The 454321-nt window shown below is 73.5% G+C and carries 412 protein-coding genes, 2 tRNA genes, 13 pseudogenes and 3 riboswitches (2 of these 430 cut by a window edge); of the genes and pseudogenes, 196 read left to right on the top strand and 231 right to left on the bottom strand.

What is annotated here, in order from left to right; genetic code table 11:
* A protein-coding gene (locus E4U91_RS32775; protein ID WP_422070924.1) for a SpoIIE family protein phosphatase crosses the window boundary here: on the top strand, window positions 1–557 show its final stretch. Its footprint begins 1870 nt before the window's first position; 557 of the gene's 2427 nt are visible here — the last part of the coding sequence; its start codon lies off the left edge, out of view; its stop codon occupies window positions 555–557.
* A 47-nt stretch (window positions 558–604) separates the two neighbouring features.
* On the opposite strand, the gene E4U91_RS32770 is transcribed toward E4U91_RS32775, so the two are convergent.
* Together E4U91_RS32770 and E4U91_RS32765 are read right to left on the bottom strand one after the other, a co-directional pair.
* A complete protein-coding gene (locus E4U91_RS32770; protein WP_137310168.1) occupies window positions 605–1240 on the bottom strand; it encodes a peptidoglycan-binding domain-containing protein in 636 nt (211 codons plus the stop codon).
* A 60-nt stretch (window positions 1241–1300) separates the two neighbouring features.
* Window positions 1301–2140 (bottom strand): ATP-grasp domain-containing protein, encoded by an 840-nt coding sequence (locus tag E4U91_RS32765; protein WP_137310167.1) that lies wholly within the window; start codon window positions 2138–2140, stop codon window positions 1301–1303.
* A gap of 346 nt (window positions 2141–2486) precedes the next feature.
* Between E4U91_RS32765 and E4U91_RS32760 the strand changes: the two genes are divergently transcribed.
* Entirely contained in the window at window positions 2487–2900 is a 414-nt protein-coding gene (locus tag E4U91_RS32760) for a Zn-ribbon domain-containing OB-fold protein (protein ID WP_137310166.1), read from the top strand.
* Between the two features lie 192 nt (window positions 2901–3092).
* Window positions 3093–5876 carry a S9 family peptidase gene (locus E4U91_RS32755; RefSeq protein ID WP_137310165.1) on the top strand — a complete coding sequence of 928 codons (2784 nt, stop codon included), beginning with the start codon at window positions 3093–3095 and terminating at the stop codon, window positions 5874–5876.
* Between the two features lie 125 nt (window positions 5877–6001).
* On the opposite strand, the gene E4U91_RS32750 is transcribed toward E4U91_RS32755, so the two are convergent.
* Window positions 6002–6406, bottom strand: a complete 405-nt coding sequence (locus E4U91_RS32750) for a PPOX class F420-dependent oxidoreductase (protein ID WP_137310164.1) — start codon at window positions 6404–6406, stop codon at window positions 6002–6004.
* A gap of 173 nt (window positions 6407–6579) precedes the next feature.
* Between E4U91_RS32750 and E4U91_RS32745 the strand changes: the two genes are divergently transcribed.
* Complete coding sequence (locus E4U91_RS32745) at window positions 6580–7968, top strand: S1 family peptidase (protein WP_137310163.1); 1389 nt, start codon at window positions 6580–6582, stop codon at window positions 7966–7968.
* A gap of 101 nt (window positions 7969–8069) precedes the next feature.
* Here E4U91_RS32745 and E4U91_RS38265 read toward each other — a convergent pair whose 3' ends face one another.
* From E4U91_RS38265 to E4U91_RS32715, 7 genes are all read right to left on the bottom strand, one after another.
* On the bottom strand, window positions 8070–8243 hold the full coding sequence (locus E4U91_RS38265; RefSeq protein WP_168218209.1) for a hypothetical protein: 174 nt from the start codon (window positions 8241–8243) through the stop codon (window positions 8070–8072).
* 237 nt (window positions 8244–8480) lie between these two features.
* On the bottom strand, window positions 8481–9179 hold the full coding sequence (locus tag E4U91_RS32740; RefSeq protein WP_137310162.1) for a L,D-transpeptidase family protein: 699 nt from the start codon (window positions 9177–9179) through the stop codon (window positions 8481–8483).
* Between the two features lie 186 nt (window positions 9180–9365).
* Complete coding sequence (locus E4U91_RS32735) at window positions 9366–10163, bottom strand: SDR family NAD(P)-dependent oxidoreductase (protein ID WP_137310161.1); 798 nt, start codon at window positions 10161–10163, stop codon at window positions 9366–9368.
* Between the two features lie 40 nt (window positions 10164–10203).
* Complete coding sequence (locus E4U91_RS32730) at window positions 10204–11118, bottom strand: SDR family oxidoreductase (protein ID WP_137310160.1); 915 nt, start codon at window positions 11116–11118, stop codon at window positions 10204–10206.
* A gap of 133 nt (window positions 11119–11251) precedes the next feature.
* Window positions 11252–11881 (bottom strand): MBL fold metallo-hydrolase, encoded by a 630-nt coding sequence (locus E4U91_RS32725; protein WP_137310159.1) that lies wholly within the window; start codon window positions 11879–11881, stop codon window positions 11252–11254.
* Complete coding sequence (locus E4U91_RS32720; protein ID WP_137311118.1) at window positions 11881–12969, bottom strand: S-(hydroxymethyl)mycothiol dehydrogenase; 1089 nt, start codon at window positions 12967–12969, stop codon at window positions 11881–11883. The genes E4U91_RS32725 and E4U91_RS32720 overlap by 1 nt, the downstream gene beginning before the upstream one ends.
* 283 nt (window positions 12970–13252) lie before the next feature.
* Entirely contained in the window at window positions 13253–13555 is a 303-nt protein-coding gene (locus E4U91_RS32715) for a hypothetical protein (RefSeq protein ID WP_137310158.1), read from the bottom strand.
* 170 nt (window positions 13556–13725) lie between these two features.
* Here E4U91_RS32715 and E4U91_RS32710 point away from each other — a divergent pair, with 170 nt between their 5' ends.
* The 3 genes from E4U91_RS32710 (at window position 13726) to E4U91_RS32700 (ending at window position 16722) form a co-directional block, all read left to right on the top strand.
* On the top strand, window positions 13726–14091 hold the full coding sequence (locus E4U91_RS32710; protein WP_137310157.1) for a nuclear transport factor 2 family protein: 366 nt from the start codon (window positions 13726–13728) through the stop codon (window positions 14089–14091).
* Between the two features lie 106 nt (window positions 14092–14197).
* Window positions 14198–14283, top strand: a riboswitch (ZMP/ZTP riboswitch).
* A gap of 24 nt (window positions 14284–14307) precedes the next feature.
* A complete protein-coding gene (locus E4U91_RS32705; RefSeq protein WP_137310156.1) occupies window positions 14308–15156 on the top strand; it encodes a bifunctional 5,10-methylenetetrahydrofolate dehydrogenase/5,10-methenyltetrahydrofolate cyclohydrolase in 849 nt (282 codons plus the stop codon).
* Between the two features lie 336 nt (window positions 15157–15492).
* On the top strand, window positions 15493–16722 hold the full coding sequence (locus E4U91_RS32700; RefSeq protein ID WP_137310155.1) for a helix-turn-helix domain-containing protein: 1230 nt from the start codon (window positions 15493–15495) through the stop codon (window positions 16720–16722).
* A 67-nt stretch (window positions 16723–16789) separates the two neighbouring features.
* On the opposite strand, the gene E4U91_RS32695 is transcribed toward E4U91_RS32700, so the two are convergent.
* Together E4U91_RS32695 and E4U91_RS32690 are read right to left on the bottom strand one after the other, a co-directional pair.
* Window positions 16790–17710 (bottom strand): hypothetical protein, encoded by a 921-nt coding sequence (locus tag E4U91_RS32695; protein ID WP_174867891.1) that lies wholly within the window; start codon window positions 17708–17710, stop codon window positions 16790–16792.
* Between the two features lie 394 nt (window positions 17711–18104).
* Window positions 18105–19532, bottom strand: coding sequence for an MFS transporter (locus E4U91_RS32690; protein ID WP_137310153.1), 1428 nt, complete (start codon window positions 19530–19532; stop codon window positions 18105–18107).
* A gap of 94 nt (window positions 19533–19626) precedes the next feature.
* Here E4U91_RS32690 and E4U91_RS32685 point away from each other — a divergent pair, with 94 nt between their 5' ends.
* Complete coding sequence (locus tag E4U91_RS32685; protein ID WP_137310152.1) at window positions 19627–20262, top strand: XRE family transcriptional regulator; 636 nt, start codon at window positions 19627–19629, stop codon at window positions 20260–20262.
* 155 nt (window positions 20263–20417) lie between these two features.
* On the opposite strand, the gene E4U91_RS32680 is transcribed toward E4U91_RS32685, so the two are convergent.
* On the bottom strand, window positions 20418–20621 hold the full coding sequence (locus tag E4U91_RS32680; protein WP_137310151.1) for a hypothetical protein: 204 nt from the start codon (window positions 20619–20621) through the stop codon (window positions 20418–20420).
* 228 nt (window positions 20622–20849) lie between these two features.
* Here E4U91_RS32680 and E4U91_RS32675 point away from each other — a divergent pair, with 228 nt between their 5' ends.
* Both E4U91_RS32675 and E4U91_RS32670 read left to right on the top strand, forming a co-directional pair.
* The gene (locus E4U91_RS32675) at window positions 20850–21587 is read left to right on the top strand and encodes an esterase/lipase family protein (RefSeq protein ID WP_137310150.1); all 738 of its coding nucleotides are present in this window, start codon (window positions 20850–20852) and stop codon (window positions 21585–21587) included.
* 598 nt (window positions 21588–22185) lie between these two features.
* The gene (locus E4U91_RS32670) at window positions 22186–22518 is read left to right on the top strand and encodes a hypothetical protein (protein WP_206666915.1); all 333 of its coding nucleotides are present in this window, start codon (window positions 22186–22188) and stop codon (window positions 22516–22518) included.
* Window positions 22519–22536: 18 nt separating this feature from the next.
* Here E4U91_RS32670 and E4U91_RS32665 read toward each other — a convergent pair whose 3' ends face one another.
* From E4U91_RS32665 to E4U91_RS39675, 3 genes are all read right to left on the bottom strand, one after another.
* Window positions 22537–23088, bottom strand: a complete 552-nt coding sequence (locus E4U91_RS32665; protein WP_137310148.1) for a YciI family protein — start codon at window positions 23086–23088, stop codon at window positions 22537–22539.
* Window positions 23089–23357: 269 nt separating this feature from the next.
* Complete coding sequence (locus E4U91_RS32660) at window positions 23358–23696, bottom strand: ArsR/SmtB family transcription factor (protein ID WP_137310147.1); 339 nt, start codon at window positions 23694–23696, stop codon at window positions 23358–23360.
* Window positions 23693–24232 carry an SRPBCC domain-containing protein gene (locus E4U91_RS39675; protein WP_137310146.1) on the bottom strand — a complete coding sequence of 180 codons (540 nt, stop codon included), beginning with the start codon at window positions 24230–24232 and terminating at the stop codon, window positions 23693–23695. Before E4U91_RS39675 ends, E4U91_RS32660 begins: the two co-directional genes overlap by 4 nt.
* 42 nt (window positions 24233–24274) lie before the next feature.
* On the opposite strand from E4U91_RS39675, the gene E4U91_RS32650 reads away from it, so the two are divergent.
* Window positions 24275–25075: a GNAT family N-acetyltransferase gene (locus E4U91_RS32650; RefSeq protein WP_137310145.1), complete on the top strand. Its 801-nt coding sequence runs from the start codon at window positions 24275–24277 to the stop codon at window positions 25073–25075.
* Between the two features lie 206 nt (window positions 25076–25281).
* Here E4U91_RS32650 and E4U91_RS32645 read toward each other — a convergent pair whose 3' ends face one another.
* From E4U91_RS32645 to E4U91_RS32630, 4 genes are all read right to left on the bottom strand, one after another.
* On the bottom strand, window positions 25282–25470 hold the full coding sequence (locus tag E4U91_RS32645; protein ID WP_137310144.1) for a hypothetical protein: 189 nt from the start codon (window positions 25468–25470) through the stop codon (window positions 25282–25284).
* Between the two features lie 219 nt (window positions 25471–25689).
* The gene (locus E4U91_RS32640; protein ID WP_241678761.1) at window positions 25690–29031 is read right to left on the bottom strand and encodes an RHS repeat-associated core domain-containing protein; all 3342 of its coding nucleotides are present in this window, start codon (window positions 29029–29031) and stop codon (window positions 25690–25692) included.
* Between the two features lie 1151 nt (window positions 29032–30182).
* Window positions 30183–30434, bottom strand: coding sequence for a DNA-binding protein (locus E4U91_RS32635; RefSeq protein ID WP_241678760.1), 252 nt, complete (start codon window positions 30432–30434; stop codon window positions 30183–30185).
* Window positions 30435–30562: 128 nt separating this feature from the next.
* On the bottom strand, window positions 30563–31738 hold the full coding sequence (locus E4U91_RS32630) for a carboxylate-amine ligase (RefSeq protein WP_137310143.1): 1176 nt from the start codon (window positions 31736–31738) through the stop codon (window positions 30563–30565).
* Window positions 31739–32044: 306 nt separating this feature from the next.
* On the opposite strand from E4U91_RS32630, the gene E4U91_RS32625 reads away from it, so the two are divergent.
* The 12 genes from E4U91_RS32625 to E4U91_RS32570 all read left to right on the top strand — a co-directional run bounded on the left by E4U91_RS32625 (window position 32045) and on the right by E4U91_RS32570 (window position 47424).
* On the top strand, window positions 32045–33004 hold the full coding sequence (locus E4U91_RS32625) for an ATP-binding protein (RefSeq protein WP_137310142.1): 960 nt from the start codon (window positions 32045–32047) through the stop codon (window positions 33002–33004).
* Between the two features lie 41 nt (window positions 33005–33045).
* On the top strand, window positions 33046–33438 hold the full coding sequence (locus tag E4U91_RS32620; protein WP_137310141.1) for an SCO5389 family protein: 393 nt from the start codon (window positions 33046–33048) through the stop codon (window positions 33436–33438).
* Between the two features lie 312 nt (window positions 33439–33750).
* Window positions 33751–34971 carry an MFS transporter gene (locus E4U91_RS32615; RefSeq protein ID WP_137310140.1) on the top strand — a complete coding sequence of 407 codons (1221 nt, stop codon included), beginning with the start codon at window positions 33751–33753 and terminating at the stop codon, window positions 34969–34971.
* A 320-nt stretch (window positions 34972–35291) separates the two neighbouring features.
* Window positions 35292–39125 carry a non-ribosomal peptide synthetase gene (locus E4U91_RS32610; protein ID WP_137310139.1) on the top strand — a complete coding sequence of 1278 codons (3834 nt, stop codon included), beginning with the start codon at window positions 35292–35294 and terminating at the stop codon, window positions 39123–39125.
* Window positions 39122–40417 carry an ATP-grasp domain-containing protein gene (locus tag E4U91_RS32605; RefSeq protein WP_137310138.1) on the top strand — a complete coding sequence of 432 codons (1296 nt, stop codon included), beginning with the start codon at window positions 39122–39124 and terminating at the stop codon, window positions 40415–40417. Before E4U91_RS32610 ends, E4U91_RS32605 begins: the two co-directional genes overlap by 4 nt.
* Window positions 40414–41361 carry a peptidase gene (locus E4U91_RS32600; protein ID WP_137310137.1) on the top strand — a complete coding sequence of 316 codons (948 nt, stop codon included), beginning with the start codon at window positions 40414–40416 and terminating at the stop codon, window positions 41359–41361. The genes E4U91_RS32605 and E4U91_RS32600 overlap by 4 nt, the downstream gene beginning before the upstream one ends.
* 2 nt (window positions 41362–41363) lie before the next feature.
* Window positions 41364–43157 (top strand): asparagine synthase (glutamine-hydrolyzing), encoded by a 1794-nt coding sequence (gene asnB / locus E4U91_RS32595; protein WP_137310136.1) that lies wholly within the window; start codon window positions 41364–41366, stop codon window positions 43155–43157.
* Between the two features lie 27 nt (window positions 43158–43184).
* Window positions 43185–44018, top strand: a complete 834-nt coding sequence (locus E4U91_RS32590) for a hypothetical protein (protein WP_137310135.1) — start codon at window positions 43185–43187, stop codon at window positions 44016–44018.
* 10 nt (window positions 44019–44028) lie between these two features.
* Window positions 44029–44913: an aminotransferase class IV gene (locus E4U91_RS32585; protein ID WP_137310134.1), complete on the top strand. Its 885-nt coding sequence runs from the start codon at window positions 44029–44031 to the stop codon at window positions 44911–44913.
* Between the two features lie 46 nt (window positions 44914–44959).
* The gene (locus E4U91_RS32580; RefSeq protein WP_137310133.1) at window positions 44960–45907 is read left to right on the top strand and encodes an AEC family transporter; all 948 of its coding nucleotides are present in this window, start codon (window positions 44960–44962) and stop codon (window positions 45905–45907) included.
* A 53-nt stretch (window positions 45908–45960) separates the two neighbouring features.
* A complete protein-coding gene (locus E4U91_RS32575) occupies window positions 45961–46932 on the top strand; it encodes a TauD/TfdA dioxygenase family protein (RefSeq protein WP_137310132.1) in 972 nt (323 codons plus the stop codon).
* A 222-nt stretch (window positions 46933–47154) separates the two neighbouring features.
* A complete protein-coding gene (locus tag E4U91_RS32570; protein ID WP_137310131.1) occupies window positions 47155–47424 on the top strand; it encodes a M23 family metallopeptidase in 270 nt (89 codons plus the stop codon).
* A 108-nt stretch (window positions 47425–47532) separates the two neighbouring features.
* Here E4U91_RS32570 and E4U91_RS32565 read toward each other — a convergent pair whose 3' ends face one another.
* The 3 genes from E4U91_RS32565 to E4U91_RS32555 all read right to left on the bottom strand — a co-directional run bounded on the left by E4U91_RS32565 (window position 47533) and on the right by E4U91_RS32555 (window position 51771).
* A complete protein-coding gene (locus E4U91_RS32565) occupies window positions 47533–48624 on the bottom strand; it encodes a helix-turn-helix transcriptional regulator (RefSeq protein ID WP_137310130.1) in 1092 nt (363 codons plus the stop codon).
* 148 nt (window positions 48625–48772) lie between these two features.
* Entirely contained in the window at window positions 48773–50245 is a 1473-nt protein-coding gene (locus tag E4U91_RS32560; RefSeq protein ID WP_241678759.1) for a hypothetical protein, read from the bottom strand.
* A gap of 320 nt (window positions 50246–50565) precedes the next feature.
* The gene (locus tag E4U91_RS32555; protein WP_137310129.1) at window positions 50566–51771 is read right to left on the bottom strand and encodes an MFS transporter; all 1206 of its coding nucleotides are present in this window, start codon (window positions 51769–51771) and stop codon (window positions 50566–50568) included.
* Between the two features lie 54 nt (window positions 51772–51825).
* Between E4U91_RS32555 and E4U91_RS32550 the strand changes: the two genes are divergently transcribed.
* From E4U91_RS32550 to E4U91_RS32540, 3 genes are all read left to right on the top strand, one after another.
* Window positions 51826–52653 (top strand): AraC family transcriptional regulator, encoded by an 828-nt coding sequence (locus E4U91_RS32550; RefSeq protein ID WP_137310128.1) that lies wholly within the window; start codon window positions 51826–51828, stop codon window positions 52651–52653.
* Between the two features lie 23 nt (window positions 52654–52676).
* A complete protein-coding gene (locus E4U91_RS32545) occupies window positions 52677–53210 on the top strand; it encodes a hypothetical protein (protein WP_338326695.1) in 534 nt (177 codons plus the stop codon).
* Between the two features lie 116 nt (window positions 53211–53326).
* Window positions 53327–54607 carry a cation:proton antiporter gene (locus tag E4U91_RS32540; RefSeq protein WP_137310127.1) on the top strand — a complete coding sequence of 427 codons (1281 nt, stop codon included), beginning with the start codon at window positions 53327–53329 and terminating at the stop codon, window positions 54605–54607.
* Here the strand turns inward: E4U91_RS32540 and E4U91_RS32535 are convergent.
* Window positions 54506–55858 carry an MFS transporter gene (locus E4U91_RS32535; RefSeq protein ID WP_137310126.1) on the bottom strand — a complete coding sequence of 451 codons (1353 nt, stop codon included), beginning with the start codon at window positions 55856–55858 and terminating at the stop codon, window positions 54506–54508. The genes E4U91_RS32540 and E4U91_RS32535 overlap by 102 nt on opposite strands.
* Before the next feature lie 87 nt (window positions 55859–55945).
* On the opposite strand from E4U91_RS32535, the gene E4U91_RS32530 reads away from it, so the two are divergent.
* Window positions 55946–56419 carry a winged helix-turn-helix transcriptional regulator gene (locus tag E4U91_RS32530; protein ID WP_137310125.1) on the top strand — a complete coding sequence of 158 codons (474 nt, stop codon included), beginning with the start codon at window positions 55946–55948 and terminating at the stop codon, window positions 56417–56419.
* Window positions 56420–56642: 223 nt separating this feature from the next.
* Window positions 56643–57230 (top strand): ALF repeat-containing protein, encoded by a 588-nt coding sequence (locus E4U91_RS32525; protein ID WP_137310124.1) that lies wholly within the window; start codon window positions 56643–56645, stop codon window positions 57228–57230.
* 214 nt (window positions 57231–57444) lie between these two features.
* On the opposite strand, the gene E4U91_RS32520 is transcribed toward E4U91_RS32525, so the two are convergent.
* On the bottom strand, window positions 57445–58098 hold the full coding sequence (locus tag E4U91_RS32520) for a TetR/AcrR family transcriptional regulator (protein ID WP_137310123.1): 654 nt from the start codon (window positions 58096–58098) through the stop codon (window positions 57445–57447).
* A 174-nt stretch (window positions 58099–58272) separates the two neighbouring features.
* Here E4U91_RS32520 and E4U91_RS32515 point away from each other — a divergent pair, with 174 nt between their 5' ends.
* Both E4U91_RS32515 and E4U91_RS32510 read left to right on the top strand, forming a co-directional pair.
* Window positions 58273–59532 carry a YncE family protein gene (locus tag E4U91_RS32515; protein ID WP_137310122.1) on the top strand — a complete coding sequence of 420 codons (1260 nt, stop codon included), beginning with the start codon at window positions 58273–58275 and terminating at the stop codon, window positions 59530–59532.
* Window positions 59533–59694: 162 nt separating this feature from the next.
* Entirely contained in the window at window positions 59695–60300 is a 606-nt protein-coding gene (locus tag E4U91_RS32510) for a dihydrofolate reductase family protein (RefSeq protein WP_137310121.1), read from the top strand.
* 12 nt (window positions 60301–60312) lie between these two features.
* Here E4U91_RS32510 and E4U91_RS32505 read toward each other — a convergent pair whose 3' ends face one another.
* On the bottom strand, window positions 60313–61617 hold the full coding sequence (locus E4U91_RS32505) for a tannase/feruloyl esterase family alpha/beta hydrolase (RefSeq protein WP_137310120.1): 1305 nt from the start codon (window positions 61615–61617) through the stop codon (window positions 60313–60315).
* Between the two features lie 207 nt (window positions 61618–61824).
* Here E4U91_RS32505 and E4U91_RS32500 point away from each other — a divergent pair, with 207 nt between their 5' ends.
* Both E4U91_RS32500 and E4U91_RS32495 read left to right on the top strand, forming a co-directional pair.
* Window positions 61825–62928, top strand: coding sequence for a sensor histidine kinase (locus E4U91_RS32500; protein WP_137310119.1), 1104 nt, complete (start codon window positions 61825–61827; stop codon window positions 62926–62928).
* Entirely contained in the window at window positions 62925–63557 is a 633-nt protein-coding gene (locus E4U91_RS32495; protein ID WP_137310118.1) for a response regulator transcription factor, read from the top strand. The genes E4U91_RS32500 and E4U91_RS32495 overlap by 4 nt, the downstream gene beginning before the upstream one ends.
* Window positions 63558–63660: 103 nt before the next feature.
* On the opposite strand, the gene E4U91_RS32490 is transcribed toward E4U91_RS32495, so the two are convergent.
* The 3 genes from E4U91_RS32490 to E4U91_RS32480 form a co-directional block, all read right to left on the bottom strand.
* On the bottom strand, window positions 63661–63966 hold the full coding sequence (locus E4U91_RS32490; protein ID WP_137310117.1) for a hypothetical protein: 306 nt from the start codon (window positions 63964–63966) through the stop codon (window positions 63661–63663).
* Between the two features lie 37 nt (window positions 63967–64003).
* Window positions 64004–69175, bottom strand: a complete 5172-nt coding sequence (locus tag E4U91_RS32485) for a DUF6531 domain-containing protein (RefSeq protein WP_137311113.1) — start codon at window positions 69173–69175, stop codon at window positions 64004–64006.
* A gap of 601 nt (window positions 69176–69776) precedes the next feature.
* Window positions 69777–70283, bottom strand: a complete 507-nt coding sequence (locus tag E4U91_RS32480) for a metallophosphoesterase family protein (RefSeq protein WP_137310116.1) — start codon at window positions 70281–70283, stop codon at window positions 69777–69779.
* A 137-nt stretch (window positions 70284–70420) separates the two neighbouring features.
* Here E4U91_RS32480 and E4U91_RS32475 point away from each other — a divergent pair.
* Window positions 70421–71734: pseudogene (locus tag E4U91_RS32475) on the top strand (glycosyltransferase family 2 protein); the annotation flags it as partial.
* Between the two features lie 90 nt (window positions 71735–71824).
* Here the strand turns inward: E4U91_RS32475 and E4U91_RS32470 are convergent.
* The 7 genes and pseudogenes from E4U91_RS32470 to E4U91_RS32440 form a co-directional block, all read right to left on the bottom strand.
* Window positions 71825–72283: pseudogene (locus E4U91_RS32470) on the bottom strand (SDR family oxidoreductase); the annotation flags it as partial.
* A gap of 36 nt (window positions 72284–72319) precedes the next feature.
* Window positions 72320–73285 (bottom strand): dTDP-glucose 4,6-dehydratase, encoded by a 966-nt coding sequence (gene rfbB / locus E4U91_RS32465; protein WP_137310114.1) that lies wholly within the window; start codon window positions 73283–73285, stop codon window positions 72320–72322.
* Window positions 73282–73719 (bottom strand): sugar phosphate nucleotidyltransferase, encoded by a 438-nt coding sequence (locus E4U91_RS32460; protein ID WP_137310113.1) that lies wholly within the window; start codon window positions 73717–73719, stop codon window positions 73282–73284. The genes rfbB and E4U91_RS32460 overlap by 4 nt, the downstream gene beginning before the upstream one ends.
* Window positions 73720–73886: 167 nt before the next feature.
* The gene (locus tag E4U91_RS32455) at window positions 73887–74093 is read right to left on the bottom strand and encodes a hypothetical protein (RefSeq protein WP_137310112.1); all 207 of its coding nucleotides are present in this window, start codon (window positions 74091–74093) and stop codon (window positions 73887–73889) included.
* A gap of 30 nt (window positions 74094–74123) precedes the next feature.
* Complete coding sequence (locus tag E4U91_RS32450) at window positions 74124–74495, bottom strand: DUF6479 family protein (RefSeq protein WP_174867890.1); 372 nt, start codon at window positions 74493–74495, stop codon at window positions 74124–74126.
* Window positions 74496–74587: 92 nt separating this feature from the next.
* Entirely contained in the window at window positions 74588–77032 is a 2445-nt protein-coding gene (locus E4U91_RS32445) for a SpoIIE family protein phosphatase (protein ID WP_137310111.1), read from the bottom strand.
* Between the two features lie 301 nt (window positions 77033–77333).
* On the bottom strand, window positions 77334–78758 hold the full coding sequence (locus E4U91_RS32440; RefSeq protein WP_137310110.1) for a S1 family peptidase: 1425 nt from the start codon (window positions 78756–78758) through the stop codon (window positions 77334–77336).
* A 189-nt stretch (window positions 78759–78947) separates the two neighbouring features.
* Between E4U91_RS32440 and E4U91_RS32435 the strand changes: the two genes are divergently transcribed.
* From E4U91_RS32435 to E4U91_RS32385, 10 genes are all read left to right on the top strand, one after another.
* Window positions 78948–79361 carry a PaaI family thioesterase gene (locus tag E4U91_RS32435; RefSeq protein WP_137310109.1) on the top strand — a complete coding sequence of 138 codons (414 nt, stop codon included), beginning with the start codon at window positions 78948–78950 and terminating at the stop codon, window positions 79359–79361.
* A gap of 397 nt (window positions 79362–79758) precedes the next feature.
* Window positions 79759–79974: a type A2 lantipeptide gene (locus E4U91_RS32430; RefSeq protein ID WP_137300909.1), complete on the top strand. Its 216-nt coding sequence runs from the start codon at window positions 79759–79761 to the stop codon at window positions 79972–79974.
* A 94-nt stretch (window positions 79975–80068) separates the two neighbouring features.
* On the top strand, window positions 80069–80875 hold the full coding sequence (locus tag E4U91_RS32425; RefSeq protein ID WP_137310108.1) for an HlyD family efflux transporter periplasmic adaptor subunit: 807 nt from the start codon (window positions 80069–80071) through the stop codon (window positions 80873–80875).
* Complete coding sequence (locus E4U91_RS32420) at window positions 80872–83094, top strand: NHLP family bacteriocin export ABC transporter peptidase/permease/ATPase subunit (RefSeq protein ID WP_137310107.1); 2223 nt, start codon at window positions 80872–80874, stop codon at window positions 83092–83094. The genes E4U91_RS32425 and E4U91_RS32420 overlap by 4 nt, the downstream gene beginning before the upstream one ends.
* Window positions 83094–85910 carry an NHLP bacteriocin export ABC transporter permease/ATPase subunit gene (locus tag E4U91_RS32415; RefSeq protein ID WP_137310106.1) on the top strand — a complete coding sequence of 939 codons (2817 nt, stop codon included), beginning with the start codon at window positions 83094–83096 and terminating at the stop codon, window positions 85908–85910. Before E4U91_RS32420 ends, E4U91_RS32415 begins: the two co-directional genes overlap by 1 nt.
* Before the next feature lie 275 nt (window positions 85911–86185).
* The gene (locus tag E4U91_RS32405) at window positions 86186–87187 is read left to right on the top strand and encodes a Ppx/GppA family phosphatase (RefSeq protein WP_137310105.1); all 1002 of its coding nucleotides are present in this window, start codon (window positions 86186–86188) and stop codon (window positions 87185–87187) included.
* Window positions 87188–87248: 61 nt separating this feature from the next.
* The gene (locus E4U91_RS32400) at window positions 87249–87452 is read left to right on the top strand and encodes a hypothetical protein (protein ID WP_241678758.1); all 204 of its coding nucleotides are present in this window, start codon (window positions 87249–87251) and stop codon (window positions 87450–87452) included.
* A 139-nt stretch (window positions 87453–87591) separates the two neighbouring features.
* Complete coding sequence (locus tag E4U91_RS32395) at window positions 87592–88620, top strand: iron-containing redox enzyme family protein (protein WP_137310103.1); 1029 nt, start codon at window positions 87592–87594, stop codon at window positions 88618–88620.
* Window positions 88621–88665: 45 nt separating this feature from the next.
* A complete protein-coding gene (locus E4U91_RS32390) occupies window positions 88666–89295 on the top strand; it encodes a HemK2/MTQ2 family protein methyltransferase (RefSeq protein ID WP_137311111.1) in 630 nt (209 codons plus the stop codon).
* On the top strand, window positions 89276–89473 hold the full coding sequence (locus tag E4U91_RS32385) for a CDGSH iron-sulfur domain-containing protein (RefSeq protein ID WP_137310102.1): 198 nt from the start codon (window positions 89276–89278) through the stop codon (window positions 89471–89473). Before E4U91_RS32390 ends, E4U91_RS32385 begins: the two co-directional genes overlap by 20 nt.
* A 212-nt stretch (window positions 89474–89685) precedes the next feature.
* On the opposite strand, the gene E4U91_RS32380 is transcribed toward E4U91_RS32385, so the two are convergent.
* Window positions 89686–90117, bottom strand: coding sequence for a protease inhibitor (locus E4U91_RS32380; protein ID WP_137310101.1), 432 nt, complete (start codon window positions 90115–90117; stop codon window positions 89686–89688).
* Window positions 90118–90574: 457 nt separating this feature from the next.
* On the opposite strand from E4U91_RS32380, the gene E4U91_RS32375 reads away from it, so the two are divergent.
* Window positions 90575–91744, top strand: a complete 1170-nt coding sequence (locus tag E4U91_RS32375; RefSeq protein ID WP_137310100.1) for a lactate 2-monooxygenase — start codon at window positions 90575–90577, stop codon at window positions 91742–91744.
* A gap of 9 nt (window positions 91745–91753) precedes the next feature.
* Here the strand turns inward: E4U91_RS32375 and E4U91_RS32370 are convergent, their stop codons facing one another.
* The 4 genes from E4U91_RS32370 to E4U91_RS32355 form a co-directional block, all read right to left on the bottom strand.
* Complete coding sequence (locus tag E4U91_RS32370; RefSeq protein WP_137310099.1) at window positions 91754–93331, bottom strand: RICIN domain-containing protein; 1578 nt, start codon at window positions 93329–93331, stop codon at window positions 91754–91756.
* A gap of 478 nt (window positions 93332–93809) precedes the next feature.
* Window positions 93810–94187, bottom strand: coding sequence for a toxin Doc (locus E4U91_RS32365; RefSeq protein ID WP_137310098.1), 378 nt, complete (start codon window positions 94185–94187; stop codon window positions 93810–93812).
* Between the two features lie 3 nt (window positions 94188–94190).
* Complete coding sequence (locus tag E4U91_RS32360) at window positions 94191–94436, bottom strand: hypothetical protein (protein ID WP_137300896.1); 246 nt, start codon at window positions 94434–94436, stop codon at window positions 94191–94193.
* A gap of 86 nt (window positions 94437–94522) precedes the next feature.
* Complete coding sequence (locus E4U91_RS32355) at window positions 94523–96763, bottom strand: glycoside hydrolase family 9 protein (protein WP_137310097.1); 2241 nt, start codon at window positions 96761–96763, stop codon at window positions 94523–94525.
* A gap of 287 nt (window positions 96764–97050) precedes the next feature.
* On the opposite strand from E4U91_RS32355, the gene E4U91_RS32350 reads away from it, so the two are divergent.
* The 3 genes from E4U91_RS32350 to E4U91_RS32340 all read left to right on the top strand — a co-directional run bounded on the left by E4U91_RS32350 (window position 97051) and on the right by E4U91_RS32340 (window position 101604).
* The gene (locus E4U91_RS32350) at window positions 97051–99417 is read left to right on the top strand and encodes a SpoIIE family protein phosphatase (protein WP_137310096.1); all 2367 of its coding nucleotides are present in this window, start codon (window positions 97051–97053) and stop codon (window positions 99415–99417) included.
* 67 nt (window positions 99418–99484) lie between these two features.
* Window positions 99485–100150: a DUF4232 domain-containing protein gene (locus tag E4U91_RS32345; RefSeq protein ID WP_137310095.1), complete on the top strand. Its 666-nt coding sequence runs from the start codon at window positions 99485–99487 to the stop codon at window positions 100148–100150.
* A gap of 188 nt (window positions 100151–100338) precedes the next feature.
* A complete protein-coding gene (locus E4U91_RS32340; protein ID WP_174867962.1) occupies window positions 100339–101604 on the top strand; it encodes an SLC13 family permease in 1266 nt (421 codons plus the stop codon).
* Between the two features lie 32 nt (window positions 101605–101636).
* Here E4U91_RS32340 and E4U91_RS32335 read toward each other — a convergent pair whose 3' ends face one another.
* The 4 genes from E4U91_RS32335 to E4U91_RS32320 all read right to left on the bottom strand — a co-directional run bounded on the left by E4U91_RS32335 (window position 101637) and on the right by E4U91_RS32320 (window position 106756).
* A complete protein-coding gene (locus E4U91_RS32335) occupies window positions 101637–103526 on the bottom strand; it encodes an RICIN domain-containing protein (RefSeq protein WP_241678757.1) in 1890 nt (629 codons plus the stop codon).
* A gap of 375 nt (window positions 103527–103901) precedes the next feature.
* Window positions 103902–104870: an aldo/keto reductase gene (locus E4U91_RS32330; protein ID WP_137310092.1), complete on the bottom strand. Its 969-nt coding sequence runs from the start codon at window positions 104868–104870 to the stop codon at window positions 103902–103904.
* A 61-nt stretch (window positions 104871–104931) separates the two neighbouring features.
* Window positions 104932–105468, bottom strand: coding sequence for a flavoprotein (locus tag E4U91_RS32325; protein WP_137310091.1), 537 nt, complete (start codon window positions 105466–105468; stop codon window positions 104932–104934).
* Window positions 105469–105550: 82 nt separating this feature from the next.
* On the bottom strand, window positions 105551–106756 hold the full coding sequence (locus E4U91_RS32320; RefSeq protein WP_137310090.1) for an abortive phage infection protein: 1206 nt from the start codon (window positions 106754–106756) through the stop codon (window positions 105551–105553).
* 206 nt (window positions 106757–106962) lie between these two features.
* On the opposite strand from E4U91_RS32320, the gene E4U91_RS32315 reads away from it, so the two are divergent.
* The gene (locus E4U91_RS32315) at window positions 106963–107409 is read left to right on the top strand and encodes a nitroreductase family deazaflavin-dependent oxidoreductase (protein ID WP_137310089.1); all 447 of its coding nucleotides are present in this window, start codon (window positions 106963–106965) and stop codon (window positions 107407–107409) included.
* 85 nt (window positions 107410–107494) lie between these two features.
* On the opposite strand, the gene E4U91_RS32310 is transcribed toward E4U91_RS32315, so the two are convergent.
* Entirely contained in the window at window positions 107495–108412 is a 918-nt protein-coding gene (locus E4U91_RS32310; protein ID WP_168218294.1) for a cation diffusion facilitator family transporter, read from the bottom strand.
* A 208-nt stretch (window positions 108413–108620) separates the two neighbouring features.
* On the opposite strand from E4U91_RS32310, the gene E4U91_RS32305 reads away from it, so the two are divergent.
* Together E4U91_RS32305 and E4U91_RS32300 are read left to right on the top strand one after the other, a co-directional pair.
* The gene (locus tag E4U91_RS32305) at window positions 108621–109640 is read left to right on the top strand and encodes a glutathione S-transferase family protein (protein WP_137310087.1); all 1020 of its coding nucleotides are present in this window, start codon (window positions 108621–108623) and stop codon (window positions 109638–109640) included.
* Window positions 109641–109674: 34 nt separating this feature from the next.
* Window positions 109675–109974 carry a DUF4235 domain-containing protein gene (locus E4U91_RS32300; RefSeq protein ID WP_137310086.1) on the top strand — a complete coding sequence of 100 codons (300 nt, stop codon included), beginning with the start codon at window positions 109675–109677 and terminating at the stop codon, window positions 109972–109974.
* Between the two features lie 111 nt (window positions 109975–110085).
* Here the strand turns inward: E4U91_RS32300 and E4U91_RS32295 are convergent, their stop codons facing one another.
* Both E4U91_RS32295 and E4U91_RS32290 read right to left on the bottom strand, forming a co-directional pair.
* Window positions 110086–110478 carry a VOC family protein gene (locus E4U91_RS32295; RefSeq protein WP_137310085.1) on the bottom strand — a complete coding sequence of 131 codons (393 nt, stop codon included), beginning with the start codon at window positions 110476–110478 and terminating at the stop codon, window positions 110086–110088.
* Window positions 110479–110580: 102 nt separating this feature from the next.
* A complete protein-coding gene (locus E4U91_RS32290) occupies window positions 110581–111162 on the bottom strand; it encodes a TetR/AcrR family transcriptional regulator (protein ID WP_137310084.1) in 582 nt (193 codons plus the stop codon).
* Window positions 111163–111363: 201 nt separating this feature from the next.
* On the opposite strand from E4U91_RS32290, the gene E4U91_RS32285 reads away from it, so the two are divergent.
* The 3 genes from E4U91_RS32285 to E4U91_RS32275 all read left to right on the top strand — a co-directional run bounded on the left by E4U91_RS32285 (window position 111364) and on the right by E4U91_RS32275 (window position 113395).
* Window positions 111364–112383 carry an aldo/keto reductase gene (locus tag E4U91_RS32285; RefSeq protein ID WP_137310083.1) on the top strand — a complete coding sequence of 340 codons (1020 nt, stop codon included), beginning with the start codon at window positions 111364–111366 and terminating at the stop codon, window positions 112381–112383.
* 89 nt (window positions 112384–112472) lie between these two features.
* A complete protein-coding gene (locus tag E4U91_RS32280; RefSeq protein WP_137310082.1) occupies window positions 112473–112835 on the top strand; it encodes a DUF1304 domain-containing protein in 363 nt (120 codons plus the stop codon).
* On the top strand, window positions 112832–113395 hold the full coding sequence (locus E4U91_RS32275) for a TetR/AcrR family transcriptional regulator (RefSeq protein WP_137310081.1): 564 nt from the start codon (window positions 112832–112834) through the stop codon (window positions 113393–113395). Before E4U91_RS32280 ends, E4U91_RS32275 begins: the two co-directional genes overlap by 4 nt.
* Before the next feature lie 102 nt (window positions 113396–113497).
* Here the strand turns inward: E4U91_RS32275 and E4U91_RS32270 are convergent, their stop codons facing one another.
* Complete coding sequence (locus tag E4U91_RS32270; protein WP_241678756.1) at window positions 113498–114334, bottom strand: hypothetical protein; 837 nt, start codon at window positions 114332–114334, stop codon at window positions 113498–113500.
* Between the two features lie 112 nt (window positions 114335–114446).
* Window positions 114447–115436 carry a GlxA family transcriptional regulator gene (locus tag E4U91_RS32265; protein WP_137311110.1) on the bottom strand — a complete coding sequence of 330 codons (990 nt, stop codon included), beginning with the start codon at window positions 115434–115436 and terminating at the stop codon, window positions 114447–114449.
* Between the two features lie 77 nt (window positions 115437–115513).
* Here E4U91_RS32265 and E4U91_RS32260 point away from each other — a divergent pair, with 77 nt between their 5' ends.
* The 4 genes from E4U91_RS32260 (at window position 115514) to E4U91_RS32245 (ending at window position 118556) form a co-directional block, all read left to right on the top strand.
* On the top strand, window positions 115514–116464 hold the full coding sequence (locus tag E4U91_RS32260) for an NADP-dependent oxidoreductase (protein WP_137310079.1): 951 nt from the start codon (window positions 115514–115516) through the stop codon (window positions 116462–116464).
* A 231-nt stretch (window positions 116465–116695) separates the two neighbouring features.
* Entirely contained in the window at window positions 116696–117076 is a 381-nt protein-coding gene (locus E4U91_RS32255) for an anti-sigma factor antagonist (RefSeq protein WP_137311109.1), read from the top strand.
* 97 nt (window positions 117077–117173) lie between these two features.
* Window positions 117174–117860: a DUF4230 domain-containing protein gene (locus E4U91_RS32250; protein ID WP_137310078.1), complete on the top strand. Its 687-nt coding sequence runs from the start codon at window positions 117174–117176 to the stop codon at window positions 117858–117860.
* 129 nt (window positions 117861–117989) lie between these two features.
* Window positions 117990–118556, top strand: a complete 567-nt coding sequence (locus tag E4U91_RS32245; RefSeq protein WP_137310077.1) for a VanZ family protein — start codon at window positions 117990–117992, stop codon at window positions 118554–118556.
* Between the two features lie 84 nt (window positions 118557–118640).
* Here the strand turns inward: E4U91_RS32245 and E4U91_RS32240 are convergent, their stop codons facing one another.
* A complete protein-coding gene (locus tag E4U91_RS32240) occupies window positions 118641–118877 on the bottom strand; it encodes a hypothetical protein (RefSeq protein ID WP_137310076.1) in 237 nt (78 codons plus the stop codon).
* A gap of 58 nt (window positions 118878–118935) precedes the next feature.
* Window positions 118936–119961, bottom strand: a pseudogene (locus E4U91_RS32235) (DNA topoisomerase IB).
* 100 nt (window positions 119962–120061) lie between these two features.
* On the opposite strand from E4U91_RS32235, the gene E4U91_RS32230 reads away from it, so the two are divergent.
* The 3 genes from E4U91_RS32230 to E4U91_RS32220 all read left to right on the top strand — a co-directional run bounded on the left by E4U91_RS32230 (window position 120062) and on the right by E4U91_RS32220 (window position 123762).
* Window positions 120062–121099 carry a PHP domain-containing protein gene (locus E4U91_RS32230; protein ID WP_137310075.1) on the top strand — a complete coding sequence of 346 codons (1038 nt, stop codon included), beginning with the start codon at window positions 120062–120064 and terminating at the stop codon, window positions 121097–121099.
* 503 nt (window positions 121100–121602) lie between these two features.
* Window positions 121603–122607, top strand: coding sequence for an SDR family NAD(P)-dependent oxidoreductase (locus tag E4U91_RS32225; protein ID WP_241678755.1), 1005 nt, complete (start codon window positions 121603–121605; stop codon window positions 122605–122607).
* Between the two features lie 138 nt (window positions 122608–122745).
* Window positions 122746–123762: an SDR family oxidoreductase gene (locus tag E4U91_RS32220; RefSeq protein ID WP_137310074.1), complete on the top strand. Its 1017-nt coding sequence runs from the start codon at window positions 122746–122748 to the stop codon at window positions 123760–123762.
* A gap of 77 nt (window positions 123763–123839) precedes the next feature.
* Here the strand turns inward: E4U91_RS32220 and E4U91_RS32215 are convergent, their stop codons facing one another.
* Window positions 123840–124127: a hypothetical protein gene (locus E4U91_RS32215; RefSeq protein WP_137310073.1), complete on the bottom strand. Its 288-nt coding sequence runs from the start codon at window positions 124125–124127 to the stop codon at window positions 123840–123842.
* 155 nt (window positions 124128–124282) lie between these two features.
* A complete protein-coding gene (locus E4U91_RS32210) occupies window positions 124283–125572 on the bottom strand; it encodes an ROK family protein (protein WP_137310072.1) in 1290 nt (429 codons plus the stop codon).
* A 282-nt stretch (window positions 125573–125854) separates the two neighbouring features.
* On the opposite strand from E4U91_RS32210, the gene E4U91_RS32205 reads away from it, so the two are divergent.
* The 4 genes from E4U91_RS32205 to E4U91_RS32190 all read left to right on the top strand — a co-directional run bounded on the left by E4U91_RS32205 (window position 125855) and on the right by E4U91_RS32190 (window position 130252).
* Window positions 125855–126349: an FBP domain-containing protein gene (locus tag E4U91_RS32205; RefSeq protein WP_137310071.1), complete on the top strand. Its 495-nt coding sequence runs from the start codon at window positions 125855–125857 to the stop codon at window positions 126347–126349.
* A 139-nt stretch (window positions 126350–126488) separates the two neighbouring features.
* The gene (locus tag E4U91_RS32200) at window positions 126489–127736 is read left to right on the top strand and encodes an FUSC family protein (RefSeq protein WP_137310070.1); all 1248 of its coding nucleotides are present in this window, start codon (window positions 126489–126491) and stop codon (window positions 127734–127736) included.
* A gap of 73 nt (window positions 127737–127809) precedes the next feature.
* Window positions 127810–128871 (top strand): hypothetical protein, encoded by a 1062-nt coding sequence (locus E4U91_RS32195; RefSeq protein WP_137310069.1) that lies wholly within the window; start codon window positions 127810–127812, stop codon window positions 128869–128871.
* Between the two features lie 106 nt (window positions 128872–128977).
* A complete protein-coding gene (locus tag E4U91_RS32190; protein ID WP_137310068.1) occupies window positions 128978–130252 on the top strand; it encodes a lactonase family protein in 1275 nt (424 codons plus the stop codon).
* Here the strand turns inward: E4U91_RS32190 and E4U91_RS32185 are convergent.
* Both E4U91_RS32185 and E4U91_RS32180 read right to left on the bottom strand, forming a co-directional pair.
* The gene (locus E4U91_RS32185) at window positions 130220–130945 is read right to left on the bottom strand and encodes a DUF2470 domain-containing protein (protein ID WP_137310067.1); all 726 of its coding nucleotides are present in this window, start codon (window positions 130943–130945) and stop codon (window positions 130220–130222) included. The two genes, E4U91_RS32190 and E4U91_RS32185, sit on opposite strands and share 33 nt — an antisense overlap.
* Window positions 130946–131020: 75 nt before the next feature.
* Window positions 131021–131626 carry a TetR/AcrR family transcriptional regulator gene (locus tag E4U91_RS32180; RefSeq protein WP_137310066.1) on the bottom strand — a complete coding sequence of 202 codons (606 nt, stop codon included), beginning with the start codon at window positions 131624–131626 and terminating at the stop codon, window positions 131021–131023.
* A 130-nt stretch (window positions 131627–131756) separates the two neighbouring features.
* Here E4U91_RS32180 and E4U91_RS32175 point away from each other — a divergent pair, with 130 nt between their 5' ends.
* Window positions 131757–133331 (top strand): cytochrome P450, encoded by a 1575-nt coding sequence (locus tag E4U91_RS32175; RefSeq protein ID WP_137310065.1) that lies wholly within the window; start codon window positions 131757–131759, stop codon window positions 133329–133331.
* On the opposite strand, the gene E4U91_RS32170 is transcribed toward E4U91_RS32175, so the two are convergent.
* The 9 genes from E4U91_RS32170 to E4U91_RS32130 all read right to left on the bottom strand — a co-directional run bounded on the left by E4U91_RS32170 (window position 133293) and on the right by E4U91_RS32130 (window position 142682).
* Window positions 133293–134123: a pentapeptide repeat-containing protein gene (locus E4U91_RS32170; RefSeq protein ID WP_422070923.1), complete on the bottom strand. Its 831-nt coding sequence runs from the start codon at window positions 134121–134123 to the stop codon at window positions 133293–133295. The two genes, E4U91_RS32175 and E4U91_RS32170, sit on opposite strands and share 39 nt — an antisense overlap.
* Window positions 134124–134150: 27 nt before the next feature.
* Entirely contained in the window at window positions 134151–135146 is a 996-nt protein-coding gene (locus tag E4U91_RS32165; RefSeq protein WP_137310063.1) for a sigma-70 family RNA polymerase sigma factor, read from the bottom strand.
* Window positions 135147–135171: 25 nt separating this feature from the next.
* Entirely contained in the window at window positions 135172–136473 is a 1302-nt protein-coding gene (locus E4U91_RS32160; protein WP_137310062.1) for an alpha/beta fold hydrolase, read from the bottom strand.
* 112 nt (window positions 136474–136585) lie between these two features.
* A complete protein-coding gene (locus tag E4U91_RS32155; protein ID WP_137310061.1) occupies window positions 136586–137611 on the bottom strand; it encodes a LacI family DNA-binding transcriptional regulator in 1026 nt (341 codons plus the stop codon).
* Window positions 137612–137688: 77 nt separating this feature from the next.
* Window positions 137689–138009, bottom strand: coding sequence for an L-rhamnose mutarotase (locus E4U91_RS32150; protein WP_137310060.1), 321 nt, complete (start codon window positions 138007–138009; stop codon window positions 137689–137691).
* A 17-nt stretch (window positions 138010–138026) separates the two neighbouring features.
* Entirely contained in the window at window positions 138027–139109 is a 1083-nt protein-coding gene (gene rhaS, locus E4U91_RS32145) for a rhamnose ABC transporter substrate-binding protein (RefSeq protein ID WP_137310059.1), read from the bottom strand.
* A 33-nt stretch (window positions 139110–139142) separates the two neighbouring features.
* Window positions 139143–140135 carry an ABC transporter permease gene (locus tag E4U91_RS32140; protein ID WP_137310058.1) on the bottom strand — a complete coding sequence of 331 codons (993 nt, stop codon included), beginning with the start codon at window positions 140133–140135 and terminating at the stop codon, window positions 139143–139145.
* Complete coding sequence (locus E4U91_RS32135) at window positions 140128–141168, bottom strand: ABC transporter permease (RefSeq protein WP_137310057.1); 1041 nt, start codon at window positions 141166–141168, stop codon at window positions 140128–140130. Before E4U91_RS32135 ends, E4U91_RS32140 begins: the two co-directional genes overlap by 8 nt.
* Window positions 141165–142682, bottom strand: a complete 1518-nt coding sequence (locus E4U91_RS32130) for a sugar ABC transporter ATP-binding protein (RefSeq protein ID WP_137310056.1) — start codon at window positions 142680–142682, stop codon at window positions 141165–141167. Before E4U91_RS32130 ends, E4U91_RS32135 begins: the two co-directional genes overlap by 4 nt.
* A 258-nt stretch (window positions 142683–142940) precedes the next feature.
* Here E4U91_RS32130 and rhaI point away from each other — a divergent pair, with 258 nt between their 5' ends.
* The 3 genes from rhaI to E4U91_RS32115 all read left to right on the top strand — a co-directional run bounded on the left by rhaI (window position 142941) and on the right by E4U91_RS32115 (window position 147675).
* Window positions 142941–144101: an L-rhamnose isomerase gene (gene rhaI, locus E4U91_RS32125; protein WP_137310055.1), complete on the top strand. Its 1161-nt coding sequence runs from the start codon at window positions 142941–142943 to the stop codon at window positions 144099–144101.
* A gap of 71 nt (window positions 144102–144172) precedes the next feature.
* A complete protein-coding gene (locus E4U91_RS32120; protein ID WP_137310054.1) occupies window positions 144173–146212 on the top strand; it encodes a bifunctional aldolase/short-chain dehydrogenase in 2040 nt (679 codons plus the stop codon).
* Entirely contained in the window at window positions 146209–147675 is a 1467-nt protein-coding gene (locus E4U91_RS32115; RefSeq protein WP_137310053.1) for a rhamnulokinase, read from the top strand. The genes E4U91_RS32120 and E4U91_RS32115 overlap by 4 nt, the downstream gene beginning before the upstream one ends.
* A gap of 26 nt (window positions 147676–147701) precedes the next feature.
* Here the strand turns inward: E4U91_RS32115 and E4U91_RS32110 are convergent, their stop codons facing one another.
* Window positions 147702–148793: an IS630 family transposase gene (locus tag E4U91_RS32110; protein ID WP_137304601.1), complete on the bottom strand. Its 1092-nt coding sequence runs from the start codon at window positions 148791–148793 to the stop codon at window positions 147702–147704.
* A 244-nt stretch (window positions 148794–149037) separates the two neighbouring features.
* Here E4U91_RS32110 and E4U91_RS32105 point away from each other — a divergent pair, with 244 nt between their 5' ends.
* The 3 genes from E4U91_RS32105 to E4U91_RS32095 are packed head-to-tail and all read left to right on the top strand — an operon-like array spanning window position 149038 to window position 151897.
* Entirely contained in the window at window positions 149038–149793 is a 756-nt protein-coding gene (locus tag E4U91_RS32105; RefSeq protein WP_137310052.1) for a (Fe-S)-binding protein, read from the top strand.
* Window positions 149790–151268, top strand: coding sequence for a LutB/LldF family L-lactate oxidation iron-sulfur protein (locus tag E4U91_RS32100; protein WP_137310051.1), 1479 nt, complete (start codon window positions 149790–149792; stop codon window positions 151266–151268). The genes E4U91_RS32105 and E4U91_RS32100 overlap by 4 nt, the downstream gene beginning before the upstream one ends.
* Window positions 151265–151897, top strand: coding sequence for a LutC/YkgG family protein (locus E4U91_RS32095; protein WP_137310050.1), 633 nt, complete (start codon window positions 151265–151267; stop codon window positions 151895–151897). The genes E4U91_RS32100 and E4U91_RS32095 overlap by 4 nt, the downstream gene beginning before the upstream one ends.
* A gap of 66 nt (window positions 151898–151963) precedes the next feature.
* Here the strand turns inward: E4U91_RS32095 and E4U91_RS32090 are convergent, their stop codons facing one another.
* The 3 genes and pseudogenes from E4U91_RS32090 to E4U91_RS38255 all read right to left on the bottom strand — a co-directional run bounded on the left by E4U91_RS32090 (window position 151964) and on the right by E4U91_RS38255 (window position 154884).
* A complete protein-coding gene (locus tag E4U91_RS32090) occupies window positions 151964–153529 on the bottom strand; it encodes an FAD-dependent oxidoreductase (RefSeq protein WP_137310049.1) in 1566 nt (521 codons plus the stop codon).
* A gap of 102 nt (window positions 153530–153631) precedes the next feature.
* Window positions 153632–154026: pseudogene (locus E4U91_RS32085) on the bottom strand (CBS domain-containing protein).
* Between the two features lie 681 nt (window positions 154027–154707).
* Window positions 154708–154884 carry a hypothetical protein gene (locus tag E4U91_RS38255; protein WP_168218206.1) on the bottom strand — a complete coding sequence of 59 codons (177 nt, stop codon included), beginning with the start codon at window positions 154882–154884 and terminating at the stop codon, window positions 154708–154710.
* Between the two features lie 187 nt (window positions 154885–155071).
* Here E4U91_RS38255 and E4U91_RS32070 point away from each other — a divergent pair, with 187 nt between their 5' ends.
* Window positions 155072–155899 carry a class I SAM-dependent methyltransferase gene (locus E4U91_RS32070; RefSeq protein WP_137310047.1) on the top strand — a complete coding sequence of 276 codons (828 nt, stop codon included), beginning with the start codon at window positions 155072–155074 and terminating at the stop codon, window positions 155897–155899.
* Between the two features lie 305 nt (window positions 155900–156204).
* Here E4U91_RS32070 and E4U91_RS32065 read toward each other — a convergent pair.
* Window positions 156205–156692, bottom strand: a pseudogene (locus E4U91_RS32065) (phytase); the annotation flags it as partial.
* Window positions 156693–157067: 375 nt separating this feature from the next.
* Here E4U91_RS32065 and E4U91_RS32060 point away from each other — a divergent pair.
* Both E4U91_RS32060 and E4U91_RS32055 read left to right on the top strand, forming a co-directional pair.
* Window positions 157068–157925 carry an AAA family ATPase gene (locus E4U91_RS32060; RefSeq protein ID WP_137310046.1) on the top strand — a complete coding sequence of 286 codons (858 nt, stop codon included), beginning with the start codon at window positions 157068–157070 and terminating at the stop codon, window positions 157923–157925.
* A complete protein-coding gene (locus E4U91_RS32055; protein ID WP_137310045.1) occupies window positions 157922–159289 on the top strand; it encodes a vWA domain-containing protein in 1368 nt (455 codons plus the stop codon). Before E4U91_RS32060 ends, E4U91_RS32055 begins: the two co-directional genes overlap by 4 nt.
* Before the next feature lie 105 nt (window positions 159290–159394).
* Here E4U91_RS32055 and E4U91_RS32050 read toward each other — a convergent pair whose 3' ends face one another.
* Window positions 159395–159757 (bottom strand): cupin domain-containing protein, encoded by a 363-nt coding sequence (locus E4U91_RS32050; protein ID WP_137310044.1) that lies wholly within the window; start codon window positions 159755–159757, stop codon window positions 159395–159397.
* Between the two features lie 285 nt (window positions 159758–160042).
* Here E4U91_RS32050 and E4U91_RS32045 point away from each other — a divergent pair, with 285 nt between their 5' ends.
* Window positions 160043–160861 (top strand): SAM-dependent methyltransferase, encoded by an 819-nt coding sequence (locus E4U91_RS32045; RefSeq protein ID WP_137310043.1) that lies wholly within the window; start codon window positions 160043–160045, stop codon window positions 160859–160861.
* A gap of 63 nt (window positions 160862–160924) precedes the next feature.
* Here E4U91_RS32045 and E4U91_RS32040 read toward each other — a convergent pair whose 3' ends face one another.
* Together E4U91_RS32040 and E4U91_RS32035 are read right to left on the bottom strand one after the other, a co-directional pair.
* A complete protein-coding gene (locus E4U91_RS32040) occupies window positions 160925–161842 on the bottom strand; it encodes a helix-turn-helix domain-containing protein (protein ID WP_137310042.1) in 918 nt (305 codons plus the stop codon).
* A gap of 139 nt (window positions 161843–161981) precedes the next feature.
* Window positions 161982–162203: a DUF397 domain-containing protein gene (locus E4U91_RS32035; RefSeq protein ID WP_067233545.1), complete on the bottom strand. Its 222-nt coding sequence runs from the start codon at window positions 162201–162203 to the stop codon at window positions 161982–161984.
* 172 nt (window positions 162204–162375) lie between these two features.
* Here E4U91_RS32035 and E4U91_RS32030 point away from each other — a divergent pair, with 172 nt between their 5' ends.
* On the top strand, window positions 162376–162795 hold the full coding sequence (locus E4U91_RS32030) for an ATP-binding protein (protein ID WP_241678754.1): 420 nt from the start codon (window positions 162376–162378) through the stop codon (window positions 162793–162795).
* Between the two features lies 1 nt (window position 162796).
* Complete coding sequence (locus E4U91_RS32025; protein WP_241678753.1) at window positions 162797–163291, top strand: hypothetical protein; 495 nt, start codon at window positions 162797–162799, stop codon at window positions 163289–163291.
* 348 nt (window positions 163292–163639) lie between these two features.
* Here the strand turns inward: E4U91_RS32025 and argG are convergent, their stop codons facing one another.
* From argG to E4U91_RS31985, 8 genes are all read right to left on the bottom strand, one after another.
* Window positions 163640–165094, bottom strand: a complete 1455-nt coding sequence (gene argG / locus E4U91_RS32020) for an argininosuccinate synthase (RefSeq protein ID WP_137310040.1) — start codon at window positions 165092–165094, stop codon at window positions 163640–163642.
* Window positions 165095–165214: 120 nt separating this feature from the next.
* On the bottom strand, window positions 165215–165571 hold the full coding sequence (locus tag E4U91_RS32015; RefSeq protein WP_137310039.1) for a TcmI family type II polyketide cyclase: 357 nt from the start codon (window positions 165569–165571) through the stop codon (window positions 165215–165217).
* 11 nt (window positions 165572–165582) lie between these two features.
* Window positions 165583–166062 carry an SRPBCC family protein gene (locus tag E4U91_RS32010; protein WP_067233047.1) on the bottom strand — a complete coding sequence of 160 codons (480 nt, stop codon included), beginning with the start codon at window positions 166060–166062 and terminating at the stop codon, window positions 165583–165585.
* A gap of 1 nt (window position 166063) precedes the next feature.
* Window positions 166064–166333, bottom strand: coding sequence for an acyl carrier protein (locus E4U91_RS32005; RefSeq protein WP_067233049.1), 270 nt, complete (start codon window positions 166331–166333; stop codon window positions 166064–166066).
* 30 nt (window positions 166334–166363) lie between these two features.
* Window positions 166364–167617 (bottom strand): ketosynthase chain-length factor, encoded by a 1254-nt coding sequence (locus tag E4U91_RS32000; protein ID WP_137310038.1) that lies wholly within the window; start codon window positions 167615–167617, stop codon window positions 166364–166366.
* A 4-nt stretch (window positions 167618–167621) separates the two neighbouring features.
* Window positions 167622–168887: a beta-ketoacyl-[acyl-carrier-protein] synthase family protein gene (locus E4U91_RS31995; protein ID WP_137310037.1), complete on the bottom strand. Its 1266-nt coding sequence runs from the start codon at window positions 168885–168887 to the stop codon at window positions 167622–167624.
* A complete protein-coding gene (locus E4U91_RS31990) occupies window positions 168884–169324 on the bottom strand; it encodes a cupin domain-containing protein (protein WP_137311106.1) in 441 nt (146 codons plus the stop codon). Before E4U91_RS31990 ends, E4U91_RS31995 begins: the two co-directional genes overlap by 4 nt.
* Window positions 169325–169393: 69 nt before the next feature.
* Window positions 169394–170536: a SchA/CurD-like domain-containing protein gene (locus E4U91_RS31985; RefSeq protein ID WP_137311105.1), complete on the bottom strand. Its 1143-nt coding sequence runs from the start codon at window positions 170534–170536 to the stop codon at window positions 169394–169396.
* A 312-nt stretch (window positions 170537–170848) separates the two neighbouring features.
* Between E4U91_RS31985 and E4U91_RS31980 the strand changes: the two genes are divergently transcribed.
* Entirely contained in the window at window positions 170849–172513 is a 1665-nt protein-coding gene (locus E4U91_RS31980) for an FAD-dependent oxidoreductase (protein ID WP_137310036.1), read from the top strand.
* Between the two features lie 170 nt (window positions 172514–172683).
* On the opposite strand, the gene E4U91_RS31975 is transcribed toward E4U91_RS31980, so the two are convergent.
* Entirely contained in the window at window positions 172684–173694 is a 1011-nt protein-coding gene (locus E4U91_RS31975) for a LacI family DNA-binding transcriptional regulator (protein ID WP_137310035.1), read from the bottom strand.
* 163 nt (window positions 173695–173857) lie between these two features.
* Here E4U91_RS31975 and E4U91_RS31970 point away from each other — a divergent pair, with 163 nt between their 5' ends.
* Complete coding sequence (locus E4U91_RS31970) at window positions 173858–175012, top strand: Gfo/Idh/MocA family protein (protein ID WP_137310034.1); 1155 nt, start codon at window positions 173858–173860, stop codon at window positions 175010–175012.
* Window positions 175013–175019: 7 nt separating this feature from the next.
* Here the strand turns inward: E4U91_RS31970 and E4U91_RS31965 are convergent, their stop codons facing one another.
* Window positions 175020–177269 carry an ATP-binding SpoIIE family protein phosphatase gene (locus E4U91_RS31965; protein WP_137310033.1) on the bottom strand — a complete coding sequence of 750 codons (2250 nt, stop codon included), beginning with the start codon at window positions 177267–177269 and terminating at the stop codon, window positions 175020–175022.
* A gap of 177 nt (window positions 177270–177446) precedes the next feature.
* Window positions 177447–179057: a MocR-like pyridoxine biosynthesis transcription factor PdxR gene (gene pdxR, locus E4U91_RS31960; protein WP_241678914.1), complete on the bottom strand. Its 1611-nt coding sequence runs from the start codon at window positions 179055–179057 to the stop codon at window positions 177447–177449.
* Window positions 179058–179152: 95 nt separating this feature from the next.
* Here pdxR and E4U91_RS31955 point away from each other — a divergent pair, with 95 nt between their 5' ends.
* The gene (locus tag E4U91_RS31955) at window positions 179153–180229 is read left to right on the top strand and encodes a DMT family transporter (protein ID WP_137310031.1); all 1077 of its coding nucleotides are present in this window, start codon (window positions 179153–179155) and stop codon (window positions 180227–180229) included.
* A 60-nt stretch (window positions 180230–180289) separates the two neighbouring features.
* Window positions 180290–180814 carry a hypothetical protein gene (locus E4U91_RS31950; protein ID WP_137310030.1) on the top strand — a complete coding sequence of 175 codons (525 nt, stop codon included), beginning with the start codon at window positions 180290–180292 and terminating at the stop codon, window positions 180812–180814.
* Window positions 180815–180882: 68 nt separating this feature from the next.
* Here the strand turns inward: E4U91_RS31950 and E4U91_RS31945 are convergent, their stop codons facing one another.
* The 5 genes from E4U91_RS31945 to E4U91_RS31925 all read right to left on the bottom strand — a co-directional run bounded on the left by E4U91_RS31945 (window position 180883) and on the right by E4U91_RS31925 (window position 187552).
* Complete coding sequence (locus E4U91_RS31945; protein WP_137310029.1) at window positions 180883–182340, bottom strand: cellulose binding domain-containing protein; 1458 nt, start codon at window positions 182338–182340, stop codon at window positions 180883–180885.
* 196 nt (window positions 182341–182536) lie between these two features.
* The gene (locus E4U91_RS31940; RefSeq protein WP_137310028.1) at window positions 182537–184189 is read right to left on the bottom strand and encodes a beta-N-acetylhexosaminidase; all 1653 of its coding nucleotides are present in this window, start codon (window positions 184187–184189) and stop codon (window positions 182537–182539) included.
* Window positions 184190–184293: 104 nt separating this feature from the next.
* Window positions 184294–185112: a carbohydrate ABC transporter permease gene (locus E4U91_RS31935; protein WP_137311104.1), complete on the bottom strand. Its 819-nt coding sequence runs from the start codon at window positions 185110–185112 to the stop codon at window positions 184294–184296.
* A 113-nt stretch (window positions 185113–185225) separates the two neighbouring features.
* A complete protein-coding gene (locus E4U91_RS31930) occupies window positions 185226–186206 on the bottom strand; it encodes a carbohydrate ABC transporter permease (protein ID WP_174867888.1) in 981 nt (326 codons plus the stop codon).
* Between the two features lie 71 nt (window positions 186207–186277).
* Window positions 186278–187552, bottom strand: coding sequence for an extracellular solute-binding protein (locus E4U91_RS31925; RefSeq protein ID WP_137310027.1), 1275 nt, complete (start codon window positions 187550–187552; stop codon window positions 186278–186280).
* 318 nt (window positions 187553–187870) lie between these two features.
* Between E4U91_RS31925 and E4U91_RS31920 the strand changes: the two genes are divergently transcribed.
* Window positions 187871–188731: a GntR family transcriptional regulator gene (locus E4U91_RS31920; RefSeq protein WP_137310026.1), complete on the top strand. Its 861-nt coding sequence runs from the start codon at window positions 187871–187873 to the stop codon at window positions 188729–188731.
* Between the two features lie 332 nt (window positions 188732–189063).
* Window positions 189064–189426 (top strand): gas vesicle structural protein GvpA, encoded by a 363-nt coding sequence (locus E4U91_RS31915; protein ID WP_371554674.1) that lies wholly within the window; start codon window positions 189064–189066, stop codon window positions 189424–189426.
* 212 nt (window positions 189427–189638) lie between these two features.
* On the opposite strand, the gene E4U91_RS31910 is transcribed toward E4U91_RS31915, so the two are convergent.
* Complete coding sequence (locus tag E4U91_RS31910; RefSeq protein WP_137310024.1) at window positions 189639–190250, bottom strand: flavodoxin family protein; 612 nt, start codon at window positions 190248–190250, stop codon at window positions 189639–189641.
* Between the two features lie 114 nt (window positions 190251–190364).
* On the opposite strand from E4U91_RS31910, the gene E4U91_RS31905 reads away from it, so the two are divergent.
* Window positions 190365–190760, top strand: a complete 396-nt coding sequence (locus tag E4U91_RS31905; RefSeq protein ID WP_174867887.1) for a hypothetical protein — start codon at window positions 190365–190367, stop codon at window positions 190758–190760.
* A gap of 43 nt (window positions 190761–190803) precedes the next feature.
* On the opposite strand, the gene E4U91_RS31900 is transcribed toward E4U91_RS31905, so the two are convergent.
* Window positions 190804–191136 (bottom strand): helix-turn-helix transcriptional regulator, encoded by a 333-nt coding sequence (locus E4U91_RS31900; RefSeq protein ID WP_168218205.1) that lies wholly within the window; start codon window positions 191134–191136, stop codon window positions 190804–190806.
* Between the two features lie 108 nt (window positions 191137–191244).
* On the opposite strand from E4U91_RS31900, the gene E4U91_RS31895 reads away from it, so the two are divergent.
* Window positions 191245–191646 carry an STAS domain-containing protein gene (locus E4U91_RS31895; protein ID WP_137310021.1) on the top strand — a complete coding sequence of 134 codons (402 nt, stop codon included), beginning with the start codon at window positions 191245–191247 and terminating at the stop codon, window positions 191644–191646.
* A 25-nt stretch (window positions 191647–191671) separates the two neighbouring features.
* Here the strand turns inward: E4U91_RS31895 and E4U91_RS31890 are convergent, their stop codons facing one another.
* A complete protein-coding gene (locus tag E4U91_RS31890; protein ID WP_137310020.1) occupies window positions 191672–192637 on the bottom strand; it encodes a pirin family protein in 966 nt (321 codons plus the stop codon).
* Between the two features lie 121 nt (window positions 192638–192758).
* Here E4U91_RS31890 and E4U91_RS31885 point away from each other — a divergent pair, with 121 nt between their 5' ends.
* Together E4U91_RS31885 and E4U91_RS31880 are read left to right on the top strand one after the other, a co-directional pair.
* A complete protein-coding gene (locus E4U91_RS31885) occupies window positions 192759–193124 on the top strand; it encodes a tetratricopeptide repeat protein (protein WP_137310019.1) in 366 nt (121 codons plus the stop codon).
* 99 nt (window positions 193125–193223) lie between these two features.
* On the top strand, window positions 193224–193868 hold the full coding sequence (locus E4U91_RS31880) for a peptide deformylase (RefSeq protein WP_137310018.1): 645 nt from the start codon (window positions 193224–193226) through the stop codon (window positions 193866–193868).
* 12 nt (window positions 193869–193880) lie between these two features.
* On the opposite strand, the gene E4U91_RS31875 is transcribed toward E4U91_RS31880, so the two are convergent.
* Window positions 193881–195299: a dihydrolipoyl dehydrogenase family protein gene (locus tag E4U91_RS31875; protein ID WP_137310017.1), complete on the bottom strand. Its 1419-nt coding sequence runs from the start codon at window positions 195297–195299 to the stop codon at window positions 193881–193883.
* Window positions 195300–195441: 142 nt separating this feature from the next.
* Between E4U91_RS31875 and trxA the strand changes: the two genes are divergently transcribed.
* On the top strand, window positions 195442–195843 hold the full coding sequence (gene trxA, locus E4U91_RS31870; protein ID WP_137310016.1) for a thioredoxin: 402 nt from the start codon (window positions 195442–195444) through the stop codon (window positions 195841–195843).
* A 21-nt stretch (window positions 195844–195864) separates the two neighbouring features.
* Here the strand turns inward: trxA and E4U91_RS31865 are convergent, their stop codons facing one another.
* The 3 genes from E4U91_RS31865 to E4U91_RS31855 form a co-directional block, all read right to left on the bottom strand.
* The gene (locus tag E4U91_RS31865; RefSeq protein ID WP_137310015.1) at window positions 195865–197301 is read right to left on the bottom strand and encodes a benzaldehyde dehydrogenase; all 1437 of its coding nucleotides are present in this window, start codon (window positions 197299–197301) and stop codon (window positions 195865–195867) included.
* Window positions 197302–197396: 95 nt separating this feature from the next.
* Window positions 197397–198443, bottom strand: coding sequence for a LacI family DNA-binding transcriptional regulator (locus E4U91_RS31860; protein ID WP_137310014.1), 1047 nt, complete (start codon window positions 198441–198443; stop codon window positions 197397–197399).
* Between the two features lie 70 nt (window positions 198444–198513).
* Window positions 198514–199212, bottom strand: coding sequence for a TetR/AcrR family transcriptional regulator (locus tag E4U91_RS31855; RefSeq protein WP_137310013.1), 699 nt, complete (start codon window positions 199210–199212; stop codon window positions 198514–198516).
* Between the two features lie 120 nt (window positions 199213–199332).
* Between E4U91_RS31855 and E4U91_RS31850 the strand changes: the two genes are divergently transcribed.
* On the top strand, window positions 199333–199896 hold the full coding sequence (locus E4U91_RS31850; RefSeq protein WP_137310012.1) for an NADPH-dependent FMN reductase: 564 nt from the start codon (window positions 199333–199335) through the stop codon (window positions 199894–199896).
* A gap of 74 nt (window positions 199897–199970) precedes the next feature.
* Here E4U91_RS31850 and E4U91_RS31845 read toward each other — a convergent pair whose 3' ends face one another.
* Together E4U91_RS31845 and E4U91_RS31840 are read right to left on the bottom strand one after the other, a co-directional pair.
* On the bottom strand, window positions 199971–200282 hold the full coding sequence (locus E4U91_RS31845; RefSeq protein WP_137310011.1) for a hypothetical protein: 312 nt from the start codon (window positions 200280–200282) through the stop codon (window positions 199971–199973).
* A gap of 46 nt (window positions 200283–200328) precedes the next feature.
* Complete coding sequence (locus E4U91_RS31840) at window positions 200329–201786, bottom strand: MFS transporter (RefSeq protein ID WP_137310010.1); 1458 nt, start codon at window positions 201784–201786, stop codon at window positions 200329–200331.
* Between the two features lie 149 nt (window positions 201787–201935).
* Here E4U91_RS31840 and E4U91_RS31835 point away from each other — a divergent pair, with 149 nt between their 5' ends.
* From E4U91_RS31835 to E4U91_RS31820, 4 genes are all read left to right on the top strand, one after another.
* On the top strand, window positions 201936–202391 hold the full coding sequence (locus tag E4U91_RS31835) for a MarR family winged helix-turn-helix transcriptional regulator (RefSeq protein ID WP_137310009.1): 456 nt from the start codon (window positions 201936–201938) through the stop codon (window positions 202389–202391).
* Between the two features lie 105 nt (window positions 202392–202496).
* Window positions 202497–204314 carry a serine/threonine-protein kinase gene (locus E4U91_RS31830; RefSeq protein ID WP_241678752.1) on the top strand — a complete coding sequence of 606 codons (1818 nt, stop codon included), beginning with the start codon at window positions 202497–202499 and terminating at the stop codon, window positions 204312–204314.
* A 71-nt stretch (window positions 204315–204385) separates the two neighbouring features.
* Window positions 204386–204922 (top strand): DUF1360 domain-containing protein, encoded by a 537-nt coding sequence (locus E4U91_RS31825; protein WP_137310008.1) that lies wholly within the window; start codon window positions 204386–204388, stop codon window positions 204920–204922.
* A gap of 95 nt (window positions 204923–205017) precedes the next feature.
* A complete protein-coding gene (locus E4U91_RS31820; RefSeq protein WP_137310007.1) occupies window positions 205018–205581 on the top strand; it encodes a hemerythrin domain-containing protein in 564 nt (187 codons plus the stop codon).
* Between the two features lie 179 nt (window positions 205582–205760).
* Here E4U91_RS31820 and E4U91_RS39270 read toward each other — a convergent pair.
* Window positions 205761–205979: pseudogene (locus E4U91_RS39270) on the bottom strand (SDR family oxidoreductase); the annotation flags it as partial.
* A 102-nt stretch (window positions 205980–206081) separates the two neighbouring features.
* Window positions 206082–207032 carry an SDR family NAD(P)-dependent oxidoreductase gene (locus tag E4U91_RS31810; RefSeq protein ID WP_137310006.1) on the bottom strand — a complete coding sequence of 317 codons (951 nt, stop codon included), beginning with the start codon at window positions 207030–207032 and terminating at the stop codon, window positions 206082–206084.
* A 449-nt stretch (window positions 207033–207481) separates the two neighbouring features.
* Here E4U91_RS31810 and E4U91_RS31805 point away from each other — a divergent pair, with 449 nt between their 5' ends.
* The gene (locus E4U91_RS31805; protein WP_241678751.1) at window positions 207482–208513 is read left to right on the top strand and encodes an ArsR/SmtB family transcription factor; all 1032 of its coding nucleotides are present in this window, start codon (window positions 207482–207484) and stop codon (window positions 208511–208513) included.
* Between the two features lie 9 nt (window positions 208514–208522).
* Here the strand turns inward: E4U91_RS31805 and E4U91_RS31800 are convergent, their stop codons facing one another.
* The gene (locus E4U91_RS31800; RefSeq protein ID WP_137310004.1) at window positions 208523–208921 is read right to left on the bottom strand and encodes a hypothetical protein; all 399 of its coding nucleotides are present in this window, start codon (window positions 208919–208921) and stop codon (window positions 208523–208525) included.
* Between the two features lie 525 nt (window positions 208922–209446).
* Here E4U91_RS31800 and E4U91_RS38250 point away from each other — a divergent pair.
* Window positions 209447–210196 carry a hypothetical protein gene (locus tag E4U91_RS38250; RefSeq protein ID WP_168218032.1) on the top strand — a complete coding sequence of 250 codons (750 nt, stop codon included), beginning with the start codon at window positions 209447–209449 and terminating at the stop codon, window positions 210194–210196.
* Between the two features lie 345 nt (window positions 210197–210541).
* On the opposite strand, the pseudogene E4U91_RS31795 reads toward E4U91_RS38250, so the two are convergent.
* Both E4U91_RS31795 and E4U91_RS38245 read right to left on the bottom strand, forming a co-directional pair.
* Window positions 210542–210940 (bottom strand): annotated as a pseudogene (locus tag E4U91_RS31795) (nucleotidyltransferase domain-containing protein); the annotation flags it as partial.
* Between the two features lie 154 nt (window positions 210941–211094).
* Window positions 211095–211259, bottom strand: coding sequence for a hypothetical protein (locus E4U91_RS38245; RefSeq protein ID WP_168218204.1), 165 nt, complete (start codon window positions 211257–211259; stop codon window positions 211095–211097).
* Between the two features lie 173 nt (window positions 211260–211432).
* Here E4U91_RS38245 and E4U91_RS38240 point away from each other — a divergent pair, with 173 nt between their 5' ends.
* On the top strand, window positions 211433–211585 hold the full coding sequence (locus tag E4U91_RS38240) for a hypothetical protein (RefSeq protein ID WP_168218203.1): 153 nt from the start codon (window positions 211433–211435) through the stop codon (window positions 211583–211585).
* A 551-nt stretch (window positions 211586–212136) separates the two neighbouring features.
* Entirely contained in the window at window positions 212137–213438 is a 1302-nt protein-coding gene (locus tag E4U91_RS31790; RefSeq protein ID WP_277755372.1) for an MFS transporter, read from the top strand.
* A 234-nt stretch (window positions 213439–213672) separates the two neighbouring features.
* Here the strand turns inward: E4U91_RS31790 and E4U91_RS31785 are convergent, their stop codons facing one another.
* Both E4U91_RS31785 and E4U91_RS31780 read right to left on the bottom strand, forming a co-directional pair.
* A complete protein-coding gene (locus E4U91_RS31785) occupies window positions 213673–214200 on the bottom strand; it encodes a hypothetical protein (protein WP_137310002.1) in 528 nt (175 codons plus the stop codon).
* A 131-nt stretch (window positions 214201–214331) separates the two neighbouring features.
* Window positions 214332–215510, bottom strand: a complete 1179-nt coding sequence (locus E4U91_RS31780; RefSeq protein WP_137310001.1) for a serine hydrolase domain-containing protein — start codon at window positions 215508–215510, stop codon at window positions 214332–214334.
* 310 nt (window positions 215511–215820) lie between these two features.
* Between E4U91_RS31780 and E4U91_RS31775 the strand changes: the two genes are divergently transcribed.
* On the top strand, window positions 215821–216642 hold the full coding sequence (locus tag E4U91_RS31775) for a ribonuclease BN (protein WP_137310000.1): 822 nt from the start codon (window positions 215821–215823) through the stop codon (window positions 216640–216642).
* 12 nt (window positions 216643–216654) lie between these two features.
* On the opposite strand, the gene E4U91_RS31770 is transcribed toward E4U91_RS31775, so the two are convergent.
* A complete protein-coding gene (locus E4U91_RS31770) occupies window positions 216655–217800 on the bottom strand; it encodes an MGDG synthase family glycosyltransferase (protein WP_422070921.1) in 1146 nt (381 codons plus the stop codon).
* A gap of 140 nt (window positions 217801–217940) precedes the next feature.
* Here E4U91_RS31770 and E4U91_RS31765 point away from each other — a divergent pair, with 140 nt between their 5' ends.
* The 3 genes from E4U91_RS31765 (at window position 217941) to E4U91_RS31755 (ending at window position 220704) form a co-directional block, all read left to right on the top strand.
* Window positions 217941–218792, top strand: a complete 852-nt coding sequence (locus E4U91_RS31765) for an SDR family NAD(P)-dependent oxidoreductase (RefSeq protein ID WP_137309999.1) — start codon at window positions 217941–217943, stop codon at window positions 218790–218792.
* A gap of 116 nt (window positions 218793–218908) precedes the next feature.
* The gene (locus E4U91_RS31760; RefSeq protein WP_168218202.1) at window positions 218909–219892 is read left to right on the top strand and encodes a DMT family transporter; all 984 of its coding nucleotides are present in this window, start codon (window positions 218909–218911) and stop codon (window positions 219890–219892) included.
* On the top strand, window positions 219889–220704 hold the full coding sequence (locus tag E4U91_RS31755; protein ID WP_137309998.1) for a polysaccharide deacetylase family protein: 816 nt from the start codon (window positions 219889–219891) through the stop codon (window positions 220702–220704). The genes E4U91_RS31760 and E4U91_RS31755 overlap by 4 nt, the downstream gene beginning before the upstream one ends.
* 262 nt (window positions 220705–220966) lie before the next feature.
* Here E4U91_RS31755 and E4U91_RS31750 read toward each other — a convergent pair whose 3' ends face one another.
* Both E4U91_RS31750 and E4U91_RS31745 read right to left on the bottom strand, forming a co-directional pair.
* On the bottom strand, window positions 220967–222334 hold the full coding sequence (locus E4U91_RS31750; RefSeq protein WP_137309997.1) for a trypsin-like serine protease: 1368 nt from the start codon (window positions 222332–222334) through the stop codon (window positions 220967–220969).
* A 91-nt stretch (window positions 222335–222425) separates the two neighbouring features.
* On the bottom strand, window positions 222426–223427 hold the full coding sequence (locus E4U91_RS31745; RefSeq protein ID WP_137309996.1) for a LysR family transcriptional regulator: 1002 nt from the start codon (window positions 223425–223427) through the stop codon (window positions 222426–222428).
* 118 nt (window positions 223428–223545) lie between these two features.
* Here E4U91_RS31745 and E4U91_RS31740 point away from each other — a divergent pair, with 118 nt between their 5' ends.
* Entirely contained in the window at window positions 223546–224496 is a 951-nt protein-coding gene (locus E4U91_RS31740) for a helix-turn-helix domain-containing protein (RefSeq protein ID WP_137309995.1), read from the top strand.
* A 35-nt stretch (window positions 224497–224531) separates the two neighbouring features.
* Entirely contained in the window at window positions 224532–225395 is an 864-nt protein-coding gene (locus tag E4U91_RS31735) for a dioxygenase family protein (RefSeq protein ID WP_137309994.1), read from the top strand.
* Window positions 225396–225543: 148 nt separating this feature from the next.
* Here the strand turns inward: E4U91_RS31735 and E4U91_RS31730 are convergent, their stop codons facing one another.
* A complete protein-coding gene (locus E4U91_RS31730; RefSeq protein ID WP_137309993.1) occupies window positions 225544–226224 on the bottom strand; it encodes a class I SAM-dependent methyltransferase in 681 nt (226 codons plus the stop codon).
* 156 nt (window positions 226225–226380) lie between these two features.
* Between E4U91_RS31730 and E4U91_RS31725 the strand changes: the two genes are divergently transcribed.
* The 4 genes from E4U91_RS31725 to E4U91_RS31710 all read left to right on the top strand — a co-directional run bounded on the left by E4U91_RS31725 (window position 226381) and on the right by E4U91_RS31710 (window position 230227).
* A complete protein-coding gene (locus E4U91_RS31725) occupies window positions 226381–227802 on the top strand; it encodes an amidase (protein ID WP_137309992.1) in 1422 nt (473 codons plus the stop codon).
* A gap of 25 nt (window positions 227803–227827) precedes the next feature.
* Complete coding sequence (locus tag E4U91_RS31720) at window positions 227828–228046, top strand: hypothetical protein (RefSeq protein WP_174867886.1); 219 nt, start codon at window positions 227828–227830, stop codon at window positions 228044–228046.
* Window positions 228047–228234: 188 nt separating this feature from the next.
* A complete protein-coding gene (locus E4U91_RS31715; protein ID WP_137309991.1) occupies window positions 228235–229737 on the top strand; it encodes an SPFH domain-containing protein in 1503 nt (500 codons plus the stop codon).
* A 43-nt stretch (window positions 229738–229780) separates the two neighbouring features.
* On the top strand, window positions 229781–230227 hold the full coding sequence (locus tag E4U91_RS31710; protein ID WP_137309990.1) for a type II toxin-antitoxin system PemK/MazF family toxin: 447 nt from the start codon (window positions 229781–229783) through the stop codon (window positions 230225–230227).
* Here E4U91_RS31710 and E4U91_RS31705 read toward each other — a convergent pair.
* Window positions 230212–231039 carry a TIGR02452 family protein gene (locus tag E4U91_RS31705; protein WP_137309989.1) on the bottom strand — a complete coding sequence of 276 codons (828 nt, stop codon included), beginning with the start codon at window positions 231037–231039 and terminating at the stop codon, window positions 230212–230214. The genes E4U91_RS31710 and E4U91_RS31705 overlap by 16 nt on opposite strands.
* 269 nt (window positions 231040–231308) lie before the next feature.
* On the opposite strand from E4U91_RS31705, the gene egtA reads away from it, so the two are divergent.
* The 4 genes from egtA to egtD are packed head-to-tail and all read left to right on the top strand — an operon-like array spanning window position 231309 to window position 235727.
* Complete coding sequence (gene egtA / locus E4U91_RS31700; RefSeq protein ID WP_137309988.1) at window positions 231309–232631, top strand: ergothioneine biosynthesis glutamate--cysteine ligase EgtA; 1323 nt, start codon at window positions 231309–231311, stop codon at window positions 232629–232631.
* Complete coding sequence (gene egtB / locus E4U91_RS31695; RefSeq protein WP_137309987.1) at window positions 232628–233944, top strand: ergothioneine biosynthesis protein EgtB; 1317 nt, start codon at window positions 232628–232630, stop codon at window positions 233942–233944. Before egtA ends, egtB begins: the two co-directional genes overlap by 4 nt.
* A complete protein-coding gene (egtC, locus tag E4U91_RS31690; protein ID WP_137309986.1) occupies window positions 233944–234768 on the top strand; it encodes an ergothioneine biosynthesis protein EgtC in 825 nt (274 codons plus the stop codon). Before egtB ends, egtC begins: the two co-directional genes overlap by 1 nt.
* Window positions 234765–235727 (top strand): L-histidine N(alpha)-methyltransferase, encoded by a 963-nt coding sequence (egtD, locus tag E4U91_RS31685; RefSeq protein WP_137309985.1) that lies wholly within the window; start codon window positions 234765–234767, stop codon window positions 235725–235727. The genes egtC and egtD overlap by 4 nt, the downstream gene beginning before the upstream one ends.
* 66 nt (window positions 235728–235793) lie before the next feature.
* On the opposite strand, the gene E4U91_RS31680 is transcribed toward egtD, so the two are convergent.
* Window positions 235794–237077 (bottom strand): extracellular solute-binding protein, encoded by a 1284-nt coding sequence (locus E4U91_RS31680; RefSeq protein ID WP_137309984.1) that lies wholly within the window; start codon window positions 237075–237077, stop codon window positions 235794–235796.
* 222 nt (window positions 237078–237299) lie between these two features.
* Between E4U91_RS31680 and E4U91_RS31675 the strand changes: the two genes are divergently transcribed.
* Entirely contained in the window at window positions 237300–237527 is a 228-nt protein-coding gene (locus tag E4U91_RS31675) for a dodecin (RefSeq protein WP_137300798.1), read from the top strand.
* Between the two features lie 57 nt (window positions 237528–237584).
* On the opposite strand, the gene E4U91_RS31670 is transcribed toward E4U91_RS31675, so the two are convergent.
* Window positions 237585–238076, bottom strand: a complete 492-nt coding sequence (locus E4U91_RS31670) for a phosphatase domain-containing protein (protein ID WP_137309983.1) — start codon at window positions 238074–238076, stop codon at window positions 237585–237587.
* Between the two features lie 112 nt (window positions 238077–238188).
* Between E4U91_RS31670 and E4U91_RS31665 the strand changes: the two genes are divergently transcribed.
* The gene (locus E4U91_RS31665) at window positions 238189–239175 is read left to right on the top strand and encodes an LLM class flavin-dependent oxidoreductase (RefSeq protein ID WP_137309982.1); all 987 of its coding nucleotides are present in this window, start codon (window positions 238189–238191) and stop codon (window positions 239173–239175) included.
* Here the strand turns inward: E4U91_RS31665 and E4U91_RS31660 are convergent.
* From E4U91_RS31660 to E4U91_RS31640, 5 genes are all read right to left on the bottom strand, one after another.
* Window positions 239145–240011 carry a lysophospholipid acyltransferase family protein gene (locus tag E4U91_RS31660; RefSeq protein ID WP_137309981.1) on the bottom strand — a complete coding sequence of 289 codons (867 nt, stop codon included), beginning with the start codon at window positions 240009–240011 and terminating at the stop codon, window positions 239145–239147. The genes E4U91_RS31665 and E4U91_RS31660 overlap by 31 nt on opposite strands.
* Window positions 240011–240790 carry a GNAT family N-acetyltransferase gene (locus tag E4U91_RS31655; protein ID WP_137309980.1) on the bottom strand — a complete coding sequence of 260 codons (780 nt, stop codon included), beginning with the start codon at window positions 240788–240790 and terminating at the stop codon, window positions 240011–240013. The genes E4U91_RS31660 and E4U91_RS31655 overlap by 1 nt, the downstream gene beginning before the upstream one ends.
* 207 nt (window positions 240791–240997) lie before the next feature.
* A complete protein-coding gene (locus E4U91_RS31650) occupies window positions 240998–241747 on the bottom strand; it encodes a succinate dehydrogenase/fumarate reductase iron-sulfur subunit (RefSeq protein WP_137309979.1) in 750 nt (249 codons plus the stop codon).
* Entirely contained in the window at window positions 241744–243693 is a 1950-nt protein-coding gene (locus E4U91_RS31645; protein ID WP_137309978.1) for a fumarate reductase/succinate dehydrogenase flavoprotein subunit, read from the bottom strand. The genes E4U91_RS31650 and E4U91_RS31645 overlap by 4 nt, the downstream gene beginning before the upstream one ends.
* Before the next feature lies 1 nt (window position 243694).
* The gene (locus tag E4U91_RS31640) at window positions 243695–244366 is read right to left on the bottom strand and encodes a succinate dehydrogenase (RefSeq protein ID WP_137311100.1); all 672 of its coding nucleotides are present in this window, start codon (window positions 244364–244366) and stop codon (window positions 243695–243697) included.
* Window positions 244367–244497: 131 nt separating this feature from the next.
* Here E4U91_RS31640 and E4U91_RS31635 point away from each other — a divergent pair, with 131 nt between their 5' ends.
* Entirely contained in the window at window positions 244498–245382 is an 885-nt protein-coding gene (locus E4U91_RS31635; RefSeq protein ID WP_137309977.1) for a LysR family transcriptional regulator, read from the top strand.
* Window positions 245383–245423: 41 nt separating this feature from the next.
* On the opposite strand, the gene E4U91_RS31630 is transcribed toward E4U91_RS31635, so the two are convergent.
* The 3 genes from E4U91_RS31630 to E4U91_RS31620 all read right to left on the bottom strand — a co-directional run bounded on the left by E4U91_RS31630 (window position 245424) and on the right by E4U91_RS31620 (window position 249679).
* Complete coding sequence (locus tag E4U91_RS31630) at window positions 245424–247559, bottom strand: putative bifunctional diguanylate cyclase/phosphodiesterase (RefSeq protein ID WP_137309976.1); 2136 nt, start codon at window positions 247557–247559, stop codon at window positions 245424–245426.
* Window positions 247556–248368: an SAM-dependent methyltransferase gene (locus E4U91_RS31625; protein ID WP_137309975.1), complete on the bottom strand. Its 813-nt coding sequence runs from the start codon at window positions 248366–248368 to the stop codon at window positions 247556–247558. Before E4U91_RS31625 ends, E4U91_RS31630 begins: the two co-directional genes overlap by 4 nt.
* Window positions 248369–248719: 351 nt before the next feature.
* Window positions 248720–249679 (bottom strand): SCO0930 family lipoprotein, encoded by a 960-nt coding sequence (locus tag E4U91_RS31620; protein WP_137309974.1) that lies wholly within the window; start codon window positions 249677–249679, stop codon window positions 248720–248722.
* Between the two features lie 314 nt (window positions 249680–249993).
* On the opposite strand from E4U91_RS31620, the gene E4U91_RS31615 reads away from it, so the two are divergent.
* Window positions 249994–250638, top strand: a complete 645-nt coding sequence (locus E4U91_RS31615) for a hypothetical protein (protein ID WP_168218200.1) — start codon at window positions 249994–249996, stop codon at window positions 250636–250638.
* Window positions 250639–250658: 20 nt separating this feature from the next.
* Window positions 250659–251423, top strand: a complete 765-nt coding sequence (locus E4U91_RS31610) for a bestrophin-like domain (RefSeq protein WP_137300787.1) — start codon at window positions 250659–250661, stop codon at window positions 251421–251423.
* 134 nt (window positions 251424–251557) lie between these two features.
* Here the strand turns inward: E4U91_RS31610 and E4U91_RS38580 are convergent, their stop codons facing one another.
* Window positions 251558–252010 (bottom strand): hypothetical protein, encoded by a 453-nt coding sequence (locus E4U91_RS38580; RefSeq protein WP_241678912.1) that lies wholly within the window; start codon window positions 252008–252010, stop codon window positions 251558–251560.
* 537 nt (window positions 252011–252547) lie between these two features.
* On the opposite strand from E4U91_RS38580, the gene E4U91_RS31600 reads away from it, so the two are divergent.
* A complete protein-coding gene (locus E4U91_RS31600; protein ID WP_137309972.1) occupies window positions 252548–253222 on the top strand; it encodes a class F sortase in 675 nt (224 codons plus the stop codon).
* Between the two features lie 36 nt (window positions 253223–253258).
* On the opposite strand, the gene E4U91_RS31595 is transcribed toward E4U91_RS31600, so the two are convergent.
* Window positions 253259–254101, bottom strand: a complete 843-nt coding sequence (locus tag E4U91_RS31595) for a polysaccharide deacetylase family protein (RefSeq protein WP_174867885.1) — start codon at window positions 254099–254101, stop codon at window positions 253259–253261.
* A gap of 143 nt (window positions 254102–254244) precedes the next feature.
* Window positions 254245–257535 (bottom strand): bifunctional lysylphosphatidylglycerol synthetase/lysine--tRNA ligase LysX, encoded by a 3291-nt coding sequence (gene lysX, locus E4U91_RS31590; protein ID WP_137309971.1) that lies wholly within the window; start codon window positions 257533–257535, stop codon window positions 254245–254247.
* Between the two features lie 63 nt (window positions 257536–257598).
* On the opposite strand from lysX, the gene E4U91_RS31585 reads away from it, so the two are divergent.
* On the top strand, window positions 257599–258072 hold the full coding sequence (locus E4U91_RS31585; RefSeq protein WP_137309970.1) for a universal stress protein: 474 nt from the start codon (window positions 257599–257601) through the stop codon (window positions 258070–258072).
* Between the two features lie 519 nt (window positions 258073–258591).
* Here the strand turns inward: E4U91_RS31585 and E4U91_RS31580 are convergent.
* Window positions 258592–259734: a CapA family protein gene (locus E4U91_RS31580; RefSeq protein WP_137309969.1), complete on the bottom strand. Its 1143-nt coding sequence runs from the start codon at window positions 259732–259734 to the stop codon at window positions 258592–258594.
* A 296-nt stretch (window positions 259735–260030) separates the two neighbouring features.
* On the opposite strand from E4U91_RS31580, the gene E4U91_RS31575 reads away from it, so the two are divergent.
* The 5 genes from E4U91_RS31575 to E4U91_RS31555 all read left to right on the top strand — a co-directional run bounded on the left by E4U91_RS31575 (window position 260031) and on the right by E4U91_RS31555 (window position 264504).
* Window positions 260031–260582, top strand: coding sequence for a sigma-70 family RNA polymerase sigma factor (locus tag E4U91_RS31575; protein ID WP_137309968.1), 552 nt, complete (start codon window positions 260031–260033; stop codon window positions 260580–260582).
* Between the two features lie 136 nt (window positions 260583–260718).
* Window positions 260719–261234, top strand: a complete 516-nt coding sequence (locus E4U91_RS31570) for a hypothetical protein (protein ID WP_137309967.1) — start codon at window positions 260719–260721, stop codon at window positions 261232–261234.
* Window positions 261235–261373: 139 nt separating this feature from the next.
* Entirely contained in the window at window positions 261374–262024 is a 651-nt protein-coding gene (locus tag E4U91_RS31565; RefSeq protein ID WP_137309966.1) for a zf-HC2 domain-containing protein, read from the top strand.
* Between the two features lie 93 nt (window positions 262025–262117).
* Complete coding sequence (locus E4U91_RS31560; protein WP_137309965.1) at window positions 262118–262510, top strand: hypothetical protein; 393 nt, start codon at window positions 262118–262120, stop codon at window positions 262508–262510.
* On the top strand, window positions 262507–264504 hold the full coding sequence (locus tag E4U91_RS31555; RefSeq protein ID WP_137309964.1) for a caspase family protein: 1998 nt from the start codon (window positions 262507–262509) through the stop codon (window positions 264502–264504). The genes E4U91_RS31560 and E4U91_RS31555 overlap by 4 nt, the downstream gene beginning before the upstream one ends.
* 12 nt (window positions 264505–264516) lie before the next feature.
* Here the strand turns inward: E4U91_RS31555 and E4U91_RS31550 are convergent, their stop codons facing one another.
* Genes E4U91_RS31550 through E4U91_RS31540 form a run of 3 tightly spaced genes read right to left on the bottom strand, consistent with a single transcriptional unit; the run spans window position 264517 to window position 268692 of the window.
* A complete protein-coding gene (locus E4U91_RS31550; RefSeq protein ID WP_137309963.1) occupies window positions 264517–265380 on the bottom strand; it encodes an Fpg/Nei family DNA glycosylase in 864 nt (287 codons plus the stop codon).
* 54 nt (window positions 265381–265434) lie between these two features.
* Window positions 265435–267534 carry a SpoIIE family protein phosphatase gene (locus E4U91_RS31545; RefSeq protein ID WP_137309962.1) on the bottom strand — a complete coding sequence of 700 codons (2100 nt, stop codon included), beginning with the start codon at window positions 267532–267534 and terminating at the stop codon, window positions 265435–265437.
* Between the two features lie 60 nt (window positions 267535–267594).
* Window positions 267595–268692, bottom strand: a complete 1098-nt coding sequence (locus E4U91_RS31540; RefSeq protein WP_174867884.1) for a DUF6777 domain-containing protein — start codon at window positions 268690–268692, stop codon at window positions 267595–267597.
* A 157-nt stretch (window positions 268693–268849) separates the two neighbouring features.
* Between E4U91_RS31540 and E4U91_RS31535 the strand changes: the two genes are divergently transcribed.
* The gene (locus tag E4U91_RS31535; protein WP_137309961.1) at window positions 268850–270271 is read left to right on the top strand and encodes a lipase maturation factor family protein; all 1422 of its coding nucleotides are present in this window, start codon (window positions 268850–268852) and stop codon (window positions 270269–270271) included.
* A gap of 17 nt (window positions 270272–270288) precedes the next feature.
* Here the strand turns inward: E4U91_RS31535 and E4U91_RS31530 are convergent, their stop codons facing one another.
* Entirely contained in the window at window positions 270289–271278 is a 990-nt protein-coding gene (locus E4U91_RS31530) for an aldo/keto reductase (protein WP_137309960.1), read from the bottom strand.
* Window positions 271279–271415: 137 nt separating this feature from the next.
* Here E4U91_RS31530 and E4U91_RS31525 point away from each other — a divergent pair, with 137 nt between their 5' ends.
* Window positions 271416–272759 carry an amidase gene (locus E4U91_RS31525; RefSeq protein WP_137309959.1) on the top strand — a complete coding sequence of 448 codons (1344 nt, stop codon included), beginning with the start codon at window positions 271416–271418 and terminating at the stop codon, window positions 272757–272759.
* 133 nt (window positions 272760–272892) lie between these two features.
* Here the strand turns inward: E4U91_RS31525 and E4U91_RS31520 are convergent, their stop codons facing one another.
* Entirely contained in the window at window positions 272893–273066 is a 174-nt protein-coding gene (locus E4U91_RS31520; RefSeq protein ID WP_137309958.1) for a hypothetical protein, read from the bottom strand.
* A 460-nt stretch (window positions 273067–273526) separates the two neighbouring features.
* Between E4U91_RS31520 and E4U91_RS31515 the strand changes: the two genes are divergently transcribed.
* Window positions 273527–273970 (top strand): hypothetical protein, encoded by a 444-nt coding sequence (locus E4U91_RS31515; RefSeq protein WP_137309957.1) that lies wholly within the window; start codon window positions 273527–273529, stop codon window positions 273968–273970.
* Between the two features lie 79 nt (window positions 273971–274049).
* Here E4U91_RS31515 and E4U91_RS31510 read toward each other — a convergent pair whose 3' ends face one another.
* The 5 genes from E4U91_RS31510 to E4U91_RS31485 all read right to left on the bottom strand — a co-directional run bounded on the left by E4U91_RS31510 (window position 274050) and on the right by E4U91_RS31485 (window position 280423).
* Window positions 274050–275621, bottom strand: coding sequence for an SDR family NAD(P)-dependent oxidoreductase (locus E4U91_RS31510; RefSeq protein ID WP_241678750.1), 1572 nt, complete (start codon window positions 275619–275621; stop codon window positions 274050–274052).
* Window positions 275622–275724: 103 nt separating this feature from the next.
* A complete protein-coding gene (locus E4U91_RS31500) occupies window positions 275725–277083 on the bottom strand; it encodes a wax ester/triacylglycerol synthase family O-acyltransferase (protein ID WP_241678749.1) in 1359 nt (452 codons plus the stop codon).
* Window positions 277084–277162: 79 nt separating this feature from the next.
* A complete protein-coding gene (glgC, locus tag E4U91_RS31495; RefSeq protein ID WP_137309955.1) occupies window positions 277163–278383 on the bottom strand; it encodes a glucose-1-phosphate adenylyltransferase in 1221 nt (406 codons plus the stop codon).
* Between the two features lie 89 nt (window positions 278384–278472).
* Window positions 278473–279645 (bottom strand): glycogen synthase, encoded by a 1173-nt coding sequence (gene glgA / locus E4U91_RS31490; protein WP_137309954.1) that lies wholly within the window; start codon window positions 279643–279645, stop codon window positions 278473–278475.
* Window positions 279646–279691: 46 nt separating this feature from the next.
* Window positions 279692–280423: a (2Fe-2S)-binding protein gene (locus E4U91_RS31485; protein ID WP_241678911.1), complete on the bottom strand. Its 732-nt coding sequence runs from the start codon at window positions 280421–280423 to the stop codon at window positions 279692–279694.
* A gap of 320 nt (window positions 280424–280743) precedes the next feature.
* Here E4U91_RS31485 and E4U91_RS31480 point away from each other — a divergent pair, with 320 nt between their 5' ends.
* Window positions 280744–281892, top strand: a complete 1149-nt coding sequence (locus E4U91_RS31480; protein ID WP_137309952.1) for a DMT family transporter — start codon at window positions 280744–280746, stop codon at window positions 281890–281892.
* Here E4U91_RS31480 and E4U91_RS31475 read toward each other — a convergent pair.
* Window positions 281882–283099 (bottom strand): transglycosylase family protein, encoded by a 1218-nt coding sequence (locus E4U91_RS31475; RefSeq protein ID WP_137309951.1) that lies wholly within the window; start codon window positions 283097–283099, stop codon window positions 281882–281884. The two genes, E4U91_RS31480 and E4U91_RS31475, sit on opposite strands and share 11 nt — an antisense overlap.
* A 334-nt stretch (window positions 283100–283433) precedes the next feature.
* On the opposite strand from E4U91_RS31475, the gene gndA reads away from it, so the two are divergent.
* The gene (gene gndA / locus E4U91_RS31470; RefSeq protein ID WP_137309950.1) at window positions 283434–284873 is read left to right on the top strand and encodes an NADP-dependent phosphogluconate dehydrogenase; all 1440 of its coding nucleotides are present in this window, start codon (window positions 283434–283436) and stop codon (window positions 284871–284873) included.
* Window positions 284874–285316: 443 nt separating this feature from the next.
* On the opposite strand, the gene E4U91_RS31460 is transcribed toward gndA, so the two are convergent.
* The 6 genes from E4U91_RS31460 to E4U91_RS31435 all read right to left on the bottom strand — a co-directional run bounded on the left by E4U91_RS31460 (window position 285317) and on the right by E4U91_RS31435 (window position 290841).
* On the bottom strand, window positions 285317–285790 hold the full coding sequence (locus E4U91_RS31460) for an Hsp20/alpha crystallin family protein (protein WP_137309949.1): 474 nt from the start codon (window positions 285788–285790) through the stop codon (window positions 285317–285319).
* Between the two features lie 165 nt (window positions 285791–285955).
* Window positions 285956–286294, bottom strand: a complete 339-nt coding sequence (locus E4U91_RS31455) for a GNAT family N-acetyltransferase (protein WP_137309948.1) — start codon at window positions 286292–286294, stop codon at window positions 285956–285958.
* 21 nt (window positions 286295–286315) lie between these two features.
* On the bottom strand, window positions 286316–286735 hold the full coding sequence (panD, locus tag E4U91_RS31450) for an aspartate 1-decarboxylase (RefSeq protein ID WP_137309947.1): 420 nt from the start codon (window positions 286733–286735) through the stop codon (window positions 286316–286318).
* Between the two features lie 136 nt (window positions 286736–286871).
* Window positions 286872–289340, bottom strand: a complete 2469-nt coding sequence (gene uvrA / locus E4U91_RS31445; RefSeq protein ID WP_137309946.1) for an excinuclease ABC subunit UvrA — start codon at window positions 289338–289340, stop codon at window positions 286872–286874.
* Between the two features lie 192 nt (window positions 289341–289532).
* Entirely contained in the window at window positions 289533–290339 is an 807-nt protein-coding gene (locus E4U91_RS31440; protein WP_137309945.1) for a hypothetical protein, read from the bottom strand.
* Entirely contained in the window at window positions 290332–290841 is a 510-nt protein-coding gene (locus E4U91_RS31435; RefSeq protein WP_137309944.1) for a SigE family RNA polymerase sigma factor, read from the bottom strand. Before E4U91_RS31435 ends, E4U91_RS31440 begins: the two co-directional genes overlap by 8 nt.
* Before the next feature lie 260 nt (window positions 290842–291101).
* On the opposite strand from E4U91_RS31435, the gene E4U91_RS31430 reads away from it, so the two are divergent.
* Both E4U91_RS31430 and E4U91_RS31415 read left to right on the top strand, forming a co-directional pair.
* Window positions 291102–291794, top strand: coding sequence for a hypothetical protein (locus tag E4U91_RS31430; protein ID WP_137309943.1), 693 nt, complete (start codon window positions 291102–291104; stop codon window positions 291792–291794).
* Between the two features lie 658 nt (window positions 291795–292452).
* Window positions 292453–292908 (top strand): annotated as a pseudogene (locus E4U91_RS31415) (sensor histidine kinase); the annotation flags it as partial.
* 25 nt (window positions 292909–292933) lie between these two features.
* Here the strand turns inward: E4U91_RS31415 and E4U91_RS31410 are convergent.
* Window positions 292934–293311 carry a (2Fe-2S) ferredoxin domain-containing protein gene (locus tag E4U91_RS31410; RefSeq protein ID WP_137309940.1) on the bottom strand — a complete coding sequence of 126 codons (378 nt, stop codon included), beginning with the start codon at window positions 293309–293311 and terminating at the stop codon, window positions 292934–292936.
* Window positions 293312–293607: 296 nt separating this feature from the next.
* Between E4U91_RS31410 and E4U91_RS31405 the strand changes: the two genes are divergently transcribed.
* Both E4U91_RS31405 and E4U91_RS31400 read left to right on the top strand, forming a co-directional pair.
* Window positions 293608–294429, top strand: a complete 822-nt coding sequence (locus E4U91_RS31405) for a thioesterase II family protein (protein ID WP_137309939.1) — start codon at window positions 293608–293610, stop codon at window positions 294427–294429.
* Window positions 294430–294685: 256 nt separating this feature from the next.
* Complete coding sequence (locus tag E4U91_RS31400) at window positions 294686–295891, top strand: metallophosphoesterase (RefSeq protein ID WP_137309938.1); 1206 nt, start codon at window positions 294686–294688, stop codon at window positions 295889–295891.
* Window positions 295892–296105: 214 nt separating this feature from the next.
* On the opposite strand, the gene E4U91_RS31395 is transcribed toward E4U91_RS31400, so the two are convergent.
* The 3 genes from E4U91_RS31395 to E4U91_RS31385 all read right to left on the bottom strand — a co-directional run bounded on the left by E4U91_RS31395 (window position 296106) and on the right by E4U91_RS31385 (window position 298546).
* The gene (locus E4U91_RS31395; protein ID WP_137309937.1) at window positions 296106–296348 is read right to left on the bottom strand and encodes a DUF5302 domain-containing protein; all 243 of its coding nucleotides are present in this window, start codon (window positions 296346–296348) and stop codon (window positions 296106–296108) included.
* Window positions 296349–296425: 77 nt separating this feature from the next.
* The gene (locus E4U91_RS31390; protein ID WP_137309936.1) at window positions 296426–297847 is read right to left on the bottom strand and encodes a DEAD/DEAH box helicase; all 1422 of its coding nucleotides are present in this window, start codon (window positions 297845–297847) and stop codon (window positions 296426–296428) included.
* 168 nt (window positions 297848–298015) lie between these two features.
* Complete coding sequence (locus tag E4U91_RS31385) at window positions 298016–298546, bottom strand: hypothetical protein (RefSeq protein WP_137309935.1); 531 nt, start codon at window positions 298544–298546, stop codon at window positions 298016–298018.
* 226 nt (window positions 298547–298772) lie between these two features.
* Between E4U91_RS31385 and E4U91_RS31380 the strand changes: the two genes are divergently transcribed.
* The 6 genes from E4U91_RS31380 (at window position 298773) to E4U91_RS31355 (ending at window position 305778) form a co-directional block, all read left to right on the top strand.
* Window positions 298773–301361, top strand: a complete 2589-nt coding sequence (locus tag E4U91_RS31380; RefSeq protein ID WP_137309934.1) for a GmrSD restriction endonuclease domain-containing protein — start codon at window positions 298773–298775, stop codon at window positions 301359–301361.
* Between the two features lie 132 nt (window positions 301362–301493).
* A complete protein-coding gene (locus E4U91_RS39955) occupies window positions 301494–301691 on the top strand; it encodes a DUF397 domain-containing protein (protein ID WP_422070917.1) in 198 nt (65 codons plus the stop codon).
* Between the two features lie 360 nt (window positions 301692–302051).
* Entirely contained in the window at window positions 302052–302828 is a 777-nt protein-coding gene (locus E4U91_RS31370) for an ABC transporter permease (RefSeq protein ID WP_137311095.1), read from the top strand.
* A 110-nt stretch (window positions 302829–302938) separates the two neighbouring features.
* Window positions 302939–303991, top strand: coding sequence for a taurine ABC transporter substrate-binding protein (locus E4U91_RS31365; protein WP_137309933.1), 1053 nt, complete (start codon window positions 302939–302941; stop codon window positions 303989–303991).
* A complete protein-coding gene (locus E4U91_RS31360) occupies window positions 303978–304814 on the top strand; it encodes an ABC transporter ATP-binding protein (protein ID WP_137309932.1) in 837 nt (278 codons plus the stop codon). The genes E4U91_RS31365 and E4U91_RS31360 overlap by 14 nt, the downstream gene beginning before the upstream one ends.
* Window positions 304815–304893: 79 nt before the next feature.
* A complete protein-coding gene (locus E4U91_RS31355) occupies window positions 304894–305778 on the top strand; it encodes a TauD/TfdA dioxygenase family protein (RefSeq protein ID WP_137309931.1) in 885 nt (294 codons plus the stop codon).
* Between the two features lie 116 nt (window positions 305779–305894).
* On the opposite strand, the gene E4U91_RS31350 is transcribed toward E4U91_RS31355, so the two are convergent.
* Window positions 305895–307814 carry an ABC transporter ATP-binding protein gene (locus E4U91_RS31350; RefSeq protein ID WP_137311094.1) on the bottom strand — a complete coding sequence of 640 codons (1920 nt, stop codon included), beginning with the start codon at window positions 307812–307814 and terminating at the stop codon, window positions 305895–305897.
* Between the two features lie 222 nt (window positions 307815–308036).
* Between E4U91_RS31350 and E4U91_RS31345 the strand changes: the two genes are divergently transcribed.
* Window positions 308037–308963, top strand: a complete 927-nt coding sequence (locus E4U91_RS31345; protein ID WP_241678748.1) for a lysylphosphatidylglycerol synthase domain-containing protein — start codon at window positions 308037–308039, stop codon at window positions 308961–308963.
* A gap of 113 nt (window positions 308964–309076) precedes the next feature.
* Here the strand turns inward: E4U91_RS31345 and E4U91_RS31340 are convergent, their stop codons facing one another.
* Together E4U91_RS31340 and E4U91_RS31335 are read right to left on the bottom strand one after the other, a co-directional pair.
* Window positions 309077–309733 carry a DsbA family oxidoreductase gene (locus E4U91_RS31340; RefSeq protein WP_137309930.1) on the bottom strand — a complete coding sequence of 219 codons (657 nt, stop codon included), beginning with the start codon at window positions 309731–309733 and terminating at the stop codon, window positions 309077–309079.
* Window positions 309730–310209: a nucleoside deaminase gene (locus tag E4U91_RS31335; RefSeq protein ID WP_137309929.1), complete on the bottom strand. Its 480-nt coding sequence runs from the start codon at window positions 310207–310209 to the stop codon at window positions 309730–309732. Before E4U91_RS31335 ends, E4U91_RS31340 begins: the two co-directional genes overlap by 4 nt.
* A 258-nt stretch (window positions 310210–310467) precedes the next feature.
* Here E4U91_RS31335 and E4U91_RS31330 point away from each other — a divergent pair, with 258 nt between their 5' ends.
* The 10 genes from E4U91_RS31330 (at window position 310468) to E4U91_RS31285 (ending at window position 317537) form a co-directional block, all read left to right on the top strand.
* The gene (locus tag E4U91_RS31330) at window positions 310468–310914 is read left to right on the top strand and encodes a MarR family winged helix-turn-helix transcriptional regulator (RefSeq protein ID WP_137309928.1); all 447 of its coding nucleotides are present in this window, start codon (window positions 310468–310470) and stop codon (window positions 310912–310914) included.
* A 432-nt stretch (window positions 310915–311346) separates the two neighbouring features.
* The gene (locus E4U91_RS31325) at window positions 311347–312825 is read left to right on the top strand and encodes an AMP-binding protein (protein WP_137309927.1); all 1479 of its coding nucleotides are present in this window, start codon (window positions 311347–311349) and stop codon (window positions 312823–312825) included.
* The gene (locus E4U91_RS31320; protein ID WP_137309926.1) at window positions 312822–313079 is read left to right on the top strand and encodes an acyl carrier protein; all 258 of its coding nucleotides are present in this window, start codon (window positions 312822–312824) and stop codon (window positions 313077–313079) included. Before E4U91_RS31325 ends, E4U91_RS31320 begins: the two co-directional genes overlap by 4 nt.
* Before the next feature lie 66 nt (window positions 313080–313145).
* Window positions 313146–313520 carry an ectoine synthase gene (locus E4U91_RS31315; protein ID WP_137309925.1) on the top strand — a complete coding sequence of 125 codons (375 nt, stop codon included), beginning with the start codon at window positions 313146–313148 and terminating at the stop codon, window positions 313518–313520.
* Window positions 313521–313597: 77 nt separating this feature from the next.
* A complete protein-coding gene (locus E4U91_RS31310; RefSeq protein WP_137309924.1) occupies window positions 313598–314758 on the top strand; it encodes an acyl-CoA dehydrogenase family protein in 1161 nt (386 codons plus the stop codon).
* A gap of 27 nt (window positions 314759–314785) precedes the next feature.
* Window positions 314786–315466 carry a transglutaminase-like domain-containing protein gene (locus E4U91_RS31305; protein WP_137309923.1) on the top strand — a complete coding sequence of 227 codons (681 nt, stop codon included), beginning with the start codon at window positions 314786–314788 and terminating at the stop codon, window positions 315464–315466.
* Window positions 315467–315489: 23 nt separating this feature from the next.
* Window positions 315490–316299, top strand: coding sequence for a maleate cis-trans isomerase family protein (locus E4U91_RS31300; RefSeq protein ID WP_137309922.1), 810 nt, complete (start codon window positions 315490–315492; stop codon window positions 316297–316299).
* A complete protein-coding gene (locus tag E4U91_RS31295; RefSeq protein WP_137309921.1) occupies window positions 316296–316541 on the top strand; it encodes a DUF6253 family protein in 246 nt (81 codons plus the stop codon). Before E4U91_RS31300 ends, E4U91_RS31295 begins: the two co-directional genes overlap by 4 nt.
* 187 nt (window positions 316542–316728) lie before the next feature.
* A complete protein-coding gene (locus E4U91_RS31290) occupies window positions 316729–317049 on the top strand; it encodes a DMT family transporter (RefSeq protein WP_137309920.1) in 321 nt (106 codons plus the stop codon).
* A 56-nt stretch (window positions 317050–317105) separates the two neighbouring features.
* Complete coding sequence (locus tag E4U91_RS31285; RefSeq protein WP_137309919.1) at window positions 317106–317537, top strand: DMT family transporter; 432 nt, start codon at window positions 317106–317108, stop codon at window positions 317535–317537.
* A 147-nt stretch (window positions 317538–317684) separates the two neighbouring features.
* On the opposite strand, the gene E4U91_RS31280 is transcribed toward E4U91_RS31285, so the two are convergent.
* From E4U91_RS31280 to E4U91_RS31265, 4 genes are read right to left on the bottom strand one after another with little or no spacing between them, the layout of a single operon-like run.
* Window positions 317685–318143: a MarR family winged helix-turn-helix transcriptional regulator gene (locus tag E4U91_RS31280; RefSeq protein WP_137311092.1), complete on the bottom strand. Its 459-nt coding sequence runs from the start codon at window positions 318141–318143 to the stop codon at window positions 317685–317687.
* A 55-nt stretch (window positions 318144–318198) separates the two neighbouring features.
* Window positions 318199–319227, bottom strand: coding sequence for an NAD(P)/FAD-dependent oxidoreductase (locus tag E4U91_RS31275; protein ID WP_137309918.1), 1029 nt, complete (start codon window positions 319225–319227; stop codon window positions 318199–318201).
* Window positions 319224–320687: an FAD-dependent oxidoreductase gene (locus E4U91_RS31270; protein ID WP_137309917.1), complete on the bottom strand. Its 1464-nt coding sequence runs from the start codon at window positions 320685–320687 to the stop codon at window positions 319224–319226. Before E4U91_RS31270 ends, E4U91_RS31275 begins: the two co-directional genes overlap by 4 nt.
* Window positions 320684–322132 carry an FGGY family carbohydrate kinase gene (locus E4U91_RS31265; protein ID WP_137309916.1) on the bottom strand — a complete coding sequence of 483 codons (1449 nt, stop codon included), beginning with the start codon at window positions 322130–322132 and terminating at the stop codon, window positions 320684–320686. Before E4U91_RS31265 ends, E4U91_RS31270 begins: the two co-directional genes overlap by 4 nt.
* Window positions 322133–322412: 280 nt before the next feature.
* Between E4U91_RS31265 and E4U91_RS31260 the strand changes: the two genes are divergently transcribed.
* The 4 genes from E4U91_RS31260 (at window position 322413) to E4U91_RS31245 (ending at window position 326751) form a co-directional block, all read left to right on the top strand.
* The gene (locus tag E4U91_RS31260) at window positions 322413–323393 is read left to right on the top strand and encodes a hypothetical protein (protein WP_137309915.1); all 981 of its coding nucleotides are present in this window, start codon (window positions 322413–322415) and stop codon (window positions 323391–323393) included.
* 63 nt (window positions 323394–323456) lie between these two features.
* A complete protein-coding gene (locus E4U91_RS31255; protein ID WP_137309914.1) occupies window positions 323457–324989 on the top strand; it encodes an amino acid permease in 1533 nt (510 codons plus the stop codon).
* Between the two features lie 195 nt (window positions 324990–325184).
* Window positions 325185–326276 (top strand): mechanosensitive ion channel family protein, encoded by a 1092-nt coding sequence (locus E4U91_RS31250; RefSeq protein WP_137309913.1) that lies wholly within the window; start codon window positions 325185–325187, stop codon window positions 326274–326276.
* A 37-nt stretch (window positions 326277–326313) separates the two neighbouring features.
* Window positions 326314–326751 (top strand): DUF4186 domain-containing protein, encoded by a 438-nt coding sequence (locus E4U91_RS31245; RefSeq protein ID WP_137309912.1) that lies wholly within the window; start codon window positions 326314–326316, stop codon window positions 326749–326751.
* A gap of 10 nt (window positions 326752–326761) precedes the next feature.
* Here the strand turns inward: E4U91_RS31245 and E4U91_RS31240 are convergent, their stop codons facing one another.
* Entirely contained in the window at window positions 326762–328306 is a 1545-nt protein-coding gene (locus tag E4U91_RS31240) for a M1 family metallopeptidase (protein WP_137309911.1), read from the bottom strand.
* Between the two features lie 175 nt (window positions 328307–328481).
* On the opposite strand from E4U91_RS31240, the gene E4U91_RS31235 reads away from it, so the two are divergent.
* Entirely contained in the window at window positions 328482–330701 is a 2220-nt protein-coding gene (locus E4U91_RS31235) for an NADP-dependent isocitrate dehydrogenase (RefSeq protein ID WP_137309910.1), read from the top strand.
* Window positions 330702–330823: 122 nt separating this feature from the next.
* Window positions 330824–331624 carry an N-formylglutamate amidohydrolase gene (locus E4U91_RS31230; protein ID WP_137309909.1) on the top strand — a complete coding sequence of 267 codons (801 nt, stop codon included), beginning with the start codon at window positions 330824–330826 and terminating at the stop codon, window positions 331622–331624.
* A 13-nt stretch (window positions 331625–331637) separates the two neighbouring features.
* Here the strand turns inward: E4U91_RS31230 and E4U91_RS31225 are convergent, their stop codons facing one another.
* Genes E4U91_RS31225 through E4U91_RS31215 form a run of 3 tightly spaced genes read right to left on the bottom strand, consistent with a single transcriptional unit; the run spans window position 331638 to window position 334221 of the window.
* Window positions 331638–332150, bottom strand: a complete 513-nt coding sequence (locus E4U91_RS31225; RefSeq protein WP_137309908.1) for a hypothetical protein — start codon at window positions 332148–332150, stop codon at window positions 331638–331640.
* A gap of 5 nt (window positions 332151–332155) precedes the next feature.
* Complete coding sequence (locus E4U91_RS31220; RefSeq protein WP_137309907.1) at window positions 332156–332731, bottom strand: RNA polymerase sigma factor; 576 nt, start codon at window positions 332729–332731, stop codon at window positions 332156–332158.
* A 59-nt stretch (window positions 332732–332790) separates the two neighbouring features.
* Window positions 332791–334221 carry a S8/S53 family peptidase gene (locus E4U91_RS31215; protein ID WP_137309906.1) on the bottom strand — a complete coding sequence of 477 codons (1431 nt, stop codon included), beginning with the start codon at window positions 334219–334221 and terminating at the stop codon, window positions 332791–332793.
* Between the two features lie 331 nt (window positions 334222–334552).
* On the opposite strand from E4U91_RS31215, the gene E4U91_RS31210 reads away from it, so the two are divergent.
* Both E4U91_RS31210 and absR1 read left to right on the top strand, forming a co-directional pair.
* Window positions 334553–337117 (top strand): CHAT domain-containing protein, encoded by a 2565-nt coding sequence (locus E4U91_RS31210; protein WP_174867959.1) that lies wholly within the window; start codon window positions 334553–334555, stop codon window positions 337115–337117.
* A 145-nt stretch (window positions 337118–337262) separates the two neighbouring features.
* Window positions 337263–338348 carry a beta-glucuronidase AbsR1 gene (gene absR1, locus E4U91_RS31205; RefSeq protein ID WP_137309904.1) on the top strand — a complete coding sequence of 362 codons (1086 nt, stop codon included), beginning with the start codon at window positions 337263–337265 and terminating at the stop codon, window positions 338346–338348.
* A 106-nt stretch (window positions 338349–338454) separates the two neighbouring features.
* Here the strand turns inward: absR1 and E4U91_RS31200 are convergent.
* From E4U91_RS31200 to E4U91_RS39665, 16 genes and pseudogenes are all read right to left on the bottom strand, one after another.
* Window positions 338455–338562, bottom strand: a pseudogene (locus E4U91_RS31200) (transposase); the annotation flags it as partial.
* Between the two features lie 68 nt (window positions 338563–338630).
* Window positions 338631–338756, bottom strand: a complete 126-nt coding sequence (locus E4U91_RS39670) for a hypothetical protein (protein WP_277755351.1) — start codon at window positions 338754–338756, stop codon at window positions 338631–338633.
* 94 nt (window positions 338757–338850) lie between these two features.
* Window positions 338851–339618 (bottom strand): GAF and ANTAR domain-containing protein, encoded by a 768-nt coding sequence (locus tag E4U91_RS31190; protein WP_137309903.1) that lies wholly within the window; start codon window positions 339616–339618, stop codon window positions 338851–338853.
* A 4-nt stretch (window positions 339619–339622) separates the two neighbouring features.
* A complete protein-coding gene (locus E4U91_RS31185; protein ID WP_137309902.1) occupies window positions 339623–340348 on the bottom strand; it encodes a GAF domain-containing protein in 726 nt (241 codons plus the stop codon).
* Window positions 340345–340731, bottom strand: coding sequence for an STAS domain-containing protein (locus E4U91_RS31180; RefSeq protein WP_137309901.1), 387 nt, complete (start codon window positions 340729–340731; stop codon window positions 340345–340347). The genes E4U91_RS31185 and E4U91_RS31180 overlap by 4 nt, the downstream gene beginning before the upstream one ends.
* Before the next feature lie 173 nt (window positions 340732–340904).
* A complete protein-coding gene (locus E4U91_RS31175; protein ID WP_137309900.1) occupies window positions 340905–341261 on the bottom strand; it encodes a PRC-barrel domain-containing protein in 357 nt (118 codons plus the stop codon).
* On the bottom strand, window positions 341258–341647 hold the full coding sequence (locus E4U91_RS31170; protein WP_241678747.1) for an ANTAR domain-containing protein: 390 nt from the start codon (window positions 341645–341647) through the stop codon (window positions 341258–341260). Before E4U91_RS31170 ends, E4U91_RS31175 begins: the two co-directional genes overlap by 4 nt.
* A gap of 93 nt (window positions 341648–341740) precedes the next feature.
* Window positions 341741–342001: a hypothetical protein gene (locus tag E4U91_RS31165; protein WP_137309898.1), complete on the bottom strand. Its 261-nt coding sequence runs from the start codon at window positions 341999–342001 to the stop codon at window positions 341741–341743.
* A gap of 581 nt (window positions 342002–342582) precedes the next feature.
* A complete protein-coding gene (locus E4U91_RS31160) occupies window positions 342583–343956 on the bottom strand; it encodes an NtaA/DmoA family FMN-dependent monooxygenase (RefSeq protein WP_137309897.1) in 1374 nt (457 codons plus the stop codon).
* 22 nt (window positions 343957–343978) lie between these two features.
* Window positions 343979–345208 carry an LLM class flavin-dependent oxidoreductase gene (locus E4U91_RS31155; RefSeq protein WP_137309896.1) on the bottom strand — a complete coding sequence of 410 codons (1230 nt, stop codon included), beginning with the start codon at window positions 345206–345208 and terminating at the stop codon, window positions 343979–343981.
* A 170-nt stretch (window positions 345209–345378) separates the two neighbouring features.
* On the bottom strand, window positions 345379–346224 hold the full coding sequence (locus E4U91_RS31150; RefSeq protein ID WP_137309895.1) for a GNAT family N-acetyltransferase: 846 nt from the start codon (window positions 346222–346224) through the stop codon (window positions 345379–345381).
* Between the two features lie 43 nt (window positions 346225–346267).
* On the bottom strand, window positions 346268–347287 hold the full coding sequence (locus tag E4U91_RS31145) for a transporter substrate-binding domain-containing protein (RefSeq protein ID WP_137309894.1): 1020 nt from the start codon (window positions 347285–347287) through the stop codon (window positions 346268–346270).
* 100 nt (window positions 347288–347387) lie between these two features.
* Window positions 347388–348173 (bottom strand): amino acid ABC transporter ATP-binding protein, encoded by a 786-nt coding sequence (locus E4U91_RS31140; protein WP_137309893.1) that lies wholly within the window; start codon window positions 348171–348173, stop codon window positions 347388–347390.
* Entirely contained in the window at window positions 348170–349147 is a 978-nt protein-coding gene (locus tag E4U91_RS31135) for an amino acid ABC transporter permease (protein ID WP_137309892.1), read from the bottom strand. The genes E4U91_RS31140 and E4U91_RS31135 overlap by 4 nt, the downstream gene beginning before the upstream one ends.
* A 417-nt stretch (window positions 349148–349564) precedes the next feature.
* Window positions 349565–349675, bottom strand: a riboswitch (SAM riboswitch).
* 67 nt (window positions 349676–349742) lie between these two features.
* Window positions 349743–350642: a glutathione S-transferase C-terminal domain-containing protein gene (locus E4U91_RS31130; protein ID WP_137309891.1), complete on the bottom strand. Its 900-nt coding sequence runs from the start codon at window positions 350640–350642 to the stop codon at window positions 349743–349745.
* 402 nt (window positions 350643–351044) lie between these two features.
* Window positions 351045–351179 carry a putative leader peptide gene (locus tag E4U91_RS39665; protein WP_277755350.1) on the bottom strand — a complete coding sequence of 45 codons (135 nt, stop codon included), beginning with the start codon at window positions 351177–351179 and terminating at the stop codon, window positions 351045–351047.
* Window positions 351180–351387: 208 nt separating this feature from the next.
* Here E4U91_RS39665 and E4U91_RS31125 point away from each other — a divergent pair, with 208 nt between their 5' ends.
* Together E4U91_RS31125 and E4U91_RS39255 are read left to right on the top strand one after the other, a co-directional pair.
* Window positions 351388–352098, top strand: a complete 711-nt coding sequence (locus E4U91_RS31125) for an SDR family oxidoreductase (RefSeq protein WP_137309890.1) — start codon at window positions 351388–351390, stop codon at window positions 352096–352098.
* 147 nt (window positions 352099–352245) lie between these two features.
* Window positions 352246–352419: pseudogene (locus E4U91_RS39255) on the top strand (dihydrofolate reductase family protein); the annotation flags it as partial.
* 130 nt (window positions 352420–352549) lie between these two features.
* Here the strand turns inward: E4U91_RS39255 and E4U91_RS31115 are convergent.
* Window positions 352550–353023, bottom strand: coding sequence for an ATP-binding protein (locus E4U91_RS31115; RefSeq protein WP_241678746.1), 474 nt, complete (start codon window positions 353021–353023; stop codon window positions 352550–352552).
* Window positions 353024–353377: 354 nt separating this feature from the next.
* Between E4U91_RS31115 and E4U91_RS31105 the strand changes: the two genes are divergently transcribed.
* Complete coding sequence (locus E4U91_RS31105; RefSeq protein ID WP_137309888.1) at window positions 353378–353803, top strand: (2Fe-2S) ferredoxin domain-containing protein; 426 nt, start codon at window positions 353378–353380, stop codon at window positions 353801–353803.
* A 74-nt stretch (window positions 353804–353877) separates the two neighbouring features.
* On the opposite strand, the gene E4U91_RS31100 is transcribed toward E4U91_RS31105, so the two are convergent.
* The gene (locus E4U91_RS31100; protein ID WP_137309887.1) at window positions 353878–354450 is read right to left on the bottom strand and encodes a TetR/AcrR family transcriptional regulator; all 573 of its coding nucleotides are present in this window, start codon (window positions 354448–354450) and stop codon (window positions 353878–353880) included.
* A gap of 89 nt (window positions 354451–354539) precedes the next feature.
* A complete protein-coding gene (locus E4U91_RS31095; protein ID WP_137311090.1) occupies window positions 354540–355193 on the bottom strand; it encodes a TetR/AcrR family transcriptional regulator in 654 nt (217 codons plus the stop codon).
* A gap of 173 nt (window positions 355194–355366) precedes the next feature.
* Between E4U91_RS31095 and E4U91_RS31090 the strand changes: the two genes are divergently transcribed.
* Entirely contained in the window at window positions 355367–356827 is a 1461-nt protein-coding gene (locus E4U91_RS31090) for an MFS transporter (protein WP_137309886.1), read from the top strand.
* Window positions 356828–357101: 274 nt separating this feature from the next.
* On the opposite strand, the gene E4U91_RS31085 is transcribed toward E4U91_RS31090, so the two are convergent.
* The 3 genes from E4U91_RS31085 to E4U91_RS31075 all read right to left on the bottom strand — a co-directional run bounded on the left by E4U91_RS31085 (window position 357102) and on the right by E4U91_RS31075 (window position 362811).
* Window positions 357102–359888 carry a LuxR C-terminal-related transcriptional regulator gene (locus E4U91_RS31085; protein ID WP_137309885.1) on the bottom strand — a complete coding sequence of 929 codons (2787 nt, stop codon included), beginning with the start codon at window positions 359886–359888 and terminating at the stop codon, window positions 357102–357104.
* Between the two features lie 741 nt (window positions 359889–360629).
* The gene (locus E4U91_RS31080) at window positions 360630–361172 is read right to left on the bottom strand and encodes an ATP-binding protein (protein ID WP_137309884.1); all 543 of its coding nucleotides are present in this window, start codon (window positions 361170–361172) and stop codon (window positions 360630–360632) included.
* A gap of 67 nt (window positions 361173–361239) precedes the next feature.
* Window positions 361240–362811 carry a S8 family serine peptidase gene (locus E4U91_RS31075; protein ID WP_137311089.1) on the bottom strand — a complete coding sequence of 524 codons (1572 nt, stop codon included), beginning with the start codon at window positions 362809–362811 and terminating at the stop codon, window positions 361240–361242.
* A gap of 1142 nt (window positions 362812–363953) precedes the next feature.
* Here E4U91_RS31075 and E4U91_RS31070 point away from each other — a divergent pair.
* From E4U91_RS31070 to E4U91_RS31050, 5 genes are all read left to right on the top strand, one after another.
* Window positions 363954–365030: an LLM class flavin-dependent oxidoreductase gene (locus tag E4U91_RS31070; protein ID WP_137309883.1), complete on the top strand. Its 1077-nt coding sequence runs from the start codon at window positions 363954–363956 to the stop codon at window positions 365028–365030.
* A 376-nt stretch (window positions 365031–365406) separates the two neighbouring features.
* Complete coding sequence (locus E4U91_RS31065) at window positions 365407–366507, top strand: LLM class flavin-dependent oxidoreductase (protein WP_137309882.1); 1101 nt, start codon at window positions 365407–365409, stop codon at window positions 366505–366507.
* Window positions 366504–367904: an NtaA/DmoA family FMN-dependent monooxygenase gene (locus E4U91_RS31060; RefSeq protein ID WP_137309881.1), complete on the top strand. Its 1401-nt coding sequence runs from the start codon at window positions 366504–366506 to the stop codon at window positions 367902–367904. The genes E4U91_RS31065 and E4U91_RS31060 overlap by 4 nt, the downstream gene beginning before the upstream one ends.
* Before the next feature lie 5 nt (window positions 367905–367909).
* A complete protein-coding gene (locus E4U91_RS31055) occupies window positions 367910–368836 on the top strand; it encodes an LLM class F420-dependent oxidoreductase (RefSeq protein WP_137309880.1) in 927 nt (308 codons plus the stop codon).
* Window positions 368837–368943: 107 nt separating this feature from the next.
* Complete coding sequence (locus E4U91_RS31050; RefSeq protein WP_137309879.1) at window positions 368944–369768, top strand: DUF1684 domain-containing protein; 825 nt, start codon at window positions 368944–368946, stop codon at window positions 369766–369768.
* A 133-nt stretch (window positions 369769–369901) separates the two neighbouring features.
* Here E4U91_RS31050 and E4U91_RS31045 read toward each other — a convergent pair whose 3' ends face one another.
* Window positions 369902–371398: an MFS transporter gene (locus E4U91_RS31045; protein ID WP_241678745.1), complete on the bottom strand. Its 1497-nt coding sequence runs from the start codon at window positions 371396–371398 to the stop codon at window positions 369902–369904.
* A 242-nt stretch (window positions 371399–371640) separates the two neighbouring features.
* Here E4U91_RS31045 and E4U91_RS31040 point away from each other — a divergent pair, with 242 nt between their 5' ends.
* Together E4U91_RS31040 and E4U91_RS31035 are read left to right on the top strand one after the other, a co-directional pair.
* A complete protein-coding gene (locus tag E4U91_RS31040) occupies window positions 371641–372219 on the top strand; it encodes a TetR/AcrR family transcriptional regulator (protein ID WP_137309878.1) in 579 nt (192 codons plus the stop codon).
* 89 nt (window positions 372220–372308) lie between these two features.
* Window positions 372309–373472: a pentapeptide repeat-containing protein gene (locus tag E4U91_RS31035; RefSeq protein ID WP_338326694.1), complete on the top strand. Its 1164-nt coding sequence runs from the start codon at window positions 372309–372311 to the stop codon at window positions 373470–373472.
* A 19-nt stretch (window positions 373473–373491) separates the two neighbouring features.
* Here E4U91_RS31035 and E4U91_RS31030 read toward each other — a convergent pair whose 3' ends face one another.
* The gene (locus E4U91_RS31030; RefSeq protein WP_137309877.1) at window positions 373492–374523 is read right to left on the bottom strand and encodes a LacI family DNA-binding transcriptional regulator; all 1032 of its coding nucleotides are present in this window, start codon (window positions 374521–374523) and stop codon (window positions 373492–373494) included.
* A 189-nt stretch (window positions 374524–374712) separates the two neighbouring features.
* Here E4U91_RS31030 and E4U91_RS31025 point away from each other — a divergent pair, with 189 nt between their 5' ends.
* The 3 genes from E4U91_RS31025 to E4U91_RS31015 all read left to right on the top strand — a co-directional run bounded on the left by E4U91_RS31025 (window position 374713) and on the right by E4U91_RS31015 (window position 377861).
* Window positions 374713–375879, top strand: coding sequence for a phytanoyl-CoA dioxygenase family protein (locus E4U91_RS31025; protein ID WP_137309876.1), 1167 nt, complete (start codon window positions 374713–374715; stop codon window positions 375877–375879).
* Between the two features lie 91 nt (window positions 375880–375970).
* On the top strand, window positions 375971–376747 hold the full coding sequence (locus E4U91_RS31020) for an SDR family oxidoreductase (RefSeq protein ID WP_137309875.1): 777 nt from the start codon (window positions 375971–375973) through the stop codon (window positions 376745–376747).
* Window positions 376748–376856: 109 nt separating this feature from the next.
* Complete coding sequence (locus E4U91_RS31015; RefSeq protein ID WP_137309874.1) at window positions 376857–377861, top strand: Gfo/Idh/MocA family protein; 1005 nt, start codon at window positions 376857–376859, stop codon at window positions 377859–377861.
* A gap of 73 nt (window positions 377862–377934) precedes the next feature.
* Here E4U91_RS31015 and E4U91_RS31010 read toward each other — a convergent pair whose 3' ends face one another.
* The 4 genes from E4U91_RS31010 to E4U91_RS30995 all read right to left on the bottom strand — a co-directional run bounded on the left by E4U91_RS31010 (window position 377935) and on the right by E4U91_RS30995 (window position 382433).
* Window positions 377935–379191: a serine hydrolase domain-containing protein gene (locus tag E4U91_RS31010; RefSeq protein WP_137309873.1), complete on the bottom strand. Its 1257-nt coding sequence runs from the start codon at window positions 379189–379191 to the stop codon at window positions 377935–377937.
* A gap of 187 nt (window positions 379192–379378) precedes the next feature.
* Window positions 379379–380332 (bottom strand): ATP-binding cassette domain-containing protein, encoded by a 954-nt coding sequence (locus E4U91_RS31005; protein ID WP_137309872.1) that lies wholly within the window; start codon window positions 380330–380332, stop codon window positions 379379–379381.
* Window positions 380333–380337: 5 nt separating this feature from the next.
* Window positions 380338–381414, bottom strand: a complete 1077-nt coding sequence (locus E4U91_RS31000) for an ABC transporter permease (protein ID WP_137309871.1) — start codon at window positions 381412–381414, stop codon at window positions 380338–380340.
* The gene (locus E4U91_RS30995) at window positions 381414–382433 is read right to left on the bottom strand and encodes a sugar ABC transporter substrate-binding protein (RefSeq protein ID WP_137309870.1); all 1020 of its coding nucleotides are present in this window, start codon (window positions 382431–382433) and stop codon (window positions 381414–381416) included. The genes E4U91_RS31000 and E4U91_RS30995 overlap by 1 nt, the downstream gene beginning before the upstream one ends.
* Window positions 382434–382733: 300 nt before the next feature.
* Between E4U91_RS30995 and E4U91_RS30990 the strand changes: the two genes are divergently transcribed.
* Window positions 382734–383519 carry a GntR family transcriptional regulator gene (locus E4U91_RS30990; protein ID WP_137309869.1) on the top strand — a complete coding sequence of 262 codons (786 nt, stop codon included), beginning with the start codon at window positions 382734–382736 and terminating at the stop codon, window positions 383517–383519.
* A 33-nt stretch (window positions 383520–383552) separates the two neighbouring features.
* Here the strand turns inward: E4U91_RS30990 and E4U91_RS30985 are convergent, their stop codons facing one another.
* The 4 genes from E4U91_RS30985 to E4U91_RS30970 form a co-directional block, all read right to left on the bottom strand.
* Window positions 383553–384314, bottom strand: coding sequence for an SDR family NAD(P)-dependent oxidoreductase (locus E4U91_RS30985; protein WP_137301101.1), 762 nt, complete (start codon window positions 384312–384314; stop codon window positions 383553–383555).
* Window positions 384315–384316: 2 nt separating this feature from the next.
* The gene (locus tag E4U91_RS30980; RefSeq protein WP_137309868.1) at window positions 384317–385495 is read right to left on the bottom strand and encodes an acyl-CoA dehydrogenase family protein; all 1179 of its coding nucleotides are present in this window, start codon (window positions 385493–385495) and stop codon (window positions 384317–384319) included.
* Between the two features lie 110 nt (window positions 385496–385605).
* Window positions 385606–386178, bottom strand: coding sequence for a TetR/AcrR family transcriptional regulator (locus tag E4U91_RS30975; RefSeq protein ID WP_137309867.1), 573 nt, complete (start codon window positions 386176–386178; stop codon window positions 385606–385608).
* A 114-nt stretch (window positions 386179–386292) separates the two neighbouring features.
* The gene (locus tag E4U91_RS30970; RefSeq protein ID WP_174867882.1) at window positions 386293–387804 is read right to left on the bottom strand and encodes a glycoside hydrolase family 43 protein; all 1512 of its coding nucleotides are present in this window, start codon (window positions 387802–387804) and stop codon (window positions 386293–386295) included.
* Window positions 387805–388099: 295 nt separating this feature from the next.
* On the opposite strand from E4U91_RS30970, the gene E4U91_RS30965 reads away from it, so the two are divergent.
* Together E4U91_RS30965 and E4U91_RS30960 are read left to right on the top strand one after the other, a co-directional pair.
* Window positions 388100–390715 (top strand): SpoIIE family protein phosphatase, encoded by a 2616-nt coding sequence (locus tag E4U91_RS30965; RefSeq protein ID WP_137309866.1) that lies wholly within the window; start codon window positions 388100–388102, stop codon window positions 390713–390715.
* Window positions 390716–390807: 92 nt separating this feature from the next.
* Window positions 390808–391521 carry an SDR family NAD(P)-dependent oxidoreductase gene (locus E4U91_RS30960; RefSeq protein ID WP_137309865.1) on the top strand — a complete coding sequence of 238 codons (714 nt, stop codon included), beginning with the start codon at window positions 390808–390810 and terminating at the stop codon, window positions 391519–391521.
* Between the two features lie 96 nt (window positions 391522–391617).
* On the opposite strand, the gene E4U91_RS30955 is transcribed toward E4U91_RS30960, so the two are convergent.
* Window positions 391618–391691, bottom strand: a tRNA-Pro gene (locus E4U91_RS30955).
* 99 nt (window positions 391692–391790) lie between these two features.
* Between E4U91_RS30955 and E4U91_RS30950 the strand changes: the two genes are divergently transcribed.
* Window positions 391791–392300 (top strand): DUF309 domain-containing protein, encoded by a 510-nt coding sequence (locus tag E4U91_RS30950; RefSeq protein ID WP_137309864.1) that lies wholly within the window; start codon window positions 391791–391793, stop codon window positions 392298–392300.
* A 75-nt stretch (window positions 392301–392375) separates the two neighbouring features.
* Window positions 392376–393149, top strand: coding sequence for a precorrin-6A synthase (deacetylating) (cobF, locus tag E4U91_RS30945; protein ID WP_137309863.1), 774 nt, complete (start codon window positions 392376–392378; stop codon window positions 393147–393149).
* A 24-nt stretch (window positions 393150–393173) separates the two neighbouring features.
* Here the strand turns inward: cobF and E4U91_RS30940 are convergent, their stop codons facing one another.
* Complete coding sequence (locus E4U91_RS30940) at window positions 393174–393920, bottom strand: cobalt-precorrin-6A reductase (RefSeq protein ID WP_137309862.1); 747 nt, start codon at window positions 393918–393920, stop codon at window positions 393174–393176.
* Between the two features lie 178 nt (window positions 393921–394098).
* Here E4U91_RS30940 and E4U91_RS30935 point away from each other — a divergent pair, with 178 nt between their 5' ends.
* Window positions 394099–394995 (top strand): methylenetetrahydrofolate reductase, encoded by an 897-nt coding sequence (locus E4U91_RS30935; RefSeq protein WP_137309861.1) that lies wholly within the window; start codon window positions 394099–394101, stop codon window positions 394993–394995.
* A gap of 59 nt (window positions 394996–395054) precedes the next feature.
* A pseudogene (locus E4U91_RS30930) lies at window positions 395055–395873 on the top strand (phosphotransferase); the annotation flags it as partial.
* 27 nt (window positions 395874–395900) lie between these two features.
* Here E4U91_RS30930 and E4U91_RS30925 read toward each other — a convergent pair.
* A complete protein-coding gene (locus E4U91_RS30925) occupies window positions 395901–396674 on the bottom strand; it encodes a sulfite exporter TauE/SafE family protein (RefSeq protein ID WP_137309860.1) in 774 nt (257 codons plus the stop codon).
* Between the two features lie 291 nt (window positions 396675–396965).
* On the opposite strand from E4U91_RS30925, the gene E4U91_RS30920 reads away from it, so the two are divergent.
* Window positions 396966–397793, top strand: a complete 828-nt coding sequence (locus E4U91_RS30920; RefSeq protein ID WP_137309859.1) for a class I SAM-dependent methyltransferase — start codon at window positions 396966–396968, stop codon at window positions 397791–397793.
* Between the two features lie 18 nt (window positions 397794–397811).
* Here E4U91_RS30920 and E4U91_RS30915 read toward each other — a convergent pair whose 3' ends face one another.
* Entirely contained in the window at window positions 397812–398999 is a 1188-nt protein-coding gene (locus tag E4U91_RS30915; RefSeq protein WP_137309858.1) for a thiolase family protein, read from the bottom strand.
* Window positions 399000–399184: 185 nt separating this feature from the next.
* On the opposite strand from E4U91_RS30915, the gene E4U91_RS30910 reads away from it, so the two are divergent.
* On the top strand, window positions 399185–399454 hold the full coding sequence (locus tag E4U91_RS30910; RefSeq protein WP_137309857.1) for a WhiB family transcriptional regulator: 270 nt from the start codon (window positions 399185–399187) through the stop codon (window positions 399452–399454).
* Between the two features lie 39 nt (window positions 399455–399493).
* On the opposite strand, the gene E4U91_RS30905 is transcribed toward E4U91_RS30910, so the two are convergent.
* Window positions 399494–400738 carry an amidohydrolase gene (locus E4U91_RS30905; RefSeq protein ID WP_137309856.1) on the bottom strand — a complete coding sequence of 415 codons (1245 nt, stop codon included), beginning with the start codon at window positions 400736–400738 and terminating at the stop codon, window positions 399494–399496.
* Window positions 400735–401625 carry a Cof-type HAD-IIB family hydrolase gene (locus E4U91_RS30900; protein WP_137309855.1) on the bottom strand — a complete coding sequence of 297 codons (891 nt, stop codon included), beginning with the start codon at window positions 401623–401625 and terminating at the stop codon, window positions 400735–400737. Before E4U91_RS30900 ends, E4U91_RS30905 begins: the two co-directional genes overlap by 4 nt.
* Before the next feature lie 142 nt (window positions 401626–401767).
* Between E4U91_RS30900 and E4U91_RS30895 the strand changes: the two genes are divergently transcribed.
* The 7 genes from E4U91_RS30895 to E4U91_RS30865 all read left to right on the top strand — a co-directional run bounded on the left by E4U91_RS30895 (window position 401768) and on the right by E4U91_RS30865 (window position 406950).
* Window positions 401768–402064, top strand: a complete 297-nt coding sequence (locus tag E4U91_RS30895) for a transposase domain-containing protein (protein ID WP_137309854.1) — start codon at window positions 401768–401770, stop codon at window positions 402062–402064.
* Window positions 402055–402393 (top strand): hypothetical protein, encoded by a 339-nt coding sequence (locus tag E4U91_RS30890; protein WP_137309853.1) that lies wholly within the window; start codon window positions 402055–402057, stop codon window positions 402391–402393. Before E4U91_RS30895 ends, E4U91_RS30890 begins: the two co-directional genes overlap by 10 nt.
* A gap of 27 nt (window positions 402394–402420) precedes the next feature.
* On the top strand, window positions 402421–402756 hold the full coding sequence (locus E4U91_RS30885; protein WP_137309852.1) for a transposase: 336 nt from the start codon (window positions 402421–402423) through the stop codon (window positions 402754–402756).
* Between the two features lie 481 nt (window positions 402757–403237).
* Window positions 403238–403705 carry a HEAT repeat domain-containing protein gene (locus tag E4U91_RS30880; protein WP_137309851.1) on the top strand — a complete coding sequence of 156 codons (468 nt, stop codon included), beginning with the start codon at window positions 403238–403240 and terminating at the stop codon, window positions 403703–403705.
* Window positions 403706–403856: 151 nt separating this feature from the next.
* Window positions 403857–405260 carry a type I glutamate--ammonia ligase gene (locus tag E4U91_RS30875; RefSeq protein WP_137309850.1) on the top strand — a complete coding sequence of 468 codons (1404 nt, stop codon included), beginning with the start codon at window positions 403857–403859 and terminating at the stop codon, window positions 405258–405260.
* A gap of 1 nt (window position 405261) precedes the next feature.
* Complete coding sequence (locus E4U91_RS30870) at window positions 405262–406401, top strand: amidohydrolase family protein (protein ID WP_137309849.1); 1140 nt, start codon at window positions 405262–405264, stop codon at window positions 406399–406401.
* Between the two features lie 24 nt (window positions 406402–406425).
* Entirely contained in the window at window positions 406426–406950 is a 525-nt protein-coding gene (locus E4U91_RS30865) for an NUDIX hydrolase family protein (protein ID WP_067233402.1), read from the top strand.
* Window positions 406951–407373: 423 nt separating this feature from the next.
* Here E4U91_RS30865 and E4U91_RS30860 read toward each other — a convergent pair whose 3' ends face one another.
* Both E4U91_RS30860 and E4U91_RS30855 read right to left on the bottom strand, forming a co-directional pair.
* On the bottom strand, window positions 407374–407565 hold the full coding sequence (locus tag E4U91_RS30860; protein ID WP_137309848.1) for a hypothetical protein: 192 nt from the start codon (window positions 407563–407565) through the stop codon (window positions 407374–407376).
* Window positions 407566–407949: 384 nt separating this feature from the next.
* Entirely contained in the window at window positions 407950–408429 is a 480-nt protein-coding gene (locus tag E4U91_RS30855; protein WP_137309847.1) for a Pycsar system effector family protein, read from the bottom strand.
* 284 nt (window positions 408430–408713) lie between these two features.
* On the opposite strand from E4U91_RS30855, the pseudogene murJ reads away from it, so the two are divergent.
* Window positions 408714–410278, top strand: a pseudogene (gene murJ / locus E4U91_RS30850) (murein biosynthesis integral membrane protein MurJ).
* Window positions 410279–410365: 87 nt separating this feature from the next.
* On the opposite strand, the gene E4U91_RS30845 reads toward murJ, so the two are convergent.
* Window positions 410366–410439, bottom strand: a tRNA-Pro gene (locus E4U91_RS30845).
* Window positions 410440–410573: 134 nt separating this feature from the next.
* Here E4U91_RS30845 and E4U91_RS30840 point away from each other — a divergent pair.
* Together E4U91_RS30840 and E4U91_RS30835 are read left to right on the top strand one after the other, a co-directional pair.
* Window positions 410574–411281, top strand: a complete 708-nt coding sequence (locus E4U91_RS30840; protein WP_137309846.1) for a thiamine pyrophosphate-dependent enzyme — start codon at window positions 410574–410576, stop codon at window positions 411279–411281.
* Between the two features lie 40 nt (window positions 411282–411321).
* Window positions 411322–412254 (top strand): transketolase family protein, encoded by a 933-nt coding sequence (locus E4U91_RS30835; RefSeq protein ID WP_137309845.1) that lies wholly within the window; start codon window positions 411322–411324, stop codon window positions 412252–412254.
* Window positions 412255–412354: 100 nt separating this feature from the next.
* On the opposite strand, the gene E4U91_RS30830 is transcribed toward E4U91_RS30835, so the two are convergent.
* From E4U91_RS30830 to E4U91_RS30770, 12 genes are all read right to left on the bottom strand, one after another.
* The gene (locus E4U91_RS30830) at window positions 412355–412714 is read right to left on the bottom strand and encodes an MmcQ/YjbR family DNA-binding protein (RefSeq protein WP_168218197.1); all 360 of its coding nucleotides are present in this window, start codon (window positions 412712–412714) and stop codon (window positions 412355–412357) included.
* Between the two features lie 30 nt (window positions 412715–412744).
* On the bottom strand, window positions 412745–413272 hold the full coding sequence (locus E4U91_RS30825) for a GNAT family N-acetyltransferase (RefSeq protein WP_174867881.1): 528 nt from the start codon (window positions 413270–413272) through the stop codon (window positions 412745–412747).
* Window positions 413269–413889: a helix-turn-helix domain-containing protein gene (locus E4U91_RS30820; RefSeq protein ID WP_137309843.1), complete on the bottom strand. Its 621-nt coding sequence runs from the start codon at window positions 413887–413889 to the stop codon at window positions 413269–413271. Before E4U91_RS30820 ends, E4U91_RS30825 begins: the two co-directional genes overlap by 4 nt.
* Before the next feature lie 35 nt (window positions 413890–413924).
* On the bottom strand, window positions 413925–414848 hold the full coding sequence (locus E4U91_RS30815) for a LysR family transcriptional regulator (protein WP_137309842.1): 924 nt from the start codon (window positions 414846–414848) through the stop codon (window positions 413925–413927).
* Window positions 414849–414885: 37 nt separating this feature from the next.
* Window positions 414886–416079: a glycine C-acetyltransferase gene (locus E4U91_RS30810; protein WP_137309841.1), complete on the bottom strand. Its 1194-nt coding sequence runs from the start codon at window positions 416077–416079 to the stop codon at window positions 414886–414888.
* A gap of 70 nt (window positions 416080–416149) precedes the next feature.
* Window positions 416150–417178 (bottom strand): L-threonine 3-dehydrogenase, encoded by a 1029-nt coding sequence (gene tdh, locus E4U91_RS30805; RefSeq protein WP_137309840.1) that lies wholly within the window; start codon window positions 417176–417178, stop codon window positions 416150–416152.
* Between the two features lie 163 nt (window positions 417179–417341).
* Complete coding sequence (locus E4U91_RS30800) at window positions 417342–417908, bottom strand: GAF domain-containing protein (protein ID WP_137309839.1); 567 nt, start codon at window positions 417906–417908, stop codon at window positions 417342–417344.
* A 60-nt stretch (window positions 417909–417968) separates the two neighbouring features.
* Window positions 417969–418595: a GTP-binding protein gene (locus E4U91_RS30795; protein ID WP_137309838.1), complete on the bottom strand. Its 627-nt coding sequence runs from the start codon at window positions 418593–418595 to the stop codon at window positions 417969–417971.
* A complete protein-coding gene (locus E4U91_RS30790; RefSeq protein ID WP_137309837.1) occupies window positions 418573–418944 on the bottom strand; it encodes a DUF742 domain-containing protein in 372 nt (123 codons plus the stop codon). Before E4U91_RS30790 ends, E4U91_RS30795 begins: the two co-directional genes overlap by 23 nt.
* Before the next feature lie 2 nt (window positions 418945–418946).
* Window positions 418947–419381: a roadblock/LC7 domain-containing protein gene (locus tag E4U91_RS30785; protein ID WP_137309836.1), complete on the bottom strand. Its 435-nt coding sequence runs from the start codon at window positions 419379–419381 to the stop codon at window positions 418947–418949.
* Between the two features lie 56 nt (window positions 419382–419437).
* On the bottom strand, window positions 419438–421405 hold the full coding sequence (locus tag E4U91_RS30780) for a sensor histidine kinase (protein ID WP_174867880.1): 1968 nt from the start codon (window positions 421403–421405) through the stop codon (window positions 419438–419440).
* 433 nt (window positions 421406–421838) lie between these two features.
* The gene (locus E4U91_RS30770; RefSeq protein ID WP_137309833.1) at window positions 421839–423029 is read right to left on the bottom strand and encodes an MBL fold metallo-hydrolase; all 1191 of its coding nucleotides are present in this window, start codon (window positions 423027–423029) and stop codon (window positions 421839–421841) included.
* Between the two features lie 182 nt (window positions 423030–423211).
* On the opposite strand from E4U91_RS30770, the pseudogene E4U91_RS30765 reads away from it, so the two are divergent.
* A pseudogene (locus tag E4U91_RS30765) lies at window positions 423212–424363 on the top strand (glutamate dehydrogenase).
* Window positions 424364–424424: 61 nt separating this feature from the next.
* Entirely contained in the window at window positions 424425–425045 is a 621-nt protein-coding gene (locus E4U91_RS30760; RefSeq protein WP_137309832.1) for a TetR/AcrR family transcriptional regulator, read from the top strand.
* Between the two features lie 133 nt (window positions 425046–425178).
* Here E4U91_RS30760 and E4U91_RS30755 read toward each other — a convergent pair whose 3' ends face one another.
* From E4U91_RS30755 to E4U91_RS30745, 3 genes are all read right to left on the bottom strand, one after another.
* A complete protein-coding gene (locus E4U91_RS30755) occupies window positions 425179–425964 on the bottom strand; it encodes an SGNH/GDSL hydrolase family protein (protein WP_137311085.1) in 786 nt (261 codons plus the stop codon).
* A 257-nt stretch (window positions 425965–426221) separates the two neighbouring features.
* Entirely contained in the window at window positions 426222–427139 is a 918-nt protein-coding gene (locus tag E4U91_RS30750; protein WP_137309831.1) for a M23 family metallopeptidase, read from the bottom strand.
* Window positions 427140–427143: 4 nt separating this feature from the next.
* Window positions 427144–427302: riboswitch (cyclic di-AMP (ydaO/yuaA leader) on the bottom strand.
* A 305-nt stretch (window positions 427303–427607) separates the two neighbouring features.
* Complete coding sequence (locus tag E4U91_RS30745; protein ID WP_137309830.1) at window positions 427608–429710, bottom strand: alpha-galactosidase; 2103 nt, start codon at window positions 429708–429710, stop codon at window positions 427608–427610.
* A 202-nt stretch (window positions 429711–429912) separates the two neighbouring features.
* Here E4U91_RS30745 and E4U91_RS30740 point away from each other — a divergent pair, with 202 nt between their 5' ends.
* Window positions 429913–430710, top strand: a complete 798-nt coding sequence (locus E4U91_RS30740) for a tyrosine-protein phosphatase (protein ID WP_137309829.1) — start codon at window positions 429913–429915, stop codon at window positions 430708–430710.
* Between the two features lie 24 nt (window positions 430711–430734).
* Here the strand turns inward: E4U91_RS30740 and E4U91_RS30735 are convergent, their stop codons facing one another.
* The 18 genes from E4U91_RS30735 to E4U91_RS30650 form a co-directional block, all read right to left on the bottom strand.
* Entirely contained in the window at window positions 430735–430869 is a 135-nt protein-coding gene (locus tag E4U91_RS30735) for a DUF6126 family protein (RefSeq protein WP_137309828.1), read from the bottom strand.
* Window positions 430866–431480, bottom strand: a complete 615-nt coding sequence (locus tag E4U91_RS30730; protein WP_137309827.1) for a helix-turn-helix domain-containing protein — start codon at window positions 431478–431480, stop codon at window positions 430866–430868. The genes E4U91_RS30735 and E4U91_RS30730 overlap by 4 nt, the downstream gene beginning before the upstream one ends.
* A 70-nt stretch (window positions 431481–431550) precedes the next feature.
* Window positions 431551–432984, bottom strand: a complete 1434-nt coding sequence (locus E4U91_RS30725) for an aspartate aminotransferase family protein (protein WP_137309826.1) — start codon at window positions 432982–432984, stop codon at window positions 431551–431553.
* Window positions 432981–434960 carry a 1-deoxy-D-xylulose-5-phosphate synthase gene (dxs, locus tag E4U91_RS30720; RefSeq protein ID WP_137309825.1) on the bottom strand — a complete coding sequence of 660 codons (1980 nt, stop codon included), beginning with the start codon at window positions 434958–434960 and terminating at the stop codon, window positions 432981–432983. Before dxs ends, E4U91_RS30725 begins: the two co-directional genes overlap by 4 nt.
* A gap of 125 nt (window positions 434961–435085) precedes the next feature.
* Window positions 435086–436108, bottom strand: a complete 1023-nt coding sequence (gene hpnH / locus E4U91_RS30715; protein ID WP_137309824.1) for an adenosyl-hopene transferase HpnH — start codon at window positions 436106–436108, stop codon at window positions 435086–435088.
* Between the two features lie 5 nt (window positions 436109–436113).
* A complete protein-coding gene (locus tag E4U91_RS30710; protein WP_137309823.1) occupies window positions 436114–436758 on the bottom strand; it encodes a phosphorylase family protein in 645 nt (214 codons plus the stop codon).
* The gene (gene shc, locus E4U91_RS30705) at window positions 436758–438803 is read right to left on the bottom strand and encodes a squalene--hopene cyclase (protein WP_137309822.1); all 2046 of its coding nucleotides are present in this window, start codon (window positions 438801–438803) and stop codon (window positions 436758–436760) included. Before shc ends, E4U91_RS30710 begins: the two co-directional genes overlap by 1 nt.
* A gap of 125 nt (window positions 438804–438928) precedes the next feature.
* On the bottom strand, window positions 438929–440056 hold the full coding sequence (locus E4U91_RS30700) for a polyprenyl synthetase family protein (protein WP_137309821.1): 1128 nt from the start codon (window positions 440054–440056) through the stop codon (window positions 438929–438931).
* On the bottom strand, window positions 440053–441513 hold the full coding sequence (gene hpnE, locus E4U91_RS30695; protein ID WP_137309820.1) for a hydroxysqualene dehydroxylase HpnE: 1461 nt from the start codon (window positions 441511–441513) through the stop codon (window positions 440053–440055). The genes E4U91_RS30700 and hpnE overlap by 4 nt, the downstream gene beginning before the upstream one ends.
* 148 nt (window positions 441514–441661) lie before the next feature.
* On the bottom strand, window positions 441662–442627 hold the full coding sequence (gene hpnD, locus E4U91_RS30690) for a presqualene diphosphate synthase HpnD (protein ID WP_137309819.1): 966 nt from the start codon (window positions 442625–442627) through the stop codon (window positions 441662–441664).
* Window positions 442624–443523, bottom strand: coding sequence for a squalene synthase HpnC (hpnC, locus tag E4U91_RS30685; protein WP_137309818.1), 900 nt, complete (start codon window positions 443521–443523; stop codon window positions 442624–442626). The genes hpnD and hpnC overlap by 4 nt, the downstream gene beginning before the upstream one ends.
* A 370-nt stretch (window positions 443524–443893) precedes the next feature.
* Window positions 443894–444655, bottom strand: coding sequence for an ABC transporter ATP-binding protein (locus E4U91_RS30680; protein ID WP_137311084.1), 762 nt, complete (start codon window positions 444653–444655; stop codon window positions 443894–443896).
* Between the two features lie 133 nt (window positions 444656–444788).
* The gene (locus E4U91_RS30675) at window positions 444789–445715 is read right to left on the bottom strand and encodes an ABC transporter permease (protein WP_137309817.1); all 927 of its coding nucleotides are present in this window, start codon (window positions 445713–445715) and stop codon (window positions 444789–444791) included.
* Window positions 445716–445791: 76 nt separating this feature from the next.
* Window positions 445792–446637, bottom strand: a complete 846-nt coding sequence (locus E4U91_RS30670) for a glycosyltransferase family 2 protein (RefSeq protein ID WP_137311083.1) — start codon at window positions 446635–446637, stop codon at window positions 445792–445794.
* 47 nt (window positions 446638–446684) lie between these two features.
* A complete protein-coding gene (locus E4U91_RS30665; RefSeq protein WP_137309816.1) occupies window positions 446685–447464 on the bottom strand; it encodes a CDP-alcohol phosphatidyltransferase family protein in 780 nt (259 codons plus the stop codon).
* Entirely contained in the window at window positions 447442–448503 is a 1062-nt protein-coding gene (locus tag E4U91_RS30660) for an iron-containing alcohol dehydrogenase family protein (protein WP_137309815.1), read from the bottom strand. Before E4U91_RS30660 ends, E4U91_RS30665 begins: the two co-directional genes overlap by 23 nt.
* Window positions 448491–449243 (bottom strand): phosphocholine cytidylyltransferase family protein, encoded by a 753-nt coding sequence (locus E4U91_RS30655; RefSeq protein WP_067233480.1) that lies wholly within the window; start codon window positions 449241–449243, stop codon window positions 448491–448493. The genes E4U91_RS30660 and E4U91_RS30655 overlap by 13 nt, the downstream gene beginning before the upstream one ends.
* Window positions 449240–451087 (bottom strand): DUF5941 domain-containing protein, encoded by a 1848-nt coding sequence (locus E4U91_RS30650; protein ID WP_137309814.1) that lies wholly within the window; start codon window positions 451085–451087, stop codon window positions 449240–449242. Before E4U91_RS30650 ends, E4U91_RS30655 begins: the two co-directional genes overlap by 4 nt.
* Window positions 451088–451363: 276 nt before the next feature.
* On the opposite strand from E4U91_RS30650, the gene galE reads away from it, so the two are divergent.
* The 3 genes from galE (at window position 451364) to idi (ending at window position 454279) form a co-directional block, all read left to right on the top strand.
* Complete coding sequence (gene galE / locus E4U91_RS30645) at window positions 451364–452362, top strand: UDP-glucose 4-epimerase GalE (RefSeq protein WP_137311082.1); 999 nt, start codon at window positions 451364–451366, stop codon at window positions 452360–452362.
* Window positions 452363–452527: 165 nt separating this feature from the next.
* On the top strand, window positions 452528–453463 hold the full coding sequence (locus tag E4U91_RS30640; protein ID WP_137309813.1) for a cation diffusion facilitator family transporter: 936 nt from the start codon (window positions 452528–452530) through the stop codon (window positions 453461–453463).
* A 222-nt stretch (window positions 453464–453685) separates the two neighbouring features.
* Entirely contained in the window at window positions 453686–454279 is a 594-nt protein-coding gene (gene idi, locus E4U91_RS30635) for an isopentenyl-diphosphate Delta-isomerase (protein WP_137309812.1), read from the top strand.
* A 6-nt stretch (window positions 454280–454285) separates the two neighbouring features.
* Here idi and E4U91_RS30630 read toward each other — a convergent pair whose 3' ends face one another.
* On the bottom strand, window positions 454286–454321 hold the final stretch of the coding sequence (locus E4U91_RS30630) for an ATP-binding protein (RefSeq protein WP_137311081.1). It continues 483 nt past the right edge of the window; only the last 36 of its 519 coding nucleotides appear in the window; its start codon lies off the right edge, out of view — the gene reads right to left on this strand; the stop codon is at window positions 454286–454288.

Raw genomic sequence — 454321 nt, 5'->3', positions numbered from 1 at the left:
TGCTCGGCGACGTCGCGGGGCACGGCATGGACGCCGTGGCCACCATGGCCCAGCTCCGGTTCACCGCCAAGGGCATGGTGATCACCGGCTCCTCGCTGACCGGCGCCCTGAGCCGGCTGAGCGCCCTGCTGCTGCACTCCCGCGGCTCGCACGGCACGGCCACCATGGTGCTGGCCCGCTACGACCCCGCCGAGCGACGCCTGTTGTGGGCGCAGGCCGGGCACCCGCCGCCGCTGCTGGTGCGCGACGGTGCGGTGCGCTACCTCGACCGGCCCGCCGGGATGCTCCTCGGCGCGTCCGACACGCCCCGCTACGGCGAGGCCGAGTGCCTGCTGCGGCCCGGCGACCGCGTGGTGCTGTACACCGACGGGCTGGTCGAGCGGCCCACCGAGAACATCGACCGGGGCCTGGAGCGCCTGGCCGGGGCCGTCGCGGCCCAGGCCGCCGCCGGGACGGCCTCGCTCGACCGGCTCCTCGGCGCCGTCCTGGAGGCCGAACAGCGCGACGACGTGTGCGTGCTGGACATCCGCGTCCCCGAGGACGACACGGCACGCTGACGCGCCGGGCACCGCTCCGCGGGGCGTCGAGAGGGCCCGGGCGGCCCTCACGTCCGTGACTCCAGGTCGCGCCGGGTGTCGTCGCCGTACACGCCGCTCTCGTCGCCGCGGATGCCGTACCAGAGCTGGAAGCGGGCGACGGCCTCGGCGAGGACGGTGCCGTAGCGGCCGTCGGTGGGGCCGTCGTCGTAGACGTCCGGGACGCGGCGCAGGCGTTCCTGGAGGTCGGTCACCTCGGGCCCGCTGTCGCCCTCGCGGAGGGTGCCCGGCCCGTCGGGGTCGGCCGGGGCCGGGGCCGCAGCGGTGGCCGTCGGTGGCGTCCGCGCGGCGGCCCCGCCGTCCGTGCCGGGCAGCAGCAGGGCGCAGGCGAAGCCGGCCAGCGCGGCGGCCGCAACGCCTCCGGCGACGGCGGCGCGACGCGGGCCGGGGCGCGCCGGGCGGGAGGCGCCCGGGGCCGGTCCGCCGGGCACCGGCGGGAGTTCCTGCGTGTCGGCCTCCGTGTCGGCCCCGCCGCCGGGGCGGCCGGCGCCCAGGGCGACGGGCTCGTAGCCGGTGGGCGGGCGGTCCTCGGTCAGCTCGCGGAACAGCTCCGCCAGGGCGTCGGTGCGGCGGGGCCGCAGCACCCGGATCGGTTCGAGCACCGGGCGCTCGGGGGACTCCCCCGGTTCGGGCGGTGTCGGCACGCTGCCTCCTTCGGGGCGTCATGTCCCCGGGGAGTGGTACGGACGGGCCGCCGTCCGGGTTCAGTGCGAGGGCACGTCGTCCAGGAAGCGGTGCAGGGAGGCGGCGAAGGCGGTCACGAAGGCCTCCCGCCGGTCCTCGTCGAGGGCGTCCAGGGACAGGTAGGGGTTGAGGTCCTCCAGCTCCACCAGCAGCAGCCCGCCGTCGGGGGCGCGGCAGGCGTCGACGCGCTGGATGCCGTGCCGCAGCCCGTTCCAGTCGATGAAGCGGCGGGCGAACTCCAGGTCCCGGACGGTGGGTTCGTAGGGCACGAGCTCCCAGCGCCGGGCCGGGTCCGGGGCGTACAGGGCGTACTGGAAGGCGTCGTCGACGAAGCAGAAGGAGACCTCGTAGGCGAAGTCGACGTGGGGCTGGACCAGCACCGTGCCGTCGGCGAGGGCGGGCAGTTCGGCGCGGGTCACGACCCGCAGGCCGATCGAGTCCGCGCCCAGGCGGGGCTTGACGACGTAGCGGTCGGCCCCGGGCAGCCGGTGCAGGTCCTCGGCGCGGTCGACGGTGGGGATGACGGGCAGGCCCGCCGCGCTCAGGTCGAGCAGGTACTGCTTGCCCGCCATGTCCGCGCGTCCGGTGAGCGGGTTGTACACGCGGGTGCCCTGCCGCAGGGCGCGCTCGCGGAAGGCGTCGTACTCCGCCCGGTAGCCGAGGACCGGGCCGCTGTTGCGGACCACGACGGCGTCGAAGGCGTCCATCAGCGCGGCCGCGTCGCGCGGGTGGCACAGGGCGAGGTCGAACTCGGCGCGCAGCCGGGAGGTCAGCAGGATGTCCTCGTCGCAGTAGCGGCGCCCGCGGGCCGGGTACGCCAGATCGCTGACGTACAGGATGCGGGGGCGGGCGTCGGCCATGCGGTCTCTCCAGGTCACGGCGGGTCGGGCCCCGACAGGGTACGGCGTGGCGGCGACGGCCCCACGCGCGGGCCGGACGGACCTCCGCACACCCCGGATGGGGGCACTGAGTGCCAGGCCTGCGCATCGGTGACTACCTCGTCGGTCGAGGAGCACTTGAGGTCCTGTACGGGCTCCGTCTCTCCCTGCTAGGAACCCGGTTCCTTTTTCGTGGTACGCAGTATCTTTACGCCTGGCACTGAGTGCCATACATTGAGCGGGTGCGCGGCGGCACGGCGGCCGTGCGGACGGGTGCGCGGCCGGGCCGTGCGCGTGGATTCCGGCGTAGTGCAGGGAGTTGACCAGCGTGTACCACTTCGCAGGAGACGGCGTTCAGCAGAGCACGGGCGCCCCGGCGGGCGTCCTGGACCGCCGCGGTCCCGACGGCGAGGCGATCCTGTTCCAGCGCTGCACCTATTGCGGCACCGCCGTGTACCACCGGGTGCTGTGTCCGGTGTGCCGGGGCAGCGAGCTGCGCACCGAACGCAGCCAGGGCACCGGCACGGTCCGCCACTCCACGGTGGTCCACCGCAACACGCCCGCCGCGCGCAACGTGTCGCTGGTCGAGATGGCGGAGGGGTTCGTCGTCCGGGGGCGGGTCATGGGGCCGCCCATCGGCATCCACAGCGGTGACCGCGTCCGGCTGTCGACGGCCAAGGACCCGGTGCGCGGCGAGCCGGTCTTCCAGCTCGTCGACGAGCCGCTGCGCGCCTGGACCTGAGCCACCGTCACGGCCCCTCCCCTCCTCCCCGGTCACCCGTCTCCCTTTCCCCCGGTGGCCGGATTCAGGTGCCGCGCCGCGCCGGACCGGCGGGTCACAGGCAACCCACAGACACCGCCTCGCATCCTCCGGGGCGCGTGAGGCTCCCGTGACCGACGGGTCGCCCGCGCGCCACGTGCGAGGAGGGGACCATTGATCCGTGCCCGGCACATAGGTGTCACCGCCGTCGCGTTGCTCGCGACACTGGCGGGCACGCCCGGCCTGGCGGCGGCCCAACAGCCGCCCGGAACACGACCGTCGACAACGCTGTCCGACACCGAGCTGCCGCCCGGCTGGCAGCTCTCCGCGCAGGGCGGCCGGCGTGAGCTGATCTGGCACGCGCCCGCGCCGGTACCCATGGGCGACGCGCGCGTGGAGTTCCACGCGGGCGGCCGGCTGCTCGGCGTCCCGGTGGCGGGCCGGGACGGCCGCACCTTCCGGCTCGCCCTCGAACGGGGCCGCCCCTCGGACCTGGAGGACGTCCGGGCGCTGGCCGGCGGACGCCGACTGGACGCGCCCGCCGAGCACCGGGCCCCCGGCCGCCGCACCGCGCCGCCCGTCACCCCGCCGACCGCCGCCGTGCCCGCCGTACCGGCACCGGCCGGCGCGGTCGACCCCGGCCGGCCCGGCGCGTACCGCACGCTCACCTCGGCCTACGACCTGGACCCGGTGACGCTGCCCGGCCTGCCCCGGCCCGTGGAGATCAAGGCCGTCGTCGTCGCGCCGAAGAACGCCGCGGGCAGGCGTCCGCTGGCGCTCTTCCTGCACGGCCGGCACTCCACCTGCTACAAGCCGGGCGCCGAGGACGACGTCACCGGTGACTGGCCCTGCGCCGACGGCTACCGGCCGATCCCCAGTCACCGCGGCTACCTCCGCGACCAGCAACTCCTCGCCTCCCAGGGCTATGTGACCGTCTCGATCTCGGCCAACGGCATCAACGGCCAGGACTGGCAGGCCGAGGACGGCGGCGCCGAGGCCCGCTCGTCACTGGTGCGCCGCCACCTGGCCGACTGGGCCGACTGGGCCGCCCACCCGGGCCACGCCCCGGCCGCGCTGCGCCGCGTACCGCGGGCCGACCTGTCGCGCGTGCTGCTCGTGGGCCACTCGCGCGGCGGCGAGGGCGTCAACCGGGCCGCGATGGACAGCCTCTACCCGCCGCCCGCCGACCAGGACGGCTCCCGCGGCCCGGTGCGCTGGACGATCCGCGGCACCGTACTGATCGGACCGACGATCTTCGGCCAGAATCCCGTCGCCGACGTCCCGTCCGCCACGATCCTCCCGGGCTGCGACGGCGACGTGTCCGACCTCCAGGGCGAGGTGTACGTCGACGGCACCCGCGGCATCAGCAGCGGCACCGCCCTGCACAGCGCGGTCTACGTCGTCGGCGCCAACCACAACTTCTTCAACAGCGAGTGGACGCCCGGCCAGGCCGAGGCACCCGCCTCCGACGACTTCTGGGACGACGAGCAGGAGCGCGACCCGGTGTGCTCCCCCGGCAGCGCCACCCGGCTGACCGCCGACCAGCAGCACCGGGCCGGCGCCACCTACATCGCCGCGGCGGCCCGGCTGTTCGTCGCCGGTGACGACCGGGCGCGACCGCTGCTGGACGGCACGGGCCTGCGCGCGCCGTCCGCCGCTCCGGCGCGTGTCCTGACGCACGCGGTGGGCGCCCGGCGCGGCGGGGGGTTCCTGCCGGACGGGCCGGTCACGGTGACCGGCGGCCGGCTCTGCTCGGCCGTCGACCCCGACCCGGCCGTTTCCTGTCTGGACCCCGAAGTCCCCGGTTCCTCCCCGCACTTCGCGGGCTGGGAGACCGGCCGCCGTGCGGTGGCGCTGGCCTGGACCGCGCCGGGCGGCACGACCGCCGCGCTGCGGCCCGGGGCCGCGGTGTCCCTCGCCGGCGCGCGCAGCCTCGCGCTGCGGGTGATCGTGCCGCCGAACAGCGGGAGCACCCCGTTCGACGTGGCCGTCACCGACGCCTCCGGCCGCCGGGCCGCCCTGGGCCGGGTCACGGTCGACGCACTGCCCGGCAGCGGGCGGACCGCCTCCTACTGGGCGCGTGAGGTCCGCGTCCCGCTCACCGCGGCCACCCGCGCCGGGCTGGACCTGCGGCACGTCACCTCGCTCGCGCTGACCCCGCGTTCGGGCGCCGGACGGGCTTGGCTGGTCGACGCCTGGGGCTGGCGCCCCGGCACCCCGGCGGTGCGGGCGGCGGCGCTGCCGCGCGTCGACGTGGGCCGTACGACGGTCAAGGAGGGCGACAGCGGTGTGCGCACCTACACCGTCCCGGTGAAGGTCTCCGGGCACGGCTCCGGGCAGGTCCGCGTCTACGTCCTCGACCCCGCCACCGGCCGCGCCCAGGGCCGGGTGGTCACGGTACGGCCCGGCGGCCACGACATCGACGTGCCGGTGACGGTGCGCGGCGACACGTCGTTCTCCTACGACGTCCAGCACGACATCGCCGTCAAGGCGGTGCACGGCGCCGTGGTCGGGGCGCACCGGGGCGGCGTCACCGTCCAGAACGACGACCCGATGCCCGCGCTCACGGTGACGCCGACCGCCGGCCGGGTGACCGAGGGCCGGCCCCTCGACTGGCGGCTGTCGCTGTCGGAGCCGAGCGCGGTGGACATCTGGCTGCCGTTCCGGATCGTGCCGGTGACCGAGGGGGCGGAGCTGTCCACCAAGGACGTCGACCCGCGGTGGCTGAGCGAGTGGACCGGCGAGGAGCCCGACCCGGAGCGCGCGCTGTCCGCCACGGGCGCCTGGGTGTGGATGGAGTTCCCGGCGGGCTCGACCCGTTACGACCTGAGCCTGCCGACGCTCACCGACCAGGTGGCCGAGCCTGCGGAGTCGGTGCGGTTCGAGCAGACCGACGACGACGGCCGACCGGTGCCCGGCGGCGTCGCGTTCACGGGAACGGTGACGGACGCGCCGTAACCGCACGGCGTGCGCTGTGGCCGCACGGTGTGACGGACGCGCCGTGGCCGCACGGTGTGAGGGGGCCCGGACCGGCCGACCGGTCCGGGCCCCCGTGCGTCAGGCCGTCGCGCCAGTACGTCGCCTCAGTCGGTCGCGTCGTCGCCCGCGCCCGGTGTCACCCGGATGCCGACCGTGCCGTCCAGGCCGCGGCGCAGGCGGCTGCCCAGCAGGGTGAGCCGGCCGGTGAGGCCGTACTTGCGGGCGATCAGCTGCCGGTAGCGGCCCACGGTCGCCGCGTCGACGATCTCCGCGGTGGCCGGGAGCTGGTCGCCGGTCGGGTGCCCGCGCAGGTCGCAGGGGCCCACGAGGACACCGGGGCGGGCCCTGATCCGCTTGACCTTCCAGGAGTCGGCGGTCGTCCAGACCCCGAGCGCGTCCCCGTCGCGGACCACCCACACCGGGGTCGCCACGGCCGTCCCGTTCTTCCGGTAGCTGGTCAGGAGCAGGTACTTGCCCGCTCCGAGCCGGTCGAGCAGCGTCTCGTCCATCCCGGCAGTCTAGGGGCGACGGGCGCCGGAGGACCCCCTCCCGATCTCCCCCGCCTCCCCGGCGGGGCGGCCTTGAACGCCACGCCGCCCGGGCCCGTATGGACGGTGGGTGCTCGACGACCGGAGTGCCCCGCGGTGTCGACGCCGCGCGCGTTCGGGTTCGGGAGCGATGCATGAGGCACGTACGACGGCGGATCGTCCGGCGAGTGACACGACTGGCGGCCGTCGGCGGACTGCTCCTGGGCGGCGCCATGGTCGCGCAGTCCGCCATGGCCGGCGAGCCGGACGGCCACGGCGCGCAGCGGGGCGCGGCCCGGACGCTGTCGGCGACGGGCGCGGACCTCGTCGGCCGCCTCGGTGCGGCCCGTACGGCGGGCAGTTGGGTCGGCGACGACGGGCGGACGGTGGTCGCGGTCACCGACGCGGGCGCGGCCGAGGAGGTCAGGCGGGCCGGCGCCGAGGCGAAGGTCGTCGGCCACAGCTTGAACGAACTCAAGTCGGCCGCGTCGGCGCTGCGTTCGGCCCCGCGCGTGGCCGGCACGGCCTGGGCGCTCGACTACCGCACCAACCGTGTCGTGGTACGCGGCGACAGCACCGTGTCGGCCATGGACTGGGCCCGGCTGACGCGGGTCGCCGACGGCATCGGCAGCTTCGTGCGCATGGAGCGCACCCCGGGCACCTTCACGCCCCGGCTGAACGGAGCGCAGCCCATCCTGTCGACCGGTGGCCGGTGCTCCGCGGGCTTCAACGTGACCGACGGACAGCGGGACTTCATCCTCACCGCCGGGCACTGCGGTCCCGCGGGCGCGCAGTGGTTCGCCGACAACCAGGGCAGCCGGCCCGTCGGCCGGACCGTGAGCTCCACCTTCCCCGGCGCGGACTTCTCCCTGGTGCAGTACGCGAACGGCGCGGCGGGCGACGGCGCCGACGTCGTGGCGATCGGCAACGGCAACGGGGTCCGCATCACCGGGCTCGCCGACCCGTCCGTCGGGCAGCGGGTGTTCCGCAGCGGAAGCACCAGCGGACTGCGCGACGGGCAGGTCACCGCGCTCGACGCGACGGTGAACTACCCGGAGGGGACGGTCACCGGGCTGATCGAGACGAACGTGTGCGCCGAACCGGGCGACAGCGGCGGCCCGCTGTTCTCGGACGGGATCGCGCTCGGGGTCACCTCGGGCGGCAGCGGTGACTGCACCACGGGCGGCACGACGTTCTTCCAGCCGGTGACGGCGGCGCTGACCCGGCTGAACGTGAAGCTGATCGTGTCGGCGCAGGCGGCGGGCGGGGCGAGTGCGTCCCCCTCGTCCGGGGCGGCCCCGTCGGCCTCGCCGACCCAGGCGGCGATCGCGCCGGGCGCGGCCTCGCCGGGCTCGACGGCTCCGGTCGCGGGCGGCACGGGGACGGGGCGGACGCTGGTAGCGCGGCTCACGGACCCCGGTGCCGTCGGTCCCGGCCTGCTGGTGATCGCGGGGAGCCTGGTGGCGCTGGTCGCCACCCGCTACCTGCGCGCGGAGCGGGACCGCAAGGCGTACCAGCGGTACTACTCGACGACGTGGAGCTGAGGGGCCGCGCGAAGCGGCCCTCGGATGGCGCGAGGACGCGGTGCTACGGGGATCTCCGGGGGGTGCGGCGCGCGGTGGCCGCCCGGTGTGCGGACCGGCGGTCAGGCCGCGTCGGCCCGCTGCTGGGCCACGGCGGCCCACTCCAGGACGAGGCGCTGGTACTCCGCGCGCTGCTCGACGCTCAGTGTCCCGCCCGACCGGAGCCACAACGCCCGGATCTCCTCGTTGACCTCCGCGGCCGATCGCTCGGAAACGGGTTCAACACTGGTGGACATGCTGTGAATCTTACGGTGTCCAAGGTGAAGGCCGCGTGAGTTAATACGCGATATTCCGGGCAAATCGGACCGTGTCACTGATCACGTCCATCTCGCCGGAAACAGGCCCGCGGAACTGCCCGCATCCGGCCGGGAGTCCGCCGTGGCCTGCGCGAACGCCCGCACCACGACGACCGGGCGGCCCCCTGGGGAGCCGCCCGGTCCGCGTGTGTCACGCGCCACGTCCCGCCGCGCCGGTCAGGTGCCCGGCTTGCGGCCGTAGACGAAGACGTCGTCGCCGGTCTTCAGCAGCGACCAGTACTTCTTGGCCGTCGCGGTGGTCATGTTGACGCAGCCGTGCGACCCCGGCGGGTTCCACATGCTGACGCCGACCGAGTGGAAGGCCTGCCCGCCGTCGAAGAACTGGCTGTACGGCATCGGCACGTTGTAGATCGTGGAGACGTGGTTGATGTGCTTCCAGTAGATCTTCTTCAGGCCGGTGCGGGTCTCGTAGCCGTCACGCCCGGTGCGCACCGGGACCGGCCCGTAGACGAGCCGGCTGCCGTCCTGGATCCAGCTGATCTGCAGCGTGAGGTTCACGCAGGCGATCCGGCCCTTGTTCGTAGGGCACTTGTGGTCCTTGTTCGGGTTGCTCCCGACCGCCTTCTGCTTGTTCATCAGGTCCATCACGCCCCAGGTGACGGGCCCGGCGTAGCCGATGTTCGGGGTGATGCCGTGCTTGTTCTGGAAGGCCTGGATGGCCCGGCAGTCGGTGGTGGACTGCTTCCCGTCGACCGGCCGGCCGAGGAACTTCTCCACCTGCTTCTGGTACGGCCCGGCCTGCGTGGTGCAGCTGCCCGCCGCCTGCGCCGGTCCCGCGCCCAGTGCGAGGGTGAGCGGCGCCACCAGCGCCGTCATCCCCAGGGCGACCACCCCTCGTCTGCGTATGTCCCCCATGTCCGCCCTCTCCCTGGCCCCGTGTGTGGTGTGCGTCGTGTGCGCCGCTCTCGATGAACTAGACACGATCACGCGCCCTTGGGTTGTAGCAGGGTGGGAGCTGTGACGAAACAGTGAAGTTCGGCCGTGACGGTCGTCACGTACGCGGACCGGCGTCGTGACGCCGGGCCTCGGTCCGCCTCCGGATCAGTCCTCCTCGGTGCGGCCGGTCGCCCGCCGGAAGCCGGTGTTGACCGCGGTGATGCCGCCGTCGACGACGACCGAGGTGCCGGTGATCCAGGCGGCGTCGCGGGAGGCGAGGAACGCGACGGCGGCGGCGATGTCCTCCGGCTCTCCCACCCGACCGAGCGGGTACAGCGTCCGGATCTCCTCCAGCTCGTCGTCACGGCCCTCCCACGCGGTGGTGCGGACCGTGCCGGGGACGACCATGTTGACCCGCACGCCCCGGGCGGCCGCGTGCCCGGCGAGCGTGCGGGTGAGCGAGCCGAGGCCGGCCTTGGCGGCGCTGTAGGCGTGGTTGCCGAAGTCCTGCAGGCCGTTGACCGAGCCGATGTTCACGATGGCGCCGCGTCCGCCGGCCGCCAGGTGGGGCAGCGCGGCCCGGCTGCACCGGTAGGCCCCGGTCAGGGTGAGGTCCAGGTCGTGGGCCCACGCCTCGTCGGGTTCGTCCTCGAAGAGCGGGGCGTCGGGAGTGCAGCCGTAGGCGTTGTTCACCAGGACGTCGAGGGCGCCGAAGGTGGCCACGGTGTGGGCGACGGCCGCCTCGACGGAGGCGCGGTCCGTGACGTCGCAGGCGTACCCGGCCGCGGCGAGCCCCTCCTGGTGCAGCGCGGCGGCGGTCCGCCGGGCCGCGGGCAGGTCGACGTCGGTCACCAGCACCCGTGCCCCCTCCTCGGCGAGCCGGCGGGCGACGGCCCGGCCGATCCCGCGGGCGGCGCCGCTGACGAGGACTGCGTGGCCTTCGAAGCGCTGTGCGTGTGTCATGGCTGAGACGGTAGGTCCCGACCGGCCCGGCGGGACCGGTTCAGCGGTAACCCGTCGCGTCCGCCGGCTTGCCCGCGTCCTGCACCTCCACCAGGTACCGCCACGCGTCGGGGCGGCTGCCGTCGAGGTCCGTGAAGCCGTACTCCCGGGCTAGGCCGCCGCTGGACAGGGACCGGCCGTTGAAGCGGGCCACGTCCGGGTCGGCGGCCAGTGCGGCGACCGCCCGGCCGACGTAGCGTGGCGTCTCCGAGATGGCGAAGTGCGGGACCTCCCCCAGCGCGTCGCGCCAGTTGTCCTCCCGCACCCCGAACGCGTCGAGCATCATCTCCGAGCGCAGCCAGCCCGGGGTGAGGGCGAGGGCCGTGGCGCCGCGCGGGCCGAGTTCGTGGCCGAGGGCGAAGGCCATGCGCAGCACGGACGCCTTGGCGAGGTCGTAGAAGAAGGAGTTGCGGTAGCGGTCGCGGTTGTACTCCGCGGTCCCGTCGGTCATCTCGACGACCAGGCCGCCGGGGTGCCGCAGCAGCAGGGGCAGGGCGTGGTGGCTGGTGACGGCGTGGGTCTCGACCGCGAGCCGCAGCAGGCGCAGCCCGTCGTCGAGGTCGTGTTCCCACAGGGGGGTGTCGAAGGCGAAGAGGTGCTCGCCGCCCCAGACGTCGTTGACGAGGACGTCGAGGCGGCCCCGCTCGTCGGCGATCCGGTCCACCAGCGTGCGGACCTGGGCGGGGTCGAGGTGGTCGGTGGGGACGGCGATCCCCTCGCCGCCGGCCCCGGTGACCAGGTCGGCGGTGTCCTCGATGGTCTCGGGGCGGTCGTACTCGGAGCGGTGGGCGCGGGTGCTGCGTCCGGTGACGTAGACGGTGGCGCCCGCCGCGCCGAGTTCCACCGCGATCCCGCGGCCCGCCCCGCGTGTCGCGCCCGCCACCAGCGCGACCCTGCCCCGCAACGACTCCGGCATGTCCGGCCTCCCGTGTCCCTCGTGCGTACCGTCGCCCCACAGCGTGCCGGGGAAGCCGGACATCCTCTGTCGTCTTTTCGGCGGGATCCTCCGGAAGACCCCTGCGGGGCGGGGCGGGGACACCCGGCCGGGGTCAGTGCCCCTTGTCGATCCACTCCTGGAGGTGCGGGGCCTCGGCGCCGATCGTGGTGGTGTCCCCGTGCCCGGTGAGGACCTTCGTGTCGGGCGGCAGGGTGAGCAGCCGGTCGCGGATCGAGGTGATGATCGTCGGGAAGTGGGAGTACGACCGCCCGGTGGCGCCGGGGCCGCCCTGGAACAGGGTGTCGCCGGTGAACAGGGCAGCGAGTCCGGGGTCGTGGAGGCAGACCGCGCCGGGCGCGTGCCCGGGGGTGTGCAGCACGGTCAGGTCGGCGCCGGCCGCCTCGATGACCTGGCCGTCGGCCAGGTGCGCGTCGGGGTCGCGGTCGGGGTGGGTCAGCCTCCACAGCGGCAGGTCGTCGGGGTGCAGCCAGATCGTCGCGCCGGTCAGGTCGGCGAGGGCGGGGGCGGCGTTGACGTGGTCGTTGTGGGCGTGGGTGCACACGATCGCGGTGAGGCGCCGCTCGCCGACGGCCTCGGCGATGGCCTGCGCGTCGTGGGCGGCGTCGATGACGACCACCTCGTGGTCGTCGCCGACCAGCCAGACGTTGTTGTCGACGTCCCAGGTGCCGCCGTCGAGGCTGAACTGCCCGGAGGTGACGAGGCGTTCGATGCGGGCGGCCATCACAGCACCACCACCGAGCGCAGCACGTCGCCGTGGTGCATCCGCTCGAACGCCTTCTCCACCTCGTCCAGTTGGATCGTCTCGGTGACGAACGCGTCCAGCGGCAGGCGCCCCTGGAGGTGCAGGTCGATCAGCATGGGGAAGTCCCGCGAGGGCAGGCAGTCGCCGTACCAGGAGGACTTCAGCGCGCCGCCGCGTCCGAAGACGTCCAGCAGCGGCAGTTCCAGCTTCATCTCGGGGGTGGGCACGCCGACCAGCACGACGGTGCCGGCGAGGTCACGGGCGTAGAACGCCTGCCGGTAGGTCTCCGGCCGGCCCACCGCCTCGATGACGACGTCGGCGCCGAAGCCGCCCGTCAGCTCGCGGATCGCCTCGACGGGGTCGTTCTCCCGGGAGTTGACGGTGTGGGTGGCGCCCAGGGTGCGGGCCTTGTCCAGCTTGCGGTCGTCGATGTCCACGGCGATGATCTTCGCGGCGCCCGCCAGCCGGGACCCGGCGATCGCCGCGTCGCCGACCCCTCCGCAGCCGATGACGGCGACCGAGTCGCCGCGGCCGACGCCGCCGGTGTTGATCGCCGCGCCGATGCCGGCCATCACTCCGCAGCCCAGCAGGCCGGCGACCGCCGGGGAGACGGACGGGTCGACCTTGGTGCACTGCCCGGCCGCGACCAGCGTCTTCTCGGCGAAGGCGCCGATGCCCAGCGCGGGGGCCAGTTCCTGGCCGGTCGAGGCGAGGGTCATCCGCTGCCGGGCGTTGTGGGTGTCGAAGCAGTACCACGGGCGGCCGCGCAGACAGGCGCGGCACTGGCCGCACACCGCACGCCAGTTGAGGATCACGAAGTCACCGGGCGCGAGATCGCCGACGCCGTCGCCGACCGACTCCACGACGCCGGCCGCCTCGTGCCCGAGCAGGAACGGGAACTCGTCGTTGATGCCGCCCTGCTTGTAGTGCAGGTCGGTGTGGCAGACCCCGCACGCCTGCACACGGACGACGGCCTCGCCGGGCCCCGGGTCGGGTACGACGATCGTCTCCACCCGTACCGGCTCGTCCTTGCCCGGTGCGATCACGCCGCGCACTTCCTGCGCCATGGTGCTGCCCCTTTCGTCGCGGTCGTCGTGGTTCGACATCCGGCTCCGACCCTAGACGCAACGGATCACCGGACGCACCGGATCACGCCGCGGGGCGGTCGTGCCGTGGGGCGGTCGTGCCGTGGGCGGTCGTGCCGTGGGGCGGTCGTGCCGTGGGGCGGTCGTCCCCTGGGACGGTCGTGCCGCGGGGGCGGGCCGGTGGTGTTCCCTACCTCGCCGGGGCCGGACACGCCGAGGGGGCCGCCCGGTGTGCGGGCGGCCCCCTCGGGCGGCGGTGCGGTGCTCAGGCGTGCACGGACGGCAACAGGCCGGTGAGGGGGGCGACCAGGCCGGCGACTTGGTCCACCGGTTCCTGCAGCCGCCGCAGCTGCTTCACCTTGTTGAGCTCGTTCACCTGGCTGGAGACCGGGGGCAGCGCGCCCTGCTGCTCCGCGGGGAGCTCGCTCGCGGCGAGCGAGTCGAGGAGGGTCAGCGGGCTCAGCCGACCCGAGTCTTTGGCGTCGGCCGCGTTCGCCATGGGCGCGGCGAGACCCGTGACCCCGACGGCGAGACAGGCGGCGGCGACGATGCGTCGAGTGGAGATCATGCCCTCAGCAACGCCCCCGGGCGCCCCGGGGACACGGCCACGGGGCGCCGCTCACCCGTGAGGCGCAGGACCGACCGAGGGCTTGCCGGGTCGTGCGGGGCGGAGGACGCTCGAAGGTGAGGGCCGCACGGCCCGATCCCCTCGGTCCGCGGCCCTCCGAGGAGGTCACCATGGACACCGCGACCGGCTCCGGCTTCGACGCCGACACCCTGCGGCGGGGACTGGAGGGCAACACCGGCAACACCCTTCTCTCGCTCTACGCGGACGACGCCGAGCTGCGCATCGTCGACCACACCGCCCAGCCCAGCCACCCCAAGGTGGTGCGGGGCCGGGCCGCGATCGCCGAGATGCTCGACGACGTCTACAGCCGGGACATGACGCACAAGCTGGACCAGTGCGTCGTGCAGGGCGACCACGCCGCCTACTGCGAGTCCTGTGAGTACCCGGACGGCGTCCGCGTGCTCTCCGAGTCGATGATCACGCTGCGCGACGGCAAGATCGTCGACCAGGTCATGATCCAGGCCTGGGACGAGTGACGGCACCCGCGGGCCGGTCCCGGGCCACCGCCCGGCCGGTCCGCACTCCCGCGGGGGCACCGCTCCCGGTCCGGCCGGAGGGGGGCGGGGGCCCTCGGTTACGCTGGGGGCGGGCCGTGACTGGCGCTGAGGTGGAGCACCACCGGGGAGCGGCCCGTCCACACCGACATGCCGTGCGCCTGGGCGACACCGACCGATCGGCCCAGGAGGACACCCATGTCGCAGGCCCGGCTCATGGACGGCACCGCGCTCGCCCGGCGCATCGTCGAGGAGACCGCCCGGAGGAGCGCCGACCTCACCGCACGCACCGGTACGACGCCCTGTCTGGCGACCGTGCTGGTCGGGGAGGACCCGGCCTCCGTGACGTACGTCCGGATGAAGCAGAACCGCTGCCGCACCGCCGGCATCGCCTCCCGGCACGTGGCGCTGCCCGCCGACACGACCACCGGGGACCTGGTCGGCACGCTGCGCGCGCTGTCCGCCGACCCCGCCGTGCACGGCATCCTGCTCCAGCACCCGATGGGCCACCACATCGACGAGCGGGCGGCGTTCGAGGCGATCGCGCCCGAGAAGGACGTCGACGGCGTGACCTTCGCGTCGTTCGCCACGATGAGTTTCGGCCTGCCGGGCTTCGTCTCGTGCACGCCCGGCGGGATCATGCGGCTGCTCGACGCGTACGGCGTCGACCCGGCCGGCAAGCGGGCCGTGGTGGTCGGCCGCAGCGCGATCCTCGGCAAGCCCGCCGGGATGCTGCTGCTCGCCCGGGACGCCACGGTGACGTACTGCCACTCGCGCACGGCGGACCTGTCGGCGGCGGTGCGGGAGGCGGACATCGTGGTCGCCGCCGTGGGCCGTCCGCGGCTGATCCGGGGGCAGGACCTCAAGCCGGGAGCGGTCGTGGTCGACGCCGGCTACAACGCGGGCAACGTCGGCGACGTGGACTTCGACTCTGCCGTGGAGCGCGCTTCGCTGATCACGCCGGTGCCCGGCGGTGTCGGTCCGATGACCATCGCCACGCTGCTGGAGCAGACGGTGACCGCGGCGGCCCGGCAGCTCGGCGTCTGAGCGGAGCCCGTCCCGCCGGCGCACCGGAGCCGACGGGACGGGCCGTTCGGGAGCCGGGACGTCGACGCAGGGGTCGGCGGCCGGTTGTTCCTCATGTCGAACACGGCACGAGTCACCGAACCTCGGCGCGCGCCGACCGTAGAACCGCCCGGGGGCGAAGTCAACGCCCCCGGCAAGGGCCCTTGGTCGTGGTCGCCGTCCGGAACGCTCCGCCGGCGGCGGCCTGGGCCGTGGAACCGTCCCCGGCCCGCGGACGTGCACATGAGGGGGCGCCGGACCGCTGCGCTCCCTCGGGACGGGCCCGCGGGCCGATGGACGGATACGAGTACGGAGCACATGGCTGCAGTTCACGATGGGGTGGCGGAGTTCGCGTTGCTGCTCAGACGGCTCAAGGAGCGCACCGACCGCAGCTACGCGGCGCTGGCGCGGCGGCTCGACATGCACGCTTCCACCCTGCACCGCTACTGCACCGGAGAAGCGGTCCCGCAGGACTTCGCCGGTGTCGAGCGGTTCGCCGTGCTGTGCGGTGCGTCGGTCGAGGAACGCACCGAGCTGCACCGCCGGTGGGTCGTGGCCGACGCGGCCCGGCGACAACCCCGTCCGCCGGAGGGGCGGACGGTTCCTTCGGGCGACGACAGCGGTCCAGCGGTCGTCGCCGACCTCGCGCGTCCCGCCCCCGCGGTCGTCGCCGATCTCGGGCGCCCCTCCCCCGCGGCCGTCCCCGACCGACGGCCCCGGCCCCGCCCCCGGCACCGGCCGCGGCCCCGCCGCTCCCCCGTCCGGTCCGTCGCCCTCGCCCTCTCCCTCGTTGCCGCGCTCCTCGGGCTCACGGCGTCCACCGCCGGTCACCTGCCCGCACCGGGCGCACACCCCGCGCCGCACCGGGCCAGGGCCGCCGCCCCCGCCCCCCTCACCTGGACCGCCGACGACCACACCCCCGGGCTCACCAACTGCGGCGAGGACTACGTCGTCGCCCAGCCGCCGAGGAAGGTCCCGCCGCCGCCCCACCCCGAGGACATCGCCGCGTGGGCCACCTCCCAGCGGGCGGTGCACGCGGGAACGACCGGTGTGCGGATCACCGTGCAGGGACGCGGCTCCGCGGCCGTCGTCCTGGAGGCGCTGCACGTGCGCGTCAGCAGCCGGACCACCCCCGCCGCCGGCCGGGGCACCCTCTACTCGCTGAGTGACGGCTGCGGCGCCGGCATCATCCCCCGCTTCTTCTCCGTGAACCTCGACGCGTACCAGCCGGTGGCCCGTTCGATGCCCGGCGACGACGGGGCGGGCACGCCGGTCCCGGCGATCGGCTTCCCCTACCGGGTGTCCCTGCAGGACCCCGAGGTCCTGATGGTGTCCGCGCGCACCGAGTCCTGCACCTGCGACTGGTACCTGGATCTCACCTGGTCCTCCCAGGGCCGCACCGGCACGGTCCGCATCGACGACCACGGCCGCCCGTTCCACAGCACCAGTTCCACGGGGCTGCCGGGCTACCGGTACGACCGCGTCTCCCACCGCCCCGGCCGCTGGGTCCCGATCCCCGCCGCGAACACGAACGCCACCGCCGACTGACGGAGGGACACCGCCGGGCCCGCCCCCGGACGCAGCCGGAAGGGGGCCCGACGGGGCATCCGTACCGTCAGCGGGCGCCCACGGCGCGGCGGATGTCGGTGACATCCCCGGACGTCGGCTCCAGCACGACCACCAGACGGGTCGTCACCGTCGGCGACTCCCCGCCGCCGAAGGCGTGGGTGACGGCGACCTCGCCGGTGCGGGCGCCCTCGGTCACCGTCCAGTCCACGGGCACGTTCCGGGCGCGCAGGACGCCGTCCACCCCGTTGGTGCGCTCCCAGGCCGCCAGCCGCTCGGCGCAGGCCGGGGTGAGGTAGTGCGCGCGCAGGGCCTTCGCCAGCGCGGAGTCAGGGCCCGCGGGGGCGTCCTCGGCGTCGACGTACGCGCCGTAGAAGTCGGCGACCCGGGTCACCGAGTCGCCCGTCCTGCCGCTGACCGACCGCGCCGCGGCGGGCGCCTGCGCGCGGGCGGCGCCGGTGACGCGGATGCCGGTGATGCCGCCGGCCGCCGCCTGCTCCACGACGAGCCTGGTGGTCGTCGTCGGGGACTCGCCGCCGCCATAGGTGAGGGTGACGACGGCGTCGAGACCGGTGGTGCCCTCGGTCACCGTCCACTCCACGGGCGTGTTGTGGCCGCGCAGGACGCCGTCCACCCCGTTCGTCCGCTCCCAGGCCGCGAGCCGCTTGGCGAAGGCGGGGGTGAGGTAGTGCGCGCGCAGGGCCTTCGCCAGCGCGGAGCCCGGGCCGGCCCCGTCGTCCTTGGCGTCGACGTACGCGCCGTAGAAGTCGGCGATCCGGGTCACCACGTCGCCGTTGTAGCCGGTCACCGACCGCCCCGCGGCGGAGGCGCGGACGGGGGTGGTCGCGGGAGCGGAGGCGGCCTGTGCCGTCACCTGTCCCGATACGCCGAGCCCGATCGCCAGGAGGAGCCCTGCGGCGACGGCCGCGCGGCGGCCCGGACGACGGCGGGCGTGGGTGCTGCTGCTCATGGGGTGACTTCCTTCGTGTCGTGGTGCATCGAGGCCGTCGGTCATCCGGGCCCTGCGGGCATGGGGATGCCCGGTACATGGGCTCGGGACCCGGTACATGGGCTCGGGACGGACGTCGTCACCGGCCCGCTACGGGGTCCTCGGATCGACCCGGCCGGTGCGACACCCACAGCTTCGAAGACGCCGGGAGACCACCGCAACAACCCCGGTCCCATCCGCGACGACGCACCTGTCCCACCCGCCCTGACGTGCAGGGACGTGGTCAGCATGAGATGCCGTCCTGGGATGCGGAGACGCCGGCGTGCGGCGGTGGAGGCACCAGGGGAGGCCGACCCCGACGGCTCGCAGGGATGCTCACCCACCCTCCGAGCAGGGGGAGATGGGGTGCGGTGGGTCAGGCGGGCTGCCGCGCCTGCGGGGAGGCAGGGCTCGGGAGGGATTCCTTCGGCCGTGCTGTGCGGGCCAGGAGGAGGAGCAGTCCGCCGCAGGCGGCGACCAGGGCCCAGCCGGGGCGGGACGCGTGGGCGAGCCCCGCCGGGGTGACGGCCGTGACCAGCCCGCCGGCGAGGGCGATGCCGAGGGCGGCGCCGAGTTGCCTCGCGGTGGAGGTGATCGCTCCGGCCACGCCGGCGCGGGCGGGCGGCAGTCCGTTGACCGCGGTGTTGGTGATCGGAGCGTTGGCGAAGCCGAACCCGATGCCGATGAGCAGGTAGGCGGCCAGCAGCAGGAGCACGCTCGTGTGCGGGGTGAGCCCGACCAGGCAGAGGGCGCCGGCCGCGATGAAGGCGCCGCCCAGGAGCAGCGGCAGTCGCGGTCCCGTGCTGCCGACCATGCGGCCGGACAAGGGGGCGCAGACGGTCGCTCCGACGGCCAGGGGCAAGGCCGCCAGGCCGGCGGCGAGCGGCGTCCATTGCCGGGTGTGCTGCAGGTAGAGGGTGTTCAGCAGCAGCGTCATGTTCAGGGCGACGAACACGGCCACCGCGCCCACGACGGCACCGCTGAAGGCCGGGCGCTTGAAGAGCCGCAGGTCCATGAGCGGCTCAGCCCGGCGGGACTCCACCCGCACGAACACGGCTGTCGCCGCAGCGGCCCCCGCGCATCCCGCCAGCGCCACTGGCGATGTCCAGCCGATGCGGGGTCCTTCGATCAGCATGCCGACCACGGCGGTGAGGACCACGGTCAGCAGGACCTGTCCGGGCAGGTCGAGCCGCCGGTTCCGCGGTGCCCGGGACTCCGGCACGAACACCGCGCTGAGCAGCAGGGTGGCCGCGATGACCGGGGTGTTGACCCAGAACAGCGCCCGCCAGTCGAGCCAGTGGAGCAGAGCGCCGCCCGTGACGGGTCCGGCGGCCATGCTCAGTCCGAACACCGACGCCCAGATGCCGATCGCCTGCGCCCGTTCCTTCGGGTCGGTCATCGCGTTCACCACGATCGCGAGTGCCACCGGGCTGAGCATCGAGGCGCCGATGCCCTGCACGGCACGAGCCGTGATGAGCAGGCCGGCCGACGGGGCGAGGGCGCAGAGCAGTGAGGCGGTGCCGAAGAGGGCCAGTCCGCACTGGAACACCCGGCGGCGTCCGAAGCGGTCCGCCAGGGCGCCGGCGGAGATCAGACAACTGGCCAGGACGAGGGTGTAGGCGTCCACGATCCATTCCAGTCCGCGGGTACCGACCCGCACACCGTGTCCGATGGCCGGCAGGCCCACGTTGACGATGGTCGTGTCCAGCCCGACCAGGAACATGCTCAGGCAGCAGACGGCCAGGACCGTCCAGCGTCTGCGCGCACTGAGCGGGGAGGGAACAGGGTGTGTCGTCGCGGTCATGTCTGCCTCTGCTGTCCGGGAACCATGCCCGGCAAGGCTCCGGCCGCGCCCTGGCCACGGCCCAGCACTTTTGCGGACACTGCAAAATGGAGGCATGAGCACAGGAGCCGGGGACGCGGAGCTGGAGCAGATCCTCGACGGCATCGGGCCCAGGCTGCGCAGGCTGCGCCGGGACCGGGGACTCACGCTCGAGGCACTCGCCGCCGCGACCGGGATCTCCGTCAGCACGCTGTCACGGGTGGAGTCGGGCAGGCGCCGTCCGACGCTCGATCTGCTCATCCCGCTGGCACGGGCGCACCACGTCGCGCTCGACCAACTGGTGGCGGCACCGGCCAGCGGTGACCCTCGGGTGCACCTGCGGCCCGTGCACAAGGGGCGCGGCAGCGTCCTGGTGCCCCTGACGCAGTACCCGGGCCGGGTGCAGGTCTTCAAGCAGGTGTTGGCGCACCGCGAGCCGGAACTGGTCACCCACGAGGGCTACGAATGGCTCTACGTCCTCGCCGGCCGGCTGCGCCTCGTCCTCGGGGCGCGGGACTTCACGCTGCGGCCCGGCGAAGTGGCCGAGTTCGACACCACCGAACCCCACTGGTTCGGCCCCGCGGACGCGAGCGCCGTGGAGATCCTGCACCTGTTCGGTCCTAGGGGGGACCAGCCCACGGTCCGCACCGGGCCGCCCACCACGGACCCTGCCCCGCCTGACGCCGTGAACCCACCGGCGACAACGGGGTGACCCGCGCACCCGGAAGCCAGCTGGTTCGTTGGCTGCCGGGGCCAGTACGACAAGGCGCGGGCGGAGTGACGTCGGCTCGGGGAGCTCTGTCACAGTGCGGGAGTTGTCCGGCCGCGATCGTCCTGGTGACGCTGCGGCCGGCTCACGTCATCCGTTCACTTTCCGAGGAGCCCCGTGGGGAGCAAGGTCTTCGGCGAGCCGGCCGGGTGGCCGATCTCCAGCGCACCCAGCAGGTCGTTGAGGAAGGACACTCCCGGAGCCCCGGCGGACGGACGGGGAAGCGGGGCCGCCTGAGCAGCGGGAGCGGCGGCGAGGAGGGCGGCGGCCGCGACGGAGAGGCAGGCGATTTTCTTGATCATGCTCGACCTAACGACGACCGCTCCCGCCGGACACGCTCACCGGCCCCGCACCGGTGACTCGATGGCCGGTCGGCAACGGGTCACCCGAGCCGCGCCATCTGCCCATCCGCTCATCCGCTGATGCGGTGTCACTGCGGACACTGGTGATTCTGCTGATGGCGGCCGCGCTCCCCGCCACGACGCTGGCCGAGACAGACACCCCACGTCTCACTCCCCTCAGGAGCACCCATGCGTCGTCGTTCCCCACGTCGGCTTCTCGGCCTTCTCGCCGCCTCCACGGTCGCGCTCACCCTGTTCTCCTCCGCGCCGAACGCCGCCGCCGACCCCGCCCCCGCTCCGGTCGCCCGGACCGCCGGTGCGACCGCTCAGACCCTCGCCACGAGCACACCGGTCGTCTTCGTGCACGGCTACACCGGCAACGCCTCCAACTGGGTCACCGCCATGAGCGTCTTCCGGGCCAGCGGCTGGTCCAGCTCCAACCTGTTCGCCTACGAGTACAACTCGTACGGCAACAACGTCACGAACGCGCAGGGCCTGGCCGCCTTCGTCAACAACGTCAAGGCGCGGACCGGCGCCAACAAGGTGGCCATCGTCAACCACTCCATGGGCGGCCTGGTCAGCCAGTACTACCTGAAGGTGCTGGGTGGCAACACCAGCGTCAGCCACCTGGCCTCCATCGCCGGCGCCAACCACGGCACCACCTACGCCGGCGCCTGCCTGATCTACACCACCTGCCAGCAGATGTACCCCGGCTCGTCCTTCATCGCCCAGATCACGGCGGGCGACGAGACACCCGGCGACACCAGGTACGCCACCTGGTACTCGGCGTGCGACGGCATCATCCTGCCGTACACCAGCACCCGCCTCGACGGCGCCGTGAACAACAACGTGCCGTGCCAGACCCACATCGGCTACCTGACGGACACGGTCGTGCTGGGCGCGATCGCCCGCTTCGTCGCCTCCTGACACCCCCTGGGGCTGCGGGCGCAAGGGCCGGACGGGGCCGCTCCATGGCTCCCGTCCGGCCTCACCGCGCTCGGTTGCCGACTTGTCGGCTGCCGGTGGGAACTGGTCGAGCCGCTCATCGAGGAGCGGTTGAGCCCGGCGCGGGGCGCCCGCCACGGTCTACGACATGGCCTGCCGGCCCTGGCAGTTCCCGACCCTGGGGCTCAGTCGCTCTGGGGCGTGGTGTCCGAGCCTTCGCGAGTGCGGGGCCCTTCCGACTCGTCCTCTTCGGCGGCCAGGTCGGCTCGGTCCGGAGCGCCACTGTTCCATGCGACGGGCGGTGTCGGCGCCGTGATCGTCTGCGGCTCGTCGGAGCCCGGTCGGACGCTCGGCTGGGATCCCGGTGCGTGGGTCGTCTGCGCTTCATCATCGGAGTTCGTCATGACTTCTGTGTTCCCGTCGTTCTCGATCCAATCCTCGATCGAGTCCAGTCGGCGGTGGGGGCTGCTGGCCTGTACGGGTCGGTTCCCCTGCCATCAGCGGCGCGCTGCCGTGTCCCGACGTGGCCGCCCCTGTGAAGCGGCACCCCGACAAGGACCGCACCGGATAGCCTGAGCTGGTGATCGGGCTCAAGGATCCGTTGGCCGTGGCGGGGATCCGCTGGCTACCCGAATCGCTGGGGGGCCGCAGCTCGGGCCCTCCGACCGCACCGGTGTACGCGGCGACGGCCATGTTCCCTGGCTCTCAGACGGCTCTGCTCAGCATCCTGCTACAACACATAGGCGCCCAGCCGGACGGCTCGGCCCTCGTCAACATCGGTTTCCTCGTCCCCGACTTGGCCAGACCGCACCTCCACCTCGGAACCGAACTGCTGATCACCGAGGGCCCTACGATCGTCGCTCACGCCATCATCCGCGAGCTGCTGCCCGCCGGAGCCGTAGCCGGCCCATGAGTCCTCCCGCGACGCGCTCTATGACGGACGCCCGCCGAACTGCCAGTTGTGCACCTCGATGTCGGCGTAGCGCTCCGCGGTCAAAATGGCGCGTGCCGCTGCCGGGTCCGGCGCCCGGACCAGCGCCGCCGTGCCCAGCCAGGCGGCGCCGTCGTCGGACAGCAACGGCCCGTAGGCGATCAGCTCGTCCCGGTCAGGTGGCACCGTGAGGTCGGCGGCCTGCCCCGCGCCGAGGCCGAGCACCAGGTACCGTTTGCCGCCGCTGCGGCCGCCAGGGAAGTCCCACATGGTGCGCCCCAGCACGTTGCGCCACCGCCGAAGCAGCACGTCCCGGTAGACACCGGCCTGGTAGTTCGGCTCGTCGAAGGCGAACGCACGGGCAGCGGCGGGATCGGGCAGGCCGAGGATGTGCACGCTTCCGGTAGGTGTGTCGCCGTCGTCGGCGAAGGTCGGGCCCCGGGCGATCATCTCCTCCGCGTACTGGTCCATGTAGCGCCAATGCTCTTCCCCCAGCTCGCGGCGCAGTGGCAGGGAGGCGGGCCGGTCACGGTGGTAGCAGAGGAACTCCATGCCCAATGATCTCGTCAAAGAGGCGACCAGGGCGAGCGGGTTTCACTGCGAGGGCTGCTCGGCGGCGGTCTGTTCGTCGATCCCGAAGACCTCGAGCGAAGCTGACGCACTGTCGGGCTCCGGGACCAGGGCATGTCGCAGCAGGCGCGGGACGGTGCGAGCACGAAGGAGCTGCGGCATGTGGCCCGGGTCGCGCTGAGCGCCTGACCGCGACCGTCCGCCCGAGCGGGCGCTCGCGACCGTGACGCGGCTGGTCCGGCCCGCCCCGGTCAGCCCTGCTCGCGCTGGATCGTCTCCGCGATCCGCCTGATGCGCTGCAGTCGCGCATCCCATGCCGCTCCGACCGAGGACAACTGCTCGACTGCGCGGGCGAGTTGCGCTTCGTCCACCCCGTAGCGACGCTCGCGTCCCGAGGGCGTGGCGTGGACGAGTCCTACCCGGCCGAGCACGCCGAGGTGTTTGGCCACCGCCTGGCGGGTCACGGGGAGGTGCTCGCTGAGGGTGGTCGCCGTTCCGCCGTTCCCGGTGAGCAGCAGGTCCAGCATCCGCCGGCGCGTCGGGTCCCCGACCGCCGACCACAGCTCGTCGTCGACGGCGGCGCCGCTCATCGCGTCGCCGCCTTGGCCGCGTAGTCGACGAGCCGGGGCAGTAAGTGGTCCCAGCCGCGGACGTGGTCCTGGTATGCCTCCTCGAGCGTGGCGGCCTCCCAGCCTCGTTCGCGGAAGCCCGTTTCGGTGAACCGCAGCAGCGTGCCGGTGCCGGCGGGAACGAGTTCGAAGGTCACCAGCAGCGAGTTGCCGGGAGCTGCGCTCTCCCCGTCGTCGACGACCCAGCGGAAGGCGAACCGCCGGGGCGGGTCGGCCTCCACCACGGTCAGTACTTCGATCTTGGCCTGCGGGCCGTGCCCGAAGCGCACCGTGGTCATGCGAAATGAGCAACCTTTCGCTGCGCGTGGACCGTCGCCCTCGGCCGTAGGGAAGTAGGCCTGGTTGCTGACCGGGTCACCGCTGGTGAAATCGCCGCTGTCCCCGCGGTGCAGGGACACGGAGTCCGCGTCGAGCGTGATCCCAGGCCGCGCCGCCGCCCCGATTGGCGCCCTGGCCGGTACGCGCCCCCGTGCGGCCCACCGGGCGGTGAACGGCATGTACTGTCCGTGCGACGCGCTTTCGACGACCTCGGGGGTTCCATGCACCGACACGCGGACTCGGTCGAATCGATGGAACAACTCGCCCTGGTCTGGCGGACCATGGTGCTCGACCGTGACCCGGGGGCCGACGTCCGCGACCTCCCGGGGATCGCGGTGCGCTGGGCCGACTGCCGGTTCGCGTTCTGGAACTGCCTCACGCTGACCGACGTCGGCGCGGACGCCGGACTGGTGAAGCAGCGGCTCGGCGAGGCGGCGGAGGTGATGCGCACCAAGCGGCGGCCCGGCTTCCTGTGGGTCTTCGAGGACCTCCTCGACGAGAAGGCCCGTGCCCGGCTCGACGAGGCCGCCGACGCGGCAGGGCTCGCATACGCCTTCCCCGGCACCGGCATGGCGGCCGACCTGCCGTCCCTGGCCGAACCGGCCCACGACGAGCTGACGTTCAAGCGCGTCACCGACGACGAGCTGCTGCGGGCCTACGCCGACCTCAACTCACGTGCCTACGGCTTCCCTCTGGAGGACGGCCGCGACGGCCTGGCCGGCTCCACGCTGTGGAAGAGCGACGTCCACGCCTACCTGGGACTGCGCGACGGCGTCCCCGTCACCTGCGCCGCCACGGTGGAGGCCGACGGACGCCTCTTCGTCGCCCTGGTCGCCACCGACCCGGACTGCGAACGCCGCGGCTACGGGGAGGCGGTGACCCGCAAGGCCCTCTACGAGGGCGCCAGGGTCACTGGCCTGACCCGCGCGACCCTGCACGCGACGGCGGCGGGCGCACCCGTGTACCCGAGGATCGGCTTCGAGCCGAACTCGCCCATCCGCTTCTACGGGCTCAAGGGGTAGCCGGACCGGCCCGAGCCCACACGCATGGCGGAAGCCGACCGATCCGATCTCGCGCCTCTCGCCGGCCGCCCGCGGAGTCGGCACGACGGCAAGCCTCTTGCGCGGACGGCGGTGTCCACTGTCACGGTGGTCCTGGCTCAGGCGTTGTCTGCGCTGCAAGAGAGGTTCTGCGCCGTAGGCGGCTCGCAGATAGATTCGGGACACGCTCAGCGACGGGATTTCGAAAGCCGCAGCAAAAGCAGGCCGCATCCTGCAGCAACAAGAGGAGCTATGTCAATAAATATGAAGTTCGCTCCCGCGAAAAGCATGACGATGACCGAAAGAGCCATGATGCATGCGCATCCGAGAAGGACGTAAGCAAGTATCTTCACCATCACCTTGGTTTCGTCGGCCACTATCACGCCTCACTTTTTCCTTCGCCAACGCGCGACCACGATCATGATTACCACTATGACCAAGGAACCGAAAAATAGGGGACCCCTCCACCCCTCTGGTGCCCAGGATCCTTTGCCGACGCCTTCTGCTATCTGCCACATCTAACCTTTCACCTCCTGCTTACGAGTGATCCGAGGGGGTGGCCGAGATGTGCCACCCCCTCGGATCGCCCTATCTGATTACGACCATGCGTCCGTCGTTTTTTCTTCTGCGAAGTTGCCTGCCATGTCACCCGCCACAGAGCACGGAACCGACGCGGCAGCACCCACTACCGGACCGCCGAGAATGGTGGCGCCCGCCGTGCACGCCGTGCCGACGGCGTTCCCGAAAGCCCATCCGAAACTGATTCCGGCAGCCTTCCCCCATTGATGGTTCTTGAGTGCCCCACCGAACTCCATGGCCGTCTTTATGTCGCCCAGTGGGGTGAGTGCCTCACCAACATCCCCGAGAGACAGCGTGCCCATGGGGTCGATGCGGTTGACCGGGTCGCCTTCGGCGTAGAGGTAGGGATTCTGTTCCTGGCCGGAGGGGTCGGGCTGGGTAAAGCGGCCAATGTTGGCGTCGTAGTAGCGGGCGCCATAGTGGTAGAGGCCGGTGGGGTCCTGGTAGCCGCCGGCGAAGCGGTAGGGCTGGGCCACCGGTTCGGACGACTGGGCCAGGATGCGCACCCCGCGGGGGCTGTAGGTGTAGGTGTCGACCTTGTTGCCGTCGACGTCCACCAGGCCGATCACCGAGCCGATCGCGTCGGTGAGGTAGTAGTACGACTTGCCCCCACTCGTCATGGAGTTCAAGGTGCCCCCGGGCTCCCGGTTGAATCCCATGTCCACGCCCGCGGTGGTCTTGGCGGACAGACCGAGGGGACCGTTGTGGAAGAGCGTGTCGCCGAGCTTGATGCGTTCGCTCTGGTCGGTGGAACCGTACTGCCCGTCGTACGTTTTGCCGTTGACGGTGATCGACGACATCTGCGAGTAATCGGTCCACTTCTCGCCGGTGCGGACGTAGTCGTCGGTGGAGGCTGCGGCGGTCTCGTTGCCGATGGCGTCGTAGGACCAGGCGCCGGTGGTGGAGGACTTGCTGGTGAGCTGCTGGGCGTCGTTGTAGGTGTAGGTGGTGCCGCGGGGGCAGCCGGGGTCGGCGCCCTGCGAGGTGAGGTTACCGGCGAGGTCGTAGCAGTATTGCCAGGAGTCGGCGATGCTGCCGGACTTCTCCTCCTTGGCGTAGGAGAAGCGGCCCGCCCCGTCGTAGCTGTACGTCCGCTTCAGTCCGCTGACTTTGTCGGTAGAGGTGCGTATCTTGCTGCCGTCCGTCGCGCCACCGGTGCCGTAGCCGTAGGTGTAGGCGAGGTTAACCAGCATGCCCTGGGCTGAGGTGGTCTTGATGGTTTCGGGGCGGCTGGACTTGTCGACGGCGACCGTCTGCACAGTGCCGCCAGGGTAGGTGATGCTGGTGCGGACGTCGTTGTTGTTGTACGTGTACGTCGTGATCTTGCCCTGGGGGTCCTTGAGCTGCTTGAGCTTGTTGACCTCGTTCCAGGTGTAGTCGGTGGTTCCGGCGGGGTCGGCGTAGTAGTCGACGTTGCCGGCGGCCGTATAGGCGAGCAGGGTCTGCGAGCCGTCCTGGAGGGTGCGGATCGTTTCGCGCTGCAGCGGGTCGAAGGCGTACTTAATGGTGCCGGTGCCGTCCGAGCGCTGGGTGAGGTTGCCGTCGCCGTCGTACCAGTAGCGGACCGTGTCGTTGGTCGACGAGACGGTCTTGATGCGGTCACGGTTGTCGTAGACGTAGACGGTCTTCATGCCACGACCGTCCGTGACGGTCTCGGTGCGACCGAGCGCGTCGTAGGTGTAGGTGGTCTTGGCCAGGGGCGTCGGCGGGGTAACGGTGTCGAGGTTGCCCTTGGCGTCGTAATGGAAGTCGGTGGTGACCGTCCTCGTGGAGGTCATCTTCGTCTTCTGGGTGCAGCGCTGGCCCTCGAAGCCGCCACACGTCACCGAGGACGGGTTGTAGGTGTAGGAGACGTTGCCGCCGCCGGTGCCGGTCTGCGCCACCGACGTCGTGTTGCCGGCGGTGTCGTAGGTGAACTGCGTCTTCTCACCGTCGGGGTTGGTGGAGTCGGAGGGGACGTCGTTGCCGCCGGCGGTGGTCTGCCAGTGGTTGACGGTCGTTCCGCCCGTGGGCAGGGTGACGGTCTCGAGGTTGTTGCGGGTGTTGAAGCCGTAGTCGGTGGCGTTGCCGGGGGTGGTGCCCGAGCCCATCGCGTCGGTGGCGGTGTCGATGTTGTGGTTGGCGTCGAACTTGGTGGACCGCTTGTGGCCGAGCGCGTCAGTCACCTCGGAAACCTGCCCGTCGCCGTCGTGCGCGTACTTCGTGGCGTGGGACTCGGGGTCGGTGGCGGTGGTGGTGCCAGCCGCCGTCGCGGAGTCGCTGGTGTAGGCGTAGGTCCAGGTCGGACCGGTGTCACCGGTGCTGTTGAAGCCCGTGGCGCGCAGCATGGAGGTGAGGCGGTTCGCGTCGTCGTAGGTGAAGACCGTGACCCGGCCCTCGGCGGTGGTGATCTTGTTGATGCGACCCCAGTCGTCGTAGCCGAAAGCGACGGTCTTGCCCTCGGTGTCCGTAGTGGAGGCGAGGTTGCCGGCCGCGTCCACGCCGTAAGTGGCGGTGCGGCCGCTGTTGTCCTTGGCCTGCCACAGGGTGGCGCTGACCTTGTTCAGGTCGATGAAGCGGCCCGAGCGGGATTCGGTGAGCTTGAAGCCGCCGCCGGTGTTCTGGGTGACGGTGATGGTGCCGTGGTTGCGGTCGGTGACCTTCGTCAGCGTCCCGCTGGCGTTGTAGGTCTCCTTCGCGCCCGACTTCCACTTCGTCAGGGTGTAGGTGCCGTCGGAGTTCTTCTTCAGGTCCTGCGAGTAGCCCTTGGGGGTGGTGAAGGAGCCGTCGCTGTTCTTCTTGAAGCGGACCGTCGCGCCGGAGGCGTCGTAGAAGATGACCTCGGTGCTGGAGACGGACAGGTAACGCTCGTACTGCTGCCACCAGCGCTGCGAGACGCGGCCGAACGGGGCGTCCAGCGAGTTGTAGGTGCGGGCCAGTTGCAGGTTTTGGCCGACGCCGGCGACGTCGAAGTCGGTCGCCGTCAGCATCAGGTTGCCGGTCGAGTAGTCGATCTTCGCGGTGAGCGCGTCGGTGATGGCAAAGCTCGTGTAGCGGTGCCAGGGGACGTTGCCCTGCCCCTCCGGCACCACGTTCAGCACCGACGCGTTCGCGGCTACGCCGGCCGGCTTCGCCGCCTTGCCGGATACGGTGTTCTTGGCGTGCGCCCGCTGCTCGCGGAGCCACGGTACGTACACCTCGTCCGTCGGGTTCTTCGACGGCTCGGACTTCACCGGCCGGTTCGGTCCCACCTTCACCGCCGGCATCGTGAAGTGGGGACTGTCCTTGCCCCACGCCGAGACGGGCTTGCCGTCGTCTGCGGCCGCAGTCGCGGCCGGCAGGAAGGCCGCGGCCAGCGCGGCCGCGGTCACCGCCGCCATCGTCACAGCCGAGCTCGGTCGTTTCCGGGCGCGTCGAAGCGACGTGCCGGAGGCACGCGTATGCATGCTTCCCCCCGTAGGAAGTCAGACCACGGCAACCCCAGCGGTCACCGGGCCCGCACACGCTGTCACACAATTCGCACAAAAATCCGTGCTGTTCCCACCGAACCCGATCACACACGAGCTGGAATGCGCCCCTCCCCTTCAGTGTCGGAACAAGGGGCAATACATAGTCAATTGGTTCCAGGCAGCCTCCCCGAGGGACAATAGTCTTCGTCAACCCTGAAGCGAACGGCCGAAAACGGAGGAGCTGTTGTCCGCCATCCGACCGGATCTTCACCTGCCGCCTGCGGCTCCATGCGCAGCCAAGGAACAGACTGGCGTTTGCACCGTTCAGACCGGCATGACGTGGTCGTTCCCGCGACCGATGCTGACCGTGGACGTCTCCTCGTGGCGTGGAGCAGCTTCTTCAGTCCTGCCTCGAGGCTGCTGCGGATGGTCTGTTCGATGCGCTGATCCTGGCCCGGGCGGGCGGCAAAGGCCTCTCGCGCAGGGCTCGTTCGGCCTCATCGCGAAGCAGGCGGTCGGCAGCGATCAGGCCGCCGAGGGTGTAGCAGCACGGCTGAGGATGTCGGAGAAGCCTGCGCCTTGGGCAACCTCGCCGTAGGCCTCGACGGGGCTCAAGACCATGGGAATGGGGGGACCTACCGGTGCGCCGCGCGCGCCGACGTGACTATCCGGGTGCAGGGCAGGGGAACGGTCGGGGCAGGATCGCGTCCCTACCAAACGCTATAGGGACACGGCGGCCGCGGGCGCTGGGGGCGTGAGGCGGGCGAGCACTCAGCCACACCGGGGGGCACACCACCGAGACATGACCCTCGTGGTCCCAGTCTGACGAGCAGTCAGTCGTGAGACCCGGACCAGCCGGCTGGCCGTACGACATGCGGGCCTTCTGCCTGCCGAACCGAGCGATGCCTGGAGACCGCTCGCCAACTGCCAGGTGCAGGCGCCGTTGACGTTGTGCTTCTCGCGGCCGAGCAAGCTGGAGCAGTGCCGACCGTGGCAGGATGACGGGATTTTGATCCGAAGGGCCGATGTCGCGTAGGCGTCCGAAGGGGCTGCGCGCGGAGCCATCTGCTGTGGATCAGCGATCAGAACCAGCTCACCGTGTCCTTCAGGAGACGGGCGAGCTTCGCCCGCTTCGTCGCGTTCGCTCGCCAGGCCTTCTCGGCTTGGACGCTGGCGGTCGTGACCCCCGCATGACCGGCTGGGTTTTCCGCCGGTATCAGACGGCGGTTGACGATGAGCACTGCGACGCGGAGCAGCGTGACGCCCAGGTGGCGTGCGGCTTCTGGCTGGGACAACCAGGCGGCGTCCTCGACGGTCTCCAACTTGAGCAGCACGTAGCCGCGGTTGCTTCGCGGCCCCGACCACTCCGGTCGGCGCCTTTCGTGCATCACGCCGCCGCCTTCAGCCGCGCGTCCAGGAGGCCGCGCCCCCAGCGCACGCGGAAACCGTCATCGCTGCTCCCTCACGAAGGGCAAGTGGCGGAGATGACGTAGTCGATGACGTCGTGCGTGCTGGAACGGTTCCGGTAGGCAGCGCGCTGACGGTCGGCGCCGTTTCCCTCGGTGCGCAGGCGCTGCCACTGCTCACGCACCAGGTCGAGGTCTTCGTGCCGGCGCAGTGCCGGGGTGATGGTGTGCAGCAGCCGCTCCACCAGCCCGGTCTGCAGTGCCAGGCGGCCGGTGAGCGGGTCGATGCCGTGGCCGGCCAGTCCGTCGCGTGCCGCGCGCCAGCAGGCAGCCCGCAGGAGTTCCGGTGCCGGGCGCGGGGCGGGTTCTCCGGCCTGGAGAGCGGTGAGGGCGGTGGCGGTCAGGGCGCGGACGACGGCGGCGAGCAGGACGGTGTCGTCCGGGGTCAGGGCGGCGTCGGCGACGCGGATCTCGATGGTGGGCAGGTGGTGGGAGGGACGGATGTCCCAGTACAGGCCGCCGCGGTCGATGAGCGCCTCCGTTTCGAGGAGGGTGTGGACGACGTCGTCGAAGTGGGCGGGTGATTCGAAGTAGGGGGGCGGGCCGGCCACGGGCCAACGCCCCCAGGTGATGGTGCGCCAGCTGGCGTATCCGGTGTCCCGGCCCCCTTCGAACGGGGAGTTCGCGCTCAAGGCGATCAGGGTCGGCAGCCAGGGGCGCAGGTGGTTGCTGACGTGGACGGCGTCGCGGGGGTCGGGCAGGCCGACGTGGATGTGGCAGGCGCACGCGGTCTGTTCGTCGTCCAGGGCGCGGAAGTGGGCCGCGCTTCGTGCGTAGCGGGCGCCGGGGGTGATCGGGACGGGGGTCGTCTGGCTTGGTACGGGCGTGCCGGTGGAGGCGATGCGCAGGCCCAGGCGGGCGGCGGCGCGGGCGGCGGCCGTTCTGGTGGAGCGGATCTGGGCGTCGGCTTCCTTCAGGCAGGTGTGTGGGTCGGTGCGCAGTTCGACCTGGTAACCGGTCAGCTCGGTGCCCACCCGCTCACCGAGTTCACCGGCTGCTTCGCTCACCAGCTGAGGGCCGTGCGGGCTGAGGACCCGGCTGTGCGGTTCGATCAGGAGGAACTCTTCTTCGACCCCGACGGTGAGCGGGGCGAGGGCCTGACCTGATCCGAGGGTGCGGGCCGGCGTGGGGGCGTCTGTCGGGGCGGACTCGCTGGGGGGTTCACTCCTCATAGTGATGACACTGTGTCAGACAGTGGCGGGGTCGGGGGTGCGGTAGCGGTCTTCGCCGACGGTCGGGGAGCGCAGCGTGCGCGAAGAGACCGACGTCCAGGTGGTCGGCGGTCGCGGCGGCCCGGGTCCCGGTCAGCCGCATGGGGCGGGAACCTCTCCCCCTTCACCCCGTACGACCCAAAGACATCCCTCGTACAGCCCAACCCGGACAAGAAATCCCCTCGTTGAGGCGCCGGCATTTGACACCGCCCCTCCGCGCCCCCAACCTAAGCTCATGACATTCATTTTCAATAGGAGCCACTGACCATGCGCGTGGCCTTCGTCGGCAAGGGCGGCAGCGGCAAGACGACCCTGTCCGCCCTCTTCACCCGCCACCTGGCACGCTCGGGTGCGCCGGTCCTCGCGATCGACGGTGACATCAACCAACACCTGGCGTCCGCCCTCGGCCTCCACGAGACCGAGCCGTTCGCCGCACCTCCGCTCAGCACACGCACCCACAAGATCAAGGACTACCTGCGCGGGACGAACCCCCGGATCCCTTCCCCCGAGGCCATGGTCAAGACGACGCCGCCCGGACATGGCTCCCGCCTGCTGCGCCTGCTCGGCGACGACGAGATCCACACGCGCCACGTCCAGGAGGTCGACGGCGTACCGCTCATGGTGACCGGCGCCTTCCGTCGGAGCGACCTGGGCGTGGCCTGCTACCACTCCAAGCTCGGTGCGGTCGAGCTGTACCTGAACCACCTCGTCGACGGCCCCGGTGAGTACGTCGTCGTCGACATGACCGCCGGCGCCGACGCCTTCGCCTCCGGCCTGTTCACCCGCTTCGACATGACGTTCCTGGTCGTCGAACCGACCCTCAAGAGCGTCTCCGTCCACCGCCAGTACCGCGACCACGCCGCCGAGTTCGGCATCCCGGTCGCCGTCGTCGGCAACAAGGTGACCGGCGAGGACGACCTGCTCTTCCTCAAGGAGCACGTCGGCGACGACCTGCTCGCCCACTGCGAGCTGTCCCCCTACGTCCGGGCCCAGGAGCAGGGCCGCGGCCGGGGAGAGCTGGAGCCGCACAACGCCCACACCCTGGACCGGCTGCGCACGGCCGTGGACGCCCGCCCCAAGGACTGGGCGGCCTTCCAGAGGCACGCCGTGGAGTTCCACCTGCGCAACGCCACCGCCTGGGCCGACGAGGCCACCGGGCAGGACCTCGCCACCCAGGTCGATCCCGACTTCAGGCACGGCCCTGCGGCAGCGGCCACGCTCGCCTGATCCCCCGTCAAGAACCGAACGACAGAACAGGACAGCCCTACATGTCACTCGACGTATCCCCGCAGCTGCTCGCCGAGGCCGAGAACGGCGAGGTGCGGGAGCAGGACTTCGTGGAAACGATCCGCACCTCCCTGCCGTACGCCTACGACCTCATCGCCCGCCTGGCCGCCGAACTACGCTCCGACGCGGCGGAGTTCGCCGACAACCAGACCCCGTCGGCCTCGGAGCAGGAGCGCGGCCAGCTGCTTCGAGCCCTGTCGAGCGACGCGATCCGCGCCTCCCTGGAGCGGCACTTCGACATCGCCCTCGCCTTCCAGAACTGCCACCGCGTGGCCGCCTTCCGCCCGGAGGACCGTGCCGGCGAGGCCCACACCCGCTTCACCTCCGTGCGTGCGCAGATCCTCAACCAGTCACCGGAGTTCCGCGACTGCTGAGCACTGTCGTGCGGGCCGGGAGGCCCGGCCGTGAGGGCCGGGCCTCCCGGCCCGCCGCAACCCTTTTTCCCTCGTCTTTGCCAGGAAGCGCACTCTGCACCTGGAAATATTCCACTGTGATCGGCATCACATGTGCGTTTTCTGGACACGGTACCCGTGCGCCGATTCGATGGACCCGCGAGGCCGACGATCTCGGCCTCGGATTACGGGGGCAATACCCGAATCTTGTCGTTGGCAATGGCGCTGAACGAGAGGTAGGGGCGTGTCAGAGATCCTGACGTGCGCAAAAGAAGAAATCGATACGGCGGGCGCATGCTGAGCCGAGTGCTTCCGCCGAAGGGACCCGCTCGTCTGCTCTCCGGCATCACGCTGGTGCACACCCTGGGCCAAGGCTTGTGGATGGCGCTGAACGCCATCTACGCCATGACCGTCCTGCACCTGACGCCCGGACAGTTCAGCATCGGGGTGGGCGTGGCCGCAGGCGTGGCGTTGGCCGTGAGCACACCGACCGGACACCTGGCCGACCGGCTCGGCCCCCGCTCGGTGCAGATCTGGTCGTTCCTGGCCCTCGGGCCGCTCACCGCCGCCCTCCTCGCCGTGCACGGCTTTGGCATGTACCTGCTAGTGGTCTCCGCGCAGGCACTGGCGTACAGCGCCAGCCGCAGCGCCCGCATGGCCGTGGTGGCCGCCCTCGTCCCGCCCGAGCAACGCGTCGCGGTGCGCGCCTACCTCCGCGCCACCAGCAACATCAGCGTCTCCGTCGGCGCCGTCCTCGCGGGCGTCCTGCTCGCCCTGAACTCCGGCCCGGCCTACCGGGCCGCTGTCGCCTTCAACGCCACCACGTACCTGCTGACCGGCCTGCTCTCCCTGCTGCTCCCGGCCGTCGAGCCGCAACCGGCCCGCAGCGGACCGGCCCTGATCGTGCTGCGGGACCGGCCCTACCTGACGTTCGTGGTCCTGGACGGCCTGCTGTCCATGCACAACGTGCTGCTGGAGGTCGTCCTGCCCATCTGGGTGCTGCACCACACGGCCGCACCCCGCTGGATGATCGCCGCGATCCTGATCACCAACACCGTTGCCGTGGTCCTGTTCCAGGTGAGGGCGGCGCGCGGCACCGACGAGCCCTCCTCGGCGGCCCGGGCGTCCCGCTCGGGTGCCCTGTGCCTTGCACTGGCCTGCGGGGTCTTCGCCTTCAGCGGCCGGCCCTCCTGGCTGCTCGCCTCGGTCCTGCTCATCGCCGGCGCCCTGGCCCACGTCCTCGGCGAGATCCGGCAGTCCGCGGGCAGCTGGGGCATGTCGTTCGGACTGGCCCTCGACCATGCGCAGGGCCAGTACCAGGGCACCTACGCGATGGGCTCCGACCTGGGCAAGCTGATCGCTCCCGCGCTGCTGACCTGGCTCGCCGTGGAGCACGGCGCGCTCGGTTGGCTCGCGATGGCCGCCGGCTTCGCCCTGGTGGGAGCCGCCATGCCGGCCGTCGCGGCGTGGGCCGCACGCAGCAGGCACCTCGAGCCCGGACCCGTGGCGGTCTGAGCGTTCGGTGACGCTCGGCCGGCGCGTGCGTCGGCGATCCGAGGAAAAGTCTTTCCATATTCAACAGCTCGGGCCGGGCGCCTTCGCACCGGTCCGCGAAGAAATCTGCCGCCGTGGCGTGGAAACGCCATGCCCTCGTCGCCGGAATTCCGTTGCGTCGATCTTCCTGTACGACGCGACGGACGTGGCGACGAATCCCCCTGAAAAAGCGCTTTTCTCCAATGCAAGTGCAATACTTCGGCGTCCCGAAAACAGGACCGCTCCACCATGGAAAACGCCGAGTTCGCCCGTTTTTCGAATGTGACGTAAGGAAAAGGCTCATGGTGGACACACCTGCCGCCTCGTCCACCGTGATCTCGCCGGATGAGGCCCCCGCCCTGCACCTCCCCCTCCGGGACGGCGCCCGTCGGGCGGCACGAACGCAGCCGCCGACGACGTACACGTGGACCTGCGACCACCCCGAAGACCTCGCCGCACTCGCCGACCGGGGCGGCGTCCAGGTCCCGGATCTCCTGCACGCGGCGTTCACGGTGCTCCTGCACCGCCACAGCGGCCAGGACGACTTCGTGTCGGCGCGGGCGGGCGGGACGGACGGCGCACCCCTGGACCGCCCCGTGGGCGTACGGACGTCGCTCACGCCGGACGCCACGCTGTGCTCCCTGGCAGCCGCCTGGGCGGCCGGGTACCGGGCCGCGGCCGCCGACGGCGTCCCCGCGCCCACCGGGTCCGGCAGCGGTCTGCACGTGGGCTGCGTCGACCACGACGGCACCGGCAGCGCACCGGACGGCTTCGCGCTGCTCCTGGAGAGCGTACGAACCGACGCGGACCTGCGCCTCACCCTGCACCACGACAGTCACCTCTTCGCGCCCGAGTTCGTCTCCCGGCTGGCCGCCGGTCTCGACACCCTGCTCCGGGACGCCGTCCGCCGCCCCGATGCCGCGGTGGTCGATCTGAGCGTGCTCTCGGAAGCCGAACTCCGCCACCTCGTCTACGAGGTCAACGACACGGGCTTCCCCTACGTCGACGACATCACCGTGCACGCCCTGGTCGAGGCCCAGGCCGCGCGGACCCCCGGGGCGCCGGCTGTCGAGTGGCGGGGCACAACCCTGACGTACCGTCAACTGGACGCCCAAGCGAACAGATTGGCGCGCGCCCTGGCCGCCGCAGGCGTCGAACCGGGCTCCCGGGTCGGGGTGTCCCTGCCCCGCAGCCATCGCCTGGTCGTGCTGCTCCTCGCCGTCCACAAGGCCGGGTGCGCCTACGTCCCGCTGGATCCTGCCTACCCCGCCGACCGGTTGGGGGCCATCGCCGAGACCGCCGACATGACCACCGTCGTGCACGGCGACACGGTCGCACCCGGCTGGCTCGAGGACACCGGTGCGTCCGCGCTCCCGTTCACGGAGCTGTGGGAGAAGGCGTCCGGCGCGGACGCCGCTCCCCTCGGCCTCGCCGTCCCCGCGACGGCCGCCACCCACCTGATCTACACCTCGGGGTCGACCGGCCGGCCCAAGGGCGTGGTGATCAGCCACCGCAACGTGGCCGCCCTGCTGGCCTGGGCCGGACAGACGTACCACGACGACGAGCTCGCCCGGGTCCTGTTCTCCACCTCGCTCAACTTCGACCTGTCGGTCTACGAGCTGTGGGCACCGCTCACCCGCGGCGGCTGTGTGGTCGTCGTGGACAACGTCCTGTCACTGACCGAGGAGGAGGGGCTGCGCCCCACGCTGATCAACACCGTGCCGAGCGCGGCCAACGTGCTGCTCCAGCGCGCGGCGGTGCCGCCCTCGACCCGGGTGCTCAACGTGGCGGGCGAGCCCCTGTCCAAGGAACTCGTCAACGCCGCCTTCGAGAAGACGGGCATCGCCCGCCTCTTCAATCTGTACGGGCCGTCCGAGGACACCACGTACTCCACCGCCAAGTGCTTCACCGGCCCGACCACCACGGCCCCCACCATCGGTCGGCCGATCCACAACACCGTGGTCTTCCTGCTCGACGCATACGGGCGACTGGTGCCGAGGGGCAGCACCGGTGAACTCCACCTGGGAGGCCACGGCGTGGCCGCCGGCTACATCAACGACCCGGAGCGCACCGCCGCGGCGTTCGTACCCGCCCCCGCCCAGCTCGCCGGGCACACCGACGGGCTGCTCTACCGCACGGGCGACCTGGCCTGCTGGACCGAGGACGGCGAACTGCGCTTCCTGGGCCGCAGGGACCACCAGGTCAAGGTGCGCGGCTTCCGGATCGAACTGGGCGAGATCGAGGCGGTCCTGCGGGAGGTCGTCGGGCTGCGCGACGTCGCCGCGCTCGCCGTGCCCGTCGGCGACGACACCCGGCTGGTGTGCTACGTCGCCCGGGACGGCGGCACGGTGTCGGTCGCGGCGATGACCGAACGGCTGCGCGCCGCACTCCCCCACTACATGCAGCCCGCCAAGATCCTCGTGGAGGACCGGCTGCCCCAGCTGCCCAACGGGAAGGTCGACCGCAAGGCACTGGCCGCGCGGGAGGTGGACTGGGGCCTGCGCACCGTGGCCGATGCCCCGGGCGGTGACCCGGACACGACCACGGTCGCCCGGATCTGGGCCGACCTGCTCGGCATCGCGTCCCCCACCCCGGACCTGGACTTCTTCTCCGTCGGCGGCCACTCCCTGCTGGCCAACCTGCTCGCGGCCCGACTCTCCGACGCGGCGGGCCGCGCGGTCCGGGTGGCCGAGGTGTACGAGCACCGCACCCTCGCCGCCCAGACCGGGCTGCTGTCCCGCAAGCGTGCCCGGACACCTGGCGCACCTGGGACACCCGCGGCCACCGGCACCGCGGACACACTGCGCGAACTGGCGCGGACACTGCGGGAGTCGGGCCTCGGCCACGGGATGCCCGGCGCCGGGATGGCCGTCCACCTCGACGGCACGACCGAGTTCACCTACCACGGCGTGGTGGACGAGCGCACCGGGGACCCCTACGGGGCGCACACCCGTCAGCGGGTCACCTGCCTCACCAAGCCGATGCTCGCCTTCGTCGCCCTGCGCCTGGTCGACCGTGGCGCGGTGGGCCTGGACGAGCCGCTGCGCGCAGTGCTGCCGGAGGCGTTCCGGCGCCGTGACGGCGGTACCGTCGACGTCACCCTGCGCCAACTGCTGTCCCACACCAGCGGGGTGGACGACTCCTACGAGGTCTGGCACGACACCGACCTGCCCGGCCTCGCCGCCTACATCGACTCGCTCAGCGCGTACGGCCAGTTGTTCGAGCCGGGTGAGGTGTTCGCGTACTCCGCGGTCGGCACCTCCATCGTCGCAGCGCTCATCGAGAAGCTGCTCGGCATCCCCTGGCGCCGCGCCGTCAACGAGCTGCTGCTCGGCCCGCTCGGCATACGGGAGATCCCCGAGACCCTCGTCGAACACGGCCACTACGGGGGCGCCGTCTCGGACGGCTTCCTGTGGGACGAGGGCGCCAAGCGCTACCTGCGCCACGAGCCGCCCCGGCAGACGATCGCCGACGACGCCGCCGGCTCGTTCTCGGTCTGCCTCACCGTCGAGGACGTGGCGCGGATCGCCGCGCTCGCCCTGAACGACGGGGTGACCGGCGACGGCGAACGGCTGCTGTCGGCCGCGCTCGCCCAGGAGATGCGCACCCCGCAGATCCCCGTCCCGGGCCACCACTTCATGCACGCCTGGGGGCTGGGCTGGCTGATGTTCGGACCGACCGCCTTCGGCTTCAACTCCAACGGCAGCGGCCACCACAACTTCGTCCAGATCTTTCCCGAGACCGGGTCCTTCCTGGTGCTGCTCGCCAACGCCTACCCGGCATTCGGCCTCTACGAGGACCTCCTGCGCGTACTCACCGGGGACGGACTGATCCGCACCGGGCGGCCGTTCACCATGGCCCTCGCGGACTGCGTGGGCACGTACGCCTCCGACGGCTACCTGCTGAGGGTCGCGCCCGGCCGGGAGCACCTGCGCTACGCCTACTCCGAGCGACAGCCCGACGGAGCCTGGCGGCAGCTGGACGAGGGCGACCTCATCCTGTCCGGCGCCGGCGGGTTCAGCTCCATGTCGGAGAAGAACGTCCTGGCCGGCTCCATCTCCTTCATCCCGGCGCCCGGCACCGACAGCCCGGCGTACGTCCGCATCGGGCAGCGCTTCGCGAGGAGGACGGCATGACGAGGACAGCCACACACCGGGACGACGCACACGCCCCGAAGCACGTGGTGTTCGTGACCTGGAAGGCCGGCAACGCCCCGGCGTTCGAGGCGGCCAAGCGGCTCGGTCACCACGTCACCCTCATCCGCTCCCTGCGGATGGAGCAGTCGCAGAACATCGACTTCGAGTCCTCGCCCTACGCCAAGTACGTCGACCGGGTGCACGTCCTCCAGGACGCGACCGACATCGGGGCGCTGCGCCGCCGCATCCACGCCGTCCACGCGGAGCGGCCCGTCGACGGCTTCGTCGCCACCGTCGACGCGCTCGTCGTGCCGGTCGCGACGATCGCGGCGGAGATCGGCGTGCCCTTCACCGACGCGCGCGCCGCCGAGGCGGCCAAACAGAAGGACCGCTGCCGTGACATCCTGGCGGCGGCGGGTCTGGACAGCACCCGGCACGCGGTCGTCTCGGGCTTCGACGAGGCCGCCGCGTTCGCCGCCCGCACCGGCTACCCCGTCGTCGTCAAACCCGCCCGCGGGTCGGGCAGCGAGGGTGCCCACGTCGTGGCGGACCCCGAGCAACTGCGGGCGGTCCTCGCCGGGGAACCGGCCGGCGGCGCCTACCGGACGGGCATCCTGGTCGAGGAGTACCTGAGCGGGCGCTTCGTCTCCGCCGAGATCGGGCTGGCCCACGGCAGGTTCCTGCGCCTCGCGGTCAGCGAGCGCTCCACGTGGGACCGCCACGAGGCACTGGAGACGGGGACCACCATCCCCGCCGGCATCACTCCCCTCGAACACGACCGCGTCATGGAGTTCGCCGAAGCGGTCGTCGGCGCGATGGGCCTCGGGCTGGGCATCTTCCACGTGGAGATCATGATCGGGGCCGACGGCCGACCGCGGCTGATCGAACTCAACCCGAGGATCATGGGCTCCTGTCTGCCCAACCTGTTCCGGCTCGCCGGTGGCGGCGACATCTTCGAACTGCTCGTCCGCATCCATCTCGACGAGCACGTCGAGCGCGGCCCCACGGAGTTCACCCGCTACGCCACGGTCCGGTGGTTCGGTGCCGTGGACGCCGTGCCCCGGCCGCGGCAGGTGCCCAACCTCGGCTGGGCCGCGGCCGAGTACGGCGCCGACCTGCACGCCCTCACCGTCCGGTTCCCCGACGGCGACACGATCGAGCCCTGCCGCGGCAACCTCGGCAACTTCGGGGAGGTGCAGGTCGTGCACGCCGACCGCGCGACCTCGATACGGATCGCCGAGGACATCGTCCGGCGCACGGCCGAACTGCTCGGCATGGAGGTCACGCGATGATGCCCCCGACCGCTTTCTACGAGCAGACGCGCACGCAGCTCGCCCGGCTCGGGCTCCCCGACGGGGACGCGCACGGCTCCGCGTGCTCACGCGGGGCGTTCGCCGACGGCGGCCACTACCGGATCGAGGTGCCCACGGTGAACTCCGTGCGGGCCGCCGAGACCCTGCTCGCCGAGAGCCGCCGCCGCGGCTTCACCATCAACCGCATCACCGAGACGCGCGGCATGTACCGGCACACCGCCCGGGCGATCAGCGAGTACGTCGCCCTCGGCGAGGAGTACGGCGCCCAGATCCTGATGTCCGTCGGCCCGCGTGCCGGGTACGACATCGGCGCCAGCGTGCAGACGCAGGAGGGCGCGCGGATCGGCTACCGGCTGCGCGGCCAGGAGCAGATCGTGCGTGCCGTCGAGGACGTCAAGCGCGGCATCGACCTCGGGGTGCGCGGGTTCGTCGTCTACGACGAAGGGCTGCTGTGGGTGCTGGGCCGGCTGCGCAACGCCGGTGACCTGCCCGTGGACGTCCACCTGAAGGTCTCCGCCCACTGCGGCCAGGGCAATCCGGCGGCCGCGCAGATGCTGGAGATGCTCGGCGCGAACAGCTTCAACCCCGTGCGTGACCTCACCCTGCCGATGATCGGCGCGCTGCGCCAGGCCGTGGCCATCCCGCTCGACTGCCACGTGGACAATCCCCGCACGTCCGGTGGTTTCGTTCGCACCTACGAGGCGCCCGACATCGTCCGGGTCGCCGCGCCCGTCTACCTCAAGACCGGCAACAGCGCACTCGACGGCCACGGCACCAACCCCACCCCGGCCCAGCTCGAGGAGATCCTCCAGCAGGTCGAGATCGTCACCGAGTTCCTCGGCCGGCACTACCCGGCCGCACGGCAGAGCGCGGCGGACTGCGCCCGGGAACCCGTCGGTGCCCTCACGCGGACGGAGGCCTGACCGTGTGCCGCATCTACGGCTCCTTCGGCGGGGCGACGATCAACCCGCAGGTGTGGGACGACGTCGCGGGCATGATGCGCGAGGGCGGACCCGACGAGATGGGCCGCCGCTGCGGTGACGGCTGGACGCTGGGCAACAACCGGCTCGCCATCCAGGGCGTCCCCGACGGCCACCAGCCCTTCGAACGTCCGGGCCTGTCCTGCGTCTTCAACGGCGAGATCTACAACCACCGGGCGCTGCGCGCGGAGTTGACCACCCGGGGCTACTCCTTCACCGGCGACTGCGACGGTGACGTCCTGCTGCCGCTGTACGAGGTCTACGGGGACGCCTTCGTCGGCCGGCTGGAGGGCATGTTCGCCGTCGCGGTGGTCGACCGCCGCGAGGAGCCGTGCCTGAAGTTGTTCACGGACCACGCCGGCATGAAGTCGCTCTACTACTACCTCTCCGGCAGCGGCAGCCGACTGTGCTTCGCCTCCGAGCTGCGGGCGCTCAGCCGACTGCCGGACTTCCCGGACACGATCGACCCGCTCGCCGTGGACCGGTACCTCGGCGGCCGGGCGATCTGGGGCCCGGGCACCGTCCACACCCGGGTCCGCACCCTGAAACCGGGGTCGGTGCTGCGCTTCGCGGACGGGCGCCTCACGGTCGGCCAGACGCCCCTGGCCGAGGACCCCGTCGGACGGCCCGACGGGGAGCCGACCGTCGCCGCGGCGGCGGCCCGGCTCGACGAGATCCTCCGGGACGAGATGAGCCGCATGCTCGACGCGGACGTCCCGGTGTGCGTCATCACCAGTGGCGGTCTCGATTCCAGCTACACCACCGCGCTCGCCGCGGACCTGGTACCCGACCTCGCCTCCTTCAACATCGCCTACCAGGGTGAATGGCCCTCGGACGAACGGCACTTCGCCGAGGAGGTCGCCCGGCACTGCGGGACCCGGCACCACCAGGTCCTGCTCGACCCGGCCACGTTCCCCGCCCTGGTCGAGCGGTACGTCCGCCACCTCGACCAGCCCAACAACGCCCCGCACAGCCTCAGCACCTTCGCCCTGTTCGAGGCCGTGCACCAGGCCGGCTTCAAGGTCGCGCTGACCGGCGACGGCGCCGACGAACTCTTCGCCGGGTACGCCCGGTTCAGCAAGGCCGCCCAGGACGGCTCCCTCACCTGGCACCGCGCCTACCAGGACGCCATGGCCGCCGTGCACCGCACGGCCCTGGAGCGTCTGTACACCCCCGAGTACCTCCGGCTCGTCCAGGAGGCCGGCGGGTTCTTCGGCGACGGCATCGGCGACGACCTCGACGAGCGGGTGCGGTCCGGGCAGCACGGCAAGCTGGAGACGCTGCTGCGGTACGACCAGGTCGAGCGGTTCCCGTACTACATCCTGCGCCGGGTCGACCATCTCGGCATGGCCCACTCGGTGGAGGCCCGCATCCCGTTCCTCCAGCCGTCCGTGGTCCGGCTGGCCCACTCGCTGCCGGCCCACGTCAAGGTGGCCGACGGCGTCGTGAAGGCGCCCGTCGCCGAGGCCGCACGCCGCTGGGTGCCGCGCAGCGTCGTCGAGCGTCCCAAACAGCCCTTCACCCTGCCCATCACGGCCATGATCAAGCCAGGGGAGGCGCTGTACGGCATGATCGGCGACCTCCTCCTCGCGCCCGGCGCCCGCTGCCACGACTACGTCCGCACGCGCGCCGTCCGGGACTTGTTCCGTACCCAGACCGAGACGCCGACGGCGGACGCCGCCGAGACCCTCTGGTCGCTCCTGGTGCTGGAGACCTGGCTCTCCGCACGCGTTTCCTGACCACTCCACCCCAGAGAAGAGGCACCTGTGACCGACACCCGCGAAGGCGCGCCCGCGATCACCTCGCTGCTGGCCGGCGTCACCAAGGACGACATCCGCCGCGACCCGTTCCCGCACATCGTGATCCGCGACGCCCTGCCGGCGGAGCTGTACGACGCGCTGGCGAAGTCCATGCCGACGGCCGAGTACATAGGCGAGCGGATCGGCAAGCCGATCACCTCCAACGAGCGCTACAACTACATGTCCGAGGCGGTCCTGGGGGACGACACCATGGCGCAGGTCTGGAAGGACTTCGTCACCCGTCACGCGTCGCCGGCGTTCTACGAGGAGTTCCTCGACCTCTTCCAGGAGGACCTGCTCGCCAACCTGCCGGACGCCGAGCAGGGCATCGGGCGCCCGCTGCGCCAGCTGCGGGTGGGGCGGCGCAACCGGGACACCTTCGAGACGCACGACATCCTCATGGACTGCACCGCCGTCATCAACTCGGCGGTGACCGGCAGGCCGTCGTCGTACCGGGGTCCGCACGTCGACAAGCCGTACAAGCTGTTCGGCGGACTGTTCTACATGCGGCTGCCCGAGGACGACGCCACCGGCGGTGACCTGGTGCTGTACCGGTACCGCGCCGGGGCCCACAAGTTCCACACCAGCGAGTCCGAGTACGGGGACAACCGTTTCGACATCGACCCGAAGTACGTCGAGGAGGTCACCACCGTGCCGTACGAGAGCAACACGCTGGTGATGTACCCGATCAACCCCCTGGCGCTGCACGGCGTGTCGGTGCGCGCCGTCACCCCGCACCAGCGGCGTTTCGTCGCTCTCGTGGGCGACCTGCAGAACCCGCTGTTCGACCTGGCGCTCTGAGGGGGCCGCGGTGATCCCCTTCGACCAGCGGACCGGGACGATCTGGTACGACGGCGCAGCGGTCGACTGGCCCGACGCCACCCTGCACGTCCTCAGCCACGGCCTGCACTACGCCTCCAGCGTGTTCGAGGGCCTCCGCGTCTACGGCGGGGTCCCGTTCATGCTGGCCGAGCACGTCGCACGGCTGCGTGCGTCGGCCCGCATCCTGGACTTCGACCTCGAGTACGACGACGAGACCCTGCGCGCCGCCACGCTCGACGTGGTGCGGCAGGCCCGGATCACCGAGGGCTATGTCCGGATGAACGCCTGGCGCGGGTCGGAGGTCATCCAGACCGCGGCCCTGAAGACGTCCGTGCACACCTCGATCGCCGCGTGGGAACTGCCCAGCGGCTACTACGCGGCGGCGGACGCCGTGCAGAAGGGCATAGCCCTGACCATCGGGCGTTACCGCAGGCCGTCGCCGGAGTCGGCGCCCGTGAAGAGCAAGGCGGCCGGCAACTACATGATCGGCACGGTGTGCAAGAACGAGGCACTGCGGGCCGGTTTCGACGACGCCCTGCTCCTCGACGACCGCGGCAACTTCGTCGAGGCGACCGGCGCCCACCTGTTCTTCACCAAGGACGGCGCCCTGCACACGCCGACGACCCGGTGCACGATCGACGGCATCACCCGGGCCTGTGTGCTGGCGCTGGCCGAGCGGGAGGGCATCGCCTGCACGGAGGGCGACCTGGCGCCCGCGTTCGCGGGCGAGGCGGACGGCGCGTTCGTCTGCGGCACGGCCTGCGAGATCCTGCCCGTGTCGCGGATCGGCGAACACCGTTACGACGTCGGCGGCAACCGCGTCGTCCGGACAATGATCAGCGGTTACCGGCGCCTCGTCATGAGCGCGCCGTAGGGAACGAGGCCCCCTCCACGGGCGCCATGACAGCAAGGGCACATGCATGGGAGCGGTTGAGGCGCTGGAGAAGCTCGCGCCGGTGATTCTTGCCTTCGGCTGCGGGGTCGTCCTCGCGAGACGGAAGGTGGTGCCGGCCGAGAGCTCCAAGGTCTTCGCGGACTACGCCTTCCTCTTCGCGGTCCCGTGCTACCTGTTCGGCAACATCTACTCCAGCGACCTCGGCGCCCTGTTCAACTGGCGGGCGATCACCGGGTACGCGACCGCGGCAGGTGTCGCGGTGGTCCTCGTCGGCGCGCTGGCGTGGGCCTGCGGCATCCGCGAGCCGCGCGGCATCGCGCTGCGCGTCATGGCGGCCGTCCAGGTGAACACGGCTTATTTCGCCGTCCCCGTGTTCATCATGCTGTTCGGGAACGCGGCACCGATCTTCCCCGTGCTCCTCTTCCAGGTGTGCGTGCTGTCCCTCGTGGTCATCGCGGTGATGGAACTGGGGCGGGCGGACCGCACCCGCAGCCGGAGCCGGCAGCTCGGAGCGGCCGTGGGTGCCTCCCTGCTGACGCCCCTGGTCATCGCCTGCAACGCGGGCATCCTGCTCAACCTGCTGTCCGTGCCCCTGCCGCACGCCGTCCTCGACAGCTTCGCCTTCGTCGGCGACAGCGCCTCCCCGGTGGCGCTGTTCGCCCTCGGACTGCACCTGGGCGGGGCGGGGCTGTCCGTACGGGGCACCACCCTGGAGGAGGCGGCCCTCATCGCCTTCAAGTGCGTGGTCTTCCCCCTGCTGGCGTTCGCCGTGGCCCGCTACGGCTTCGGGGTGCGCGGCGACTGGCTGCGCTACCTGGTCCTGATCGCGGCGATGCCGGCCCCGCAGAACCTGTTCATCTTCGCCCAGCGCTACGACGTGGGCATCGACATGTCCGCCGCCCTCGTGATCAAGAGCTCGGTCGCGGCACTGGTCCTGCTGCCCCTGCTCCTGCAGTGGGCGCACCGGGCCTGACCGCCCTCCGCCACACCCGTCAAGCACCTCACCGACCCTCGAAAGGCACCGGCATGCCCACAACCCTCCACCCCCCGCAGAGCGGCAGGCTCACCGTCCGACGGGTGGCCGGCCGGATCGGGGCCGAGATCTCCGGCGTCGACCTCCGTGCGGAACAGGACGACGCCACCGTGGCGGAGATCCGCCGGGCCGTCCTGACCCACCGGGTGGTCTTCTTCCGCGGTCAGGACATCGACCACGCCCAGCACATCGCCTTCGGCCGCCGCTTCGGCGCACTCACCCGCCGCCCCGGCACGAAGCACGGCGTCCATCCCGAGGGCCACCCCGAGATCCTCACCGTCGACCCCAGGGCCGACACCGAGCGCTACGGCGCCGACTTCGAGGAGGCGTACCGCCGCAAGTGGGTCTCCCCGATCGCCGGCTGGCACAGTGACCTCACCCAGGCCGTCAACCCGCCCGACCTGTCCATCCTGCGGGCGGAGCGGACGCCGGAGTTCGGCGGCGACACCCAGTGGACCAACACGGTCGCCGCCTACGAGGGACTGTCCCCCGCCCTGCGGGAGTTCGTCGACGGGCTCACCGCGGAACACGCCTTCTTCTCGGCGGTGCACCTGCGTCATTCGGACGAGCGGGACCGCGGCATCCTCCGGATGTACTGCGACGACCCGCAGGTCGCGGTCCACCCCGTCGTGCGGGTCCACCCGGAGACCGGCGAGCGGGCCCTCTTCGTGAGCCCCGGGTCGACCACCCGCATCACGGGCTTCTCCGAGCTGGAGAGCCGGCACCTCCTGGAGTTGCTGTTCCAGCACCTGACGAGCGCCGAGTACACCGTCCGCTTCCGCTGGGAGCCCGGCGACATCGCCTTCTGGGACAACCGCAGCACCTGCCACTTCGCCCCCACCGACTTCGCCCACCTCGACGTCGACCGCGTGATGCACCGCGTCACCGTGCTCGGCGAACCCGCCCAGGGCCCCGACGGGTTCGTCTCCCGACTCGTCGCGGGGGAACCCCTCCAGGCCTGGTAGCCGACCGGACGCGCTGCCCGCCCCTTCCGCCCCGCCCCTTCGACGGGTCCGAGGTGGCCGCCAACGGATCCCTTCACACCGTGGCTTGGGCGCATCTTTCTCGGCGGCCGGCTCGTGAGCCGGCCGGTGTCGCGCGCTGTCGTTCCGGAACGTTCCGGATGCCGCGGTGCGCGTCACCACGGCTAGCTTCGGGGTCGTCCCCGCACCGAACCCCGGAGAGGAATGCCGTGCGTCTGTGTCAACGCGCCGGACTCGTCACGGCGGGCGCCGTGCCCTGGGCACGCCCTCTACGCCGTCGGCGCGGGCGAGGTCATCGCCTCCGGGCCCGCCAGCGGGTACGGGCAGTGGATCAGGATCCTGCACGACGACGGCACGGTGACCGAGTACGGCCACATGTACCAGCGGGACGTCACCGTCGGCCAGTACGTGCAGGCACCCACGTCCGTCTCCGCCCTCACCTGCACCGCTGGGCCGACAACACCCTCGAGCTGAAGAACCAGGCGACGGCGCGCTGCATCGACGACAGCAACCTCGGCTTCCGCACCCTCGGCTGCAACGCCGGGCAGTTCCAGAGCTGGTTCTGACCGTCCGGCCGCGCCGTCAGAGGTAGTGGCGGGCGAAGACGCCGGCCACCAGCTCGCGCCGGCTGTGCAGGCCGGTCTTGTCGAACACCGACTTGAGGTGGTCCTGGACCGTGTGCGGGGACAGCCCGGCGCGGCGGGCGATGTCGGCGGTGGAGTGCCCGCGCAGCACCAGCCCGGTGATGTCCTTCTCCCGCGGTGTCAGTCCGTAGGCCGCGGCGATCAGCCCGAAGTGCTCGCCGGAGCCCGCCTCCTCGACGACCACGGCGGTGCGGGCCCCCGTCGTGTCGGAGCGGCCGAGACGCCAGGCGTGCAACCGCACGCAGCCGTGGGCACGGCTGTGCATCCAGGACGTGTGGGTCCCGGGCGCGCCGGGCGTCCGGACCGCGGCCGCCACGGCGTAGACGGCGGGAGGCAACCGGTCATCCGCGGACGGGCTCGCGGCGTCGGCAGGTTCGTCGGCCAGGCCCTCGAACCACATGTCCACGGTGGGGGTGCGGTGCACCACCCGGTACTCCCCGTCCAGCAGCACCAGACCCGGCGCCGCCGCCGACGCGCCCGCCTCGGCGAGCCGGGTCAGGTGCAGCCGGCGCAGTACGGAGCCGAGCGGCCGGGCGAGCGAGGCCGCCACCGCCAGGTCGGACGGGGCGAACGCGGGAGCGTCCTGCGCACGCCCCATGATCAGCGCGCCCCATGCCCCGTGCCGGTCACGCAGCAGCACCCGCAGTTCGTCCCGGAACCCCAGTGGCCGCATGATGTCCCGGTAGCGCGGGCTGCGTTCAAGGCGGCCGCCCGTCTCGCGGCTCAGCAGGCCCACGGGCGTCGCCCTGGTCGCCAGCTCGGACAGGTCGTTGGCGTCGCCCTCCCGGTACTCGATGTCCAGCATGCGCGGCATCATGGACGGCGGCAGTGCGTCGCGGTAGTCACCGCCGGTGTTCATCAGGGTCTGCGGGTCCACGGTCACACCGGCGCAGATGTCGAACCGCAGCGCCGGACGCGTGTCCCGTTTGACCTTCTCGAAGAACTCCTCCACGGTCCGCGCGGACCGCGCCGCCCGTAACGCCGCGTCCGTGACCCGATCCGCGCGTACGTCTCCCCCGTTGCGCTTCATGGCCTCAGGCTAGCGCCCGGTGCCGTCGCCGGGCGCTGTTCGCGCAGGTGGGAGCCATGGCTCCGGTTGCCGCGCCGGAAGGAACCGCGGACGGCTCCGCGCGCCGGCCGTCCAAGGCCCCGGCCACGGCGCCGTCTTGCGAGGGCGCTCAGGGCGCGATGCCCACCATGGGCAGGCGGCTCCACTCCTTCTCCTGCCGTGCCGTCAGGGCGGGCCAGTCCAGGCCGCCGGGGCGGGCGTTCACCCGGGTCGCGTAGGACTGGGGGACGTAGGACGGACGGTAGAGGCAGCCCGTGCCGTAGCGGGCGTCGAAGGCGGGGCAGGAGGCCGCGACCGAGGCCGCGGTGGGCTTCTTGCCGCTGCGCACCCATGTGTCGAGGGCCGAGATGGAGTTGGCGTACTCGGACGTGCTCAGCCCGCTGTGCTCGTGCTCGTCGGTGAAGGTCTGCACGAGGTACTTGTCGCGCTGGGCACCGTGCAGGGTCGCGCGGTAGGCGGCCTCGTGCTCCACGAACGCCGTCGGGTCGTCGATCGCGTGGAGCGTGAGGACCGGGATCGAGACCTTGCCGGTGAGGTCGCTGTCGTAGGACAGGTCGCGCACCGCGCTCGGGTCCGCCGAGAAGCGCTCGACGCCCGCGTTGAGGGCGGCGTCGTCGTGGGAGCCGGAGTAGACGACTCCCTCGTTGGAGAACGGGTTCCGGTCACCCAGCCGGTTGTGCACCAGGTCCCGGAAGGTGAACGTGGCGAACCTCAGGTGCGCCTCCAGTGTCCGCTCGGGAATCCTCGTGACGGCGAGGATGTCGTCGAGGTTGCGCTGCTGCACCGCGGTGCGCTCCCCGGGCGGCGAGGAGAAGCCGGTGCACTCCTGGAGCCGCGCGCGCAGACCCGCCGTCGTCATCGTCGAGTCCGGGCGCAGCCCCTTCCACAGCGGGTACGGCACTTCGTCCGGCCTCGGGTGGTTGCGGCAGTAGTACTGGTAGACCACGCGCAGGTCCACCCGGTAGTCGTAGCCGCGTGAGCCGCCGCCGAGGACGCCGTTGGTGAGCAGCACCCCGTCGTACGGCCCGTTCTTCTTCGCGCCGTACACCTCGGCGGTCTTGGCGGCGACGTCGCCGCCCCAGGACTGTCCGTGCAGGTAAGTCCTCGTGGGCTGACGGAAGTTCTCCACGAAGATCCGCCGCAGGCCTTCCGTGTCGGCTGCCGCCATCCTCGTTCCGTAACCACCGCGGCGGTACGAGGAACCGGCCCAGGCGTAGCCCTGCTCCACCATGAACGACCACCGCCCGAGATCCCCGACGCTGCGCTCGGGGTCGGACTCCTCGCCGAGGTCCGGCCCACCGTGGGCGTGCACCACCAGGGAACCGTTCCACTCCTTCGGAACGGCGATCGCGTAGTGGGCGCCGTCCGCGCTCCGCCCGGTGTAGCAGGTCGCCGCATCCGCCAGGTCCGCCGGACAGGGCGCGGTCACCGGTACGCCGGCGGCGGTCGGCGTGGAGAACGCGGGAACGGCCAGGGTCGCGAGGAGGGCCAGGGTGAGCCCGCCCGTCACGGACGTACGTCGGCGGACGGCGGGGGCGGACGTGCGATTCCTGGCCCAGGGCATGTTCGACGGCACCCTCATCAGACGTTTCCCTCTTTTCCACCGGACACGACCTTCGCGCGGCGGGCCCGATGCTAGGGGCGGCCGGCAGGCAGCTGAACGCCCCGCGTACTTGAATTCATAATGGTCGCGACGTGCCGTGCCTGGCGTTCCCGGCGAGCGTCGCCGCGGCGGTTCGTGTCGCGTCGCGTGAGAAGGACGTTCGACGACCTCGAAGGGCAGCTGGCCGCCCCGCCCAGCGCCGCGTGTGCGGCCACTGCCCCGGCGCCCACGCTCATCGCGGAGAGCGCGTGGTGAGCGGGGCACAGCGGCCACCGATCGCCACGCCGATCCGGCTGCGATCATGCCGGGCTGGACCGGCTTCCGGTCGGCCGCGCTGCTGGGTCGCGGTGGTCGTCCCACAGCGCCTTGCACACGGCCGGTTCGGGCAGGCTGCGGAACAACAGCCAACTGAGGGCGGGCATCAGGATGAGGGGCGCCAGGGCGGTGCGCAGAGAGGTGGCGTCGGCCACGATGCCGATGACGGGGCTGGTCAGGCTGCCGACGCTGACCATGAGGCCGAGGGTGATGCCGCCGGCCGTTCCCACGCGCGTGGGCAGATAGTCCTGGGCCAGCGTGACCTGCAGTGAGAACGGGACGTAGAGGCCGATCGAGGTGAGCGCCACGAACAGGTAGACCGCCGGGCCTGGTACGAACACCACGCCGGCGACGGCGGCCACCGTGATCAGGTACGACGTGCTCACCACGGTGACCCGGTCCCAGCGGCGCACCAGGCGGCTGCCGACCACGGTGCCGACGGCGCCGCCGAGGTAGAGCACCAGCAGTGCGGCCGTCCCCGATGCCGTTCCGCCGTGCGTCGCATGCCGCACCTGGAAGGCGACGAAGGTGCTCAGCCCGACGAAGGCGACCGATCGGCACACCACTGCCAGCGACAGCCGCACGAACGACGGCCAGTCGTCTCGTCCCGCCGCGGGCTGCGCGCCGCTTCCCGCGCTCGGCGTCCTCTCCAGCGCTCGCAGCACCGGCAGTGTCAGTGCGCTGCCGGCCAGTGCGGGCAGGATCAGCAGCGGAGTGCATCGCAGCCCGCCTGCGGTGGTCACCAGGACGACCAGAAGCGGAGCCACCGCGAAGCCGGCATTGCCACCCAGGGAGAACCACCCCATGGAGCCGTGACTGCCCCTGCCGGCCATGCGCGCGACACGGGCGGACTCCGGGTGGTAGGCGGCGATCCCGAGGCCTGACATCGCCACGCACAGCAAGGTGAGCGGGTACGAGCCGCTGATTCCGCTCAGGGCCACGCCGAGTCCGCCGAGCACGGTGCTCACCGGCAGCAGCCAGGGCACGGGGTGCCGGTCGGTGAGTGCGCCGAAGACGGGCTGTGCCAGCGAGGACAACAGACCAGCGGCGAGCACCACGCCCGAGGCCGCCGCGTAGCTGTAGTGCCGCTCGGCGACGAAGAAGGGGAGCAGAGCCGCTACGGCGCCCTGGTAGACGTCCACGCAGGCGTGTCCGACCGACAGCAGGGCGATCGACGTGTTCCTTCGCATGGCGCCATGATGATCCGCGGTCACCCTGTCGCACTTCCGATAATCTGCCGAGCGATGAAGGTAATCCGCCATGTGTCGGTGGCGCCGACGAGCGCCCGCCGGCTGGCCCCGGGCACGGGCATCGACGCCCATCGGCATGACGACCACCAGATCGTCTTCGCGGGCCGGGGCGTGGTCGCCGTCACCACCCGCGCGGGGTCGTGGACGGCCCTTGCGACCCGGGCGATCTGGATCCCGGCCGGCACCGTGCACTCCCACCAGGCGCACGGCGAGGTCGAGTTGCATCTGATCGGTCTTCCCGCGGACACCAACCCGCTCGGTCTCGACGAGCCCGCCGTGCTGAGAGTCAGCCCGCTGCTGCGGGAGTTGATCCTCGTCTGCACCCGCGAGCAGACGGACGACACCCCGGAACAGCGGCGTCTGCGTGCCGTCCTGTGCGACCAGCTGCGGATCTCGGCCCAGGAGCCGCTGCATGTGCCGACGCCGACCGAGCCGCGCCTCCGAGCGCTGTGCGACATCCTGCACGCCGACCCTGCCGACAACCGCACGCTGGCGGCCCTGGGCAGACAGGTGGGCGCCAGCGATCGCACGCTGTCGCGCCTGTTCAAGGCCGACCTCGGCATGACGTTCCCGCAGTGGCGCACGCAGTTGCGGCTCTCCCACGCCCTGGTGCTGCTGGCCCAGAACACGCCGGTGACGGTGGTGGCACACCTGTGCGGCTGGTCCTCGGCGAGCGCGTTCATCGACGTCTTCCGCCGTGCCTTCGGCCACACGCCCGGCCGCGCCACGGACGTGGTTCAGACGGACGACCGAACCGGTGGCGTTACGCCGACAAGCTCTGCGGCGAACACGCCGCCCCAAGCGCAAGGAGAAGTCAACTGACCCCGCATTCGCTTGAGTTCTACGTGGACGTCGTCACGTCCGGGACGGTGCTGGGCGCCAGGCCGACGGACGGTCCGGACCAGGTCAGCGCGATCCTGGGTTCCGATTTCGCCGAGAACTCCCTCAGTGACCACAGCATGTGGCGCGACTACGGGCTGGTGGAATTCGCCTGGGTCCGGGAATCGCCGGACCACCCCTGGGCGGGACACCACTTCTCCGTGCAGGTGCACCGGCTTTCGTACGGGGGCGGGGGCGGCCGCATCGTCAACAAGGCGATCCGTGAGCGGTACGGCCGCTTCGACCGTCACCTCCGCTCCGACAAGTTGCAGCGGCTGCTGGGGAACCGCGGCGTGTGCCTGGAGGACGTGCCGGACGCCAACGGCCCCGCCTTCAGTCTGCATTGGCAGCCTGCTTCGCAGGTGTCCGTCATGGTCCTCCGGAAACGCGAGCGGGAGCGGACCCGGCGGCGCGGCACCCTCCTCATCGGCGACGTGTGCCGGATCTCTTCGTCGATGACCGCGGAGCAAGTGGTGTGGAACAGGGCGCGCTACGGATGAAGCGGCCGCCACACCCGTTGTCCGATCATGGCACTGCCCATCGGGGGTAGTCGGCCCGGGGCGCCCGGCCGGGCACCCACGGTGGTCCAGGGTGGCGGGAAGGGCGGGTTGTACTGATGACGAGCGCGGACGCGGTCTTCGCGTGGCTGGGGGTCGGCGCGTTGCTCGCCGCCGTACTCCCCCGGGTCCTGTCCGGACGACCGCTGTCGATGCCGTTGGTCTTCCTGCTGTGCGGCATCGCCGTGTACCTGCTGCCCCTGCCGCTGCCCGCGATCGACCCGGTGGACGATCGGGTGGTGGCCGAGCACGTCACCGAGGTCGTGGTCATCATCTCGTTGATGGGTGCGGGGCTGGCGCTGAACCGGCCCGTCGGGTGGCGTCGGTGGGGTGCGACCTGGCGACTGCTGGGTGTCACCATGCCGTTGACGTTCCTGATCACCGCAGCGGTCGCCTGGTGGCTGCTCGACTGGCCACCGGCCGCCGCGCTGCTGCTGGGGGCCGTCCTCGCGCCCACCGACCCGGTGCTCGCCTCGGAAGTACGGGTGGGCGAGCCCACCGACGACGAAGACGACGAGGACGACGTACGGTTCGCCCTGACCAGCGAGGCGGGTCTGAACGACGGGCTGGCGTTCCCGCTGACGTACGCGGCCGTGGGGCTGGCGGCCGCCGCGGGCAGCGGCTGGTCGGCCGAGTGGATCGGTCCCTGGGTGGCGCAGGACCTCGGTTACAGGTGCGCCGTCGGTGTGCTGGTCGGGCTGCTGATGGGCAAGCTGCTCGGCTGGCTGTTCTTCCGGGCGCGCTCGAGGACGCTGCGGCTGTCCCAGCACCGGGAGGGCTTCGTCTCGCTCGGCGCGACCTTCCTGGCCTACGGAGTGACGGAGCTGGCCGGAGGGTACGGCTTCCTGTCCGTCTTCGTCACCGCCTGTGCCATCCGGGCCGCCGAGCGCGCCCACGGCTACCACAACGTCCTGCACGACTTCATGGAGCAGGTGGAGCGCCTGCTGACCGCCGCCGTGCTGTTCCTGCTGGGTGCCTTCATCGCGTCGGGCGGCCTGTCGGCCCTGACGTGGCGGGGCGCGGTCGCCGCCTGCGCGGTGCTGCTGGTGATCAGGCCGCTGGCGGGGTGGGCCGGCCTGCTGCGCAGCCCCCTGGGGAGCCGGGAACGCTGGGTCGTCGCGGCCTTCGGCGTCCGCGGGATCGGCTCCCTGTACTACCTCGCCTACGCCTTGGGCCACCACGGTCTGGCTGTCCCGCAGCGGGAGTTGTGGGCCGTGGTGACGTTCACCGTGCTGGCCTCAGTGGTGCTGCACGGGATCACGGCAGGCCCGGTCATCGCCCGCCTCGACCGGCTTCGGGACGGGGAGCAGCCGCGCGCCGTCGCGGAAGTGCGACGGTGAACCCGGTGCGCAGGGCTCCTGGTCCTTGAGCGCTCCCGCTCCCGCTGCTGCGCCGCGCTGCGGTGCGCTTGCGCGGCCCCGGCCTGCGGGGGTGGCGGCGTGCCGGCGTGCGCCGGTGGCCCAGACGATCAGCGCGCAGGTCGCGAACGCCGCCCCGAGGAGGCTGGAGGCGCCCCAGCCGTGGGAGGAGAAGACGGAGGTGGTGGTGGCTGCGCCGAGGGCAGAGCCGAGGGAGTAGAAGACCATGTAGCCGCCGATGACGCTGCTGGTGCGCTCCGGGTGCGCGGTGGTGAGGACGTGCTGGTTGCTCACGTGCACGACTTGGACCGCGAAGTCGAGCACCACGATGCCGAGGGCGAGCAGCCACAGGGACCAGGACAACTGCGCGGTGGCGGCCCAGGAGACGACGAGCAGCGCCAGGGCGAGGCCGCTGACCGGGAGGGCCGGTCCGGCGTCCGCCCACCGCCCCGCACGTGCGGCGCCCAGGGCGCCGGCGAGTCCGGCGATGCCGAACAGTCCGGTCTGGCTTTCGCTCAGGTGCCAGGGTGCGTCCGCGAGCGCCAGGGAGAGGCCGCTCCACAGGGTGCCGAACGAGGCGAACAGGAAGAACGCGATGAGGCCGCGCGTCAGGAAGAGCCGCTGCCCGAACAGCCCGCTGAGCGAGACGAGGGCCTGTCGGTAGCCGACGGGCGTGCGGGAGCTGCTCTCGGGCGGCAGCGCCCTCAGCACGAGAGCGGCGAGGGCGAGAGCGAGTGCGCCGAGCATGGCGTACATGCTGCGCCAGCCCCAGGCTTGCGCGAGCACGCCGGTGACGAACCGTGCGCCGAGGATGCCGACCACCACGCCGGAGGTCACGACACCGATGGTGCGTCCGCGTTCGGCGGGCGGTGCGGCCGTCGCGGCGTAGGCCACCGTGGTCTGGACGACGACGGCGAACATGCCGGCGAGGGCGAGTCCGGCGAAGGCCGTCCAGGCGGCCGAGGCCGCGGCCGTCACGAACAGGCCCGCCGCGGTGACGGTCAGGTGCACCGCGATCAGCCGGCGCCTGTTGACAACCACGTCGCCGAGCGGCACGAGCAGCACCAGGCCGACCAGGTAGCCGAACTGGCCGGTGGAGACGATCCACCCGGCGTGTCGTGCCGACACACCGAGGCTGTCTCCCATCGACGGCAGCACCGTTTGCGCCGAGTAGACGCTCGCCACCGCGACACCGCACACGGTCGCGAGGAGCAACCGTCGCCAGACGTTCATCGCCGCACTCCAGAAATGAGTAGCAAAGTGAAACCGATTCGACCGTAGGACATAATGGTTTCGATCCGCAACTCATGGGGAGGTGCCATGCCGCGTCCTTCCACCGGCACGCCGAGTCCGGCCTGGACCGATCCCGACTGCCCGGTGGCCCGCGCGCTCGACCTCGTCGGCGACCGGTGGAGCCTCCTGGTCGTCCGGGACGCGATGGACGGGGCACGGTCCTTCACCGAGTTCCAGCGACGGACCGGCATCGCCCGCAACATCCTCACCGACCGCCTGCGCAGGCTTACGGCCCACGGGATCCTGGCCCAGCAGAGCGCGCCCTCCGGCCGCCGTCTGCAGTACGTCCTCACCGACGTCGGCCGCGACCTCTTCCCCGTCCTGCTCACCCTCCGCCAGTGGGGGGAACGCCACGCCTTCGAACCGGGCGAGCGGCACTCCACGCTGGTCGACCAGCACGGCGCCCGCGTGCCGGACGTCAGGCCCACCGGTGCCGACGGTGCTCCCCTCGACGCCGACACCACCCACGTGCGGAAGACCGGCGGCCCGTCTCACCGGTGAGGCGACGGCCGGCGAGACAGTCAGGGCGCGCGTGGCGACGCGGTCTGCCTGCTTGGTTCACGGGCGGCTCCCGCCGGCCGGACGACGTGCACGGCAATCAGCGGCGCCCTGCGACCGCAGCCGGGCAACCGTCATTGTCAGACCCAGGTGGCAGTATCACTGGAGTGGACGTCCTGAGGCGTCCTCACCTCACGGCCCCAGCAAACGAAGAGGAGCATTCTTCTTGCGACTGCATCGCGTAGCGCCCGGCATCGCCGCGGGCATCATCGCCCCGGCCCTCCTGCTCGCCACCCCGTCCTTCGCCGCCACGGCGGCACCGACCGCGGTGGCGGTGCCCGCAGTGCCCTCCTCCGCGGACGATCCGGACGCCGACGACCTGAAGGTGGCCATAGCCCGGATCCTCGCCGACCCGGACAGCGGCCGGCGCGTGACACGAGAAGCCAACGCCCTCCTCGACGCCAACGACCCCGAGGCCATGCGCGCCTGGCTGGAAACCGGCTACCGGCTCGCCCAGGCCGAGGACGACAGCGTCGCCATCGCCCGCACCCTCGCGGACCCGGACAGCGGCCGGCGCGTGATACGAGAAGCCAACGCCCTCCTGGACGCCAACAACCCCGAGGCCATGCGCGCCTGGCTGGAAACCGGCTACCGGCTCGCCCAGGCCGAGGACGACCGGGTCGCGATCGCCCGCATTCTCGCCGACCCGTCCATCAGCCCGGCCCTGCGCGCGGCGGCCAACGCCGCCCTCGACGACAACACACCCGAAGCACTGCGCCACTTCCTGGAAGTCGGCAGGTACCAGGTCGCCTGACCGGCACGGCGCCGCACCACGGCGCGTCGTCCGGGTGGGGCCGCCCGCACCTCCGAGTGCCGGCGGCCCCATCCGGCAGACCCTGTGCGACCTCGGTGCCCTCCGCAAGGCTCTGCGGTCTCGCCGCCCAGTGCGGCATGGGCCACTGACACGAGGCAGCCGAGACGATGACAAGGACCACGTCAGCCGACTGATTGGCCCGCCCCTGCACGCCTCACGGCCGCCAGCCCGGCGGTCGCAGGATGCCCAGGAGCTGGCGGACCAGTTCCTCGACGACCTCGTCCAGGGCCGCCTCCACCCAGCCCGCGCTCCAGTCGTGGAGCAGGCCGTTGACGCCGCCGATGAAAGCCGTCGCCGCCAGGCGGTAGTCGCGGGGCGCCGCCTCCCCGCGGGCCGCCGCTGCGGTGGCCTCGGCGCAGATCAGGTCGACCCAGCGGGAGCGGCGGGCCAGGCGCTGTTCCTCCAGGCGGGGGCTGACGCCGATGATCTCGACGAAGGTGATGCGGATGCGGCGGGGATCGGCGGTGACGTTGCCCGCGTAGGCACGGAAGACGGCGGTGACCCTTTCCTCCAGCGGCAGGTCGCGGGCCGCGGCGAAGGCGGTCAGGACGGCTTCCTCCGCCCAGTCGTTGACCTGGAGGTGCAGGGCGGCGAGCACGTCCTCCAACGTGCGGAACGCCTCGTAGAACTGACGGGTCGACAGTCCGGCGGCCTCGCTGAGCGCCGCGACCGTGGTGGCGCGGTACCCCGGGGTGCCGCCGAACAACTCCAGTGCCGCGTCCAGGAATCTCCGGCGCCGCTCGGCCTGCCGCTCGGCGGCGGACTTCCCGGCGTAACGGCCGGTCGGGGCCCTGAGCCTGCCCGCCACTGGTCCTCCCTCGTCCGTCCGACTCCCGATTTTGTCCTGCACGCGGTCTTGTGGCGAAGGCCGCCCCTTCCTTACTTTCCAGTAAGTCCACTCTGAACGCAGCGGTGTTCAGATTCGGACCGAGCCGCTGTGCCCTGCCCCGCTCCTGCCGCCCCCCAGAGGAAGAGAGCACACATGCCTGCCTTCAGACCCAGGCACCTTTGCTCCGTGGCCGCCGCCCTCGCCCTGACCGTCGCCGCCCCCGCGACCGCCGCCACCGCCGCCGGTGCCGCGTCCGACACCGCCGCCTTGCGCGAGGTGCTGTTCGTCGGGAACAACTGGGACGGCACCGCCGACGTCATCAGGTCCACCGGCGACTTCGCGAAGATCGGCCGCATTGACGTCATCCCCGACAAGGCCGCGCGGATGGCCGAGATCAACGCCGACCCGATCAAGTGGATCTACTTCCAGGCCATCCGTAACGGAGTCGGCGAGGGACACGACCAGTTCGCCGACGACATGTATTCCACGCCGGACGGGACGTCGGTGGTCGTCTCACGGCCCAGCTTCGCCGACGTCGTCTCCCTCGACCTGGCCACCGGCGCCGTCAACTGGCGCTTCCCGGTGTCGGGTTACCGCGCCGACCACATGGCCGTCTCCCCCGACGGCAAGCGCGTCGCGGTCTCCGCGTCGACCGCCAACACCGTGCACGTCCTGGACATCGTCACCGGCAAGCAGGTCGGCTCGTTCGCGACCGGCGACAAGCCGCACGAGAATATCTTCACCAAGGACGGCAAGTACCTCTACAACATGGCGATCGGCGACGTGAACACCTCGCTGGACGCCCCCTGGCTGGACTGGACGAAGGGCGACCGGCGCATCACGGTCGTCGACGCGACCACCTTCCAGCAGGTCAGGACCATCGACATGCGCCAGCGGCTGGACGCTATCGGCCTGGGCGACTACTCGGACGCGGTGCGCCCGGCGGTCTTCTCGCCCGACGAGTCCAAGCTGTACTTCCAGGTGTCGTTCTTCAACGGCTTCTTCGAGTACGACCTGGCCACCGACAAGATCACCCGGACGAAGACGCTGCCGAAGAACCCGGCGACCAGCGACGACCGCACCACCTTCGTCAACGACTCCCGCCACCACGGCCTCTCGATGAAGCCCGACGGCAGCAAGCTGTGCGTGGCGGGCACGATGGACGACTACGCCGTGGTCGTCGACCGCGCCACGTTCCAGCAGGGCCCGCTGGTCAGCGCCGCCAAGCCGTACTGGGCGACGGTCAGCGGCGACGGGCGGGACTGCGTGATCTCCGAGAGCGGCGCCGACCAGGTCACCGCGATCGACTTCGCCACCGGGCAGAAGGTCCTCTCGGTGCCCGTGGGCGACCACCCGCAGCGTGTGCGGCTGGGCCACGTGGCCGCCGACTGGACGGGACCGCACGCTTCCTAGACGGCCGAGCTTCCGGTTCCGGAGCGGTGCGGCGGGTGCTTCCTCACGGAAGCGCCCGCCGCACCGCTGTGTCCGGGCTCCCACGGCACGGCCCGGCGCGTCCGATGAGTTCGCCGCTCGCGGCCGGTCCAAGCTCGTGACACCCACGGAAAGGACACCGCCATGTCGGAGCTTCTGGTCGACTTCATCACCTCCCTCGACGGATGCGCGTCGGGAGAGGGCTGGCCCGGGTTCTGGGGCCTCGAGGGCCCGGAGTACCTCGCGTGGCTCGGCGAACAGCCCTCGGCCACCTATCTGATGGGAGCGAACACCTACCGCCTGATGTCGGGCTTCGCCACGGGCGAGATCCCTGTCGGCGAGGACGGCTTCCGGCCCGAGGAGGAGGCGTCCCTCGACGAGCTCGCACGAGCGTCCAAGGTGGTGTTCTCCTCCTCCCTCAAGGAGCCGCTGACCTGGGCCAACTGCACGCTCGTCCGCGACGACGCCGTAGAGGCGGTCCGCGCCATGAAGGCGAGCGGCTCGGGACTCCTCAGCACGCTCGGCAGCGTCAGCCTGTCCCGGTCGCTGCTGCGAGCGGGACTCGTCGACCGCTTCCGGGTCGTGATGTTCCCGGTGATCACCGGCGCCACGGGCGAGGAACGCATCTACGACGGCTATCCGGACGTAGCCCTCGAGATGACCGAGCACCGCACCTTCGACGGCCGCATCCAGTTGGTCGAGTACCGGCCGCTCGTGCTCGACCACCCCCCGCTCGGCGCCCCGGCGTGACGTCCCCCCGCGTCAGCGCGTGTGCCGGGTCCACGCCTCCAGCTCGCCGAAGGCCGTGACGAAGGACGGCAGCATGGGCTGGAGCGTCCGCGGGGCGAGGGGAACCAGCCCGTCGGTGTGGGTGCCGCCGGCGACGAGGACGTAGCGGTGCAGGGCGGCGCGTCCGGCGTCGGCGACCATGCGGTGGTAGACGTCGCCGAAGGCGGACGGCGGGGTGAGGACGTCCAGGGTGCCCTGGATGCTGATCAGGGGCCGCCGGATGCGCCCGGTCAGCGCGATCCGGTCCATGGCGCGGTGGACCGCGGCGGGGCGGGAGGCGAAGTCGTAGTCGGTGTCGCAGCCCGCGCCGGTCCCCGCCGGGCAGAACGGGGTCCCCGCCTGCGCGGCACCGTCGTACCCGGGGTCGACCTCCTCGCGGATCACCCGCTGCAGGAAGTCCCACTGGGTGCGGTAGTGGAAGTCCCACAGCGCCTCCGAGCCCGCGGGATAGCCGGCCGCGAGCATCTCGGCGTGCGCGTCCGGCTCCCCCGCCCGGTAGCGGGGGTAGGCGCGCAGCGCGGGCGGGAGGGTGGTGAGGAGGCTGCCGTTCCGGGTGAAGGTGAGGGCGTTCCAGTCGATGCCGCCGGTGTACAGCCGCGGGTAGTGCTCGAGCTGCCAGCGGACGAGGTACCCGCCCGCGGAGAGCCCGGCGGCGTACGTGGTGCGCGGGGCGTGGCCGTAGTACCCGGCGGCGGTCTGCTGGGCCGCCCGGGTCAGCTCCGCGAAGCGGCGGTGCCACTCCAGGATGGCGTCGCCCGGGCGTTCGCCATCCCGGTAGATCTCGGCGCCGGTGTTGCCCTTGTCGGTGGCGGCGTAGGCGTAGCCCTTGGCGAGCACCTGGTCGCTGATGATGCGGTCGTTGGCGTACTGCTCGCGCACCCCCGGCGGACCGGCGACGACCAGGCCGCCGTTCCAGTGCCGGGGCAGCCGGAGGACGAACTGGCTGTCGTGGTCCCAGCCGTGGTTGGTGTTGGTGGTGGAGGTGTCCGGGAAGTAGCCGTCGACCTGCACCCCGGGCACCCCGGACGGGGTGACGGTGCCCGGCGCTTCCAGGCCGGCCCAGTCGGCGGGGTCGGTGTGGCCGGTCGGCACGGTCCCCGTGGTGGTCAGGTCGGCCAGGCAGGCGGAGACGGCGTAGGCGGCTCCCGGGACGGGCACGTCGGCGCAGCCGGCCGGGGCGGGGGCGGGACGGCGGGGGGCCGCCGCGTCGGCGGTCGCCGCCGGGGCGGCGAGGCAGGTGGCGAGCAGCAGCGGGACGACCGCGAGACGGCGGAGCACGCCGGTCTCCTCTCGGTGGGTGACGGGACGCGGCCGAATCTAGGAAGCGCGGGTCGGTGGGGGTAAGTGCCCGACGGCCACAGCGCGTTGGCCGGAGGGCACATGACCTGTGGCCAGGATGTGGGACGGCGGCTTCCGGTCAGGTTGCCGCTGCGTAGGCTGCCCACGGTGGGAGTGGGGAGACGCGTGAGCCCGTGGGGAGGCCCGATGACGCGACCGGTGCCCTGGATACCGTCCGTCCTGTACGGCGCCGTGCTGCTCGGGGGTCTCTACTACGCCGCGATCGGGCCGGGGCCGGGGGTGCGGTCGGCCGGGTTCGCGGGTCTGCTCTGCGCGCTGACCGTCCTGGACGCGCGCGAGTGGCCGGTCGCGTCGGGGGCGGTGTTCCCGCCGGGGGCGGTGTTCGCGCTGAGGGCGGTGCTGCTGGGCGCTGTGGCGGCGCTCGATCCGTCCGGCCTGTCCCGGGTGCTCTTCGTGCTCCTGCCGTTCCTGGCGTTCTTCGTCTGGGGACGCACGGTGTCCGTGGTGCTCGGCGCCGGCTGCGTGGCCGCCCTGGCGGGGGTCTTCACCGTCCGGGTCCCGCACTGGGAGGTCCGGGCCGAGTACATCTCCGACCTGCTGATGTTCGCCCTCGGGGTGGTCCTGGCCATCGCCATGGCCGCGGTGGCCGTCCGCGAGCAGCAGGCCCGCGCCCGTCTGGAGGGCACGCTCGCCCAGGTGGCGGAGTTGTCCGCGGCACGTGAGCGCAACCGGCTGGCCCGCGACATCCACGACAGCCTCGGCCACCACCTGACCGCCATCGGCATCCAGTTGGAGAAGGCGGAGGCCTTCGCCTCGCTCGATGCGGCCGGCTCGGCGCAGGCGGTGGAGCACGCCCGGTGGTCGGCGAACCGGGCCTTGGACGAGGTGCGTGCCTCGGTGCGGACCCTCGGCCCCGAAGCCGAATCCGGGCCGGCCGGCCTCGGGCGGGCGCTCACCGACCTGGTCCACCACCTGGACGGCGGCAGCGGCCGGATCACCCTGGAGGTGTCCGGCACCGAACGTCGGCCGCTGCTGGTGCTGTACCGGGCGGCGCAGGAGGGACTGACCAACGCCTGCCGGCACTCCGGGGCCACGCAGATCCGTGTGGACGTCGCCTACGAGGAGCAGGGGGCCGTGCTGCGCGTGGCGGACAACGGGGGCGGGTTCGGCACCGCCGAGGAGGGGTTCGGGCTCGCGGGCCTGCGCGAACGGCTGCGCCTCGCCGGCGGGTCGGTGGAGCTGCGCAGTTCGGCGACCGGCACCGTGCTCACGGTGAGGGTCCCGTGGTGAGCGGGGAGGAGGACCCGGCCACGCGGGTGCTCGTGGTCGACGACCAGGAGCTGGTGCGGGAGGGCATCTGCGCGCTGCTCGGGATCCAGCCGGGCATCGCGGTGGTGGGCAGCGCCGGTGACGGCGCCGAGGCCGTGGAGACGGCGCAGGCCCGCCGTCCCGACGTGGTGCTGATGGACGTCCGGATGCCCGGTCTGGACGGCGTGGCCGCTACCGCCCTGCTGCGGCGGGTCCTGCCCGCCTGCAAGGTGGTGATGCTCACGACGTTCGCCGACGACGCGTACGTGACCCGGGCGCTGCGTGCCGGGGCGGTCGGGTACCTGCTGAAGAACCTGCCCGCCGCCGCCCTCGCCCAGGCCGTCCGCCTGGCGCACGCGGGCGTGGCCCAGTTCGACCAGAGCGTCACCGCGGGCCTGACGGCCGGCGGTTCGGCGCCGGAGCTGCTCACTCCGCGCGAGACGGAGGTCCTGCGCCTGATCTGCGCGGGCGCCACCAACAAGGAGATCGCGGCCCGCCTCTACCTCAGCGAGGGAACGGTCAAGAACCACATCTCCCGCGTCCTGAGCCGCCTCGGCCTGCGCGACCGCACCCAGGCGGCCCTGTACGCCAGGGAGAACGGGCTGCTGTGACCCCCCGGACGGCGCCCTCCTGGAGGCCGGCACCACCTCCATGCGTGGAAGGCCGAGAGGCCGGGCTCCGGGGAGCGCGGCCTCTCGGGTGGTGACGTGGCGCCTACCAGTAGGTACGCGTGATCGCGTCGGGCAGTTTCCCCTGCCGCTCCCCTTCCTGGAAGATCGCCGATGCCACGATCAGGAAAGCACGGCGCAGTTTCGGGTCCGGGTCGGGATTTTCCACATTCCCGATGTTCTTGTCGAGGAGCATGTCACCGAGGGGTATTCCCTCCGGTGTGCAGGGCCGGGCGACTGATCCCTCCGGGTCGATCAGGATGTTCCCGGTGACGCCTTCCGCGGTTTCCCAGGCGTAGACGGATCCCGATTCCAGGGAGTGGATCTTCCTGCACGTCAGTGATGCTGTCACGGGGATTCCCACCAGTTCGCTCGCGCCAGGATTTCGATCACCTGAACCCTATACCGTCCGCCGCAGGCGCATGTTCGTCCCAGGTGTGGCCGGCGTCCAGGGTCGCTTGATGGGCGCGGCGGTAGTTCTGGTCACCGTGCTGGCGCATCCAGTTCGACTCGTACAGTTCATGTGCGAGCAGGTCGAAATCGCTGGGGTGTGGATTTCCGTTCTGAAGGCGTTCCCAGGCCCTGGCGATACGCGGATTGGCGTCGAATCGCAGCATTCCCGCGTCGAGTTGGTGCGTTTCGATGAACAGGTGGTTGTAGATCTGATCGATGTCGGCCGCGGAATAGCCGTGCGACGCTGCGGTCTGCGCCACCCGGTCGAGCTGGGCGTCGGCACGGATCGCGTCATAGGCGTGGTCCGCCCATTCCAGCTCGAAGTCCATCTCGCTGCGCGGCCGCCGGAAGGACGAACCGCCGGACTGCAGCTCCCGCTCCGTGGCCACCGCGGTCCGCCGCCACCCGGTCAGCCCGCCGACCCCGGTGAGGACGAGCTGCTGGGCGAGTTCGTCGGCGGTTTCCGCGTACAGATCGGCGAGCGCGTCGCAGCCCTGCTGCCGGAGCATGTACTCGGCGCGGTAGAGCCGGTAGGCGGGGCGGACGGGGAGGTACTTGTCGACGAAGGCGCCCGCGCCGCCGTTCTCACCGGTGAAAGCGTCCTCCAGGTCCCCGAGGAACACGAAGGGGGACTTGGCGACGTCGACGAAGGCGTCGCCGAAGATGCCGAGCGCCTCGCCGAGGCTGTCGACCCGGTCGTTGTTCGGGTCGTGGGGGCTGAGACCGCTGGGGTCGGTGAGCACGCTGGGCACGTTGTCGGCGTAGGCGTACGCGGAGACGTACGGCGTCGACAGGTCCCGGGCGGCCGGATCGGGCCGCGTGAACCGACCGGTGGCGGTGTCGTACTGGCGGGTGTGCAGGTCGAGGTTGCCGGTGCTGGTCTCGTAGCGGGCGCCGGTGTACGACGGGGTGCTCGCGGGCGCGCCGCTGGTGGTGGTGTTCAGGACGCGGGTGCCGAAGGAGTCGTAGGCCCAGCGCTGGTGGAGGGTCCCAGTGCTGCCGGCGACGTCGACCGGGGAGCCCTGGGTGTCGTGGTGGTAGTAGAAGAGCGCCCCGGCGCCGGTCTTCGTGGCGGTGGGCTGGCCGAGCGGGTCGTAGCGGTAGGACTGCTTGACGGCCCAAGCGCTGTCGTACTCGGTGGCCAGGATCGGCAGCGGGGCGTTGGGGTCCCACTGGGTGCGGTTGGTGACCGCGCCGTCCTTCAGGGTGGTGACCTGGTTGCCGCTCGCGTCGTGATCGTAGGTGTAACCGACGCCCCGGACGGTGGCGGCGGAGATCTGTCCGGCCAGGTCGTAGGTGTAGGTGTCGGCGCCGGCCTTGGTCCGGTTGCCTTCGGCGTCGTGGTCGTAGGCGGTGGTCGTGGTGCCGGTGGTGGTCGAGGTGAGTTGGTCGGCGGCGTCATAGGTGTAGCTGGTGCTCGCCGTGCCAAGGGTGGAGGTCAGCCGGTTGCCGACCTTGTCATAGGTGTAGGACGTGGTGCGGCCGGCGGCGCAACCGGTGACCCAGGGCTGCGGCGCGCAGCCGGAGGTGAGCCGGCCGGCCTCGTCGTAGGAGAGGTCGTAGCCGCCGGTGCCGACGCCGGCCCGGGTGACGTCGACGCGCAAGGGCAGGCCCGCCGCGGACAGCGTCAGTGCCGTCCCGGTGACGGTGGTGTCCGCCTTGGTGGCGGTCACCGCGGTGATCCGGCCCGCCCGGTCGTAGGTGCGGTTCTCGGTCTCGGTGTCGGGCAGGGCCGATGTGACCAGGTTGCCCGCCGGGTCCCAGGTGTACGTGGTGGTCTTGCCGTCGGCGGCCATCGTCGCGGTGCGGCCGTCCGCGTCGTACGTGTACGTGATCGTGTTGCCGTCGGAGTACTTGCGGGTGAGCATCTGCCCGGCGGCGTCGTAGGTGTAGGCGAAGCCGCGGGTTTTGGTCAGGTTGCCGACCGCGTCGTAGACGAAGTCCTCGGAGACCTTGGAATTGGCGCGGCCGGTCAGCTGCCCGGCGTCGTCGTAGCCGAAGGTCGCGTCGGGGGTGGCGTCCGAGTAGTCGATCTTGGTGAGCAGACCGCGCGGGTCGTAGGTGTACCCGGTGGTGCCGCGCGGCGTGGTCTTCCCTGTGACGTTGCCTTCCGCGTCGTACGCGTAGGTCGTCTTGCGTTCCAGCGGGTCGGTGACCGAGGTGAGGCGGTGTGCCGCGTCGTAGCCGAACGCGGTGACGTGGCCGTTGGCATCGGTGCGCTGGGTGAGGTTGCCGAGCTTGTCGTGACCGTAGGCGGTGACCGCGCCGTCGGGCGCGGTGACCTTGGTCAGCTGGTCCAGGTCGTCGTAGCCGTAGGAGGTGCTGCGTCCGTCGGCATCCTTGCGCCCGACGACCCTGCCGAGGGCGTCGTAGGCGGTGGAGGTCACTCCGCCGAGTGGGTCGGTGGCTTTGGTGGGGTTGCCCGCCGGGTCGTAGTCGTACGTCGTCGTGTACTGGGCGGGGTCGGCGCCGGTGGCGTTGCCGCGCGGATCGACCGCGGTGGCCCGGCGGCCGTCGCCGTCGTAGGTCCAGCTCGACTTGTGGCCGAGCGGGGAGGTGCGGCTGAGCAGATTGCCGTCGGCGTCGTAGGCGTAGGTCGTGGTCTTGCCCAGCTGGTCGGTGCTGCTGCTGAGGCGGTTGTTCTTGTCGTAGGCGGCGGTGGTCGTCCTGCCTGCGGCGTCGGTGGTCCTGGTGATGTTGTCGTTGGCGTCGTAGGTGTAGCCGGTGGTGTGGCCCAGCGGGTCGGTGACCACGAGCGGCCGGTTGATCGCGTCGTAGGTCGTCTTCGTCGTCGCGCCGGTGGGCCCGGTGGTCGCGGTGAGGTTGCCGGCAGCGTCGTACGCGTAGGACGTGGTGTGGGCGGCCGGGTCGGCGCCGGAGACGTTCCCGCGCGGCGAGACGCTGCTGAGCAGCCGGCCCGCCTTGTCGTACGTGTAGGTGGTCCGGCCGCCGGCTGCGTCGGTCTGGGAGGCGAGCCGTCCGCCGGCGTCGTAGGTGCGGGTGAGGGACTTGCCCGCCTGGTCGGTGGTCCGGGTGAGGTTTCCCGCGTCGTCGTAGCCGAGCGTGGCGGTGTCGCCCGCCGGGTTGCGCACCGACGCCAACTGTTCGGCGCCGTTGTACTCGTAGGTCGTCGTACGGCCCAGGGCGTCAGTGACCGAGCTGAGCAGACCACGGCCGTCGTAGGTGTACTTCGTGGTGTAGGCGGCCGGGTCGGCGCCTGACACGTTTCCGCGTGGGTCGGTCCTGGTCAGGACGCGGCCCGCCTTGTCGTAGGTGAACGTCGTGATCTCGCCCAGCGGCGTGGTGACCGACGTCCGGTTGCCCATGGCGTCGTACCCGTACGAGGTGACCTTGCCGCGGGGGCTCGTCACGGTCTTCAGGGAGCCGAGCGCGGTGTACGTGTAGAGGGTCTTGCCGCCCGTCGGGTCCGTCGCCGACGTCAGCCGGTTCGCGGTGTAGGCGTACGTCGTCTTGTTGCCGCGGCCGTCGGTGTGACTGGTGAGGTTGCCCGCGGTGTCGTAGCCCCAGCTCTCCTTGTAGCCGAGCGCGGCCGGCGCGGTGCGGCTGAGCATCCGCCCCGCGGTGTCGTACGTCATCTCCGTGGTGTTGCCGCGCTGGTCGGTGATGGCGACGGGCCGCAGGTAGCGGTCGTAGTCGTAGGTGATGCTCTTGCCGTACGGATCGATCGTCTCCATCAGGACGTTGCTCGCGTAGGAGTCGGTCCACACGCCGCCGTCGGGCGCGGTGGTGTGCGACTCGCTCTTGCCGTCCCAGGTGAACGTGGTGGTCTTGCCGTTCTGGTCGGTCTGAGACTTGATGCGACCCGCGCTGTCGTAGACGTTGCCGATTTTGCCGCCTGCCGGGTCGGTGTAGGACGACAGCCGCTTGGCCGTGTCGTACGTGTACGAGGACGTCCTGCCGGCCGGGTCGGTGACCGAGGTCAGCAGATTGTCGGTGTAGCCGTACGAGACCGATGTCCCGTCCGGCAGGCTCACCTTGGACAGCAGTCCGTCGGCGCCTGGTGTGAAGGAGGTGGTGCGGCCGGCGGCGTCCTTGACGGAGGCGAGCTTGCCCGACGCGTACGTCAGGCTCAGGCCCTTGCCCGCCGCGTCGGCCACGGAGGTCAACAGACCGGTGCTGTCGAAGGTCCGCACCGTGTGGTCGGGGGTGGTGACCGTGTACGTACTCGTTCCCTTGACCAGCTTGGCCGTCGTACCCGCCGGCGCCGTGTACGTGCCGTCGCTCGCCTGGGTGAACACGAACGACGCCCCGTCGCCCGTCCGGTACGTCGCCTTCCCCGTCGCGAGGATCAGCCGCGCGTCGAACGGCGTCACCCAGCCGCGTCCCAGCAGACCGGTGGAGGTCGAGTCCGACCGATAGGTGCGCTCCAGGGTCAGCGGCACCCCCGGACCGGTCAGCGAGGCATCGGTGAGCTGCTCGTAGAACATGCCGGTCGCCGTATTGACCGGGTCGGCGCGGTGGGCCTGGGCGTAACAGGTGCAGATGCCCGCCGCCGCACCGGGGATACCTGGCGTGTAGAAGGCCTCCACCAGCGGCGAGGTGGTACCGCCCGGGCTGGAGCCGTCGGCGTTGTTCAGGAAGACCCAGGCGTAGTACTTCTTGCCGTCCGCCAGGATTCCGCCCAGCTCACTGCCGGCCCACCAAAAGCACTGGTCGGTGGGGTAGGAGTTGCTCGACCACCAGTCGTAGCACCAGGCGCCGGTGTCCGGGGTGTCCCCGCTGGGGTCGTCGGTGGACTTCTTGATCTCCTGCTGGACGACGGGGGAACCCGCCTCGTCCATGACGTACAGCCACAACCCGGTGTACGCCGATCCCCGCTGCGGCAGCTTCACCTGCCCGCCGATCGACAGCATGCCGGGGTACGCGGTCGCCCAGGCCGACACCGAGACCGGGTTTCCGGGCGCCGCCGCGAGGCGCTGCGCGGCCGCGCCCGTCTCGGCGGCGGGACCACGCTCGATGCGCTGCACATCCGGCCGGCCGTGAGGCGTGCCCTCGGCTTTCCGTTCCGGCGCCGTCATATAGCCGCGCATGGGCGACGGTTCACGCCTGTCCTTCGCGATCTGCTTGCGACGCTCGGCCAGCGTCATCGCCTTGGGCGGATCGGGCAGGTCCTCGGCCGTGCGGGCCCGGACCTGGGCGACGCCGGCGGCCCCGGCCGGCCGATCCCGGGGCGACGCCCAGGACGGGGCAGCAGCCGCTATCACTAGGAGGATGAAGGCCAGGAAGGCCGTGACGAGTCTTCGCGCTTGTGCGCGCATGGTGAATCACCTGGGAGGCATCGCGAACAGGGACTCAGTGATGTTGATCCACGAAGCGTGCGCAGTAACCCACGGTGCGGAATGCGGCTGGATCGTGCCGACGGGACTCACGTGATGAGAGGGAAGCGCCTGGCCACGAGGGTGAGGTGGGGCTGGCGGCTGCTCAAGTTGGCGTGGACGCGATCATGTTGACGGCCTCTGCGATCTGCCCTTGCGCGAGGACAACCAAAAAGGGACAAATCGGTTGCCGCAGGAGGGTTGGGTCCCTCCCCGACGGGTATGCGGCGCTTGACGGACGAGACATGCATGTCGGTCAGTCCTTCGTCCCCCACCTGTGGGAAGGAGGTCCGTGACAGCGCACACTCGCAGCATCCGGGCCGTTTCCGGAGAAGACCAGCCGGGACGGCCCGGTCTCCTGCCAGGGGCGTGGTCACGGCCGGCGGGGCGGCAGGCGGTGCAGGACCACGTCCGTGAGCCGGCCGTCCGTGACGGCGGCGGTCAGGTAGGTGCAGTGCGGCTGGCGCCTGCGGTCCGTCGGTGAGCCGGGGTTGAGCAGGCGCAGTCCGGTGGACGCCGTGGTGTCCCAGGGAATGTGGCTGTGCCCGAAGACGAGGACGTCCAGGTCGGGGAAGCGGGCGGCGCAGCGGGCCTCGCGGCCCTGGGCGGGCCCGGTCTCGTGGACGACGCCGAAGCGCAGGCCGCCGAGGTCGGCGTACGCCACCTCGGGCAGCCGGGCGCGCAGTGCGGGTCCGTCGTTGTTGCCGTACACCGCGACGAGCCGGCGGCTGCGCTCCTCCAGCAGGTCGAGGGTGGCCGTGTCCACCCAGTCCCCGGCGTGCACGACGACGTCCGCGCGCGGGAGCTCGTCGAGCAGCGGGGCGGGCAGGACCTTGGCGCGCTTGGGCAGATGGGTGTCGGACACCAGGAGCAGACGCACGGCCCCAGCCTACGGCGGGCCCGGCGGGGGCCGGGCCGCGAGGTGAGCGGCGCGGCGCGCGGCGTTAGCATCGCTGCACGCGCAGCACCCGCCCGCCGCACGCCGCAGGCAAGCGACCGAAGGGGGCCAGCACACCGATGCCGGTCAAGGTCAGCGTCATCGTCCCGGTGTACAACCCGGGTGCCTGCATCGAGGAGTGCGTGGCGTCCCTGCTGCGCCAGTGGCTGCCGCGCGACGCGTACGAGGTGATCTTCGTCGACGACGGCTCGACCGACGGCACCCCGGCCCGCCTCGACGGGCTCGCGGCCGCGGACGACCGGGTCCGGGTGATCCACCAGGAGAACTCCGGCTGGCCGGGCAGGCCCCGCAACGTCGGCATCGACGCCGCCCGCGGCGAGTACGTGATGTTCGTCGACAACGACGACCACCTCGGCGACGAGGCGCTGGAACGGATGTACGCCTACGGGGTGGCGAACGACGCGGACGTGGTCGTCGGCAAGACGGCCGGGCGCGGCCGGAGCGTGCCGGTGGAGCTGTTCCGGGTGAACCGGCCGCGGGCCACCGTGGAGAACGCGCCGCTGATCGACAGCCTCACCCCGCACAAGATGGTCCGCAAGGCCTTCCTGGACCGCACCGGGCTGCGCTTCCCGGAGGGCCGGCGCCGCCTGGAGGACCACGTCTTCGTCACCGAGGCCTACCTGCGCGCCGGGAACGTGGCGGTGCTCGGCGACTACGTCTGCTACTACCACGTGCGGCGCGACGACGACGCCAACGCGGGCTTCCAGCGGTTCGACCCGGTCGGCTACTTCAAGAACCTGCGCGAGGCGCTGGACGTCGTCGAGCGGTACACCGAGCCGGGGCCGCTGCGCGACCGGCTGTTCCGGCGGTGGCTGCGCGTGGAGATGACGGAGCGGCTGCGCGGGCGGCGCTTCCTGGACCTGCCCGACGACTACCGGCGCCGGCTCTTTCAGGAGATCCACGAGGTGATCGTCGAGCGGTTCGGGCCGGGGGTCGCGGAACCGCCCCAGCCGGCCCAGCGGATCGTGGCCGAGCCGGCCGCCGCCGACCGCTACGACGACGTGCTGGCGTTCGCCGAGTGGGAGTCCGCCGTCGCGCTGCGGGTGACACCGGAGGACGTCGCCTGGCGGGACGGCGTACTGCGGGTGGCCTTCGCCGCGGAGTACACCCACCGGGGCGAGCCGATGACCTTCCCCGCCGCGCCGGGCAGCTCCGTGCCGTGGCCGCCGCGGGACCTGGACGGGGCGCTGCGGTGGCTGGCCGCCGGCACCGTCGGCCGGTTCGGCCGGGCCGGCGCCGACCTGGTGCTGCGCCACCGGGACAGCGCCGCGCAGTACTTCCAGCCGGTCGACGTGGTCCGGGAGACCGTGCCGACGGGCGACGGCACCCGGGTGCGGCTGGTCGTACGGGCCACCGCCACGGTCGACCCGGCCGGGCGGGACAGGCGCGTGCTGCGTCCGTCGTTGACGCAGATCTCCAGGTAGTTGCGGTTGCGGGTGACCTCGTGCAGGTGCCGCAGGAACTCATGACGCTTCACGCGGGGACTCCTCCCGGATGAGGAGCAGGGCCTCGGACAGGGCGGTGCGCCAGTCGCTGGGCGCGCCCAGCCCGGCCTCGCGCCAGCGGCCGTGCGCCAGGACGCTGTACGCCGGCCGGGGCGCGGGTCGGGGGAAGGCGGCGGAAGGGGCCGGGCGGACCCGGTCCGGATCGGCCCCGGCGCCGCGGAACACCGCGCGGGCCAGGTCGTACCAGGTGGTCTCGCCCGCCGCGGTCGCGTGGAACACCCCGTGCAGGGCGGGGCCGAGACGCGGCCCGAGGTCGGCGATCCGGGCGGCCGCGTCGGCGCTCCAGGTGGGCTGGCCGCGCTGGTCGGCGACGACGTCGACGGTGTCGCGGCGCCGCTCCAGGCCGAGCACGGTGCGCACGAAGCTGCTGCCGGGGGCGTCGTAGAGCCAGGCGGTGCGGACGACGGACGGTGTCCCGGCCGAGCATCCCGGCGGCCCCGGTGACAAGCCACTTCATGGCGTGGGGGCCACCCGCTTCAAGGGCTCCCACCAGTCGCGGTGCTCGCGGTACCAGGCGACCGTCGCGGCGAGGCCGGTGCTGAAGTCGTGGCGGGGCCGGTAGCCGAGTTCGGTGCGGGCCTTGGTCCAGTCGACGCAGTAGCGCAGGTCGTGTCCCTTGCGGTCCTCGACGTACTCGACGCGGTCCCAGCCGGCACCGCAGGCCTCCAGCAGCAGCCCGGTGAGCTCCTTGTTGGTCAGTTCGGTGCCGCCGCCGATGTTGTAGACCTCGCCGGGCCGGCCACGGGTGCGGGCCAGGTCGACGCCCTGGCAGTGGTCGTCGACGTGCAGCCAGTCGCGGACGTTGCGGCCGTCGCCGTACAGCGGGACCTTCTCGCCGTCGAGGAGACGGGTGACGAACAGCGGGACGACCTTCTCGGGGTACTGGCGCGGCCCGTAGTTGTTGGAGCAGCGGGTGATGCGGACGTCCAGGCCGTGGGTGCGGTGGTGGGCGAGCGCGAGCAGGTCGGAGGACGCCTTGGAGGCGGAGTACGGGGAACTGGGGCGCAGCGGGTGGTCCTCGGGCCAGGCGCCGGTCTCGATGGAGCCGTACACCTCGTCGGTGGAGACGTGCACGAACGGTCCGACGCCGTGCCGCACGGCCGCGTCCAGCAGGGTCTGGGTGCCGAGCACATTGGTGCGCACGAAGTCGGCCGCGCCGTCGATCGAGCGGTCCACGTGGGACTCGGCGGCGAAGTGGACGACCTGGTCGGCGCCGGCCATCAGCCGGTCCACGAGGGCCGCGTCGCAGACGTCGCCCCGCACGAACGTGAGGCGGGGGTGGCCCGCCGGCAGGTTGGCGGGGCTGCCGGCGTAGGTCAGCTTGTCGAGGACGGTGATGTCGGCCGTCCCCTCGGCCAGCAGGCGGTGGACGTAGGCCGAGCCGATGAAGCCGGCGGCTCCGGTGACGAGGAGGTTCATGTGTGGCTTTGCACCTTGCTGTGGTCGCCGAGGACGAGCCGGTGGGCGCTGGGCACGACGGGGGCGGGGGTGACCTCGACGTGCCGGCCGATGAGGGACTCCTCGATGCGGCCCACGCCCTCGATGGAGGACTCGCGCAGCACGATGGAGAACTCCAGCTCGCTGTCGGCGATCCGGCAGTTCTCCGCGACGGAGGTGAAGGGGCCGACGTAGACGTCCAGGCCGAAGGCGGAGCCGTCGCCGACGGCCGCGCGGATCTCGTCGGCGGTGTCCCCGACGATCACACCGACGTCGGTGATGCCGGCCGCCGCGATGGATTCCAGGCCGGAGAACAGGACGGCCTTGTTGGCGACGGGCACGAGTTGCTTGGCCGAGGTGTGGGTGATCGGCCGCAGTCGGGTACCGGCTCCGCCGGCGAGCACGAGAGCCTTCATCACGCCTCACCCTAGCTACGGTCCACCGGCTCGGCCCGTCGTACGGCCGGTCCCCGGGGACGTGCGCCGAGGCGCTCAGGGCCTGTCGTTGGATCACTCCGGCGTCGCAGGCTCTGGTCGGCGACAAGGCGCCGTGGGCCGGGCTGGACTGATCCGAACGACAGGCCCTAGTCGTCCCCCCTGACGATGTTCCACTCCGCGCCGCCGCGCGTGCCGGGAGCCGCGCCGGACTCCAGGACGGCCGGGACGCAGGTGCGCACGGCGACGCGCCCGCGGCGCAGCCGACGGGCGCGTGCCCAGCCCGTCTCGGGCCGGTGGACGGACGTCGGTATCGGCGGGTCGGTGTCCCCGGTGGCCGAGGGGTACGTCGTCACGAAGGATTCATCGCCTCTCTGGTGGGCGGGTCAGCGGGCACCCGGTCCGCCACTGCCGAACCCGCCGCTGGAGCCGTCGGTGAAGCGGGGCGGGGTCTGGTCGGCGCTGTCCCGGCCGCCGGTGGGGTTCAGCTCGTGCGGGGTCAGCCGGCTGCCGTCCTCGCTGCGGGGCATCTCGTTGGGCTCGCGCACGCGGCTGCTCTCCTGCACGGGGCCGTCCACGGGCCGCTGCGGCTGCTCGCTCGGGGCGGGCGGGGCGGGCTCGTTCTTGCGGACCTTGAACCCCAGGCGGAAGGCCCAGATCAGGCCGCCGACGAGCGCGAGGCCGACGGCGATGAAGGCGACGGTGGCGAGGGCGGACCGTCCGGAGGCCGCCAGGTAGGCAGTGGCGAAGGTGTCCATGGACAGCGGGTACCCGGCGCGTCCGTGAGAACACGTCCCGGTACGGGACGAGCCCCGTTCGGCGGCACGGGCCGACCGGTGACCTCAGCGGCTCAGCCGGCGAGCTGCAGCTCGCACCACACCTGCTTGCCGCCGCTGACGGGCACGGTCCCCCACACCTCCGCCATCGCCTCGACCAGCAGGATGCCGCGGCCGCCGGTGGCCTCCCAGCCGAGGGAGGTCGGCTTGACCGGGGTGCGCGGCGAGGAGTCGGTCACGGCGACCCGCAGCCGGTGGTTGATGAGCGTGAGGTCGAGCCGGACCCGGCCGTCGGTGTGCACGAGCGCGTTGGTGACCAGCTCGGACACCACGAGCAGGGCGGGGTCCATGACGTCCGGCCGGACGCCCCAGGTGAGCAGGGTGCGCCGGGTGAAGCGGCGGGCGTGGCGGGCGGCCTCCGGCACGCGCCACACCGTCCAGCCCTCGCGCAGCGGCCGTACGGCCATGCCGTCGTAGCGCATGAGCAGCAGGGCCACGTCGTCGCTGCGCGGGGCGTTGCCGAGCAGGGCGTCGGCGACCAGGCCCAGGTGGGAGGGGTCGGAGACGGAGAGTTCGTGGGCGAGCCGGTCCAGGCCGGTGTCGATGTCGGACTGGGCGGTCTCCACCAGCCCGTCGGTGGTCAGCGCGATCACCGTGCCGCGCTGGAGCCGCAGCGGGGTCATCGGGAACTCGGCCTGGGTGAGCACGCCGAGCGGGGGGCCGCCCTCGGCCTCGGCGATCTCGGTGGAGCCGTCCGGGTGGCGCAGCACCGGGGGCGGGTGCCCGGCGCGCACGCACCAGGCGGTGCCGGCCTCCATGTCGACCTGGACGTAGGCGCAGGTGGCGAACAGGTCGGTCTCCAGCTCCAGCAGCAGCCGGTTGGCGTGCGAGACCACCACGTCGGGCGGGTGGCCCTCGGCGGCGTAGGCGCGCAGCGCGGTGCGCATCTGGCCCATCAGGGTGGCGGCGGCCGTGCTGTGGCCCTGGACGTCGCCGATGACGAGGGCGACCTGATTGTCGGGCAGCGGGATCACGTCGTACCAGTCGCCGCCGACCTCCAGGCCGGCCGTGGCGGGCAGGTAACGGGCGACGGCGACCGCGCCGGGCAGCTGCGGCAGGCGGCGCGGCAGCAGCTGGCGCTGGAGCATGCCGACCAGCTCGTGCTCGGCGTCGAAGGCGTGGGCGCGCATCAGGGCCTGGCCGACGAGACCGGCGGAGGCGGTGAGCAGGGTGCGCTCGTCGGGACCGAAGTCGTGCGGGGTGTCCCAGCCGATGAGGCAGGCGCCCGCCATCCGGCCGCCGGCGGGCAGCGGCAGGACGGCGAGGCCACCGGGGCCGACCTCGGCCAGCGCGGGCTCCAGCGCGGTCCCGGCGGGCCAGATCTGCGCCCGCCCCTCACGCAGGGCGGCGGCCAGGGTGGGCATGGCCCGCACCGGCGCGTCGGGCCACTCGGTGCGCCACTCGGTCTGCCACAGCTCCGGCCACGCCTCCGCCTCCGGCGGGTCCAGGACGGTGACGACGAGCCGCTCGTTCTCCAGCTCGGCGAGCGCGATCCGGTCGGCGCGCAGCGGCACCCGCAGGGCGGCCACCACGGCCTGGCTGACGTCGCGCACGGTGCCGGCGGTGGCGAGGGTCGCCGCCAGGCGCTGCACCCGGGCCACGTCGGTGATCCCGCTGCGCAGGCTGGAGGCGTCGGCGACGGTGCCGACGAGCCGCGCCGGGTGGCCCTCCCCGCCGGGCAGCAGCCGGCCGCGCAGCCGCAGCCAGCGGGGCGGTCCGGTGGGCTGGAGCACGCGGAACTCCAGCTCGCGCTCCCCGATGGTCATGTGGTCGGCCTCCACGACCGACATCAGCGAGGGCAGGTCCTCGGGCACGGTCAGGCCGAGCAGGGACTCGACCCGGCCGTCGAACTCCTCCCGGGTCAGGCCGAACAGGTCCAGGATCGCGTCGCCGACCTCGACCCGCCCGGTGTCCATGGCCAGGGCGAAGGCGGTGCCGCGCAGTTCCTCGCCCTGCTCCACGGCGGTCCGGACGGGGCACACGACGGCCTCGGCGACCAGTTCCAGGCAGTCGCGTTCCTCGGGGCCGAAGCCGTCGGGGTTCTCACTCACCGCGAGCAGGCAGCCGCCGGTGCCGTCGGCGACGGGCAGTGCCGCCAGGTGGACGTCGCGGGAGGTCATGCGCCGGGCGTCGGCCTCGTCGGCCAGGTCCTCGGGGCCCAGCCACACCGGGCGCCGGGCACGGTAGGCCTCGGCGGCGGGCGAGTGCCCGTCGCGCGGGTAGCTCTCGCGCAGCCCGTACGCGGTGCGCGGCACCCCGGCGGACTCCACCAGGCGCAGCAGGCGCTCGCGGTCGTCGGGCGTGTACACCGCGGCGAAGGACGCGCGCGCGAAGACGAGGGCCTGTTCCAGGACACGACGGGTCCGTTCGGGTGAACGGGGGTCGGTGCCGATCGTCTTGAGGGCGACCTCCGCACGCACCGTTCTCGCTCCGCGTCCCGCAGCGCCCTGACTGACCACGTGGGTATTACAGCGCTTGTGGGACGTCCGCGCAGCCCCTGGGACCGCTTCACGCGGGGCGGAGGGCGCTCGCGGGGAGCCGACACGCCGGGCGCGGGGCCGCCGGGCCGGGGGTGCTCGCCCGCCGGGGGTCCTGGGCCGTCCGGGGCAGAGGGGCGGGGCCCTCCCCCGTCGCCGCCCGCCCCCGCGACGGCGGCGGTCCGGTCCTCCCGCCGGAGGACCGGACCGTTCCACCACCGGGCCGCGGCCGCCGGTGGGGCTTGATGGGCCCGCGCGGCGGTACGCGCGGGCCCGTGGCGGGTCAGTGGGTGTCGGTCAGCCCCGAGCGGCCGGACCGCCCGGCGTTCCCGCCGCCGGAGCCGTGGCCCGTGCCGGAGGCCCGACCGTTCGTGGCGTCCGCCCCGGACTGGTCGTCGGCCGCGCCGGAGCCGTCCGCGGAGCCGGCGTCGGAGCCGTCACCGGCGCCCGCGCCGGCCTCCTGGCCGCCGCCGATCCGGTCGCCGCCCGCCTGCTGGTCGTTCCCTGCCTGCTGGTCGCCTCCGGCCTGCTGGCCGTCGCCCGCCTGCTGCCCGTCGCCCGCCTGCTGGCCGCCCGCGCCCGCGTCGCCGAGGGTCGCGCCCGTCGCCGCCAGGGCGGTGGTGACCGGCTGGAAGAACGTCTCGCCGCCGGACGTGCAGTCGCCGCTGCCGCCGGAGGTCAGCCCGACGGCGCCGCCGTCCTGGGTGAACAGCGAGCCGCCGCTGTCGCCGGGCTCGGCGCAGACGTCGGTCTGGATGAGGCCGGTGACGGTGCCCTCGGGGTAGTTGACCGTGGCGTCGAGGCCGAGCACCTGGCCGTCGTGCAGGCCGGTGGTGCTGCCCATGCGGAACACCTGCTGGCCGACGGTCGCCTCGGTGGCCTGGAGGATCTGCACGCTCTGTCCGCCGCCGACGTTCACGTCGCTCGGCGCCTGGGTGTTCGGGTCGTCGTACTTCACGAGCGCGAAGTCTCCGTTCCCGGGGAACGTCGCCTGGTCGACGGTGGCGATCGGCGCGCCGTTCTGCGCGTCGGACCACTGCTGGGCGGCGACCCCGCAGTGACCGGCCGTCAGGAAGGCCGGGGAGCCGTCGCCCGCGGTGACGTTGAAGCCGAGGGAGCAGCGTGCCCCGCCGCCGAAGATGGCGTCGCCGCCGGAGACGAAGGTCCTGAAGGTGCCCGCGGACTTCTTGACGGTGGCCATGCCGGAGCCGAGGCCGTCGACGGTCGACTCCAGCCGGTCCCACCGGGTGCCGGTGACGGTGGAGTCGGCGGTGACGAGGATCTTGTTCGTCCGGGGGTCGACCGCCCAGGCGGTACCGGGGATGGTGGCCTTCGTCCGCAGCGTCCGCGCCGCGGCCTGGAGTTCGGCCGTGCTGTTGTCGACCTCGCGTACCTCGGCGCCGGCCTTCTTCGCCTGCACGATCACGTTGTTGTCGTCGCCGGAGACGTCGGTGACGTTGACGACGAGCTGCCGGTTCGCGGAGTCGTAGTACGACCCGGCGAAGGCGTCACCGAGCAGCTTCGAGAGCCGTGCGGCGAGGTCGTCGGCGTCGTCCGCCTTGAGGGTCCGGGCGGTGGAGGCGCCGCCCCGGGCGCCGCCGTCCTGGGACGCGTTCGCCTGGGGGAGCAGGAGGGCCGCCGCTCCGAGCGCCGCCACGCCGCCGACGGCTATGGCGGCCTTGCGCTTCGGAATTCGCTTGTGACTCAACTTCTTCGACCTCCTGGGGGGACGGGGTCTCGTGCTGCCCGTGCGGCAGCCCGTACAGCGGCGCCTGGTTGGCCGTTGGTACGCACGCGCCGGGCGGTGCGTTCAAAGCCGCCGGGCGGCGTCCGACGCGCGCGGCCGTTTCGGCCACGGTCCGCGTCCGGGGGCCAACACCGGGGAACAATCGCCCATATGACGATGACGACCGCCGAAGCCGACACGATCCTCGCCGACAACTTCGCGCCCTGGGTGCTGGCGCTGGGCCTGTCGGTCACGTCCCTGGGCCCCGACCGGGCCGTGCTGCGTCTGCCCTGGTCGGGGGCGCTGGCCCGGGAGGGCGGCGGGCTGTCGGGGCAGGCGCTGATGGCGGCCGCGGACACCGCCACGGTGATCGCCGTGGCGTCGGCGCGCGGCGCCTACGGGCCCATGACGACGGTTCAGCAGTCGACGTCGTTCCAGCGGGCGGTGACGGAGTCGGACGTCCTGATCGAGGCGGTGCTGACCAAGCTGGGCCGGCGGATGGCGTTCGCCGACATCACGATGACCGCCGAGCGGACCGGTGAACTCGCCGCGCGGGCGAGCACGGTGTACGCCCTCCTGGGCTGAGACGCACGGTGACCGACGCCTGACGCTGCGTCGTGGAGCGGGGGCCGGACCTTCGCTCCAGAGAATCTGCACAGCGAATGCCCACAGGGGTCACCGTGCGCGGGGCTTCTGCACAACTCCCGGGCGGTCCGGCACGCCTTTGGGGCGGGAGTGCCGGATTCGCCGCCCGGGCCGCCCCCGCGCCGGGCCGCCATTGCCGCACGAGCTGTGAAGGACTTGCCGGAAAGCCGTGGGCACGCCGTCACCGTTTGCTGCCCCGGAGCGCCAAGTTCGCAGGTGAGGGGCTCGGTTGAGTGGCTGCGCGGGGCGTGGACCTGCTTACATCCAACGCACCGCGGGAGCACCGCTCAGCGCTCCGGCGGCCCTTGTGAATATCCATAGGAAGGGACGTTCCCCCATGAACTCCACCCCCCAGGTCGAGACCGTCGAGATCTCCGACGCCGAGCTCGACAACGTCTCCGGCGGCCTGTCGCTCAACACCCTGAACACCGTCACCGGTGCGGTGGACGGCATCGCCCCGGTCACCGGCCTGGTCGACACCGCCGTTTCCACGGTCGAGGGTGTCACCGGCCTGAACGTGGCCCCGGTCACCAACCTGGTCGCCGGTCTCTGATCGCACCCGGTAGCCCTGTGGGTCCCGGAGCCGTCCGCGGTTCCGGGACCCACGGGTGCCCCGACCGCGTCACCCCCGGGGTGAGGGAAGGTCCATGCAGTTCCGCCAACAGGCCCTCGCCAGGCTCCAGTCGCCCGAGGAGCTCGACCTGCCGGTGCGCTTCGCGCGGCCGCAGGGCTGGCTCGTGCTGTCCGTGACGGTGGTCGTCATCGCGGCCGCGTCCGTGTGGGCGGTGACCGGTTCGGTCGCCTCCACGGTGAGCGCGCCCGCCGTCCTCACCCACGGGGAGGGCAGTTACGTCCTGCAGAGCCCCGCCGCCGGGCAGGTCACGGCGGTGCCGGCGAAGGAGGGCGAACGGCTGCCGGCCGGCGCGCCCGTGCTGAAGGTACGCACGGCGGACGGCGACACGGTCGTACGGACGGTCGCCGCGGGCCGCGTCACCGCCCTCGCGGTGAGCATCGGGCAGATCATCTCCACCGGCGCGGACGTCGCCGCCGTCGAGAAGGTCGCCCACGCCGACGACCCGCTCTACGCGACGGTGTACGTCCCCGCGGAGAACGCCGCTTCGATCCCCGCGGGCGCGCCCGTCGACCTGACCGTGCAGACCGTCCCGGCGCAGCGCTACGGCGTGTTGCGCGGACGGGTGAAGGCGGTGGACCGCACCGCGCAGTCGGCCCGGCAGATCGCCGCGTTCCTCGGTGACGGCCAGCTCGGCGAGCAGTTCACGCGCACGGGCCGCCCGGTCGCGGTGCTGGTCCGGCTGGATGCCTCCCCCACGACGAAGAGCGGCTACCGCTGGTCCTCGCAGGACGGGCCGCCGTACGCGCTGACCTCCATGACCCTGGCCACCGGTTCGATCCGGCTGGCCGACCAGCGTCCCGTCGATTGGCTGCTGCCGTGACCACCGCCCAGGAGACCCGCGGCCGGCGCCGCGCCGCACCGCCCCGGCGATCGGTCCCCCGGAGCCGCGAGAAGACGGTCCGCACCCCCACCGTGCTCCAGATGGAGGCCGTCGAGTGCGGCGCCGCCTCCCTCGCCATGGTGCTCGCCCACTACGGCCGCCACGTCCCGCTGGAGGAGCTGCGCATCGCGTGCGGCGTCTCCCGGGACGGCTCGCGCGCGAGCAACCTGCTGAAGGCGGCCCGCGGTTACGGACTGACCGCCAAGGGCATGCAGATGGACCTGGCCGCCCTGGCCGGGGTGCGGGCCCCGGCCATCCTGTTCTGGGAGTTCAACCACTACGTCGTCTACGACGGCATGGGCCGCCGCTTCGGCCGGCGCGGGGTGTTCGTCAACGACCCCGGCAAGGGGCGGCGGTTCGTGCCGATGGAGGACTTCGACGGCAGCTTCACCGGCGTGGTGCTGGTGCTGGAGCCGGGCGAGGACTTCGCGCGGGGCGGGCGCCGGCCGGGCGTGCTGGGGGCGCTGCCGGCCCGGCTGCGCGGCACGGCCGGCACCCTGCCGGCGGCCGTGCTGGCCAGCCTGCTGCTGGTCGTGGTGGGCGCGGCGGTGCCCGCGCTGAGCCGCACCTACATCGACCTGTTCCTGATCGGCGGCCAGACCTCGCTGCTGGGCGTGCTGTTCGCGTCGATGGGCGCCTGTGTGCTGCTCACCCTGGTGCTGACCTGGCTCCAGCAGGCCAACCTGCACCACGGCCGGATCATCTCCTCCACGCTGTCCAGCGCCCGCTTCCTGCGCCACCTGCTGCGGCTGCCGGTGACGTTCTTCGCCCAGCGCAGCCCGGCCGACCTGGTGCAGCGGCTGCAGTCCAACGACGCGGTGGCCGAGACGCTGGCCCGCGACCTGGCCTCGGCGGGCGTGGACGCGGTCGTCGTCGTGCTGTACGCGGTGCTGCTGTACAGCTACGACCCGCAGCTGACGTTCGTCGGCGTGGGGGTGGCCCTGCTGAACGTCGTGGCCATGCGGATCGTCGTACGGCTGCGGGCGACGCGGACGGCGAAGCTGCGCGCGGACACGGCGCGGCTGACCAACACGGCGTACACCGGGCTGCAGTTGATCGAGACGATGAAGGCGACCGGCGGGGAGGACGGCTACTTCCGCAAGTGGGCGGGACAGCACGCCACCACGCTGGAGGAGCAGCAGCGGCTCGGGGTGCCGAGCGCCTGGCTGGGTGTGGTCGCGCCGACGCTGGCCACCGTCAACAGCGCGCTGATCCTGTGGATCGGCGGGCTGCGGGCGATCGAGGGGCACCTCTCGGTGGGCCTGCTGGTGGCGTTCCAGGCCCTGGTCACCCGCTTCACAGCGCCGCTGACCCGGCTCAACGGGGTCGCGGGCCGCATCCAGGACTTCGCGGCGGACGTGGCCCGGCTCAAGGACGTCGAGGGCTTCCGCGCCGACCCGCTGTACGACCGCCCCGGCGGCGCGGACGCCACGCGCCGGCTGCGCGGGCACGTCGAGCTGGAGAACGTCACCTTCGGCTACAGCCCGCTGGACGCGCCGCTGCTGACCGGTTTCGACCTGACGGTGGGGCCGGGCCGCCAGGTGGCGCTGGTCGGCGGCTCGGGCAGCGGCAAGTCGACCGTGTCGCGGCTCATCTCGGGGCTGTACGCGCCGTGGGAGGGCGTCATCCGCATCGACGGACGGCGGCTGGAGGACATCCCGCGCGGGGCGCTCGCCGCCTCGGTCTCCTTCGTCGACCAGGAGGTGTTCCTCTTCGAGGGCACCGTCCGCGACAACGTGGCGCTCTGGGACCCGTCGGTCCCGGACGACGCGGTGGTCGAGGCGCTGCGGGACGCGGCACTGTACGACGTGGTGGCGCGCCGGCCGGGCGGCATCCACGGCCGGGTCGAGCAGGACGGCCGCAACTTCTCCGGCGGCCAGCGCCAACGCCTGGAGATCGCGCGGGCGTTGGTGCGCCGGCCGAGCATCCTGGTGCTGGACGAGGTGACCAGCGCCCTGGACGCGGAGACAGAGCAGGTCGTGATGGACAACCTGCGCCGGCGCGGCTGCGCGTGCGTGGTGATCGCCCACCGGCTCAGCACCGTGCGGGACAGCGACGAGATCGTCGTCCTCCAGCACGGCACGGTGGTCGAGCGCGGGCGGCACGAGGAGCTGGTGGCGCGCGGCGGCGCGTACGCGGCGCTGGTGGGGCAGCGGTGATGACGACCGTCCACGAGGGTGACCTGGTGCTCGCCGCGCTCGGGCAGCTCGGCGCGCGCGTCGACTGCTCGGGCCTGCCGCGGCTGGACCTGGAGGGGCCGCAGGTGCTGTGGCTCGTGGCGTCCGGCGCGCTGGACCTGTTCGCGGTGGACGCGCGGCAGGAAGGTCACTGGCACCACCTGGGCCGGCTGGAGGCGGGCTCGCTGCTGCTCGGCCCGGTCACCGGCGCGGAGCACACGCTGGTGGCCCGCCCGTTGCGGGACTGCGTCGTGCACCGGATCGGACTGCGCGAGCTGTACCAGCCGGCGCAGACCCAGACCTGGGCGTACGACGCGTACGGCAACCCCCCGTACGTGCCGCCGGAGTCGAACCCGCTGGAGTACGCGCTCGCCCTCGGGGTCGGGCGTGGTCTGTCGGTCCTCTTCCAGGCGCCGATGGGCGCGGAGCGGCCCGCGCACACCACGGACGACGACGTGTTCTGGATGCAGGTGCCGCCCGGCAGCGTCCGGTACGGCGCGCTGTACGGCGCCGAGGCGGCGGCGGACCTGCTGATGGACCCGGCGGTGTGGCAGGGCATGGTCGAGCAGCAGTACCGCCTGCTGACCACGCTGGACCGCTGGATCGAGCAGCTGGAGCGCACCCACGAGACCCGGACGGCCGAGGGCATCAAGGCCGGTGAGGCGGTCCGCGCCCAGGCCGACCGGACGCTGCTGGCGGCGATCGGGGGGCCGGCCGGGAAGCGGGCGACGGCCGCCGACGCGGACGCCACGTACGCGGCCTGCAAGCTGGTCGCGGACGCGGCGGGGATCGCGCTGGCCGCGCCGGAGCGGACGGGCGCCGGCGGCGACCGGCTGGACCCGGTGGAACGGATCGCGCTCGCCTCGCGGGTGCGCACCCGGGCCGTACGCCTGGACGGCCGCTGGTGGCGGGACGACGTGGGCCCCCTGGTCGGCCACCGGGCGCTGTCCGGGGCACCGGTGGCGCTGCTGTGGCGGCGCGGCGGCTATGTCGCCGTGCATCCGGCGACCGGGCGGGAGACACCGGTCGAGAGGGCCAACGCGCCGGAGTTCGAGCCGCGCGCGGTGATGTTCTACCGGCCGCTGCCCGACCGGGCGCCGAGCCCCCTGCGGCTGCTGCGGTTCAGCATGCGCGGCACCGGCGGCGACCTGGCGAACCTGCTGCTGAGCGGCCTGGTGACGGTGGCGATCGGCGCGCTGGTGCCGCTCGCGACGGGCCGGGTGCTCGGCGCGTACGTGCCGCGGGCCCAGGAGGGCCCGATCGTGCGGGTGTGCCTGGCGGTGATGGTCGCCGGTGTCGTCGCGGCGGCGTTCATGCTGCTGCAGAACCTGACGATCCTGCGTCTCGAGGGCCGGGTGGAGGCGACGCTCCAGCCCGCCGTGTGGGACCGCTTGCTGCGACTGCCGACGCGGTTCTTCGCCGAGCGGTCGACGGGCGAGCTGGCGAGCGCCGCCATGGGCGTCAGCGCGATCCGGCGGCTGCTGGCGGGGCTCGGGCCTTCGGTGGTGCAGGCGTCGACGGTCGGCGCGGTGAACCTGGGGCTGCTGCTCTGGTTCAGCGTGCCGTTGGCGCTGGCGGCGGTCGGGATGCTGGTCGTCGTCGCCGGGGTGTTCCTGGGGCTCGGTCTGTGGCAGGTGCGCTGGCAGCGGCGGCTGGTGGTGCTCAGCAACAAGCTGAACAACCAGGCGTTCCAGACGCTGCGCGGGCTGCCGAAGCTGCGGGTGGCGGCCGCCGAGAACTACGCCTACGCGGCCTGGGCGGCGCAGTTCGCGCGCAGCCGGGAGCTCCAGCAGCGCCTCGGCCGGATCAAGAACCTCAACGCGGTGCTGGGCGCGGTGTACCTGCCGCTGTGCTCGCTGCTGATGTTCATGCTGCTGGCCGGTCCGGCGCGCGGTGCGCTGTCGGCGGCGGACTTCCTCACCTTCACCACCTCGATGACGATGCTGCTGACCTCGGTCACCTCGCTGACCGGGGCGTTCGTGGCGGCGGTGGCGGCGCTGCCGCTGTTCGAGGAGATCAGGCCGGTGCTGGAGGCGACGCCCGAGGTGCGGTCCGGGAGCACCCGGCCGGGTCCGCTGTCCGGTGCGGTGGAGGCGCGGCGCCTGTCGTTCCGCTACGCCGACGACGGCCCCCTGGTGCTGGACGACGTGTCCTTCGAGGCGCGGCCGGGCGAGTTCGTGGCGGTCGTCGGGCCGAGCGGCTGCGGCAAGTCGACGCTGCTGCGGCTGCTCATCGGCTTCGACCGCCCGGTCTCCGGGAGCGTGCTGTACGACGGTCAGGACCTGGCCGCCCTCGACCAGTCGGCGGTGCGCCGGCAGTGCGGGGTGGTGCTCCAGCACGCGCAGCCGTTCACCGGCTCGATCATGGACGTCATCTGCGGCACCGGGGCGTACACGCCCGAGGAGGTGATGGCGGCGGCGGAGCTGGCGGGGCTCGCGGAGGACATCCGGCGGATGCCGATGGGGCTGCACACGCTCGTCTCGGGCAGCGGATCGGTCTCGGGCGGTCAGCGCCAGCGCCTGATGATCGCGCAGGCGCTGATCCGCCGGCCGCGGATCCTGTTCTTCGACGAGGCGACCAGCGCGCTCGACAACGAGACGCAGCGCACGGTCATCGACAGCACCCGCAAGCTCGACGCCACCCGGGTCGTCATCGCGCACCGCCTGTCGACGGTGCTGGACGCGGACCGCGTCGTGGTGATGGAGAACGGCAAGGTCGTCCAGCAGGGCACGCCGGCCGAGCTCCTCGCGGACCCGCGGGGCCGCCTGCACGAGCTGGTGCGGCGGCAGTTCACCTAGGGCCTGTCGTTTGGATCAGTCCGGCCCGGCCCACGGCGCCTTGTCGCCGACCCGAGCGGGGTCTGGTGCGTGCAGCTGCAAGGCGGAGGAGGGCGGCGACGCGGAGCGTCGCCAACCGACGACAACGCCGCAGATGCGCGTGCCAGACCCCGCGACGCCGGAATGATCCAAACGACAGGCCCTAGTCGGCCGGTCGTCGTCCACCCGCACCGCGGCCGATGTTCATTCCCATGTCACAGGCATGGAAGGGCGTGTCGTGGGTAACCCGCCAGGCCATGAGAATCAGCGTGGTGGACGTGGGATCGAACGCGGTCCGGCTCGTGGTGGCCGACGCGGCGGGCGGGGTGCCGCTGCCGGTGCACACCGCCAAGTGGCGGCTCCGGCTCTCCACGGAGGTCACCCCCGGGCTGCCGCTGCCGCAGGAGTCGGTGGAGCGGCTGGTCGAGGCGGTGGCCGCGGCGGACCGTACCGCCGCCGAGTGGGGCGCCGCCGGTCCGCTCGCGTTCGCGACCGCGGTGGTGCGCGGCGCGCCCAACCGGGACGAGGTCCTGCGCACCGTGCGCGACCGCACCGGCGTCGCCCTGTGCACCCTGCCCGGCGAGGTGGAGGCCGAGCTGACCTTCCTCGGGGCACGGCGCTGGATGGGCTGGCGGTCGGGACCGCTCGCCATGCTGGACATCGGCGGGGGCTCCTTCGAGGTGGCCTTCGGACGCGGCAGGCTGCCCGACTTCGTCGCCTCGCTGCCGCTGGGCGCGGGCCGGCTGACGCACGAGTTCCTCGCCCACCAGGACCCGCCCGGCCCCGAGGCCGTCAAGGCGCTGCGGCGCCGGGTCCGCCACCAGCTCAGGGACGCGGCGGCCCGCATCCGCTGGGAGGGACCCCGCACCGCCGTGGCCACCTCGCGCACCTTCCAGCAGCTCGCCCGGCTGTGCGGGGCGGCGCCCGGGCGGCACGGGCCGTTCGTCGAGCGCACCCTGCACCGCCGCGACCTGCGCACGGCGATCGACCGGCTGGCTCCGCTCACCGTCGCCGAGCGAGCCGAACTGCCCGGCATCTCGGCCCCGCGCGCCGCGCAGAGCCTGGCCGGCGCGGTGATCGGGCACACCGCCATGAAGCTGACCGACCTCAAGTCGGTCACCGTGTGCCCGTGGGGCATCCGCGAGGGCGTGCTGCTGCGGCACATCGAGGACGGGCCGTCCTGGTGGGCGGAGATGATCCGGCGCTCGGACGGCGCCTCACCCGAGGAGCCCGTTCCACTGCGCGTCGCCGGGAAATGAGCCGGGCACCGCCCCGGAGCGGTGCAGCGAAGATCCGATGGACCTGATGAAGGGAGACCCCGTGTCCGACACCGACCGCGAGCAGTCCCGTGAGCCCGAGACCGCCGTGCAGGAGGTCGTGCGGGAGGTCGAGGACGCCGAGACCCGCGTCACCGACCACGACGACCGCCACGGCGCCCGCCGCGCCGGGGACGGCGACACCGGCGAGGCGGGCGAGGCGATCACTCCGAACACCCGGGCGCAGGAGGAGTCGCAGGGCGAGTGACGGGGCGGGGCGCCGTGCGCCCCGGATCCGACCCGTCGGGCGCCGCGTGCGCCGAGCCGGCCGTGGGTGAGCCTCGGCCGGCTCGGCGGTGACCGGAGCGACAGGTGCGCTCCCGGGCTGTCCGGGGTACCCGCGCCCCATGGCACACGATCACGCGGAACCGCGGCTCCCGGCCGCCCGGGGCCCCTTGTCGGCGGCCGTCCAGGAGTACCTGCTGGGCGCGGGCCCCCTGCCGGCCCCCGAGGCGGCCGCGGACGCCGACCCCTACGGCGACGACCTCCAGCTGGCCCTGTACCTCTGCTACGAGCTGCACTACCGGGGCTTCGCCGGGGTCCCCGCCGACGCCGAGTGGGACCCCGACCTGCTACGGGTGCGCGCCGCCCTGGAGGAGCGCTTCCTCGCCGCGCTGCGCGCCGACACCCGGGTCCCCGACACCGTGGACGAGGCCGTGGAGGCCCTGCTGGTCGAGCCCGTGGAGGGCAGCGGCGTGAGCCACTTCCTGCGGGACGAGGGCGAGCTGTGGCAGCTGCGGGAGTACGCCGCGCAGCGCTCGGTGTACCACCTGAAGGAGGCCGACCCGCACGGCTGGGTGCTGCCGCGGCTGTGGGGCCGGGCCAAGGCCGCGATGGCCGCGGTCGAGTTCGACGAGTGGGGCGGCGGGCGCGCCGACCGCGTCCACGCCCGGCTGTTCGCCGACCTGATGGCCGACCTCGACCTGGACACGGCCTACGGCCACTACCTGGACGCCGTCTGCGCGGAGGCCCTGGCCACCGTCAACCTGATGTCCCTGTTCGGTCTGCACCGGTCGCTGCGGGGCGCGCTGGTGGGCCACTTCGCGTCCGTGGAGATCACCTCCTCCCCCGGTTCGCGACGGCTGGCCGAGGCGCTGCGGCGCACCGGCGCCGGCCCGGCCGCCGTGCACTTCTACGACGAGCACGTGGAGGCCGACGCCGTGCACGAGCAGGTCGTGCGCAACGAGGTGATCGCCGGTCTGCTGGAGGCGGAGCCGCACCTCGCGGCGGACGTGGCCTTCGGCATCGCCGCCACCGACACGGTGGAGGACCGGCTGGCCGCCCGGCTCCTCGGGGACTGGCGGGCCGGGCGTTCCTCCCTGCGCACGCCGCTGGATACCCCGCACCATGCGTCTCGAACTTCCCATAGTTTCTGAGTGCCCGGGTACTTGGTCGCCGTGAACCAGCTCGTGCTACCGGGCGTGTACGCCCCACAGGAGGACACGGCCCTGCTGGTAGGGGCCCTGTCCGAGGAACCGCTCCCGCCGCACGCCGACGTCCTGGACGTGGGCACCGGCTCCGGAGCCCTGGCCCTCGAAGCCGCCCGGCGCGGCCTGCGCGTCACCGCCGTCGACGTCTCCCGCCGGGCGGTCTGGGCGGCGCGGCTCAACGCCCGGCGCGCCGGACTGTCCGTACGCATCCTGCGCGGCAACCTCTTCGATCCGGTGCGCGGGCGCACCTTCGACCTCGTCCTCGCCAACCCGCCGTACGTCCCCGCCCCCGACCGCGGCGCGCCGCCGCGCGGGCGGGCCCGGGCGTGGGACGCGGGGCAGGACGGGCGGCTGGTGCTGGACCGCATCTGCCGGGAGGCGCCGGGGATGCTGCGCCCCGGGGGCGTCCTGCTCCTGGTGCACTCCTCGCTCAGCGACCCGGAGCGCACCGTGACCTGTCTGCGCGAGCGCGGCCTGAAGGCCGCCGTGACCCAGCGCCACCACATCCCGTTCGGGCCGGTTCTGCGGGAGCGGCAGAACTGGCTGCGGGCGCGGGGACTGCTCGCCTCCGACGACAACAAGGAAGAGCTGGTGGTCGTCCGTGCCGAACGCCCCGTCTGACCGGCCGCGCCGGATCAGCGTCCAGCGTCAGGGACCGGTGCTCGTCGAGGGCCCGGTCGAGATCGAGCTCGAGGACGGCACCACCGTGTCCTCGGACCGCTTCCGCGTCGCGCTGTGCACGTGCCGGCGCAGCCGCCGCTACCCGTGGTGCGACACCAGCCACCGCAAACGCGCCTAGACCGTCCGGCACGCGCACGTGCGGCATCCCCGGCAGCTTCTCCTTCTGCCGGGGATGTCGCACGTGCGCCGAAGATGACCCCAGGGGCCGGCGGGCGGCCCCACTCCGCCCTTCCGGCCCCTGGGCAACGAGATCGTCGCGGTTCCGTGGACGGGCTCGCACTCCCCAGTCACGAGCCCTCGCGGCGGCCACGGGTCCACACGATCCCGGTCCTAGAACGCGAAGACGCTGCTTCCGCTGGCGTTCTTCACGCACTCGTTGGCGAAGGTGCGCTCGTAGGAGACGCGCTTGCCCTGCCAGACGCCGTCGACGGTGATGACGACCGGTGCGTACTGCTTGGTACACACCGTGTCGGTCGGTCCGGCGAGGGCGTCCAGGTCACCGCCGGCGGCCCGCAGCTCGGCGCACGCGAGGGCGGGCGCGGGGTGCGTGCCCGAGGCCGACGGCGCGCAGTTCAGCGTGACGGCCCGGGCCGGGCTCACCAGCGCCGCGCTCTCGCCGTGGCCCATGGTGAGCACCAGGGCCGACGGCGCGTAGAGCGAGGTGGGGGCCGACGGGGCGGCGAGGGCGGGTCCGGCCAGGGGGGCGCAGACGGCGGTGGCCGTGAGGCCCAGGGTCGCTGCCCAGCGCGCGGTGTTCCGCATTGTGTGCATCCTTCCGCTCGATTCGGGGGGGTGCCGTCCAGCACCGGTGGGTGCCCGGAGCGGCGACCGCGAGTCTGCCGATTCCGCCGCCGAAACTCACATCGACCCCACGGGTTTCAGTAACCTTGCGTATTGAATCAGTGGCGTGAAGTCACGGAATTCGAACGTTCCAACGCCGAAAGCAGGCCTCACCGCGGCCCTCGGATCGGCCAGTTGGCCGGTTTACATATGTTCGTTAATCGTCCTGAAACATTCCGCGCGCTGCCTGGTTCTGCCCCTGGTGGATCACTTCCGGACCCCTTGTGTTCATCGATCCGCACGTGGCCGCCCCGTTGACGACCTCGCTGCGGCGGCCGGAGCGGCAGGTTCTCGACAGCCCGGGCCCCTGCTCCTCGGCCCGTACCCGCCGGTAGGGTCGGCCCCGGCGCAGGCTCGACGACGAGAGGCGGGAGGCCCGATGGCCAGGCACTGGGCGGACTTCCAGTACGAGATCTACCTCAACGGGATGTCCGGGACGGTTCCCCGGCTGCCCACCGACCTGACCCGGCTGGAGGCACTGGCCGAGCACCGGCTCGGCCCCGGCCCGGTCGGCTACGTGGCGGGCAGCGCGGGCGACGGCAGCACGGCCCGCGCGAACCGGGCCGCCCTGGAGCGCCGGCGGATCGTGCCGCGCATGCTGCGGGACGTCCACGAACGGGACCTGTCGGTGGAGGTGCTGGGCCGTCCGCTGCCCGCGCCGCTCGCCCTGGCCCCCGTCGGCGTGCTGTCGATCATGCACCCCGAGGCCGAGCCGGCCGCCGCGCGGGCCGCCGCCGCGCACGGGGTGCCGTACGTGCTGTCGTCGGCGTCGAGCACGCCGATCGAGCAGGTCGCCGAGGCGATGGGCGACGCCGAACGCTGGTTCCAGCTGTACTGGTCCAAGGACCGCGAGGTCACCCGCAGCTTCCTGGACCGGGCGAAGGCGGCCGGGTTCACGGTGCTGGTGGTCACGCTGGACACCCCGATGCTGGCGTGGCGGCCGCGCGACCTGGACCAGGCGTACCTGCCGTTCCTGCACGGGGTGGGCACGGCCAACTACTTCACCGACCCGGCGTTCCTCGCGGGGCTGGCCAAGCCGCCGCAGGAGGACCCGAACGCGGCGGTGCTGCACTTCCTCGGTCTGTTCGCGGACCCGGGCAAGACCTGGCCGGACCTGGCGTTCCTGCGGGAGCACTGGGACGGGCCGATCGTGCTGAAGGGGGTGCTGCACCCGGACGACGCACGGGAGGCGGCCGACGCCGGGATGGACGGCGTGGTGGTGTCCAACCACGGCGGCCGGCAGGTCGCCGGGTCCATCGCTGCCGCCGATGCGCTGCCCGGGGTGGCACGGGCCGTGGGCGACCGGCTGGCCGTGCTGTTCGACAGCGGGGTCCGCACCGGCGACGACGTGTTCAAGGCGCTCGCCCTGGGCGCCCGGGCCGTCCTGCTGGGCCGCCCGTACGTGTACGGACTCGCCCTGGACGGACAGCCGGGCGTGGACCACGTGATCCGCTGTCTGCTGGCGGAGCTGGACCTCACGCTGGCCCTGTCCGGGCACGCCACCCCGTCGACCGTCGGCGCGGCCGACCTGGTGGCGGACCCGGGGTGACGGCCGCCGTCAGGCGTCGTGACCAGGGGCGCGGGCCGGGCGGGCGGCCGGGCCCCCGGTGCCGCTGACCGACAGCGAGCCGCGGCGCGCCGCGCCGGCGTCGGTCAGCCACCGCTGGCCCGGTGTGCCGTCGCGCACCTTGACCACCAGGTCGGCGCCGGCGTTCCGGCCGGCCGTCGTCAGGGCCAGGTCCGCGTCCCAGCGGGGCAGCAACTCGCCCTGCGCGGTCAGGTCGTAGCGGACGTCGTCGGTGCGCGCGTCGGCGCCCTCGGTGCACGCGCCGAGCACGACGACCCCGGCGTCGGCGTGCGAGTCCACGCACAGGCGGGGCTCGGCGGTGCTGCGCAGCTGCCCGTCGTCCTCGTACCGCCACTGCTGGGCCGGGTTGGCGGAGCACGCGGCCAGGGAGAGCGGGGCGCCGTCGCGCGGAGTGCCCTCGACGGCGAGGCAGAGGTCGGCGGCCGCGTTGCGCAGCCGGGTCCCCCCCGGTGCGGTGGGCAGGTGCGCGGAGCCGGGGACGGTGCCGCCGCCGCTCGCGCTGGTGGAGGCCGCCGGGTCGGCGCCGCCGTCGTCGGACCACATGCCGGCGGCGAGCAAGGTGGTGAGCAGCCCGGCCGAGGCCAGGCCGACGCCGGTGAGCAGGGTGCGCGAGGAGCGGGTCCCGGGCAGGCGGTCCAGCAGGCGCAGGGCGGCGCGGCGCGGGCGTCCGCCGCGGTGGCGGGCCGCGCCGCGCAGCCGCGCGGACTGCTGCCGGGACCGGCCGGGCCGGGACTCGAGGTAGCGGCCGGCGCCCCAGCCGAGGACCGCCTCGGCGAGGAGTGCGCCGAGGCGTCCGTCGAAGTGGCCGAGCTGCTCGGCGGCGGCCCGGCAGTACCGGCAGGCGTCCAGGTGCCGGCGCACGTCGGGCAGGAGCTGGGCGCCGCGCCGCAGGGGGACGTCGAGGAGCCGGTTGTAGAAGCGGCAGTCCCTGCTCGGCGCGAGCTCGCGGTGGGCGCGGACCAGGCCCTCGCGGAGTTTGTCGCGGGCCTGGTCGAGGGCCGCGGCGGCGGTGTCGGCGTCCACGCCGAGCAGGGCGGCGGCCAGGCCGAGCGGCTCGGCCTCCACCTCGACGTGCCACAGCACGGCGCGGTCGACCGAGGACAGGCCCTGGTAGGCGCGCTCGGCCAGGACCCGGTTCTCCGGCACGAGCGTCTTGGCCGCCCGCATCCCGCGCGCGCCGGACGGCTTGCCGAGGGCGGGCAGCACGCCCGATATCCGTTCGGTGCCGGACCAGAGCAGGGCGGTGTCGCGCACGGTGACCAGCAGCCGGGGGCGCAGCGCGGTGCCCTGCTCGCCCAGCTTGAGCCGGTCGAAGACCTGGTGGAAGGCGGCCCCGGTGACCATGGCGGCGACGCTGCCGGAGGAGGCGAGGCAGATCACCGCGTACGCGTGGACCGACCGCCAGTGCCGGGCGATCAGCAGGGCGGTGGACTCGGCGACCTCCCCGTCCGGGCCGCCGCGCACTCCGGCGGCGAGCGACTCGTCGGACTGTCCGGAGTCCCCGCCGGGCGGCGGGTACGGGGGACGGGGAGGGCGGGGGGTGAGCACTGAGCGGTTCCTTCGGGGGGCGTGACCGGGTCGGCGTGGCGGGGAGCGCGGTCGCTCCGGGCGACGTGGGCCCCGCTCGCAGACGGATGCCCCTGGTTCCCCGTGATGCACGGTGATCCCGGCCGTCACCCCCCGCACGGGTGTTTCACCCTCGCACACCTCACGAGCGCGCAACAAGGCACAAGAACAACTTCGGCCTTATTGAAAGAAAGTCGACAGGGCGGCCCAACTCGGACCCGCGGCCGTGGTGTTCGTTTCGTTCGCGCCCCGTGTGAACACCGCGCACGCGCCGGGGCACGTCGCACGCTCCCCGTGCCCACGGGGCCGTAGTGCACTGGGAGCGGCCCTTCCTCGGAGGCCCCGCGCGGGACGGCGGCTCCCCCGCGCGACACCGGCCGCCGGCCTTGATCCTCCCGCCCTCGGCCGGCGGTCCCGGGGGCCCTGCGGTGTCGGGGGTTCCGCGGGCGGGACCGGTGCCTCAGATCTGCCAGGAGCGCAGCCGGTCGGCCGCGCCGTAGACGTCGGCCTTGCCGGACATCAGGTCGCGGGCGAGGTCGACCAGCGCGCCGTAGGGCGGGTCGATGCCGACGCCGCTGACGAACATGTAGGCGACGGCGGTGGCGCACGCGAAGCGGGCGTTCGCGGACGGCAGCGGCTTGAGGACGGCCAGGGTGTGCAGCAGGGCGGCGGCCCGCCAGGCGGGGTCGGAGTCCACGCCGAGCCGGGGCGGGTCGACCCGGTGCCGGGCGACGGCGGCGACCAGCGCCGAGAAGTCGTTGACGGTCGGCTGGTCCGGGAGGACTTCCTCGTGGCGCTGGAGCAGCCAGGGGACGTCGATGTGGAGGACGGGGGTCATCGGTCAGGCGACCCGCCCCTCGCCCCGGACGGGCGCCTCGTCGTCGGGGAACGCCGCCGCGAACTCGTCGGCGTGCGAGGCGAAGAAGCGCCGGAACGCCTCCGCCCCCTCCTGGAGCGCCCGGTGGCGCGCTATGTCGGCGGCGGCCGCCTCCCGCACGAGCGCCTTCATCGACGTACCGCGTTCCTTGGCGATCTGCCGCAGGTCCTCCAGCTCGCGGTCGCTGAATTCCACATTGAGGGCTGGCATGTCCTTCACGGTACCGCTCGGGTACTGACCCGTAAATAGCGCCAGGTCAGGGGCGTACCCGAGCGGTACCCCAGGGTGTCGCCGGGTCAGCCCTGGTCGGCCGCGAAGGAGGCCATGCGGGCCAGGGCCGCGTTCCAGTTGATCGCGGTCTCGTTGGTCGACCACGACTGGATGTCGTCGATGTAGCAGAACTGGCCGACGCAGCCCGTCAGTTTGGACTGGGCGTACGGGTCCTGGATGCTGGAGTTGGGCCCGCCGGCGAGGGTGCCGGACGGCGGGTTGGGCAGGGTCGGGTCGAGCTCGTGGGCGTACCAGCGGCTGTGCTGGTTGTGGGAGCTGACCTCGCCGTAGCCGGTGACGTAGGAGATGTTCAGGGCGTTGCGGCCGAGGACGTAGTCCATGCCCTGCAGGGCCCCGTCGCGGTACTTGCGGGCGCCGGTGAGGTCGTAGGCGGTGGCGATGACCACGGCGTTGTTGAGGACCTGGTGACTGGAGCCCCAGTCGTAGCGGTTGCCGGCCGGCGCGTACGGCATGCCGTACGGGTGGGCGGTCAGCGTGGCGAGGTAGGTGTCGGCGGCCTTGACCACCGAGCGGCGCACCTGGTCGCGGCCGGGCAGCCGGCTGGGCACGAGGGCGAGGTCGAGCCGGCCGGCGGCGGCCGTGTGGCCCCAGTCGAAGCCGGTCGGGCCGAAGACGTCAGCGGTGTGGACCGGCGAGTCGAGGACGTGGTCGGCGAACTGCCGCTCCCCCGTGGTCAGGTAGAGCTCGGCCGCGGCCCAGTAGAACTCGTCGGTGACGTCGTCGTCGTTGTAGGCGCCGCCGCCGGTGCCGTCGTTCGGGTCGGCGTAGAGGTCGGGGTGGGCGAGGGCGGCCTGCCACGCCGTGCGGGCGGCGGTCAGCGCCCGGGCGGCGAACGCCTTGTCGTAGGGCCGGTACAGCCGGGCGGCCTGGGCGGCCGTCGCGGCCAGGTTGAGGGTCGCCGCGGTGGTCGGCGGGTGAAGCTCCCGCTTCTGCGGGTCCTGACCGGGCAGCAGGGGCAGACCGGTCCACTGTTCGTCGTGGACCTTGTGGTGGGCCATGCCGGCCAGCGGCTGCCCGGCGGGCACCTGCATCTTCAGCAGGAACTCCAGTTCCCAGCGGGCCTCGTCGAGGACGTCCGGCACCTTGTTGCCGCTCTCGGGCAGCGCCAGGGTGCCGTCGCCGAGGGCGGCCGGGTGTCCGGTGCGGGCGCGCAGCGAGCGCTCGTAGGTGCTCAGCAGTTCCCAGGTGGCGATGCCGCCGTTCACGACGTACTTGCCGTGATCGCCGGCGTCGTACCAGCCGCCGGTGACGTCGAGGCTGTAGTCGCACACGCCCGGCTGGCAGGGGACGTTCGCGTCGCCCTGGTTGGGGGCGACGTTCAGGTGGCCGGCGGCGCGGCCGTAGCCGGGACGCAGGTCGTCGCGGATCGCGATGCCGCTGCGCTGCGTGTAGTAGTACTTCACGGAGTCCAGCCGCAGGCGGCGGTAGGCCGCCGCGTCGACGTCGAACGGGTGGCTGGTCTCGCCGTCGGCGACGAGGGTGTAGCCGGTGCCGTGCCCGCGGTAGGAGCCGAAGTCGATCGAGTGGACGTTCTGCCCGGAGGAGGCGTCGACGCCGCGCGGCACGGTGAGGCCCCGGGCGACCGTCGTGCCCTTGGCGTCCCTCAGCTGCCAGGGCAGCCGGGTGGTGGCGTCGGTGACGAGGGTGGCGTTCTTCGGCCCGGCGGGCAGGTAGGCGACCTGGTTGACGCGCACCCGGGGCCCGGTGTCCGGCTCGTAGACCTCCGGGGGCACCCCGCCGAGCAGGGACACGTCGTCCACGCAGAACCGCCAGGCGTCGGTGCTGCCGCCGACCTGGAAGGCGACCTGCCCCTGGGTGGTGTCGACGGGCGCGGTGAAGGTGTAGGAGTACGAGCCGTCGGCCTCGGTGAGCACCGGGCTCGCCTCCTGCCAGGTGTCGTACGGCGACACGGCCAGGCCCACGATCGCCCGGACCACGTGGCCCTCGGGGACGCCGGAGGCGTGGAAGGAGAACCGGTACGTCTCCCCCTTCACCAGCGTGATGTCGTTCTGGCCGATCGCGGAGTCCCAGCGGTTGGTGGTGCCGCCGGGCACGTCGGCGCACAGCCGGCCGTCGCTCAGGCCGGCGGTGACGTTGCTGGTCCACCAGGGGTCGCTGGTGGTGTCGAAGGTGCCGTTCCTGACCTGCTCGGCCTCCTCGGCACCGGCCTGCTGCAGGGGCAGCGCGGTGAGCGCCGTGCCCAGCAGGGCGGTGAGGGTCAGCAAGGCCGTTGTGCGTCGTTTCACGTCTGGGCTCCTCGGGACGTGCGGGTGCGCCAGGTGCGTGGGAGCGCTCCCAAAATTCGGACGCGAGACATGCTTGCTGCGGTCATGACACCCCGTCAACGGTCACGACAGGACGGATTTCGCGGCACGGCCGCCGCAGGTCCCCTCGGCCGGAAATCGCCCTTGACCCCGGGCGGACCGGGCGTCCAGCGGCACCGGGGGTTCCGGTCCGTGCACGGGCCGGACGCACTACGCTGGGACCAGGTGCGCGTCTGTTCACTGTGAGTGTCCGCGATGGAGTGGCGAGGATGAGCCCGGTCTATCCGTTCGACGAAGCCGCGACGGCCCGGGTCGTCGTCGGCGACGACGGCACCCTGGTGGACTGGGGCCCCGGCGCCCGCGCGCTGCTCGGCTGGGAGCCGCAGGACGTCGTCGGCTCCCCCGCCGTCCGGCTGCTGGCCGACGGGACGCCCCCCGCACCGATCGGCTCGCGCTGGTCCGGGACGCTCACTTTGCGCCACCGGGAGGGCCACCCGGTGGCGGTGTGGCTGCTCGCCCACCGCCGACGGCCCGACGACGGCGGGCCGGGTCACTGGCTGGTGGTCGCCCCGCTGCCCGAGCCCCCCTCAGCCCTCGACACGTTCCTCGCCGTGGAGGGACCCCTCCAATCGCCCTGCGCGATCGCCGTGTACGACGAGCGGCTGCGCCTGAGCCACGTCAACGACGCCATGGCCGAGCTCCTCGGGCTGCCCGCCGAGCACCTCCGCGGGCTGCGGCCGTCCGAGATCGGCGGGGAGCCGCAGGGCGAGGCGCTGGAGCAGGACATGCTGCGGGTCCTCACCTCCGGCCGCGCCGAGGACGTGCAGACCAGCCCGCACCCCGGCGGCGAGGACCGCGCGTACGCCTGGCCGGCCCGGCTGACGCCCGTCACCGACGACGCGGGCCGGGTGCGGGGCGTGACCATGGCCGCGCACGACTTCACCGAGCACCACCGGGCCCGCGAACGCCTCCAGCTGGTCAACGAGGCGAGCGTGCGCATCGGCACCACCCTCGACGTGGCCCGCACCGCGCAGGAGCTGGCCGACGTGTGCGTGCCCGCCCTCGCCGACTTCGTCAGCGTGGACCTGCTGGACCCGCGCGGCGGCGAACCGCCGGCCCCGCTCACCGCCCCGCTCAGCCTCCGCCGGGCCGCGCACCAGTCGGTGAACCCGGGCGTGCCCGAGGCCCTCGCCGAGTCCGGCGAGGTGCTGACGTACCCGACGGGATCGCCGCAGGCCGACTCGCTCACCAGCGGGCGCACCGTCGCCGTGACACTGCCCGACCCGGACATGGAGCAGTGGCTGGCCGTGGACACCGTGCGCCGCGACCGGATGCGGGCGTTCGGCATCCACTCCAGCATGGCGGTGCCGCTGCGGGCCCGCGGGGTGACCCTCGGGGTGGCCGTGCTGCGGCGGTTCCGGCGGCCGGAGCCGTTCAGCCCGGACGACGTGCTGCTCGCCGAGGAGGTCACCGCGCGGGCCGCCGTCTGCGTGGACAACGCGCGCCGCTTCTCCCGCGAGCGCGAGACCGCCCTCGCCCTGCAGCGCAGCCTGCTCCCCCGCTCGCTGCCGCGCACCGCCGCCGTGGACGCGGCCTCCCGCTACCTGCCGGCCGCGCGGGCCGGGGTGGGCGGCGACTGGTTCGACGTGATCCCGCTGTCCGGGATGCGGGTGGCGATGGTGGTGGGCGACGTCGTCGGGCACGGCATCCAGGCGTCGGCCACGATGGGCCGGCTGCGCACCGCGGTGCGCACCCTCGCCGACATCGACCTGGCGCCCGACGAACTGCTCACCCACCTCGACGACCTGGTGGTGCGGCTGTCGGAGGAGGCGGGCGGCGAGGGCAGCCCCGGCGAGGTCGGGGCGACCTGTCTGTACGCGGTGTACGACCCGGTCTCGCGCCGCTGCACGCTCGCCCGGGCCGGTCATCCCGCACCCCTGATGCTGCCGCCCGGCGGCGCCCCCCGGACCGTCGAGCTGCCGGCCGGTCCCCCGCTGGGCCTGGGCGGGCTGCCGTTCGAGTCGGCCGAGCTGTACCTGTCCGAGGGCAGCGTGCTCGCCTTCTACACCGACGGGCTGACCGAGTCCCGGCAGCGCGACGTGGACGCGGCCCGTGACGACCTGTGCGCGGCGCTGGCCACGCCGTCCGGCTCCCTCGACGAGACCTGCGACCGCATCCTGCACGGGCTGCTGCCGCCGGGCGGTGCCGCCGACGACGTGGCACTGCTGCTGGCCCGCACCCGGGGCCTGCCCGCCTCCCAGGTCGCCACCTGGGACATCCCGGCCGACCCGGCGCTGGTCGCGCCCATCCGCAAGCAGGTCCTCGCCCAGCTCGACACCTGGGGGCTGGGCGCGGTGTCGTTCACCACCGAGCTGGTCGTCAGCGAGCTGGTCACCAACGCCATCCGGTACGGCTCCCACCCGATCCGGCTGCGGCTCATCCATGACGCGGCCACGCTGATCTGCGAGGTGTCCGACACCAGCCACACCGCGCCGCACCTGCGCCGCGCCAAGACGTGGGACGAGGGCGGCCGGGGGCTGCTGCTGGTCGCGCAGCTCACGCAGCGGTGGGGCAGCCGGCACACCGCCGACGGCAAGACGATCTGGGCGGAGCTCGCCCTGGTCGAGGAGGAGTGAGCCGTCCGGAGCACGGGCACCCGCGGTCCCAGGGACCGCTTTGGACCACCGGGAAGGGTGGACGGACATGGTGCACGGTCGCCCCTGCGGGCTGCTCGTGAGCGCTCTGGCGGTACTGGGTCTGGTGAGCGGCTGCGGCAGCGGCCACGGCTCGGGCGCCGCATCGGCGTCCGGCGCGGGCGGGACGTCCACGGCGCCAGGGACCTCGGCGTCCGCCCCGGGCCCGTCGCCGTCCACGCCCCCGCCCGCGACCACCACGACCGTGACGGCGACCGCTCCGGAGCGCGGCGCGTCGGCCGCGGCGCCGGCCGGCGCCCGGTGCCACACCTCCGAGCTGCGCGCCTCCGTCGGCCGCAACGACCCGGGGGCCGGTCAGGAGAACTTCCCGGTCGTGCTCACCAACGCCTCCACCCGCACCTGCACGGTGTACGGCCATCCCGGCGCCGCCTTCCTCGACGCGTCCGGGCGGCAGCTGGGCGCCGACCCCGAGCGCAGCACTGCCACGCGGCCGCTGCGGGTCACGCTCGCCCCCGGCCGCAGCGCGTGGGCCGGACTGAGCTTCTCCAACCCGGAGGTGAGCGGCGCCCGGGCGGCGACCCCGGTGACGCTGCTGGTGACCCCGCCCGACGAGCACGACCCGCTGCGGGTGCGGTGGACGGGCGGCCCGGTGCCGGTGTCCGGCAACGCGTCCACCGTGCGGCTGACGGCGTTCGAGGCGGGGACCGGGCCGTGAGACGGGCCACGGCGGGCCGGCCTTCGTCACCGGGCCGGCGCGTGGGGTGACGGCACGGGCGATCGCGTGACGGTGGCTGACCGATTGAGCGATTGAGCGATTGAGCGATTGAGCGATTGAGCGATTCTTACCCTCGCCTGTTTTGATGTGTGCCCCTGTCCGACCGATCGTGCTCCCGAGGATCCACCCTGAACGCCCCGCTCGCCGAAACCCTGTCCGTCGCCCTGCTCGCCGCCTCGCTGGTGTGGGCCGTCCTGCGTCCCCAGGGGCGTCCGGAGGCGCTGGTCGCGGTGCCGGCCGCCGCCGTGGTGCTGGTGGCCGGAGCCATCTCCCCGCAGCACGCCCTCGCGGAGGCCGAGCGGCTGGGACCGGTGATCGGCTTCCTGGCCGCCGTCCTGGTGCTCGCCCACTTCTGCGCCGTCGACGGGCTCTTCACGGCGTGCGGGGCGTGGATGGCCCGGCGGGCGGCGGGGCGCCCCCGACGGCTGCTGACGGCGGTGTTCGTGCTGGCCTCGGTGATCACGGCGGTGCTCAGCCTGGACGCCACGGTCGTCCTGCTCACCCCGGTCGTCCTCGCCACCGCGGCCCGCATGGGCGTGCGGGCCAAGCCGCACCTGTACGCGTGCGCCCACCTGTCGAACACGGCCTCGCTGCTGCTGCCGGTGTCCAACCTCACCAACCTGCTGGCCTTCACGGCGAGCGGGCTCAGCTTCACCCGGTTCGCCGCGCTGATGACGGCGCCCTGGGTGGTCGCCGTGGGCGCCGAGTACCTGGTCTTCCGCCGCTTCTTCGCCGCCGACCTGCCGGCGGCCGAGCCGGAGCCGGACACCGGCCCCGCACCCCAGGTGCCGCTGTTCGCCCTGATCACCGTGGCCTGCACGCTCGCCGGGTTCGTGGTGGCGTCGGCCGCCGGGGTGGAACCGGCCTGGGCGGCGTTCGCCGGGGCGCTCGTCCTCGCCGTACGGGCCGTGGTGCGGCGGCAGGCGGGGCCCGTGGAGGTCGTGCGGTCCGCGGCGCCGGGGTTCCTGGCGTTCGTGCTGGCGCTCGGCATCGTGGTCCGGGCGGTCGTCGACAACGGCCTCGCCGACGCCCTGCGGCACGTCCTCCCGGAGGGCTCGGGGCTGCTCACCCTGTTCGCGGTCGCCGCCCTGGCCGCCCTCCTGGCGAACCTGATCAACAACCTGCCCGCCGTGCTGGTCCTCGTGCCCCTCACCGCCCCGGCCGGGCCCGGCGTGGTCCTGGCCGTGCTGCTGGGCGTGAACATCGGCCCGAACCTGACGTACGCCGGGTCGCTGGCGACCCTGCTGTGGCGGCGCGTGGTGCACGCCCAGGCGGACGTCTCCGATCACGCCCAGGTGGGTGAGTTCACCCGGCTCGGCCTGCTCACGGTGCCCGCGTCCCTGGGCGCGGCGGTGCTGGCGCTGTGGGGGTCGCTCCAGCTGCTGGGGACCTGACGGGCGCGCCGGGGACCTGACGGGCGCGCGGGTCAGCGACGCCCGTGGCCGGTGCCTCCACGGCCGTAGTCGTCGTAGCCGTCGTAGTCGCCGTAGCCGCCCGATCCGCCGTGTCGGCCGTCGGCGCCCCGGTCGCCCCACGAGCACGCGTACCAGGTGGCGGACGTGCAGGTCGGCGTGGCGGACGCCGACGCGGTGGGCGTGCGGGCCGGCCGGGTGGTGCTCGGGGCGGGGGCCGGGGGCCGCGCCGCCTTCGGGGTCGGGGACGCGCTGGGCCCGGTGCCGCCGTCGGCGCCCCAGTTGACGGTCTGCAGGTGCGGGTCGGGCCGGGAGGTGTCGATCACCCAGCGCTGGACGGCGCTGTCGGCGCGGTTCTTCGCCACGAGGGTGCCGGAGCCGTCGGTGGCGGCGGGGGTCAGGGCCAGGTCCTGGTTCCAGCGCGGGACCAGGGTGCCCTGGAGGGTGAAGTCGTAGCGCAGGGCGCGGGCGGCGTCGCCGGTGCTCGCGCACGGGGTGAGCCGCACGGAGTAGCCGAGGCGGGAGTCGAGGCAAAGGGTGGGGGCGGCACCGTTGCGCAGCAGCCCGTCGGGCTCGTAGGCCCACTGCTGTCCGGCGGCCGAGGAGCAGGGGGCGAGGCCGGTCTCGGCGCCGCTCACCGCCTTGCCGCCGAGGATCCCGACGCACAGCCCGGAGGCGACGTTGTGCAGCCGGCCGCGCAGGGTGCCCGCCGCGGACTCGCCCGCGCCCACCCAGGAGGGCCCGGCCGTGCCGGTGCCGGTCCCGGTGGAGGTGTCCGGGCCGGGGCCGCGGCCGGCGCCGTCGTCGGTGCCGAGGAGGGCCCACACCACCAGGGGCAGCGCGATCAGGCCGCTGACGGTGAGCGCGGCGACGGCGAGGTGCCGGCGGCGGGCACGGCGGGCGGCCTTGCGCGCCGACCGGGGGCGGGGCGGGGGTGCGGTGGCTCGGGGAGTTCCGGTGCCTCCGGTGCCTTCGGCGCCTTCGGCGCCTTCGGTGGTGAACGCCTCCCCCGCCGACGGGGTCGTGTCCTGCGGGGCGGTGTGCGGGGCCGGGGGATGGTCGGGCCGCTCGGGGAGGGTCATGCGCGAGGCGAGGTAGGCGCGGGCGCCCCAGCCGAGCACGCCCTCGGCGAGGGCGAGGCCGAGCCCGTCGACGCAGTGGCGCAGCTGGTCGGCGGTGTGCGCGCAGTGGCGGCAGTGCCGCAGGTGGGCGCTCAGGTCGGGGTCGACGTCGGCGCCGCCGCGCCGGCAGGTGACGTCGAGCAGCCGGTGGTAGCGGTGGCAGTCCTCGTCGACGGCGAGTTCGCGGTGGAGCTGGAGGCACTCCTCGCGCAGTCGCTCGCGGGACCGGCGCAGTTCGACCAGGGCGCCCTCGTCGTCGAGGCCGAGCAGGGCGGCGGGCGCGGACGTCGGTTCCGCCTCGACCTCGGTGTGCCAGAGCAGGCAGCGGGCCGTCTGGGGCAGGCGCTGGTAGGCGCGGGAAAGCAGGCGGCGGTTGAGCGGCGGCAGGAGCCGCGCGGCCAGGCGCTCGCCGTCGCCGTCGGCGGCGCGCAGCTCGGGGTGCAGGAGTTCGCGGCGGCCGTCGCCGTCCCACTCGGCGGCGACGCGCCGCACGGTGACCAGCAGATGGGGGCGCCAGGCGGCGGTGGGGCCGTTCTGGCGCATCGACTCGCCGAAGACGCGGGTGAAGGCGGCCGTGGTGAGCATGCCGGCCGCGCGCTCCCCGTCGGTGCACAGCCGGGCGTAGGCGAAGGCCGCCCCCCAGTGCCGGTCGAGGAGTTCACCGACGGGGTGCAGCGCGGGTGACGCACCGGTCCAGTTCTTGAGTTCGGCACTCAGCTGTTCGTCCGTCGCCGCGAAGCGGCGTGCCGAAGTCGTTGAATCTGACCGACCGGCGTCTTTCACGACTGAATTCCTCCCGGGGACACGCGTCAGAAAGTCCATACCAAGCGGTATGGCAACCCGCCGGTGAACCGCCGGGTTTTCTCGCACAGGGTTCGGCTTCTCGAACGTCCGCCAGGGGCAGCTCTGGTGCAACGTGGGGGGTGGACGGGAGCGGCCTCCGCGCACAGGGGAGCGGACCTCGTTGTCTGTGCGCCGACACGCACACCTTGGCACAGCCGCGGGATCAGGAACAAGCGATTCCACGGTTTTGTGCGAGGGGTGCGGGCACGGCGCTATTGACACGTGTTCAATTCGCTCGGCTATTCGAGGACGCTGCCGTTATTGGTGTCCCTTTCGTGAGGTGACCGGTGTCCGCATTTCACGCAATGGGGTGTTTCAGTGACCGGCGACGGGGTGCGGGGCGTAGGGCCGCTCCAGTTCCTCCCGTTCCTTTTCGGTCAGGTCCAGTTCCACGGCGGCCACCGCGTCCTCGAGGTGCCCGGGCTTCGAGGCGCCGACGATCGGGGCGGTCACGGTGTCCTGCTGCAGCAGCCAGGCCAGGGCCACTTGGGCGCGCGGGACGCCGCGCTCGGCGGCGATGCGGCCGACCGCCTCGACCACGGCGCGGTCGCCCTCCTGGTACAGGCCGCTGCCGAAGGCGTCCGTCGTGCTGCGGTCGGTGACGGTGCCCCACTCACGGGTGAGCCGTCCCCGGGCGAGCGGGCTCCACGGCAGCACCCCGACGCCCTGGTCGGCGCAGAGCGGCAGCATCTCGCGCTCCTCCTCGCGGTAGAGGAGGTTGTAGTGGTTCTGCATCGAGACGAACTTCGTCCAGCCGTGCCGTTCGGCGGTGTACTGGGCCTTGGAGAACTGCCAGGCGTACATCGAACTCGCCCCGATGTAGCGGACCTTGCCCGCCTTCACGAGGTCGTGCAGCGCCTCCATGGTCTCCTCGACCGGGGTGTGCGGGTCCCAGCGGTGGATCTGGTAGAGGTCCACGTAGTCGGTGCCCAGGCGGCGCAGGCTGTGGTCGATCTCGGTCATGATCGCCTTGCGGGAGAGCCCGGCGCCGTTGGGCCCCGGCCGCATCCTCCCGTGCACCTTCGTGGCGAGCACGACGTCGTCGCGGCGGGCGAAGTCGCGCAGCGCCCGCCCGACGATCTCCTCGCTGGTGCCGTCCGAGTAGACGTTGGCGGTGTCGAAGAAGGTGACGCCCGCCTCCAGCGCCTGCCGGATCAGCGGGCGCGAGGCGTCCTCGTCCAGGGTCCACTCGTGCGTGCCCCGGTCCGGGACGCCGTAGGTCATGCAGCCCAGGCAGATCCGCGACACGTCGAGACCCGTCGTGCCGAGCTTCACGTACTCCATCGTTCCTGCTCCCCGCGGTCGGTGGCGGTACCGGTCCGGAGCCTACGTCGTGCCCGGCCGGTCAGTCGCGGTCCTGGAGCAGGTCGAGCGCCCGCTCCCAGCCGAACCGCGGCCGGCCGCCGTCCTCCCCCGCCTGCCCCCCGTACGGGTCGGCGAACCGCACGCCCATGCCCCGCAGCCGGGCCACGCTCTCCCGGTACGCGGGGTGCGCGGCCAGCGCGTCGGCCACGCAGGGCAGGACGGCTATCGGCACGCCGAGACCGGCCACTTCGCACAGCGTGCCCAGGGCGAGGGTGTCGGCGATCCCGGCGGCCCACTTGTTGACGGTGTTGAAGGTCGCCGGGGCGAGCACGAGCGCGTCGGGCGCGGGGAAGGGCCGCGGCTCGTCGGGGCGCCGCCAGGCCGAGCGCAGGGGCCGGCCCGTCTGCGCGCGCACCGCCTCGGTGTCGAAGAAGCCGTTCATGGCGAGCGGGGTCGCGATCACGCCGACCTCCCAGTCCCGCTCCTGCGCGGCGGTGATCAGCGTGCCGACGTCGACGGCGATCCCGGCGGCACAGACGACGACGTAGAGGAACGGTTTGCGGTCGGATTCGGTCACCTGTGCACCCTACTGAGGCGGGCGCGGGGGACCCCGAGCGGCGGTGCCACAGGGACGTGGCACCGCCGGAGTCGAGCCCTCCTCAGGCGCCGGAGCGGCGGCGGGCGCGGGTGCGGCGGCTGTCGTGGGCGTAGCGGCGGGCCAGCGCGTGGAACGCTTCCTTGGGCTCCCAGTGCCAGTCGGAGTCCGGGTCGCCCGGGCGGTCCTGGATCGCCTTGGTGAGGGCGTAGCTCGCCAGGTCGAGGTCGTGGCGCGGGTCGTCGGGGCGGTGCGGGCTGTCGGGGGTGACGAACTCGAAGGCCATCGCCGCGTAGAGGCCCATCGAGGAGAAGACGTCGACCAGGTCGGCGACGTAGGCGGCCTGGGTGCGCTCGCTGCGCACGAGTCCGGCCCTGACCTCCCCCGTCTCCGGGTCGACGACGTCCCAGCCCATGCCGCCGGCCTCGGGTGCGCCGACGTAGGCGCAGGTGCCGAACTCGGTGATCGCCAGCGGTTTGCCCCAGCGCAGGTGGCGGCGCAGCTCTCGGCGGTGCGCGGCGTGGTCGCGGAAGGCGGAGTAGTAGTCGACGCCCACCACGTCGAACAGCCGCCAGTCGACCTCGTCGTCCTGGGCGGCGGCGTACCCGAGCCGGCCGTGGAACACCGAGCGGCCGACGGCCGCCGCCCGGGCGGTGAACGCCTCCAGCCGCCGCTGCACCGCGACGGGGTCCACGTGGCCCTCCAGCAGGTTGCGCACCCGCTCCAGGACCGTGGCGCCGGGCACGATCCCGGGCACGAACAGCCAGAACTCGCAGCCCACGCTGAGGTCCACGCTCGCGCCCTGCCGGCGCAGCCGTTCGGCGAACCGCCCGGTCTCGGCCAGGTGGTCCAGGATGTCGCGCTGCGGCAGGTCGCCCAGCGTCGGCTGGAGCCAGACGTGCAGCCCCAGTTCGGCCGCCTCGGCCGCGGTGGCCGTCAGGCGGGCCACGCCGTCGCCCGTGACGTCGACGGTGTCGGCGTGCAGCGCGTCGCGGATGACGCGCAGGTCCGCGCGCATCCGGGCCGCGCGGAAACCGGTGGCCGGCGTCCCGCCCGCGCCGACGGTGTACACGACTCCCCGGTGGTGCAGCCCGTGCCGCGGCCCGCCCGCTCCGGCCGCCGCGGCCTCCGTGGTTCCTGCGGCCGCCGTGGCCCCTCGAGCCTGCGCGACCCCCGCGGCCCGGCCGGTGGGCAGCAGCGCCGCCGACCCTCCGACGGCCGCCGCCGCGGCGAGGAACCGTGCCCTGCTCATCCCGTTGCTCGTCTCCATGCCGTCACTGTCCCGGGACGGCGCACCCGGTGCCGTCGCCCGAAGGTCCACGGCACCGCGACCAAGGGATGACGTCCTGCGCCGAAAGCCGCCCGGGAGTGCGTGTCGGTACGGGCCCCGGGCGGAACCCGGTGCGGATGATCCGTAGCCGTACCGGTGTTGACGCACGGTGCGAGTCAGTCCGTGACGCGAGGAAAGGACATGCCATGCCCCTCGAAGGCGAGTACGAGCCGAGCCCCGAGCAGTGGGTGCGCGACCAGGTGGAGCTGTACGAGGGCTCCGGCGGCACCGAGGGAACGACGCTGCGGGACACCGGGCTGCCGGTGATCGTGCTGACGACCCGGGGAGCCAGGAGCGGGAAGATCCGCAAGACGCCGCTGATGCGGGTGGAGAACGCGGGCCGATACGCGGTCGTCGCCTCCCAGGGCGGCGCGCCGAAGCACCCGGTCTGGTACCACAACATCAAGGCCGATCCGCACGTCGAGCTGCAGGACGGGCCCGACCGGCGGGACTACCGGGCCCGTGAGGTGACGGGCGCGGAGAAGGCCGAGTGGTGGGAGCGTGCCGTCGCGGCGTACCCGCCCTACGCCGACTACCAGACGAAGACCGACCGGGAGATCCCGGTGTTCGTGCTGGAGCCGCTGGCGGAGTGAGGCGCGCCGGCTCCTGAGGAACGCTCAGGAAAGCCGGTCCCGTTCGTGCCCGGGGCGCATGGACCGCGTCCCGGGCACGCGGACGTCAGGCCCCGCCGCGCTCCCCCGTCGCGGCGGGGCTCTCGTGTGTGTCCCGCCCGCCGCGGTCGGTGACGTCGAGGAAGATCTCCCCCGCGTCGGGGACCGCCTCGGCGACGGAGCGCTTGATGCGGTCGGCGACCTCCTCGACCTGCTCGCTGTCGAGGCCGGGCATGAGGTCGATGCGGGCCGCGACCAGGATGGAGTCCAGGCCCGTCTTCATGGTGAACAGGGCCTCCACACTGTCGATCTCCGGCTGCGAGACCAGCAGTTCCCGGATGCGGTCGCTGGCCTCGGGGTCGGCCGCCTCGCCGATCAGCTGGTCGCGGGCCTCCCGGCCCAGGCGGTAGGCGACGTAGACGAGCAGCGCGCCGATCGCGATCGACGCGGACGCCTCCCAGACGACCTGCCCGGTCACCATGTGCAGCGCCATGCCGGCGGCCGCGAGGGTGACGCCGAGCACCGCGGTGCCGTCCTCCGCGACGACGGTGCGCAGCGCGGGGTCGCGCAGTCCGGCCCTGCCGCCCTGGCGGCGGACCTGCTGCAGGGCGCGGAACAGCGAGGCGCCCTCGGCGAGGAAGGCGACCCCGAGCACGATCAGGCCGGCGATGTAGCCGCTCAGCTCCTCCTCGGCGCCGTTCCTGAGCGCCTCGACGCCCTGGAAGACCGAGAAGCAGCCGCCCATGACGAAGATGCCGACGGCGGCGAGCAGCGACCAGAAGAAGCGTTCCTTGCCGTAGCCGAAGGGGTGGCGGCGGTCGGCCGGGCGCCTGCTGCGCCGCAGGGCGGCCAGCAGGAAGACCTCGTTCAGGCTGTCCGCCACGGAGTGCGCGGCCTCCGACAGCAGGGCCGGTGAACCGGCGAGGAGGCCGCCCACGGCCTTCGCGGCCGCGATGACCAGGTTGGCGGCGAGCGCCACCAGCACGGTGACGCGTGTCCGGTGGTCCGCCGCCTCCTCGCTGTGCTCGTCCGTCCCGTCCGTCTCTGTCTGCGTCTGCGTCGCTGTCCCGCTCACCCTGGCCGATTGCCCCGGCCGGCCCCGCTCACACCGTGCCGTCGGCCGAAAACGGGGAACGCGTAGCGCGAACGGGAAACGCGCGGCGCACGAGGCGCACCAGGCAACGGGAGGCGGCATGAGTGGTGGGGGCGACGGCAACGAGGCGTACGGCCACCGGGCGTTCAAGCGGTCCCGCAGCCACTTCACGGACCGGATCACCGCGGACGGCCGGGACGGCTGGCCGGTGGAGGCCGGCCGCTACCGGCTGGTGGTCAGCCGGGCCTGCCCCTGGGCGAGCCGGGCGGTGATCTCCCGGCGGCTGCTCGGCCTGGAGGACGCGCTCCCCCTCGCCGTCACCGACCCCGTCCAGGACGACCGCAGCTGGCGGTTCACGCTGGACCCCGACGGCCGCGACCCGGTGCTCGGCATTCGCTACCTCGCGGAGGCCTACGAACGGCGCGAGCCGGGCCACCCGGGCGGGGTGAGCGTGCCGGCGGTCGTCGACGTGCCGAGCGGCCGGCTGGTCACCAACGACTACCAGCAGCTCACCCTGGACCTCGCCACCGAGTGGACGGCGCTGCACCGGCCGGGCGCACCGGACCTGTACCCGCAGAGGCTGCGCGACGAGATCGACGCGGTGATGGCCGACGTGTACGAGGACCTGAACAACGGGGTGTACCGGGCCGGGTTCGCGCACGAGCAAGCGGGGTACGAGGCGGCGTGCACGGGCGTCTTCCGGCGCCTGGAGCTGCTGTCGGAGCGACTGGCCGGGCAGCGCTACCTGGTGGGTGACACGATCACCGAGGCGGACATCCGGCTGTTCACCACACTGGTCCGTTTCGACGCGGTCTATCACGGTCACTTCAAGTGCAACCGCTGGAAGCTGACGGAGGACCCGGTGCTGTGGGCGTACGCGCGTGACCTGTTCCAGACGCCCGGCTTCGGCGACACCGTCGACTTCGACCACATCAAGCGGCACTACTACCAGGTCCACGCCGGCATCAACCCGACCCGGATCGTGCCCCTCGGCCCGGACCTGTCCGGCTGGCTCACCCCGCACCGCCGGGAGGAGCTGGGCGGGCGGCCGTTCGGCGACGGGACCCCGCCCGGGCCGGTACCCGCCGGCGAGGAGGTCCCGGCGCGGGGACGGCCCTGACCGATCGCAACACGTACACAACCAGGAGGCGCACGTGGCCAAGAAGAAGCGGAAACTCCCCCTCGTCTACCAGCCCGTCGGATTCGTGTTCAGCTGGGCGAGCGGTGCCCTGGCGGGATACGCCTTCCAGCAGGTGTGGAAGGCCGTGCGGCACGAGGACAACGCTCCCGACGCGCTGGACCGCGAGCGCGGCTGGGGTGAGATCCTGCTGGCCGCGGCGATCCAGGGCGCGATCTTCGCGGCGGTCCGCAGCGCGGCCGACCGCACCGGCGCGAAGGCGATCGAGCGGTCCACCGGGACGTGGCCGGCGAAGGACAAGAAGGGCCGCGACTGAGCGGCGCGCCGTCACGGGCCGGGGAGGTCACGCCGGCCGGTACGACATCGAGAGGGGCTGGGCCGTGCGGCCCAGCCCCTCTCGTCCGCCGCCCCGCCGGGCGTCGTGCGGTCAGCCCTGCTTGGGTGCCGGTGCCGGGACCTTGCGCAGGGTGAAGGAGTGGCCCGCCGGGTCGGAGCAGGAGCGCTCCTCGTAGGGGCCGGGTGCGGACTTGGCCTCCAGGGGGCGGCCGCCGAGGGAGACCACCCTGCGCTCCGCCTCGTCGAGGTCCGTGACCACGAAGTCCAGGTGCGCCTGGAGCGAGTTCTCCGGGCGCGGCCAGCTCGGCGGGGTCGCGTTGACGTCCCGGCGGAAGGCGAGCCGGGTGCCGCCCGCACCGGTGATCTCCACCCGGTTGGCGTTGACGTAGGTCTCCTCGCCGTCCAGCAGCGCTTTGTAGAACTCCGCGAGCTGCTCGGGCTCCGCGCAGTCGAGCACGACGACGCCCGCTTCCACCAGTGCCATGACTCCTCCGTGTCTCCGGTCGGACCCTTCTGATACCCCGGATTCAGGCCCCCACCGGCCGCCTGCCGGCGCCCCGCCGGTGCCCCGGCGGTCGTCCGACGCTCACGCCGCGTGGCGCAGTCCCGCGACCAGGAGGGCCGCCAGGCGGCGCGCGTCGTAACGGGGGTCGCTGTCGGCGCCGATGCAGAGGTTGCCGACGCCCCGCATGAGCGCGTAGGGCTCGATGTCGGCGCGGATCTCGCCCGCCCCGGCCGCGGCGTCGAGCAGTTGTCCGCACACCGGCACCAGGCGGTCGAGGAAGTAGGCGTGCAGCGTGTCGAAGCCCGCGTCGGGCTGGAGGACGGCGGCCAGTCCGTGCTTGGTGACCAGGAAGTCGACGAAGAGGTCGATCCACCGCTCCAGCGCGGTGTGCGGGCTCGGACCCTCGGCCAGCAGGCGTGGGCCCGCCTCGGCGCAGGCGTCGACCTGGTGCCGGTAGACGGCCACGATGAGGTCCGCGCGGGTCGGGAAGTGCCGGTAGATCGTGCCCACTCCGACCCCGGCCCGCGCCGCGATCTCGCGCACGGGGGCGTCGACGCCCTGCACGACGAAGACCGCGGCGGCCGCGTCCAGCAGGTTCGCCTTGTTGCGCCGCGCGTCCTTGCGCCGGCTGACCGGCTCCGCTCCCTGGTCGCCGTCGTGCACCGCGCCGCTCCTCTCCTGTCACCGGGTCGTGGCTGCCGCCGGACCTGCGCCGTTGGCAAAACGGAACGACGTTCCGTATGGTCGTAACGGAACGCGGTTCCGCTTGTTCATGATGCCAGAGCGCGCGCCCCGCGACCACGCCCCGCGCTGCCGCCACCCCCGGCAGGCAGCCGCCTTCCCTCGCAGTGGAGGAGCACGGTCATGCAGTACCGCACCTTGGGCCGCACCGGTGTGCAGGTCAGCTCGCTGGCGCTCGGCGCCATGAACTTCGGCCGGATCGGCCGCACCACCCAGGAGGAGGCCACCGCGCTCGTCGACGCCGCCCTGGAGGCGGGGATCAACCTCATCGACACCGCCGACATGTACGGCGCGGGCGAGTCGGAGGAGATGGTCGGCAAGGCCCTCGCCGGCCGCCGCGACGACGTCGTCCTCGCCACCAAGGCCGGTCTGCCGATGGGCGACGACCCCAACCACCGCGGCGCCTCGCGCCGTTGGCTGGTCCGGGCACTGGACGACAGCCTGCGCCGCCTCGGCGTCGACCACGTGGACCTCTACCAGATCCACCGGTGGGACCCGGCCACCGGCGACGAGGAGACGCTGTCGGCCCTCACCGACCTGCAACGGGCGGGCAAGATCCGGGCGTTCGGCTCCTCCACCTTCCCCGCCCACCGCATCGTCCAGGCCCAGTGGGCCGCGCGCGAGCACCACGTGGGCCGGTACGCCACCGAACAGCCCGGCTACTCCGCCCTCCAGCGCGGGGCCGAGGCCCACGTCCTGCCGGTGGCCGAGGAGTACGGGCTCGGGGTGCTGGTGTGGAGCCCGCTGGCCTCGGGCTGGCTGTCGGGCGCGATTCGCCGGGGCCGGGACATCGCCACCCACCGCGCGGGCTTCCTGCCGGACCGCTTCGACCTGTCGGTGCCCGCCAACCGGGCACGGCTGGACGCCGTCGAGCGGCTGGCGGAGATCGCCGAGGAGGCGGGGCTGACCCTGATCCAGCTCGCGCTGGGCTTCGTGACCGCGCACCCGGCGGTGACCAGCGCGCTCGTCGGCCCCCGCACGCTCGACCACCTGCGCGACCAACTGGCCGCCGCGGACACCGTGTTGTCCACCGACGTGCTGGACGCGATCGACGCCGTCGTGGCGCCGGGCACCGACCTCGCCCCCGGCGAGAAGCACGACACCCCGCCCTCGCTGCTCGACCCGTCCCTGCGCCGCCGGTGACCCCTGGACTTCCTGGACAGGTGTCCCGGTACAATGGACACCTGTCCAGGAAGTCGGGCCCGGTGGAGGCCGGGAGGAAAGGGGCCGTCATGGGAACCGTCGCGAACGTGCTGGTGGCGCTGGTCGCCGCCGAGCACGTCTACATCCTGGTGCTGGAGATGTTCCTCTGGCAGCGCCGTCCGGGCCGGTCCCTGCACGGCTTCGACCGGGAGACGGCCCGCACCACCGCGCCCCTGGCCGCCAACCAGGGGCTGTACAACGGCTTCCTCGCGGCCGGGCTGGTCTGGGGCCTGCTCGCCGCCGACCCGACCGGCTCCGACGCGCAGGTGTTCTTCCTGTGCTGCGTCGTCGTCGCGGGCGTCTACGGCGCCGCCACCGCCAACCGGCGCATCCTGGTCGCCCAGGCCCTGCCCGGCGCCCTCGCCCTGGCCGCCGTCCTCCTGGCGCGATGACCCGCCCGGCCCCCGGGGACCCCCGCTCCGCCCGCACCCGGGAGCGGCTGCGCTCCGCCCTGCTCGCGGAGTGCGCCGAGCGTCCCCTGGAGGAGGTGGGCGTGGCCGCGCTGGTGCGCCGCGCGGGCGTCGGCCGCGCCACCTTCTACGTGCACTACGCCGACCTGGAGGCGCTGGCCGTCGACGCCTGCGCCGATGTCGTACGGGAGGCCGTCGAGGCGCTGCACGCCTGGCGGGGGCGGCCCGATCCGGTGCGGGCGCCGGACGCGCTGGCCGGGTTCTTCGCCTCCCTCGCCCCGCACGCCGGCCTGTACCGCTCGCTCCTCACGCCCGGCGGGGGCGGTCCGCTCGGGCGGGTGCTGCACCGGGACCTGCGGGAGTACAGCCTGCGCGAGCGCACGCGGGCGGGTGCGGCGGACGCCCCGCTGGTGGCCTCGGCGGTGGCCGCCACGTTCGCCGGGGTGCTGGCCGACTGGCTGCACGGCCTGCTGGAGGCCTCCCCCGCCGGGATCGCCGACCAGGTCTGGCAGTTGCTGGTGGCGCTGCACGCGAGCCGGTGAAGTGCGGGAGCAGCGGGGGCAGGTGCGGGAGCAGTGGGGGCGGGTGCCGGGGAGCCCTCGGCACCCGGGCCGGCACGTCTTCCGCGAGCCGCGTTCGGTGCTTCACCGGCAACCCGCCCCGTCCCGCAGCGCGGGCCAGGCCTCCACGCCGTGCGGGGTGCGGACGTAGGCCGTCGTAGGGTCCGCGGTGAGCCACAACTCCTGTTCCCCGTACCGGCGTCCGGTGTCCCGGGCGGTCGGCGGCAGGCGGACGTCGGCGCGGTACGGGGCCGTCAACATGTCCGGGCCGAGGACGCCGTCGGAGTCGCGGGCGTAGGTGCGCGCGTCCTCGTAGCGGCCCAGGGTCAGGAAGTGCGCGCGCTGCCAGCCGCAGTGCTCGGGACCGGCGGCGCTGCTGATCTCGGCGACGGGCAGTCGGCGGCCCGCGCGGTCCGTCCAGATCTCGTACCCCGGAGTGGCGCTCGCCGGGAGTTCCGACGGGTCGCAGGCGGCGGTCGTCTCGGGGCCCCAGCCGGGCCGGTGCTCCTGGTCCTCGGCCACGACGACGGCCACCTTGGTGCGGCCCGCGACGTCGTAGGAGTAGAGCACACGGCCGGCCTCCCGGCGCTCCACCCGGTAGCCGTGCCGCGGGAGTTCGGGTGCGTCCCGGTCGAAGTACAGCCGCAGGCCGTCCTCGGGGGTGTCGCCGCCGTCGCGGCGGCTCCAGCCGTCCGGTGCCGAGCCCGCGAAGACCGGCCCGTCGCACTCCAGCGCGCGGCCCGCGGCGCCGGACGCCAGGAGCAGGTCGCGGGCGGTGTGCCCGTCCACCTCCCGGGTGGGCACGAGCAGCGGGCCGTCGTACGGGGTCGGGGGCGGGGTGCCGTCGACGACCACGTCCGGTTCGTTCCCGCCGGCACCGCACCCGGCGGTTCCCGCCGCGAGCACCGCTGCCCCTGCCATCACGGCCACCGTCACCGCGCCTGTGCGCATACGCCCGCCCCCGTTCCCTCGACCCGCGTCGTGTTCCTCCGACGCGGGCGGGCGGGGAAACGTTCGGTCGCCGCAGGGCGGGTCAGCGGGTCTGCTGGAAGGTGCGCCGGTAGGTCTGCGGGGACACGCCGATGGCCGCGTGCAGGTGCTGGCGCAGGGAGGCCCCGGTGGCGAAGCCGACGTGCCCGGCGATCTGATCGACGGACAGGTCGCTGGCCTCCAGCAGGTGCCGGGCCCGGACGACGCGCTGCTGGATGAGCCAGCGGCCGGGACTCAGGCCCACCTCGTCCTGGAAGCGCCGGGCGAAGGTGCGCCGGCTCATCCGGGCGTGGGCGGCCAGGTCGGCCAGGGCGAGGGGCTCCGCCAGGCGCTCCAGGGCCCAGGCCCGGGTGGCGGCCGTGCTCGCGGGACCCTGCTGCGGGACTGGCTGCTCGATGTACTGGGCCTGGCCGCCGTCCCGGAACGGCGGGACGACACAGCGCCGGGCGACCTTGTTGGCGAGTTCGCTGCCGTGGTCCTGGCGCACGAGGTGCAGGCAGATGTCCACGCCGGAGGCCGCGCCCGCCGAGGTCAGCATCCGGCCGTCCTCCACGAACAGCACGTCCGGGTCGAGCTCGACGCGCGGGAACATCCGGCGGAAGGCGTCCGCGACCTGCCAGTGGGTGGTGGCCCGGTGACCGTCCAGCAGTCCGGCCGCGGCCAGCACGAAGGCGCCGGTGCAGATGGACACCACGCGCGCACCCGGGCGGATGCGGGCGAGGGCCGCGGCCACCGTCTCCGGCAGGTCGGCACTCACCCGGCTGGGCGAGACGGCCGCGACGACGACCGTGTCCGCGCTCTCCAGCGCCTCGGGCCCGTGCTCCACGGTGATGCCGAAGTCGGCGCTGGTGCGCACCGGCCCGCCGTCGACGCTGCACGTCAGCACCTCGTAACGGCCGTCGGCGGCACCCAGGATGCGGCTGGGCATGCCCAGCTCGAAGGGGTAGACGCCGTCGAGGGCCAGGACGACGACGCGCTCGGGGTGCCGGGCGCCGCGGTCGGTGTCGGTGTCGGCGCACCGGGGAATTGCCATTGCCATGGCACGATCCTATCGAAGGGTGACCATCATGCCATTGTCCGGGCGCGCGGCCCCCGGCAGGCTGGGTCACCATGAGCACTGTGAACACGATGCGCGCCATCCGCCAGGACGTCCTGGGCGGCCCCGAGGTCCTGCAAGCGGTGGAGGTGGAGCGGCCCGCCCCGCGTCCCAACGAGGTACTGGTGCGGGTGCGCGCCGCCGGCGTCAACCCGACCGACTGGAAGCACCGTGCCACCGGCGGCTTCCTGGGCGAGCCGCCCTTCGTATTGGGCTGGGACCTGTCCGGGACCGTCGAGGCGGTCGGCGTCGGCGTCGCCACCTTCGCGCCCGGCGACGAGGTCTTCGGCATGCTGCCGTACCCGTGGGGCCACGGCTCGCACGCCGAGTACGTCATCGCCCCGGTCCGCGCCCTGTGGCACAAGCCGGCCGCCCTGACGCACGTCGAGGCGGGCGCGCTGCCACTGGTGTCCCTCACCGCCTGGCAGGCGCTGGTGGAGACGGCCGGCCTGGAGGCGGGACAGCGGGTGCTGGTCCACGCCGCGGCCGGCGGAGTCGGCCACGTGGCCGTCCAGATCGCCAAGGCGCGCGGCGCGTACGTCATCGGCACGGCGAGCACGGCCAAGCACGACTTCCTGCGCGGGCTGGGCGCCGACGAGGTGATCGACTACCGGGAGACCGACGTCACGGAGGCGGTCAAGGACGTCGACGTGGTACTGGACACCCTGGGCGGCGACACCTCGACGGCCTCGCTGCGGGTGCTGCGGCCGGGCGGGATCGTGGTGTCCATCCTGCCCGTGGGCTCGCCGGAGTTCTTGACGGAAGCCGAGCGGCTGGGCGTGCGGGCGGTGCGGATGCTGGTGGACGCCGATCGCGCCGGGATGCGCTCGATCGCCGAGCTGGTCGAGGCGGGCGAGCTGCGGCCGACGATCGCGGGGACGTTCCCGCTGGCCGACGCCGCCGAGGCGCACCGCATGGGCGACACGGGTCGGACGACCGGCAAGCTGGTGCTGGTCGTCGACTGAGCCGTCGACCGAGCCGGCCCGGTCGGGCGGTGCGGGGCGCTCCCGCACCGCCCGTCGCCGACTCCGGGGGGGCGGGTCGCCGCCCCTGCCCGGCATGACTTCGCTCACGTCACGAGATAACTCCGGCGCGTTTCCAAGACATATGTCAATCGAACATGCTGGAATTCACTCGATCGAGGGTAACTTGCTGGGGCGGGGCCTGAGTTGGAGTCGGCGGGAGGCGATGTCGTGGTGCAGCGGGAGCCCGCCGCGGAGTCCCCCTACCTGCGCGTCCGCCGGGAACGCGGGTACACGGTGCTGGAGTTCGCCGGCGAGATCGACATCTCCGCGGCCGCGGAGATCGCCCCCCTGCTCGACGCCGCGACCGAGGAGCCCGGCGCCCGGGTGGTGATCGACCTGGGCGGGATCGAGTTCTTCGACTGCTCCGGGCTGCGCCTGCTGTACCGGGCGCGCGGGCGGGTCCTGGACCGCGGCGGGGACCTGCGCCTGGTGTGCACCCACCGGCTCACCCTGCGCGTGCTGCGGGTCACCGGGCTGTCCCGGCTGCTGCCCCCCTCCCCCAGCCTGGAGACGGCCCTGAGCCGGCCGCGGGCAGCCTCCGGCTCCCGCTGACCGGGCCCCGACCGTCACGGAACGTCGACAACTCCAAACGGGCGGTCTGCCACCGGATTTGACGGGCATCCGTCCGGTAGGAAGGAGGACCGTCGACATGACGACTTCGGTCAGGACGCCATCCCAGGAGAAGCAGGGCCCGCCCCGGCGCGTGCCCGGCTGGGCCAAGGCCCTCATCGCCGTCGTGGTGGTACTGGTGGTGATGTTCGCGGGGATCCGGCTGAGCCTGCTGCCGGGACTGCGCGACCTCTTCGGCACCGAGACGCAGGACCGGACGGGACCCGCCCTGCTGGAGTCCATCCAGGACATGAGCCGCTACGAGGCCGCGTCGGGCAACTTCCAGGTCGTCGTGGACCTGGAGAAGGACGCCAAGTTCCTCCCGGACGCCGTCCGCGGCACCCGGACCCTGTACGTCGGCGCGGGCACCGTGGACGCCTACGTCGACCTCGGCAAGGTCGGCGACAAGGACGTGGTGGTCGACGACGACCGCACCACGGCCACGATCCGGCTGCCCCACGCCCGGCTCGGCACCCCCGCCCTCGACCCCGACCGCTCCTACGCGGTCTCCAAGCAGCGCGGTCTCCTCGACCGGCTCGGCGACCTGTTCTCGGGCAACCCCAACAGCGAACAGGCCGTCCAGAAGCTCGCCGTGCGGCACATCGGCGACGCCGCGAAGGAGAGCGGCCTGACCGCGCGGGCCGAGACCAACACCACCGGCATGCTCAAGGGCCTGCTGCGCTCCCTCGGCTTCAAGGAGGTCCACGTGTCGTACGGGACCCGGTGACGAGGCGCCCCACCGCCCCCGGCCCACCTTCTGAAGGCCCCCCGGCGACTGGCCGAACGGCACCGCATCCCGGCTGCTTCTCGGGGTAACCGCTCCGGGACGCAGGTAAGTTGAGAACTGGAGGACCGCATGGCCCGGCTGGCACTGAGCCCGCGTACCGCTTTCCGCCAGCGCACGAGCAAGTCCGAGGAGCCGGACGCGGTGGACAGGTCCGCCGACGCCCGGGCGGCGCGGGCCGACCGGCCGCGACCGCTGCGGGCCCTGGTCCGGTGGACGGCGATGCTCTGCGCCTTCGTGTTCATGGTGGCGTTCGCCGTGGTGCTCGCCCGGCTCACGCTGGAACCGTCGCCCGCGTCGAAGGCGCTGGTGCACACCAACCTCACGCCCGGCCACTCGCTGCGGGCCTACCTCGACCAGCCCGAGCTGCGCGACGCGGTCAAGCAGATCGGCGGGAACATCCTGCTCGGGGTGCCGTTCGGCATCCTGCTGCCGGTCGTGGCACCGGGCACGCGCGGCTTCCTGCGCATCCTGCTGCTGACCGCGGTCGTGATGCTGATGGTGGAGTTCGCGCAGGGCGCGCTGGTCACCGGGCGCGCCTTCGACGTCGACGACGTCATCCTCAACACCACGGGCGCCCTCATCGGTTACCTGCTGCTCGGGCGGCGCCTGAGCCGCGCGGTGCACAAGCGCGCCTGACCCGGGCGCGTCAGGCCGCCCCGCGGCCGGCACCGCGCCCACGATCCGCCCGGGCCCGGGTGGGCGCCCCGCGCCCGCCCGGGCTCAGTGCACGGTCCAGGTGTAACGGTCCCCGCCGACCCAGCGCACCACGTCGGGGTCGTCCAGGTCGTGGACCGTGATGCCGAACGCGGCGGCTGTCTCCAGGACGTCCGTGACACCCCGCGCCTCGCCGACCACTTCGCCGTCGATCTCGACGATGCGGAAGGGCGGGTGTCCCGGCTGCACCCGGAGCACCATGATCCGCGGCTGGGAGATGTAGGGACTCGCGATTTCGGTCATGTCTCTCAGCGTAGATCGGCCCGATCGCCGAGGGGCAGGCGGAGCGGGCCGGGAGCGGTCAGCCCCCGCGTCCGTCGAGCAGGTCCAGCACGGCCTGCTCGACCGCGCCCTGGGTGGCCGGCCGCCCGAGGTCCCCGTGCTCGCCCAGCCGGGTGAGCGCGGGCGCGATCGTGATCCCCTGGTCGAACAGCTCGAAGACCAATGGGTCGATGTAGGAGGCCCGGCACACGGCCGGCGTGTTGCCGAGGTAGTGGCTGACCTCCCGCACGGCGCGTGCCGTCTGGCGACGCCGGGCCGCCGCGGTGGCGCCGGCCTCCTCGGCGGTGACCGACAGGGCGACCGCCGCGAACACGGTGGCGTGCCAGGTGCGGAAGTCCTTCGCGGTGATGTCGGTGCCGGACAGTCGGCGCATCGCCTCGTTCAGGTCGGCGCCGTGCAGCTCGTGCCAGGACCCGCTCTCCCAGTACGCCATCAGGCGTGGCCCGCCGCGCGGGCGGCGCAGCAGGGCGCGGACGACCGCGTGCGCGTCCTCGTCGACGAGCGCCCGCACGAGCTCGATGCCGCCCTTGGCCGGGTAGTGGAAGGCGATCTCGCCCTGCCCGCAGTGGACGTGTTCGCGCAGCATCGTGGTCAGGCCGTACGTGCCGTTGGCCTCGGTGTGCCGGTCGCTCCCGATGCGGAAGAAGCCGAGGTCGAGCAGCCGGACCGCGCAGGCCGTGACCCGGGCGCGGCTCAGCCCGCGCCCCGCGAGGTCGGCGGCCACCGCCTAGCGCAGGTCGGGCAGGGCGCGGGCGACCTCGCGCACGTGCTCGTGCTTGGCCTGGTCCTGCCGCGCGCGGAACGCGTCGTGGTACCGGTACTGGCGGCGCCCCGCGTCGTCGGTGCCGACGGCCTGGAGGTGGCCGTCGGGCCAGGGGCAGATCCACACGTCACGCCAGGCGGGCGGGATGACCAGCGCACGGATGCGGTCGAGCTGCTCCGGGTCGGTGAGCGGCTCGCCGTGCTGGTCCTCGTAGCGGAAGCCGCGGCCGCACCGCATCCGGCGGTACCCCGGGCCGTCGCACGAGCTGGTTCGCAGTCTCATGACAGGTCACTGCCGGTACCCCTGCGGTGACGGCGCAAACGCGGGTGCGCACCGGGAGGTCCTGGGGAACCCTGGTGGCAGGAGTGACCAGGAGGTGACGATGGACCCCGTGGAGGCGCTGGACCGGATCGCCTTCCTGCTGGAGCGGTCGCTGGCGCCGACGTACCGCGTCCGCGCCTTCCGCACGGCGGCCCGCGTGCTGGCCGCGCTGCCGGAGGACGAGGTCGCCGCGCGCGCCGCCGCCGGGACGCTGGAGTCCCTCAAGGGCGTGGGCCCGAAGACCGCCCAGGTGGCGCGGGAGGCGCTGGCCGGAGGGGTGCCGTCGTACCTGGAGAAGCTGGAGGGCGAGGCCGGCCGGCCGCTCACGGAGGGCGGCCGGGCGCTGCGGGCGCTGCTGCGCGGCGACTGCCACGTGCACTCGGACTGGTCCGACGGCGGCAGCCCGATCGAGGAGATGGGCCGCGCGGCGGCCGGGCTGGGACACGAGTGGGCCGTCCTCACCGACCACTCCCCCCGGCTGACGGTGGCACGGGGGCTCTCCCCGGAACGGCTGCGCCGGCAGCTGGACGTGGTCGCGGAGCTCAACGCGACGTGGGCGCCGTTCCGGCTGCTGACCGGCATCGAGTGCGACATCCTCGACGACGGCTCGCTCGACCAGGAGCCGGAGCTGCTGGAGCGGCTCGACGTGGTCGTGGTGTCCGTGCACTCCAAGCTGCGCATGGACGCCCGCTCGATGACCCGGCGCATGGTGGCCGCGGTGCGCGACCCGCACGCCGACGTGCTGGGGCACTGCACGGGACGGCTGGTGACCGGGCGGGGGCGGCCGGAGTCGGCGTTCGACGCGGACGAGGTGTTCGCCGCGTGCGCCGAGTCGGGGACCGCGGTGGAGATCAACAGCCGTCCGGAGCGGCTGGACCCACCGCGCCGGCTGCTGCGCCGGGCCGTGGAGGCGGGGGTGCTGTTCTCGGTCGACACCGACGCCCACGCGCCCGGCCAGCTCGACTGGCAGGTGCTGGGCTGCGCCCGCGCGGAGGAGTGCGGGGTGCCGCCCGAGCGGGTGGTGACCACCTGGTCGGCCGAGGAGCTGCTCTCCTGGACCCGGGAGGGCCGGGTGCCGGCCGGCGTGGACGGCGGCTGACGTGGTACCCGCGCACGGCGGCGCCCGCGCCGCGGGAGGAGGGACCATCGGGCCGTGTACGACGATCCGGCGCACCTGCTGGCCTCGCCGGCGGAGAGCCCGTTCGGGACGTGACGCGGGTACGGCGGGCGGTGCGGTGACGCACGTCACCCGAAAGTGGCGTCGGCCGGGGAACACCGGTGGGTGGTTCTCCGTTGAACCAACCGTGGGTGCGGACGGGACAGTGTCCCCGGGCCTCACCTTTTGCCCACAGGGACGATCGTTCGGCTGAAGCCCTGTGGAGCGTCTCGCCGAGAGGCGACCGCCGTTCGCGCCCACCACGAACCGCCCCGACCGTGGCACCCCCCCCCCCCCCCCGCCCGGTCGGGGCTTCTCCATGTCGACTCGGAACTTCGTCGCTTCATCGCTTCATCGACTTCGTTGATTGCGTTGATTTCGTTGACTAGGACGACTCGACTGACTCGGTTGACTTCGAGGGCACTCCAATTCGTAGCGTTCAGGGCATGGACAACAGCGTCACGAACGGCAGCGGCATGGACGAACAGCACACCCCACAGCGCCGGATCGGTTCCGGATTCGGCGCCACCAGCACCGCCGACGACGTCCTGCGGGGCGTCGACCTCACCGGGAAGCTGGCGGTCGTCACCGGCGGCTACTCGGGCCTCGGCCTGGAGACCACCCGCGCGCTCGCCGGGGCCGGCGCCCACGTCGTCGTCCCGGCCCGCCGGCCGGACGCCGCCCGGGAGAGCGTCGCGGACCTCGGGGGCGCCGTCGAGGTGGACGAGCTGGACCTCGGCGACCTGGCGAGCGTACGGGGCTTCGCCGAGCGGTTCCTGGCCGGCGGCCGCACCGTGGACATCGTCATCGACAGCGCCGCGATCATGGCGTGCCCCGAGACCCGGGTCGGGCCGGGCTGGGAGGCGCAGTTCGCGACCAACCACCTGGGGCACTTCGCCCTGGTCAACCACCTGTGGCCCGCCATCGAGCCGGGCGGCGCCCGCGTCGTGTCGGTCTCCTCGCGCGCCCACCACTTCTCCGGCATCCGCTGGGACGACGTGCACTGGCGGCGGGACTACGACAAGTGGGGGGCGTACGGCCAGGCCAAGACGGCAAACGCGCTCTTCGCGCTGCACCTGGACCGGCTGGGCCGGGACCGGGGCGTGCGGGCCTTCTCGCTGCACCCGGGCGGCATCCTCACGCCGTTGCAGCGGCACCTGCCGAAGCAGGAGATGGTGGACCGGGGCTGGATCGACGAGGACGGCACCCCGCTGAACCCGCGGGGCTTCAAGACCCCGGAGCAGGGCGCGGCGACCCAGGTGTGGGCGGCGACCTCCCCGCGGCTGGACGGGATGGGCGGGGTCTACCTGGAGGACTGCGACGTGGCCGAGCCGGCCGTCGAGGGCGACTCGAGCGGCGGGGTGCGGGACTGGGCGACCGACCCCGAGCAGGCGGCGCGGCTGTGGGCCCTGTCGGCGGAGCTGACGGGGGTGGACGCGTTCGCCGCGTAGCAGGGTGCCACGTGCCCGTGTGCCACGTCCGGTGCGTGCCGTGCGTGCGGTGACCGGCGGCCGGGGTACTCGGTCGGCTCCGCAGGGGCGACGCGGGGGGTGACCCCGGTCGCCGGGGAGCAACGGGAGGAGACCGACGTGAGCGGCAAGGTGGTCGTCACGGGTGCCACCGGCAACGTGGGCACGAGTGTGGTGCGCCTGCTGGCGGAGGACCCGGACGTGGAGTCGGTGCTGGGACTGGCGCGGCGGGTGCCCGACTGGTCGCCCCCGAAGACCGAGTGGGCGGCGGTGGACCTGTCGTCCGAGCAGGCCCAGCTCGCGGGCCTGCTGGCCGGCGCCGACGCGGTGGTGCACCTGGCGTGGGCGTTCCAGCCGACGCACGACCCGGCGACGACCTGGCGCACCAATGTGCTCGGCAGCATCCGGCTGTTCGAGGCCGTCGCGGCGGCCGGCGTGCCGGTGCTCGTGCACGCCTCGTCGGTCGGCGCGTACTCGCCGGGGCCCAAGGACCACGCGGTGGACGAGTCGTGGCCGACCCACGGCTGGCCGGACGCCGCGTACTGCCGGGAGAAGGCGTACCTGGAGCGCGCGCTGGACACCTTCGAGCGGGAGCACCCCGAGGTGCGGGTGGTGCGGATGCGGCCGGCGTTCCTGTTCAAGCGGGAGTCGGCCAGCGAGCAGCGGCGGATCTTCGGCGGCCGGTTCCTGCCGGGCCAGCTGGCCCGCCCGGAGCTGCTGCCCTTCCTGCCCGACATCCCGGGCCTGCGGGTGCAGGCGCTGCACACCGACGACGCGGCCGAGGCGTACCGGCTGGCCGTGCACACCGATGTGCGCGGCCCGTTCAACCTGGCGGCCGACCCGCCGGTGGACGCCCGGCTCCTCGGCGAGCTGCTGGACGCCCGCCCGGTCCGCCTGCCCCGCAGCGCGGCCCGCTCGGCGATCGCCGCCGCCTGGGGCCTGCACCTGCTCCCGGCCTCCCCGCACCTCTTCGACGCGGTCCTGCGCCTGCCCCTGATGGACTGCACCCGCGCCCGCGTCGACCTCGGCTGGAGCCCCCAGCACGAGGCGACGGACGTCCTCAAGGAGTTCCTGGACGGCTTCCGCACGGGTGCGGGGGCGGAGACGGCTCCCCTGCGGGGGCGCAAGGTGGGCTAGGTCGAAGTCTGCGGCAGCGGCGCGTTCGGCGTGTCTCCCGGACCGCTCGGCGCGTTGGGGGTTCCTCGGTCGGCTCCTCAGTCGGCGGGCTCGTCCGGGGTGGGGTGGTCCGAGTGCGCGGTGGCCGCCGTCGGGGCGCCCTGGCGTCCGGTGCCGGCCTCGTCGGTGTCGGGGACCGAGGTGTCGGTGCCGGTCTCGTCGTCGTCGCCGGTCGACTGTCCGGAGGTGGTGCGTTCGGCCTGCTCCTGGGCCCGGGCGGGGCTGCCCTCCCAGGGGTCCTCGCCCGTGTCCGCCTGCTGGTCGGGCAGGTCGCGCGGCACCGGTGTGCCGTTCTCACCAGGGCCTTCGAGGCGGTGGTCGACCACGGCCGGCTCCCTTCGCGTCGTCCGCACGCCGTGCGCGGCACGGCGACCCGGGGCGCAGATCGCCCGGGCGGGACGCGAGTACCGCACGGCCGGCCGGCGAAACCCACGGGCGACGCGCCGCGCGCCGGAGCGATCGTCGCCCGTACGCCCCCCGTTCAGTGCGTGGCGCGTTCCTCCAGCACCGTCCGCCAGACCGGGGTCGGTCCGGTGGGGGCGGGCTCCGGGCGGCGGCCGCCGCGGGCGAAGAAGTCGGCGAGCGGGAGGATCGCTGCGCCGACCGTGACGGCATCGGGTCCGAGCCGGCCGAGGTCGACGGTGACCTTCTCCGCCGGGTGGCGCAGCGCGTACGACCGCGCGTGCCGGCGTACGGCCGGCAGGAAGCGGGTGCCGAGCTGGAGGCCCGCCCAGCCGCCGATGAGGATGCGCTCGGGCTGGAAGAGGTTGATCAGGTCGGACAGGCCCGCGCCCAGGTACTCGGCGGTCTCCTCCAGGACGGCGAGGGCCACGGGGTCGGGCGCGCCGCCGTCGGCCGGGTAGGCGGCGGCGAGCATCGCGGTCAGCGCGGTCTCCTCGTCGGCGTCGCGCGGCGGCCGTCCGCCCTCCTCGCGCCAGCGGTCCAGCAGCGCCTCGGCACCCGCGTACGCCTCCAGGCAGCCGAGCGCGCCGCAGCGGCAGCGCCGGCCCCGGACGCGCACGGTGAGGTGGCCCCACTCGACGGCCCGGCCGTGCTCCACCTCGGGGGTGACCAGGCAGGCGCCGACGCCGGAGCCGAACAGCACGACGACCGCGTTGCGGGCGCCGCGGCCGCCGCCGAACCACATCTCGGCCTGGCCGAGCGTCTTGGCGCCGTTGTCGATGAAGTACGGCACGGTGCCCGGCAGCTCGGAGCCCTCACGCAGCAGCGCCTCCAGCGGGACGGCGTCCCAGCCGATGGTCTGGCCGTGCACGACCGCGCCGCGCTCGGCGGTGCGCTCGACGATGCCGGGAACGCCGATGCCGACGCCCAGCAGCCGCTCGGGGGCCACGCCCGCGACGGCCAGCACCTCGGCGATGCCGCCGCGGATGTGGCCGACGATGCCCTCGACCTCGTAGCGGCGCTGCTCCAGCGGGCGCTCGGCGCGCGCCAGTTCGGTCAGGGTGAGGTCGAACAGTTCGATCCGGACCCGGGTCTCGCCGACGTCCACGCCGATCAGGTGTCCGCTGCCGGGGGCGACGCGCAGGAGCGTGCGGGGGCGGCCGCCGTCGGAGTCGACGCTGCCGGCCTCCTCCACCAGCCCGTCCCCGACCAGGTCGGCGACCACGTTGCTGATGGATCCCGAGCTCAGGCCGGTGGCCGGGCCCAGCTCGAAGCGACTGAGGGGGCCGTCGAAGTAGAGCCGCTGGAGGACGGCTGTGCGGTTGGCCCGCCTGAGATCGCGTACCGTACGCCCGTTCCGCCCCGCCATGTGGCTCCCTTCCGCACCCGCCCGACCTGCAACATACCGCCCCGGGGGCGGTCCGCGCGACTTTCTTCCAACCCTTAGTTCACGATGTGAGCTAAGCGGGTGGGCCGGAAGGGCCAGTTCACCGCCCTGATCGAGGGGAGGCGGGCCCGCCCGCGGAGGGAAATTCGGTGGCCCCGCGGGCCCCCGCGACCTAGCCTGGAGCCGAAACCTAGACCCCCTAGGTTTCGGTCGTCGAACGACGAACGACGAGAGACGACCCCGGCGACGACTTCGGAGGCCCCCGTGCGCCCGCTCACCGAGCAGGAGATCCGCGACTCCTTCATCAACTGTTCCAAGGGGGAGGCCAAACGCCTCGCGGTGCCGCGCGACCTGGACGAGCGCCCCTGGGACGACCTGGACTTCCTCGGCTGGCGCGATCCGGGCGCGCCCGACCGCAGCTACCTGGTGACCGAGCGGCAGGGCCGGCACGTCGGCGTGACCCTGCGCTTCCCCGCCTCCCAGCGCGGCTTCCTGCACCGCAGCATGTGCTCGCTGTGCCTGACCACGCACCCGGGCGGCGGCGTGTCGCTGATGACCGCCCGCAAGGCCGGCGCGGCGGGCCGCGAGGGCAACTCCGTCGGGCTGTACATGTGCACGGACCTGGCCTGTTCGCTCTACGTGCGCGGCAAGAAGGTCCCGGAGAGCGGCGGGCGCTTCGAGGAGAGCCTCACCCTGGAGGAGCAGATCGCCCGCACCGCGGGCAACCTGGCGGCGTTCGTCGAGAAGTTGTACGACTGACCCGCCGGCCCGCTCCCCCGCGGTGCGCCCCACCGGGGACGGCGGGGACGGCTCCGGGGACGGCTCCGCCGCTGGTGCGGGCGGGTTCGAACCCCGTCGACACGTTCGAGCCACCGGATGAGCGGGAACAGGCCAAGGGATGTCCAATGCACGTGAGGAAACCCCGCCGCTGGAGCGGCTGCTGAAACGGCGCCGGGATCCGGTGGTGGTCCAGGCCCTGCGGTCCGCCTTCGCGGCCACCGTCGCCTACGTCGTCGCCCTGCGGCTGAGTCCCGAGGCCGCCCCGCTGACCGCTCCCCTGACCGCCCTGCTGGTCGTCCAGGTCACCCTCTACGCCACGCTCACCAACGGCATCCGCCGGGTGAACGCGGTGGTGGCGGGCGTCCTCGTGGCGATCGCCTTCAGCCTGCTGGTGGGGCTCACCTGGTGGAGCCTCGCCCTGCTCATCGTGGCCGCGCTGGGCGTGGGCCACCTGGTCCGCGTCGACGAGTACGTGCCCGAGGTGGCGATCAGCGCGATGCTGGTCCTCGGGGTCACCGCCGTCGGCGACTACGCCTGGGCGCGGGTCGTGGAAACCTTGATCGGCGCGGTCGTGGGGCTCAGCTGCAACCTGCTGCTGCCGCCGCCCGTGTGGGTGGACGAGGCCGGCGAGTCGATCGAGGACCTGGCCCGGCGGGTGCGCCAGCTGATGCTGCGGATCGGCGAGCAGGCCGGGGGCCGTACGCCCCCCGAGGTGGCCGCCGCCCGGCTGCACGAGGCCCGCCGGCTCGACCACGACATCGCCGAGGTGGACGCGGCGCTGCGGCAGGCCGAGGACAGCCTGCGGCTCAACCCGCGCGTCCGGGAGGGCGTACTGCACCGCGTGGTGCTGCGCACCGGCCTGGACACGCTGGAGATCTGCACGGTCGTGCTGCGGGTGCTGGCCCGCTCGCTGACCGACCTCGCCAAGGAACGCGAGCCCGAGCCGCTGTTCCCGCGCGAGACCGGGGAGGTGGTGGAGGCGCTGCTGTCCGAGGTGGCCGACGCGGTCGTGAGCTTCGCGGTGCTGGTCACCACGCACGTCAGCCTGAACGCCGACGCCGCCGAGGCCCGGCTGGCCAACGAGCTGCACCAGGCCGCCGCCACCCGCGACAAGCTGGCCCAGCTGCTGCTCGAACGGCTCCAGCACGACGCCCGCCAGTGGCAGCTGCACGGCGCGGTGCTCACCGAGGTCAACCGCATCATCGACGAGCTCGACACCGAGCACCGCTCGCAGCGCCTGCTGGAGGAGCTGGACCGCTCCACTCGCGAGCAGCGCGAGCGCCTGCCGCGGCTGACCGCGCTGCGGGGGCGTCTTTCCGGCCGACCCTGGCGGAACCGCCGGCGGTCGGCGCATCGTTCTAGGTGAGGAGCCGTCCGCCGCCGGCGGCGCGGACGGACACGCCACGGCACGGGCCGTGCGGACGACGAGGGGGACGCGGATGACCGACAGCACCGTACGCATCGACGGGAACACGCTCCGGCTGCCGGGCGGGGTGGCGGTGCGGTTCGTGCGCACCCTGCGGCTGCCCGAGACGGGCACCCACCCGCTGCCCCCGGGCCTGGGCGAGTTCCCCGTCCGCCGCGTCACGGACTACCCCGACACCGCGCCGGCCGACTGGCTCGCGCGCGGGGGCGTGATGCTGCCGGTGTACCTGCGCGAGGCGATGTGGCTCAGCTTCGCCGGGAGCACCGAGCCCGCCGCGCTCCAGGTCGGCGTCGGCAAGGTCTGCGCGGTCTCCGGCAAGCCCTGGAGCGACCGGCTCTCGCGCCGCCCCCAGAACTACGTGGTGCTCCCCCGCCAGCCCTGGCTGGACGGCATCAACTCGGGCAAGGGCACGGTGCGCCAGTTCGTGGCGGTGCCGCTCGGGCTGGGCGCGACCGTCGAGGGCCAGGTCACCGGTGAGGAGGTCTGGGGCGGCGTCCAGCTCCAGACGTTCCCGCTCAACGAGGACCGGCTCGCCGAGTGGCGCGAGGCGCAGCGGCGGCTGGAGGAGCAGCGGCGCCGGTCGGCCTCCCGGTTCACCGGGTACGGCGGCCCGCCGGTGACCGGCGCGATGCCCGCCCCGATGGCCGCACCCGGGGCGGCACCCATGGCCGCGCCCGGCGCGGCCGCGCCCCGGGCCGCCGCGGCCATGGGGCTCGGCGTGGGAGGTTCGATGCGGCAGGAGGTCTACCAGGACGACCGGTCGCTGAAGGACTGGGCGGCGCGACCCGCCGGGCGGGTCTTCGTGCACCTGGTGACGCCGCCGGAGTGGCGCCGCATCACCGGCGAGGCGCCGCCGCCCTCCCCCGTGGACCGCGCGGCGTACACCCGGGCGGGCCTGCCCTGGTTCGACTACTACGACGAGGACGGCCAGGACCTCGCCCCCACCGACACCCTGGGCACGGTCAAGCCGGTCGGCGACTGGCTGGGCGACGACCTCGACCCCTGGGCGCCGCCCGCGCCGCAGCAGGTGAAGCCGCTCGCGCCGGGCAAGCCGGTGACGGACGGGGACTGGTAGCGCCCGGCGCCCCCGCGGGTTCGTGCGGCGTGCTTTTGCCTCCGGCGCGCCGTCCGCGTCAAGGTGGTCGTCACACGAGCGACCGGCGACGACGCGAGGTGCGGACATGACGGGTGGGACGGACGGGGTGCGCGCGCGGTGGAGCAGGCGCCGCTTCGTCGGGGCGCTCGGCGCCGCGACGGCGGGCGGGGCGCTGGCCGGCTGCGGCGACGGCTCGTCCCGGGCGGCCGGATCGCCGGCGCCGGGATCCGCGTCCGGCTCCCCGGCTCCGTCCGCCGACCGGGGCCGCTCCGCCGGGTCCGCGCCCGCCGCCTCGCCCACCGCGTCGTCGAGGGCCGCCGCCGCGCGGCCGCTCTTCCTCGGCACCTACACCTCCGCCGAGGGCGGCGGCCGGGGCATCGGCCTGGCCACCTACGACCCCGGGTCGGGGCGGATCACCGGGACGGGGACGCTCACCGGGGTCCCCGACCCGTCGTACCTGGCCGTGCACCCCGACGGGCGGACGCTGTACGCGGTGAACGAGCGCGAGCGCGGCTCGGTGACCGCCGTGCGGATCGGCGACCGGAAGGTCCTCGGCAGCCGCCCGACCGGCGGCGCGCAGCCGTGCCACCTGTCGGTGCACCCGAGCGGCCGCTGGCTGCTGAGCGCCGACTACGGCTCGGGCACGGTGGCCGTGCACCCCGTCGACGCCTCCGGCGCGCTGGGCGAGCGCACCGCGCTGGTCCGGCACACGCGGCCCGCCCCCGGGCCGGGGCAGCAGGGGCCGCACGCGCACCAGGTCGTCACCGCGCCGGACGGCGAGCATGTTCTCGCCGTGGACCTCGGCACGGACACCGTCTACAGCTACCGCCTGGACGACCGGGCCGGCACGCTCACGGAGGTCGCGCAGGCGCACACCCGGCCGGGCGCGGGGCCCCGGCACCTGACGTTCCACCCGGGCGGGCGGTACGCCTACCTGGCCGACGAACTCGACGACACGGTCGCGGTCTGCGCCTACGACCCGGAAACGGGGCGGCTGAGGATCGGCGCCCCGCAGTCGACGGGGTCGGGCACGAAGGGGGGTCCGGGCACCAACTACCCGGCCCAGTTCGTGGTGTCGCCGGACGGCGCCCACGCCTTCCTCGCCAACCGGGGGGCGAACACCCTCGCCCGGTACGCGGTGGAGGCGGACGGGGCCCGGCTGCGGCTGCTCGGGACGGTGCCGGTGGCCGGGGACTTCCCGCGGCAGGTCGCGCTGGCGCCCGGCGGCCGGCTGCTGTTCGCGGCGAACCAGCGCAGCGGCACCGTCAGCGTCTTCCACGTGGACCCGGCGGACGGTGGACTGCGCCTGGCGGGCGAGCCGTTCGCGTCACCCGTCGCGGTCTGTGCGCTGCCGCTGTAGGGCACGCGGGCAGGACGCGGCGCTCGCCCGGCCGAGCAGCACGTGCATCCGCTCGGTGAGCTGTCCCGTGTCGTCGGCGGGGCGGTGGAAGGGCAGGCGTACGTCGCCGTGGCCGCGCAGGCGTTCGATGCGCAGGGTGAGGCCGTGGCGGTCGACGGCCAGCGGCCGGACCCGGACGGCACCGTGCAGGCTGTCCTGCCCGACGAGCCGGGTCAGGCGCTCGACGGCGTCGGGATGGGCGTCGGCGAGGTGGGTGAGCAGGTGCGCCTCGGCGGTGACGTGCGGGTCGGGCGCGGCCGCGGCGAACTCCTCGGGGCCGACGAGGACGGCCCCGCAGTGCTCCTTGAGCACGATGCGGGTGGGGTGCAGCGCAAGGCGGTTGTCCTCGGGGGCGAACCAGCCGGCCAGCCAGAGGCGGGCCCGCACGCGGTGGCGCACGGGGACGGGGGCCACGTCGGCGAACTCCAGCACGGCGTGCGGCTCGCCGCGGGGAGCGCAGAGCGCGGCGGCGCGCAGGGCGCTGTCCGGCCTCGGCGCGAGCAGCACGCGGCCGTCGTCGGTGACGGTGTGCGCGCCGACGAACTCCTCGCGTGCGCCGTCGGCGGTGACCGCGCAGGACCACGCGGCGGCCAGCACCGACCGGGCCCGTTCGGCCGTGGCAGGCATGGCCGACCAGCTCTGACTGACACCCATCCCGTTCCTCCTTAGGTAAGGCTCACCTAACCTATCGAAGATCGCGGGGTACGCCAACCACACGGCGCTGCGGCCCTACGCCAGGACGCCCAGCAGCGCCCGCGCGCACAGGTCCCGTACCTGCTCCCGGGCCAGGTCCCCGCCGCGCAGCCACTCCAGGCTCACCGCGGTGGTGAACGCCAGCCAGCCGCGCACTGCCAGGCGCACCTCGGGGCGCCCCTCCACGGCCGGCCCGAACTCGGGGTCGGCGGCCAGGGCGGCCAGTACCTGGCGCTCCTGGGCGGCGAGCGCCCGCTGGTAGACCCGCCGCACCGTGCGGTCCCCCGCCGCGTCGGCGCGGTGGAAGGCGCGGTAGCCGTGGGCGTGCGCCCGCACGTACTCCAGGTACGCGTCCAGGCCGGCGGCGAGCTGGGCGCGGACCGGGACGCCGGGCGCCGGTGCCGTCATGGCGAGCATCCGCTCGCTCTCGCGCTCCACCACCGCGGCGAAGAAGTCCCGTTTCGTCGGGAAGTAGTGGTAGAGCAGCCCGCGCGAGACCCCCGCGATCTCGGCGACCTGCTCGATCCACACGTCGTCGTAGGGGCTCTCGGAGAACAGCCGCGCCCCGACCCCCAGGAGTTGTTCCCTGCGCTCCCCGGTGCTCAGCCGACGGCGCACGCGCTCCCCGTGGTTGGCGGTCATGGCCGCACTCTACTTGACGCCGGTTCAGCAACGGGACGAGACTGGACGCGCTGTTGAACCCACGTACAACACCGCGGGCGACAGCGCGTGCGCCACCGCAACGGGCCGCTGGACCGAGGGAGTTCGCGTCATGGCAGGGACGACGACCGGGCACGCGCCCACCGGCGACGTGCGGCCGAGGGGCTTTCGCAGCGCGGAGGACGGCTGGCCGGAACTGCGCCGGATCCCCCACCCGCCGTACCGGCTGCCGCTGCTGGGCGACCTGGTCGGCGCCAGCCGGACCACGCCCTTGCAGGACTCCCTGCGGTACGCCCGCCGGCTGGGCCCCGTCTTCCGGCGCCGGGCCTTCGGCAAGGAGTTCGTGTTCGTCTGGGGCGCCGGGCTGGTGGCCGACCTCGCGGACGAGGCGCGGTTCGCCAAGCACGTGGGCCTCGGCATCGCCAACCTGCGCCCGGTGGTCGGCGACGGGCTGTTCACCGCGTACAACCACGAGCCCAACTGGCAGCTCGCCCATGACGTCCTCGCCCCGGCCTTCAGCCGCGAGGCGATGGCCGCCTACCACCCGATGATGCTGGACGCGGCCGCACGGCTCACCGACCACTGGGATCGCGCGGCCGGCGCCGGGCACGAGGTGGACGTGCCCGGGGACATGACCAAGCTGACGCTGGAGACGATCGCGCGCACCGGGTTCGGGCACGACTTCGGCTCCTTCGAGCGCACCCGGCAGCACCCCTTCGTCTCCGCGATGGTCGGCACCCTCACCCACGCCCAGCGGCTGAACACCGTGCCCGCCCCGGCGCTCGCGCTGCTGCGGGGCGCGCGGCGGCGCAACGAGGCGGACATCGCCCGGCTGCACCGCACCGTGGACGACCTGGTGCGCGCCCGGCGGGCCTCCGGCGGCGGCGCGGGGGACCTGCTGGACCGGATGCTGGAGACCGGCCACCCGGACACCGGCGAGAAGCTGTCCGACCAGAACGTACGCCGCCAGGTCATCACCTTCCTGGTCGCCGGGCACGAGACGACCTCCGGCGCGCTGTCGTTCGCCCTGCACCACCTCGCCCGGCACCCGGACGTCGCCGCCCGCGCCCGGGCGGAGGTGGACCGGGTCTGGGGCGACGGCGTCCCCGGCTACGACCAGGTGGCCCGCCTGCGGTACGTCCGCCGGGTGCTGGACGAGTCGCTGCGGCTGTGGCCGACGGCGCCGGCGTACGCGCGCGAGGCGCGGGGGGACACCGTGCTGGCCGGGGAGCACCCGATGCGGCGCGGGGCGTGGGCGCTGGTGCTGACGCCGATGCTGCACCGCGACCCCGCGGTGTGGGGAGCGGACGCGGAGCGGTTCGACCCGGACCGGTTCGACGCCCGGGCGGTGCGCGCCCGGCCCCCGCACGTGTTCAAGCCGTTCGGGACCGGGGCGCGGGCGTGCATCGGCCGGCAGTTCGCGCTGCACGAGGCCACGTTGGTGCTCGGCCTGCTGCTGCGCCGCTACGACCTGGTGGACGACCCGGCGTATCGGCTGCGGGTCACCGAGCGGCTGACGCTGATGCCCGAGGGGCTGCTACTGCGCCTGGAACGGCGCACGCCCGGCCCGTCGGCCCCGGACACCGGGACCGACGAGGCGGTGGCGGACGACGCGGGGGCGGGCGACGCGGGGGCGGGCGACGCGCCCTCAGGGGCGCGGTGCCCAGTGCGCCGGACGCGTGACTGAGTCCGGCAGCCGGGTGCCCCCGCTCCCCCGGGCCGCGTTCAGCTGCGGCTGGGTCAGGAAGAACGCGCCGGTCAGATCGGCGTCCGTGAGGTCGGTGTCGCGCAGGTCCGCCCCGATGAGGTCCGCGCCGCGCAGGTCGGCGCCGGTCAGGTCGGCCGCAATCAGGTAGGCCCCGCGCAGGTCGGCGCCGCGCAGGTCGGCCCCCTTGAGCCGGGCGCCGATCAGGTCGGCGCCCCGGCGCTTCGCCCGGCGGCCCGGGACCCCGGTGCGCACCAGCTCGCTGGTGCGCAGCAGCAGGACGTTGACCTCCTGGCGGTGGGCGCCGACGTCGAGGGCGGCCAGGTCCTCGGCGCTCCCGAGGGTCAGGGCCTCGGTCCGCTCCAGCGCGCGGCGCAGGTCGCCGTGGACGGGTCCGGCCGCGGGGAGGGTGAGGGCCTCGGTCAGGTAGGCGAGCAGCTCCTGGAGCTGGCGGACCACCGGGAACACCTCGACCATGCGGCGGGCGTGCCCGGGCGGGCCCGTGCGCCAGTCCCGGCCGCCGAAGGTGATCTGTGAGACCTTCTGGCCGGCGCCGAAGCAGTCGTAGACCGTGCAGCCGGTGAAGCCCCGCTGCCGCAGCCGCGCGTGGATGCCGCAGCGGTGGTCTTCGGCGAGGTTCGGGCAGGGGGTCCCGGCGTCCTTGTCGAACGCGAAGTCCGCCGACGCCGCGAAGGGCAGGGCCACGCAGCACAGCCCGAAGCACCGGGAGCAGTCGCCCCGCAGGTCGGCTCGCTCATCCGTTCGATCTCCCATGGCGTCCAGCATAGGCCCGGCCCTGGCTCAGGCACCGCGTCCGTCGAGGTCACCGGGGCTGCCCGGGTCGTCCGGCGCGGTGGGGTGCGCCGGTTCGAGGGACGCCAGGTCCGGGACGTCGAGGGCGGCGACCCGCTCCTCGTCGGCCAGGATGTCCAGCGCCACGACCCGCCCGCCGGCGACGGTGACCGCCATGACGGACACCAGCCGGCCGTCGACCACGTTGACCACGCCCACGGCGTCCCCGACCAGCGCCACGCGCGCGTAGGGGGCGAAGTGGCGGAAGAGCAGCGACTGCCCGGCGACCTCGCGTGCACCGCGCACCAGCTTGGAGACGGCCAGGCCGCGCACCTTCTCCCCGGCGTCGGCGCGCAGGACCACGTCCGGGTCGAGCACCGCGACCAGCGCCTCGAAGTCCCCGGCGCGGCTGGCCGCCAGGAACGCGTCGACGACGGCGCGCTGCCGGGCGAGGTCGCGCTCGGCGGAGGGGGTGGCGCCCTGGACCCGGCGCCGGGCCCGGCTGGCGAGCTGCCGCGCGGCGGCCGGGCTGCGCTCGACGATGCCCGCGATGTCCTCGAAGGGCACGGCGAACAGGTCGTGCAGCACGAACGCGAGCCGTTCGGCGGGCTCCAGCGTCTCCAGGACGACCAGCAGGGCCAGCGCCACCGCGTCGGACCGCAGCGCCTCCTGCTCGGGGTCGACGGCCGACAGGGGCCGTACGACGGGGTCGGGCACGAAGGTCGAGTCCTCCCCGATCGGCTGCTCCCGGCGGGCCGTCCGGGAGCGGAGCAGGTCCAGGCAGATCCGGCCGGTCACCGTGGTCAGCCAGCCGCCCAGGTTGCGCACATCGGCGGTGTCGGACCGGCCGAGCCGCAGCCAGGTCTCCTGGACGGCGTCCTCGGCCTCGGCCAGCGAGCCGAGCATGCGGTAGGCCACCGCCTTGAGGTGGGGCCGGTGCTCCTCGAACCGGTCCGCCAGTGTCTCGTCCGTGGTGCGCACACGTCCCCCGTGGTCGTCGGTCATGGCCGCAGCGTACGCGGACGCGTCCTCAGGCCTCGTCTCGGGCCAGAGCGAGCAGGCGGTCGAGGACGCGGGGGCCGCCCGCGCGGACGCCGTCGTGCTCGAACTCGTCGGTGACCCAGGTGCGCAGACCGCGGATGCTCCGCGCGGTGGTGAGGGCGTGCGCGGTGTCGACGTACATGTCGTCGTGGTAGACGGCGGCGGCCACCGGGACCTCGTTGGCCGCGAGCCGGGCGGGGTCGTACAGGGGCGTCCAGGTGCGGGCGGCGAGCAGTTCGGCGGTCTCGCGCAGCGGGCGCAGCGCCGGGTCGCAGCCGAACATCCAGGGGTGAATCGATTCTCCGGTGAACAGCAGCGGCCCGTCGCCCGCCAGCGCCTTGGCCGCGTCGAACTGCGGGAACTCGGCGCGGACGCGTTCGGCGGCCCAGGCGGTGGGGCGGTCGTCCTGGCCGTAGACCGCCTCGTGGACGAGGGCGTAGAGCGGGTGCCCGGCGAACGACAGCAGGCCCCGCACCTCCTCCTGGAAGGCGTCGGACAGCTCGGGGCCGTGCGGGGTACGCACGAAGGCGTCCTCGAGGAGGTGGTGCAGCCGGTGGCTGCCCTCGCCGCCGCCGAGCAGGATGCCGAGCGACTGGAACGCCTCGACGGTCAGCAGGTGGCCGCCCGGCAGGGTGACCTCGTGGGCCAGCAGGTGGTCGGCGACGCGGCGGACCCGCTCGACGTCCTGCGGGTAACGGGCGTAGTGCGCGGCGACCTTGCGCTCGATGCGCGGGTAGGCGGCGCGGTAGACGTCGTCGGCGTGGGCGTCGAGGGAGGGCAGGCCGCCGGTGATCAGGGCGGCGGCCAGGCCCTCGGGGGCGAGGGACAGGTAGGTGACGGTGCAGAAGCCGCCGAAGCTCTGCCCGAGGACCGTCCAGGGGGCGCCCCCGGTGACCCGGCGGCGGACCAGCTCGCAGTCGCGGACGATGGAGTCGGCGCGGAAGTGCGCCAGGTACGCGGCCTGTTCGGCGGGACCGCCGCGCAGCGGGAGCGTCTGGCGGTTGGCGGGCGTGGAGGCCCCGGTGCCGCGCTGGTCCAGGAGCAGCACGCGGTACTCCTCCAGGGCGCGGCCGAGCCAGGCGGGCCGCCCGATGAAACGGTTCGCCCCGAAGCCGGGGCCGCCCTGGAGGTACACCAGCCACGGCAGGTCGTCCCGGTCGGCCTTCTCGCTCGCGACCACCTCGCGCGCGTACAGCTCGATCGTCTCCCCGGCCGGGTCGGCGTGGTCGAGGGGAACGGTGAAGCGGTGGTCGGTGAGGACGACGCCGGGCTGGCGGTAGGTCGTGGTCAACGGGGCTCCCGGGACGGAAGGGGTGCGGGCCGCGACCCAGTTCAGCACATGCGCCGCCGCAGGTCGCGCGCGGGGACGGCGCACCCGCGCCCACCTGCTGCTGAACGGCCGGTCAGCGCGGCGCCAGGCTGGAGCGCCGGACCACGAGCTCCGGCTGGAGCACCACCCGCCGGTGCTCGTGCGGCCGCGCGCGGCCGCCCTCCTCGGTCTCCTCCAGGAGCAGGTCGGCGGCGAGCGCGCCCATGGTGACGGCGGGCTGCCGCACGGACGTCAGCGGGACGGCCGCCGCGGCGGCGAACTCGATGTCGTCGTAGCCGACGATCGCGAGATCGTCCGGGACGCTGACGCCGGCCGCGTACATCGCCTGGAGCACGCCGAGGGCCAGCAGGTCGTTGGCGCAGAACACGGCGGTCGGCCGGTCGGCGAGGCCCAGCAGCCGGGCGCCCGCGTCCCGTCCGGCGGCCACGTCGAGGCGCTCGGTGGGCAGCTCGCGCAGGTGCTCGGGGCCGAGGCCCGCCTCGGCGAGCGCGGTGAGGGCGCCGGTGCGGCGGTCGCGGACCTGGTTGAAGCCGGGCGGGCCGCTGACGTAGGCGATGGAGCGGTGCCCGGCGTCGACCAGGTGGCGCACGGCGAGCTCGCCGCCGGCGACGTCGTCGACGGACACCGAGCACTCGCTGGTGCCCTCGGCGACCCGGTCGACCAGCACGAACGGGATGCCGTGCCGGCGGAAGGAGTCGATGTTGCGGCCGGTGGCGTCGGCCGGGGTGAGCAGCACGCCCCGCACGCGCTGTTCGGCGAAGAGGGCGAGGTAGTCGGCCTCCTCGCTGACGCTCTCGGCGCTGTTGCAGACCATCACGCCGAGCCCGGCGTCCCGGGCGGCCCGCTCGGCACCGCGGGCCACGTCCACGAAGAAGGGGTTGCCCATGTCGAGGACGAGCAGCCCCATGATCCGGCTGCGCCCCGCGCGCAGCTGGCGCGCCGACTCGCTGCGGACGTAGCCGAGCCGGTCGATCGCGGACTGCACCCGGGCCCGGGTCTCGGTCGCGACGGTGTCCGGACGGTTGATGACGTTGGACACGGTGCCGACGGATACTCCGGCGGCGCGGGCGACGTCCTTGATTCCCACCGACTGTGCCATCGGGCGGAGACCTCCAGGTGAACGGGGTACGGCGGGGAGGGCTTCACAGTACCGTCCGCCTCGTGCGGTGCTCCGCCTCAGGCGAGGTGGAACACTTCGGTGAGCGGTGTCATCGCCTCGTCGGGCCGCTCGCCGTCCAGCGACGCGAAGAACGGGGCCATCTCGGCCTGCCAGCGGGCGTTGACCTCGGTGGCCTCCATCGCGGCCCGGGCGGCCGCGAAGTCCTCGGTCTCCAGGTAGCCGACGAGCAGGCCGTCGTCCCGGAGGAAGAGGGAGTAGTTGTGCCAGCCGGTGGCCGAGAGCGCGGCGCGCATCTCGGGCCACACGGCGGCGTGGCGTGCGCGGTACTCGGCGATCCGGTCCTCGCGGACCTTGAGGAGGAAACAGACGCGCTGCATGGAGTACCGCTCCGCCCTCAGAAGTTGAACCGGTCGATGTTCTCGGCGTCGAAGACCGTCGGCTTGCCGAGGCTGATGACGCCGTCCTTGCCGATGCTGTAGGTGGTGCCGCCGGCCTGGAAGGACTCGCCCTCCTTGCCGGTGATCTGTCCGGAGGACAGCGCGACCGCGGTGCGGGCCGCGAGGTCGCCGAGCTTGGCCGGGTCCCACAGCTCGAAGGCGTCGACGGTGCCGTTCTTGACGTACTTCCGCATGTCGTTGGGGGTGCCGAGGCCGGTGAGCTTGACCTTGCCCTTGTACTTGGAGCCCGACAGGTACTGGGCGGCGGCCTTGATGCCGACCGTGGTCGGGGAGATGATCCCCTTCAGGTCCGGGTACTCCTGGAGCAGGCCCTGGGTCTGCTGGAAGGACTGCTGGGCGTCGTCGTTGCCGTAGGCGATCTTGACGAGCTTGACGTCCTTGTACTTGGGGTCCTTCAGCTCCTCCTTCATGTAGCCGATCCAGGTGTTCTGGTTGGTCGCGGTCTGCGCGGCGGACAGGACCGCGATCTCGCCCCGGTAGCCGATCTGCTGGGCGAGCAGCTGGACCTCGGTGCGGCCCAGGTCCTCGGCGGACGCCTGGGAGACGAAGGCGTTGCGGCACTGCGGGGTGGTGTCGGAGTCGTAGGTGACGACCTTGATGCCGTTGCCCATGGCCTGCTTGAGCGCGGTGCACAGGGCGCCCGGGTCCTGCGCGGACACGGCGATCGCGTCGACCTGCTGCTGGGTGAGGGTGTTGACGTAGCTGACCTGGCCGGAGGTGTCGGTGGCGCTGGAGGGGCCGACCTCCTTGTAGGCCGAACCCAGTTCGGCCAGGGCCTTCTCGCCGCCCTTGTCGGCGGTGGTGAAGTAGGGGTTGTTGACCTGCTTGGGCAGGAAGCCGACGGTCAGGCCCTTCTTCAGCGCCGCGCCGGGGTCGGCCTTGCCGGCGGAGGCGGCCGGGCCGGCGCCGTCGTTCTTGACGTCCTCCTTGGTGGTGCCGCCGCACGCGGTGGCGGCGAGGGCGAGCGAGGAGACGGCGGCGAGGGTCGCACAGGCACGGCGGAGCGAGGACTTGCGCATGGACGGTCCTTTACGGGGCGGGAGGGAGAGGGGTTACGACGTCTGTGCCGAGGTGACGGCCCTGCGGCCCGCCCTCGCGACGGCGATCTGGCGTGCGACCCGCGGCCCGAGCACGGAGACGACGAGCAGCACGCCGGTGACGACGATCTGGGACTGCGCGGAGACGTTGAGCAGGCTCATCACGTTCTGGAGCGCGCCCAGCAGGAACACGCCGGCGACGGCGCCGCCCAGCGTCCCCTTGCCGCCGTCGAAGTCGATGCCGCCGAGCAGCACCGCGGCGACGACGGAGAGTTCGAGGCCGGTGGCGTTGTCGTAGCGGGCGCTGGCGTAGTGCAGGGCCCAGAACACGCCGGTCAGGGAGGCCATGAAGCCGGTGGTGACGAACAGCCAGAGCTTGGCCCGCTTGACGCGGACGCCGGCGAACCGGGCGGCCTCCTCGCTGGCGCCGATCGCGAACAGCGACCGGCCGAAGGGGGTGGCGTGCAGGACGACCACGGCGATCGCGAGCAGCACCAGGAAGGGCAGGAACGCCTGCGGCAGGAAGCTGTCCCCGACCCGGCCGGCCGCGAAGTCGAGGTACGGGGACGGGAAGTCGGTGACCGCGTCGGAGCCGAGCACGATCTGTGCGATGCCCCGGTAGGCGGCGAGGGTGCCGATGGTGACGGCGAGGGAGGGCAGGCCGAGCCGGGTCACCAGCAGGCCGTTGACCAGGCCGCAGACCACGCCGAGCAGCAGGCAGACGGGGATGATCGTCTCGATCGTCATGCCCTCGTTCCACAGCTTGCCCATCACCGCGCCGGACAGGCCGGCCGTGGAGGCCACGGACAGGTCGATCTCGCCGGAGACGACCAGCAGGGTCATGGGCAGGGCGATGAGGGCGATCGGCAGGGTGTTGCCGAGGAGGAAGGACAGGTTCAGGGCGTTGCCGAAGCCGTCCACGAAGGAGAAGGAGAGCAGGAGAAGGACGATCAGGAGCGCGCCGACGACCGTGTCCCAGCGGATGGCACGCGAGAGGGAGTCAGGCATGACGGGCATTCCTCTTCTTCAGGGCCGACGCCACCCGCAGGGCGACCACACGGTCCACCGCGATGGCGAGCAGGAGCAGGATGCCGTTGATGGCGAGCACCCAGACGGAGCTGACGCCGAGGGCGGGCAGCACGCTGTTGATGGAGGTCAGCAGCAGCGCGCCGAGCGCGGCACCGTGGACGCTGCCGGAGCCGCCGGTGAAGACGACGCCGCCGACCACCACGGCGCTGACGACGGTGAGTTCGTAGCCGGTGCCGGTCCCGGAGTCGACGTTGCCGAACCGGGCCAGGTAGAGGGCGCCGGCGAGTCCGGCGAGGGCCCCGCAGACGGTGTAGGCGAACAGGACGCGCCGGCGGACCGGGATGCCGGCCAGGCGGGCGGCCTCGGGGTGGGAGCCGAGCGCGTACAGCTCGCGTCCGCTGCCGAAGTGCTTGAGGTAGTACGCCGTCGCCACCAGCACGGCGAGGGCGATCAGGGCGAGCCAGGGCACCGCCCACAGGCCGTGGGAGCCGAAGTCCACGAAGGAGTCGGGCAGGTCGGCGGCGGTGATCTGGCGGGAGCCGACCCAGATGGAGTCGATGCCGCGGATGATGTAGAGCGTGCCGAGCGTCACCACCAGGGCGGGTACCTGGCCGAGGCTGACCAGCAGGCCGTTCAGCAGTCCGCAGCCGATGCCGAGCAGGACGGCGAGCGCGACGGCCACCACGGGGTCGCCGCCGCCGTGCAGGTGGGTGCCGGCGGCGAAGGCGCTGATGCCGAGGGTGGAGCCGACGGACAGGTCGACGTTGCGGGTGATGACGACCAGGGACTGGCCGGTGGCGACCAGGACCAGGATCGTCGCGTTCAGCAGCAGGTCCTTGATGCCCTGTTCGGTGAGGAACTGGCTGTTGCCGAGCTGGGTGACGACGATCATCACCAGGAAGACGGCCAGGATGGCGAGTTCGCGCATCCTGAACACGCGGTCGACCAGGCGGGTGCCGCTGGACTTCGCCACGTCGGTGGCGGGGGCGTGGGGCGGAGTGGCCACGGTCATGCGGCGGCCCTCCCGGTGGCGGCGGCCATCACGGTTTCCTCGGTGGCTTCGGTGCGGGGGATCTCGGCGGTCAGGCGCCCCTCGTGCATCACCAGCACGCGGTCGGCCATGCCGAGGATCTCGGGCAGGTCGGAGGAGATCATCAGGACGGCGACGCCGTCGGCGGCCAGTTCGCTCAGCAGCCGGTGCACCTCGGCCTTGGTGCCGACGTCGATGCCGCGGGTCGGCTCGTCGACGATGAGCACCTTGGGGCCGGTGGCCAGCCACTTGGCGAGGACGACCTTCTGCTGGTTGCCGCCGGAGAGCGTCGAGACGGCGTCGGCGATGCGGGCGTACTTCACCTGGAGCCTGACCGCCCAGTCGAGCGAACGGCTGCGCTCGGCGCCCCGGTCCACGAGCCCGGCCCGCACGCTGGTCCGCAGACCGGTGAGGCCGATGTTGCGCTCGATGGACATGTCCATCACCAGGCCCTGGGCGCGCCGGTCCTCGGGGACCAGGGCGAGGCCCGCGGCCATGGCGGTGGAGGGGGCGCCCCTGGTGAGGCTGCGGCCGTCGACCACCACCTCCCCCGCGTCCCAGCGGTCGACGCCGAACACGGCGCGCGCCACCTCGGTGCGGCCGGCGCCGACGAGTCCGGCGAGGCCGACGATCTCACCGCGCCGCACCTCGAAGGAGACGTCGGTGAAGACACCCTCGCGGGTCAGGCGGCGGACGCTGAGGGCGACGTCGCCGGGTGTCACCGCCTGCTTGGGGTAGAGCTCGTCGAGGTCGCGCCCGACCATGCGGCGGACCAGGTCGTCCTCGGTCATCCCGTCGACCGGCTCGGTGGCGATCCAGGCGCCGTCGCGCAGGGTGGTCACCCGCCCGCAGATCTCGAAGATCTCCTCCAGCCGGTGGGAGATGAACAGCACGGCCGCGCCCTGTTCGCGCAGGGTGCGCACCACGCCGAAGAGGCGGGCCACCTCGCTGCCGGTGAGGGCGGCCGTCGGCTCGTCCATGATCAGGACCCGGGCGTCGAAGGAGAGCGCCTTGGCGATCTCGACGATCTGCTGGTCGGCGATGGACAGGCCGCGCGCCGGGCGGTCGGGATCGAGCTCGACGCCGAGGCGGTCCATCAGGGCGGCGGTGGCGTCGCGGGTGGCGCGGTGGTCGATGCGGCCGAGGGTGCGCCGGGGCTGGCGGCCCATGAAGATGTTCTCCGCGATGGAGAGGTCGGGGAAGAGCGTGGGCTCCTGGTAGATCACGGCGATGCCGGCGTCGCGGGCGTCGCCGGGGCCGTGGAAGACGACGGGACGGCCGTCGAGCAGCACCTGCCCGGCGTCCGGGCGGTGCACCCCGGCGAGCGTCTTGATCAGTGTCGACTTGCCCGCGCCGTTCTCGCCGGCGAGGGCGTGCACCTCTCCGGCGTACAGCTCCAGGGAGACGCTCCGCAGGGCGCGTACGGCGCCGAAGGACTTGGCGACGTCCCGCAGGGCCAGCACCGGGGTCGGTCCCGGGTCGGACGGGTGGGTCATGTCAGGCTCCTCGACGACGTCGGCGACAGCGGCGGCAGCGGCGCCCCGGCGTCGTGAAAGGTTTCAACTGGATGGCCGGGACGTTAGGCATGGCGGGCATGTCACGTCAATGGGTCCGTGTCGAAAACTTTTCGATACCCGAAGGTCACGCGGCGATCACGAGAAGTGGGGACCGGTAGAGGGGTTGACACTGCCCTGGCGGCCTCATAGCTTCCCGTTCTGAATCGTTTCACCCTTCCGATGTCCCAGGAGCCCGAAGTGACCGACCTCGCCGCGGTGAAGGCCGCGCTCAAGACCCAGGCCGTCGAGACGCCGTCGTGGGCGTACGGCAACTCCGGGACCCGGTTCAAGGTGTTCGCCCAGGCGGGGGTGCCGCGCACGCCGCGGGAGAAGATCGAGGACGCGGCCAAGGTGCACGAGGTCACCGGGGTCGCGCCGACCGTCGCCCTGCACATCCCGTGGGACACGGTCGACGACTACGCCGCGCTGGCGAAGTTCGCCGAGGAGCGGGGCGTACGGCTGGGAGCCGTCAACTCCAACACCTTCCAGGACGACGCCTACCGGCTCGGCAGCATCTGCCACCCCGAGGCCACGGTGCGCCGCAAGGCGCTGGACCACCTGCTGGAGTGCGTCGACATCATGGACGCGACCGGCTCCGCCGACCTGAAGCTGTGGTTCGCCGACGGCACCAACTACCCCGGCCAGGACGACGTCCGCGGGCGCCAGGACCGGCTCGCCGAGGGTCTCGCCGCGGTGTACGAGCGGCTCGGTGACGACCAGCGGATGCTGCTGGAGTACAAGCTGTTCGAGCCGGCCTTCTACACGACCGACGTGCCGGACTGGGGCACGGCCTACGCGCACTGCCTGAAGCTGGGCGCCAGGGCGCAGGTCGTGGTGGACACCGGTCACCACGCGCCGGGCACCAACATCGAGTTCATCGTCGCCACGCTGCTGCGCGAGGGGAAGCTCGGCGGCTTCGACTTCAACTCCCGCTTCTACGCCGACGACGACCTGATGGTGGGCGCCGCGGACCCCTTCCAGCTGTTCCGGATCATGTACGAGGTGGTCCGCGGCGGCGGGTTCGGACCGGACGTCGCGTTCATGCTCGACCAGTGCCACAACATCGAGGCGAAGATCCCGGCGATCATCCGCTCGGTGATGAACGTCCAGGAGGCGACCGCCAAGGCGCTGCTCGTGGACCGGACGGCGCTGGCCGCGGCCCAGCGGTCCGGGGACGTGCTGGAGGCCAACGCCGTCCTGATGGACGCCTACAACACCGACGTACGGCCGCTGCTCGCCGAGGTGCGCGAGGAGATGGGGCTGGACGCGGACCCGATCGCCGCGTACCGGCGCTCGGGGTGGGCCGAGCGGATCGTCGCCGAGCGGGTGGGCGGACAGCAGGCCGGGTGGGGCGCGTAGGAGGTCCCCTCCCGTCCCACTCCTGCCCCCGGCGGGGCGCACTTTCGTCACTCGAGAAGGAAATGAGGCTCATGGCCACGCATCCCGAAGCCGCCGCGCTGCTCGCCCGGTCGCACCGGCTCGGCTCCGACCCGCGCAACACCAACTACGCCGGCGGCAACGCGTCCGCGAAAGGCGTCGACCACGACCCCGTCACCGGGGGCGACGTCGAGCTGATGTGGGTCAAGGGGTCCGGGGGCGACCTGGGCACGCTGACCGGGGCCGGGCTCGCGGTGCTGCGGCTCGACCGGCTGCGCGCGCTCGTCGACGTCTACCCCGGCGTCGAGCGCGAGGACGAGATGGTCGCCGCGTTCGACTACTGCCTGCACGGCAAGGGCGGGGCGGCGCCGTCCATCGACACCGCGATGCACGGCCTGGTGGACGCCCCGCACGTGGACCACCTGCACCCCGACTCCGGCATCGCGCTCGCCTGCGCCGCCGACGGGCAGGAGCTGACCGCCGAGTGCTTCGGGGACACGGTGGCCTGGGTGCCCTGGCGCCGGCCCGGGTTCCAGCTGGGCCTGGACATCGCCGCCGTCAAGGAGGCCAACCCGCGGGCGATCGGCGTCGTCCTCGGCGGCCACGGCATCACCGCCTGGGGCGGCACGGCCGAGGAGTGCGAGCGCAACTCCCTGCACATCATCCGCACCGCCGAGGCGTTCCTCGCCGAGCGCGGCAGGCCGGAGCCGTTCGGCCCGGTCCTCGACGGCTACGGCGCCCTGCCCGAGGCCGAGCGCCGGGAGCGGGCCGCCGCGCTCGCACCGTACGTGCGTGCCCTGGCCTCCCAGGACGCGCCGCAGGTCGGCCACTTCACCGACACCGAGGTGGTCCTGGACTTCCTGGCCCGCGCCGAGCACCCGCGCCTCGCCGCCCTCGGGACCTCCTGCCCCGACCACTTCCTGCGCACCAAGGTGCGGCCGCTGGTACTGGACCTGCCGCCGGCCGCGCCGCTGGAGCAGGCCGTGGAGCGGCTGCGGGAGCTGCACGCCGCGTACCGCGAGGAGTACGCCGTCTACTACGCCCGGCACGCCGCGCCCGACTCCCCCGCGATGCGCGGCGCGGACCCGGCGATCGTGCTGGTGCCGGGCGTGGGCATGTTCAGCTTCGGCAGGGACAAGCAGACCGCGCGGGTGGCCGGCGAGTTCTACGTCAACGCCGTCAACGTCATGCGGGGCGCCGAGGCGGTGTCCCGTTACGCGCCCATCGAGGAGGCGGAGAAGTTCCGCATCGAGTACTGGGCGCTGGAGGAGGCCAAGCTCCAGCGGATGCCGCAGCCCAGGCCGCTGGCCACCCGCGTCGCGCTGGTGACCGGCGCGGGCAGCGGCATCGGCCGGGCCGTCGCGCACCGGCTGGCCGCCGAGGGCGCCTGTGTGGTGGTCGCCGACCTGAACGGCGAGAACGCCGGGAAGGTCGCCGAGGAGCTGGGCGGCGCCGACCGGGCCGTCGCCGTCACCGTCGACGTGACCGACGAGGAGCAGATCGCCGCGGCGTTCCGGGCGGCCCTGCTCGCCTTCGGCGGGGTCGACCTCGTCGTCAACAACGCCGGGATCTCGATCTCCAAGCCGCTCCTGGAGACCACGGCCCGCGACTGGGACCTCCAGCACGACATCATGGCCCGCGGCTCGTTCCTCGTCTCGCGCGAGGCGGCCCGCGTGATGATCGCCCAGCGGCTCGGCGGCGACATCGTCTACATCGCCTCCAAGAACGCCGTCTTCGCCGGTCCGAACAACATCGCGTACTCCGCCACCAAGGCCGACCAGGCCCACCAGGTGCGGCTGCTGGCGGCCGAGCTGGGCGAGCACGGCATCCGGGTCAACGGCGTCAACCCGGACGGCGTGGTGCGCGGCTCCGGGATCTTCGCCGGCGGCTGGGGCGCCCAGCGGGCGGCGGTGTACGGGGTGGAGGAGGAGAAGCTGGGCGAGTTCTACGCCCGGCGCACCCTCCTGAAGCGGGAGGTGCTGCCCGAGCACGTCGCGAACGCCGTGTTCGCGCTGACCGGCGGCGACCTGACCCACACCACCGGACTGCACGTCCCCGTCGACGCCGGCGTCGCCGCCGCGTTCCTGCGATGAGCACGGTCACGCGCTCGTACGCCGCGGTCGACCTGGGCGCCTCCAGCGGGCGCGTCATGGTCGGCCGCGTCGGCCCCGACACGCTGGAGCTGACCGAGGCCCACCGCTTTCCGAACCGGCCCGTGCGGGTGCCGGAGGGGCTGCGGTGGGACGTGCTCGGGCTGTACGCGGGGGTGCTGGACGGCCTGCGGGCGGCCGGCGCGCTCGGTGCGGGCCGGCTCGACTCGGTCGGCATCGACGGCTGGGCCGTGGACTACGGCCTGCTGGACGCCGACGGGGCCCTGCTCGGCAACCCCGTGCACTACCGCGACGCCCGCACCGAGGGCGTCGCGGAGAAGGTGTGGGCCACGGTCCCCGCGCCCGAGCTGTACGCCGCGACCGGGCTGCAGTACGCGCCCTTCAACACCCTGTACCAGTTGGCGGCGGCCCGGGACAGTGCCCAACTGGCGCAGGCGCGGCGGCTGTTGCTGATCCCCGACCTGATGTCGTACTGGCTGACGGGCGTGCAGGGCACCGAGCTCACCAACGCCTCCACCACCCAGCTGATCGACCCGCGCACCCGGACCTGGTCGGCGGACCTGGCCCAGCGGCTCGGCGTCGACCTGGAGTTGTTCGCCCCACTGCGGCAACCGGGCGACCCGGCGGGCCTGTTGCGGCCCGAGGTGCTGGAGGAGACCGGGCTCGTAGGTCCGGTGCCGGTGACGGCGGTGGGCTCGCACGACACCGCCTCCGCGGTGGCCGCGGTGCCCGCCGCCGGGGAGCGGTTCGCGTACATCTGCACCGGCACCTGGTCGCTGGCCGGCCTGGAGCTGACGGCGCCCGTCCTCACCGAGGACAGCCGCGCCGCCAATTTCACCAACGAGCTGGGCCTGGACGGCACGGTCCGCTACCTGCGCAACATCATGGGGCTGTGGCTGCTCCAGGAGTGCGTGCGCGCCTGGGGCGGCCCCGGCCTGGACGGTCTGCTGCGCGAGGCGGCCGCCGCGCCCGCGCTGCGCTCCGTGGTCGACGCGGGGGACGCCGCGTTCCTCGCGCCCGGGCACATGCCCGAGCGGATCGCCGAGGCGTGCCGGGCCTCGGGCCAGCCGGTGCCGCGCAATCCCGGCGAGACCACGCGCTGCATCCTCGACTCGCTGGCGCTGGCCCACCGGCGGGCGGTCGAGGACGCCCAGCGGCTGGCCGACCACCCGGTGGACGTGGTGCACGTCGTCGGCGGCGGCGCCCGCAACGCGCTGCTGTGCCAGCTGACCGCCGACGCCTGCGGCCTGCCCGTGGTGGCCGGCCCCGCCGAGGCCGCCGCGCTCGGCAACGTCCTGGTGCAGGCCCGCGCCCACGGGCCGGCCGGCGACCGCGGCGCGCTGCGCGACCTGCTCGTCCGCACCCAGCCGCTGACCCGGTATACCCCCGGGGGCGACCCGGGGCGGTGGCGGGAGGCGCAGGCCCGGCTCACCGCCCCGCGCTGATCCCGGCGTGATCGGCGAGACACCCCCTAGTCTTCTGAGTCAGGAATTCTGCGTAAATAACTGGCGAGGCGTTCGAGGATCTCGTCTGCGGTCCTGGTCCAGACGTAGGGTTTGGGGTCGGTGTTCCATGCGGCGATCCAGGTGCGGATGTCCTTCTCAAGGGCCTGGACGCTCTTGTGGGTCCCTCGGCGTATCTGCTTGTTCGTCAGTTCTGCGAACCACCGCTCCACGAGGTTGAGCCAGGACGAGCCGGTGGGCGTGAAGTGCAGATGGAATCGAGGGTGGGCGATCAGCCAGGTCTTGACGGCCGGCGTCTTGTGGGTGGCGTAGTTGTCGAGGATCAGGTGCACCTGAAGATCTGCCGGGATCTCCTGGTCAAGCTTGAGCAGGAACTTCTTGAACTCCTCGGCCCGGTGCCGGCGGTGCAGGGATCCGATCACTTTCCCAGTGGCGACCTCGAGTGCCGCGAACAAGGTGGTGGTGCCGGCCCGGACGTAGTCGTGGGTGACCCGCTGAGGAACCCCGGGCATCATCGGCAGTACCGGCTGGGAGCGGTCCAGGGCCTGGATCTGCGTCTTCTCGTCCACGCAGAACACCAGCGCCCGCTCGGGCGGGTCCAGATACAGGCCCACGACATCGTGCACCTTGTCGACGAAGTACGGGTCCGTCGACAACTTGAAGGTCTCCGAGCGGTGGGGCTGCAGCCCGAAGGCACGCCAGATCCGCGACACGGTCGACTGGGACAGGCCCACTTCCTTGGCCATCGCCCGCGTCGACCAGTGCGTAGCGTTCCTCGGTGTCGACTCCAGCGTCCGCTTCACTACTGCGGCGACCTGCTCGTCGCTCACCGAGCGGGGACCGCCGGATCTTGGCAGGTCACCCAGGCCGGCGATCCGATGCTCGTTGAAACGCGCCCGCCAGCGGCCCACCGACTGCCCCGTCATGCCCACCAAGGCACCGACATCCTTGTTCGACATGCCGTCTGCGCAGGCCAGGATGATCCGGCACCGCACCGCCCAGGACTGAGGAGTTGAGCGACGCCGCACCCACCCCTCCAGCGCCGCCCGCTCCTCTACCGACAGCACCAACTCGGCCTTCGGCCGCCCCGTACGAGCCATACCGCAAGCCTACAGTTATATAAGGAACTTCTGACTCAGAAGACTAGGGGGTGTCTTGTCGATCGGGCCGGATCAGGGAGCGGCGTCTGGTGCCGTGCATCGCAAGGCGGAGGAGGGAGTCGATGCGGAGCATCGGCGAGTGACGACAACGCGGCGAGGCGCGGTGCCAGGCGCCGCGAGCCCGGCCTGATCGGCGAGACGCCCCCTAGGCTTGACCCATCCGATGATCACCGAAGGAGCCGCGATGCGTGTCGCACTGTTCCTGACCTGTGTCAACGACACGCTCTATCCGGACACCGGCCGCGCCGTGGTGAAACTCCTGACCCGACTGGGCGTCGACGTCGACTTCCCGATGGCGCAGACCTGCTGCGGCCAGGCGCACTACAACACCGGCTACCGGCACGAGGCCGAGCCGCTGGCCCGGCACTTCGCCGAGGTCTTCGGGGAGTACGAGGCCGTCGTCACGCCGTCCGGGTCCTGCGGGGCGATGGTGCGGGAGCTGTACCCGCGCATGGGTGAGCGGGCCCGGGCCGAGGGGCGGGGCGACACCCTGGCCCGGACGCTCGCGCCGGTGGTGCCGAGGACGTACGAGCTGACGGAGTTCCTGGTCGACGTGCTGGGCGTGACCGACGTGGGCGCGTACTACCCGCACACGGTCACCTACCACCCCACTTGTCACGGCCTGCGCGCCCTGGGCCTCGGCGACCGGCCGCGCCGACTGCTTCAGGCCGTGCGGGGCCTGGAGCTGGTGGAGCTGCCCGGGGCCGACGAGTGCTGCGGCTTCGGCGGCACGTTCGCGGTGAAGAACGCCGACGTCTCGGCCGCGATGGGCGCCGACAAGGTGCGCAACGCCGCCTCGACCGGCGCGGAGGTGCTGTGCGCGGCCGACAACTCCTGCCTGATGCACATCGGCGGGACCATGACCCGGCTGAACAGCGGGATGCGGCCGGTGCACCTGGCGGAGATCCTGGCGAGCACGGAGGAGGAACCGGCCGTATGAGCGGGACGTTCGTCGGGATGCCGGCGTTCCCGGAGGCGGCGCGGGACGCCGTCCGCGACACGACACTGCGGGGCAACCTGCGGCACGCCACGCACACCATCCGCGCCAAGCGCGCCAAGGCCGTCGCCGAGGTGTCCGACTGGGCGGCGCTGCGCGAGGCCGGGAAGCGGATCAAGGACCACACGCTGCTCCACCTCGACCGCTACCTGGAGCAGTTGGAGGCGGCGGTCACCGCGGCGGGCGGCACCGTCCACTGGGCGGCCGACGCCGAGGAGGCCAACCGGATCGTGGCCCGGCTGGTCAGGGAGACCGGCGAGTCCGAAGTGGTCAAGGTCAAGTCGATGGCCACCCAGGAGATCGGGCTGAACGAGGCGCTGGAGGCCGAGGGCGTCCGCGCCTATGAGACCGATCTCGCCGAGCTCATCGTGCAGTTGGGCGAGGACCGGCCCTCGCACATCCTCGTCCCCGCGATCCACCGCAACCGGGGCGAGATCCGGGACGTCTTCCGGTCGGAGATGGGCAAGTGGGGCCGCCCCGCGCCCGACGGGCTGACCGACACCCCGGCCGAACTCGCCGAGGCCGCCCGGCTGCACCTGCGGGAGAAGTTCCTGCGCGCCAAGGTCGGCGTCTCCGGCGCCAACTTCATGGTCGCCGAGACCGGCACCCTCGTGGTCGTCGAGTCCGAGGGCAACGGCCGCATGTGCCTGACCCTGCCCGAGACGCTGATCTCGGTCGTCGGCATCGAGAAGGTCGTACCGTCCTGGCAGGACCTGGAGGTGTTCCTGCAGACGCTGCCGCGCTCCTCCACGGCCGAGCGCATGAACCCCTACACGTCCACCTGGACCGGCACCACGGACGGGGACGGACCCCGGGTGTTCCACCTGGTCCTGCTCGACAACGGCCGCACCGACACCCTCGCCGACGAGGTCGGCCGCCAGGCGCTGCGCTGCATCCGCTGCTCGGCCTGCCTCAACGTCTGCCCGGTGTACGAGCGGGCCGGCGGCCACGCCTACGGCTCGGTCTACCCGGGGCCGATCGGCGCGATCCTGAGCCCCCAACTGCGCGGCACGGCCAGCGAGATCGACGCCTCGCTGCCGTACGCGTCGAGCCTGTGCGGCGCCTGCTACGAGGTGTGTCCGGTGGCCATCGACATCCCCGAGGTGCTGGTGCACCTGCGCGAACGGGTCGCGCAGGGCGGACCGGTCACCCGGGAGGGCAACAAGGTCGTGCTCAAGCCGGCCCGGGGACACGGTGCCGAGCGGGCGGCGATGCGCGCGGCGCGCTGGGCGTTCCGTCACCCCGCGGCCCTGCGCACCGGGCAGCGGCTCGCCTCGCGCACCCGGCGCTTCCACCCGCGCACCCTGCCCGGCCCCGGCCGGGCCTGGACGGGCAGCCGGGACCTGCCGCCCGTCCCCGCGGAGCCGTTCCGGGACTGGTGGCAGCGCACGCACGGCGGCAAGGACGGTGCCCGATGAGCAGCAGCAGGGAGCGGATCCTCGGCCGGGTGCGGCGCGCGCTCGCCGACGCCCCGCGCGACGACGCCCCGATCGCGCGCGGCTACCTGCGCCGGCACGGGGAGCGCACCGTCGAGGAGACGGTCGCGCTGCTCGCCGAGAACCTGGCGGACTACCGGGCCCTGGTCCACCGCTGCACCCCGGCCGAACTGCCGTCGCTGATCGGCCGGTTGCTCTCCGGGCGAGGGTCGGCGTCGGTGCTGGTCCCGCCGGGCCTGGACGCGTCCTGGCTGGCGGGGACGGACGTAGCCCGCGTCGCCGACCGCGCCGGGAGCACCGCGCACGAGCTGGACCGGGTCGACAGCGTGGTCACCGGCTGCGCGGTCGCCGTCGCGGAGACCGGCACCCTCGTCCTGGACGGCTCACCCGACCAGGGCCGCCGGCGGATCACCCTGGTCCCGGACCACCACATCTGCGTGGTCCGGGTGCCCGAACAGGTGGTCTCCTCGGTCCCGGAAGCCCTCGAACGGCTCGATCCCGTACGCCCGTTGACGTGGATCTCAGGCCCCTCGGCCACCAGTGACATCGAACTGGACCGGGTGGAGGGCGTGCACGGCCCGCGCACCCTGGAGGTCGTGCTGGTGGGCTGAGCGGTCCGGCGCGCTGAACGCGCACCGGACCGCTCAGGACGGGGGCTGCTCCCCCGCCCGCCGGGTTCACAGCTCGCGGCGCTCCAGCGGGCGCACCGCCGGACCCTGGACCACCTTGCCGTCGGGGGCGAACCGGGAGCCGTGGCAGGGGCACTCCCAGGCACCCTCGGCCCGGTTGAACGCGACCAGGCAGCCCAGGTGGGTGCAGCGGGCGGACACCGCGTGCACCTGGCCCTCGGCGTCACGGTGCACGGCGCACCGCTCGCCGTTGACCCGGACGATCGCGCCGTCGCCCGGGGCGATCTGGTCCACCGAGGAGGCACCGGGCGTGGAGACGCGGTCGCCGACGAAGTGCCGTGCCACCTCCGCCTGCGTCTTGAGGAAGGTCCCGCCCTCCCGGACGACCGAGGCGATGCGGCGCGGGTCGTACAGCTCGCTCCACGGGCACTCACGGCCGGTGATCTGCTCGGCCAGCAGTCGGCCGGACATGATGCCGGTCGCCATGCCCCACCCGGCGAACCCGGTCGCCACGTAGGCGTGCCGCGCACGCGGGTGCAAGGGCCCGACCAGGGGCACGGAGTCGGTGGGGTCGTTGTCCTGGGTGGCCCAGCGGTGCGAGAAGGTCAACGGCCCGAACCGCTCCGTCGCCCAGCCGGCGAGACGGTCGAAGCGCTCCTCCACGTCACCGCCGGCGCCCGGGGTGAAGTGCTCACCGGTGACGATCAGCAGCCGCCGGCCGTCCGGCAGGGGCGCGGTGCGCACCGAGCGGGTGTTCTGCTCGGGCGTGATGTACATGCCGCGCGGTGCGCGGGCCGCCTCCACGGGCGCGGCCAGCACCAGTTCGCGGCGCGGCGACAGCCGGGTGAAGAGCAGGGCCCGGTCGAACACCGGGTAGTGGGTGGCGACGACGACGTCACGGGCGGTGATCTCCGGCCCGTCGCTGCCGCCGTTCCCCGCCTGCCCGCCGTGCAGCACCTCCGTCGTCAGCACGCACGGCTCGCCCTCGCTGAGGCCGGTCACGCGGGTGTGCTCGTGGATCACTCCGCCGAGCCGGCGGATGTCCTCGGCCAGCGCCAGCAGGTACTTGCGGGGGTGGAACTGCGCCTGGCCGGCGACCTTCACCGCGCCCGCGACGGGGAACGGCAGGTCCGTGTCGGTGACGAACTGCGCCTCCAGGCCGGCCTCCCGGGCGGCGCTCGCCTCCGAGCGCAGCTCCTTCACGCGCCCGGGGTCCTCGGCGTAGGTGAACGCCTCGGTGTCCTCCCAGTCGCAGTCGATGCCGAGCTCCTCGGCGGTCTCGGCCGCGTGCCGGATGGCGTCCATCTGGGAGTGCGCGTACAGGCGGGCGCCCTCGGGGCCGCGGGTGCGGCGCAGCTGGTCGTAGATCAGGGTGTGCTGCGCGCTCAGCTTGGCGGTGGTGTGCCCGGTGACGCCGGCGGCGATCCGGTCCGCCTCCAGCACGGCGACGCTGCGGCCGCGGCGGGCCAGTTCCCAGGCCGTGCTCAGGCCCGCGATGCCCCCGCCCACGACGGCCACGTCGACGGTCACCGGGCCCTCGGGCGGGGGTGCGGGATCCGCCGGCGGGGCGGTCTCGAGCCAGTACGACCCGTGGATGTACGCCTGATCGTCCATGCGGGCCGAGTGCCCGCGCCGGGGCGGATCACACGGCGGGGGTCGGGGCGGGCGGGCCCTGGTGGCAGGTGCCCCCGCCGGGCCCGCCCTCCCCCTGTGGACCTACTGGTTCGGCCGGGCCACGCTGATGTCGCCCAGCGCCGAGTCCGGGTCGCGTTCCATCGCGAGGTCGGCCAGGGCGACCATGCCGACCGGGTGGCCGCCCTCGTCGACGGGCAGGCGGCGCACGGCGTGCTCCCGCATCAGCCCGACGGCCCGGTCCAGGTCGTCGTCGGGGGTGACCGTGACCAGGTCGTCGCTGCACGCGCCGGCCACGGTCGTCCGCTCCGGGTCCCAGCCCTCGGCGAGGGCGCGCACCACCGGGTCGCGGTCGCTGACCGGGCCGCGCAGCTCGTCGTGGTCGGCGACCAGGACGGCCCGACGTCCTCGTCCCGCATCGGCCGGGCGACGGCCGTCAGCGAGGTCTGCGGCTCCACCGTCACGGGCCCACCGGTCATGGGCCGGGTGACGGAAACGTGGGCGAGCGTGGAAGGACCGTGGCGGCGCTCGACGCCCGGCTCGTCTTACGGGACGAGGGCGGATTGTTCGGACTCCCTGGACCGGGTTATGGCACCCGGATCGCCTCTTGGACCGGCTCCGCCTGCGGAGAGTCGCGTCGCTGCCCGCCCGCGATCACGCGGTAGGCGGACGGGGGCCGCGCGGTGGCGCGGAACTGGTGCGAGCGTGGACCAGCGCACGGAAGCGCCTTGGTTCAGGTGGTCAGGCGGACGAACGGCCGGTGATACCCGGCAGAGTTGTGGTCCTGATCCGGCGGTAAGTCCTGAACCCGTACACGGTCAACGCTGCCCAGATGACGGCACTGACCAGAGGCCACCACAGATCCCGGCCCTGCTCGCCCTGGACGAGATTGACGACCCAGTTCACCGCCCAGCTGACCGCGAGAACAAGTGCTGCCCACCTGGCCCACCGCCACATCCGCATGGTTCCTCGTGCACGAGTCTCCTGTGCGCTCTGATCATCCTGTCGAAGTCGTGTGCCATCCATACCTACCGCCTACCCCCTGCCGGCTCCTCGCCTCCCAGCCCCCAGAAGACGGCCGAAAAGGGACTGTCCAACCAGTGGCGGAGATACTCGGAGGCGGTCCGGGAAGTTGACCGGGTCGGCCCTCCGGTCGCTTCTCACGCCTCCTGCTGGGTGCGTTCTTCGAATGCGCGGCGTACCGCTGCGCCTTGGTCCTCGACCAGCCCCGCCGTGTCGGGGAGGTCCAGGACGGCGCCGCAGTGGTTGCACAGTTTTCCGTCCTCGGCCGGCGTGCCGCACGCCTTGCAGAACCGGTTCCCAGTGGTCTGTGTCATCACTCTCTCCCGAAGGGTGGACAGGTAGGCGCGGAGTACCCCGGACGTCTGCGCTGAATCCCTGCACGTCTGCTTCAGCGCCAACACCCCTGTTCCCATGACCTTTCAAGCCTGGGGCGCTCTTCCCGGTCGGCCGCAGTCTGCGGAGCGCGGTGCTGCGTTCGATGTACTGCGGTTAGATGTCCTCATGCCCTCCGCAGAAGACGAGCGGTTGATGCGCGCCAACCAGGCGAACTGGGACGCGCGCACTCCGGTACACGTCACCAGCCGCTTCTACGGCCTGGACGAGGACCTGCACCCGGAGCGCTGGTTCGCCGCGTTCGAGTGGGAGGACCTCGGCGAACTGTCCGGCCGGGACGTGTTGCACCTCCAGTGCCACCTCGGCACGGAGACACTCGCCCTCGCCCGCCGTGGAGCCAGGGCGGTCGGCCTGGACTTCTCGGCGGCGTCCGTGGCGGCCGCGCGGGACCTCGCCGCGACGTCGGGCCTCGACGTCACCTACGTCCAGGCCAATGTCTACGACGCCGTGACGGCGCTGGAGGGCCGGCAGTTCGACGTCGTCTACACCGGCAAGGGCGCCCTGTGCTACCTGCCGGACCTCGATCGGTGGGCGGATGTCGTGGCCGAACTCCTGCGGCCGGGCGGGCGCTTGTACGTCGTGGAGTTCCACCCGCTGCTCAACGCCCTCGGCCCGAAACCCGAGCCGGGCGAGGGACCAGAACTGCTCCTGCGTCACGACTACCTGAGGGGCTCCGGTCCGGTGCATCGGGACGGCACCTACACCTATACCGACGGTCCGGCCCTCGAGGGCGCCACGGACAACTACGAATGGATGCACGGGCTGGGAGAGGTCCTGAACGCGTTGACCGATGCGGGCATGGGCGTCCGGCGGCTGCGGGAGAGCGACGAGCTTCCCTGGCCGCGATGGCCGCGGATGGTCCAGACGGACTCCGGCTGGTGGCGGCTGCCCGAGCCGCGGATCCCCCTCTTGTACAGCCTGCTGGCCGTACGCTGAACCTCCCTCCGGCCGGTCGCGACACGGTGTGATCAGCACGCGTGAGCTCGGGCCAGGTCTCCGGTCGGTGGAGCGGGATTCCGGGCCGTGCTCGGGCGGCCGACCGTTGACGCCGTGCTTGGCCACCTGGACCGACCGCACCACCGGCCGCTCCTACGCCCTGGTCAGCCGGCGCAACCACACACCCCGGCCGACCGGTGCCTGCTCCGCCACCTGTCGGCGTGACTGATGGCTGAGCAGCATCGATCGGCCCCGCCTGGTCGAAGGGGCCGGATGACTCGGAGAGTGACGACAACGCGGCGAGGCGCCAGGCCGTACGCGGTCTTCTGCTCGTTGATCTCGGCCTGGTCGACCGAGAACACGGGCCGCACTTCCGGCTCGGTGATGTCGGTGAGCGGGCCGCCGGGCTTGTCCCGGTCGATGCGGTAGATGCGCAGCCGGTCGCTGCCGCGGTCGCTGACCACTGCGACGTCCGCGCGCCCGGTGCCCAGACGCAGACCGTGCACCAGGTCGACGTTGTTGAAACGACCGGGCTTGTCGTCAGCGCCCGGGCCGGCCGGGGCGCGGACCGACTGCACCTGGCGCGCGTCCAGGTGGTGGACGCGCAGGCCCCCCTGCTTGGCGGTTGCGATCACCAGGCTACGGCCCGGGCGGCGGGATTGCGCCAGATCGCCGGGTCGTCCGCGTTGGCGTCGCCGCCGGCTTCGCCGTCGAACAACGGCACGGTCTCGGCCCTCGGCCGGACCTCATCGATCCCGGGGGCCTGTGCCGGGAGGGCGAAGGAGGTCGCCAGTGCCGTGCAGAGAACGAGTGCAGGTGCGACGAGCGGGGCCGGTCAGCCGATGGCGATGTCGTCGACCAGGAGCACGGTCGACAGGCAGGCGTCCTCGGTGCCGGCGAACTCCAGCTTCACCGTCTGGCCCTCGAAGGCGGACCACCGCTGGCCGCGCCGCCGCCGGCAGGGCCGCGAGCTGCGGCTTCGACCGGATCACGACCGTACGGAGCGAGGGGCGGCACCGCTGCGGACCTGACCCGACCTGTCCGCCAGAACGTGAGCCGGGCGAAGGCTCGTTCACCGACCGCCCGGCCCACCCCGTGACAGCGGCGGTGAACAAGCGCTTAGATAGATGCTCGTACACCCCACCGCACCCGCCGCCGGGAGGCCCCGTTGTTCACGTCCGTCGACGACGTCTCGGCCCGTCTCGCCGAGACCGGCTACCTGGCCTCCCCCGCCGTGGCCACCACCGTCTTCCTCGCCGACCGGCTCGGCAAGCCGCTGCTGGTCGAGGGCCCGGCGGGGGTCGGCAAGACGGAGCTGGCCAAGGCCGTCGCCCAGGTGGCGGGGGCGCGGCTGGTGCGGCTGCAGTGCTACGAGGGCGTCGACGAGTCCCGGGCGCTGTACGAGTGGAATCACGCCAAGCAGCTGCTGCGGATCAGCGCGGGCCGCGACGAGACCTGGGACGAGACGCGCACCGACATCTTCAGCGAGGAGTTCCTGCTCCCCCGCCCGCTGCTCACGGCGATCCGCGGCGACGACCCGAAGGTCCTGCTGATCGACGAGACCGACAAGGCCGACGTCGAGGTGGAGGGCCTGCTCCTGGAGGTGCTCAGCGACTTCCAGGTCACGGTCCCCGAGCTGGGCACGATCACCGCCGCCCGGCGCCCGTTCGTGGTGCTCACCTCGAACGCGAGCCGGGAGCTGTCCGAGGCGCTGCGGCGCCGCTGCCTGTTCCTGCACATCGGCTTCCCCGACGAGGAGCTGGAGCGGCGCATCGTACGGCTGAAGGTGCCGGGCGTCGACGAGGCGCTGGCCGCGTCCCTGGTGCGGGTGGTGGGCGCGCTGCGGGCGATGGACCTGCGCAAGGTGCCGTCGGTCGCCGAGACCATCGACTGGGCCCGCACCCTGCTGGCGCTGGGCGCGGACACGCTGGACGAGACGTTCGTGCGGGACAGCCTCGGCGTGATCCTCAAGCACCAGGAGGACGTCTTGAAGGCGTCGGCCAAGCTGGACCTGGACGCGCTGTGACCGCGGACGCGGCGACCGCGGACCTGGCGTCGCGGCTGACGGGCTTCGTCTCCGCGCTGCGGGCGCACGGGGTGCGGATCGGCACCGGCGAGACGGTGGACGCCGCCCGCGCCGTGGCGGCGCTGGGGCTGGCCGACCGGGCGGTGCTGCGCGAGGGACTGGCCGCCACCCTGCTGCACGAGACGGGCCAACGGCCGGTGTTCGACGCGGTCTTCGACCTGTACTTCCCGCACGCCGTGGGCGGCCCCGCGACGGAGGCCGCCGGCCGGGAGGAGCTGCGCGACCGGCTCGCCGAGGCGCTCACGGCGGACGACCGGGCGATGCTGGCCCGGCTGGCCGTCGAGGCGGTGGACGGGCTGGGCGGCTACGGCGGCGCACCCGGTACGGACGGCTGGTCGTCGTACCAGACGCTCGAACGGCTGCGCCCGCAGACCCTGTTGACGAGGGTGCGGGACGAGCTGCGGGCGCGGGGCGCCGGCGCGGGCTTCGCGGACCGGCTGCTGGAGGACGAGATCCGGCGCCGCATCGAGGCCTTCCGCGCGCTGGTGGCCGCGGAGGCGCGGCGGCGGGTGGCGGAGCGGCGGGGCCGGGAGGAGATCGCCCGCCGGGCCGTTGCGCCCACCGCGGACCGGGTGGACTTCCTGTACGCCGGGAAGGACCGGCTGGCCGAACTGCGGCGCACCGTCCAGCCGTTGGCCCGCAAGCTCGCCACCCGGCTGGCCGCGCGCCGACGGCGGGCCGCCCGGGGCTCCATCGACCTGCGCCGCACCGTGCGCGGCTCCCTGTCCACCGGGGGCGTGCCCATGCGGCCGGTGCTGCGCCGGCGCCGGCCGGCCCGTCCCGAACTGGTACTGCTGTGCGACGTGTCGGGTTCGGTGTCCGGGTTCTCGGACTTCACGATGCTGCTGGTGCAGGCGCTGCACGACCAGTTCACCAAGGTGCGCGTGTTCGCCTTCGTCAACCGTGTCGACGAGGTGACCCCGCTGCTCGTGCACGGCGCCGCCGACCCCGAGGGCCTGAGCGCCCGCATCCACGGCGAGGCCGCCGTCACCGCCTGGCACGGCAGCAGCGACTACGGCGCCGCGCTGGGCGAGTTCGCCGAGCGGTACGCCAGGACGCTCACCCCGCGCACCACCCTGTTCGTCCTCGGCGACGCCCGCACCAACCACGGCGACCCGAACCTGGCCGCCGTCCGCGCGATCGCCCGGCGCTGCCGCCGCGTCCACTGGCTGAACCCGGAGCCGCGCGCCCAGTGGGGCACCGGGGACTCGGCGGCGCTCGCCTACGCCGACCTGGTCCCCCTGCACGAGTGCCGCACCGCCCGCCAGCTCGGCACCCTCGTCGAGCGCCTGCTGCCGGTCTGACCCGTCCCGGGAGGCGCCGGGGCACGCCGCGGGGCGGGAGAGGGTGGAGGCCCTCCCCCGCCCCGGTGGGTCGGGTGGTGCGCCACCGGGTGTGGCGCCGTGCGGTCAGTCCCCGGCCTTGGCGTAGTCCCGGGCCATGGCGCCGGCGAAGTCGTACACCACGACCTGCTCGTCCCCGACGACCCAGGCGTCGTGACCGGGCGTGCAGACGAACACGTCGCCGGGGCCCACCTCGCTCTCGCCGCCGTCGTCCATGTGCAGGTGCATGCGTCCCTGCACGACGTAGCCGTTGTGGTGGACCTGGCAGGTCTGGGTGCCCGCGATCGGCGCCACGGACTCCGACCAGCGCCAGCCGGGCTCGAAGGTGGCCACGGCGAAGTCCAGCCCGCTGAGGTGGACGGCTTCGAGGTGACCGCGGGGGAAATCGCGCCGCTCGTCCGGCTTGTCGAGCGTCTTCACTTCCAGCATGACGCTCCTCCCTTCCGGCCGTGCCTCACGGCCGGGGCCGGTCTCCCCGGCGGCCCTGGACGTCACCGATGGGGGACCGCACCCCATCCCTTCATCCTCCGCCCGTCCGGGGCCGCCCGCCATTCGACGGCCCGGGACGGGCGGCGGAGGGCGTGCGGGGCAGGGGAGGGCGTGCGGGGCGGCGGAGGGGGAAGGCACGATCATCGCCCGGTCCCTCCAAGTCCCGCTCCCCCACGATGTATTGTCGGTCGCGCCGGTCCACGGCGCGGGTGTCTGGGGGAAGAGATGCAGCCTGGAGAGCAACTGTCCACGAAGATCGACGCGTCGGTCCCCACGGCCGCGCGCATGTACGACTACTACCTGGGCGGCAAGGACAACTACGCCGCCGACCGCGCGGCCGTCGAGGAGCTGGACAAGGTCGTCCCCAGCACCCGGGCCCTCGCGCTGAACAACCGCCGCTTCCTCCAGCGGGTCGTGCGCACGCTGACCCAGGAGTACGGCATCCGGCAGTTCCTGGACCACGGGTCCGGCCTGCCGACCCAGGACAACATCCACCAGGTCGCCCAGCGCATCGACCCCGGCGTCCACGTGGTCTACGTCGACAACGACCCGATGGTCATGGTCCACGGCCGGGCGCTGCTGGAGCAGGACGAGCGGACCACGGTCATACACGCCGACCTGCGCGAGACCGACGCCATCTTCGGTCACGAGGACACCCGGCGCCTGATCGACTTCGACCAGCCGGTGGCCGTGCTGTTCAACTCGGTGTTCCACTGCATCCCGGACAGCGAGACCGACGGCCCGCCGGCCGTGGTGCGCCGCGTCGTCGAGCGGCTGGCGCCGGGCAGCTACCTGGTGATGTGCCAGCTGGTCAGCGACGACCCGGCGGTCCGTGAGTTCGTCACCGACTTCATGGACAAGGCGACCCAGGGCCACTGGGGCCGGGTGCGCGAGGAGAAGGACGTCGAGGCCTGGTTCGACGGGCTGGAGATCCTCGAACCGGGTCTGGTCGAGGTCTCCACCTGGCGCCCGGACACCGAGGTCTCCCCCCGCCAACAGACGCAGGAGTGGATCGAGTTCGGCGGAGTGGCCCGTCTGGGGTAGTCCGGGGCGAGGGTGCCGCGCCGCGGCGCCCTCGCCGGTCCTCGTGGTGGTCGGCCGGCGGCACTACTGCGCGTAGCGCTGCTTCATCGTGTCGCGCAGCAGGTCCAGGGACTCCCGCGGGTTGAGCGCCTCGTCGGCCAGCCGGTCGAGGGCGACCCGGTACTCCTCGGTCTCGTCCTGGTCCTCCAGGAACGTCGCGCTGCGGATCTGCTCCAGGTAGACCACGTCGGGCAGGTCGGAGCCGCCGAAGCGCAGGTAGGTGACGGGGATCACCGGCGCGGAGGCGTGGGTGACGTCCAACGGGACGATCTGCAGGGTGACGTGAGGCTTCTGCGCCATCGTCACCAGGTGCTCGAGCTGTTCGCGCATGACCTCGCGGCCGCCCAGCACGCGCAGCAGCACCGACTCGTCGACGACCGCCCACAGCTGCGGGGCGTCCGTGCGCTCCAGGAGCTGGCGGCGGCGCATGCGCAGCTCCACGCGCCGCTCGACCTCCCGGGCCGGCGCGGCGGGCAGACCGCGCTCGACGACGGCACGGGCGTACGCGGACGTCTGGAGCAGGCCCGGCACGTACTGGATCTCGAAGGTACGGATCGCGGTGGCCGCCTCCTGGAGGCCGACCAGCCGGTCGAACCACTCGGGCATCAGCCGCTTGTCGTAGCGCTGCCACCAGCCCGGCTCGTTGGCCCGCCGCAGCAACTGCAGGAGCAGCGACGCCTCGTACTCCCCGGTGCCGTACAGCCCGAGCAGGGCGCGCACGTCGGCCTCGGTCGGGGGCTTGCGGCCCTTGCCCGCCTCGATGCGCGACAGCTTGGCCGGGCTGAAGCCCAGCAGTCGCGCGGCCTGCTCCTGGGAGTGGCCCGCGTCCTCGCGGATGCCCGCCAGCTGCACGCCGACCAGCATCTTCAGCAGGGTCGGGGCCGGCTCCGAACGGCTCAGATACGGTTCGAGACGGGAGACCCGGGGCTTTTCGACAGACATCCTGACTCCCGCTGGTCCGGCAGACGACCCCCGCAGTATCGCATCCGGCCGCCGTCCACCGCACGGGGTGCGGGAGCTGAAACCTCCTCAGTTCCCGTCAGCGGGTGACCCCTTGGGGCCGTACGGCCGAACCGCGAGGTCACACGAGGTGGTCGAACTCCCCGTCCTTGGCGCCCGCCAGGAACGCGGCGACCTCGGCCGGCGTGTAGACCAGGGCGGGACCCTCGGGATCACGTGAGTTGCGCAGCGCCACGCCGCCGCCGTCCAGCGCCGCCACCTCGACGCAGTTGCCCTCGGCGGCGCTGTGGGTGCTCTTGATCCAGCGGACGCCCAGCGAGCTCGCCCGCACTCCGTTCCGTATCGACACCACGGCACTCTCCTCGTTCGTGCGCGCAATTTCCCGTGAAATTGCACGAGGCCATCCTCAGCGTGGATAATAGCCGTGCCGTCAACCGCCGTTCCGGCGCCCCGTCCTGACGTCGCTTCAGGGAGATGCCGTGTCATCACCTGCACAGTTCCGGAGTCGAGAGTCCGTGCACGACTCGGCCCGAACAGCCACCTTCCGCATCACCGGCAGCCGGGAGGGGTTCGCCGAGGCGCGCGAGTTCACCCACCGCACGCTCGACCGGTGGGACGTGGGCGAGTGCGCCGACGACGCGGTCACGGTCGTCACCGAACTCGCCGCCAACGCGGTCCTGCACGCCCTGCCGGACGTGCCGCCGGGCGGCGCCGACGTGCGGCTGCGGCTCACCCTGCGCCGGGCCCACCTGGTCTGTGCGGTCAGCGACCAGTGCGACACGCCCCCGGTGTACCCGTCTCCCGGGGAATCGCTGCTGGAGCACGGCCGGGGGCTGCACATCGTGGAGGCCCTGTCGGCCCACTGGGGCTGGACCCGCTGCGCGCCCCTGGGCAAGACCGTCTGGGCGATGCTGCCGACGCGAGTGCAGGCCTGACATGACCACGGTGAAGAGAACGCTCGCCGACCTGGCCCTGGTGCCCTGGCCCGAGATCAAGGACTGCGCGGGTCCGGCCTCGGCGATCCCGTCCCTGCTCGCCACCGTCGCCGGGGGCGACGAACCGGCCGCCACCTCCGCGCTCGCGCAGCTCCGCGACCGCGTCTGCCGCTACGGCTTCGTGGTCGACCAGGCCACCGCCCCGACGGTGCCCTTCCTGTGGGAGCTCGTCCAGCTGCCCCACCTCGGCTGCCGGGCCCGGGTCCTGCGCCTGCTGACCGACATCGCCCACGCCCGCCAGTGGGAGACCACGGCCGCGACGTACCCGAAGCTGCTGCACTACCCCGAGGACTACGTCGGCTGGGAGCGCGCGGCCCGCGAGGCGGTGCACGCCGGGCGCGACGTCCTCGGCGCGCTGCTCGCCGACCCCGGCACCGCCTCGGACCCGGACCTCGTCCGGGCCGCCACGGACCTGGCCGCGACCCTGTCGGACTGAAGGCCGGCCCACCGCGGGCCTCGCGGCGACCCGGTCCGGCTGGAGACCCGGCCCTCCGTGCACCTCGCCGCGGTCCCGTCCGGCTGGAGGCTCGGCCCACCGCCCCGGCGGCCACGGCGACGGCCCCGGCGACGCCGCACGGCGCCTTCCCCCGCCGTCGCCCGCCACCCGCGGTCGCCCTGCCGTCGTGCGCCGGCCGCCCGCCACCGCGAAGTCCGCCACCCCGAAGTCCGCCACCGCGCCTCGCCGCGAACCGGCCGGAGGGCCGGCTCGGCGAGTGTCTCGTCGAGCCGGCCCTCCGGTGCCGGAACGGGCGGAGCCCGTCGGTGGTGGCTCGGGCGGAGCCCGTCAGTCCGTGCCGGACTCCATCGCCGCGCGGTCGAGCAGCGCGTCCTCCTCGGAGACCTCGCCCCGCGAGGCGATGGCCTCGGCGCCGCCCTCGGGCAGTTCGGGCATGGTGCCGATGAGCCCGGTCGCGGCGGCCTGCGAGGCCCCGATGGTCGGGGTGGCGGTGCCGATCAGGCCGAGCCCGACGTACTGCTCCAGCTTGGCGCGGGAGTCGGCGATGTCCAGGTTGCGCATGGTCAGCTGGCCGATCCGGTCGACCGGGCCGAACGCGGAGTCCTCGGTGCGCTCCATGGACAGCTTGTCGGGGTGGTAGCTGAACGCCGGGCCGGTGGTGTCGAGGATCGAGTAGTCCTCGCCGCGCCGCAGCCGCAGGGTGACCTCGCCGGTGATCGCCGAGCCGACCCAGCGCTGCAGAGACTCGCGGATCATCAGCGCCTGCGGGTCCAGCCAGCGGCCCTCGTACATCAGGCGGCCCAGGCGCCGGCCCTCGGTGTGGTACTGGGCGAGCGTGTCCTCGTTGTGGATGGCGTTGACCAGGCGCTCGTAGGCCGCGTGCAGCAGGGCCATGCCGGGGGCCTCGTAGATGCCGCGGCTCTTGGCCTCGATGATGCGGTTCTCGATCTGGTCGGACATGCCGAGGCCGTGGCGGCCGCCGATGGCGTTGGCCTCCATCACCAGGTCGACGGCGGAGGCGAACTCCTTGCCGTTGATCGTGACGGGGCGGCCCTGGTCGAAGCCGATCGTCACGTCCTCGGTGGGGACCTCGACGGCCGGGTCCCAGAACCGGACGCCCATGATCGGCTCGACCGTCTCGACGCCGGTGTCCAGGTGCTCCAGGGTCTTGGCCTCGTGGGTGGCGCCCCAGATGTTGGCGTCGGTGGAGTAGGCCTTCTCGGTGCTGGCGCGGTAGGGGAGGTCGTGGGCGAGGAGCCACTCCGACATCTCCTTGCGGCCGCCGAGCTCGGTCACGAAGTCCGCGTCCAGCCAGGGCTTGTAGATCCGCAGCTTGGGGTTGGCGAGCAGGCCGTAGCGGTAGAACCGCTCGATGTCGTTGCCCTTGTACGTCGAGCCGTCGCCCCAGATCTGGACGTCGTCCTCGAGCATCGCCCGCACCAGCAGCGTGCCGGTGACGGCGCGGCCCAGCGGCGTGGTGTTGAAGTACGCGCGTCCGCCGGAGCGGATGTGGAACGCGCCGCAGGTGAGCGCGGCCAGGCCCTCCTCGACCAGTGCGGCGCGGCAGTCGACCAGGCGGGCGATCTCCGCGCCGTAGGTCTCCGCGCGGCCGGGCACCGAGGCGATGTCGGGCTCGTCGTACTGGCCGATGTCGGCGGTGTAGGTGCAGGGGACGGCACCCTTTTCGCGCATCCACGCGACCGCGACCGAGGTGTCGAGGCCGCCCGAGAAGGCGATGCCGACGCGCTCGCCGACGGGGAGGGAGGTGAGGACCTTGGACATAGGAAGAGTATGCACCCTCTCGCATGGTCATGCAAAGCGGGTTCGTGCGCGGCCGGACACACGCGCACGGGGCCCGGCCCGACGGCCGTGCCCCGTGCGTCTGCGGTGGGCGGGTGCGGGTCAGCCGGACACCGCGGCGTCGCGGGAGACCGCGGCGTCGCTCTCCCAGCGGTAGAAGCACTGGGCCATGGCGTCCTTCGGGCCGCGCCAGGTCTCCGGGTCGTAGGCGGAGACGAACGGCGTCAGCCGCTCGCTGACCTCGCGGAACTCGGGGTGGTCGGCGAGGCGGGCGATGGCCGGACCCGGGTCGTTCTCGCTCTCGATGAGGTGCAGGTACACATCACCGAACTGGAAGAGGCTGCGCCGGGTGACGCCCACCAGGTGCGGCAGGTCACCGCTGTCGGACTCGGCGAAGACCCGCGCGATGTCGTCGGCCGCGCCGGGCTTCATCCGGGCGACGATCAGGGTGTGGTGCATCGGTGTGCCCCTCACTCGCTCAGGACGGCGGCGGGACGCCGCTCGCCCGCGGCCTGCTCGATGCGGTCGCGGATGAGGGCCAGCTGGGTACGGGAGTTGCGGTTGATCATCTCCTCCATGCCGGCGTCGTCCACCGGGGCCTCGGGCTTCATCGAGAAGTCCTGCACCCAGCGCATCCGCGTGCCGGCCGGGGTCTCCTCGTACTCCCAGTGGATCCGCATGAACGCGAACGGCCCGGTCTCGACGCGGTGGGCGTCGACCTTGCGGGCGGCGCGGTCGGCGGTGCGCTCGGACACCCAGCTCCACACCCGGCCCTGCTCGTCCGGGTGCATGGTGAGCCGGAACGTGGTGCGGTCGCCCTCGCGCTCGAGGATCTCGACCGAGGCGTACTCGCTGAACAGCTGCGGCCAGTTCTCGATGTCGTTGGTCATGTCCCAGACGAGATCGAAGGGCGCGTCGATGACGATCTCGTTGTCGGTGTGCGCGGGCATCTCAGACTCCTGTCGTCAGCGCGCTGTTGATCAGCGCGAGGAACTCCGCGGGCGACTTGCAGCGCTCGGCGTCCGGCGGCATCGACAGGCCGTAGCGCTTCTCCAGCTCGGCGACGATGCCGAGCAGGCCCAGCGAGTCCAGGCCGAAGGTGTCGAAGCCGGCGTCGGCCTGCCGGGCGAACTGGTCGGGGTCGACGGAGACGCCGGCGGTGCGCTTCATCAGCGCGGCCAGGTCCTCCAGGGTGACCTCGTAGGAGACTTGGTCGGTCATGGGGTGCGCTCCTTCGGTGGTGCGGATCGGTTACTGGTGCGTGCCCCGGACGCCGCCCTTGCGCAGGACGAGCGCCGCGTTGCAGCCCATGAGCCCCCGGCTGAGGACCAGGGCCGTGCGGGCTTCCACGGCACGGGCGGAGCCGGTCACCAGGTCCAGGTCGTGGCAGGGGTCGGTCACGTGCGGCGTGGGCGGGATCAGCCCGTGCTGCAGGCCGAGCACCGCCGCCGTCACGTCGAGCACCGGCGCGGCGCAGTAGGCGCGGCCGGTGCCCGTCTTCGGGGCGGTGACGGGGACGCGCCGGGCGTGCGGCCCCAGGGCGTCGGCCAGCGCCCCCGCCTCGGCCCGGTCGGCCTCGGGCACGCCGAGGGCGTCGGCGTAGACCACGTCGACGTCCTCGGGACGGCAGCCGGCCTCCCCCAGCGCGATGTCGATGGCGTGGGCGAGCCCGTCGCGGGACTCGGCCCAGCGGGAGGCGCCGGTGAACGTCGCGCCGTGCCCGGCGACGGTGGCCCGGACCTCGGCGCCGCGGGCGCGTGCCGCGCGCTCCTCCTCCAGGACCAGCACCGCGCCGCCCTCGGCGGGGGCGAAGCCGCAGGCCTCGGAGGTGAAGGGGCGGTAGGCGCGGTCCGGTCGGGTGGCCCGGCTCAGCTCGGGGTAGCCGAGCTGGCAGACGATCGAGTACGGCGCGAGGGGTGCCTCGGCCGCGCCGACGACCACCGTGTCGGTGCCGTGCCGCACGGTCCGCGCGGCCTGCGCGAGGGCGTCGAGCCCGCCGGCCTCGTCGCTGGCCACCACCCCGCACGGCCCCTTGAAGCCGTGCCGGATGGAGATCTGGCCGGTGCTGGCCGCGTAGAACCAGGCGATCGACTGGTAGGGGCCGACGTACTTGGACCCCTGCCCCCACAGGTTCTGCAGTTCGCGCTGGCCGAACTCGCCGCCGCCGGAGCCGGCGGCCGTGACCACGCCCACCGAGTACGGCGAGTCGAAGTCGGCGTCCGCCAGCAGCGCGTCCTCCAGGGCCAGCCTGGCCGCGGCCATCGCGAAGTGGGTGAACCGGTCGGTCTGCACGAGGAACGTCTCCTCGACCAGCGCCGCCGGGTCGAAGCCGCGCACCTGGCCGGCGACGCGCAGCGGGTAGCCCTCGCAGCCGCCGCGGTCCAGGGCGGCGAGGCTGCTGCCGCCGCCGACGGTCGTCTTCCAGAACACCTCGGTCCCGATGCCGTGCGGGGTCACCGCACCGATGCCGGTGACGACCGCCCTTCGGGGTTCTCGTCCGCTCATCGCCTCACGCCTTCCGCTCGGGACCGGTCAGGACGACCGCCGACTGGAACCCGCCGAACCCGCTGCCCACGGACAGCACCCCGCGCAGCCGGCGCTCACGTGCCTCGCGCGGGACGTAGTCGAGGTCGCACTCGGGGTCGGGGGTCTCGTAGTTGGCCGTGGGCGGCACCACCTGGTGCGTCAGCGCGAGGACGCACGCGACGAGTTCGATGGAGCCGATCGCGCCGAGCGAGTGGCCCACCATCGACTTGATGGAGCTCATCGGCGTCGCGTACGCGTGCTCGCCCAGGGCGCGCTTGACGGCCGCGGTCTCGTGCCGGTCGTTCTGCTTGGTGCCCGAACCGTGCGCGTTGACGTAGTCGATGACCGTGGGGTCGAGGCGGGCCTCGTCGAGGGCGGTCTCGATGGCGCGCGCCATCTCCAGGCCGTCCTTGGTGAGCCCCGTCATGTGGTGGGCGTTGCCGAAGGTGGCGTAGCCGGCGACCTCGCAGAGGATCTGGGCCCCGCGGGCGCGGGCGTGTTCCAGTTCCTCCAGGACGAGGACGGCGGCGCCCTCGCCCATGACGAACCCGTCGCGGTGGGCGTCGAACGGACGCGAGGCGTGGGCCGGGTCGTCGTTGTTCGGCGAGGTGGCCTTGATCGCGTCGAAGCAGGCCATGGTGATCGGGGAGATCGGCGAGTCGGACGCGCCGGCTATGCACACGTCGACCCGGCCGTCGGCGACCGCCTGGTGGGCGTAGCCGACCGCGTCCAGGCCCGAGGTGCAGCCGGTGGACACGGTCTGCACGGGGCCGTGGGCGCCGAACTCCTCGGCCACGGCGGAGGCCAGGGTGCTGGGCGAGAAGGCCCGCTCCAGGGCCGGGCCCGCCTTGCGCGCGTCGACGTCCCAGCGCGCGCCGCGCTCGCTGACCAGGACGTAGTCCTGCTCCAGCCGGGTGGTGCCGCCGACCGCCGTGCCCAGGCTGACGCCCGTGCGCCAGGGGTTCTCGCGCGCCATGTCCAGCCCGGCGTGCTGCACCGCCTCGCGCGCGGCGACCAGCGCGAACTGCACGTAGCGGTCGCAGCGTTCGACGGTCGTCGGGTCCAGTCCGTGCGCCGCCGGGTCGAAGTCGCACTCGGCGGCGATCTGCGAGCGCAGCCCGGCCGGGTCGAACAGGGAGATGCGCCGCGTCGCCGTGCGCCCCTGGGACAGCAGGTCCCAGAACCGGGTCACACCCGTGCCGCCGGGGGCGACGACGCCTATGCCGGTGACCGCGACCCGCCGGCTCATGAGACCGCCTCGGCCGCGAGGCCCTCAGCCGTGACGTCCCGCGGGCCCTCCTCGGTGTCGACGTGCCCGAGGTCGGGGCGGGGGGCCAGCGGGCCGAGGTGGAAGACGAGCCGGGCCTCACGGTCGCCGACGTTGCGGAACCGGTGCCGGACGTCCTTGGGGATGAGCAGGCCCTGCTCGGCGCGCAGGGGCTGCGGCTCGCCGTCGAGGTCCACCTCGAAGGCGCCCTCGATGACGTACACGAACTCCTCGGAGTACGGGTGGTAGTGCTCGGCGATGCTCTCCCCCGGCCGGACGATGGCGACGCCCATGAAGCCGCTCGTCGAACCCACCGTGGAGGGCGTGAGCAGGGCGCGCACGTCGCCGCCGCGGCGGCGGTTGGGTGCGACGGAGCCGAGATCAACGATGCCGAAGCCTGCCTGCTGCTGTTGTGTCATGTCGGTCACTCCGGAAACGGTCGTGGGTGGGGGCGGTGAGGGGGCGGGTGGTCCGGTGGCGGCGGTGGGTCAGGAGGCCGCGGCGCGGCGGTCGGTGAGCGGCTGCATCCGGGCGTGCGCGAGCAGCCGCCGTACCGCCCGCTCGTCGGTCGGCGGGCCGTCCAGCCCCAGGGCGGCCGCGTCCAGCAGGCGCCCGGCCTCGGCGGCCGACGCCGCGTCGGCCAGCGCCAGGACTGGCCCGGGCGCGTCCTCCGGGTCACCGTCCACGTCGACCAGGCGTACGACGATGTCGTCGCGGTGGAAGACGGTGGCCGCGAGGACGGGGCCGTGCGCGGGGGCGGTGACGGTCTCGTCCTGCCGGGCCAGCAGCCGGGCGAGCTCCTCCCCGCGGCCGGGGAGGGCCGGGAGGAACAGGGCGCACCGCGTGGCGGCGGAGCCCTCCGGGCGCCCGGAGGCCGTGTGGTGCACGGCGGGCAGGGCGGCCCGGGTGAAGAACACCCGCGCGGACTTGGGGTCGGTGAGGTCCCGTTCCTGTTCCAGGTAGGGGTCGATCGCCTGCTCCACGGCCCGCACCTCCGGCTGCCGGGAGACGTGCCGCAGGGCGTCCTGGAGGTCGCCGCGCACCTCGACCGCCCGCACCACGCGGTTGCCGTGCAGGAACAGCGAGGTGCGCAGCAGCCGGGTGGTGTCGTTGACGACCGGCTGCGGTGAGGCGTAGCCGGAGAGGATCTCGGCGACCTTGGACTCGCTGCCGGGGGTGACGGTGAACGTCAGGGCGTGCCGGACGACGTTGTCACCGGTGCGGGGCGCGGACTGCAGCGCGACGGACCCGGGGGCCGGGGCGGTGTCGGTGCCGGTGGTCTCGCGCAGGACGGTGTAGCGCAGCGACCGGGTGTCGCGGACGCAGTCGGCCAGCGGCTCGACCATGTCCAGGTGCTGTTCGCTGTTGACCCAGGCGAGGAAGGGCGGTGCGCTCTCCCATTCGCTGGTGAGCAGCCACTGGGTGGGGTTCTCCAGGGACTGGCACAGCTGGTCGCTGAGGTGGCCCGGCACGGCGGCGACCCGGTGGCGCATCCGCTCGTAGGCGTCCAGGAACTGCTGCTGGGCTCCGTCGTGGACGTCCAGCATCAGCAGGACCCGCACACGGGACCCGTCGAACGCGGTGCTGGACACACCGCCCGGGACCGTCTGCGGATCGGGGGAGACCGTCATCCGGCACACCTCTTCCTCGTGGTCTTCCACATGGCTTCCTCGCGGTACGTCCACGCCTGTCGCGGACCTGTGGGGCGGACGCGGCCCCCCGTGGCCCCTGCGGGGCCCCCGCGGACCGGGACGGTGGTCCCGGAGCGCGCGCCGGGCGGCGTCGGTCGCGTCGTCAGGTCGATCGTGGGCGCTGCCGTGCGTCACCGCGAGGCGGGCGGGTTAAGCGGGTGAAGCCTGAGCCGCGGAGCCTGCCGCGGGGCATGGATGAAGGCCCCGGCCGGATTCGCCCGAGCCGGTGGTCACGACGCGTGTGGAGGCGAGATGAACGCACAAGCCGGGCGGCCCGACCTGGAGGTTCCGGTACTCATCGTCGGAGGTTCCCTGGTCGGTCTGTCGACCTCCCTGTTCCTCGGCCGGCTCGGCGTACGGCACACCCTGGTGGAGAAGCACGCGGGGACGTCGATCCATCCGCGGGGCCGGGGCAACAACGTCCGCACGATGGAGCTGTTCCGGGTGGCCGGCGCGGAGGACGGGATCCGCAGGGCGGCCGCCACGCTGGCCGAGAACCACGGCATCCTGCAGACCCCGGCGCTGGCCGGCGGCGAGGGCGAGTGGCTGTTCCGGGAGATCGACCCCGGCGGCGGGCTGGCCCGGTTCAGCCCGGCCTCGTGGTGCCTGTGCAGCCAGAACGACCTGGAGCCGGTGCTGCTCGACCGGGCCGCGGAACTCGGCGGGGACCTGCGGTTCTCGACCGAGCTGCAGTCGTTCGACGCGGACCCGGACGGGGTCACCGCGTACCTGAAGAGCCGGGAGACGGGCGAGCACACCGTCGTGCGGGCGCAGTACCTGGTCGCCGCCGACGGTCCGCGCAGCCCCGTGCGCGAGCAGCTGGGCATCGGGCAGAGCGGCCCGGGCGACCTGTTCCACAACATCAGCCTCACGTTCCGCTCGCGCCGGCTGGCGGACGTGGTGGGCGACCGCCGGTTCATCGTCTGCTACCTCACCCGTCCCGACGCGGACGGGGCGCTGCTGCCCGTGGACAACCAGGAGCGCTGGGTCTTCCACGCGCCGTGGCACCCCGAACGGGGCGAGACCCTCGAGGACTTCACCGAGGAGCGGTGCGCGGAACACATCCGCCGCGCGGTCGGCGACCCGGACCTCGACGTGGAGATCACCGGCAAGGCGGCCTGGCACGCGGCCCAGCGGGTCGCCGAGCGCTACCGCGCCGGCCGGGTCCTGCTCGCCGGTGACTCGGCGCACGAGATGTCCCCCACCGGGGCGTTCGGCTCCAACACCGGTATCCAGGACGCCCACAACCTGGCGTGGAAGCTGGCCGCGGTCCTCGGCGGCTGGGCGGGCGACGGCCTGCTGGACACCTACGACAGCGAGCGCCGCCCCGTCGCGGAGGCCACCAGCGCCCGCGCCGCAGCGCGCTCGGTCGAGCACAGCCACCCGGGCTACGCCCCGGCGCCCGAGGCGGGCGGGGGCGGCGGCCGCGCCGGCGGCATCCTCAACGTCGCGCTGGGCTACCGCTACCCCCAGGGTGCCGTCGTCGGCACCGACCCGGCGGCCCAGGTCGTCCCGGACAAGCTGGCCCTGACCGGTGAGCCGGGCAGCAGGGCCCCGCACCTGTGGGTCCGGCACCGGGGCGAACGGGTCTCCACCCTGGACCTGTTCGAGACGTCCCTGGTGCTGCTGTCGGGCGGCCCCGGGCCGGGCCCGGCCGGCGTGGACTGCGACTGGCACGGGGCGGCCGTGCGCCTGGCCGAGCGGCTGTCCGTGCCGCTGGTGTCCCTGCGCCTCGGTCCCGACGCCGAGCTGGTCCCCGACGACGACACCGACTGGGCCGGCCGGCTCGGCATCTCCCCCGCCGGGGCGATGCTGGTCCGCCCCGACGGCTTCGTGGCCTGGCGCTCCCCGGACCCGGCCGCGGACCCGGAGGCGACCCTGCACGAGGTGCTCTCCACGGTGCTGTCGCTGTCCTGACCCACCGACAGCACGACAGGTCCCCGTCCGGCAGCAGCGGTCCGCGGGCGGGGACCTGTCGTGCGTACGAGTGGGTCCGCGCGGGATGCCGCCTCCTGACGGGCGGCGGGGCCGGCCAGGGCCACCGCTCCCGGCCCCCGCCGCTGCCGGCGTGCGGCTGACCGGCCGGGTCAGGTGCCGGGCGGCGCGGGGGGTGCCGTGGTGCCACGCACCTCCAGGGCCGGGGCGGCGAGCTCCACCGCGCCGGGGCGGCCGGGGTCCCCGATGCGGTCCAGGAGGCGCTGGGCGGCCCGGCGGCCGACGTCGTGGCCCGCGTGGTCGACGGAGGTGAGCCACAGGTGGCGCAGCCGGGCGAGGGAGGTGTTGTCGTAGCCGACCAGGGAGAGGTCCCGGGGCACTCGCAGACCGCTCTCCTCGGCGGCCGACAGCGCGCCGACGCAGGTCACGTCGTTGACCGCGAAGACGGCGGTGGGGCGGCGGGGGCGTCCCAGGAGCCGCACGGTGGCCCGGTAGCCGCCCTCCTCGGTGAGGTCGCCCTGCTCCACGGTCGCCGTCGCGGCCAGACCGTGCTGGCGCATGGTGGCCTCGAAGCTGCGGCGGCGCAGCTCGCCGACCGCGCCCCGGCCGGCGATGTGGGCGATGTGCCGGTGGCCGAGGCCGATGAGGTGCTCGGTGGCCAGCCGGGCCCCCAGCTCGTCGTCCCCGGCGACGATGTCCACTCCGGGCAGGACGGGCTCGCGCGTGCCGGCGACCACGGTGGGGACGCGGCCGGCGGCGGTGCGCAGCGCCTGCGGGTCGTGCAGGGTGCCGACGGCGATCAGACCGTCGACGCGCAGGTCGGTGAAGGTGCGGGTCAGGTCCTCCCCCAGGCGCCGGTTGAGGTGGCCGTCGGCGAGCAGCACGTGCAGACCGCTGTCGTACAGCCGCGTGTTCAGGCCGTCGAGCAGGTCGACGTACCAGGGGTTGCGCAGGTCGTTCAGCAGCACGCCGACGGTGCGGGTGCGGCGTTCGCTGAGGCTGCGGGCGGCGGCGTTGGGCCGGTAGCCGAGTTCCTCGACGGCGGCGAGGACGGCCGCCCGCTTCTCCGGGCGGACGCTGTCCGACCCCCGCAGGACCAGGGAGACCAGGGACTTCGACACGCCGGCGCGCGCGGCGACGTCGCGGATGGTCGGGGCGGTCATGGTTGGACCGTTCCACAGTGCGCCGCACGCTGTAAAGACCCTTGACACCTGGTGCGGGTGCCGCTCATCGTGTGCCGCAGGTTTTGGATCGGTCCAAGAGCGGGCCCGGCCCGGCGGTCGCGAGCGACCGCCGGGGCTGCCGGCCCTCGACGAAGGGGCTGTCATGGGGAACACGCTGGGCGTCGCCGTCGTGGGCTTCGGCTGGATGGGACGCGTCCACACGCAGGCGTACGGCCGCCTGCCGCACCACTTCCCCCGGCTGCCGGTGCGGCCGGAGCTGGTCGTCGTGGCCGACGAGGTGCCGGGGCGGGCCGAGGAGGCGGCGGGGCGGTACGGCTTCGCGTCCGCGACCCGCGACTGGCGCGAGGTGGCCGCCGACCCGCGGGTGGCCGCCGTGAGCGTGACCGCCCCCAACTTCCTGCACCGCGAGATCGGCGTCGCCATGGCCGAGGCGGGCAAGCACCTGTGGATCGAGAAGCCGGTGGGACTGACCGCCGAGGACGCCCGCGCGGTCGCCGACGCCGTCCGCGCGGCGGGCGTCCAGGGCACGGTCGGCTTCAACTACCGCAACGCGCCCGCCGTCGAGACCGCCCGCCGGATGGTCGCCGCCGGGGACATCGGCACCGTCACCCACGTCCGCATCCGCCTGTTCAGCGACTACGCGGCCCACCCGGACGGGGCGCTGACCTGGCGTTACGAACGGCGGCGCGGCGGCAGCGGGGTGCTGGGCGACCTGGCCTCGCACGGCGTGGACCTGGCCCGCTTCCTGCTCGGCGAGATCGTGTCGCTGACCGCCGACACCGCCGTGTTCGTGCCCGAGCGGGCCCGCTCGGCCGGTGCCACCGCGGGACACGCCCGCGCGACCGGCGGCGCACCGGGCCCCGTGGAGAACGACGACTACGTCAGCTGTCTGCTGCGCTTCGCCTCCGGCGCCCGCGGCGTGCTGGAGGCCAGCCGCGTCTCGGTCGGCGAGCAGAACGCGTACGGCTTCGAGGTCCACGGCACCACGGGCGCCCTGTTCTGGGACTACCGGCGCATGGGCGAGCTCGGCGTCAGCCGGGGCACCGCCTACCAGGACCAGCCGGTCAGCACCGTGTACGTCGGCCCGGGCGACGGCGAGTACGCGGCCTTCCAGCCGGGCGCGGCGAACAGCATGGGCTACGACGACCTGAAGGTGATCGAGGCCCACCACTTCCTTCGCTCGGTCAGCGAGGGCACGCCGTACGGCCCGACGCTCGCCGATGCCGTGGCGAGCGCGACGGCGCTGGACGCCATGACCCGGTCGGCGCGGCAGCGGGCGTGGGTGGACCTGCGGTGAGGGGCGGTCAGACGGCGCTGAGACCGCCGAGGTCGGGGAACGCGCCCGCGGTGTCGTTGAGTTCGGCCCAGACCGTCTTGCCGACGCGGGTCTGGCGGGTGCCCCAGCGCTCGGCGAGCTGGGCCACCAGGTGCAGGCCCCGGCCGCCCTCGTCGTAACTGCGGGCCCGGCGCTGGTGCGGGGCGGTGCTGCTCGCGTCGCGGACCTCGCACAGCAGGGACCGGCCGTGGGTGGCCCCCGGCCCGTCGGGCGGCTCGGGGTCGGGCAGGACGAGACGCAGGTGGATGGGGGGCCGTCCGTAGCGGATGGCGTTGGTGACCAGTTCGCTGACGACCAGCTCGGCGGTGAACTCCAGGTCCGCAAGGCCCCACCGGCGCAGTTGCGCGGCGACCCGGGAGCGCACCCGGGACACCTCGGCGGGGTCGGCGGCCAGGTCCCAGCCGGCCACCCGGCCGTCCCCCAGGGCGCGGGTGCGGGCGAGGAGGAGGGCGACGTCGTCGGCGGGCCGCTCGGGCAGCAGGGTGTCCATTACCGTGTCGCAGGCGGCCTCGAGGGAGCGGGCGGGCCGGGCGAGCACCTGCCGGAGCCGGGTCAGACCGGCCTCCACGTCGTGGTCGCGGGCCTCGATCAGGCCGTCGGTGTACAGCGCGAGCAGGCTGCCCTCGGGCAGGTGGACCTCCACCGCCTCGAACGGCAGCCCGCCCAGCCCGAGGGGCGGACCCGGGGGCAGTTCCAGGGCGCGGTGGACGCCGTCCGGGGTGACGACGGTGGGCAGGACGTGCCCCGCCCGGGCCAGGGTGCAGCAGCAGCTGACGGGGTCGTAGACGGCGTACAGACAGGTCGCGCCGATCTCCGCGGCGTCGTCGTCGGGGTCGGTCGCGGCTTCGGCGGACAGGCGCAGGACCACGTCGTCCAGATGGGTGAGCAGCTCGTCGGGCGGCAGGTCGATGTCGGCCAGGGTGCGCACCGCGGTCCGCAGCCGGCCCATGGTGGCGGCGGCGTGGACACCGTGCCCGACGACGTCACCCACCACCAGGGCGACCCGCGCCCCCGACAGCGGGATGACGTCGTACCAGTCGCCGCCCACGCCGAGCCGGTCGCCGGCCGGGAGGTAGCGGTAGGCGACGTCCACGGCGGACTGCGCGGGGGTGCGGGCCGGGAGCAGGCTGCGCTGGAGGCCGAGGGCGGTGGCCCGGGCGTGGGTGTAGCGGCAGGCGTTGTCGACGGCGACGGCCGCCCGCGCGGCGATCTCCTGCGCCAGGAGCAGGTCTTCGCCGTCGTACGGCTCGGCGCCGCCGTCGCGGGAGAACTGGGCGACGCCGAGGGTGACGCCGCGGGCGCGCAGGGGCACGACCAGCGTCGAGTGGCCTTCCCCCGGGGACCCGTCGGCGGGGAGCCGCGCGGGCTGCCCGGTGGCGAGGACCCGGGCGGGCGGGGAGCCGTCCGGGTAGGTGTGGAGCTGCTGGGGGGCGACGGCCGGGTGCGGGGGGTCGCCGTTCGCGCTGCCGTCCGCATCGCGGGGGTGGTCCGGGCCGTCCGCGCCCTGCGGGCCGTACGGGTCGTTCGGGGGGGCGCCGGTCTTCGCGCGTTGGGCGATGCGGCGGAGGACGGGAGGTTGCCGGTGCGGGTCGCGGCCGTGCAGCAGCGCGTCGAGCAGGTCGACGCAGGCCCGGTCGGCGAAGTGCTCGGTGGCGAAGTCGGCCAGCTCCTGGGTGGTGCGGGCGATGTCCAGGGTGGTGCCGATGCGCATCCCGGCGTCGTTCACCACGCACAGCCGCCAGCGCAGCCGCCGGTCCCGCTCCTCCTGGTAGGCCAGGACACCGCGTTCGGAGTTGCGGTCCACGTAGCCCGTGGCCACCTCGGTCAGCCGGCGTGCCGCGGCGCTGATCAGCTCCGGGTCGGCGGTCAGCCGGGGCAGGGCGGCAAGCACGCGGTCCAGGGCGATGGCCTGGGCGAGCCGGTGGGCGCGCAGGACGGCGGTGACGGAGACGCCGCCGCGGGCGAGCCGGCGTGCCCGGTCGAGGTCGGCCGCGGGCGGGGGGATGCGGTCCGCCTCGACGCCGTGCTCCAGGCCGGCGAGCGCCGCGGCGATGTGCTCGGCGATGTTCCGCGTGGTCACCCGGGCGATCTCCGGGTCGGCCCACAGCTCGGGGACCTCCCGGCGCAGGCCCCGTTCCACATCGGCGACCAGCTCGTCCGCGTCGGCGCTCAGCTCGCGCGCGGCCCGGGCCACCAGGCTGTCCGCGGTGACGTCCACAAGAACGACGGTACGCCGATCGGCGGGGCGGGCCAGGCGAGGGGACGGGGGACGCCGGGGAGGGGTGCGGTGGGCGGGGTGGGGCGTACGGCGGTGGCGGCGGGCGGCGGGCGGCGGGAGGCAGGGAGACGCGGCGGACGCGTCAAGCAGCGGCGGGCTGGCCGCGCAGCGGTCGCGTCAGGTAGCGGTGGGGAGCGTGGCCAGTGTCTCGCCGATCAGGGCGATGCCCTCCTCGATCTCGTGGGCGGCGCCCGCCGCGTAGCCGAGGACCAGGCCGGACGGGCCGGGGGTGAGGCGGTGCCAGGACAGGGGGTGGGCCTTGACGCCCCGGGCGAGCGCGGACGCGGCGAGGGCGGTGTCGGGGACGCGGCTGCCGGGCCCGTCGGCGAAGGTGACCATGAGGTGCAGGCCGGCGGCCGCGCCGTGGACGCGGGCGCCGGGCAGGTGCGCCTCGACGGCCCGGAGCATGACGTCCCGGCGCTTGCGGTGGCGGCGCCGGACGTGGCGCAGGTGCCGTTCGAGTTCGCCCGAGTCCATCAGCCGGGCCAGGACCAGTTGGGTGAGGACGCCGTTGCCGAGGTCGGCGTACCGCTTGGCGGTGACCAGGGCGTCGCGCAGGTGGGGCGGGACCAGCAGCCAGCCGACCCGCAGCGCGGGGGCGAGCAGCTTGGAGACGCTGCCCGCGTAGCAGACCCCGTCAGGCAGGAGGGAGCGCAGCGCGGGGACGGGGGGCCGGTCGTAGCGGTGCTCGGCGTCGTAGTCGTCCTCGATCACGACGCCGCCCCCGGCCGCCCAGCGCAGCAGCTCGCGCCGGCGTTCGCCGTCGAGGACCACTCCGGTGGGGAACTGGTGCGCCGGGGTCATCAGCACCGCCCGGGCGCCGCAGGCCCGCAGGGCGTCGACGTCCAGGCCGCCGGCGTCCACGGGGACGGGGACGGTCGTGTGGCCGCCGTACTCCAGCTGCTGGCGCGCGCCGAGCGAGCCGGGGTCCTCGACGGCGACGCGATCGACGCCGTCCGCGCGCAGCAGTTGGGCGAGCAGCCCCAGGGCCTGCGCCACCCCGGCGACCACCACGACCTCGTCCGGTTCGGCGCGGATGCCGCGGTTGCGGGCCAGCCAGCCGACGACGGCCCGCCGCAGCGCGGGCGCGCCTTGGGGACTGCCGTACCCGAAGTCCGCCGGAGTGGCGGCGGCGAGGACGGCGCGTTCGGCGCGCAGCCAGGCGGTCCGGGGGAAGGCGGCGAGGTCGGGTACGCCCGGGGACAGGTCGATCCGGCAGGGCAGGCCGCGCAGGGCGTCGACGAGGCCGTCGCGGTGGGGCGAGGCGGTGAAGAACGCGTCGGGGGTGGTGGGGGTGCGTGGGGTGCGGGGACGGGAGGCTCGCTGCCCCGCAGCGGGGGACGACGGGGATGCAGGACGGTCGGAGGCCGAGGGAGCCGTGGGCGGCGTCGCGGGCGGAGCCGGGCGCGCCGGGGCGGCGACGACCACCGTGCCGCCCCTGCCCCGGCCGGCGATCTGGCCGGACTCGGACAGGCGCCGGTACGCCTCGGTGACCACGCCCCGGGTGACGCGGAGTTCCTCGGCGAGCACGCGGCTGGCGGGGAGCCGCGTCCCGACCGGCAACCGACCGTCGGCGATGGCCGACCGTAGCCGGTCGGCGAGCCAGGCGGTCCGCCCGCCCGGGGGTGCGTCGGCGATGTCGAGCTGGAGGAAGTCGGAGCCGAGGTTGACGCCGGGCCGTGGGGAACGGCCGCCGGCCCCGCTTTGCGCGGCGGCCGACCTCACCATCGCTGTCATAGCGGCCGTAGCGGGCATTATGGACCCCTCGATCGACGTCTCTCTGGACCTGCCCATGACGTCCATTGTGCGGCCAGGGTGGAGACATGGACACCCCTTCCACCTCTTCCACGCCTTCCGCCCCTTCTACTTCCTTCGCGCCCCTGGTCCCCGGCATGGTCGGGATGGTGCTGGTCGGCAGCAGCGTCGGCATCTCGCACGCGCTCGTCGACGCCCCGCTGTTCACCGCCCAGGCCGTGCGCTACGCGGCCGCGACCGCGATCCTGCTGCTCCTCGCCCGCCTCGCCGGTGCCCGCCCGGTCCGGCCGCGCGGCCGGGAGTGGCTGTGGCTGACGGGGCTCGCGGTGACGGGGCTGGTGCTGTTCAACGTGGCCGTGGTGCGGGGCGTCGCGCACGCGGAGCCCGCGGTGATCGCGGTCGCGGTGGCGTCGGTGCCGGTCGTTCTCGGAGTCCTCGGCCCGCTACTGGAACGGCGTACCCCGAGCCGGCAGGTGCTGCTGGCGGCGCCCGTGGTGGTGGCGGGCGCGGTGCTGGTGGAGGGCACGGGCCGTACGGACGCGACCGGGGTGGCCTGGGCGGCCCTGGCCCTGGGCTGCGAGGCGGCGTTCACGCTGCTGGCGGTGCCGGTGCTCGGCCGGCACACGCCGTGGGGGGTGTCGGTGCACGCGTCGTGGCTGGGCGCGGCGCTGTTCGCCGTCCTGGGCGTGACGTACGAAGGCCCCACGGCCGCGCGGGAGGTGACGCGGGTGCAGTGGGCGGCCGTGGGCTACCTGGCCCTGCTGGTCACGGCGGTGGCCTTCGTGCTCTGGTACTCGACGGTACGCACCGTCGGCGCCGGCCGCGCGGGCCTGCTCACGGGCCTCGCCCCGCTCGCGGCGGCAGCGGCGGGCACGGCGACGGGCACCGGGGTGCCGGGCACCTGGGTGTGGCTGGGGATCGCGGTGGTGATCGGGGGGTTGGTCGGGGGGTTGCGGGCGCGCCGCACCCCTGCCGTCGACGCGGCGTCCGCGAACGCACCGTCCGTCCAGGCACCGCGCGCCGACGCACCGCCCACATACGCACCATCTGCCGATGTACCACCTACCGACGCACTGTCAGCCGGCGCGTCGTCAGTCGGCGCTCCGCCCGCCGACGCGCCCTCCACGGCACCGACTCGACGCTGACCCGTCGCGCCGCGGCTCCCGCCTATCGTGACTGGCGGTGATCACGACGAGGGAGTCGATGTGAGCGAGAAGGAGCCGGGCGCCGTGTCCGTGCCCGAGGAACCCGCGTCGGTGCTGAGCGAGCGGCTCAAGGAACGCATCTACGCCTCCCTCACCGTGCTGGCGGTCCTCATCGGTCTGGTCGAGGGACGGCACGTCGACCACACCGGGGCCGTCCTGGCGGTCGCCGTGACCGCGCTCGGCCTGTGGTCCGCGACGCTCGTGGCCGACCTCCAGGCCCGCCCCGTCGCCCACGGGCGCCGCCTCGACCGCGACGACGTACGGCACGTGCTGTTCACCAGCAGTCCCCTGCTGTCCGTGGCCGTGGGACCGATCGTGCTGGTCGGCCTGTCCGCGGCCGGGGTGCTCGAGCTGCGCACGGCTCTGTGGGTCGCGATCGGCACCGAAGTCGCGGCGCTGGCGGCCTGGGGGTACCTCGGGGGCCGGCGCATCGGCTCGGGTCCGCTGCGCGCCACGGTCACCGCGGCCCTGAACACGCTCATCGGGCTGGTCGTGGTTGCGGTGAAGCTGCTGGCGGGTCACTGAGGGTGCCGTGCGCCGGAGGCGGGCGTGGTCGTCGCACGCCCGCCTCCGGCCTCGCAGCCGGAGCCGGATCAGGACGCCGGCACCGTGTCCTCGAACGCCCTGCCCGTCGACCGGTACGCCGCGACCTTGGCGTTGACCTGGGCCGGGGTGAGGACCTGGTCCTTGACGTGGAGGACGTAGTCGACCTGCTGCTCGTAGGCCCGTGGGGTGGTCGACGTCTGGCCGTTGAGGTCGATCAGCCACTGGTTGAAGTTGATGGACATCGGGCGTTCGGGCAGGTAGGCGGCGTCGTGGGTGCCGAACAGCTGCCCGTCGATGTAGTACTTGATGGACGAGCCGTCGATGGTGAGGACGAGGTCGTGCCAGCCGGCGTAGCTCTGGCGGCCCTCGGTGTGCTGGTTGACGGCCTGCCAGGGGTCGGGGTTGTAGGTCTCCCAGGACGTCGTGTAGAGGATGTTCGACGGCTCGCCCCAGCCGCCGTTGGGGAGGTACTCGAAGTCGTACTCGGCGTAGTCGTCGGCCATCGGCGCCTTGAGGTCGTTGATGGTGAAGAAGGTCTGCACGAGGTGGTCGCCGTCGGGGCCGGAGCGCGGGGCGTCGTTGAAGCGGACGCGGGCGGCGTAGGTGCCGTTCTGGAACTTGGTGGCCTTGGTGAGGACTTCGGCCTGCTCGGTGGTGCCGGCGGTGCCCGCGGTCGAGGTCTCCAGCGTCATGACGGTGTTGCCCGCGCTGGTGGCGAAGGTGACGTTGGAGGGGTCCCAGGTGGCGCCGGGCACGCCGGGGCCGCCGGAGTTGGAGCGTACGGACCAGCCGTTGGCGGAGATCTTCGGGTCGGAGTACGACGTGTAGCTGAAGTCGTCCCACAGCGTGCCCGATCCGCCGGGCGGGGGTGTGGTCGGCGGCGGGGTGGTCGGCGGGTCGGTCGGGGTGTTGCCGGCCGGGGCCGTCCCCCAGACCAGGCTGCCGGCCCGGGTCGCGGTGACCTTCGCCCAGTCGCCGTACGCGGTCCGGCTCGCGTCGAAGGAGTAGTCGTCGCTCTGCCGCAGCGGCTGCCAGGTGGACTGGTAGAACCGCAGCTGCATGTCGCCGGTGTCGGTCCCGGGCGCCAGGGAGCCCGCGCCGGAGGTGAAGCCGACCTCCAGGTAGCGGTCCGCGGTGTCGGTGGGGCTGGCCAGGGTGCCGAAGGTGCCGGTGATGTTGGCGCAGCCCTTGGTCGCCCAGGAGCAGGCGAAGCGGTACGTGGCGGTCGGCGAGTCGGACTTGAAGTAGTAGCGCAGCTTGACCTCGCTGAGCGGCAGCGCGGTGGTGGCGGTGTTCTTCACCTTGAACCAGGGCTCGCTCTGGTCGGCCGTGGCGCCGGTGGCGCTGGTGCGGTACTGCACCGTCAGCCCGCCGGCCGCGTTGGCGGTGCCGGGCAGGGCCGCGAGGGCGGCGGCACCGAGCGCGGTGACGGCGGCCGTCGCGAGGAGGGCGCGCAGCCGGGTGGTGCGGCGGCGCTGTGCCGCCGGGTGGTCGTGACTGGTCACGGTCGGGTCCTCTCCGTGGTGGGGTCATCCAGTGGGGTGGGCCGGGGGATCACCCAGGGGGCGATTCCGTCCGGCGGATGTCATGCGGAGGGTGCTGTGCGGGCCATCGCCCTGGGGGCGGGTGCCGCCCGGGGGATGTCAGGGGGAGGTGCTGTGCGGGCCATCGCCCTGGGCGTGGGGTGCCGCCCGGGGGATGTCAGGGGGATGGTGCTGTGCGGGCCGCGGTCGCCTCGGGGGGCGCCGCGGGCGTGGGGTGGCGGCGCACGCCGAGCGCGTCCAGCCGTCGCGTGTGCGCGGTCAGCCGGCGGGTGAAGTCGGGCCAGGGCGTGGGCCCCGACCAGGCCCGGTCCGCGAGGGCGCACAGCCGGGGGTAGGCCAGTCGGTCGAGGTCGGCGGCGGTGGGGGCGAACTCGGTCCACAGCTGTGCCTGGGTGCCGAGGACGCGTCCGGCGCCGGGCGCGGACGTCCTGGGGTCGGGGTCGCCGCGGTGGACGGTGCGCAGGTCGACGACGGGGCCGGGCTGGACGGGCGGGCCCCCGGGTGCCTCGTCCTGTGCGTAGTCGAGGTAGGTGGTGCGGTGGTGGGTGAGGACGACGTCGTGTCCCCGGGCCAGGGCCTCGGCCGCGTGGGCGGTCGCGCGCCAGCTCATCGCGGTGAAGCCCGGCGGGAGGACGGTTCCGGTCTCGGCCCACGCGACGGGGTGGCGGCCGCGGTCCCTGAGGTGCGCACCGGCCCGTCCGAGGAGCCAGCCGTGCAGGTCGGCCGGCCCGGACAGGCCCTCCGCCGCGACCCGCGCGCGGGCGGTGGCGCTCTGCTGCCACTCGGTGGTGGGGCACTCGTCGCCGCCGAGGTGGACGTACGGCGAGGGGAAGACGTCCATCACCTCGTCGAGTACGGCGCGCACGAAGTCCAGTACGGCGTCGTGGACGCCGAGCACGGTGTCGCACACCCCCCAGCGGGTCCACACGTCCAGGACGCGGTCGGGATGGTTGCCGAGGTGCGGGTAGGCGGCGAGGGCGGCGCGCACGTGGCCGGGCATCTCCACCTCGGGGACGACGGTGACGCCCCGGCGCGCCGCGTAGTCGACCAGTCCGGTGAGGTCGGCGCGGGTGTAGGCACCCGCGTGCGGGAGCGGGCCGCGGCGCGAGGAGCCGGGAGCGCCGGGGGGACCTGCGCCGTCCGGGCCGGCGCGGTGCGCGCCGATCGTGGTGAGGCGGGGGTAGGCGGCGACGGGCATTCGCCAGCCCTGGTCGTCGGTGAGGTGGAGGTGCAGGACGTTCAGCTTGTGCAGGGCGAGCAGGTCGACGTGGCGGCGCAGGGTGTCGACGGGGTGGAAGTGGCGCGCGACGTCGATCATCAGGCCGCGCCAGGAACGGTGGGGGACGTCGGTGATCTCGGTGCAGGGCAGTTCCCAGCGGTCCGGGCGGTCCCGTTCGCGATTCCGTTCCCGTTCCCGCTCTCGCTCCGTCGCGTGCCCGAGGTGGCCGCCGGTCACCGGCACCAGGGCTTCCTCGGGCAGGAGTTGGCGCAGGGTCTGCACCCCGCGCAGCAGCCCCGTCGGATGGGCGGCGCGGAGCAGGACGGAGTGCGGGGAGACGGTCAGGCCGTACCCCTCGCGGCCCAGTCCGCGCAGTCCGGCGTCGACGGCGAGGGTGACGGTCCCGGACGGCGAGGTCGGTAAGGGCAGGCCGGTGGCGGGCCTCAACAGGTCGCGCAGCAGGTCGGCGGCGGCCTCGGCGCCGGGTGTGGCGTGCAGGGCGGTGGTCGCGTCGAACGTGAAGTGGCCGGAGCGCAGGGAGACTCGGGTGGGCCGGGGCAGCAGGGCCTGGTCGCGGCGGGGTACGGGCACGGGGATGGCCTTCCGGGAGAGGCGCCGGGGGGCTTGAGTGCGGGCGCGGGGGCGGTGGGTGAGCGCGGGTGCGAGGGCTCCCGGCCGTCACGCGCGGTGCGGGTTCAGCCCTTGACCGCGCCCGAGGCGAGTCCTGACGTGACGTGGCGCTGGAGCAGGAGGAAGACGGCGAGGGCGGGGAGCGCGAAGAGGGTGGAGGCGGCCATGGTGGCGCCCCAGTCGGTGCCGAAGGTGTTCTGGAAGGACGACAGCCAGACGGGCAGGGTCCGTTGGTCCTGGTTCTTGATGATGAGGAAGTTGGCGTAGGCGAACTCGTTCCAGGCGGTGATGAAGCCGAACAGGGAGGTGGCCATCAGCCCGGGGGCGAGGAGCGGCAGCGCCACGCGGCGGAACGCGCCGGGCCGGGTGCAGCCGTCGACCTGTGCCGCCTCCTCCAGTTCGGGCGGGATGGTGGCGATGAACCCGCGCAGCACGATCACGGTGAAGGGCAGGGTGATCATGAAGTAGACCAGGGTCAGCGTGGCCAGCCGGTCCAGCATGTCGGTGTCCCGGGCGATGATGTAGACCGGGATGATCAGTGACTCCCACGGGGCCATCTGGGCGATGAAGACGGCGAGCACGAACTGCCGGCGGCCCCGCCAGCGCATCCGGGCGACGGCGAAGGCCGCCGCGAGGGCGACGACGAGGGACAGCAGCACGGCGCCCGCGGTGACCAGCAGGCTGTTGCGCCAGAACTGGGCGAAGCCCGGTGCGTCCACGGCGGTCCGGAAGTGGTCCAACGTCCAGGCGTGCGGGACGAGTTGCGGCTCGGACGACTGGATGTCACGGGACGGCTTGAGCGCGGTCGTGATCATCCAGTACACGGGGAACAGGCAGACCAGCACGGTCAGGGCGGCACCGGCGTGCAGCGGGAGCCGCCGCAGCCGGGACGGACGGAAGCCGGGGGCACGGAAGCCGCGGGCAGGAAAGCCGGGGGCAAGGAAGCGGGGGCCGTGGAAGTGGGGCCGGCGGACGCGGTCGCCGCGCACGGTGCCGCTCACCGCTCGTCCTCCTGTCGGAACATCTGGCGGAAGTACAGGACGAGCACGCCCGACATCAGGACCACCGTGATCATCGAGGCCGCCGAGCCGAGGTCGTAGCGCTGCTGGGAGAGGGCGGTCTGCACGGCGTAGACGGGCAGGATGGTGGTGGCGTCGCCGGGGCCGCCCTTCGTCATCACCCAGATCTGCACGAACGCCTTGAAGGTCCAGATGACTTCGAGGCAGAGCACCAGCATCACGATGGGGCGGATCAGCGGGAGGGTGACCGAGCGCAGGATCCTGAAGGCGCCGGCTCCGTCGAGACGTGCGGACTCCTGGAGTTCGGCGGGGACGGTGGTGAGCGCGGAGTAGAGGGTGATGGCGGCGAACGGCACGGACTGCCACACCACCAGGACGACGAGGATGACGAAGGCGGCCGTGCCGTGGGCGAACCACGGGTACCGCTCGAAGGAGTGGGCGCCGAGCGAGGTCAGGGTCCAGTTGACGATGCCGAACTCGGAGTGGAACAGCCACTGGAAGACGGTGGTCGCCGCGACCACCGGCATCGCCCAGGCGAGGACGAGCGAGCTGAGGACGACGCTACGCCACACCCTGCCGAGCCGTTCGGTCATCAGCGCCACGAGCAGCGCGATGACCATGATCAGGACGACGTTGACCGCCATGAACAGGAAGGTGCGGCGTACGACCGTCCAGAACCGCGGGTCGGTGAGCAGGGCCCGGTAGTTCGCCAGGCCGACGAACCGCGCGTCGCCGGAGATGAGTTGGCGCAGCCGGAAGTCCTGGAAGGAGATCAGGACGGCGCGGGCCAGCGGGTAGAGCAGCAGGTAGGCCATGCCGAGGACGGTCGGCGCGATCAGCAGGTAGGGCCAGGGTCCGGAGCGGCCGCCGGCGCGGTCGCCGCCGCGACGACGGGACGCGGGGGCGGGCGCCGGGACGGGCCGGGGCCGCGGCCGGGCCCGTTCCTCGGTGGTCGGCACGGCTCCTCCTCTCGTACGGGGCGTGGGGGACGGCGGTGCTCAGTGACGGGCGTGGGCGCGCGGGCGCCGGGTCACGAGGCGGTGTTCATCGCCCGGGTGATCTCCGCGGAGGCCTCGGCCGCCGCCTGCCGCATGTCCCGGCCGGTGAGCGCGGCCGTCATGTAGTCCTTGATCGGGTTCTCCGCCTCGACGGCCGCCCAGCCGGGCGTGTTGGGCGTGGCGCGGCCCTCGGCGGCGCCGACGGCCATGGTGGCCGCGCCGGGGTCGGAGGCGACGGCGGGGGCGAGGGAGGTCTTGTTCGGTACGTAGCTCATGGCGAGGGCCAGCTTCTTCTGCCAGGTGTCGCCGGTGAGTTCCTTGATGAAGGTGTAGGCGGCGTCCTGGTGCCGCGAGGCGGCCGGGACGACGAGGTCGGAGCCGCCGGTGAAGACCGCGCCGGGCTTGTCGGCCGTCTTGCCCGGGATGGGGAAGAAGCCGAGCTTGCCCTTGAGCCGGGGGTTGTGCTGGGCGATGACGTTGGCGCCGCCGGGGACGGAGATGATCTGGGCGACCTTGCCCCCGGCCATCACTTCCGCCTGCGGCGGGTTGGCCTCGTCCGCGTCCTTCGGGCCCTTGCCGAGCGCCTGGAGCTCCTTGTAGAACCGCATGCCGGCCAGCGCCTCGGGGGTGTCCAGGGCGCCCTTCCACGTGCCGCCGTCCCGGACGGCGAGGTCGCCGCCCTCGTCCCAGATGAACCCGGCGAGGGCGTACCAGGTCTGACCGGTGAGGTAAATGCCCTGCTGGTCACCGGTGTTGAGTCTCCGGGTGGCGGCGAGCCACTGCTGTCGGGTCCTGATGGCGGCGGGATCGACGCCGGCCCGCTGGAAGAGGTCCTTGCGGTAGACGACGACGCGGTTGGCGGCGTAGTAGGGGATGCCGTACTGCTTGCCCTCCCAGGCGCCGGGCTCGGCGAGCCCCTTGAGCCAGGTGCCGCCGCCGAGGTCGGTCTTCTTGCCGGTGAGGTCGACCAGTCCCCCGCTCTGGGCGTACTGGGCGACCTGGGTGTTGCCGACCTCGATGACGTCGGGGGCGTCATTGCTGGCCAGGGCGGCGGTGACCTTCTGGCCGATGCCGTCCCACTCCTGGATCTGCACCTTCAGGTGGATGTCGGGGTGCGCGGCGGTGAAGGCGTCCGTGAACTCCTTCTGGAAGGCGGCGGAGACGCTGTCCCGCATGAGCCAGACGGTCAGTTCGGAGTCGCCGTCGCTCCCGCCGGAGCCGGAGTCGGAGCCGGAGGAGCAGGCGGTGAGGAGGGTGGTCAGCAGGAGGAGGGAGGACGACGCACCGGCGAGCAGGCGGAACTTCACGGTTCACCTCGAAGACGCTCAGGGATGGCGCGGGGCAGGGGAACGATGCCCCGGAGACTTGACCAGTTGCCTCGCTGACCGCCACTGGACAAGTAACCTGTTGGTGGTGGAAGAAAATGGCATGGACCAATGAGGCCGTCAACCCCCTGCGTGAGTACGGGGTTTGGGGCGACCGAGAGCGGTACGTCCGGCACACCCGGACACCCGCGTCGTAAACTGGTCCTTTACCAGTGGTCTCTTGTGGTCGCATCACGGAAGCTGGTCAGATGCCTCCGCACGACAAAGGCGCGGGGCGCGCGGGGGAAGGGGACGGTGCGGATGGCCGAGAACGAACCAGGGGCGGGCACTGCGGCGCGGACGACGGGCGGGGTCCTCAAGCGGGAGCGGGTCCGTGACGCGGTGCTCACCATGGCGGAGGAACGCAGCCCGGGGGACGCCATCCCCTCCGAGCGCGCCCTGTGCGCCCAACTCGGCGTGTCGCGGCCGACGTTGCGAGCGGCGGTCGCCGAGCTGGTCACCGCCGGCATCCTGGTGCGCGAGCACGGCCGGGGCGTCTTCGTGGCGCCGGAGAAGATCACGCAGGAGCTGGTGCAGGACCGGCAGTCGCTCAGCGTGCCGCAGGCCTCGGGGACCTGGACGAGCCGGCTGCTGGAGTTCACCACGATGCCGGCGGGCGCCCGGGTGGGCCGCAAACTGCGCCTCTCCCCCGCCGCCGAGATCTTCTACGTGGCCCGGCTGCGGCTGGTCGACGGCGCCCCCATCGCCATCGAGCACCTGCACATCCCGGCCGCCACCGTGCCCGGCCTCACCGCCCGCGAGCTGGAGCAGGGCGATCTCTACCAGCACCTGCGCACCCACCACGGCGTGCACGTGAGCGAGGCGACGCAGGCGATCGAGCCCACGGTGGTCACCCGGGCGGAGGCGGAGGTGCTGGACGTGCCCGAGCTCTTCCCGGCCCTCCTCTTCGAACGCCTCACCAGCGACTCCACGGGCCGGCCCGTCGAGTACGTCCACTCGCTCTACCGCGGCGACCGCTACCGCATCGTCTCCCGCCTGCGGCTGGCCGCGGACGCGGAGCCCGCCGGGCCGTCCGCCGGGCACCACCCCGGCATCCCGCCCGGCGACTTCGCCGACGGCGGGCCGGTCACGGCCTCGACACTCGGGGACGTCCAGGGGTAGCGGCGACCGGTCGTGGGCCCCGGGCCGACCGGGCCCGCACGGGACGTCCGGCACAGCGGCGGCCGGCTCACCCGGGAACAGCTCCACCGGCACGCTCCGGCCGCGCCCGGCCATCTTGCCGACGACCACGTCCGCGTCGTTCGCCACCCCGTAGGCGGCGACGGGTCCGGCGCCGCGCGGACGGACCCACCCGGGACGCCCTGGGCACGGCCGTCACCCGCCCGGCCGGGCCGGACCGCCCCGGGTCGGTGCCGCGCGGGACGGATATACCCGCCGTCCGAGGGAAGCCGCCCCTACAGGGTGGCTGACTCGACGGCAGGAGGCTGATCGAAGTGACCGTGGCACGGCAGCAGGGCGGCGGCGGGGGCTCCAGCGGCCTCTACGACGTCCTGGAACTGATCCTCGACCGGGGTCTGGTGATCGACGCGTTCGTGCGGGTCTCCCTGGTGGGCATCGAGATCCTCAAGATCGACATCCGGATCGTGGTCGCCAGCGTCGACACGTACCTGCGTTTCGCCGAGGCGTGCAACCGCCTCGACCTGGAGGCGGGCCCGCGCAAGCCGGCCGGCCTGACGGAACTGCCGGAGAAGCTGATGGAGGGCGGCGCCCGGGGCAAGACCAAGGGAGCCCTCTCCGGCGCCGCGCAGACCATTTCGGACGCGTTCCACCAGGCGCGCGACGAGAAGCGCTCCTAGCAGCGCCACCGGTCGGCCCGCCGGGCCCCGAAGACCAGCGAGCCCGTCCTTCCACCGCTCCCCCGCCAGGGAACCGACCCCTCGGCCGGGAGGGAAGGACGGGCTCGCTCCCGTCCGGTCGGGCCCCGTACCGCCGCCTGGCGTTCCCGCCGTCGTCGCCGCGCCCGTCCCCCGGCCGCTCCGCCCGGGCCGGGTGCGACGGAGCCGTCGGGTCAGGAGGGCGGGGCGCCCAGCGGGTTGGCGGCCAGCGCCCGTGCGGTGCCGTACAGGTTGGCGGCCATCGCGCGGCCGGTCTTGTGGGCCCAGTCGTGGCCGCGCTGGTCGTCGAGGTAGTCCGGGCCCGGGCCGGGTCCGAGGTGCCAGTAGGTCCACGACTGGCCGGGGACGGTGTAGCCGAGGTCGCACAGGGCGCCGTTGATCTCGCTGATCACGTGGTGCGCGCCGTCCTCGTTGCCGGTGACGACGACCCCCGCGACGCGGTTGTAGGCGACGGGTACCCCGTCGTCGTCCGTTTCGGAGAGCATGGCGTCCATGCGTTCGAGGACCCGCTGGGCCACCGAGGAGGGCCGGCCGAGCCAGGTGGGGGACGCGATCACGAGGATCTGCGCGCCCAGCAGTTTGTCGTGGACGGCCGGCCAGTCGTCCCCGGCGGCGACGGCCTCACTGACCACGCCGGGGTGCAGGTCCAGGTCGACGGCCCGGACGTACTCCACCTCGACGGCGCCGTTCTCCGTCAGCCAGTCGCCGACCACCTGGGCCAGTGCGGCGGTGTTGGAGGGCTCGGGGGACTTCTTGAGCGTGCAGTTGATCACCAGTGCCTTCATGCTCCAGGGGTACCCGGTCGCGGCGCCCCGCCCCCGTGGTGCACTCGGGCGGCCGTAGCCGGGTACTCATGCGGAACGGGGCACCTGGCGGACCGATGGGTGGAGGTGACGGCGATGCGGACCGGAGGACTGCGGGTCCAGGGGGCGGCGACCTTCGCCTACGGGGTCGCGACGGCGTACCGCCCGGCGTTGCTCGCCCGGCCCGCCGGGCTGGTCGACGCGGACGGCGCCGTGGAGCCGCACACCGCGCTGGTGCTGCGCTCGATGGCGTGGCGGGACGCGGCCGTCGGCCTGGCGATGCTCCTCGCACCGCAGGGGCCCGCCCTCACCGCGGCCGGTGCGGTGCGCATCGCCTCGGACGTGGGCGACGCCCTCTTCTTCGGCCGGGCGCTGCGGGGCCGGCTGCGGCGGGCCGGGGCGGTCGTCAGTGCGCTGGGCTGGGCCGCCGTGACGGTGGCGGGCCTGGCCGCGGGACCGGAACGACGGGTGAGCGCAGGCAGGCGCACGTGAAAGTGCCGCCCGCCACCCAGCAGGTGCGGTCGGGCCGCGTGGGTCAGAGGTGGCCGGTCGGCGTCCTGGTGCGCTCGGACTCGTCCTGCACCAGCAGGGAGAGCAGCGACGCCACCGTGAGCCCGGCTTCCGCCGGGTGCCGCAGCACCCTGTCCGGATCGATGCGGTAGGTGTTCGTGCGCCCCTCGCGGGTGTGCGAGAGGTAACCGTCCTGCTCGAGGTCGGCGATGATCCGCGCGACGGCCCGTTCCGTGAGCCGGCAGCGCGCGGCGATGTCACGGACGCGGATGTTCGGATTGTCGGCGATCGCAGCCAGGACGCGCGCGTGGCTGGTGATGAAGGTCCATCCGGTGTGTGGTGCGGGCACTCCAACCATGAACGGCATTCTAGGGGACAGAGCTTGCCAGAATCGATTTACATGACATAGATTTCATGCAACCGAAGACTGGCACTCCCGGCAGGGAGCCACAGGGAGGAGCCGACAGTGCCCTGGGACGAGGCCGCGGTGCCCACCCTCACGAGCCCCGCGGGCGGGACACCACTGCTGGAGCGGGCCGGTGCCCACGGACCGCACGGGTCCGGCGTGCCGCAGTACGAGCGGCGCGGGGCGTGGGTGATCGCCCCGCGCGGCGCCTACGACATGGACTCGGTCGCGCCCTTGGCGCAGGCGCTGGACAGGGCGGCGCGGGAGTACCCCGTCGTGGTCCTCGACGCCTCCGGCATCACCTTCGCCGACTCGACGTTCCTGACCCTGCTGATCCGCGCCCACCGGTCGGGCGGGCTGCGCCTGGTCGCACCGTCCCCGCAGGTCCGGCAGATCTGCGAGATCACCGGGGTGGACGGCTACCTGGACATCCGGGACACGGTCGACGACGCCGTGGCCTGACGGCCTCCCCCGTACGCCGGGCGGTTCAGCGCACCCGGCCCCGTGGCTTCAGCGGCGTCACCGGCAGCTCCGGGGCCCGCAGCGGGGCGCCGTCGTAGCCCTTGACCTCGCCGAAGCGGGTGCCCGTCATCCAGTCGTGGCGGGCCTGTTCGATCTCCTCCTGGGTGCGGCCGATCCAGTTCCAGAACATGATCAGCTCCTCCTCGAACGGCTCGCCGCCCAGGAGCATCAGGCCCGCGTCCGACTCGGCGCGGATCGGGAGCTCGGTGCGCCCGCAGCCGAGGTAGAGCATCGAGCCGGGCAGCACCGGGACGCCGTCGACGTGGGCCTCGCCCGCCATGGACAGCACCGCGTACTCGAAGTCCGGCTCCAGCGGCAGCCGTACGTCCGCCCCGCGGGCCAGGGTCAGGTCGGCGCCCACGATCGGGGTGTACGTCGTCCCGGGCGACGTCGCCCCGTCCAGCGAGCCCAGGATGAGCGTGGCCTCGAGGCCCGGCGCCGTGACGACCGGCAGGTCGCCGTGGTGCTCGAAGTGCGGGTCGGTGTGGCGGTGGCCGTCCGGCAGCGCGACCCACAGCTGCGCGCCGTGCAGGAAGCGGGCGTGCGACGTCGGGCTCTCCTCGGAGTGGCTGATCGCCCGGCCCGAGGTCATCAGACCGAGTTCGCGCGGGCGGATCGTCTGGAGGCTGCCGGTGGAGTCGCGGTGCAGCACCTCGCCCTGGTGCAGCCAGCTCACCGTCTGCAGGCCCATGTGCGGGTGCGGGGGGACCTGCATGCCGGGCTCGTCGGCGATGTCGTCGGGTCCGTAGTGGTCGACGAAGCACCAGGCGCCCACCATCCTGCGGCCCAGGTTGGGCAGCAGCCGGCGGACCTCCGTCGACTCGCCCAGCTGGACCGTGCGGGGGCTGAGGAGCTCGCGCACGGGCTCCGCGACGACGAATCCGCGGCCGCCGCACGCGGCGGGCACCGGCTGCCGGTCAAGGTTGCTCATCCCCACAACCTAGCTCCGCCGGACGCCGCCCGTCAGTTCCGTCCCCGGCCGCCACCCCTGAACTGTGGAATTTTCAACTACCCGGTCGGGTTGAGCGCATCGAAGGAGGTCACGAGTGGACATGACATACGACACCGCGTACTACGCCCACGGGGAGCCGGCGGAGCGCTGGGAGCGCGCCCGGATGTTCTTCGACGCAAAGGACTACACCGCCGCCGCGCGCGTCCTGGACGGGCTCGTCGCCGAGGTGCCGGAGCAGACCGGGCCGCGGCTGCTGCTGGCCCGCTCCTACTACCACTCGGCCCAACTGCGCCGCGCCGAGGCCGAGCTGCGCGTCCTCGTCGAGCGCGACCCGGTCGAGCACTACGCCCGGCTGCTGCTCGGCCGCACCCTCGAACGCCAGGGGCGCGCCGAGGAGGCGCAGTCGCACCTGCGCATCGCATCCGCGCTGGCGGGCGAGTTCGACACCGCGTCCGCGCGGGTCTAGGCGGGGCCGGACGGCCGAGGCGCACGGGCCCGGTTCCCTTGGAGGAGCCGGGCCCGTGGTCCGTTCGTCCCCGCCCCACCGCCGTGGCATCCTGGCCGAATGGCATCTCCCCGCAGTCGTCCGCCCCTTGCCGAGCGCGTCGAGGAACTCCTCTCCGCGGGCGGCCCGTTGCCGATCGTCGCGGCCGGCGACCCCGTGCTGCGCGCCGGGACGGTGCGCTACGACGGCCAGTTGGGCCCCGCGCTCCTGGCCCGCTTCGTCGAGGCACTGCGCGTGACCATGCGCGCCGCCCCGGGCGTCGGCCTCGCCGCGCCGCAGGTCGGCGTGGAGCTGCGGATCGCGGTCGTCGAGGACCCGGCACCGGTCCCCGAGGAGGTGCGGGTGGCCCGTGGCCGGGTGCCGCTGCCGTTCCGGGTCCTGGTCAACCCGTCGTACGAGCCCGTCGGCACCGCGCGGGCCGCGTTCTTCGAGGGCTGTCTGAGCGTGCCGGGCTGGCAGGCCGTGGTGGCCCGGCCCGCCGAGGTGCGGCTGACCGGCGCGGACGAGCAGGGCCGACCGCTGGACGAGGTCGTCACCGGGTGGCCCGCCCGCATCGTCCAGCACGAGACGGACCACCTCGACGGCACCCTCTACCTCGACCGCGCCGAAACGCGCTCGCTGTCCTCGCAGGACGCCGTGGCCGAGCGCTGGGCCCAGCCCACCCCCGAGCGCGCCGCCCGGGAACTGGGCTTCGACCTGCCGTGAGCCCCCGGGGGGCTACCCCCGGTACGCCTCCAGCAGCCGCAGCCACACCTCGCTGATCGTCGGGTACGACGGGACCGCGTGCCACAAGCGGCTGACCGGGACGCGGCCGGCGACCGCGACGGTGGCGGAGTGGATCAGTTCGCCGACGCCGGGGCCGACCAGGGTCACCCCGAGGACGATCTCCTCCTCCAGGTCGACGACCATCCGGGCGCGGCCCTGGTAGCCGTCGGCGTACAGGCCCGCGCCGGCCACCGACGCCAGGTCGACGTCCACGGCGCGTACCCGGTGGCCGGCCTGCTCGGCCTCCGCCAGGGACAGGCCCACGGCCGCCGCCTCGGGGTCGGTGAAGACGACCTGCGGGACGGCGTGGTGGTCGGCGGTGGCCGCGTGGGCGCCCCACGGGTCGGTCTCCAGCAGGGGCACGCCCGAGGCGCGGGCGGCGATGGCGGCGCCCGCGATGCGGGCCTGGTACTTGCCCTGGTGGGTGAGCAGGGCGCGGTGGTTGACGTCGCCGACCGCGTACAGCCAGTCGGTGCCGGTGACGCGCAGGCTGTCGTCGACGTCCAGCCAGGAGCCCGGCTCCAGGCCCACCGTCTCCAGGCCGATGTCGTCGGTGCGCGGGGCGCGGCCGGTGGCGAAGAGGACCTCGTCGGTCTCGATCCGTTCGCCGCCCCCGGTGGTGACGACGACCGAGCCGTCGTCCGCGCGGGCGACCGAGGCGACGGAGGTGCCGGTGCGCACGTCCGCCCCGGCCTCGGTGAGCGCCTCGGCGACGAGTTCGCCGGCGAAGGGCTCCATCCGCGGGAGCAGGCCCTCGCCGCGCACCAGCAGGGTCACCCGTGAGCCGAGGGCCTGCCAGGCGGTGGCCATCTCGACGGCGACGACACCGCCGCCGACCACGACGAGCCGGCCCGGCACGGTCTGCGAGCTGGTCGCCTCGCGGCTGGTCCAGGGGGTGATGTCGGCGAGGCCGGGCAGGTCGGGCAGGGCCGCCCGGCTGCCGGTGCAGACGGCGACGGCGTGGCGGGCGGTGAGGACCTTGTCGCCGACGCTCACCGTGCGGGGGCCGGTCAGCCGGCCCTGGCCGCGGTAGAGGTCGGCTCCGACGCCCTCCAGCCACTGGACCTGGCCGTCGTCCTTCCAGTGCGAGGTCTCGTAGTCCCGGCGGGCGAGGACCGCGGCGGCGTCCAGGGGGCCCTGGACCGCCTGGCGGAGGCCCGGCACGCGGCGGGCGTCGGCGCGGGCGATCGCCGGGCGCAGCAGCGCCTTGCTCGGCATGCAGGCCCAGTAGGAGCACTCGCCGCCGACCAGCTCGCTCTCCACGACCGCGGTGGACAGACCGGCCGCACGGGTGCGGTCGGCGACGTTCTCGCCCACGGGGCCGGCGCCGAGCACCACGACGTCGTAAGCGATGGTTTCCGTTTCCGTCATGGGGTCAGTCTGGAGGGTGAGTGTGCTGCCCGGCCACACGGGTAGGGGCGCGGAATACGCGATCCGCCGGCCGCGTTGTGCGGACGGCTTCGGCCTGCCAGGACCCACCTGGCAGGAAGCACCGGGAAGAGGGAATGACGTCATGAGCAGCACCGTGGAGCTCACCAAGGAGAACTTCGACCAGACCGTCACGGACAACGAGTTCGTCCTGATCGACTTCTGGGCGTCCTGGTGCGGGCCGTGCCGTCAGTTCGCACCGGTGTACGAGAAGGCCGCCGAGGACAACCCCGACCTGGTGTTCGGCAAGGTGGACACCGAGGCGCAGCCCGAGCTGGCCGCGGCCTTCGGCATCCAGTCGATCCCCACGCTGATGATCGTGCGCGACCAGGTCGCGATCTTCGCCCAGCCGGGTGCGCTGCCCGAGGCCGCGCTCACGGACGTCATCGGGCAGGCCCGCAAGCTGGACATGGACGAGGTCCGCAAGCAGATCGCCGAGCAGCAGGCGGCGTCCGGTTCCGCCGAGGCGCCCGGGTCCGCCGAGTAAGGTCCCCCACCGCGCCCCCGGTCAGAAGGGGTACGTCGCCACGTCCCCGCGCACCGTCGTCCAGCGCACGTCGGTGAAGGCCTCCAGGTTGGCCTCGCCGCCGAAGCGGGCGCCGGTGCCGGAGGCGGCGACCCCGCCGAAGGGGGCCACGGGTTCGTCGTTGACCGTCTGGTCGTTGATGTGGACGATCCCGGTCGGGACGCGTTCGGCGAGGTCGAGGGCGCGTGCGGTGTCGCGGGTGACGATGCCGAGGGCCAGCCCGTAGCCGCTGCGCGCGGCGAGGGCCGCCGCCTCCTCGGGGGTGCGGAACGCCCGTACGGGCGCCACGGGGCCGAAGACCTCCTCGGCGTAGGCCGGGGTGTCGTCGTCCACGCCGGCCAGCACCGTCGGCCGGTAGAACAGCCGCTCGTGCGTGCCGCCCGCGACGAGCTTCGCGCCGGCCGCCGCGCTGGACCCCACCAAGGCGTGCACCTTGGCCAGTTGACCCTCGTCGATGAGCGGTCCGAGGTGGACGGGGTCCCGGTGCGGGTCGCCGACGGTCAGCGCGTCGGCCTTGGCGGCCAGCCGCTCCACGTACTCCTCGTAGAGGGAGGCGTGCACCAGGTGGCGGCCGGTGGTCATGCAGATCTGGCCCTGGTGGAAGAACGAGCCCCAGGCGGCCGTGGAGACCACCGCGTCGAGGTCGGCGTCCTCCAGCACCACCAGCGCCGAGTTCCCGCCGAGTTCGAGGTGGGCGCGCTTGAGGTGGCGTCCGGCGGCCTCGCCGACGGCCCGGCCGGCCGTGGTGGAGCCGGTGAAGGAGAGCACGGGGACGCGCGGGTCGGCGACCAGCGCGGCGCCGGTGTCCGGGCCGCCGGGCAGGACGTGCAGCAGACCGTCGGGCAGGCCCGCCGCCGCGAAGACCGCGGCGAGCGAGAGGCCGCCGCACACGGCGGTGCGCGGGTCGGGCTTGAGGACGACGGCGTTGCCCAGGGCCAGCGCGGGCGCGACCGAGCGGATGGACAGGATCAGCGGGAAGTTGAACGGCGCGATCACCCCGACGACGCCCACGGGCACCCGGCGGGTGTACGACAGCCGGGGCGCCTCGCTGGGCAGGACGTGCCCGGCCGGGCGGGAGGCGAGCGCGGCGGCCTCGTAGCACTCCTGGGCGGCGACGTGCAGCTCGAAGTCGGCCTTGCCGGCGACCGAGCCGGACTCCCGGACCAGCCAGGCGCGCAGTTCGTCGGCGTGCTCGGTGAACAGGTCGCCGGCCCGGCGCAGGACCGCCGCGCGGACGAGGTGCGGGGCGCGGGCCCACTCCCGCTGGACGGCGACGGCGGCCTCCACGGCCGGCCCGACGTCCTCCGCGGCGGCCAGGGCGACCGTCCCGAGCGCCTCGCCGGTGGCGGGCTCGGTGACGGTGTACGCGGATCCGCTGAGGGGACGGGGCTGCCAGGTGGCGCGGTCGAGCATCGGCATGCGGCTCTCCGTTCGGTGACCACTGGTCGAGCCCACACCATGCTAGTCGTGCTCCGCGAGGGCCCGTCCTGGCCGGACTAGCCGGACGGGCCGGACTAGCTGGACTCGCGTCCCACCACCGTCGCCGCGAGGAGTTCGCGGGCCTCGGGTGGGGCGCCGGGGTTGCGGACCGCTCGGTCGACGAGTTCGGCGAGGTCCCGGCCGGCGGGCAGCCGGATGTGGACGGTGCTGAGCCGGGGGCGCACCAGCCGGCCCAGGAGGAGGTCGTCGGCGCCGATGACGGCCGTGTCCTCGGGGACGCGGACGCCCTGGTCGGAGAGGGCGCTCAGCACCAGCACGGCGTACTCGTCGTTGAACGCGAACACGGCGTCGAGGCCGAGTTCGCGGCAGCGGGCCGCGAGGGCGCGCGCGGACTCCTCGGTGTAGGCGAGGGACAGCTCGGTGACGGTGGCGTCCGTGCCGTCCAGGGCGGCGCGGACCCCGGCCAGCCGCGGCCGGGAGAACATGTCCAGGCCCCGCTCGCGGGGCACCACGACGCCGACGCGCCGCCGGCCGCGGTCGTACAGGTGCCGGGCGGCGGCCCGGCCGACCCGCTCGTGGTCCAGCAGCAGGGCGTGGGCGCCGTCGACCCGGTCGCAGCCCAGCGTGACCACCGCGCGGGCGCCGGACCGCTTGAGGACGGCAACGCCCTCCGGGCCGATGCCGGGTCCCGGCACCAGGACGGCGACCGGTCGCAGCTCGGCCCAGGCGCGGGCGGCCTCGTCGCCGCGCAGCCCGCTGGCGCCGTACTGGACGACGGTGTAGTCCAGGCGGCTGAGGGCCTGCTGGAAGTCGTGGACGAACTGGCTGTAGAGCGGGCCGGCGGGCACGGGCGGGGCGGGCATCAGGACCATGCGGCTGTGGCCGGCGCGCAGGCTGCGGGCGGCGGCGTGCGGGACGTAGCCGAGTTCGCGGGCGGCCTCGTGGACGCGGCGGCGGGTGGGTTCGCTGATGCGTACGGCGCCGGCGTTGTTCAGCACGTAGGAGACGGTGGCGCGCGAGACGCCGGCCAGGCGGGCCACGTCGGCGCTCGTGGGCACGGGGCGCGACGCCGGCGACGGCGGCGCGGGCGGGTCGGGAATCTGCACCATGACGTACGGCATCTTGGCAGAGGGCCGCCGCTCGCCTCCGACCGGGGGCGTCAACCTCCGTCCGTCAACACCCTTCCCGGGGTCAGGAGTTGGGGCCCGGGGCCGGTGCCGCGGAGGTGTGGTGCTCCGGTGCGGTCACGCGGTCGACCAGGTCCGTCCAGCCGGCCTCCAGCCGCTCCAGCGGCATCCCGCACTGGCGGGTGAGGTGGTGGATGAGGACGGGGTTGAGGTACCCCATGAGGGTGTGCGCGACCAGCTCGGTGTCCGCGTCCGGGACCGCCTGGCGCAGCAGCAGGGCGACGTGGCCGTGCAGCACGCGCAGCGGGGGCGAGGCGAAACGGCGGTCCGCGCTGGGCTCGGCCGCCAGCTGCAGGTCGAGCTGTTCGGCGGAGCGCCGCAGCATGGCGCAGCCGAACGCGCGCAGCCGCTCCACGGGCGGCGCGCCGGGTCCGAGCGGGGGCGGCCCGCCGAGGAAAGCGGCCTGGAACTTCTTCTCGGAGTGGTCCAGCAGCGCGGTCAGCAGGCCGGTACGGTCGCCGAAGCGGCGGAAGACGGTGCCCTTGCCGACGTTCGCCGCGGTGGCCACCGCCTCCATCGTGACCCCGGCCGCGCCGTGCTCCGCGACCAGCCGGGCGGCGGCGTCCAGCAGCCGGGCCCGGTTGCGGGCGGCGTCGGCCCGCAGGCACGCGTCGGGTTCGTGGGCGGTGGTGTCGAGCTGGAGCAACTCGGTTCGGCCGAAGGGCTCCTCGGTGTGCGGGAAGGGGGGCAGCGCGGCGGACATGAAGACAGCGTAAAGCACCGGGAATCAAACTGGACCGCGGTCCGGTTACAGTGCTAGAAATTAAACGGACCTCGGTCCGGATCGTTACCGCAATGTTTCAGCCTCCCTGGGAGTACCCCCATGTCTGTTCGCATCCTCGCGCTCGTCGGCAGCCTCCGCGCCGGTTCGCACAACCGCCAGCTCGCCGAGGCGGCCGTCAAGCTCGCTCCGGAGGGCGCCGAGGTGGTGCTCTTCGAGGGCCTGGCCGAGATCCCCTTCTACAACGAGGACCTCGACATCGAGGGCGCCGTGCCGGCCCCGGCCGCCAAACTGCGTGAGGCCGCCCAGGCGTCCGACGCCTTCCTGTTCTTCTCGCCCGAGTACAACGGCACCATCCCCGCCGTGCTGAAGAACGCCATCGACTGGCTGTCCCGCCCCTACGGCGCCGGCGCCTTCGGCGGCAAGCCGGTCGCCGTGGTCGGCACCGCCTTCGGCCAGTACGGCGGCGTGTGGGCGCAGGACGAGACCCGCAAGGCCGTGGGCATCGCCGGCGGCCGGGTCATCGAGGACATCAAGCTCTCGATCCCCGGCTCCGTGACCCGCTTCGCCGAGATCCACCCGGTCGACGACGCCGAGGTCGCCGCGCAGCTCACCGAGGTCGTCGCGCGCCTGCACGGCCACGCGGGCGAGACCGTCGCCGCCTGATCGTCGCTGACGCACGGGGAGGGGGAGGGTGCCGTGGGACGGCGCCCTCCCCCTTCCCGTGTGCGGCCCGGCCCTCAGAGCAGGCTCTCGTCGACGACGGTGAAGTCCCCGCCCAGTTCGCCCCGCAGGGCCTCGAACGCCGCGCGCGCTTCCTCCCGGAAGGCCTCGTGCTCCTCCTCCGTCCACGGCGACAGACCCGCCGGGTCGCTCCAGTCGACGGAGGTCTGGTAGCGCTCGCACAGCCGGACCAGTTCAGCGCGGGTGGCCGGGCCGAGCGGCAGGCGGTGCAGGTCCGTGGGGTAGCCGTACGGGCTGTCCAGGGCGAAGGGCCACAGCGGCGTGTGCGGGACGCCGAGCTCGAAGAAGTACCGGAGCTGTTCGGGCATGCCGCACGGTCTCACGGCCCCTCTCCCCCGCCGCCCCCGGGGCGGGTCAGGCCCGCGCCACCGGGGCCCCGCCGGGCTCGCCGGCCGGGTCCGACGCGGGTCGCAGCGGCTCGGCCCGCACGGCGGGGATGACGGCCGCGATCGCCGCGGAGACCAGCGCCAGACCGCCGCCGATGAGCAGCGCGGTGCGGAAGCCGCCCTCGGAGGCGAAGGTGTACCCGCCCCTCGTGGTGGTCATCTGGGCGAGGATCACGCCGATGACGGCCGAGCCGATCGACGTGCCGAGCGAGCGCATCAGGGTGTTGAAGCCGTTGGCGGCGGCGGTCTCGGACAGCGGGACCGAGCCCATGATCAGGGCGGGCATCGCCCCGTAGGCCAGGCCCACGCCGCCGCTGGTGACCAGGGTGACGAGCATGACGCCCCAGGCCGTGCCGATCAGGGCCTGCGCGAGCGCGTACCCGGCGGCCAGCACGAGCGCACCGCAGACCAGGGTGAACTTGGGGCCGCGGGCGTTGGTGAGCTTCCCGCCCAGCGGCGAGACGACCATCATCATGATGCCGCCGGGCGCCATCCACAGGCCGGCCGCGAGCATCGACTGGCCCAGGCCGTAGCCGGTGGCCTCGGGGAACTGCAGCAGCTGCGGCATCACCAGCATGCTCGCGTACATGCCGAAGCCGACGAACACCGAGGCGACGTTGGTGAGCAGCACCCGGGGGCGGGCCGTGGTGCGCAGGTCGATCAGCGGGTCGGTGGTGCGCACCTCCCACAGGCCCCAGGCGAGCAGGACGGCCACGGAGGCGGCGAACAGGCCGAGCGTGGTGGCCGAACCCCAGCCCCAGTCGGCGCCCTTGGACACCGCGAGCAGCAGGCACACCAGGCCGACGGCGAGGCCGAGCGCGCCCGCGAGGTCGAAGCGCTGCCCCTGGGCAGCGGCCGGCACGTCCGGGATCAGGAACCAGATCAGCACGCCGATGGCGGCGGCGAGGCCGGCCGAACCCCAGAAGAGCACCCGCCAGTCGGCGTACTGGGCGATCGCGGCGGCGATGGGCAGGCCGAGGCCGCCGCCGATGCCCATGGAGGCGCTGACCAGGGCGATGGAGGAGCTGAGCTTCTCCGCCGGGACGACGTCGCGCAGCAGGGCGATGCCCAGCGGCACCATGCCCATGCCCATGCCCTGCAGCCCGCGTCCGACGATCATCGGCACGACGCCGGAGGCGAGGGCGCACACCACCGAGCCGGCGACCAGGGGCACGGCGCAGGCGAGCAGCATCCGGCGCTTGCCGACGAGGTCGCCGAGCCGGCCGGAGATCGGCACGCAGACCGCGGCCACCAGCAGGGTGACGGTGATGACCCAGGCCGCGTTCGAGGACGAGGTGTCGAGGATCTGCGGCAGCTCGGCTATCAGCGGGGTGACCAGGGTCTGCATGATCGCGGCCGTGGTGCCGGCCAGCGCGAGCGTGGCGACCACGCCGCCGGTGCGCGCGGGGGGCTGGGGGGCGTCCATGGAGGACTCCTCGACTCTCTGTCGGTGGACCGGGGGAAGGATGACGAAGGGATGTGCATCATACATGTGACGTGTATGACGCATGCCTTGTGGCTGATGCACGCCCGTGTGCAAGGATGGGAGGCGCACCACGAACAGGAGGCCCGCGCATGGAGAGGCCGACGCACGACGTCGAGTACGAGCAGATGCTGCTCAGCCGCCACACCTTCCTCAGCCGGCGCGGGGGGCGGCGCCAGGACGGCGTGCTGGAGCGCAGTGCCTACATCCTGCTCAGCCGGATCCGCGTCCAGGGCCCGATGACGATCGGCGAACTGAGCGACGCCTTCGGCCTGGACGCCTCCACCCTCAACCGGCAGACGGCGGCCGCCACCCGCGCCGGACTGCTGGAGCGCATCGCGGACCCGGGCGGCGGGATGGCCCGCAGGTTCCGCATCACCGCGGAGGGTTCCCGTCTGCTGGACGAGGAGCGCGAGGGCATCGTCGAGGTGCTGGACCAGGTGATGGCCGACTGGTCCGACGACGACATCGCCGCCTTCGCCGGCTACCTGCGCCGCTTCAACCACGGCATCGAGCGCATCGGCGGCCGCCCCTGGCCGCGCCCCTGACCCCTCGGAACTGTTCGAACGCCTGACCAGGAGCCCCGCCTGGGCTAGCCTCGTGACCCTTCTGCGAGCGAACTGGCGTACGGCGAACATCACTTCGGGAGTTCCGTGTCCGACCGGACCACACCACCGAGCCCCACCGCGCACGAATCGGCGGCACTCCGGCAGACCGGCGCCGCTCCCCTGCGGCCGGGCGACCCGCTCCGGGTCGGCCCCCACGTCCCCCTCGCCCTGCTGGGCAGCGGCGGCATGGGGCGCGTCTACCTGGCGCGGTCCGCCGACGACGGGCCCGGACTGTTCGCGGTCAAGGTGATCCGTCCCGAGTACGCGGAGGACCCCCGCTTCCAGCGGCGCTTCGCCCACGAGGCGGCGGTGCACGCCCGCGTCGGCCCGCCGTACGCGCCCCGGCTGTGCGGCACGGGCCTGGACGACGACCTGCTGTGGATGGCCACCGAGTACCTGCCCGGCGTGGACCTGGCGGCCGTGGTCCGCGAGGACGGCCCGCTGGCGACCGCCGCCGTCTGGCAGCTGCTCGCGGACCTCGGGCGCGCGCTGCTCGCCCTGTCCGCGGCCGGCGTCGTGCACCGGGACCTCAAGCCGTCCAACGTCCTGCTCTGCCCCGACGGCGCCCACGTCATCGACTTCGGCATCTCCAAGGCCGTCGACGCGAGCGCCGTCACCGGCACCGGCAACCGGGTGGGCACCCCCGCCTACATGTCCCCGGAGTACCTGCGCACGGGTCACTGCGACACCGCCTCCGACGTGTTCTCGCTCGCCGGGTCACTGGTCTACGCGGCGGCCGGGCGCGGCCCGTTCGGCGACGGCACCGGCGTCGACGTGATGCACCGGGTGGCCTTCGAGGAGCCCGACCCGGACGTGATCGGCGCGGTCGCGGTGGGCGACCCCGCGCTGGGCACCCTCCTGACCCGCTGCCTGGCCAAGGAGCCCGCCGACCGGCCGACCCCGCAGGACCTCGTAGACGCCGCGGAGCCGCACGTCCCGGTCGCCGGCTGGCCCGAGCCCGTGCGCAGCCGGGTGCTGGCGCGGCAGCGGGCGTACGACACCCTGCACCGGCTCCCCGTGGCGCGGGCGGCCCTGCTGTGGCCGCCGGCGGTGCGGGCACGGGCCGGACTGCTCCCGGCGGCCGCCGACGGGCAGGGCCCACGGGCGGAGACGTACGGGCGCGCCCTGGAGCGGGCAGGTGCGCACTCCCCCGGCGCACGGCAACCCGACCCCGCCCCCGGGCCGGCCGCCGGGGTCACCCCCGCGGCGTTACGGGTCCGGCGCCTGCGGCGCAAGCAGGCGCTGGCCGTCACCGCGGGCGTCACCCTGTCCGCCGTGGCCGCCGGGGTCCTCGTCCTGACCCGCGAGGACGGTCCGGCGACGGCCCACTCGCCGGACGCGGTCGCCACGGCGTCCGGCGCCCTGCCGGGCGGTACCCGCGGGGGCGGCGCGTCCCCGTCCGCGTCCCGCGTCTCCGACGGGGCGTCCGTCGCCGGTGAGCCGGGCGGGCGGGCCGTCACCGGGTCCGGGGGGACCGGACGTCCGACCCCGCCGGCCGTGGCGGGTCACGCCACCGCCGCCCCGCCGGGTGCCGCGTCGCCCGCGGCGAGCGCCGCGGACCCCACCGGGCCCGCGCCCGCGTCGAGCGCCCCCGCGTCCGAGCCGGCCGGCCGACCGTGGAACAACGACTGCACCTACTACCGGGGCAGCGGGCGCACCGCCTTGGGCGACAGCGGCAACCGGGTGCGGCAGGTGCAGTGCATGCTCACCGCGCGCGGTTACGGCCTCGCCGGCAGCGATCCGGACGGCGAGTTCGGCACCGGCACCGAGCAGGCGGTCCGCGCCTTCCAGGGCGACCGGGGCCTCACGGCGGACGGCGTCGTGACCCGCGGGACCTGGACGGCGCTGCGCGCCGCCGAATGACCTCCGAACAGGGGCGATAGCCGCACGGGCGCGGGGTACCCGGGGACGCCGAACACGCTCCAGGAGGTGCCATGACGACCAACCCCGTCCACGAGGACGGCCACGACGACCGCGACGGCCACGAGACCCACCAGGGGTACGGCGCCGCGGACGCGACGCCCCTCGTCGGGTACGCCGTGCTCGCCGGCGTCTTCACGGCGGGGATCGGCACGTTCACCGCGGTGGCGCGGCGGCGCGGCGTCCGGCTGCCCGACCGGGTGCCGCCGTGGGACGTCGCCCTGCTCGGCACGGCGACGTACAAGATGTCCCGGGTGCTGACCCGGGCCAAGATCACCAGCTTCGTACGGGCGCCGTTCACCCGCCGGGCGGCCCAGGGCGAGGCCGCCGAGGTCATGGACGAGCCGCGCGGCTCCGGGGTGCAGCGCGCGGTGGGCGACCTCGTGGCCTGCCCCTTCTGCACCGCCGCCTGGGTGATGGGGGCCCTGGTGTGCGGGTACGCCGTCGCGCCGCGGGCCACCCGGCTGGCGAGCGCGGGCCTCGGCGCCCTGACGGTGTCGGACTTCCTGCACTACGCGTGGACCTGGACCCAGCAGTCCACCGAGGGCTGAACGACGGCACCGTGTGACCGTCCGGGAGCGGGGCACTCGACAGGCCGCGGTGCGCCCGCCAGGGGCCGCCGCGATCGGCATGGAGGTGAAAGGGCATGGGACACGGCGGGAACGTCATCGACGAGCTGATGACCGATCATCGTGAGGTCGAGGAGCTCTTCGGCAAGATCGAGGCGCTGCCCTCCGGTGACAAGAAGCGGAAGGTGTACGCCGAGCAGGCGGTCATGGAGCTCGTGCGGCACTCGGTCGCCGAGGAGATGTACCTGTACCCGGCGGTGCGCGAGCACGTGGCGGGCGGCGACGCGCTGGCCGACAAGGAGCTGGAGGACCACGCCGAGGCCGAGCAGCTGATGAAGGACCTGGAGGGCTGCGAGGCGGACGACCCGGAGTTCGACCGTCTCATGACCAGGCTCATGGCGGAGATCCGCGCGCACGTGGCCGACGAGGAGGGGAACCTCTTCGTGCGGCTGCGGGCTTCCTGTCCCCCCGAGGCGCTGGACCAGCTGGGCGACAAGGTGCGGCAGGCGAAGAAGGTCGCGCCGACCCGGCCGCACCCGGCCGCGCCGGACCACCCGCCGGCCAACAAGATGCTGGCGCCGGGAGCCGGTCTGGTGGACCGGCTGCGCGACGCGCTCTCGGGACGCGGCAAGACGGACTGACACGGCCGTCACGGAGGCGTCCGTCCGCAGGACGGCGTTCAGGCGAGAGTGCGAGAGTTCAGGCGAGAGGGCCCCTCACCGCGGGTGAGGGGCCCTCGCCCGTGCCCGGGTCTCTTCTCGTCAAGAGTCGATGACGATGCCGTCCGTGCTCGCCGCCTTGGCAGGGGCCCGGATCGGGGGACCTGGCCGGTGACCCATCGGGCGTCATCGGAGGCAAGGAAGGCGACCACGTCGGCGACGTCCTCGGGCCGGCCCACCCGGCCGAGCGCCGAGAGCTGGGTGGCGGACTGCTCGGCGGCCTCGTTGCCGCGCAGCCAGGAGGCGTTCACGTCGATGTCGATGATGCCGGGGGCCACGGAGTTGACCGTGATGCCGCGGCCGCCGAGCGCCTTGGCCAGCTCCCTGACCTGCCGGGGCAGGACCAGCGTCCGGCAGGTGCGCCCTGTGCCGGCCGGGCATGGCAGTTGGTCACCGGATGGCGCCCTGGGTGCGACTCCGACTTACCGAAAGCCGAGGTGCGGATCGGTGCCGGCCAGCTCAGCGCTGGCGGCCCAGAGGCGAGCGGCGACAGCCGGGTCGGCCATGTGAGAGGGGACTGGCTCACGCCGTGGTGTGCCGCGCAGGCCGAAGATCCTCGGCCCCCACAGCTGTCCTCCCTGCACCTCCGGGTCGAGGACGGCACGGACGACGGGCCATGCTCCGGCGTCCTTGCCCTGCACCAAGAGCCCGGTGGGCAGGGCTCGCAGCCGCTCACCGGGGCTTGTCACGTGTACCGGCGGGCGGGACGGGGTGAGGGAGTCCAGTGCGCCGCCGGGGTGAGCCACCACGCTGAGCACCGTGCTGCCGGCAGCACGCAGGCGGCGATCGAGTTCGAAACCGAAGCACATCTGCGCCAGCTTCGATCGGCCGTAGGTGCGCTTGGGCCGATAGTCCTGGGTCGACTGCAGGTCTCCCAGGTCCAGTCGCTCGGACCGCGCCGCGAAGCTTCCGACGGTCACGATGCGGCCCGCCGGGGCCGCGGACAGCAGGGGGGCCAGCCACTGGGTGAGCACGAAGTGGCCGAGGTGATTGGTGCCGAACATCAACTCGTGGCCGTCCTTGGTCTCTCGGCGCGGCAGGTCGTCGAGCGCGACCCCTGCGTTGTGGACCACCGCGTCGAGTTGATCGAGGTCAAGCCTGTCCACGGCGGTCTTCAGGGACGACAGGTCGGCGAGGTCCAGTTGCAGGTGCTGCACATGCGCGCCGCAGACGCGCGAGCGGATCGAGGTGATGGCGGCACTGGCCTTCGCGGCGTCCCGGCTGCCGAGTACGACGACGGCGCCGGTGGCGGCGAGCTGCTCCGCGGCGAAGTAGCCGATCCCGGCGTTACCCCCGGTGACCAGAAAGGTCATGCCCTCGGCGGACGGCAGCCGGTGAACGTCCCACGGTCGACTCTGGGATGCGGAAGACACGATGACAGGCTCCTAGCGCTCCGGGGCAGCGTGCTCATGGAGAGCACCAACCCGCCCAAGGTCGCAATCTCCACCGACATGCCGCCGACAGATCACGGACACTGCTGACAGACTCCCGACACCCCTCCGGAGACGGCGGGCAGCAAAGAGCCGAGCACCATCGGCGGGTAGCAGTTCGTCGGCGACATGTCCAGCGGGCCGACGGAGCCTGGGAGCCGTGGAGGTGCCACGAGGCGACTGTGAACAAGCCAGCCCTCCTGCCGCTGGTGATCGCGTGTGTGCTGCTCCAGCGGTTCTGGAACTCGGGGCTACTGGCGGACCCGTCAAGTAGCCTGGCGCTTCGGCATGATGGTGGGGGCGGCCGTCGATCGGCCGGGACCCGAGGGCGGACCACCCGCGGGTGCGCGGGGTAAAAAGCGGGCTCTCGCTCCATGCAACGGAGGCACTTCGTGTTACGCATTCACTTCACGACGGCCGACCTGGAACGCATACGCTTCGCCCCGACCGTCGGAGTGGCTGCGGAGACCTGCTACGCACTGGAAACAGTCACGGGCAGACGGCCGAGGGTGTCCCATGAGACCCATGCGGGCCGACGTGATCGGGAAGCCGACACCCGCCCCCTGACCTCTCTCCTCGAGGGAGGCGGGATCGGCCCGGACCTGCTGGCCCTGGCCGGAGACACACCGTTCATCGACCACGCGGTCGACAACCTTCTGCAGGTTTCCGATTCCCGATGGCAGGCCGAGTTCAGGAACATCACCGTCCGCCGGCGGTACGTGTCGTGGGCGCACACCGTCGCAACGGGGCGGCTCAAGGAGAGACAGGAACTCGTCGCCGCACTGCGCGCCTGCCATCGCCTCCTGGTCGCCCCCTCATGGAACAGGGCCCGCAGCGAACTGGTGGTGACGTCGACCCGGCACTCCGACCTGATGCTCGGCGGCGGCGTCGACGCCTTCTTCCGGGAACTGGAGCCGAAACTGATCCGGTGGCGCCGACCGGTCCTGGAAGCCTCCTATCCACGGCAGGTGGAGGTGCGTCTGCAGGGCAGGGGGCTGGTCATCACACCCACCCTGTTCGCGGGCAACGCCGTCAGCTTCCTGTGGGACCCGCTGGACATCACTCAAGCACCCCGCCTGACGGTGCCCGCCGTCCACGGCACGCCCACCGCACCAGGCTCGGCCGGATCGGAGGGTGCCCCTGCCAGTCTGGGCGCCCTGCTGGGACGTACCCGAGCCGCCGCTCTCAGGGAGACGGTGGAGGGCGCCTCCACCACGGAGTTGGCGCGAAAGTTGGGCATGTCGGTGGCGGCGGCCAGTCAGCACACGGCAATCCTCCGCAACGCGCGCCTGATCACCACGAGCAGACGGGGTGGATCGGTACTTCACCTGATCACCCCGCTGGGCGTCGCCCTGCTGGGCGGAGGCACACCTCCGACACCCGGGGCCCCCGACAACCCCACGCGCCGCGGTCCCCGCGCCTGAGCGGACGGCTCAGCAGAGCCTCCGCTCGGCGGACTTGACCTTGTTGCCGGTCGAACTGAGGGTCTCCGTGAAGTACGTGGCGTTGCCGTCACAACCGGCGATCACGCTCATGTTGCCGTTGCCGAAGAGAGCATGCGTACGCGATCCGACGGTGACGTCCGACTGCAGAGTCCTCTTCTTCTGCACCCTCACAGTGAGCGTCACACGGCTGGAGCCGCAGTCGAGTCGACTACCCACTCCGACGATGGTGCCGTTGGCCCCCGCGGTCGGCGGATTGGCACCCAGACTGCACGCGAGCACCCCGGCTTGGTCCGCCACCGCCGGACTCGCCACTGCCAGCCCGGAAACGGTCAAGGATCCCGCCACGGCACACGTGCCCAGGACCCGAGAAATTCGGCGCATGAACATGCCTTTCTCATCGAAGTGACCCATCCATTGCGCCGCTTGGAGCTGTGAACCGCCCGCAGCGCGCTGCTTGGAACACATTGGCAGGCGCCATCGAGCCCAACAAGCCTCTAAGTGAGGCCTTAAAAGCGCAGGTCATGTGGTTGAACCCGGTCGGCGAAAAAGGGAAGGCGCCGCGCAGAAAACCCAATTTCGTTGTGCGTCCACGCGCCCGATCATGTGCGGCCGATCGATGGCGTCGACTTGTCGACGTGCAGCTCCTGGCCGGCCGCGGCTGGCGGTGGCTCGAGTGGGGAGCCTGTCGGACCGACAGGATCGGCTCGGAGGACCGGAAGGAAGCCAGCTCCTTCACGTCTCAGGGTGCCCGAATTCGCGTATTCTCCTACCAATCTCTGGACAGGTGACAGAAAGGACACGGGGATGAGCGGGGGCGGCAGCGGAGCACCGTGGAATCCGTATGGAGGAGGACACCCACCGGATCCTGCTTGGCCGCCCGGGTCGCCCGGAGGCCCACGGCCATCCGGTCCGGTGCGCCGACTGACCTTCGGACGTCTCTTCAACCCGATTGCCGTGGGGCGCGCCGTGTTTACGCCCTCCCGGCCGGACCGGGTGCACGACTCGGCGGTTAAGAGGCTGCAGATCTTGCGGACGATCCTCGGTCTGGTCGCGATCTCCTGGATGCTGTTGTCCTACGGGGTGGCCTCGGACGCAGATGCCGTGGTGGATGAACGATTCGCTCAAATCCGAACCACGCTCGTCATGCTTGGGGCGACTTTCCCGGTTGCCGTCGCCGTCTTCATCGCGGCATCCCGCCCGCCCAACCGGCGTGTGTTCCTGCGCCGGGCAGCCAAGCCCGCCGGGGCCTTGTTCGCCCTGGTGGTCACGCTCGCTGCGCCGAGACTGATCACAGGGCTGGGCTACGTGGACGAGAAGACGGACTGGACGGCATCGGCAGGGAGAGTGGTGATGCTGTTCGCCCTGGGTGCGTTCCTGTTGTGGCTCGCTCCCTTCGCCCTCTACGGAATCGCACAGTCACTCGTGCACGTCTTCCGTACAGCGGATCTGCATGAAACGGTTCCGCCGATTCTCGCTACGCTACTGGTCTGGGAAGTCGCCGTGTTCGACGTGTTCCGAGGTGCCTATGACACCGTGCCGTTCGCGGTGCGCATGGCGTTCCTCCTGGGAGCTCCCGTGTCCGTCACCGCTGTGTCGCTGTGGGAGTTGCGGCGGCTGCGCGCTCAACACGGTATCTCCGTGCGTGGAGCGCTGCTTCGCTGAGCGCCGCGACGGACTCCAGCGCGGCTGCTGCGGTGTTCTGGCGGGGCAGTGGGGCCGCAGCGCAGCAGCCCCGCGACCCGGCGGCTCCCAGACCGAGGCCATCGCGATCCTCGCCGACGCCGGCCGCGCCAAGCGGTCTGACATGTGCCGAAGAAGTGGGGACCATCCCCGCGGGCGCGGGGAGCACCGTCCCGGAACCCGGTTACGAAGGCAGCGTGCGGGGACCTGGCTATGTCGACGACAAGTGGCAGCGCGTGCCAATGAGGTCTGACATCGGTTCCTGCGCCGTGGGCGCGAGCATGTCGGTGCAGTGTGACACCGCTTGACGCGGGTCAGAAGTGCGTGGCGATCCTCGGCGGACAAGCACGGGATGGCCATCCCCTGGATGGTGCCCGTCACGAAGCAGGAGGGGGGGTAGGCGAAAGGACGTTGCGGTTCGGGCGACGCCTGCACTGCTGAGCCGTCATCGCTGAAGACCAGCGGATGAAGGTCGATCTCCCGGCCGTCCGGCGCCGTCACGACGAGTCGGATGGGCCTCCAGTCCAGGCTCTCCACGAAACCTGCCGCGGAGAGAGCCGCCAGCACGACGGATTCCTGGTCCTGCCGGTGCATCAAGTCCAGGTCGCGATGGTCTCGGGTCTGCTCGCCGATCAGAGCGTCGATCCCCCATCCGCCACCGACCCAGACGTCGGCCTCCGCCCGCTGCAACAGGGCCAGAACGAACAACACGTCATTGGCTGTCATCACCCTACGCAGGCTAGAAGCGTCGGCGGCAGCGGACGAATCCTCCCGGGAGAGGCAGGCAGGCTCCGTCCGGGTCGCGCGTCGCTCACGTACGGGCTCCGAGGACCTGCCACCCCTCGGTCATCATGACGCTGACCGTGCAATCACGAAAAGCTCACGCAGCATACGCACCCTGCCCCATGGTGGCGCGCAGCTCGACAGGGACGGCCTCCTCCACCTCCCAGCGGGCGGCCAGCGCCTCCCAGGAGTTCCCCGGGTTGCGGCACTGAGCGACCGCCCAGACGGTGAGCTGCCGCGCCTCGGCCTCCTCGTGCCCCAACAAAGGCTGCGGAGAACGGGGGGTGCCCCTGATCGCCGGGGGCGTCCAGTGCGCCCTGCGCCAGCTTTCCTTCACTCATCAGAACCGCGACCCGCTCCACGATCACACCATCATCCCCGGCCACTCCCGTACGGGGGACGATATGGCTCACTATCACCTTTGTTCAGTTATGCGTGCTGTCCTCTCGATCGGGGGACACGTTCTCCCAGTACTCGGCACGGTTCGGGATCAACGTCTACAAGCTGCTGTGGGACAACAGCAGTTTGTTCTCCGGCGGACCGAACGACCCCGTGCCGCCGGGCAACCTCGTCTACATCTGCCCCTGAACAGCCGCCGGTTCCCTGGCCCCTGAGGGGCGCGGAGCACAAGCGCCGCAGCAGCTGGATGGCGTGGGCGTCTACATGACGTCTGCTTCCCTGAGATCCGCGCGGCGGCCGTTGAGCATCCGCCCGCAGACACCGGTGTGGCCGGCGAGCTGGTGCTGTGGGAGCACGGCCGTCGGCGATGCTTCGACCGGGAAGGTTCGCCGGGTCGGCAGGTCATTCCTGTGCGGAGGCAGCTGCGAGGCGGTGGCGGCAGAGGTCGGCAGCCGTGTTCAAACCCTGTTGTGAGCAAGGCCACTTGGTGCGCCAACTGCGCTCAGCCCGACCGACGTTGACGCGTCGGACCGGGCGGGTGCGGCGTGCGTCACGCCGGCACCGGCCGTCCCGTCTGCCACGATGGTCCGCGCCCTGAACGACTGGGCTGGAACGGCCGCGCAGCGCAGCCGGTGTCTCTTCGGTTCCGCCAGTCCCCTCCCCGCCTGGCTGTCGAGAACCGGACCGTGTCTGCTGCCCCTCCCCTGTCCTCCCCCGCCCCGCACACCGCCGCCCGGCCGGTGCCGCCCGCGTCCCGCTCGCCGTGGCGCTCCCTGCGCCACCGCGGCATGCGCTGGTGGTCCGTCGCGAACTTCGTGTCGAACGCCGGCACCTGGATGCAGCTGACGGTGCAGAACCTGCTGGTCCTGCAGATCACCGGCTCCGCCGCCGCGACCGGCCTGTCGATGTCCGTGCAGGCCGCCCCGGCCCTGTTCGTCAGCCTGCTGGGCGGCACCGCCGTGGACCGCTGGCCGCGCAAGCTGACCGCCGCCGTCAGCCAGGCCCTGCTCGGCGGGGTCGCCCTGGTGACGGCCGTACTGGTGGCCGCGGACCGGCTCGACATGACCTCGCTGCTGGTGCTGGCCGCCGTGACGGGTCTGATCGCCACCGTCGACGGACCGGCCTGCGCCCTGCTCGGCAACGACCTGGTGCCGGTCGAGGACGTCCCCTCCGCCATCGGTGTCGGCGCGCTCGTGCACAACGCGGGCCGGCTCGTCGGTACCGCGCTGGCCGGTGTCACGGTCGGCTTCCTGGGCACGGCCGCGGCGTACGGGGCGAACGCCCTGTCGTTCCTGTTCGTGGCCTCGGTCATCCCCTTCCTGCGCCCGGCGCGGGGCGCGACCGAGGTCCGGCCGGCCCCGGCGGCCGCCCCCGGCGCCCCTCGGCCCGACCTGAGCGTCCGTGAGGGGCTGGTGTTCTTCGCGCGGCGGCGCCGCCTGGTCGCGCTGGCCGGGATCACCGGGGTCAGCGCCGTCTTCGGGCGCAACTACGGGCTGACGCTGGCCGTGCTGGTCACCGGGCCGCTGGCGGGCGGCGCCGGGTCGTTCGGCACGGTGTCCACGGTGCTCGCGGCCGGCGGGATCGTCGGCGCGGTGCTCGGCGCGCGGCTGCGCAGGCCCTCCGTCCGGCTGGTGGGGTGCCTGGCCGCCGCGGGCGGTCTGCTCCAGGTGGCCGCCGGGCTGTCGCCGTCGCTGGCGGTGCTGCTGGTCCTGGTGCTGCCGATGGCCGTCGTGGAGTCCGTCTCGGACACCGCGGGCACGGCCGTCCTGCAGACCGACCCGCCCGCCCGGCTGCGCGGCCGGGTGCTCGGGGTGTGGAGCAGCGTCGGCACGGTGTGGAGCCTCGGTGGCCCGCCCGCCCTGGGTCTGCTGATGGAGCTGGCCGGGGCGCGCGGTGCCCTGGTCCTGGGCGGTCTCGTCGTGTCCGGCGCGATCGGCGCCGGCCACCTCGCCCGGACCCGCCGCACCGCCGACACACCGGTACTCCTGCCCACCCTCGACGGCGACGTCCCGGACCGCGGGGCGCTGAGCACGGCGGCGTGAGGACGGCCGGACCGGGCGGGGTGGCGTGAGGGGGCTGGAGGCGTCGCCGGACCGGGAGCGGTGGGGACGAGCACCCCTGGGGCCGGGCCTGGCAGGCGAGCATCGCCGGGCTGCGGGCCGCGAAGGAGCGCCACCAGGCCACACCCGGTGGCCGAGCACGCGGGCGAGCGGGCGCGACGGCGTACGTCTCCCGGTGCCTACACCCGCACCCGCACCCGTACCCGAGCCCAGCCGTCAGGCGATGAGCGCCTGGCCCGGGGTCAGGCGGGCCAGGAGCTGGGCGTGGTGCAGGTCGGCCACCGGGGAGAGCAGGTCGGGGTGGCGCAGGAGGGCCGCCGCCGAGCGGTCGCCGGCGTCCGGGGCGAGCAGGCGCCGGAACTCCACCGGCAGGCCGCGCGCGGGACCGCCGCCGTGCAGGGCACCGACGGCCTCCTCGGCGAGTCCCGGGTCGGCGAGCAGGCACGCGGCCCAGCTCGCCACGACCTCGTCGACCCAGGTGCGCCAGGCCACGGCGTCCTCGTCGGCGTCCTCGTCCGGCCCCGCGCCGGTGATCCAGTCCAGGCGGGCGCAGCCGCCGGGGCCGGCCATGCCGACGAGGGCGGCGTCCATCGCGGTCGGGTAGCGCAGCCACGCGGCGACGGTCACGGCCTGGCGCGCCTGCACCTCGCACAGGGCGGCGGCCAGGGCGCCGCCGGACGCCGGGTAGGCACGGACGAGCCACTGGGTGGTCGCCGCGATGAGCGGGGAGAGGTCTGCGAGCACGGCCGGCCGTCCGGGGGTCGAGCGGGGGAACAGGGAGGTCCGCACACGCTAGCCGCCGCTCCCGGGTCCGGGAACCCGGCTGTGACCGGCGTCCCTGAGTGTCCTCGGCCACACCGCCCGCCCCGCCCGCCTCAGGACGAGCCGTGCAGCAGGCCGCACACGACGTTCTCCTGGACGGTCCGCAGCCGCTTGAGCAGGTCCGGCTTCTGGGCCTCGTTGATCTGCGTGGTCGTGCTGAAGGTCAGGGAGCGGCGGCCGTCGGGGGTGGCTGCCATCAGCTGGGTGTAGCCCGGCATGTTGCCGGTGTGGCCCAGCACGACGCCGCAGCGGGTGGTGTAGCGGAAGATGCCGAGGCCGGCGTCGTTGCGTCCGGGCCCGGCGGGCTCCGACGCGCCGGTGACCCAGCGGCGCTGCTCCTTCGCCACCCGGGGCGCGAACAGCGCGCTGCCCGTGTAGCCGCGGACGAAGCGGGTCACGTCGGCGGGCGTGGAGATGATGCCGCCCGAGGCCCAGATGCCGGAGGCGCTGAGCAGTTCGCTGACGTCCTGCGGCGCGGCGGGCGGGTCGACGTCGTAGCCGTGCAGGTAGGGCGTGGGGATGCGGAAGTCCTGCGGCAGGCTGGTGTCGTGCAGGCCGAGCGGCCCGTACACCCGCTGGTCCAGCAGCTTCTCGTACGGGGTCCCGGTGGCGGCCTCGGCCATCAGGGCCACGGCGATGTTGTCGGAGTTGGAGTACTGGTACCGCGTGCCGGGCCGGAAGCGCAGGGGCTGGTCGGCGACGTAGTCGAGGAGCCGGCGCGAGTCGAAGCGGTGGTGCGGGTCGGCGGTCACGATCTTCTGGAACGCGGGGGCGCGGATGTAGTCGGGCAGGCCGCTGGTGTGGTTCAGGAGCTGGCGCAGCGTCACGGCCCCCCACGCCTTCGGCAGCTTCGGCAGCCGCTGGTGCAGGGTGTCGTCCAGGCGCAGGTCCCCGCGGGAGACGAGGGACAGCGCGACGGCCCCGCTGAACGCCTTGGCCGCGCTGGCGATGCGCATGTGGTCGTCGGCGCCGGGCGCGCGGTGGGTCCCGGTCTGCGCGACGCCGGACCGCAGCACCCGGGTCCGCCGGCCGTCGCGCAGGACGGCGATGACCCCGGGCGGCCCGCCGGGCGCCCCGACCAGGTCGTCGAGCTGCTGCTGGAGGGTGCGCGCGGAGGACGACGGCGACGGGGGCGCGACGGCCACCGCGGCGGCCGTGGACAGCACGGCCAGGCCGGCCACGACCAGCGCGAGGCCGACCGGCCGGTGGAGGAGGGGGGAACGTGCGGGCATGCGGGCTCTCCCGGGGACGGGGCGGTGAACGTCCGGGTGGCGCGATGTGCCGCCGGACCGGCGTCCAGCTTCACCCGGCGCGACGCGCGCCCGCCGCGCACGCTGCTGCATACGGCCCAAGGCGCGGTCACCGGCCGGGTCCCGGGGGGCTCGGGGCGGCGGCCGTCGTGACGGCGGGGAGGGGAATCCACCCGGGCGACGGGCGCCCGGCGACCGCGCCCCGGATGCTGGTAGGGGGAACGCCGGTCCGGCCGGCGTGCCGGCGGACGGGCACCCGGTGCACCGGACCGGCCCTGTGGAGGTGCGCCTCGTGAAACGGCAGCTGCGACAGCTCGGGCACGGGTGGCACCGGCTCGGCGTGGGCTCGCTGCTGCGGCAGGGGCGCCGGCTGGAGCTGATGCACCGTGCCATGGGGTTCGCGACGCTCGCGCTGGTGACGCTGGCGCCGCTGCTGATCGTGGTGGCGGCCGCCGACCCGCTGCGGCGCGGCGGTTTCGCGCCCTGGCTGGCGGACGGCATGGGGCTGTCCGGCCGCTCCGCGCGGGTCCTGACGGAGATCGTCAGCCCGTCGCGCGAGGTGGTCAGCAGCACCAGCGTGTGGAGCGGTCTGGCGCTCGCCGTGTTCGGCGTGTCCTTCGCGGCGAGCGTGCAGAACGGCTACGAGCGCATCTGGTGCCTCGGTCCCGGCCCGTGGCACCGGATCTGGCGGCAGGCCACCTGGATGTGCGTGCTGACCGCCTACCTCTACCAGGAGGTGCAGACGCGCACCGCCCTGCACGGCACGGCGCGCGCCGTGCTGGCCGCGGTCACCGGGGTGCTGTTCTTCTGGTGGGGCCAGCGCTTCCTGCTGGGCGGGCAGGTGACCTGGCTGAAGCTGCTGCCGGGCGCGCTCGCCACCATGGTCGGCCTCGGCGGCCTGCGCGCCTTCTCGCACTTCGTGTTCGCGCCGCTGATCGTCACCAACGCGATCAGTTACGGCGCGGTGGGCACGGTCCTCATCGTCGAGTCGTGGCTCATCGGGGTGGGCTTCGTGGTGTACGGCGGCGCCCTGGTCGGCAAGTGGTTCGACGACCACCGGGACGCCCGGCGGGAGGACGAGCCGAGCGACCCGGCACGTGAACGGGCTTCCTGAAGGCCGGCCGGATCAGACCGCTGCCGACTCCGCCAGCGCCGTGACCGAGGCGAGCGGGTCCTCGCGGAAGAGGGCGCGGCCGCGGTCGCGCCGCAGGTCCCGCTCGGGGCCCGCCTCCAGCACCCGTTCCAGTGCGGACAACAGCCCGGCCTCGTCGGGGGCGAACTCGGACACCCCGAGCCCGGCCATGTGCCGCACGCCCTCCTCGCCGTGGCCGGGCAGCGGGCGGTAACCGATCACCGGGAGTCCCGCGGCGAGGGCCTGGACGGCGGTCTGGCCGGCCGCGTTGTCGATCAGGGCGTGCACGGCGCCCATGAGGCCGGGAAGGTCGCGGACCCAGCCCAGCGCGAGGGCGCCCGGGACGGCGGTGACGGCGCTGCGCAGCTGGTCGTTGTGCCCGCACAGCACGACCGGCAGGTAGCCGGTGCGGGCCAGCAGCCGGGCGGTGGCCGACGGCCGGGACGCGGCTCCCCAGGCGCCGGCGGACAGCAGGACGGGCGGCCGGCCGGGGACGTGCCGGGCGAGCGTGCGCCGCCAGTGGGCCGCGCCCGCAGCCGGCGCGAGGAAGTCGGCGGGCACGACCGGGCCGGTCACCCGCACCGGTGCCGCCACGCCCCGGCGCAGCTCCCCGGCGGCGTCCTCGGTGAGGCACAGGTACTGGTCGTTGCCCGGGTGGACCCACTGCCGGTGGACGGCGAAGTCCAGCACGAACACCGCGCTCGGCACGCGCAGCGCGCCCCGCTGCCGCAGGTGCCCGGTCAGCTGGGCGGCGAGGTGGAACACCGACACCACGACGTCGGCGTCGAACCCGTCTGCCAGCTCCGTCAGGCGGTGCCCGGCCAGCCGGGCCAGCGGCACCCCGCTGGGGCGGTGCCCGGGGCCGCTGCGCAGGAACGTGTCGTAGACGGCGCCGTAGGCCCACGGGAAGTGCCGCACCGACGCCTGGTAGGAGCCGCGCAGCGCGGAGCCCAGGCCGTAGGGCAGCAGGCCGAGGACGTCGGCCACCAGTGGCTCGTGGCCGTCGGCGCGGGCACGGCGGGCGAGCTCCCCGGCCACGGCGTCGTGGCCCGCTCCCATGCTCGCGCTGAGCACCAGGATCCGCCGGGGCGCGCCCGGTACGGCCGCACGTCCGCGGGGCGCGGAAGGAGACGTTCGCACGGGTTCCGGTTCTCCTGCCGTTCGCCACCCAAACGCCACGTTTGCTGGGCGTTTGCCGCATCCCGTCCGGGATACTCCATGCATCCGGGCCGCCCCGTCGGCCCCTCCCGGCACCGTGCCACGGCCCATCGGATGACGCCATGTCTCATGCCATGTCCGGCCCCCGCTCCGCACCCGCCGTCCCCCCGTCCGAGCCGCTGCCGGCGTCCGGTCCCGCGCCCGCCGCCGGTGCGGGGGTGTCCGGGTACCGCGGTACGGCCCTGGTCACCGGCGCCTCCTCGGGCATCGGCGCCGCCGTGGTGCGGCGCCTCGCCGCGGAGGGCGGCTGGCGGCTGGTGCTCAGCGGGCGGGACGAGGCGCGGCTGGCCCGGGTCGCCGGCCAGGCGTCGGGCACGGCGTTCGCCGCCGACCTGACCCGGCCGGGTGCCGAGGCCCGGCTGACGCGGTTCGTACTGGACCGCACGGGCCGGGTGGACCTGCTGGTGGCCGGCGCCGGGATCGGCTGGGCCGGCGCGTTCGGCACGATGCCGGCCGCCGACCTCGACGAGGTGATCGACGTCGACGTACGGGCCACGCTGCGTCTGGTGCGGCAGGTCGTGCCGCACATGATCGCGGCGGGCAGCGGGCGCGTGGTGCTCATCGGGTCGCTGGCGGGGGTGGTGGCCGTGCGCGACGAAGCCGTGTACTCCGCGGCCAAGGCCGCCCTCGCGGCGTTCGCCGACGCCCTGCGCTACGAACTCGCGCCCACCGGCGTCCGCGTCACCCATGTGGTGCCCGGCGTGGTGGACACCCCCTTCTTCGACCGGCGGGGCACCCCCTACCGGCGGGCGCGCCCCCGGCCGGTGCCGCCGGAACGGGTCGCGGACGCCGTGTGGCGGGCGGTGGCCCGCGACCGCGACGAGGTCTTCGTGCCCGGCTGGCTGTCCCTGCCGGCCCGGGTGCGCGGCGCGGCACCGGGCCTGTACCGGCGGCTCGCCGCCCGCTTCGGATAGGCGCGCGGTGAGCGGCCGTTCGAGGAGGGGCGGGCGGTGAGCGGTCGTTCGAGGAGGGGCGCGCGGTGAGCGGTCGTCCGAAGCCGGTACGACGGGTGCCCAGGAGGTGAGCGGGGGTGAGCGCGGTGACCGTGGTCCTCGCCCTGCTGGCGGCCCTCGCGAACGCCTCGGCGTCCGTGCTGCAACGACGCGCCGCGACCGACGAGCCCGACGGCGGCCGGGGCGCACGGCAGGCCCTGCGGCTGCTCGCGCGCCTGCTGCGGCGACCGTACTGGCTGGCCGGTGCCGCCCTGCTCGCGGTGTCGACCGGGCTGCAGGCGGCGGCCCTCGCGGCCGGCGGCCTCGCCCTGGTGCAGCCGCTGTTGGCGAGCGAGCTGCTGTTCACCCTGCTGGTCGGCGGCGTGGTCTTCGGCCACGCGCCGGACCGCCGCACCTGGTGCGCGTTCGTGGCCCTCGCCCTGGGCCTGGCGCTGTTCCTGGCCGCCGCCGCACCGTCGGAGGGCCGGGAGACCGCGCTCTCCGGGCGGTGGCCGGTCACGGGGGTGGTGCTGCTCGCCGTCGTGGCCGCGCTGACGGCGGCCGGGTCGGCCGTCCGCGGCGCGCCGCGCGCCGGACTGCTGGGGCTCGCCTCGGCGGTGTGCTTCGCGGGCACGGCGGCGCTGATGAAGGAGGTCATGGGCCGGCTGCAGGACGGGCTCGGCCGGCTGCCGGCGCAGTGGCCCCTGTACGCGACGGTCGCGCTCGGCGTGGTGTCCTTCCTGCTGTTGCAGGGGGCGTTGCGGGCCGGGACGCTCGCGGTCTCCCAGCCCGCGCTGACCCTGGGCGACGCGCTGACCAGCGTCGCGCTGGGGTGCGTGCTGTTCGAGGAGCGGATCGGGCTCGGCGGCCGGGTGCTCCCGGAGGTGATCGGCGTGCTGCTGATCGGCGCGGGCACCCTCGGCCTGGCGCGGGCGCCGTCGATCAGCGGGGCGTGGGACCGGGCGCGGCCGGGTCGCGGGGCGGTTCCCGGGACCTCCGGCGCCTCCGGGAGCGCGGGGAATTATGCAGGCGCTGAGGACTCCGGGAACTCCGGGCCGCAGCAAGGAGCAGCCCGCCGATGAGCCACCCCTCCGCGCGCCGCCCGCTGCCGCCGCCGTTCCTCGCCGACGCCCCGCCCCTCCGTCCACCGGTCGTGCGCCCGTCGATCCGGGCCGTCGGCCGACGTGCCGGGACGGTGCTCGCGCCGGTGGCGGTGCTCGCCGCGGCCCACATCGTGCCTGCGGCCACCTGGCTGCCGGGGCTGCGGCTGCGGTGCTTCCCGTCCCTGGCGGGCACGGGGCGCCCCGGCCACGTGGCGCTGACCTTCGACGACGGTCCCGACCCGGTGTCGACCCCGCGCTTCCTCGACGCCCTGGACCGGCTGGAGGTCCGGGCGACGTTCTTCGTGCTCGGCGAGCAGGTCGTGCGCCACCCCGGGGTGGTGCGCGAGACGGTCCGGCGGGGCCACGAGGTGGCCGTGCACGGCTGGTCCCACGACCGGCCGTGGCTGCCGTCCCCGGTCCGCGACCGCCGGGACGTGGCGCGGGCGGCCGCCGCCGTGCGCGAGACCACCGGCCGCTCCCCGCGCTGGTACCGCCCGCCCTACGGCATCCTCACCTCCGGCCGCTGGGCCGCCGCCCGGAGTGCGGGGCTGCGGCCCGTGCTGTGGACGGCCTGGGCCCGGGACTGGGCGGCGGAGGCCACGGCCGCGTCGGTCCGCGCGACGGCCGCGGCGGAGCTGCGCGGCGGCGGCACCCTCCTGCTGCACGACACCGACCTGGCCTCCGCGCCCGGCTGCTGGCACGCGACCCTCGCGGCCCTGCCGGAGATCGTGGGCGACTGCCGGGAGGCCGGCCTGCGCGTGGGGCCGCTGGCCGAGCACGGCACGGGCTGACGACCGACCTCCCCGACACACCGGCCCACTGGCGCAACCGCCGGCAACGTCTGGCATGTCCCTGCCCTTCAAGCAGGGACGCACGCCTCACCCCGGGAGACACGTCCCCCTGCGGAGACCCGGCCGACGAGGCCGACAAGGTCGGCTTCCTCTACACCCGCCGCTGAGCCGCGCGGGACGTCATCCGCGGGGGTGTCCCGGACGCGCGGGACGGCCCCGGTCTGGGAACCGGGGCCGCCTTCCGCCGACGAGGACAGGCAGGTCAGGTCCGCTGCCACAGCGCCGGCGTGTTCGGGGGCTCCCAGCCGGGCTGGGCCTGGTGGGTCTGCAGGCAGCGGTACGTGGCGCCGCCGTACGTCACCGTCGCGCCCGCCTGGTAGACGGTGCCCACGGCCCAGGTGCCGCCCGGGTCACCGGGATCACCGGGGTCACCCGGGTCGCTGGGGCCGGACGTGGTGGTCTTCAGGGTGAGGCCGTAGTTCTGGAGGATGGGGTTGATCGGCTGGAAGTAGGTCGTGCCGCCGCTCGTGCAGTTGCCCGAGCCGCCCGAGGTGACGCCCTGCGCCTGGCTGCCGGAGATGAACGAGCCGCCCGAGTCGCCCGGTTCGGCGCACACCGAGGTGCGGGTGACGCCTGCGACGGTGCCCTCCTGGTACGTCACGCTGGAGTTGAGCTGCTGCACCGTGCCGCAGTGCCAGCCGGTCGTGGAGCCGGAGCGGCACACCGAGGAGCCGACCGCGGCCTGCGTGGACCCCGCGACCTGCGCACTGGAGCCATTGACGTACGGCGTCGCCGTCCAGTTGGCGTTGGTGGCCACCCACGCCATGTCGTTGCCGGGGAATATGGACGCCTGGAACGTGCCCTGCGCGACCCGGTTGGAACCGCTGGTGGTGCTGCCGGCGCGTCCGCAGTGGCCGGCCGTGGCGAAGCCCTGCTGGGTGCCGCGGGTCACCGGGAAGCCGATCGAGCAGCGGCTGCCACTGCCGATGTAGTAGGCGTCGCCGCCACGCAGGTCGTAGAGCGGGCGCGGCCGTTCGGTGGTCCGGACGATCCGGGCGAGGGAGGTGTCGACGCGCGCCGCGTGGAGCAGGGAGCGGGCGGATTCCGCGCTGATCGCCTCCACCGTCAGCGTGTTGGTGCGGACGTCGACGTACCACACCGGCGCGTCGGTGGCGGCGTGGTGCGCGGCGGCACGGTCGAGGCGCGCCTTGGCGGCGTCCAGCGCGGACAGCGAGTGGTCCACGACCACGGCGTCGGCGCCCCGGGCCCGGATGGCGCGCACGTCGGCTGGGTCGGTCGTGGCCACGGTGAGGTTGTCCGACAGCGTGCCGCTCACCCAGGCCCCCGCGTAGTGCGCGCCGACGGCGGCGCGCAGCCGGCCGGTGGTGGCGCCCGCCTCGGCCTCGTTGGCCAGCCGGGCCGCCGCCTGCTGCCGGTCCAGGCCGAGGTCCCGCTGGAGCGCGGCGAGGAGGCCGGGCGGGACCGCGTCGGTGCGCAGGGTCTCGGCCGCCGTGGGGGCGCCGGACGAGGAGGGCGGCAGGGCGCTCGCGGAGCCGCTGAGCCCGGCCACGAGCAGGGCGCCCGTCGCCGTGGCGGCGGCGCACGCGGCCCTGAACTGTCGATGGAGCATGGGGAGTTCTCCTCGGGTTCGGTGGGGTGGCGCCACCGTAGGAAGGCTCCGCCGCGCTCCGTAAGACGTCAGCCGACCCCCTGCCCCCGTGTTATGGAAGCCGCCGGAGGGGGTGGCGCGGCACCGGTCGGCGGACGTCGTCCGGTGCGTCCGGCCGGCGCTGCGCCAGCCACTGCGCGTAGCTGTCGCTGCGGGCCGCAGCGCCCGCGTGCGCCTCGCGGGCCTGGGCGAGCACGGTGTCCGCGGTGTCCTGCCGCTGTCCGGCGGGGTGCCGACCGAGCAGGTGGCGCCACATCAGGGGCGTCCCGGCGAGCGGCCGGACGGCGAGACCGGGGGTCGGCGGGAACGTGGCCCGGCACAGGCCCACTGCCCGGCCCACCTGCACCAGGTGCACGCAGGACGCGGTGTCCGTCTCGTACATGCGGCGCGGGGTGAAGCCGGCGCGGGCGCAGGCCGCGGTGAAGCAGTCCGCGAAACAGCCGTCGCCGGGGACGCAGGCCCACTCCTCGTCGGCGAGCGCGGCCAGGTCGACCTCCGGCTCGGCGGCCAGCCGGTGGCCGTCGGCGAGCATGACGAAGACGGGGTCGACGGCGATCTCCTCCCAGACGAGGTGCGGCGGGTCGGGCGGCGGGGCGGAGCCGCAGGTGCCGGTGAGCGCGAAGTCCAGGCGCCCCTCTGCCAGCAGTTCCGCCAGTTCCCGCTCCGACCAGGAGGCGCAGGTGGTCACAGTGGTGCCGGGTGCGGCGTCGGCCAGCCGGTCGACCAGCGCCCCGAGCAGCGGTCCGTGGGTGCCGCCGAGGCGCAGCCGCTGTCCGACCCGCCGGGTGCGGGCGAACCGGGCGGCCTCCCGCTGGAGTTCGCTCACCGCGGGCAGCACGACCCGGGTACGTTCCAGGACCAGCTCGCCGAGGGCGGTGGTGCGCACGCCGTGCCGGCCGCGCTCGAACAGGGCCCCGCCCAGGGCGTGTTCGATGCGCCTCAGCTGTGCGCTGAGGGCGGGCTGGGCGAGACCGAGCGCGGTGGCCGCCCTGGTCAGGCTGCCCGCGTCGGCGATGGCCCGGATGGTTCTCAGATGCCGCAACTCCAGCTCCATGCAGGGAGCTTGCGACGCCTCGGGGCGGGGGGCAAGGGGTTGGTGCAGACCAGAGCGGGAACGGATGTGCGCGACCCGGCCCGATCGACGAGACACCCCCTGGGAAGGAGTGCGTCCCATGCGCAGCACCACGGTCTTACCAGGAGTTCCGAGCCCGCCCCCCGGCGCGGGGGACGTGGCGCTGCACCGGCTGGAGGTGGCCCGGCCGGACGCCCCTCCGTTCGCGGCGGGCTCCTTCGAAGAGGTGGGGCCGCTGTCCCGCTGGGACCGGCCGCACCGGCACACGTTCTACGAGCTGGTGCACGTCACCGCCGGTTCGGGTGCCCACGTCGTCGACCTCGCCCGGTGGCCGGTGCGTCCTCCGCAGCTGACCGTGGTCCTGCCGGGGCAGGTGCACCACTGGGAGGGCGGCCGGGGCCCGGAGGGGTCGCTCGCCCTGTTCACCGACGACTTCCTGGTGGACCACCCCGGCGACCGGGAGGTGCTGCGGGAGCTGGGGACGCGCTGCCCGTTCGCGCTGGACGCGGAGCACGACCGGGCGATCGGGTGCCTGTTCACCGAACTGCTCGCGGAGCACCGGCAGCGCGCGGCGGGACACGAGAGCGTGCTGCGGTCCCTGCTGCACGTGCTCGTCCTGCGCGCCGCCCGGCTCCCCGGCCCCGCCGGACAGCGCGCCGGACGTGGCACCGGACCGCAGGCCCAGGGCCGTTCGGCCGCCGTGGCCGAGGCGTTCACGGAGCTGGTGGCCCGGTCCGGGGCGGCGGGGTGGAGCGTGCGGCAGTGCGCCGAGCGGCTGGGGGTCACGCCTGGGTACCTCACCCAGGCGGTGCGGGCCGCCACCGGCCGCCCGCCCGGCAGGCTGCTGATCGAGGCGCGCGTGTACCGGGCCCAGCAGCTCCTGGCGCACACCCGGCTGTCGGTCCGGCAGGTCGCCGCGCGCACCGGGTTCGACGACCCGGCGTACTTCGGCCGGTTCTTCCGGCGGGAGACCGGGAGCAGCCCGGGAGCCTTCCGAAAACACCACAGCCGGCACCACCAGTCCCTCGAAGCCCCGTCCGGGCGCGCCTAGTTTCGTTGCCCACCAACCCCCCACGAGGAGGAGACATGGACGGAGCAGGCAGGCACGGCGCGGGCCCGGACGACCCCGGGGCCGAGCCCGGCACGGGGTCCGCCCGGCTCGTGCGCCGCAAGACGGTGCTGCGCGCGGCGCTCGCCGCCACCGCCGCGATCCCCGTCGCCCTGGCCGGCGGCCCGGCCCTCGCCCGCACCGCGGCGGCGAGCGGTACGGCCCCGGAACTCACGCCGTCCTGCGACGACGGCGACCACCCGACCCCGGAGCAGACCGAGGGCCCCTACTTCAAGCCCAACTCGCCCCAGCGCACCAGTCTGCTGGAGCCCGGCATGCCCGGCACCCCACTCACCGTGACCGGCTACGTCTTCGGCCGCGCCTGCCTCCCGGTGGCCGGCGTGCTGCTGGACTTCTGGCAGGCCGACGCCAACGGCGCCTACGACAACACGGGGTTCCGGCTGCGCGGGCACCAGTTCACCGACTCGCGCGGCTCGTTCGCGCTGACCACCATCGTGCCGGGCCTGTACCCCGGCCGCACGCGCCACCTGCACGTCAAGTTGCAGGCGCCCGGCCGTCCGGTGCTGACGACGCAGCTGTACTTCCCCAACGAGCCGCGCAACAACACCGACACGATCTTCGACGCACGGCTGCTGATGACCGTCAGGGACGCGGGCGGCGGCCGGGAGGCGGCGTTCGACTTCGTCCTCGACGTCCCCCAGGACCCCGGTCCCGGCCCCGGCCCCTCCCCGTCGCCGGGCGGGACCTGGGCCGTGGGCACGGCCTACCGCGCGGGTGACCGGGTCACCTACGCCGGCCGTGCCTACGTCTGCCTCCAGGCGCACACGGCCCAGCCGGGCTGGGAGCCGCCGTCCGTCCCGGCCCTGTGGCGAGCGGCCTGACGAGCCACCGGGCACCCCCGCCGCCCGCGCACCGAGGACCACGGCACCGGGGGACCCCAGGGGGGCGGACCGCCGTCCGCCCCCTACGGGACCTCGTGCCACGGGCGGCTGTGCGACGCCGTCGCCGGAGCCGCACCGGGGGTCCTCCTCAGCGCAGCCTGCGCACCCGCAGGACGAGGTCGTCCGTGTGGTGCGCGCCGGCGCCGCCGGGAGGGAGGTCGCGTGGCCGCCGCTCGTCCACCTCCACCGACCAGTCGTCGTCGAGCAGCGCCGCGACCGTCGAGGGCCAGATGTAGTCCGCCGGGTCGAAATCGCCGTCGTGCGCCTGCCGGGTGTCCATCCCCGCATGGTGCACGAACAGCAGCACGCCGCCCGGGGCGACGGCGGCGAGCAGGGCACGCTCAGCGACCGCGTCCGGGGTGCGCAGCAGGGCCGGGTACTGGGCGGATACGAGGTCGAACGAGGCCGGCGGGAGGGCGGCCTCGGCGAGTCCGGCGTGGACCCAGCGCACGGAGAGGCCGGCGTCCCGGGCGTGTCCGGCCGCGCGGTCCAGCGCGACGCCCGAGACGTCGAGCGCCGTCACGTCCCAGCCGCCGCGCGCGAGCCAGAGCGCGTCAGCGCCCTCACCGCAGCCGACGTCGAGCACGCGTCCGGGAGCCAGCCCGGCGGCCTCGGCCACGAGCGCGCCGTTGGGCCGGCCGCTCCACAACTGCTGTCGTTCGGCGTAGCGGTTGTCCCACTCCGCCCGTACCGCGGGATCACCGACGTACCCCCCGGAGGGCGCCGGGAGGCCGGAAGCGGGCGTTCGGGCTGCGATGTCATCGGTCACGGGTCCACCGTCGCCCACCGCTTCCCGGACCCGCCACACCTGTTGCCGGTTCGGCAAACGGCTGCGTGCGGGCCCGGCAGTCGGCTCTCCGGGCTCCACACGACGGACCGCCGGAGGTTACTGTGCGGTAGACGCCGTCGTCCCGGAGGTGCCCGCATGACGCCCGACCGTGCCGCAGGGCTGGCCGAGACCGCCCGTGCGCTCGCCGAGGGCGAGGTGTCCTCGCGGGAACTCGTCGAGCGGACGCTCGCCCGGATCGAGGGCAGCCGGGGCACCCTGAACGCCTTCCGGATCGTGCGGGCCGAGGCCGCCCTCGCCGAAGCCGACGCCGCCGACCGGGAGTTGGCCGCCGGAGCGCGCCGTCCGCTGCTCGGGGTGCCGGTCGCGGTGAAGGACGACATGGACGTGGCCGGCGAGCCCACCGCCTTCGGCTGCGCCGGCGCCCACCCGCCCGTCGCCGAGGACGGTGAGGCGGTACGGCGGCTGCGCGCGGCCGGTGCGGTGATCGTCGGCAAGACCAACACCTGCGAGCTCGGCCAGTGGCCGTTCACCGAGGGGCCCGCGTTCGGCGCGACCCGCAACCCGTGGCACCCCGGGCACACCCCCGGCGGCTCCTCCGGCGGATCGGCGGCCGCGGTGGCGGCGGGCCTGGTCCCGGCCGCGCTCGGCTCGGACGGGGCCGGCTCGGTGCGCATCCCGGCCGCGTGGACGCACCTGGTCGGCGTCAAGCCGCAGCGCGGCCGCGTCTCCACCTGGCCGCGCGGCGAGGCCTTCCACGGCATCACGGTCAACGGCACCCTCGCCCGCACGGTCGCCGACGCCGCCCTCCTGCTCGACGCGGCGAGCGGCAACCACCCGCACGACCCGCACCGGCCGCCCGCGGTCGACGCCCGCGCGGCGGCCGGCCGCGACCCGGGCCGGCTGCGCGTGGCCCTCGCGCTGAAGCCGCCGTTCACGGCGGTGCCCGCCCGGCTGAGTCCCGCCGTGCGGGCCCGGGTCGTCGCCCTCGCCGAGCGGCTCGCCGCCCTGGGGCACACCGTCGAGGAGGCCGACCCGCCGTACGGGCAGATCGGGCTGGCCTTCGTGCCCCGGGCGACCGCCGGGATCGCCGAGTACGTCGCCGAGGCACCCTTCCCGGCGCTCCTCGACCGGCGCACCCGGGACGCCGCGCGTATGGGCCGGCTGCTCGGCGGGGCCCCGCTGCGGGCGGCGCGGCGCGCGGAGGCGGTCCTGCACCGCCGTATCGGCCGCTTCTTCACCTCGTACGACGTGGTCCTCGCGCCCACCACCGCCACTCCCCCGCCGCGCATCGGCGCGATGGCGGCGCTCGGCGGGTTCGCCACCGACCGGGCGATGATCGCCGCCTGTCCCTACGCCTGGCCGTGGAACGTGCTGGGCTGGCCCGGCGTCAACGTCCCGGCCGGGTTCACCGCGGACGGCCTGCCGGTGGGCGCGCAGCTGCTCGGCCCGGCGCACGGCGAGCCGCTGCTGTTGTCGCTGGCGGCCCAACTGGAGGCGGACCTGCGGTGGCACGAGCACTGGCCGGCGCCGATCGCCGCCGACTCCCCAGCTCCGTAACGGGCTTCGGCCGTACCCTGGGGTCATGGACGACGCGCCGATGGTCGGGCTCATGGGACGGGTGACCGGGACGGTCGGGCCGGGACTGGTCGGCGAGGTGATCGTCCGGGTGCGCGGCGGCGCCGAGCACTTCCTCGCCCACCCCGCACCCGGCACGGGGCGCATCGAGCCCGGCACGGTGGTCATGGTCGTGGAGTACCTGCCACCGCGGACGGTCTACGTCACGGGCGCCTACGACAGCTGAGCCCGCCCCGGCGCGGATGACGTGGGCCGGGGACGGCCGAACCCCGTTGCGTCCGGCCAGGACCGCACGCCCCGCGCCACGCCCGCGTCAAGGTTGCGACAAGGATCCGCCGGTGTCTTCACCTGCGGCCCGCGCGGGCGCACACTCCCTTCGTCCGGTGCCGAGGGGGCACCATCCCAAGGGGGCGTATGCCGATGGTCGTCGGCGTCGTAGCGGGGGTGGCGGTCGCCGCCGTCCTCGTACTGATCGGTGTGTTCAAGATGATGTGGCGCGTCGCGGAGCCGAACGAGGCGCTGGTCATCTCCGGTTCGAAACACCGGACCGAGGGCCTCGAGGAAGGCATGGGGTTCCGGATCGTCACGGGGCGCGGCACGCTGGTGCTGCCCGGGGTGCAGGCGGTGCGCAAGCTGTCCCTGGACCTGAACGAGACCGAACTGCACGTGGACTGCGTGACGCACCAGGGCATCCCGCTGAAGGTGCGCGGCGTGGTCATCTTCAAGGTGGGCGACGACTTCGTGTCGATCGCCAATGCGGCCCGCCGCTTCCTCGACCAGCAGAAGCTGATGGCGGAGCGCGTGCACAACGTCTTCGCCGGTCACCTGCGGTCCATCGTGGGCGGGTTGACGGTGGAGGACATGATCCGCGACCGGGAGAAGCTGACCGGGCAGACCCGGGCCGCGTGCGGCACGGAGATGGAGAAGCTGGGCCTGATCGTCGACTCGCTGCAGATCCACGAGATCGAGGACCCGACGGGGTACATCCGGAACCTGGCCATGCCGCACGCGGCGGCCGTCCAGCGGGACGCGCGCATCGCCCAGGCGGAGGCCAACCGGCTGGCCACGGAGGCCGAGCAGCAGTCGTTCGCGCGGATGGCGGAGGCCACCCGGGACAGCGAGATCCTCCAGGCCGGCTACCAGGCCGAGCGCGACAAGGCCGCCGCCAAGGCCCGCCAGGCCGGACCGCTCGCCGAGGCGGGCGCCCGCCAGGAGGTCGTCGTACAGGAGACGCGGGTCGCGGAACTGGAGGCGCACCGGCGCGAGCAGCAGCTCCAGGCGGACGTCCGCAAGCCCGCCGACGCGCAGGCGTACGAGAAGCGCACCCTGGCCGAGGCGGAGCGCGACGCGCGGATCTCGGCGGCCCAGGCCAAGGCCCGCGAGACGGAGCTGGCCGCCGCCGCCGAGGCGACCCGGGTCAAGGCGGCCGCGGGCGCCGAGGCGGAGGCGACCCGCACGCGCGGCACCGCCGGGGCCGCCGCGACCCGCGCCACGGGTGAGGCCGAGGCGGCCGCCGCGCAGGCCCGCGGTCTGGCCGAGGCCGAGGCGGTCAAGGCCCGGGGCCTCGCCGAGGCGGAGGCCATCAAGGCGCGCGCCGCCGCCCTCGCCGAGAACCAGGAGGCGGTCGTCGCCCAGCAACTCGCCGAGAACTGGCCGGAGATCGTCCGGGCCGGCGCCTCGGCGTTCGGCAACGTGGACAACATGGTGCTCCTCAACGGCGCCGAGGGCATGTCCGAGCTGTTCGCCAAGGCGCTCACCATGGGCGGCACGGGCCTGGGCCTGGCCCGCCAACTGCTGGCCTCCATGAACCAGGAGGGCTCACCGGACCGCAACGCGCGGACCACCGCCGGGACTTCGTCGCTCAACGGCCTCGCGTCGCCTCCCCCGGCGCAGAGGGTCCCGGTGGACGAGAAGTAGGGCGGTCGGAGGCGGTCACGGGGGCACGCTCTACAGTGCCCCCGTGACCGCGTACGAAGACGAGCACGTCCCGGGCCGCTACGGCCCCACCGCCACCACCGAGGCCGACCCGCGGGAGGTCGGCCGGGTGCGCACCGCGTACGCGCCCGCCCACGACGGCGACCCCGATCCCGGCGAGATCGTGTGGACCTGGGTGCCGTTCGAGGAGAACGACGGGCGGGGCAAGGACCGGCCCGTTCTGGTCGTCGCCCGGGAGGCCGCGGGCACGGTCCTGGCGGTGCAGCTGTCGAGCAAGCGGCACGACGACGACCGGGAGTGGGTGCCGATCGGCAGCGGCCCGTGGGACCGCTCGGGCCGGGACTCGTGGGTGGCCGTGGACCGGGTGCTGCGCCTGCACGAGGCGGGCATGCGCCGGGAGGCGTGCGCCCTGGACCGCGGCCGCTTCGACCTGGTCCGCCGGCGCCTGCAGGAGCGCTACGGCTGGAGCTGAACCTCCGCGAAGGTCCGTTCGAACACCTGGCGCACCCCGGCACCCGGGGTGCGGTCCAGCACCCCGAACACCACGTGCGCGAAGGTCCCGGCGAACCGCCCGCCCGGCCCGAGCAGTGCCCGGAAGGCCCCCGCAACCTGCGCGGGGTCGTTGCGGAACACCCCGCAGCCCCAGGCGCCGAGCACCAGCCGCCGGTACCCGTGCGCGGCGGCCGTCTCCAGCACCCGCTCGGCGCGGACGGCGAGGGCGCCGGGGAGGTCGCCCGCCCGCTCCGGGGCCGTGCGCAGCACGACGCCCGCGTTGGGCGCGGCCGCGGTCAGGAATCCCGCCCGGTACGGCTCCTCCAGCAGCCGGCCGCGGTCGTCGCGGAAGACCGGCACGGCCGGGGAGTGCACCACCCGGTCCGAGTAGAACGGGTCGCGGTGGGCCCGGTGGTGGGCGTAGTACTCCGGGACCCGCAGCAGGCACGTGTACAGCGCGGAGGCCCGGCACAACGCCTCCTCCTGCGCCTGGGCGCCGTTCAGGTATCCCCCGCCCGGGTTGCGGGCGGAGGCGAAGTTCAGCACCGCGACCGGCCGGTCGGCGAGCCGGCGGGCGGCGGCCAGGCTGCTCTCGCCGGTGACCTCGACGACCGTCGCGGTCGGCTCGGTCCGCGGCACGGGCACCGGAAGCGGTCCGCTGACCGCCGTGGCGCTCCGGGCCGCCTCGATCTCCGCCCGCAGGGGCACCTCGCGCCCGTCGGGCAGGCGGTATGCGCCCGCCGCCACGATCCGTTCGGTCTCCTGCGCGATGTTCCGGAGCCGGGCGCTCATGGCGTCACCCCCGTGCACGCCATGAGCGCCCCGGCCGTCCGTTCCCCCGTCGTGCTCATGAACGCATCGTGAGCGATGCTGGTCCTGCACCGCAACGCGATTTCTCCGGGCCCCGTCGCGTACGGGAGACGGACACCGACGGATGTGACGGGTCCGGAACGTCCGGTTGTGCACCCTTGTGCGAACGGGCGCGAGGGGTTTGGGTGGGACGAGTGTGCCGCGCCCCGACCGGGGCCGGCGACATGTCGCGACCACAGGAGGATCCTGACATGTCCGACGCGTCGACTGACTCGGCGGGCGACTGTACGGAGCACCGCACAGTCCTCACCGAGGCCGATGTGGAGGCCCTCATACGGGGCATCTGTTTCAAGACCGGGCCGCCCCGCACCGTCGGGGTGGAGCTGGAATGGCTGGTCCACGAGCTGCGTGATCCGCGGCTCCCCGTCACACCCGAACGACTCGCGGCGGCCTACGCCGCACTGCGCACGGTGCCCCTGGAGTCGGCGCTCACCGTCGAGCCCGGTGGCCAGCTGGAGCTCAGCTCCCCGCCCGCCGCCTCCCTCACCGCCTGCGTGGAGACCGTCTCGGCCGATCTGGCCGCCGTCCGGTCCGTGCTCCGCGGCCAGGGCCTCGCCCTCGCCGGACTCGGCACCGATCCCTGGCACCCGCCCCGCCGCTTCCTGCACGAGCCCCGCTACGACGCGATGGAGACCCATCTCGACCGCGCCGGGCCGGCCGGCCGCGCCATGATGTGCAGCTCGGCCTCGGTGCAGGTGTGCCTGGACGCGGGGCACGAGGAGCCCGGCCCGCTGGGGCACGGGCGGCGCTGGTGGCTGGCGCACACCCTGGGCGCGGTCCTGGTGGCCGCCTTCGCGAACTCCCCGGTGCTGGACAACCGGCCGACCGGCTGGCGTTCCACGCGGCAGCTGCTGTGGACGGCGATCGGCCCGGGACGCGCGGGCGCCCCGCCGCTGGACGACGAGCCCCGCACCGCCTGGGCACGGCACGTCCTGGACGCGCCGGTGATGTGCCGGCGCCGGGAATCCGGCCCCTGGGACGTGCCGGACGGGCTGACGTTCCGGGAGTGGACCCGCACCGGGGCCCCCACCCGGGACGACCTCGACTACCACGTCTCGACGCTGTTTCCGCCGGTCAGGCCGCGTGGCCACCTGGAACTGCGCATGATCGACGCGCAGCCCGGCGAGGACGGCTGGATCGTGCCGCTGGCGGTGACGACCGCCCTGTTCGACGATCCGGAGGCCGCCGAGACCGCCTACCGGGCGGTCAAGCCGCTCGCCGAGCGGGCCGTGCCCCGGCCCGCCCCGCACAACCCGCTGTGGCTGGACGCGGCCCGCGCGGGCCTCTCCGACCCCGAGCTGCGCGAGGCGGCCGAGGTGTGCTTCACGGCGGCCCTGGAGGCCCTGCCGCGGCTCGGCGCGGGTCGCGCGCTCACCGACGCCGTGGCGGCGTTCCGGGAGCGCCACGTCCTCGCCGGCCGCTGTCCCGCCGACGACCTCCTCGACCGCCTCGGCGGCACGGACGGTCTCCCCGACCCCGACGGCCACCCCCACGGGAAGGACATCCCCTCATGACGGAACCCGCCTTCGACGCCGAGACCCTGCGCGAGCGGGCTCTGACCACGCTCGTCACGGCCCGTGAGCGCACCACGCTGCTCACGAGCTGCGTCGAGGAGCCCGACCTGACCGCACAGATCTCGCCGCTGATGTCCCCGCTGGTGTGGGACCTGGCCCACATCGGCAACCAGGAGGAGCTGTGGCTGCTGCGCGCGGTCGGGGGCCGGGAGGCGATGCGGCCGGAGATCGACGGCCTCTACGACGCCTTCGAGCATCCGCGCTCCGCGCGCCCGTCCCTGCCGCTGCTGTCGCCACAGGAGGCCAGGGCGTACGCCGCGGAGGTCCGCGGACGGGTCCTGGACGTGCTGACGTCGGCCGACTTCCACGGCGCCCGGCTCACCGAGGCGGGCTTCGCCTTCGGGATGGTCGCGCAGCACGAACAGCAGCACGATGAGACCATGCTGATCACCCATCAGCTGCGGCGCGGCCCGCAGGCCCTGACCGCGCCCGACCCCGACCCGGCGCCGCTGTTCAGCGGCCCGGCCGAAGTCCTCGTGCCCGGCGGCCCGTTCACCATGGGCACCTCCGCCGAGCCGTGGGCGCTGGACAACGAACGGCCCGCGCACCGGGTCGACGTCCCGGCGTTCCACATCGACACCACTCCGGTCACCAACGGCGCCTACCAGGCGTTCATCGCGGACGGCGGCTACGACGACGAGCGCTGGTGGACGCCGGAGGGCTGGGCGCACGTGCGGCGCGCCTCCCTCACCGCGCCGCTGTTCTGGCACCGCGACGGCGGGCAGTGGCTGCGCCGCCGCTTCGGCGTCACCGAGGTGGTGCCGCCGGACGAGCCGGTGCTGCACGTGTGCTGGTACGAGGCCGACGCCTACGCCCGCTGGGCCGGACGCCGGCTGCCCACCGAGGCGGAGTGGGAGAAGGCGGCCCGCTTCGACCCCGCGACCGGCGGCTCGATGCGCTACCCGTGGGGCGACGCCGACCCGGCGCCCGAGCACGCCAACCTCGGCCAGCGGCACCTGCGCCCGGCCCCGGCGGGCAGCTACCCGGCCGGTGCGTCGCCGCTCGGCGTACGGCAGTTGATCGGTGACGTGTGGGAGTGGACGGCGAGCGACTTCCTGCCGTACCCGGGGTTCCGGGCGTTCCCGTACAAGGAGTACTCGGAGGTGTTCTTCGGCCCGGAGTACAAGGTGCTGCGCGGCGGTTCGTTCGCCGTGGACCCGGTGGCCTGCCGGGGCACCTTCCGCAACTGGGACTACCCGGTGCGGCGCCAGATCTTCTCCGGGTTCCGCACCGCCCGCTCGGCAGCCGCCTGATGTGCCGTCACGTGGCGTACGTGGGAAGCGAGGAGCGGCTCGGCCGGCTCCTCGTCGAGCCCCCGCACGGCCTGTACCGGCAGTCCTGGGCGCCGCGCCACCAGCGGCACGGCACGGTCAACGCCGACGGCTTCGGCGTCGGCTGGTACGCCGGGGACGACCCGGTGCCGGCCCGCTACCGGCGGGCCGGGCCGATCTGGGCCGACCTGTCCTTCGCCGACCTGGCCCGGGTGGTGCGCTCCCGGGCGCTGCTGGCCGCCGTGCGCGACGCGACGCTGTCCGGGGCGGACGCGGAGGCCGCGGCGGCGCCGTTCGCCGCGGGCCGGTGGCTGTTCAGCCACAACGGCGCCGTCCCCGGCTGGCCCGGCTCCCTGGCGCCCCTGGCGGGCACGCTGACGGCGGCCGACGTGCTGTCGCTGGAGGCCCGCAACGACTCGGCGTTCGTGTGGGCGCTGGTCCTGGCCCGGCTGCGGGCCGGGGACGACGCCGGGCGGGCACTGGCCGACACGGTCGCCGAGGTCGCGGGGGCGGCCCCGGCGGCCCGGCTGAACCTGCTGCTCACCGACGGCGACACGATCACGGCGACCGCCTGGGGCGACACCCTGTGGTACCTCGCCGGGCCCGGCCGCGGGACGGTCGTGGCCTCCGAACCGTACGACGACGACCCCGCCTGGCGGGAGGTCGCCGACCGCACCCTGCTCACCGCGAGCCGCACCGAGGTGCGGCTCGCCCCCCTCAAGGACCCCGGCACCCGGGACCCCGGGGGCACCCCCGGCCCGGCCGACGACGCGGCACCCGTACCGACCGAGGAGCACTGGACGTGAGTCCGTTCCACATCACCCGCACCCTGCCCGAGGACGCCACGGACGCGGCGCTGCGCGCCGACGTGCTGCACGGCCTCACCACCACGCCCAAGACGCTGCCGCCGAAGTGGTTCTACGACGCGCACGGCAGCGCCCTGTTCGAGCAGATCACCGACCTGCCCGAGTACTACCCGACGCGCGCCGAACGGGAGATCCTCGACGCCCGCGCCACCGAGATCGCCGCCGCGTCCGGCGCCCGCACCCTCGTCGAACTGGGCTCCGGGTCCTCCGAGAAGACCCGGCTGCTCCTCGACGCCCTCACCGGCCTGCGCGCGTACGTCCCCGTCGACGTCAGCGAGAGCGCGCTGACCGGGGCCGGGCAGGCCCTGGCCGCCGAGCGGCCCCGCCTTCAAGTGCACGCCCTGATCGCCGACTTCACGCGGCCGCTGGAGCTGCCGGACACGCCGGGCCCCCGGCTGGTGGCGTTCCTCGGCGGCACGATCGGCAACCTGCTGCCGGCCGAGCGGGCGCGGTTCCTCGCCGCGGTGCGCGCGCTGCTCGCGCCCGGCGACGCCCTGCTGCTCGGCACGGACCTGGTCAAGGACGAACAGGTCCTGGTCCGGGCCTACGACGACGCCGCCGGGGTGACGGCCGCGTTCAACAAGAACGTCCTGGCGGTCGTCGACCGGGAACTGGGCGCCGACTTCGACCTCGACGCCTTCGACCACGTCGCCCTGTGGGACGCGGAGCAGGAGTGGATCGAGATGCGGCTGCGGTCCCGCACCGCCCAGACCGTGAAGGTGCCGGCCCTCGGTCTCGCCGTGGACTTCGCGGCGGGCGAGGAGCTGCGCACCGAGGTCTCGGCGAAGTTCCGCCAGGACGGCGTGCGCGCGGAACTGGCGGAGGCCGGTCTGGAGTTGACCCACTGGTGGACGGACACGGAGGGCCGCTTCGCGCTGTCCCTGAGCACGGTGCGCTGACCGGGCACCGGCCTCCCGGTCGGGGCTCCGTGCCCCGGCCGGGGACCGGGCCCCGGCCGGCCCCGGTCAGCCGGCGTCGACCGTGAGCGCCTCCGTGATCCGCTCGGAGGCGCGGCGGGCCTCGGTCGCCGGGTCGGAGCCGGTGAGCACCTTCGTCATGTAGGCCTTGATCGGGTTGTCCGCCTCGACGGCGGCCCACTCGGGTGTGCTGGGGGTCGCCCGGCCCTGCGCGGCTCCGGCCGCCATGGCCGCGACCCCCTCCTCACCGGCCACCGCCGAGGCCAGCTTCGCCTTGTTGGGCACGTAGTTCATGGTGCGGGCCAGGTCGGTGTCCCAGCGGGCGCCGGTCAGCGCGGCGACCACGGCGATCGCGTCCTCGCGCCGGTCGGTCGAGCGCGGGACGACCAGGTCCGAGCCGCCGGTGAAGACGGCGCCCGGCTTGCCGGCGGCGTGGCCCGGCACCGGGAAGAACCCCAGCTTGCCCTTCAGCTCCGGGTTGCTGTCCAGGATCGCCCGGGCGAGGCCGGGCACGGCGACGATCTGGGCGGCCTTCCCGGACGCGAACACACCGGCCTGCGGCGGGTGTTCCTCGTCGGCGTCGGCCGGTCCCTCACCGAGGGCGTGCAGCCGCCGGTAGAAGTCCATGCCGCGGAGGGCGGCGGGGCTGTCCAGGGCGCCCGACCAGCGGCCGCCCTCCTCGGTGGCGAGTTCGCCGCCCTCGTCCCAGATGAACCCGGCGAGGGTGTACCAGTCCTGTCCCGCGAGGTAGATGCCCTGCGTGCCGTCGCCGTCCAGCCGCTCGGTGACGTCGAGCCACTGGGCGCGGGTGCGGGGCGGCGCGGTGACGCCGGCCCGGGCGAAGAGGTCCTTGCGGTAGATGACCACGCGGTTGGCGGCGTACCAGGGGATCCCGTACTGGTGGTAGCGGAGTTGGCCGGGCTCGGCGAGGCCGGGCAGCCAGTCTTTGCCGCCCCAGTCGCGGGCCGACTCCAGCGTCAGGTCGAGCAGCCGGCCGCCTTCGACGTACTGCGGGACCTGGGTGTTGCCCACCTCGATGACGTCCGGGGCGTCGGGGTGGTTGCCCTCCTCGTCGCCCGGCCGGCCGCCCGCCAGGACCTTCTGCACCTTGTCGCCGATGCCGGTCCACTCCTGGATGCGGATGTCCAGGCGGAGGTCGGGGTGTTCGTGCTCGAAGTCCTTCGTGAAGCGCTCCAGGAACTCCTGGGAGGCACTGTCCTTCATCAACCACACGGTGACCGTGTGCCGTTCGGACCCTCCGGGCAGCAGGCCGCAGCCGCTCAGGAGGGATGCGGACACGCACAGGAGGGCGAGGAGGCGTCGTCGTCTCACGAGGGTCCTTGTTCTGCCTGGTGGACAGGGGCGAGGGGCCCGACGTGGGGGACCGAGCGCAGCGCTCGTACGGGTGACCTGGATTTTGGTATGGACCAATCCGGAGGTCAAGGGCTGCGCGGGGATCTCGCGCCGACGCCTCGCGCCGCGCCGCAGCTTGCGGCACGGTGGAGTGACGCGTGCCACATCGCGGGACGCGGCCGTCTCCCGAGAGGAACAGCCATGACGAACCACACCTACCGGGTCACCGAGATCGTCGGCACGTCCCCGGACGGCGTCGACCAGGCCATCCGCAACGGCATCACCCGCGCCTCGCAGACGTTGCGCAACCTGGACTGGTTCGAGGTGACCCAGGTGCGCGGCCAGCTCGAGGACGGCGACGTCGCGCACTGGCAGGTGGGCCTGAAGGTGGGCTTCCGCCTGGAGGAGGGCGACAGCGCGGGCGAGTGACGGTGCCGGGGACCGCGGGGGCTCCCGCCGGTCGCGGGCCCGGGTCCGCTCCGGGGCTCAGGTCCGGCCGTCGCCCTCCTGGGCCTGGCGCAGCGTGCCCGACGGGGTCGCCCAGGTGGCCCGTACGACCGTGAAGCCGGCGTGCTCGGCGTCGTCGCAGACCAGAGGGTCGTCGTCCACCACGACGCGGACGTCGCGGGCGCGGGCCAGCCGGCCCAGGATCTCCAGCTTGGTGCGGCGCGCGGGCCGGCGGTCGCCGTCGCGCCGCATGTACACCCGCCCCTCGGGGCACCCGTGCGCGGCGAGCCACTCCAGGGTGTCCCGGCGGCAGCGCTCCGGCCGCCCGGTGAGGTAGACGACCTCGCAGGCGGCGGCGCTCTGCACGGCCAGCGCGATGCCCTCGGCCAGCGGCGGGTCCTGCGGGGCGGCGGCGAAGAAGGCGTCCCAGTCCCGTGGCCGCCGCTCCAGGAAGCGCTGGCGGTGCGCGGTGTCGGCGAGCGTGTTGTCCAGGTCGAAGACGGCGAGCGGCCGCCGCGCACTGTCGGTCACGCGGCCAGCCTAGGCGGGCCCCCTGACAGTCGCTCCCGCGCCGGGGCCGTCGGAATGCCGGGGGCCGGAGGGCGTTGAACCTCGTGTGAACCCGTCGAACCCGTCGAACCCGTTGACCGTGCGTACCCGCTTCTCCGTCCTCGACCGCTCCCGCATCCGTGAGGGGCGCCCGCCCGGGGAGGCGCTGCGCGACACCGTGCGGCTGGCGCGGGAGGTGGAGGCGCTCGGGTACCACCGCTTCTGGGTGGCCGAGCACCACGGGGTGCCGGGCGTGGCCGGGTCGGCGCCGACGGTGCTGGCGGCGGCCGTGGCGGGCGCCACCGAGCGCATCCGGGTCGGCACGGGCGGGGTGATGCTGCCCAACCACCGCCCGCTGGTCGTCGCCGAGCAGTTCGGTGTGCTGGAGTCGCTGTTCCCGGGCCGGATCGACATGGGGCTCGGCCGCTCCGTCGGCTTCACGGACGGGGTGCGCCGGGCCCTCGGGCGGGACAAGGAGGACGCCGAGGACTTCGCCGCCCAGATCGAGGAGCTGCTCGGCTGGTTCCGGGGCACCTCCCCCACCGGTGTGCACGCGCGGCCCGCGGAGGGGCTGGGCGTACCGCCGTTCGTCCTGGCGATGGGCGAGGGCGCGGACGTCGCCGCCCGGCTGGGCCTGCCCCTGGTCATCGGCGACCTGCGCGGCCGGGACCGGATGCGGCGCGGGATCGACCGCTACCGGGCCGCCTTCCGCCCCTCCCCCTGGGCGCAGCAGCCCTACGTGGTCGTCTCCGGCACGGTCGCGGTCGCCCCCACGCCCGAGGCGGCCCGGCGGCTGCTGGTCCCGGAGGCGTGGTCGATGGCGTACTCCCGCACGCACGGCACGTTCCCGCCGCTGCCGCCGGCCGAGGAGGTCGAGCGGCGCACGATGACCGACAAGGAGCGCGGCTTCTACGAGTCCGGTCTCACCGGGCACATCGCGGGCACGCCCGAGCAGGTCGCCGGGGAGCTGGAGGCCCTGCTGAAGGAGACGGAGGCCGACGAGGTGCTGGTCACGACCAGCACCCACGACCGCGAGGCGCTGCTGGACTCCTACCGGCTGCTGGCCGGCGTGGTGCGCTGAGCGGTCCCGCCCCGCATAGCCCGGGCCGGCCGGAGGTGCGGGGTGTGCGTGGACGCATACGCGTCGGCGCCCCGCGCGGCCGTCTCGGCCGCCGCGGCGAGATCCCGGCGGGTGCCGTGCGGCGCGAGCCGCGGCCGTACGTCCACGTCGGCCACCAGGCCGCGGGCCGTGACCACCCGCCACAGCGAGGCGAGCAGCGAGTCGTCGCCGATGAACGCGGGGGCGGTGCTGGCCGCTCCGCCCCCGGTGCGGTAGCGGATGCGCACCGGCTGCACCGGGACCCCGGCGTCGAGCGCGGCCTGGAACGCGGCCCGGCGGAAGCGGCCCTGGGCGCGTCCGCACCAGGTGCTGCCCTCGGGGAACACCGCCACGGCCTGTCCGCGGCGCAGCACGTCGGCGAGGTGGGCGACGGTGGCGGGCAGTGCGCGCAGCCGGTCCCGGTCGATGAACAGCACGCCGCCGCGCGCGACGATCCGGCCCGCCACCGGCCAGGTCCGGATCTCCTGCTTGGCGACCATCCGGGCCGGGCGGACGGCCGCGAGCAGCGGCACGTCCAGCCAGGAGATGTGGTTGGCGACCAGCAGCAGTCCGCCGTCGGGCGGGGCCGCCCCGGTGATGCGCACCCGTACGCCGGCCGCGCGCACGACCGCACGGGCCCAGCCCCGCACCCACCCGGCGGGCAGGCGTCCGCCGAGCGGGGTCAGGGCGATGCCGGCGAGCAGCAGCAGGACGACGGCGGTGAGCCGGGCCACGGCACGGGGCGCGGCCGTGGCCCGCGAGGTGGCGTCGATGCACGCCCGCGGGGTGCAGGGCGCGCCGGGCAGCCAGACGCTCATCAGGCCGCGGCGGGCACGAGGGAGAGGAAGTGCCGCAGGTAGCGCGGGTTGACCCGGCGCATCGACAGCAGCACGTAGAGGTCGGCCACCCCGAAGTCCGGGTCGTGGGCGGGCTCGCCGCACACCCAGGCGCCGAGGCGGAGGTAGCCGCGCAGCAGGGCGGGCAGCTCGGTGCGGGCGGCCGGCGCGGACCGCGCGCCCGGCGTCCAGGGCAGCAGCGGGCGGACCCGGTACTCCTCGGGCGCGAGGTGCTTGTCGCGCACCCGGTCCCAGGTGGCGGCCGCGAGGGAGCCGCCGTCGGCCAGCGGGACCGAGCAGCAGCCGGCCAGCCACTCGTGGCCGCCGTCGACCATGTAGCGGGCGATGCCGGCCCAGATCAGGCCGATGACGGCGCCGTCGCGGTGGTCGGGGTGCACGCAGGACCGGCCGACCTCGACCAGGCCGGGACGGATCGCGTGCAGCGGGGACAGGTCGAACTCGCTCTCCGAGTACAGCCGTCCGGCGATCGCGGCGCGCTCCGGCGGGAGCAGCCGGTAGGTGCCGACGACCTGCCCGGTCAGCGTGTCGCGGACCAGCAGGTGGTCGCAGTACGCGTCGAACGGGTCGACGTCGTGGCCGGGCTGCGGGCTGGTCAGCAGGGCGCCCATCTCCCCGGCGAACACGTCGTGCCGCAGTCGCTGCGCGGCCCGCACGTCCTCCTCGTCACGGGCCAGGCCGACGGTGTAGCGGGTGGGGGCCGTGCTCTGCGGGGGTCGGTCGAGGGTGGGAACGCCGGTCATGGCTCTCTCCTGGTCACGGGCCGTCGGCGGCGAGCGGTGCCGCCGGTCCTGTTCTTCCGACGGCGGTTGGCGTGTACGTGACCGTTGCCAGGAGCGTGGGTGTGAGGTTGTTGAACAGCCCGGGGAACCCAGACGGGGCCGGGGATGAGCACCACTCCCGGCCCCGCCCGTCCGCCCTGTGCGGCGAACGTCTCTGAGGGTTGTTCCCTAGCGCTTGGCGACCTTGCGGGTCGCGCGCAGCCATTCCTTGTTCATGCTGGTGATGGAGGTCAGCGGGATGCCCTTGGGGCAGGCGGTGGCGCACTCGCCGGCGAGGGTGCAGCCGCCGAAGCCCTCCTCGTCCATCTGCGCCACCATGTCGAGCACCCGGGTCTCGCGCTCGGGCGCGCCCTGCGGCAGCACGTTGAGGTGGTTGACCTTCGCGGAGGTGAACAGCATCGCCGCCCCGTTGGGGCAGGCCGCCACGCACGCCCCGCAGCCGATGCACTCGGCGTGCTCGAAGGCGAGGTCGGCGTCCGGCTTGGGCACCGGTGTGGCGTGCGCCTCCGGCGCGGACCCGGTCGGCGCGGTGATGTACCCGCCGGCCTGGATGATCCGGTCGAACGCCGACCGGTCCACCACGAGGTCCTTGATCACCGGGAAGGCGGACGCCCGCCACGGCTCGATGTCGAGGGTGTCGCCGTCCCGGAAGGACCGCATGTGCAGCTGGCAGGCGGTGGTGCGCTCGGGGCCGTGCGCGTCGCCGTTGATCACCAGGGAGCACGCGCCGCAGATGCCCTCGCGGCAGTCGTGGTCGAAGGCCACGGGGTCCTCGCCCTTGAGGATGAGCTCCTCGTTGAGCGTGTCGAGCATCTCCAGGAAGGACATGTCGGGCGAGACGCCGTCCACCTCGTACGTGGACATGGCGCCGTCGGCGTCGGCGTTCTTCTGCCGCCAGACGCGCAGGGTGAGCTTCATGCGTAGCTCCGCTGAGTGGGGTGGACGTACTCGAAGGCCAGGTCTTCCTTGTGCAGGACGGGGGCCGCGCCGGTGCCGGTGAACTCCCAGGCCGCCGCGTAGGAGAACTCCTCGTCCCGGCGGGCGGCCTCGCCGTCGGGCGTCTGCGACTCCTCGCGGAAGTGGCCGCCGCAGGACTCGGCGCGGTGCAGCGCGTCGAGGCACATCAGCTCGGCGAGCTCCAGGTAGTCGACGATCCGGTTGGCCTTCTCCAGCGACTGGTTGAACTCCTCGCCGGTGCCGGGCACCTTGATGCGCCGCCAGAACTCCTCGCGGATCTGCGGGATGCGCTCCAGGGCCTTGCGCAGCCCCGACTCCGTGCGGGCCATGCCGCAGAACTCCCACATCAGCTCGCCGACCTCGCGGTGGAAGCTGTCCGGCGTGCGGTCGCCGTCGACCGACAGCAGCAGGTGCAGCCGGTCCTGCGTCTCGGCCACCGCCTCCTGTACGACGGGGTGTTCGTCGTCCACCGGGTCGAGGCCGGGGTTGCGGGCGAGGTAGTCGTTGATGGTGGCCGGCAGCACGAAGTAGCCGTCGGCCAGGCCCTGCATCAGCGCGGACGCGCCGAGCCGGTTGGCGCCGTGGTCGGAGAAGTTGGCCTCACCGATCGCGAACAGGCCGGGGATCGTGGTCTGCAGGTCGTAGTCGACCCACAGGCCGCCCATCGTGTAGTGCACGGCGGGGTAGATCCGCATCGGCACCCGGTACGGGTCCTCGTCGGTGATCCGCTGGTACATGTCGAAGAGGTTGCCGTACTTGGCCTCGACGGCCCCGCGTCCCAGGCGCCGGATCGCATCCGCGAAGTCCAGGTAGACGCCCTGGCCGCCGGGTCCGACGCCCCGGCCCTCGTCGCAGACGTTCTTCGCGGCGCGGGAGGCGATGTCCCGGGGGACGAGGTTGCCGAAGGAGGGGTAGATGCGCTCCAGGTAGTAGTCGCGCTCGTCCTCGGGGATCTGGTGCGGGGGCCGGGTGTCGCCCTTGGCCCGGGGCACCCAGATCCGGCCGTCGTTGCGCAGCGACTCGCTCATCAGCGTCAGCTTGGACTGGTGGTCGCCGGTGCGCGGGATGCACGTGGGGTGGATCTGGGTGAAGCAGGGGTTGGCGAAGTACGCGCCGCGCCGGTGCGCCCGCCACACGGCGGTGGCGTTGGAGTTCATGGCGTTCGTCGACAGGTAGAAGACGTTGCCGTAGCCGCCGCTGGCGAGGACCACCGCGTCCGCGAAGTACGTCGAGACCGTCCCCGTGACCAGGTCCCGGGCCACGATGCCGCGGGCCCGCCCGTCGACGACGATCAGGTCCAGCATCTCGGTGCGCGGGTGCAACTCCACGGCGCCGGCGGCGATCTGCCGCGACAGGGCCTGATAGGCGCCGAGCAGCAGCTGCTGGCCCGTCTGGCCGCGGGCGTAGAAGGTGCGGGAGACCTGGACGCCGCCGAAGGAGCGGGTGTCCAGCAGGCCGCCGTACTCGCGGGCGAACGGCACGCCCTGGGCCACGCACTGGTCGATGATCTCGACCGAGATCTGCGCCAGGCGGTGCACGTTGGACTCGCGGGCCCGGAAGTCGCCGCCCTTGACGGTGTCGTAGAACAGGCGATGGACCGAGTCGCCGTCGTTGCGGTAGTTCTTCGCCGCGTTGATACCCCCTTGGGCGGCGATGGAGTGGGCCCGGCGCGGGGAGTCCTGGTAGCAGAACTGGACGACGTGGTAGCCCTGTTCGGCCAGGGTGGCGCCGGCCGAGCCGCCCGCGAGGCCGGTGCCGACGACGATCACCGTGTGCTTGCGGCGGTTGGCGGGGTTGACCAGCTTCGCCTCGAAGCGGCGGGTGTCCCAGCGCTCGTGGACCGGGCCGGAGGGCGCCTTGGTGTCGGCGACCGGGGCGCCGGTCGTGTAGGTCACGTAGTCGGTCATGTCAGCTCACCACTCCGGTCATGACGCCCACGGGGACGGCGACGAAGCCGGCCGTGAGCAGCAGCGCGAGGACGTCGGCGACGGCCCTGAAGGCCCGGTTGCGGGTGCGGCTGCCGGCGCCGAGGGTCTGGGCGGCGCTGAAGAAGCCGTGCCGGACGTGCAGGCCGAGGGCGAGCATCGCGACGATGTAGACGACGTTGCCGTACCAGGTGGAGAAGGTGTCCACGACGTTCTGGTACGGGTGGCCCTCCTGGAAGCCGCCGGCGTGGACGGTGCCGGTGGTCAGGTCCAGGAGGTGCCAGACGATGAACAGCCCGAGGATGACGCCGCCCCAGCGCATGGTGCGCGTGGCGTAGCTCGCCCGAGGCTTCTTGTGGACGTACTTGCTCGGGCGGGCCCGCAGGTCGCGTCGGCTGAGCTGGTAGGCGGACACGGCGTGGGCGACGACCGCGGCGACGAGCACGACGCGGATCAGCCAGAGCGTCCACTCGTAATGCATGAACGGCTCGCCGAGCGTGCGCAGCCAGTGGGCGTAGTGGTTGAACTCCCCGGGGCCGAAGAAGATCTTCAGGTTCCCGATCATGTGGACGACCAGGTACAGCAGCATGACGATGCCGCTGACGGCCATCACCGCCTTCTTGCCGACGGAGGAGTCCCACACGGTGCGCGCCAGGGAGGGCCGTCGGTCCGTCCGCGTTGCCAGTGCCATGGCACCTGACGCTAGGCGGCCGACCCCCCATCGGTCCAAGACATGGTCCGGCTTGATTCCATAGGCACGGACTATCGGGGCCTTATGCTGGCGCCATGCAGTTCCAGCAGCTCCAGTACTTCGTCGCCGTCGCCGAGACCCGGCACTTCACCCGGGCCGCCGAGCTGGTGCACGTGGCCCAGCCGTCGCTGTCGCAGCAGATCAGGGCGCTGGAGCGGGACCTCGGCGCCGACCTGTTCGTGCGCGCCCGCGGCAACATCGCGCTCACCGACGCGGGCGAGGCGCTGCTGCCGCTGGCCCGGCGGATCCTCGCGGACGCCGAGACGGCCCGCTACGAGGTGCAGGAGCTGGTGCAGCTGCGCGGAGGCCGGGTGCGGCTGGGCGCGACCCCGAGCCTGTGCACCGGCCTGCTCCCGGACGTGCTGCGGGCCTTCCACGACCGCTACCCGGGCGTCCGGCTGCTGATCGAGGAGAGCGGCTCGCACGACCTGATCAGGGAACTCGCCCGGGGCGCGCTGGACCTGGCGCTGGTGGTGCTGCCGCTGCCCGCGCCGGCCCCCGCGCTGACGACCGTGGAGCTGCTGCGGGAGGACCTGGTGGTGGTGTCCTCGCCGGACGCGCCCCGGCCCGGCGGCGGGAAGCGCACCGTGGACGTCGCCGACCTGGCGGGCGAACGTCTGGTGATGTTCCGGCACGGCTACGACCTGCGGGACCTCACCGTCGCGGCGTGCCGTTCCGCCGGGTTCGAACCGTCCTTCGCGGTGGAGGGCGGCGAGATGGACGCCGTGCTGGGCTTCGTCCGCGCGGGGCTCGGGGTGGCCGTGGTCCCGCGCATGGTGGCGGCCCGGTCGGGCCGGGGCCTGCGGGTCACCCCACTGGCCCGGCCCGGACTGCACCGCACGATCGCGCTGGCCCACCGCAGTGACGTCGCTCCCCCGCGGGCCGCGCGCGAGCTGCAGCGGATGCTGCTGGAGCGGTGACCTCCGGTGCGGCCCGCGGCGCGGAGCCGCGCCGGGCAGGTTCAGCCCGTGGCGTCCACCAGGGCCAGCTGGTGCAGGCGCTCGGGCGGGCCCGGACGCGCGTAGTACCAGCCCTGGGCCGTGTCGCAGCCCAGTATCCGCAGCTGCTCGGCCTGCGCCCCGGTCTCCACGCCCTCCACCGTGACCGCGAGGTCCAGGCTGTGGGCCAGGGAGACGATGCCCTCGACGATCTTCAGGTCGACGGGGTCGGCCGGGAACTGCTGCATGCTCTGGGTGAAGGAGCGGTCCAGCTTGAGGACGCTCACCGGCAGCCGGCGCAGGTTCGCCAGGTTCGAGTAGCCGGTGCCGAAGTCGTCCAGCGCGATGTCGACGCCCATCTCGGCCAGCCGGCGCAGCGGCTTGAGCAGGTCGTCGTCCGCTCCGATCAGCGCCGACTCGGTCACCTCCAGGCACAGCGCCTGCGGTGTGACGCCCGCCCGCTCCAGGATGTCCACCGTGTCCTGCACCAGGCCGGGGTGGGTGAGCTGGCAGGGCGAGAGGTTCACGTTGATCCGCAACGGCGCGCCGTCGCCGTACCGTTCGCACCAGTCGCGCGCCTGGCGCACCGACTGCTCCAGCACCCAGCGGCCCAGCGGCACGATGAGCCCGGTGTGTTCGGCGAGCGGGATGAACCGGTCGGGACCGAGCACGCCGTGCTGCGGGTGCAGCCAGCGCACCAGCGCCTCCGCGCCGCGCACACTGCCGTCACCGAGGTGGACCAGCGGCTGGTACTCGATGAAGAACTCGCCGCGCTCCAGCGCCGCCGGCAGTGCCGTCGTCAGGCCGTGCCGGGTGATCGCGCGGGCGTCGGCCTCCGGATCGGCCAGCTCGAAGCGGTTGCCGCCCGCCGACTTGGCCCGGTACATCGTGATGTCGGCGCTGCGCAGCACCTCCGCCGCGCTGCGCTCGCCCGCCGCGCCCTCGACGATGCCGATGCTGCCGCGCACGGTCAGCTCCCGGCCCTCGATGCGGACCGGGGCGAGCAGGGCGTTCATGATGCGCGCGGCCAGCTCGTCGACCTCGTGCCGGGCGTTCGGGCCGGTGGTCAGCGCGACGAACTCGTCGCCGCCCAGGCGGGCCACCATCTCGCCGGGCGCGGTGGCGCAGGACTGGAGGCGGTCGGCGACCTCGACGAGCAGCCGGTCGCCGGCCGCGTGGCCGAGGCTGTCGTTGATGGTCTTGAAGCCGTCCAGGTCGAGGTAGCACAGGCCGAAGCGCTGGCCCTCGCCGGCCGCCAGGACCTTCTCCAGCCGCTCGAAGAACAGGGTGCGGTTGGGCAGTCCGGTGAGCGCGTCGTGGGTGGCCTCGTAGCGCAGCCGCAGGTTCAGCAGCCGCCGCTCGGTGGTGTCCTCCATCAGGGCCAGCTGGTACTGCGGCCGGCCGTCGGCGTCGCGCAGCAGGGACACCGTGAGGTTGGTCCACAGGACCGTGCCGTCGGGCCGGTAGAAGGCCTTCTCCACGTGGTAGTGCTCGCGTTCGCCGCGCACCAGCTCGTCGTAGAGCTTCCAGACCTGGGGGGCGTCCTCGGCGTGCGTCCAGTCCTTGACGTTGCGGGCCCGGAAGGCGCCCTCGCCACCGCCGAACATGCGCTGCAGCGCGCCGTTGACCTGGAGGACGTTGCCGTCGAGGTCCGCGATGCCGATGCCTATGGCGGCGCCCTCGAACACCGCGCGGAAGCGGGCCTCACTGGCGTGCAGCGCCTGCGCGACCACGCCCTGGGCCTGCAACGCCGCCCGGGCGATGGCCTCCTGCTCGCCGAGGGTGCGCTCGCGCAGCGCCTGCGCGAACCCGGCGGCCATGGCGTGCTGGAGCCGGGAGGAGCGCAGCCGCAGCTCCTCCTGGGGGCCGTCCTCGCCGCAGTACAGCACCAGGTACGCCTCGACGCAGTCCAGCGCGCGGCTGAGCGCCTCGGGGTCGGTGCAGTGCACCCGGACGAGGGCGGCACCCACGGCCCGGCCCTCCTCGGCGTCGAACGCCCGGGCCAGCAGCGCCACGCGCAGGCGCCGGGCCAGCGGCAGCAGCAGTTCCTCGAACTCCGGCCGGGTCAGCGACGTGGAGGTGACCGGGAAGACCGCCCGGCTCCAGATCGTCGCGAACCGCCGCAGTCTGTCCTCCGGCCCGTCCGGCTCCGCGCTCACGCCCTGGTCCCCACGCCGGCGAACCCCGAGAAGGCGAAGGGGTCCTCGTCCTCCGGTGCCGTCTCCGGCCGCCACCGCGGCATCGGCACCAGTCCCGGTTCCACCATGTCGTACCCCTCGAAGAACCGCGCGATGTCGTCGCGCGAGCGCATGATCAGCGGGTTGCGGATGTCCTTGTACACGTCCACCGCGCCCTCGGCCCGCTCCGGCGGCAGCGGGATCCCCTCGTACGAGGCGTGCGTGAGGACCAGCATGCTGCCCGGCGCGCAGGCGTCGCGCAGCTCGGCCACCGCCGCGTACGGGTCGTCCTCGTCCTCCACGAAGTGCAGTATGGCAACGAGCAGCAGGGCGACCGGACGCTCCGGGTCGATCAGCCGCTGCACCTGGGGACTCGCGAGGATCTCCCGCGGCTTGAGCAGGTCGGCCGCGACGACGTCGGCGTGCTGGTTGCCCTCCAGCACCGCCTGGCTGTGCGCGACGGCCACCGGGTCGTGGTCGACGTAGACGACCCGGGCGCCGGGACTGGCCTCCTGGGCGACCTCGTGGACGTTGCCGAACGTGGGGATGCCCGAGCCGATGTCGAGGAACTGGGTGATGCCCTCGGCCGCCGCGTACCGCACCGCACGCCGGGTGAACGCCCGGTTCGCCTGCATGATCTTGGGCAGTCCCGGCATGAACTCCATGGCCCTGCGCGCCGCTTGGCGGTCCACTTCGAAGTTGTGGGAGCCGCCGAGGAAGAAGTCGTAGATGCGCGAGACGCTGGGCACCGAGATGTCGATGCTCCGCGGGGCCCAGGCGGGACGCTCCATCTATCTCTCCAAGGCGTAGGCGATCCGGTGTTCGAGCAGAGGCTACTGATCGCCCGCCAATGGAGCGAGTGGAACCGGAAATTGACCGTCCGTTCCCGGTCACTGCCTGCGGCACGTGCCGCGCCGCGGGCGCCGACCGGTCCCTACGAAACGTACCGGAGGCATCGCGGAGCGTTCCGGTTCCCGAAGGGGCGGCGTCCGGTTCCCGTACACAAGGTGAAACGACGACGACGCTCCGTCCCGCGGGCGCCGGCCGGGGAACGCAGAGGTCCGCCCCCTCCGTGCGGTGCGGAGGGGGCGGACGGGGCCGGACGCGTGAGCAGGGGCGGATCAGCCCTGGGGAGGCGACCGTTACTGCTTCGGCGCGCCGACCGGCTTGCCGTCGGGGGCGACGGCGTACCAGGTGCCGCCGACTCCCTGGCCGTTGATGTCCCCGGGGGCCTTGTCACCGGAGAAGGTGTAGATGGGCCAGCAGTTGACGGTCTGCTGCTTCACCCCGTCGGGCCGGCTGAAGCTCATCAGGCCCTTCTTCTGCACGCCCTTGACGTCGTCGCCGACCGGCGCCACGGCCGGCCACTTCTCCAGGCAGGCGCCGGTGCAGGCGGACACGGGCTTGGGCCAGGCCTCGTCCTTCATGAAGCGGTAGACCGTCATGCCGTTGCGGTCGACGATGATCTCGCCGAGGTTGGGGTCCTTGCGCACCGACAGTCCGGCCAGCGCGCTGACCTTGGCCTTCTTGCCGTCGGGAGCGAGCGCGAACCACTTGTTGCCGACGCCCTGGCCGCTGGTGTCACCGGCCGTGGTGTCCTTGGCGTAGTAGTAGGCCGGCCAGCCGCCGACCGTGAGCTGCTTGGTGCCGTCGGCGCGGGTGACCTCGCCGAGCAGCGACTTGTCGATGCCGTCGCTCGCGGTCACGCCGTCGGCGGGCACGGGCGGCCAGGCGGTCGCGCAGTCGCCGGCGCAGTTGGACTTCGGCGGTTCGGCGGTGTCCTGGTCGAACCGGTACAGCGTCTTGCCGTTGCCGTCGGTCAGGATCTTGCCCAGCTCGGCGTTGGCGGAGACGGCCAGCTCACCGGCGGTGCCGCCCTGCGCGCTGGCGCCCGCGCCGGCCCCGGCGCCGGGGGTGGCGCTCGCGTCGACGCCGCCGTAGCCGCTGCCGGCGCCGAGGCCTCCGGTGGCGGCCGGGGCGGTGGCGCCCACGTTCTGGCTGCCCGCCGCGCTGCCGGCACTTTCCTGACCGCACGCCGTCGTCAGCGCCAGCACAGCCGCGGCGCTCGCCACGAGAGAGGCGCTCCGCCAGGAGGTCTTCATCGTCAACTCCCTGATCCTCGCAAGGGTGTTGCAGCGCCCTGCTGCGCCGCCGCACGGCATGGGGTACGCACGGGGCGGGGTGTCGTGTTCAACGGCGGCACGAAAAACTTTCCGCCGCCTGTGCGTCGGGGGCGCTCCGGCGCGGCCGTCGGCCGTCTCGCCACCGGGTTTCGGACACCTTTCGTACGGGTGTGCGTGAGATCACCCGGACGGCTGTCACCGGATCAAACCGACGCCCGCAGATTTCCTTCGTTCGGGCCAATCACGGTCGCCCGCGGGCCCGCACGCGGGCGCGAGGACCGATGATCTGCCTCGTGCATGGACCCGAAACGACCCGATCCGCTCCCGCAGCGACCCGCCGCGCGCTCGTCGCCCGGACGGCCGCGGTGGCGACGGCGGCCTGGATCCTCGCGGGCGTGCCGGCCGGGACGGCGTCGGCCGACGCCTGCGCCTGGGCGTCGACGGGCCCGGGCGGCATCGAGGCCGTGGCGATCGCGGGCGGCCACCACTGGCCGGACCCGCCGTGCCCGAAGCCGACCCCGCCCCCGTCGAAACCGCCCGAGCCCCCGAAGCCCAGCCCGACACCACCGCCGCCGAAGCCCACGCCCCCCCCCCCGCCCCCCCCGCCGAAGCCCACGCCGACCCCGCCGCCCAAGCCCCCGCCCCCGAAGCCCCCGCCGCCGAAGCCGGCCCCGCCCGCCCCCGCGCCGCCCCCGCCGCCCGCGGCCCGGCCGGTGCCCGTACCCGTCCCGGCACCCAAGCCCAGGCCGACACCCAAGCCGACGCCTCCGCCCAGGCCGGCGCCCCCGCCGAGCCCGTCCGCGGCCCCCGTGCACTTCCCGGCGTACCACGCGGCACCGCCCCGGCACGTCCGGCACCACGGACCGTCGCCGGTCACCTACGTCCTGCTCATCACCGCGCCCGCCATCGTCGCCGTCGCCGCACTCCGGCCCCGCTAGCGCACCCCTGGAGGTACCTCTTGCCGGAATGGCTTGTTCTCACCCTCGCGATGCTCGCCGCCTGCGCGGTGGTCGTCGTCATCACCCTCCTGCGCCACCGCACGGCGCGGGTGGACGAGGATCCCTCCGAAACCCCGGACGTCATCGAGTACATGACGATGTGGATCGGCGTCGTGTACGCCATCGTGCTGGGCCTGGCCATCGCGGGCGTGTGGGAGGCGCGCGGCGCCGCCGAGGACCACGTCCAGGCCGAGGCGCAGGCCCTGCACGAGGTCTCGGAGCGGGCCCGGGTGTACCCGGCCGACGTCCGTGACCGCATTCGGGAGGATGTCAACGCCTATGTCGGACAGGTCGTCACCGTCGAGTGGAAGCGGATGGCCGACCACGGCGAACTGACCCCGCGCGGCGACCGGCTGCTCGAGCGCCTGCGCGCCGACGTCACCGACTACCAGCCCCGCAACGACTTCGAGGCGCAGGCCTACCAGCCGCTCGTCGACCAGGTGGCCACGGTCGACCAGGCACGCGCCGCCCGCGCCAACTCCACCGACCCGACCATGCCGGGCGTGGTGTGGTTCGGACTGATCACCGGCGCGGTGATCACCATCGGCATGATCTTCGCCCTGCAGATCCGCCGTACGCCCCGTGAGCTGATCCTCGCCGGGCTGTTCTCCGCGCTGATCGCGTTCCTGCTGTTCCTCATCTGGGACTTCGACGCGCCCTACAGCCGGGGCATCGCGGCGTCGGCGGAGCCGTTCCTGCAATTGTTCCCGCACGCCAAGGGCTGAGCGGGGACGGCGCACAGACAGTTCGACCGCCTTCCGGACGGACTTCGACCCGGGCTCCCTGTCAGGGAGCCCGGGTCGAAGTCCGTTGTGCGTATGGGGAGATGACGAGGGGCGTGGGCCGTGAGGGCCCGTGGTCAGGCGCGGCGTTCGGCGCGACGGCGCATCCAGAACACCCCGCCGCCGACCAGGGCGGCCGCGACGAGCCCGCCGCCGATGGCCATGTCGGTGGGCGTGGCCCCGCTGGTGCTGCCGCCGCCGAGACCGCCGCGCACCCCGCCGATCACGGTGAAGGCCGCCGGGCGGGTCAGCGAACCCGTGCCGGTGCAGGTGACGGTGATGTCGTAGGGACCCGGACGGGCGTTGCTGTTGACCGTGGCGGTGCCCTTGGCGGTGTGGTTGGCGCCGTTGATCGGGGTCAGCGTGGTCGTGGGGAAGGCGGCGGACGTCATGGTGCCGCCCCGGGGGCAGTTGTCGACGGTGACCGTCAACTGGCCGCCGCGGGCGATGACGCTGGGCAGGGCGACGATGTTGCTCGGGGAGAGGTTGCTCTGCCCGCCGCCCATGCCACCACCGGGGCCACCGCCCATGCCACCACCAGGGCCACCGCCCATGCCACCACCAGGGCCACCGCCCATGCCACCACCGGGGCCACCGCCCATGCCACCGCCAGGGCCACCGCCCATGCCGGCGCCGGAGCCACCGCCCATGCCATCGGCGAGGGCGACGGGGGCGGCGAGCCCGAGGACAGCGACCGCGGCGGCCGAGGCGGCCAGGATGCGAGGGTTGCGCATGTGATCCTCCGCGGGAGGCGCCCCGGGGCCCGTCCCCGGTCTGTCGGCGAGGAAGCACCTCCCGGACCGACCCTCGGCCGCCCCGCACGGGCCCGCATGTCGGCGCTGGTCCGTCCTGGTGAGGCAACACGCCGACCGAGCACCACACCATCGGATATCGCCGCAGGTCACGGACCGTCAGAAATATTCTCCGCGCGGCAACTCGGATGGCGCACCGCCCCTCGCTCCGGCCACCCGTTCGCCGCCGTGCCGTCGCCGGGCACGGGCACTGCGCTTAGCGTGCTGGTACGCGCGCAAGGACGGGGCGACGGCCGCGTCGAAAGGGGATGGCGAATGCCCGGTTACGAGCTGTCCGCAATGCCGGAAGAGGAGGAGCGCCCGAGGAAGCGCGCCCCCTGGGGCGTGATAGCGCTCGTCCTGCTGACCGGCCTCGCGCTCATCCGGAACGGTTCGGGAGAGTTCGACGTCGGCCCGCCGCAGCCCGCCCCCGCGGCGGCCGCGGACAGCCGCAGCGTCCCGGGCGCCGCCTTCGGGCAGGCCCCGGCCGCCCTGCCGTTCTCGCTGGTGGACCGGATCCGGATCCCCGCGATCCGGGTGGACGCGCCGGTCATGCCGGTCGGTCTGGACGCCGACGGCTGGGTCGGCGCGCCGCCGCCCGAGGACCCCAACCTCGCGGGCTGGTTCACCGGCGCGGTCTCGCCCGGCGAGAAGGGGACGGCGGTCGTCGTCGGCCACGTCGACAACACGCAGGGCCCCGCCGTGTTCTACGGTCTCGGGGCCCTGAAGAAGGGGAATCGCGTCGAGGTCGCCCGCCAGGACGGCAGGACGGCCGTCTTCGAGATCTACGGCGTCGAGGTCTTCGCGAAGGCCGACTTCCCCGGCGACCGCGTCTACGCCTCCAAGGGCGAACCGGAGTTGCGCGTCATCACCTGCGGCGGCGGCTTCAGCAAGCAGAACGGGTACGACGGGAACGTGGTCGTCTTCGCGCGTCTGGTCGGGGTCCGCTGAGCGGACCCCGACCAGGGGGCGGGACGGGAGCGCGCGCTACGCGTACTGCCGGTGCGGCACGGTGATGTGGTAGCCGGAGTCCAGCAGGCGCGGCAGGTAGCGGCGCAGCGCCTGGACGCTCTGGGAGCGGTCGCCCCCGGCGTCGTGCGAGAGCACCACGACGCCGGGGGCGGCGCCGCGCTGGACCCGTTTCACGATGGCGCCGGTGCCCGGGGTGGTCCAGTCGAGGGTGTCGACCGTCCAGGCGAGCGGGTCCATGCCCATCTCGGCTCCGAGTCGGAAGGCGGTGCGGTTCCAGGCGCCGTACGGCGCGCGGAACCACTCGGGCCGCTCGCCGTAGGCGTCCTCGATGACGTCGGAGGTGCGCTCCATCTCCGAACGGATCGCGCTGCGGCCGAGTGTGGTCAGCAGGGGGTGGGACCAGGTGTGGTTGCCGACGACGTGGCCCTCGTCGGCCATCCGCGCCAGCAGGTGGGGGTTGTAGGACGCCATCTCGCCGCACACGAAGAACATGGCGCGCACGTCGTACTCGGCGAGCGTGTCCAGGATGCCCGGGGTCCAGCGGGGGTCGGGGCCGTCGTCGAAGGTCAGCACCAGGGTGCGGCCGCGGCCGTCGATGCGGAGCAGCGGCTCGTGGCGCAGCAGCGTGCGGTGCGGAGCGGCGCGCGGCGGGCCGTACCCGGCGAGGGGCTGCAGGCGGTAGGCGGAGGGCTTCAGCGGGAGGCGATGGGCCGGGGCGCCCGCGGCCGGGGTGGCGGGGCCCGCGGAGGACCCGCCGGTGGGGCGGGCGAGCAGACCGGCGGTCCCGGCCGCCGCGCCCAGTGCGCCGGCTCCGACGAACAACAGGCGGCGCCGCGTGAACAACTGATCCTTCTTCATGTGTCATCAGTCGCCCGCCGACGACCCGCCGCACCCCCACGACACCTCAGCAGCGGCACGATTCCACCCGCCCGGCGCACCTCCGGTCGCGGCGGCCCGCGTTCGGCGCGAAGCTCCTCGCGGGCCGGTGCGCGCGGGGCCGGTCAGCGGCGTCGGACGAGCGGGAACGGCAGCGTCTCACGGATGGTCAGGCCCGTGAGGAACATGACCAGTCGGTCGACACCGATGCCCAGGCCGCCGGTCGGGGGCATGGCGTACTCGAGCGCGTCGAGGAAGTCCTCGTCGAGTTCCATCGCCTCGGGGTCTCCCCCGGCGGCGAGCAGCGACTGCGCGGTGAGCCTGCGGCGCTGCTCGACCGGGTCGGTCAGTTCCGAGTAGGCGGTGCCGAGTTCGGTGCCGAAGGCGACGAGGTCCCAGCGCTCGGCGAGCCGCGGATCGGTGCGGTGCTGGCGGGTCAGCGGGGAGACGTCGGTGGGGAAGTCCTTGTAGAAGGTGGGCAGCTGGGTGCGTTCCTCGACGAGCCGCTCGTACATCTCCAGGACGACGTCGCCGCGTCCGTCGTCGGCGGTGTACGGCACGCCCGCGCGGTCGCACAGCAGGTGCAGCCGGGCGAGCGGGGTGTCGGCGTCGATCTCCTCGCCCAGCGCCTCGGAGAGGGCCCCGTGGACCGTGCGGACCGGCCAGGTGCCGGAGATGTCGTACTCCTGGCCGCCCTTGCGGACCAGGGGCGTGCCGTGGGCGGCGGTGGCGGCGCCCTGGATCAGTTCGCGGGCGAGGTCGAGCATCACGTCGTAGTCGGCGTACGCCTGGTAGGCCTCCAGCATCGTGAACTCGGGGTTGTGCTTGTAGGAGACGCCCTCGTTGCGGAAGGTGCGGCCCATCTCGAAGACCTTCTCCAGGCCGCCCACGCACAGCCGCTTGAGGTACAGCTCGGGCGCGATGCGCAGGTAGAGGTCGAGGTCGTAGGCGTTGATGTGGGTGGTGAAGGGGCGGGCGTTGGCGCCGCCGTGGATCTGCTGGAGCATCGGTGTCTCGACCTCGAGGTAGCCGCGGTCCAGCAGCCCCTGGCGCAGGGCCTGCACGGCGGTGGAGCGGGCGCGCACCGTGTCGCGGGCGGCCGGGCTGGAGACGAGGTCGAGGTGGCGCAGGCGGACCCGGGCCTCGGGGTCGGTCAGGCCGCGGCGCTTGTCGGGCAGCGGGCGCAGGCACTTGCCGGTCAGCTGCCAGGACTCCACGAACACGGTCGGCTCGCCCCGGTCGCTGCGCCCGGCCGTGCCGGTGGCGGTGATGTGGTCGCCGAGGTCGGTGTCGGCAGTGAACCGGCGCAGCGCCCCGGGCGACGCGTCGCGGGTCAGGGCGAGCTGGTGGTCGCCGGACCAGTCGCGCAGGGTGACGAACACGATCCCGCCGAAGTCCCGTACGCGCAGCACGCGTCCGGCGACGGTGACCCGCTCGCCGGGCGGGATCGCGGCGAGGGCGTGGGTGGGGCGCGGGGCGTCCACCGGGTAGGGGTCGGTGCCGCCGGCGCGCAGCCGCTCCAGGGTGCGGTGCCGGACGCGGACCTGTTCGGGCAGGCCCGCGTCCGGCGTCCGGGTCCCGGCCCCGTCCCCTCCGTCGAGGTCGAGCGCCGCCGGGGACGGCAGCCCCTCCGTGGTCGCCGGCCGGTGCGCCCCGGGGTGCCGCCGGCCCCACAGGGTGCGCAGGGACGGTACGGACACGAAGCCCTCGGCGATGCCGGAGGCGAGGCCGACCCGGGCGAGGGCGGCGGCGTCGCCGTAGCACAGGAAGCGCGGGAACCACTCGGGGCGGTACTTGGCGTTCGACCGGTACAGCGCCTCCAGTTGCCACCACCGGGACAGGAACAGCAGCAGCCGGCGCCACAGCCGCAGCACCGGTCCGGCACCGATGCGCGCGCCCTCCTCGAAGACGGAGCGGAAGACGGCGAAGTTGAGGGAGATCCGGCGCACGCCCAGCTTGGGCGCGGCGGCGCACAGGTCGGCGACCATGAACTCCATGACGCCGTTGGGCGCGGACCGGTCCCGGCGCATCAGGTCCAGGGAGATGCCGTCGCCGCCCCAGGGCACGAAGGAGAGCAGCGCGAGGAGCCGGCCGTCGGCGTCCAGGGCCTCCACGAGCAGGCAGTCGCCGTCGGCGGGGTCGCCGAGCCGGTCCAGGGCCATGGAGAAGCCACGTTCGGTCTCGGTGTCGCGCCAGGCGTCGGCGCGCTCGACGACGTCCTCCATCTCCTGGTCGGTGAGGGTGGCGTGGCGGCGCACCCGGCAGGTCGCGCCGGTGCGGCGGACGCGGTGGACGGCCTGGCGGGTGACGCGCATCTCGCGTCCGGACAGGTCGAAGGAGGCGACGGGCAGGATCGCCTCGTCGCCCAGTTCGAGGGCGCCGAGCCCGGCGCGCGCGTACGCCCGTGCGCCGTCCTCGGAGGCGCCCATCACCGCCGGGACCCAGGCGTGCCGGCGGGCGACGTCCAGCCAGGCGGCGATGGCGTGCGGCCAGGCCTCGCGGTCGCCGACGGGGTCGCCGCTGGCCAGGCAGACGCCCACCTCGACGCGGTAGGTGACGGCGGCCTTGCCGCTGGGTGAGAAGACGACGGCCTTGTCGCGCCGGGTGGCGAAGTAGCCGAGGGAGTCCTGCGTGCCGTAGGCCTTCAGCAGGGCGCGGATGCGGGACTCCTCGTCGCCGTGCAGGGCGGCTTCCATGCGCTGGGAGCGGAAGAGGGTGGCGGCGGCGTTGAGCAGGGCCAGGGCACCGAACAGGCCGAGGAAGAAGTACAGGGGGCGGGGCGGGCGCCCGTCGAAGGAGCGCGCGGAGACCAGGCCGCCGAGGACGCGGTTGGCGGCCCACGGCAGCCGCTGGGCGGACGGCAGGGTGCCGGGGAACAGCTCGACCAGGCCCCAGCCGGCCAGGATCGCGAGGGCGAGCCCCGCCAGCAGCACGACGAGGGCCCGCCGGACGGCGCCGTGCCGGGAGGCGGCGTAGAACTCGGCGCGGGCGACGACGAGCAGGGCCAGGGCGAGCGTGCACACCACCAGCGACGGGACCGACTCCGCGTACAGCCCCACGGCCACCCCGAGGACGTCGGTCAGGACCAGCAGATCCAGGTAGACGACCACCAGCCACCAGGCGACCTTCTTGCGGGCGGCGAGGGCGCCGGCGAGCAGGACGAGGAAGACGGCGTAGGCGAGGTTGGCGCTGACCGGGACGATCAGCAGGTCGAGGAAGCGGACGACGGGACGCAGCAGGACGCGCAGGGGCGGGATCACGGCCAGCAGGACGCAGAGCGCGGCCAGGGCGCCGAAGAACGTGGCGAAGCCCTGCGGGACGTGGCCGAGCAGCCGGCGTGCGGGGGCCGACGGTCCGGCGCCCGGCACGTCACGGGTCCCGCGCCCGGCCCGGGCGGCCTCGGGGGTGGCGCTCATGTTCCGACTCTAGGAAGGGGAGGGCCGGTTCGCCCGTCGAGAGGTCCGGGATAGCCTCGGACCGTGACGGAACAGCACTCCCGGCAGCCCGCGCAGGGGTTCGAGCGGGGCACGGACGGGCCCAAGGTCATCCTCGTCGGCGTCGACGGGTCGGACACCTCCATGCGGGCCGCGGCCTACGCCGGGGGGCTGGCCCGCCGGCAGAACGCGCTCCTCGCCGTGGTGTACGTGCAGCCGGTGATGGCGGCCGGGGCCGCGCTCGGGGCGCCGGTCGCCGAGACCACCGACGGGATCGCCGAGGACCTGGTGGCGGAGATCCGGGTCGCCGCCGAGCGGGTCAAGGGGATATTCGACGTGCGCTGGGAGTTCCACACGTTCCGCGGCGACCCGTACAACGGCCTGGTGAAGGCCGCGGAGGAGCTGAAGGCGGACGCGGTGATCGTGGGCGCGTCCGAGCAGGCCGGGCACCGGTTGATCGGCTCGGTGGCGGTACGGCTGGTGAAGGCGGGGCGCTGGCCGGTGACGGTGGTGCCGTGACGCGTGCGCTGACGCGTGCGCTGGCACGGGTGCGGTGACGCGTGCGCTGGCACGGTGCGGTCACGCGGGTGCGGTTACGCGGGTGCGCTGACACGCGGTGCGGTCACGCGGGTTCCGTGACCCGACGGGTCGGCGCGGCGGCCGGGTTACGGGGTGCCGCTCGGCCGTGGCGGGGGCGGCCATGTCGCCCTCCGGGCGCACTCGGCCGATGGGTGCCGCGCTCCCGCCCCGGAGTACCGCTCGCCCGTGGCGGGCGCGCCGGCTTCGCCTGCGTGCGCTCGGTCCGGCTGGCTCGGCGCCTCCGCCTCCCTGGTGGTGCGCTCGGCTCCGACGGACGCGGTGGCCCTGCCTCCCGGGCGCTCGGTCCGGCGGGCTCGGTGGCCCTGCCTCCCGGGCGCTCGGCTCCAGGACCCCGCCTCCCGGGTGCGCTCCGCCGTGGCGGACCCACGCCGCCAGGGCCGCCCCGGTGTCGTCCGCGGCGGGCGCGGTGCCGCAGTTCCGCGCCCGGGTGCCGTGCCGCTACTCCCCCATCACCAGCCCGTCCGCGGCCGCGCCGCGGCTGAGGACGACGTCGCGGATGCGGTCGCGCGCGCCGCGCAGTTCGGCGCCCTGGGCGAGCGCCCGGTTGAGGTCGACCACGCGGCCGGCGTCGACGTCGTACAGCAGGGGCACGAACTCCGCCTTCACGACCTCCCAGCGGGCGCCGGGCCGGGCGGGCGGGGCGAAGGTGAAGCGGGCCACGGTGGACTGGTGGCCGCGCGGGTCGGTGGCGCCCTGGTCGTTCGTCGTCCCGCCGGCGACCTGGTCGCCCGTGCCGTAGACCACCCAGGTGCCGTTGACCTTCTCGTACGCCTGCGGGACGTGGCCCTGGGTGCCGAGGACCAGGTCGACGTCGGGCCGTCCGCCGGAGCGGGACGCGGTGAGGGCGCGGGCCAGGGCGAGTTGCCGCCCGTCGGGGGCGTCCTGCCATGCGGCGCCCCAGTGCACGGAGACCACGACGACGTCGGCACCGGCCTTCCGGGCGGCCCGGGCGTCGGCGACGATCCGGTTCTCGTCGGCCGGGGCGACCGTCCAGGGCGCCCCGGGCGGCGGGGGGCGGCCGTCGGTGCCGGCGGTGTAGGCCAGGTGGGCGACCTTCGCGCGGCCGCCCGACAGCAGGGTGATCGCGTTGGCCTCGGCCTCGGTGCGGGCGGTGCCCGCGTGGCGCACGCCGGCGGCGTCGAGCGCGTCGAGGGTGCGGCGCACTCCCGCGACGCCCTCGTCGAGGCTGTGGTCGGAGGCGGTGGAGCAGCCGTCGTAGCCGGTGGCGGCGAGGGCGCGGGCGATCTCGGGCGGGGACTTGAAGGCGGGGTCGCCATCGGCGCCCCGGACCGGTTCCGTCTGGCACAGGGCGACGTCGGCGCGCGAGACGACCGGCTCGATCCCGGCGAACAGGGGGCGGAAGTCGTAGCCGGTGCCGCCGGCGTCGAAGCGGGCGCGGTCGATGACGGAGCTGTGCGGGAGGACGTCGCCGGAGGCGACGAGGGTGAAGCCGCGGGCGGCGGCGGCGGGGGCGGGACGTCCGGGCTCGACCACGGGCACCCGGTCCTGGGCCCGGCAGGCGGCACCCGCCGCAAGGACGGCCGTCAGGGCGAGGGCCACCTGTCGTCTGCGCGCGATCACCACATCACCCCATTACGGATGGATTGTCATATTTACGCACCCCTCTCTCCTAACGCATGCGCGCCCACGAAGGCCCCCGGCACTCCCTGCGCGCGCCCACGATGCGCGCGATCGGCGTAGCGGCGGCGCGCGCTGGGGGCGGACGCGGGCGCAAAGCGCCGGACGTGGGGCGCCCGGGTGGCCGTGCGCGCCGGAGGCGACCGTTCGTCGTGCCGTTCGCCGACGCTTTCGACCGTCCGTCGCAGAGCCGTGCGTGCGGCCTGTCACCCGCGGGCGCCCTGCGGTGCCATACGCCCATGAGCGCCGCGACGACCCTGACGCATCGCCCGACGACGACCGCCGAGCACGAGCTCGCCGCGCTCCAGCGCGAGCACGGCCGGCCGCTGTTCGCGCTGCTGCTGAGGCTGTGCGACGGCGACCGGCAACGCGCCGAGGACCTGGTGCAGGAGACCCTGGTGCGGGCCTGGCAGCACCCCGAGGCGCTGCGCGCCGACGCCTTCGACTCCGTGCGCCCCTGGCTGATGACCGTCGCCCGGCGGCTCGCCATCGACGCGCGGCGGGCCCGCCAGGCCCGCCCGGCCGAGGTCGGGAACGCCGTGCTGGAGAACGCGCCGGTGTGCGCCGACCACGCCGAGCGGGCCGCCGCGGCCCTGGACGTGCGCGAGGCTGTGAAGACCCTCACTCCCGAGCACCGTGAAGTCCTGGTGCTGGTGTACTTCCAGGGGGCGAGTGTGGCGGAGGCCGCCGCAACCCTGGGCATTCCGCCCGGTACCGTGAAGTCCCGCGCGTACTACGCGCTGCGCGCCCTGCGCCGGGTGCTTCCGGGATACGCGGCCGACCTGCGCTGAAACCGACGGCCGAGTCAAGCCTCCGTAAAGCGCCTTGCCGACGACCCCGGTTGAGTAATCGGCTGTCCTCATCCGTGTTCCGGATGGGGGCCCCGGCACCGGGCGACGCGCACGCACCGGAGGAAGGCAGGAAGGGATGCAGCACAGAGGTCATCAGAGCACGGACGGCACCGACGGCGGTGAACTCACCGTTCCCATGGCCTGGTTGTACGCCGAGTACATCGCCGACGAGTTGCTGCGGACCGGCGATCTCATGCCGCCGACGTCCTTCGAGTTCCGCGCCGGGCGCGACGCGCTGGCGCTGACCATCTTCCTGTCCGACGCGGACGGCGAGCTGTCCGGGATCCGGGTGGTGACCCAGCTGGAGACCTGGCTGTCGCTCACCGCCTACGACCAGCCGTGGCAGGGCTGGGTGCGCGATCGGATGGCCCAACTCGCCGCCGCCGACGCGGAGTCCGGCCGGCCGTCGGTGGACCTGGAGCTGGCCGCGGCGGCCTGGCGCTGGCTGGAGGAGACGGAGCTGCTCGCCCCCGACCTGGACGCGGTGCCCGGCGGCGGCGCGCCGCCCGACGAGGACGAGGGACCGAAGGTCTGGACGCCCGCCTGGCAACTCGGTCTGCCCCTCGGTCACCTCGCGATTCACCTTTTTTAGATCCGCACCAATCCGCGGGGCCGATCGCTCCGAACGTCTCGGGTGATTCTCCGTGCGTCTTGAGTGATTCGGCTGTCTGGTCCGTACCGGTGGGAGCAAGGAGTAACCCCACCCGCACCCAACGGCACGAGGATTCGGCATGAGGTCCCTGGAAAGGCATGCGGACGTCGGCGCGTACGCGCTCGGCGTGCTCGACGAAGCGGCGGCCTTCCGCTTCGAGGACCACCTCATGGAGTGTCCTCGGTGCGCGGCTCAGGTCACCGAGTTCGGCCCCACCACACGCCAGTTGATGCTCTACCGGCGGGCGACGCCGCGGTTCGTGCACCCGTTCGCCGGGCCGGGTCCCCGGCTGCTGGACAAGGTGCTCGGCGAGGTCGCGGCCCGGCAGCGGGCCGGCCGCAGGCGCCTGGTGTTCGCGCTGGCCGCCTCCGTCGCCGTCGCGCTCGGCGGACCCGCCGTCGCGGTCCTCGCGGACGCCGGCGAGCAGGACGTACGCCTCACCGCGACGGACGAGAAGTCGGGGGTGTGGGCGCAGGTCTCGACCGAGGACCGGGTGTGGGGCACCGATGTGGTGCTCAAGGTCAAGGACGGCGCGGGCCCGCGCGACTGCCGGCTGGTCGTCGTCGGCCACGACGGCTCCGAGCAGACCGTCACCAGCTGGGCCGTGCCCGACCACGACGCCCGGCCGAACACCGTGCACGGCGCCGCGGCCCTGCACCCCGGGGACATCGCCCGCTACGAGGTGCGCACCGCCCAGGGCGACCGGCTGGTCACGCTCCAGTCGCGGTAGCCGTCCCCCGGGCGGAAACTGGAGTCGAGGACGCGGAGCCGCCCAGGACCCGCTCCGCGCCGCCCCCGCGAGCACCACCGGAGGGGCCGAGTCGTGGACGACCGACTGATGATCCTCGTGTCCGACGAAGACGCCGCGGCCGAACAGGTCGAAGAGCTCACCCGCCACCTGCGCGAGGAACTCCTGCAACTCGACGTGGACGACGTCACGTCCGTGCCCGCCGACGACGTACCTGACGGAGCCCGGGTCGTGGACCCCGTGACGGTCGGCTCCCTGCTGGTCACCCTCGGCACCTCGGTCGGCGCGCTCGACCAGGTGGTCACAGTGGTGCGCCGCTGGCTCGGCCGCTGCCGGGACACCCGCCCCTCGCTGCGGCTGCGGCTGGACGAGGACGAGCTGGAGATCTCGAAGGCGACCGACGACCAGGTGGCGCAGGCGTTCGACCTGTTCGTCCGGCAGCACTCGGCCGCGGGGGCCCCGCCATGAGCGGCTCCCGGCACGCGCTGATCATCGCGAACGCCGACTACGACGACCCGGGCCTGAAGGAGCTGGCCTCCCCGGCCTCCGACGCCTCGGCGCTCGCGCAGGTGCTCGGGGACCCCCAGATCGGCGACTTCGAGGTCGAGGTGGTCGCCGACGAGCCGTCCCACGTGATCCTGCGTCGCATCGAGGGCTTCTTCACCGACCGCCGCCGCGACGACACGCTGGTGCTGCACTTCTCCTGCCACGGGCTCAAGAGCGAGTCGGGCGAGCTGTACCTCGCCGCCCGCGACACCGAGCCCCGCTACCTGGACGCCACCGCCGTCCCCTCGTACTTCGTGCGCCGGTGCATGTCCCGCACCCGGGCCGGCAGCACCGTGCTGTTCCTCGACTGCTGCTACGGCGGCGCGTTCTCCAAGGGCTCGGCGGCCGTGCGTGCCGCCGGCGACGCGAACGTCCTGGACAACTTCACGGCCGAGAAACCGCCCAGGGGCCGGGGCTGGGCCGTCATCACGGCGTCCACCGCGATGCAGTACGCCATGGAGGGCGGCCGGCTCGCCGAGGGCGCCGGCCCGCCGCCGTCGGTGTTCACCCACGCGGTGGTGGAGGGCCTCCAGACGGGCGACGCCGACCTGGACGCGGACGGCGAGGTGTCCCTCGACGACCTGTACGACTACCTCTACGAGCAGGTCCGCGAGCAGAACCCGAACCAGACGCCCAGCAAGACCGTCGAGATGCAGGGCGGCCTCCAGCTGGCGCACAGCCGGCACCGCCGCATCAGGGTCGAACCGGCCGACATCCGGCCCGAGATGCGCTCCGCCGTGCAGAGCCGCAACACCTTCACCCGGCTGGGCGCCGTGCGCGCGCTGCGCGACCAGCTGGCCGACGACCGCCTGCCGGTCGCCGAGGGCGCCCGGCGGGCGCTGGAGGAGATGGCACGGGGCGACGTCGAGGACGTCGCCCGCGACGCCGAGGAGGCCCTCGCCGCGGTCCGGCTGCGGCCGTCCGCGACCCGGCTGGACTTCGGCCGGGTCGAGCGGGACTCCGTCGTGCCGCACCGGACGGTCACCCTGGAGGGCGTCCCGCTGGCCCGCTGCTGCCTGGCCCACGCCACGGCCCCCTGGCTGCGGGTCGCGCAGGACGACGACGCCCTGGACGTCGGCGTCGACCCGGCCACGGTCGGCCACCTGAGCGGGGACATCGTGCTGAAGGGCGTCGCCGACGACGCGGTGGTCACCGTCGAGGTCGACGTGCGCGTGCCGGACCGGCCGCCCGCCCCCGCATCGCCCGGCCCGGCCGACACGGGGGCCGGGACCGTACCGGACGGCCGTGCCCCGGACGCGCCCACCGCCGTGACTGCTGCGCCGCCCGTCGTGCCTCCCCCGTCCGACCGCGTGGTGATCCGCCCGCAGGAGCCGCCCGGCGAGCCGCCCCCGGTGATCACCCACGACCCCGAGCAGGACGCGCCCCCGGTGACCGTCCCGCGACCGCCGCCGTCCCCGCCCCCGTTCGTCCCGCGCCAGGAACAAGCGACGGTCCTCACCGACCGACCACCGCGGACCACCGAACGCCCGAGCGGATCACACCGGTACGCGCCGCCCGCGGTACGGCCCACCCGGGCCCGGGGCGGCCCCGTGGCCGCGGTCGCGGCGCTGGGGTGCGCGGGGGCGTCGGTGGTGCTGTGCGTGCTTGCGGCGGTGAGAGGGCGGCAAGCCCTGCTGGGCGACCGGCACGACAGGAATCAGCAGGACATCGACTACTGGGTCCACCACACCGGTGCCTTCACCTTCCTGGTGGCATGTCTGTCCACGGCAGTGGCCGCTCTCGTCCTGGCCGGCCTGGCCCGCTACGTCGTCGACGCCCGCCGCACGCGATACACCGACGGCGCGCGCAGCGCGACGCAGACCCTGGTCTCGACCGCACGGCTCTTCGCGGTCCCGGTGCTGGTCCTGGCCGGCCTCGCGGGTCTCGCCTACCTCGTGGCCGGCCAGCACTGGTGACCCCAGCGTCCGCTACTTCAGCAACCGCGACATCCGCCGGTCCGCCAGCGGCTTCCCGCCCGTCTGGCACGTCGGGCAGTACTGGAGGGAGGAGTCGGCGAAGGAGACCTCCCGGATGGTGTCGCCGCACACCGGGCAGGGCTCGCCGGTGCGGCCGTGGACGCGCAGGCCGCTCTTCTTCTCCGCCTTCAGCCGGCCCGCCGCCACGCCCCGGGACCGCTCGACGGCCTCGGTGAGCGTGGTGCGCAGCGCCTCGTGGAGGACGTGGGTCTCCTCCGGGGTGAGCGAGGCGGCCAGTTTGAACGGTGACATCCGCGCGGCGTGCAGGATCTCGTCGCTGTAGGCGTTGCCGACGCCCGCGAGGAGGCTCTGGTCGCGCAGCGCGCCCTTGAGCTGCCGCCGCTCGCCCGAGAGCAGCGCGGCGAGGCGTGCCTCGTCGAAGTCGTCGGCCAGCGGGTCGGGGCCGAGCCGGGCGACGCCCGGGACCTCGTCCGGGTCGTGCACGACGTAGACGGCGAGCCGCTTCTGGGTGCCGGCCTCGGTGAGTTCGAAGCCCGCGCCGGTCTCCAGGGCGACCCGCAGGGCGAGCGGCCCCTTGCCGGGGCGGGGCAGGCCGTCCGGGAGGCGGTCCTTCCAGTGCAGCCAGCCGCCGCGGGCCAGGTGGGTGACCAGCCGCGGGCCGTCCTGGGTGCGCAGGTCGAGGAACTTGCCGTGGCGGAGCACCTCGACGACGCGGTGCCCCTCCAGGGCGGTGACGGGCGGGTCGTACGTCTTCAGGACGCTGATGGCGACGGGCAGGACCCGTACGATCTCGTGGCCGACCAGGTGCTCGGTGAGGAAGTCCTTGAGCGCCTCGACCTCGGGCAGTTCCGGCATACGTCCAGGGTGCCATCCGCGTCCGGGTCCGGCCCGGTGCCCGGGCGGGGGGGTTCAGCGGGCGCGGGGGCCGCGTGGGGGCACGACGAACTCGCACCACACGCACTTGCCGCCGCCGCGCGCCTCCACGCCCCACACGTCGGCCAGCAGGTCGACCAGGAGCAGGCCGCGTCCCGACACGCCCGACTCGCCGGCCTCGCGGCGGCGCGGGAGGGCGCTGGAGGAGTCCTCGACCTCGACGCGCAGCCGGCGGTCGGCGGCGCTGAGCACCCGCAGGGTGACGATCGCGGCGCCCTCGGTGTGCATGAGGGCGTTGGTGATGAGTTCGTCGGCGACCAGTTCGATCTCGTCGGCGCGCTCGCGGGCGCCCCACGCGCGCGTGGCGGCGCGGATCATGTGCCGGGCGTGGGTCAGCGCCTCCGGGTCGCCGGGGGCGACGTGCTGCTGGAGGCGTCCGCCGGGCTGCGGGGTGTCCTGGCCGCGCCGGCGCAGCAGGAGCAGGGCCACGTCGTCGTCCCCCTCCCGTTCGTCGGCCACCTCGATGAGCCGGTCGGCGAGGTCGCGCACGTCGTCGGGGCCGGTGGCGATGAGCGAGGCCAGGGCCCGCATGCCGTCGTCGAGGTCGGCGCCGGGCTGTTCCACGAGCCCGTCGGTGCACAGCAGCAGGGTGTGGCCGGGGTCGAGTTCGAGGGTGCCGACGGGGTACTCCAGGGTGCCGAACTCCGCCGACAGGCCGAGCGGCAGCCCGCCGGGCACGGGGACGCGACGGCAGCCGCCGTCCGGGGCGCGCAGCAGCGGGTCGATGTGGCCGGCCCGCACCACCTGGACGACGCCGGTGGCGAGGTCGGCCTCGGCGTACAGGCAGGTCGCGAAGCGGTCGGTGTCCAGTTCGTGCAGGAAGACGGAGGCGCGGGCCATCACGGTGGCCGGGGTGTGGCCCTCGGCGGCGTAGGCGCGCAGCACGATCCGCAGCTGGCCCATGACGGCGGCGGCGTGCGTGTCGTGGCCCTGGACGTCGCCGATGACGGCGCCGACGCGCCCGCCGGGCAGCGGGATCAGGTCGTACCAGTCGCCGCCGATGTCGCGGCCCGCGGAGCCGCCGATGGTGGCGGCGCGGTAGCGCACGGCGACGTCGGCGCCGGGCACGCTGGGGATGGTGCGCGGCAGCATGGCCTGCTGGAGGCCCTGGGCGATGTCCTGTTCCTCCTCGTAGAACATCGCGCGCTGCAGGCTCTGGGCGATGCTGCTGCCGAGCGCGACGAGGATGTTGCGCTCCTCGGGGGTGAAACCGCTGCGGTCGCTGTAGAGCAGGCCCATGGCGCCGATGGGGCGGGCCTGCACGATGAGCGGCAGGTAGGCCGCGGAGGTGATCGCGAGGTCGGTGAGGTGCGGCCAGAGGATGGGGTAGCCGGCGGCGAACTCCTCGGGCGACTCGATGAACCGGGGGCGCAGCGTGCGCACCACCTCGCTCATCGGGTACGGCTCGTCGATGCGGGTGACCAGGGTGCCGGGCACGAAGCTGCCGGCCGGTCCCTCGGCGACGAGCCGGATCCGGCCGGCCTCGACCAGGCCCATGACGAGGCTGGTCGCGCCGAGGTGGGTGAGGCCGTGGGTGTCCTTGAGGACGTCGATGACGTCCTGGACCGTGCGGGCGTGGGCGAGGGCGGCCGTGGCGAGCTGGACCACGTTGGTCTGCTGGCTGCGGGCGTCGTCGAGGGCGGCCTCCTGGCGGCGGTCGGCGAGGTCGCTGAGTTCCTCGGTGGCGTCGCGGACGATGCCGACGATCCGGCGGGGGCGGCCGGTGTCGTCGCGGCGGATGTAGCCCTGGGTGTGGGTCCAGCGCAGGGAGCCGTCGCGCAGGCGCATGCGGAAGTAGGCGCCGTAGTTCTCGCTGCCGTCCTTGATGGCCTGGGTGACGAGCGCGTCCAGGCGCTGGGCCTCGGCGGGCGGGACGCGCGGGGCGAGGTTCTCGGGGTGGCCGTCGTATTCGTCGGGGCGCAGGTCGAAGATCTCGCGGGCCCGGGCGTCCATGTGGAACAGGCCGCTGTCCAGGTCCCAGTCGAAACTGCCCATGCGGTTGAGCGCCAGGATCGGGTCCGGGTGGGCGGGCCAGTCGTCCGGGAGTGACAGGGCACTAGCTCCCCGATCAGCCATGGAGCCACCTTGCCAGCATTCGTCCGATTCTTCGACCGGTGGCGCGGGCGGGCACCGTGCTCAGCCGGACAGGGCGCCGGCGAACGGGTCCGCCGGGTCGCTGCCGCCGGGCGTGCCGCCGGGGCTCCCGTCCAGGGAGGTGTCCGCGAGGCCGTACGGGAGTCCGTAGGGGAGGTCGTCCGGGATGAGGCCGCCTCCGTCGGGGACGTCGGGGACCTCGGGCACCGTCACCGGGCCGAGGTCGTCGACGAGGTCCGACCGGAGGTCACCGGCCGGGTCCGGCGCGGTCTCGGACAGGTCGGGGACGGCCGGAACCGGCTGCTCCTGGGGGCGTCGGACCGGGGCGGCCGGGCTCAGCGGCTCGCGCATCGGCGGGGGCACTGCGCCGGCCCGCGGGTCGGGTGCCGGGGAGGCCACCGCCCAGGCCGGCGCCGGCACGGCGCGGTCGCGGGTGGTGTCCGGGCCGGAGCTGCGCTCGATCCAGGCGCGGGTGACGACGTCGACGAGCGTGAGGCGGGTGAGCGCGCGGGGCGCGGGGGTCACGACGACCACCCGCCCGGCCCGGTAGCCCGGCCACGGCAGGGTGCGCGGGCTCGGCGCCCCGGGCGTGGCCGTGGGCGGGCGCAGCGGGTTGCCGCAGGCGCAGCGCAGCCGGGGCACGCCGCGGTCGTCGACGAGGACGGCGGTGCCCGCCTGGAGCACGGCCTGGCGGGCGGTGGCGCGGCCGTCGCGGTAGCCGTGGTCGGTGACACGGGTGTCGGCGCGCAGCACGACCGGGGTGAGGGCGCGCACGTGGCCGGGGACGGCGGCCGCGGCGACGCCCTCGGCGCGGGCGAAGGCGGCGGCCTTGGCGCGGTCGGCGGTGAGCAGGGCGATCAGGCGTTCGACGTCGCAGCCGGCGACGCCCTGCACGCCGCCGTACAGGCCGGGCGTGCCGCCGGACACCGAGCGCGGCCGGTCGCCCGTCGTGGTGGCGGGTGCCGGGGGCGCGGACGGGACCGTGACCGTGGAGCGGGTGAAGGGGTCGGGGCCCTGGGCCGCGACGGGCTGGAGGACGACGTGTTCCGGCCCGGAGGGGGTGCCGCGGCCGCAGCCGGTGAGGAGGAGCGTGCCCGCGAGGGCGCAGGCGAGGGCGAATACTCCACGGGGTGGCCGCACGTCGCTCTCCTGCCCGTCCCGGGCCCCGCCACGGCGCGGACCACACCTTTCGACCGGTTCGGGATCATTGTCTGCTGTGATGGCCGTGGTTGCGCAAGCGCAGTCATGGAACACGCCCGGTGACGGGCGCAGGCGTCAGGAGAGGAGCGAGGCCCCCGTGGACTGGTTCACCGCACCCGGCTACTGGCTGAGCCGGCTGGTCTTCCAGCGGGCCCTCGCCGGGGTCTACCTGGTCGCCTTCCTGGCGGCCGCCCTGCAGTTCCGCGCGCTGCTGGGCGAGCGGGGCATGCTGCCGGTCCCGCGGTTCGTCGCGCGGGTGCCGTTCCGGCGGGCGCCGAGCCTGTTCCACTGGCGCTACTCCGACCGGCTCTTCGCGGCCTGCGCCTGGACGGGGTGCGCGGTGTCGGCGGCGCTGCTCGCGGGGGTCGACGGGTACCTGCCGCTGGGGGCGGCGATGGCGCTGTGGCTGGTGCCGTGGGCGCTGTACCTGTCGATCGTGAACGTCGGGCAGACCTGGTACGGCTTCGGCTGGGAGTCGCTCCTGCTGGAGACCGGGTTCCTCGCGGTCTTCCTGGGCAACGACGAGGTGGCGCCGCCGGTCGTGGTGCTCTTCCTGCTGCGCTGGCTGCTGTTCCGGGTGGAGTTCGGCGCGGGCCTGATCAAGATGCGCGGGGACGCCTGCTGGCGGAACCTGACGTGCCTGCACCACCACCACGAGACCCAGCCGATGCCGGGCCCGCTGAGCTGGTTCTTCCACCACCTGCCCGGACCGCTGCACAAGGTGGAGGTGGCCGCCAACCACGTCACCCAACTCGTGGTGCCCTTCCTGCTGTTCGCGCCCCAGCCGGTGGCGACGGCCGCCGCGACCCTGATGGTCCTCACCCAGCTGTGGCTGGTGCTCAGCGGCAACTTCGCCTGGCTGAACTGGATCACGATCGTGCTCGCCGTGCCCGCCCTGCGGCTCCCCCACGACGCCCCGTCCGTGCCGGACGCCCCGCTCTGGTACGAGGTGGTCGTGCTGGCGGTGGCCGCGCTGCTGCTGTTCCTCAGCTACCACCCGGTGGTCAACATGCTCTCCCGTCGGCAGGTGATGAACCGCTCCTTCGACCCGCTGCACCTGGTCAACACCTACGGCGCGTTCGGCAGCGTCAACCGGGTGCGCCACGAGATCGTCGTCGAGGGCACGCTCGACGAGGTGCCCCGCGAGGACGGGGACTGGCGGGCCTACGAGTTCCGCGGCAAGCCGGGCGACCCGCGGCGCTGGCCGCGCCAGTTCGCGCCCTACCACCTGCGCCTGGACTGGATGATGTGGTTCGCCGCCCTCTCCCCCGGCTACGCCGGGACGTGGTTCGGGGCGCTGGTGGAACGACTGCTGGAGAACGACCCCGACACGCTGCGGCTGTTGCGCCGCTCGCCCTTCCCGCCCGACCGGCCGCCGCGCCACGTCCGTGCCCGTCTCTTCCGCTACCGGTACACGACCTGGCGGGAGCTGCGGGAGACGGGCGCGTGCTGGGAGCGCACCTACGTGCGCGAATACCTGCCGCCCACGCGGCTGACCGCGCCCGTACGGGAGCCGTAGCCCTTCGGGTGCGGCCGTCACGCCGTCCCGGACGGCAGCAGGCCCGCCTCGCGCAGCTCCTGCCAGAACGCGTCCGGGACCGTCGTGGCGAACTGCTCGGCGCAGTCGATGACTTCGGCCGCCGAGCGGGTGCCCACCAGGACCGCGGCGACGGCCGGGTGGGCGGAGCAGAACCGCAGGGCGGCGGCGCGCAGGCCGACGCCGTGCCGCTCGGCCGCCTCCTTGATGTGCAGGGCGCGGTCCAGCAACTCCGGCGGTGCCGTCGCGTAGTCGTACGTCGCTGTGGGCCTCGGGTCCGCGAGCAGACCGGAGTTGAACGGGCCGCCGATGACGACCGAGACGCCCCGCCGCGCCGCCTCGGGCAGCAGCTCGGCGCCCGCCCGCTGGTCCAGCAGGGTGTAACGGCCCGCGCACAGCACCACGTCGACGTCCGTGTCGCGCACGAACCGGGTCAGCATCTCCGCCTGGTTCATCCCGGCGCCGATCGCGCCCACGACCCCCTCCGCGCGCAGGCGCTCCAGCGCCGGGTAGCCCTCGCGGAAGGCCTCCTCGGCGTGGTCGTCGGGGTCGTGGAGGTAGACCACGTCGACCCGGTCGAGGCCCAGGCGCTCCAGGCTCGCCTCCAGGGTGCGGCGGACGCCGTCGGCGCTGAAGTCCCACACCCGGCGGGAGGTCGCGGGGACGGCGAAGCCGTGGGCCAGGTCGTCGCCGCCCGCGTCGGAGGGCTCCAGCCGGCGGCCGACCTTGGTGGAGACCGTGTAGTCGGCGCGCGGGTGCGCGCGCAGGGCCGCGCCCAGGCGCCGTTCGGACAGGCCGAGCCCGTAGTGCGGCGCGGTGTCGAAGTAGCGGATGCCCCGCTGCCAGGCGGCGGACACCGCCTCGTGGGCCTGCTCCTCGGCGAGCGGGGTGTAGAGGTTGCCGATCGCCGCGGCGCCGAAGGCCAGCGCGCTGACCGGGACGCCGCTCCTGCCGAGGGTCCTCGTCGTGCGGGTGGGGGTCGGGGACACGGGGGTCCTTTCGCCGAGCGGGGAGCGGGGGTCGTCCTCCGCATACTTATCAGACCCCCTCGACGTGGCGGTCCGGCCGGTGCACAGTTCTCCCTACGTCCTCACCAGCACGACCGGCACGCACCCGAGGAGCCCCCGTGACCAGCTGGACCGGCCGTACCGCCGTCGAGATCGCCGCCGCCGTCCGCGAGAAGCGGGTGACGCCGCGGGAGGTCGTCGCCGATCACCTCGCCCGGCTCGAGCGGCTGGACGGCCGGATCGGGGCGTTCCGCACGGTGCGCGCCGAGGCGGCCCTGACCGAGGCCGACGAGGTGGCGTCCCGCGCGGACCTGGCGGAGCTGCCGCTCGCGGGCGTGCCGGTGGCGGTGAAGGACAACCTCGCGGTGCGCGGCGAGAGCATGCGCGTCGGCTCGTCCGCGACCCCGGACGCGCCGGCCGCCGTGGACCATGTGACGGTGGCGCGGCTGCGTGCCGCGGGCGCGGTGGTCGTGGGCCTGACGAACGTGCCCGAGCTGTGCGTGTTCGGGACCACGGAGGGCGTGCACGGCACCGCCCGCAACCCCTGGGACACCTCCCGCACGGCGGGCGGCTCCTCCGGCGGCAGCGCGGCCGCGGTCGCCGCCGGGTTCGTGCCGCTCGCGCTCGGCAACGACGGCATGGGCTCGCTGCGCATCCCGGCGGCCAACTGCGGTCTGGTCACGATCAAGCCGGGCCACGGTGTGGTGCCGGCCGGGATCGGCGAGGGCGACTGGTTCGGCATGTCGGAGAACGGTCCGCTGGCGACGACGGTGGCGGACGCGCGGCTGATGCTGTCGGTGCTCGCGGACGCGGAGGTCCCCCGCCCCGAGGACCCCGGTGTGCTGCGCGTCGCGCTGTCGCTGCGCAGTCCGCTGGCCGGAGTCGTGATCAGCGCGCCGTTCGCGTCGGCGGCGCGGGAGGCGGCGGGGCTGCTGGAACGGGCCGGGCACCGGGTGGCACGGGCGGAGCCGCCGTATCCGCTGTCGCTGGGCGTCACGGCACTCGGGCACTGGACGGCGGGCACGGCCGTGGACGCGCGGGGGCTGGACCCCCGGCTGCTGGCCCGGCGCACCCGGGTGCACGCGGCGGTGGGGCGCCGGTTCGTCGGGGCGGCCCGGGAGGGCACGGCGCGCGAGCGGCTGCGGCAGCGGCTGGAGCCGTTCTTCACCGAGTACGACGTGCTGCTCACCCCGGCGCTGGCCCGCCGCTCCCCGCGCTCGGTGCCGTGGCACGAGCGGGGCTGGCTGCCCAACGTGCTGGTGAACACGGCGTATTCGCCGCTCACCCCGCCGTGGAACCTGACCGGCTGGCCCGCGATGGCGGTCCCCTTCGACGCGCTGCCGTCCGGTGCGCCGACGGCGGTGCAGTTGGTGGGCCGCCCGGGCTCGGAGGCGCGGCTGCTGCGGCTGGCGGAGCAACTGGAGGAACTCCGGCCGTGGCGCCGTACGGCGCCCCTGCGCTGAGGTCCCCGCGTCCCGAACGACGCCGCCACCGGGGCGACTTCACCGCCCGGCGGCGGCCGTCCCGGCAGCGGGCGCCCGGCACGGCGGGAGCCGCGGCCGGTCGTCGGCCACGGCTCGTGCCACCGGCAGGACGTCAGTCGACGCTGGGCAGGATGTGGGGCTCGGCGAGGTCTTCCTCGTAGCCCGCGAGACGGATCGGGGCGGAGCGGGCCCACACGTCGAGGCTCCCGATGTCTCCGGGCCTCCGGCGGGCGCGCTCCGTGCGTTCCTTGGGGCGTTCTTCGCGATTCATCGTCTCCGGTGTCACCGCGCACTCCTTATGTGTCGGGTCACCCTGGGGGCGTGCCGGCCTCTGGACGGTCCGGCGACTGACGCACCCTCGGGACTTGCGTGAAGGCAGTTCGGTCGCGGTGGCGCCGGCAACTCCAGGGAGATCGAACCGATGTGAACCGGCGTGTCCCATGACGGACGATGGGTGCGGGTGGGACCCGTTGCTGCTGTCCGTCCGCTCCAGGTTAACCAAATGAGCAGAGGGCCGCTCGATAGCATTGAAAATTTGGGGTAACCATGGCAAGTCACCCGGATGTCCCCATGGGTGAAGTGTGCCGTTTCCGGAGCGTATTCACCTGTTCGGCATCACTCGAACGGCCTACGGGGTCGTACGGGGCGGCGAGTCGGCGGCGCAGTTCAGGTGGCGTTGGTCCGGGCGCAAGCTGACGATGATCTGCTGGGGGACCGCAACGGCTGCCCCGCGGGAGGACTGGCGCATGGAGCTGCGCAGTGTCGAGGAGCTGATGGACCTGCTGTCCGCGTGCCGGGGCGTGGCGGACCGGCCGGGCGACGGCCCCGGGACGGACCTGCACGACCACGCCCTGCGCACGGCGGCGCTGCTGCGCCGAAGTCGCCCCGCGGACAAGGAACTCCAGCTGACGGGCCTGGTCCGGCCCGTCGGTCACCTGCTGTGCCCCTCCGGGACCACCGGCCGCGCCGGCCTCACCGCCGACGCCGTACGGCCCCTGCTCGGCCCCCGCGTGGCCCGGCTGCTGGCGGCCCACCCGTGGTCCGGCCAGGACGACGAGGACCTGCTGAGCCTGCGCGACGCCGACGAGGAGGCCCGGGCCGCCGGCTTCGACGCGGGGGTGCTGGAGGACTGGCGGACGGTGCTGGAGCTCGTCGCCGAGCGCAACGCCCGCCTGGGCGCCGTCGACTGACCGGGTCGGCGTCAGACGACGCCGGGCGCCCCGGCACGCGGGTGCGGGCCGGGGGCCGAGGGGCGGGGGCGCCCGGGGGTCACCACTTGCCGGGCGCGTAGTCCTTGAGGAAGACGCCGTACACGTCGTCGCCGGCCTCGCCGCGCACGATCGGGTCGTACACCCGGGCCGCGCCGTCCACCAGGTCGAGCGGGGCGTGGAAACCGGCCTCGGCGAGGCGCAGCTTGTCGTAGTGCGGGCGCTCGTCGGTGATCCAGCCGGTGTCCACGGACGTCATGAGGATGCCGTCGGCGTCGAACATCTCCTGCGCGCTGGTCCGGGTGACCATGTTCATGGCCGCCTTGGCCGCGTTGGTGTTCGGGTGCCCGGCGCCCTTGTAGCCGCGGTTGAAGACACCCTCCATCGCGGAGACGTTGACGACGTACGCCCGTCCGCTCGCCGCCTTCTTCGCGGCGTCCGCCATCGCCGGGCGCAGCGCGCTGATCAGGATGAACGGGGAGGTGTAGTTGCACAGCTGGGTCTCGAGGAGCTCGACCGGGGAGATCTGGTCGATGGTCTGTACCCAGGTGTTGGTGTCGACGACGTCCGGGACGAGGCCGCCGGCGTCGATGGCGGTGCCGTCCAGGTGGCGGGCGACGCTGGCGTTGCCCGCGACGAGCGCGAGGTCGGCGACCCGCTGCGCGTCCAGGCCGCTCACGCCGACGGGCAGGGCGGTGATGCCGTCGACGGCGCCGGAGTTGAAGGCGCCGATGACGTGGTGGGCGGGGAGTTCACCGGCGGGCAGCGGGGCGCCCTCGCCCTCGACCAGGGCCGCGTAGGCGGACGGCAGGCGGCGGACGGTCTGCGTCGCGTTGTTGATCAGGATGTCGAGCGGTCCCGCCGCGGAGACCTGCTCGGCGAGCGCCACGGCCTGGGCCGGGTCGCGCAGGTCCAGGCCGACGACCTCCAGGCGGTGCAGCCACTCCCCCGAGTCCTCCATCGCCTTGAAGCGGCGGATGGCGTCCTTCGGGAACCGCGTGGTGACCGTGGTGTGGGCGCCGTCGCGCAGCAGCCGCAGGGCGATGTACATGCCGATCTTGGCGCGACCGCCGGTGAGCAGGGCCCGCTTGCCGGTGAGGTCGGCGCGGGCGTCGCGCTTGGCGCGGTTCAGCGCGGCGCAGTCCTGGCAGAGCTGGTGGTAGAAGTAGTCGACCTCGACGTAGCGCTGCTTGCAGGTGTAGCAGGAGCGCGGGCGCTGGAGTATGCCCGCGATCCGGCCGGTCTCGACCTTGGAGGACGGCAGGATGCCCTCCGTCTCGTCGTCGATGCGCTCGGCGGAGCCGGTCGCGGTGGCCTCGGTGACCGCGCGGTCGTGGGCGGTCTTGGCGGCCCGGCGCTCCTGGCGGCGGCGCTGCTTGACCGAGCGGTAGATGTGCGAGGTGGCCCGGCGGACCCGGATCGCGTCGGGGTGGTCGACCTCGATCGTGTCCAGCTCCTCCAGCACGCCGAGGCACACGGCGAGCCGCTCGGGGTCGATGCCCGGGCCGTACGCCTCGGGGGCGTCGGCCGCCGCCTCCTGCGGGCCCCGCGCCTGCGGGACGCGCGACTCCGCTTCGGGGGACGCCGGGAACGCCCCGTCCGCCGCCGCCAGGCCGTCTTCTGTCACCGTCATCGCGCTGCCGCTTCCCTGATCACCCGCGCAGCGCTCCGACCGCGCCCGCCTCCGAAGGCGGAATTTTACTTCAGCGGCGGCTCCGCCTCCGAACCGGCGACGATCATGCCCGGCAGGCCTCGATCAGCGCGGCCACCTCCGCGGTGAGCGCGTGGGCCAGCCGGTCGAGGTCCGGTACGGCCGCCGCGTCCGCGACGAGCCCGTAGTGGACGTGGCCGCGGTAGGTGGAGACCGCGACCGCCAGGGACTGGCCGCGGGCGAGCGGGGCGTAGGGGAAGACTGCGGTGACCGGGTTGCCGCCGAGCTTCAGGCCGAGGCTCGGCAGGGGCACGCTGGTGACCAGGATGTCGAACCAGAGCCGGGCGGCCTGGCTCACCAGGGGCCCGCCGATGCGGTGCCCGAGGGCGGGGACGTGGTCGGCGAGCAGGGCGACGGCGCCCGCGCCCCGGTGGGGGCCGGCGTCCTTGTTGCGGTCCATGGCCGAGCGGACCGCGGCCAGGCGGCGCAGCGGGTCGGGGTCGTGCACCGGGAGCCGCATCAGGTAGCCGGAGAGCCGGTTGCCCTGCGGGTGGGCGGTGCGCGGGCGGCGCCGGGACACGGGGACGAGGGCGCGCGGGGCGACGCCCTCGCTGCCGTCGCCGCGCTCGTCGAGCCAGCGGCGCAGCGCGCCCGCGACGACGGCGATCAGGACGTCGTTGACGGTGCCGCCGACGGTCTTGCGGACGCGGTGCACGTCGTCGAGGTCGATGACCACCCCGGCGGTGCGGCGGGTGCCGGTGGGTCCGGCGGTGAGCGCCCCGCTGGAGCGGGTGCCGAGGGTGGACACGGCCACGGACGCGCCGATGTCGAGGGCGCGGCCCACGTCGGACAGGGTGCCGCGCACCAGGTCGGGCAGCCGGCGCACGTCCGGCAGCAGGCCGCGGCGCGGCTCCTCGGGGCGTGGACGGGACGCGGGCAGGTCCATGGGGTCCAGGATCGCGGCGGCCAGGGTCAGCGCGCGCAGCCCGTCGCCGAGGGCGTGGTGGAACTTGAACAGCACCGCGAAGGACTCCCCGTCCCGGCCCGGCAGCACGTGCGCCTCCCACGGCGGCCGGCCGCGCTGCAGCGGACGTTCCATGAGGCGGCCCGCCTGGGCCTGGAAGTCGGCGGCCGGGGCGTGCAGCCGGACGTGGCGCAGCGGGTCGAAGTCGGGGTCGGGCTCGCGGGCCGCGCCGCCGAAGGCCAGCGGGCGGCGCAGGTCGAGGGGGCGGTCACGGTCGAAGGGCCGCCACACGTCCCGGATCCGCATGCGCAGTCCCGGCACCCCGGCCGCACGCGCGGCGAGCAGGTCGGCGGCGTGGGCGCCGGCGGCCGGCGAGTGGGCCTCGAACACCCCGAGCGCACCGAGGTGCATGGGGTGCTCGGGCGACTCGATGCTCCAGAACGCCAGGTCCAGGGGTGCGAGCAGATCATCAGCAGTCAAGGGGTGCCTCGCGTCGACAGCGGGTTGAGCCGGGGGAAGTCGACCCCCAGCATCCGCCATCGCGCCGTGGCGGCGCCCGTTACGACACGATCTGACCCTTCCCGAGGGCGATGACGCCTTCCTTGGACACGGTGTACAGCTCGGCGTCGCGCTCCGGGTTCACCCCGATGGTCGCACCCGGCGGCACCTGCACGTTCTTGTCCAGGACCGCCCCGCGCACCACCGCGCCGCGCCCGATGTGGACGTTGTCGTGCAGCACCGACCCCTGCACCACCGCGCCCGGGTCCACCACCACGCCCGGGGACAGCACCGACCGGGTGACCTGCCCGCGGATCAGGCACCCCGCGCTGATGATCGACTCGCTGGCCATGCCGCCGGCGTTGAAGCGGGCCGGGGAGAGCTGGCCGGAGTGGGTGTAGATCGGCCAGGAGCGGTTGTACAGGTTGAACGTGGGGCGCTCGGCGATCAGGTCCATGTGCGACTCGTAGTAGGCGTCGAGCGTGCCCACGTCCCGCCAGTAGCCCTGGTCGCGGCTGGTCTCGCCGGGCACGTGGTTCTGGCTGAAGTCGTACAGGTGGGCCTCTCCGCGCGCGGTCAGCTGGGGCAGGATCGAGCCGCCCATGTCGTGCACGGACTCCTCGTCCTCGGCGTCGCGCTGGAGGGCCTCGATGAGGGCCTTGGTGGTGAAGATGTAGTTGCCCATCGAGGCGAAGACGCACTGCGGGTCGTCGGGCAGGCCGGGCGGGTCGGCGGGCTTCTCCAGGAAGCTCTCCACCGTCTGGCCGTCCGAGCCGGGCTTGATCACCCCGAACGACGACGACTCCGTGCGCGGCACCCGGATGCCGGCCACCGTGACGCCGGCGCCGCTGTCGATGTGCTGGGTGAGCATCTGGCGCGGGTCCATGCGGTACACGTGGTCGGCGCCGAACACCGCGACGTACTCGGGCTGCTCGTCGTAGATCAGGTTCAGCGACTGCAGGATCGCGTCGGCGCTGCCCAGGTACCAGCGCGGGCCGAGGCGCTGCTGGGCGGGGACCGGGGTGACGTAGTTGCCGAGCAGGCTCGACATGCGCCACGTGGTGGTGATGTGCCGGTCCAGCGAGTGCGACTTGTACTGCGTGAGGACGCAGATGCGCAGGATGTCGGCGTTGACGAGGTTGGACAGCACGAAGTCCACGAGGCGGTACGTGCCGCCGAACGTGACCGCCGGCTTCGCCCGGTCCGCCGTCAGCGGCATCAGCCGCTTGCCCTCGCCGCCCGCCAGGACGATGCCCAGCACGGAAGGTCCACCACGACGCATGGCCCGCTCTCCTCACCCTGGTTGATGCATGGTTGCCCCGGGCGGGGCGAACTAAGCCTGCGAAACGCAGACCGGTGGTCCGAGGGCGCCTACGACGCCTTCAGGACCTCCTCGTACAGCCCGACGGTGCGCCGTGCCACGGCGTCCCAGCCGAACTCGTCCACGGCCCGCTCGCGGCCCGCCTCGCCCATCCGCCGGGCGCGCTCCGGGTCGCCGGTCACCTCGTCCAGCGCCCGGGCGAGGGCCGTCTCGAAGGCCTCCCCCGTGTCGTCGAGGTCGACGAGCAGTCCCGTGCGGCCGTCCTCGACGACCTCGGGGATGCCGCCGACCCGGGAGGCCACCACGGGGGTGCCGCAGGCCATCGCCTCCAGGTTCACGATGCCGAGGGGCTCGTACACCGAGGGGCACACGAAGACCGTCGCGTGGGTGAGCAGCTGGATCACCTCGGGGCGCGGCAGCATCCGGGGGATCCAGTGGACGCCGTCGCGGGTCCGGCTCAGCTCCTCGAACAGCTCGCGGAACTCGCGGTCGATCTCGGGCGTGTCGGGTGCGCCGGCGCACAGCACGACCTGCGTGGCCGGGTCGAGGTGCCGGGCGGCCCGCAGCAGGCGGGGCACGCCCTTCTGGCGGGTGATGCGCCCGACGAACAGCACGTACGGCCGGTTCGGGTCGACGCCGATCCGGGCGAGCGCGTCGGTGCCGTGGTCGGGCCGGTACAGGGCGGTGTCGATGCCGTTGTGCACGACGTGGACGCGGGCCGGGTCCAGGGCGGGGTAGCAGTCGAGGATGTCGGCGCGCATCGCGCCGGAAACGGCGACCACCGCGTCCGCGGACTCGACGGCGGTGCGCTCGGCCCAGCTGGAGAGCGTGTAGCCGCCGCCGAGCTGCTCGGCCTTCCAGGGGCGCAGCGGCTCCAGCGAATGGGCGGTCATCACGTGCGGGATGCCGTGCAGCATCTTGGCCAGGTGGCCGCCTAGGTTGGCGTACCAGGTGTGGGAGTGCACCAGGTCGCGGCCCTCCAGGGCGGCGGCCATCGAGAGGTCCACGGAGAAGGTGCGCAGGGCGTCGTTGGCGCCGTCGAGCGCGGACCACGGGCGGTGGCGCAGCACGCCCTCGGCCTTCTCGCGCGCGGTGAGCTCGCCCCAGCAGTGCACGTCCAGGTCGACCAGGGGGCGCAACTCGCGGGCCAGGAACTCCACGTGGACGCCCGCTCCGCCGTACACGTCCGGGGGGTACTCCCGGGTCAGCAGTCCCACTCGCACCCGGAACCCCCTGTTTCTCGTGATCGTCGTGGCCGGATCTCCATGGTCACCCAGACGGGGCCCGTGGGGAAGAGCGCGGCGGTCGTGTGAAGCAACAGTCACCACAGACGCCACCCGCGGGCACACGGTAGTAGAGGCAGCAGCTGCGCCGCCGGAAGGCCGTCCCGGTGAAGCTGCCGGTACCCGAGAGGTACGGGTGGGTGAACAGTCGTTCGACGGTGGTGGCGGTGCGCCGGGCCACCTCCGGGCGCCCGCGCTCGCGCGCCCAGCGGTCGAGCTGCCGGGCGGCGCCCGCGACCGCCGAGGCCGCGTTGCCCCGCAGCAGGCCCGGGACCAGGCGGTGACGGGCCGCCAGGACCCGCGCGAGCGGCAGGAGGTGTCCGTCGAGCAGCACCTCGGCGAGGTGCTCGGCGGGCCGGGGACGTACGTCCGTCAGCCACAGGTCGTCGGGCGCCGTCGCCTCGGGGTCCCACCGCAGCAGGCCGGGCCCGAGATCCGGTACGGCGCCGTGCAGCGCGGCACAGCCGAGGGCGGCCGCCGCGAGCCGGGCGGCGAGTCCCAGGTGGGCCACGGAGGCCGCGACGCGCTCCTCGGGCGCGCCGATGCCGGCCGCGACCCTGCGGACGCGGGCGGCCAGGGGGTCGGGACCGTCCTCCGCACGGTCCGCGTAGGCGTCGGCGAGCGTGGGGAGCGGCCGGGGCGGCCGGACGGCGGCGCGCAGCACGAAGAAGCCGCCGAGCGGGCGGAGCGCGGCGAGGCCGGCGTCGAGGGCGGGCACGGGGTCGCGGTCGGGAGCGGGGTCGCGGTCGGGAGCGGGGTCGAGGTCGGGAGCGGGGTCGAGGTCCACGACGTGCAGTCCTACCAAGGGGTCTCGGGGGCAGCACCTAGGGGGTCCCCGGGGGCGGATCACCGGGCGGGTGAGCCCCGCACCCGCCCTGGGGATGACGGGCGGCGCGGCGTACTCCATCGGCAGTAGGACCCATTGAGTGCTCAGGGACGACGACGGGAACAGGATCGGCAGGGCATCGTGTTGGTCATGGATGACGACCGTTCGCCGCGCCGGGCCCCGGGCCCCGGCCTCACGCAGAGGAGCAGCTCATGAGCGCCCTCGCGTTGTCCGTGCTCCTGTCGCTCGTGTCCGCCGTCGCCTACGCCGGTGGAGCGATCGTCCAGGAGCAGGTCGCGGTGTCGTCGCCCGACGGGCAGTACGCGCCGCTGCGTCGGCCGGGCTGGTGGGCGGCCCTCGCGCTGAACGGTCTCGGCGGACTGCTGCACGTGGTGGCGCTCGCCTACGGCCCCCTCAGCCTCGTCCAGCCGCTGGGCGCCCTGACCATCGTGTTCGCGCTGCCCATGGCGGCGCTCTTTGTGGGCCGCCGGGCCGGCGCGACCGCCTGGCGGGGCGCGATCATGGCGACCGTGGGCCTGGCCGGGCTGCTGTCCCTGGTCGGCGCCTCCGACGCGCAGTCGCTGAGCGGCGCCCAGCGGGTGTTCGTCGCGCTCGTCACCGGCGGCGCGGTCGTCGCGCTGATGGTGGCCGGGCGGGCCGCGCACCGGCACCCCGCGGTGCGCAGTGTCCTGCTGGCGACCGGCTCCGGCATCGCCTTCGGCATGTCGTCCGTGTTCACCAAGACGGTGGCCGTGGACTGGAGCGGCGGCGTGACGGCGTCCGACCTGCCGAGCCTCGCCGTGATCGGCGTGTTCGCGACCGCTGGCGTGCTGCTGTCGCAGGCGTCGTACAAGGACGCCGGGCTGGCCGCCCCCCTGGCCACGCTCACCGTGGTCAACCCGGTGGTCGCGGCGATCGTGGGGATCACGATGTTCGGCGAGACGTTCCGCTACGGCACCACCGGCACGGCGCTGGCGCTGAGCTGCGCGGTGGTGGCGGGGGGCGGTCTGATCCTGCTGACCACGGAGCGCATCGGCCACACGGAGACGGAAGCAGGCACGCGCCCGACGACGGCCGTCCACCCGGAGCCGTCCCCGGAGGGCGAGCCGACGGACGCGGTCACCGGGGTGGCGGTGCGCCCCTCGGGCGTGGCCGAGCCGGTCGCCGCGGTGATCCCCGCCGCCGAGCTGCTGGACGTGGTGGCGGAGCAGCCGGCGACGGCGGAGGTGCGGGTGCCGGCCCCGCGGTCCGCCCCGCAGGAGGACCGCGACGTGCCGACACCGCTGTTCGGGCCGTTCTACGGCGGCCCGTACGTGCCGATGCCGGTCGTGGACCGGCACCGCACGCGGGTCAGATCCTGACGCCGCCGGCCCGGAGGTAGCCCACCGGGTCGACGTCCGAACCGAAGCCGGGCCCGGTCCGCACCTCGAAGTGCAGGTGCGGGCCCGTGCTGTTGCCGGTCGAGCCCGACCGGCCTATGCGCTGACCGGTGTCGACCGACTGGCCCGAGCGCACCGAGATCGCGGACAGGTGCGCGTACTGCGAGTAGTGGCCGTCGACGTGACGGATCACCACCTGGTAGCCGAACGAGCCGCCCCAGCCGGCGCTCACCACCAGACCCGCGCGCACCGCCTTCACGGAGGTGCCGGTGGGCACGGGGAAGTCCACCCCGGTGTGGTAGCCCTTCGACCAGGAGGAGCCGCTCGCGTGGTACGGGGTGCCGGTCGCCGCGTCGACGGGGGCGACGAGCGTGGCATGGGAAGTGCGGGCGGTGGTGTGGTGCTCGGACTTCTTGGGCGCCGTCCGCTGTTCGGTCTTCCTCGGCGCGCTCTTGCGGGGCTCGGTCTTCCTCGGCGCCGTCTTCGGCCCGCCGCGCTCGGTCCGGTGGGGCGCCGTGGTGGCGGCCCGGCCGGAGAGGGAGAGCCGCTGTCCGGGCAGGATCAGGTCGGGATCGGCGCCGATGGTGGTCCGGTTGGCCGCGTAGAGCCGCTGCCAGCCGCCGTCGACCCGCTGGTCGCCGGCGATCCCGGAGAGCGTGTCGCCCCGGACCACCGTGTACATGGCGGTCTTGCCGGCCCGGGACTGGGGCGTGGCCTGCGGCTGGACGTCCCGTACGTCGGTCGTGACCCGGCTCGCCGGGTGGGCGCCGGTGGTGGACCGGCCCGCCGGGTGGACGTCGGGCGACGGGCCGCCCCGGGTGAGTCCGGCCCGCGGAGAGCACGCCGGCCAGGCACCGGGGCCCTGTCCGTCCAGCACCTTCTCCGCGACCGCGATCTGCTGGTCCTTGCCGGCCAGGTCGGCGCGTTGGGCGTACTTCAGGCCGCCGTACGCCTCCCAGGTGGACTGGGTGAACTGCAGCCCGCCGTAGTAACCGTTGCCGGTGTTGGTGTGCCAGTTGTTGCTCGACTCACAGGCCGCCACCTTGTTCCAGGTGTCCACGTCGGCCGCGTGCGCCACGCCGGATCCGATGAGCGGGAGCGCCATGCCGGCGCCGCCCACGGAGACGGTGAGCGAGGCTCTGTTGATCCGGTTCGGCTGGTACCGGCGGTGCCGGCCGCGTGCGGCCATGTCCGTGCCCCCTTGGCAGGCGTCAGGAGGGGCAAAAGTAAGCGCTGCGAACAGGCGGGGACAAGGCGTCAATCGGCCGCGTCACGTGCCAAGTGGCGTTGAACCGTCGTTGGTTGGCCGGAACAGTGGTGACGGGCCGTTCCGGGGGAGCGAACGGGGGCGCGAACCGGCGGCCGGCCCGGTGAGGCGGGGACGCCCGTTCGTACGTACTCACCCCCGTCGGACCGGATGTGCGGGCGGCGTACCGGCACGTCAGCATGGTCGAAGGACCATACTGGCGAGCACGACCGGCACGACCCCCGCACGATTGACGATTGTTCGAGGAGCAGGCGGTATGAGCACATCAGCGCAGATCGGCGTCACGGGCCTCGCGGTCATGGGCCGCAACCTCGCCCGTAACTTCGCGCGCAACGGCTACACGGTGGCGCTGCACAACCGGACGGCGGCGCGCACGCACGCGCTGGTGGAGGAGTTCGGGCACGAGGGCGACTTCGTCGCGGCCGAGACCGCCAAGGAGTTCGTGGCGGCGCTGGAGCGCCCCCGCCGTCTGGTGATCATGGTCAAGGCGGGCGAGCCTACGGACGCGGTGATCCAGGAGTTCGCCCCGCTCCTGGAGCCCGGCGACATGATCATCGACGGGGGCAACGCCCACTTCGCGGACACCCGCCGGCGCGAGCGCGAGCTGCGCGAACAGGGCATCCACTTCGTCGGCACCGGCATCTCCGGCGGCGAGGAGGGCGCGCTGAACGGACCGAGCATCATGCCCGGCGGCTCGGCGGAGTCGTACGAATCGCTGGGCCCGATGCTGGAGAAGATCTCCGCGAAGGCCTCGGACGGCGCGCCCTGCGTCACCCACGTCGGGCCGGACGGCGCCGGGCACTTCGTGAAGATGGTCCACAACGGCATCGAGTACGCCGACATGCAGCTGATCGGCGAGGCGTACCAGCTGCTGCGCGACGTGGCCGGGTACTCCCCCGCGCAGATCGCGGACATCTTCCGCACCTGGAACACCGGGCGGCTGGACTCCTACCTGATCGAGATCACCGCCGAGGTGCTGTCGCACGTGGACGCGGCGACGGACGGGCCGTTCGTGGACGTGGTCGTGGACCAGGCCGAGCAGAAGGGCACCGGCCGCTGGACGGTCCAGATCGCCCTCGACCTCGGGGTGCCGGTGTCGGGCATCGCCGAGGCGGTGTTCGCGCGGTCGCTGTCCGGGCACGCGGCCCTGCGGGAGGCCTCGCGGGGCCTGGCCGGGCCGAAGGCGTCCCCGCTGCCCGAGGCGGAGGCGGCCGCGTTCGCGGACCGGGTGGAGCAGGCGCTGTACGCCTCGAAGATCGTGTCGTACACCCAGGGCTTCCACGAGATCGCCGCCGGGAGCGAGGAGTACGGCTGGGACATCGACCTCGGTGCGGTCTCCTCGATCTGGCGCGGCGGGTGCATCATCCGGGCGGCGTTCCTGGACCGGATCCGCGCGGCGTACGACGCGCGGGCCGACCTGCCGAGCCTGTTGTCGGACGAAACGTTCGCGCAGGAGATCGCCGGGGCGCAGGACGACTGGCGCGAGGTGATCGTCGCCGCGACCCGGCAGGGCGTGCCGACGCCGGGCTTCTCGGCGGCGCTGGCCTACTACGACGCGCTGCGCGCCGAGCGGTTGCCCGCGGCGCTCACCCAGGGACAGCGGGACTTCTTCGGCGCGCACACGTACCGGAGGGTGGACCGGGACGGGGCGTTCCACACGCTGTGGGGCGGCGACCGCTCGGAGGTGTCGGCCTGACGGCCTGACGGGCCCTGCGGTCCGGGGATGCGAGCGGTGGGCGTCGATCGGTCGACGCCCACCGCTGTCGTGTACGGCGGCTGTCCCTGGCCCCGGTCCGCGGCCGCCGCGGGTCAGGAGAGCGGCGGGCCCGGCTCCGGGCTGGGGACCGGTTCGGGACCCGGCGGGATGGGCGACGGGGCCGGATCCGGCACCGGGCCCGGGCCCGGCGGCTGCGGCGTGGGCTGCGGGCCGGGGCCCGGGGGCTGGGGCGTGGGCTCCGGGCCCGGGCCGGGCGGCTGCGGCGTCGGCACCGGGTCCGGGAACGGCTCCGCGGGGCCGGGTCCGGGCGTCGGGGGCGGCTGCACCGGGTCGGGGTACGGGTCGGTCATGGTGTCCTCCAGCCGGTCGGCGGACGGTGACTCTGGATCACTCCCCCGCCTACCCGGCGCACGTGCGGGCAGTCACCCTGCGGGGGCGGAGCGTGGTCCGCTTGGCGCAGGCAGCTGCTTGGCCGGGCCGCCGGGGATCTTGGGGGCGCCGCCCGAGACGGCGATCCTGCGGGGCTTGGCGTGGGCGGCCAGCGGGATGCGCAGGGTGAGGACGCCGTTGTCGTAGGCGGCTTCGGCGGAGGCGGTGTCCAGGGCGTCGGAGAGGGTCAGCCGGCGGGTGAAGCGGCCGGTGGGCCGCTCGGTGAGCACGGGCCGGGCGCCGGCCGGGACCGGGGACGGCCGCTCGGCGGTCAGGGTCAGGGTGTCCCGCTCAGTGATCAGCTCGATGCCGGCGCGGTCCATGCCGGGCAGGTCGAACTGGAGGTACAGCGCCTCGTCGTCCCGCCAGGCGTCCGCCGGGATGACGGTGCCGGCCGCGTCGGTGACCTGCGCGAGGTCCTGGGTGAGCCGATCGAGGTCGCCTGGTGCGCCGTTGCGCGCGAGCATGGCCCGGGTCTCCCTTCAGGTACGGGTCGTCTGCCACTCCTTCGTATGACGGAGGGGACGGCGCCTTGACAAGGGAAGACTGGATGAAGTTGACGACACCCGGCTCAAGTATGCGCACCCGTACGGCCGGTCAGCGGGTGCCGACCGGCCGCGGGGCCAGGCGTGTCAGCGGGACAGCAGCGGCGAGTTCTTCGCGGCGCGCAGCAGCTCCGGGTCGGCCGCGGGGGCCTCATCGGGGTGCCGGGCGGCCCACTTCACGACGTACGGGCACAGGGGCGCGACGGCGACGCCCTCGCGGGCCGCGATCGCGTAGAGCTCGCGGGCGAGGGAGCCGGCGATGCCCTTGCCCTCGTGGGCGGGCTCGACGATCGTGTGGACCGGGACGAGGGCCGTCCGCGGCTCGTCGAGCACGAAGTACTCGATGTGACCGACGACTTCACCGCCCTCGCCGAGGGCTTCGAGGCGGCCGCCGGCCCGGTCGTCGCGGATCTCGATGTCGCTCATGGCACGCTCCTCGTGCGTCGGTCAGGCCGACACGGCCTGCGGGCTGCGCTCCTGGTCGGTGCCGGGCACCGGCTCGGAGGGGTCCGCGCCGAGCGCGACGATCCGGTTGTCCCGGTCCACGTGCACCACCCGGGGCGTCAGCGCCCGCGCCTCGGCGTCGGTGACCTGAGCGTAACTGATGATGATCACCAGGTCGCCTGGGTGGACGAGGTGGGCGGCGGCCCCGTTGATCCCGACCACGCCGGAGCCGCGCTCCCCCTCGATGACGTACGTCTCGAGGCGGGCGCCGTTGGTGATGTCGACGATGTGCACGAGCTCGCCGGGCAACAGGTCGGCGGCGTCGAGGAGATCGGCGTCGATCGTCACCGATCCCACGTAGTGCAGGTCGGCCTGGGTGACGGTGGCGCGGTGGATCTTGGACTTGAACATGGTGCGCAGCATGTCGGTCTCCTGGAGGACAGCTCCCTGCCTGCTTCGTGCAGGTCAAGGGCGGTCATCAATGTACACCGGGGCAGGGCGGCGCGGGCGGCCCGCGCCCCCGCCGCCGGCCGGCCGCCGCTCTGCCCCGGGCCGGTCCTCAGGAGCGGGCCAGCCGGGTCGCGAGGTAGGGCGCGGTGGCGCTGTGGTGGGACTTCGCCACCTCGGCCGGTGGGCCCGCCGCGACGACCCACCCGCCCGCGTCGCCGCCGCCCGGGCCGAGGTCGACGACCCAGTCGGCGGTGGCGATCGTGTCCAGGTCGTGCTCGACGAGGACGACCGTGTTGCCGGCGTCGACGAGCCGGTGCAGCTGTCGCAGCAGCAGCGCGGTGTCCGCGGGGTGCAGCCCCGCCGTCGGCTCGTCCAGCAGGTAGAGCGCGTGCCCGCGGCGGGCCCGCTGCAGTTCGGTCGCCAGTTTGATGCGTTGCGCCTCACCGCCGCTGAGTTCCGTCGCGGGCTGGCCCAGCCTGAGGTACCCCAGCCCCACCTCCCGCAGCGTCTGCAGGCTGCGGGAGGCGGCCGGGACGGCGGACAGGAACTCGGCGGCGGCGTCGACGGACAGCGCCAGTACCTCCGCGATGTTCTTGCCGCGGTAGGTGACGTCCAGCGTCTCGGCGTTGTACCGGGCACCTTGGCAGGTCGGGCACGGCGCGTAGGTGCCGGGCAGGAACAGCAGTTCCACCGCGACGAACCCTTCGCCCTGGCAGGTCTCGCAGCGCCCCTCGGGCACGTTGAAGGAGAACCGCCCGGCCGAGTAGCCGCGCGCCCTCGCCTCGTCCGTCGCCGCGTACAGCCTGCGCACCGCGTCGAACATCCCGGTGTACGTGGCCAGGTTGGACCGCGGAGTGCGGCCGATGGGCCGTTGGTCGACGAGGACCAGCCGGTCGAACGACTCGATGCCCGACGCGTCCTGGACGTCGACCTCCAGCCGCGCCTCGTCGGGCTCCTCGGGCACGAGCCCCAGGTGGCCGCGGACGACCTCGGCGAGCACCTGCGTCACCAGCGTCGACTTCCCGGAGCCGGACACGCCCGTCACCGCCGTCAGGACGCACAGCGGTACGTCGACGGACACGTCACGCAGGTTGTGGCGGGACACGCCGCGCAGGCGCAGCCAGCCGTGCGGGGTGCGCGGGCGGTGCTCGAGCGGCCGGGCGCGCCCGAACAGGTACTGGCTCGTGGCCGACTCCCCGACCCGCTCGAGACCGGCGACCGGGCCGCTGTACAGCACGCGTCCGCCGCCCTCGCCCGCACCGGGGCCGATGTCGACCACCCAGTCCGCCCGCCGTACGACGTCCATGTCGTGCTCCACGACGAACAGCGAGTTGCCCGCCGCCTTGAGGCGGTCCAGCACCTCCAGCAGTGGTTCCGCGTCGGCCGGGTGCAGGCCCGCGGAGGGTTCGTCGAGGACGTAGACGACGCCGAACAGCCCCGAGCGCAGCTGGGTGGCGATCCGCAGGCGCTGCGCCTCGCCCGGCGACAGGGTCGTGGAGCGGCGTCCGAGACTGAGGTAACCGAGGCCCAGGCCGAGCAGTACCTCGACGCGCGCGACCAGGTCACCGCAGATCCGGACCGCGACCTCGGTGGTCTCCCCTGATCGGGCGGTCGACGTGGTGGCGTCGGCCTCGGACCGCTCCGCGACCGGCCGCAGCAGCGCCGCGACCTCGGTGAGCGGCATCGCGTTGAGCTCGGCGATGGAACGTCCGGCGAAGGTCACGGCGAGCGCCTCGGGCCGCAGCCCGCCGCCGTGACAGACGGGGCAGGGCACGCTCCTGACGAACCGGAGGGCCCGTTCGCGCATCTTCTCGCTCTTGGAGTCGGCGAGGACGTGCATGACGTGCTTGCGGGCGCTCCAGAACGTGCCCTGGTAACCGTGGTCGACGCGGCCCTCCTCCGGCTGGACGTACACGGAGGGCTGCTCGTCCGTGTACAGCAGCCACTCCCGGTCCTTCTTCCTGAGCCGGCGCCACGGCCGGTCGATGTCGATCCCCAGGCCGCTGACGACGCTGCGCAGGTTGGCGCCCTGCCAGGCGCCCGGCCAGGCGGCGATCGCCCCCTCGCGGATGCTCAGCGAGGGGTCCGGGACGAGCAGGTCCTCGGCGACGTCGTGCACGACACCCAGGCCGTGGCACTCCGGGCAGGCGCCGGCCGCGGTGTTGGGCGAGAACGACTCGGCCTCCAGCCGTGCGGCCCCGGGCGGATAGGTGCCGGCGCGGGAGTACAGCATGCGCAGCAGGTTGGACAGCGTGGTGAGGGTGCCGACCGTCGAGCGCGAGCTGGGCGCGCCGCGCCGCTGCTGCAGGGCCACGGCTGGTGGCAGTCCGGTGATCTCCCGCACGTGCGGTGCGCCGACCTGTTGCAACAGCCTGCGGGCGTACGGTGCCACGGACTCGAAGTAGCGCCGCTGGGCCTCCGCGTAGAGCGTGCCGAACGCGAGCGAGGACTTGCCCGAACCGGAGACGCCGGTGAAGGCGACCATGGCGTCCCGCGGCACGTCCACGTCGATGTTCCGCAGGTTGTTCTCACCGGCGCCCCGTACACGCACGAAGGGGTCGCTCATGTCCTTGTCCATCGTCACTGAGTACCCGATCACGCCGCGAACCGCGCGACGGGCGCGGTCACGGGCGCTCCTGCTCGGTGCGGGGCACTGCCACGCACCGTCGGTGGCTGCCAGTCCCCGTTGTCAGAATGACGCGTGCCGCTTGTGGTTGCTGCGGCCCGGGCGGAGTGCCGGGGCCGCAGTGAGGGGTTGCGGTGACGGGTGTTACTGCTTGGTGGTGGGTTCCGTCTGCTGGTTGTAGATCTCCTGGCCGGCTGCGTTGTAGGCGTGGACGTAGGGGGAGGGGGAGTTGCGTTCGGGGCCGGAGAGGGCCGCGGTGTAGACGAACGCGCCGTCTGCCATGAGGGCCGGGTACTGCGTCGGGTTGTCGCCGTAGCTGATGGTGATCTTGGCGACGTCGGGTGTGTAGTGTCCGGCGCCCAGGGAGAGGGTCTGTTCCCCGTGGGCCGGCTCGCTGAAGCTGTCGAAGAACTCGATCAGGTGGCCGGTGCCCCACAGGCGGTCGTTGATGAAGGTCGGCGGGACGGACATGCTGGTGCCCTTGTGGCCCTTCGTCTCGCACTGCACGTACTGGCGGGCGGAGTTGACGGCGATGACCACGCCGTCCGTGTCCTGGGTGGCGACGGGAGCGCGGACCGCGATCACCGCGTGGAAGTTCGAGGCGTCCTGGCCCAGGCAGGAGGCCAGGATCTTGGCGACGGCCCCGGCACCGATCGGGGACGTCCTCGTGCTGGTCACGGTGAACCCGGCCGGGGGGTGGGGGGAAGCCGGCACGGAGGAGGTGTCCGTGGGGGCCGCTCCGTGCCGTGGGCCGGGTGAGTGCAGCACGGACGGGAGCGCCAGGCACAGGGCTGCCGCGGTGCAGGCCGCGGTCGCGCCCAGGGCGTGCCGGCGGTGGCGGCGCCGGTCGGCGCGTCGGCGGATCTCCGCGGCGGGCAGGGTCGGTGCCGGCATCTGCGTGCCGAGCAGCCGCAGCCGGTCGCCCAGGGTGTCGTGGCGGGGGTCAGACATGGACTCGTCCTTCCTCGCTGGTCGGGGGCTGCTCGCCGAGCCGGGCCGCCAGCGCGGTCCGCCCGCGGGAGAGGCGGCTCTTGACGGCACTGACGCTGGCGCCGGTCTCGGCCGCGACCCGCTCGATGGAAAGGTCGCACATGTGGTGCAGGACCATGGCGGTGCGCTGCGCCTCGGGCAGGTCGCGGAGCGCGATGACCAGCATCAAGTACTCCTCAGTGGGCGGCTCGACGGTGAGGGGTTCATGATGGTGGCGTCCGGCCAGATGCAGACCCCGGGCCAGACGTCGCCAACGTGAGACGGCCAGCCGCCGGGCGGTGGTCCGGATCCAGGCTTCCGGGGCATCGCCGAGGTCGAACGTGCGCCTTCGGTCCCACGCCCGGATGAAGGCCTCCTGGACCACGTCCTGTGCTTCGGACCAGTCGCCGGTCATCGCGTAGAGCTGCCCGGTCAGGCGGGAGAAGGACGCTGCGTAGAACGCGTCGAACTCCTGTGGCGTCATCAACGGCTTTCTCTCCTGGTGCTGTCGATCGGCTCGCATCACAAGCGGTTCGCCGGAAGCACTCCTCGACCACGGCTGTGGAGCCGTGCCTCCCGGGCGGAGCCTCGCGCCGCTCAAGCCTGTACGCACGAGCGCAGTCCCCAGGTCGCGCCCACCTCCTGTGACATGGACCACGTGTCCGGGGCGCGACCCCACGGGCGCCGAGGGGCGTACAGGGGTGCGGGCATCAACCGGACGCCCGCAGGAAAGGACACTGACTCATGCGCACCCGCCCGATCATGCTCATCGCAGCCACCGCCACAGCCATCGCAACGGCGGCGGGAGTGGCCAGCGCTGCGACCGGCACTCCCCAGCACACCGCCACGGCTCACGGCAAGCCGTCCGGGAACCGCTTGACCGCCCCCCAGGACGGCTTCACTGTCACCAGCACGAGGACGTCCCCGATCGGTGCCGGGGCCGTCGCCAAGATCCTGGCCTCATGCCTGGGCCAGGACGCCTCGAACTTCCACGCGGTGATCGCGGTCCGCGCTCCCGTCGCCACCCAGGACACGGACGGCGTGGTCATCGCCGTCAACTCCGCCCGCCAGTACGTGCAGTGCGAGACGAAGGGCCACAAGGGCACCAGCATGTCCGTCCCGCCGACCTTCATCAACGACCGCCTGTGGGGCACCGGCCACCTGATCGAGTTCTTCGACAGCTTCAGCGAGCCGGCCCACGGGGAACAGACCCTCTCCCTGGGCGCCGGACACTACACACCCGACGTCGCCAAGATCACCATCAGCTACGGCGACAACCCGACGCAGTACCCGGCCCTCATGGCAGACGGCGCGTTCGTCTACACCGCGGCCCTCTCCGGCCCCGAACGCAACTCCCCCTCCCCCTACGTCCACGCCTACAACGCAGCCGGCCAGGAGATCTACAACCAGCAGACGGAACCCACCACCAAGCAGTAACACCCGTCACCGCAACCCCTCACTGCGGCCCCGGCACTCCGCCCGGGCCGCAGCAACCACAAGCGGCACCGGGCTGGTACGGCCACCCGGCCCCGGGAGAGCGTCCTGAACCGGGGCGTGAGCCCGCCCGGACGTCGAGAAGGACGGTGCGGCCGCGGCAGTGTGTCAGGGGGACGGCTGCCGGAAGGGCGAGGTCCTCGCCGCGCAGGACGAGGCCGGTCAGGCGGCCACGTCGCAGGCCGGCGGTGTCCATCAGCTGGTAGGCGATGCAGCCGGACGCCAACCTCATCGGCTGAGCTACGAACAGCTCTCCGGCCCGGGGCAGTCGGCCTCCCGATGCTCACCCTCGCAACTCCCGGCCCCATGGGCGCGACGTTGCCGGCGGGTACCTGAACGCATCCTGACTGCCACGCGGTTCTTCCGGCCCGCCCGGCACGGGCCGATCACGATGGGGCCATGCACACCCGCACCACGTCCTGGCTGCGGCACCGGCTCGGCCGCGCCGTCGTCCTGTCCTACGCCCTCGCCCTGCTCGTGCCCGGCCCCGGCCTGTGGCTGCGCCGCCCCCACCCCCTGCCGCCGGCGCACCTGACGCTGCACACCGCGCCGCTGCTGCTGTCCCTGGTGCTGTTCTCGGCCGGGCTCAAGGTCCCGGTCCGCCCGCGAGGGCGCCCCCAGCGCCCCCGGCACCGCCGACGTCCTCGCCACGCTGCGCCGCCTCACCCAAGACCCGGGCCTGCCACCCCACTTGACGGTCACCGCCGACGGCCCGCCGCTGGAGGCCGGAGTCCCGCCCGCCCTCCTCGAACGGATCGTCAGCCCCCTCCTGGCCAACGCCTGCCGCTACGCCCACGGCGAGGTCGCCCTGCGCGTCCACCGCTCGCCCGTCGGGGTGCGCATCGAGGTCACCGATGACGGCCCCGGGGTCCCGCCCGCGTTCGCCGGGCAGCTCTTCGAGCCCGGCCGGCGCGCGGAACCCGGCGACGGACACGGCGGAGCGGGCCTGGGGCTACCGTTGGCCCGACGCCTGGCCCGCTCGGCCGGGGGCGAGGTGACGTACGACCCCGGACACGCTCCCGGGGCACGGTTCGTGGTCACCCTGCCCGCCGGGTGACCCTTCCTGGGCGGTGCGGCGTCCCTCAGGGGCGCCCGGCGCGCCGGGGCGGGGTGAAGGCGTAGAGGTCCAGGACGTCCGGCAGCGGGGCCACTCCCGGGCCCCCGGCGCGCACCCAGGCGACGATGTCCTCCGTCGCCTCCGTGTCGTTGACGAGTCCGAGCCACACCGGTCGCGCACCGGCGGCACGGCCCGCGGCGGACGGCTGTACGACGATGACGTTGGCCTGGTCGCACACGTCGAGGCAGTCGGAGATGCGGACCGGCACCTCCGCCCGCAGCCGCGCGCTCTGCGCCGCGTGGTCCACCCCGGTCACCTTGGGGCTGCCGCAGCAGCAGTCCCGGCACACGACGACCCGGCACGGCACCGTCCCGCCGGGTGCTCCCCTCCGCCCTTTCGGCATGCCGCGTCACTCCCCTCCCGGGAGATCGGCCCCGGTGTCGTACGAGCGGATGCGCACCGGATTCCTCGGACCGCCCTCGCCCATGTCAGGGGCATCATTCCACCTCGGCCTCCTCCGCCACCGGGTGGGGGCGGCCGCGCCAAGTGCCCCGCGAGAGTCAGGGGTTCGGGCGGAGGGGCGGGGCCGCCTAGGCTGGCGCCGTCATGTGTGCGGGCCCCGTGGGGCCGCCCGTCGAGCGAGGCGGAGCGTTCCGGTGCCCTGACACCGCGGAGCGCCTCCGGTGAGGAGTCACGTGGATGAGCACGGACAGGAGCACGGGAACGGGTGCGCGGGGCGGCGGGGCGGGGGCCCGGGACAGCCTGTGGGTCCGGCGGTTCCACCCCGTCGAGGCGCCGGCGGCGCGGGTGGTGTGCCTGCCGCACGCGGGCGGTTCGGCGTCGTTCTTCTTCCCCTTCTCGGCGGCACTGGCCGCCACGGGCCGCGTCGAGGTGCTGAGCGTGCAGTACCCGGGGCGGCAGGACCGGCGTGACGAGCCGCCGCCGGCGTCCCTGCCCGAACTCGCGGACGGCGTCCACCGGGCGCTGCGCGGCTGGACGGACCGCCCGCTGGTGCTGATGGGGCACAGCATGGGCGCGGTCATCGCCTACGAGGTGGCGCGGATGTTCGAACGGGAGGCGGACGGGGTGCCGCTCGGTCTGATCGCGTCCGGCCGCAGGGCCCCGTCGGTGCACCGGGTGGAGACCGTGCACCGGCTCGGCGACGAGGAGTTCCTGGACGAGGTCCGCTCGCTGAGCGGCACCGCCTCCAGGCTCCTGGACGACGAGGAGATCGTACGGATGATCCTGCCGGGGCTGCGGGCCGACTACCGGGCGGTGGAGACGCACGAGCCGGCGCCCGAGCCGCCGCTGCGCTGCCCGGTCGGGGTGATCACAGGCGACGCGGACCCGCGGGTGACGCCGGAGGAGGCGCAGGCGTGGCGGCGGCACACCACGGGCGGTTTCCACTTCCGGGTCCTGCCCGGCGGGCACTTCTACCTCAACGACCACCAGGCGTCCGTGACGGACACGATCGGTGAGTACGTGGCGGCCTTCACGAAGGAGACGACGGCCACGGGCTGATGCCTCGCGCGGCCGAGTGGACGTCCGCGCCGATCACCAGGGCGTGCCCGCCGGGCACGGCCCCCGGCGACTGCGGCAGCCGAGCGGCCACCAGCGCGACGCACACCAGCCCCCGACAACCCCTGACCGGCGCTCCCGGGCACCCCTGGGGTCGTCGTCCGGGGCGGCCCCGGGCGGGTGTGCCGGGACTCGGGTGCCGCGGGCCGTGGGCGGGGGATACAGTGCGCGGAACGGCAGCCTGGTCAGGGAGGAACACGTGACCGACACCAGCAGCACCGGGCAGGCCCGGGGTGAGGCGACGGCGCCGCGCCGCAGGGCGCTGTACCGCCTGATGCGTTACCTCCCCCTGGTCGCCCCCGTCCTGCTGTGGGCCGTGCCGTGCTGGGTGCTCCTGTACACCGGCCAGCACTGGCCGCTCCCCGCCACCGCGGGCGGCACCGCCCTGTTCGTCCTCGGCCTGGTCGCGATGCCCCTCGGGATGGCGCGCGGCCACGGCCGGCGCCAGCAGGACGCGGCGGCGGTCCTCGGTGACACGCTGCTGGGCGTCAGTTGGGTCCTGTTCACCTGGTCCGTCCTGCTCGGCGTGCTGCTGCGGCCCGCCCTGGCCGTGGTCGGCGTCGGCGTCGGACAGGACCGCGCCCGCACCGTCGCCTGGGCCGTCCTCGGCGTCAGCGCCGCCCTGCTCGCCTGGGGGTACGCCGAGGCCCGCCGCGTCCCGCGCGTGCGCCGGCTCGACGTACGGCTCCCGCGGCTGGGCGCCGGGCTGGACGGGCTGCGCGTCGTCCTCGTGACCGACACCCACTACGGGCCCCTCGACCGGGCCCGCTGGTCGGCCCAGGTGTGCGAGACCGTCAACGCCCTGGACGCCGACCTGGTCTGCCACACCGGTGACATCGCGGACGGCACGGCCGAACGCCGCCGCGCCCAGGCCGCCCCGCTCGGCACCGTGCGGGCGACCCACGCCCGGGTCTACGTCACCGGCAACCACGAGTACTACAGCGAGGCCCAGGGCTGGGTCGACCTGATGGACAAGCTCGGCTGGGAGCCGCTGCGCAACCGCCACCTGTTGCTGGAACGCGGGGGCGACACCCTGGTGGTGGCCGGCGTGGACGACGTCACCGCCGAGTCCTCCGGGCTGCCCGGCCACCGCGCCCACCTCGCCGGGGCCCTGGACGGCGCCGATCCCGGCCTGCCGGTCCTGCTCCTGGCGCACCAGCCCGCGTTCGTCGACCGGGCCGCGGCCGCGGGCGTGGACCTCCAGCTCTCCGGGCACACTCACGGCGGTCAGATCTGGCCGTTCCACTACTTGGTCCGCCTCGACCAGCCCGCGCTGGCCGGCCTCAGCCGCCACGGTGCCCGCACCGTGCTCTACACGAGCCGCGGCACGGGCTTCTGGGGTCCGCCGTTCCGAGTCTTCGCCCCCAGCGAGATCACCCTGCTGGTGCTCCGCAGCGGGAACTGACCCGCGCGGCACCGGTGGTCACGCGCAAGCGCGCCCGGTGGCCAGCCCGGTGCTCACGCGCAGGTGCGCCTCGTGGCCGGCACGGTGCTCACGCGCAGGTGCGCCTCGTGGCCGACACGGTGCTCACGCGCAGGTGCGCCTCGTGGCCGACACGGTGGTCACACGCAGGCGCGCCTGGTGGCCGGCGGCCTCCACGACCGCCGGACCGATCGGCTCAGCCGCCGCTCTTGCGGCGGAACGACCGCTGGCTCGACGCCGGGCCGTGCGCCGCGCGCACCTTCGAGGCGTCCGGGCCGGCGGCCGCGTCGGCGGCGGCCGCCTGCGCGCCGCGCTTGCGCGCCAGGGCCTCGCGGAACTTCGCCTTCAGGTCGTAGGTGCCGTCGCTGTCCGGCGCGAGCGCGGACGTCTCGGGCGTGGCCGGTTCCGAACCTTCCGGGGTGGCGGGCTCTGCGGTCATGGTGACCTCCTGGGTTCGGGGATGGGCTGGGCAGGCACAGCTTGTCATGCCGGGCCCGGTGCGTGGCGCCGGCTCCGTCATCCCGCCCGGTTGCGGCGCACCGCGGCGGCCTTGCGGGCCTCGGCGAGCTTGCGGGCCTCGCCGCCCTTCCGGGACCTGCCGCCGGCGCCGCGGGAGGGGTCCTTGGTCGTGCCGAGGCCACGGAACGGGGCGTTGGTGTTCTTGGGCCGGGGGGTGGCGGGCGCGCCGTCCAACGGGACGCCGGAGGGCATCCTGGCGCCGGTGATGCGGCTCAGCTCCGCCTCGCCCGAGCGCACCTTGGTGACGGTCGCCTCGACCCCGGCCTCGGCCAGGACGCGGCTGGTCTCGCGGCGCTGGGCGGACAGCACGAGCGTCACCACGCTGCCGGACCCACCGGCGCGGGCGGTGCGGCCGGCGCGGTGCACGTAGTCCTTGGGGTCGGTGGGCGGGTCGACGTTGACCACGAGGTCGAGGTCGTCGACGTGCAGGCCACGGGCGGCGACGTCGGTGGCCACCAGGACGCTGATCTGCCCGTCCTTGAACTGCGCCAGCGTCCGCGTGCGCTGCGGCTGGGACTTGCCGCTGTGCAGGGCCCCGGCGTGCACGCCGTTGGCCCGCAGGTGCCGGGTGAGCTGGTCGACGGCGTGCTTGGTGTCGAGGAACAGCAGGACGCGCCCGTCGCGGGCGGCGATCTCCGTGGTGACGGCGTAGCGGTCGGGGCCGTGGACGACCAGGACGTGGTGCTCCATGGTCGTGACCGCGCCCGCGGACGGGTCGACCGAGTGCACGACCGGGTCGTGGAGGTGGCGGTGGACCAGCTGCTCGACGTCACGGTCCAGGGTGGCCGAGAACAGCATGCGCTGGCCGTCCGGGCACACCTGGTCGAGCAGCTCGGTGACCTGCGGCAGGAAGCCCAGGTCGCACATCTGGTCGGCCTCGTCGAGGACGGTGGTCCGCACCCGTCCCAGGCGGCAGGCGTTGCGCTCGATCAGGTCGTGCAGGCGGCCGGGGGTGGCGACGACCACCTCGGCCCCCTCGCGCAGCGCCGCGATCTGCCGGCCGATCGACAGGCCGCCCACGACCGTGGCCGTGCGCAGCCGCAGCGCCTCGGCGTACGGCTGCAGCGCCTGGGTGACCTGCTGGGCCAGTTCCCGGGTGGGGACGAGGATCAGCGCGAGGGGCTGCTTGGGCTCGGCGCGCCGCCCGGCCGTACGGGTCAGCAGCGGCAGACCGAAGGCGAGCGTCTTGCCCGATCCGGTGCGCCCGCGCCCCAGGAGGTCACGGCCCTGCAGGGCGTCGGGCAGGGTCGCGGCCTGGATGGGGAAAGGCTCGCGCACCCCGAGCTCGTCCAGGGTCCGCAGCACCTGCGCGGGCAGTGGGAGGTCGGCGAAGGAGGCGGCCGGGGGGAGGGCGGGGGTCGTGGTCCCGGACGGGGCGGGACCGCCGTGGGCGGCGCCGGAGTCGTCGGGGTGCTTCATGTAGAGCCTTCCGCAGCAGGGAACGTACCGAGGGAGGCCCGGCAGGTCGGCACGGCCCGCACCGGCGGCACCGAACAGACGGAACGGCCCACCGCGACGACCACGCAAACCCCCGACGCTAACACACGCACGGCTCCGGCCACGAAAGGGGCCCGTGGGCCCCGCGCATCAGTCCGCCCGCGCGACGCTCCGGAGGTGGTGGCGGGTGACCTTGGTGACCTCGTGCCAGAACGGCATCGCGGTCACGTAGAGGCCCAGCGCGCTGAGGATGCCCAGGGAGACGTCCACGCTGATCCGGCCCTGCTTGGCCCAGTACACGTCCTTGAGGTCGAGCAGCAGGGCGAACTCGTCGGCGATGAGCGCGGTGCCCGCGCCGTACAGGGCGCCGATCCCGGGGTGGCCGACGATGTCCTGGTCGCCCCGGACGGCCACCAGTCCGACGCCCGCGAGCGTGGCGATGCCGAAGTTGTAGTGGTGCAGGTGGGTCCGGCCGGCGGAGATGTTCCCCCAGGGAAGCCAGCCGCCCCGGATGCCGTGCGTGATCAGCCGGGCCGTGCCGAAGGTGCACCCGAAGCCGAGCCAGGCCGCCATGAGCGAGCGCTGCGCGGGCGCGGTGTGCTCGTCCAGCGCCCGGCGCCAGCGGTCCCGCAGGGCGGGGCGGGAACCGTTCGAGCGCCGCGGGTCCGGGGCTGCGGGCATGGTCGCTCCTCGTCGCTGATCACGGGTGCCCGGGAGGCCGCTGCCGCGCGGGGACACGGGTCAGGCCTACCACCGGGGAGGCGGACCGAAGCGGACACGTCACCCGGATGACCGGGACCGGGCAGCGCGGCGCGGCTGTTCGCCCTTGTGGGGCTTTCCGGTACGGGCACCGAACCCGCCTGGTGTAATCGGCGGCGGACGACCGAAGATCAAGGGGGGCCGCCACATGCAGGCCAAGGAAACGTTGTTCGCCGATCTTGTGCAGGGCCGCGCTCAGCAGTTTCAAGTTCCGCTCTATCAGCGGACGTACTCCTGGACCGATAAGCACCTCAAGCAGCTGTGGAGGGACATCCTGGAGCAGGCCGAGCTGCTCGAGGCAGCGGAGGAGAAGGCAAGCACCCACTTCCTCGGTTCAGTCGTGCTCGCGCCGTCGCCGCAGAACGAGGCGACGTTTCCCCGCTGGCTCGTCGTCGACGGCCAGCAGCGGCTGACCACGCTGTCCCTGGCCCTGGCCGCCATTCGGGACCATGTCGCGGCTAGCAACCCGGACGAGGCTGAGCGCATCAACGAGGAATACCTGATCAACAAGCGGAAGGGCGGCAACGACTACCTTCGCCTGCTGCCGACGCAGGCAGATCGGCCGCAGTTCGCCGCCCATATCCGTGGCTCCCTCACCGATCACGCTATTTGCAGCGGCATCGCCACGGCATATGCGTTCTTCCGTACTAAACTCGTGGAGGCGGACGATCCGGCAGCTCCGCAGAACGTGTTCCTCATCGAGCAGGCCATCACCTCCCGGCTCACGCTGGTCTCGGTGACCGCCGAGCGCAGCGACAACGTGCACCGCATCTTCGAATCACTCAACAACACCGGTCTCAAGCTGAGCCAGGCCGACCTGCTGCGCAACTACCTCTTCATGCGACTTCCGACGCGCGGCGAGCACATCTATGAGACTTACTGGCTCCCCCTGCAGGACAGCCTGAGCAACGACGAGCTGGAACAGCTCATGTGGCTGCAGCTGGTGCTCGACGGTGACGACCGGGTTCGTCGCCAGGACCTGTACGCGGCCCAGCAGAGGCGGTTCGAAGAGGGGACGACGGGCGAGGCGGAGATCGAGGCATACATCAGGCAACTCCATCGCCGCGGCGCTCACTTCCGTCGACTGCTGCATCCGGAGGAAGAGCCCGACCAGGCGGTGCGGACTGCCCTTCACCGCCTGGACGCCTGGCAGGCGGTCGTTACCTATCCGGCTCTCATGCTTCTCTTCGACCGACGCGAGCAGGGAGAGCTGGACTCCGCCGAGACCGCTCGCGCGCTGGCGTACATCGAGAGTTTCCTCGTCCGCCGAATGATCTGCCGGATCCCCACCAACAACCTCAACCGGATCTTCCAGTCCGTCCCTGGGCAACTCCCGCTGGACGTTCCCGTCACCGATGGGCTGCACCGGCTCCTCTCCTCCGAGAACCGCTTCTGGCCCGACGACGTTGAACTGCGCGAGAAGATCAGGACGGCGCCGTTCTATCAGTACGGCCGGTGGCAGCAACGCAAGCTGGTGCTCCAGCGACTGGAGGAGAGCTACGGGCATCCCGAACCGGTCGACTTCGCCGCCGCGCAGCTCACCATCGAGCACGTCATGCCGCAGTCGCCTGAAGACGCCTGGCTGCGCGCGCTGGCCGAGGACGCAGGCCAGGAGGAGACCGCCGAGCAACTGCACGCGCAGTACCAGCACACCCTCGGCAACCTGACACTCACCGCGGTCAATGCCGAACTCTCCAACCACCCCTTCGGTCGTAAGCAGGACCTGCTGCGGGGCAGCCACCTGGAGATGAACCGCCGCATCGCTGCCACCGAGCGCTGGGGCGTGCGCGAGATCCTGGCCCGCGCCGACGAACTCGCCGACCACGCCATCGCATTGTGGCCCGCCCCGCTGCGCGGGGTCGGCCGCGCTGAGCGCAGCCGCGACTGGCAGCTCGCCCACCAGGCCCTCGCCGCGCTCCGGCACGGCATGTGGACCTCGTACGGCGACCTCGCCGCGTTCCTCGGCTCCGGCGCCCAAGCCGTGGGCAACCACCTCGCAAACACCCCCAGGGTGGTCAACGCGTACCGCGTCCTCACCTCGGACGGCAGAATCTCCGAGGGCTTCCGGTGGTCGACACCCCAGGAGGCGGGCAGCGACGACGTTCGTGCCCGGCTGGCGGCCGACGGCGTCCGCTTCACAGCCACCGGCGCCGCCGACCCAGCACAGCGGCTCACCGCCGAGGACCTGGCCGCACTGCTCGCCGGCTCGGACGACGACCGGGCAGACGGCGAGGACACCGCAGAGGACGCAGCCGTGGGCACCTCTCCAGGCCAGGAAACCCGCGCCGAACGGTTCTTCCGCCAGCTCAGCGCCGACGACTCCCCCGTTACGGTCGAAGCGGTGCGCTCACTGTTCGCCCATTGGGAGGCACTGGGCGGCTGGATCGGCCACGGCTCGGGACACGTCACCACGAGCGCGTACCTCATGCTCGGCGAGTCGGGCGGCCCCGGCCGCGGCATCTGGCCGATGACGCTCTATCCGGGCGGCGGACGCGGAGGCACAGCCGAGGTGGTGTTCCAGTACCTGGCCGCCCGGGAGCCGTTCACCGACCGCGCACTGCGCGCCCAGCTGTTGTCCCGTCTCAACACATTGGACGGCGTCGACCTGCCGGAGGGCAAACTGGAGCTCCGTCCCAACATCAGGCTCTCCCTGCTGGAGAAGGAGCGCAACAGGGAACTGCTCAGCGAGACGTTGACGTGGTTCCGGAACTGCTGGGTGAACCAGGGCTCGTCCTGATCCAAGGGCGCCGGTCGCGCTCCGCGTCACCGTCTTGCCGCCCGGCCGGTACAGCCCGCAGCGCCAGGCGTCCACGAGCGAGGTGACGAGGAGCGCCTGCGGCCGGGCGCGGCACGGGGCTGCGCTCACCGCGTGGAAGTCGCCACCGACGCCGCCGCCATACACGTACGGGACTCCAAGACGCGCCGCGGTCCCCGGCTCGCCTTCACGCGCGGCGCGTGGGCCGGGTGCGTCGCGGGTCTGAGGGCGGCCGGGGCTGACCCGTCGCGCGCCGCACCGGCCTCCCAGGGACTTCCGGGAGGCCGGCCCCGTCTCATCGCGTACCAGTAAGTGGGACGCCTGTTGGTATGGAGCCTCCGCTCCTGTACAAATGTGCCTCATGAATCCCGAGCCCCTCGTGCGACGCCTGGTCATCGACCTGTGCCGACGCCCGGGCTCGTGTTGTCGCTGATCCCAGCCCTCTCCCCTTCGCGCCCTGCCGTGCGGTGACGCCACCCGCACCGGGACGCCGCCCACCCCTGTCCTGACCCGGGGCCGCCCGCCCCGTCGTCGGTCGACCGCTACCGCGCGCCGTCGACGTCCCTTGGAGAACCCGCTGTGTCCACGACTCCGTCCCCGGCGAAGCCCGCCGCGCCCGCCGACGCCCCGCCGCCCGGCCGCCGCCCGCCCCGGCACCGCGTCCGGACGCGGGTGCGTCATGTCGCGCTGCCGCTCGGCTCGTTGCTGCTGTTCCTCGTCCTGTGGCAGGTGCTCGCCGCGAGCCACACCTGGAGCGAGACGCTGGTCCCGCCGCCCGCCAAGGTGTGGGACGCCTTCGTCGACGTGTCCACCACGCACGACGGCGTACGGGGCTACAACGGCACCACCCTCGTGGAGCACCTCGGCATCAGCCTGCGCCGCATCGCCATCGGCGCCGGTCTCGGCATCGTGGCCGGGGTGGTGTTCGGGCTGTTCATGGGCACCGTGGGCTGGCTGCGCTCGCTGTTCGAGCCGTGGATCACCTTCCTGCGCACGCTGCCGCCCCTGGCGTACTTCTCGCTGCTCATCATCTGGCTGGGGATCGACGAGGAGCCGAAGGTGACGCTGCTCGCGGTGGCGGCGTTCCCGCCCGTGGCCGTGTCCACCACGACGGCCGTCGCGGCGGTGCCGAAGAGCCTGGTCGAGGCGGCCCGCGCGCTCGGTGCGTCGCGGTGGGACACCGTCCGGGACGTCGTGGTGCCGTCCGCGCTGCCCGAGACGCTCACCGGGGTACGGCTTGCCGTGGGCGTGGCCTACTCCTCCCTGGTCGCCGCGGAGTTGGTGAACGGCCTCCCGGGCATCGGCGGCATGGTCAAGGACGCGGCCAACTACAACAACACCCCCGTGGTGTTGGTCGGCATCATCGCCATCGGCGTCTCCGGACTCGTCATCGACGGCCTGCTGCTGCGACTGGAACGCGTGGTCGTGCCGTGGCGCGGCCGCACCTGAGCCTCGCGCTCCCCCCCTTCTCCGCCCCCCTCTCCGCGTTCTCCGCGTTCTCCGCGCTTCTCCGCGTTTTCCCCTCGCATCGTCTGCCCGCATACAGAAACGGCTCCGTCATGTCTCCTGCCTCCCGCGGTCCGTCCCGCCGCCTCCTCCTCGCCGGTGCCCTGGCCGCCGTGTCCGCGGCCGTCACCGGCTGCTCCTCCGACAGCGAGGCGGCGTCGTCCGGCGGCTCGAAGCGGCTGCGCATCGGCTACTTCGCCTTCCCCAGCGGCGACTTGATCGTGAAGAACAGGAAGCTGCTGGAGAAGGCGCTGCCCGACCACAAGATCTCGTGGATCAAGTTCGACTCCGGCGCCAGCGTCAACCAGGCGTTCCTCGGCAAGTCCCTGGACATCGCCGCGCTGGGTTCCAGCCCGTTCGCCCGCGGGGTGTCAGGGAGTTCGCCCATCCCGTACAAGGTGGCGTGGATCCTGGACGTCGCCGGCGAGAACGAGGCGCTGGTGGCGCGCAAGTCGACCGGCGTCACCGATGTCGCCGGGCTGCGGGGCAGGAAGATCGCCACTCCCTTCGCCTCCACCTCGCACTACAGCCTCCTGGCGGCGCTGGAGGCGGCCGGTCTGAAGCCGTCCGACGTGCAGCTGATCGACCTCCAGCCGCAGCCGATCCTCGCCGCCTGGCAGCGCGGGGACATCGACGCCGCGTACGTGTGGCTGCCGACCCTGGACGAGCTGCGCGCGACCGGCACTCAGCTCACCAGCAGCAAGGAGATCGGCGCGGCGGGCAAGCCGACCCTGGACCTGGCCGTCGTGTCCGACGACCTGATCGCCAGGGACCCGGCGGCCATCGACGCCTGGCGCACGGCGGAGGCCGAGGCGCTGCGCCTGCTCAAGTCCGACCCCGACGGCTCGGTGAAGGCCGTCGCGGCGGAACTCGGCATCAGCGCCGCGGACGCCGCGGCGCAGCTGAAGCAGGGGGTGTTCCTCACCCCGGAGCAGGTCGTGTCCGCCGACTGGCTGGGCACGGAGGGCAGTCCGGGCAAGCTGCTCACCTACGTGTCCGACACCGCCGCGTTCCTGGCGGAGCAGAAGCAGATCGACGCCGTACCGTCGCAGGACGCCGTCCGCAGGGCCTTCTACTCGAAGGGGCTGTCCGATGTCCTCCGGTGAGGTCACCGCGGTCACCTCGGCCGCCGGGGCCACCGCGGAGGTGGACACCTCGGCCGCCGGTTCCGTCCGCATCGAGCACGTCACCCACCGGTACGGCCGCGGCGGCGAGGAGTTCACCGCCGTCGGACCGGTCGACCTGAGCGTCCCCGCGGGCGAGTTCCTGGTGCTGGTGGGCGCGTCGGGCTGCGGCAAGAGCACGCTGCTGCGGCTGATCGCCGGCTTCGAACGGCCCACGCAGGGTGCCGTGCGCGTCTCCGGCGCCGAGCCGCGCCCCGGCGAGGCGGCCGGTGTGGTGTTCCAGACGCCCCGGCTGTTCCCGTGGCGGACGGTGCGGGGCAACATCGACCTGGCGCTGCGGTACGCGGGTGTCAGCCGCTCCCGATGGCCCGAGCGGCGCGCGGAGTTGCTGGCCCGGGTCGGTCTGGAGGGCACCGAACGGCGCCGCGTCTGGGAGATCTCCGGCGGCCAGCAGCAGCGCGTCGCCATCGCCCGGGCCCTCGCCGCCGAGAACCCCCTCCTGCTGCTGGACGAGCCGTTCGCGGCGCTCGACGCGCTGACCCGGGAACGGCTCCAGGAGGACGTCCGCCGGGTGACCCGGCGGACCGGACGCACCGCGGTGTTCGTGACGCACTCGGCGGACGAGGCCGTGTTCCTCGGCTCCCGCATCGTCGTGCTGGCCAAGGGCCCCGGCACCGTCGCCCTGGACCTGCCCATCAGCCTGCCGCGGGACGACGTGGACGCCGAAGAGCTGCGCGGCTCACGGGAGTTCACGGAGCTGCGCGCCCAGGTCTCGCACGCCGTGAAGACCGCCGCGGCGGCCTGACCCCGCCGTCGGCCCGAGCGGCCCGAACCCCGTCCGACGAAGCGGCCCGAAACGCCGTACCCAGAAAGGAAGCACACAGGTGAGCATCCTCAGCGAACGGCCGGCCCCGGCCACCCTCCCGGTCACCGCGCTCGGCCCGCACTTCGGCGCCGAGATCCACGGCGTCGACCTCGCCCGCCTCGACGACGCCGAGGTCCTCGCCCTGCGCGAGGCACTCGTGGCGTACAAGGTGCTCTTCGTCCGCGGCCAGCACGGCCTCGACGACGCGGCGCAGATCGAGTTCGGCCGGCGCCTCGGCGAGGTCACCGTCGGTCATCCGGTCCACGACTCCGGCGACGTGGCCCCCGAGGTGTACGCGCTGGACAGCCAGGACAACGGGTTCGCCGACGTGTGGCACACCGACGTGACGTTCGTCCGCCGGCCGCCGGCGATCTCCGTGCTGCGCGCGGTGGTGCTGCCGCCCCACGGCGGCGACACCAACTGGGCGGACAGCCAGCTCGCCTACGAGTCCCTGTCGCCGGGGCTGCGGGCGTACGTCGACACGCTCACCGCCGTCCACGACGGCAGCCGCGAGTTCGGCTACTACCTCGCCCAGCGGCGCCAGGGCCGCGGGAACGTGTGGGAGGGCGAGGTGTTCACCGCACTGACCCCGGTGGAGCACCCCGTGGTCCGGGTCCACCCCGAGAGCGGCCGCAAGGGCCTGTTCGTGAACCCCGGCTTCACCTCGCACGTCGTGGGCGTCTCGGAGTACGAGAGCCGCGGCCTCCTCGACATCCTCTACGCCCACCTCACCAAGCCCGAGCACGTCGTACGGCACCGCTGGCGGCCCGGTGACGTCGCCCTGTGGGACAACCGCAGCACGGCGCACTACGCCAACCGCGACTACGGCGACCAGCACCGCGTCATGCACCGCATCACCCTGCGCGGGGACGCACCGGTCGGACCCGCGACCGGCCCGGCCTGACGGACCTGACCCTGACGTGCGGGTCGAGGGCCGGCGTCCGCGCGGCGTCGGACACGGCCTCGGCCCCAGCGTCACCCGACCGCGCCCCCGCCCTGCCCCCTGCCGGACGCCAGCCCCTACACCCCCACCGCGACCTCCGGGGCCCCCGGCTGCCCCGGCTCGCCCGACTGCTCGAACTGCGCCCGGTACAGCCCCGCGTAGCGGCCGCCGGCCGTCAACAGCTGTTCGTGGGTGCCCTGTTCGACGATGCGTCCCGCCTCCACGACCAGGATGCGGTCGGCCGAGCGCACCGTGGACAGGCGGTGGGCGATGACGACGGCGGTGCGGTCCGCCAGGGCCTCGGTCAGCGCCTCCTGCACGGCCGCCTCGGAGGTGTTGTCGAGGTGGGCGGTGGCCTCGTCGAGGACGACCACGCGCTGGCGGGCCAGCAGCAGCCGGGCGATGGTCATGCGCTGGCGTTCCCCGCCGGACAGCCGGTAGCCGCGCTCCCCCACGACGGTGTCGAGTCCGTCGGGCAGCGAGCGGACGAGGTCCTCGAGGCGGGCCCGGCGCAGCGCGTCCCACAGGTCGGCCTCGACGTCCGCCGCCCCGCCGCCGTCGTCCGGGCGGGCCATCACCAGGTTGGCCCGGACCGTGTCGTGGAAGAGGTGGCCGTCCTGCGTGACCATGCCGACCGTGGCGCGCAGGGAGCGCGCGGTGAGGTCGCGGACGTCGACGCCGCCGATGCGGACCGCGCCGGAGTCGACGTCGTACAGGCGCGGCAGGAGCTGGGCGACGGTGGACTTGCCGGCGCCGGAGGAGCCGACGAGGGCGATGGTCTGCCCGGGTTCGGCGCGGAAGGAGATGCCGTGCAGGACCTCCTCGCCGCCGCGGGTGTCGAGGGAGGCGACCTCCTCCAGGGAGGCGAGGGAGACGCGGTCGGCGGACGGGTAGGCGAAGCGGACGTCGTCGAACTCGACGGCCACCGGGCCGTCCGGCACGTCACGGGCGTCCGGCTTCTCCTCGATGAGCGGCTCCAGGTCCAGCACCTCGAAGACCCGCTCGAAGCTGACCAGGGCGCTCATCACCTCCACGCGTGCCCCGGCGAGCGCGGTGAGCGGCGCGTACAGACGGGTCAGCAGCAGGGCGAGCGCCACCACCGCGCCCGGCTCCAGGGCGCCGTGCAGGGCGAGCCGGCCGCCGAGGCCGTAGACCAGGGCGAGGGCCAGGGCGGAGACGAGGGTGAGGGAGGTGAGGAACACCGACTGGGCGGTGGCCGTGCGGACGCCGATGTCCCGTACGCGCGCGGCGCGGGCGGCGAACTCGACGGATTCCTGCTCGGGCCGGCCGAACAGCTTGACCAGGGTGGCGCCGGGCGCGGAGAACCGCTCGGTCATCCGGGTGCCCATCGCGGCGTTCAGCGTGGCCGCCTCGCGCTGCATGCGGGCCATGCGGCCGCCCATCCGGCGGGCGGGCACCACGAACACCGGCAGCAGGACCAGCGCGAGCAGGGTGACCTGCCAGGACAGGGTGAGCATCACGGCCAGGGTGAGCACCAGCGTCACGATGTTGCCGACCACGCCGGACAGGGTGTTGCTGAAGGCGCGCTGGGCGCCGATCACGTCGTTGTTGAGCCGGGAGACCAGCGCGCCCGTACGGGTACGTGTGAAGAACGCGACCGGCATGCGCTGCACATGATCGAACACAGCCGTCCGCAGGTCGAGGATGAGTCCCTCGCCGAGCGTCGACGACAGCCTGCGCCCGAGGATGCCGAGCGCCGCCTCCAGCAGCGCGATCAGCGCGATGAGCAGGGCCAGCCCGACGACCGTGCGCTCCTCCCCCCGCGACACGATCGCGTCGACGACCCGTCCGGCCAGGACGGGCGTGGCCACGGCGAGCAGCGCGGTCACCGTCCCCAGCAGGACGAAGACCGCGATGCGGCGGCGGTGCGGGCGGGCGAAGGCGCCGATGCGGCGCAGTGTCGCGCGGTCGAAGGGGCGGCGGTCCTGCTGGGCGTTGAGGACGCTGTGCAGCTGCATCCACGCGGTGGTCTCCATGCTCATGTTGAGGACGGTAGGACCTCGACCGTCGTTGAGGTCAAGGCGCGGTCGGTGTCCGCCCGTAAGCCGCAGTCCGTGATCCCGCCACCCGGTGTTGGCGCGGCGGGGAGAACCTTCCGTGGTGTGACCGCGGTAATCCTCCCCGAAGGGCCCCGTCCCCCGGGCCCGCTCCGCTCCCCCGTCCGGTCCGCGCGGCTCCCCCGTGCGCGGTCCCTCCCCGTGCGGCAGGCCCGGCACGTGCTGTGCCTGCTGCCGGTCCTGCTGGTCGCCGTCGTCGCGGTGCGCCACCGTTCCGTCCTCGCCGAGGGCCTCACGCTGCTGCGCTCGGCCGAGTGGCCCTGGCTGCTGGGCGCCGTCGGCGCGACCTGTCTGACCTGGGTGGCGGCGGCCGTCACCCGGCAGGGCGCCGTGGTGCAACGGCTGCCGGGACGGCGCCTGCTGGCCGCGCAGTTCGCGGCGGGCGCGGCCAACCACCTGCTGCCGACCGGGCTCGGCGCGAGCGCGGTCAACCTGCGCTTCATGACCGTGTGCGGGGTGCCGCCGGCCCGCTCGTCGGCGGCGCTGGCGCTGTACCTGCTCGCCGAGGCCGTGGCGCGGCTGGGCCTGCTCGCCGCGCTGCTGCTCGCCTTCCCGCACGCGCTGCGGCCGGGCACGCTGATGCCGTCCGGCGCGGTGGGTCCGCTGCTGGCCGGGCTCGCCGGTGTCGCGCTCCTCGCGGCACTCGCGCTGCTCCTCGTACGGCGGCTGCGCGCGGCCGTGTCCGGTTTCCTGCGCACGGCGCTCGACGAGGCCCGCTCGGTGCACGCCCGCCCGGCGCGGGCCCTGGCGCTGTGGGGCGGGTCGCTGGCGTTCCCGGCGCTGCAGGCGGCCGGCCTGGTGCTGGTGGGGCGGGCGCTGGGGCTGCCGGTGCCGGCCGCGCACCTGGCGGTGGCGTACCTGGCGGCGACCGCGGCGGTCGCCCTGGTGCCCACGCCGGGCGGGATCGGCTCGGTGGAGGCCGCGCTGGTCGTGGCCCTGGTGGCGGCCGGCGGGGCGGTGCCGGCCGCGACGGCGGTGGTCCTGGCGTACCGGATCATCACGGTCTGGCTGCCGCTGGTGCCCGGGGCGCTGACGCTGGGCGCGCTGGTGCGGTGGAAGGTGATCTGAACGGACGGGACGCGGGAGGGGCGCGACGGCCGTCGTCCCGGGCCACCGCGTTCGCCCCGCCCCGGGCCTTCACGCCCGCCCCGCCCCTTTGACGACCGACCGGTCGCCTGGGGTCAGCAGCCGTCGATCCCGCAGGCGTTGCCGGGGGCGTCGGGCGAGGCGGCCTGTTCCTCGAGGATCGCCTTGCGCAGGCGGGCCGCGTCGGGCACCCCTTCGATGCGGTACCGCTCGTTGACGATGACCGTGGGGACGACCGAGACGCTGTACGCCTCCGCGGTGCGCAGCGCCTCCTCGTGGGCCTTGCGGTACGTACCCTCGTTCAGGGCCCGGGCGTAGTCGTCGGCGTCCAGGCCGAGTTCGGCCGCGATCGCGGTGAGGACCTCCAGCCGGCCGATGTCCTGGTTCTCCTGGAAGAACGCCCTCAGCATCCGCGGGGTGTACTCGGCCGCCCTGCCGTGTTCGGCGGCGTACTGGTACCCCTCGAAGGCCAGCCGGGTGTACGGCTGCGGCGAGACGGTGGGCAGGGTGATGTCGACCCCCATCCGCCGGGCCATGGGGTAGACCGAACGCTCCCACACCGTGGGCAGGTAGGGGTCCTCGGGGCGCAGCGTCGGCTTCGGGTGGGGCCTGAGTTCGTAGGGCATCCACTCCACGTCGACGTCCAGGTCGTGGGTGGCCTCGTGCAGCGGCCCCTCGGCGAGCATGCAGTACGGACAGACGTAGTCGGACCAGACCTTGACGCTGATCCGGTCGGTCGCTGCCTGGTTCATCCGAGCCTCCTGTTGACCGAGCGGTACTCCTCGAACGGCTCGACCGCTCCCGGCACCTGCAGATGCGTCACTTCCACCGGCCAGTCGGCCGGGTCCTTCGCGAAGATCGAGTACGAGCTGGAGTAGTCGAAGCCGTACTCGGCGGCCGTCCGGCGGTCGACGGCGTACACGATCCTGCTGACGCCGAAGTGGAGCGACGCCATGTAGCACAGGGCGCACGGCTCGCCGGACGCGATCAGGGTGGCTCCGGCGGTCGCCCACACCCCTCGTTCGGCCGCGGCCCGGCGCAGGGCGACGATCTCGGCGTGGGCCGTGGGGTCGTTGTCCTCGCGGACGCGGTTGAACCCGTTGGCCAGGATCTGCCCTTGGTCGACGACGAGTCCGGAGAAGGGGATGCCGCCCCGGGCGACGTGTTCCCTGCTGATTTTCACCGCTTCACGGACATAGTCGGCCAGTCGGCTCTCGGTGGGTGTCATGGCTTCATCCCTGTCGGAGGACGGCGAGGCGGAGCGGAGGGCGAGGGCCGGAGGTCACCACCGGCGACGGCGCCGGTCCCGGCCGGGACGGCCTGCCCGCGCAGCGTGCCGGATCGTCCGGCACGTCCCCGCATATTTGCTTGTACGGACAACTTATCGCTTCGAAGAGGAGTCGGGAGGAATAAAAAGGCCGGGACAGAAGATTGCATGAACATGTATCTTGTTGTCAACGCTGCTCGGGAGGAGCCAGTACCCGGTATGACGACCATCCCCCAGGCGCCCACGGCGTCCTCTGACCAGGCCATGTGGAGCAGGCTGCTGACCCTGCACGCACACGTCGAACGACAGCTCACCCAGACGCTGCAGCGCAAGCACGGTATCGGTCTGTCCGAATACCGCGCCCTGGAGTGCCTGGCCCAGGCCGCCGACGGCGAACTGCGCATGCAGGACCTGGCGGACAAGGTGGGTCTCGGCCAGAGTTCGGTCACGCGCCTGGTGGCGCGCCTGAACACGGCCGGCTTCACCTTCCGCGACCTGTGTCCCGACGACAAGCGGGGCGTCTACGCAGTGATCACCGACGAGGGCCGGCAGCGCTACGCCGCCGCCCGCGGCACGTACGGCGACGTGCTGAGCGCCGCCCTGAACGCCGCGGGTGCCGTCCCGGAGCTCACCCGCACCGTGCAGGCCCTCCGCAGCGGGGGCTGAGCCGGACCACCCGTTTCACACACGCCGGCCCCCTGGGGGCCGAGCCAGGAGCCGCCCGTGCCACGGGCGGCTCTCGTCGTTGTGCGGGCGTTGCGGCGACCCAGGCTCGTGCGACGCCACATTTGAGGTAGAGCCTCACTTGAGCCTTGGAAGTGCGGGCGGCAGCCAATGTCCACCTTCGAATGAATTGCGCGCGAACCCCTGCCTCCATTTCAGCGTGACGTGAAATCCATCACACCGATCTTCGCAAGTACATGCTTGACTCTGCATGCACTCACGCTACGGTGAATCACCGAACGACTACGGGGGATGGTCGGAGCCGGCTCTCTCTGGTAGGCCGTGGCGCTCCGGATGACGTTCCCCGGTGCGCTCCTGCGCCGTCACCCCCCGAACGCACTCTTCCAGTCCGATTCGGGACGAACGAGGGGAACCATGCCATCCTTACGTCTCTGCGACGCGCTGGCCGGGCACGCACGACAGCGGCCCGAAGCCGTCGCCCTGGTGCAGGGCGGACGGCGAACGACCTACCGCCGTCTCGCGGACCTGGCCGACGAGCTCGCCTCGGCCCTGGACCGCCTGGACTTCGACCGGCGTCGTCCGCTGTGCGTACCGGCGCACAAGACGCCGGAGACGATCGCCCTGCTCATCGCGGCCTTCCGGTCCGGCTACGCGGTGCTCACCCCGTCGCCCGGGCTGGGTGCCGCGGTCCTGGGGACACTCACGGCGCAGGCCAGGTGCTCCGCGGTCCTCACCGTCGACGACCGGGGAGCGCTGCACCACGACGCCGTCCCGCAGGACGAGGCGGCCGCCGACGGATTCGACACCGTCGACCCCTCCGTCGCCCACCTGCTGCTGACCACCTCCGGGTCGACCGGAACGCCCAAGATCGTGCCGGTGGCCGCCGCGGCGTTCGACCGCTTCGCCGCCTGGGCCGGCTCGCACTTCCACCTCACCGAGCAGGACACACTGCTCAGTTACGCCCCGCTCAACTTCGACCTCTCCCTGCTCGACGTCTGGACCGGCCTCCGGCTCGGCGCCGCCGTCGTGCTCGTCGAGGAGGACTCGAGCACCGACGCCCGCCACCTGCGGGAGCTGGTCACCGCGCACAGGATCACCTTCGTGCAGGGCGTCCCCATGCTGTACCGGCTGCTCACCGGGGACGACGCCCGGTACCCGGGGGTCCGCACGGTCGTCCTCACCGGGGACACCGTGCCGCGCCCGCTGCTGGCCCGGCTCGGCGCGGCCTTCCCCGGCGCCCGCTTCCACAACGTGTTCGGCTGCACGGAGACCAACGACAGCTTCGTCCACGAGGTCGACCCCGCCACGGCCGGGGAGAAGACGCCGATCGGCCGCCCGCTGCCCGGCGTGCGAGCCCTGGTCCTCGACGACGAGGGGCACGTGCTGGACGGGCCCGGCACGGGTGAGCTGTACGTGTCGACCCCCTTCCAGACCGCGGGCTACCTGGAGCGCCGGCGCAACGAGGGGGTGTTCGTGCCCGCCCCCGACGGCAGTGCCGGGGTGTTCTACCGCACCGGCGACGTCGTCTCCCGGGACGCCGAGGGGCTGCACTGGCTGGAAGGGCGAACCGACTTCCAGGTCAAGGTCCGCGGGGTGCGTACCAACGTGCAGGAGGTGGAGAACGTCCTGGCCGCCCATCCGGACGTCGCCGAGGCCGCCGTGGTGGCCCTGCCCGACCCCGAGGCCGGCTACCGGCTGCACGCCCAGGTGACCCGGCGGCCCGGCACCGCACTCACCTCCCTGCGCCTGCGCACCCACGGCGCCGCGCACCTGCCCCGGCACGCCCTGCCCTCCTCGGTTCAGGTGGGCGACGCACCCCTGCCGCGCACCGCGACCGGCAAACCCGACCGCAACCTCATCAAGGCACTGCGCCAGAAGGGACACCACGCATGAGCACGCTCGTGGACGAGATCCGCAGCTACGTCGTCACCGACTTCCTCGACGGCGAGGACACCTCCGACCTGACGCCCGAGTTCGACCTGATCGCGAGCGGGGTCGTCGACAGCCTCGGTCTGGTCCGGATCGTCTCGCACCTCTCCAGCACCTACGCGATTCCCGTCGACGACATCCCGTTGAAGCCCGAGCACTTCCGCAGCATCGCCGCCATGGCCGCCTTCGTCGAGAGCGCGCGCCCCGCTGTCGTCTGACCCCCTCCCGATCACACGGAACGCATCCCGCGGATGCGCAACGCACACACCCGAAGGAGTTCAGTCATGATCGTTCGCAGCCTCAGTGACGTCGTTCCCGTCGAGTGGGGCAACGGCACCAGCCACCGCCTGCTGACCGAGGCCGACGGCATGGGCTTCACCGTCTGCGAGACGCTGGTCCGCAAGGGCACGACGAGCTCGCTGCAGTACCGGCGCCACCTGGAGGCCTGCTACTGCACGGGAGGTTCGGGCGAGGTGGTCACCGCGGACGGGACGCGCTTCAAGATAACGGAGGGCACCATCTACGCCCTCGACCAGAACGACGCGCACCACCTCGTGGCCTCCGACTACGAGGACCTGAGACTCGTGTCGGTCTTCAGCCCGGCCCTGCGCGGGGACGAGAAGCACACGCTGTCGGCGGACGGCTTCTCCCAGTACTGAGTTCCGTCATCACCGGGGCCCGTGCCGCCACGGGCCCCGGCGCTCCCCGCACCGCGTACCGGAAGGCCGACACCGCCATGACATCCGCACCCGTGCAGTCCGCCCCGCACGCCCCCGTCCCCGACCTCGACCCCTACGAGCTCGCCACCCCGTGGGCCGACGAACTCAACCGTGACGTCGACGCGTTCGACGCCCGCGCCGAATTCCCCTGGGAGAAGTGGAAGACGATCCGGCGGTCGGGCATCCTCACGGTCCCGTTCGACCCCCGCTACGGCGGCCGCGGCGGCACCCTGACCGACACGATGCGCGCCCTGGAAGGACTCGGGTACACCTGCCGCGACGCAGGTCTCGGCTTCTCCGCCTCCACCCAGATCGTCAGCGTCGGCGTGCCCCTGCAGAAGTTCGCCCGTGAGGAACTCAAGTCCCGGTACCTGCCGCGGATCGTCTCGGGCGAACTGGTCACGGCACACGCCATCACCGAGCCGGACCACGGCTCGGACGCCACGAACATCAGCACCACCGCGCGGCGCGACGGTGACGCCTACGTCATCGACGGGGGCAAGATGTTCATCACCAACGCCCCCATAGCCGACCTGTTCCTGCTGTACGTGCGCACCGGCGAGCCCGGGCCGTTCGGCCTGAGCGTGTTCCTCGTCGAGCGCGACACCCCGGGCCTGGTCGTCGGTGAACCCCTGGCCAAGATGGGGCTGCGCACCTCCCCGCTCAGCGAGGTGACCTTCGACCGGCTGCGGGTGCCCGCCGCCCACCGCGTCGGGCAGGAGGGCGCCGGCTTCCTGATCCTCGACCACGTGATGAAGCGGGAGATCCTGTTCTCCTTCTCCCTCACGCTCGGCGAGATGAGCCACCGGCTGGAGCGGGTGGTCCACCACGCCAGGACCCGCCGCCAGTTCGACCAGCCGATCGGCAAGTTCCAGGCCGTCTCGCACCGGATCGCCGACATGAAGATCGCGGTGGAGACCTCACGCAAGTGGCTCACCGACACCGGTGCCAAGGTCGAGGCCGGCCAGGACACGGCGATCGACATCGCCGCGACAAAGACGGTGGTCAGCGAGGCCAACAAGACCACCGCCCTGGACGCGGTGCAGATCTTCGGCGGCCAGGGCTACCTGACCGGCACGGGCATCGAGCGCGACGTGCGCAACGCCGTCGGCGGAACCATCTACTCAGGGACCAGCGAGATCCAGCGCAACCGCATCGCCGCCCTGCTGGGCCTGTGAGCGGACAGCGCTGACGGAAAGGTGACCATGAACGCCATCACGAGCGCGGAGCGCACCCGGCTCACCGCGCCCACCGAGTTCCTGGACTACGAGACCGACGCGGTCCAAACCTTCATCGACCACGCGGTCGCCGACCGGGCGGCCGACGAGCGCCGCCTCGCCGTCGAGCTGTACTACGCGGTCCGCGACGACGTCTTCTACGAGGTGTACGGGGCCGACCTGTCCCCCGAGGGGCTGCGGGCCAGCAACGTCGCGGCCGGCCGGAAGGGCTTCTGCCTGCACAAGTCCGTGCTGTACGCGGCGGTCTGCCGGGCGGTGGGCATCCCCGCCCGGCTGCACTACGGCGACGTGCGCAACCACCTCGCCTCGGACCGGCTGCGGTCCCACATCGGCGGGGACGTCTTCTTCCACGGCCTCAACACCGTGTACCTGAACGGCACCTGGGTGAAGGCCACCCCGGTCTTCAACAAGATCCTGTGCCGGCTGTACGGGATGAAGCCGCTGGAGTTCGACGGCACCGCCGACAGCGTGCACCACCCCTTCGACGAACAGGGCAACAAGAACATGGAGTTCGTCGCGGACCACGGCGACTTCGACGACGTCCCCTACACGTTCATCATGTCCCAGATGCGTCGCAAGCACCCCCGCTTCCTGGACGGCGACGGCACGGTCCGGGGCGGGTCGCTGGCCGCCGAGGCAACGGGCTGACCCCAGTGAGGAGAGCAACCACCATGCCCAACGTTCAGGCCGAGAGGGACGGCTGGGAGGCCGAGGCCCGGGTCGGTGTGGTCGTCCCGCACGCGGACGTCGGCCCCGAGTCGGAGTTCCAGGCCATCGCCCCCGACGACGTCTTCATCCACGCGTCCCGCGTGCACTTCGCGGCGATGCGGCCCGGCGGGGAGATGGACCCGAAGATCCCGCACGACCCGGTGCGGGCCTTCGTGGAACCGCCGCTCATCGACGACGCGGTCGAACTGCTCGCGGCGTCCCCGCTCGATGTGATCGCCCTGGGCTTCACCAGCTCCGCCTACGTGCTCGGCGCGAGCGGGGAGAAGGAGCTGTTCGACCGGCTGGCGCAGCGCACCCGGGGCATCCCGCTCACGGCCACGACCGCGGCCGCCGTCACCGGCTTCACGGCCCTCGGCGCCCGCAAGGTGGCGATCGTCAACCCGCCGTGGTTCGACGACCGGCTCTCCGGGCTGGGCGCCGACTACTTCACCGAGCAGGGCTTCACGGTCGTCCACCACGGCCCCTGCGGCCTGCCCAGCAACCAGAAGCTGATCACCCCCGAGGCGCTGTCCGACTGGATCCGCACCACGGTCGCCGACCACCGGCCCGACGCGGTCCTGGTCGCCGGCAACGGCATCCGCGCGGTCGGCGTCATCCAGGCCCTGGAGAAGGAGCTGGACTTCGCCGTCCTGACCGCCAACCAGGCGCTGTTCTGGCACGCCCTGCACCTGGCGGGGGCGGGCGGGGCAGCGGCCCGGATCACCGGGTACGGACGGCTGTTCGAGACGGCACCGCGGGACGGCACGTCATGAGCCTGGTCGCGGCCGACGGCCACGTCGCCCTGTTCGCCACCCCCGAGGGCGACTCCTACAATCTGCCGCTGGTCTGCTGGCGCGACGACGGCACCAGCGTGCACGGCCTGGTCCTCCACCGCGGCACGCTGCGCCAGGCGGAACTCGTCCCCGGCTTCCGCCGCTACGCGCACGGCAGCGAGGCCGCCCCGTCCTTCGCCGCCGGGGAACCGCAGCGGCGCCTGGCCCAAGCGGCCGGCTGACCTGTCGGGGCCCGTGCGGAAGCCTCCGTACGGGCCCTGCGGGATTGACAGCGAGATACTTGTTCATGCAAGCTTTATGTGTTCCCCTTCAGACCTGACGTGCGGAACTATTGCCCCAGTGAACATGCACGTACAAGCAAACAGAGGGCACGTTCCTTCGCTTTCCCGCTCCTTCGAAAGGACCGCCATGCAGTGGCTCTACCTCGCCATCGCGGACATCTTCGAGATCGTCGTCGCCATCGCGGCCGGTAAGGCAGAGGGCTTCAAGAACCGCCGGTGGACCGCCATCACCCTGGTCAGCGGTGCGCTCGGGACCTACTTCCTCAGCCGGGCCCTGCTGACCTTCGACGTCGGCGTCGGCTACGCCATCTGGACGTCGATCGCCGGTGTCGGCATCACGGTCCTCGGTGTGGTGCTCTTCGGCCAGCGGCTGAACTGGCGCAAGGCCCTCGGCATCGCCGTCATCATCGCCGGCGTCGTCGGGCTCCAGCTCAGCGGCGCCGCCTGAGCCGTCCCGCCAAGCCCGCACGCCTGCTTCTCATTCCCTCGAAAGGACCCAGGCACATGTCCCACACCGACCGTTCCTCGGCCAACTCCTGGCTCATGCTCCTCCTCGCCGGAGGCTTCGAGATCGGCTACGCGCTCTCCGTCGGCGGCAGCCACGGCTTCACCCGCCTGTCGTGGTCACTGGTCGCGGTCGTCTTCTTCCTCCTGACGCTCTGGGCGCTGAGCGTCGCCCTGCGGACCATCGACGTGGGGATCGGCTACGCCGTCTGGGCGGGGATCGGGGCAGCCGGTGCCGCCCTGCTCGGCCCGTTCTTCTTCGACGAGAGCCTCACGGTCACCCAGGCGGTGTGGCTGGGCGTGATCATCGCCGGGGTGGTCTGGCTCAAGCTGGCCGACCGGCCGGAGAACGCCCCGGCTGCCGCCCCCGAGACCCCGGACACCCGGGGGCTCGCCACGGAGGCGCGGGAGACCCAGGGCGCACAGCGCTGACGTCGTGCCCCACCCTGACAGCGCCGCCTCGACAGCGGGGCCACCTGGTGGTCCGGGCAGCAGCCCGGGCCGGAACCGCACCAGGAGGCCCCGCTGTCGAGGTGTGGGCGCTTCCACCCCGCGCCCGTCCGGCCCGCCCCGGCCGTCTCAGTGGTGCCAGGCCGTGCCGCCCGTGTTGCGGATGAAGCGCTGGAGGACCTTGAGCGTCGTCAGGTACTCCTCGTCGGAGATGCCCGCGTGCCGTTCCTCGTGGAGCTCCTGCTGGACGGCGGCCGCCTTGTCGAAGAAGGCCCGGCCCTCGGCGGTCAGGTGCAGGCGACCCGCCGCGTCCTGGTCGATCCAGCCGCGGGCGACGGTGTGGTCGATCTCCTCCTCCATGGCCTCGGGGCCCGTGCCGAGGTAGTTCCGCAGCAGCCGCGACACCTCGTCCCGGCTCTTGGCCGGGTCGGCGCCGGCGACCTGGCCGAGGACCCACCACTGCGGCTGGGTGGTCCCCAGCTCCGCGAGGGCGGAGCGGATGCGGGTGACGACGGCGTCGTAGGCCGCCCAGCTCCAGTAGCCGATCGGCTGCCGCAGCAGGTCCGCGTCGCTGTACGAGTACTCCATGGCCGGTGCCTCCGGGGTGCGCCTGGGTCGTTCGGACGCCACCGACGCTAGGAACTCAAGCGGACTTGAGGTCAAGGCCGAGCCGGTCGAGCACCGCGTGGGCCGCGTGGGCACCGGCGCGGGCGGCGGCCGGGGCGGAGGCGGCGGGGCGCACGAGGGCGCCCGCGGCGAAGACGCCGGGCCGGGAGGTGCGCAGGGCGGCGTCCACGTCGGGGCACCGGGTGCCGGTCGTGAGGCCGCCGCGCCGGGCGAGCGCCTGGTCGGGGACGAACGCGCCGGTGAACACGACCGTGTCACAGGGCAGGACGGCCGTGCGTCCGTCGCGGTGGCTGACCCGCACGCCCGACAGGCGCCCCTGGCCGAGGAGTTCGATGACCGTGGCGCCCGTCAGGAGCGGAAAGTCCTGCCGGGGACGGGAGTCGGCGACCCGGGCGCGGCCGCTCCGGGCCCGGGACAGGCCGGTGACCAGCGCGACGACCGTGGCGCCCGCGGCCCGGACGGTGGTGACGGCCGCGTGCTCGGCGTACGCGGCGGCCACGGCCTCCTCCGCGCCTGTCGCGGTCTGCGGGCCGGTCGCCTCCCCCGCGCACGCCGTGCCTCCCGCACCGACGATCACCACCCGGGTCCCGATGTGCTGCCCGAACTGGTGCACCGCGCGCTGGAGCTCACCCGTGGTGTACACCCCGGCCGGGCGGGTGCCGGGGACCAGGCGGGCGGCGCGCGGGCGTTCGCGGGCGCCGGTGGCCAGGACGACGGCGCGGGCGGTGACGGTCTCGACGCCGAGCGGGCCGACGGTCTCCAGGGCGAGGGGGCCCGCCCAGTCGAGCGCCGTCACGCCGGTGCGCACGACCGCCCCGGCACGCTGGGCGGCCGCCACCAGCCGGCGCGCGAACGCCGGTCCGGTCACCACGCGCGGCCAGGTGCCGTAGCCCCGGTGCGCGCCGTACCGGGGCGCTCCCCCGGCTCCCTGGTCCGCGTCCAGCACCTCGACGCGGCCCGCGCCGAGGGCGGCGAGGCGGGTGGCGGCCACCAGTCCGGCGGGCCCCGCCCCGACCACCAGGACGTCGACCTCCCGCGCGCTCACCGGTGGGCCTGCTCGAACAGCTCGCGCACGGCCGCGCCGCACGTGTCGCCCTGGCAGCGGCCGGCCCGGGCGCGGGTGCGGCGGCGCAGCCCGTCCAGGGAGCGCGGCGGGATCGTCCCCGCGAGCGCGTCGCGGATCTCGCCGCGCGAGACCTGCTCGCAGGGGCAGACGACGACGCCGTACTCGGGGTCGGCCGCGACCCGGTCGGGGACGCGGCACGGGCGGGGGGAGGTCCGGCCCAGCTGTGGCATGCGGACCGGTGCCAGGTCGCGGGCGGGCCCGAGGGCGAGGCCGGAGTCCGCCAGCAGGTCGCGCACGTGCGCGGCGATGGCGAGGGACGCGGTCAGGCCGGTGGAGCGGATGCCGCCGACGGTGACGTACGCCTGCTCGGGGTGGGCGGTGATGCGGTAGTCGTCGTGCTCGGTGGCCGCGCGCAGGCCGGCGTAGACGGCCGTGACCTCCTCCTCCAGCAGCGCGGGCAGGACGCGGCGGCCCTTCTCGCGCAGGCCGGCGAGTCCCTCGGCGGTGGTGCCGGTGGCGGTCCGGTCGTCCAGGTCCTCGGCGGTGGGTCCGAGCAGGACGTTGCCGTGGACGGTGGGCGCGACCAGGACGCCCTTGCCGAGGGCGGTGGGCACGGGCAGCAGGATGTGGCGGACGAGGTCGCGCGCGAAGGGGTCGAAGACGAGGAGCTGGCCGCGGCGCGGGGTCACGGTGAAGTCCTGGTGGCCGCGCATCCGGTCGAGGGTGTCGGCGTGCAGCCCGGCGGCGTTGACCAGCCAACGGGTGTGCAGGGCACCGCGGTTGGTGCCGAGCACCTGCGGTCCGCCGCCCGTGCCGTCGGTCACCGACTCCACCCGGCAGCCGAGGTGCAGGTCCACCCCGTGCCGCACGGCCTGGGTGGCGTAGGCGAGGGGGGTCGTCCACGGGCAGATGACGCTCTCGCCGGGCACGTGCAGGGCGCCGAGCGCGCCGGGGCCCAAGTGGGGTTCGCGGGCGTACAGTTCGGCCGCGTCCAGGGGGCGGACGCCGTCGTGGGCGTTGCGCCGCGCCTTGTCGGCGAGGCCGGGCAGGGCGGCCAGCTGGTCCTCGTCCCAGGCGACGAGGAGGGCGCCGACCGGTTCGACGGGGATGCCGGACTCGGCCGCGTAGGCCGACAGCAGGCGGTGTCCCTCGCGGACCAGCCGGGCCTCCAGGGAGCCCGGCACGGCGTCGAAACCGGTGTGCAGGATGGCGGTGTTGGCCTTCGAGGTGCCCTGGCCGACGTCGTCCTGCGCCTCCACGAGGGCGACCCGCAGGCGGGGGTGGCGGGCGAGCTCCCGGGCGAGGGCGGTGCCGACGACCCCGGCTCCGACGACGGTGACGTCGTACGGCCGCGCGGGCAGCGGGCCCGCGACGGTCACGGCGCCCTCGCGGGGGCCGGCGGCGGTCACGGAACCCCCACGCGCGCCGGGAGCCGTCATGCGGGGCTCCCCTCCAGCAGGGCCCCCACGGCCGTCCGGAAGCGGGCCAGGCGCTCGGCGGCCTCGTCGGCCGTCAGGCGCGGCTCGTACACGGCGGCGGGCTCCTGGTCCGGGAGCGCGGCCTCGACGCCCAGGCCGGGATCGGCGCCGAGCCGGGCCAGCGCGCCCACGCCGAGGGCCGTCGCGTCGGGCAGCGCGGACACCTCCACGGGGCGTTGCAGCAGGTCGGCCTGGGTCTGCATGAGGAGCGTCGAGCGGGTCAGGCCGCCGTCGACGCGCAGGACGGTCAGCGCGGTGCCGAGGTCGGACTCGGCGGCGTCGGCGAGGGCGACGACCTGGGCGGCGATGCCCTCGCACAGGGCGCGCACCAGGTGGCCGGGGGTGGTGTCCAGGCCGAGCCCGGTCAGGGAACCGCGCAGTTCGCCGCGCCACCACGGGGCGGCGAGTCCGGCCAGGGCGGGCACGAAGGTGACGCCGCCGCTGTCGGGCACGCCGCCGCCGACGGCGTCGAGGTCGGCGGCGTCGCGCAGCACGCCGAGATCGGTGAGCCAGCGCACGGCGGAAGCGGCGGCGAACACCTGGCCGTCGAGGCAGTAGTGGGTGCGGTCCGCGAGGCGCCAGGCGACGCAGGACACCAGCCCGGAGGTGCCCCGCCCGGGGCTCTCCCCGGTGTGCGCGAGCAGGAACGCGCCGGTGCCGTAGGTGCACTTGGCGGTGCCCGGGGCGGTGACGCGCTGGGCGAGCAGGGCGGCCTGCTGGTCGACGGCGAGCCCGGTGAGCGGGATCTCCGGGGACCCGGGCCCGAACGCCCGGGTGGTGCCGACGACGTGGGCGTTGTCGACGACGTCCGGCAGGCGCTCGTCGGACAGGCCGTACAGGTCGAGGGCGCGCGGGGACCAGGCGGCGCGGTCGAGGTCGAGGAGCTGGGTGCGGCCGGCGGTCGCCGCGTCCGTGACGAAGGCTCCGGTGAGGCGCCGTACGAGCCAGGCGTCGCTGGTCGTGACGACGCCCTCGCGGGTCAGCCGACGGCGGATCCAGGCCATTTTCGGCGCCGCGAAGTAGGGGTCGAGGGGCAGGCCGGTCAGATCGCGCAGTTCGTCCGCGTGCGGGGCGAGTTCGGCGCAGACGTCCTCGGCGCGGCGGTCCTGCCAGACGATCGCGTCGGTGAGCGGGCGTCCGGTGGCCGGGTCCCAGGCGAGGACGGTCTCGCCCTGGTTGGCCAGGCCGAACGCGACGACGGGTTCGCCGGCCTCGGCGAGCGCCCGCCGGCCGGCCTCGACGACCGATCCGTACAGCTCGGCGGGGTCGACCTCGACGCGGCCGCCGGGCAGGTGGCGGGGGCGCACCGACGCGAATCCGGTGCCGAGGACGCCGCGTTCGGGGCAGACCACGAGGGCCTTGGTGCCGGAGGTTCCCTGGTCGACGGCGAGCACGGGGCCTGTCATCGCACCCTCCCCCGCGGCCGCCCGCGTCCCGGTGATCACGGTCCGACAGCCTGCCGTCGGGTCCCGCGCCGCGTCAAGCGCGCCCGGTGCCGGGCCGGCTGCGGCCCGCCACCAGCCAAGATGGTTGAAAAATAACGGACTTGATTTGCTTCGTCCGGTCGTACCAGCCCCTCTATAGTGACCGCCGACCGACGTGATCTCCTCATCAACCGCCCAGAGGAGGGCTGTTGTTACTGCACCCCGCCGACCTGCCCCTTCGGCACCCCCGCGCGGACGGCTGATGGCACGCGAAGGAGCACGGCCGGCCTACGACCCCGCCGGCCCCGACGACGCGCTGCGGTCCGCCCTGCAGGAGCTGCGCACCGGGCGCTGGCTGGCGATGCGCACCCTGCTGGAGGACACGGCGGGCTGGGCGGCCTGGACGCGGCGCACCCAGGTGCTGGCCACCGCGGCCGCCGGGACCGACGTGGTGCGGGCCTGGCTCGCCGAGGAGCCGCACAGCGTCCCGGCCGTGGTGATGCGCGCCCGGGTCGGGGTGGAACGCGCCCTGCGGGCGCGGCGCGAGGGTCACCGTCGTACGCACGAACTGTGGATCGAGGCCTGGGACATGAGCCAGGAGGCCGCCCGGGTCGCGCCCCCGGACCCGGTGCCGTGGGTGTGCCTGCTGGCGCTGGCCCAGCTCGACCGGCAACGGCTGTGGGACGAGCACCGGGTGGCCGCCCCGGAACCGACGCTCCCGCCGGGGCCGTGGGGGCTGCTCGCCGAGGCCGACAAGCGCGACCCCGGCAACCGCGAGGCCCACCACCGCATGCTCCAGTTCCTCTACGCGCACGCGGCCTCCCCCCGGCCGGCGGAGGCGGAGGGCTTCGCCCAGCTCGTCGGCCAGGCGGCACCGCCGGGCTCCGCGCTGCACCTGCTGCCGCTGTACGTACGGGTCGAGCGCTACCGGCGCGAGGGCGGGCGGGACACGGCCCTGGACCTGTTCTGGGTGGCCGAGGACGCCACCCGGGAGGCGCTGCGGGCGTACGAGGCGTGGTTCGAGCGCTCCGACCCGGCCGAACGCTCACCGCTCGACCTCAACCACCTCGCCCACGCCCTGTGGGGCGCACAGCGCTTCCCGCAGGCGGCCCGGGTGTTCGACGCGATCGGGCCGTACTACACGCCCGTGCCGTGGACGGGCCGCGCCGGACGGCCGGGCGAACCCGCCGAGGCGGTGGAGGTGTTCCTGCGGGCCCGTGCCCGCAGCGGCGCCACGCCCTGACCCGGTCGCGCCCCCCGTTTCTCCCCGGTTTTCCCACCCCCCTCTCCCCCCGGAGGTCTCCGTATGTCCCGCACCCCCGAGCCACCGGCCCCCGTCGAGGCCGCCCGGCCCGACGAGGAGCAGCGGCTGCGCGAACTCGGCTACCGGCCGGTGCTGGCCCGCCGCATGGGCGGCTTCGGCAACTTCGCGATCAGCTTCTCGGTCATCTCGATCCTGTCGGGCTGCATGACCCTGTACGGCTTCGGCATGAACGCGGGCGGACCCGCCGTGATGCTGTGGGGCTGGGCCGGGGTCGGGCTGTTCGTGCTGTGCGTGGGCCTCGCGCTGGCGGAGGTGACCAGCGCCTACCCGACCTCGGGCGCCCTGTACTACATGGCCGACCGGCTCGGCGGACGGCGCTGGGGCTGGTACACCGGCTGGCTGAACCTGCTCGGCCTGCTCGGCGCGATCGCCGGCATCGACTACGGCGCCGCCCTGTTCGCGGGCGCGTTCGCCAACCTCCAGTGGGGCTTCACCCCCACCCCGGGGAAGACGATGCTGATCTTCATGGCGATCCTGCTGCTGCACGCCGTGCTCAACCTGTTCGGCGTGCGGCTGGTCAGCGTGCTCAACTCGATATCCGTGTGGTGGCACCTGGCCGGCGTCGCGGTGATCGTGGGGGCGCTGTGGATCGTGCCCGACCACCACCGCTCGGCGTCCTTCGTGTTCACCGAGTTCGTCAACGGCACCGGCTGGCACAACCCGGTGTACGTCGCCGCGATCGGCCTGCTGCTCGCCCAGTACACGTTCTCCGGCTACGACGCCTCGGCGCACCTGTCGGAGGAGACGGCGCACGCCTCGGTGTCGGCGGCGCGCGGCATCGTGCGCTCGATCTGGGTGTCGTGGCTGGCGGGTTTCGTGCTGCTCGCCGGACTGACCTTCGCCATCCAGGACTACGACGGCACGCTCGCCACCGCGACCGGGGTGCCGCCCGCGCAGATCCTGCTCGACGGGCTCGGCACGGACGGCGCGAGCGCGCTGCTGCTGGTGGTCATCGTGGCGCAGCTGTTCTGCGGGAACGCCGAGGTCGCCGCGGCCAGCCGGATGGTGTTCGCGTTCAGCCGGGACCGGGCGCTGCCGGGCTCGCACCTGTGGCGCACGGTCAGCGCCCGCACCCAGACGCCGGTGGCCGCGGTGTGGCTGTCGGTCGCCGTGGCCTGTGTGCTCGCCCTGCCGTCGCTGTACTCGGCCACCGCCTACGGCGCGGTCACCGCGATCAACGTCATCGGCATCACGCCCGCGTACGCCATCCCGGTGTTCCTGCGGCTGCGCGCGGGTGACCGGTTCACGCCGGGTCCGTGGAGCCTGGGCCGGTGGAGCAGGCCGATCGGCTGCATCGCCGTGGTGTGGGTGGCGTGCGTGACGGTGCTGTTCTGCCTGCCGCAGTCGTCGCCGGTGACGGCGGACACCATGAACTACGCCTCCGTCGCGCTGGCCGTCGTCCTGGTCCTGGCCACCGTGTGGTGGTTCGTCGCCCGCCGCTCGTACGGGACGCCCACCACGGCCGCGTACGGCTCGGACCGGGAGCAGGCCGAACTGGCCGAAGGCATCGTGTGAGGGACCCGGCCGGGTACGAACTGCCGTCCGGAATGCGGCAGGATGGGTGATCGCGCGGGCCGGCCGGGCCCAACACCCCGGCGGGGCCCGCGTGATCGCACTTCCCGGAACCGAGCAGGTGGACCACGTGACGACATTGCACATCCGGCCGTCGGCGGCCCCCCGAGCCGCGGATCGTCTCCCCGGAGGTGACCGGTGAACCGCGCGCTGACCCTGGACGACTCCCTCCTCGCCGGCATCGCCCTGGCCGCGGGCCTGCTGGTCGCCTTCCTCTCCCGCGGGCTGCTGCGCTGGCTGGCCAAGCACGCCAAGCGCACCAAGTGGGGCGGGGACGACGTGCTGGTGGACGCGCTGCGCACCGTCGTGCCGTGGGCGGCGATCGCCGCCGGCGCGGCCGCCGCGGCCGCGGTGCTGCCGCTGACGAGGGCCCTGCAGCGCACCGCCAACCAGTCCCTGACGGTGCTGCTGATCTTCGTCGTGACCCTGTCGGCGGCCCGGGTGGTCGCCGAACTGGTCCGCAGCGTGACCCACTCGCGCTCCGGCGTCGCCGGATCCGCCACGATCTTCGTCAACATCACCCGGATCCTGGTCCTCGCGATCGGCTTCCTGGTGGTGCTGCAGACGCTGGGCATCTCCATAGCGCCGCTGCTCACCGCCCTGGGCGTGGGCGGTCTCGCGGTCGCGCTCGCGCTGCAGGACACGCTCGCCAACCTCTTCGCGGGCATCCACATCCTCGCCTCCAAGACCGTGCAGCCCGGCGACTACATCAAGCTGAGCAGCGGCGAGGAGGGCTACGTCGAGGACATCAACTGGCGCCAGACCACGGTGCGGGCGCTGTCGAACAACCTGATCGTGATCCCCAACGGGCAGCTCGCCAAGGCGAACATGACCAACTTCATGCGCCCCGAGCAGCAGTTGACGATCCTGGTGCAGGTGGGCGTGGCCTACGACAGCGACCTGGAGCACGTGGAGGAGGTGACCATGGACGTGGTCGCCGAGGTGATGACCGAGATCACCGGTGCGGTCCCCGACCACGAGCCGGCGGTGCGCTTCCACACCTTCGGCGACTCCCGGATCGGCTTCACCGTGATCCTGGGCGTGGGCGAGTTCAGCGACCAGTACCGGATCAAGCACGAGTTCATCAAGCGCCTGCACAAGCGCTACCGCGCCGAGGGCATCCGCATCCCGGCCCCGGCCCGGAACGTCACCCTCCAGCAGGGCGCCCTGCCGTCCATCCCCCACCAGCGCACCAGCGACGACGTGACGGACCACGCGTTCGGGGGCTGACCGGTCCACGGTCACGGCGCCGTACGCTGGGGGAATCATGAGTTCCGCTCCCGACGTCCCGCCGCCCGCCTCGGTCCGTGCGCTCGACGAGCGGCTGGACGTGATCGGGCGCCAGCCGTTCCGGGCGCGGTTCCGGCTGCTCGGGAGGGAGCGGGCCCTGGCCGTGGAGCGCGGGCCCGCCACGATCCGGTGGCACGCCTACGACCTGCTGGCCCGTCGGCTGGCCCCCGCCGAGCCGTACAAGGACGGCAAGCAGACCCCGTACCGCGGTCATCCGGTGTTCGTCGCCCAGCACGCCACCGCGACCTGCTGCCGGGGCTGCCTCCAGCGGTGGCACGGGATTCCCAAGGGACGGGAGCTGAGCCGCGCCGAGCACGTGTACGCGGTGCACGTGATCTGCCGCTGGATCGAGCGGGAACTGACCCGGGGCGGGGCCGACGGGGCGGACGGGGTCTCCCCCGCCCGCCCGGTGTGACGGGCTCAGGTCACAGCGTCGCCGAGTGGTCGTGGGGACGCGTGTCCCTCCGGCCGTGCGGGGTGGCCAGGGACGGCGTGACCGGTGTGACCGTCCAGTCCGGGTGGCCCGGCATGCGCGGCGTCGTCGTGCCGTACAGCCAGTCCTTCAGGAACCCGGAGACGTCCTGGCCGGACACCGCGCTCGCCACCGCGATGTAGTCCTCGGTCGAAGCCGACGCGTTCCGGTACCGGGCCAGGAAGGCCCGCTCCACGGCGTGGAAGGCGTCCTCGCCGATCAGCTGGCGCAGCGCGTACAGCACGAGCACGCCGCCCAGGTAGCGCTGCGACTCGAAGAGGTTCGCGGCGGTGGGCGCGGCGACCGGTCCCCAGTCGTGCCGCCACTGGTCGCCGCGCGCGTAGGTGTCCTTCATCCGGGCCTCGAAGCTGGTCAGGCCCAGGGAGTCCGGCCAGCCGCGCTCGTAGCGGTACAGCAGCCCGTAGAAGTCGGCGTGCCCCTCGTTGATCCACAGGTCGGCCCAGGTGGCGGGCGAGACGCTGTTGCCGAAGTAGGAGTGGACCAGCTCGTGCATCATGTGCGAGCCGATCTTCTTCTCCTCCTGGAGGAGGAAGTTCGGCCGGTAGATCGTCAGGGTCTGGGTCTCCAGGCCGGTGAAGTCGAACGGCTCCGCCAGGTCGGAGTTGCACGGCAGCAGCCCGTACGTCTCGAACGGAAACGCGCCGAGGCGGTCCTCGATCCACTCCACCAGGCCGGGAGTGAGGGACAGCGCGGGTTCCAGGGCCTCGGCCCGCGCCTTCGGTACGACGTCCCGCAGCGGCAGCCCGTGCGGCCCGCTCCGCTCCTTGATCACGTAGTCGCCGACGGTGATCTGCACCAGCTCGGTGGCGATGGGCGAGCGGGACCGGTAGGTGACGGCCGTGCGCCCGTCGGGCAGCCGCTCGGTGCGGGTGCGGGTGCCGCTGGCGACCGCGGTCAGACCGTCCGGGACGGTGAGGCGGAAGGAGAAGTCCGCCTTGTCGGAGGGGTGGTCGTTGCAGGGGAAGACGGTGTGCGCCAGGTTCGGCTGGCAGGCCACCGCGAAGCCGTCCGGGGTGGGCACCCAGCCCGTGTGGGGCAGGGCGCGGCGCGGGTCGGCGCCGTACTCGACGCAGACGGTGACGTGGGCGCGGGCGGGCAGCCGGCGCTCCGGGGTGATCCTCAGCTTCTCGTCGGCCTGCTCGAAGTCGGCCGTGCGGCCGTCGACGCGCACCGACCGCACGTCCAGGCCGAGGGCGTCCAGGGAGAGGCGGCTGAGCGCCCGGGTGGTGCGCACCCGCAGCGTCGCCGTGGCCTCCACCAGGGCGGTCGTGGGGTCGTAGGCGAGGTCGAGGTGGTAGGCGCCGACGCGGTAGCCGTCGTTGCCGAGCGTGGGGTAGACGGGGTCGCCGAGGGTCTCCGGGCCCGGGGCGGGGCCGTCGCCGGTCCCCGCCGCGTACGCGCTCCTGCCCCCGGCCAGGACCGCGGTGGCGCCGATGAGGGCGGCCGCCGGTCCGGTCACTCTGCTGCGATATCTCATGGTCCGCTTCCGTCGGGGCGGCCGGGTGGTCACGCCGGCCGCCGTCACTGGTGACGATCACCCCCCATGACCGCCGGGGAGGCCCGTCCGGTTGCACCCCACCCCTGTCGAGCGGACCCCGGTCACGAGATATCTTGATGTCGAGCAATGTTGCAGACGTGGAGCGGAGCACCCGGTGACTGACTCGACCATCATCTATACGCACACTGACGAGGCCCCGGCCCTGGCAACGTATTCCTTCCTGCCGGTGGTCCAGGCGTACGCGTCGCAGGCGGGTGTCGCCGTGGAGACGCGGGACATCTCGCTGGCCGGACGCATCATCGCCCTCTTCCCGGAGTACCTGGCCGAGGAGCAGCGCATCCCGGACGCCCTGCACGAGCTGGGCGAGCTGGCCAAGACGCCGGCGGCCAACATCATCAAGCTGCCGAACATCTCGGCGTCCATCCCGCAGCTCAAGGCCGCGGTCGCCGAGCTCCAGGCGCAGGGCTACGCGCTGCCGGACTACCCGGACGAGCCGAAGACCGACGAGGAGCGCGAGATCCGCGCCCGCTACGACAAGGTCAAGGGCTCGGCGGTGAACCCCGTCCTGCGCGAGGGCAACTCCGACCGGCGCGCCCCCGCCTCGGTCAAGAACTACGCCAAGACCCACCCGCACCGCATGGGCGCCTGGACCGGCGAGTCGAAGACCACCGTGGCCACCATGGGCGAGAACGACTTCCGCTCCACCGAGAAGTCCGTGGTGATCGCCGAGGACGGCGCGCTGCGCATCGAGCTGGTCGCCGAGGACGGCACCACGACCGTGCTGCGCGAGTCGGTACCGGTCCGCAAGGACGAGGTCGTCGACGCCTCGGTGATGCGCGTGGCCGCGCTGCGCGAGTTCCTCGCCGCGCAGGTCGCCCGCGCGAAGGCGGACGGCGTGCTGTTCTCCGTGCACCTGAAGGCCACGATGATGAAGGTCTCCGACCCGATCATCTTCGGCCACGTGGTGCGCGCCTTCTTCCCGAAGACGTTCGAGCAGTACGGCCGGACCCTGGCGGCCGCCGGCCTGTCCCCCAACGACGGCCTGGGCGGCATCCTCAAGGGCCTGGAGTCGCTGCCCGAGGGCGACGCGATCAAGGCGTCCTTCGAGTCCGAGCTGGCCGAGGGCCCGGCCCTGGCGATGGTCGACTCCGACAAGGGCATCACCAACCTGCACGTGCCGTCCGACGTCATCGTCGACGCGTCCATGCCGGCCATGATCCGCACCTCCGGCCACATGTGGGGCCCGGACGGCCAGGAGGCCGACACCCTCGCGGTGCTGCCGGACTCCTCGTACTCCGGCGTCTACCAGGCCGTGATCGAGGACTGCAAGGCCCACGGCGCCTACGACCCGTCCACCATGGGCTCGGTCCCCAACGTCGGCCTGATGGCGCAGAAGGCCGAGGAGTACGGCTCCCACGACAAGACCTTCGAGATCCCGGCCGCCGGCACCGTCCGCCTGGTCGACACCGCCGGCAACGTCCTGATCGAGCAGCCGGTCGCCGAGGGCGACATCTTCCGCGCCTGCCAGACCAAGGACGACCCGATCCGCGACTGGGTCAAGCTCGCCGTCACCCGCGCCCGCGCCACCGGCGACCCGGCCGTGTTCTGGCTGGACGAGACCCGCGCCCACGACGCGGTGCTCATCGAGAAGGTCCGGCGCTACCTGCCCGAGCACGACACCGAGGGCCTGGACATCCGCATCCTCGCCCCGGTCGAGGCCACCAAGCTGTCGGTGGAGCGCATCCGCCGCGGCGAGAACACCATCTCGGTGACGGGCAACGTCCTGCGCGACTACCTGACCGACCTGTTCCCGATCCTGGAGCTGGGCACCAGCGCCAAGATGCTGTCGGTCGTCCCGCTGATGGCGGGCGGCGGCCTCTTCGAGACCGGCGCCGGCGGCTCCGCGCCCAAGCACGTCCAGCAGCTGGTCAAGGAGAACTACCTGCGCTGGGACTCCCTCGGTGAGTTCTTCGCGCTGGTGCCGTCCCTGGAGCAGTACGCCGACGCCACCGGCAACAGCCGCGCCAAGGTGCTGGCCGACGCCCTGGACCGCGCCACGGCGACCTTCCTCAACGAGGACAAGTCCCCGACCCGTCGCGTCGGCGGCATCGACAACCGCGGCAGCCACTTCTACCTGTCCCTGTACTGGGCGCAGGAGCTGGCCCGGCAGACCGAGGACGCGGAGCTGGCCAAGGCCTTCCAGCCGTTCGCGGAGGCGCTGGCCGCCGACGAGCAGAAGATCGTCGAGGAGCTGAACGCCGTCCAGGGCCGGCCGGCCGAGATCGGCGGCTACTACCAGCCCGACCCGGCGAAGGCCGCCGCCGTCATGCGCCCGTCGGCGACCTGGAACGAGCTGCTGGCGTCCCTGAGCTGACCCCGGCGCCCCGCGGCGCCCGCGGTGCGCCCCTCGTGCCCGCCCCGGCCGGACTCCCCGGCCGGGGCGGTCGCGCGTCCGCCCTTCCCGCTCCCTCCCGACCCCTCCCCCGGAGCCGCCGTATGAGCCCTGCCGTGCCGTCGTTCGAGCTGCTGCCCGGAGCCGGGACGTCACCCGTGATCCTGCACGTCCCGCACGGGGCGCGGGCGGTGCCGCCCGAGGTGCGCGCCGGGATCGTGCTCGACGACCGCGCACTGGAGCGGGAGCTCGACCACATAGTCGACGCGCACACCGCCGAGCTGGCCGAACGGGCAGCCGGGCTGGCACGGGCCACACCGTGGCGGTTCGTGAACCGGCTCTCCCGGCTGGTCGTCGACCCCGAGCGCTTCCCCGACGAGCGCGAGGAGATGCTCGCCGTGGGCATGGGGGCGGTGTACACGCGGACCACGCACCGGGAGGCGCTGCGGGACCCCGCGATCGACCCGGAGCCGCTGCTCGAGCGGTACTTCCGCGCCTACGCGCGGGCCATGACCGAGGCGGTGGCCGACCGCCTCGCGGCGACGGGCCGGGCCGTGATCGTCGACGTGCACTCCTACCCGACCCGGCCGCTCCCCTACGAGCTGCACGGCCACGGCCCGCGGCCCGCGATCTGCCTGGGCACCGATCCCTTCCACACACCCGGCCCGCTCCTCGCCGCCGCCCGGGAGGCGTTCGGGGCGTGGGGCGACGTGGGCCTGGACAGCCCGTTCAGCGGGACGTACGTACCGCTGGAGTACTACGGGTCGGACGCCCGGGTGCGGGCGCTGATGGTGGAGATCCGGCGCGACACCTACATGACCGAGCCGGGCGGCCCGGCGGGCCCGGGCCTGGGACGACTCGCGGAGTCCCTGGCGGCGCTGGTGGACGCGGCCGGGGCGCTGTAGGGGCTGTCTCGCCTCAGGCGCGCAGCCACTCCGTCACCACGACCTCGTCGCCCGTGCGCAGGCGCAGGGCGAACGGGCCTGCCGGTGGCGGGTCGCCGATGAAGCGGCCCAGGTCGTCGGCCGTGAGGCGGGCGCCGGCCTGGGGGCCGCTGAGCACCTCGATCGACGCCTCCTGCGGCGGCAGCAGCTGGCCCATCAGCCCGTGCGGGGTGACCTCCACGTCGACGGTCAGCTCGCCGGTGTGGAAGGTCAGCATCCGCGGCGGGTCCGCCACGCCCCGCACGGGGATGGCGTCCACCAGCGAGTCGAACGTCAGCTCCGCGATCCGCGCGTCCAGGTCGTGCAGCGCGTACGCCTCCACAGCGATCCGGCGCAGCTCGGGCGGCACCGGGTCCAGGATGGCGGCGGCCTGGCGCAGCTCGTCCTCCGTCCGGCTCTGCTCGACGGCGTCCTCGTCGGCGGTGCCCCGGTCGAAGGGCCCCCCGTCGAAGAGCTCGCCGGACCCGCCGGCCTCGTCGTCCCTCATGTCCTTCACAACGCTCCCCGTGCGATGAGTCGGGCCCGCAGGCGGCGCAGACAGCGCTGCCGCATCGGGCCGATGCTGCCGACGGCGATGCCCAGCGCCGCGGACACCTCCTGGTAACTGGGCGGCGGCGAGGCGATCAGCACCCGCAGCAGTTGCCGGCAGCGCTCGCCCAGCGCCTCGAACTCCTGCCAGAGGAAGCGGACGCGCTCGCTCTGCGCGGCCGCCTCCTCGGAGTCCAGCACCGACTGCTCCGGTGTGCGGTCCTCACTGACCCGGTCGAGCAACTGGGGGTCGTCCGTAGGGGTCAGCCGCTTGGCGCTCTTGATCACTTTCAGGCATTCGTGGCGCGTGGTGCTCGCCAGCCACGAACCCGCCTTGTCGGGTTCCCGGATGCGCCCCAGGTGCTGGGCGAACCGGAACCACGCCGTCTGGTAGACCTCGTGCCCGTCGGCGTCGGACAGCCGGTGCGCGCGCACCACCGACCAGACCAGCGGGCTCAGCCCTTCCACCAGCGCCTTCCAGGCCGCCGCGTCGCCGTCGACGGCGGACTGGACGAGCGCGCCGACATCACTACGGTCCACGGCCCCACCCCTCGTGTACGGCCTGTCATCGTACGCCGTGGGCGGGGTCACGGCGGACCTCACAGGGTCCGCACGGGCCGCTGCACCGGCACCGGACGCCAGGTGGGCGGCCGCAGCGCCTGTACGTGCGCCCCGCGCACCTCGGCGAACTCGGCGCACGAGTCGAGCAGTTGGCGGGCGGCGACCCGGGGGTCGCGCTCCTTGTGCGCCGTCATCCAGGAGGCGACCAGGCCGGCGGCCACCGGCGTCGCGAAGGACGTCCCGCTCCAGGACGCCAGGCCGTCGAACGTCACCCGGTCCGGCTCGCCCGTGCTGCCGTCGTCGCTCAACGCGCCGGTGTGGCGCGGGGACTGGCAGGTGCAGGTGTAGGTGAAGCCGTAGCGGCAGGCGTCGTACGTGGAGTGCTGGTAGACGTACGGCACGGGCGCGTCGAAGCCGGTGAGGGCGCTGACCAGGCGCTCCCCGGGGGCGTAGACGCGCACCCAGGGGCCGTGGTTGGAGAAGCAGGCGCCGAACTCGCCGTCGCCGCGCAGCGCGCCGACCGACAGGACGGCCTCGGCGTACTCGGGCAGGGCGGCGTAGGCGGCGGGCCAGAACGGGGTGGCGCTGGCGTTGTTGCCGGCGGCGGCCACCAGCAGGGTGCCGCGGTCGTTGAGTTCGCGCATGAAGGCGTCCAGGCCCAGCAGGCCGTCCACGCGCCCGTTGGAGGTGCCGGCGGAGAGGCTGAGGACGTCCGGCCAGCCGCCCTGCTCGACGGCGTCGAAGAGCCTGTCGCCGAACTCCGACTCCAGGATCGCCCCGGCGTCGTTGAGGGTGCCCCGGACGGTGACGTCCGTGTCGGGGGCGATGGCCGTGACGATGCCGGCGATGAAGGTGCCGTGCCCGACGTACTGCTGGAGCACGCCGTCGTCGTCCCGCTCGCGGGTCTGGAGGTCGCCGTCGGTGTGGGCGAACTGCGGGTAGGAGCGGTAGTCGCTGGTCAGGCCGGTGTCGACCACCAGCACCTTTACCGCGCCGTCCGGGTCGTGGGCGCCCTCGGCGACCGCGGGGTTGGGTGCCTCGGTGCGCGGGGCGGGCACGGGCTCGTCGCCCGGGCAGGCGTTGACCGCGATGGACACCACGTGGTTGCGGCTGACCAGGCGCCGGCCGGAGCGGCCCTCGGCCTGGCGCAGGGCGCGCAGCGCGCCCGCGACGGTGTGGTCGCCGCGCCGGTCGGTGTCGCCCGGGTCGCCGACCTGGATGCGGGTGATGCCGGAGCGGTTGGTCTCGGGGCCGGCGCGGCGCACGTGGTCGGCGACCAGCTCGGGGGCCTCGGTGAAGTGGGAGCGCACCGTGTCCTCCACGAGCGCGGCCTCCTCGCCGTCGCGGGCCAGCACCACGCCCCGCTCGTAGATGAACTCGGCGGAGTCGTCCGGACCCAGCGCCAGCGGGACACCCGGCAGCGCGCGCTGGATGTGGTCGAACTGCTCGTGGAATCGCTGTGGTGCCATCGCGTGGTCCTCCCCCTGAGGCGGTGGTTGTCATCAAGAGCCGCGGAACCGCCGTCTGATACAGGTGGTGCGACGGTACGGCGGGGTGGTGCGGTTCCCGCCGCACGCCCCGACCCACCGTACGGAACGCCCGCCGCGCGTCCGCGACCACTGTGGGGAACGCCCGCCACGGGCACCGCACGCCGCGCGAACCGGTGCGGATCGGGCCCGCACCGTGAAGATCCGGCACGAACCGGTAGGGATCCGGCACGAACCGGTGTGACCGCCTCCGCAGGCCGATAGCATCCGTGGAGTGACAGCGGGAAACGAATCGGTGCCCGAACTGCTGCCGATGGTGTTCGCCGCCCCCAACGAGGCTCTCGCGCGGGCGCGGGCCCTCCTCGACTCCGCCCCGCCGCCGGAGCACGCCTCCGTCGCCCACCAGGTGATCGGGATCTGGCAGCGCGACTGGGGCGACCTGCGCCTCGCCCTGGAGCACCTGCGGCGGGCCCGTGACCTCGCGGCGCGGGCCGAGTCGCCCGAGCGGGAGGCGGACGTCCTGGCCACCCTCGGCGTGGCCCTGGTGCACGCGGGCCGCACCCGGCAGGGCCTGGCCGCCTTCGAGCAGGGCGTGCGGCGCGGCAGCGGTCACACCCGCGCGCGTGTGCTGTACCGGCGGGCCTACGTCTGGTGGGTGCTGGGCCACCACCGCGAAGCCCTGGAGGACGTGCGGCGCGCGATCCCCGTGCTGCGGCAGACCGGTGACGTCATCTGGACGGCGCGGGCACTCACCCTGCGGGCCACGGTGCACCTGGCGCTCGGCGCGGTGGAGCGGGCCGAGGCCGACTTCACGGCGGCCGAGGCGCTGTGGGACACCACCGGCCAGGAGCACGACAAGGCCGACGCGGTGGAGAGCCGGGGTCTTGCCGCCTTCCGCGCCGGGGACATCCCGGCGGCGCTGCGGCTGCTGGACGAGGCCGAGGAGCGCTACGCCAAGCTGGGCACGCCGACGTTCATGCTGAACATCCGGCGCTGCGAGGTGCTGATGGCGGCCGGGCTGGCGCCCGAGGCGCTGGCCGAGGCGGACGCGGCGATCGCCGTCCTCGACGGGATCGGCGGGCAGTCCACGCGCAAGGCGGAACTGCTGCTGGCGGCCGCGCGGGCGGCCCGGCTGGCGGGCGATCCGGGAACCGCCATCGCGCGCGCGGCGGTCGCCGTCCGCCTCTTCTCGGGGCAGCGGCGCGGCTGGTGGGAGGCGCACGCACGGCTCGTCCTCATCGAGGCGCGGTTCGCGTCCGGGCGCGGCTACGGACGGCTGGTCGCGGACGCCGCCCGGGTCGCCGAGCGGCTGGAGGGGTCCGGGGCGCCGGCCGCGCCCGAGGCGTGGCTGCTGGCGGGGCGGATCGCGCTGCACCTGGACTGGACGGAGGACGCCGAGCGCTACCTGCGGGTGGCCGCGCGCAGCCGGCGCAGCGGGCCGCCGCTGGCCCGGATCACCGGCTGGGCCGCGCAGGCGCTGCGGGCCCGGGCCGCCGGGTCGGGGCGGGGCGTGCTGGAGGCGTGCCGGCGCGGTCTCGCCGTCCTGGACGACCACCGGATGACGCTCGGCGCCTCGGAACTGCGCGCCCGGGCCACCGCGCAGGGCGCCGAACTGGCCGCGCTGGCCCAGGCGGTGAGCCTCGCCGGGGGCGGGCCGCGGCGGCTGCTGGAGTGGAGCGAGCGCTGGCGGGCGACCGTGCTGACGGCACCCCCGACCCGGCCGCCCGCCGATCCGGTGCTGCAGAGCGGGCTGACCGCCTTCCGCGAGATCGCCGCCCGCGCTGAGGAGGCCCGCCGCGACGGCCGGCCGGTCCCCGCGCTGGAGCGCGAACAGCGGCGCCTGGAGCGGGAAGTGCGCTCACGGACCCTGCACATACGGGGGGACGCGCCGGGCGGCGGGTACCGCTTCGACGTCGCCGGGATGCTGGAGCGGCTCGGCGACGGGCGGCTGGTGGCGCTCGCCGTGCTGGACGGGCGGGTGCAGGTGCTGCTGTGCGGCGGCGGACGGGTGCGCCGGTTCGCGGGCGGGCAGGTGGAGCGGGCGGAGCGGGAGGCCGAGCACGTGCAGGCCACGCTGCGGCGGCTCGCCCACCCTCGCGCGGAGGGCCGGCTGCCGCTGGTGGAGGCGATGGGCCGCCGTCTGGAGGAGGTGCTGCTGGGCCCGGCGGCCCGCCACCTCGGCTCCGGGCCGGTCGTCGTGGTGCCGCCGGCCCGGCTGCACAGTGTGCCCTGGGCGCTGCTGCCGTCGCTGCGCGAGCGGGTCGTCAGCGTGTCGCCGTCCGCGAGCAGTTGGCTGCGCGCGCGGGAGACCGAGCCGCCGACCGGCGGCCGGCACGTCCTGGTGCGCGGTCCGGGCCTGGCGACCGGCGGCGCGGAGGTGCCGGAGGTCGCCGACCGGTACGGCCGGGCCACGGTGCTGGAGGACGCCGACGCGCGCGTGCCGCGCGTGCTGGAGGAACTCGACGGCGCGGCCCTGGCGCACATCGCCGCGCACGGCGACTTCCGGGCCGACAGTCCGCTGTTCTCCTCGCTGCGCATGGTGGACGGCCCGTTGATCGTGCACGACTTCGAGCGCCTGGCCCGCAGCCCCTACCGGATCATCCTGTCCAGCTGCGACACCGCCCGGCTCGCCTCGGTCGGCGCGGACGAACTCCTCGGCCTGGTCACCGCGCTGCTGCCGCTGGGCACGGCCGGGGTGGTGGCCAGCAGCGCCCCGGTGAACGACGAGGCGGTGGTCCCGCTGATGCTCGCACTGCACAAGGGCCTGGGCGACGGGCTGTCGCTCGCGGAGGCCCTGCGCGACGCGCGCGCGGCGGTGCCCTCGGACGCCACGCACCAGGCGACCGGATGGGCGTTCACGGCGTTCGGCGCGGCGTGAGCCGACCGGGGTAGGGCCGCGGCAGCCGGAGGTCCGAGGGCCGCTCGAGCTGTCCTGTATCAAACCCGGGCGGACGGGCTCTTGTTGTCGTGACGATTCACGCACGGGTCCCGAAGGCCCTCGTCGAGCGGCCGGGGCGGGCCGCATGACCGCCCGCTACTGCTCCCTCGTCCCGGCGCCCGACCCCGCCGTCGCGCCGGAACTGGCAGCCGAGCGGCTGGGCGCGTTCCTCAGCGGGCGCCGGATGTGGGTCAACGGCACCGTCCTGCACTACTGCTTCTTCGACGGGGACGACGACGGCTCGGTCATCGCGGTGCCGGGCTGCGGGCGGAGCCGGTGGGTGTCGTGGGTGGGCGGCGAGGAGCAGCGGGCCGTGGTGCGTGACGCCTTCCGCGAGTGGCGGGACCTGGGCATCGGACTGGAGTTCCGCGAGGTCGCCGACCGGTCGGAGGCGGAGCTGCGCATCGGCTTCCAGCAGGGGGGCGGGTCCTGGTCGGCGATCGGCCGGGACGCGCTGCCGGCCGGGCGGGGCGAGCGCACCATGAACTTCGGCTGGGACCTCACGGCGCCCGGCGAGCGGGCCACGGCCCTGCACGAGATCGGGCACGTGCTGGGCATGCGGCACGAGCACCAGAGCCCTTGCGCCGGGATCCACTGGGACGACGAGGCCGTGTACGCCGACCTGGCGGGCCCGCCGAACCACTGGAGCCGGGAGCGCACCGACGCCAACGTGCTGCGCAAGCTGGACGCGGCCGAGGTCAACGGGTCGGTGTGGGACCCGCAGTCGGTGATGCAGTTCCCCTTCGACCCGGGGCTGATCCTGGAGCCGGAGCAGTTCCGCGGGGGTGTGCGTCCGCCGGGCGGACTGTCGCCGCTGGACAAGGAGTTCGTGCTGCGCTGGTACCCGCCGCTGCCGACGGGGGCGCCGCCGGCGCTGGTGCCGTTCCGTTCGGTGCCGCTGTCCCTCGCGCCGGGCGAGCAGGCCGAGTTCACCGTGGAGCCGCCCGAGACGCGCGCGTACACCGTCGGCACGTTCGGGGAGGGTGACTGCGTCGTCGTGGTCTTCGAGGAGCGGGACGGGGAGCCCCGGTTCCTCGCCGGCCACGACGACGCGGGCACCCCGGACAACGCCACGCTCCGGATGCGGCTCGTCAAGGGCCGCCGTTATGTCGTCCGCGTGCGCCTGTACTCCGGCTGGGGTTCGGGCGAGACCGCCGTCATGTGCTGGTGACGGCCCGCGGACCGGGACCACTGTCCGGGCGGGGGAAGGGCCGGGACCTGTCGCCTTCGGGGGAGGGAGACAGGTCCCGGCCCGCGCCTTGTACCGGGCTCCGGGGGGGCAGATCCCTCCAAGGCACCCCGGTGCGGAACTTGAACACGACGCCCTCCAGCACCTGGCGGTGATCCCGCCACCTGCCCCGGGCACGACCCGCGGGCGGCGACAACGGCTTTCAAGAGATGCGCTCCGGACTGGTACGGGGAGGTGTACGAGCAGCAGCGGAAGGCACGTTCCTCACGACGTATCCGCGTCGAGCAAGGCATCACTCACCTGAAGAACCGGCGAGCTCTGACCCGCCACCTCGGACGCCGCGAGCACGTGAGCGACGCCGTCCAGGCCGTCGCCGGCCTGCTGTCTCACCAGCTCCCCGCAGACCTGACGTCGGCGCGACAAATGTGAACACCGAGCCCCGCCGCCCTCCTCGACGCCTCACCGCCTACCGTGCGCGAACTCGTCAGGGACGCTGGCCCTCGCGCGCGGAGGAGGGTGCAGGGGTGGCGCGGATCTGCCGGCTGTCGAACCTGCCTTCAGTGATGTCCCGGGCCAGCTGCGACAGTTTGAGGTTGTGCGCACGGGCGTAGGCCCGCAGGGTGCCGAAGGTCTCGTCGACGCTCAGGTGCCAGCGTTCGGCGAGGACGCCTTTCACCTGCTCGATGATGATGCGGTTGGTGAGGGCGTACTGGAGCTGGTCACGTTCGGCTTCGGCGTGGGACAGGGTGCGTTGCTGGAGGATCGCGATCGTCGCGACGTCGGCCAAAGCCTGGGCGAGAGTGAGGTCTTCGGGGCTGAGGGGGCCGGGGACGGTATGGAACAGGGCGAGGGTCCCGATCACCCGGCCGCGCAGCCGCAGCGGCAGGACGTCGGTGTTCACGAATCCCGTTCCCCGCGCACTGCTGGTGAACTGCGGCCAGTTGACGGTGACCTGCGGGTTGGTGAGGTCGATGTCGGTACGGGCCTGGCCGCTGCGGTAGCACTCGATGCAGGGCCCCTCGTTGTACTGGAGGGCGAACAGTTCCAGCAGCCGGGTGTGCTCGTCGGAGGCTGCGAGGACGTGCAGGACATCGTCCTTGTCCGCGAGCAGGATGCCGACCGCCGCCACGTCCAGGAGTTCCACGCAGCGCACGGACAGCTTCTGCAGGAAGTCGATGACATCGAAGTCGGCCACCAGCGAGTCGGCGACTTCGACGAAGACCTCGGTGACTTGCTGTTCACGGGTGGTCATGGAATCAGTCCTTGTCTGCGGCGGGCGGGGGTGGGGCGGTGCCGGGGGCCGGTCGAAGCCGTCCGGCCACGATGTCGTGAGCGGTTTCAGTGAGGGTGCGGCCGCTGCCGTAGGCGTGGGCGCGCAGCCACAACAGGGCGTCGGCCAGGGGAACGGCGAGCTGGACGCTGGCCATCCCGGTCGCCTGGTGAACGACGGCGTTGAGCAGAGGCGGACCGTCCGACTCGCTGGAGAGCGCCAGCCCGGGAGGGCCGCGGTCCATGAGGCGCCTCATGAGGGCGAACGCCAGCGCCTGGGCCTCCTCGGTCTGTCCTCGGGTCAGTTGCCCCGGCGTCCGTCGCACAAGCGTGAGGACGCCCAGGACGATCGCGCCGATCCGCAGCGGGAAGCAGAACACCGCCCGCGCCGTCTGACCCGGCACCTCCGCGGCCAGAGCGGGCCACCGGCCGGGGCGCAGCTGTGTCAGATCCGGCACCCGCACGGCAGTGCCGAAGGCCAGACAGTCGACCCCCGGGCCCTCGCCGAGGGTCGCCTGCAGATCTTCGAAGCGGCGGGAGGCACCGTCCGAGGCCCACAGGGCTTCACCGTGGGCGGATCCCGAGACGAGGGCGACGGTGACGCCGTCCATGCCCAGTGCGGCGGCCATGGCCGCGACGAGGTCGGAACCCTCGCCGGCCGCGTCGCATCTCCGCAGCATGTTCAGGACCTCGGCCGTACGATCACTGATCATCCGGAACCACCGGTGGCTCCGGCAATGTATCGGCGCGCACTGCTCGATGGCGGAACCGAGGCTCCGTTCCGGGCGGCGTCGAGCAGGGATGCGGTGCCGGTGAGATCGAACAACCTGCGGACGGCGGGCGTCGCGTGACGAAGCCGTATCCGGCGGCCGCCGGCGGCCGCGTCCAGGGCCGCGGCGAGGAAGACGTTCAGGCCGCTGGCATCACAGAAGCTGACACCCGTCAGTTCTATGTCCACGACGGCCGTCACCCGGCGCAGGCAGTTCTCGACGGCGGCGCCCACCGCGGGAGCGGTGTCCGCGTCGATCTCACCCACCAGAAACACGGTCGCTCGACTTCCACTCCCGTAGAAGGTCGTCGCACGAATGCTGGTCATTCCTGCCTCGCTTCCCCGAACGGCCTGCCCGCCGGTGGATTGATGCCTGGCGGCATGCCCGTGCGACAGGTGCCTCGATGGTGATGCCGGTTCCGGGCTGTGCCCGTGAGGACGCACAGGCACGAGGTGGAGGGCCCGCGCCGGTTTCGGGGGACCGCGATGCCCGGCTACCGTCAGCGGCGTGCCAGTTGCCGTTCCCCGGCCGCGCCGGCCTGGTAGGGCAGGCCGTAGTGCCTGAAGATCGCTTCCTCCTGACCGGCGGGCAGCACGCCGTCCACGCCGATCGAAGGGGCCTGCTTCACCAGCGCTCTGGCGTAGCTGATCCTCAGGTAGTCCGGTCCGGTGACCGCGTCGTCGAGGGGTACGAAGACCAGACGGTGCCGGGTGGGCAGTCCGGTCCGTACCGTGGCCATGGCCGGCTCGTCGGTGGTGGTGTCCACGTAGACCGCTTCCAGGACACCGATCTTGTGTGACTCGGCGTCGACGACATCGCGTTCGCGCCATTCCCGCACGTCCGCTGCGTGAATCATGACTTCTCCCTGCCCCGCGGCCCATCCGGCCGCCGTGTGTTGCACTGCCGGCTCTGTGCATGAAAGGTGCGAAGCGCTCGTCGCAGCGCGCGCTGCATCCGGTCCGGGAGGGGTTGGCCCTCCCATGCGGCGACCACGGCCGCGGCCACCACGGCGAGTTTGGTGTCGCACTGCCGTGACACGTTCACAAGCAGACCTCTGGCCGCCCCGCGAGTGCAGGGGGTCAGGACCATGACCATGCCGCGGGCTTGGTCGATGACCGCGCGGCCGGCCAGCGCCCGCCGTAGTTGGTCGTTCTGGCTGCGCAGGACCTCGACGTCCTCTCCCGTCACCGGGTTTCCCCATGTGGCCTCCGCCCGCAGCTTCCACCAGTCCTCCTGGAGCAAGGTCGTACGTTGCATGGCATGCCTTTCGACGACGGATGGGCCGGTCCGGCGGAAGTGGTTCCGCAACCCTCCTGGCTGCCGTACCACTTCGGCTCACCGGCGGCGTTCGCGGTCCCGGCGGTCCTCGCGCCCCCAACGCGCCCGGTTCTGGCGGCTGTAGCGGCGGTCCCAGCGTTCCTGCCGATCCCGCCGGTCCCTGTAGTCCCGGTACTCCTCCGAGCCGCTGCCGCCACCACGGTCTCGGCCATGGCGCACAGCGGCGAAGACGAGCAGCGCGGCGGCCAGCCACCAGAACGGATGAAGGAAACCGAGGCCGAACAGCGGCACGATCAGAATGAGAAGCAGAACGAACACGGTGGGCCTCCCCGGGAGCTGGATGCAGCATCGATACCGGGGGCCGGGGTTTCACTCAACAGCCTAGCCCTGAACGAGGGTTATGGACACCGTACGAGGTCAGCGCACCGGGCGGGGCAGGGACGGGCGATGGCGGCGCGCCGGCACCGCTGGACATGCAGACGTACTCCAGTGCCCCGGGGGCAATGGAGTAGGTCTGCGAGGTGGGTGGTCATTCCTTCCCGGTGAGGCTCAGGATGTCCCTGGTGTCCTCGATGGCGGTGTCGGGATCGAACGTCAGGTCCGTGAAGGCAGCCGACCGCTCAACCGATGTCGACGGCCCAAAGGGCGGTTCATGTCCACTGGTCGACAGCCGGCCGGATGCCGTACGCCGGGCCTGGCCCCCATGGCACGGACGTCCTGCACCGAACCGGTGGAGGTGGCCCGTCGTCGACCGTCCAGGGCTCCTGGGCGAAGCGGTCGAACCTTCCCCGGGCACGACCCGCAGGCGGCACCAACGGCTCGATCACCGCCCACGCAGCGTCAGTCATCTCCCCATCCCTCACGACCCACCCGACGATCGGATGACGGGAATGCACTGCCTAGGAGGCCGCGCGGTGCTCGCCGGTCTCGTCGGGGTGGGCGAGGCCGAGGTGGTCGCGCAGGGTGGTGCCCTCGTAGTCGGTGCGGAAGACGCCCTGTTCCTGCAGGAGCGGGACGACCTTGTCGGCGAACTCGTCCAGGCCGGTCGGGGTGATGTGCGGGACCAGGATGAAGCCGTCGGAGGCGTCGGCCTGCACGTACTCGTTGAGGGTCTTGGCGATGGTGGACGGGGAGCCGACGAAGTTCTGCCGGTTGCCGGTGTGGATGACCAGGTCGCGGATGGACCAGTTGTTCGCCTCGGCCAGCTCGCGCCACTCGCGGGCGGTGGCCAGCGGGTCGCGGTACATCCGCACCTGGGCCCGGCCGCGCGCGATGTGGTCGGTGTCGACGTCCGGGTCGACGTCGGGCAGCGGGCCCTCCGGGTCGTAGGCGGACAGGTCGCGGTTCCAGACGAACTCCAGGTGCTTGAGCGCGGTGGCTCCGCTGACCTGCTGGCGGCGCACCTCGCGGGCCAGCTCCTCCGCCTCGGCGTCGGTGTCGGCGAGGGCGAAGGTGGCCGCGGGCAGGATGAGCAACTGGTCCGGGCGACGGCCGTACTTGGCGAGGCGGGACTTGACGTCGGTGTAGAACTCCTGGCCCGCCTCGAGGGTGCCGTAGCGGCTGAAGATGGCGTCGGCCTCGGCGGCGGCGAACTCGCGGCCCTCGTCGGAGTCCCCGGCCTGGAAGATCACCGGGCGGCCCTGGGGCGAGCGGGGCACGTTGAACCGGCCGTGGATGTCGAAGTGCCGGCCCTGGTGGACGAAGGCGCCGGCCCGCGCGTCGCGCAGGAAGGTGCCGGTGGCCTGGTCGGCGACGATCTCGTCACCCTGCCAGGAGTCGAACAGCTCGTGGGCGGTGGCCAGGAACTCCTTGGCGCGGGAGTAGCGCTCGTCCTGCGGCAGGAAGCCGCCGCGGCGGAAGTTCTCGCCGGTGAAGGCGTCCCAGGAGGTGACGACGTTCCAGGCGGAGCGGCCGTCGGAGAGGTGGTCGAGGCTGGCGAACTGGCGGGCCACCTCGTAGGGCTCGTTGAAGGTGGAGTTGATGGTGCCGGTCAGACCGAGGCGGTCGGTGACGGCGGCGAGCGCGGCGAGGACGGTGAAGGTGTCGGGGCGGCCGACGACGTCCAGGTCGTAGATGTGGCCGCCCTGTTCCCGCAGGCGCAGGCCCTCGGCGAGGAACAGGAAGTCGAACTTGGCGCGTTCGGCGGTCCGCGCGAAGTGCACGAAGGAGTCGAACGCGATGTGGCTCCCGGCGCGGGGGTCGCTCCAGACGGTGGTGTTGTTGACGCCGGGGAAGTGGGCGGCCAAGTGGATCTGCTTCAGCGGCTTGCTCATGGTCCGTGGTCCTCCGGCCGGTTCAGGCTGCGGCGTAGCGGTTGGCGGGGCGGGCGAGGCCGAGCAGGCCGCGCAGGGTGTCGGCCTCGTAGGCACGGCGGAAGGCGCCGCGGCGCTGGAGTTCGGGCACCAGGCCGCGGGTGATCGCGGGCAGGTCGTGGCCGGCGACGGCGGGGCGCAGCCGGAAGCCGGTCAGTCCTGCCGACTGCAACTCCTGCAGCAGGTCCGCGAGTTCCGTCGGGGTGCCGGTGAACACGAGGGCGTCGCTGGTGTACGGCTCACCGGCGAGCGCGTCGAGGCGCTCGTGGCGGGCGCGGGCGGCGCCGGGGTCGTCGTCGAGGAAGACCACCAGGTCACCGAAGATGTGCAGCGGCTCGGCGGAGCGGCCGGCGGCGTCCTGCTCGGCGCGGATCTCGGCGACGATCGCGCGGGCCTGGTCGGTGTCGTGCGGGGTGACGTAGCCGACGTCGGCGGCGCGGGCCACCAGCCGGTACGGGACCGTGGCGTGGGCGAGGGCCGTGACCAGCGGCTGGCCCTGCGGCGGGCGGGGCGTGATGGAGGGGCCCTTGACGCTGAAGTGGCGGCCCTCGAAGTCGATGTAGTGCAGCTTGTCGCGGTCGATGAACCGGCCGGTGGCCACGTCGCGGATCTCCGCGTCGTCCTCCCAGCTGTCCCACAGGCGGCGCACGACCTCGACGTGGTCGGCGGCCTCGTCGAAGAGGTCGCTCACCACCGGGGGGACCGGGGCGTCGTAGGAGTCGATGCGCTCGACGGTGCGGCGGCCGAAGTGCGCGGCCTCGTTGGGCCGGGCGGTGATCTGCACGCGCAGGCCGGCGCGGCCGGTGCTCACGTAGTCGAGGGTGGCGATCGCCTTGGAGATGTGGAACGGCTCGGTGTGGGTGGCCACGACGGTCGGCACCAGGCCGATGTGACGGGTGAGCGGGGCGACGCGGGAAGCGACGAGGACGGCGTCGAGCCGGCCGCGCACCTGGTCGGTGCGGTCGTCGGGGTCCAGGAAGTGGGAGGACTGGGGGCCGAGGCCGTCCTCGAGGGTGACGAAGTCGAGCAGTCCGTGCTCGGCCTCGGTGACGAGGTCGGCCCAGTAGCGGGCGCTGAGGAGTTCACGGGGGCGGGCGACCGGCTCGCGCCAGGAGGCGGGGTGCCAGCCGGTGCCGTCGAGGGCGACGGCGAGGTGCAGGGCGGAGGCGGGCTGCTCGGGAGAGATCGCGGAGGTCGGGGAGGAGGGGGACACGTCAGTGCCTTCCTGGAGGTCCGTACGGGGTCGCCGGCCGCGTGCGGGCTCGGGCGGCGCGGGGCGAGGGGGCGGAGGGAGTCCGGTTCAGGGGCGACAGAGGGCGCCGGGGACGCGGTGCGGGGCGGGGTGCGGCCGGGTGGGCGGGTGCGCGGCGTGCGGGACACCGGTCACGCCGTCACCTCCGTCCTCGGGGCGCCGGAGCCGTCCGGCGCGACCTCGCTCAGCGTGTCGTGGGGTGCAACACCCGTGCGGCTGCTGGGTGTTCCCGGGGTGCGCAGCACGACGATCCGCGAACTGCGGCGCAGGGTGAAGCCGAGGGACCGGTAGAGGCGGATGGCCGGGGTGTTGTCGGCGGCGGCGTGCAGGAACGGCACGTCGCCGCGTGCGCGGATGCCGGCGGCGACGGCGCGGACCAGCCGGGTGGCCAGGCCCCTCCCCCGGTGCTCGGGGTCGGTACACACCGCGCTGATCTCCGTCCAGCCGGGCAGCCGCAGCCTCTCGCCCGCCAGGGCGACCAGCCGGCCGTGGTGCCGGATGCCGAGGTAGGTGCCGAGTTCCACGGTCCGCGCGAGGAACGGGCCGGGCCGGGTGCGGGCGACGAGGTCGAGGATCTCCGGCACGTCGGCGGGTCCGAGCCGTACCGCCTCGGGCGCGGGTTCGGCGCGCAGGGCGGTGTCGACGAGCTGGACGCCGCGGCCGGCGCCGACGACCTCCCAGCCGTCGGGCACGTCGTCGACGGGCTTGACCCGTACGGTCGTTCCCGGCCCGGCGAGCGCGTGCAGGTCGGCCCACGCGGCCGGGTCCGCGGGGTCGGCGAGGGCGGCGAAGGCGTAGACGTCGGCCGGGTAGCGGGCGGCCCGGCCCAGGCGCTCGGCGAGGTGGGCGTGGGGGCCGGTGAGGGCCGCCCAGACGGCGTTGTCGAGGGGGTGCGGGGCGGTCACGGCGTTGGCGAGGGGGTGCGGGGCGGTCACGGGGAGGGCTCCGCCCCCGCGGAGGTCGGTCGGCTGGTCCACGGAGGCGGAGTTCCTTTCGGCTCGGACGGGTCGGAGACGCGGGTCAGGCGTTGTCGAGCGGCAGCCCGGGCGGGTTGACCTCCGACTTCGTGACGGCGTCACTGGTGAGGTTCCAGGCCGTGAGCCACTTGGCGTACTGGCCGTTGTCGATCAGGTGGTTGATCGCGTCGGAGAGCGGCTTGGCGAGGCCGCTGCCCTTCTTGGCGGTCGCGGCGATCAGGCCCTGTAGCGTGGCGCCGGCACCGGAGAACTGGCCCGCGAGGCGGGTCGGGCTGGGCGTGCCCGCGCTCTGGGTGACGTGATAGGCGAGGTTGGGGCTGGGCCCGAAGTAGGCGTCGATCTTGCCGCTGTTGAGGGCCAGGTAGGTGCTGTTGGAGTCCTGGAAGTACTTGACGGTCAGCTTCTTGCCCTCCTTCTCCAGCTTGCCCTTCCACTCCAGCAGGATCCGCTCCTGGTTGGTGCCGGCGCCGACCGACACCGTCCTGCCGGCCAGGGCCCGGTAGTCGCCGTCGAACGTCCACGGGGACTTCTTGAGCGTCTCGAAGGTGAGGTCGTCCTTGCGGTAGGAGGCGAACTCGTACTTCTGCTTGCGCTCCTCGGTGTCGGTGATGTTGGAGAAGCCGACGTCCACCTTGCCGCTGTCGATGCCGACGAAGAGGTTCTCCCAGGTGAAGCGCTTGACCTCGGGTTCGAGGCCGAGGACGGCGGCGACCAGGCGGGCCAGGTCCACCTCGGAGCCGGTGAGGGTCTTCTGGTCGCTGCCGGTGAAGCCGAGCGGCGGGGCCCCGGCCGGCAGGGTGCCCGAGCCGATCACCAGCTTGCCGCTCTTCCTGAGGGAGGCGGGCAGTTCGGCGCTGATGGACTTGACCTCGGAGACCTTCAGGCTGGTCTCCTTGGCGGCGCCGTTGGACAGTCTGCCCACGGTGACCGTGCCGGCGGTGCCGGTCGTGGTGGCGGCGTCGCTGTCACCACCGCAGGCGGCGAGCCCGGTGGCGAGGGTGGCGACCGCGGTGGCCGCGGTGATGCCGCGTATCAGGCTGCGTCGGGTGAAGTGGCGGGGCATGGCTGTTCCTTGTCGTTGCGGAATGCGTTGAGATGAGTGCAGAAAGTGACGGGAAGGGGGGTAGAAGGGGTGGTGCGGGGGCGGGCGGCAGGCGGTGGGGTCAGAGGACCTTGCTGAGGAAGTCCCTGGTCCGCTCGTGCCGGGGGTGGTCGAGGACCTCGGAGGGCGGGCCCTGCTCGACGATGCGGCCGCCGTCCATGAAGACGACCCGGTCGGCGACCTCGCGGGCGAAGCCGATCTCGTGCGTCACGATCAGCAGGGTGGTGCCGCTGGTCGCCAGGTCCTTGATGACCGCGAGGACCTCGCCGACGAGTTCGGGGTCTAGGGCGGAGGTCGGCTCGTCGAAGAGGATGACCCCCGGCCGCAGGGCGAGGGCGCGGGCGATGGCCACGCGCTGCTGCTGGCCGCCCGACAACTGCCGTGGGTACGCGGCGGCCTTGTCGGCGAGCCCGACCCGGGCGAGGAGGTCGCGGGCGAGGGCCAGGGCCTCGGGCCGGCTCAGCCTGCCGGTCGCCACGGGGGCGGCGGCCACGTTGTCGAGGACCGTCAGGTGCGGGAAGAGGTTGAAGTTCTGGAAGACGAACCCGATCCGGCTGCGCTGGGCGAGGATGGCGCGCTCGCTCAGCTCCTTCAGCCGGTCGCCGTTGCGGCGGACGCCGATCGGCTCGCCGTCAAGGCTGACGTAGCCGACCTCGGGCTTCTCCAGGTGGTTGACGACCCGCAGCAGCGTGGACTTGCCGGAGCCGGACGGGCCGAGGATGACGGTGACCTCGCCCGGCCGTACCGTCAGGTCGATCCCGTTGAGCACCCGGTGGGCGCCGTACCACTTGTGCACGTCGTGCACTTCGACGGCCGCGGCCGTCCGGTCGAGGGTCCCGGTGGTCATACGGCGGCCTCCCTGCGGATGCGGTCCCGCACGTCGGTGAGGCCGGCGCGCAGCCTCTGCAGCGGGGTCGGCGGCAGGGTGCGCGTGGCGCCCCGGGCGTAGTACCGCTCGACGTAGAACTGGATGACGGAGACGACGCTGGTGAGGATCAGGTACCAGACGGTGACCACCAGCAGCAGGGGCACGATGTCGCCGGGGTAGGTGGAGCCCATCGACTGCGCCGTGCCGAACAGGTCGAGCAGCGACACGTAGAAGACCAGCGAACTGCTCTTGATCAGGTTGATCAGCTGGTTGACGTAGTTCGGGGTGATGGAGCGCAGCGCCTGCGGGAAGACGATCCTGCGGAACTGGTAGCCCTTGGGCAGGCCGAGGGCGGCGGCCGCCTCGTGCTGGCCCTGGTCGACGGAGAGGATGCCGCCGCGCACGACTTCGGCGGCGTACGCCGACTCGTGCAGGCTCAGGCCGACGACGGCGATGGCCATGTCGGTGGCGAGCCGCGACTCGTCGAAACGGACGAACGCGGGTCCGAAGGGGACGCCGATGCTCAACGTCTGGTACAGGGCGCTGAAGTTGTACAGGAACAGCAGCACCACGATCAGCGGGACGGAGCGCAGCGCCCACACGTAGGTCCAGCTGACCGCCCGCAGCACCGGGCTGCCGGAGAGCCGGGCCAGGGCGAACACGATCCCGCCGAGCAGGCCGAGGACCGCGCTCCAGGCGGTGACCTCGAGGGTGATCAGCAGTCCGTCGAGGATGGTCGGGCGCAGGAACCAGTAGCCGAACCGGTCCCACTGGTAGAACTGGTTGGTGACCAGGCCGTGCACGAACTGGGCGGCCAGGACGAGGACCACGGCGGTGGCGATCCAGCGCCCGGGTCGGCGCAGCGGCTGAACGCGCTGCGCCGACAACGGTCTTGACGGTGTGTCGGTGGGTGGCGCCGTGACGAGGGACACGGCAGCCGGGGATTCGCTCATGGAGGGGCTCCGGCGGGAGTCGGACACCCCGGTCGGGGGTTCACCGTGGACGGTCGCGGCGCGCCGGCCGGGCGGCGGGGACCGCTCGGACGGCGCGGCGGTGGACGCGGCGCACGGTGGGATGAGGCGACCGGGGCGGGGCGGACAACGGCACACCGCTCGGGCGGTGTTCGTCGGGTACGCGGCTCGGGGGTGGTGTCAGCCCCGACAGCGGGCGCGGCCCGGTGCGGTACACAGTGCGCTGCTGACCCGGAGCAGATCGACGGCGCGGTCGGCCACGAGCGGGGCGGGCTGGTCGGCGGACGGCCGTACGCAGCCCCGGGAGCGGCGGGGGGCCGTCCTGTCGGCTGCGTACATCGTGGTCACCGTCTCTGTTCCGGCCCCCTGGTGCGGGGGCTGTCCCGGCCCCGTACGGGGCTCTCGCGCTTACCGAATCCGTCGTCCGGTCCGGTCGTCACCTGGGGCACCCCACCGCGGTGCGAGGGTTGCCGGTCAGCAAGCCAGGGCTTGTCGCTGACGCTCTTGACCGTTCTGGGCCGTAAGTTAAGACAGTCCCCGCCCGTGATGTCAACGCCGGTCCACGGGTTGGACCCGCTCAGGGCCGTTCGACCTGCGGCCGGGCGCGGTCGGCGTCCATGGCGAGGGCCGCCCAGTCCAGGATCTGGACGGCGGCACCGGCGGCCTCCAGGCCCCGGCAACGGGCCTCGTGGCGGCGGGCGATGCCGTCGAGGTCGAGGTGGCGGCCGAAGGCCGGGTGCGCGGTGAGGCGACGCGCGTACGCCCACAGGGCGGGGTGCCCGGCGACGCGACGCACGGCCGAGGCGTCGAGGTGGTGCCGGTGCACGGTGTCGAGCTGCACCAGCGTGACCCACAACTCGACGTCGGCAGCGGTGACTTGGTCGCTGATCAGGTACGACTGCGCGGCGAGTCCGCGCTCCAGCACGTCGAGGGTGTCGAGCAGGGTGTCCAGGGCTTCGGCACGCTCCCGCGGGTCGGCGTCGGCCGATCCGGCGCGCTGCGCGGCCTGTTCGACGCCCTGGGCGCACATCCGCTGCACGGCCTCGATCTCCGACTGGGCGCCGCACGGGTACAGCGAGGGCCGGCCGCCCCCGAAGTGCCGGGCGAGGTCGCGGGCGATGTCGGGCCCGTGGGTCGAGACGATCCGCCCGGACCAGTCGTCGCTGAGCACGGGGCCGAGGGCGGGCCCGGTGTAGTGGTGGGCGCTGGCCTCGTAGAGCGGGCGCAGCGCGGAGTGGCCGCCGTCGGGACAGTCGGGGACGGCGGGCAGGACCGTCACGGGACAGGCGGTGTCGAGGCCGAGCAGGCTGTGGGTGACGGCGATGCGCAGCCCGTCGGGGTCGGCGGGCGACAGGTGCAGGCGGTAGCGGCGCGGGACGGCGTAGTGGCCGCTGCGCGCGTCGCGGCCGATGCGCCCGCGGAAGGCGGGGCCGGGCCGGTCGGACGGGTGATGGGCGGCCAGTGGCGTGACGGACATGTCTCTCCCCGAAAGGCGGGCGCGACGCGAGGTACGCGCGGTGGAGGCGGCTGCGGACGGCTTCGGCGGCAGGGCGGCGGCGACGAGGGGCAGGCGGCTGCGGGTGACGGACGGTGCATGGACGGCAGGGCACGCACAGGACGGCCCCGGACGGCACCGGCGCGGGACGCGGACGCCCGGGACGGCGCGGACGCGTGACGGGATCGCTGCGGGAGAGGGTGGCAGGCCCGGACGTACCGGAGGAGGCCCCTGGTGGCGCACTGCGCGCGGCCCCCGACCGGCGTCGTCGTCCGGACGCGCAGCGGGCCCCGCGGTCACGGCCGGCCCCGCGGTCCCGGTCCTCCCGGTCCCCCGGGGCTTGTGTCTCGCCGCCCGCTCAGGGCGCGGCCGGACGGACCCGGGTCAGACCCGGGCGGCCCTGATGGCGCTGCACACGCGCTGCAGATCGATGTGGCGGCGGGAGGTGAGCAGGGGTGACGACCACGTCGTACGGCCGGTTCGGCTCGCCCGGGTGGTGACCGGCTCCGCGTGGCTCATGTTTCCCTACCTGTTCACTAGGATTCCCGCCTCCGAGTGTCGATCCGCCTCCAGGCCCCGTCAAGGGGTCGTCCACCAGCTGGTTGCAGGGCACCGCTGAACGCGTGCCGCGCGGCACGCTTCCCCGCGGCCGGGCGTGCCTGGTCCTGTCACCCCCAGGAACACGGGGGCACTGCCTCGGGACGCCGTCCGGCGCGAGGCTGGACGCATGACGACCACACTGATCACCGGAGCGAACAAGGGTCTCGGCTTCGAGACCGCCCGCCGGCTCGTCGCCGCGGGCCACACCGTCTACGTCGGCAGCCGGGACGCCGGGCGCGGCCGGGCCGCCGCCGAACAGCTGGGCGCCCGGGCCGTCCTGCTGGACGTCACCGACGACGCGTCGGTGGCCGCCGCGGTCAAGACGGTCGAGGCGGAGAGCGGCGGCCTGGACGTCCTGGTGAACAACGCCGGCATCGAGGAGCGGGGCGAGGGCCACGCGTTCGTCGGCCCGGCCGACCTGACCCCCGAGACGCTGCGGACCGTGCTGGAGACGAACGTCGTCGGCGTGGTCCGGGTGACCCGCGCCTTCCTGCCGCTGCTGCGCCGGTCCGCGGCACCGGTCGTGGTCAACGTCAGCAGCGGGCTCGCCTCGCTGACCCGGGTCACCACCGAGGGCGACCCCGCCTTCGCCTACCCGGGCGTCGCCTACCCCGCGTCGAAGGCGGCGGTGAACATGATCACCGTCCAGTACGCGAAGGCGTTCCCCGAGCTGCGCGTCAACGCCGTCGAGCCGGGCTTCACCGCGACCGACCTCAACGGGCACGCGGGCACCCAGACCGTCGAGGAGGGCGCCGAGGTCATCGTCCGCATGGCCCTGCTGGGCCCGGACGGTCCGACCGGCACGTACGTCGACGTGAACGGGCCGCTGCCCTGGTGACGCCCGGTTGCCCGGCCGCGTGCAGGTACACGGCCGGGGCGGCACTGAGGCAGGCGGCCGCCGCGATGCGCTGGGCCCTCAGGGCCGCTTCCTGACACGCCTTGGAACTTCAACGACTCCAGTGACGGAATCGGTGCCGGTGAGCACGCTCAATTCCTCGATGCCGGCCTCGTCGACACCCTGCATGTGGCGGTCTCGCCGGTGAAGCTCGGGTCCGGACTGCGACTTTGGGAATCCCCCGATGAGCTGCGCGACCGGTTCCACCTGGAGGTCGTGCTCAGCCCTGGCGGTGTGACGCACCACCTCTTCTGGCGAAGGTGAGGCGAGGGCCCACTCGAGTCCAGGCCGCCGTAGCGAGAAGGGCGTCCGCCCCATCGGGGGGCTTGCCCGCCCAGTTGTCGCACGAGGAGCGGCTCGCCGGGCGCCTCCCGGAAGGGCACAAGGTGGTCGGTCAAAGGGAGCCGCGTCCGGTGACGGCGCCGCCGGGGTCGTCGAGCAGGGCGATACGGACGGTGACGCGTTTGCCGACCGGCTCCATCTGGACCGCGTAGTCCTGGGCGACCGCCTTCACGATCTCCAGCCCGTGCCGGCCCACGCGGCCGGCGTCCGCGGTCCGGGCCACCGGCAGCTGTGACGCGGAGTCCCACACCATGATTTCGACGAGATCACCGACGATCCGCAGCTGCATCAGCGCCAGGCCCGGCGCGTGCTTGTGGGCGTTGGTGACCAGCTCGCTGACCACCAGCTGAGTCAGGTCGACGGCGCGCTGGGAGACAGGCAGCTCGTGGGCGGCCTGGGCCTGGGTGAGGAACCGCGCGGCAAGGTGGCGGGCCTGGGCAATGCTCGCTCCATTGCCTTCCAGAGCCATGGTGGTCTGCATCGCCTGCTCGTCCGGCGCATCCACACTGACCGGGACTGGTTCCATCACGGCAGCCTTTCGCTTCCCCGTTCACGGCCCCGGAGTACCCGGACCCGTGCGGGTACACGCCTCACACCGACCGGCCAGCTCCCCGCCGGCACGGCAGTGCGTCCAGCCACGGCCTGGAGGAGCCGCCCCTCCGCCTGTACTCACCCGACATACTCGTCCCCCTGCACTTCAGCCCGCGAAGACCGCACCGGGGGTTTTCATCACCGTGCCCTTGGCCTGGGACCTGATCGGCACGCTTAGCCTGCCACTCGGCGTCGTCCGCCACGTAGGCTCTACCGTCATCGTCGGCGTCAACGGCCCGCGCCTACTGCGCGAACGCGCCTGGGCGCACAACCTCCCCAAGGACATCTCATGAGCAGGCGTAGCCGACGCGACCGTACCGCTGCCCCCTCACAGGCGACCGGCGGCGCCCGGTGCACCGTCACCGTCTGCCGGGGATGCTGCTGCGGAACGACAGCCAAGGTGCCCCGCCTCGACCACGAGGCGCAGCTCACCGAGGTGCGGTCAGCACTGGCAGGGGTTGCCACGGTGCGGCGGACCGACTGCCTCGACGCGTGTGAGCGAGCCAACGTCATCGTGATCCAGCCCTCCGCTGAAGGACGGAAGGCCGGAGGCCGGCCGGTATGGCTCGGCCAGGTCAACGACCCGGGCGCCGTCGCCGACATCACTGCCTGGGTCCGCGAGGGCGGCCCCGGTCTGGCGGAGCCTCCCGGCGTCCTCGATCTGTATGCCTTTCAGCCCTCACGCCGCGTCCGCGCTGAACTTCACGACGCGTAGCACCCACACACCAGCGGCCAGGAGGAACTGAAGGCCTGCTGCCGGTGCCGGCCTCCCAGGGTGCCGACAGGGCCTCAGCAGGGCAGGAACACGGCCAGCAGCCGCTGCGCGGTCGCCGCGGTGTCCGTGGGCCGTGCGGGGTCGCGGGTCATCAGCAGGTGGTGGGTCGTGCCGACGAGGGCGAGCGCGATGGTGGCGGCGTCGCTGCCTGCGGGGATGCGGCCGGCGTGCTGTTCCGCCTGGAGGTAGGCGGTGACGTGCTGCTGGATCGCATCGAACGCGGGCACGCCGGACTGCAGGCCCTCGCGGGTGTGCGACGCGGCCGCGGGGCGGGTCATCGCCAGGCCCACCACCGCGGGAGGCAGGGAGTCCAGCAGGGCCCCGACGACCTCCTGGAGGTTCTCCGCGACCGTGGCACGGCCCACCTTGGCCTCCAGCGCCCCAGCCTGGCGGGCGCTGCGGGGGAAACGGTCCAGGACGAGTTCGGCGATGAACTCGTCCAGGCTGGCGAAGTGTGTGTGCAGCACGCTCTTGGCGCAGTCCGCCTCCGCCGTGACCGCGCGGCTGGTCAAGGCCGCGGCGCCGTCGCGGGCCACCACCCGTTCCGTGGCCGCGAATAGCCGCTCGCGCAGGTCCGGAATCGCCACACGGTCGAGCTGACGCTCCCTAGCAGACGACCAGACCCCCCGCGCGTCTTACGGAAGGGCGGCAGTCACTGTGCCTTCGTCGGTCCAGATCAAGGAACCCACTGGGCCTGAAGGCGGAGCCCTGACAACGTCAGCTCCAGCGCGGCGAGGAACTGGTCCCTGTCGTCGTGTCCCGCGAATTCGTCGGCGATCTGCTGTACGAACGGGAATGCGGCGCTGTCGAGCGACCGCCACTGCTCGGCGAAGCGGTCCAGGTAGGCGTCGCGGTCCATGTGGCCATTGAGGACTTCCTGCGGGAGTTCCGCGCCCAGGTCGGCGGCCGTGCCGATGACAACGCTCGTGATCGCGGACACTGCGTGGAAACGCTGCCGCGGGGTGAGGTGGAGGCGGAGGGTCTGCTGGCCGAGCTTCTCGTACAGCCGCAGCGAGTTGCCCTGCACGTCGGTGTTGCGCATGAAGTACGCCGCCAGCCAGGGCCGGTCGATGATCGCGTCGAACAGTGTGATGGCCATCGCACGGAGGTCAGCGATGGGGTCGTCACTCTGCGGCTGCCCTTCGACGAGGGCGAGGACCCCGCCGATCGCGTGGTCGGTGGCGCGGTCGAGCAGTTCCTCCTTGCTTGAGACGTACCAGTAGATGGTGCCGACGCCGGTGCCGAGGCGGGCGGCGAGCGCGCGGAACGTCAGTGCCGGTGCGCCGGCCTCGTCGAGCAGGGCCACGGCGGCGCTGAGGACCGCCTCCAGCGAGTGCGAAGCACGCTTGCGCCCCCGGGGAGAGCCTCTCGAGGAAAGCGTGCGCGGGCCTGTCATGGCATCCATCCAATCACAGCTTGCCTCCACATCGAACAACGTTCTAGCATCGAACGACGTTCTACTATCGAACGTCGTTCGTTACGGCGCTCGGAAAGGGGCCAGCCATGACCGCCGTCACCGATTCCGCTCCACCTGTGGGCCAGACCTATCCGTCGCTGCGCGCCGCCTGGATCCCCCTGGCCGCGCTCTGCCTGGCCTTCTTCGTCGAGATGGTCGACAACACGCTGCTCTCCATCGCGCTCCCCACCATCGGCCGCGATCTCGGCAGCGGCACGACCGCCCTGCAATGGGTCACCGGCGCCTACTCACTGACCTTCGGCGGCCTCCTCCTCACGGCAGGGTCACTCGCCGACCGGCTCGGTCGACGCCGCGTCCTGCTCGTCGGCCTCGCCGCCTTCGGGCTGCTCAGCCTCTGCGTCGTCGCGGTCAACTCCGCAGGGCAGCTCATAGCGCTGCGCGCCGGGCTCGGCATCGCCGCCGCTGCCATGGCACCTATCACCAACTCCCTCGTCTTCCGGCTGTTCGACGACCAGGCGCTGCGCATGCGCGCGATGACCCTGATGATCGTCGTCGGCATGTCCGGTTTCGTCCTCGGCCCGCTGCTGGGCGGCACGGCCCTCGCTCACGTGCGCTGGGAGTGGCTGCTCGTGGTCAACGCGCCGATCGCGCTGATCGCGGCCATCGGGGTGCGCCTCGGAGTAGCCGCCGACCAACCCGAGGACCTGACCAAGGACGGGCTCGACCTGCCGGGCGCCGTCCTGAGCGTCCTCACCATCGGCCTGGCCTGCTACTCCCTGACAAGCGGCGTCGAGCACGGCTGGCTCTCCTCGGCGACCATCACATCGATTCTCGGCGCCGTGGCCGCCGGCTTCGCGTTCGTGCGGCACGAGCGCCGCAGCGCCGCGCCCATGCTCGACCTCAGAGTCTTCTCCAGGGGAACCGTCCGCGGCGCGGCCATCGCTCAGATCGGCACGTCCATCGCGATGGCCGGCGTGATGTTCGGGCTGATCCTCCACTTCCAGTACGCCTATGGATGGAGCCCCGTGAGGGCGGGCCTTGCGAACCTGCCGATCATCGTGACCATGATCGTCGCGACGCCGCTGTCGGAATGGCTCGGCAAGCGCTTCGGGCACCGGGTCGCCTGCCTGGTCGGCGCGGCCTGTCTGGCCGCCGCCCTGGCCGGCCTGGCCTGGGTCGTCGACCACGGGTACGCCGCCATCGCCGTCTCCATGGTCGTGATGACGATCGGGCTGCGCACCGTGATGACGATCTGCGCCATCGCCCTGGTCGACGCGATGCCGGCCAACCGCACGTCGATCGGCACCGCCCTCAACGACACCGCTCAGGAGGTCGGGACCAGCGTCGGCACCGCTGTCGTCGGCACCCTGATCGCCGCACTGGTCACCACCCAGTTGCCCGCGGGCGTGTGGAGCAGCGACCTCGTGCACTCCTTCTTCCACGGCGAGCGGATCACGTACGCCGTACTCGCAGTGATCGTCGGTCTGATCGCGACAGGCGGTGCGCTCACGCTCACCGACTCCCACTCCGTCGAGGAGCCAGCCTGAACCATCGCAGCCAGGGCTGTTCAAGCGAGACGTCTGACGGCCAGACACCAGCGCGTCCGTCACAGCCGTATGTCGAACCCCGGTGTGCACGTTCCTCGGCGTCGGCGCGCCCGAATGTAGTGCCGCACATGGTCGGCGCCAATCCGGAACCCGGCTCCTACGGATACGACAAAAAGTCCGGCCGATGCCACGGGTACGCACACGCAAAAGCAGAGCGGGGGGGGGAACGTGTCGCTCCGCGGTCGACGCCCTGGGCCCTCGCGGTCCCTGGCCGTCATCCGGTGTCGCCCTCAGGCGTGCGCCCCAGCCTGTGCTCAAGGTCTCGGCGGGAGAGTGCACCGGTCTTGCGCATGGCGCGGGCGATGTGCTGCTCCACTGTCCGAGGGGAGAGGTGGAGGGTGACGGCGATCTCCCGGTTGGTCAGGCCGGAGACCGCGAGCTGTGCCACCTCCGCCTCCCGTGGGGACAGGGCGTCAGCGTGCGAGGGCCGACCGGGAGGGCGGCCCTTCTTCGCCGGCTGGCGCGTGCGCAGCAGGGCTCTGGCCCGCGCCGCGTCCCAGACGGCGCCCAGTTCGGCGAAGCATTCGGCGCAGCTCTCCAGCTCGGTGACCGCCCACGCGGCCGACAGGTGAGCGGGCACCGGGTCCGGCGGCGTGGCGATGACGCTGGTCTGCATGAGCGGGTCGGGCTCCGCTTCGGTGTCCGCTGCGAGCGCGCAGCGGGCGGCGCCCTCCATCGTCAGGGCCCGGGAGTAAGGGCGGGGCAGCTCGGTGAAGGCCGCTGCGGCCTGCCGGTACAGCTCAACGGCCCGCTGCCATGCTTCTTGCCGTACCGGGTCGGAGTTCTCCTGGGACGACGCTTCGGTTTCGGCGAGCACGGCACTGCTCCACATGAGCGCAGCTCGGGCGGCGGGCGCGTCGCGTTGCCCGAGCCCTTGGGAGAAGTCCCGGACCATGCCCTGCGCCGCGGCCCTGTCGTCCGTGCGTGCCAGGGCCTCCACTGCCCACGGCGCGAGTTCCGCTGCCCACGACCAGACCCCTTTCTCCGCGACGGCCGTCCAGGCGGCCCGGGCCTGCTCCGCCGCGACGTGGACGTCCTGGCGGGCCAGGGAGAGCCGGATCGCGGCGCCGGCCGCCGTCGCGGCCAGGGGCACCGGCAGATTCTCGGCCCGGGTCGTCCCGCGTTGGGACAGCCAGGACACCGCCTCGCCCCAGTCGCCCTGGGCGAGGGCGAGCAGACCTCGTACGACGTAGGCGTCGGAGGCGATGAACGGCATGTCGGCGGTCGCGGCGACGAAGTCCTCGCACCGCTTGGCCAAGCCCGGCCACTGGCCGGTCCACCACTCCTGGAGCAGCCGTGCCCCCAGCGCGGTGTGCTCCTGGTAGGGCGCGCCATTGCGCGCGGCCAGATCCAGTCCTTCTGCGAGCAGGTCCTCGGCCCGTTCGTGGAAGCCGAGCCAGACCGCGGAGTTGGCGGCGTTGCACAGGCCTCGCGCCGCCTGCCGGGCGCACGCGGGATCTGTGTCCTTCGCGGACAGCTCCTTGACCAGCTCCCACGCCCCCGGGTCGGCGCAGCTCAAGGCGAGGTCAGCCCGGTTGGCCAGGACCGCCGTGCGCATGACCTCGTCCCCGCTCGCGTCCGCGACGTCGACGGCTCTGGCTATCCATTGCCGGTCGGCGTCGATGGAGCTGCCCGGGAAGAACACGCTGGAGAGTGCCGCCATGGCACGCGCGGCCAGACCGGGCCGGACCTCGCACAATTCGGCGGCGGCGGTCTCCAGCGCCTGGCGCCCCTCGTGGCCCCGGCCCATCTGGTTGCACAGCATGAGACCCAGGTCGAGCCGTAGCTCTCCGCGGACAGCCGGGGGCAGGGACGCGTCGCGCACGATCTGCGCGAGCACCTCCACGGTCTGGTCCGAGCGCAGCCCGGTCACCGCGCTGCGGGCGAGGAGCGGCGCGAGGCGGGCCCGGCTCTGCGGCGGCAGGCCGGGCGTGGCCAGCGTCTTCTCCAGCAGGGTGATCGCCCGCTGGTGCTGACCGGACGCGGCCGCCGCTTCGGCTGCCTTCTCCACCGCTCTGAGCCATTTGCGGGTCTCGTCGGCCGCCCTGTGGTGCTCGGCCACGCCGGCCCAGGGCACGGGCTGTCTGCGGCTCAGCGCACGCGCCGCCCGCGCGTGCAGGTCCTGGCGGACGGGGCCGGGCACGGAGGCCCTGACGGCCGGTGCCGCCAGCGGGACGGCGAAGCCGTAGCGGCCTTCGGCCGGCTCGGCCAGGGCCGCCCCCTCCAGGGCCCGCAGCAACGCGCCGCTCCCCGCCGCTGCTCCGAGACCCGACGCCGCGATCAGCTCGTCCCGGCCGGCGGGATCACCGAGGACGGCGGCCGCCCAGACCACCGGCCGGTCCTCCGGCGACAGTGCGTGCGTACGGCTGAGCACCAGTTCCGCGAGACGGGTCGGCACACCGGCCGCTTCTACCTCGGCAACCGCGACGGTGGACGCCGGATGCCATTCCCTCAGTACGTCCAGGAGGTCGACGACCACCCCGGGCACTCCGCCGGTGAGTTCGTACAGTCTGCGCACCGCCCCGGCCGTGCACTTCCCGCCCAGCACCTCCGCGGCGGCCCGACCGACGCGTTCCTCGTCCCAGGGCGTCAACCGGTGCCGTAGCACCGTCAGCCGGGAGGGGTACGTCATCGGCGGACCACCTAACGGCAGTCCGGGGACGGGGAGTTCCTCGGGCCGGAAGGCCACGGCAGCCGCCGAGCCCGGCCCCAGTCCCTCGAGGACGCGGCGCAGCCGCCGCAGTGCGTCCTCGTCCGCCCGGTGGACGTCGTCCACCAGCCACAGGGTCGGCGTCCCCTCGTCCGATGGTCCGGTGTCGGCTCCGCACTGCCACCGCACGCGGACCGTGCCTGTCCTCCCCGGCAGGTCGGCCAGTTCTTGGAGCAGGTGACTCTTCCCCTGGCCGGCGGCGCCTTCGACGAACAGCAGCACGGGTTCCGCTCGCTCGTCGGTGAGGACGCGGGCCAGGGGCCGCAGAGCGGAACCACGCGTCTGCGTCACGTCCTCACCCTCGCTCTCCTTCTTCCGGGCGCGCCCCGAACAGGTCGCGCTCAGCAACTCGCCACCGGTGCGCGGGAGAAGTACGGAGTCCGCGTCACCCACGCGGGAGAATTCCGCCGACGCATTCCCGCACCCATGCCCGGATGACGGGTCCGCGCGAGTCGATTCCGGCACCGTACCAATACGGTGGTGCAGGAATACAGAGACGGAGCAGGACCTTCCCCATATCTCCCAGCTCGCAGAAGCGGAAGATTATGCGACGCGAATCACCGCCGCGGGCGGCGTGGATTCACAAGAGCCGAGGGCCGTGAAGCAAGGCCCGATGCCCCTACGAGCGGGTGAGCCACCAGGGTGCGCCCGACGGCCGTCTGACTCACAGCAGTTGCAGACCGAAGCCGTGGCACTGCGGCTCGAAGTCCTCCGGGCCGTCGGCCAGTCGGAGGTGTTCGTCTGCTCGATGACGCCCGAAAACGGGCTGCGTTCGACAGGTGGGTCACGAAGCCCATGTGCGGTACGGCCGACCGGCATGCCCTTGTGGGGCGGCCACGCCGGTCGGCCGACGACGTCGAAGGTAGTGCCGCAGGCTCTCGGCGCCCATCCGGAACCCGCTTCCTACGGATACGTCAAAAACCGGCCGCCGCCACGAAGGTACGAGGAGCCAGGCGCCTGCGGGAACGTGTCACTCCGAGCCGCAGGGGCTCGCTTCCCCGCCGCGGGCGGCGTGTCGTCGCCCGGCCTCCCTCACCGCTCCCGCCCCGTCGCGCACGACTCCGCCGGGCCGGCGTGGCTGAGCCGGCGCAGCAGTCGGTAGGCGGCCGGGGTGAGGGTCCAGCGGTCGGTGTGCCGCCTCGGCGCGCGCCCAGCCTCGGGGTGCGGATTCCGGCCCGCCGCGCCGGGCGTCTGCGGGATCAGGGACAGCACGGCGTAGCAGCGTTTCCCGGTGCCCACGGGTTCGTATCCGTGCAGCAGGCACAGGGCGTCGAGCAGGACGAGGCCACGGCCCTGCTCGGCGTACGGGTGCGCGGTCGCCCGGCGGGGCATGCGGGGGTCGCCGTCGGTGACCTCGATGATCAGGTACGGCTGGTCCAGCGTGATCTCGGCGGTCAGGCGCCCGCCCACGTGCAGGAGGCCGTTGGTCAGCAGTTCGGAGGCCACCAGCCGCAGGTGCGCGCACTGGTCGTCGTCCAGTGCAGCGCCCCACTCGCGCACGATCTCGGACATCCGGCCGCGCACGGTGCGCACCGCGGCGGGGGTGGCGTCGAAGGTCCAGAGGGCGTGGGGCATGCGGTATCTCCTCGGCGGGGGCGCCGCGGATGCGCGGCGCCCCCTGTCAGTGGTCGTTCCGGGGTGATCAGAACTGGAGCGACCAGGCGTTGATGTAGCCGGTGTCGTTGGTCCAGTTGTCGGTGACGCGCAGCTTCCAGGTGCCGTTGGCCACCTCACTGGAGGCGTTGACGGTGTAGGTGGCCTGGACGTTGTCGGCGCTGTCGTTGCTGTTGTAGTCCTTCAGCAGGTAGGCGGAGCCGTCGGGGGCGACCAGTTCGACCTTCAGGTCACCGCGGAAGGTGTGGCGGATGTCGACCGTGACGGACAGGGCTGAGGGAGCGTTGCCGCTGACGCCGGTCACCGAGATCGGGGAGGTGACGGTGGCGTTGTCCGAGACGGTGTAGTCGCTGGTGTTCTCGAAGCGCGGTCCCGTGGGCGGGGTGGTGGTGCCGCCGCCGATGTACAGGAGCTTGTTGGGCGATCCCTGCGTGTCGCCGATGACGCCGGACGTGGCGTTGTTGTTGAGGGCCGTCTGGACCTGGGCCGGGGTGGCGGTGGGGTTGGCGGACAGGTAGAGGGCGGCCGCGCCGGTGACGTGGGGAGCGGCCATGGAGGTGCCGGTCATGGTGGTGGTGGCGGTGTCACTGCCGGGGGCCGCGGAGAGGATGTCGGTGCCGGGGGCGAACAGGTCGGTGCACGAGCCGTAGTTGGAGTCGGAACGGCGCTGGTCGCTCTTGGTGGCGTTGTTCACCACGATGGCTTCCTTGATGTTGCCCGGCGAGTTCTGGCACGCGTCGCTGTTGGCGTTGCCGGAGGAGACCACCCAGGTGACGCCGTTGGCGATGGAGTTCTTGATGGCCTGGTCCTCGGCGGGCACGGTGGTGCCGGCGCCGCTGTTGATGCTCATGTTGACCACGGCTCGTCGGCTCGGGTCCTTGGCGGCCTGCTCGGTGATCCAGTTCGCCGCCTTGACGAGGTCGGAGTCGTAGGCCTGGTCGTTGCAGTTCAGGACCCGTACCGAGACGATGCTGGCCTTCTTCGCGACGCCGTAGTCCTTGCCCGCCACCGTGCCGGCCACGTGCGTGCCGTGGCTCATGCAGGTCTGGTTGTAGGAGTCGGTGGCGAAGTTGGCGCCGATCGACGCCCGGCCCTCGAACTGCGTGTGCCCGATCCGGATACCGGAGTCCACGATGTACGCGGTGACGTTCGAAGCCGTGTTGGGGTAGGTGTAACTCTGGTCGAGGGAGTTGCCGCGCTGATCGACCCGGTCGAGCCCCCACGACGGCGGGTTGAGCTGGGTACCGGAGCTGTGGGAGATGCCGTCCTGCTGGACGTAGGCGACACTGGGGTCGGCGGCCGTCTGGCGGGCGTCCTCCGCGCTCATCGCCGCCGCGTAGCCCTTCAGCACGGTCCCGTACGTGAAGCGCACCTGACCGCCGTGCTTGCTGGTCAGCTCCTTGGAACGCTCCTTGACGGCGGACTTCGTCAGCCCGGCGTCCTTGAGGACCACGATGTAACGGCCCGGTACAGGCTCGGCGGCGGCGATGAGACGGCCGGCGGCGGGGGTGGGCCCGGGCGACGTGGCGGCGAGGGCGCTGGGGGTGGCCGGCATCGCGCCGACAGCGGTCGCCGCGACACCGGCGGCTATGAGCAGCATCTTTTTGCGCACAGAGGCTCCATGTGAGGGGATATGGGCTTTTCCCGGACGGGATGGCGAGCGTTTACGCCAAGGCGTCTCACGCTTGGCCGGAACCCTAAGTTCGGGTGTGACGCACGTTCCATAAGGGAATGCGATTTACCTATACGCAGAAAAATCCGCGCCGGATAAGCCAGTTGCGCTCGTGCATTGCCACAGCCGGACCTGGAAGCGGCATCATCCCCGCCACTCCGACACGACCCATGGTCATGTCGGGTTGCACAATGAACTGGCCGAACTCGTCTGTAATGCCAGGACACCGACCGCCGCCGACCCGCTCCGGTCGTGGGGCGATCAGCCTGCGAAGCACCGCTGGCACGCTGCCCCTCACCGGCCAACCGCCCTCGACGCAATAGCTGTTCAGGGACGAGCAGCGGGGTGCGGGCGGCGGCGCGCCAGTCCGCCCGCATCCTCGGGGCCGTCGGTGCGGGTCCACGCGGCGGGGACGTCGCAGGAAAGGGATCGGCGCGGCCGGTGGATGGTCTTCTCTTCGAGGACGCGTCCTACAGACAACCGAACCCGATGTCGATACCGGGTCAAGGGGGGAGGCTGATGCCGAGATACTGCATGGCGGTGAAGGGGGGTCCGCCTTCGGAGCGTTCGGCGATGCGAGGCATGTCGGGCCAGGCCGGGCAGCGCGCGGAGAGGGAGGTGCGGGGAAGCGGCAGGGAGCGGTGGCGCGGTGATCGCAGGGCCGTCGGCGGGGTCAGCGACCGACCTGGTCGAACTGCATCTCGCAGTGCGGGACCCGCGCGCCCCGCTCGCCCTTCCCGCCGAGGGCGCGTTGACGCCCGCGACCGGCCGTGTTTGCATCGACCCATGCCGCGCCCGTCGCTGACCTGCCGACGCTGCGTCGACCTGGTCCGGGTCGCCGCCGCGCTCTGTTGCGCCACCGGTCACTGATCACCCCGCGACCCCGCACCTGGGTCCCCGCGACCGGCCGCGACCTGACGCTCCGGCACCTGACGTCTCGTCATTCGCTAGCCCACGCACGCCTGTTGCCCCTCTCCCCCGCCCCCCCCAGCGGGCCGCCCCGACCCGGTACGCCCGGTCCGTCGCCGGTCCGCTCGCCGGGATCACCACGCCGTGAGGACGAACGCCCTATGAGCACTCCCCGGATCACCTCCCTGGCCTTCCTGACACCGGGCAACTTCGCCGACGACGACCCGTACACCGGCCTGGAGGAGACGCTCCGGCTGTTCGCGTACGGGGAGCGGCTCGGCTACGACGGCGCCTGGATCCGCCAGCGCCACCTGGAGCACGGCGTCGGCTCGGCCGCCGTGTTCCTGGCCGCCGCCGGTCAGCGCACCACGCGGATCGAGCTGGGCACGGCGGTCATCCCCATCGGCTACGAGAACCCGTTCCGCCTGGCCGAGGACCTGGCCCTGGCCGACGTCCTGTCCCGCGGCCGGCTGCAGGCCGGGTTCAGCACCGGCATGCCGCACGCCGAGCTCCTCGGCGACGTCGTGCACGACGGCGACTGGCGCTCGCTGGACCTGTCGTACGGCAGGATCGCCCGCGTCGTCGACCACCTGCGCGGCGACTACCTCGGCGACCCGGACACGGTGATCCACTCGCCCGGCAACGTCCAGCGGCCCCGGCTCCAGCCCCACGCCCCCGGGCTCCTGGACCGGGTCTGGCACGGCGCGAGCAGCCTGCGCTCGGCCCGCTGGGCCGGCGGGAACGGTCTGAACCTGCTCACCGGCAACATCGTCGCCGGCGAGGGCGGCGACGACTTCACCACCGCCCAGGCGGCGCTGCTGGACGCGTACCGGGGCGCGCTGGGCGACGGCCGCCCCCCGACCCGGGTGGCGCTGGGCCGGGTGATCGTGCCGACCGACGGCGCCGACCCCGCCACCCGGGCCCGCTACCGCGCCTACGCCGCGAGCCGCCACGAGCGCACCCTCGCACCGCAGGGGCCGCGCCGCACCCTCTTCGCCCCGGACCTGGTGGGTCCCGCCGAGCAGATCCTGGAGCGGCTGGCCGCGGACCCCGTGGTCGGCACGGTGTCCGAGCTGCGCCTGGAGCTGCCGTACGAGTTCCGGCAGGCCGACTACGAGCAGATCCTGCACGACGTGCGCCACCTGATCGCACCGGAACTCGGCTGGCGGCCGGCCGGGGAGGGCGTGTCCGCCCCCCGGGCGCCCTTGACATCCGCCGGGGCCGACCACGTACGTTGAAGTACGTTGAAACGACAAGTTTCTGGCGGGTGGAGGCCCTCGATGGACGTACCTGGCGCGGCACCGCGCGGTGCGTGCACGGGTGCGCGGCTGATCATCCGGCGGCACGTGGACTACTGCCGCACCTCGTCCGCCGTCTGTCCTTCCGCCCGGGTCTGACCGCGTGCGCGTGACGCGCCGCGCCTGACCCCGACGTCCGCGTCCGCTTCCGACGCCTGGCGTCCCCCTCACCCCCGTCACCCCGTCGCCCCGTCACCCCGCAGCGTCCGCCCCGCCGCCGGCACGTCCCGTCGGCCGGCCGGCCGCCCCGTCGTGGCCCCGTACCGCCGAGTCCCCGCCCGCACCGGCGCGACTCGTGTTCCCGGAAGGAACCGCCTTGTCCGGACCCGCCCTGCACCTCGCCGTCGAGCTCGACGGCGACGGCGCCCACCCCGCGGCCTGGCGCCGCGCCGCCCACTCGCCCGGCCAGTTGCTCACCCCGCGCCGCGTGGCCCGCGTCGCCGCCGTCGCGGAGAACGCCGGGTTCACCCTGATCACCCTCGACGACGGCGTGCTGCCGCCCGGGAGTTCCCCGGACCCGGTGGGCCGGATCGGCGCGGTCGAACGTGCGGCGTTCGTCGCCGCGTCCACGAGCACCATCGGGATCGCGCCCGTCGTGCCGGTCACGTACGCCGAACCCTTCCACGTCTCCAGCCAGTTGGCGTCCCTGGACCACATCTCCGCCGGGCGCGCCGGGTGGGTCGTGACGGAGGAGGAGCAGCCCGGGGCCGCGCGCGCCTGGGGGCGCCCGCCGGTCGACGGCGCCGAGGCGCGGGCCCGGGAGTCACGGGACGGGGTGGAGGTGGCACGGGCCCTGTGGGACTCGTGGGAGGACGACGCGGTCGTGCGGTCGGTGGCCACCAGCCGCTACCTCGACCGGGACCGCCTGCACTACGTCGACTTCACCGGGGAGACCTTCGCCGTCAAGGGACCGGCGATCGTGCCGCGCCCGCCGCAGGGCCAGCTCGTCGTCCTGGGCCGCCCGGAGCGGGTGTCCGCCGACCTGCTCGACGTCGCCCTGGTGGACGGCCGCGACGTCGCCGCGGTCGCCGCGGCCGCCGCGGGCGCGGGCACGCCCCGGGTCCTCGCCGAGGTCGAGGTGGCACTGGACACGCCGGAGGCCACCGGGGCCGAGCGGGTCGCGGACCTGGAGCGGCACGCGCCGTGGACCGACCGGGGCCGGCTGCGGCACGTCGGACCCGCCGGGCAACTCGTCGCGCTCCTTTCCGACTTGAGCCGTCACGTCGACGGCGTACGGCTGCGGCCGCTGGTGCTCGACGAGGACCTGCCCGTCCTCTCCCGCCTCGTCCTGCCGGCCCTGTCGGAGCGGCGCCTGGTCGCCCGCCCGCTGCCCGGCACGTCCCTGCGCTCGACCCTCGGTCTGGAGCGCCCCGCCAACCGCTTCGCCGCCGCGGCCGCCCTGGAGGAAGCCCGATGACCCGCACCGACCCCCTCGACGTCCCCCGGCCGGACGCCCAGCTGCACTTCGGGGTGTTCTTCCAGGGCGTGAACCACTGGACCGTCTGGTCCGCCCCGGAGAGCGGCTCGCAGATCGACCCGGCCTCCTTCCGCCGCGTGGCGCAGACCGCCGAACGCGGCCTGTTCGACGCGTTCTTCCTCGGTGAAGGGCTGCGGCTGCGGGAGGTCGACGGCCGCATCCACGACCTCGACGTGGCCGGCCGGCCGGACGCCGTCACCCAGCTCGCCGCGCTGGCCGCGGTCACCCGGCGCATCGGACTGGTCTCCACCTCCAACTCCACCTACAACGAGCCCGCCGACCTGGCCCGCCGCCTCTCCGGCCTCGACCTGCTCTCCGAGGGGCGCGCCGGGTGGAACGTGGTGACCACCGACAACGCCTGGACCGGCGCCAACTTCCGCCGCGGCGGCTACCTCGACCACGCCGACCGCTACCGGCGCGCCGAGGAGTTCCTGACGGTGGCCCGCGCGCTGTGGGACGGCTGGGAGGACGACGCGGTCGCCGGTTCCGCGGGGGCGCCCGCCTGGTCACGGCCGGGCGCCGTGCACCGGGTCCGCCACCGCGGACCGCAGTTCGACGTCGACCTCGCCCCGACCCTGCCGCGCAGCGCCCAGGGCCACCCCGTGATCTTCCAGGCCGGCGACTCGGGTGACGGACGCGACTTCGCCGCCCGCAACGCGGACGTCATCTTCTCCGCCCACGGCGGCGACTTCGACGACGCGCTGGCCTTCGCCGAGGACATCCGGCGCCGGCTGCGGGCGGTCGGCAGACCCGACGACGACCTGCGCATCCTGCCCGGCACCGAGATCATCATCGGCGCCACCGAGGAGGAGGCCGAGGAGAAGAAGCGCTGGGTGCGCCTGCAACAGGTCACTCCCGCCACCGCGTTGGGGATCGCCGGACTGCTGTGGGGCATCGACCTGTCCGACCGGGACGCCGACGGGCCGCTGCCGCAGGAGGACCCGGTCGTCGCCGAGAACGACGGCTCCTTCGGCTCCCGGCGGATCGCCGACCCGCGCACGGTCGTGGACCGGTGGCGGGCCGAGGCCGAGGCGCACGGCTGGTCGCTGCGCGAGACGGTGATCGCGCTCGGCCCGCAGCGCGGACACGTCGGCACCCCCGCGGGCCTGGCAGACAAGTTCGCCCACTACGCGCGGCACGGCGCCGTCGACGGCTTCAACATCACGCCGTACCTGATCCCCGACGGACTGGACGACATCGTCGACCTGCTCGTCCCGGAACTGCAGGAACGCGGCGTGTACCGCACCGAGTACACCGGCACCACGCTGCGCGAACACCTCGGCCTGCGCGAGCCCCTCACCCACCGGTCGGCGGCCGACCGACGCCAGGCCGGGTGAGCGGCGTGACGGTGGGAGTGGCGCTCAACGCGTCCGACGCGCCCAACCAGGTCGACGCCACGGTCGAGCTGGCCAAGGAGGCGGCGGCCGCGGGACTGCGGTCGGCCTGGTTCGGGCAGACCTTCGGGGCGGACTCGCCCCAACTGGCGGCCCTGGTGGGGCGCGAGGTGCCCGAGCTGCACGTGGGCACGTCCGCGATCCCGGTCTTCGGCCGCCATCCCCTGCTGGTCTCCAGTCAGGCGCAGACCGCGCAGGCGGCGACCCACGGGCGCTACCACCTCGGACTGGCCCTGGGCACCAAGCCGCTCACGGAGACCGGCTTCGGCCTGCCCTACGAACGTCCCATCGCCCGGCTGCGCGAGTTCCTCACCGCCCTGCGGCAGTTGACCGAGCACGGCACGGCCGACTTCCAGGGCGAGCTGCTCACCGCCCGCACTCCGCTGCCGGCGCGGGTGCCGGGGGCCGAGGGCGGGGTGCCGCTGCTGGTCGCCGCGATGGGCCCGCAGGCGCTGCGGGCCAGCGGTGAACTGGCCGACGGGATCCTGCCGTACCTGGCGGGCCCGCGCGCCCTGGCCGACCACATCGTGCCCGCGCTGACCAGGGCCGCCGAGGCGGCGGGCCGTCCCGCTCCCCGGGTCGTGGCCCTGGTGTTCGGCGTGGTCACGGACGACGCGGACGCGGTGCGCGCCGAGGCCCTGGAACGCCTGGCGTTCTACGAGCAGTTCCCGTCCTACGCCCGGGTCATCGAGCTCTCGGGCGCCCGCCGGGCCGCCGACGTCGCCGTGATCGGCGACGAGCGGACCGTCGAGGCCGAGGTGCGGCGCTACCGCGACGCCGGTGCCACCGAGGTCGTGTTCGCGGGCACCGAGATCGCGGGCGACGCGGCCCGCCGGCGCACCTGGGACCTCCTCGGCGACCTGGCCGCCCGCTGACCACGCCGGCCGGCCGTACGCCCGTACGGCGCGGTCCGGACGCGAGGCGCGCCCTCGCCCGACACACCTGGCGCGGGGCTCAGGCCCCGCCCGACGAAGGAGAACGCATGACCACCGAGGCGACCACGACGGACCTGCACGCCTTCACCGAGACCTGGCTGGAGTGGTACCGCGCCCAGGAGGCCCGGCTCGCCGCACCGCACGGCTTCCTGGCGATCACCGGCCTGCACTGGCTGGACGAGCGGCCGCAGCGCTTCCCGGACGCGCCCGGCGCGTGGCACACCGGCCCCGAGGGGGTCGTCGTCCGGCTCGACGACGGGGAGGAACTGGTCGTCGACGGGACGCCCGTGCACGGCGAGCACCGCTTCGGCGTGCTGCCCGAGCGCGGGGGCGTCGACGCGGTCTGGGGCGACGCGGTCATCGAGGTCGCCCGGCGCGGCGGCAACGACATCGTGCGGCCCCGGCACCCGGACGCGCCGCTGCGCACGGCGTTCACCGGGACCCCCGCCTACGCGCCCGACCCGCGCTGGGTGGTGACGGGCCGTTACGTCCCGTTCGACACGCCCCGGCCGACCACCGTGGGTGCCGCGGTCGAGGGCCTGGAGCACGTGTACGAGGCTCCGGGGCGGGTCGAGTTCGAGTGGGAGGGGCGTGCGCTGTCCCTGACGGCGTTCCCGGGGCACGGCGAGGGTCGGCTGTCGGTGCTGTTCACCGACGCGACCTCCGGGGTGACCACCTACGCGGCCAACCGGTCCCTGTCCCTCGACCCGCCGGCGGCCGACGGCACGGTGGTCCTGGACTTCAACCGCGCCGCGAACCTGCCGTGCGCGTACACGGACCTGGCCACCTGCCCGCTGCCCCCGGCGGAGAACCGCCTGCCGGTGGCGATCGAGGCCGGCCAGAAGATCCCGCGGGAGCGCGGCGGGGTCTGACCGCAGGGGCCTGACGTGCGGCAGGGGGCTCCCCGTCCCTCACAGGTGGTGAGGGACGGGGAGCCCCCTTGCGTGGGCGCACCGTGCGGGCCGTGCGGGCCGTGCGACGGTCCCGGCAGGCGCCTCGGCGGAGTCAGCCGCGGGGCGTGGGACCCACCGGCTCACCGGACTCCACCGGCCGCACCGACCGCCCGGGCTCCGTCAGTTGGGGCATGGCGGGCCCGGATTCGGCGCGCGGTGCCTTCCCGGCCGGGCCGCCGGCGGCGCGGCGCACCGGGACCAGCAGCGCGGCCAGCGCCGCGGCCAGGCACAGCACGGCGAGCAGGGTGAATCCGTGGGTGTAGCCGGACTCGTACGGCAGGCCGGAGGGCTGGAGCCGGCCGGTGACCAGGACGCCGGTCACCGCGGCGCCGATGGAGCCGCCGATGGTGCGGATGTTGGCGTTCATGCCGGTCGCGGCGCCGGTCTGCTCGGCCGGGACGCTGCCCACGATGAGGTTGGCCATCGAGGCAAAGGCCAGGCCGATCCCGAAGCCGAACAGGCCCGCCACGACGGCGATCTGCCACTGCGCGTCGTGCCACAGGGCGAGGAAGGCGAGGGCGACCGCGCCGAACGCGGCGCCGGACACCAGCAACGCCTTGGCGCCGAGCCGGGGTTCGAGGCGGCCGCTGAGCACGCCGGAGACGAACATCGCGAGGAGCATCGGCAGCATCAGCAGCCCGGAGGCGGTGACACTGGCGCCGAAGCCGTACCCCGCGGCCGACGGCGTCTGCACGAAGCCCGGCAGGAACGACCAGATGGCGTACATGCCGGCGCCGAACAGCAGCGCGGCGAGGTTGGTGGTCCACACGGCGGGCAGCCGCATCACGCGCAGGTCGATCAGCGGGGTGCGCGAGCGGGCCTCGCCGGTCAGCCACAGCGCGAACAGGACGGCGGCGAGGGCGAACAGGCCGACGACTCGGGCCGATCCCCAGCCCCAGACGCCCGCCTGGCTGAGCGGCAGCAGCAGGGCGACCAGCCAGCCCGAAAGGAGCACGGCGCCGGACCAGTTGACCCGGCCGCCGGTGCGGCGCGGGGACTCGGGGACGTAGCGCACGGCGATCAGGGTCGCGGCGGCCACGATGGCGACCGGTATCCAGAACAGCCAGCGGTAGTCGAGCGCGGACACGATGGGGCCGGCGGCCACCATGCCGACACCGCCGCCGGCGGCGATCACGGCGGACAGGTTGCTGATGCTGCCGGGGACGCGGGAGGGCGCGAACTCGTCCCGGATGATGCCGAAGGACAGCGGGAACAGGGCGCCGCCGACGCCCTGGACGACGCGGGCGACGATGAGGACGCCGATGCTGGGGGCGAGCGCGGCGAGCAGACAGCCGGCCAGGACGGCGAGCAGCACCGCTACGAGGGTGCGCTTCTTGCCGATCAGGTCGCCGACCCGGCCGAGGATCGGGGTGAACACCGAGGCGGACAGCAGGTAGGCCGTCATCACCCAGGTGACGGTGGACTGCGAGGTGTGCAGGGCGTGCTGGACGGTCGGCAGGGCCGGCGCGATCAGCGACTGGAGCATGGAGAACACGCCGGCACCGGTCGCGAGGACCGCGAAGGTGAGGCGGGTGGAGGTGCGGGGCATGAGGGGCCTCTCCGGACGCGCGGGAGGCCGCGCAGGACGCGCCGGCCCTCCCGCACTGCTAAAGTGGAGGTACCCCTCCACTCTAACGGAGGCACCCCTCCGGTTCAACTCGTATCGGAGGACAGCCTCCGCTTTGACCGCAGACAGCCGTACTGTCCCTTGACCGCAGACAACCGTCCCGTCCGTAGACCCGTCCCGTCCGTGGACCCGTCCCGTCCGTGGATCCGCCCCTGGGAGGCACCGTGACGACCCCGTCGTTCCCCGTCAGCGCGATCGTCGCGGCCCAGCGTCCGCACCGCAAGGACGCCGCCCGCAACTTCGACGCGCTGCTGGCCGCCGCCCGCGAGGCGTTCGCGGAGAACGGCGCGGACGCCTCCCTGGAGGACATCGCCCGGCGCGCGGGCGTCGGCATCGGCACCCTGTACCGCAACTTCCCCACCCGCCGCGCCCTCTTCGAGAGCGTCTACGCCGACGAGGTGGACGCCCTGTGCCGGGCGGCGCTGGAGGTGGCCGACCGGGAGCCCTGGGAGGCCCTGGCCGCCTGGCTGGACCGGTTCGCGGGCTACATGGTGACCAAGCGGGCGGTGCGTGAGGCCCTGGAGGGCGAGTCGGAGATCCTCGGCGCGTGCCGGGACTCGATGTACGCGGCCGGCGGCCCGCTCTTCGAGCGCGCCCAGCAGGCCGGCGAGGCCCGCTCCGACATGGACTTCGGTGACCTGCTGCGCATGGTCGCCGGCATCAGCGCCACCCACTTCACCGACGACGCGCAGCGCGACCGCGTCCTCGCCATCGCCCTGGACGGCGTACGCACCCACCGCTGAAGCGGGCCGCGACGCCGCTCGCCGGTCGCCGGTCGCCCGGCGCAGTCGATCTTGCTTGTGTCCTGAGCGGTGTCTAGGCTTCCGTGCCCATGGACACGGGGGAAACGGGTGACGGCCACCGCACCTGGCGAAACCGGCCGGCCCGGCGTCGCGCGGCCGTGGCCGCGCTGGCCGGAGCGGCGGGGCTGGTCGTCGTCGGCGCGGTGTTCGTCGTCCTGCCGGGCGCGGTGGTCGACCACGACCTCGCCGGGGCCGGCGTCGCCGCACAGGAGCGGCTGAAGGCGGTGAACGACGTCCGCACGATGCTCCTGCAGGTGGTCGGCGGCCTCGTCGTGCTCTTCGGCGCGTACGCCACGTGGCGGCAGCTGCGGGTGAGCCAGGACGCCCTGCGCGCCACCCAGGAGGGCTACGTCACCGACCGGTTCAGCCGGGCCGTCGACCAGCTCGGCAGCGACAAGCCGGACGTGCGGATCGGCGGGCTGCACGCACTGTGGCGGATCGCCGAGCAGTCCGCCCGCGACCGGGAGGCCATCATCTCGATCCAGGCCGCCTACCTGCGCACCCATCTGCCCTGGCCGCCCGCCGGGCCGGGAGCGCCGGCGGCGGACGTGCCCATCAACGACATCGCGCCCCTGGAGACCCGCGCGGCCGACTCCCAGGTGGCATTGACGGCACTCGGCGTGCTGTGCGAGAAGCGGGAGCAGTCCTGGGTCAACCTCAGCGCCACCGACCTGCGCCGGGCCGACTGTGACGGACTGTGGTTCCCCGACGTCAACCTGGACCGCGCCTGCATGGAGGCGGCGGGCCTGTACCACGCCAATCTGAGCCAGGCCTCCCTGGTCTCGGTCAACCTGCGGCACGCCGACCTCACGACGGCGGTCCTGCGCCGGGCCCGTTGCGTCCTGGCCGACCTGCGGGGCGCGAAACTGGTCGAAGCCGACCTGCGGGACGCCGACTTCACCGAGACCGACCTGCGCGAGGCGAACCTGCGCAAGGCCGACGCCCACGGCGCGCTCTTCCACCGCGCCGACCTGCGGATGGCCGACCTGCGCGGCACCGACCTGAGCACCGCCGACCTCGCCGGAGCCCGGCTGACCGGCGCCCTGGCCAGCGAACACACCCGCTGGCCCGCCGGCTTCGACCCCGCGGCCGCCGGGGTCGTCGACACCGACGACCCCGGTCCCGAGCCCCCGCCCCTGCTCCAGCCCCCGGGGATGACCTGGCAGGCCCCGCCCCTGCGGTCCGCGCCGTGAGCGAGGACGACGGCGTGGCTCAGGCGGGCGCCGTCGGTGGCATGTTGTACGGCGTGACCACCTGGATCGCGGAGGGCAGTGACGGCCCGGCCTGCGGCAGCGCGCCGTGGGCCCGCATCACGAGGTGGCACGCCTCCCGCAGGTCCTGGCGCAGGTCGTGGTGGAGCACCGCGGACAGCCGGTGCTCGCGCAGCAGCCGCGTGTTGTCGTGGTCGAGGTCGTGCGCGACGAAGACCGCGCACTCGCGGCCCGCGTCCGCGAAGGCGCGCAGGGTGGCGATGTTGCCGCCGCCGATGGAGTAGACGGCGCGGATCTCCGGGTCGCGGGCGAGGGCGGCCCGCACGAGGTCGTACTGGGTGGCGTCCAGGCCCTGCCCCTCGGCGATCTCGACGAGGGCGCGCTCGGGGTGCCGGGCGCGCATCACCGCGCGGAAGCCCATCTCGCGCTCCTCCTCGTTGCGGAAGAAGCCGCTGCTGAGGCTGGTCAGCACATGGCCGGGCCGGTCGCCGAGCCACTGTCCCATCAGGTAGGCGGCGGTGGCCCCGGCGGCGCGGTCGTCGATGCCGACGTAGCCGACGCGGGCGCTCGACGGCAGGTCGGTGACCAGGGTGACGACGGGGATGCCGGCCGCCGCCAGCCGGCCGGCGGCCGCGGTCACCTCGGGCACGTCCGGGGCCTTGAGGATCACGCCCTGCGAGCCGCGCCGGGCGATCCGGTCCAGGATCCGCACGAGTTCCGCCGCCGGGGCGGTCTCCCGGAAGTGGTAGCGCGAGCGCAGCACCGCCGGGTGCAGCGACGGCAGTTCGGCCTCCAGGGCGGCGCGCACGGCGGTCGAGAACCGCTCCGGCGCCTGCATCACGATGTCGACCATGAACGTGCGGCCCACCAGCCGCACCTGGGTGCGCTGGCGGTCGAGGTCGGCGATGGCCCGGTGCACCTCCTGCGCGGTGGAGGCGCGGACCCCTCCCCTGCCGTTGAGGACCCGGTCGACGGTGGCCTCGCTGAGACCCGCCTGACGTGCGATCTCACGGAGAGGGAAGGGGTGACCCACGGCGGGCTCCTCGCTGGTGTGGTCCGTCGGCTTGAGGGGTTTTTGACGGCTCGCTGCCGGTTGTTCGAGGGGTTTGTACTGACAAGAATGACAGAGCCCGCACGGCCCCGTGGCCGTACGGGCCGCGTGACGGGACCGCTGCCGTGGGCGCATCGCTCCGGCTCCGCTCCCCCGACCGAAAGGACGACGATGTCCCGAGCCCCCGGCGCCCGGCTGTCCCGGCAGGACTGCTCCCTCGACACCTTCCGGTCGCTGGTCGAGCGCACCACCGACCCCGCCGACTACCCGCACGCCGAGTCCGCCGAGCAGAACGTGCTCGTCTACGACAGCGGGCGGCTGCGGTCCGCCGACGGCGACGCGGTGTCCGCCGAACTGGTGCGGGCGCTCTCCGACGGCCCCGGTGTCGTGGTCTTCCGGGGCGCCTTCCCCGACCCGGTGGTGGTGGACCGGATGTCGGCGGTCTTCGACGCGCTGATCGCGGACCAGCACGCCTCCGGCGCCACGGCCGGCGACCACTTCGCGCGGCCGGGCGCCAACGACCGCGTGTGGAACGCCCTGGAGAAGACGGCCCTGTACGACGCCGAGACGTTCGCCGACTACTACGCCAACGACGTCCTGGCCCTGGTCTCCACGGCCTGGCTCGGCCCCGGCTACCGGGTCACCTCACAGGTCAACGTGGTCAACCCGGGCGGTGCCGCGCAGACCGCGCACCGCGACTACCACCTGGGGTTCCTCTCCGACGAGGCCGCGGCCGCCTACCCGGCGCACGTGCACCGCCTCTCCCCCGTGCTGACCCTCCAGGGCGCGGTGGCCCACGGCGACATGCCACTGGAGTCGGGCCCCACCCTGTACCTGCCCTACTCCCAGCGCTACGAGCCCGGTTACCTGGCCTGGCGGCTGCCCGAGTTCCAGGACTACTTCGACGCGCACCGCGTCCAGCTGCCGCTGGCCAAGGGCGACGCCGCCTTCTTCAACCCGGCGGTGTTCCACGCCGCGGGCAGCAACGTCACCGCCGACGTACGGCGCACGGCCAACCTGCTCCAGGTCTCCTCGGCGTTCGGACGGGCCATGGAGACCGTGGACCGGGAGGCGGTCAGCAACGCCGTCTACCCGGTGCTGCTCAAGCGCGCCGACGAGGGCGAGGACCCGGCCCGGCTGGAGCGGGTCGTCGCCGCCTGCGCGGAGGGCTATCCCTTCCCGACCAACCTGGACAGCGACCCGCCCGTCGAGGGACTGGCCCCGCCGTCCCAGGCCGACACCGTACGGCGGGCCCTGCGGGAGCGCTGGACCCCCGAGGCCCTGCGGGACGCGCTGCGCGCGGGCGCGCGGCGCCGCGAGAGCCGGCACACGGACTGAGCGACGGGACCACGGCGGGCGGCCGGCCCACACGGCGGGACGCACCGGAGACGGCTGACAAGGGACTGGGGACAGGGGACAGGGGACACGGATGGCACTTCTCGACGACAAGGTCGTCCTGGTCAACGGCGGCAGCCAGGGCGTGGGTGCCGCGATCGCCCGGGCGGCGGTCCGCGAGGGCGCGGCGGTCGCCGTCAGCGGGCGCCGGCCGGAGCCCGGCGAGGCGCTGGTGGCCGAGGTGACGGCGGCGGGCGGCACGGCGATGTACGTACGGGCCGACCTCGCCGACGCCGGGCAGGCGAAGGCCGTCGTGGCCCGGGTGGTCGAGGCCCACGGCCGGATCGACTGCCTGGTGAACTCGGCGGGGCTCACGGCACGGGGCACCCTGCTGGACACCACGCCCGAGCTGTTCGACCAGCACGTGGCGGTCAACCTCAGGGGGCCGTTCTTCGCGATGCAGGCGGCGGTGGCCGACATGGTCGCGCGCGGGGCCCCGGGCACGATCGTCAACATCATCACCTCGTCGGCGCACGGCGGCCAGCCCTTCCTGGCGCCGTACGTCGCCGCGAAGGCAGGGCTGGCGGGCCTGACCCGCAACGCGGCCCACGCCCACCGCTGGGACCGCATCCGGATCAACGGCCTGAACATCGGCTGGACGGCGACCGAGGGCGAGGACGCGACCCAGCGCGCCTTCCACGGCGCGGGCGACGACTGGCGTGAGCGGGCCGCCGCCGCGCTGCCGATGGGCACGTTGGGCCGGCCGGACGAGATCGCGGACTTCGTGGTGTTCCTGCTGTCCGACCGGTCGGGCGTGGTCACCGGTTCGGTGATCGACTGGGACCAGAACGTACTCGGCGGCCTCGACTAGCGCGCCCCTCCGCGCCTCCCGGCCCCCGCCCCTCCCCCGTTTCCCATCCCCCGTCCGACCTCTTCGACCCGTACGCCCCGTTCGACCCCGCACCCAGGAGCCGCACCCCATGCGCATCGGAATCCTCGGCCTCGGCCGCATCGGCGCCTTCCACGCCGAGACCCTCTCCGGACTCGACGCCGTCGACTCGCTCATCGTCGCCGACCCCTTCGCGGACGCCGCCAAGGCCGCCGCCGAACGGTTCGGCGCCGAGGTCGCGGACTCCCCCGAGGCCCTGCTGGCCGCCGGCGTGGACGGCATCGTCGTCGCGGCGGCCACGGACGCCCACCCGGCCCTGATCCGCGCCGGCGTCGAGGCGGGCGTCCCCGTGTTCTGCGAGAAGCCCGTCGCCCGGACCATCGGCGAGGGCGTCGAGGTGCTGCGGGCCGTGCGGGACACGGACGTGCCGATCCAGATCGGCTACAACCGCCGCTTCGACGCGGGGTTCGTCGCCGCGCGGGCCGCCGTGCGCGGCGGTGAACTCGGCACGCTGCACACGGTGCGGTCCACCACGCTCGACCCGGCACCGCCGCCCGCCGCCTACGTGGCCGCCTCCGGAGGCATCTTCCGGGACTGCTCGGTGCACGACTTCGACATCATCCGCTGGGTCACCGGCCGCGAGGTCACCGAGGTGTACGCCGCCGGCGGCAACCGGGGCGCGGACCACATCCGGGAGGCGGGCGACGCCGACACCACCGGTGCCGTCCTCACCCTGGACGACGGCACCCTCGCGGTGGTGTCCAACTCCCGGCACAACGGCCGGGGTTACGACGTGCGCATGGAGATCCACGGTTTCCGGGACTCCATCGCGGTCGGCCTGGACGACAAACTGCCGCTGCGCTCGGTGGAGCCCGGCGTGACCTTCCCCGCGGGCACCCCGCACGACTTCTTCATGGACCGCTTCACCGCGGCCTACCGCGCCGAACTCACCGCGTTCACCGAGGTGGTGGCCGGCACGCGGCCCTCCCCGTGCACGATCGAGGACGCGCTGGAGGCGGGCTGGATCGCGGAGGCGTGCACGCTGTCGCTGCACGAGCACCGGCCGGTGACGATCGCGGAGGTGCGCGGAGCCTGACGACGCGCGGGCCGCCGCGGGCCGCGCTCCGCTCCTCGGCGCGGCCCGGCAACTCTCCCGGCGGGTACGGCCGTCAGTGGGCGGCCGGTTCCGCCGGCAGGTTGAACACGTGGCTCGGCGAGATGATCCGGGTGATCGCGTCGCCGAACACGGTGCTGGGCTCCTGGCCCTTGTAGTTGATGTCGGTGTTCAGCATGACCACCAACGTGGCCTGCGCCGACGGCAGGTAGATGGTCAGCGACTCGTAGCCCGGCAGCGATCCGTTGTGGCCGATCCACCCCTGGACGTCGAAGATCCCGAGGCCGTAGCCGGCGCCGGGGATGGACGTCGGGGGCGTGGCGAGCCGCTGCTTCTGCGTGGCCTCGCTGATCATCCGGTTCCCGTCGGGCAGTTGGCCGGTGGCGACGGTGCGCGCCCACACCCGCAGGTCCTGCAGCTGGGAGATCATGGCGCCGGCCGCCCAGGCCCAGGAGGGGTTCCAGTCGGCGGTGTCCTCGACCTGGCCGTTCGCGGTCTGGTCCGTGTAGCCCTGCGCGTGCGGATCGGGGAACTCGGCGCCGGCCGGGAAGGACGTGTGGTCGAGGCCGGCGGGCTCGAGGACGTGGTCGTGGATGTAGCCGGCGAGCTGCTGCCCGGACATCTTCTCGACCACCAGGCCGAGCAGGATCAGGTTGGTGTTGCAGTAGTAGAACTTCTCGCCCGGCGGGAAGAGCACGGGGTGCTTGAAGGCGTAGTCGAGCAGTTGCTGCGGGGTGAAGTGGCGTTGCGGGTCGGACGTGAGCGCCTTGAAGAAGGCTTCGTCCTGCGAGTAGTTGAACAGTCCACTGCGCATCCCGGCCAGCTGGCGCAGGGTGATCTTGTCGCCGTTGGGGACGCCCTCGATGTACTTGCCGATGGTGTCGTCCAGGCCGACCTTGCCCTGGTCGACGAGTTGCAGCAGCGCGGTGACGGTGAACGTCTTGGTCTCGCTGCCGATGCGCAGGTACAGGTCGGGCGTCATCGGACGGCCGGTGTTCTTGTCGGCGACGCCGAAGGACTTCACGTACTCGCCCTTGTCGGGGGTCCAGACGCCGACGCTGACGCCGGGGACGTTCGCCTCCTTCATCACCTGCTGGACGGCGTCGTCGAGCTGCCGCTGCACGGCGGGGGTCAGCTCGACCACGCCCCCGGACGGCGAGGGGGACGGGGACGGCGAGGACCGGTCGGCCGCGGCGAGGGACCCCGGCGGGGACTGGGGCGCCGCGGTGGCCCCCGCGAGGGGCACCACGAGCGCTCCCACCGCGGCGGCGACGACGATCCCCCGGCGCAGTCGTACGGACGCAGGCGACATGGGTGCACTCCCTGGCTGGACGCATGAGGGCCGGTCCCGCGTCGTCGTGGAGGCGGCGGGACGGAAGGCGGCGAAGCGCCGGACGATTCCCGTACCGACCAGCATAGGAGGGCCCCCGCGCGCCGTCCTGTCGGGAGCGCGCGGGGGCCCGCGGGCGCGGCTTCCGCCGCCGTGGCCCCGGCCGCTGTCAGGCGGTTCCCTCGGACGGGGTCGTCGTCGGGCCCGATGGGGTCGTCGTCGAGCCCGATGGGGTCGCCGTGGGCGCGGTGAGGTCCGCCTCCTCGGGGAGTCCCCCGGTGTCGACGCCGCGTACCTGGGCCAACTCGTGCTTCAGCGCCGCCAGTTCGGCGCCGCCGGCCATGTGGTTGGTCAGTTCCTCCAGGCTGACCTCGCTGCGCGCGGCGGACAGTTCCAGGGTGCCCAGGCGCAGGACGCTGAAGTGGTCGCCGACCATGTAGGCGTGGTGGGGGTTGTGGGTGATGAAGATGACGCCGAGTCCGCGGTCGCGGGCGGCGGCGATGTACTTCAGGACCACACCGGACTGCTTGACGCCGAGGGCGGCGGTGGGCTCGTCCAGGATGAGCACGCGGGCGCCGAAGTAGACGGCGCGGGCGATGGCGACGCTCTGGCGCTGGCCGCCGGAGAGGGTGCCGATGGGCTGGTCGAGGTCGTCGAGGACGATGCCCATGTTGCGCAGTTCCTCGTCGGCGGTCTTCTTCATCCGGGCGATGTCGAGGCGCCGTACGGGCCAGGGTCCCTTCGTCATCTCCGAGCCGAGGAAGAAGTTGCGCCACACCGGCATCAGCGGCACGGTCGCCAGGTCCTGGTAGACGGTGGCGATGCCGCGGTCGAGGGCCTCGCGCGGCGTGCTGAAGCGCACCGGCTCGCCGTCGACCAGGAACTCGCCCTCGGTGTGCTGGTGCAGCCCGGAGACGATCTTGATGAGGGTGGACTTGCCGGCGCCGTTGTCGCCGAGCACGCACGTCACCCGGCCCGGGTGCACCGTCAGGTCGACGCCGTGCAGGGCGCGGATGTTGCCGTACGATTTGCCCGCGCCGCGCAGTTCGACCAGGGCGCCGTCGGCGCTGCCGGGCACGCTGTCGTCGGCGAGGATCGCGCCGTGTGTGTCGTCGTTCGTCATCGCGGTCACCTCCGGGTCGCCGTGCGCTGGACCCACAGATTGATCAGGACGGCGCCGAGCAGCATCACGCCGAGGAACGCCTTGAACCAGTCGGGGTTCCAGCCGGCGAAGACGATGCCCTGGTTCACCATGCCGAACATGAAGGCGCCGAAGACCGGGCCGATGGCCGAGCCGGCGCCGCCGGTGAGCAGACAGCCGCCGATGACGGCGGCGGCGATGTAGATCAGCTCCTGGCCGACGCCCTCGCCGGACTGGACGGTGTTGAAGGAGAACAGATTGTGCATGCCGATGAACCAGGCGCCGAAGCCCACGGTCATGAACAGGGTGATCTTGGTGAAGGTCACCGGGACGCCGACGGCACGGGCGCTCTCCTTGTTGCCGCCGACCGCGAAGATCCAGTTGCCGTACTTGGTGCGCAGCAGCACCCAGGTGGCGAGGGCGGCGAAGACGAGCCACCACACCACGGTGATCTTCACCTGGACCCCGCCGACGTCGAAGGAGGAGGCGAAGACCTTCCTGGCCTGGTCGAAGCCGTCCATGTCGCTGATGTCGTCGGTGGCGACGTTGCCGGTGACCAGCTTGGTCACCGCGAGGTTGACGCCCTGGAGGATCAGGAAGGTGCCGAGGGTGACCAGGAAGCTCGGCAGTCCGGTCCTGACCACCATCCAGCCGTTGAACCAGCCGATGGCGAGGGACAGCAGGAGCGCCACCAGGACGCCGGTCCACACGTTCACCGTGAGCTGGAAGCTGAGCATGCTGGCGGTGAGCGCCGAGGTGATGACGGCGACGCCGGCCGAGAGGTCGAACTCGCCGCCGATCATCAGCAGGGCCACGGGCAGCGCCATGATGCCGATGGTGGAGGACTGGTAGAGGACCGTGGCCATGGAACTGCCCTGGCGCAGCGTCGGGGCCGCGATCAGGAAGAAGACGAGCACCGCCACGGCGCCGAGGAACACCCCGACCTCGGGGCGGGCCAACAGGCGCAGGGCGAGCGGGCGTCGGGTGGTCCGGCCGTCCTTCTCCCGGGGGCCGGGGGCCGGCGGTGTGGTCACCGCCGGCCCAGCCTGCTGGGTCATGCTCATCACCGGGTGCCCTTCGCGGCGAACTGGGCGACCGAGTCGACGTTCGACTTGTCGACGAAGGCCGGGCCGGTCAGCACCGGCTGCTCACCGCCGCCCATGTAGTTGCCGTTGTTCTTGTAGAGCCAGAGCGAGTCGATGGCCAGGTAGCCCTGGAGGTAGGGCTGCTGGTCGACGGCGAACTCGATGGTGCCCTTGGAGATCGCGCCGGTCAGGTCCTTGTTGAGGTCGAAGGTGGCGACCTTCGCCTTGCTGCCCGCGTCGGAGACCGACTGCACCGCGGTCAGCGCGATGGGGGCGCCGAGGGCGATGACGTGGTCCAGGGAGGAGTCCTGCTTGAGCTTCGCGGTGATCGTCGACTTCACCGAGGGCATGTCGGTGCCGTTGACGTAGAGGTTCTCCAGCGAGCCGGAGAAGGTCTTCTTCACCCCGTCGCAGCGCTGGGTCAGGCCGACGTTGCCCTGTTCCTGGACGACGCAGACGGCCTTCTTGGCACCGACCGAGTTGAGCTTGTTGCCGAGCGCCTCGCCGGCCACCGTCTCGTCCTGGCCGAAGAACTCCAGCAGGCCGAGCTTCTTCCAGTCGCTCACGCCGGAGTTGAGGCCGACGACCGGGATGCCCGCCGCCTTCGCCTTGCCGGCGACGCTCCTGAGGGCGTCGGGCTTGGCGAGCGTGACCGCGATGCCGTCGACCTTCTGGTCGATCGCGTTCTGCACCAGGTTGGCCTGGTTGCCGGCGTTGGGGTCGGCCGAGTAGACGAGCTTGATGTTGTCCTTGGCCGCGGCGGCCTCGGCACCCTTGCGGACGATGTCCCAGAACGTGTCGCCGGGCGACTGGTGGGTCACCAGGGCGACGGTCATCCGGGGGGTGTTCGCCTTGCCCGCGGAGGCGTCGGCGCCTCCCTCCTCGGCCTTCTTCCCGCCGGAGCTGCTGGAGCAGCCGGCGAGGGTCAGGGCCACCGCCGCGGCCATGGCCACGACCGGGGCGATTCTGCGGGAGCGGGAGGGAGAAGAGCGGTCCATCTTCCTGCACCTCACTGTGCGACGGAGAGAAACGGCGGGTTCCGATGAGGATCGCGGGGATCCGGGGCCCGGTGCGCTCGTGCGCTGTTGGGACGGAATCCAATTCCCTGGGGCGCCCTCTGTCAATACTTTGTTAGGACATCATTTCACAACAAGGTCAGAATGTAAGTACAAACCATTGACAGCCTCGGTCGGCCGGGCCTACACCTGAGGGGCCGGGTCCGCCCCGTCGACGCGGATGATCTCTACCCCCGGCGCACGCACGTACCCCTCACCACCCCCGCCCGAGGAGGTGCCCCGATGCCGAGCACCGGTGGCCGCGCGCGTGCCCTGGCGGGCTCCGCGGTCGACGCCCTGCGCTTCACCCTGGACCGCGTCAGCCCGGTCCCGCTCTACCACCAGCTCGCCCAGCAGCTGGAGGCGGCCATCGAACAGGGGGCACTGGCCCCCGGTGACCTCCTGGGCAACGAGATCGACCTGTCGACCCGGCTGGGCCTGTCCCGGCCGACGGTGCGCCAGGCGATCCAGTCGCTGGTCGACAAGGGCCTGCTGGTACGGCGCCGCGGAGTGGGCACGCAGGTCGTGCACAGCCAGGTGAGACGGCCGCTGGAGCTGAGCAGCCTCTACGACGACCTGGAGGCCGCGGGGCAGGGTCCGAGCACGCGCGTGCTGCGCAACGAGCACGTCCCGGCGAGCGCCGACGTCGCCGCCGCGCTGACCGTGCCGGAGGGCGCCGAGGTGGTCGTGCTGGAGCGGCTGCGCAGCACCCACGGCCGGCCGGTGGCGTTCCTGCGCAACCACCTGCCGGCCGGCCTGCTGGAGCTGGACACCGGGCGGCTGGAGTCGACGGGCCTGTACCGGATGCTGCGGGCCGCGGGCATCACCCTGCACAGCGCCCGGCAGACGATCGGGGCCCGCTCGGCCACGGGCGAGGAGGCCGCCCGCCTCGACGAGGCGGAGGGGGCGGCCCTGCTGACCATGCGCCGCACGGCGTACGACGACACCGGGCGGGCGGTCGAGTACGGCACGCACGTCTACCGCGCGTCCCGGTACGCCTTCGACTTCCGGCTGCTGGTCCGGCCGTGAGGCAGGACCGGCAGCCGGTCCGTCGGGGGGTCCCTAGCGGGGCGCCATGCGCAGGGCGCCGTCCATGCGGACGGTCTCGCCGTTGAGGTAGTCGTGGCCGACGATGGCCAGGGCCAGCTCGGCGTACTCCTCCGGCCGGGCGAACCGGTGCGGGAAGGGCACGCCCTGGGCGAGGGAGGTGCGGAACTCCTCGGAGACCGTGGCCATCATCGGGGTGTCCACGATGCCCGGGGCGATGGTGCACACCCGGATGCCGTACTGCGCCAGGTCGCGCGCGGCCGGCAGGGTCAGGCCGACGACGCCGCCCTTGGAGGAGGCGTAGGCGGCCTGCCCGATCTGACCGTCGTAGGCGGCGATGGAGGCGGTGTTGACGACCACGCCGCGCTGCCCGTGCTCGTCGACCGGCTCGGTCCGCGCGATGGCCTCCGCGGCGAGCGTCATGACGTTGAAGGTGCCGATCAGGTTGATCTGGATCACCTTCGCGTACAGCGCGAGGTCGTGCGGGCCCTTCTTGCCGAGGATGCGCATGGACGGGCCGATGCCCGCGCAGTTGACGACCGTGCGCAGCGGCACGCCCGCGCCGGCCGCGGCGGCGACGGCGGTGCGCACCTGCTCGGGGTCGGTGACGTCGGCGGCCAGGTAGGTGACGCCGGCCACCTCGGGGGCCCCGTCCACGGCGTCCTTGAGGTCCAGGGCGAAGACCCGCGCACCGCGCTCGGCGAGGGCCTTCGCGGTGGCCGCGCCCAGGCCGGACGCACCGCCGGTGACGAGGGCGGCGGTGTTGTCGAGCTGCATCATCACTCCTTGCCGAGGACGGTGAGCAGACCGCCCTCGCTCCGGTCCAGCGCACGAGAGATGATCATGCGCTGGATCTGGTTGGTTCCTTCGAAGATCTGCATGACCTTGGCCTCGCGCATGTAGCGCTCGACGGGGAAGTCGCGCGTGTAGCCGTACCCGCCGAGCACCTGCACCGCGTCCGTGGTCACCTTCATCGCGTTGTCGGTCGACACGAGTTTGGCGATGGCCGCCTCGCGCGTGAAGGGCAGCCCCTGGTCCTTCAGCCGGGCGGCGGCCAGCGCGATGGCACGGCTGGACTCGACGGCGGCGCCCATGTCGGCGAGGACGAAGGCCAGGCCCTGGTGTTCGATGATCGGCTTGCCGAAGGTCTCGCGCTCGCGGGCGTAGCGCACGGCGTGGTCCAGGGCGCCCTGGGCGAGGCCGGTGGCGACGGCGGAGATGCCGAGCCGGCCGCAGTCCAGCGAGGCCAGCGCGATCTTCAGGCCCTCGCCCTCCTGGCCGATGCGCCGCTCCACGGGCACCCGCACGCCGTCCAGCCGCATGGTGGCGGTGGCGGAGCCGGTCAGGCCCATCTTGCGCTCGGGCGGGTCGGCGCTCAGGCCGGGCGTGCCGGCCGGGACGAGGAAGCAGGACACGCCCCGGGTGCGGTCCTCCGAGGTGCGGGCCATCACCGTGTAGAAGTCGGCGTGCCCGCCGTGCGTGGTCCACGCCTTGGCGCCGTTGAGCACGTAGTGGTCGCCGTCGCGCACCGCGCGCGTGCGCATCGCGGCCGGGTCGGAGCCGGCGTGCGGCTCGGACAGGCAGTAGGCGCCGAGCAGCTCGCCGCCCAGCATGTCGGGCAGCCACTCGGCCTGCTGCTCGGGGGTGCCGAAGCGGGAGAGCGGGAAGCACGACAGCGCGTGCACGGAGACGCCGACGGCGACGCTGGACCAGACCGCGGCGATCTCTTCCAGCACCTGGAGGTAGACCTCGTACGGCTGGTCCGCCCCGCCGTGCTCCTCGGCGAAGGGCAGTCCGAGCAGCCCGCTGCGGCCGAGCGTGCGGAAGACGTCCCGGGGGAACGCCTCGTCGGCCTCCGCCTCGGCGACCCGGGGTGCGAGTTCCTTGGCGGCGAGGATCCGCGTGAGCTGGATGAGCTCGACGGCTTCCTCGGTCGGCAGGGCACGAGTGGCAGGCATGGTGACCTCCACGAAACGATACTGGAAGGAGTACGACAGTATCATTCAGCGTACGGCAAGGGGGCGCGGCGCAGTAGGGCCCAGGTCTCCCGGAAACCGGGGTCGGGTCGTCAGGACGAGACGGCGTGCACGATCAGCGAGGCCAGCTGTTCGTACGCCTCGGCGTCGCTCAGCCCGGTGCGCGCCTGGAGCTCGCCCTGCTGGATCTGCCGCATGGTGGCCGCGGCGACCTCGCCCACGAACGCGGTGTGCACGTCCCGGAAGGCGCCGTCCGAGACGCCCTCGGCGATCAGCCGCCGCACCCGCTCCGCCGCCATGCGCGTGTTGGCCTCGTACACCTCGCGCGCGGGCGGGAAGTCCGCCACGTCGTCCAGGAAACGGCGCGAGAGCGGCCGCAGCTGCTCGGCGACGGCGGTCAGGTAGGCACGCACCCGGTCGGACGGGTCGGCGGTCTGGGCGACCCGCTTCTCCACCGCCTCCGTGGCCCCCCGGAAGTAGTGCTTGACCGCCTCGACGACCAGGCCCTGCTTGCTGCGGGCGAGCTGGTACAGGGTCGTCTTGGAGCAGCGCAGCCGTTCGGCGAGGTCGTCGAGGGTGAGGTCGGAGAAGCCCTGGGCCGTCAGCAGTGCCACGAGTCGTTCCAGCAGGTCGGCCTGGCGGGCGGTACGGCGGGGGGACGGCATGGTCCCAGCCTATCGGCGCCCGGAAGCACCGCGGATCGTGGCCCCGGCGGCGCCTGGCCGCCCGCGGGCCCCCGCGACGTGCGCCTCGCCTGCGCGCGGACGTTGCCGCACCGGTCAGTCGTCGAGCGGCTCGTAGTCGAACCAGTCGACGTGCAGGGAGCCGGTCGCGGCGTACACGCCGAGGACGCGGCCGGTGAAGCCGCCGGCGACCTCCGTGGACAGGTACCGGCCGTCGAGGGAGGCCAGGGCGGCGAAGGTGCCGTCGGGTTCCTCCACGCCGAGCGTCACGGTGTCGGGGCCGGTGCGCGGGTCGGTGAGGTCGCGGGAGGCGGCCACCTCCACGCGCAGGACCACCGGTCCGGGCGGCACGGGCCGGGTCGCCACCACCGTGCCCAGCGGGCCGATGCGGGCCCGCACGCACACCTCGCCGGACGTGGCCTCGACGGCGTAGTGGTGCTGTTCGTCGAGGCGTACGGCCAGGCCGCCGTCGCCGTCCGCGAGGTCGACCAGGACGCGGGCCCGGCAGGACGGGTGCTGCTGGCGGCGGCCGACGAAGGTCACGTCGGTGGCGTCGAGCGAGCCGCCGCGGGCGCGCAGGGTGAGCCACCCGGGTCGTGCCCCGGTGGTGCAGTCCTCCGGCGGGCGGTGCCGCAGGGACACCCAGTGCGGGGCCAGTTCGGCGCGGTCGAAGTCGTCCCGGACGGGGAGGGCGGGACCCGGCCGCAGCGGCCACGGGGGCGCCGGTGCCTCCGGTGCCATCTCGCCGACCACCGGCCAGCCGTCCACCCAGTCGACGGGCGCCAGGAACGTCTCCCGGCCGAGGACGTGCCACCCGGGGGTTCCGCCGCCCGGCCGGACCCCGAGCAGCACCATCCACCACGAGCCGTCCGGGCCCTGGACCAGGTCGGCGTGGCCGGTGTTCTGGACGGGGTGGTCGGTGCCGCGGTGGGTGAGGACCGGGTTGGCCGGGCACGGCTCGAACGGTCCGTCGGGGGTGCGGCTGCGGGCCACGGAGACGCCGTGGCCGCGTTCGGTGCCGCCCTGGGCGATCAGCAGGTACCAGTGGTCGCCGATCCGGTACAGGTGCGGCGCCTCCGGGGCCTTGGCACCGGGCGTCCCGGACCAGATGTGCCGGAAGGGCCCGAGCGTCCGCCCGGTGTGCGGGTCGAGCCGGACCTGCCCCACGCCGGCGACGGTGCACCAGCAGGTGCCGTCGTCGTCCCAGGCGAGGTCGGGATCGATGCCGGGGACGCCGGGCAGCGGGACCGGGTCGGACCAGGGGCCCGCCGGGTCGGTGGCGGTGACCAGCAGGTTGCCGCCGCCGCTGACATTGGTGACGACCAGCCAGAAGCGGCCGTCGTGGTGGCGCAGGGTCGGCGCGTAGACGCCGCCGGAGGAGGGCGCGTCCGGCGGTAGCCGCAGCTGGCCGGGCCGGTCGAGGACGTTGCCGATCTGGGTCCAGTGCACCAGGTCCCGGCTGTGGAGGAGGGGCACGCCGGGGAAGTACTCGAAACTGGAACAGGCGAGGTAGTAGTCCTCGCCCACCCGGCAGACGCTCGGATCGGGGAAGAAGCCGGGGATCACGGGATTGGTGATGGTGGCGCCCGTCGCGGGCCTGCTCGACACCCTGATCGAGTCCTCTCGCTGGTCGGCACGTGCCCTGTCCGGCACCAGGGTCCGTGGGCGGCGGGCGGCTTGGCAAGATCGCGTCGCCGGGTTTCGTCGCCGGGTGCCGTCCGCGGCCGGGGCCCCGCCCCTGGACCGGGTCGCGGCACCGGGTGACCGCACCGGATCGCAGCACCGGATCGCGGCACCGGGTCACCGCACCGGACCGCAGCGCCGGGTCACCGCACCGGATCGCAGCACCGGGTCACCGCACCGGTGAGTTAGATCCGCGCCGCACGGCGGGATGGATAGCGTCATGGATCGTTCCCGTCCGCCCGCCGTCCTCTTCCGGTGCTTCCCCGCGGAGGCACGCAGCGTGCCGCTGGCCCGGCGGTTCGTGCGGTCGGCGCTGCGTGCGGACGCGCCGGAGGTGGTGGACACCGCCGAGCTGCTCACCAGCGAGCTGGTGACCAACGCGGTGCTGCACGCGCGTACCGAGGTCGAGGTGCGCGTCTGGGCGCACGAGGGACACGTACGGGTGCGCGTGGACGACAGCCGGCCGGACCGCCCGCTCGTGCCGCGGGAGCCGAGGCCCTACGCCGGTGCCGGACGGGGCCTCGCCGTGGTCGAGGAACTGGCGTCCAGCCACGGCGCCCACCCGGGCGAGGGCCGCAAGACGGTCTGGTTCGAGCTGTGGCCAAAGGCCCCGGCGCCCCCGACGTCCGGGTGGGAGTCCGCGCCGATCCGGGGCCGGACCGCGACCGTGAAGCTGGTCGACGTGCCCCGCGTGCTGTTCCGCGCGGCGCAGCAGCACGGGGACGACATGCTGCGCGAGCTGGCCCTCACCTCCGGCATCGAGGACCGCGCCGGGGTGTCGCGGGCCGAGCTGCTGGCCGCCGCCGACGTGGCCGGCGTCCTCAACGCGTGCACGGCGTCCGCGCTGGAGGAGACGGTCACCGGCGGCGCCACGGTGACCCTGGACATGGCGTTCCCGTTGGACGTCGCGCCGGCCGTGGACACGTTGCGGCACGTGCTCGAGCACGGCGACGCGGCGGCGCAGCTGGGCGCCCTGCTGACCCTCCCGGCGCCGCCGCACGTGCGGGGCCACCACCAGTGGGTGCTCGACGAGCTGGTCACCCAGCTCTCCGGGGGCACACCCACCGCGTGGACCCTGCTGCCCGGTGTGCCGGACGCCGCCTCGGCCGAACTGGCGCCGTGGGACGCCGGCGACCTGGAGGACAGCGGTGTCCCGACGGTCGCGGCCGACGACGCCGGCCGGATCATCGCGGCGAACGCCGCCCTGGGCGACCTGCTCGGCTGGCAGACCGACGAACTGATCGGCCGGCCGCTGACGGTGGTGATTCCCGAACACCTGCGCGAGCGCCATCGGGCCGGGTTCACCGCGCTCCAGCTGACCGGCCGGTCCCGCATCATGGGCCGGTCCATCCCGCTGCCGGCGCTGCACCGCGACGGCAGCCTGGTCCCCGTGCGCCTGCACGTGCAGAGTCAGGAAGCGGTCGACGGCCGCACGGTGCACGTCGGCCAGTTCATGCCCCGGGCCACGGCTCCCGGGGAGGAGCGGCCGGTGCCGCCCCCCGGTACCGGGCCCTCCCTACGGCTGCACACCGGTCCGGTGGCGGCGCCGCTGGCCGGCGGGGCGGAGGCGGCGCGGGCCTGGGAGCGGCTGAGCCTGCTGGCCGACACCACCAGCGCGCTGTCGAGCACCCTCGACCTGCGCGAGGGGCTCCGCCGGGTGTGCCACGTCCTCACCCAGCGGCTGGCCGACTGGTGCGTGGTCGACCTGCTCGACGAGTACGGCGACGCCGAGCGGATCTGCGTCGTGCACCGTGAGCCGCAGGCCCTCAGTGCCGGGGTGGACCTCGGCAGGCTGCCCCCGGTGTCCGAGAACGCCCGGGGACCGCTGGCCCGGGTGCTGAACGGCGCCGGACCCCTGCTGATCACCGACGTCCCCACGCCGGACCAGGCGGAGAGCGCCCTGGACGCCCGGCAGCTGGAGCTGTTCCAGCAGCTCGGCGCCGGCAGCACGATCATGGCCCCGCTGCGGGCCCGCCGCGAGGTGCTGGGCGCCCTGATCGTCGTCCGCACCGGCCAGGACGCCCCCTTCACCGAGCAGGACGCGCTCCTGGTCGCCGACCTCGTCCAGGGCATCTCGCTGAGCGTCGACAACGCGCGTCTGCACCAGCACACCCGTACCGCGGCCGAACGCCTCCAGCGCTCCCTGCTGCCCCGCCTCCCGCACATCCCGTCGATGGAGATCACCGCCCGCTACGCCCCGTCCAGTACGACCGCCCAGGTCGGCGGCGACTGGTTCGACGCCTTCACCCTGCCGGACGGCGACACGGCCCTGGTCATCGGGGACGTGTCCGGGCACGACCTGAACGCCGCCGTGACGATGAGCCAGCTGCGCAACATGCTCCGCGGCATCGCCGTCGACCTCCAGGACCGGCCCTCGGAGGTGCTGGGCCGCCTCGACCTCGCCACCCTCACCCTCTACCCGCACTCCACCGCGACCTGCGCCTACGCCGTCGTCACCGGCCCCCGCGACGGCCCGTGGGAGGTGCACCACTCCTCCGCGGGACACCTCCCCCTGCTGCTGACCTGTCCCAACGGCGACACCCGCTACCTGGACACCGCCTCCGGTCTCCTCATCGGCGTGGACAGCGGCTTCCCGAGGCCCACCGCCCGTGACGCCCTGCCGGCCCACTCCACCCTCCTGATGTTCACCGACGGCCTGATCGAACGCCCGGGGGAATCCCTCAGCGACTCGATGACCCGTCTGCGCCGGCACACCGCGGCCCTCGCCCGGGCGCCCCTCGACGTCTTCTGCGACGAGCTGATCCTCGGCCTGGGCGCCGGCAGCACCGACGACATCGCCCTCCTCGCCCTGCGCCCCACCCCGCCCGGTCCCTGAGGGGAACGGGGGGACGGGAGAAGCGAGAGAAGCGAGAGAATTGAGAGAACCGACAGAACCGAGAGAACCCAGAGAAAGCGGAGAACGCGGCCATGGCGCTCATCCTGGTGACCGGCGCCTCCACCGGCCTCGGCCGTGACACGGCACAGGCCCTGGCGGGCGAGGGGCACGACGTGGTCGTCCACGTCCGCAACCGGGCCCGGCTCGGCGACACGGCGGATCCCGGCCGGTGGGCGGGCGTGGTCGTCGGCGACCTCTCCGTGCCGGACCAGATCGAGGACGCCGCCCGCCAGGCCGCCGCGTTCGGCCGCTTCGACGTCGTCGTCCACAACGCCGGTGTCCTGAGCGGCCCCGAGACGGTCACCGTGAACACGGTCGCGCCGTACGTCCTGACCGCCCTGCTGGAGAAGCCGTCCCGGTTGATCCACCTCAGCAGCGGCATGCACCGCTCCGGCTCCACCGACCTGCGACGGCTGACGCGGGGCACGGCCTCCTACAGCGACACCAAGCTGTGGGTCACCGCCCTGTCGCAGGCGTGCGCGTCCCGCTGGCCGGGGACGACCAGCCACGCGGTCGACCCGGGCTGGGTGCCCACGCGCATGGGCGGCGCGGGCGCGCCGGACGACCTGGTCGCCGGACACCGCACCCAGGTCTGGCTGGCCACCCACCCCGACGTGACCCCCGCGACCGGCGGCTACTGGTACCACCGGCGGACCCGGGACCCGCATCCCGCGGCCCTCGACGAGGAGTTCCAGGACCGCCTGCTGCACGCGCTGGAGCACCACACGGGCGTGCCGCTCGGCTGAACGCGACGCGGTCAGGGACCCGGGCCGGCCCACCGGCCGGCCGGGCATGCAGAAAGGGCCCCCACGGGCTGCTGCCCGCGAAGACCCTTCGCACCGTCGGGACGACAGGATTTGAACCTGCGACCCCTTGACCCCCAGTCAAGTGCGCTACCAAGCTGCGCCACGTCCCGGTGCGCTTCCGCGGCCGGAGCCGCGTGATCGCGCGTACCGAACTCTACCCCACACCGGGCGGTGCGCCGAAAGGGGCCGCCGGGCGGGACAATCGCCGTATGAGCAGCACGAGGGCGACGGACGGCGACGCACGGGACCGGGACCAGGAGGGCCGGGCGCGCAGCGCGCGGCCCCGGGACGGGCTGGGGCGGCCCCTGCCGTACGGCGCGCCCGGGGTGGAGCGGCAGCCGGAGGGCGTGGTGCGCACCCCGGAACAGACGGTCGCCGAGGCGCAGGAACTGCTCGCGGCGGGCAAGCCGTTCCACGCGCACGAGGTCTTCGAGGACGCCTGGAAGTCGGGCCCGCAGGAAGAGCGGGCGCTGTGGCGCGGCCTCGCCCAGCTGGCCGTGGGCCTCACGCACGCGGCCCGCGGCAACCGCACCGGCGGGGCCCGGCTGCTGCGCCGGGGCGCCGGGGCGGCCGAGGAGTGGGCGGCGCAGGACGGGGACGCGCGTCCGCACGGGATCGACCTGCCCGGCGTGATCGCCTGGGCGCGGGCGCTGGCGAGCGAGGTCGAGCGCACGGACGCCCCCGTGGACGCCCGGGCCCGGGCGCCCCACCTGCGCTGACCCGCCCCGGCCCGCTTCCCGCGCGCGTGCGGGACCGGTGCGGTCACGGTCGGTGCCGTACGGCAGACTCGGTGCGTGCGAACCATTCATGTCATCGGCATCGGCGCGGGCGACCCGGACCAGCTGACCCTCCAGGCCGTCAGGGCGCTGCGCGACACGGACGTGTTCTTCGTCCTGGACAAGGGCGAGGTGAAGAGCGACCTCACCCAGGTGCGCCGGGACATGCTCACGACGCACGTGCCGGAGGGCACGTACCGGGTGGTGGAGGCCCGGGACCCGGAGCGCGACCGCACCGCGGGCGACTCGGCGTACTCCCCGGCCGTCGGGGACTGGCGCAGCGCCCGCGCGGACATCTACGAGCGGCTGATCGCCGAGGAGCTGGGCGAGGCGGAGACCGGCGCGTTCCTGGTGTGGGGCGACCCGGCGCTGTACGACAGCACGATCGGCATCCTGGAGGAGGTCCGGCAGCGCGGCACGGTGGACTTCGCGTACGACGTCGTGCCGGGCATCAGCAGTGTCTCGGCGCTCGTCGCCCGGCACCGCACGGGGCTGAACCGCGTGGCGCGGCCGGTGCAGATCACCACCGGGCGGCGGCTTGCGGAGGGCTTCCCGCCGGGCGTGGACGACGTGGTGGTGATGCTGGACGCCCACCAGGCCTTCCGGCGGTACGCCGACGAGGACATGGACATCTACTGGGGGGCGTACATCGGCACGCCGGACGAGATCCTGGTCGCCGGTCCGCTCGCCGAGGCCGCGCCCCGCATCGAGCGGCTGCGCGCGGAGGCCCGGGAGCGCAAGGGCTGGATCATGGACACGTACCTGCTGCGCCGCAACCCGGAACGCCCGTAGGGGCGCCCGCCGCGGGCCGTCCGGTCACCGCGCGGCGAAGCCCAGTCGCTCCAGGGCGCCGGCCACGTCCGGTACGGCGGTCACGCCGTCCGGGAGGGCGGGGCGGCGGACGACCACGACGGGCAGGCCCAGGGTGCGGGCGGCCGCCAGCTTGGGGGACGTGGCGGCTCCGCCGCTGTCCTTGGTGACCAGGACGTCCACGCGGTGGGTGCGCAGCAGGGCCAGTTCGTCGGCGAGGGTGAAGGGACCGCGCGCGAGGACGAGCCGGGTGTCCGCGGGGAGCGGCGGCTCGGGCGGCTCGACCGAGCGGACGACGAAGTGCACGTCCCTGACGTGGGCGAACGTGGCCAGGCCCAGGCGTCCCGTGGTCAGGAGGGCGCGCCGGCCCAGGGACGGCAGCAGCGCGGCCGCCGCCTCCAGGGAGGGGACGTCGTGCCAGCGGTCGCCGGGGCCGGGCGACCAGCCGGGGCGGCGCAGCGCCACCAGCGGGATCCCGGTGGCCGCCGCGGCGCGGGCCGCGTTCGCGGTGATGCCCGCGGCGAAGGGGTGCGTGGCGTCCACGACGGCGGCCACGTCCTGGTCGCGGATCCACGCGGCCAGCCCCCGAGCACCGCCGAACCCCCCGGTGCGCACCTCCCCGTCGAGCGCCCCCGGCCGGGACACCCGGCCCGCCAGCGAGGTGGTGACACGGACGCCCGGCCGGGCCGCGAGGACGGCGGCCAGCTCACGGGCCTCGGTGGTGCCGCCGAGGATCAGGACGTGCGGGGACATGGCGCCGAGCCTAGGGGGTGCCCTTCGGTGCCTCGGGGGTGGCCCGGGTCACCGGACGCGGGGGAAGGGCCGTGCGCGGCCGGTTGTTAACCTGTGCGCCGCGGTCCGGCGGCGAAGCCGGACCGTGGTCACGGCCGCACGTACACGACACGACACGAGGGACGGGAAGCGCACATCGATGGACGTCGTCGCCCCTCTCCCCCGCCCGGCCGCCGGTGACCTGCTGGACGGCTTCTCCCTGGAGATGACCGGCAAGGACGTGGCCGCGCTGGAGGCGGCCCGCCCCGCGATCCCGGACGGCACCCGCGTCAACGTCACCTTCCTCGGCACCGAGGACACCGAGCTGCGCCTGGCCGCCGTACGGGCCGTGCGTCGGCTCGGGCTCGTGCCCGTCCCGCACCTGTCCGCGCGCCGGCTGCGCTCCCGCGCGGAACTCGAGGCGTACCTGTCGGCCCTGCGGGACGCCGACGCGGCCGACCACGTCTTCGTCGTCGGCGGCGACCCGACCGTCCCGCTCGGCCCGTACGACGACGCGCTCGCCGTCCTGCGCTCGGGGCTGCTGCAGGAGTACGGCGTGCGGCACGTCGGCGTCAGCGGCTACCCGGAGGGCCACCCGGCGATCAGCGAGCCGGCGCTGTGGTCGGCGATCGAGGACAAGGCCGCCGTCCTGCGCGAGGAGGGCCTCGCCGGCAGCGTGATCACCCAGTTCGGCTTCGACACCGAGCCGGTGCTCGCCTGGCTGGAGGCCGTCCGCGCGCGGGGCGTGGACCTGCCGGTGCGGGTCGGCGTGCCGGGCCCGGCCGGGATACGGCGGCTGCTGCGGTACGCGGCGCGCTTCGGCGTCGGCACCAGCGCGGGCATCGCCAAGAAGTACGGCTTCTCGCTCACCAACCTGATGGGCACGGCCGGCCCGGACCGGTTCGTGCACACCCTGGCCGAGCGCCACGACCCCGGCCGCCACGGTGAACTGGGCCTGCACTTCTACACGTTCGGCGGCGTCGGGGCCACGTCCGACTGGGCCGCCGCCTTCCGCACGGGCACCCACGTCCCGGCACCGGCCCCCGCGACCGCCTGAGGCGCGGCAGGTCCGGAGGGCAGTCCGAGAGGAATCCAAGAAGAGGGGGGCGGACGGGCGTGGAGGCCGCGGAGGGACGGCGCGCGGTGGCCGCGGCCCGGGCGGCCGCCGTGTCGTGTGGGCTCACGGTGGAGGACGCGGCCGTCCTGCACGACTCGAACAAGCTCACGCTGCGGCTGCTGCCGTGCGACGTGCTGGCGCGGGTGGCGCCCGAGGCGCAGCAGGTCGCCCGGTTCGAGGTCGACCTCGCGGAGCGGCTCGCGGCGTCGGGCTGTCCGGTCGCCGTGCCCGACCCCCGGGTGGGGCCGCGGGTCCTCGGGCGGGACGGCTTCGTGGTCACGCTGTGGACGTACTACGCGCCCGTGGCGCCGGACGGGGTCGCACCGGGCGACTACGCCCACGCGCTGGAACGGCTGCACCTGGGCATGCGCACGCTCGACGTGCCGGTGCCGCACTTCACGGACCGGGTCGCGCAGGCGCAGCGCCTCGTGGCGGACCGCGACCGCACCCCGGCCCTCGCCGACGCCGACCGGGCGCTGCTCGCCGGCACGCTGCGCGACCTGCGGCGCACCATCGTCGAGCACGGCGGCGCCGAGCAGTTGCTGCACGGCGAACCGCACCCCGGCAACCTGCTCGCCACCGGGGGCGACCCCCTGTTCGTCGACCTGGAGACGTGTTGCCGCGGACCGGTCGCCTTCGACGTCGCCCACGCCCCCGAGGAGGTCGCCGCGCACTACGGCGGGCTCGACCAGGGCCTGGTGCGCGCCTGCCGGACCCTGGTCCTGGCGATGGTCACGGCATGGCGGTGGGACCGGGACGACCGGTTCCCCGACGGGCACCGCCTGGCCGGGGAGTGGCTGGAGCGCATCCGCGAGGCACGCTCCGACCGACCTGCCCGACGGCCCTCAGCGCAGCAGCAGTTGCAGTCCGCCCACCACCGTGGCGGCGATCACCAGTTGCTCGAACAGCCGTTGGTCGATGCGGTGCACCGCCCACTTGCCGAGGAGCGCGCCGGGGACGACGAACAGGACCAGCGCGGCGTCCAGGAGCAGTGAGCGGCCGTCGATGAGGCCGAGTCCGGCGCTGAAGGGCACCTTGGAGACGTTGACGATGAGGAAGAAGAACGCGGACGTGCCGAGGAAGCCGAGCTTGCGGAAGCCCGCCGACAGCAGGTAGAGCGACATCACCGGGCCGCCCGCGTTGGCGACCATGGTGGTGAAGCCGCCCAGGACGCCGTAGGAGCGGGCCTTGACGCGGCCGGCGCGGGTGACCACGGCGTCGGGGTCGTCGGTCCGCTCGGCCGTGCGGCGCCGCCAGACGGTCACGCCCGCCATCAGCAGCAGGATCGCGCCGATCGAGGTCCGTACGACCGCGTCGTCGGCCCACACCAGGAACAGCGTGCCGACGACCACGCCGGCCGCGACCGCCGGGAACAGCCGCCACAGCGTGGGCCAGTGGGCATGCCGGCGGTAGGTGAGGACGGCGAGGACGTCGCCCGCGATCAGCACCGGCAGCAGCACGCCCGTGGAGGCGCGGGCGGGCAGCACGGCCGCGAAGATCGCGAGGCTGACCGTGTTGGCGCCGCTGACGGCGGTCTTGGAAAAGCCGACGAGCAGGGCCGCGAAGGCCAGGGCGGCGAACTCCCAGCCGGTGATGTGCCACGAGGAGATGATGTTCATGCGGGCACCGATGCTATGCGCACGCATCCACCCGGGTCGCCTCCGTCTCGCCCAGTGGCCCCGTCCCCGGCTCGTCGGGGCCCACCGGGCGGCCGTTCCGGTGCGGAGCGGCGCGCCTCGGCGGTGGGGGCGGCTGCCGGGGGAGGATCGGTGGCGGACGGCCTCGCTCCGGGCCGTCCGCTCCCGCTCCCCCGCGCCTGGAGGCCCGGTGCCGCACTCCCCCGACGACGCCCCGGTTCGACGCCTGTCCCGACGGCGGAACGGCCGTCCCGGCGTGACGGCGGTCGCCCCGTGACCGCCGCCGACGGCGCGAGCGCGCCGGGCGGTGGCCGCTACGGCGAGGCCGTCTTCCGCCCCGACCAGGGCGGCGAGGGCGAGCGCATCGACTTCGGTGCCCTCGCCTACGACGACATCACCGTCGCACGGCTGAAGGCGCTCGGTGTGGGCCCGGGATGGCGCTGCCTGGACGTCGGTGCGGGCACCGGCACCGTGTCCTTGCGCCTGCTCCAGGAGTGCGGGGTGACGAGCGTGGTCGCCGTGGACCGCGACGCACGCTTCCTCACCGCGCGGCGCGTGCCCGGGCTCGACGTCCGCGAGGCCGACGTCACCGCAGCGGGGTTCGTCAGCGGACGGTTCCGGCTCGTCCACGCCCGTTTCCTGCTGATGCACCTGCCCGAGTACCGCCGCATGATCGCGGACCTGGCCGCACTGGTCGAACCGGGCGGCGTCCTGGTCCTCAGCGACGCGGTCGACCTGACCGGCGACCGGACGCCGGCCACGCCGCACACCACGGCGATGACGGCGATGTGGCAAGGGCTGAGGGACACCATCGGCACGGACGTCACGTGGGTGCCGTCCTACCCGCACCTGCTGCGCGAGGCCGGGCTCGGCGCCGTCGCCGCCGAGGTGCACGTACCGCCGCTCGTCCCGGGCTCTGCCCTCAGCCGGTTCTGGGCGGACACCTGGGAGCGGAGCAGGTCGGCCATGCTCGCCACCGGACTGGTCGACACGGCGGCCGTCGACGAGGCGGTCCGCTACCTCGGCTCGCCGGACTGTGCCGCACTGTCGGCCGGGATGCTCACCGCGTGGGGGTGGAAGCCCCAGGAGGCCCGTCCCTGAGCCCGGCGGGTGCGGGGGTCAGTGCCGCTCGACCAGCACCGCGCTGCCCTGGCCCACGCCCACGCACATCGTCGCCAGGCCGCGCTCCGCGCCCGTGCGGCGCATGCGGTGCAGGAGGGTCGTGAGGATGCGGGCGCCGGAGCAGCCCAGCGGGTGGCCGAGGGCGATCGCGCCGCCGGTCGGGTTGACCAGGTCCGGGTCGATGCCGAGCTGGTCGACGCAGGCGAGCGCCTGCGCGGCGAACGCCTCGTTGAACTCGGCCTCCTGGAGGTCGTCGACACCCCACCCGGCGCGGGCCAGCGCCTTGCGGGTCGCCGGGACCGGCCCGATGCCCATGACGTCCGGGTGGACGCCCGCGGAGGCACCGGCCACGTAGCGGCCCAGCGACTCCAGGCCCAGGTCGTTCAGCGCCTCCTCGCTCACCAGGAGCAGGCCCGCGGCACCGTCGTTCATCGGCGAGGCGTTGCCCGCGGTGACCGTGCCGCCCTTGCGGAACACGGGCTTGAGGGACGCCAGTTTCTCGTACGAGGTGTCCTCGCGGATGCCCTCGTCGGCGTCGACGACCACCCCGTCGGGGCGCTTCACGGGCAGGAGTTCGTCGTCGAAGTGACCGTTCTTGCGGGCCTCGGCGGCGAGCCGGTGGCTGCGCAGGGCGAACTCGTCCTGCCGCTCGCGCGGGACGCCGTACCGCTCGGCGACCTCCTCGGCGGTCTCGCCCATGGCCAGCAGGCCGTGCAGGTCCTTCATCGCCGGGTTGACCAGCCGCCAGCCGAGCCGGGTGTCGACGGTCTCGACGCGGTGCGGCAGCGCCTCGTCGGGGCGGGCGAGCACGAACGGGGCGCGGCTCATCGACTCGCTGCCGCCCGCGAGGACGACGTCCGCCTCGCCGGCGGCGATGGTGCGGGCCGCGGTGGTGACGGCCTCCAGGCCGGAGGCGCACAGCCGGTTCACCGTGGCGCCCGGCACGGACTCGGGCAGTCCCGCGAGCAGGGCGGCCATGCGGGCGACGTTGCGGTTGTCCTCGCCCGCCTGGTTGGCGGCGCCCCAGTACACGTCGTCGATGCGGGCGGGGTCGAGCGCGGGGACGTCGGCGACCAGCGCGCGGATCACGCCCGCGGCCAGGTCGTCGGGCCGCACGGACGACAGGGCTCCGCGCAGTCTGCCGATGGGGGTGCGGCGGGCGGCCGCGAAGTGGACGGGGCGCACGACAGGACTCCTACCGACGGTGCCCGGCCCGAGGGCCGGCCGTGATTAATTAGCGCTGCTAGTTTCGGACTATAGACCGCCCACGGGTCCGCTGGGAAGATCCCGGGGCGGCGCGCCCCCCGGTCCGGGAGGGCCATCGCGCACGGATGTGTTTGCACCGGTTGGCCCGGGACACCCGCGCCCGCATGATGTGGTTGACCAAAGCCGCCTGCGTGGGCGAGGACCCCGAGTTGTTCTTCCCCGTGGGCTCGACAGGACCGGCCCTGGAGGACGTCGCCGCCGCCAAGCGGGTCTGCGCGCGGTGCCCGGTGATCGCCGACTGCCTGGCCTACGCCCTGGCCGGCGGACAGACGACGGGCGTCTGGGGCGGCACCGACGAGGCGGAGCGCGCCGACCTGCTGCGCGCCACCGGCGGACGCCGGAGCCGTGCTGCGGCACGGAGAGCCGCTGCCTGAGGGTTCGTCAGGTACGGCTGTCCCGCCCGTCGTCCGCTGTCAGTCCGCCCACCGGGCCAGTGCCGCCGACACCAGCGTCCGTACGCCCGGCAGCAGGACCGACGGGTCGGGGGCGAACAGGGGGTTGTGGTTGGCGGGCACGTGGTCCAGCTTGGTCAGCAGGTCCTCGCCGGGCGCCGCGTCCCACACCGCCGCCGGTGTCGAGGTCACGAGCCAGTAGTCGTAGGGCACGCCCGCGGGGGCGAGCAGGGAGAAGTCCTCGCTGCCCATCACCGGGCCGACGTCGAACACCGTGCCGTCGCCGAACAGTTCGCGGTGGACGGCGGCCACCTGGGCATCCAGCGCTGCGTCGTTGACGGTGGCCGGGTAGCCGGACGCCACCGTGACCTCCGGCGGCCGGGGGCAGCCGGCGGCCGCGCACTCCCCCTCCACGATCCGCCGCACGGCGTCCAGGACGCGGGCCCGCACCTGGCGGTCCTGGGTGCGCAGGTTGAGCGCGAGGCGGGCGTCGGCGGGGATGACGTTGTGCTGCGTGCCGGAGTGGAACCGGCCGACCGTCAGCACCACCTGCTCCCGCGCGGCGACCTCGCGGGCCACCACGGTCTGCAGCCGGGTGACGACGTACGCGGCGGTGACCACCGGGTCGACGGCCGCCTCGGGTCGCGAGCCGTGACCGCCGAGCCCGTGCACGACCACGTCGACGTCGTCCGAGGCGGACATCACCAGGCCGGGCCGGTGCGGGTAGAACCCGGCGGGGCCGGGCGCCACGTGCTGCCCGAACAGCGCGTCGGGGCGCGGGAAGCGCTCGTGCAGGCCGTCCGCGACCATCGCCGCCGCACCGCCACCGGCCTCCTCCGCGGGCTGCCCGACCACGACCAGCGTGCCCGACCAGGCGTCCCGGCCGGCCGCCAGTGCCTCGGCGGCCGCCACGAGCCAGGTCACGTGCAGGTCGTGCCCGCAGGCGTGCATCACCCCGTCGACGGTGGAGGCGTACGGCAGCCCGGTCGCCTCGGACACCGGCAGCGCGTCCATGTCGCCGCGCAGCCACACCACCGGGCCGTCCCCGTTGGCGAGCACGCCGACCACGCCGGTCCCGGCGACGCCGTCGGTGACCTCGTACCCGGCGGCCCGCAGGCGTTCGGCGAGCCGGGCGGCGGTGCGGTGCTCCCGGAAGGCCGGTTCGGGGTGGCGGTGCAGGTCGCGGTAGAAGTCCTCCAGGTCCGCGCCGTCCAGCCCGTCGGTGAGGTCGCGGGTGAGGCGGGCGACGGCGGACGGGGCGCTCACGCGGCGTCCGTCCCGGCGCCGTCCAGGGGCAGGTCCAGGACGCGGGCGAGGGTGCGCAGGACGCCGTTGTCGTTGTTGGACGGCGCGAGGTGCCGGGCCCGGCGGATCACCTCGGGGTGGGCGTTGGCCATGGCGAAGGACCAGTCGGCGGCGTCCAGCATCTCCAGGTCGTTGAGGTAGTCGCCGAAGACCATCGTCTGGGCGGGCGTGATGCCGAGGTCGCGCTGGAGGCGGCGCAGGGCGGCGCCCTTGTTCGCGGTGCGGTTCATCACGTCCACCCAGTGCTCGCCGGAGACGACGACCTGGTGCGTGTCCGCGAACGGCGCGAGGGCCGGGGCCGTGGTCCGCTCGGCGGAGCCGAAGTCGAACAGGGCCACCTTGATGACGTCGTCGTCGACGGCGGTGACGTCCTCGACGATCTCGTGGCGCAGGTAGTAGCGGCGCACCTCGGCCAGGAAGGGCTCGTCGGACCGTTCCACGTACGCGGACCGCTTGCCGCAGACGACGGCGCCCACGTCGACGCCGCCCGCCGCGAGGCGTCGTACGGCCCGGACCACGTCGGCCGCGACGGCCCGGTCCATCGGGTCGGAGCTGAGTTCCTCGCCGTCACGCACCACGTAGGTGCCGTTCTCCGCGATGAACACCATGCCGTCGGCGACCTCGGCGAACTCCCGTGCCAGGGTGGCGTACTGCCGTCCGCTCGCCGGGCTGAACAGCACCCCGCGCTCCCGCAGCCGCGCCAGCGCGTCCCACAGGCCGGCGGGGACGCGCTTGTCGTCGTCGAGCAGCGTGCCGTCCATGTCCGTGACCACCAGCCGGATGTCGGCGGGCGGCGCGGACTCGGTCAGGGAGGCGGAGGGCTTCAAGGGCGAGACGGAGTAGGGCATGTCCTTCCTTCTGTGCGGGGCCTTCTGCCGGGAGCGGGCGCGGGGCGTCGGTACGGCACCCGAGGGAGCCCCGGCCACCCTACCGGGGGGCGTCCCAGGCCAATGCAGTTGCTTTTGAGCTGCGGAGACCGTTGCCCCGCGTGTGACGGGGTGGGGTGCGGGACAGCGGGTGCGGATCGGGAACCTGACGAAGGTGTTCACCTCTAAGTTGGTGGACGCGGCGATAGCCAAGCACGACCGAGTCGAGCGGCGCCGTCGTCTCCTGCCGGCTCGGCTGGTCGTGTACTTCGTCCTGGCCCTGTGTCTGTTCGCCCGGGAGTCGTACGAGGAGGTGCTGCGGGTGCTGACCGGCGGCATCCCGGGCAGCCGGGCCCTCGCGCGGGTGAACCGGTCGTCGTTGTGCCGGGCTCGTGCCGGCTCGGGGAGGACGTGCTGGTGACCGTGTTCCGGCAGGTGACCGGCCCGCTCGCCACTGCTGACACGCCCGGCGCGTGGTGGCGAGGGCTGCGGCTCCTCGCCCTGGACGGCACCCAATTCGATCTTCCGGATTCGACGAGCAACGGCGACACCTTCGAGGGCCCCTCCACCACCGGGGGCATTCCATTCGGGTTCCCCCAGGTCAGAGCGGTCGTACTGGCCGAGATCGGAACGCACGGAGTCCTCGATGCCCGCCTGGGCGGCTACCGCGACGGCGAACGTAGCCTCTGCTACCCACTGGCCGGCTCCACCGGCCCCGGCGACCTGGTCATTGCCGACCGCGGCTTCTGATCGGTCGAGTTCGCGCACGTCTTCACCGTGGCGGGCGCTGATCTGCTCGTCAGGCTCCAGTCCAACCACCTCGGCACCGCCCAGGAAGAACTACCGGATGGCTCGTACCTGTCGGTGGCGCGACCAGGCAAGGAGGTCCGGCTCCGCGCCGCGCGAGAGGGCCGGGCCCTTCCCAGTCATGTGATCTACCGCGTCATCGCCTTCGCCAAGGAGGGCAAGGTCGCCCATCTGGGTACGACACTGCTGGACCCCGAGCAGTATCCGGCCGCCGAGCTGGTCGCGCTCTACCGGGAACGCTGGGAGATCGAGCTCGTCTTCGGCGAGATCAAGAACCACCTCGGCCCTGGCGGGCCGATCAGGTAGCGGACACCAGAGGGTGTCCGGCAGGAGCTGTCGGCCTACCTCGCCGTCCACCACGCGATCCGCCAGTTCGCCCACACAGCAGAACTCGCCCGCCCGGCGGTGGACGCCGACCGCGTCTCCTACCTGAAGTGCGTCCGCGTCGCCCGCCGCAGCATCCCGTCCCAGCTCGGAGCCACCACCGCCAAGCTCACGCGCTCGTTCACCGAGGCAGGGCGGGAGGCGCGCAGCCGCCTTCTTCCGACCCGGCGCAACCGGGACTGCCCACGCGCGATCAAGAAACCGAACCGCTGGCCCGTCCTGAGAACCCGTGCCTGACGCGACACGGTCCAGCCCGGCCGATGGGCCCACAATCCAACCTCGAAGGCGAAGAGCAGCCGCAGGGCTGGACGGCCGGCACTGAAGGGAACACAGGCCGTTTCACCGCCCTGACCCCGTCATTTATTGCTGAGACCAGGCGGCGACCGTCTCCTAAGGTCTGGCCGTGGACGGATACCAGGGACTGACTGCATTGATCGAATCGGCCTGGGAGGAGCTGAACAGCTCCGATGCGGGCCGCCGGGACCTCTGCCTCGATGTCGTCAGCGACGTGCTGGAGACGGGCCGCCTGACGCCGGATGACGCCGAGCGGGCCGTCGAGCGCCTCGTCACGGTCGCGCTTTCTGATGAGAGCTACCCGGTGCGGGAGTCATCGCTGCACGCGGCCTGCACCGCCTCCATGCACTACGAACTTCCCTACCGGGTGGTGGAGCCGCTCGCCGTCGGTGCGGATGGCTTCGAACCCTTGCTCCTGGACTACGTGCTGGCAATCCTCGGTTCGACTCACGACCAGGCGGCACTGCCGATCGTCGAGCGGTTCCTTCACCACCCCCACCCCGAGGTCCGCAAGGAAGCAGCAGAGGCGGTGAACGAACTGCGCTGGAGCCAGAAGCCGACCGAGACAGCCCAGTAGCTCTGGGGCTCGGCCGTAAGGCAACTGCATTGGGCGTCCCAGGCCCCCCGGCCCGCCCGATTTCCCGGACATGCCGATCATCCGGGGGCACAATGGGCCGCGTGACCGGCGGGAACCCGGTGGACGGGAGCCCGGAAAGGGGCGCGTGCCCATGACCACCCTGGCCGATCCGGTGCCCGGCGGGCGCCCCGGCGACGTCGAGCGGGCGACCGCGCTGAGCGGGGAGCTGTCCGGGCGGGGCGTGCACGGGATCGTGCTGGCCTACGTCGACACCGCGGGCGTGGGCCGGGTGAAGACGGTGCCGACCGCGAAGCTGGCGTCGGCCGCGGCGTGGGGCGTCGGCATGTCCCCGGTGTTCGACACCTTCCTGGCCGACGACCGCAGCGTCACCACGGACGTGCTCGGCGGCCCGGACGGCGACCTGCGGCTGTACCCGGACCTCGACCACCTGACGGTGCTGGCCGCGCAGCCGGGCTGGGCGTGGGCGCCCGTCGACCGGATCGCGCAGGACGGCACCCCGCACCCCGGGTGCGGGCGGACGTTCCTGCGCCGGACCGTCGCCCGGGCCGCGGAGCTGCACGGGCTCACCTTCCGGACGGCCCTGGAGATCGAGTGGTCGGTGGGCCTGGACACGGCGCCCGAGGGCGAGTTCGTGCCCGCCGCGACCGGCCCGGCGTACGGCGCGACCCGGCAGGTCGAGCTGAGCGACTGCCTCGCCGACCTGCTCGCCGCCTGCGTGGCCCAGGGCGTGGACGTCGACCAGCTCCACCCCGAGTACGCGGCCGGGCAGTTCGAGATGTCGGTGGGGGCGCTGGACCCGGTGGCGGCGGCCGACCGCAGCGTGCTGGTGCGCCAGACGATCCGGGCGGTGGCCCGCCGCCACGGCCTGCGCGTGTCGTTCTCGCCCGCCGTGTCCGCGCGCGGGGTCGGCAACGGCGGCCACGTCCACCTGTCGGCCTTGCGCGACGGCCGCAGCCTGCACACGGGGGGTGAGCGCCGGCACGGCCTGACGGCGGACGCGGAGGCGTTCGCGGCCGGGATCCTGGGCCGGCTGCCCGCGCTGACGGCCGTCACGGCGCCCAGCCCGGCGAGCTACCTGCGGCTGAAGCCGTCGCAGTGGGCCGGGGTGTTCACGGCTTGGGGCCTGGAGACCCGCGAGACGGCCATCCGCCTGGTCCCGGGGACCGCGGGCCACGGCGAGGAACAGGCCAACCTGGAGGTCAAGCCGGTGGACCTGGCCGCCAATCCGTACCTGGCCCTGGGCTGTCTGATCGCCGCCGGACTCGACGGCGTCGGGTCCGGCGCGCGGCTCCCCGAGGAGACGACCGGCGACCCGGTGCGGCTCGACGCGGCGCGGGCGGCGGAACGGGGCGTGCGCAGGCTGCCGGGCTCGCTGGAGGAGGCCGTGGCCGCGTTCCGCGGGGACGAGGTGCTGCGGGCCGCGCTCGGCCCGGTGCTCGCGGACGCGGTGAGCGCCGTACGGGAGGGCGAGTCGGCCGGCGTGGCGGGGCTGGACGACGAGCGGGTGGCGGCGGCCTACCGCTGGCGGTACTGACGTGGGCGCCCCCGAGGGACCGGTCCACGAGGCGCTGGCCGCACTGGACCTGGTCGACCACCACTGCCACGGCGTGGCCACCGGCGACCTCGACGGGCCGGGGTTCGAGTCGCTGCTCACCGAGGGCGAGCGCTGGCCGGGCCTGTCCCCCTTCGACACGCCCGCCGGGGTGGCCGTCCGCCGCCACTGCGCGCCCCTGCTCGACCTGCCGCGCCACGCAACCCCCGAGGACTACGTCGCCCGGCGCGCGGAGCTGGGCGCCCGGGAGGTCACCCGGCGCTTCCTGACGGCCGCCCGCACCGGCGTCTTCTGCGTCGACACCGGGTACGCCCCGCTGCCCCTGACCCCGCCCGCCGCCCTGGCCCGGGCAGGGGGCGGCACCGCCCACGAGGTCGTACGGCTGGAGGGGGTCGCGGAGGCGGTGGCCGCGCGGGGCGTGGACGCGGGGGCGTACGCGGACGAGTTCCGCGCGGCCGCGCTGGAGGCGGTGCGCCGGCCGGGCGTGGTCGGGGTGAAGTCGGTGGCCGCCTACCGGACCGGCTTCGACCTGGACCCGGCCCGCCCGTCGGACGCCGAGGTCACCCGGGCGGCCCGGGCCTGGCTGGCGCGCGGCGGCCGGCTCGACGACCCGGTGCTCGTGCGGCACCTGCTGTGGACCGCCGTGGACCTGGGGCTGCCCCTGCAACTGCACACCGGCTTCGGCGACGCCGACCTGCGGCTGCACCGGGCCGACCCCAGCCTGCTCACCGACTGGCTGCACGCGACCGTCGGCGCCGTCCCGGTGCTGCTGCTGCACTGCTGGCCCTACCAGCGCCGGGCGGCCTACCTGGCCGCGGTGTTCGAGCACGTGTACCTGGACGTCGGGCTCACCCTGCACCACGTGGGTCCGGCGCGGGCGCGGGCGGTGCTGGAGGAGGCGCTGGAGATCACACCGTTCCGCAAACTGCTGTACAGCTCCGACGCCTACGGTGTCGCCGAGTTCTACCACCTCGGCGCGCTGGCGTTCCGCCGGGGACTGGGCGACCTGCTCCAGGACCGGGTGGACGCCGACGAACTGCACCTGTCCGACGCGCTGCGCCTCGCGCGCTGGGCGGGAGCGGACAACGCCCGCCGGGTCTACCGGCTCCCTTCCGGACACTGAAAGTATGATCAAGCAATGTCTGACATGACCGAGACCACGCCCGGTTGGCTGAGCCAGGACGAGCTGGAACTGGCCCGTGCCCGCATGCCGATCCTGTACGTCGAGGCCGTGCCCGTGCGCGTCGACGACAGCGGCGAAGTCACCAGCATCGGACTGCTGTTGCGCATCGGCCCGGACGGGACGGTCAGCCGCACGCTGGTCTCCGGCCGGGTCCTGCACCACGAGCGGGTCCGCGACGCCCTGCTGCGCAACCTGGAGAAGGACCTCGGTCCGGTGGCGCTGCCCCGGGTGCCCACCTCCCTCCAGCCGTTCACGGTCGCCGAGTACTTCCCCACCGTCGGCATCACCCCGTACCACGACCCGCGCCAGCACGCGGTGTCGCTGGCGTACATCGTGCCGGTGACCGGCGACTGCCGGCCGCGGCAGGACGCGCTGGACCTGGTGTGGTTCAGCCCGCACGAGGCGGCCTCGCCCGAGGTCCTGAGCGAGATGCCGGGCGGCCACGGCTTCCTCCTCCGCCAGGCCCTGGCCCACGTGGGCCTCGGCTGACACCGGGCCGACACCGGGAACCGGGCCGCCGCACCGACCGACCGACCACGGTGGCCGGGCGGCCGGCCCGGCTTCCGACCAGCCCGTTCGCGTCCAGGCGGCGCGGACTTCGCCGCGGGCGCGCTCGGACGAGCCCGTGTGGAGCACGCCGAGGTGGAGGCGGTGCGCCGGCTTGCCCGGATGTGGAGTGCGACGACCCGGCCGCCCTCGCCGAGGACGGCTACGACCAGTTCGTCCTGCGGCTGCCCATCGCGTTCAACCGCGATCGCGCCCGCGTCCTCCGCGCTCTGGCCGCGCGGCTCCGCAGGGCCAGGAGTTCACCCGGCGCCGTCGACTGTTCCGGCCGCTGTGCACCTGCGCGACCGCCCCAGAGGCGCACAACCCGCACCCTGGCCTGACCAGGCACGCAGGAGTATTCACTGCTCAGCCGCCACCTGGGTAGTACAGGTACAGGACAACCGAGTTGATCGGCGTGAAGTCCGTCCAGTACCCATCCTGCGGCCACATGACGTCGTCGCAGTCGCCCGTCCCGTTGTAGCCGGTGCACAGCTCGGCCAGAGCGTTCCAGCCGTACTGGTTGTTGAAGATGTTGTGGTGGTTGTACTGGCCGCTCAAGTTGTGTGCGCCGTAGCTGTACCAGATGTGCGTGGGCTTCGACGAGAGGGGTGCACCCTCACCGTAGAGACAGACGGCTCCGTCGGGACAGTTGTACCGGGTCGACTCGCTCCCGGCCTGAGCTGGACCGACCGCCGTCACGAGCGCAGTCGCGGCTGTCACTGCCATCACCACGGCTCGGCGAATACTTCCTGTCATGGATCCCCCTCCGCTGCCGGCCAGTCATGCATCGCACATGGGTGACCGTAGGTGCATCCCGTCGTCCCCAAGCACCAATGCGCGCACGCTGACTCCCCAGTTCGTGCACCGTGCGCGACGCGACGGTAACGATCAAGGCCCCGATCCACGTCTGACTATGGGGTGACCCGCACCCGCCTGCCTGAATCACTGAATGATCAGACTGAGCACCCCAGCAGCAGCTACGAGACAGATGCCGATCAGGATGAAGTTCACCGCTCGGCGCAACATCTGGAACTTCATGCTGACCACGCGCGACAGGAACAGAATCGTCTCCGGTCGTATCTCCGTGGCCAAGTGAGCGCGCAGCTCATCACGGTCCATCACCGTCCACCGTGACCAGCCCCACGAGGTGCCGGCGCGATCGGCTGCGTTCGGGCGAACAGCGATGAGCAAGGTGACCGTGGCGAACAGAAGGAAGGCCGCCCCGACCGCTCCGGTGACAAGCACCGCCATGGGCTGGGAGCTGTCGAGGTTGGCTGCGACAAAGCCCAGGCCAACGCTGTTGATGGCCAAGAGAATGCTCGCTTTCGTCTCCCCTCGGGTCAGTTCACTGGCGGCCGTCCTGAGGGCGTAGTCCAGGTTCTCCGACAATAGGTCCGAGCTGCCACGCTGCGGCTGACTCATTGGCGCGCTCCCTCCGTCGTGCCGAAGACACGGGCCAGTCGCGCTCCGGTTCCGCCCACCCACGAGTTGAGTGAACGGACGCGCTCGGTGCCGACATCACCTCGTTCTTCCGCGACTCCGCAACGACGGCCGGGAATCGTACCCGGCTCTGTGGGCCGGGGATCCCGCTGACGTAGGTTGACCCGATGTTCGAGGGGGTCAGGGCCACAGCACGGGACGACACGCGGGGCGACAGGCGGGCGGGGCGAGGAGGGGGCGGTGGGGCGGCGCGTTCCTCGCTTCTCATGGCGGCCGGCACGGTCGTGTCCCGGGCGACCGGGCTGATCCGGCAGGTGCTCCAGGCCGCGGCCCTCGGCACCGGCCTGCTGGCGAGCACGTACAACACGGCCAACACCGTGCCGACCAGCCTGTACACCCTGCTGATCGGCGGTGCGCTCAACGCCGTGCCGGTGCCGCAGCTGGTGCGGGCGCGCGCCACGCACGCCGACGGCGGCCGGGCATACGAACAGCGCCTCGTGACGCTCGTCGTGTCGGTCCTGGCCGTGGGCACCCTGCTCGCGGTGTGGGCGGCCCCCCAGATCGTCGGGCTGTACATGCGGGACACGCCCGCACGTCACGAGGCGTTCCGGCTCACCGTGGTCTTCGCCCGCTTCCTGCTGCCGCAGATCTTCTTCTACGGCCTGTTCTGCATGCTGGGCCAAGTCCTCAACGCGCGCGAGCGGTTCGGCGCGATGATGTGGACGCCGGTCCTCAACAACATCGTGCTGACCGCGATGTTCGGCCTCTACCTGGGGCTGATGACGGTGCCCCGGCAGGTCGAGGACGTCACCGGCGCGCAGGTGCGCCTGCTGGGCCTGGGCACGACCGCGGGCATCGCCGTCCAGGCGCTCGCGCTGGTCCCGTTCGTGCGCGCGGCGGGGTTCCGGTTCCGCCCGCGCTTCGACTGGCGCGGCTCGGGCCTGGGTTCGGGCGTGCGGGCCGCGCAGTGGACGCTGCTATTCGTCCTCGCCAACCAGGTCGCCCTGATCGTGATCACCGCATTCGCCAACGCCGCCGACCAGGCGCTGCCGCAGGCGGGCGTGGGCTACTCGGCGTACACCTACGCGCAGACGATCTGGATGCTCCCCCAGTCGGTGGTGACCGTCTCCCTGGTGACCGCGCTGCTGCCGCGGATGAGCCGCGCCGTCGCCGAGGGCCGGATCGCGGACCTGCGGGCCGACCTGGCGCGGGGGCTGCGGGTGAGCGGGGTCCTGGTCGTCCCGGCCGCGTTCTTGTTCCTCGCGCTGGGCCCGCGCATCGCCACGCTGCTGTTCGCGCACGGCGCCGCCGACGCGGCCTCGGCGCGGCCGCTCGGCCACATGCTCCAGGCGTTCGCACTCGGCCTGGTCCCGTTCTCGGCCCAGTACTTGCTGCTGCGCGGCTTCTACGCCGTCGAGGACACCCGTACGCCGTTCCTGATGGCCCTGTGGATCGCCGCGGTGAACATCGTCCTGGCCACCGCCTGCCACGTCCTGCTGCCCGCCCGCTGGGCGGTGACCGGCATGGCGGGCGCGTACGCGCTGTCCTACCTGGTCGGACTGGCGCTCACCGCGCGGCTGCTGCGCCGCCGGCTGGGCGGCCGCCTGGACGACGGCGCGGTGCGGCGGACGTACACGAAGGTGCTGGCCGCCGCGGCGTGCGCCGCGGGCCTGGCCTGGGCGGCCGACCGGGCCTGTGCCGACGCCCTCGGCGCGGCGTGCCGACCGCGCTCGCCCTGCTGGCGGGGACCCTCACCCTGGCCCTGGCGTACGCGGGCCTGGCCCGCCTGCTTCGGGTGGACGAGTTGCGGCGGCTGCGCCCCGGGCGCTGACGCAACCGCAACCGCAACCACGGCGGGCGGCGGCACGAAAAAGTCCGGCGGGCCTGTCGTTGTCGACAGGCCCGCCGGACCACACCGTCGGGACGACAGGATTTGAACCTGCGACCCCTTGACCCCCAGTCAAGTGCGCTACCAAGCTGCGCCACGTCCCGGTGCCGTCTGACCTGGGCTTTCCCCTGGCCGAACGCGCAGGGAAACAATACCGCACTCGGGTCGGTGGTCGCGCACCCGTTTCGGCCGTGCCGCACTTGACCTCAAGTTTGGTCGAGGTTGCACGATCGTCCGCATGACGATCACCGAGGAACGCCACCGGGCGTACAGCTACGCGGACCTGCCGGACCTCATGGGCAGGATGACCGGCGACGAGAAGCACGGCCCCGCCGCCACCTCCACGCTCGACGTGCTGTGGGTGCTCCACGACCGGGTGCTGCGGGTCGCGCCCGAGCGCGCGGACGACCCGGAGCGTGACCGGTTCCTGCTGTCCAAGGGCCACGGCCCGATGGCCTACTACGCGGTCCTCGCCGCGAAGGGCTTCGTGCCGGCCGCCTGGCTCCCGGACTTCGGCTCCTACGACTCGCCCCTCGGCCACCACCCGGACCGCACCCTCGTGCCGGGCGTCGAGATCGGCAGCGGCTCCCTCGGGCACGGGCTGCCGATCGCCGTGGGCACGGCGCTGGGCCTGCGTGCCCAAGGGCTCGCCGGACCCGCGGTGTGGGTGCTCGTCGGCGACGCGGAGCTGGACGAGGGCAGCAACCACGAGGCGATCGCCTTCGCCGGCCCGGCCGGGCTGGAGCGGCTGCACACCGTCGTCGTCGACAACTCCTCGGCCACGTACGCCCGGCCGGGCGGCATCGTCGCGCGCTTCGAGGCAGCGGGGTGGTCCACGGCGGCCGTCGACGGCCGCGACCACGAGGCCCTGTACGCCGCCTTCACCGCCCCGCACCCGGGCCGCCCGCACGCGGTCGTCGCCCGGGTCGAGCCCAAGTCCGACTGACGACACCCCCCTCCCCTCCGCCGACTCTGGAAGGCCTTCCATGGACACCATGCGTGACCGCTTCGCCCCCGCCGTCTCCCGGATGCTCGACGAGGACCCCCGGGTCGCCGTCGTCGTCGCCGAGATCGGCGCCGCCGCCTTCGACGGGGCACGGGCCCGCCATCCCGACCGGGTGATCAACGTGGGCATCCGCGAGCAGTTGCTGATCGGCGCGGGTGCCGGGCTGGCGCTCACCGGAATGCGGCCCGTCGTGCACACCTTCGCCAGCTTCCTCGTCGAGCGGCCCTTCGAGCAGGTCAAGCTCGACCTCGGGCACCAGGACGTGGGCGCGGTGCTGGTCAGCGCCGCCGCGTCGTTCGACTGGCCGGCCGGCGGCTTCACCCACATGGCGCCCGGGGACGTGGCCCTGCTGGACACGCTGGACGGCTGGACCGTGCACGTGCCGGGCCACCCGGACGAGGCCGAGACCCTGCTGCGGCACGCGGTGCGGCCGGGCGACCTCACCGCCGACGACAAGGTGTACGTGCGGCTGTCGGTGCAGGCGAACAGCACGGCGCTGCCCGTGGACGGGGAGCGGTTCCTGGTCGTGCGCGAGGGCCGCTGCGGGGTGGTCCTCGCCGTCGGGCCGATGCTCGACGCGGTGCTCGCGGCGACGGAGGGCCTCGACGTCACGGTGCTGTACGCGACGACCGTGCGCCCCTTCGACGCCGCCGCCCTGCGCTGGTCCGCCGAGCAGGCCACGGCGGACGTCGTGCTGGTGGAGCCGTACCTCGCGGGCACCTCGACGGCCGCCGCGAACGACGCCCTCGCCGACGTGCCGCACCGGGTGCTGGGCCTCGGCGTCGGCCGCCGCGAGCTCAGGCGGTACGGCACCGTGGAGGAGCACGTCGCGGCGCACGGCCTGGACGCGGGGTCGCTGCGGGAGCGGATCGGGGCGTTCCTCGCCGGGGGGCGGGTGCCGGTGGCCGAGTGATGCCGCCGACCGCCGACCGCCGGCTGCCGACCGCCGGCCGCCAGCCGTCGACCGCCGTGGGCCGGACCGGCCGCACGTGCCCGCCCGGCCCGGTGACGGCTCACCGCCCGTCGGTCACGCCCAGCTCCGGGTACGCCTCCAGCAGCCGCTGCGGTGCCGCCTGCCGCCAGGAGTCGGCGAGGATGTCGCGCAGCTCCGCCTCGTCGTCCAGCGCCGCCAGCCGGACCCGCACCCAGGCGAACTGGGCCTCGTGGGCGGCGATCCAGAACTTCCCCGGCTCGGCGAGGGCCAGTTCGTCGCGCTCCTCCTTGGGACAGCGCACGGCGAGGGAGGTCTCCTCCTCGGGCAGCGTGGCGAACATCTTGCCCGCCACCCGGAACGTGGGCATGCTCCAGGCGGTCTTCTCCGTCGTGTCCGGCAGGGACAGGGCGATACGGCGTACGTCTTCGGCGTCCGGCATGTGCCGCACCGTAGCCCCTGCCACTGACACTCACCCCTCGGCGTCCACCAGGCGCTTGTAGTAGAGGGTGGTGGGCCGCAGCACCCCGTCCGGGGCGGCCGCGTAGTCGGGGATCACCCCGGCCCGCGTCCAGCCCGCCCCGCGGTAGAGGTGCTCGGCGGGGCTGCCGGTCTCGGTGTCCAGGTGGAGCAGGGTGAACCCGTCCGCGGCGGCGGCCTCCTCGGCCACGGCCAGCAGCCGCCGTCCGAGGCCCCGGCCGCGGGCGTCCCGGTGCACCATCAGCTTGACCAGCTCCGCGCGGTGGCGGCTGTTGGGCTTGTCCGGGAGGGCGAGGCCGACCGTGCCGACGACGCGGTCACCGTCGTACGCGGCCCACACCGCGAGGCGTCCGTCGGCCGCGGCCGCCGCGCGCTCCGCCCACCAGGCCACGGCCCCGTCGCGGTCGAGCGGCGCGAGGAAGCCGACCGAGGCGCCGCCGGCCACCGTGTCGACCAGCAGGTCGGCCAACGCCCCCACCGCGGACCGGAGCCGGTCGCCGTGCAGCCGGGTCACCCTCACGGCAGCACCACCGCCAGCGCGTAGCGCGCCCCGGTGTCCCCGAGGCAGCGGAAGCGCGTCGGCCCCCACACCCGCAGCCGCAGGCAGTCCCCGGCGTCCAGGCGGTGCTCGGTGGCGTCGGCGGTGACGGCGAGCGCCCCGTCCAGCACCCAGATGTGCTGCTCCAGCCCGGCCACGGGCGGCCGGTCGTAGGCGAGGTCGGCGCCGGGGGCGAGCCGTCCCTCCACGAGTTCCCCGCGCAGCGCCGGGTGCGGCGGCGACACCGAGCGCCGTACGAAGCCGGAGGCGCGGTCCTCCCAGACCCGCTGGTCGGCGGCGCGCAGCACCGGCACCGGCGCGGAGGCGGCCTCGACCTCGCCGAGCAGCCGCGACATGGTGCGCCCGTACACGTGGCACAGGCGGTTCAGCAGGGCGGCGGTCGGGCTGATCTCGCCCCGCTCGGCGCGCGACAGGGTGGACCGGCTGACGCTGCTGCGCTCGGCCAACTCCCCCAGCGTCCAGCCCCGCTCGGCCCGCAACTCGGCCAGCCGGGCGGCGAGTCGGGCGTCGACGGCGTCGGGGTCCGGGCCGCCGCCGTCCGCGTACGGGTCCTCGGTGGTGAGTTCCTCGCTTCTCATATCCGGGAATCTATCCCTGATATGAGACAGCCGTGTTAACGGAAGCTCTCCGCGCGCTCCGTGCCCGCCGCCTCGCCGAGCGCGTCCAGCACCGGGCGGATCAGCGGGTGGTCCTCTGCGCCGCGGCGCACGGCGGCGAAGACCCGGCGGGTCGGCGCCACGCCGTCCACCGGGCGCACGACGACGCCGGTGAGGTCCATGCCGCGCAGGGCCGAGCGCGGGACGAGGGCCACGCCGGCATCCGCCGAGGCGAGGGCGACGACGGCGCGGAAGTCGTCCGAGGAGTGCTCCATGCGGGGCTGGAAACCGGCGTGCTCGCAGGCCAGGACGACGACGTCGTGGCAGGGGTTGCCGGGGTAGGGGCCGATCCAGGTGTCCTTCGCCAGGTCGGCCAGGGGCACCTCGGCCAGGTCGGCCAACCGGTGGCGCACCGGGACGACCGCGTCGAAGGGCTCGGCGTAGAGCGGCACGTGCGCGAGGCGCGGGTCGTCGGCCGGCGGCGCCCCGCGGTACTCGACGGCCACCGCGACGTCGACCTGCCGGTCCAGGACCATCGGCAGGCTGGCGTCGCCCTCGGCATCCTGGACCCGGATGCGGATGCCGGGGGCGGTCCCGGCGAGGCGGGCCACCGCCGGGGCCACGACCAGGGCGATGCCGGTCGCGAAGGCGGCGACCGTGACGGTGCCCGCCTGGCCCGAGCCGTAGGCGGCCAACTCGGCCTCGGCCCGCTCCAGCTGGGCGAGCACGGCGTTGGTGTGGCTGAGCAGGATCTCCCCGGCCGGGGTGAGGCGTACGCCCTTGGCGCCGCGCTCGACCAGGCGGTGGCCGGTCTCCTGCTCCAGGGCGGCGAGCTGCTGGGAGACCGCGGACGGGGTGAGGTACAGCGCGGCGGCAGCCGCGGTCACCGTACGGTGGTCGGCCACCGCACGCAGGATGTGGAGCCGCCGCGCTTCGATCATGCGATCGATTGTCTCAAATGCCCCCGTGTGCTCCCGGTCAGCCCTCCAGCTCGGCCCGGGCCGCCACGAAGGCGTCCACCGCGCGGTTCACGTCGTCCGTGGAGTGGGCGGCGGACAGCTGGACGCGGATGCGGGCCTGGCCCTGCGGGACGACCGGGTAGGAGAACCCGATGACGTACACGCCGCGCTCCAGCAGCAGCTCGGCCAGGCGGCCCGCCTTGGCCGCGTCGCCGATCATCACCGGGGCGATGGCGTGGTCGCCGGGGAGGACCTCGAAGCCCTCCTCGGTCATCCGGCGGCGGAACAGGGCGGTGTTCTCCCGCAGCCGGACCCGCAGGTCGTCGGCGGACTCCAGCAGGTCGAGGACCTTCAGCGAGGCCGCCGCGATCACCGGGGCGAGGGTGTTGGAGAACAGGTACGGCCGGGAGCGCTGGCGCAGCAGGGCGACGATCTCCGCGCGGGCGGCGACGTAGCCGCCGGAGGCCCCGCCGAGCGCCTTGCCGAGGGTGCCGGTGATGATGTCGACGCGGTCCATCACGCCGTGCAGCTCGGGGGTGCCGCGGCCGCCGGGGCCGACGAAGCCGACGGCGTGCGAGTCGTCGACCATGACCATCGCGTCGTACCGGTCGGCCAGGTCGCAGATCTCGCGCAGCGGCGCCACGTAGCCGTCCATGGAGAACACGCCGTCGGTGACGACCAGCTTGCGGCGGGCCCCGGCCGCCTCCTTCAACTGCCGCTCCAGGTCCGCGAGGTCGCGGTTGGCGTAGCGGAAGCGTCGGGCCTTGGACAGCCGGATGCCGTCGATGATCGACGCGTGGTTGAGGGCGTCGGAGATCACCGCGTCCTCCGGGCCGAGGAGGGTCTCGAAGACACCGCCGTTGGCGTCGAAGCAGGAGGAGTACAGGATCGTGTCCTCCTGGCCCAGGAAGGCCGAAAGGCGCGCCTCCAGCTCCTTGTGCACCTCCTGCGTGCCGCAGATGAAGCGCACGGAGGCCATGCCGTAGCCCCAGCGGTCCAGCGCCTCGTGGGCGGCGGCGACCACCTCGGGGTGGTCGGCCAGGCCGAGGTAGTTGTTGGCGCAGAAGTTCAGGACCTCACCGGGACGCCCGCCCGCGGTGACGTTCACGGTGGCGGACTGCGGGGTGCCGATCACCCGCTCCGGCTTGTGCAGCCCGGCGGCACGGATCTCGTCGAGGGTGGCGCGCAGGTCGTCGCGCACGGTGTCGAACATGGGGGACTCCAAAGGGGTACGTCAGGGCCGGGCGAACCGGGCCACGAGAACTGGGGCCTGTCCGACAGGCCTACGCCGTCCAGTCGAGGATGATCTTGCCGCCGGTGCCGCTCGCCGCGTCGGCGAACGCCGTCTCGAAGTCGCGGTAGCCGTAGCGGCCGGTGATCACGGGGGCCAGGTCGAGGCCGCCCTCCAGCAGGACCGACATCGCGTACCAGGTCTCGAACATCTCGCGGCCGTAGATCCCCTTGAGGGTGATCATGGAGGTGACGATCCGGGCCCAGTCGACCGGGAACTCCTGCGCCGGCAGGCCCAGCATGGCGATCCGGCCGCCGTGCGTCATGTTGGCGATCATGTCGCGCAGGGCCTCGGGCCGGCCGGACATCTCCAGGCCGATGTCGAAGCCCTCGCGCAGCCCGAGGACGCGCTGGCCGTCGGCGATCGAGGAACCGGCGACGTTCAGGGCGAGGCTCACGCCGATCTTGCGGGCCAGCTCCAGGCGCTCCTCGCTGACGTCGGTGACGACCACGTGGCGGGCGCCCGCGTGCCGGGCCACGGCGGCGGCCATCAGGCCGATCGGTCCGGCGCCGGTGATCAGCACGTCCTCGCCGACCAGCGGGAAGGACAGCGCGGTGTGCACGGCGTTGCCGAACGGGTCGAAGATCGCGGCCACGTCGAGGTCCACGGGGACGCGGTGCACCCACACGTTGGACGCCGGCAGCGCGACGTACTCGGCGAACGCGCCGTCGCGGCCGACGCCGAGGCCGACGGTGGCCCGGCACAGGTGGCGGCGCCCGGCCAGGCAGTTGCGGCACTTGCCGCACACCAGGTGGCCCTCGCCGCTGACCCGGTCGCCGACGGCTATGTCGGTGACGTCCCGCCCGGTCTCCACGACCTCGCCCACGAACTCGTGCCCGACCACGAGCGGGGTACGGATGGCCTGCTGCGCCCAGCCGTCCCAGGACCGGATGTGCAGGTCGGTGCCGCAGATGCCGGTGCGCAGCACCTTGATCAGTACGTCACCGGGGCCGATCTGCGGCTCCGGGACGTCCGCGAGCCAGAGCCCGGGCTCCGCCTTCTCCTTGACCAGCGCCTTCACGCGACGGCTCCTGTGGTGAGGTCCCGGGCGCGCGGGCAGGCCGAAGGAGCCCGCAGCCGGGGAGAGGGGTGGATTCGACGAGCAATCTGCCGTACGTCCCCCACCGCGGTCCATCGAGGTTTTCTTAAGCGCCGCCACAGCTCCGCTTCACACCGGGCCCCCGCTACGACGGCAGCCCGTCCCGGGCGCCGGCCTCGATGCGGGCCACCAGGTCGGCGGCCGCGGCCTTGATGGTCTCCAGCCCGGGTCTCCCCCAGGTCCTCGGTGCGAGGTCCGCCGCGCCGACCGTGCCCAGCACCATGCCCGTGCTGTCGGCGAGCGGTGCGCCGAGGTAGGAGCGGACGCCGTACTCGTCGACGATGGGGTTGCCCGCGAAGCGCGGGAAGTCGGCCACGTCGTCCAGGACGAGCGCCCGGCGCCGTACGACGACGTGCGGGCAGTAGCCGTAGTCGCGCGGCAGGTGGCGCCCCAGCTCGGGCTTGCCCCCGCGCGCGGCGGCGCAGGGGCCGACGTGGAGTCCCGCGAAGAACTGCCCTTGCTCGCCGATGAAGTTGACCATCGCGTAGGGGGCGCCGGTGAGTTCGGCGACGCGGTCGGCGAAGGCGTCCAGGGCGGGCTCGGGGCGGGCGCCGAGGCCGAGCCGGCGCAGCCGGGCGGCGCGGGCGGGGGCCTCCTGGTCCTGCGGGGTGAGCAGCAGCCGCCCGGCCGGTCGGGGCGGGTCGTAGCTCATGTCCGGGCTCCGTCGGTGCGGTCGTACGTCATGTGCGGCTCCGGGGGCGGGGGGCGGGGGTCACCGGCGCGCGCCGCGGGTCGGCTCGGGCACGACGGGCGCGTGCGCGATGAGGTGCCGGACGAGGGTGAGCAGGGTCTGCACGCCGGACGCGGAGATCCGGGCGTCGCAGCGCACGACGGGGATCGCCGGGTCGAGGTCGAGCGCGGCGCGCACCTCCTCGGGGCCGTAGCGGTGCGCCCCGTCGAACTCGTTGACGGCGACGACGAATCCGAGTCCGCGCTCCTCGAAGAAGTCGACGGCGGCGAAGCACTCCTCCAGGCGCCGGGTGTCGGCGAGGACGACCGCGCCGAGCGCGCCCTCGGACAACTCGTCCCACATGAACCAGAACCGCTCCTGGCCGGGCGTGCCGAACAGGTACAGCACGTGCCGGGGGTCGAGGGTGATGCGGCCGAAGTCCATGGCGACGGTCGTCTCGACCTTGTTCTCGATGCCGTCGAGGTTGTCGGTGGCCGCGCTGACCGTGGTGAGCAGCTCCTCCGTGCTGAGCGGCGCGATCTCGCTGACGGCACCGACGAAGGTGGTCTTGCCGACGCCGAACCCACCCGCGACCAGGATCTTCAGCGCGGTGGGGAACGGATCGGGTTCGTCGTGGCCCGCGTACTCAGAGCTGTCGTCGTAGTCCATCGAGCACTGCCTCCAGTAGGGCCCGGTCGGTGGGGTTGTGCTGGTACTCGGGGGGCTTGGTGGTCAGGGCGCCGCAGTCGACGAGGTCCGACAGGAGGACCTTGGTGACCACCGCCGGCAGCTTGAGGTGGGCGGCCACCTCGGCGACCGGCACCGGTGAGCGGCACAGGTCGAGGGCCTGCGCGTGCTCGGGCCCGAGCTGGCCGGGCGGGGTGGCGCCGGTGGTCCGCACCTGGGACAGCAGGTCGAGGGCCACGCTGGGCCGGGTCCGGCCGTTGCTGACCGTGAAGGGGCGCACCAGCCGGCCGGCCGCCTCGTCGAGCCAGGGGCCGTCCCCGGCCGCCGCCACGCTCAAGACCTCATCGCCGGGGGTTCGACGGCGTGCCGGCGGGGCTCGGTGGCCAGGTAGGGGCGCACGCTCTTGACGAGCATCGCCATCTCGTAGCCGAGCACGGCCGCGTCGGCCTCACGGCCGGCCAGCACGGCGAGGCAGGTGCCGGAGCCGGCCGTGGTGACGAACAGCAGCGTCGAGTCGAGTTCGACGACGACCTGCCGCACTTCGCCGCCGTCGCCGAAGCGGACGCCGGCGCTGCGGCCCAGGGAGTACAGCCCGGAGGCCAGGGCGGCCATGTGGTCGGCGCTGTCGGGATCGAGGCCGTGGACGGACTTCACGAGGCCGTCGCAGCTCAGGAGCACCGCGCTGGCCGTGTGCGGTACGCGCTGCACGAGGCCGCCCAACAGCCAGTCGAGGTCGGATACGTGGCCGGTCGGCGCGTCGCTCGCCATGGTGGATCGACTCCTTGGGGTACGAGGGTCTGCGGAAGCGCTGGGGGGTGGGGTGGTCATCCGGCGGGTGCGCTCCCGTCGTGCCGGGGGGTGGGGTGGTCGGGTCCGGGCGCGGCCGGGACGCCGCGCACGCCGTACGCCTCGACGGAGGCGGCGGTGTGCGCGGGGTACGCCTCGGACAGGGGGGCGGGGGCCGGCGCCGGGGAGCCGTCCTCCAGGTTCTGCCGGGACTCGGCGAGGCCGATGCCGCGCTGGAAGGCGGCCATCAGACCGGGGTCGTGCCCGGCGTGTTCGCCGTCCTGGCGCGGGAGCGGGCCGCCGCGCAGTTGGGGTGCGATGTGCTCCTGGGCGCGGCGGCGCGGGAGTTGGGGCCGCCCCATGGTGCCGCGCACCGCGCCGGTCCGGGGGACGGACACGTGCCCGGTGGCGCCCTCGGCGGCCTGCCGGTCGTCGGTTCGGACCCCGGGCAGGGCGTGGGCGGGCGTGGGCCGGTCGCGGTGCGTGCCCCGCAGGGGCAGCGGCGCCGGCCGCGTGTGCGGTTCCGCCGGGGTGGCCGGCCCGTCGTGCCCGCCGGCCGGGTCCGGCGCCGGGAGGGGGACGACGGTGGCGTGGGCGCCGGTCGTGTCGTGGGCCGGGACCGGGGCGGGTGGGTGTGCGGGCGGCGCGGTCCTCGTCGGGTGGTGGGCGCCGGTCGGGTCCTGTCCTGGGTGCGCCGGCGCGGGTACGGGACCCTGCGCCACGACTCCTCGGGCCAAGTCTCCGTCCGCCGCGCCTCCTTGGGGCGCGACTCCTCGCGCCACCGTCGCCTGCGTCCCGGGCGCCGGCCCCAACAGGGCCTCGGGGACGACGAGTACGGCCTGGACGCCGCCGTAGATGTTGTTCCGCAGGCGGACCCGGATGCCGTGGCGGCGGGCGAGCTGGGAGACGACGAACAGCCCGATGCGGCCGTCGGCGAGCAGGCGGCCCACGTTGACCTGGTCGGGGTCGGCGAGCAGGGCGTTCATCCGCTGCTGTTCGTCGACGGGCATGCCGAGGCCGCGGTCCTCCACCTCGACGGCGAGCCCGGAGGTGACGAGGTCGGCGCGCAGCAGGACCTGGGTGTGCGGGGCGGAGAACACCGTGGCGTTCTCGACGAGTTCGGCGAGCAGGTGGATGACGTCGGCGACGGCGTGCCCACGAAGTTCGCCGTCGATCGGCGGCACCAGCTTGACCCGCGAGTACTGCTCGACCTCGGCGATGGCGGAGCGCAGTACCTCGGTCATGGAGACCGGGTTGCTCCACTGGCGCCGGGAGACGGCGCCGCCGAGCACGGCGAGGTTCTCGGCGTGGCGGCGGATGCGGGTGGCCAGGTGATCGACGTGGAAGAGCCCCTTGAGCAGGTCGGGGTCCTCGATCTCGTTCTCGAGCTCGTCGAGCAGGGAGATCTCGCGGTGCACCAGCGACTGGAGCCGGCGGGCGAGGTTGACGAACACCTCCAGCTTCTGTTCGCTCCCGGCCTGGCTGGACAGCTGCGCGGCGCGGACGACGGCGGCGACGGCCCCGTCGTGGGCGCTTGCCAGGTCGGCGGCGAGGGCGTCGAACTCGTCGCCGTCGGCGGGCGGCCGGCCGCGCGTGGTGCGCCGGGGCGGGGTGTCGCCGCGGCGCAGCGCCTCGACGAGCGCGTGGAGGTCGGCCTCGCGGCGCGCGCTGTGCCGGCGCAGGGTGGTGATGCGGTCGCCCATGGAGCGCGCGGTGCGGTCGGCGGCGACGGCCGCGATCAGGATGCCGGCGAGGCTCACGCCGACCGCGCAGCCGAGCACCGCCCACAGGGTGGGGCCGCCCTGCGGCCGTCCGGCGCGCAGGGCGACCAGCACGGCGGCTCCCGCGGCGAGGGCGACCGCGACGGGCGGGAACAGGGCGAGCCGCATCAGCTGGGGCCGTATGTGTGTCTCGGCCGGCGCGGGGGCGGGGCGGGCGACCGGTCGCCCGTGCCGTCCGCCCTCGCGGCGGTCTGCGCGGGCGGCCGGTGCGCGGAGGTGAGACATCGGTGTCCTCGTACTGGTCCGTCGGGCCCGGTCCCCGCGCGCGGGGCGCGAGCCGGGTGTGCGGCTTCGTGGTGTCGGGCCGACGGGACCGCGGAACACGGTGCCGAGTGGTCCGACGGACACTCACCGTAGTCGCGTACGCCTCATGTGCGGCGGGCAGTTGACAAAGTCCCCCGCCCGGCGTCCCGCTCTGGTATGACGCCTCGCACGACAGACCGAACGCCCCTCCGGGCCAGTGCCCGGAGGGGTGAAGGTATCGATCACGGCTGGTCAGAAGTGGTCGTGATGCGACATCACGAGTCGGGTCGGCCGGGAGTCGCGGCGCCCCGCTCCCGCGGCGCACGGGAGCCAATGCGGGGTGCCCGCCGCAGGGCCGGAACACCCCTGCTCGTCACTCACCGTATTGGTTGTGGCCTTCGCTCTCGGGAGGCGCTCAGCGGTCCCCGGCCAGGTCGAGCCCGTCGCGTGCCGCGGGCGCGGCCCCCGGCCGCTCTGCGCGGTCCCAGGAGCGCACCACGGGCGCGGACACCCCGCGCCACCACGCCTCCGCGGGCACCTTCCCGGCCGGCTCGAACGGCTCGCCCGGCCGGGGCAGGGCCACCGCCTGCCCGGCGGCCTCGGCGGCGTCCTTGGTCCACTCGCCCGGCTCGGCCCACGCGTGCGGGGCGAGGTTGAACGTGCCCCAGTGGATCGGTAGCAGGACGCCCGAGGGCTCGCCGCCCTGGAGGTCGAGGTGGGCGCGCAGGCCTTCCTCGGGGGTCATGTGGATGTCGGGCCAGAACTCGCTGTACGCGCCGATCTGGATCATCGTCGCGTCGAAGGTGCCGTGCGCGGCGCCGGTCTCCCGGAAGCCGTCGAAGTAGCCGGTGTCGCCGCTGTGGTAGATCCGGTGCTCCGCCCCGGCGACGACCCAGGACGCCCACAGCGTGTGCTGGGTGTTGCGCAGGCCGCGGCCGCAGAAGTGGCGGGCCGGGGTCGCGGTCAGGGTGAGGCCGCCGACCTTCGTCGCCTCGTGCCAGTCCAGCTCGCGCAGCCGGTCCGGGGACACGCCCCAGCGCTCCAGGTGGGCGCCGACGCCGAGCGGCACGGCGAACAGGGTGTCCGTGCCGGCCAGCGCCTTGATGGTGGGCCAGTCCAGGTGGTCGTAGTGGTCGTGGGAGATCACGACCACGTCGACCTCGCCCAGGGCGGCGAGCGGCAGCGGGACCGGGTGCAGGCGCCGGGGCCCGGCGAACGGGAACGGCGAGCAGCGCTCGCCCCAGACCGGGTCGAACAGCACGCGCTGCCCGTCGATCTCCGCCAGCACGCTGGAGTGGCCCATCCAGGTCAGCCGCAGCCCGGTGACGGGCGGCTTCGCCAGGTCCGCGACGGTGGTCGGGTGCACCGGGACGGTGCCCGAGGGGGCGCGGCGGGGGCGGGTCTCCCGGTCGAAGAAGACCTTGGCCAGCTCGAGCGCCGAGCCCGAGGGGCGGGTGCGCGCGAGACCGCCGGGATTCTGGAAGACACCGTCCTCGAAGTGGGGGGATCTGCGGATGCGCGCGAGGCGCTCACCGCTCGGGTCCGCGCCGAAGCCCTCGGGCACCAACGTGCGGAGCCCGGAGCTCAGGGAACGGAAACCGGCCACGGTACCTCCAGGGGAATCGCCGAGGTTCCCATTATGGTCTGCCCCTGTGACAGCACCGGCCCGGCGTCCGTGCGGGGCAGGTCCGCCGCCCGGTCCCGCCGCCGGCGGTGCGTCGACAGGGGGTCCCCGCGCTCCCGACACTGACTTGCCGTTCAGTAACGCTCTCGGGTCCAGGAGTTCCCATGACCGCCCCGCACCTGTCCCTCACCTGGACCGACCACATCACCGGCCGCCAGGGCTTCCTGGTGGTCGACCGGCTGGTGCGGGGCGTGTGCAGCGGGGGGCTGCGGATGCGGGACGGGTGCACGGCGGCGGAGGTGGCCGGGCTGGCCCGCGGCACGAGCATGAAGGAGGCGCTGCACTACGACCCCGCCGCCCGCTACGTGCCCCTGGGCGGCGCCAAGGGCGCTGCTGGTGCGCTACCTGCGCGCGGTGCGGCCGTACGTCGAGAGCTGCTGGACGACCGGTGAGGACCTGGTGAGGACCTGGGGCTCAGCCAGGACCTGGTCGACCGGGCGGCCGCCGAGGCGGGGCTCGTGTCGTCGATCCAGGCCGTCTACCCACTGCTGGAGGACGAGACGGCGGCCCGGGCCCGGCTCGCGGACGCCTTCGCCGTCGAGGTGGACGGGATCGGGCTGGACGAGCTGGTCGGGGGCCGCGGGGTCGCCGAGTCGGTGCTGACCGCCCTGGACCGGGCCGGGGTGCCCTGGGCGGGGACGCGGGTCGCGCTCCAGGGGCTCGGCACGATGGGCGGGGCGACGGTGCGGTTCCTCACGCGCGCGGGGCTGTCGGTGGTGGCCGTCGCCGACGTCAAGGGCACAGTCGCGAACCCGGCGGGCCTGGACGAGGAGGCGCTGCTCGCGGCGCGCGACGGACACGGCACCGTGGACCGCGCCGCACTGCGGCCGGAGGACCGCGAACTGCCGGGCAGGGCCTGGCTGTCGGCCGACGCGGAGGTGCTCGTCCCGGCGGCCGTGTCCTACGCGGTCGACCCCGGCAACCAGGAGCAGGTGCGGGCCCGCTGGATCGCGGAGGCGGCCGACATGCCGGTGGTGCCGCGGGCGGAGGAACTGCTGCACGCGCGCGGGGTCACGGTGCTGCCGGACGTGGTCGTCAACTCCGGGACGAACGCCTGGTGGTGGTGGACGCTGTTCGACGACGTCGGCCCCGACGCGGACAGTGCGTTCACCCACGTCCGGCGGTCCATGCGGACGCTGGTGGAGCGCGTGCTGTCCCGCGCGGACGCGGCCGGCACGACGCCCCGGGCGGCCGCGCACGCCCTCGCCGAGGACCGGCTCGCGGCGATCGCGGAGCGTTTCGCGCCCCACCGGTGACCTGCCACGGCGTCGGCCGGCGACGGGCGGCACGATGCGCGGTGCTGTGTAGGGTGACGGCGTGGCGAGGGTCCGGTTGAGCGTGGCCGAGCGGCGCGGGGAGCTGCTGCGGGCGGCCATCGAGCAGATCGAGCAGCGGGGCGCGGCGGCGGTCAGGATCGCCGACGTGGCCTCGGCGCTCGGCGTGAGCAACGCGCTGGTGCTCTACCACTTCTCGACCAAGGAGAAGCTGGTCGCCGCCGCGTTCGCCCAGGCCGCCGAGGACGACCTTACCCATCTGCGCCGGCTGCTCGGGCGCCGCACGACGGCGCTGCGCCGGCTGCGGGCGGCGGTGCGCTGGTACGCCCCCTCGGGCCCGGCCAAGGGCTGGCGGCTGTGGATCGAGGGCTGGGCGGTGTCGCTGCGCGAGCCCGCGCTGCGCGAGGTGGCCCGGGACCTGGACCGGGCGTGGAAGGCGGCGCTCGCCGAGGTGGTCGCCGAGGGCGTCGCGGCGGGCGAGTTCACCTGCCCCGACCCGGCCGCCACCGCGCTGCGGCTCACGGCCCTGCTCGACGGTCTCGCCGTCCAGCTGACGTCCTACGGCGGCACGGTGTCACGGTCCCGGGCACAGGAGTGGGTGGAGCAGGCGCTGGCCCGCGAACTCGGCCTCACCGGCCCGGCGTCGGGCACCCCTGAAGGCTGAGCGGCCCGGCATCGGGCACCCCGAAGGCTGAGCGGCCCGGCATCGGGCACCCGGAGGGCTGAGCGGCCCGGAACGCGTGGCGCTCCCCGGCGGAGAGGGCCACGCGTCCGCGAGGCGCCGTGCCGTGCGGGCCTCAGGCCACCGTGGCGATGCGCGTCCTGATGTCGGCCGGGGACAGCGCGCCCTTGGCGGTCACGTGGTCGCCCGAGGACTCGCCGCGCAGCCTGCGCCCGATCCACGGCACCAAGTACTCGCGCGCCCAGTGCACGTCGTCGCGGCGGACCTCGAAGGTGCCGCGCGGCGGCAGCGGCGGCCAGGGCTGTTCCGGGTCGGCCGGCACCGGGAGGCCGAGGGCCAGCCCGGCGCGCAGCGCCACGCGCGTGTGGCCCTCCGGGGAGAGGTGCAGCCGGTCGTGGTCCCAGGCCCGGCGGTCGCGCACGGACCTCAGCGACCACAGGTCGAGCACCGGACAGCCGTAGCGGTCGGCGACCGCGCGGACGTGTCCGTTGTAGGTGGCGATCTTGCCGCGCAGGTGCCGGAGCACCGGGACGCCACGGGTGTCGAAGCCGGTGGTCACGAGGACGGTGCCGGCCGCGGCGGTCAGGGTCGCGATCGCGCGCTCGAAGCGCTCGGCGACCTCGTCGGGGTCGGTGCCGGGGCGGATGATGTCGTTGCCGCCCGCGCAGAACGACACCAGGTCGGGCGCGAGACGGACCGCCTGCGGGACCTGGTCGGCCACGATCTGGTCGAGCAGCTTCCCGCGCACGGCGAGGTTGGTGTAGGTGAAGTCGCCCTCGGGCCGCCGGTCGGCGAGGAGCACCGCGAGCCGGTCGGCCCAGCCGACGAAGGAGCCGTCGGGCCCGGGGTCGCCGACGCCCTCGGTGAAGCTGTCGCCCACCGCCACGTACGACCCGATCACTGATCTGCTGTCACTCTTCGAATCGTCTGCCACGTCAGGTCATGATCCTCCTTCGAATGTGACCTACGCGACCGTAAGCGGGGCTTGACGGACGGTGAGATAAGACACCCCTAAAGACTTCACCAATCAGGGAATAAGCGATCACGGGGGAAGGCTGCGATGCCTGATCCGCATGCACTGACCTGAATACACCGAAGGCCGGGCCCAGGGGATGGGGCCCGGCCTTCGGTGGCGTGGGGGTGCTGTGACCCGGAGGGTCAGCCGACGGTGACGCCGTGGGCGCGCAGGTAGGCGACCGGGTCCACGTCGGAGCCGTAGTCCGGCGTGGTGCGGATCTCGAAGTGCAGGTGCGGGCCGGTCACGTTGCCGGTGGCACCGGACAGGCCGATCTGCTGGCCCTCGGTCACGGTCTGGCCGGCCGAGACGGAGAGCTGCGAGAGGTGGGCGTACTGGGCGTAGTAGCCGTCGTTCAACTTGATGACGACCTGGTTGCCGTACGCGCCTCCCCAGCCGGCCGAGACGACGGTGCCCGCGGCGACGGCCTTGAGAGAGGTGCCGGTCGGGACGACGAAGTCGACACCGGTGTGGTAGCCGCTGGACCACATGCTGCCGGCCGTGTGGTAGGCGGTGCCGATGGTGGCGCCGGCGACCGGGAGGGTGTAGCCGGAGGAGCTGCCGGTGCTCTCGGCGGCCTGGGTGGCCGTCTTCTGCTCGGCCGGCTTCTCGGCGGGGGCCGGGGGCTTGGCCGCGGAGGACTTCGGGGCGGAGGACTTCGGGGCGGAGGACTTCGACGCGGTCGAGGTGCCGGTCGCGGCCTTCTTGCCGAGGGACAGCTTCAGACCCGGGTGGATCAGCGACGGGTTGTCGCCGATGGCCTCGCGGTTGTCCTGGTACAGCTTCTGCCAGCCGCCGGAGACGTGCTGCTCGGCGGCGATCTTCGACAGGTAGTCGCCGGCCCGGACCGTGTAGGTCGCCCGGGCGGCGGACTTCTCGTGCGCGTCGGCCTGCTGCGGCGCGGCGGAGACCGACTGCGCGGCCGCCTGGGCCGGAGCGGCGTGGGCACCGGCGGCCCCCATCAGCGGGAGGGCGAGCGCGGCGCCGCCGGTTCCGGCGACGGCGAGGGAACGGGTGAAACGCTGCATCTTCGGACGGCGGTGCTTACCCTTCGCGGGCATGGCGAATTCCTCTCCGGCGCCTACGAGGTGAGCTGTCGGGTGCGGACTGGAGATGTCCGGCCGTATGCGGGCACACGGCTTTACCCCGAGCCGTTCCGGGAACCGGAACAGGCGTCGTACCTGTGGGTCCCCCGCTCCTGCCGTGCACGGGTGGGTGTGCGGGCCCCGGACGGCGGCAGGATTAGGCGTCCGTCCGGATTGGTGTGGAACGTAAGCGACCCGGACGCACCGAAACAAGCGCCGGTTGCGCGGACCGGGCTTTTCCCTTGATCCCTTTCCGGAATTCCCCGTCACCCAGCGTCGACGGAAAGAGCATTTCCTCCGTCAATTCCCGCGCGGAATCCCAGCATTACGTGAACATGACGGACGACGCACCGTCACGGATATGACGATGCTCACGTGACGCCGCCCCACCTTTCCGCATTTCCCAGCGAGTTGGAATGAAGACCGCCAATTCGGACAGAAGACCTAGATACGGCGTAGGCGTATAACCGTCGCATCCAGATCGCCGCGCAGCCCGGTCCGCAATCCGTGGTGCAGCAGCAGCGCACCCCGGTGCACTTCGCCCGTTTCACGGCATTCGTACGACGCGGTCGGGTCGAGTCCGCGCAGCCGCACCGCCGGCACCGGCTCGCCGTACCGCTGGGCCTCCAGCCAGGCGAGTACCACCGTCTCGTCGCCGCGGACGTACTGCACGGCGCTCGGACCGCCCTGCGCGAGGCCCGGGGGCCGCAGCCGGTAGAGGTCGCCGTGCTGCACCACGGGCCGGATCTCCTTGTAGAGGGCGACCCATCCGGCAGCCTCGGCCAGCTCCTCCTCGCTCCACCCGGTGAGGTCGCCGCCGACCCCGAGCACCCCGGCCATGGCGCTCACGAAGCGGAAGCGCAGGGAGCTGACCCGGCCGTTGAGCTGGGTGTTCGGGCTGTCGGTGACCCACGCGGCCATGACCCGCGCCGGGTGGAGCTGGCTGAAGCCGTGCTGGATGGCGAGCCGGTCCAGCGGGTCGGTGTTGTCGGAGGTCCACACCTGGTCCGTACGACCGAGGATCCCCAGGTCGATGCGCCCGCCGCCGCCCGAGCAGGACTCGAAGGCCACGTGCGGGTGGGCCGCGCGCAGCCGGTCGAGGAGGCCGTACAGCGCGTGGACGTGGTCCACCCACAGGCGCTGCGGGTACGGGTCGCCGGGCCAGCCGGCGTCGGTGAAGCAGCGGTTGAAGTCCCACTTGACGTAGTCGACCGGGGCGCTCGACAGCAGCCCGTCGAGCTGCTGCCAGAGGTACTCCTGGACGTCCTCGCGGGCCAGGTTGAGCACCAGCTGGTTGCGCAGCTCCGTGCGCCTGCGTCCCGCCTGGTGCTGCACCCAGTCGGGGTGCGCCCGGTACAGGTCGCTGTCCGGGTTGACCATCTCGGGTTCCACCCAGATGCCGAACCGCATCCCGAGGTCGTGCACCTGGTCAGCGAGCGGCGTCAGACCGGAGGGGAAGCGGTCGGGGTTGGGCGTCCAGTCGCCGAGCCCGGCCCGGTCGCTGGTGCGCGCCCCGAACCAGCCGTCGTCCACCACGAACAGCTCCACGCCCATCGCGGCGGCCCGACGGGCCAGCGCGAGCTGCTGCTCCTCGGAGATGTCGAAGGTGGTCGCCTCCCAGGAGTTGAACAGCACGGGCCGGTCCCGGTCGGCGTCGGGGACGACGTGCGCGCGCTGGTACGCGTGCCAGGCGCGGCTCGCGCCGCCGTGGCCGGCGTCGGTCCACAGACCGGCGAAGACGGGCGTGGTGAAGCTCTCGCCGGGCGCCAGGCGCAGCAGGCCGGAGTCGTCGTGTCCGACGCCGCCGGTGATCTGCACGCGCGCGTCGGGCAGTTGGGCGACGGCGATCCGCCAGGAGCCCGACCAGCCGAGCGCGCAGCCGTACACCTCGCCGCTCTCCTCGGTGGCGTCGGTGTCCAGGGCGACCCAGGGCAGGTGCTGGTGGCCGGTGTGGCCGCGGCGGCTGCCGATGACCTTCTCGCCGTAGGTGAGCGGGGAGCGCACCAGCCGGGACTCGGCGGCCCACCGGCCGTGCAGCTGGGACAGCCGCCAGTCCTCGCGGTGCGGCAGGGTCCAGGTGGCGGAGTCGGCGCGCAGCAGCTCCAGGGGCGTCGCGCCGTCGTTGGCGAGGGTCGTCCAGCGCTCCACGACGTCGCCGCGCATGCGGTAGTGCAGCGTCACGGCCAGTCCGGCGTCACGGAAGCGCAGCCGCAGCTCGCCGCCGCCACTGTCGCCGTCACTGTCGCCCACGACGGTGTGGCCCTCGAAGCGCCACTCCGTGCCGCGGCGTTCGTCGTCGCGCACGGACAGGGCGGGTCGCACGAAGCGCGGGCCGCCCTCCACGGGGTACTCCTCGCGGCCGTCGAGGGGGGACTCGAAGGGCCAGTACGGCGGCGGCGCGGCGGCCAGGGCCTCGGCGTCGGCCGGGGCGATGCGCGGGCCCCAGTGGAGGTGCACGAGCACGTCGTCCTCCGTGACGTGGAGCGCGTAGCTGCTCGTGGGCCCCGACAGGAGCCAGGTACGGCCGGCGGCGACGGTCTCGGGCATCAAACCCCCACTGAATCAAACAGGCGCGATCAAGTTCCGACATCATCAGGGGGTGACGGGCTGCCCGACAATGCCTGGGGACCACTCTTGTCGCAGGTTGGACGGACCGTTGCCCGAGGTATCCATGTCGTAGGGTCGGGGGACGTCCCGCCGACCAACACCACGAGCCGCGTGGGCGGAGACCGACCGGGAGGGAGCCCCCGTGACGCAGCAGATACCGTCGACCGAGCCCGAACTGGCCGGCGTGCGCAACTTCCGTGACGTAGGCGGCCTGCCGACCGTGGACGGCCGGCGGGTGCGCCCCGGCGTGCTGTTCCGCAGCGGCCACCTCGCGCACGCGACCGCCGAGGACGCCGCGTTCCTGTCCTCCCTGGGGCTGCACACGATCTTCGACTTCCGCAACGCGGCCGACCAGAAGCTGGAGGGCCCGGACGTCGAGCTGCCGGGCGTGCGCAACGTGAACCTGCCGCTGTCCGACCCCGCGGACGGCGCGGAGTTCTGGAAGATGGTCCGCGACGGCGAGATCGAGCAGCTGCGCGTCCTGCTCGGGGACGGCAGGGCCGCGGGCCGGATGATCGCCTCGTACCGTGCCATCATCCGGCAGCGCACCGCCGAGCACGCGCGCGTGCTGCACGCGCTGGCGGACGACAGCGTCCCGGCCCTGATGCACTGCGCGGCGGGCAAGGACCGGGCCGGGCTGTCCGTCGCGGTGACGCTGCTCGCGCTCGACGTGGAGCGCGACGCCATCCTCGCCGACTACCTGGAGTCCAACGCCAAGCACCGGCGCTACCGGGTGCGGCGCAGCAGCGGCGAAGGCTCCGCCCACTCCCCCGAGGTGATGGAGCTGCTCAGCCCCCTGTTCGACGCCCGCGCCGAGTACCTCGCGGCGGCGTTCGAGACGATCGAGGAGACCTGGGGCGGCGTCGACGCCTATCTGGAGCAGGGGCTCGGGCTCACTCCCGAGACCCGTGAACGGCTGCGGGAGCGGCTGCTCGACTGAGCCGGCGCTCCCGGTGCCCGTGCCCTACTGGTTGGCGCCCACCTCGAACAGCAGCCAGATGAAGGCGGCGAGGACGTGTCCCACCGCGATGTAGATGATCAGCCGGATCCACAGGGAGCGGGGGAACCGCTCCTCGCGGCTGTCCTGGCGTTCGGTCATGGCATCTCTCCGGGGGTGGGGCCCAGGCACAGCGTGGCCGTGGGGCTCTGCAGCAGGGTGTGGACGAACAGCAGGTCGACCCCGTCGGGGTCCTCGGCGGCCAGGCGGTGCGGGGTGAGCGAGTCGAAGTGCGCCCCGTCCCCCGGCCCGAGCAGGTGGGCGGTGTCGCCGAGGCGCAGGCGCAGCCGCCCGCGCAGGACGTGCAGCCACTCCTCCCCCGGGTGCACCCGCACGATGTCGCCCTGGGAGCCGTACGGGACGTGCACGCGCAGGGCCTGCATCCCGCGCCCGGCCGCACCGGCCTGCCAGTACGTCCAGCCGCCCGCCCGGGTCGGCTCCATGTCGCCGGCCCGCACCACGGCGTCCCGGTCGGCGACCGACTCGTCGAGCAGTTCCGCGACCGTCGTACCGTAGATGCGGGCGAGCGCGAGCAGCATCGGCAGGGACGGCTGGCGCTGCCCGGTCTCCAGCCGGGACAGATGGGCGGGCGACAGGCCGGCGGAGCGGGCCGCGGCCTCCAGGGTGAGGCCCGCGCGGCGGCGCAGCGCCCGCAGCTGCGGGGCCACGGCCGTCAGGTCGTCCGCACCGGACGGGGACTCGGGCGTACTCATACGTCCATTCAGCCCGCATCTTGCCTCTGAGGCAAATCTTTTGCCTCAGAGGCAAAACCGTCGGAGGGCGTCAGCGGTGGGCCACCGCCTGCTTGATCAGCGTCCGGCCGAAGTCCCACATCAGCCCGCCCCCGGTGTGGGCGTCGTCCATGACGTCGGTGAAGGCCTCGACGAACCGGTCCACGTCCTGGTCCGTGACGACCAGCGGCGGGATCAGCTTGATCACCTCCAGGTGGTCGCCGGAGACCTGGGTGAGGATCCGGTGGCGCTGAAGCAGCGGCACCACGACCATCTGCGCGAACAGGCCCTTGCGGGCCGCCTGGAGCATCGCCCAGCGGCTGCGCAGCTTCAGCGAGGTGGGCCGGCCGAACTCGATGCCGATCATCAGGCCCCGCCCGCGCACGTCGGCCAGCAGCTCGTACTTCTCCGTCAGCGCGGCGAGCCGCCCCTTCAGCCGCTCGCCCACCGCGCGCGCGTGCGCGACGACCTGCTCGTTCTCCATGACGCTCAGCACGGCGAGACCCGCCGCCATGGCCTGCGCGTTGGAGCCGAAGCTCGCCGAGTGGACCAGCACCCGGTCCATGGACGAGTAGACCTTCTTGAAGATCCAGTCCCGGCCCAGCGTGGCGCCCACGGGCACGTACCCGCCGGACAGGGCCTTGGCCACGCACACCAGGTCCGGCTCGACGCCCTCCTCGTGCTGGTAGGCGTAGAAGTCGCCGGTGCGGCCCAGGCCGGTCTGCACCTCGTCGGCGATCAGCAGCGCCTTGTGCCGGTGCAGCAGCTCCTGCGCGGCGCGCAGGTAGCCGGGCGGGGCCTCGTGGACGCCCTTGCCCTGGATCGGCTCGACGATCAGCGCGGCTACGTCGCCCTTGCGCAGCTCGCGCGCGAGGGCGTCGAGGTCGCCGAGCGGTACGGCGGTGTCGGGCAGCAGCGGCGCGAAGCCGTCGCGGAAGCCGGACTCGCCGTTGACGGACAGCGAGCCCGTGGTCAGGCCGTGGAAAGCGTGCTCGCAGTAGAGCACGCGCGGCCTGCCCGTGGCGTAGCGGGCGAACTTCAGCGCGGTCTCGACCGCCTCCGTGCCGCTGTTGCCGAAGAACACGCGGTCCAGGTGCGGGCTGTGCGCCAGGAGCTTCTCGGCGAGCAGGCCGGGCAGCGGCTGGCAGTCGAACCGGGTGAGGTCGGCGAGGCTCAGGTCCAGGACGTCGTGCAACGCCTTGCGGACGACCGGGTGATGGCGGCCGAGGCCCATCACACCGAAGCCCGCGAGCATGTCGAGGTGGTCGTGGCCCTCGGCGTCGAAGAAGTGGGCGCCCTCGGCGCGCTCGTAGACCTTGTCGAAGCCGATGGTGTGCAGCATGCGCGGCAGTTGCGGGTTGAGGTACTTGCTGTGCAGTTCGTAGCGTTCGGCTCCGCGGTCGGCCAGCAGCGCGCCGAGGTCGAAGTCCCCGGGCGCCGCCGGCGGCGACGAGGGGGACGGGGACGCGGATTCCGCGGTGGTCATGCGTGGGTCTCCTTGGAGGGCTTCACGTCGGCGGGGGGCTGCTGCGCCGGGGGGTGTGCGAGCGGGGCACGGGCCGCGGGCGCGCCGTCGGCACCCTCGGCCCCGTCGGCCCGCAGGGCGAGGCTCGCGCTGATCCGGCCGGCGATCTCGACCGGGGTGAGTCCGATGTCGGCCAGCACCTCGCCGCGCTTGGCGTGGGCGAGGAACTGCTCGGGGATGCCGAACCGCCGTACGGGGACGTCGACCTCGGCATCGCCGAGGGCCAGCGCCACCGCCGAACCCACGCCGGCCGCGCGGCTGTTGTCCTCCACGACGGCCACCAGGCGGTGTTCGGCGGCGAGGTGGGGCAGGGCCGCGTCGACGGGTTTGACCCAGCGCGGGTCGACGACGGTGCAGCCGATGCCCCGCGCCTGGAGCAGGTCGGCGGCCTGCAGGCACACCGGCGCCATCACGCCGACCGCGACCAGCAGCACCTCGGGCCGCTCGGCGCGGTGCAGCACGTCCAGGCCGCCGACCCGGTCCACGGCCGGGACCGGGGGGCCCACCGACTCCTTGGGGAAGCGCACCAGCGTCGGCGCGTCGTCCACAGCGACGGCCTCCCGCAGCTGGAGCCGCAGCTGGTCGGCGTCGCGCGGCGCGGCGATCCGCAGGCCCGGCACCACCTGGAGCACGGACATGTCCCACATGCCGTTGTGGGAGGGCCCGTCGACGCCGGTGACCCCGGCCCGGTCGAGGACGAAGGTCACGCCGCAGCGGTGCAGCGCCACGTCCATCAGCAGCTGGTCGAAGGCGCGGTTGAGGAAGGTGGCGTACACGGCGACGACGGGGTGCAGTCCGCCGGTGGCCAGGCCGGCCGCGCTGACGGCCGCGTGCTGCTCGGCGATGCCCACGTCCCACACCCGGTCGGGGAACCGCTCCGCGAAGGCGCCGAGGCCGACCGGGTGCAGCATGGCGGCGGTCAGGGCGACCACGTCGTCCCGCTCCTCGCCGATCCGCACGATCTCCTCGCCGAACACCGACGTCCAGGTGGGGCCGGCGGCCGGGGTGAGCGGCTCGCAGGTGCGCGGGTCCATCACGCCGACGGTGTGGAAGTGGTCCTCCTCGTGCGCGAGGGCCGGCTCGTAGCCGCGGCCCTTCTCGGTGAGGCAGTGGACCAGCACGGGGCCGTGGAAGCGCTTGGCGCGGCGCAGCGCCGACTCGAGCGCCCCGATGTCGTGCCCGTCGATCGGCCCGACGTACTTCAGGCCCAGGTCCTCGAACATGCCCTGCGGCGCGAAGGCGTCCTTGAAGCCCTTCTTCGCGCCGTGCAGGGACTCGTAGACCGTGGCGCCGACGACCGGGGTGCGCAGCAGGACGTCCTTGCCCCAGGCGAGCACCTTCTCGTAGCCGTCGGTGGTGCGCAGGGTCGCCAGGTGGTTGGCGAGGCCGCCGATGGTGGGCGCGTAGGAGCGCTCGTTGTCGTTGACGACGATGATCAGCGGCCGGTCCCGGGCCGCCGCGATGTTGTTGAGCGCCTCCCAGGCCATGCCGCCGGTGAGCGCGCCGTCGCCGATGACCGCGACGACGTGTCCCTGTTCGCCCCGCACCTGGCGGGCCTTGGCGAGGCCGTCGGCCCAGCCGAGGACGGTGGAGGCGTGGCTGTTCTCGATGACGTCGTGCTCGGACTCCTCGCGGGAGGGGTAGCCGGACAGGCCGCCCTTGCCGCGCAGCTTGGAGAAGTCCTGACGTCCCGTCACCAGCTTGTGCACGTAGCTCTGGTGGCCGGTGTCCCACAGGATGCGGTCGGCCGGCGACTCGAAGACCCGGTGCAGCGCGAGGGTCAGTTCCACCACACCCAGGTTGGGCCCGAGGTGCCCCCCGGTCCTGGCCACCGCCTGGACCAGGAACTCCCTGATCTCCTCGGCCAGTTCGCGCAGTTCCGCCTCGGACAGCGCCTTCAGGTCGCGTGGTTGCCGGATGCTCTCCAGAATCGTCACGCTCGGGCCCCCTTCGGTCCGTGCTGTTCAGCTCACGGTGACGGCCGGCTCCCCCCGGGGCGACGCCGTCCTGTTCCCCTGCCCGGCGATCCGCGGTGCCTCGCCGGGCAGGGGTGTGCCGGTCCTCACTCGCGGTTGCCGGAGACCGTCTCGCGCATGGCCCGCAGCGACTCCTTCAGGGAGCCCATGGTGGCGAGGACGGCGGTGGGCTCGTAGCCGCAGTGCGCCATGCAGTTGGCGCAGCGCGGGTCCTTGCCGCGGCCGTACTTGTCCCAGTCGGTCTTCTCGATGAGCTCGCGGTACGTCGGCACGTAGCCGTCGCTCATCAGGTAGCAGGGGCGCTGCCAGCCGAAGAGGGAGTAGTTGGGGATCGCCCAGGCGGTGCAGGGGAAGTCGACCTTGCCCTCGAGGAAGTCGAGGAACAGCGGCGAGTGGTTGAGCCGCCAGCGGCGCCGGTTGCCCCCGGAGAAGGCCTTCTTGAACAGCTCGCGGGTCTGCTCCACGCCCAGGAAGTGCTCCTGGTCGGGCGCCTTCTCGTAGGCGTAGGCGGGCGAGATCATCATCTCGTCGACCTGGAGGTCGTCGTTGAGGAAGTTCAGCACCTCGACGATGGTCTGCGGGGTGTCCGTGTTGAAGAAGGTCGAGTTGGTGGTCACCCGGAAGCCGCGCCGCTTGGCCTCCTTGATGGCCGCCACGGCCTCGTCGAACACGCCCTCCTTGGCCACCGACTCGTCGTGCCGCTCGCGCAGCCCGTCGATGTGCACGGCGAAGGCGAAGTACGGCGAGGGCGTGAACCTGTCCATCTTCTTGCGCAGCAGCATGGCGTTGGTGCAGAGGAAGACGTACTTCTTCTTCGCCACCAACTGGCGCACGATCTCGTCGATCTGAGGGTGCATCAGGGGCTCGCCGCCGGCGATGGACACCATCGGCGCACCCGACTCCAGCACCGCTCCCACGGCCTGGGCGACCGGCATGCGCTGCTTGAGCACCCCGGCGGGGTGCTGGATCTTGCCGCAGCCCTCGCACTTGAGGTTGCAGGCGAAGAGCGGCTCGAGCTCCACGATCAACGGGAACTTGTCACGCTTGCGGAGCTTCTGTTCGGCAAGGTATGTAGCGACCTTGATGGACTGGCGCAGCGGCATGGCCATCGGGCTCACCTCCGGGGGAGCAGCACATTACGGTGCCATTCGAAAAAAGTAGGAAGCACGGATCGAAGGACGCGGAAAGCCGATATTCCACCGCGTACCGTGCCGATCCGGACGAGTTCATGTTCTGGAGCGTCCACGACCACACGGACGGCCGCAACCGGGCGCCCGCCGGTGCGCGCGGCGGTCAGCAGCGTGGCCGCGGACTCCATGTCCACCGCGATCGCGCCGGTGGCCCGCAGCGCGGACCGCTCCGGACCGCGCACCACGTGGTCGGAGCCGGTCAGGGGGCCGGTGTGGACCGTGCGGCCGGGCAGGGTGCGCCCGAGTTCCTTGACGAGCAGCTCGGTGCCGACGCACGGGACGGTCCCGCGCGGGTCCCGGGTCTCCTCGGCGACCACCAGGTCGCCGGGGTGCATACCGGGGGCCAGGCCCGCGCAGAAGCCGGTGGCGAGCACCGCCGCCCCCCGCAGCGCCGGGTCGGCGAGGACCCGGGTGACGGACCGCTCGGCCGCCTTCGGGCCCATGCCGGTGCGCAGGACCGTGACGGGCCCGCCCGCCCCGTCGCGGTCGCCGGTGCGCAGGGCGAGGTGCTCGATGCCGAGCGCGCAGGCGATCAGCAGCGGCGGGACCGGGGCGGGCTGCGCTCCCATCAGCCGGTCCCGGCCTCTGCGGCGGGCGTGGCCGGCTGGTGTGCGGGCCTCGGCTTGACGGCCTGGTTGGCGAACGGCTCGCCGTGCACGTACCGGCCGAGCGCGGTGAGCGGGAAGACCTGCCGGTAGAGGTGGTAGTTGATGGAGAAGTCCCAGGGGAAGCCGGTGCCGGTGAAGTACGGCTCGTCCCAGCTGCCGTCCTCCCGCTGGGTGCGGGCCAGCCACTCGACGCCGCGCTCGACGGCCCGGGACCCCCGCTCCCCCGCGGCCAGCAGCGCGAGCAGGGCCCACCCCGTCTGGGAGGCGGTGGAGGCGCCCCGGCCGCTCCACCGGCCCGGGTCCTGGTAGGAGCGCAGGTCCTCGCCCCAGCCGCCGTCGTCGTTCTGCACCCGCTCCAGCCAGGTCACCGCGCGCCGGATCGCCGGGTGGTCGGTGGGCAGCCCCGCCGCGGTCAGCGCGGGCACCACCGAGCCGGTGCCGTAGAGGTAGTTGACGCCCCAGCGCCCGAACCACGAGCCCTCGGGCTCCTGTTCGGCGAGCAGCCACTCGATGCCGCGCCGGGTGCGCGGGTCGTGGGCGTAGCCCTCCACGGCGAGCATCTCCACGACGTGCGCGGTGACGTCGGCCGAGGGCGGGTCGATGACCTCGCCGAAGTCGCAGAACGGCAGCCGGTTGGGGAACGGGCTGGTGTTGTCGACGTCGAACGCGCCCCACGCGCCGTTCCTGGACTGCATGCCGAGGTTCCAGCGGACCCCGCGCGCGATCGCGTTCTCCACGCGCTCCGGGTCGTGGTGGCGCACCCGGCGCAGCGCCAGGACCACCTCGGCGGTGTCGTCCATGTCCGGGTAGTTGTCGTTGTGGAACTCGAACGCCCAGCCGCCCGGCGGGAGTTCGGGCCGGCGCACGGACCAGTCGCCGGGCCGGACGACCTGCTCGCCGAGCATCCAGTCGGCGGCCTTGACCAGTTGCGGGTGGTCGGCGGGCAGCCCGGCGTCGGCGAGCGCGATGGTGGCCAGGCAGGTGTCCCACACCGGCGACTGGCACGCCTCGATCATCCGGGCGCCGTCCTCGCGCCACACGGCGTAGCGGTCCAGGGACTCCAGACCGGCCCGCATCACGGGGTGTTCGAGGTCGTAGCCGAGCAGGTACAGCGCGATGACCGAGTACACCGCGGGCGGCTGGATGCCTCCCCAGCAGCCGTCGTTCTCCTGCCGCTCGATGATCCAGCGGGCCGCGGAGTTCAGCGCCGCCCTGCGCAGCCGGCGCACCGCGACCGACCGGTAGCCGCGCACGACCTTGTCGAGCCGCTGGAACACGCCGTCCCAGCTCGCCAGCGGGGCCGGCGGCCGGGGCGGGTTGGGGTCGGCCGGGTCGGTGTGCAGCTCGTCCAGCGGGAACGGCGCCGGGCGCACCGGGCGCTTGGCCGAGACGACGGTGAGCGGCACGATCGTCTGGCGGGCCCAGCAGCCGAAGTTGTAGATGCTGAGCGGGAACCACTTGGGGAAGTAGAGGAGCTCCGGCGGCAGTTCGGGCAGGTCCTCCCACTTCCACCAGCCGAACAGCGCGAGCCAGATGCGGGTGAAGACGCGGGCCGCCGCGATGCCGCCCCGCTCGCGGACCCAGGCGGACGCCCTCGCCATGTGGGGGGCGTCGGGGGCGTCACCGGCCAGGCGCAGGGCGACGTAGGCCTCGACGGTGGCGGACAGGTCACCGGGGCCGCCGTAGAAGGTGGGCCAGGCGCCGTCCTCTCGCTGCTCCCCGCGGATGAACAGGGCGGCGGCCCCCACGGTCGCCTCGTCCAGGATGCCGAGGAACTGGCGCAGCAGGAGGTCCTCGGCGTCCATGGTGACGTTCGTCTCGAGGTCCCCCTTCCACCAGCCCTGGGCGTCCTGCCGGGAGAGCAGGAAGTCGGTGGCGCGCCGCATGGCGCGTTCGGCGGCCTGCGGGGCCCCGGCCGCCTCGGGAGTGGTGATGCGGGTGGTGTCGCTGGCCGAGGCAGCGCGGGGCGGGAGGGCCCCGGTGCTTCCGTCGGTCGTCGCTGTCATGGCTTCCCCTTCGTGCAGTCGTGCGAGTCGTGCTGCTGTGGGTCCGCCGTCGGCCGGTGCTGAGGGTCGGCGCCCAGGGGCACCGGCCGGCGACTACGCGAGGGTTATGTTCCGACCGATAGTGATCATCTCTTTCGTACGACGACGAAGTCGGCGAGCGCCGTGAACCGCGCCCGGACCTCGCCGGGCATGTCGACGGCGTCGAGGGCTTCGATGGCGATGGTGTGCTGGCGGCGTGCTTCCTGGGCGGTCCACTCGCGGCCGCCCGCCTCCTCGATGAGCCGCGCCCGGGCGGCGAACTCCTCCTCGGAGAAGGTGTCGAAGTCGCTGCTCTTGGCGTCGGCGGCGAGGATGTCGCCGAGCCGCTCCGAGGCGTCGCCGCCCGCCGCGAGGGCGGCCACCACCGGCAGGGACTTCTTGCGCTGGCGCAGGTCGCTCCAGGTCTGCTTGCCCGTGGCCCCCGGGTCGCCCCAGATGCCGAGGAGGTCGTCGACGGCCTGGAAGGCCAGGCCCAGGTGGTAGCCGTACTTCTCCAGGGCGTCGGCGGTCGCGTCGTCGGCGCCGCCGAGCACCGCGCCGATGGAGCTGGCGCAGGCCAGCAGGGCGCCCGTCTTGTTGCCCTCCATCTCCAGGCACTCCTCGACGCTGACGCGGTCGCGGTGCTCGTAGGAGATGTCCTGGGCCTGGCCGTCGATCAGGGCGCGGGTGGCGCTGGTCAGCCGGCGGGTGGCGCGGCCGGCCTCGACGGTGCCGAGTTCGAGCAGGACCTCGTTGGCGAGGGCGAACAGGGCGTCGCCGACCAGGATGGCCTGGGCGGGGCCGTGCACCTTCCACACGGTGTCGCGGTGGCGGCGCTGTTCGTCGCCGTCCATCAGGTCGTCGTGCAGGAGCGAGAAGTTGTGCACCAGCTCGACGGCGACCGCGCCGGGCACGCCCGTCTCCGGCCGGGCCCCGGTGACCTCGGCGGACAGCACGGCCAGGGCGGGGCGCACCGCCTTGCCCCCGTCGCCGTGCGCGGGCCTGCCCTGGGCGTCGATCCAGCCGAAGTGGTAGGCGGCGACCGTGTCCATGGGCGGCGCCAGGCGGTCGACGGCCGCCCGCAGCACCGGGGTGGCCAGGGTCCGGCCGCGCTCCAGCAGCGCGGACACGTCCACCGCGGCGGCAGTCGTGGCCGGGGGCACAGGGGGCACTGTTTCTCCTCTTGTTGCGGTGCCGGAGGTACGGGGGCCGGGCCCACGCAGATCGGCTGTCATGCGGCCTCCCCGAAGAACTCCGGGAGGCGGTCGCGGGACCTGCCCAGGGCGCCGAGGGCGGCGTCGGCCGCGCTCACGCCGCTGCGGACCGCACTCTCCATGGTCGCGGGCCACCCGGTGGCGGTCCACGCCCCGGCCAGGTACAGGCCGGGTGCCTCGGTGCGGGCGCCGGGCCTGAACCGTCCGGCGCCGGGGGCGGGGGCGAACGTCGCGGTGCGCTCCCGGGTGACGAAGAAGTCCTGCACCCCGGCGCCGCGGGCCGCGGGCAGCAGCCGCTCCAGCTCGGGCAGGTAGCGCTCGCGCAGCACGGCCACGGGGGCGTCGATCTCGTCCTGCGCGGCCGACTGGGACACCGCGAGGTACTGGCCCTCGCGCAGCCCGGAGGCGTCGGTGCGGTCGAACACCCACTGCAGGGGGGTGCCGAGGGCCGCGAGGAAGGGGGCGGCGAGCACCTTGCGGTCGTAGACGACGTGCACGTTGAGGATGGGCGCGGTGCCGAGGGCGAGCAGCCGCTCGGGGGCGTCCAGGGCCCCGGCCGGCAGCAGGTCGTGCGTCTCGCGCTGGGGTACGGCGAGGACGACGGCGTCGGCGTGCAGCGTCTCGCCGGGAACCTCGACGCTCCAGCTCCCGTTCTCGTTCCGGGAGAGGGAGGTGACGCGTGTACGGACCTCGGTGCGCACGCCCGCGGAGTCGAGCGCCTTGCGGGCCAGCCGGTCGTGCAGTTCGCCCAGCGGCACACGGGCCCAGCCGATGTCGGCCGCTCCCGGGTCGGACAGCAGACCGGTCTTGAACACCATCGCGGCGAGCGCGAGCGAGGCGTCGCCCGCGACCGCGTTGAGGGTGGCGACCCCGACCAGGTCCCACAGGGCCTCCACGGCGCGCGCGGACTGGCCGTGGGCGGTCAGCCAGGTGCCGAAGTCCTGCGTGTCCAGCGCCGGGTCGGTGAGGTCGAGGGCCTTGAGCGCGAGCGCGGCCCGGCCGACCCGGGCGCGGTCGGCGAGCGAGAGGTGCGGGTACGTGGCGAGACCGCGCCCCAGGTGCAGGGGCACGGGCAGGGCGTCGCGCCGCAGCCTGCCGAGCCGTCGGCCCTCGGGCTTGGCCACGTCGACCACGGGCACGTCCAGGCGGTCCTGGAGCGGGGCCAGCGCGCTGCCCTCGATCCGGTCGAGGAACCACCGGTAGGCGGTGCAGCAGCGCAGGTAGACGTGCTGGCCGTTGTCGACGGTGAGGTCGCCGCGCCGGAACGAGAAGGCCAGGCCGCCGAGCCGGGGCCGGCCTTCGAGCAGGGTGACGCGCACCCCGGCGTCGGCGAGCGCCAGCGCCGCGGTGATCCCGGCGAGCCCGCCGCCGACCACGACGGCGTCGCGGCCGGTGGTCCCGTCGGCCGGGCCGCCGCGGCCCGCGCGCGCCGAGGCGTCGGCGATCGGTGCCCCGGGCGACTGCGTGCCGTCGCTCATCGTGCGTCCTCCCCTGCCTGCCGGTCGTGCTGCCGACACCCTGCACGACCGGCCGATGTCCTCAGGGACGCCGCGCCGCAGCGCGGGGTTGCCTGCCGTGCCGCGCCGGTGGGACCGCCCGGGCCCGCTGCGTCGCCCGGCGCGCCCATCAGGTCCGCCTCCGGGCTGTCTGCCGGACGGGCGAGCGGCGGGAGACGTGCCGGGTGTCCAGGCCGGACAGGCCGCGCACGGCGACGTAGGCCTTCTCCCGGCCGGGCAGCGAGACCCGGCCGCGCAGGACGGCCTCGGGGTCGCGCTCGATGCGGTCCAGCAGACGGCGGTAGATGCCGGCCATGGCGGCCACGCAGGCCCCGCTGCGCCGGTCGAGCAGCGGCAGCAGCCGGTAGCCCTCGGCGAACAGGGCGCGGGCGCGGCGCACCTCGAAGTGGACGAGGCCCGTGAAGTCGGAGCCCTCGGGCGGGGTGGGCCCGTCGAACCCGGCGGAGCAGCCGAACTTCGCCAGGTCGTCCGACGGCAGGTAGGTGCGGCCCCCCTCGGCGTCCTCGCGGACGTCGCGCAGGATGTTGGTGAGCTGCAGGGCGAGGCCGAGGGTGTCGGCGTACTCCGCGGCGCGCTCGGTGCCGCGCGCGCCGGCCTCGGTGCCGAACACGCCGAGGGAGAGCCGGCCGATGGCGCCGGCCACGCAGCGGCAGTAGACCTTCAGGTCGTCCCAGGTCTCGTAGGTCTCGCCGCGCACGTCCATCAGGACGCCGTCGATCAGCTCGTCCAGGCCGCCGAGCGGGATCGGGAAGGCGCTCGCGGCGTGGCTGAGGGCGACCACGACGGGGTCGGTGTCGTCCTCCTCGACCTTGCCCGCGCGGACCCGGTCGAGCAGGGTCCGGGTGTCCTCGAGCCGGGCGACCTTGACGTCGGCGGCGAGCGCGCCGTCGCCGATGTCGTCGACGCGCCGGGAGAACGCGTACAGCGCGGACATCGCCCGGCGCTTGGGTGTGGGCAGCAGCCTGATGCCGTACGCGAAGTTGCGGGCCTGCTGCCCGGTGACGGCTTCGCAGTAGCTGTAGGCGGCGAGTACCGGTGCGGACGCGGGTGGCGGAGACTCCACGGTCCGGATCACCCCTTTCCTCGCAGGGTCACGCCCACCTCGCGCAGCAGCCGGAGCTTGCCGGGCCTCGGCGGGCCGGGAAGGACGTCGTACTGGGCGGCGGCGATCGCGTGGACCGCCGCCCTTCCCCCCGCCACGAACCCCGCGAGCAGCAGTCTGAGCCTGCCGGTGACGCTACCCACCAGGGGGGCGCCTTCATTCAGGAGATCGAGGGCGCGTTGCGCCTCGTACGCGACCAGGGCGCGCAGCGACGCGCTCGCGCCGGCCGTGGCGAGATCCGCCTCCTGGACGTGGAAACGCTTCATGTCCTCGGCGGGCAGGTAGATGCGGTCGCGGCCGAAGTCCTCGGCCACGTCCTGGAGGTGTTCGACGATCTGCAGGGCGGTGCAGATGGCGTCGGAGCGGCGCACCCGCTCGGGGGACGAGGTGCCGGTGACGGCGAGCACGAGCCGGCCGACGGGGTTGGCGGACAGCTCGCAGTAGGCCAGCAGGTCGTCGTAGGTCTCGTAGCGGGAGACCACCTGGTCCTGGCGGTTCGCGGCGATCAGGCCGAGGAACGGCTCGGGGGTGAGGGAGCGGCGCCGGACGGTCGGCTGGAGGCGGCGCAGCAGGGGGTGGCGGGGGGTGCCGTCGAAGACGCGCCGCAGGTCGGCCTCGAACGCGTCCAGCAGGACCAGCCGGTCCCCGGCCCGGTCGGCGGGCACGCCCAGCAGGCGGGCGTCGGTGCCACCGGGGGCGAGGTCGCCGTCGCCGATGTCGTCGACGAGGCGGGCGAAGCCGTAGACGGCCATGAGGTCGTTGCGCCAGTCGCGGGGCAGGAAGAAGGGGGCCACGGGGAAGTTCTCGTGCGCGGCCTTGTCGAGGGTGTCCCGCTCGGGGTCGCCGGTGCGCGTGGTGGGTCCCGTCACTGTGCGCTGCCCGGGGCAGGGACGGCGCGTGCTGGGTCGAGCAGGGGAGTCTCCGTAGCCATTGCCGTCACATCTCCCGTTCTACACCGCCGACCCAATACACACTATTTCGGACACGCCGCCCGGCCGCCCGCCGCGCAGCCCGCTCCGAGGGTGTCGCGCATTATCGCCCCACTTGCCGCCTTTCGGGACCGGTACAGCTTACGTTGTACAACGCATCAGCGATCGCGGGGGTGTCCCGCAGATCACAACAACACACCGATTGGCGTCAAGATTCCTACGGGGCACAGGAGTTGACGTTTCCTTTGCAGACGCGGAGGCGCGCCGGGCAGTTCCGGCGGGGCCCCGGGCGTGTCGGGGCCGGCTCCGGCTACTTGCCCGAGAACTTCTCGTAGGCGCGCAGCACCTCTTCGGTGGGGCCGTCCAGGCGCAGCTCGCCGCGTTCCAGCCACAGCACCCGGTTGCAGGTGTCACGGATGGACTGGTTGCTGTGGCTGACCAGGAACACCGTCCCGGCGTGCTCGCGCAGTTCCCGGACCCGGGCCTCGGAGCGGGCGCGGAACCTGGCGTCGCCGGTGGCCAGCGCCTCGTCGATCATCAGCACGTCGTGGTCCTTGGCGGCGGCGATGGAGAACCGCAGCCGGGCCTGCATCCCGGAGGAGTAGGTGCGCATCGGCAGCGAGATGAAGTCGCCCTTGTCGTTGATGCCGGAGAAGTCGACGATCTCCTGGTAGCGCTCCTTGATCTGCTCCCGGGACATGCCCATGGCCAGACCGCCGAGGACGACGTTGCGCTCACCGGTCAGGTCGCCCATCAGGGCGGCGTTCACCCCGAGCAGGGAGGGCTGGCCGTCGGTGTAGACCCGGCCGCGCTCGGGCGGCAGCAGACCGGCGATGGCCCGCAGCAGGGTCGACTTGCCGGAGCCGTTGGAGCCGATCAGGCCGATGGCCTCGCCCCGGTGGGCGGTGAAGGACACCCCGCGCACCGCGTGCACCGTGCGCACGCCCCGCTCGGGGTCGCCCGCGCCCCGGCGCAGCATCCGGCTGAGCGCGGCGGTGGCGCCGCCCCGGCCGGACTTGGCGCCGTGCACCCGATAGACGATGTGCACGTCGTCGACGACGACCGTCGGCACCCGCCCGTCGCCGGCGTCGTCGGGGACGCAGACCGGTGCCCACGGGGTGCGCCTGCCGTCCGCGGCGTCCCCGGCGGGCGGGGCGTCCGCAGGGCCGGCGGCGGCGACCGGCGCGGGAGGGGTCCCGGTCTCGTCAGCCACGGCCGTACTTCTCCTCGGCCTGCCAGAAGAACAGGAAGCCGCCGAGCGCGACGAGCACCGCCCAGCCGCCCGCGACGGCCCAGACGTGGTCGGGCAGGTTCTCGGCGCCGTACCCCTCGATGAGCGCGAAGCGCATGAGGTCCATGTACAGGGCGGCCGGGTTCCACTGCAGGACGTTCGCGATCCACTGCGGCTTGTCGGCGAGGAACACCGGGATGGAGAACATCACGCCCGAGGCGTACATCCAGGTGCGCATCACGAACGGCATCAGCTGCGCCAGGTCCGGGGTGTGCGCCCCGGCCCGCGCGAGGACCATCGCCAGCCCGGAGTTGAAGCAGAACTGCAGGGCCAGCACCGGCACGATCAGCGCCCACGACAGGTCCGGGTAGCTGCCGAAGCCGACGACCACAAGGAACAGCACGATCATCGAGTACAGCAACTGCTGGAGCTGCTGGAGGCAGAAGGACAGGGGCAGCGCGGCGCGCGGGAAGTGCAGGGCGCGCACCAGGCCCAGGTTGCCGGAGATCGCGCGCACCCCGGACATCACCGAGCTCTGCGTGAAGGTGAACACGAAGACCCCGGTGACCAGGAAGGGGATGTAGACGTCCTTGGGCATCCCCCGGCCGGCCCCCAGGATCAGCCCGAAGATCATGAAGTAGACGGCCGCGTTCAGCAGCGGCGTCGCCACCTGCCACAGCTGGCCCAGCCGCGCCTGGCTGTACTGGGCGGCCACCTTCGCCGAGGAGAAGGCCAGGATGAAGTGGCGCCGGTCCCACAGCCGGCGCACGTAGGCGGGGACCGAGGGCCGGGCGCCGCTGACGGACAGGCCGTACTTCGCGGCGAGCCGTGCCGGGGTGAGGCCCGCGTCGGACGACGCGGGCTCCCGGGTCGCACGGCCGTCGTGCGGGGTCTCACTCACAGCTGGAACCTTCGTCTTGCGGGGGACGCCGGGAGGACGCCGTGGGGCTCCGGGAAGGGCCGTCCGACGCAGCCTGTCAGATGACCGGGGGCCGGCCCAGCCGGGTCAGCCGCCAGACGGTACGCCACTTCATGGGCCGGCGCGGGCCGCAGGACGTGGCCCAGCCCTCGCGGAACCCGCCGAACCAGGCCTTCAGCGCCGGCCGGGAGGGGCGGCGCAGCAGCGTGAGCAGCATCCATACCCCGAGGTAGACGGGGACCAGCACGGCGGGCAGGTTGCGGCGGGCGAGCCAGACGCGGTTGCGGGCGACCATGCGGTGGTAGACCGCGTGCCGCGAGGGCGCGGTCGTGGGGTGGTACAGCACCATGTCGGACCGGTAGTCGATCATCCAGCCCGCGTCGAGGGCCCGCCATGCCAGATCGGTTTCCTCGTGCGCGTAGAAGAACGCGTCCGGCAGGGCGCCCACTTCGGCGAACACCTGGGTGCGCACCGCGTTGGCACCGCCGAGGAAGGTGGTGACCCGGGAGGAGCGCATCGGGTCCGAGGCGCGCAGCCGCGGCACGTGCCGGCGCTGGGTGACCCCGGTGTCCGGGTCGGCGATGCGGAAGCTGATGATGCCGAGCCGGGGGTCCTCACCGAAGGCCCGCCGGCACAGCTCGGCGGTGTCGTGGTGCGCGAGCAGCCCGTCGTCGTCGAGGAACAGCAGGACGTCCACGTCCCGGCCGCTCGGCCCGAACGCCTCGATGCCGACGTTGCGGCCGCCGGGGATGCCGAGGTTCTCGGGCAGCTCGACGGTCCGCACGCCCTCGGGGACGTCGGGGACCGGTGAGCCGTTGCCGACCACGACCACCTGGACCGGGTCACCGTCCTGCTTGGCGACCGAGTCCAGCAGCGCGCGCAGCTCGTCGGGGCGGTTGCCCATGGTGATGACGACCGCGCCGACCTTCAGGGAGGAGGAAGCCAACGCACTCACCGCAGTCTGCTCGACGCCAGGATGGACACCAGGTGCAGCACGGTCTGCACCAGCGCGATCCCGGCGAGCACGGCGGTGCCGAGCCGGGTGAAGAACAGGTCGCCGCGGGCCGCGTCGGCGATCGCGAGGACCAGGATGAGCAGCGACGCCTCGATGCCGAGGACCAGCCGGTGGAACTTCAGCGCGGCGGCGGCCCGGCGGGCCAGCGCCATGCCGGAGGAGCGCATCTCGGCGGCGGCCTCCTGCACCGGCGGCTTGCCGGTCTGGTGCCGGGCGACGCCGACCAGGTCGGTCTCCGCCTTGATCAGGATGGCGCCGAGCGCGGCCAGGGTGCCGAGGAAGGCCCACAGCCAGTCGATGCGCCCGCCGCCCCACGGGTCGGCGGCGCGCAGCCCGAGGCCGACCAGCACGGCCGCGTCGGTCAGGTAGGCGCCGACCCGGTCGAGGTAGACCCCGCCGAGCGAGTACTGCTTCTTCCAGCGGGCGATCTCGCCGTCGACGCAGTCCAGCAGCAGGTACAGCTGGACCATCAGCACGCCGAGCACCGCGCCCGCGATCCCCGGCACCAGCAGGGCCGGGGCCGCGAGCACGCCGCACACGGTCATCAGGTACGTGAGCTGGTTGGGTGTGACCCTGGTGTTCACCAGGTAGCGGTCGACCCGCAGGGACACCTCACGCATGTAGAGGCGTCCCATCCAGTGCTCGCCGCTGCGCCGGTCCTTCACCCCGGCGGGGTGGACGACCGGACGGAGTTCAGCTACCGATGGCCTTGACATAGTCGGCGTAGACGTCCTTGATCTGTTCGGTTTTCAGGTCGAGGTGTTCGAGGATCGTGTAGCGGCCCGGTCGGGTCTCGGGGGCGTAGGCCACGACCCGGACGAACTCCTCGGTGGTGAAACCGATCTCGTCCGGCAGCACGGGCAGTCCGTGCCGGCGCAGCACCCCGGCCATGTGGGCCGACTCCTCGTGGGCTCCGCGCAGGTACATGGCGAACGCGGCGGCCAGGCCGCACTGTTCGCCGTGGGCCGCCGCCCGGCGCGGGTACAGCAGGTCGAACGCGTGGTTGATCTCGTGGCAGGCGCCGGAACAGGGGCGGGAGTCGCCCGACACCGACATCGCGATGCCGCTGAGCACCAGCGCCTCGGCCAGCACCTGGAGGAAGTCGGTGTTGCCGACCCCGCCCGGGTGGCGCAGCACCGCCTCGCCCGCCTGCCGGGCGATCGCGGCGGCCAGGCCGTCGATCTTCTCGCCCTTGACGCGGTGGGCGAGCTCCCAGTCGGCGACCGCCGAGACGTTGGAGACGGCGTCGCCGATGCCGGCCCGCACGAAGCGGACCGGGGCCTCCCGGATGACGTCGAGGTCGATGACGACCCCGATCGGGTTGGGCACGCCGTAGGAGCCGCGGCCCGCGTCGTTGTCCAGGGTGGCGACCGGCGAGCACAGGCCGTCGTGCGCGAGGTTCGTCGGCACGGCGACCAGGGGCAGGCCGAGGCGCGCGGCGGCGAACTTGGCGCAGTCGATGATCTTGCCGCCGCCGAGGCCCACCACCGCGTCGTAGTGGCCGGCCTTCATCTCGCCGGCCAGGCGCACCGCGTCGTCGAGGGTGCCGCCGCCGACCTCGTACCAGGTGGCGCCGGGCAGCGTGGGGGCGATCCGCTCGCGCAGCCGGGCGCCGGAGCCGCCGCTGACGGCGACGGCGAGGCGGCCGGAGTGCGAGATGCGCTCGTCGGCGAGCACGCAGCCCAGGTCGTCGAGGGCGCCGGGGCGGATGTCGACGACGAGCGGGGAGGGGATCAGCCGGGTCAGTACTGGCACGCGATCTCCCGTCCACGGGCGAGGTCGTCGTGGTTGTCGATCTCCACCCACGGCACGTCGCCGATCGGCGCGACGTCGATGCGGAAGCCGCGGTGGACGAGCTCCTGGTAGCCGTGTTCGTAGAACTGCTGGGGGTCGGTCTCCCAGACGGTCTTGAGCGCGTCGGCCAGCTCCGGGGCGGCGTCGCCCTCGATGAGGGTGACGCCGATGTACTCACCGGTGGCCTCGGCGGGGTCCATCAGCTTGGTGATCTTCGTCATGCCCCGGGCCGGGTCGACGACGACCTTCATCTCCTCGTCGGCGAGGGACTTCACGGTGTCCAGGGCGAGGATGATGCGCCGGCCCTCGCCACGGGCGGCGAGCAGGGTCTTCTCCACCGAGACCGGGTGCACGGTGTCGCCGTTGGCGAGGATCACGCCGTCCTTGAGGGCGTCACGGCCGCACCACAGGGAGTAGGCGTTGTTCCACTCCTCGGCCTTGTCGTTGTCGATCAGGGTCAGCCGCAGCCCGTACTTCTCCTCCAGCGCCGCCTTGCGCGCGTACACGGCCTCCTTGCGGTAGCCGACGATGATCGCGGCCTCCGTCAGGCCGACCTCGGCGAAGTTGGCGAGGGTCAGGTCGAGCACCGTGGGCTCGCCCTCTATGCCCGCGGGCCCCACCGGCACCAGCGCCTTGGGCAGGCTGTCGGTGTAGGGGCGCAGACGCCGTCCGGCGCCGGCCGCCAGCACGAGGCCGATCATGCGGGTTCTCCTTCATCGTGTACGGCCGGGGCGCCACCCTGGTGGGCGGCGACCCAGAAGCGGATGCTCTCGACGAGCACCACGAGGGCGACGGCCACGGCCAGGACCGTGAGCGCGACCTTGAACTGCGCCGCGGTGAGCAGTGCGGCGAGGACGGTGACGAGCAGCGTCCGCCCCTCCTGCCCCCCGACGGCGCGCACCAGCCAGGCCGGCGGCGCTCCGGCGTCACCGCGGATGCGGTACACCGTGTCGTAGTGATGGTAGGCGACGGCGGCCACCAGTCCGAAAGCCGCCGGTAGCGCTCCGTTAACGTCCGACTTCGCCGCGAGGATCAGCACGGTGCCGTACTCGGCGGCGCGGAACAGGGGCGGGACGAGCCAGTCGAGGGCGCCCTTGAGGGGCCTCTGGAGGGCCTCGGAGGAGAGCAGCACGTAGACGACGGCGCACAGGACGACCGACCAGCCCGGTCCGTCGATCCAGGCGGCGAGCGGCAGCAGGACGGCTCCGGCCACGGCCCACAGCACCGCCGGGAAGCGCCCAGCGGGCAGGACCCGCGCCAGCAACTCGGCGAGGGGACCGTTGTCCGCCAGGTCGCCCAGTGCGCGCGCCGCGCGATCGGTGCGCTGCGCCTTGCGGGTCAGCGACCGCAGCACCCGGCCGGCCGTCGTGTACGTGGCCGCGAGGGCGCAGCCGACCAGCAGGGCGTAGAAGGTGATCCGCGGGGTGGTGGCCGCGGTCAGGACGGCGATCATGGCCCATCGTTCACCGATGGGCAGCACTATCATCCGGCGCACCCAGACCGTCCAGCCGACGCTGTCGAGCTTGTCGGAGAGGGCGGCGGTCGGGCTGGTGTTCGCCGTGGCGTCGTGGTTGGCCTCGTTGAAGGAGAAGTCGACGACGTGCCGGCAGGTCTGCAGGACCATCGCGCCGAGCGCGAGGGCCCACACGTCGTCGCCGCCGCGGGCCGCGCCCAGCGCGAGCCCCGCGTAGTAGGCGTACTCCTTGGCCCGGTCGAAGGTGGCGTCGAGCCAGGCGCCGAGCGTGGAGTACTGCAGCGAGTAGCGGGCCAGCTGGCCGTCGGTGCAGTCCAGCACGAAGGACACGATCAGCAGCACGCCCGCCGCGACGTAGCCCGCCCGGGTGCCGGTGGCCGCGCAGCTCGCCGCGATCAGCGCGGTGAGCAGGGAGGCGGTGGTGACCTGGTTGGGGGTCAGGCCGCGCCGGGCGCACCAGCGGGCGAGGTAGCGGGAGTAGGGGCTGATGAAGAAGGTGGTGAAGAAGCCGTCGCGGGCCTTCACGGCCGACTTCAGGCGTACGGCCTCGTCGTCGACGGCGGCGACGGCCTGCCGTGCCTCGTTGCGGGCCTGGGGGTCGGCGGGGACCGCGGCGACCAGGCTGCCGAGCTCGGGGCGGTGCACCGGGGCGCCGTCGGCGTCCAGCGCGGTCACGATCCGGTCGGCGAGGCTGTCCACCCCGGCGGCCGGCTCCCCCACGCTCAGCGTCGTCCGCGCGGAGGCACCCCCGTGCGCCGTGCCGCCGCCGGCGGAGGTCTCGCGGGCCAGCGCGCGGGTCAGCGCCTGGCGGCCCTCGGCCCGGGCGGTGACGGCGCCGGGGACCGCGGCGAGCGGGAAGCGCGGGTCGGTGAGCCCGAGGCGCAGGGCGTGTGGGTGGCCGACGAAGCGGGCGTCGACGAGGGCGACCCGCTCCCCGCCCGGCACCGCGGCGAGCAGTGCCTCGGCGTCGGCGGGGTCGGAGGCGGTGCGGACGTCGAAGCCGAGGTCCCGCAGGTCCGACTCGATCGACGATCCGGGCACCGGCTGACCGGTGAGGATGGCGGTCGGCAACCGAACTCACTCCCTGTGCGGCGCGTGGCACGCCGGTCGTCTGCGTGGTGGGGGCGCCCCTGGGCGACTCCCGGCGGGCGGCATGTCGGCAGAGGCTATCGGATGCCGGGAAACCGTCGTTCACCGGCCGTTCAGTCCCGATCAAGGCCGTCTGCACCGGCCTCCGCCGCGATCATCATCGGTGATCGGTGGTCCCCGCCACAAACCGTGCGGCCCCGGACCCGACATCGGGGACATTGCGCACCGGCCGGGTGCGCGCGCTTAGGGTGGACGACCATGACGTGGCTGATCACCGGCGGGGCCGGATACATAGGGGCGCACGTGGCGCGGGCGATGGCCGGCGCGGGGGAACGGGTCGTCGTCCTGGACGACCTGTCGACCGGGGTGCCCGGGCGGCTCCCGGCGGACGTCCCGCTGGTCCCGGGCACGCTGTCGGACGGGGCGCTGCTGGAGCGGACCTTCGCCGAGCACGCGGTGACCGGCGTGGTGCACCTGGCCGCGCGCAAGCAGGTCGCCGAGTCGGTGGCGCAGCCGACCCGCTACTACCGGGAGAACGTCGGCGGGCTCGCGACGCTGCTCGACGCGGTCGCCGCTGCGGGGATCGGACGGTTCCTGTTCTCCTCGTCCGCCGCGGTGTACGGCAACCCGGACGTGGACCTGATCACCGAGGACACCCCCTGCGCCCCGGTGAACCCGTACGGCGAGACCAAGCTGGCCGGGGAGTGGCTGGTGCGGGCGGCGGGGCAGGCGCACGGCATCGCGACGACCTGCCTGCGCTACTTCAACGTGGCGGGCGCGGCCGCGCCCGAGCTGGCCGACACGGGCGTGTTCAACATCGTCCCGATGGTCTTCGACCGGCTCACCCGCGACGAGGCCCCGCGGATCTTCGGCGACGACTACCCGACGCCGGACGGGACGTGCGTGCGCGACTACATCCACGTGGCCGACCTGGCCGAGGCGCACCTGGCGGCGGCGCGCCGGCTGTCCGCGCCGGACGCCTCCGGGGACCTGACGGTGAACATCGGACGGGGCGAGGGCGTCTCGGTCCGGGAGCTGGTCACGCTGATCGGCGAGGTCACCGGGGACCGGCGGCCCGCGGTGGTCGAGGGGCGCCGGCCGGGTGACGCCCCGCGGGCCGTGGCGTCGGCCGCGCTGGCCGCCCGGGAACTGGGCTGGACGGCCCGGCGCGGGGTGCGCGAGATGGTCGAGTCGGCCTGGCGGGGGTGGCGGCTGCACCACGGCGGCGAGCCCGCCGCACCGACGCAGACGCGCTGACCTGCGGCGCGGCCCGCCCGCGGGCGCGCCGTTCGTTTCCGCAGGTCACAGCAATGACAACGGTGTTCAGTACCGCGTTGCCCGATACCCCCCACCCGTAGTTCACTGTGATCCCGGACGGCACGCACCCGCCGCCGTCCGGCGACCTTTGGAGGCGGCTTTCCCATGGGGGCTGGGCACGACCACGGACACACGCACGCGCCGGCCGGCGGGACGGCGGCCGCCGCCCACCGCGGCAGACTGCGGGCCGCGCTCGGCATCACGCTGACCGTGATGGTCGTCGAGATCGTCGGCGGGGTGCTCGCGGACTCCCTGGCGCTGATCGCGGACGCCGCCCACATGGCGACCGACGCGCTGGGCCTCGGCATGGCGCTGCTCGCCATCCACTTCGCGGGCCTGCCGCCCACCACGCACCGCACCTTCGGCTACGCCCGCGCGGAGATCCTGGCCGCGCTCGCCAACTGCCTGCTGCTGCTCGGGGTCGGCGGGTACGTGCTGTACGAGGCCGTCCAGCGCTTCCTCACGCCGGCCGGGACCGAGGGCGGGCTGATGATCGTGTTCGGTGCGATCGGCCTGGTCGCGAACTCGGTCTCGCTGACGCTGCTGATGCGCGGCCAGGCGGAGAGCCTGAACGTGCGCGGCGCGTTCCTGGAGGTGGCCGCGGACGCGCTGGGCTCGGTGGCGGTGATCCTGTCCGCGGTGGTGATCCTCACCACGGGCTGGGCCGCGGCCGACCCTATCGCCTCGCTGGTGATCGGTCTGATGATCGTGCCGCGCACGGTGAAGCTGCTGCGGGAGACCCTGGACGTCCTGCTGGAGGCGGCGCCCCGCGGGGTCGACATGGCGGAGGTGCGCTCGCACATCCTGGCCCTGGACGGCGTGCAGGACGTGCACGACCTGCACGCCTGGACCATCACCTCCGGGATGCCGGTGCTGTCGGCGCACGTGGTGGTGCGCTCGGACGTGCTGAGCGCGATCGGCCACGAGAAGCTGCTGCACGAGCTGCAGGGCTGTCTGGGCGACCACTTCGACGTGGAGCACTGCACCTTCCAGCTGGAGCCGGTGGGACACGCCGAGCACGAGGCGCGGCTCTGCCACTGAGGCGGCGACCGGCCTCACGTGCGCGGGCCGACCCCGGCATGGCGGCCGTGGGCCCCGCACCCTCGCACGCGTGCCCCCCGCACCACCTTCCCGGGGCGGTTCCCCGCCGGTCCGGCCGGGCAAGATCACCCATCGGGCCCCGCTTCCGGCGCCGTGACACGCCGGGACTGGCGCAGGCGTGCGGCAGACTGGGGTGCGCGAGGACCGAAGCTAAGGATGGGTATGCCGATCACACCTGCCACCGCGACGCACAGCTCGTCGAACGGCACCGCTGACGCGATTCTGCTGGAACTGGTCGACGAGGACGGCGTGACGATCGGCACCGCGGAGAAACTCACCGCCCACCAGCCGCCGGGACAGTTGCACCGCGCCTTCTCGGTGTTCCTCTTCGACGAGCGCGGCCGGTTGCTGCTCCAGCAGCGGGCGCTCGGCAAGTACCACTCCCCCGGTGTGTGGTCCAACACCTGCTGCGGCCACCCCTACCCCGGTGAGGCGCCGTTCGCGGCGGCCGCCCGGCGCACCTTCGAGGAGCTGGGCGTCTCCCCGACGCTGCTGGCCGAGGCGGGCACGGTGCGCTACAACCACCCGGACCCGGCCTCGGGCCTGGTGGAGCAGGAGTACAACCACCTGTACGTCGGCCTGGTGCAGTCCCCGCTGCGGCCCGACCCGGAGGAGGTCGGCGACACGGCGTACGTGACCTCGGCCGAGCTCGAGGCGCGGCACGCCGAGGACCCCTTCTCCGCCTGGTTCATGACCGTGCTGGACGCGGCCCGGCCCGCGATCCGGGAGCTGACGGGGCACTCCGCGGGCTGGTGAGCCCGGTCAGGGCGCCCCGGTGGGCTTGAGCGGCAGGGCCGC

This window comes from Streptomyces lasalocidi, from assembly GCF_005280215.1.
Taxonomy (GTDB): domain Bacteria; phylum Actinomycetota; class Actinomycetes; order Streptomycetales; family Streptomycetaceae; genus Streptomyces; species Streptomyces longwoodensis.
The sequence above is the reverse complement of the archived record's forward strand: the minus strand, read 5'-3'. Positions and strand labels throughout refer to the sequence as shown.

Coding starts and splice junctions, on each gene's coding strand:
- E4U91_RS32765 (WP_137310167.1), bottom strand. CDS start 2,140: ATGGCCGACGCCCGCCCCCGCATCCTGTACGTCAGCGATCTGGCGTAC.
- E4U91_RS32750 (WP_137310164.1), bottom strand. CDS start 6,406: ATGGACGAGACGCTGCTCGACCGGCTCGGAGCGGGCAAGTACCTGCTC.
- E4U91_RS32745 (WP_137310163.1), top strand. CDS start 6,580: ATGAGGCACGTACGACGGCGGATCGTCCGGCGAGTGACACGACTGGCG.
- E4U91_RS38265 (WP_168218209.1), bottom strand. CDS start 8,243: ATGTCCACCAGTGTTGAACCCGTTTCCGAGCGATCGGCCGCGGAGGTC.
- E4U91_RS32740 (WP_137310162.1), bottom strand. CDS start 9,179: ATGGGGGACATACGCAGACGAGGGGTGGTCGCCCTGGGGATGACGGCG.
- E4U91_RS32735 (WP_137310161.1), bottom strand. CDS start 10,163: ATGACACACGCACAGCGCTTCGAAGGCCACGCAGTCCTCGTCAGCGGC.
- E4U91_RS32730 (WP_137310160.1), bottom strand. CDS start 11,118: ATGCCGGAGTCGTTGCGGGGCAGGGTCGCGCTGGTGGCGGGCGCGACA.
- E4U91_RS32725 (WP_137310159.1), bottom strand. CDS start 11,881: ATGGCCGCCCGCATCGAACGCCTCGTCACCTCCGGGCAGTTCAGCCTC.
- E4U91_RS32720 (WP_137311118.1), bottom strand. CDS start 12,969: ATGGCGCAGGAAGTGCGCGGCGTGATCGCACCGGGCAAGGACGAGCCG.
- E4U91_RS32715 (WP_137310158.1), bottom strand. CDS start 13,555: ATGATCTCCACTCGACGCATCGTCGCCGCCGCCTGTCTCGCCGTCGGG.
- E4U91_RS32710 (WP_137310157.1), top strand. CDS start 13,726: ATGGACACCGCGACCGGCTCCGGCTTCGACGCCGACACCCTGCGGCGG.
- E4U91_RS32705 (WP_137310156.1), top strand. CDS start 14,308: ATGTCGCAGGCCCGGCTCATGGACGGCACCGCGCTCGCCCGGCGCATC.
- E4U91_RS32700 (WP_137310155.1), top strand. CDS start 15,493: ATGGCTGCAGTTCACGATGGGGTGGCGGAGTTCGCGTTGCTGCTCAGA.
- E4U91_RS32695 (WP_174867891.1), bottom strand. CDS start 17,710: ATGAGCAGCAGCACCCACGCCCGCCGTCGTCCGGGCCGCCGCGCGGCC.
- E4U91_RS32690 (WP_137310153.1), bottom strand. CDS start 19,532: ATGACCGCGACGACACACCCTGTTCCCTCCCCGCTCAGTGCGCGCAGA.
- E4U91_RS32685 (WP_137310152.1), top strand. CDS start 19,627: ATGAGCACAGGAGCCGGGGACGCGGAGCTGGAGCAGATCCTCGACGGC.
- E4U91_RS32680 (WP_137310151.1), bottom strand. CDS start 20,621: ATGATCAAGAAAATCGCCTGCCTCTCCGTCGCGGCCGCCGCCCTCCTC.
- E4U91_RS32675 (WP_137310150.1), top strand. CDS start 20,850: ATGCGTCGTCGTTCCCCACGTCGGCTTCTCGGCCTTCTCGCCGCCTCC.
- E4U91_RS32665 (WP_137310148.1), bottom strand. CDS start 23,088: ATGGAGTTCCTCTGCTACCACCGTGACCGGCCCGCCTCCCTGCCACTG.
- E4U91_RS32660 (WP_137310147.1), bottom strand. CDS start 23,696: ATGAGCGGCGCCGCCGTCGACGACGAGCTGTGGTCGGCGGTCGGGGAC.
- E4U91_RS39675 (WP_137310146.1), bottom strand. CDS start 24,232: ATGCCGTTCACCGCCCGGTGGGCCGCACGGGGGCGCGTACCGGCCAGG.
- E4U91_RS32650 (WP_137310145.1), top strand. CDS start 24,275: ATGCACCGACACGCGGACTCGGTCGAATCGATGGAACAACTCGCCCTG.
- E4U91_RS32640 (WP_241678761.1), bottom strand. CDS start 29,031: ATGGCGGCGGTGACCGCGGCCGCGCTGGCCGCGGCCTTCCTGCCGGCC.
- E4U91_RS32630 (WP_137310143.1), bottom strand. CDS start 31,738: ATGAGGAGTGAACCCCCCAGCGAGTCCGCCCCGACAGACGCCCCCACG.
- E4U91_RS32625 (WP_137310142.1), top strand. CDS start 32,045: ATGCGCGTGGCCTTCGTCGGCAAGGGCGGCAGCGGCAAGACGACCCTG.
- E4U91_RS32620 (WP_137310141.1), top strand. CDS start 33,046: ATGTCACTCGACGTATCCCCGCAGCTGCTCGCCGAGGCCGAGAACGGC.
- E4U91_RS32615 (WP_137310140.1), top strand. CDS start 33,751: ATGCTGAGCCGAGTGCTTCCGCCGAAGGGACCCGCTCGTCTGCTCTCC.
- E4U91_RS32610 (WP_137310139.1), top strand. CDS start 35,292: ATGGTGGACACACCTGCCGCCTCGTCCACCGTGATCTCGCCGGATGAG.
- E4U91_RS32605 (WP_137310138.1), top strand. CDS start 39,122: ATGACGAGGACAGCCACACACCGGGACGACGCACACGCCCCGAAGCAC.
- E4U91_RS32600 (WP_137310137.1), top strand. CDS start 40,414: ATGATGCCCCCGACCGCTTTCTACGAGCAGACGCGCACGCAGCTCGCC.
- E4U91_RS32580 (WP_137310133.1), top strand. CDS start 44,960: ATGGGAGCGGTTGAGGCGCTGGAGAAGCTCGCGCCGGTGATTCTTGCC.
- E4U91_RS32575 (WP_137310132.1), top strand. CDS start 45,961: ATGCCCACAACCCTCCACCCCCCGCAGAGCGGCAGGCTCACCGTCCGA.
- E4U91_RS32570 (WP_137310131.1), top strand. CDS start 47,155: ATGCCGTGCGTCTGTGTCAACGCGCCGGACTCGTCACGGCGGGCGCCG.
- E4U91_RS32565 (WP_137310130.1), bottom strand. CDS start 48,624: ATGAAGCGCAACGGGGGAGACGTACGCGCGGATCGGGTCACGGACGCG.
- E4U91_RS32560 (WP_241678759.1), bottom strand. CDS start 50,245: ATGAGGGTGCCGTCGAACATGCCCTGGGCCAGGAATCGCACGTCCGCC.
- E4U91_RS32555 (WP_137310129.1), bottom strand. CDS start 51,771: ATGCGAAGGAACACGTCGATCGCCCTGCTGTCGGTCGGACACGCCTGC.
- E4U91_RS32550 (WP_137310128.1), top strand. CDS start 51,826: ATGAAGGTAATCCGCCATGTGTCGGTGGCGCCGACGAGCGCCCGCCGG.
- E4U91_RS32540 (WP_137310127.1), top strand. CDS start 53,327: ATGACGAGCGCGGACGCGGTCTTCGCGTGGCTGGGGGTCGGCGCGTTG.
- E4U91_RS32535 (WP_137310126.1), bottom strand. CDS start 55,858: ATGAACGTCTGGCGACGGTTGCTCCTCGCGACCGTGTGCGGTGTCGCG.
- E4U91_RS32530 (WP_137310125.1), top strand. CDS start 55,946: ATGCCGCGTCCTTCCACCGGCACGCCGAGTCCGGCCTGGACCGATCCC.
- E4U91_RS32515 (WP_137310122.1), top strand. CDS start 58,273: ATGCCTGCCTTCAGACCCAGGCACCTTTGCTCCGTGGCCGCCGCCCTC.
- E4U91_RS32510 (WP_137310121.1), top strand. CDS start 59,695: ATGTCGGAGCTTCTGGTCGACTTCATCACCTCCCTCGACGGATGCGCG.
- E4U91_RS32500 (WP_137310119.1), top strand. CDS start 61,825: ATGACGCGACCGGTGCCCTGGATACCGTCCGTCCTGTACGGCGCCGTG.
- E4U91_RS32485 (WP_137311113.1), bottom strand. CDS start 69,175: ATGACGCTGGCCGAGCGTCGCAAGCAGATCGCGAAGGACAGGCGTGAA.
- rfbB (WP_137310114.1), bottom strand. CDS start 73,285: ATGAACCTCCTCGTCACCGGAGCCGCCGGCTTCATCGGCTCGGCCTAC.
- E4U91_RS32460 (WP_137310113.1), bottom strand. CDS start 73,719: ATGAAGGCTCTCGTGCTCGCCGGCGGAGCCGGTACCCGACTGCGGCCG.
- E4U91_RS32450 (WP_174867890.1), bottom strand. CDS start 74,495: ATGGACACCTTCGCCACTGCCTACCTGGCGGCCTCCGGACGGTCCGCC.
- E4U91_RS32435 (WP_137310109.1), top strand. CDS start 78,948: ATGACGATGACGACCGCCGAAGCCGACACGATCCTCGCCGACAACTTC.
- E4U91_RS32430 (WP_137300909.1), top strand. CDS start 79,759: ATGAACTCCACCCCCCAGGTCGAGACCGTCGAGATCTCCGACGCCGAG.
- E4U91_RS32425 (WP_137310108.1), top strand. CDS start 80,069: ATGCAGTTCCGCCAACAGGCCCTCGCCAGGCTCCAGTCGCCCGAGGAG.
- E4U91_RS32415 (WP_137310106.1), top strand. CDS start 83,094: ATGACGACCGTCCACGAGGGTGACCTGGTGCTCGCCGCGCTCGGGCAG.
- E4U91_RS32405 (WP_137310105.1), top strand. CDS start 86,186: ATGAGAATCAGCGTGGTGGACGTGGGATCGAACGCGGTCCGGCTCGTG.
- E4U91_RS32395 (WP_137310103.1), top strand. CDS start 87,592: ATGGCACACGATCACGCGGAACCGCGGCTCCCGGCCGCCCGGGGCCCC.
- E4U91_RS32380 (WP_137310101.1), bottom strand. CDS start 90,117: ATGCGGAACACCGCGCGCTGGGCAGCGACCCTGGGCCTCACGGCCACC.
- E4U91_RS32375 (WP_137310100.1), top strand. CDS start 90,575: ATGGCCAGGCACTGGGCGGACTTCCAGTACGAGATCTACCTCAACGGG.
- E4U91_RS32365 (WP_137310098.1), bottom strand. CDS start 94,187: ATGACCCCCGTCCTCCACATCGACGTCCCCTGGCTGCTCCAGCGCCAC.
- E4U91_RS32360 (WP_137300896.1), bottom strand. CDS start 94,436: ATGCCAGCCCTCAATGTGGAATTCAGCGACCGCGAGCTGGAGGACCTG.
- E4U91_RS32350 (WP_137310096.1), top strand. CDS start 97,051: ATGAGCCCGGTCTATCCGTTCGACGAAGCCGCGACGGCCCGGGTCGTC.
- E4U91_RS32345 (WP_137310095.1), top strand. CDS start 99,485: ATGGTGCACGGTCGCCCCTGCGGGCTGCTCGTGAGCGCTCTGGCGGTA.
- E4U91_RS32330 (WP_137310092.1), bottom strand. CDS start 104,870: ATGGAGTACGTGAAGCTCGGCACGACGGGTCTCGACGTGTCGCGGATC.
- E4U91_RS32320 (WP_137310090.1), bottom strand. CDS start 106,756: ATGGAGACGAGCAACGGGATGAGCAGGGCACGGTTCCTCGCCGCGGCG.
- E4U91_RS32315 (WP_137310089.1), top strand. CDS start 106,963: ATGCCCCTCGAAGGCGAGTACGAGCCGAGCCCCGAGCAGTGGGTGCGC.
- E4U91_RS32305 (WP_137310087.1), top strand. CDS start 108,621: ATGAGTGGTGGGGGCGACGGCAACGAGGCGTACGGCCACCGGGCGTTC.
- E4U91_RS32295 (WP_137310085.1), bottom strand. CDS start 110,478: ATGGCACTGGTGGAAGCGGGCGTCGTCGTGCTCGACTGCGCGGAGCCC.
- E4U91_RS32285 (WP_137310083.1), top strand. CDS start 111,364: ATGCAGTACCGCACCTTGGGCCGCACCGGTGTGCAGGTCAGCTCGCTG.
- E4U91_RS32280 (WP_137310082.1), top strand. CDS start 112,473: ATGGGAACCGTCGCGAACGTGCTGGTGGCGCTGGTCGCCGCCGAGCAC.
- E4U91_RS32275 (WP_137310081.1), top strand. CDS start 112,832: ATGACCCGCCCGGCCCCCGGGGACCCCCGCTCCGCCCGCACCCGGGAG.
- E4U91_RS32270 (WP_241678756.1), bottom strand. CDS start 114,334: ATGGCAGGGGCAGCGGTGCTCGCGGCGGGAACCGCCGGGTGCGGTGCC.
- E4U91_RS32265 (WP_137311110.1), bottom strand. CDS start 115,436: ATGGCAATTCCCCGGTGCGCCGACACCGACACCGACCGCGGCGCCCGG.
- E4U91_RS32260 (WP_137310079.1), top strand. CDS start 115,514: ATGAGCACTGTGAACACGATGCGCGCCATCCGCCAGGACGTCCTGGGC.
- E4U91_RS32250 (WP_137310078.1), top strand. CDS start 117,174: ATGACGACTTCGGTCAGGACGCCATCCCAGGAGAAGCAGGGCCCGCCC.
- E4U91_RS32245 (WP_137310077.1), top strand. CDS start 117,990: ATGGCCCGGCTGGCACTGAGCCCGCGTACCGCTTTCCGCCAGCGCACG.
- E4U91_RS32240 (WP_137310076.1), bottom strand. CDS start 118,877: ATGACCGAAATCGCGAGTCCCTACATCTCCCAGCCGCGGATCATGGTG.
- E4U91_RS32230 (WP_137310075.1), top strand. CDS start 120,062: ATGGACCCCGTGGAGGCGCTGGACCGGATCGCCTTCCTGCTGGAGCGG.
- E4U91_RS32225 (WP_241678755.1), top strand. CDS start 121,603: ATGGACAACAGCGTCACGAACGGCAGCGGCATGGACGAACAGCACACC.
- E4U91_RS32210 (WP_137310072.1), bottom strand. CDS start 125,572: ATGGCGGGGCGGAACGGGCGTACGGTACGCGATCTCAGGCGGGCCAAC.
- E4U91_RS32200 (WP_137310070.1), top strand. CDS start 126,489: ATGTCCAATGCACGTGAGGAAACCCCGCCGCTGGAGCGGCTGCTGAAA.
- E4U91_RS32195 (WP_137310069.1), top strand. CDS start 127,810: ATGACCGACAGCACCGTACGCATCGACGGGAACACGCTCCGGCTGCCG.
- E4U91_RS32190 (WP_137310068.1), top strand. CDS start 128,978: ATGACGGGTGGGACGGACGGGGTGCGCGCGCGGTGGAGCAGGCGCCGC.
- E4U91_RS32185 (WP_137310067.1), bottom strand. CDS start 130,945: ATGGGTGTCAGTCAGAGCTGGTCGGCCATGCCTGCCACGGCCGAACGG.
- E4U91_RS32180 (WP_137310066.1), bottom strand. CDS start 131,626: ATGACCGCCAACCACGGGGAGCGCGTGCGCCGTCGGCTGAGCACCGGG.
- E4U91_RS32175 (WP_137310065.1), top strand. CDS start 131,757: ATGGCAGGGACGACGACCGGGCACGCGCCCACCGGCGACGTGCGGCCG.
- E4U91_RS32170 (WP_422070923.1), bottom strand. CDS start 134,123: ATGGGAGATCGAACGGATGAGCGAGCCGACCTGCGGGGCGACTGCTCC.
- E4U91_RS32165 (WP_137310063.1), bottom strand. CDS start 135,146: ATGACCGACGACCACGGGGGACGTGTGCGCACCACGGACGAGACACTG.
- E4U91_RS32155 (WP_137310061.1), bottom strand. CDS start 137,611: ATGGCACAGTCGGTGGGAATCAAGGACGTCGCCCGCGCCGCCGGAGTA.
- E4U91_RS32150 (WP_137310060.1), bottom strand. CDS start 138,009: ATGCAGCGCGTCTGTTTCCTCCTCAAGGTCCGCGAGGACCGGATCGCC.
- rhaS (WP_137310059.1), bottom strand. CDS start 139,109: ATGCGCAAGTCCTCGCTCCGCCGTGCCTGTGCGACCCTCGCCGCCGTC.
- E4U91_RS32140 (WP_137310058.1), bottom strand. CDS start 140,135: ATGCCTGACTCCCTCTCGCGTGCCATCCGCTGGGACACGGTCGTCGGC.
- E4U91_RS32135 (WP_137310057.1), bottom strand. CDS start 141,168: ATGACCGTGGCCACTCCGCCCCACGCCCCCGCCACCGACGTGGCGAAG.
- E4U91_RS32130 (WP_137310056.1), bottom strand. CDS start 142,682: ATGACCCACCCGTCCGACCCGGGACCGACCCCGGTGCTGGCCCTGCGG.
- E4U91_RS32120 (WP_137310054.1), top strand. CDS start 144,173: ATGGCCACGCATCCCGAAGCCGCCGCGCTGCTCGCCCGGTCGCACCGG.
- E4U91_RS32115 (WP_137310053.1), top strand. CDS start 146,209: ATGAGCACGGTCACGCGCTCGTACGCCGCGGTCGACCTGGGCGCCTCC.
- E4U91_RS32110 (WP_137304601.1), bottom strand. CDS start 148,793: ATGGCTCGTACGGGGCGGCCGAAGGCCGAGTTGGTGCTGTCGGTAGAG.
- E4U91_RS32105 (WP_137310052.1), top strand. CDS start 149,038: ATGCGTGTCGCACTGTTCCTGACCTGTGTCAACGACACGCTCTATCCG.
- E4U91_RS32100 (WP_137310051.1), top strand. CDS start 149,790: ATGAGCGGGACGTTCGTCGGGATGCCGGCGTTCCCGGAGGCGGCGCGG.
- E4U91_RS32095 (WP_137310050.1), top strand. CDS start 151,265: ATGAGCAGCAGCAGGGAGCGGATCCTCGGCCGGGTGCGGCGCGCGCTC.
- E4U91_RS32090 (WP_137310049.1), bottom strand. CDS start 153,529: ATGGACGATCAGGCGTACATCCACGGGTCGTACTGGCTCGAGACCGCC.
- E4U91_RS38255 (WP_168218206.1), bottom strand. CDS start 154,884: ATGACACAGACCACTGGGAACCGGTTCTGCAAGGCGTGCGGCACGCCG.
- E4U91_RS32070 (WP_137310047.1), top strand. CDS start 155,072: ATGCCCTCCGCAGAAGACGAGCGGTTGATGCGCGCCAACCAGGCGAAC.
- E4U91_RS32050 (WP_137310044.1), bottom strand. CDS start 159,757: ATGCTGGAAGTGAAGACGCTCGACAAGCCGGACGAGCGGCGCGATTTC.
- E4U91_RS32045 (WP_137310043.1), top strand. CDS start 160,043: ATGCAGCCTGGAGAGCAACTGTCCACGAAGATCGACGCGTCGGTCCCC.
- E4U91_RS32040 (WP_137310042.1), bottom strand. CDS start 161,842: ATGTCTGTCGAAAAGCCCCGGGTCTCCCGTCTCGAACCGTATCTGAGC.
- E4U91_RS32025 (WP_241678753.1), top strand. CDS start 162,797: ATGACCACGGTGAAGAGAACGCTCGCCGACCTGGCCCTGGTGCCCTGG.
- argG (WP_137310040.1), bottom strand. CDS start 165,094: ATGTCCAAGGTCCTCACCTCCCTCCCCGTCGGCGAGCGCGTCGGCATC.
- E4U91_RS32015 (WP_137310039.1), bottom strand. CDS start 165,571: ATGCACCACACCCTGATCGTCGCCCGGATGAAGCCCGGCGCGGCCGAC.
- E4U91_RS32010 (WP_067233047.1), bottom strand. CDS start 166,062: ATGCCCGCGCACACCGACAACGAGATCGTCATCGACGCGCCCTTCGAT.
- E4U91_RS32005 (WP_067233049.1), bottom strand. CDS start 166,333: ATGACCGACCAAGTCTCCTACGAGGTCACCCTGGAGGACCTGGCCGCG.
- E4U91_RS32000 (WP_137310038.1), bottom strand. CDS start 167,617: ATGAGCGGACGAGAACCCCGAAGGGCGGTCGTCACCGGCATCGGTGCG.
- E4U91_RS31995 (WP_137310037.1), bottom strand. CDS start 168,887: ATGAGCCGGCGGGTCGCGGTCACCGGCATAGGCGTCGTCGCCCCCGGC.
- E4U91_RS31990 (WP_137311106.1), bottom strand. CDS start 169,324: ATGACACAACAGCAGCAGGCAGGCTTCGGCATCGTTGATCTCGGCTCC.
- E4U91_RS31985 (WP_137311105.1), bottom strand. CDS start 170,536: ATGACGGTCTCCCCCGATCCGCAGACGGTCCCGGGCGGTGTGTCCAGC.
- E4U91_RS31980 (WP_137310036.1), top strand. CDS start 170,849: ATGAACGCACAAGCCGGGCGGCCCGACCTGGAGGTTCCGGTACTCATC.
- E4U91_RS31975 (WP_137310035.1), bottom strand. CDS start 173,694: ATGACCGCCCCGACCATCCGCGACGTCGCCGCGCGCGCCGGCGTGTCG.
- E4U91_RS31970 (WP_137310034.1), top strand. CDS start 173,858: ATGGGGAACACGCTGGGCGTCGCCGTCGTGGGCTTCGGCTGGATGGGA.
- pdxR (WP_241678914.1), bottom strand. CDS start 179,057: ATGGTGAGGTCGGCCGCCGCGCAAAGCGGGGCCGGCGGCCGTTCCCCA.
- E4U91_RS31955 (WP_137310031.1), top strand. CDS start 179,153: ATGGACACCCCTTCCACCTCTTCCACGCCTTCCGCCCCTTCTACTTCC.
- E4U91_RS31920 (WP_137310026.1), top strand. CDS start 187,871: ATGGCCGAGAACGAACCAGGGGCGGGCACTGCGGCGCGGACGACGGGC.
- E4U91_RS31910 (WP_137310024.1), bottom strand. CDS start 190,250: ATGAAGGCACTGGTGATCAACTGCACGCTCAAGAAGTCCCCCGAGCCC.
- E4U91_RS31905 (WP_174867887.1), top strand. CDS start 190,365: ATGCGGACCGGAGGACTGCGGGTCCAGGGGGCGGCGACCTTCGCCTAC.
- E4U91_RS31900 (WP_168218205.1), bottom strand. CDS start 191,136: ATGGTTGGAGTGCCCGCACCACACACCGGATGGACCTTCATCACCAGC.
- E4U91_RS31890 (WP_137310020.1), bottom strand. CDS start 192,637: ATGAGCAACCTTGACCGGCAGCCGGTGCCCGCCGCGTGCGGCGGCCGC.
- E4U91_RS31885 (WP_137310019.1), top strand. CDS start 192,759: ATGACATACGACACCGCGTACTACGCCCACGGGGAGCCGGCGGAGCGC.
- E4U91_RS31880 (WP_137310018.1), top strand. CDS start 193,224: ATGGCATCTCCCCGCAGTCGTCCGCCCCTTGCCGAGCGCGTCGAGGAA.
- E4U91_RS31875 (WP_137310017.1), bottom strand. CDS start 195,299: ATGACGGAAACGGAAACCATCGCTTACGACGTCGTGGTGCTCGGCGCC.
- trxA (WP_137310016.1), top strand. CDS start 195,442: ATGAGCAGCACCGTGGAGCTCACCAAGGAGAACTTCGACCAGACCGTC.
- E4U91_RS31865 (WP_137310015.1), bottom strand. CDS start 197,301: ATGCCGATGCTCGACCGCGCCACCTGGCAGCCCCGTCCCCTCAGCGGA.
- E4U91_RS31860 (WP_137310014.1), bottom strand. CDS start 198,443: ATGCCGTACGTCATGGTGCAGATTCCCGACCCGCCCGCGCCGCCGTCG.
- E4U91_RS31855 (WP_137310013.1), bottom strand. CDS start 199,212: ATGTCCGCCGCGCTGCCCCCCTTCCCGCACACCGAGGAGCCCTTCGGC.
- E4U91_RS31850 (WP_137310012.1), top strand. CDS start 199,333: ATGTCTGTTCGCATCCTCGCGCTCGTCGGCAGCCTCCGCGCCGGTTCG.
- E4U91_RS31845 (WP_137310011.1), bottom strand. CDS start 200,282: ATGCCCGAACAGCTCCGGTACTTCTTCGAGCTCGGCGTCCCGCACACG.
- E4U91_RS31840 (WP_137310010.1), bottom strand. CDS start 201,786: ATGGACGCCCCCCAGCCCCCCGCGCGCACCGGCGGCGTGGTCGCCACG.
- E4U91_RS31835 (WP_137310009.1), top strand. CDS start 201,936: ATGGAGAGGCCGACGCACGACGTCGAGTACGAGCAGATGCTGCTCAGC.
- E4U91_RS31825 (WP_137310008.1), top strand. CDS start 204,386: ATGACGACCAACCCCGTCCACGAGGACGGCCACGACGACCGCGACGGC.
- E4U91_RS31820 (WP_137310007.1), top strand. CDS start 205,018: ATGGGACACGGCGGGAACGTCATCGACGAGCTGATGACCGATCATCGT.
- E4U91_RS31800 (WP_137310004.1), bottom strand. CDS start 208,921: ATGTTCATGCGCCGAATTTCTCGGGTCCTGGGCACGTGTGCCGTGGCG.
- E4U91_RS31780 (WP_137310001.1), bottom strand. CDS start 215,510: ATGCCCGCACGTTCCCCCCTCCTCCACCGGCCGGTCGGCCTCGCGCTG.
- E4U91_RS31765 (WP_137309999.1), top strand. CDS start 217,941: ATGTCTCATGCCATGTCCGGCCCCCGCTCCGCACCCGCCGTCCCCCCG.
- E4U91_RS31755 (WP_137309998.1), top strand. CDS start 219,889: ATGAGCCACCCCTCCGCGCGCCGCCCGCTGCCGCCGCCGTTCCTCGCC.
- E4U91_RS31750 (WP_137309997.1), bottom strand. CDS start 222,334: ATGCTCCATCGACAGTTCAGGGCCGCGTGCGCCGCCGCCACGGCGACG.
- E4U91_RS31745 (WP_137309996.1), bottom strand. CDS start 223,427: ATGGAGCTGGAGTTGCGGCATCTGAGAACCATCCGGGCCATCGCCGAC.
- E4U91_RS31740 (WP_137309995.1), top strand. CDS start 223,546: ATGCGCAGCACCACGGTCTTACCAGGAGTTCCGAGCCCGCCCCCCGGC.
- E4U91_RS31735 (WP_137309994.1), top strand. CDS start 224,532: ATGGACGGAGCAGGCAGGCACGGCGCGGGCCCGGACGACCCCGGGGCC.
- E4U91_RS31725 (WP_137309992.1), top strand. CDS start 226,381: ATGACGCCCGACCGTGCCGCAGGGCTGGCCGAGACCGCCCGTGCGCTC.
- E4U91_RS31720 (WP_174867886.1), top strand. CDS start 227,828: ATGGACGACGCGCCGATGGTCGGGCTCATGGGACGGGTGACCGGGACG.
- E4U91_RS31715 (WP_137309991.1), top strand. CDS start 228,235: ATGCCGATGGTCGTCGGCGTCGTAGCGGGGGTGGCGGTCGCCGCCGTC.
- E4U91_RS31705 (WP_137309989.1), bottom strand. CDS start 231,039: ATGAGCGCCCGGCTCCGGAACATCGCGCAGGAGACCGAACGGATCGTG.
- egtA (WP_137309988.1), top strand. CDS start 231,309: ATGTCCGACGCGTCGACTGACTCGGCGGGCGACTGTACGGAGCACCGC.
- egtB (WP_137309987.1), top strand. CDS start 232,628: ATGACGGAACCCGCCTTCGACGCCGAGACCCTGCGCGAGCGGGCTCTG.
- egtC (WP_137309986.1), top strand. CDS start 233,944: ATGTGCCGTCACGTGGCGTACGTGGGAAGCGAGGAGCGGCTCGGCCGG.
- E4U91_RS31675 (WP_137300798.1), top strand. CDS start 237,300: ATGACGAACCACACCTACCGGGTCACCGAGATCGTCGGCACGTCCCCG.
- E4U91_RS31660 (WP_137309981.1), bottom strand. CDS start 240,011: ATGAGCGTCTGGCTGCCCGGCGCGCCCTGCACCCCGCGGGCGTGCATC.
- E4U91_RS31655 (WP_137309980.1), bottom strand. CDS start 240,790: ATGACCGGCGTTCCCACCCTCGACCGACCCCCGCAGAGCACGGCCCCC.
- E4U91_RS31650 (WP_137309979.1), bottom strand. CDS start 241,747: ATGAAGCTCACCCTGCGCGTCTGGCGGCAGAAGAACGCCGACGCCGAC.
- E4U91_RS31645 (WP_137309978.1), bottom strand. CDS start 243,693: ATGACCGACTACGTGACCTACACGACCGGCGCCCCGGTCGCCGACACC.
- E4U91_RS31635 (WP_137309977.1), top strand. CDS start 244,498: ATGCAGTTCCAGCAGCTCCAGTACTTCGTCGCCGTCGCCGAGACCCGG.
- E4U91_RS31625 (WP_137309975.1), bottom strand. CDS start 248,368: ATGGAGCGTCCCGCCTGGGCCCCGCGGAGCATCGACATCTCGGTGCCC.
- E4U91_RS31620 (WP_137309974.1), bottom strand. CDS start 249,679: ATGAAGACCTCCTGGCGGAGCGCCTCTCTCGTGGCGAGCGCCGCGGCT.
- E4U91_RS38580 (WP_241678912.1), bottom strand. CDS start 252,010: ATGGGCGGTGGCCCCGGTGGTGGCATGGGCGGCGGGCAGAGCAACCTC.
- E4U91_RS31600 (WP_137309972.1), top strand. CDS start 252,548: ATGCCCGGTTACGAGCTGTCCGCAATGCCGGAAGAGGAGGAGCGCCCG.
- E4U91_RS31595 (WP_174867885.1), bottom strand. CDS start 254,101: ATGAAGAAGGATCAGTTGTTCACGCGGCGCCGCCTGTTGTTCGTCGGA.
- lysX (WP_137309971.1), bottom strand. CDS start 257,535: ATGAGCGCCACCCCCGAGGCCGCCCGGGCCGGGCGCGGGACCCGTGAC.
- E4U91_RS31575 (WP_137309968.1), top strand. CDS start 260,031: ATGAGCGCCGCGACGACCCTGACGCATCGCCCGACGACGACCGCCGAG.
- E4U91_RS31570 (WP_137309967.1), top strand. CDS start 260,719: ATGCAGCACAGAGGTCATCAGAGCACGGACGGCACCGACGGCGGTGAA.
- E4U91_RS31565 (WP_137309966.1), top strand. CDS start 261,374: ATGAGGTCCCTGGAAAGGCATGCGGACGTCGGCGCGTACGCGCTCGGC.
- E4U91_RS31555 (WP_137309964.1), top strand. CDS start 262,507: ATGAGCGGCTCCCGGCACGCGCTGATCATCGCGAACGCCGACTACGAC.
- E4U91_RS31550 (WP_137309963.1), bottom strand. CDS start 265,380: ATGCCGGAACTGCCCGAGGTCGAGGCGCTCAAGGACTTCCTCACCGAG.
- E4U91_RS31545 (WP_137309962.1), bottom strand. CDS start 267,534: ATGGCTGATCGGGGAGCTAGTGCCCTGTCACTCCCGGACGACTGGCCC.
- E4U91_RS31515 (WP_137309957.1), top strand. CDS start 273,527: ATGGAGCTGCGCAGTGTCGAGGAGCTGATGGACCTGCTGTCCGCGTGC.
- E4U91_RS31510 (WP_241678750.1), bottom strand. CDS start 275,621: ATGACGGTGACAGAAGACGGCCTGGCGGCGGCGGACGGGGCGTTCCCG.
- glgC (WP_137309955.1), bottom strand. CDS start 278,383: ATGCGTCGTGGTGGACCTTCCGTGCTGGGCATCGTCCTGGCGGGCGGC.
- E4U91_RS31480 (WP_137309952.1), top strand. CDS start 280,744: ATGAGCGCCCTCGCGTTGTCCGTGCTCCTGTCGCTCGTGTCCGCCGTC.
- E4U91_RS31475 (WP_137309951.1), bottom strand. CDS start 283,099: ATGGCCGCACGCGGCCGGCACCGCCGGTACCAGCCGAACCGGATCAAC.
- gndA (WP_137309950.1), top strand. CDS start 283,434: ATGAGCACATCAGCGCAGATCGGCGTCACGGGCCTCGCGGTCATGGGC.
- E4U91_RS31460 (WP_137309949.1), bottom strand. CDS start 285,790: ATGCTCGCGCGCAACGGCGCACCAGGCGACCTCGATCGGCTCACCCAG.
- E4U91_RS31455 (WP_137309948.1), bottom strand. CDS start 286,294: ATGAGCGACATCGAGATCCGCGACGACCGGGCCGGCGGCCGCCTCGAA.
- panD (WP_137309947.1), bottom strand. CDS start 286,735: ATGCTGCGCACCATGTTCAAGTCCAAGATCCACCGCGCCACCGTCACC.
- uvrA (WP_137309946.1), bottom strand. CDS start 289,340: ATGGACAAGGACATGAGCGACCCCTTCGTGCGTGTACGGGGCGCCGGT.
- E4U91_RS31440 (WP_137309945.1), bottom strand. CDS start 290,339: ATGTCTGACCCCCGCCACGACACCCTGGGCGACCGGCTGCGGCTGCTC.
- E4U91_RS31435 (WP_137309944.1), bottom strand. CDS start 290,841: ATGACGCCACAGGAGTTCGACGCGTTCTACGCAGCGTCCTTCTCCCGC.
- E4U91_RS31430 (WP_137309943.1), top strand. CDS start 291,102: ATGCGCACCCGCCCGATCATGCTCATCGCAGCCACCGCCACAGCCATC.
- E4U91_RS31410 (WP_137309940.1), bottom strand. CDS start 293,311: ATGCCGAAAGGGCGGAGGGGAGCACCCGGCGGGACGGTGCCGTGCCGG.
- E4U91_RS31405 (WP_137309939.1), top strand. CDS start 293,608: ATGAGCACGGACAGGAGCACGGGAACGGGTGCGCGGGGCGGCGGGGCG.
- E4U91_RS31395 (WP_137309937.1), bottom strand. CDS start 296,348: ATGACCGCAGAGCCCGCCACCCCGGAAGGTTCGGAACCGGCCACGCCC.
- E4U91_RS31390 (WP_137309936.1), bottom strand. CDS start 297,847: ATGAAGCACCCCGACGACTCCGGCGCCGCCCACGGCGGTCCCGCCCCG.
- E4U91_RS31385 (WP_137309935.1), bottom strand. CDS start 298,546: ATGCCCGCAGCCCCGGACCCGCGGCGCTCGAACGGTTCCCGCCCCGCC.
- E4U91_RS31380 (WP_137309934.1), top strand. CDS start 298,773: ATGCAGGCCAAGGAAACGTTGTTCGCCGATCTTGTGCAGGGCCGCGCT.
- E4U91_RS31365 (WP_137309933.1), top strand. CDS start 302,939: ATGTCTCCTGCCTCCCGCGGTCCGTCCCGCCGCCTCCTCCTCGCCGGT.
- E4U91_RS31360 (WP_137309932.1), top strand. CDS start 303,978: ATGTCCTCCGGTGAGGTCACCGCGGTCACCTCGGCCGCCGGGGCCACC.
- E4U91_RS31350 (WP_137311094.1), bottom strand. CDS start 307,814: ATGGAGACCACCGCGTGGATGCAGCTGCACAGCGTCCTCAACGCCCAG.
- E4U91_RS31340 (WP_137309930.1), bottom strand. CDS start 309,733: ATGAACCAGGCAGCGACCGACCGGATCAGCGTCAAGGTCTGGTCCGAC.
- E4U91_RS31335 (WP_137309929.1), bottom strand. CDS start 310,209: ATGACACCCACCGAGAGCCGACTGGCCGACTATGTCCGTGAAGCGGTG.
- E4U91_RS31330 (WP_137309928.1), top strand. CDS start 310,468: ATGACGACCATCCCCCAGGCGCCCACGGCGTCCTCTGACCAGGCCATG.
- E4U91_RS31325 (WP_137309927.1), top strand. CDS start 311,347: ATGCCATCCTTACGTCTCTGCGACGCGCTGGCCGGGCACGCACGACAG.
- E4U91_RS31320 (WP_137309926.1), top strand. CDS start 312,822: ATGAGCACGCTCGTGGACGAGATCCGCAGCTACGTCGTCACCGACTTC.
- E4U91_RS31315 (WP_137309925.1), top strand. CDS start 313,146: ATGATCGTTCGCAGCCTCAGTGACGTCGTTCCCGTCGAGTGGGGCAAC.
- E4U91_RS31310 (WP_137309924.1), top strand. CDS start 313,598: ATGACATCCGCACCCGTGCAGTCCGCCCCGCACGCCCCCGTCCCCGAC.
- E4U91_RS31305 (WP_137309923.1), top strand. CDS start 314,786: ATGAACGCCATCACGAGCGCGGAGCGCACCCGGCTCACCGCGCCCACC.
- E4U91_RS31300 (WP_137309922.1), top strand. CDS start 315,490: ATGCCCAACGTTCAGGCCGAGAGGGACGGCTGGGAGGCCGAGGCCCGG.
- E4U91_RS31295 (WP_137309921.1), top strand. CDS start 316,296: ATGAGCCTGGTCGCGGCCGACGGCCACGTCGCCCTGTTCGCCACCCCC.
- E4U91_RS31290 (WP_137309920.1), top strand. CDS start 316,729: ATGCAGTGGCTCTACCTCGCCATCGCGGACATCTTCGAGATCGTCGTC.
- E4U91_RS31285 (WP_137309919.1), top strand. CDS start 317,106: ATGTCCCACACCGACCGTTCCTCGGCCAACTCCTGGCTCATGCTCCTC.
- E4U91_RS31280 (WP_137311092.1), bottom strand. CDS start 318,143: ATGGAGTACTCGTACAGCGACGCGGACCTGCTGCGGCAGCCGATCGGC.
- E4U91_RS31270 (WP_137309917.1), bottom strand. CDS start 320,687: ATGACGGCTCCCGGCGCGCGTGGGGGTTCCGTGACCGCCGCCGGCCCC.
- E4U91_RS31265 (WP_137309916.1), bottom strand. CDS start 322,132: ATGACAGGCCCCGTGCTCGCCGTCGACCAGGGAACCTCCGGCACCAAG.
- E4U91_RS31260 (WP_137309915.1), top strand. CDS start 322,413: ATGGCACGCGAAGGAGCACGGCCGGCCTACGACCCCGCCGGCCCCGAC.
- E4U91_RS31255 (WP_137309914.1), top strand. CDS start 323,457: ATGTCCCGCACCCCCGAGCCACCGGCCCCCGTCGAGGCCGCCCGGCCC.
- E4U91_RS31245 (WP_137309912.1), top strand. CDS start 326,314: ATGAGTTCCGCTCCCGACGTCCCGCCGCCCGCCTCGGTCCGTGCGCTC.
- E4U91_RS31240 (WP_137309911.1), bottom strand. CDS start 328,306: ATGAGATATCGCAGCAGAGTGACCGGACCGGCGGCCGCCCTCATCGGC.
- E4U91_RS31230 (WP_137309909.1), top strand. CDS start 330,824: ATGAGCCCTGCCGTGCCGTCGTTCGAGCTGCTGCCCGGAGCCGGGACG.
- E4U91_RS31225 (WP_137309908.1), bottom strand. CDS start 332,150: ATGAGGGACGACGAGGCCGGCGGGTCCGGCGAGCTCTTCGACGGGGGG.
- E4U91_RS31215 (WP_137309906.1), bottom strand. CDS start 334,221: ATGGCACCACAGCGATTCCACGAGCAGTTCGACCACATCCAGCGCGCG.
- E4U91_RS31210 (WP_174867959.1), top strand. CDS start 334,553: ATGGTGTTCGCCGCCCCCAACGAGGCTCTCGCGCGGGCGCGGGCCCTC.
- absR1 (WP_137309904.1), top strand. CDS start 337,263: ATGACCGCCCGCTACTGCTCCCTCGTCCCGGCGCCCGACCCCGCCGTC.
- E4U91_RS31190 (WP_137309903.1), bottom strand. CDS start 339,618: ATGACCACCCGTGAACAGCAAGTCACCGAGGTCTTCGTCGAAGTCGCC.
- E4U91_RS31185 (WP_137309902.1), bottom strand. CDS start 340,348: ATGATCAGTGATCGTACGGCCGAGGTCCTGAACATGCTGCGGAGATGC.
- E4U91_RS31180 (WP_137309901.1), bottom strand. CDS start 340,731: ATGACCAGCATTCGTGCGACGACCTTCTACGGGAGTGGAAGTCGAGCG.
- E4U91_RS31175 (WP_137309900.1), bottom strand. CDS start 341,261: ATGATTCACGCAGCGGACGTGCGGGAATGGCGCGAACGCGATGTCGTC.
- E4U91_RS31160 (WP_137309897.1), bottom strand. CDS start 343,956: ATGAGCAAGCCGCTGAAGCAGATCCACTTGGCCGCCCACTTCCCCGGC.
- E4U91_RS31145 (WP_137309894.1), bottom strand. CDS start 347,287: ATGCCCCGCCACTTCACCCGACGCAGCCTGATACGCGGCATCACCGCG.
- E4U91_RS31140 (WP_137309893.1), bottom strand. CDS start 348,173: ATGACCACCGGGACCCTCGACCGGACGGCCGCGGCCGTCGAAGTGCAC.
- E4U91_RS31135 (WP_137309892.1), bottom strand. CDS start 349,147: ATGAGCGAATCCCCGGCTGCCGTGTCCCTCGTCACGGCGCCACCCACC.
- E4U91_RS31130 (WP_137309891.1), bottom strand. CDS start 350,642: ATGTCCGTCACGCCACTGGCCGCCCATCACCCGTCCGACCGGCCCGGC.
- E4U91_RS39665 (WP_277755350.1), bottom strand. CDS start 351,179: ATGAGCCACGCGGAGCCGGTCACCACCCGGGCGAGCCGAACCGGCCGT.
- E4U91_RS31125 (WP_137309890.1), top strand. CDS start 351,388: ATGACGACCACACTGATCACCGGAGCGAACAAGGGTCTCGGCTTCGAG.
- E4U91_RS31115 (WP_241678746.1), bottom strand. CDS start 353,023: ATGGAACCAGTCCCGGTCAGTGTGGATGCGCCGGACGAGCAGGCGATG.
- E4U91_RS31105 (WP_137309888.1), top strand. CDS start 353,378: ATGAGCAGGCGTAGCCGACGCGACCGTACCGCTGCCCCCTCACAGGCG.
- E4U91_RS31090 (WP_137309886.1), top strand. CDS start 355,367: ATGACCGCCGTCACCGATTCCGCTCCACCTGTGGGCCAGACCTATCCG.
- E4U91_RS31080 (WP_137309884.1), bottom strand. CDS start 361,172: ATGCCCCACGCCCTCTGGACCTTCGACGCCACCCCCGCCGCGGTGCGC.
- E4U91_RS31075 (WP_137311089.1), bottom strand. CDS start 362,811: ATGCTGCTCATAGCCGCCGGTGTCGCGGCGACCGCTGTCGGCGCGATG.
- E4U91_RS31070 (WP_137309883.1), top strand. CDS start 363,954: ATGAGCACTCCCCGGATCACCTCCCTGGCCTTCCTGACACCGGGCAAC.
- E4U91_RS31060 (WP_137309881.1), top strand. CDS start 366,504: ATGACCCGCACCGACCCCCTCGACGTCCCCCGGCCGGACGCCCAGCTG.
- E4U91_RS31050 (WP_137309879.1), top strand. CDS start 368,944: ATGACCACCGAGGCGACCACGACGGACCTGCACGCCTTCACCGAGACC.
- E4U91_RS31045 (WP_241678745.1), bottom strand. CDS start 371,398: ATGCCCCGCACCTCCACCCGCCTCACCTTCGCGGTCCTCGCGACCGGT.
- E4U91_RS31035 (WP_338326694.1), top strand. CDS start 372,309: ATGGACACGGGGGAAACGGGTGACGGCCACCGCACCTGGCGAAACCGG.
- E4U91_RS31025 (WP_137309876.1), top strand. CDS start 374,713: ATGTCCCGAGCCCCCGGCGCCCGGCTGTCCCGGCAGGACTGCTCCCTC.
- E4U91_RS31020 (WP_137309875.1), top strand. CDS start 375,971: ATGGCACTTCTCGACGACAAGGTCGTCCTGGTCAACGGCGGCAGCCAG.
- E4U91_RS31015 (WP_137309874.1), top strand. CDS start 376,857: ATGCGCATCGGAATCCTCGGCCTCGGCCGCATCGGCGCCTTCCACGCC.
- E4U91_RS31010 (WP_137309873.1), bottom strand. CDS start 379,191: ATGTCGCCTGCGTCCGTACGACTGCGCCGGGGGATCGTCGTCGCCGCC.
- E4U91_RS31005 (WP_137309872.1), bottom strand. CDS start 380,332: ATGACGAACGACGACACACACGGCGCGATCCTCGCCGACGACAGCGTG.
- E4U91_RS31000 (WP_137309871.1), bottom strand. CDS start 381,414: ATGAGCATGACCCAGCAGGCTGGGCCGGCGGTGACCACACCGCCGGCC.
- E4U91_RS30995 (WP_137309870.1), bottom strand. CDS start 382,433: ATGGACCGCTCTTCTCCCTCCCGCTCCCGCAGAATCGCCCCGGTCGTG.
- E4U91_RS30990 (WP_137309869.1), top strand. CDS start 382,734: ATGCCGAGCACCGGTGGCCGCGCGCGTGCCCTGGCGGGCTCCGCGGTC.
- E4U91_RS30985 (WP_137301101.1), bottom strand. CDS start 384,314: ATGCAGCTCGACAACACCGCCGCCCTCGTCACCGGCGGTGCGTCCGGC.
- E4U91_RS30980 (WP_137309868.1), bottom strand. CDS start 385,495: ATGCCTGCCACTCGTGCCCTGCCGACCGAGGAAGCCGTCGAGCTCATC.
- E4U91_RS30975 (WP_137309867.1), bottom strand. CDS start 386,178: ATGCCGTCCCCCCGCCGTACCGCCCGCCAGGCCGACCTGCTGGAACGA.
- E4U91_RS30965 (WP_137309866.1), top strand. CDS start 388,100: ATGGATCGTTCCCGTCCGCCCGCCGTCCTCTTCCGGTGCTTCCCCGCG.
- E4U91_RS30960 (WP_137309865.1), top strand. CDS start 390,808: ATGGCGCTCATCCTGGTGACCGGCGCCTCCACCGGCCTCGGCCGTGAC.
- E4U91_RS30950 (WP_137309864.1), top strand. CDS start 391,791: ATGAGCAGCACGAGGGCGACGGACGGCGACGCACGGGACCGGGACCAG.
- E4U91_RS30940 (WP_137309862.1), bottom strand. CDS start 393,920: ATGTCCCCGCACGTCCTGATCCTCGGCGGCACCACCGAGGCCCGTGAG.
- E4U91_RS30935 (WP_137309861.1), top strand. CDS start 394,099: ATGGACGTCGTCGCCCCTCTCCCCCGCCCGGCCGCCGGTGACCTGCTG.
- E4U91_RS30925 (WP_137309860.1), bottom strand. CDS start 396,674: ATGAACATCATCTCCTCGTGGCACATCACCGGCTGGGAGTTCGCCGCC.
- E4U91_RS30910 (WP_137309857.1), top strand. CDS start 399,185: ATGATGTGGTTGACCAAAGCCGCCTGCGTGGGCGAGGACCCCGAGTTG.
- E4U91_RS30900 (WP_137309855.1), bottom strand. CDS start 401,625: ATGCCCTACTCCGTCTCGCCCTTGAAGCCCTCCGCCTCCCTGACCGAG.
- E4U91_RS30875 (WP_137309850.1), top strand. CDS start 403,857: ATGACCACCCTGGCCGATCCGGTGCCCGGCGGGCGCCCCGGCGACGTC.
- E4U91_RS30865 (WP_067233402.1), top strand. CDS start 406,426: ATGACCGAGACCACGCCCGGTTGGCTGAGCCAGGACGAGCTGGAACTG.
- E4U91_RS30855 (WP_137309847.1), bottom strand. CDS start 408,429: ATGAGTCAGCCGCAGCGTGGCAGCTCGGACCTATTGTCGGAGAACCTG.
- E4U91_RS30840 (WP_137309846.1), top strand. CDS start 410,574: ATGACGATCACCGAGGAACGCCACCGGGCGTACAGCTACGCGGACCTG.
- E4U91_RS30835 (WP_137309845.1), top strand. CDS start 411,322: ATGGACACCATGCGTGACCGCTTCGCCCCCGCCGTCTCCCGGATGCTC.
- E4U91_RS30830 (WP_168218197.1), bottom strand. CDS start 412,714: ATGCCGGACGCCGAAGACGTACGCCGTATCGCCCTGTCCCTGCCGGAC.
- E4U91_RS30820 (WP_137309843.1), bottom strand. CDS start 413,889: ATGAGAAGCGAGGAACTCACCACCGAGGACCCGTACGCGGACGGCGGC.
- E4U91_RS30815 (WP_137309842.1), bottom strand. CDS start 414,848: ATGATCGAAGCGCGGCGGCTCCACATCCTGCGTGCGGTGGCCGACCAC.
- E4U91_RS30810 (WP_137309841.1), bottom strand. CDS start 416,079: ATGTTCGACACCGTGCGCGACGACCTGCGCGCCACCCTCGACGAGATC.
- E4U91_RS30800 (WP_137309839.1), bottom strand. CDS start 417,908: ATGAGCTACGACCCGCCCCGACCGGCCGGGCGGCTGCTGCTCACCCCG.
- E4U91_RS30795 (WP_137309838.1), bottom strand. CDS start 418,595: ATGGACTACGACGACAGCTCTGAGTACGCGGGCCACGACGAACCCGAT.
- E4U91_RS30785 (WP_137309836.1), bottom strand. CDS start 419,381: ATGGCGAGCGACGCGCCGACCGGCCACGTATCCGACCTCGACTGGCTG.
- E4U91_RS30780 (WP_174867880.1), bottom strand. CDS start 421,405: ATGTCTCACCTCCGCGCACCGGCCGCCCGCGCAGACCGCCGCGAGGGC.
- E4U91_RS30750 (WP_137309831.1), bottom strand. CDS start 427,139: ATGCCCGCGAAGGGTAAGCACCGCCGTCCGAAGATGCAGCGTTTCACC.
- E4U91_RS30745 (WP_137309830.1), bottom strand. CDS start 429,710: ATGCCCGAGACCGTCGCCGCCGGCCGTACCTGGCTCCTGTCGGGGCCC.
- E4U91_RS30735 (WP_137309828.1), bottom strand. CDS start 430,869: ATGACCGAACGCCAGGACAGCCGCGAGGAGCGGTTCCCCCGCTCCCTG.
- E4U91_RS30730 (WP_137309827.1), bottom strand. CDS start 431,480: ATGAGTACGCCCGAGTCCCCGTCCGGTGCGGACGACCTGACGGCCGTG.
- E4U91_RS30725 (WP_137309826.1), bottom strand. CDS start 432,984: ATGACCACCGCGGAATCCGCGTCCCCGTCCCCCTCGTCGCCGCCGGCG.
- hpnH (WP_137309824.1), bottom strand. CDS start 436,108: ATGGCCATGCCGCTGCGCCAGTCCATCAAGGTCGCTACATACCTTGCC.
- E4U91_RS30710 (WP_137309823.1), bottom strand. CDS start 436,758: ATGGGAGCGCAGCCCGCCCCGGTCCCGCCGCTGCTGATCGCCTGCGCG.
- shc (WP_137309822.1), bottom strand. CDS start 438,803: ATGACAGCGACGACCGACGGAAGCACCGGGGCCCTCCCGCCCCGCGCT.
- E4U91_RS30700 (WP_137309821.1), bottom strand. CDS start 440,056: ATGACAGCCGATCTGCGTGGGCCCGGCCCCCGTACCTCCGGCACCGCA.
- hpnE (WP_137309820.1), bottom strand. CDS start 441,513: ATGAGCGACGGCACGCAGTCGCCCGGGGCACCGATCGCCGACGCCTCG.
- E4U91_RS30670 (WP_137311083.1), bottom strand. CDS start 446,637: ATGGGCAACCGCCCCGACGAGCTGCGCGCGCTGCTGGACTCGGTCGCC.
- E4U91_RS30665 (WP_137309816.1), bottom strand. CDS start 447,464: ATGTCAAGGCCATCGGTAGCTGAACTCCGTCCGGTCGTCCACCCCGCC.
- E4U91_RS30655 (WP_067233480.1), bottom strand. CDS start 449,243: ATGATCGGCCTCGTGCTGGCGGCCGGCGCCGGACGGCGTCTGCGCCCC.
- galE (WP_137311082.1), top strand. CDS start 451,364: ATGACGTGGCTGATCACCGGCGGGGCCGGATACATAGGGGCGCACGTG.
- E4U91_RS30640 (WP_137309813.1), top strand. CDS start 452,528: ATGGGGGCTGGGCACGACCACGGACACACGCACGCGCCGGCCGGCGGG.
- idi (WP_137309812.1), top strand. CDS start 453,686: ATGCCGATCACACCTGCCACCGCGACGCACAGCTCGTCGAACGGCACC.